Below are 461,373 nucleotides of genomic sequence, written 5' to 3'. Positions count from 1 at the left end.
AGGATTCGCTTCCTTTTCTCTATGTACAACTCCCCGGGTTCATGGACTACAACTATCTTCCCACCGAAAGCAACTGGGCCAGGCTGAGAGAGGCGCAGCTACAATCCTTATCCGTGCCCCGCACCGCCATGGCGGTAGCTATTGACCTGGGTGAATGGAATGACATTCATCCTGACAATAAAAAATCGGTCGGCGAAAGACTGGCTCTCGCGGCCAGAGGTGTGGCCTATGGAGAGCCCATTACCTACTCAGGTCCATTGTTTCATACAGCAACGATTAATAGAAATAAAATTGTGGTTAGCTTTACCCAAACCGGCAGCGGGCTTACTACCATGGATGGCGATGCTTTATCGGCATTTGAGATTGCCGGCGCCGATAAAAAATTTGTGTGGGCGCAAGCCAGTATTAACGGGAACCAGGTAACTGTTTGGAATGAGACTGTAAGCGCTCCTTTGTACGTACGGTATGCCTGGTCGGATAATCCCCTGCAGCCGAATCTCTGCAACCAGGAAAAGCTGCCTGCTTCGCCATTTAGAACAGATCCCTGACATGGAATTTACAGATATAATCTTATATTTCCTGTTTAAAACAATTACCCTAACATGAGAACTCCCTGCCTGATCCTTATATGTTGTATTTCCTGTTTGTGCGGTGTCGCACAAACAGGAAAATTATTCCAGGTAAAAAAAATAGTGATCAGCGATGCCGCGCAAAAGAAGCATCCAGGTGATTTCCAGCGAAGCACCCCCTATTTTTTTGAAGATGAAAGCTATACGGTACGGAAGACTTGCAGCGGAGAATTTGGCGGCAGCATCATTTTTAAAAATAAAAAAACAGGTATTGAATATAGCTGTTCAGCTACCTGCCCGGTTGTAGTAAATAAGGTAGATGGTAAATATATTGTTACTAATGCCCTGTCACATCTTATCGGCTTTTCAGAAGTGCTCCAGATAGATCATCCGGATTCTATGCAGGTTTTCAAGCCATTCCAGCCCGGGAAATCGAAAAAGAAGAAAGGCATCATTATAAGATATGTGGGAGATGATGAAGTACGCGCTACCCTGGGCAGCAAGCAGTTACTGGATACTACCCGTATTCTGATATTATCGAGTTTCATCTTTAACAACCAATGTTATCATATTGTTACAGACTTTGAAAAGACTTACATCTCAACCATTGAAAACAAAAAGCTGATACATCTGCAACTGCTTTGTGATGAAAGTCTTTTTACAGATGATGCTGAAGTTATCCAGACTAAAGACAATCACAATATTCTCTTCTTTGGTAAAGGGGAAGCCAGCGGCTATATAGATATAATGGGTAATAACATCCTGCTTACGACTTACCAGTAGTCTTATTTCATTCAACATTTCACCTTTCTATCCCTTCCGTCGGGGCAGTAATTTCGCGTAATAACCGATGGGGTTTCCCCCCGAACTTTAGTATATTGCAATAAGCCATTACACGGAGGAAATCTGTATAAGATTTCCTCCTATCAATTATTCCTGTTTCCCTTGTACCCCGGACGGTGACGATAGATTGGTAATCACTCTCTCAGCAACATAAATAGGTTTTAACTATAAAAACATAGAACTAATTGATTTTACTTATATCATCAATGTACTTACTTTTACCAAACCTGCACCGATAAACTGGTACAGGCAAGTGCTCATCCTCACCATAAACTTTTTAAAAAATGGAAAAAGAATTAACTGACATCAGTAAATGCCCATTTCATAATGGCAGCATGAAGCACAACGTTGGCGGCGGCGGCACCAGGAACCGCGACTGGTGGCCTAACCACTTAAAGTTGAGTATCCTGCGCCAGCATGCGTCCTTATCAGATCCCATGGAGAAAGATTTTAACTATGCCGAAGCTTTTAAAAGCCTGGACCTGGAAGCGGTGAAAAAAGACCTGCATGTATTGATGACCGACTCACAGGATTGGTGGCCGGCCGACTTTGGGCATTACGGACCTTTATTTATCCGTATGGCCTGGCACAGCGCAGGTACGTATCGTGTCGGTGATGGCCGCGGAGGTGCAGGATCAGGACAACAACGCTTTGCGCCACTCAACAGCTGGCCTGATAATGTGAGTCTCGATAAGGCCCGCAGGTTACTGTGGCCTATTAAACAAAAGTATGGCCGCAATATTTCCTGGGCAGATTTACTGATCCTTACCGGTAATGTGGCACTGGAGTCGATGGGCTTTAAAACTTTTGGTTTTGCCGGTGGACGTGAGGATGTATGGGAAGCAGATGAGGCCGTATACTGGGGTTCGGAAACCACCTGGCTGGGTGGCGATCTCCGTTACGCCCATGGTTCCCCTGGCGTAGCTGAACCACATGCTGTATTGTCGGCCGATGAAAAAGCGGATGGTGATATTCACTCCCGTAACCTGGAAAACCCGTTAGCGGCTGTTCAGATGGGATTGATTTACGTGAACCCGGAAGGTCCGGATGGCAATCCCGATCCAATTGCTGCTGCCAAAGATATCCGCGACACTTTTGGCCGTATGGCGATGAATGATGAAGAAACGGTAGCCCTGATAGCGGGTGGACACAGCTTTGGTAAAACTCATGGCGCCGCGCCTGCCAGCCATGTGGGTAAAGAACCGGAAGGCGCCGACTTAGAAATGCAGGGCCTGGGCTGGAGCAATAGCTATGGTAGCGGTAAAGGTGCAGATACCATTACCAGTGGATTGGAAGTGATATGGACAAAAACGCCTACGCGATGGAGCAATAACTTCTTTGAAAACCTGTTCGGCTTTGAATGGGAACTGACTAAAAGTCCCGCGGGCGCACACCAATGGGTAGCCAAAAATGCAACGGCCATCATCCCCGATGCATATGATGGCGGCAAAAAGCACTTGCCTACTATGCTAACCACCGACCTCTCATTACGATTTGATCCTGTTTACGAAAAAATATCCCGGCGCTTCCTGGAAAATCCCGAGGCCTTTGCCGATGCATTTGCGCGGGCCTGGTTCAAACTCACCCACCGCGATATGGGACCGCGTGCCCGTTACCTGGGACCAGATGTGCCGTCAGAAATACTGATTTGGCAAGATCCTATTCCTGCTGTTAATCATCCGTTAGTTAATGACAGCGATATTGCGGATCTGAAAGCAAAAATACTGGCTTCAGGGCTGAGTGTATCGGAGCTGGTATCTACCGCGTGGGCATCTGCCTCTACTTTCCGCGGCTCAGACAAACGGGGTGGCGCTAATGGCGCCCGCATCCGACTGGCGCCACAGAAATACTGGCAGGTCAACAATCCACCACAGCTGCAAAAGGTGCTGGACAAACTGGAAAGCATCCAGCAGGCATTTAACAGCGCCCAATCAGATGGCAAAAAGGTATCGCTGGCAGACCTGATCGTGCTGGCTGGCGTGGCCGGTTTGGAAAAAGCCGCTAAAGACGCGGGACAGTCCGTTACAGTGCCATTTACACCCGGCCGTATGGACGCCTCCCAGGACCAAACCGATGTAGAATCTGTTGGTCACCTGGAACCTTTGGCCGATGGCTTCCGCAACTACCGGAAAGTGAAGCTGCCGGTATCTACAGAAGAATTGCTGGTAGACAAGGCGCAGCTATTGACATTGACCGTACCGGAATTAACGGTATTGATAGGCGGTATGCGCGTATTAAACACCAACTACGATGGCTCCGCACATGGCGTATTTACGAAGCGTCCGGGTCAGCTGACCAACGACTTCTTCGTGAACCTGCTGGACATGAATACCACCTGGAAAGCAGCAGGCGCCGACCGCGAAATTTATGAAGGCAGCAGTCGCGCTACCGGCGAAGCAAAATGGACCGCTACCCGGGCCGACCTGGTATTTGGCTCCAATGCAGAGCTGCGGGCCGTTGCCGAAGTATATGGCAGCGCTGATGCACAAGCTAAATTTGTGAAAGACTTTATTGCTGCCTGGAATAAGGTGATGAACCTCGACCGGTTTGACTTAAAGAAAGCGTAATTTTACAGATAACAAAAAGCGCCTGTTTCTCATTATTGATGAAACAGGTGCTTTTTTATTTTTATGGGGAGAGAAGAAACGCCGGCAGGCTTTACTTTTTCAATATTATTTGAAATTTGTAATTTTAGGTAATGGCTAACATTGAAACCATAGCGGACTTTTATAAAAAGAACATCGGCTGGACGTCCGGACGTGTTAGCCAGGAAACAGGGCATTTCAATGTATTTCAATCGGAATATTCGGACGATAATCCACCCAATCCTTCTGCCTACCGGAGGAGAGATTTTTACAAGATCACCTTGTCCTTCGGGCCAAGCGAACTACAGTTTGCCGATAAAATAGTACAGGTAAAAAAGCAGGCGCTCATCTTTCTCAACCCACAAATTCCCTACACCGCAGATCTTTCGCAGGTAAGCAGCAGCTATTGCCTGGTATTTAATCAATCCTTCTTTCATCAGCATGGCCACCCCGGTGAATATCCCGTTTACCAGCCTGGCGGTATCCATGCATTTGAATTAACTGATGAGCAGGCAAACAGCGCCCGGAGCATTTTTCAGCGCATGCTGGAAGAAATAGACGCCGACTATCTATACAAGTACGATGTGCTTAGAAACCTGGTGTTGGAACTCATTCACTTTGCATTAAAGACACAGCTTTTTGCGGCGGCCCACCTGAAGCCCAGGCTAAATGCGTCGGAACGGATTGCCGCTCTTTTTACGGCGCTCCTGGAACGGCACTATGCCATCGATGACAGCGCACAGCGGATAGTCTTGCGCTCCCCTGCCGACTTTGCCCATCACATGAATATCCATGTCAACCACCTCAACCGTGCGCTGAAAGAAGTTACTGCAAAAACCACGTCTCAGCTCATCGCCACACGCTGCCTCACAGAGGCTAAGACGTTATTGAAACAAAGTACCTGGAATGTGGGAGAAATAGCCTACGCCCTGGGTTTCCTGGAAACCGCCCACTTTAACGCCTTCTTCAAAAAACATATGGGCACTACTCCCCTTGGATTCAGAAATGTTTGAATTTCGAAATAGATCGTTTGTATTTTGCTTTTTCACCGGTAGGCCCTAACAGACCTTTGCATACGAATCGGACCTTGTTAATTCAAAAAACGAAAACATATGCAAAAGAGAAAACTCGGATCGCTGGAAGTATCCACCATTGGCTATGGATGCATGGGGTTGAGTATGGGATATGGCACCGTACCGGACAAAAAAGAATCGCTACAATTAATCCGCCAGGCATATGATTGGGGGTGCACTTTCTTTGATACGGCTGAAAGATATGCGGCCGGCGACAACGAAGCTCTGGTCGGTGAAGCTTTACAGGACATCCGGGATAAAGTGGTGATAGCTACCAAATTTATGCTGGACCAATATACCCCGGGAGATACCCCGAGAAACCTTTTACGCCTGATCCGGGAGAAGCTGGAAAATTCATTGCGCAGGCTCCGCACGGACCATGTGGGGCTTTATTATCAACACCGGGTAAATAAAGACATCCCCGTCGAAGACATTGCCTGGTGCATGGGCGAATTGATAAAAGAAGGGAAAATACGGGGCTGGGGACAGTCGCAGGCTACCGAAGCTGAAATCAGGCGGGCGCATGCCATTACGCCATTAACTGCTGTACAGAATGAATACTCTATGATGGAGCGGCAATTCGAATCTGCCGTCATTCCTGCCTGTGAAGAACTGCATATCGGGTTTGTTCCGTTCTCTCCCCTGGCCAATGGCTTTCTTTCCGGCAAAGTGACCACCGATACTACCTTTACCGGTTTCGATGCAAGGAGAGTAATTACCCGCTTTGAAAAGGATAACATGACTGCCAATCAACCTCTACTAGCGCTGCTCCAGTTGTTTGCCACCCAAAAGGCAGCTACACCAGCACAGATTTCTTTAGCCTGGATGCTGCATAAAAAAGATTTTATCGTACCTATTCCGGGCTCCCGTAAACCGGAACGGGTGCGGGAAAACTTTGGCGCTGCCGGGATTGTATTGACTGCTGAAGAATATGGGGCTATTGAGTCGGCATTGTCGCAGATCCGTATTCATGGCAACCGGACGGATGAAGATTTGGCTAAATTGCGTACCCTGTAAAGAAAGCAGGTGTCCCTGTTTTACAGGAGACACCTGCTTTTATCCTAATAAACTTATCAGTTCCCTATCCGTTTCCTCCAGTAATTCAAACGGCGTAGTGCCGTTCAGGTTAGGCACTGTTTTGTCGGCGCCGGCGTTGAGGAGTAGCCTCACACATTCGGTCTGGTGATATTGATTGGCTATGCCGCCGTATTTAAGTCCATGCACGGCCCAGAACAATGGCGTACTGCGAAATTCGGTGCACAGCTGATGAATATTGGCATGCTCCCGGATCAGTCTTGCTACTAATTGATCCCTGCCCACCCAGGCAGCCCAATGCAAGGCCGTGCCACCGTGGCACCCGGCATGATGGATGTCGGCGCCATTTTCTATATACAAGATACCCACCTGCTCAGCGTGCAGGCTGGCAGCCGCCACCAGGGGGGTATCCTGCCCCGCTGCCAACGTGTAACCGTTAACGTTGGCTCCATGTGCCAGGAAGATGCGGGCTATTTCAACACCTTCCTGGTCTGTCAGCGTATGGGAGAAAACGCCATCGCAAACCCGGTGTAACGGATGTGCTTTGGTAGTGTTGTTTTCGTCGAAAGGGATGCCTTCATTGGCTAACGCCGGGTTTTGAGCAAGCGCCTGCCGGATCCCTTCATAATCTTTGTGCATGATCAGTGTTCGCATCATGTGCTGCCTGTTTCCGGATGAAAATAAACGTTGTTTGATGTGTTACCTCACTCATCGTCCAGCCCTTTTCCGGCGAGGATATGTTTCATATATTTTTCCACCCGGGAGGCCCGGGTCTTTGACTGTTTAGCAGCGGCAAAATAGAGCAGGTATCCCCTTTGACGGCCCGGTGTCAGGCTATCAAAGGCTGTTCTCAATGCAGGCAGGGTATCCAGCTTTTCCTGGAATTCTTCCGGTACCGGATACTCAGTGGCTTTTTTATACTGCACTTTTGCCCCGGATTGCTCCAGTTCAATGGCTTCGTGAATATAGTTCACCAGTATGTTCTTCATCTTATTAATGTCTTTCATACTGGTAAACCGCATCTGTCGCGCTGCCTGGACATTATCCGTTTGCTGGATCAACACGCCATGTATATCGTTGATCAATGCACCTTTGAAGAATAACACTGCGCAGTAATCTTTAAATCCATGCATTAAGATGATGTTCTTATCGTGGAGCGAGTAGCAGGGAACGCCCCATTTCAGGCTTTCTGTGAGTTGAGATTCCAATATGATGTTTCTCAGCTTATCAAATTCCTCCTGCCACTTTTCCGCTCTACCTATAAATGCATCGACCTTATGATTCATGTTACGCTATTTTTAATTAAAGGAAAGGATTCTTCTATCAGCCGGCCTGAAATACCAGGAAATGGCTGTCAAGATAAGTAATAATAACGAAGGAAACATATCCTTCATCACGCCGCCCACAGCGATATGCGAGAGTAACGCACCCGACATGGCGAAAAAGAAACCGGCGTACGCCCACTCTTTCAGTAAAGGGAATTTAGGCACCAGGATAGCGATTACCCCCAGAATTTTCCAGCAGCCAATGATCTTCTGGAAGTAAGGGGGGTAACCCAGGCCCGCCATGAAATCATTTTCTGTTTTCATGGCGGATAATTGAACAATCGCGGTGGAGGTCATGCCCAGGGCCAGCCAAAGGGTGGCAATCCAATAGATGATTTTATTTCTCTTTGTCATGACGTTTTTATAGTTGTTCTTGTAAGATTTTTTCTATCCGGTTATGTGCCAGGTCGATTCCCCGGACCATACCCTGTTTTATAACGGCATCCCGCTTTTCAACAGATTCATAGATGACATGCATCAGGAGTTTGCTGGTACTATTGGTGACCGCCTCAAATTCATAAAACTCCAGCTGCAGGCCGAACGGCGTTCCTTCCATTTCGAAGGTGCGCACGATCTTTTTGTTCGGGATAAATTCATGTGCTACGCCGCTGAAGCGGTACTTATTTCCTTTAGGGTCAGAGGTTTCAAACTGGTAGCTGCCATATTTCCGGCTTTCCAGTTGCAATACTTTTGTTCCCATCCATTGTTCTACAATTTCAGGTTCCGTGTAGGCAGTGAACAGCAGTTCCAACGGTAAATCAAACTCCCTGGTAATAAACAGTTCCTGCTTACCGTCTTCGGCGTTGACTTTCGTTTTTTGTTCCATAACTATTATTTTTTGGGTTTGTAGTTTTTCATGATCGACTCTAGTTTATTAAAACGGTCGTCCCACATTTTGCGGAATGGTTCAATAAAATCTGCGATGGCTTTCATTTTCTTTGCGTTTATATGATAGTAAATTTCCCTGCCGTTTTGCGTTTGTTCCAGCAGTTCACACTCCGTTAGTATTTGCAGGTGTTTGGAAACGGTAGGTCTTGCTGTTTCAAAATTTGAGGCGATTGCTCCTGCCGTCATCGCCTGGGAGGCCACCAACAGCAGTATAGCCCTCCTGGTGGGGTCTGCTATGGCCTGGAATACATCTCGTCTTAAATTCATTATGTAGCTATTTGACTACAAATATACATGTAGCCATTTAACTACACAAATTTTTCTTTTATCCCGGAAAAATAGTTTCCGCCGTTAAAAACCTATATGACCTGTCGTAAATTGCCTGATAAATGTCGTAACCCAAACCCACGGCTACTTCTAATTTTTCTACATTTGAACGGTCATGAATTTGTATAAGCCGACAACAAATTTTAAATTTAGTATCATATGGAAAAGATTACCGCCGGGGATATACGTTATGCGGATCTTGCAGGAAAAAGATTTAATAAACGCTTTAGCGGGAAGCCGGAATATATTGTACTGCCCACCACTACCACCGAAGTGGTGATAGCAGTACAGGAAGCCGTGAGCAACAAACGGCGGCCGGTGGTGCGCAGTGGCGGCCATTGCCTGGAGGGTTTTGTATCTGATCCCACCGCACAGGTACTGATCGATACCTCCCTGATGACAAACGTTTCTTACGATGCCGACATGGGGGCCTTTGCCGTGGAAGCTGGCGCCACAGTAGGCGAAACCTACCGGCGGCTGTTCCTGGGCTGGGGCGTAGTACTTCCGGCGGGCGAGCATCCTGGTATTGGTATGGGCGGACATGTATTGGGTGGCGCCTTCGGGTTTCTATGCCGTGAACATGGACTGGCGGCGGATTATCTTTATGCCGTAGAGGTGGTGACTGTAGCTGCATCGGGACAGGCCGTTCCCATTATCGCCACCCGGGAAGTATCCGATCCTAACTATGATTTGTGGTGGGCGCATACCGGCGCCGGCGGTGGCAACTTCGGCATTGTTACCCGCTACTGGCTGCGGAGCCCCGATGCTACCGGCACAGACCCCTATACCACTTTACCCGCGGCACCGGCAACTATTACTACGTTTCGCGTGTCGTGGGACTGGTCACTCGTTAATGAAAGCACCTTTTCGCAACTGACCAGCAACTTTGGCGCCTGGGCGGCACAACATAGCGGTCCGGATTCGCCTTTCCGTCAACTGTTCAGCATTTTGTTTCTTAATCACCGTAACATCGGCAAACTGGATATTAAAGGTCTCGCTACCGGTCCACAGGCGGCGCGCCTGATTGAAGAACACCTGGCCGATATTGTGGAACCTCTCGGTATCGCCTATACGAAACAAATAGAAGAAACGCCATGGCTGCAATTTGCACTCAACCCGTTCCCTGAACTTTTCCAGCCCGGCTTCGACAATGCACTGGCCAAAGTAAAAGACGCCTTCTTCAAACGTCCCTTCACAGACAGCCAGATTGCCACTGCCTATAAATACCTTACCCTGGCGGCTCCCATAGGCGGCGGGCTTGGAATGGCTACCTACGGAGGCAAAGTAAATACCATTGCTCCCGGCGCTACAGCTTCCGCACAACGCGACAGCATCCTCGACGTGGCCTGCAATACCGGGTGGATCAGCCCCGAAGGCGCCGCTCCCAGCCTGGAATGGGTACGTAACTTTTACAAAGACCTCTTCCCCGGATCGGGTGGTGTACCGGTACCGAATGATCAAACCGATGGGGCTATGATTAACCACCCCGATACGGACCTTGCCACAGCATGGAATCAATCAGGCGTTCCCTGGTATACGCTCTATTACAAAGAGAACTATCCCCGGCTGCAACAGGTAAAAGCCAAATGGGATCCGTTGAATATATTCTATCACGCATTATCTATCCGGGCGGATCAATAGCGACCGGATAGATCATTGCTACCTTAAAGCATAAAGATTCGTATGAAACAAACACCCACCGGTAAAAAAAAGTTAACGGCAGCGCAACAGGATTCACTGCTGAAAACATTGCAATCCCGTTTTGAAAAAAACGGGCAGCGTCATAAGGGCATCAACTGGAGTGATGTGCAGGAGCGGCTCATGGCCCATCCTGAAAAAATGTGGTCACTATACGAAATGGAACAAACCGAAGGCGAACCAGATGTGATTGCATTTGATAAAAAAACCGGCGCCTATACTTTTTGTGACTGCTCAGCTGAAAGTCCCAAGGGACGGCGAAATGCCTGCTATGATTACGAGGCCCTGGCTTCCCGGAAAGATCATCCGCCTAAAGAAAGTGCGGTAGAAGTGGCCGCGGCTATGGGCATCACGCTCCTTACAGAAGCCTCCTACCGGGAATTGCAGCAACTGGGTAAGTTTGATCTCAAAACATCGAGTTGGGTACAAACGCCTGCCGATGTAAGAGCACTCGGGGGCGCCCTCTTTTGCGACCGTCGTTACGATAAAGTTTTCCTCTATCATAATGGCGCTTCTTCTTATTATGCCGCCAGGGGCTTCCGTGGCTCGCTCACGGTGTAAATACGCCGGCAATACCTCCTCTTCCCAAAATGTGCAACGGGAGTGGCTCCCGTTGCGCTGATATCTCCCTACGGCTCACAATATTTTGGTGGTCCCATCTCCTTTCATTAATTTGCCGCCGCAACTGGTTATGCCAGCACTATGCTGGCATATTAAAAGGGAATCCGGTGTGAAACCGGAGCTATCCCCGTAGCTGTAATCCTGCACCTGTTTTATACAGGTATGTTTTTTCGGAATCAACTCCACTTTGCCACTGTTCCGGCTATACGGAACGGGAAGGCGACCGGAAAAGCAGGAAAGCCAGAAGACCTGCCTCTTGCAACGATATAGGACGTTTTCGGGTGAAGGGCGTACTTATATTTTCGGTTTTTTTTGTAACAAAATTGGTAACAATGAACCGCATCTGACGATGTGTGTCTTACGTGTGCTGTAGCTTCTGATTGCCGTGTTGTCGTGGAAGGTCATTTGATATCTTCCCCGCAGACGGGCGTTTAATAACTGTAGATAATATCCGGTAAAAAAGGGACCCTGTTCCCCGTATATCCGGGATAGACTGCAATCCCTTTATCAGCGGGCATTTGCAGCACACACGTTATTACTGCATTATCATCAACCTAAATATATCAAACATGCGATTACCGGGAAGTATTCTTTTCGTAGCAACTCTTTTTTTGCTGGCCACCTCCTGTAAGAAAAATGATAACACCGTTCCTTCTCCCGGTGTTGACCAGAGGGGTAGTTCAGACACCTTACGTTTAGGCGCCACCGTTACCTATCGCCCTGCAATAGCCCGCCCGTTGGGCGCTAGCTTCAGCTGGAAAGTGAATGGACAACCAGCGGGAAATGATTCCGTATTTACTTTTAATGCCGTTACCCGTGGTGATTACCATATCGTATTTACTGCCACCAACAGCGCCACCGCTGATTCGGCCATTTACCAGGTGAAGGTATGGGGCAAATATGAAAATGGTTTCCTGGTAGTGCAGGAAGGCCAGTATGGCACTACTACCGGTGACTTATTTTACTACAGCTATGACAGCAATAAAGTAGTATACAATGTTTTTAAAACAGAAAATCCGGATAAGGATTTCGGGTCAGCCACTGCTACCCTGCAATTTGCTTCTATTTATAACGGTAAGGTATATATGACGGCAAAAGTAGGTGGCCCCTTAGTGGTAGCCGATGCCTATACCATGAAAGAAACAGGACGGATAGATCACCTGCCGCAAGACGAGGGGCATGCTTTCCTGGGGATTGACAATTCCAGGGGGCTTTTAAGCACGGCAGACGGCGTTTATAGGCTCAACCTCGCCGGTCCCGCGCTAGGCGCTAAAATAGATGGCATCAACTCCAACGCAGGCGATATGATGGTTGCGGGCGATTATGTTTTTGTGCTGACAGCAGATGATGGAATTGTTGTGTTGCAGACAACCGATTACAGCATCGTTAAAAAGTTCCCTAAAGCCACGATGGGATTTGCGCGCACAAAAGACGGGGCTGTCTGGGCAGCGGGCGACTCAGCGCTGATGCGTATTGATCCGGCGAGCCTGGCTATAACGGAAACGCATGTACCCTTTAAGGTCACCAACCCCTGGGCCTTATGGGCCTGGCATTCCGGCGGCATCGTAGCCAGCATCTCCGGCAACGAGGTATACATTGCTGAGCGTAAAGAGGGACCTGGCATTGGCGGCACGCTGGAATACAGCGGTACCCGCATTTATAAGTACCTGCCTGGTAATAGCAGCGCTTTTGCAGCGCCTTTCATCACCATTCCGGATGGCCAATATTTTTATGGTTCGGCAGTGCGGTTGAATGAGCGGACGAAAGAGTTAGTAGTACTGACGTTGACCGACGAATGGGGCAGCAGCAATGACAACAGGTGGTTATTTTATGATGCAGCCAGCGGTGCATTGAAACAAAGCCTCCGGTATCCCGGCTACTACTTCCCTACCCTACCTGTATTTTATCAATAGTTTTTTACACCTCCAATTATAATTACTATGCGAAAATCCTATTTGACCTCCTTAGGTCTTGGCAGCCTGCTGATGCTGGCTGCTTGTCAGAAAGAAGCGCTGACAGACAGTCTTCAACCGATTGCTACCCCGTCTGCCGCTATTGTCAGCAACGTCGCCATCCGGCCAGCATTGCTGACCAGCAGTCCGTTGATCAGCCGCGTGTTTACCTATATGCCGGCGGCGGGACAGTTTATCAATGAAACCTCCCTGGGTACTACTACGGCTGCACAGGGTTTGGTGGGCAGCACCACCAATATGGTGTCGCTGGGCGGTTTTGGCGGGTATATTGTATTCGGGTTTGATCATTCGGTGGTGAATGGTACCGGTAGCGACCTGGGTATTTATGGCAATCCGCTCGGGCCAACTTATCAATGGTCGGAGCCAGGCGTGGTGATGGTGAGTCAGGATACCAATGGTAACGGCTTACCTGATGATACCTGGTATGAATTAGCCGGTAGCCAGTATTCTGTTGCCAGCACCATTAAAAATTACCGTATTACCTATTACAATCCGCATGCAGCAGGTACCAGTGTATTATGGAAAGATAACCAGGGGGCGAGTGGATATGTGGTAGCTAACAGCTATCATACGGCTAACAACTACTACCCTGCCATGGCGCCAAGCCAGGACTCCATCACGTTTACCGGCACCAAGCTGGTGAATACCTTACAAACCGGTGGCGTTATTACTAACCTCGCCTTTGCGTGGGGATATTCCGACAGCTATTCCAGCGAATATCCGACGTTGGGCTATAATACGTTTGACATCGCCTGGGCCGTGAATGCCAGCGGCACGCCGGTAACATTGAATGCCATTGATTTTGTGAAAGTATATACAGGGCAAAACTGTAGCGGGGGCACCATGATGGGAGAAATCTCTACCGAGGTAAAAGGCGCCAGGGACCTGCATTTATAATTCATATCTCCATATCCTAAACAGCATAAAAATGCCCCGTAAACGATTTGTATACGGGGCATTTCTCTTATTAATATTTCTTTTGTTTAGAACTCGATATCGTCGGCCACATTGCCGCCTTGGGCATCGGCAAACAGTTGCTGATATTTTGCCTTGTAGGCTGCCTGTCTTTCATTGTAGCCATCAAAGTCGGCTGCTATATCCTGGTGGATCTGTGCATTCCAGTTGGATGCCGCGATCTGGAAATCGCCCAGGGTGATGCCATATTTATCGGCGATCCATTGAGCGCCGTCAAGACCATATTCATAAGCTACCTGCCGGGCTACTTCCAGCTCTTCGTAGAAACTCTTATCTGATTTTATACGGTCGGTATTGGCGCCACCTTCTGCAGAAACCGTTGCTTTTAAATTGCTGAACTTCGGATGCTGGTCTGCCTGACCAAAGTACTGACCAAACAGCGTCACGATATGAAAGGTCTCGTCCTGTTTCATGCGCTCGGGCCACAGCAGGTTGGCTTCCTGCCAAACGGGTACTTCTACGCCAAGTGCTTTTGCGATATCGGCTTCACTTAAACCGCTGCCCATTTTTGCGCAAGCGGCGCTGTAATCTTCTAAAGTAATGCCGTGAATGGGTTCTAATAATGGGTTATCAGACATACATGTGTTTATTTAAAATGATGAAAAGATTGTTCTCTTAATAAACGTTCATAAAATTTTTCATTCTCTTCTGCCATATCCGGTATGATCTTATTCCACTCATCGATCATGGCACGCAGATATACTTTTTCGCGCTCAGGATCCCGGGGGGTACTTTCTTCGTAGGCCTGGCGCAAGTGGGCCGTGCGCTGTTCCGCGAGGGCGCGGGCATCGTGCAACACCATGCGAGCTCCTGTAGAGGGACTGAAGGTATTTTGGGAATGACAAAACGGGCAGGTAACATAGGTATCGATAAAAAACATTTTTTCGATGGTGATATTGCCACCACATTGCTGGCAGCTGAATTTATCACGGATACTTTCAAATGCCCGCAATTGTTCCTGGTAAGCCGCTTCCAGGTCGCGCGCCCCCGTCGCCTGTTGCAAGCGCTGCATGCACTTGTTCAGTTTTTCATCAAAAATATAGTGCCGGTTAAGGCAAGCCATCCTGAAGTTCATAATGCGATTGTGATAGTCGCGGCCCACTGTGGAGGTAACAACTGGCACCATTGCCTCTGCCTGGTATACAAAGTCGATAATCTGTTCTTCCTGGATATCGTTGGCTTTTTGGCGCATATGATTGATTTGGCCGAGTAATCCCTGCAGCATATTGCTGTGCGCGCGTTTATAAGGATCCGCATCCTGGTTGAAGATCTCCTGTAATCCGGGGATGGCAGCTGTTGTAAGCTCGTGCATCCTGGCTTCCAGTTTATCGAGGAACGCAAACCAACGTTCCTGTCTTGTTTTCATTTCTTCGAGGAGTGCGGGGTTATCATATTTCTTATTAAAAAAGCCGAACATACCTTATGAATTATTTTCCTTTTTGATATTAACTCCGTCTGTCAGTTTTATGTCCATGAATACAAAGCCGCAGTAAGTGCAAGCGGTGAGGCCCTTTTCAAAGGCGCGCCCGGCGCCGCATTTGGGACAATCGCGAATGTCCATCTTCGCCTCTTCCGGGGTAATATCCCCGCCATAATGCTGCTGAGTGGCTGCCTGTTGTTTGAGCCGTTCCAGGTAAGCCGATAGCTTATTGTCTTTCTCTTCTGCCATGCTATTATATTAGTTAGAGTAACTTCAACAGTTCTTCTTTCTTTGCCGTATACTCGGCTTCTGTGATCAGCTGTGCTTCAAAGAGAGACTTTAATTTTTTAAGTCTCTCTGTAATATCATCTGCTGGTGCGGGTTTGTTTTGCATCTGTCCCTGGTTCATCATATTGCTCATCATACCCAATACCACTGCCTTCCTGGCGCCGTCGCCTACGTCGGAACGCTCCTGGTCCATGGCGTTGGCGATACTGTATTGACTGAATTTATTCATATCCGTTACCATGTTCATGCCGGTCACCTTATCGTATTGTTTCAGCACTTCTTCTGGTAAGGTAATGCTGGTGATGGTAAAGCGGGTTACTTCCAGGCCAAAGTCGGTAAAATAAGGTTGGATCAATGGCTGGATTTTCTCATTCAATGCCGGCACATTAGCAGCAGCTTCTACTACCGGAATCTTCGCCAATGACAAGACTTCACCGAATTTGGGCGCAATAAAATCCCTGAGCTGCAACTCCAGTTCCGTGATGCCGAGCCGGGGCCAGGTGCCTGCATATTCTTTGAAAAACCGTCCTACATCTGTAATACGGACGTTGTAGGTACCAAATGCGCGGATGCGTACCTGTCCGAAAACCGTGTCGGTCATTAATATTGGCGCCGGTGTACCCCACTTCAGGTTCACAAACTGGTGGGTGTTGAAGAAGTAGATGTCTGCCTTAAAGGGACTTTCAAAACCATATTTCCAGCCCCGGAGCCGGGTAAGTACAGGAATATTCTCTGTTTTGAGCACGTGCCTTCCTGCGGGGAATACATCTGCCAGCTGCCCTTCATTCAATAAGAGTGCATGCTGACTTTCCCTGACGGTTAACATGGCGCCATTCTTAATTTCTTTGTCTGCGTCAGCAAACTTCCACATCAGTGCATTCGGATCTGGTGTTAACGATTCAATGACTTCAATAAATGGTAATCCCATATGGTGAGCATTTTAAAAGCGGTTTCCGATAATATGCCGGGGTAACACTCAGTTTTTCTTTTCCGGGTAGCTGCAAAATAATCACTAATCACCTAACTCCCATTCTATTTATCCTCTTTGTTAGCAATAATATAACACAACCAGATCAGTATACCTGTTGCAAATTTGATGAAAGAATAGATGAATGCCCTCTTCAGGCCTGCTACAAAATGACTACTTCCCAGAAAAAAAACAACTACAAAGTTACTACAGCACGACAAAATAAATTATAAATGTAACACTTATACATATATACAAATATAATTCGGATAAACCAAAACCGGGTGGCCGAGCGTGGGTAGAAAATTTTATGGTATTAATAGTCATTACCTTTTATTACCGCCAGAGGGAGTCGCCGTCTTTTTTCATATATAGATCTGGTACAGGCAATAAAAAATAAAGAATATATTTACATACAGTTATAGTAATACTCTCTCAAAAAAAGAAAACCCGATAAGCTGTAGCTGATAATAACCATATTTCTTTATTGTTTAAACCACATCTTTTATGAAAAAGCACTATTTGCCGTTGTTGGCAGTACTGTTAGCCGTATTTGCCTGCCAGAAACCGGCCTCCGACCCAAGTCCCGCTAAACCGGGAAGCTCCGAAAAATTTGCAGTTAATTTTAAAGTATCCGGCTTTTCGCAGGTCATTGCCGGCAATGCCCGGAGTGCCGACACCAGTGTGCTTCAAAATGCGCAGAAGCTGATATATGTAGCATTTGATGCCAATACTGACCAGATGGTGAGCCAACAAATCAAGATTGCGAGTGACTCCACTTTTGGAGAATTCAGGGATTCGCTGCCTACGGGCAGGTATGTAGTAACGGTGACCGCCATTAAGGACACCACATGCGCAGCTCCGGTAACAGACCCATTGGGCGTAACTATCTTTAAGCAGGGCGCTGATATTTTCTACAAAAGAGCAATTGTAAGTTTAACCAGCAGTGTTGATCAAAACATGGCACTTGACAGGGTTGTCTCAAAAATGGTTTACCAATTCAAGGGCAGGATCCCCTTTAACGCCAAAAAAGTATCTATAAGGCCTTACCTGGCTGAAGCTCCATCAACTTTAAGCTCGCTCCTCGATTTCTACACTGGCACCAATAAAAGGAACCAGCATTATAATTACTATGCTTATGAATATCCCATACCGGATTCGTTAATAGGAAAGGAAGGACTTACCATCAGTACTTATATGATAAATCCTGCGGGTACTATGAGCGCCGATTTCAGCGTACACATATCTGATGCTACTAACAAGTATATCGGTGGAGCGGACATTTATAAAGTATTGCTGAAAACCAATCAAACCACTCTCCTGACGGGCTACTTGTTTGACAGTATTCCGGCCGGCGGTGGCGTACAGGTAAAAGTAAATCCCAATTGGGGCAGAGATACGATAAAAGTAGAATTTTAGCCCAGGAAAAGAAAGGCCGACTGGCAGTAGCTGACGAGACCCTATTTCTTTATTGTTAAAACTACATCTTTATGAAAAAGCACTATTTGCCGTTACTGGCAATATTGTTAGCCGTGTTTGCCTGTCAGAAACCGGCATCCAATCCAGGCCCTGGTACAGGGGGAAGCACACAAAAATTTGCGGTTAATTTTAAAGTATCCGGCTTTTCGCAGGTCATTGCCGGCAACAATGCCCGAAGTGCCGACACCAGCGTGCTTCAAAATGTGCAGCAGCTGATATACGTCGTATTTGACGCCAATACGAAAGCAATTGTAAGTGAACAAACCCGCACTGTTGGTGATACTACCTTTGGTGAGTTCAGAGACTCATTGCCAGTAGGCAGATATGTAGTGACAGTAACCGGTATTAAAGACACTACCGGCGCTTACCGTTCAGCCTTTGATCCTCCAGGGGTGGCACTCACTCAACAGGGTAGTGATGTCTTTTACAAAAGAGCTATTATAAGTGTAAACAATAGCGTGGACGCCAATATGGAACTTGACAGGGTCGTTTCAAAATTAGTTTACCAATTCAAAGGCAGGGTACCTTTTAACGCAAAAACAGTTTCCATATGGCCATATATTGCGGAAGATCCTTACGCATTAAGCTCGTTTCTTGATTTCTATTCGGGCACCAATATGATGAGTCAGCATTTTATTTATGATCGCTATGCTTATTCCATACCTGATTCATTGGTGGGACGTGAAGGACTTACGGTCAATACTTATATGATGAACCCTACCGGACCGATAAGCGCCGATATTACCATTACTGTAATGGATGCAGCCAATAATACGATAGGCGGAAGAGGTATTAATAGTGTCATCCTGAAAAACAATCAAACCACGCTTCTTTCGGGCTACCTGTTCGATAGTATTCCGGCCGGCGGTGGTGTACAGGTAATAGTGAATCCAAATTGGGGCATAGATACAATAAAAGTTGACTTTTAAACAGGTACTGAAGTGAATGTAAAGAGGCCGTTTCACCTATTGAGGCGGCTTCTTTACGTTTATAGCTGTCCGTTAAACCGCTGCTCCTCTGCTGTCAAAAACCATAATATAGTCCATCTAAAAAATTTAATTGTCCATCTGATTATTAATTTTTAAATGTATATTAGACACTTAATAAAAGCATCAACTAAAGTCTGACATTTTAAAAATTCCGCGTATGAAAAATTACACTGGGGTGAGCATTTCACCACCTGCCTGGTACAGGCATGCGTTCCTTGTTATTCTTATCTTATCCAGCTTTGCAGCCCATGCACAGAAGAAAGTGACCGGTAAAGTGCTTGAAGAAGCCACTAACCAACCCGTTGTTATGGCGTCTATACAGGTTAAAGGCACCACGCGGGGTACGGTTACAGACGACAAAGGGCAGTTTTCGCTCACCGTAAAAGACGGCGACAAACTGCTGGTATCTTCCATGGAATTTGAGTCTACAGAAATTACAGTCGGCGCCGAAAGCACGCTGCATATCCGGCTTAAGCGCAGCACTGCCGGGCTCAACGAGGTAGTGGTTATCGGTTATGGTACCGTTAAGAAAAAAGATCTCACCGGGTCTATCGCTTCATTGAAAGCGGCCGACCTTAAAACGGAAGGCGTCAGCAATGTGGGCAGAGCCCTGCAGGGCAAACTGCCGGGGGTAACCGTAGAATCGGCCGGTGGCGATCCGGGAGCCGGCACCCGCATCCTGATACGCGGCGTGGGTACATTGGGCAACGCTACGCCACTTTACCTGGTAGACGGCGTACCTGTAGCCGGTATCAACAACATTGCCCCGGGCGATATTGAATCGATGGATGTACTAAAAGATGCCTCTGCTGCAGCTATCTACGGATCGCGTGCGGCCAACGGCGTAGTATTGGTCACCACCAAAACCGGCAAGCCCGGCAAGGCGGTCATCCAGTTCAGCACCAACTTCGGCCGGCAAAAAATTGACCATCCATGGGACGTATTAAATGCATCAGAATGGGCCACCGTCAGCAATGCTGCGCATGATGCGGCCAACCTGCCACGGCTGGCCATTGCCGCTAACCCATCTCAACTGGGAGCCGGTACCAACTGGCAGGACGCCATTTACAGAACAGCGATGATTCAGCAGTACCAGCTCACCATGAGCGGCGGCAGCGAAACATCGCGCTTCAGCGTATCGGGCAACTACAACAAACAGGATGGTATTGTAGATGTAACCGGATACAGCCGATATGGCGCCCGGGTAAAATCAGAAACCACCAAAGGCATCCTAAAAGTGGGTGAAACCGTATTGCTCTCCCGCGAAAAATGGATACGCATGCCCGGTGGCTGGGGCGGACAAGGAGGAAACGCAGTAGGCTCCGCGGCTAAAATGATCCCGGTTTTCCAGATTTACGATAGTACCGCCGTTGGAGGTTATGCCGGTGCTACCGGTCCGGTAGTGAACGTAGCAAACCCTGTTGCACAGCTTCACCTGGAAGATATCAGTTATGAAGTGACGTCTATTCTTGCCAATGCGTTTGCAGAAGTATCTATCCTTCCTTCTCTGAAATATAAATTCAATCTCGGTTATACCAGTTCCTTCGGCAACACCGACGACTATGCGAGACGATACAATGTAGGATCACTCTTTTCGCATCCGACCAATGATTTAAGTCAGTCGAAAGACCGCAATCTCCTGGTACTAGCTGAAAACACGCTCAATTTCACGAAAGATTTCGGCAAACACAGTATACAGGCCCTGGCAGGTTATTCTTACCAGAAAACACAGTACAATTACTGGCTGGCCAGTAAAACAAATCTTCCTGATGGTTTAAAAGAGCTGGATGCCGCTTCCGGTACGGCCAACGTAGCCGGCAACAGTACCGTGAGCACCCTGCTGTCTGTACTGGGTCGCGTCATCTATTCTTATGATAACCGCTACCTGCTCACCGCCAGTTTCCGCCGCGATGGCTCTTCCCGGTTTGGAGCAGGCAACCGGTACGGTAACTTCCCTTCCATTGCCGCAGGCTGGAATATCTCTAATGAGCAATTCTGGTCCATATCTCCCCGTATTATATCGGCCTTGAAGCTGCGGGGTAGCTATGGTATACTCGGCAACCAGGAAATTGGCGACTACCAATACAGCGCAGCGATTTCCTCCAATATCAACTATGTTACCGGCGCGGATCAGCAAAAATGGTTTGGCGCTATTCAAACCGCCTTTGCATCACCCAATATTAAATGGGAAAATACCGAGACGATGAACATTGGAGCCGACATCAGTTTCCTGAATGGTAAATTGAATGTGACCGCCGACTACTTCCGGAAAAACACCACCGATGTATTGCTGAATGTGCCGATTCCCGGCTCTACCGGCTCCTCCACCAACCCTGTTATCAATGCGGGTACCATCCAGAATAAAGGCTTTGAACTGGGATTGAACCATACCAATACCGTAGGGGTGCTAACCTATAGCGTAACAGGTACTTTTTCTGCCATTAAGAATAAAGTGATCGCGCTGGGTACCGGTTCGCAGCAAATTTTCGGCGGGCAGCCCACCCACCATGGGGCCTCCACTACCCTCACGCAGGCGGGAGGCGAAATTGCCGGCTTCTATCTCATCAAGTCATTGGGTATCTTCCAATCGCAGGCAGAAATAGATGCCTATAAAGATAAAGATGGTAAGCTAATCCAGCCTAATGCAGCGCCCGGCGATATCAAATTCCTGGATGCCAATGGGGATGGTATTATCAGCAATTCTGACCGTGTTAACTGCGGCAGTCCTTTCCCGAATTTTGAATACGGCGTAGGTGTTAATCTGAAGGCTTACAGTTTCGATCTCAACATCTTCATGCAGGGAACACACGGGAACAAGATCTATAACGGGCTGCGCCAGGACCTGGAAGGGATGAACCTTGAGTTCAACTACAGTCGCGCTACCCTCAATGCCTGGACGCCACAGAACACGCATACCAACATCCCTAGAGCGGTGATCAACGATCCGAACTTCAATGATCAGACATCCTCCCGTTTCCTGGAAGATGGTTCCTACTTCCGGATGAAAACACTACAGCTGGGGTATACCATTCCGGAGAGCCTTGTACAACGCATGAGAATTACCAGTTTGCGAGCATACCTGAGCGCCGACAACCTTTTTACCATCACAAAATACAGCGGGTCTAACCCGGATATCGGAAGGACAGGCAGCATCCTTGATCGTGGTGTTGATTACGGTCACGTGGCTTATCCCCTCGCGAGAGTGCTTTCTATCGGTTTACAACTGACACTGTAATTTTTTAAAATGATGAAACGTATGAAAAAGATATTGATTTCGGTCGCAGCCACACTGGCGTTTGCCGGTTGTTCGCGCGATACGTTGCAACTTACTAACCCGAACCAGATTACGACAGAGACTTTCTGGAAAAATGAAGATGATGTTAAAAGCGCCATGGCGGCGACCTATGGACTATTCAAAAACGTAGACGGCGGTTACTGGGGCGTACGTGGCGTAGAATTATCCAATGGCCGCGGGGATGATTTCTTCATCCGCAATGATGTAAATTATCTTTACCAGTTATCTACTTTCACCAATACACCGGATAACTCCGCGGCTACCAATGTGTTTAACATCTCGTACCGGGCCATTTTCCGTGCTAACCAGATTATGGAGAACATTGATAAAGCGAGGCTCACAGATCAGAAAAAGAAGGCCTATATCGCCGAGGCTAAATTTATTCGTGGGCTGAATTATTTCATCCTGGTCACCAACTTTGGGGATGTGCCGATACGTACCCGTGTTCCGGCTAAGAAAGAAGACTACTTCGTTGCCAAATCTCCGGAAGCTGATGTTTGGGCACAAATTGTAAAAGACTTCACCGAAGCGGCTGCCGACCTTCCGCCTACGCGCGACCCGTCAGAAACAGGCCGGGCTACCAAAGGATCTGCACTGGGTTTCCTGGGAAAATCATATGTGTACATGAAGAGCTGGGCCAATGCAGAAGCAGCGCTCAAACAGCTTACCACTGCTCCTTTCAATTATAGTCTCACTACCGACTATGGCGATAACTTCACCGCTGCCAAAAAGAATAACAGCGAGTCTGTCTTTGAAATACAACTGGCTGACGTGGGTGGTACGAACCCATGGGCGGGTGAAAACGCCAATGAAGCCCTGGGTGTCACTACGGCGCAGGAGTTTGCGCCGTCGGAGGTAGCCGGCTGGTTTGAGGTAAGTCCTACCGATAAACTTTTCAACGAATTCCAGAAAGAAAAAACAGTCGCCCTGGAACTGGATCCCCGCATGTATGCCACGTTGATCTGGGATTATCCCGGTGCGATCTTCTACCGCAAGCCGTTCAGTGCATTTACGTTGCAGTTTGGCTTTAAGTCGATGTTCAAAAAATACCAGAATTACCTGCAGGCCAATGAGCTGTCGGGCAGCAGCGGTGCTGCCGATTATGCTTCCAGCAATAATGAGCGGGCATTAAGGTATGCAGATATTGAACTGTTGCTGGCGGAAGCCCTGGTGATGCAAAGTAAGACCTCCGAAGCCTATCCGTGGTTGCAGGCGGTGAGAACAAGAGCTAAACTTGGTCCATTGGCCAACGGTCTTTCCAAAGATGCGATGATGGCTGAAATACGGCATCAGCGCATGCTTGAATTTGCCCGAGAAGGCCAACGGTTCTACGATCTTAAAAGATGGGGGCTGCTCCAGCAGGAGTTCACCAACAGTGATAAAGTGGGGCGCCAGTTTTTTGTGCCTGCGAAACATGACTACTTCCCTATTCCACAGGCGGAATTGAATGCCAATCCTGCCATGGTGCAAAATCAATATTGGAAATAACAAATAAACATCGCTTTACGAAAGTACCTCGTAAAAGGGCGTTCCGGATTTAACCGGAACGCCCTTTTTACTTCCGCCCGAAACATGCCCTTGTCACAATAAAAGATATTTTTGTCTTTTATCATTCCCGTCTTATCTTTGTGCCGTCACTAAATTTTCTGGCAGTTCTATGGCCATCTTTTCAAAAACATGCGAATATGCCATGCGCGCGGTTTTCTACGTAGCGCAGCGGTCACATGAAGGCTACAAAGTGGGTATTAAAGAAATTGCCGGGCATATTAATTCCCCCGAGCCTTTCCTGGCTAAAATTCTTCAGCAGCTCAGCCGGGACGGGGTCATCCTGTCTACCAAAGGCCCTAATGGCGGCTTTTACTTTGATGCTGCTTCCTTAAACCGGCCGCTGGCGGATGTAGTGACGGCGATTGACGGCGATGACATATTTACCGGATGCGGACTGGGGCTCACCTATTGTTCCGAGAGCAACCCCTGTCCCCTGCATGAAGAGTTTAAGAAAGTGAGAAACCAGATTACGCACATGCTACATACGACCACTATTGGGAAGTTCAACCTGGGCTTGATTAAGGGAAAGTTTACGCTGAACAAATAGTTTTTTTTATAAAAATAAAGGATAAAAAAGTCCTTTATTAATTAAAGTGATATAAGATGACAACCGAACAGAAACAGCTCGTTACCGCTACAGTGCCAGTGCTCAGGGAGCATGGCGTATTATTGACCACTCATTTTTATAACCGTATGTTTTCGCACAACCCGGAGCTAAAGCATGTGTTCAACATGGGCAACCAGCAGAACGGGAAACAGCAGACTGCCCTGGCAATGGCGGTACTGGCCTATGCCGAGCACATTGAAAATCCCGCGGTACTAATGCCGGTGGTAGACAGCATTGGGCATAAACATACCAGCCTGGATATCCGCCCGGAACATTACGCTATTGTTGGGAATCATTTGCTGGCTTCTATCTCTGAAGTACTGGGAGAGGCGGCTACGCCGGAGTTGATGGATGCCTGGGCAGCGGCCTATCAACAACTGGCCATTATCATGACAGGTCATGAGCAAGGTCTTTATGCGAAACAGGTAAGTAAAAACGGGGGGTGGACCGGCTGGAAACCTTTCATCGTAAAACAGAAAGTAAAAGAATCGTCCGAAATCACGTCCTTCTACCTATACCCTGCCGATGGCGGCGCGGTGGCCGACTTTCTGCCAGGACAATATATCAGCCTCCGGTTGTTCCTCCCGGAGCTGAACCTTTTGCAGCCCCGCCAGTACAGCATTTCCTGTGCGCCCAACGGTACATATTATCGTATTTCCGTAAAAAGGGAAGCAGGCGCTGTTCACCCCGATGGCCTGATCTCTAACCGCCTGCACAATCATATCCAGGAAGGAGATGTCGTAGAGTTATCAGCACCTGCCGGCACTTTTACTTTAAATGAAAACATTGCCCGTCCGAAGGTATTTATCAGTGGCGGCGTAGGTCAGACTCCGCTGATGGCGATGCTGGAAGCACTTGCCGGCAAGAAGGCCGATACACCGATCACCTGGATACATGGATGCCGCAACGAAGCTGTGCATGCATTCAAAGACCAGCTGAACGAGTTAGCTGATGCTTATTCCCTGCTGAATCATCATATTTTCTATGATCAACCGGAAGTACCTGCACAGCATACCGGCTGGGTAGATCTTGCTGAAATTAAAGAAGAAGTATTGCAAGCCGATGCGGATTATTACATCTGCGGTCCTGCGCCATTTATCGCCAGGCACTACGGTTTCCTGGTAGAAAATGGGGTGGATACCGCGTCGATTCACTTTGAGGAATTTGGGCCTGCATCGTTGCAGTTGAATAATTAATGATATAAGTAAGGGGGACATTAAACGTCCCCCTTGCTGCAATACGTCACAACGACTACTTGCATGGCCCGTCGACAGCCACCGTTTTCCCGGTTTGCAAGCTTTCTCTCAATGCAGACTGCACCATTTGCGCCACATACTGTTGTCGCTCGCGGGTGGATGCCGTTGCCAGATTTCTCTGCATTTCAATGTTTGCAATAGTGTTATTACCTGACACGTCATTTATTGTTATTTTCCAGTTACGGCCACCACCGGTAGTAACAGCAAATACTTCCAAAAATATGGTACCTTCTGAAATCCGGTAAGGTGGAAGTTCCCAGATAATGGGGTAGGTCAGTTTCTCGATCGCGTTTTCAGCATCGGTCATATTACCTGATGAAGGCGTTGCCGCATACGGAATATCGCCTATGATCGTGTTCGTTACTGTACACTGAGGGTCATTGAATGCCTGTTGAGGGGCAGTGGGTTGCATTTTCTCATTCATGGTGTAAATTTTTATTGGTTATTTTGAAAAAGGTATCCGGCATTTGGAGGTGCGTTAACATGACAATGACGGGCGTAACATACACAAACGAATTTCACGGAAAATGGTTCATCAGCCGGCAATCTTTGTTAGTTTTCTCCCGATAAATATAACAGCTAGAACAATTGCCCCGTAGCGCCTTTGACTTTTAACGTACGATAACCTACATAATATACCTGGAGTTCCTTCAGCGCAGCAGCTGTATTTAGCTCAAAACGGCCCTGAGCGTCGGCGTCAATGGTTTCATTGATACCATCCTTTCTCTTTAACCTGACCCGGGCACCTGGCAGTATCTCATTTGTTTCTGCATCTGTTACTATACCTGCTGCTTTTTGTCCACCTATATCTTTCAAAGTAAGCTTTACCGGCCTTTGAATAACACAGCCATCCCTGCCAGCGATGCCGTAATCGGGAATGCGGTCAATAATTAACTGGCTACAATCTTTCCCATTATAAAACAGCGACCCATATTCATTTTTTTTCTGGGCCAGACAGGCTGAAGCGCTCAATAACACGACAACAAGTACAGAGAATGACCTTAAAGCAGAAAGCATTTTAACTCTTTTAATTTAAGATATTGAATTTCTATGATAGCTGCATGATTTCTATTCGAAACAAAATTGCCTATTTTTGCCTGGAAGAACGGTGCCCGGGCTTTGGCCCATTTACTTTCGCCCTATTATTACGGTAAAAAAATTATCATGAATAACAACGAGCGAGTTTACAAAATGGCCTTTGCCAGTGTATATCCACTATATATACAAAAAGTGGAAAGAAAAGGGCGTACCAAAGAAGAAGTGGATGAAATTATATATTGGCTGACGGGCTATAACCAGCAGACATTACAACAAAAAATTGACGATAAAAGCGATTTCGAAACCTTCTTCGCCCAGGCGCCGCAGATAAATCCGAATGCTTCACAAATTACCGGTGTCATTTGTGGTTACCGGGTGGAAGATATTGAAGATAAACTCATGCAACAGGTGCGTTATTTAGATAAGCTGGTTGATGAATTAGCCAAGGGAAAGGCAATGGAAAAGATTCTGAGGAAGTAACCCTGTCAGGAAGCAGCATGCATGTAACCGGAAAGATCGATTAGTTTTTTTACATCATAGATAAATATTTTTCTTCCCTGCGTATCCAATATACCGAGTTTTTTAAATTCTGTTAAAGCCCGGACTACATTCTCGATCCCGGTACCTACTATACCCGCCAGGTCGCTCCGTGACATGCCAATTTCCACCGGGTTTCCGGCCACAGTGCCTTCCTTGAATTTTTCACGCAGTACAATTAATGCAATAGCCAGCCGCTCTCTTACTGACCTTTGCGCGAACACTGAAATACTGGTGGTCAGCACTGTAAACTCATGGCTTAATGTTTTGAGCAACTTTTGCGACAGGGTGGTTGAATGCTCCAGGGTGTGAAGAAAATCTTCTTTGGGTATGAATACAACAATGCTATCCTCCAGGGCCGCCGCGGCATCAGGGTACCGCTCTTCTGCCAGCACCGCGTGGTACCCGATTAACTCCCCGTTGTTCGCTATGTAAATGATCTGTTCTTTTCCTTCTCTGTCCGTCCGGTACTTTTTTATTTTACCCTGCTTGATGAAGAAAATATCTTTTGGGAAAGTCCCCTCTCTGAACAATACCTCGTTCTTGTGGATACGCTGTTCCGTTGCATGGGCAAATAGCTGGTCGTGTTCTTCGGCCGGAAGATCATGTAATATGGACTGTGATTTAAAGTTCCATTTATCAATAGGGAAAAGGCCCTCTAAACTCATAAATACACCTATATAGAAAAATTGATTTTTATCAATTTTTGAATTGAGAAATTGCAATGTAACGAACTTACAACAAAGGTACCTTTGCAGTATGAATATTACAACTATTTCCCGCCAGGAGGCCCCCTTTACCACATCATCCTCTCCCGCAAATAGCCAAACGCGGGTCCAGCGTCAGTAATAACCTTCAACACCTCATGTTTACACCGAAATTATTTCAAACTCTAAGAGGATATACCTGGGCACAATTGCTGAAAGACCTGCTAGCCGGCGTGATCGTAGGTATTGTGGCCCTGCCGCTGGCGATCGCCTTTGCCATTGCTTCCGGTGTTTCCCCTGAAAAGGGGATTTACACGGCCATCATAGCCGGCTTTATTATTTCTGCCTTTGGCGGCAGCCGCGTGCAGATAGGAGGCCCTACCGGCGCCTTTATCGTTATTGTATATGGCATTGTGCAGACCAATGGGGTCAACGGGTTGATCATCGCCACCTTTATTGCGGGTATACTATTGATGCTGATGGGCTTTGCCCGCCTGGGCAATGTGATCAAGTATATTCCTCACCCGCTCATCGTCGGGTTTACGACCGGGATCGCCGTTATCATCTTTTCTTCACAGATAAAAGACTTCCTGGGCCTGCAAATGGGTGCTGTACCAGCCGATTTTATTGGTAAATGGGAATCCTATTTCCAACATATACAAACCATTAACTGGTATGCTGTAGGTATAGCTATGGTTACCATCCTGGTATCTATACTTTTCCCGCGTATTACCCGGGCAGTACCCGGGTCGTTGGTGGCTATCATTTTAACTACCTTCACTGTACAACTGTTACACCTGCCTGTTGAAACCATTGGTAGCCGGTTTGGGCATATACCATCCTCCCTGCCCCTGCCCGTCCTCCCCCCTCTCAATATGCACACGATCAGGGATGCCATTCAACCTGCCATTGCCATTGCGCTGCTGGGAGGGATAGAATCGCTGCTATCCGCAGTAGTGGCGGATGGTATGATTGGCGGCCATCACAAGAGCAACATGGAATTGGTAGCCCAGGGAGGAGCCAATATCGCCTCGGCCCTCTTTGGCGGCATCCCTGCAACAGGAGCTATTGCCCGCACGGCCACCAATGTAAAGAATGGCGGTCGCACCCCGGTTGCCGGTATCATCCACGCCATTACCCTGTTAGTCATCCTGCTACTCGTAGGCCAATGGGCCACCTTTATCCCGATGAGCTGCCTGTCGGGAATACTGGTAATCGTAGCCTACAATATGAGTGAATATGAGACGTTCTTCGACATTGCCCGCGGCTCCCGGAGCGATGCCGCCGTATTACTGACTACTTTTTTGCTGACCGTACTGTTTGATCTCACTATTGCCATCGAAGTAGGCATGGTGCTGGCAACGTTCCTCTTCATGCGCCGGATGATCCAGATCAGCGACGTAAATATTCTTTTAAAGGAAAACGACAAGACGGATGATCCGCTGGCGGTCAACAAATTCAATATCCCAAAGGGCGTTGAAGTATTTGAACTGAACGGCCCCTTATTCTTTGGTGCCGCCTATAAGTTCAAGGATTCCATGCAGCTGATTGAGAAAAAGCCCAGCGTGCTTATCGTGCGCATGCGTAATGTACCGGTGATTGATGCCACCGGCCTGCATACGATCAAAGATGTATTGCGTACCTGCGACAGGGCGCATATCCGCCTCATCGTATCGGGACTGCAACCTGACGTAAAGGAGTCGTTCAAGAAAAGCCGGTTGCTTTTCCGGATCGGGAAACGTTACGTGGTAGAGGATTTCCCCGCGGCATTGCAGGTAGCGAAGACGGTGTTGGAGGAAGGGTTGTGATAGAAACGCTTTCTGCTACTTCAAAACGATACATTTCAGCAGCACTACAGCGGCGGTGTACTTAAACGCCCAATTTTCCTGGCAAACCGCTGATTCAGCGCTCCCCATGCTTCCGCATATTCCGGCTTGTTGTACCGCTGCTGCGCATAGGCATACGTAGCGGGCGACAAGTGCCAGTTGAAAATATTCTCCAGGTATTTAATATCATCGGCCATTACCCGCTCCAGTACTTTCTGCTTGGATACGCCTGATTGCTGACAGTACCGGTCCAGCCATGCACCGCGACCACTCTTGACATATAGCACCAGCATGTCTTCTGTAATAAAAACAACGGGGACATGTTCCATCTGCCAGTCATTCTTTTTGATAACGGTGCATAACAGCGCGTGTTCGTATAGCCGTTCTGGTATATCATATTTCAGGATAGCCCCGTGTTCGGCGGCAATATAGCAGAGTTCCCGTGTGATCAGTTCAGATGGCAGGTAACGCAATGCTTTTCCGTCGCGGGTAGCTGCAACAGTAGCCAGTTCGGCGGTGATGGCTCCCGGCGGAAAATATTGCAGCGCCCCGATACAATAGGCCATGGCTTCCTGGCAAAGGTTGCTGGTACGCATTTCCATGGGCACCCGTTTCAGGTCGCGCCAGTTACGGCGTACTTTGTTACGCCAATACTCGAGTGTCCTTTCCTGTGGCTGCACCACACTCTCCCCGGCAGCCAGGTCACGGCGAATTTCTTCAAAGTCGGTGGTCATGGGGTTACAGAGCAGCACCCGTAAGTTTTCCGAAATTATCGGATCACCGTCTTCAGATTCCATGCATTCATTGGCTTCGGGGCTTTCCGGATCGCGGTCGTTATAATAAAACTGGCTGACCTCTTTCCGGAAAGGCATGAGGTAATAATCATCCACGATCATGATGGGAGCGGTAATCATGCCATCGCATCGCATCCAGCCATGGTTATAGTGCAACATGATCACTTCGGCCACCGTCACATTGCCCTCTACACGTACAGGGGAACCACCGATTAATAGATTGCGGCAGGTAAGGTTACCGGTCACATATAAGAACGGGCCATAGTCGCCTTCTTCATTGAGTATGCCGCCATCAACGGTGAGATGACCGATTACCACAAATCCCTGCAGGGGCCGGCCATCGGGCATCTTATCCAGTTTATCGGTGTCGAGTATTAAGTCGCCGGACAAATGGAGGTCGCCCTTATGTACATAAATGTAGCCATCCGTGCCGATCATATCCATGAAAGCTTCTTCACTTTCGAGGACCTTTATCTGTACCTGGTGCTGATTCAACGCCTGCTGAGCGGGAACAATCTGAAATTCTCTAAGCATCTTGCTAAGATCGGATAATTCTCAGAATACATCAAGGATCACCGTATTCACTTTATTGAACAGAAAATTATCTCCCGCTTTCTTGTGTAGTAACAATTTCGCCAGGGGGGTATAGGGAGATAGAAAAAATATGGGGCGGCCATCGATCAGCTGTTTGCCCAGTCCCGCTGCGATGAAAAAAGATTGTTCTTCACATTGTACAAAAGCGCCGGTTTGAACGGTGGTGTAAATAACGTCGGCTTTTACTTCCTGTAACCTGCCCAGTTCTTTCATCGTTTCTGCCAGCTGCCGGGCATACATATCTTTTTCGAGATGTCCCATGGCTCTTCCGGTTTCATATTTATCGCCGGCCGAACTTTTACCTTCGCTATTAGCAGCCTCCTGGGCGCTATCCATAGCCGCTTTGGTAACGTCAATACGATCTGATATTATATGCAGCCCAGCCTGTTTTAAATTGGTCTTAAAGGCGATTATTTCTTCACTTGTCATGAATGGTGGATTGGACCGGGGAAGTTAAGCAAAATTCTCCCACCAAACCTGTCGCTTACTTATTATACACGGGACTTCTCTTCAGCATATAAAACAGGGCATCATGATACGATCCTTCATTATTTAAAAAAGCCGTGCGCCTGTTGGCAAATATTTTCTCATTCTGCTTATTAAAAATTCCCAGGGTCACTTCATTCTCATACTGGTTTTCAACAGTGGTGTTGTTGGAGTTATCATGCTGCTTTTTATTGTCTTCGTACTTCGTGGTACTGCTACTGGACGAGTTCACACTTTCCTTTACGCTACGGGATAAGGTTCCCTGCAATACAAATTCCGCCCCCAATATCCTACAAAGTTCATCATACGTGTACCCCTTAATAGTATTGGCGTCAATGCCTTTTCTATACAATAGCGCGTTGGTGGTGGCAGGGTCCTGAAATTTATAAGATCCGTTTCGCTTGCTCAGGTACAGGTAAGTATCATTCTGCAACTTCTCTCCTTTTTCTACCACCTGTTGCAAGGGTTCATTCATTGCGATATACTTAAACGGCAGGATAGCCACCAGTCCGGGTTCGATAGGGCGTCCATTGTCAACAGGCGCTTTGCCTGCATCAGCAGATGGCGCGCTGACCACTTCCACTCTTCCGCTCGCAAAGGTAATTTTACTGATATCCGCCTTGTTCAGTTCATACACCAGCGTTTCCCCGGTATGAATAAATTTAATCGTGTTGGCACGCATTTCAGTGATCTTGCCATGCTTTTCTTCGCCATTGAGCATCAGTATCACATCTTCCTTACCCGGAGAGGTTTTGGCAGTTTGCGCCTTTAAAAAAGAAAAGGTACTCAGCAACATCACTACCACCGTCACTAAACATTTCAATGCTTGGGTCATGATAAAAATATTAGGTTTTCAAAATTGTTACTTCTTCTCTGTCTTCACCCTTTTCTGCTCTTCCGCCGCACCACTTTCCCGTTTATCCACCGCATCTTTCTTATCATTTTTATTAAAGCGATAGGTAAACGCCAGCTTCAATACCTGCGACTGCCATTGGCCACGGATATGAATATCAATGTTCTGATAGCGGCTGGTAGCGTTATACCGGCTCCAGGCGAAGATATCGGAAGCGCTCAGGCGGATAGTGCCCTGTTTGCCGAGGATATCTTTCTGTACACCTGCGTGCAGCGTACCTATTGGCTGTTGCAGGAAGGTGCCATCGATGCTCCGGGATGACCAGGTGCCCATAAACTGGAAGCCCCAGCCATCTTGCAGCTTCACCTGCTGCATCAGCTGCGCGGTAAAAACACCTGCCTTCAGCTGGAAAGGCCCATTATTAATGGTACCAGAATAATCATAATGGTTATAGTCCATGTAGATAATAGTGGTCATGTTATCGTTTAACGGGATCTGGGCATTGATATTAGCCCCCAATACCTTGCGGGTATTCAGGTTTTCAGGGCGCTGATAAGTTTCATTTTTTACGGCATCCTGCAATATTACTTCCTGGATAATATCGGTAGTTTTATTATACAGCAGCGTGGTCGTTAGTGCACCTTCCCAAATACTGTAGCTCAACTCTACATTGTGGCTGTATTGCGGATTCAGGTAGGGATTCCCCTCATCGTAGGTATACTGATCCAGGTAGAAGCGGAATGGATTCATACTGCGGTAATCCGGCCTTTCTATCCTGCGTCCGTATGACAGCGTCACTTTACTTTGCTTATCTACATCGTAAGCCAGGAAAGCAGTGGGAAAAAATTGCAGGTAGTTGCGGGAAAATGTTTGCCCGTTGTTTTTCTGTTCTCCTTTCAGCCAGGTTTGTTCTGCGCGCAGGCCTGCCTGGAACTCCCACTGGTTGCGTTTATGGCGGAGATTCAGGTAGGCGGCATTGATATTTTCTTTATAGAGAAAATGATTACTCAGGGTATCATTCTTTACCCAGCTGCCATTCACGCCATCGTAATACTGTGCGTTGTTATCGGTATTGACAAACGAGGTTTTCGCCCCTGCTTCCAGGCGGGTATCTTCAGAAAACGGATGGGTATAATCTGCTTTCAGGCTGTAGATATTGATTTTTGCCGGCAGGTCTGCCAGGAATAATTTATTGGGTGCAGCCTCACTGCTGTCGGGTTTATAATAATGATTATCAAAATGTTGTTTACTGGTACTGTTGTACGACAAATAATCCGCATTTACCAGCAGTTCATGCGCAGTACCAAATACATGTTTCAGGCTAACATTTGCTTCCATATTGTCCCATTTACCCTTGGTGGTAGCTGGTGCATCTACCCTGGTGGTGGTCACCCCTTCACCGGTTTTCAATAGCGTATTATTGGTGCTACTGGCGTCTGAAGGATTGTGAAAACCGCCAGCCGCTATGCCTACCGTGGTTTTAGCGTTAACATAATAGTCTAATCCCAATTTTGCTGTAACACTTTGTGCGGTTGTTTTAGTATAAGTATGCTGGTCATAAATACTGGTTATTTCCTTTTGATCCGCATTCCGGAAGTTACGTACAATATAGTAATCTTCAAAACTCTTCCGGTAACTATAACCGGCATTGCCGTAAAAATTAATATGCTTGTTGCTATAATTAAAATTAAGGTTTTGCGTGGTACCCGGGTATCTTCCCTGCAAGGCCGTGAGGGTGATGTTCCCATTGAAACCGCCGGTTTTCAACTTCTTTCTTTTGATATTTATAACCCCATTTCCCGCGGCATCATATTTTGCTGGCGGGTTAGACATGATCTCGATCTGGTCCAGTTGCGAAGCGGGCATATTCCGCAGGAAGGCGGTCAGCTCACCACCGGAAAGATATGCCGGCCGGTCATCTATCATTACCTTTACCCCTTGTTTACCTTTTATGGAGATGTTACCGTTTTTGTCTACCAACACCCCGGGCAGTTTCTCCATGACTTCCATGGCGCTGCCCCCTGCGGCCATAATAGATGATTCCACATTTACGATGGTACGGTCCAGCTGTTGCTCTATAAATGGCTTTTTAGCCGCTACGGTCACTCCTTTCAGGTTGCTGGCGCCTGTTTGCAGGAGGGCGCTCTCCAGGCCCACCTGGGACTGGTCTACATTAAAAACCGGGCTATTCCATTCCTTATAACCCATATAGGTGATGGTAATAAAATAGCGGCTGAAAAGAATATTCTCCAGTAGCCAGGCGCCGGTAGTATCCGACAAGGCTACTTTCACCAGGGAAGAATCAGTTGCCTTTTTGAGTAATACCGTGGCGGCCACCACCGGTTGTTGCGCTTCATCGCGTACCTGCCCGGCTATTTTACCAGTTTGCGCGCTTGCGCCCACCGACAAGATCAGCAAAGCCAGCAGTGTCCATTGTTTCACCAGGCATAGCTGGAAACGGGATGTCATCATCGTATTTTTTATCATCGTGTACATGGGGAAAGAGTTATTTTCAGCTATGCTGTGGGGTTAACGCCACATCATGAATGAGCATCGCTATTTTTTGAAATTGATGGAGAATGAAGAAATGATTTCCCGGGTAACGGAGTATACGAAGCTCCTTTTCTGTTTCCCGGGCCCATCCGGTTACCTGGCTGGCGGTGATTTCTTCCGCCGCGCCGGTGATAATCGTGATACCTGTACTATAACTTCCCAATGGCTGGTACTGGTAGCATTCCAGCGCCTTCATATCTTCCCGGATCACCGGCAAAAAAAATTCTACCAGGTCCGGATCGGCCAGTAAAGCGTCGGGCATTCCACCCATCCGTTTCAGTTCCGCTATTAACTGTATATCCCGCAAAAGATGCAGCTGCCGGCGCTGGTCGTTGAACATGGGCGCCGCACAACCGGTAACGAAGAAATGTAAGGGAAGTTGTTTCCATTCTTGCTTCAGCCGGTGTATCAGCAGGTTACCCAGCACGGCTCCCATAGAATGACTATAAATGATGTAGGGAGATTTTATATGCGATAGCAGTTGCCCGTAAAGGTCATCCGCCATCACCTGCATATCTGATAACAATGGCTCCGCTATCCGTTTCCCGCGGCCGGGCAATTCCAGGGTAACCATCTCTATATGCCGGTCCAAAAGGGGTTTCAGGTCGCGAAAAGAGTAACTGTTTCCACCTGCATATGGAATACATATCAGCTTAATTTTCTGTAGCATCTCAAATACGTTTTTGACAAGGTTTCCTTATAAAGCATAATGCAGATCGCTTGCTGCATTGATAGACGTATCACTGACAATATTGCCGTAGTCGAATTTTATCAATCGCTCCCCGCAATGGAAATAGGTGTCGTCGTGCGTTACTACGATAACGGTTTTACCCATCTGCTTCAGCTCAGGGATAATTTTTTTATAGAAATAAGCCCTGAATACCGGGTCCTGCTCGGCGGCCCACTCATCCAATACGATCACATCTTTGTCTTCCAGCATGATATAGATGAGGGCCAATCGTTTTTGTTGCCCTTTCGACAGATCTGCTTTGATCGATTTCTTCTCGTTATCGAAAGTGACGATGTTTTCCAGCTCCATCTTGCGGAGCCAGAACATCAACCGTTCATTGTCCGGCGCCAGGTCAAGGCCGTCGTAGTTTTCATTAAACAGAATGCTATCGGTAAAGATGGCCGCAATGCGGTTGCGATAGCCGGGATAGGTGCTTTCGGTGATCACCTGCCCGTTTAAGGCGATGGTGCCGGTGTGTGGCACGTACAATCCTGTCAGCAGGTTCACGAAAGTGCTTTTCCCACTGCCATTGCCACCGGTAATGAAAATGCTTTCTCCTTTTTTAATATCCAGGGTAAGCGGTTTTAAACGGAAAGTTTCCGCCCTTCTCTCGTCGTAGTACTCAAACGTTACCTCTTTGAAACGGATGCTTTCGAACTTCCCGCCGGTAGCCGCCAGGTCGCCATGCCCAATAGCGATAGCTTTGGAGGCATTGATCTTATCGTGAAATTGCTCCAGCCGGTCTACCGCAATCTGCATCTGCGTAAATTCGCTGATACGCGCTACCACAATACCTACAGGTCCCATGAGGTACAACAGCGTTACCACAAATTGGTTATTCACTACGTTTGTCATATGCAGGATAACAGGCAACAGGAAGATGATAATACCGATCAGCAGGTACCATAAATAGTTCCCCATGAGCTCATTCCCCATAAATTTGATCAATGTTTTGATGGTGAGTTCTTTTACCCGGTGACGGTTTTGGGAGATATACCGGATGAAAATATTATTACTCCGGGTGATACTCATTTTCACATCTTTAAATCCCCGCAGAAAATCATTGACATTTTGCTGGTATACGTTTGCCAGATCGCGCACGGTATTCAGATCCCTGCTGATAGACAGATTGCGGATGTAATACACTACAGCCAGGGTGGAAAGTACGCCCAGGATCAGTAAGGCGCCGAAGAAATTGGTGTAGAACAAATAGCCCAGCCCTATCGTTACCATGACGATGGCATTAAACGTTTCTATAAAAACATTGGGAAAACGTTGCAGGGTGGTTACATCAGCAGTGGCTGTACGTACTTTTTCTTCTCCCAGTTTAATATATTCTTCGTAATCAGCAAACCGCAGTTTTTCAAATACGGATAATCCCAGGTCATTTCCCAACTCATAGGTGAGCCGGATGGTGTAGGATTGAAAAGCCCTGGCGGTAAAAAACGACACGAGGATCAGTACTACATATATCTGCCAGTCGTATCCCTGTACAAAAGGCAGTGAAGTACCGGCAATCCTGTTGTTGATCAACAACAGCAGCCCCATGGACCATATGCTGTTGATGAGGCCAAGCAGTAACAAGAGGATATAAAACAACTTCGATTTTTTCTGAAGCAAGCTTATTAATCTCATACAATCCGGGATTCTAAAAATTAATTGAATAATATATATCAAAAAGGAATGCTGCCCGCGCCAGGGGCGCGGAGCAGCTTCTTCCGCCTACTATGCTGATAATTGTTCGCCAAGGTATTTCGCCAGGGCCGCGGCATTTTCCTGCTTTAACATAGAGAAGTGATCGCCCGGGGCCACAAATACGCGCACTGCTGTTGCATGGGCATCCCATCCAAGGCTGTCGGGCAGCTCCTTCCATTGGGCGCCGGCAGCCTTCACAATATGCAGGGTCGCATTGGTTTGTCCCTCTACCTGGTAGTTGTTCAGCACTTCTATGTTACTCACCTTGATATCCGTTAACCGCATGATAAAGTCAACATGCGCCAGCTTATCTCCGTTAATCTTCTCTTTCAGGTAGTTCGAAATAAATGGTACTACTGCCTTCACTCCTAATGGCTGTACCAGTTGCTTTAACTCCTTAACCCATGCTGGTGGTGTGGCATTGATGATGTTATTTTCTTCCAGTACCTCCACTACCGATTCGAAGAAGATATCCTGGTAGCTGCGGGTGCCACCGTTCAGCACATCAATATGGCCGGGGTGGGCATCCGCATCCAATAGGGCGGCGAAGGCCACGGTTTCCCCGGCGTTCTCCAGCTGCCGGATCATTTCATACAGTACGTATCCACCAAAGGAATGGGCAATGAAACGGTATGGACCATGCGGCTGTAATGCTTTTATCCAGCGGATATTCTGTGCAGCGATGGCGGCAACGGTATAGAGCGGCCGTTCTCCTTCAAATACACCCGGCATCTGAATGCCATACACCATGGCGGCAGCGGTGAGCGCTTTGGCCAGTTCGTCGTAGCCATCGCTCAGGCCATCCTGGCCGGGCACAATAAATACGGTAGTGCGGCTGTTGCTTTTATTTAACGGTATGAGGTGGTTGTCACCGGTAGCTGCGGTTATTGGCTCATCTACATCTGGTGCATCCAGTGTGGCGGCGAGTCCGGCGATTGTAGGCGCATCAAAAACATTATTCAGCGCTATTTCTTTGCCCAGTTTTCTTCGGATAGCGGCGATCAGGCGGATCGACAATAACGAATGGCCACCGAGTGCGAAGAAGTCGTCGTGAATACCTACCTGGTCTACTTCCAGCAATTGCTGCCAGATCTCCGCCAGTACAGCTTCTGTTTCATTGCGGGGTGCCGCGTAGGTATTTGCCGACAGTGTACCTGCGTCCGGATCAGGCAATGCTTTCCGGTCTACCTTACCATTAGGTGTTACCGGTATCTTATCGATCTTTACATATACTGAAGGCACCATATAATCCGGCAGCTTGCCTTCCAGCTGCGTGCTGATCGCCTGCCGGTCGAAGGCGCCATCCGGTAAGATGTAAGCGACCAGGGACTTATTATCAGTGGTGCCTTTTGCCACCACTACGGCCTGGCTGACGCCTTCCAGCTGTTCCAGTGCGTTTTCAATTTCGCCCAGCTCTATCCGGTAGCCGCGTATTTTTACCTGGTCGTCTATTCTTCCCTGGAATTCTATACTGCCATCGGGTAACCAGCGCCCGAGGTCGCCGGTAAGGTACAGGCGTGCTGCTGCTTTCCCGGAGAAGTGATCCGGGATGAATTTCTCTGCTGTCAGCTCGCGGCGATACAGGTAGCCGCGGGCCACGCCTTCGCCGCCTACGCAGATTTCGCCGGTTACGCCTGCGGGACATAGTTCCTGGTGCTGATCCAGGATGTATACCTGCACATTGGCAATAGGGTTGCCGATTACAATCGTGTCGCCATGAAGCGGATCGTCGGTGAGACTGGTACAAACGGTATTCTCCGTAGGGCCGTAAGCGTTAATCAGGCGGATACCTTTTGACTGGAAGTATTTCGCATCTTCCCGGTTCAGCGGTTCCCCGGCGGATACGATGGTTTTGATGGTGCCCAGCTCTTCGCGGATGGTGTGCTGGTAAGAAGGTGGCAATACCACCAGGTCTACCTGTTGCCTCCGTACCAGGTCGCCGAACTTATCGGCGGCCAGCAGGTCTTCTTTCCGGGGGAGTACCAGGCTACCACCACTTAACAGGGTATTGAAAATTTCGTAACAGGATGCATCAAAGCCGAAAGCTGCAAACTGCAATGTTCTCATACCAGGTATTAATCTCAGGGATGCTGCCTGGCTTAATGCCAGGTTTACTACACTTTTGTGTTCAATCATTACGCCCTTGGGGTTGCCTGTACTGCCGGATGTATAGATAACGTATGCGAGGTGATGCGGCTCAGGTGCGAGCGCTGGCGCCTGGGTAGGCTGCTTGCCAATCAGGCCGCGTTCTGCATCTATCCTCGTAATATTAATGTGGTCGGGAATATCCAGTTCCGCTACCAGCGAATGACTGCTGATCAGCATCGTAGCACGGCTATCTTCCAGCAGGTAGCTAATCCTTGCTGCCGGGTAAGACGGATCAATAGGAAGATAGGCGCCTCCTGCTTTCAGGATACCTAATATGGCTATGATCATTTCCGGGGAACGTTCCAGGCAAACGGGTACCAGCGTTTCCTGTTGTACACCTCTGCTCACCAGGTAATGGGCCAACTGATTGGCGCGGATGTCGAGCTCCTGGTAAGTAAGCACCTTGTCTTCAAATAACAGTGCAATGCTTTGCGGCGCCGCTGCTACCCTTTCCTTAAACAGGTCGGTGATCGCTTTGCCATCGGTGTTGTAATCGACCGGCGTGGCATTAAAGTCGATCGCTATATGTGCCTGTTCCTGTTTATTCAGTAAAATAATGTCCCTTATTTTAGCTGCCGGATGGCTGACCATAAATTCCAGCACCTGCTGGAAATGCCCACGCAGTGCGGTCACATAGGCACGGTCCAGCAAAGCGGTATTGTACTTAAACCGAACCGCTACCGACTCGCCTACTACGGCCGCTATACCCAAAGGATAGTTGGCATGATCGCGCATCTCAATATTATCCATCTGCAGCTGCCACTGGTGGGTGTTCAGCAGATCGCTCACCGGGTAGTTTTCAAATACCAGGAAGTTATCAAACAGGTCGCCCGGTATTTCCACCCAGCGCTGGATATCATTGAGCGAGGTATACTGATACTCCCGGCTCAGCACCTGTTGCTGCTGTATTTGCTGCAACCAGGCCCCAATACCCTGTTCCCGGTCGATGGTAGTATGGAAAGGCAAGGTATTAATGTACATCCCTACCCTTTTTTCTACACCGGGTAAATCATCAGGGCGACCGGAAACCGTTACTCCATAGGTAACCTGCTGTTGACTGGTGTAGCGGTATAACAGGTACGCCCATACGGCCTGTATCACGGTATTGACGGTGATACGGTGTTGTTGTGCGTAGGATAACAGTTGCTTCGCTCCTGCTCCTGTGAGTTGCATTTCCTGTACTTCGTAAATACCCTCGCCCTTGGTACGTTCTGCGGTAGCGCTGATAAACGGTAACAGCGTACCGCTGACCGCCGATGCGAGGTATCCTTTCCAGTACAAGATTTCTTCTTCCTCATCCCGACGCTCCAGGTAACGGATATAATCTTCGAATTTCTCTTCTTCTACTGCCGCAGGCTTTTTACCGGCTAGCAGCCCATCGTATGTTTGCAGCAATTCTTCGATAGCCACAGAGCCGGACCAGCCATCCAGCAAAAGATGGTGGAATGTCCATACCATGCGGTAGCGCTCATCGGTTAACCGTATCAACGCAATGCGCATCAGTGGCGGCGTATTGAAATCAAATCCTTTCACCAGGTCGGCGGCTTCATATGCCGTCCATGCTGCTTCCCGGGCGGATGCACTCATCTGCCGGTAGTCCAGCTCATCGAATGGTATGGCTACCTGCCCGTGCACACACTGTACCGGAATCCGGAATACATTGGCGAAGAAACTACTCCGCAATACACTATGATGTTGCAGCAAATGTTGCCAGCTTTCCTTTAATACCGGGATATCCGGTGCATCGAGTGTACAGCAGAGCTGCTGGATATAAACGCCATTGTTGCCGTTATACAATCCATGGAACAACATACCTTCCTGCAAGCTGCTCAGCCGGTACAAGCCGGTGATATGGTCTCTCCGGGTGCCTCCACTTGTAAGCGGCGTATCCAGGAAGTGATCCAGTTCTGCGTTGGTGACGGCCTCTCCCAAACCATAGTCCGACGGCGTAAACACCGGTTGCAGGCTTGCCTGCGACACCGCATGGGTGATCAGTTGCTGTAACCGGGATAGGTAATCTTCTGCCAGCTCCTGTATGGTACTTCCGTTATAATGATGGGTGCTGAAACTCCAGTACAATACCAGCTCCCCATTTTCTATGCCACCATTTACAGCTATTTTATGGCGAATGCTGACATCCGATGTAGTACCTGTACCTGCAGCTTCCGGCGCAGTGCTGAACCATTTACTGCTTCTCCTGGCGGCGTCTACCTGCCCCAGGTAGTTAAAGGTAATGTCCCACGGATCTTTGCCCTGCAGCGTTGCATCGTTATTGATATATTTTAATACACCATAACCGATCCCTTTATCGGGTAACTGTCTCAGTTGCTCTTTGATCTCTTTTAATAAAGCGCCGGGTGCTGTATCCGCACTATTATTCAACCATACGGGATAGAGGCTGGTAAACCAACCTACCGTATTGCTGATATCGATATTTGCGGCAATGTCTTCACGACCGTGCCCTTCCAGGCCCACCACAACACCGGCGCCATTCCAGGAATAAAGCGCGGCCGACAATGCAGCGAGCAGCACGTCATTGATTTCTGTATGATAGGCTTTCGGTACTTCCTGTAATAAGAGTTGGGTGAAGGTAGTATCCAGGTGTATGGTGTGCGTGTCCATATCATTACCGGTCAGTTTACCGTGGTAGGATTTATCCACCTTCAGCGGCTGGTATTGCTGCACGATATGCTGCCAGTATTCGCGCTGTTGCAGCAGGCGGTTACGTTGGCCATAATCCGCCAGCGCCTGTTGCCATTCCCGGTAAGAGCTGGTTTTATGCGCCGGTGTTACTGGTACATTTCCGGGCAACTGATCCAGCATAAGTTCCAGGTCATCCTGCATAATCTGCCAGGATACGCCGTCTACCGCCAGGTGATGAACGATGATGAGCAGGCGGTTGGCCGTTTCATAGGCAGGTGTTAAAAACAGTACGGCACGGAGTAATATACCTGCCTCCGGCTGTAAACTTGCCTGGTACTGGTCGCAGTAAGCAGCCAGCGTAGCAGCATAATCTGCCGGGTTTATCTCGCGCAGGTCCACTACCTCCAGGCTGCCGGAATAGCTGCCATAATGCTGTTGCCAGCTATCACTGTTACGGGTATACGTAAACCGGAGGCTATCATGACGGAGCATTAATTGTTGTACTGCCGCGGTTAAGATGCCAGCGCCGATTTGTTTATCAATGCCGATGAATAACTGTTGAATAAAATGTTTCGCAATGGTTTCTTCTTCCAGGTACCATTGCTGGATAGGCGTCAGTCCACTGTTGCCGGTGAGTATACCTTGCTCGGCGTTAATGACTTTTTCTTTCCGCGTGGCCAGCGATGCTGCCAGCCCTGCGATGGTCTGATGTACAAACAGGTCTTTCGGCTTCAGGTCATATCCAAAGCGTTTGGCCCGGCCTACTACCTGGATCGTGATAATCGAGTCGCCACCCAGTTCGAAGAAGTTATCGTTTCTGTCGATGTGTTGAATGCCCAGCAGTTCCTGCCAGATACCGGCCAGCGTTTGTTCCACTTCGCCATTTAAAATAGCGCGGGTATTGGAAGTAGCCATATAAGGCTCCGGCAAGGCGGATTTATCTACTTTTCCGTTGGCGGTGACTGGTATTTTCTCCAACGGCACCAGCACAGCCGGCACCATATATGGCGGCAGCTTATCTTTCAGCGAAGGCAGGACCAGATCCTTGTCGAAAGTACCTTGCGGTACCACGTAAGCGACTAAACGTTTATGTCCGTTGTCATCAGTTTTCACCAGCACTACCGCCTGGGTGACGAAGCCGGTTTGCAGCAGGGCATTTTCAATTTCTCCCGGCTCAATACGATAGCCGCGGATCTTCACCTGGTCATCTATTCGTCCCAGGTACTCAATGCTGCCATCCGGCAGCCAGCGGCCGAGGTCACCGGTGCGGTACAGGCGGGCGCCTGGCTGTTCACTGAAATGATCCGGTATAAATTTCTCTGCCGTGAGGGTTGGGCGATACAGATAACCGCGCGCTACCCCGGCGCCGCCGGCGCAGATTTCGCCCGCTACGCCTACCGGGCATAGTTCGTTTTGCTGATCCAGGATATATACCTGTACGTTTGCCAGCGGCTTACCAATCACCGCAGTATCGCCCTGCAACGGGCTGTCCGTAATGGTAGTGATAACGCTGTTTTCCGTAGGGCCGTAAGCGTTAAATACGCGGATGCCTTTTGACTGGAAATACCTGGTGTCTTCCCGGTTCAGCGCCTCACCGCCGGAAATAATTGTTTTGATGGTTCCCAGTTCCTCCCGGATCGTATGTTGATAAGAAGGTGGTAGCAACAGCAATTCCACCTGGTGCTGGCGCACCATTTCTCCAAATTTTTCTGCCGACAACAGCTCCTCTTTATGTGGGATCACTAAGCAACCACCACTAAGCAGGGTGCTGAAGATTTCGAAGCAGGAGGCATCGAAACCGAAAGCGGAGAATTGCAGCACCCGTATGCCAGGTGTCAACGGCAGCACCGCTTCCATGTTCAGCGCCAGGTTCACCAATCCTTTATGCTCGATCATTACTCCCTTCGGATGGCCCGTACTGCCGGAAGTATAGATCACATAGGCCAGATCATCCGGCGCAGGAGTGGTGCTGAGGCTAATCCCCCGCTGTTGAGCAACAGCCTGCCAGTCGTCATCTGTTTTAATGAGATGAATATGAGCGGGTATATCCAATGAGGCAACTACCTCCCGGCTGCTGATCATCATCGTAGCCCTGCTATCTTCCAGCAGGTAGCTGATGCGCGCGGCGGGGTAAGAAGGATCGATTGGAAGGTATCCTCCGCCTGCCTTGAGTACCGCTAATATGGCCACTACCATCTCTGGTGAACGTTCCAGGCAAACAGGCACCAGCGTCTCTTTTTGCACCCCTTTGCTCACGAGATACAATGCCAGCTGGTCGGAACGTTGATCCAGTTCCCCATAAGTAAGTTCCTGCGCGTCAAATACCAGGGCAGTTTGGCGAGGGGCTATGGCCACCCGCTCTTTAAACAGGTCTATGGCAGATTTCCCTGTAATGGGTTGCGGCAATGCGGTGGTATTAAACGTAACGGCGATGCGTTTGCGTTCCGCTTCTGTGAGCAGTACCAGGTCGCCGGTTTTTGCTACCGGATGCTGTACAATATATTCCAGCACCTGTAAGAAATGTTCACTGATCTGCCTGATATAGTCAGGCGACAATAAATCGGTATTGTGCTGTAAAAGGATCGTAATTTCCTGTCCCACTCCTATGGTGAGGCTTAGCGGATAGTTCGTATGTTCTTCCACGTGCAGCTGCTCTATCTGCAGTTTCCATGGATAGGCCAGTGTGGCTTCATCAACCGGGTAGTTCTCATATACCATCAGGGTATCGAACAGGTCGCCGCTGATACCGGTGTAGCGCTGGCTATCACGCAATGGCGTATATTGATATTTACGGCTTTGTACCTGTGCCGCCTGTATGTCGCGCAACCAGTCGGTAACAGGCAGCTCGGGCGTTATGGCGATATGCACCGGCAGGGTATTGATATACATCCCTACCTTTCTTTCTATACCCGGCATATCATCCGGGCGACCAGATACGATAGCGCCGTACGTCACCTGCTGATTACCGGTATACCGGTATAACAGGTACGCCCACACGCCCTGCATGAGGGTATTCACGGTCAGTCGCTGTTGCTGTGCATAGGCGGTAATGAGGCGTGTTTTAGCTGTATCCAGTACCACTGGTGTCGTTTTATAACGTCCCTGCGCTTTTGTCCGGTCTGCGCTGCTGATAAACGGAAGCAGGGTACTGTTGCTGATACCGGCCAGGTATCCGCGCCAGTAGGCGCCTTCTTCTTCTTTGTCCCGCCGTTCCAGGTAGCGGATGTATGCTTCGTAATGATCAATGGCAGTTGCTTCCGGTTGCTTTCCGGATGCCAGCGCCTCATAGGTACGCAGCAGCTCTTCCAGCAATACGGGCATTGACCAGCCATCTACCAACAGGTGATGATAGGTCCATACCATGCGCCAGGTATCATCCGTTAACTGCAGGAGGCTTATCTTCATTAATGGCGGCGCCGTAAAATCAATGCCTTGCTGCAGTACTTCCGCTTCATGCGCCATCCAGGCTGCTTCCTGGGCAGCCGCATCCAGGTGACGATAGTCCAGTAACGTTACCGGCAGTTGTACGTTACGGTACACGCATTGTACCGGTACATGGAAAGCATCGTGATAAAACGCGCTGCGCAGAATAGTATGTTGCTGCAACAGGTGCTGCCAGCTTTGTATAAACGCGCCGATATCGGTTTGATGCAACAAGTAGGTAAACTGCTCTGTATAGGCATCTACCGCGTTATCGTACAACCCATGGAACAGCATACCTTCCTGTAGCCCGCTCAACCGGTACATGGCGGTAATTTCCTGGCGACGGGTGGTATCACCGGGCATCGGCGTATCCAGGAACTGGTCCAGTTCCGGAATGCTCACTACCCCACCGAGGCCGTAGTCGGATGGTGTGAGCAACGGCTGTTTAGCTGCCTGCCCTACACCATGCAGGATAATCGTTTCCAGTTCATCGATGTACTTTTGCGCCAGCGCTGTAATGGTGCTGTCGTTGTAATGTTTGCTGCTATAGCTCCAGTCCAGTACCAGCTCTCCGCCGGTAACCATACTGTTTACGGCTATTTTACGACGCACGGTGTAATCATCGCCCACTTCTGCGCCGGCGGGTTCGTCGGTAACGGCAAACCATTTGCCGCCGCTGGTTACGGTATCAAACTGTCCGAGGTAGTTGAAGGTGATATCCCATGGATCGTTGCCCTGCAACGCTGCCAGCTTATTGATATATTTCAGTACGCCAAAGCCAATTCCTTTATCAGGGATCTGGCGCAGCTGTTCTTTCAGTTGACGCAACAATGCGCCGCTGTTACCCACCCTATTTCCAGGTAACAGCACCGGGTACAGGCTCGTAAACCACCCCACCGTGTTACCTACGTCCGTTCCTTTATCGATATCTTCCCGGCCATGTCCTTCCAATCCAATCACCACATCGCCGCTTACCCAGCCATCCAGCGCCAGGGCAAGGGCATTCAGCAATACATCGTTTATTTCTGTACGATAGGCAGCCGGTACTTCCTGCAATAATTTCTGTGTAAAGAAGGGACCCAGTTTTACCTGGTAATGCGCCATATCTTTTATCCGCAACACCTCGTCGTAGGTATTATCTACCGGTAAAGGTCTATACTGCTGCACTATGCCAGACCAATAGTCGGCCTGCTTCAACAGGCGATTTGTTTGTCCGTATTTTACCAGCGCCTCGTGCCATTGCCTGTAAGAACTGCTCTTGTTACCCAACGATACCGGCTCATTGCGGTACAGGCCATCTATTAAACGTTCCAGGTCTTCCAGTAAAATACGCCATGATACGCCGTCTACCACCAGGTGGTGAATGGCCAGCAGCAAACGGTTATGTGTATCGCCGGCAGGGGTTAAAAACAATATCGCGCTGATACAATTACCTGTTGTTACATCGATGCTGCGTTGATAACTGTTACCATACGTTTCCAGCATTCCGGGTAACTCGTCCAGCGATTCCGTTTGCAGGTTCACCACATTCAACATCCCCTCGGTAGTACTGTACGCCTGCTCCCATCCGCCGGCGCCGCAGGTATATTTGAAACGCAGGCTATCGTGATACTGCACCAATTGCATAATGGCGGCAGACAAGGTAGAAGAAGGAATACGCTTGTCGATGGTCAGTAACATGCTCTGATTGAAGTGAGAAGGCGTAGTACCTTCTTTTTCAAAATACCATTGTTGCACCGGTAGTAAGCCACAGCTGCCGCTTTGTATTTCCTGGTCGGCCGACAGCGATGTAGCGGCATTCTTACGGGCCGACATCACCGCGTATAACATGGCAATGGTCTGGTAGTCGAACAAATCGCCAACCTGTAATTCATAACCACTTCTTCTTACGCGGCTCACTACCTGTATGGTGATGATAGAGTCGCCACCCAGCGCAAAGAAGTTATCGTTGATCCCTACCCTTTCTACGCCCAACACGGCTTCCCAGATACCTGCCAGGGTACGCTCCAGTTCATTGCGCGGCGCTACATAACTATCTGTTTGCAGGGTTTGTACATCCGGGTCGGGCAAAGATTTTTTGTCGATCTTACCATTTGCCAACAAGGGGAAATAATCCAATACCATCAACAAAGAAGGCACCATATAATCCGGCAATTGCGCGGTTAGCTGTTCCAGTATTTCATCTTTATCAACATCCTCTTCAGCTACTACATAGGCTACCAGTCGTTTATTGCCCAAATGATCATTTTTAACAATCACCACCGCCTGTTTTACGGTAGCACAATTGTTCAGCGCTCTTTCTATTTCTCCCAGCTCTATACGGTAACCACGTATTTTTACCTGGTCATCCACGCGGCCCATGAAGAGTATATTACCATCCGGAAGATATTTTACCATATCGCCGGTGCTGTATAACCTGCCATCGCTAAAAGGATCTGCGATAAACTTAGTGGCAGTCAGCGCTTCATTGTTCAGGTATCCCTGGGCCACCCCTTCACCACCGATATACAGCGCTCCGGGAACACCTGCCGGGCATAACTGCAGCTCATTGCTGAGTACATATACCTGCGTAGCGGAGAAAGGCTTACCCACCGGAATGCTCTCGTTGTAAGTGGCGTTTCTGTCGACGATATGCAGCAATTTACCGATCGTCGTTTCTGTAGGCCCGTAGTGGTTTACTACAGTACACTCAGTGCCCGTTGCATAAATTGAAGCTGCTACGGTAGCTTCCAGGGCTTCTCCCCCAAAGATCAGCAGCTTTTCGGGTACCAATAACCGGTCTGGTAAACATAAAGCCTTCCAGTGCGAAGGCACTATTTTGATACAGTCGATCGGGTGCCTGTCGAGATAGTTATATAAAATGGTGGTATCCTGTACCATCTCTTTCGAGAAGATATGTAACGCGCCCCCATTGGCCAATGCACCAAAGATCACGGTATTGCCCAAATCAGTGGCCATACTGGACATGAGTCCAAAAGAGCCGCATTCTTTTATAGGCAGAGCGTTGGTGAGACCAGCAATGTAGTCTGCCAGGTTATTGTGTGTAACCACCACTCCCTTTGGCTGACCAGTACTACCAGAGGTATAAATCACATATACGGGGTGATCTGCCCGGGTGAGTCCGGGGAGATTTTCTTTGCCGTTGACTTTAATATCGTTCCAGTCATCGTCCAGTAGTATAATGTCTGCAGGATCTGCCTGTAGCCGGTCGGCATACTTACCCAGCGTGATGATATTGGAAGCATCGGTATCTTCCAGCATAAACCGGATACGGTCTTCCGGGAAATCAGGCTCGATAGGTACATACGCGCCTCCTGCTTTCAGGATGCCCAGGATGCTGACCATCATATTGAGCGACCGTTCCATACAAACCGGCACCAGGGTGCCTGCTTTTACACGTCTGCTTCTTAAATAATGTGCCAGGCAATTAGCGCGTTCATTCAGTTCGCGATAGGTCAGCGACTCCTCTTCAAATACCACGGCTGTAGCTTGCGGCGAACGGCTGGCCTGCGCTTCAAAGAGGTCTACAAAAGTGATTTGTTTGGTATGTTCCCGTTCGTAGGTGCCTTTTACAGACAACAGTTGTTGTTCTTCCGCGGAGGTTAGCATGGGCAATACAGCAATATGCTGTGCCGGCGATGCAGCCACTGCGTGCAGCAGCTGCTGGAAATGCCCGATCATACGCACCACGGTTGCTTCTTTAAACAGGTCGGCGCAATATACCACTGTTCCATTCAGGCCATCTTCATCTTCGTCCATGCTGAATACCAGGTCAAATTTGGCAGACGTATGTTCTACCGTTTCTTCTGATAAAACGATATCGCCGAATTGAAGATCTGGTTGATTGATGTTATTCTGCAAGCCGAATACTACCTGGAATACGGGCCGGTGGCTCCTGTCATTGTCCACTACCACCTGGTCTACGATTTTTTCAAATGGTACTTCCTGGTGTTCAAAGGCCTGCAATGTTGTTTGTTTTACCTGTTGCAGCAGCGCGCGGAAGGAAGGGTTATCCCGCAGATCTACCCGCAGTGCCAGCATATTGATGAAGAAGCCGATGAGTCCTTCTATTTCCTGTTGGGTTCTACCCGCTATCGGGCTGCCTACGCAGATATCTTCCTGGCCACTGTAACGGTACAGCATTACATTAAAGGCGGTGAACAGGGTCATAAACAGGCTCACGCCTTCCTGCCGGCTCAATTGATGCAGCTGTGCGGTCAGCTCAGCAGGCAACTGGAAGCTAATTGCTCCTCCCCTGGTGCTTCTCACCGGTGGCCTTGGGTAGTCCAGCGGCAGGTTCAACGGGGTGATGCCTGCCAGGTTTTCTTTCCAGTAAGCCAGTTGTTTATCCAGAACATCGCCGGTGATATAGGTTCTTTGCCAAATGGCATAATCTGCATACTGAAGCTCCATTTTATCCAGGAGTACTGTTGTGCCGGTAGAAGCGGCCATATAAAATGCCACCAGCTCTTTTACCAGGATACCCGTAGACCAGGCATCAGAGGCAATGTGGTGCGTGGTGATGACCAGGATATGTTCATCAGCTCCCAGTACTACGAGGTCGGCCCGCAGCATATGGTCGGTTGACAAATCAAACGGTACATCGATGATGGATTTTATAAAGGTTTGCAACGCAGCAGGATCTTCTTTATAGGCGGCCAGATCAGTGATGTTTAATGTCCATTTATTTTCATCCAGTATGTACTGGTAACCGCGGCCATCATTTTGCCGGATCACCGTTCGTAATATTTCATGGCGGTTGACCACACTGCGCAGGGCCGTTGACAGCGCATCGATATCCAGCGATCCGCGAAGCCGCAATACTGCTGGTACATGATACTGCACACTTCCTTCCAGCTGGTCAATAAACCAGAGACGCTCCTGGCTGAAGGACAGCGGAATGCGTGCGGGTCGTTTGCCGGCTTTCACCGCAGGTAGGAATGTTTGCGTGGCTTGTCCGGCTAAAAAGGCGGCCAGCTGATGAATTTCCGGGTACAGGAATATGGACCTGACGGTGAGCTCCACGGCTATTTTTTTCCGCAGTACCGCTACCATGCGCATCGACAGCAACGAGTGCCCTCCCAGTTCGAAGAAATTATCGTATATACCTACCCGTGGCAGCTGCAGTAGTTCCTGCCAAACATCGGCCAGTAACTGTTCCATTTCATTGCGTGGGGCTACATATTCATGGGTAGCCGGCGCGCTGGCGTGTATATCCGGTAATGCCTTCCTGTCCACTTTTCCGTTGGAGGTTAAAGGCATCTTATCTAACGTAATAAACAAGGCCGGTATCATATAGTCCGGTAACCGCTGCTTCAGCACGCCAATTAGCTGTTCGCGATCGAAGCGTGTTTCCGAAACAATATAGGCGGCCAGTATTTTACTGCCGGTACTATCATTTGCAGCTACTACCACCACCTGTTTTACCAGGCCACTCTGCAATAATACGTTTTCGATTTCTCCCAGTTCTATACGGTATCCGCGGATCTTCACCTGCTGGTCTATACGACCCAGGTATTCGATATTGCCGTCGGCCAGCCAGCGGGCCTGGTCGCCGGTTTTATACAGGCGGTTGTAGTCTGCGTCATTGCTGAATGGGTTTGGCAAGAAACGTTCTTTGGTTAATACTTCGCGGTTCAGGTATCCCCGCGCCAAACCAGCGCCGGAAACATACAATTCGCCCGGCACGCCTACCGGCGATAAGTGCATGTTGGCGTCGAGGATATAGAGACCCAGTGTAGGGATCGCTTTACCTATAATACTGCTGCTGCTTTGCAGATGTGCGGTACCTATCTCCTGGTAAGTTACATGCACAGTGGTTTCCGTAATACCGTACATGTTCACCATCTTGCAAGACGGATACAATTCTTTCCATGGCTTTATCATCACCGGGTTCAACGCTTCTCCTCCAAATATCACGTACCTGACAGGCACCGTTGGCGCATTAGCCACCAGGTATTCCTGCAATACATAGAAGGCAGCCGGTGTTTGATTGAGTACTGTTACACCTTCAGCTAGCAACAGCTGCCCGAACAGGGCAGCATCCCTGGCCACCTGTTTTGATACAATTACCAGGCGGCCGCCGTAGAATAGAGCGCCATACATTTCCCATACGGAAAAGTCGAAACACATGGAATGGAACATGGTCCATACGTCGTTACTGTCGAAATCATACAGCGGCGTATCGGTTTCAAATAACCGCACTACGTTGTAATGCTCCAGCAACACGCCTTTCGGCTGACCGGTAGAACCGGAGGTATAGATCACATACGCCAGGTGATGCGGATGGACGAAGCTTTCTGGATTATCTTTCGGGAATTCTTCCAGGATATGCTGATCACTGTCCAGCGATACTACGGCAACGGATGCTTCCACCTCGAGTAAATGGGCACTTTCACTGTTAGTCACAATGTATTGCGCACCGGTATCTGTTAGCATAAACCTGACCCTTTCCTGCGGATATTCGGGATCGATGGGAACATAAGCGCCGCCAGCCTTGAGAATGCCCAGCATGGCGATGATCATTTGTTCACCGCGTTCCATGAATACCGGTACCAGTGCATCTTCCCGAACGCCCAGCTTTCTTAAATAATGCGCGAGCTGGTTAGCCCGGCTATTCAGTTCATGATAAGTGAGCTGCGTAGATTCAAACACTACTGCTACTGCATCTGGTGTGAGCAGTACCTGCCGGTCGAAAAGGTCGATAATTGTTTTGTTCCTTGGATAGTCTGCTACCTGGCTATTGAATGCTGCCTGCAGCTGCTCTTCTTCTGCCGGAGTAGTAATCCGCAGGGTATTGATCTGCGCAGCCGGTGCCTGGACGATGGAACGCAGCAATTGCTCGAAATGCTTCATCATTTGTTTAATCCTGTCGGCGCTAAACAAATCAGTGCAATATTCGGCGTACCCGCGGATACCATCGGGCTGCTCTTCCAAAGAAATGGTGATGTCGCACAAGGTAGTTTTATGAGGTACTTCTTCATATGCCAGGTGCAGATCACCCAATAATAACTCCGGCACAGGTGGTGTATTCTGCAATACAAACATGGCCTGGAACAGCGGGCTACGGCTCATATCCCGATCCTTCACCAGCTGTTCTACTATCTTTTCAAAAGGCACCTGCTGGTGTTCATAAGCATCCAGTGTCGTATTTTTCACCTGTTGCAGCAGAACGCTGAAAGACGGATTATCGCTGAGATCTGTTCTCAATGTCACCGTATTCAGGAAGAAGCCTATCAGCCCTTCCGTTTCCTGCTGTGTTCTGCCGGATACCGGTGAGCCCACACAAATATCATCCTGGCCACTGTAGCGTTGCAGCAACACCTGGAAAGTGGTTAACAAAGTCATAAACAGGGTAACGCCTTGTTCTTTTGACAACAGTTGCAGCTGTTGAGCTAATTCCTGGTCGATATGGAACCAGCTAATGGCGCCATTAAACTGCTGTACAGCGGGTCGTGGATAGTCTGTGGGCAGGTCTAACGGAAGTACGTGGTGCAATTGCCGGTTCCAGTAGGCCATTTTCTCCTCCAGGATGGCTCCGTCAAAACTATTGCGCTGCCACAAGGCATAATCGGCATATTGAATTTCTGGTTTCTCCAGTATGGGCGCTCGTTTTTCTGCGTAGGCGCGGTACAGTTCCACCAGCTCTTTTACCAGGATGGATATTGACCAACCATCGCAGGCAATATGGTGGATGGTGAGCAAGAGCAAATGCTCATGGGCCGATAACGGCAGCAGATGCGCTCTCAGCATATGATCGCGGCACAGGTCAAATGGCGTATCTGCCAGGGTGCTTAATACCTGTTTCAGGGTGGCTTCATCGGCCAGTCCGGGAGTTTGTGGCACGATGCTGAGTTGCCACTGGTCTTTATCCATGACGTGCTGCCAGGCCACGCCATCTTTTGGCGTAATAACGGTACGTAATACTTCATGCCCATTTACCACGTTGCGGAGCGCATATTCCAGGCCTGCTACGTCGAGGTTACCATGCAAGCGTAGTATTACCGGCATATGGTAAGGCACGGTGCCCTGTAATTGATCGATAAACCACAACCGCTCCTGGCTGAAAGACAGCGGAATGTTGGCAGGTCGCGGACCAGCGATCAACGGCGGCAAAGCTGAACCTTTTTCCTGTTGGAGCAGGTATGCTGCCAGCAACGCAATGGTGGGATAAATGAAGAAGTCTTTTACTGTCAACTCCACATCCAATTCCTTACGAACCGCGGACACCACGCGTGTAGCAAGTAATGAGTGACCACCTAATTCAAAGAAGTTATCCTGTATACCTACACGGTCCATTCCCAGCAGGTGCTGCCAGATATCAGCCAGCCGCTGTTCTGTTTCATTGGTGGGGGCTACGTAGTTAATCAGTCGTTTACGTTGTATGTCTTCCCATGCAGCCAGGAACTTACGGTCTACCTTGCCATTACCGGTTAGCGGCAACTGTTGCAAGGCTATAAAATCCGCCGGCACCATGTACTCCGGCAGGCGCTCCAGCAGTTGCTGTTTGATGCCTTTCTGCAATGATTCACAGATATCGGTAAACAGTGGGATGTTTGTCTTCACCAGGTCTGTAAAACTGATGCTATTGCTATAGGATTGCTCTACAAAACCATCAAAGCGATCCCGTTCTATCAGCAGGTTTACTTTCAGGGGATCTTCATCCAGCAGGAAGCGGTAGGTGTAGCCAGCAGCTGTTGCCTCCGCCAATATTTCATTAACGGTATGCGTTACTGCATCCGGCGCGCTGATATAGGCCGATAGGTCGCCTACATTACCGAACAGGTTGTTTTTCAGCGCATGATCCAGCATGCGTTCTCTCCATACCCGATGTCCTGGTACGTCCTGTAAGGCGATCACCGGGATACGGTTTATTAACTGGTCAATGATACTGCTTTTATCGGCAATACTGTCCCATGGCTGCCACTCCGGCTGCAATACCGGTTTTTCAATGCCCACATGCATGATCACGGTATAACGGTAAAGGCTCAACTCATTGATATAATCACCTTGCTTCCATACAATTTCCACGTGGGTGATTTCCGGGAAACGTGTTTGCAGATGGTAAAAATAGGCAGGGGAAAAACACAACTCTTCTTCCCTTAACACCTCCTGTTCTACACTCCATTCCAACTCACGTACACTGGTTTTATCGTGCAATTTATCCAGTTGCAGGCGGCGTTTGAAAGCAGGCAGCAAACGCAGGTCACGGACGTCGCCTACTACAATGCGGCCTTTACCCTTCAGCAGGGAAATGGCTTTTGCCAATACATCGGTCATGTAAGCGGCTCCTGGAAAATACTGCACAATGGAGTTGAGTATCACCAGGTCAATCTCTTCTTTCTCTTCCAGGATAATTTCGTGTGCCGCACATAACTTCATTTCCGTATCCGGGTAACGGCGCTCGCCTTTGGCGATGCGACGCAGGATCTGTTCTACCGACACGCGGGAGAAGTCGGTCCCGATATAACGGTCTATATGATCGGCAATCGGGTAATAGATCAACCCGGTACCCGATCCTATTTCCAACACCCTTTTGGGTTGCAGTGCTATGATCAGGCGGGTAACATCATCTACCCATTGCTGCATATTTTCAGCAGGAATAGGCCCGCCGGTGAAGCTGTCGTTCCAGCCGGTAATGTTGAACTCTTCATCGAGGTCTTCTATCTCGTCTGTCTTGCTGTAAGCAGTATCGTATAAGGCTCTCCAGCTGGCGATCTGCGACTGTGACAGCTCATACTCTTTTTGCTGCACGGCTTCCTGTTCGGGGATATAATAACTTACCAGTCTTTTTTCGCCGGTAGATTGCTGTTTTACCACTACGCAACTATCGGCTACTTCCGGAAGGTTGTTTAGTGCGCGTTCTATTTCTCCGGGTTCAATACGGTAGCCCCGGATCTTCACCTGGTCGTCGATTCTTCCTGCGTAAGCAATGGTGCCGTCTGGTAGCCAGCGGGCTTTATCGCCGGTGCGGTACCAACGCCCAGGCGCATTTTCCAGCGTTACATATTTCTCTGCCGTTAAATCAGCTCTGTTTACATAACCCAGTGAAACGCCATCGCCGCCTACATAAAGTTCTCCGCTTACCCCTATCGGTACCAGCTGCTTATTTTCATCCAGTATACGGATGCTGGTATTGGCCATAGGCGACCCAATGGGAACAGATAATTTCCCGCTTACGTCATTTACTTCGTAACACGTAGCTGCCACGGTTATTTCGGTGGGACCGTACATGTTTACGAGTTTCCCTGGTCCCAGCACTGCCAGGGCTTTTTCCAGGTGGGGCAGGGAGGCTTTTTCGCCGCCGAACAAAATTTTCCGCATCGGTTTCAGCCCGGAAACCTGGTTATCGATAAAGTTGTGGAATAAGGCGGTTGGGAAAAGTGCGATGGTTATTTTCTCTGCCGCGATGATCCTTGATAATTCAAATACATCTATGGCTGCGTCGTCATCCACCATGCATAAGCAGGCGCCATTGAGCAGCGCGCTGTAAATATCGAAGGTGGTGCCATCAAATGCGTAATTGGAACATTGAAGCAACCGGTCACCGGGTAGTACTGCGGTGGCGCCACGGTCGAAGGCTAGGTTAATAATATTCTTATTGGTGATAGCAATACCTTTGGGAGTCCCAGTGGTACCGGAGGTATACATCACGTTGATGCAGGCATCGCTGCCGGTTCGTATGCCCGGCGGCGTTAGGGCACTTTTACGTGCGGCGTTGATATCCAGGCCTGGCGTAAACTGATCCATCCCCGATGCGTTGAACAACTCCTTGCTGGTATATAACAGCGTGGTGATGCCGGCGTCTTCCATCATGCCATGCAAGCGATCTGCCGGGTAGGCCGTATGAAAAGGCGCATAGGCATTGCCGCTTTTAAGAATGCCTAAGATACCAACAATCATTTCTATGCCGCGTCGCGACAACAACGCAATCGTATTACCAGGCTGAATCCCCTGCTCCGCCAGGTAGTTGGCTACCTGGTTGGCCTGTTCGTCCAGCTCCTTATAGCTAAGCTGCCGCTTACCGAACGTAACTGCCGGCGCTTCTGGAGAACGGGCTACCTGTCCCTCAAAAATAGACACCACGCTTTCAGCGGAAGGATAGAGCGTAGCTGTATCATTGAATGATACCAGTAATTGATTCACTTCGGCTTCACTGAGCATATGCAGCATGCCGATAGGTTGCGCCGGGTTATCTACGGCCGATTGCAGCAGTACCTGAAAATGCTGTACCATCCGCTGAACGGTAGCTTCACTGAAGATATCTACATAGTATTCTACTTCTACATCAATGCCATCGGGACCTTGCTCCATGGACCAGGACAGATCAAACAGGCTGGTGGTACGCATAATCTTCTCATCCTGCATCACCACTTCTCCCATCTTCAACTCCTTGGTAGGCGGCACATTCTGCAATACAAAAACTACCTGGAATAATGGATTTTTACTGATATCCCGCTCTCCCATTACCGCTTCCACCACTTTTTCAAAGGGTACTTCCTGGTGCTCATACGCATCCAGCAATGTATTTTTCACCTGTTGCAGCAACGTGGTGAAGGCCGGGTTGCCACCCAAGTTGGTACGTAACACCAATGTATTCACAAAAAAGCCAATCAGGCGTTCCATTTCTGTTCTCATCCTGCCAGCTACCACGCCGCCAATACTGATATCTTCCTGCCCGCTATAACGGTATAGCAATACCTTGAAAGCAGCCAACAGCGTCATGTACAGCGTAGCGCCATTTTCCTGCGATAATTCCTGCAGCCGCTCTGTCAACTGCTGATTGATATGGAAGGATACCAAAGCCCCCCGGGTACTCTTTACTGCGGGGCGTTCATAGTCGGTAGGCAGATTTAATAAAGAAGCCCCATCCAGCTGCTTCTTCCAATATGAAAGCTGTTTATCCAGCATATTGCCCGCCAGGTATTTACGCTGCCATACGGCGTAGTCGGCAAACTGGATATCCAGTGGGTTCAGCACCGGCTCGCGATGCGTGGCGGCGGCGGTGTATGCCTCATTCAATTCATTTACCAGGATGGCAGTAGACCAGCCATCGGAGGCAATATGGTGCATCACCAGCACCAGCAGGTATTCCGCCGCCGCCAGTCTTACAAGATGAGCACGTAGCATATGATCCTGGAACAGGTCAAATGGCCTTTGCACCAACTCATCGATAAACGTTTGCAGAGCAGCAGGATCTTCATAGCCGGATGTGCCGTCAATGATATCCAGTTCCCATTTGTCTTTTTCCAACACCTGCTGCCAGGCCTGCCCATCTTCCAGCTGTATCACCGTACGCAGTACTTCGTGGCGATTCACCACGGTGCGCAAGGCAAAGTTCAGCGCGCCTATATCCAGTTTTCCTTTCAATCTTAATGCGGCGGGAATATGGTATTGTACACTGCCTTCCAGCTGATGAATAAACCATAAACGGTCCTGGCTGAACGACAACGGCACCCTTCCGTAGTCATTACCCCTGGCTTCCTTTATGCTACCTGAGAAATGTTTGTCCGGTGTGCCGGAGGTATGTTTCTTAAAATATGCTATCAGTGAATGCTTATTATCCCTTAATCTATCGAGGAAATAGGCGTCAATCTCTTTGTCTTCATCCGTTTCCACCAATAAGTTATCATTATCACAGGATATTTTTATTCCGCTATCATTGGCCTCTTTTAACAGATCGATTATTTCGTTCAGATTAAAATCTAACATCATGAATAGTTTAAAAAATAGGGTTATAGAATAATTTTTTTCTGTTTAGCAGTGGGGGTAACAGCCACCATTTTATTGATGTCGATATATTTGGCTAGGGCTGCAATCGTTGTCAGCTGGAAGAAAGTCCGTACCGATACCTGCATACCAAATTCTTCATGAACCGTGGCTGCGAGGCGCATAATCAACAGGGAATGCATGCCAATTTCAAACAGGTTATCGTATATACTTACCCGTTCTATTTCCAGCAGCCTGGCGCAGATAGCTGCCAGTTTTTCCTCCAATTCATTAGTGGGGGCTACGTATAAATCTGTCGATACAGTAGCCATCATTGATTCCGGCAACGCCTTCCTATCGATCTTTCCATTGGCGGAAAGCGGCATTTCCGTTAATATTACCCACTGCGCCGGCACCATATATTCCGGGAGTTTTGTCTTCAGGTATCCCAACAGTTCGTCTTTATCAAAATCCTCCGCCCCGACTACATAAGCCACCAGTTGCAGCTGTTGGTGCTGATCTGCTTTCGTCATCACCACCACTTGTTTGATCATCCCGCTTTTTTCTATCACTCTTTCGATTTCACCCGGTTCTATGCGGTAGCCGCGGATCTTCACCTGGTTATCGATTCTTCCCAGGTGCATAATGGTACCATCCGGCAGCCATTTGCCCAGGTCGCCCGTGCGGTACATCCGCACGGTATCATTTTCACTAAACGGGTCTTTCACAAATTTTTCTGCCGTTAATTCCGGCCTGTTAAGGTAACCACGGCCCACGCCGATACCGGACACACAGATCTCCCCAGCAACGCCGATGGGGCACAGCTGTCGGGAGGCGTCCAGTATATGTATATGCAGGTTTTGTATGGGCTTGCCCAGCGGCACATTGCTATGCTCCGGCGTTTCATACATAAAATGATGTGTAATATCATCCGACGCCTCCGTAGGCCCATAGGCATTTACCACTGGAATGGTGCGATAGTTTTTATGTTGGAACCATTCTGCCAGCAGCTGCCGGGGTACTGTTTCGCCGGTTACCAGCAGGTATTGTAGTTTTGGGAGAGATACCCCTTTTACCGTGGCCAAAATCGCGGAAAGATAGGAAGGGACTACCTCCAGGATTGTTATCTTATCCGCTTCCACAGCCTGCATGAGCGCCATGGGTTGTAAGATGGTATCTGTGGGATAAATCACCGTATGCCCCCCGCACAACAAGGCGGCAAACATCTGCCATACGGAAATATCAAAAGTAAAGGCAGCGGTGAAAGCCACGATGGAAGCGGCGTCCATCTTAAGGTCATTTACTTTGGCAAACAGGTGATTCAGCATACCCGCATGTTCTATCATAGCGCCTTTCGGCAGCCCGGTAGAACCGGAAGTATAAATCACATAAGCCAGTTGCGAAGGTAGCGGCAACACCGTTAAAGCCGTAACGGGATACCCGCTGACGATTGCCTGTTCCTCATCCAGGGAAATAATGCGTACCGGGCCGGCATTTTCCAGCTTTTGTTTGCTGGCGCTGCTGCTGATAACCCATGAGGCTTTACTGTCATTCAGCATATACGCCATCCGCTCTTCGGGGTATCCTGGATCTACGGGCAAATAAGCGCCGCCGGCTTTCATAATAGCCAGTATTGCAATCACCATGTCCGGTGAGCGATCTAAACAAACAGGTACCAGCGAAGTATCGTCTATCCCCGCTTCCTGCAGATAATGCGCCAGTTGATTGGAGCGCTCCTCCAGGGAAGCATAAGTAAGTACCTGGTCACCCATTACCAGCGCGGGCGCCGCAGGCGTACGCTGCGCCTGCAGGCCGAACTGGTCAACGAATGTGCTATTATGAGGAAAATCTACGGTTGTATTGTTAAAGGTCACCAGCTGCTGATGCTGCTCAGCATCGGTCAGCAATGGTAACGTGTTAATTCGTGTATCCGGCTGCGTGATAACGGTGGTAAGCAGCTGCGTAAAATGCGTTGTCAGCTGTGTAATGGTAGCCTCCGTGAAAACATCGGTCACATATTCCACATAGCCCATAAGGCCTCCCGGCCCTTCCTCCATAGAAACTACCAGGTCGAACTGGGCGGTGTTGTACTTTACGTCTTCCTGGGTGGCCGTCAACGCGCCCAATTGCAGCTGCTCCACTGCCGGCGTATTCTGTAATTCAAACAACACCTGGAACAGTGGCGTTCTGCTCAAGTCGCGCTCTGCATTCACCGCTTCTACTACTTTTTCAAAAGGCACCTCCTGGTGATCGTATGCGGCCAGGGTGGTTTGCTTCACCTGTTGTAACAACGTAAGGAAAGAAGGATGTTGACTCAGATCGCTGCGCAGCGCCAGGGTGTTGACAAAGAAACCAATTATGCCAGCTACTTCTTCCTGTGTTCTGCCCGCAATGGAAGATCCCACGCAAATGTCTTCCTGTCCACTGTAACGGTAAAGCAATACTTTAAATGCCGCCAGTAAAGTCATGAAGAGCGTAACATCGTGTTGCAGGGAAAACTGCTGCAGTTGTTGTGACAAGGCCTGATCCAGGGTAAACCGCTGCACCGCGCCCCTCGTGCTTTGAATCGCCGGCCTGGAGAAATCGGCCGGAAGCTGCAATACTTCCACGCCTTGCAGTTGCTGCTCCCAGTAGGACAACTGCTTACGCAGCCGTTCACTATCGGCAATGCTGCGTTGCCAAACCGCATAATCTGCAAACTGAAGATGAAGCGGTTCAAGTACGGCAGGCCGTTTTTCGATATAAGCATTATATAATTCAGCCATGTCATTTACCAGTACCGTAACGGACCAGCCATCGGAAGAAATATGATGCAAGGTGATCAGCAGTATATGTTCATCTGCCGACAAGCGGATTAGATCAGCCCGTAACATATAATCTTTAGCCAGGTCAAAGGGTGCATTTACCAGGTCGATCAAATGAGCTTGCAGTTGTTCCGGCGTGCTGTACTTTTTGTCATGGATCAGCATAAGCTGCCAGTTATCTGCCGCCAGCACTTCCTGGTAAGGCACACCATGTTCCTGCCGTATTACGGTGCGCAGCGCTTCATGCCTGTTTACTATAGTGTGCAGCGCATGAGATAAACCGCCTTCATCCAGCGCTCCCTTTAGCCGGATGGCCAGTGGTACATGATAGGCCACGGTGCCATTCATCTGGTCTATGAACCATAAACGCTCCTGGCTAAACGCCAGTGGAACCCGTGAGGGTCGTTTGCCGGCAGTAATCGCGGGTAAGCCGGCGGTTTTATCTTTACCAGCCAGGTACGCCGCCATGCCGGCGATAGTAGGATACTGGAAGAAACGGGTAACGCTTAATTCTATCTGCAGGGCACTGCGGATGGCTGTCACCACCCGCGATGCCAATAAAGAATGACCTCCCAGTTCAAAGAAATTAGCGTGGGTGCTGATTTCCTTTCTCTGTAAAAATCTTTCCCATATACTTAACAATTGTTGTTCTGTTTCATTGGCGGGAGCCACATACACCGCTGTTTCCAGGCTATCGCCTTCCAGTGCCCGCAGCGCTTTACGGTCGGCTTTACCATTGGATGTGAGCGGAATTTTTTCCAGCGATACCAGCTGTGCCGGTATCATATATGCCGGCAGCCTGCTTTTCAGGTAATCGGTCACGGCAGCTTTATCGACATCGCCTTGCGGCACCAGGTATGCCACCAGGTATTTATCACCGGTAGCGTTTACCTGCATTAATACCACCGCCTGTTTTATATCGGGATGTTGCAGCAGTATGCTTTCGATTTCGCCGGGTTCAATACGGTGACCATGTATTTTCACCTGGTCATCAATCCGGCCCAGGTAGGCCACTGTACCATCTGGCAGCCATCGTGCCAGGTCGCCGGTGCGATATAGCCTGGCATCGGGCATGTGGCTGAAAGGATCGGCTACAAATTTTTGCGCAGTCAGTGCCGGTTGATTCAGGTACCCGCGGGATACGCCGGCACCGCCCACATAGAGCTCTCCGGGCACGCCTGCCGGCAACAATTGCCCTTCGGCACCGAGAATGTAAGCCGTGCGGTTGCCCAGGGGCCGCCCGATAGGAATGCTCCTGCCAGGTACGACGGCCTTTATATTCCAGGTGAGCGAGAAGGTAGTATTTTCCGTAGGGCCATAACCGTTAATAACGGCCGTGGCAGGATGCGCCGCCTGGAATCGTTGTATATGTTCTTCCGATAATTTCTCTCCTCCTACCATCAGCGCATTCAATCCTTCAAACAGGGCGATATCATCATCTACCAGCTGGTTAAACCAGCTGGCGGTAAACCACATCTTGGTTACACCCCACCGGCGGATCTCCTGCTTCAACAATTGGTTGTCCAGCAATTGCTGCTCGGGGCATAGTACCAGTTGTCCTCCATTCAGCAGCATGCCCCAATATTCAATGGTAGTAGCATCGAAAGAAGGAGAACCGGTAGATAATAACACATCTGCCGCATTAAATTCCAGGAAGTTGCCTCCCCTTGCCAGGCTGGTAACATTACGATGGGTGACCATCGCGCCTTTGGGTTGGCCGGTGGAACCGGAAGTATAAATAATGTAGGCAAGCGACCCTGGGTTGGCGGATGTCACCAATACCGGTATGGGCGTAGCGGCGAGCAACTCCATCATTTCATCTACGCACAACATTTCCATATCGGGTACTTCTTTACGCAGCAACGCCAATTGCGCGCTATTGGTCAGTATCAGGGCCGACCGGGTATCCTCCAGCATGTACCGGATACGATCGCTGGGATAGGCCGGATCGATGGGTACATATGCGCCGCCAGCTTTTAATATGGCCAGTATGCCGACTATCAGCTGTACGGAACGTTCCATACAGATGGGCACCATCGTTTCCTCTTTTACGCCTTTGCTTCGCAGGTACCAGGCTAGTTTGTCTGACTGCTCCTGCAGCTGCCGGTAAGTGAGTTGCGCGTTGCCAAAGGCGAGGGCCGGGGCATCCGGTGTCAGCGCTACCTGTTCATCGAACAATGCCATAATCGTTTTATCGGCCGGATAAGGGAATGCGGTGGCATTGAAAGTGCCGATTAACTGCTCTTTTTCGCTGCTGTTCAACATGTCCAGGGTGCCTATAGCCTGCGCAGGATTTTTGACGATGGACGCCAGCAAGGTTTCATAATGCGAAAACATTTGCCGGATGGTGCTCTCAAGAAACAGATCCGTACTATATTCCAGGTAGATGCTGATTCCTTCCGGACGTTCTTCAGCAATCCAGGTAAGATCAAACAGGCTGGCGTTGCGGATCATCGGTTCTTCGGTAATAACCACCTCGTCTATACGTAGCGCTGGTATAGCCGGTACATTTTGCAATACAAATATGGATTGAAACAACGGATTCCTGTTCATATCCCGTTCTTTCACCACAGCTTCCACTACTTTTTCAAAGGGTGCGTCTTCATATTCGTATGCATCCAGCAAAGTATTTTTAACACGTTGTAATAAGGATAAAAAAGAAGGGTGCCCACCCAGGTCGGTGCGCAATGCCAGGGTATTGACAAAAAAGCCGATGAGCGGCTCCAGTTCTGTGCGCATCCTTCCGGCTACGGCACCACCTACGCAGATGTCATCTTGTCCGCTGTAGCGATGCAACAATACTTTAAACGCCGTTAACAGCACCATATATAGCGTTGCTCCTTCCTGTTGTGCGAGCTGCCGCAGTGAGGCAGCCAATGTGTTATCGATGTTGAATACCAAAAAGGCGCCCTTATTGCTGCTGGTAGCCGGACGTTCAAAGTCGGCCGGCATTTCAGCCACCGCCACGCCGGTGAGCTTATTCTTCCAGTGAGCGATCTTCTGTTCTATCACGTCGCCAGCCAGGTAGTTACGCTGCCATACAGCGTAGTCGGCATATTGTATATCCAGCGGAGTATAAACCGGGTCGCGCTTTTCTGTGAAGGCGCGGTAGCCTTCCATCAGCTCCTGGATCAGGATAGCGGAAGACCAACCATCAGCGGCGATATGGTGCATTGTCAGCACCAGTATGTATTCCTTCTTGGAGAGGGTGATCAGCTGGGCCCGCAACATATAGTCCCACGCCAGGTCAAATGGCTTGTTGATCAATGTGGCTATATGTGCCCGTAAAGCGGCATCATCTTCATCAGTTGCACCGTTGATCCTTTCCATCTTCCAGTTATCGCTGGTAGCCACTTCCTGCCAGGTGCCGTCCTGGTCTGCCTTAATCACCGTCCGCAATATTTCATGTCGTTGTATAATGTTGCGCAGCGCATGTTCCAGGGCGGCAATATTGAGCATGCCTGTTAATCGCAATATAGCAGGTACATGGTACTGCACAGAGCCCTGCATGGCATCAATAAACCACAAACGTTCCTGGCTAAACGAAAGCGGTATACGTGCGCCTGCACGCCGTTCCGTTGCCCGGATCTTTTCCGTAACAGAGGTAATGGCGGTGGCTTCTGCCGACGCTTTAAAGTAAGCCACCAGCTGTGCTTTATTTTCTTTCAGGGTTTGCAGAAAAGAGGGCGGAAATTGTTTTTGCTGATCCGTTTTCAGTAACAGCTCTTCTCCATCCAGGGAGAGGCTTATTCCCAGATCCTGCGCTTGTTCCAATATCAGGACTACCTCCGACAAATTAAAACCTGGCATGTGTTGATAAGTTAAATTGATGAAAGAAAAAAAGCCGTTTTATAACCTCATTTCCTGTAATCCTTCCGACGTTTCCAGCACCGCTGCCTGGCTAATTTTTATGTAGGCGGCCAGCGCTTTGATGGTGGTCAGTTTGAAGAATGTCCTCACAGCTATATGCAATCCGAATTTCTCCTGCAGGGCAGCCGACAAACGCATGACCAGCAGGGAGTGCATCCCGAGTACAAAAAGATTGTCGTTGATCCCGATCCGGTCTGTTTCCAGTAATTTTTTACAGATATCTTCCAACGCCTGTTCTATGTCATTGCCCGGCGCTTCATACTGGGTGAACGATACCTGGTTATCGGCTTCCGGCAACGCTTTTTTATCTACTTTGCCGTTGGCAGTGAGCGGAAGCTGATCCAGGGTGATGAGCTGCTCGGGAACCATGTATTCCGGCAACCTTTCCTTTAAATAGGCCATCAGTGCATCGCGGCTGTAACCATCGCGGGTTACGAGGTAACCTGTCAGGCGCCTGTTGCCATCCTCTCCTTTGGCCACCACCACGGCCGACTTCACACCAGGGAACTGTTGCAATACATTTTCAATTTCTCCCAGTTCAATTCTATATCCGCGGATCTTCACCTGTTCATCTATGCGGCCCAGCATTTCAATACTGCCATCGGGCAACCAGCGTCCGAGGTCACCGGTACAATACATGCGTATGGCACCATCGGCATAGAAGGGATCTTTAATGAATTTGGCGGCTGTTTTCTCCGGGTCATTCAGGTATCCCCTGGATACGCCTATGCCGGAAACACATATTTCGCCGGCAACGCCCACAGGGCATAATTGCCGGGCGGTATCCAGTATATAAATGCGGAGATTTTGTATGGGCTTACCTAATGGCACATTATTGCGTGCAGGCGCAGCGTACATGAAATGATGGGTAATATCATCAGAGGCCTCTGTAGGGCCGTATGCATTTACCACCGGGATGCTACCGTAAAGTGGATGCTGGAACCATTTCGATAACAACACCTGGCCTACCGGCTCACCGGTTACCAGCAGGTACTGCAGGCTTTCAAGCGGCACCTGGCTGTCTTCCATCAGTACTGCAGCCAGGTAAGAGGGCACCAGTTCCAGCACTGTAATACCGTCGCTGCTGATGCTACGCAGCAAGGCTGCCGGACGATGGATCTGGGTTTCCGTGTATATTACCGTACGCCCACCACTCAGTAAAGGCGCAAACATCTGCCACACAGATATATCAAAGGTATAAGATGCCGTATATGCCATAACGGTAGTGGCATCCATTTTCAGATCATTTACCTTGGCAAATAAGTGATTCAGCATGCCGGCATGTTCTATCATTACGCCTTTGGGCCTGCCGGTAGAACCGGAGGTATAAATAATATAGGCCAGGTCGTTAGGTGACGGCGCCGTAAATAATGGCGTCACCGGTTGTATATCCAGCGTAGCCGCGTCTCCGTCTATGAGGAAGGTATTTAGCCCGGTGATATCATTTAATTTTTCTGCTGCGTAGTGAGTGCTTATAACGAGATGGGCATTGCAATCTTCCAGTATAAAAGCAATTCTTGCCACAGGGTATTCCGGGTCGACCGGTACATAAGCAGCGCCGGCTTTAAGAATACCCAGTATAGCGATGATCATATCTGCGGACCGTTCCAGGCAAACCGGCACCATTGAATTTCCGGTAACGCCGGCCCCTCGCAGGTAGTGCGCCAGCTGGTTGGAGCGCTCATCCAGCGCTTTGTAACTCACCACCGTATCACCTGCGATAATAGCCGGTGCGGCGGGCGTAATGGCGGCCTGGAATACAAACAGGTCAATAAATGTTTTGTCCTGTGGAAATGCCACAGCGGTGTTATTAAAATCAACCAGTATCTGCTGCTCTTCTTCGGACCGTAACATAGGCAGGGAGCCGATATGCGCGGCCGGCAGTTGCACGATGAATTGCAGCAGCTGCTCATAGTGTTTCACCAGGCGCTGAATACTTTCTTCCGTAAACAGGTCCACACAGTATTCTATATAGCCGCTTAGTCCGTCGGCATCTTCCTGCAGGCAGCAGCTGAGATCAAACAAGGTAACGGTATGCGGAATTTCTTCCTGCGTAATATGCAGCTCACCCAGCTTCAGGTCAGGTGCATCGGGCATATTAAACAGTTCAAACATCACCTGGAATAAAGCTGTTCTGCTCATATCCCGCTCTTTCTCCACCAGTTCCACTATTTTTTCAAAAGGTGCATCCTGGTGGTCGTAGGCGTCCAGGGTAGTTTCCTTCACCTGTTGTAACAGCGTAATAAAAGTAGGGTCCCCGCTAAGGTCACTGCGCAGGGCCAGGGTATTTACAAAGAACCCTATCAGCCCTTCTGTTTCCTGCTGCGTTCTGCCGGCAATGGAAGTGCCTACACAAATATCATCCTGGCCGCTATAACGGTACAGCAATACTTTGAATGCCGTCAGCAAAGTCATAAACAGCGTGGCGCCCTGCTGCTGCGACAGAACCTGCAACTGGTCACGCAGTTCCTTACCTAGCCGGAACCGGCTAATGGCGCCGCGGGTGCTTTGCACTGGCGGACGCGAATAGTCTGTGGGCAGATGCAGTACTTCCACACCCGACAGTTTATCCTGCCAGTATACCAGGCGTTTCTTTAACGCAGCGCCTTCCAGGTGACTGCGTTGCCAGATCGCGTAGTCTGCATATTGTATATCCGGAGCGGGCAAATGCGTAGCACTGCCAGTACTATGTGCCCGGTACAGGGCAATGAGCTCGTTGATCAATATAGATACCGACCAGCCATCGGAAGCAATATGATGCATCACCAGTACCAGCACATGCTCTTCTGCCGACACCTGCAGCAGATGTGCCCGTAGCATGAAATCACTGTCAAGATCAAATGGTTTATATACCAGGCTGGTAATGTATTCCTGTAATGCAGCAGCATCCTCTGTGAAAGTGACTGTTGTCAGCTGCCACTGGTCTTTGTCCAAAATCTGCTGGTAAGGCCTGCCTTGCTCCTGTTTGATGATGGTGCGCAAGGATTCGTGGCGCTGTACGATCTGCCCGATGGCATAACCAAGGGAGGCATTGTCCAGCAGACCTTTCAGTCGTAATACCACCGGCATATGATAAGACACGCTGCCTTCCAGCTGATCAATAAACCACAGGCGTTCCTGGCTGAATGACAGCGGGATTTGTGCGGGTCTTTCTGCAGCAAAAAGCGCGGGTAGCAACAGTCCCTTATGCTGTAGTTGCAGGTAGGTAGCCAGTGAAGCAATAGTAGGATGCAGGAAGAAATCTTTTACCGTTAGCTCTGCTTCCATCTCTTTACGAATGGCAGATACTGCACGGGTAGCCAGCAGGGAATGCCCACCCAGCTCAAAGAAATTATCCTGGGTACCTACCCGTTCCATGCCCAGCAGGCGTTGCCAGATGTCGGCCAGTTGCTGTTCTGTAGCGGTTACCGGCGCCTGGTAATTCAACAGGCGCTTACGTTGTATAAATTCCCATTCTGTTAAGAACCGGCGGTCTACTTTGCCGTTGCTGGTTAGCGGCAACAGCTGCAAGGCTACAAATGCGGAAGGCACCATGTATTCCGGTAAACGTTGCTGTAACTGCGCCCGGATATCTTTTTCCAGCACTTCGCAGATATCGGGGAACAAGGGAATGTTTGTCTTCACACCCTCGGTATAACCGGCGGCTTTGCTATAAGCCGGCTCTACAAAACCCTTGAACGGCGTTTGTTCCAGCAGCAGGTTTATTTTAAACGGATCTTCGTTCAGCAGGAAGCGGCTATGATAACCGGCAGCTTTAGCAGCGGCCAGTATTTCATTCACTACTTTGGTATCGTGGTCTGGCGTGAGGATATAATCTGCCAGGTCTCCCACCTGGTTGATGTTTCTATCGGTAAGCGCCTGTTCCAGTAATCTTTCTTTCCATAACCTCGGGTTAGGCACACGATGCAATGCAATCCGGGCGTGGCCGGCAGCCAAATGGGATAATATACTGTTCTTATCTGCTATGTCGTCCCATGACTGCCATTGCGGTTGCAGTACCGGTTTCTCCATGTCGATATGCAACACTACCGTGTAGCGGTAGAGCGTGAGTTCATTGAGGTAGTCGCCTTGTTTCCATTGAATGTCTACATGGGTAATTTCAGGATATAGGGATTGCAGCTGGAAGAACCAGGCAGGTGAAAAACACAGTTCTTCTTCTTTCCATACTTCCTGGTCTACGTTCCACTCAAATTCGCGGAGACTGGTTTTGCTTTGCAGCTTATCCAGTTGCAGCCTGCGTTTGAAAGAAGGGAGTAAGCGCAGGTCTCTCACATCCCCGATCACGATATGCCCTTTTCCTTTCAGCAGGGAAATCGCGTTGGCCAATACGTCCGACATGTATTGTGCGCCAGGGAAGTATTGTACAATAGAGTTTAAAATCACGGTATCTATGGTGACGCCTTCTTCCAGGGTAACTTCATGTGCAGCGCATATTTGCAGGGTGGTTTCCGGGTAGCGGCGCAGCCCTTTATTGATATGTTGCTGCAGCTGATTTGTGGATACCTGCGAGAAATCGGTGCCAATATATTTTTCGATATGACCTGCCAGCTGAAAATAGATCAAGCCGGTACCACATCCTATTTCCAGTACGTTGCGCGGGTTAGTGGCCAGTACTACGCTGGTAATATCTTCCAGCCAACTGCGCATATTCTGCGCAGGCAGGGCCTCCCCGGTAAAGCTGTCGTTCCAGCCGGTGATATTAAATTCTTCGTCCAGGTCTTTTACCTCCTCTGCCTTGCTATAAGCCGTTTCATACAGCTCTTTCCAGGTTGCCACCTGTTGCAGGTACAGCGCCTGTTCTGTTTGCAGTACGGCCTGCTGGTCGGGTACATAGTAGCTCACCAGCCGTTTTTCAGCACCCGTTTGGTCTTTTACCACTACACAACTGGCGGCCACTTCATCCAGGTTATTGAGCGCTCTTTCTATTTCGCCGGGTTCTATCCGGTAGCCACGCATTTTGATCTGATCGTCCATACGGCCCAGGTATTCCACCGTTCCATCTGGCAGCCAACGGGCGCGGTCGCCGGTACGATACAACCTGGCGCCCCTGAGATCCGTGAATGGATCGGCAACAAATTTTTCTGCCGTCAGCTCTGGTTGGTTCAGGTATCCACGGGATACGCCGTCGCCACCCACATACAGTTCTCCGGGCGTACCCACGGGCAGCAATTGCATAGCGCTGTCCAGCACATAGGCCGTACGGTTGCCCAATGGGCGGCCAATAGGGATACTCTTGCCGGGCACCACTGCTGCAATATTCCAGGTGAGGGAAAAAGTGGTATTTTCCGTAGGGCCGTAACCGTTAATAATCTGCGTAGCAGGATAAGCGGCCCGGAACTTACGGATATGTTCTTCTGATAATTTCTCTCCACCGGCCATCACAGCGGTTAGTCCTTCGAAAATAGTGATATCATCATCTACCAGCTGGTTAAACCAACTGGCGGTAAACCACATTTTTGTCACGCCCCGGTAGCGTATTTCCTGTTTGAGCAACTGGTTGTCGAGCAGCTTCTTCTCGGGGCATAATACCAGTTGCCCACCATTCAGCAGCATACCCCAGTACTCAATCGTAGTGGCGTCGAAGGAAGGCGATCCGGTAGACAGCAACGTATCTGCGGCACTCAGCTCCACGAAGTTACCGCCCCGGGCCAGGCTGGTTACGTTGCGGTGAATGACCATGGCGCCTTTGGGCCTGCCGGTAGAACCGGAGGTATAAATAACATAAGCCAGTGAATCCGGATCGGTTTTCACCGCCAGCGGATGCGCCGGCATAGTGGCGAGTACATCGAGGATATTATCGACAAAGATCAGCGTAGCGTGTTCCGCTTCCACGGCCAGCAGTGCCTGCTGGTCGGTAGTGGTCACCACCAGTTTACTGGCGGTATCCTGCAGCATATAGGCAATGCGGTCTTTGGGATAAGCCGGGTCAACAGGCACATATGCACCTCCGGCTTTCAGGATGGCGAGGATACTTACGATCAGGTGAATAGAGCGATCCATACACAGCGGCACCATTACGCCTTCTTTAACGCCCTGTTTACGAAGGTAATGGGCTACCCGGTTCGATTGCTCGTCCAACTCCCGGTAAGTGAGCTGTTGCTCTCCAAATGATAAGGCAATGGCATCGGGCGATTGTATCACCTGCTCTTCAAACAATGCCGTGATCGTTTTATTGACCGGGTAAGGCGTCGCGGTATCGTTGAAGGTAACTAACAGCTGACGGGTTTCTGCTTCACTCAGCATGTTCAGTTTGCCAATGGCAGTGGCCGGATTTTGTACGGCCGCCTGCAGCAACGCCATGTAGTGATGCATCATGCGCTCAATGGTGACTTCCTGGAATAAGTCGATGCAATATTCTACTTCCAGGGCAATGCCTTCCGGCCTTTCTTCCACGGTCCAGAAAATATCAAACAGGCTGGTACTGCGGATCACCGGTTCAGGTGTGATAGTGGCTTCACCCAATCGCAGTTCCGACATCAACGGAATGTTCTGCAGGGTAAACATTACCTGGAATAAAGGATTCTTCCTGATATCCCGCTCTCCCATTACTTCTTTCACTACTTTTTCAAAGGGCACTTCCTGGTTATCATGGGCATCAAACAAGGTATTTTGTACCTCTTTCAATGCAGCAGCAAAAGAAGGACTTCCGCTGAGATTACTGCGAAGCGCCAGCGTGTTGACAAAGAAGCCCAACAATGGTTCCAGCTCTATCTGCGCCCTGCCGGCAGTAGCGCATCCGATGCAAATATCTTCCTGCCCGCTGTAACGGTACATCAATACTTTTAAGGCGGTGAGTAAGGTGGTAAACAGTGTTACGCCTTGCTGCCGGCCCAGTTGTTTCACCTGCGCGGATAGCTCTTTATCCAGGTGCATGGTTATCACCGCGCCACGGGTACTTTTAACAACCGGGCGTTCAAAATCTGTGGGCAGCTGTAGTAAAGTAACCCCGTCCAGCTTTTTTTTCCAGTAGGCTAATTTTTGCGTTACCAGTGGTCCCTGTAAAAAGCGACGCTGCCATATGGCGTAGTCGGCATACTGAATTTTCAATGAGGGCAACACGGGCTTGCGGCCGCCCAGGTGTGCGTTATATATTTCTATCAGTTCCTGGAAAAAGATATGTGCGGAGGAATCATCAAAAACAATATGATGTATGGTGAGTACCAGTACATTTTCGTTGTCTGCAACACGGATCAGGTGCGCCCTCATCATATGGTCATCAGACAAATTGAATGGCGTGTTCACTAAACCCGCAATATAGGTTTGTAATGCAGCTGCATTATGTTGGTACAACGGATCTTCTACTTCCACCATTTGCCAGTTTACCACTTCCTGTACCCATTGATAGGCATGCCCTTCTTCCTGGTCAATGTTGGTCCTTAATATTTCATGGCGGTCTACAATGCTTTGCAGTGCATAGGCGAGTGCGTTTTTATTGAGTCCTCCCTTCAATCTTACAATCGCCGGCAGGTTGTACTGTACGCTGCCTTCCAGCTGATCGATAAACCATAAACGTTCCTGGCTGAAGGATAACGGGATACGGGCAGGCCGGTCCTGTTTTTCAATTACTGTCGGCAACACATTTAAGAGTGCATCTGCCACAGGCGCTGCATTTTTTTTTACCGGGGTTAGCTTCGGTAAAAATCCTGCCTGTTGTAATTCCGTGATACTGTCCCTGAAACATTTTTCAATAAAATCAACATCTTCATCGGTATGTGCGGCAGAGAGAAAACAGGTTTTACCTTCCCATATGTATACACCTTTTTCCAGCAGGTGATAGAAGAACAGGTCCATGTTACCGGAAATAGAGAAATAAAACAGGGAGCCAAAGTTGTTCACTTTGATGGGTACCTGGTTTTCGTCGAATAGCCGGGTAATATTGCTGATCAGGCGGCTGGTACGGGCATTCAGTTTTTCCTGTAACGCGGGTCCTTGTCTTTCCAGTTCACCTAAAACGGCCAGTGAGGCCACCATGCTCAACGGATGTTTACAGAAGGTACCGGCCAGGAAAGTAGTTTCTGCTTTGGGATATGAATCGTCTTTATAGTTCCATAGTCCGCCGTCAAAAGCCTGCATACACCAGTCTTTACCCGCAATAATGCCTATCGGCATGCCGCCGCCGGCAATTTTACCATAGGTAGCCATGTCGGCGCGGATACCAAAATGCGCTTGTACACCACCCGGATGAATACGGAAACCGGTAATCATTTCATCGAAGATCAGGATGATCTTTTCCTGCTCGGTCATGGCACGCAGCTCCTGCAATAGTGCTTTTGGCTGATACCCCGGTCGTCTGCTCTGGACAGGTTCTACCAGTACCGCAGCCAGTTCATGTGCATGTGCACGGATTTGTTCTACTACATTGGGATTGAGATAATCAAATACCAGCACATCGGCTACCATGTTGGGAATAACCCCCGGTGCAATAGGAATACCATTATGATCGTGTTCAATATCTTCCACCATGGCCAGGGTACCATCAAAATAACCGTGATAGGAGCCGAGGAAGATGGCAATCTTCTTTTTGCCGGTGGTGGTACGGGCTAGGCGCATGGCCGACATCACCGCTTCCGTACCGGAGTTATGAAAGCTTACTCTCTCCATACCGGTGAGCGCCGCAATACGGGTGGCTACTTCTCCGGCAAGATAGGTTTGAGGCCCCAGCTGATAGCCTTTCTCCAATTGTTTATGAATAGCTGCCGTTACTATTTCCGGGCGATGACCTAATAAGTTAACCCCAAAGCCCATGGTGAGATCCACGTATTCATTGCCATCCACATCCGTCATTTTTGATCCCTGGGAAGATGCGGCTACAATGGGATACACCATTTCTTTGGTGGCAAAGCGGAAGCCCGCCGATACGCGGTTATCCGCCAGTACCGGGCGATACTTCTCCGTGAGCGCCTTAGAGGTTTTGGTTTTGGTGGTATACTTCTCAATAAAAGTATCCAGGTATGCCTGTTGCTCCGGCGAATATTTTTGTCCTGGTTTAGTTTCTATTTTCGGGAAAATAGAAACGCCTTTCTTAGGCGTGTTAGTTGCCGGCGCTGCGGGTGGCGCCGTGCTACCCACGTTGACGGCGGGCGACGGTGCAATGGGATGCCCGTTTGCAGCATGACCGTTGCTATGGCTGATCACCGGCTGCATGCCCTGTGACATCCACTGGAATTGCTGCGCAATAACATTGAGTTGTTGCTGCATCAACTGGAAAGTATCCTGTATCACATGATAAACGCCTGGCGCCGGTGCCTGTGGTGTAATAGCCGGGGAGGGAGCTGGGGAGGGCAACGGGGCAGCTACCGTTACAGCTTCCTGTACCGGGGCCACCGCTACAGGCGCGTTGCCTGTGGTAACAAATACTGTTGCATGTTCGGCAATATACTCCGCCATCAGTTGAATAGAAGTGAGTTCTTCAAAGATCAGGCGCATAGAAAAACTCAATCCATACTCATTCTCTATTTTTCTTACCAGGCTAGCCATGATCAATGAATCCGCCCCCTGCGACAGGAACGGTGTATGGATGTTCAGCTCTTCCGGGGAAGACATTTTCAATAGCCTGCTGAGATTTTCTGCCAGGTAACCGGCGATATACCCGGCACTATTGGGGAGTAAATGGTTATTGTGACTCATGTGCGTGTTATTAGGGGTAGACGGGATGTTTACTTCCTTCAGGGCCGGCAAACTTTCCTGCTGCCGGCGGGTATTTTTTTCTATCCAGTAGCGCTGACGCTGGAAAGGATAGGCTGGTAAAACTACTTTATGAAATGCACCGGCAGTATGGAATACGGGCCAGTTAACAGCCACTCCTTTTACATGCAGCGCCATCAAGGCATTGAGCATGGTAGTCCAGGACGACCGCCCCTCCCTCATTACCGGCAACAAACGATCTTCATCATATTGTAAGGTCAGTTGCGCCATCGATAAAAGACTGGGCTGAGGACCCAGCTCCATCAGGGTATATTCACCCGCGGCTTTTATCGTTTGAATGCCTTGAGAAAACAGCACCGGCGCCAGGATATGTTTACCCCAGTAAGCGGCGTCCGTAATTTCTTTTCCAGCAACAGCACCGGTTACATTCGATACCAGCGGGATAACGGGCAAATGATAATGCACGCCGGTGGCAATTTTATAGAACGGTTTCAGTACCGGTTCCATCAGGGAAGAATGGAAAGCATGCGATACCTGCATTTCCCGGCTACCTACCCCGGCTTGCTTCAGGGAATGTGTTATCGCCTGTACCGCTTCTTTTTTTCCGGAGATGACGGTCAGTTCCGGTCCATTAATCGCCGCAACCGATAAGTCGTTGCCATAGGGCTGAATAGCGGCGGCTACTTTAACGGCGTCCGCAAATACAACCGCCATGCTGCCTTCTTCTTTGACAGCGTTCATCAACGCCGCTCTTGCTGTGATGAGTGCCAGGCCATCGTACAGGCTGAATACGCCTGCGGCATAAGCGGCGGCATATTCACCGGCGCTATGCCCCATAACGATATCGGGCACAATGCCCCACGACCGCCACACTTCTGCCAGCGCGCATTCAATGGCGAATAAGGCAGGTTGTGTAAAAACAGTTTGGCGCAATAAGGTATTGGCTTCTTCTTTAGGCTTTCTGTAAAGCAGGTCTGTTAATGAAAAGGGCCAGCTCTTTTTCAGGAAAACGTCGCAATCATCGAGCACCCGCCTGAATACCCCGTTGGTATCATACAGCTCCCGGCCCATATTCCAGTATTGAGCGCCCTGCCCGGTAAACAACCAGGCAATTTTTCCGGGAGCAGCCAAACTATCGCCAACGTATACACTATGTTGTCCCCTGCCATCCACATACTCCTGCAACTGCCGGGCAGCCTCCTCTTTAGACGTTGCCTGCCAGGCGAGCCGGCAGGCATATGCATCGCGGCTCAATGCCATACTCCGGGCAATAGCACCGATCGATGCCTCGCTTTCCCGCAGGAATGAAATATACCGGGACACCATTGCCTGCAATGCCGCCGGTGTTTTGGCAGACAACAGTAAAGGATAGGCAGGCAGCTGCTTTTCTTCCGGAACTGCTACTACCGGCGCTTCTTCCAGTACCAGGTGTACGTTGGTACCACTCAAACCAAAAGCGCTGACAGCCGCCCTCCTGGGCGATGCAGCAGATGGCCAGGGTGTAAGGATATCTGCTACCTTTACCGGCATATCTTTCCAGGGAATAAACCGGTTAGGCGTGTTAAAATGGAGACTGGCAGGGATTTGACGGTGTTGCAGGCTTAGTACGGTTTTAATAAAACCGGCAATACCCGCTGCCGCCTCCAGGTGTCCTATATTTGATTTCAGTGCACCCAGCAGCAAGGGCTGTTCCGTGTTACGGAAGCGGCCATAAACAGCATTCAGCGCCAGTACTTCTACCGGATCGCCGAGACGGGTACCTGTTCCATGTGTTTCTACGTATTGTATGCTGTCTGCCTCTACCGCGGCATTTTTCAATGCCTTCTCTATCAACTGTTGCTGGGCAATACCATTGGGAGCTGTCAGTCCATTACTTTGCCCGTCGTGATTTACCGCACCTCCCTTTATGATGGCCAGAATATTGTCACCCGCAGCCAGGGCATCCTCCAGCCGCTTTAAAACCACTACGCCGGCCCCTTCTCCCCTCACATATCCATCTGCACTGTCATCAAAGGTTTTGCACTGCCCAGTGGGCGACAATGCTTTCATACGACATAACTTAACGGTCGTATCCGGTGATAACATCAGGTTTACGCCTCCTGCCAGTGCCAGGGAACACTCTTTGCGCAACAGGCTCTGGGCAGCCTGGTAAACACTCAGCAAAGAAGAGGAACAGGCAGTATCCAGTTGCAACGCCGGACCATGGAAATCCAGCAGGTAAGCAATCCTGCCGGCGGCAATACTTCTTTCTATACCTAAGCCGGTAAATACATCTTCATAATAAGTAACATCGCTGTTGTCGCGGATTACCTGCTGGTAATCATCTGTGCTCATGCCAACAAAAATGCCGCTGTCGGTACCTCTTAATGAAGACGGTGCCATGCCGGCATGCTCCAGTGCTTCCCAGCAAACTTCCAGCAGCAGCCGTTGCTGCGGGTCCATCGCCGCGGCTTCCCGGGGAGAAATGCCGAAAAACAGCGGATCAAACTGGTCCACCTGCTCAATGAAACCACCGTGACGGGTATACATTTTTCCGGGAGCATCTTCCTGTTGATCGAAATATTCGGTAATGTCCCACCTGTTTCCCGGTACTACGCCCACCGCGTCCTGCGCGGATTTTAGCAAATCCCACATGGCTTCCGGTGAGTTCACATTACCCGGAAAACGGCAGCCAATGCCAATAACCGCGAGCTGGTCACCTCCCAGATCTGCTTCAGATGGGGCGTTTTTCTTTTCCTGTGGCGACAGCGTCATTCCGGCAAAATGGGTGGCCAGGCTTTGTACGGTTGGATAGTTGTATACAACAGTATTCTCCACCGGCGTTTGCAGGAAAATTTCCAGGTCGGCCGCCAGCTGTACCGACAATATAGAAGTGAGCCCGTATTCCGCAAAAGTTCTTTGGGCCAGCAATTCCGCCGGCGTAATATGCAATTGCCGTTTCAGCCAGGCTTCCAGCCATTCCTTTACCAACGATAACGTATGTGCATTGGTGATAGTTGCCGTTGCTGCGGCAGCTGGCATCACCCTTTCATCCGGTGTGGCCGCCTGCTCTGCAGCGGCTACTTCCGCGATGGCTTCATTATAAGCGCCTTTGATATATTCTTCTACAAATAAATGTCTTCTTACTTTCCCGCTGGTTGTTTTGAAGATCTTCCTCACGGGGATCACCTGCTTCACATCCAGTCCCAACCTCGATGCTACAGTTCTCTTCACGAGTGTTATCATGGGCAGGAATTTTTCTGCCGATGTTTTATGCACAACAAAAACAACAATAGATTCTGATCCACTTACCTCATCCGGGATACCACAGGCCACCACTTTACCAGTGTCTATTTCATCGAGGGTTTCCAGGGTGTGCTCAATATCATGTGGGTATACATTTCCACCGTTTACGAAGATGATGTCCTTTACACGGCCCATGATATATAAGACATCATCCAGTACGAAGCCGGTATCGCCGGTATTGAGCCATCCATCTTTAAAAGTATTTTTGCTGGCGGTTTCGTTATTGTAGTAGCGACTGGCCACGCATTCGCCTTTCACCCAGATAATACCGGCATGCCCAGGCTTCAGCGTGGTCCCTTTTTCATTGGTAATCCGCAACTCAAGACCATCGATCAGGGTGCCTACGGCCACCACTTCCAGGGTATCTGCTCCCGGCTTCTCCTGCAACGATTTGCCGGTGATACTTTTACCGATCGTCAGCGATTCTCTTTTTACAAATACACTTTTGAAGGGAACGTGCGCCCTGGGGAAAGTGACTTCCAGCGTAGCTTCCGCGAGGCCATACACTGCGCGCATGGCCATGGGATCGAGGTTATATTTGGCCATCCGGTCGTTGAACACCCTGGCCAGGCTAGCTGAAATAGGTTCGGCGCCATTCAAAATGATTCTCACGGTGGACAGATCCAACTTTACTCCTTTCTCCTCTTCAAAATGATTTAAATAATATTTATACCCGAAGTTGGGCGAGCAGGTAATGGTAATACGATAATCGGATGCTTTTTGCAACCATAACAATGGATGCCTGATAAACAGGTCTGTAGGCATAATATACTGCTGCACGCCTGCAGCCAGTGGATTAAGATGGAAGCCGATTAACCCAAGGTCGTGCGTAAGCGGCATCCAGCTTAAAAATATATCGTCTTTGGTGCACTGATACGCATCCAAAGTTGGGAAAGTATTCGCAATCAGGTTACGGTGCCTGATCTCCACCCCTTTGGGATTACCGGTAGAACCAGATGAAAACTGGAGAAAGGCAATATCATCGGGGGTAACATTGGCCATAATGCCGGCTGGCAGGCCGTCTTTATCTTCGTCCAGGAACAACACCTGGTCGTAAAAAGTTTTGTCGGCGGCGCCATCGCTGTAGTCCTGCTTGCATAATTTTTCATAATGCGCAGGGGTAGTAATTAAATAAGGATTTTTCAGGTATGCCCTGATTTTATATAGTTTCCGGGCGTTTTCACTATAGTGCGTAATAGACACCGGCACAGGTATGATCCCACCTAAAACGCAGGCCCAGAAATACTGGATAAAACGCTGGCCGTCTTCTACCTGTAACACCAGTTCATCGCCGGGTTTCAGGCCTTTATGCTGTAAGTATCCGAGCAGGGACAAAGCGTCATGATACAATTGATGATAGGATAGAAAAATTGTCCGGGTGGCTGCTACTATAAAGCTGACACCTACATTACGTTGGTCTTTTTGATTGATCAGCAGCTCAGATAGGGTCTTCAGGGACAGCTCATTTTTCATTTTTTTCGCAGTTATTGGTTCGCTAATAACAATAGTTTACCGGGTAGAGAGATGGGATCTCCATCTCTCTACTTCTATACTTTAATAGTGGCCGGGGGCTAATAGTGCTTATTCTGTGGCAGCATATTTCCGTTCATATAGTAATTCCTTTTCTCCAAACAGGCGCTCCGCAATCATTCCTTTCTCTTCACAGTTTTTGACCAGTTTATTGGATTGGATAATTGGGTTGGAAGCATCCGTATATTTGATACTGCTGATAAATTCCAGCCAGGGCTCCATCCCCATAGCATATACGTATACTTCTCTTGGGTTAAAGATCTCCACCAGCGACATTCCCTTCATGCAGTCAGAACCTGCCAGCCTCCGGCTGCTGTCCTGCTCGCGGGTAATCTTTTTCGTCATCAGCGGACCGTACAGCCACGTCAATGGCGCCCCATCGCATTCCATGCCCAGGAACATCACATCTACATCGCCGATGCTTTGATGAATATGCTTGTAGAGGGCGGGCTCGCTGATCCGGGAATCTGCCAGGAATAACAGCTTAAAGCCGCTGATCTGTACCAGGTAGCAGGCCTTCGACAATATATTCAGGTCACTGTGTTCCCCGGTAAAGGGCAACCCGGTAATCGTGGTGTTGGTAAACTCAATCGTTTCCATTTCTTCGATGGCTTCTACCTGGTCAAATCCGATATTGCTGAACATCAGCCGCAGATCAGGGTTTTCCAGCTGCCCGGTGTTGGTACGGGGCACGATCAGGTGTTTAATCTTATGGCGGAGTGGTAGCAGCGTTTCGAACAGGATATGATCCTGGTGGTTGTGAGTGATCAGCACGTAGTCGATCACATCCGGAAGATCTGCATCAGAAAAATGTTCTATGTCGCTATCGTAGCCATAGTAGCTGATCAGCGGGTCTACCAGGATACTCACATCTTTGGTTTCCACGAGGATACAGGCATGTCCGAAGTAGCGCATGCGGATTTTATCCCCCGTATATTTCTTATAAACCGGCGGCGGTGTAGTGGTAAAAAAGGTATCAAAGAGCGCTTCCTGTGCAGGGGAAATGCCCAATAAGGTTTTGATATACTCCAGGTCCTGCGGATTGCGTTTCATTTTCGCCAGTTCATCAATGCCGGTATGATCAAATGGGATGTGGAGATGCAGTACTCCCGGTTCGTCCAATCTTGGCGTACTCAAGCAAAAAGGACGATGGTCGTTCTCTGTTACCCATAAGGCTATGCTTTGAGAAGATTTATTATAAAACGGGCTTTTATATAACAACGCTTCAAAAAAGCGAAAGTCTGCATGATTATTCCGGTCGTAAAACAGCTCTACATATCCTTTGAGAATCGGGGGAACTTTCTCGTACAGCGTTTCCATTCCCATGCCCTTCCCTTCCGCTTCCAGCATACGGTCCAGCTCTTTCACCGCTTTGGAAAACTTCAGTGCTTTGTCTTGTTGCTGCACGGTTTTATCGTACAGTTCCTTTACCTCTTCTACCCGGTGAACGGGTATATCCATGAAAGGACCGCCTTTCATTTTTGGGTTCAGTACTGCTTCCGCATGAATAGCTGGTTCCACAATAAAGGAATCCATGATGTCAAGGTGCCTGCCTACTACATTCATGGCGGCGGTGGCAGGTGATATCAGGTGGCTCCAGGCATACCACCTGTCAAATAAGGGTTCTATTACAACGTTAGGTTTTAAGTAAAATTTATTACCACTCATAACTGCTAAGTTTCATTTGAACAATATGTTGGGCATAAAAGTGTTTCCCCCAAAGTACAGCTATGCTTATCACGACATAAGCACCAGCATTCCCCTGGCGGAAACACGTGTGTTTCATGGAGGTTACCCGAGATAATATTGTTTCGGCAGCCAGGTAAGTTCCACCCATACCGGTGGCTATCGGCGACAAAAAGCATCTTCCGGTAAGCATCCAGATTCTTTAACAAAAAGAACTATATTCTGGTGTTGACTTTAATCGGCGAGCACCGTACCGACGCCAGCTGCTTTTGCCTTCTCATAAAAGTAGGCAGCAGTAGCAATATCGAATACGGCCATTCCCATTGGATTAAACATGACCACTTCTTCCGCGGCGTTTTGCAACTTATCTCCGCAGATAATGTCTACCAGTGACAGCGTACCTGATTTTGTCAGGCCCTTGGTTTTATGCATTACCTCGATATCTGTATTTTCCCTGCATACTTCTTCCCAGTCATCTACGACGATATGGTTTGCGTAGTTGATAAATTCCGGCACATAATCTCTCAGGGAAATATTCAATTGCAGGGAACCTTTCTTAGGAACTTTATTGATGTATGGTTTTTTAGATACCGTACAGGTCATCAATATATCGGCCTGTTCAAATGCTTCTTCCCAGGTATCCACGATATTTACCTTTTCCTGCAAAGCTGCCGGGATCAATGATCTGTCGGGCTGCTTCAGGTCGTAGATATTCACCTGGTGTAACCGGCTCCCGAGTAAGGTGCTGATCATGTCCAGGTGTTGCTGGCCGATAGGTCCGAAGCCGATAATGCCTACGGTTAATTTTTCCTGGCGGTTGCGCTGGAGATACTCCTTTACTACCAGGCCGGTTACCGCAGCTGTACGAACAGCGCTGACATGGCTGGTATTGATAATGCAGGCAGGTACGCCGGTATCGGCGTCATTCAATATGGTGACAGAATTGGCGCGTGGAATATTTCTCCTGATATTATCAGGGAAACTGGCAATCCATTTTATGCCTGAAAAAGATACTTTACCTCCTACAAATGCCGGCATGGCAATGATCCGGTTAGTGACATCCCGGTATCTCAGATAGGGTTTGATGGGCTGGGCGAAATCGCCATCTTTCAGGGTATAAACGGTTTCTTTGATCTTTTCGATCATTTCTTCCCAGTTAATCCCGATGTGCAACAGATCTGATTTACTTAAATAATACATGTTTATTATGCTTTTATGGTAGATAGCTTTTCCATCATGTTATTCACCCATTTCTTGTCGTATACATTGTTGATATAGGAATCTCCCCGGTCGGCGCAGCAGAAAAGCGTCACCGGTGTACCCTGGATGGCATGTGAAGCGAAATAGTTCTTAATGGCAGCGTATACCGCTCCGGAAGAGGCGCCCGCGAAGATATTCTGGTCTCTCACCAGCTCGTGACAGCCGGCTACCAGTTCTTCGTGAGATACAATCATGATTTCGTCGATGATGGCATGTTCCAATATAGAAGGCACTTTGCTGGAACCCAGACCGGAAACATATCTTTTCTGCGGGGGAATATTGAAGATAACAGAACCTTCTATGTCCACCGCAACGATGGTGATGTCGGGAAATTTCTCTTTCACTTTCTGTGAGATACCACTGATAGTACCGCAGGAACTAACCGCAATAAACATATAATCGAGGTGTTCAAACCTGTCACAGATTTCCTTTCCCAGGGTATTGTAGTATCCTTTGAAATTGTCGGGGTTATCGTACTGGTTCGTCCAGAAACTGTTGGGATACTGGGCACACAATTCCTTTACTGTTTCAATCCGGGTGAGGAGGTATCCCCCGGTGCTGTCTTCTCTTTCTACCTTTACTACCCTATCGGTGAACAAGCGTAACATCGCTTCATTCTCCCGGTTAATATTGGGATCAATTACGGGGATAAAACGTAGTCCGAGGTCTTTACAGATACGTGCCAGTGCGATAGCAAAATTACCGGAGCTCGATTCAACAATGAGTGTATCACTGTTTATTCTGCCGCTGCGGATGGCGTTGGAGAGAATACTAAAAGCAGCCCTGTCTTTAATGCTGCCTGAATAGTTTCTGTATTCCAATTTGGTAAACAGGGAAACGCCAGGCATATTAAGCTCTACGACAGGGGTATTGCCGATCAGGGCACTGATTTTTTGGAGGGAAGATAACATCATCTCATCTTAGGTTTTCGAATGAATTATTAAAATGGTACGTCAGGATAACAAAATCATGGCTACATAAAATCTGTGTTTTCTCTTAATGGACGAGGGTTATAATGCTTCTGGTGTCTACAGGTCCGGGCTAAATCCATCTATTTTACACAGTTGTTTTCCATTCATCTATCCGTTATTATTTTATTCATTTTACTGTCTGTTGCGTTCATACTCTACGTTGGCTGACACAATACTTCTTCTACACTGCAGGGAAGAAAAAATATCCTTGCAGGTGCGACAGTCATTCGTTCATATGAAAGGGAAATCCAGATAAAGAAAAGGCATCTATACACCTATAGTAAGCATGTTTATCTAAACAGCTTTCTACAGCATAGCAGGCATGCAACTTTTACTCCCTGGTGTGACAATTGTAGGGTAGCGATAGCTATGGCAGCACGATTTCCGGTTCCGCTTCTCAAAATATAAATGGTATGTATGCCCAGTCCTGTGTAACGATAGTTACACAGGTTGGGAAACCAGACGCACAGTTTCTTTCTTAAATGCTTTGTGGAAACGCTCTCTTTCCGACATACATAGCATGTAAGTCAAGCTTTTGCAGCTTAACCATGGGTTCTCTAAACGGGTTTTGAGGGCCTACTGGCAACAGCTTTTATACGCAAACGTACAAATCCTGGTGCTTGTATCTCCTATTAGTTTTTAAACGTTCATGGGATTGATAAAATAAGCAATTAATAGGGTTCAAAGGAAATACAGTTGTGGTGGAAACAACGCATTCTTATTTGTTATAAATACGTTTCAGTTCGTGGTAGAAATGTATTCATTAGTAAAGTAAACGAATAATTTTGAAACGGCAAAAAGTCTTATCAAGAAAAAATAAAAATTAAATTTCCCATAATATAGAAGGACACGCCTCCAAAACCTCAGTGAAATCACCCCTCTACAAAAATCCCATGCAATATTAATTCAGTGGGCATTACTAACAAACGGGTATTCTTACCTTATTCAACACACATTGAATCAGGTATTATTTTCGTTCAACAAAAATAATAGGATGCCGAACAATTATCAAACACCTAGATACTCCAAAGTACTTATTCAAAAGCAACAAAGGCTCAACCTGGTGAGTAGCAATAAGGAATCAGTACCTTTGCAGAATAGCCGCTGATAGCGATTTGTTTTTCACGCAATATTAAAACTATGAAAAACGTACTCTTATTTCTTTTACTGTTGGCACCCATCCCAGGCCTGCATTCGCCAGATACCCTGTTGCTGAGAGATCTTACACTGATTGATGGAAATGGCGGTACCCCCATAGCACATACAGATATTCTCATCAAGGGCGGAGTTATTGCCGGCGTTGGCGCTCACCTGGAGGCCCCCGGCGCCAGGGTTGTCAATTGTACCGGCAAAACCGTTATGCCCGGTATTATCAGCAGTCACGTGCATGTGGGAATGATGGGCGGCGCTACAAAAGATCCATATACCCGTGACAATATCTTAGCCCAACTGAAAAAATATATGAACTATGGTGTTACCAGCATACTCGTCATGGGTTCCGATCATCCGATGCTTTTCCAATCCGGCTTCCGTGATTCTTCTGTCAGCGGCTTATTACCCGGCGCCCGGCTCTACTCAGCAGGATATGGCTTTGCTGCGCCCAAAGGCGGACCAGCGATGCCATTTATTTACCACCCTGCCACAGCAGATCAGGCGGCCAGGGAAATTGACAGCCTGGCGTCTATTAACCCTACAGTTATCAAAATGTGGGTGGATGATTTCGGCGGCAGCGCCCCTAAAATGGATAGCAGCGTTTACAAAACCATCATCGCGCGTGCCCATCAGCATCATATCCGGGTGGCCTCCCATCTCTACTATCTCACAGATGCCCAAAGCCTGGTTAATAACGGACTGGACATCATGGCGCATAGCGTACGTGACAAAGAAATAGACGCCTCCACATTACAACAGATGAAACGCCGCGGCCTGATATATATCCCTACCCTCTCACTCGATGAATATGCATTTATCTATGCCCGTAAACCGGAATGGATCAATGATCCATTTTTTAAAGCGTCCCTGGAACCAGGCGTTTATGAAATGATCACCTCTGAAAAGTACCAGGATAATATTAAACACTCTCCATCGTATCAACGCAATGTGCACGCCTTTGAAACGGCTATGAAAAACGTGAAAAAAGTGGCCGACGCAGGTATCCCGGTGGCGCTTGGCACTGACTCCGGCGCACAACCCGTACGTGCACAAGGGTTTTCTGAGCACCTTGAAATGGAACTGATGGTACAGGCGGGGTTAACGCCCCTGCAAGCTATTACAGCCGCCACAAAGAATGCCGCCAACGCGCTGGATATAGGCCTGCATACCGGCACCATCGAAAAGGGAAAAGTGGCAGATCTGTTGCTGCTCGATGGCGACCCTTCAAAAGATATCAGGAATATACGTAAAATTGCAGCGGTTTATAAAGCGGGCCGGGAAGTGAGTAAAGGAGTGCTATCAAAATAATGGTAGCTTAAGGCACTATGCTATTCTTGTTTTGTTAGAGTACTATACTAATCCATTACATGATAAGATATTAGCCATTGCTACCAGCGATCGGCGGATATCCGTTCCGGTCATGCATTGTAACATATTATGTTGCCTTATCTATTTAGCCGTTTCGGCCTAACAATGACGTCACCATCAATTCTAATGTTCGCTGATTAGTTTCATTAATACGAAACTTTTTGAAGATTATCCTTCCCGACTTGTCAATTAGGAAATTTTCCGGCACCCCTTTTACGCCATAATATTTATCGGCAAATGCTGATGTGCCTCTAAGCGGGATGAATGAATATTTGTTATTTTTTATGATAGCCGGAACAATTGCATCCTGTTCCGGAACTACATTAACGCCGATATAAACCAGGTTATTATCTTTTACTTTATTAATTACAGCTTCAAAATATGGGAACTCGGATCTGCAGGGATTACAACCTGGATACCAGAACGTTAACAATACTACCTTACCCTTCAGGTCACCTAAACGCAAATTTCCACTACCTGAATAGCGTGCAAGTTCGAATGGATATGCAGCAACCGCAGATTCATTCCTGATAATCGATATATCACTATCCAAACGATGCCTATCTTTTCCTATCTTATTTCCGTATGTTTCAAGTGCAGAATAAACCTGGTCAGTAGGAAGTTTCGCATAAACAACTATCAAACTATCATAGGCACGCCTTACTTCACCAGCTTTATCCCAAAAGTACGATTTTTTCAATGCCAGGAAGTTCTCCAGATAGTTAAACCCAGGAAGTTGCAACTTTTGAAGTGCTGTATTAACCTGCCCATAATCCTGTACTTTTGAAAGGCTGTCTATTCTAATCAGTCCCTGAACAAGCAACTTCCTGACTCCCCAATCTCCTTTTTCTCCCATCTCATTTATCAAGTCTGCTGCTTTAATAAGATCGGTTTGCAAGTAAATATCAGCTAACATGACCATCCCGGCTGCAGATCTATCAAACTTCTTCGGTGGATAGTACTTTCGAAGTTGTTCAAAATAATTGACCTTGTCACTTACATTCATACTATGTACGGCCAATGAATATAGAAGCTTAGCACCGTTTCCATTGTCAGGAAAGCGCTTAACAAAATCGATTACCTTCCGTTCGTAAATACTGTCCTTAATGTCTTGAGACGACATCAGTTCATAAGCAGCATAATCAGTATTCAACGAATCAGCTAACGCAGCTTTGTGCAGATATTCTTTTGACAAGTCAGTTTCGCCCCTCATCCAGGCATCCCCTGACAACATAAACCAAATTTTGGCATTATTAGAATCTAACCTGCTGGCCGCAAGCAAAAACTTCCTTGCTTGAGGCATCTCTGCATTGTAATAGGCTGTGCCAATTGACAAAGGAATAATCTTGTTTTTTGGATTATTTTGTATCCATCTATCGTACTCGTCTACCAGTAAAGGATTATTCAAGCCCAATGCATAAATATAGGCATTATGCGCCTTGACACTGTCAAAATTCCCTTCCACTACGCCCTTTGCTGCCGCTATTTCCTCTGCAGTGGCAGTTCCCATTCGAACTGGAACCTGGGCAAAGGCAATATTCCTGAAAAATGCTAAGATCAAAATTATCCTGACAATACCATTAAGTGTCTTTTGAATGTTCTGGCAAATATCGCTATTTGAAAATATTTCTGACATAGATAAAAAGCACTTCAAATTGAATGAACTATAAAGCTCCAATTGTTTAAATCCAAATGGAACAAACTTTAATATAATTTGTAATTCAGGGCAACCGAATGTCGATCGCCCTGTAATAAATACCATTTACACACACACCCTAACATAATAATCTCCGTTGTCACACAACTGAGATTTACAAGTTAATCCTTCCGGGCATTCACCCAATGCTTCTCCACAATCGTTAGTACAATCCTTGGTACCACTGCCATCGCCTCCCATCACATTTTTCAATTGTTCCCTGGTGAGCAGCTCTTTAGCGCCCAGATCCAGGGCTTTCAATTTTAGCTTTTTCATACTTTCAAATTTGTTTTACTTGATGAAAAAATTCATTAACAGCCCAAAACTACCCTCCTTCATGGCAATATGCTTGCTATGAAAAAAATGCTACCTCTCCTTGCAAATCTCAAATACATATACTCCAGAGAAACATAATCTATCATAATTACCGATATTCCTCAGTTGGTCATTCGTTAGCAGCTGCCCCTCTTTAACAAATAAACTTCTAACCATCTGTCCTTCTTCTTCATAATAGTATGTATTTTTCATCCTATCATACTTGATTGGGAAACCCAATTCCTTCATTTCACTAATAATACCGGTCATTGCCCGCTTACACAGTCCATTTTTACGGGCAAAACTGTCCAGGTCCCCGGTCGCCTTCCTCCTAATCATAAAATCGATGTATTTTAATCGCTTTATGTGCTTTAAAATCGCCATTTAATTAACCGTTTTACAGGTACTATTAAATACTGACAAAAAATACTGCAGGCCATTTAACCAGTAAATTCCAGGCAGTTGGAAATATCTGTTTTACTGCGCTTACAAAAAAGTTGAAGTAAATTCGATCTTTACGATACGTAAGGTTTGCATTACATTGAGAAATTAGATGGGTTATTAATAGGGTTTTATAATGACTATCCTGTGGTTATACCAGTTTCGCACCGGGCTCCTGACGTAGCATCTTTATAAAAATAGAATAATACCTGATTTAAAATCTCCACTATCTTAACCTTTAAATATTGTTTTTTGATTCCGCAAATCTGCCACAAGGAAAGAATAACTGGGTCTCCATCAACAAAAATATCATGAATACCCGCAAGATTGCAGCGGTTTATAAAGCGGGCCGGGAAGTGAGTAAGGGCATACTATCAAAATAGCAGCAAAACAGATCAAAATAGTGGTGGTTTTAGGTACGATGCTCTTCTAGTTTTGTAAGGACGCTCAACTAATACCGGAAAATCCACAACACGATAAGATATTAGTTATTGACTATACTATCACAAAATACCCGGACTAATGACTTTCCTCAGTATCATTACGCAAACCCTTATAGCAGCATTTGTTAATTTTCTTAAACAATACATATTGGTATTGAGGTAATATTATACAGTACCTGAATTCCCGGACCTGATGACATCATTAGGTCATTATTTACAAAGTACCAAAAAAGTTAACTAAAAACTGGTAACCCAACATCCAATGTGTTGCTACCACCGATTGGTGGATAGTTATTCCTGTTGTGTATGACAACGTATTGGATTGTGTCAGGAAAGAAAAGTCAATGTAAATATGATTTAAATAGGTGGTCCTGCTTCGCAGCGGCTAAGGACAACTATTACCTGGTTATTCGGATATACAAACCCTACAAGATGAATTCATTTCTAGCAAAACTATTTGAGCCCAAAAATAACGGCCCTGAAATTACCCGCCTATTGCTGGCAGAACTGAATGTACCTGTTACCGCCGGCACCATTAATAAAGAACTGGAAGAGCATCCGGACTTCAACAGCCTGTTGAGTATAAGTGATGTGCTACACCGCTTTGGCGTAGATAATCTTGCCGCAAGACTCGATCCTGACAAACTGCTTACGGCTCCTCCCCCTTTCATTACCCAGATAAAGGGGACAAAACAGCAGCCTGACTATTTCACGATTGTAAGAAAAGTAGATGATAACAACATTAATTATTATGACCCAGTGGCGCTTAAATGGACGCATAGCAGAAAGGAAGATTTTATTGAGCGATATATGGGGGTAGTCCTGCTGGCGGAAGCCAGGGAATTTGCCGGGGAAAGAGATTATGAACAAAAAGCAAAAGATGAAAAACGGAAAAGCGCTTTATCCCAGCTGGGAATAATAACTTTTCCCATCATATTATGTATTGCCGGCCTGGCCACGTGGCTGCAATATGGTGCTAGCAGTTGGTTTTCGCTGTTATATGCGCTATTGAGCTTCGCCGGGGCATCTGCTGGATTCCTGTTGTTGTGGTACGAACTCGATCAACATAACCCTGCGTTGCAACAAATGTGCAGTGCCGGCAAAAAAACAAACTGTAACGCGATACTTCAATCGGGGGCTGCAAAAATAGCCGGCATAAGCTGGAGCAAAATCGGGTTTACTTATTTTACAGGCACCATGCTGCTCATGCTATTCAACGGCATTAACAGTCCCCAGGTACTTTTAATTACAGGCTGGCTCACTTTACTGGCTCTCCCCTATACTTTCTTTTCCCTCTACTACCAATGGCGCGTTGCCCGGCAATGGTGCGTTATTTGCGTTTTTGTACAGGCTTTGCTGCTAATCCAGTTTGCGATACTCCTGCTGGCGGGAAGACTGGAAGCTTTGCTACCGGTATCCTTCCCAATCGGCTGGCTACCCGCCATCATCACCGCCTACGTGCTTCCTTTTATGCTGTCGGCAGCATTACTGCCAGTATTTAAAAAAGCGAAAGAAAGCAAGGAAAATGTAGTCCGTCTGCAACGGCTAAAGCATAATACCGAAATTTTTGAGGCCTTGCTTAATAAGCAAAAACGTATCGCTTTTCCTACAGATGGATTGGGCATTACTCTTGGCAACCCCTCTGCTCCTCATAAGATAATTAAAGTATGTAATCCCTACTGCGGTCCCTGTGCCCGGACCCACGCTCCTTTGGAAGCATTGCTCGAAAACAATCCGGGTATACAGATCCAGATAATTTTCACGGCCAGTAACAACGAAGGAGATAAATCTGCCCAACCGGTCAAACATCTGTTGGCCATCGCCAACAACAGCAAGGAAGATCATGCGCTTATAAAACAGGGGCTGGACGACTGGTACGAAGCAAAGGAAAAAGACTACGATCGCTTTGCAGCTAAATACCCCATGAATGGAGCGTTAAACCAACAGAACGAGAAAATCGACGCCATGCGCCAATGGTGCGACCAAACCGGCATAAAGGCTACTCCTACTTTCTTTATAAACGGCCACCAGATGCCGGATATATATACAGTGGACGATCTAAAATATTTCCTCGCAGTATAGGCAGCCGTGAGGACTTCCACCAGCTCCTGAGCTGAGCCAGGCATTAGCTAAATTATATATTAACCGCCTTATGAATAGTTTTAAACCCATTCCAACCATCGCTATCAATTTAAAAAAACGTACCGACCGGAAAGCCCATATTATAAAGGAATTCGAAGGGCGCCCAGAATTCCGGTTAACAATTGTTGATGCCATCGAAGATACCATTGGCGCCAGGGGACTCTGGCAAACATTGCAATATATTATACGAACATATACTGCCGAAGAAGAATATATTATTATCTGTGAAGATGATCATCAATTTACGCAGCACTATAGCATCCAGTTATTGACAGCAGCCGTCCATGACGCCGTCAGCAACCACGCCGATGTGCTCTGCGGAGGTGCCAGCTGGTTTAACAGCGCGATACCATTAAGCCAGCATGCATATTGGACGGAAAAATATACTGGTTTACAGTTTACCATTATTTTCAAAAAATTCTACGAAAACATATTGCATACCCCTTTCAATGATAACGATGCCGCAGATCTTAAAATATCTTCGCTGGCAGACAAAAAACTATTCATTTATCCATTTATATCTATTCAGAAAGAATTTGGTTACTCAGATGTAACCGCCAAAAACAATGCTGCAGGAAGAGTGGACGAGCTGTTTAAAACGAGTGAGGCAAACGTTACCACCTTAAAAAATATTGCCAGGTATTATTCCGCCCGTCAAAAAACGCTCACCCAGGATGAAATAAGCTTGCAGGATATCTGTATCACCACGTACATCGTAAAAACAACGAATGGGGATATTGAGCAATATATTGACAGGCATTTTTCTGATAAACCGGAACTGGTACCTATCGTGGTTCACAGCGATGATAAACACCCTTCCCATCTCCTGTCATCTGCCAGGGTATTAAAAAATATCATGACAGCGGCTGCGGCTACTGAAGATGATGTCATCATCATTTGTGATGAATATCACCAGTTTTCACCCGCCTATTCCAGCGGCTACTTAATCCGGAATATCCTGGAGGCTTATCAACAAGGAGCAGATATTCTCTTCGGCGGAGGAAATGATTTTGGTTTGGTGGTACCTGTTTCGGAACACAGGTTTTGGGTGGGATCGGTTAATCACCCTCAATTTACGATCATCTTCAAAGCTGCGTTCTCTAAAATACTGGTCTATTTAGATGACGTCACCTCTCCCGAAAACGACATTTTATCGGCATTCAGCAGCAACAAAATGGTGCTTTGCCCTTTTGTGTCGACGACCAGTCCCACAACAGAAAAGCGTTTATTGACTATCCGGGAATATGCCGGATATGCTGAAAACAGTCATTAATATCATCAACTACCTGTTATATGGAGGTTTGCAGCTCAAAGATTATTACCAACGCCAGGCTACTTAGCAACCATATCGTTTGCAACGAGGGATACCTGTTGGTATACTCAAAGAAAATGTATACACACAATATCATACGAAAACAAAAAATAGCGCAGCTATGGAGTCAGCAACTCAACACCCTGATGGCCCAAAATGGAATGTAGCCTTGTTTTCCGGAAGCCCGGAAGACGCTGTCGTAACGGATCAGTTCACCGGCAGACCTGAATTTATCATTCACCCTACCAATGGGCCACGCCTGCTGACACTGGCTGAACTAAAGGCATTAACGCTAACCGCTCAAATGGCCGGTGACGATCTGCTTATCCTATCCAACACCCAGCATCAATTCACGGCCCACTATACGGCTACTTACCTCGAGGCGGGTATCAGCGCTGCGCAAAAAAGCAATGCAGATATATTACTGGGCGCCGTTAACTGGATGGAATCAGCTGTACAGGTAGATCAACACCTGTTTTGGCTGGACAAATTCCTGGGATGCCAATTTATCGTCCTATTCAGGCGGTGCTATAATGCCCTGTTGAACATCAAGATAGATGGAGACAATACAGAAATAGCCATAGATGGGGTGCTGTCGTCTATTCTGGTCAACAAATTATTGCTGTATCCATTTATCTCCACTGTTACCGAAAAAATACCAAAAAAGAACGCTATCCCCGGGTCAAGTCCTTATTATGGAGATCCTACCGGGCAATTGGCCTCGCTTCAACAGGTGAAGGAATATTATTCATCCATCAACACTGCGCATTGATATATGGAGTTTGACAATATCGTTTTACCGGCATATGCCATTAACCTGGAAGAGCGGACCGACCGGCGACAGCACCTGCTACAACAGTTTGAGGGAAAAAGGGAGTTCCACCTTCAAATAGTAAGCGCCTGCAGGGATGAAAATAGTCGTGTTGGCCTCTGGAAAAGTATTATAAAAGTGATACAGCTGGCCGAACAAACGGAAGAGGATGTAATTCTGCTCTGTGAAGATGATCACACCTTCACCACTTCCTACAACAGGGACTTCCTGTTCAAAAACATAGTGGAGGCTGCAAGCCAGGGTGCGGAACTATTGAGTGGAGGGATAGGCGGATTTAATCATGCCTTTCCCATTACCAGGCACCGGTACTGGATAGATGCCTTTTGGTGTAGCCAATTCCTCATTTTATACCGGCCCATATTCAGGAAAATACTGGATGCGGGCTTTCAGCATGATGACACAGCTGATGGTATGTTATCAGAAATAACAAGCCATAAAATGGTGCTCTATCCATTTGTTTCCGTACAAATAGATTTCGGCTATTCCGACGTTACCGTGGGGAACCATCATACCAGGGGCCTGATTGCAAACTACTTCAGGGCCACTTCTGCGAGGTTGGAAAAGTATCAGCAGGTATATGATAGTTATTTGAGTAAACAAAAAGTATGAAGAAAGTTATCTCCTTCTCTTTATGGGGCAATAATGCGATGTATTGGACCGGCGCCATAAAAAATATCCATCTGGCTAAAAAGCTATATCCCGGATGGACTTGCCGTTTCTATGTAGATAGCTCCGCTTCACCCGACCTGATTAAAAACATTTGGCAGGAAGACTGTGAAATAGTGCTGATGGATCCTTCCGACGTATTTGCAGGCTTGTTCTGGCGTTTCTATGCCGCAGAAGATGCCGACATTATGATTTGCCGGGACACAGATTCCAGGTTATCTGAAAGAGAAGTCGAAGCAGTTACCCATTGGCTCAACAGCGACCAACACTTCCATATTATGCGGGACCATCCCCAGCACACAGCACATATCATGGGGGGCATGTGGGGATGCAGGAATATGGCGGGGATGAAAGACTTAATAACACAATACCCTTATAAGAGTCTGAAAGGCACCGATCAGCTCTTCCTGGCGCAAATGATCTACCCACAGGTAAAAGAACATGCCCTGATACACGATAGCTATGATCTTTTTGGCGACGGCATCGACTTTCCAAGTCCCCGTAATAAGGATGAATTTGTGGGACGTGCATTCAATGAATACGACATTCCCCTGTAATGTATCAGGAAATAAATTTCAAAATATAATATGAAAATAAAAGTAAGGGTCACCTGTTTTTGGGAGCATGATACAAACTACCTGGATACATTAAAGCGGTATGGCAGAGGAAAATTATCATGGAAAAATGTGGAGTTTGTTGCAGACGACGACTATGACAGGCTGGTTATTCTAACCAGGCCCCATAAAGACTTCCCGGGGTACGACAGCAGGAAAGCCATTACTTTCCTGACAGAGCCCCCGGCGTCTTCCAACAGGCATGATAACCCTTGCGCACGTACGGAGGCCATGTACCTGCCCTTGCCCTTTTGGCCGGCGGAAATATATGGGCCCCGTCAACACGGTGGCAACGGCATCCGTATCCGGAAAACTAAGTTGTTTTCCTGCGTTACCAGCGACCTCAATTTCATGGAAGGTCATTTTTATCGTCTTCGAATGGTCAATGTCCTCGATCAGGTCATTGAAGAGGGACTGGATATATGGGGGAAAAATTATGGTAGCAGTTTTCATGAGCAGCTAACCAAATACAAAGGGGAAATCGTACAAAAATATGATGGGCTATGGTCCTATAAATACCACTTCATTAGCGAGAACTCTTTTGAAAATGGCTACTTCACTGAAAAAATCGTAGACCCGCTTATTACCGAAACGCTCTGCTTTTATGACGGATGTCTGAACCTGGAAAACTTTATTGATGAACGGGCATTTGTCAGAGTTAACGTAAAAGAGCCGCTGGAGGCGGCGGCGCGTATGATCGAAATGATACAAAATGACGAATATCGCCAAAGGATTAAATATATAAAACAACAAAAGAAAAGGTTTCTAACGGATTTAAATCCGCTAAATATCATCTGGATGGCAGTTAACGAAAAAGATGTTTTAAAAGAATGCCTGTTGTAATGATTTCTATATCAAATATTAAATAGATAATGAGTTTTCCCTTTTATAAACAACTGAATGCAATGGACTGTGGGCCCACTTGCCTGCGAATGGTAGCCAAACACTATGGCCGGCATTACAATGCCGATACCATTCGTCAAAAAGCGGGCTTCAGTAAGCAGGGTGTATCATTGCTGGGCATTAGCGAAACTGCAGAAAAAATAGGCTTCAGAACACGTGGCGTTCAGATATCCCACAACAAACTATTGACGATAGCCCATCCTTCTATATTGCATTGGAACCAAAACCATTTTGTGGTACTGGTATCTATCAACAAGCGAAAAGCGCAGATTGCGGACCCCGCCAGGGGGATCATTAACTATTCCAATAAGGAATTTCTAACCTACTGGTTATCAAATAAGAAAAATGGAGAAGAAGAGGCTGGTACCGTGCTGCTACTGGAGCCTTCTACAGCATTTTATGAAGAAGAGGGAGAAAAGGAAAATAAACTGAACTGGAGCATTATTACCCGTTATCTCCGTTCCAGCAGGTGGCCCATTACCCAGGTATTTATATCGCTGTTAATCGGATCGCTGTTACAGCTGATACTCCCCTTTCTTACCCAGAGCATGGTAGATACAGGGATCAATACCCGCAATATGCAATACATCACCATTGTACTTATAGCCCAGCTCACGCTTACTTTCAGCAGCAACGTGATAGAATTCATCAGGAGCCGGTTGCAGTTGCGTATATCCAATACGGTGAACATCTCCATCCTGTCAGATTTCTGGATAAAGTTGACCAGGCTCCCCCTGGCCTATTTCGACGCCCATCACACGGGAGATACCATCCAGCGCATTGGCGACAATAAACAAATACAGAGTTTTCTGACCGGCCAGGCACTGAGCACCATCTTCTCTGTGTTCAATTTTTTCTTATATGCTATCATCCTGATCACCTATAGTGTGCCGTTATTCCTGATCTTTTCGCTGGGAAGTACCTTATACTTCCTCTGGATCCGGTTGTTTATGAAGATAAGGCGGAAGATCAACTATGAATCATTTCATATTTCTGCTAAGGAAAATAATGCTACGCTGCAACTGGTGCAAGGTATGCAGGAAATACGGCTAAATAATGCTGAACACCTGAAAAGATGGGAATGGGAAAATATACAGGCAAAAGTTTTCAAGCTTACCTTCAAAAGCCTCAATTATGGGCAGTGGCAGTCGGCCGGGGCACTATTCATTACCCAGGGAAAAGATATCATCATCAGTTTTACGGTGGCGCAACTGGTGGTACAGGGGCAGCTGACTTTTGGCGCTATGATCGCCATCCAATATATCATTGGTCAATTAAGCGGACCGGTACAACAATTCATCGGGTTATCACAAAGTATACAGGATGCCAAAATAAGTATGGAGCGGCTAAATGAGGTACATAATATGGAAGATGAAGAGCCTGTTACTAAATCATTTATCGCCGAGCTCCCGGAAAAGCATGCGATAAAAATCAACCACTTGTCGTTTACCTATCCTGCCGCCGGTAATGATCCTGTACTGGAAGATTTGACCCTGACTATCCCTGATGGCCGTGTAACCGCCATAGTGGGCGCCAGCGGCAGCGGTAAAACCACGTTAATTAAATTACTGTTGAAGGTTTATGAGCAATACGAAGGGGAAATAAAAGTGGGAGAAAATAACTTCAAGTATATCAGCCCCTCTTTCTGGCGAAGGCAATGCGGAGCGGTATTACAGGATGGATACATTTTCAATGATACCATTGCCCGGAATATTGCGGTGAGTGATGAGTATGTTGATCATGACAGGTTAATCAGAAGTTGCAAAATCGCCAATATCCTTCCCTTCATAGAAACCTTGCCCAATGGCTTCAACACGCTTTTGGGCGCGGAAGGCGCAGGCGTAAGCCAGGGCCAGCGGCAACGGCTCTTAATAGCCCGGGCCATATATAAAAATCCACAGTATCTCTTTTTTGATGAAGCGACCAACGCACTTGACGCCAACAATGAAAAAGCGATTGTAGAAAATTTAGAACGGTTCTTCCACGGCAGAACGGTGGTGGTAGTGGCACACCGACTCAGCACGGTTAAAAATGCGCATAAAATAATCGTTCTCCACAATGGGAAAATAGTAGAAGAAGGTACCCATGCTTCTCTAACAGAAAGCAAAGGAATGTATTATGAGCTGGTCAAAAACCAGTTGGAACTAGGTATGTAATAAAAAACATGAACGATGATTGACGAAGTCTTAAACAATCATACCACACCTGCTCTTCCCGCCGACGCTGGCATGGGCGAAACGGTGTACCACATCGCCCAGCGCTCGGAAATGGTGCAGGAAATTATCAGCCGCAAACCCGGCTTCCTGGAAAAATGGGCATTATACCTGTTTTTGCTCATCCTGGTTTTCCTGTTCTCCATTACCTGGTTTATAAAATATCCTGACATCATAGAGGCCCGTGCCATATTAACGGCCACCAATGCACCCAAGGAAATTATTGTCAGGCAAGAAGGACGACTGGTATCCCTGTTAACCTTCAACAGGAAAAAAGTGCTAAAAAACGAAGTGCTGGGGCTAATGGAAAGTAATGCCAATCACCAGGATATTCTGCAACTATCGTTGCAGATAGATAGCGGTATCTCCTTACTTAACCGCGGGCAATTTGAGAAAGTGGTTCATTGCTTCTCCAGGCAATATAATAACCTGGGTGAAATCCAACAGCCGTATGGCGATTTCATAACAGCCCTGCAAAAATTTGACGACTATATTGTTAATGGATTCTACGCCAGGAAAACGGCCACCTTGCAGCTGGATGTGGAAACGATGGACCAGACCCGGCAAACACTCCAGCAACAGCTGGAATTAATGAAACAAGATGAGCAACTGGCGGAAGAAAGCTTTAATATGAACAAGGAATTATTTGAGGGTAAGGTGATCGCCAAAGAAGAATTCAGAGTTGAGAAAAGCAAATTGGTTAACAAGAAAATGGGCATTCCCCAGCTAAACATCACCCTCCTTTCCAATGATGCCCAAAAAAGAGATAAAATAAAGGAGATGGACCAGTTAAAACATGATTATTTACAGCAGAAAGTACTTTTCCAGCAAGCCTTACAATCGTTAAAAAACATCGTTGATGAGTGGAAAAGAAAATATATCATTATAGCCCCCATCGCGGGGGAAGTAGTATATACCACCCCACTGCAGGAAAACCAATTCTTACTCCAGGGAAAAACAATTGGCTATATCGACCCCGGGGGAAGTCAATACTTTGCGGAGCTGCAATTACCACAGGCCAACCTCGGAAAGGTAGACACCGGGCAGGCGGTACAGTTACGCTTTGAAGCCTACCCCTACCAGGAAGCCGGCTTTGTAAAGGCTACCGTCAACTATGTATCAAAGGTAGCCTCCGACAGTGGATTTATGGCAACCGTGAGGCTGGACAATGGGTTGGTCACCAACAATCATTTGGCTGTGGCTTACAAAACCGGGCTACAGGCGCAGGCCATTGTAATTACCCGGAATACCCGGTTAATGGACCGTCTTATCAACAACGCAGTCAAATATACTTCCGTTGGTTCGAAATAGTTAACAACCCACAAATTATTGCAAATGGCAATCATAAAACATTTCAAAAGAATACAATACATCGACTACGTGATCCGGCATAAAGCCACCGGGGACCTCGAATCGTTTGCCCGGCGGAACAATATCAGCAAAACTACCCTCTCTGAAATCCTGATGGAAATGAAAGCCATGGGCTTTCCTATAAAATATGACCGTACTAAAAGGACCTATTTTTACGAGGAAGATGGGGAAATGATCAGTTGTTTATTTCTCAGGTATGGAGAAGTATTGGAAAGAAATCAACTCAAAACAATGAACACCGTAGAAAATCTCTGCTTTTCACCTGGAGCCGTTTTTGAGATCTGCAAGGAGTAACAATTTTTTCGTTTCGAATATACCGGAATGAAACCCTGTAGATTTGTTCGGCGCACATTTAAAACGCGTCGTTATTCTTAAACCAAAAAAATTGAAACATGAAAAAATTGAAATTAACCGCGCTGGATCTGGGCGCCAAAGAACTGCTCACCAGGGAACAATTGAAAAATGTAATGGGCGGTGATGGAAGCGGCAGTGGAACGGGAAGTTGCACTTATACACAGAACTGTGCAAATGGATCTGTTTCCTGTTCAAGTCCCACCGGAGATTGCTCCTTTATTTGGGACGATACTCACACCTTTACCATTGGTGTAAAGTGTGATGGGGATTCGCACACCTGTAAGTCTTAAGCAGTATATGATAAGGCATCATCTTGTCTGAACATTACATCAGCATCTTTTGTTTCTTATTTATTGAGAGACAGAAGATGCTTACTTTTCTAGCTAAAACACCATTAATAATGTATTATTTGAGATTCATAGTATTTTTGGGCACCGTACTCTGTGGCTTTTCGTCTAAGGCTCAGCAAACATATCCGGAAATGGCTATTCGGTTGGATACGTTGAAAAACCTCCAGGATGGTCCACTAAATATATTTATGACAGAGGCAGATCAGATATGGGGAACGGATAATTCAATGCCGGACAGCATTCTGTGGAAATGGGAGATGCAAAGGGAACGGGCCAACTGCCCCAAACTCCCGGATGCACTATATATTCTAACCAGGCGTCAACATGATACATTAACAGTATCCCTGCTAAGGCGCTGTAACCCGTTACTTGACCTTGACAAGGAAATTAATTTATCTTATCTCATAGACTCTTTAAAAAAGTGGACCAAGGAAAACGTCCCGGGCAGCGCCATCCCAAGAATAACCATAAATTATCCTTACTGCATCAATAACAAGGTAATAAAAGTACCATTAGAATTCTATCTTATGCCGATTAAGAACAAGAATCTTACTTTTTATGACAACCGGCTAAATCAAATGCCCCTATTTATTTCTTATGAAAAAACGAGAATCGCCGAATTTTCCAACGCCCATCTTTACTTTTCCAAACAAAAATATTCATCTCCCGATAGCATTGGTTTAAATATTAAAATCATCGAGAATGGGGCATTTCATCAGAACAAAATAATAAAAAATGTATGCTACAAAGATGAGTATAAAATAGGGGATACATTCAGCGTAAGCTCAAAACTATATCGAATCGACAGCATCGATCATAACTGGCAATATGCATATTTACATCGTTTAAAAGATAGCTTGCAACCCATACAGTTATCTCCAAATTCACTAAAAATACTTGCCCCTTACTTCAAAAACCCTTCCAATCAGCTGGTCGTCGATTTCTGGGGTACCTGGTGTAACCCATGTATAGAAAAGCTGCCGGCATTAAAGGCATTACATAATCAGACAAGGGACAAATTCAATTTCCTTAGTATATGCGTCGACAAACCCGAACGAACAGATAAAGCAAAAGATATTTTTCTGAAGAACAAGATAGAATGGCCGCAGGTATTTGCCGACATGTCGAAGTATAAGAATACCATTATAGGCGAACTCGATATTACACACTATCCCACTTACATGATTATTAATAAAAAAGGTGAAATTATTTTCAGCGGCTATGGTACTGACGGATTCAATACTTTACAGGAACTTATTTTGAGCAAATGACAATCGAAATGCCCGGAAGGCACTCACCTTCCGGGGCGGTATATTTCCTGCAGACCGGGTTGTTTTCGTATTGCTGAAAAGTATTTACGAGAAAGGGAAATTAAGGAAGCGGCGCCTTTAACAAGAAAGTTTCCACTGCTTTCATGTAAGCTTCGGGCTCTTCGTACATGGGTGCATGACCGGAATAGGGCATTTCGATAAAATTGGCCCGGGGAATCAGCCTGGCGCATTCTCTTCCTTCCTCCGGCGAATTGAGTCCATCATATTTCCCGCTGATCACCAATGTTTCCGCGGTGACTTTGTACAGCTCTTCTCTAAAATCAAAGCCTGCTAATGCTTTGTTGGCAACCGCAAATTCCTCTGGAGATAACTGCGTGTCAAATATCTCCATATGCGCTCTCATAGCTTCCGCATCGTAAGTAAAATACGGCAAGAGGTAGGAAAAAATGTCATGTAAACTCAATCCCTGCAGCGCAGCAGCATGTTCGCCCATCAGCCGGTGCACGGACGAGGTAAGGCCATTGGATTTAGGAACCGTCAGGATCAGCTTATCAATTCTCTCCCGCGCGGCAATACCCACACCCTGGGCAATATAAGAGCCCATAGAAATCCCCAGTAAGGAGGTAACGGGCAATTCAAAATAGTCCATTATTCCAATAACATCCTTCACATGATCTCCCAGGGTATACTGCGCGGGTTTGTCCGACTCCCCATGCCCGCGGCAGTCGAAGGCAATCGTTTTGAACTGTGAAGAAAGCCGGTCGATCAGGGAGGACAGATGTCCATGCTGGCCACCCACGCCGTGTACCAGGATCACAGGGCTACCTGTTCCTTTGACAGCTATATTCAGTTTGATTCCATTGATATTTATCAGTGCCATAATGCTATACCGTAGTTGGATGGCGCAAATTACTACATATCACATGGAAAATAAAAACTGTTAGGCAAAATATTGGCATCCACCCATCATCATTCCGCTCTCAGGCTCTTCACCGGGTTGGCCACTGCGGCCTTTATTGCCTGGTAGCCCACGGTGAGCCATGCAATAATTTCGGCAATCAGAATAGTAGATAGGAATATCCCAATGCCTATTTCTATCCTGTAGGCAAAATTCTGCAGCCACCGATGCATAAAATAATAGGCCAGTGGGCTGGCAATTAAAAAGGCAATACCAATAAGCAGGGTAAATTCTTTAGAAATTAAATAAACGATGTTGAGGACGGATGCCCCCATTACCTTCCTGATACCAACTTCTTTGGTGCGCCGCACTGCCATGAAGGACACGAAGCCATATAAACCAAGACAGGAAATAAATATGGCGATGCCTGCAAATATTTGATACAATTGAGAGAGCTGGCTTTCCCGTTTGTAAAGGCTGGTAATCTTATCATCGAGGAACTGGTACTCGTAGATAAAATCGGGATAGGCTTTTGACCAAATCCTTTCTATGGCTGCCAACGTTTCCTGCGCACGTTGCGGTGCTATCTTTATATTCATTAACCCGCATACCAATTTGTAAGAACCAAGCGCGATAGGCGTTCTTTCCTTTTCCAGGGAGCTGCCGTTAAAATCCTTTACTACGCCCACAATAGGCGCTACCATATTTCCATCAAAAAAACTTATTTTCTTCCCGAGAACATCCTCCGGATTTTTAAACCCCAATTTTTTCACCATCAGTTCATTTACCACAAACCCATTTACAGTATCTGCCTGGGTATACGGTGCCCCCGCAACAAACCGGATATTATACGTTTTAAAGTAATCGGCATCGGCCCATTTAAACTCCGTTTTGAAGCCTGATTTCTTCACTGCATTATCAAATTTAAAATCACTGTCCCAACCCGCTTTATCTATCGGGCTAAACGCGCTGACACTCACACTCTTTATCCCGGGCAGTTGCTCCAACTCCATTTTCAATGCATCCGTTTTCGACAGGCGTGCGGTATCATTAGCCATGGGTACTATCACAACGGCCTCCTTATCAAAACCCAGGGGGGCGTTCCGGAAAAAGTTCATCTGGCTTACCACCACTAATGTTCCTATAATCAGGGCTTGCGCAGTAGCAAACTGAAAAACAACCAGCGCCCGCCTCACCGAAAGTCCGCCCGCCTTCGTACTGGCAAATTTACTCTTCAGGGCGGTGATAGGATTATACCCTGATAGAATAATGGCAGGATAAACGCCTGATAACAGGGTAACGGCAATGAGTATACCGAATAAGAATAGCATCAGCTGGAAATTGGGCTGTACAGCCAATGGTGTTTGCAGGAGGTTATTAAACAAGGGCAATGCAAGGAATGCAAAGATGATGGCCAGTACGACCGAAGCAAATGTAATGAGAAAAGTTTCGCTCAGAAACTGCATCACCAGCTGCTTTTTGCTGCTGCCTAATACCTTCCGGATTCCAACTTCTTTTGAACGGGTGATGGATTGGGCTGTAGCAAGATTGATAAAATTTATACAGGCAATCACTAAAAGGAATAAACCTATTAAAGCCAAGGCAGTAATCAGCTTCCTACTGAAGGTCCCCCTCGTGTAGGTCCCGAATTCACTGTCATAGTGTATACCGCTCAACGGCTGCAATTGATAGCCCTGGTTGGCATATTCAACAGGCGTATGCCTTTTTACAAAAGTTTTAAGATCATTATCGAATTGCTGTGCCGACATGTTTTTGGGCAGCACGACAAACGTGTTTAAAGATCCGTCAAGGCCTGCCCAGTCCCTTAAAATGTCTTCCTGGCCGGCAGATTTAAAGGAAAACACCACCTGTAACGGGAAATCTGTATTAACCGGAATATCTGCCAGAATACCAGTTACCTTACAAAGCTGGCCATTATCGTACTTAATGAACTTCCCTATAGCGGTATGCCAATCCCCGAAATACTTATCGGCTCTTTCCGCTGTAAGTACCACTGTATTTGGCTCCGATAGCGCCGTTTTTGCATCACCCGCCAGGAACGGAAAATTAAATATGTCGAAAAATTCAGGTTCGGCAAAAAATACATTCTCCTTGAATTTCTTTTGCGTAGCATCCACTTTATCATTGGGCAACGTTATCTGCTTATTCTCCCGTCCATATACGCGGGCTACGTGTTCCAGTTGCGGGTAATCTATTTGCAGCGCCTCTGCCACTGGAAAGGCGCTGGCTTTCGAATAATTCACGCCTTGCGGGGTTTGGGTAGCTGATACCACCCTATAAATGCGGTCTTTGTTTTTATGGAAATTATCAAAGCTTGTTTCATATTGAATTAATAAGAAGATAAGCAGGCAGGCTGCGATGCCTACCGCTAACCCAATTGTGTTAATGGCGACATAGGCTTTATTACCACGCAAATTTTGCCAGGCTGTTTTCAAATAGTTTTTCAACATCGCAGATATCATATTAAAGTTGAACAAGAATGACGTAGCCTGGCGCCAAGAAAAATGCCATTAACTTATTAAACTAAAAATCAATAATATACAAATATATAAAAATAATAAATGTGCGTTTTTGATACAGTAATTGTCCGCTTGCAAGCGTTCATGCAAACGCTCCCCATCTCAAGAGAAAGGTGCATTTATAAACTTGTTAAAATGCAGCAAGTTACCTCCAAAATATCCGAAGTGTTATGATCTCAGTCATAAAGCCACCTGCCAGGCGCAGGCTACTTTTGGATAAAATAAGCACCTAAAATGAACAAGCAAATCATCACAACCCTAAGCATTGCAGCCGCGCTGTTGATAGCAGCATGCGGAGGCAGCAGCCATGAATCTGCATCCGCCACCACTACTACCGCATCATCTGAACAGCCTAAAAGTGCTGCAACCGATCCTGGCTCCTATGATCCCAAACGTGGTGAAGGTAAATACGACGCCAGCAATGTTACAGTGGGGACACTCGATGCGTCAATGGCTGCCAAAGGCAAATCGATCGCCGAAACAAAGTGTTTTTCCTGTCACAAAACCAGCGAAGAGAAACTGGTAGGACCAGGCTGGAAAGGTGTTACCAGCAGGCACCCCGCCTACTGGATCATGAACTTTATCACCAATCCCGATCCGATGATCAACAAAGACCCTGAAGTACAGGCACAACTGGAGATCTGTTTGGTGCGTATGCCAAATCAAAACCTGGCGGAGCAGGAGGCACGAGATATCGTTGAGTTTATGCGCCAGAACGATGGCGCAAAATAAATAGAAAGTGAACCCTTCTATTTCAATCTTCATACTTAATTATATACCAATGTCTACCAGAAACTTGTCCATCTGTATGCTTGCCGCTGCAGCACTGTACATCACCTCATGTAAGCCTAAAGGAACCAGCAATTCAGTAAGCGGCGATGCGGCTTCCAAAACCTACGTAGCTCCCGGCAAATACGACGAATTTTACAACTTCGTATCTGGGGGTTTCAGCGGGCAGCTGGCCGTGTACGGTTTACCCAGCGGCCGTTTGCTGCGTGTTATTCCCGTATTTTCCGTAGATCCTGAAAAAGGATGGGGATACAGCGAAGAAACCAAACCTATGCTGAATACCTCTCATGGCTTTGTTCCCTGGGACGACCTGCACCACGTGGAAATGTCGATGACTGATGGCGTAGCAGATGGCAAATGGGTATTTGTAAATGGTAACAATACGCCTCGACTGGCCCGGATAGATTTGAAGACATTCCGTACTACCGAAATTATTGAACTACCCAACAGCGCCGGCAACCACAGCTCCCCCTTTGGTACAGAAAACTCAGAATACATTGTGGCCGGCACTCGCTTTAGCGTGCCAGAAGATGGCGAGGCCGGTGATGTGCCCATCAGCTCTTACAAAGAAAATTTCAAAGGTCATATCAGCTTTGTAAGTGTAGATAAAAATACCGGCAATATGGCCATTGCCTTCCAGCTAAAGACCCCCGGCGTAGATTTCGACCTGGCCCGGGCCGGCAAAGGAAAATCAAATGGCTGGTTTTTCTTTAGCTGTTATAACTCCGAGCAAGCTAATACCCTGCTGGAAGTAAATGCCTCCCAGCGGGATAAAGACTTTATCATGGCCGTTAACTGGAAAAAGGCCGAAGAATATGTAAAAGCGGGTAAAGGTAAAAAACAGTCCATAAAATACGCCCACAACAAATACAATGAAGAAACACATACAGCTACTTCTGAAATGGAAAATGAAGTAACCGTATTGGATGTATCCGAATTTCCCGATATTGTTTACTTCATCCCCTGCCCTAAATCCCCTCACGGCTGCGACGTAGACCCAACCGGGGAATATATTGTAGGCAGCGGTAAGCTGGCAGCCCTACTACCGGTTTTCAGCTACGATAAAATACAGAAAGCCATTGCCGACAAAGCATTTGAGCCTGAAAAATATGCCGGCTTACCCGTGATAAAGTATGAAGCTGCCCTGTACGGCGAAGTGAAAAAACCAGGGTTAGGCCCTTTGCATACGGAGTTTGACGGAAACGGCAACGCCTATACTTCCTTCTTCGTTTCGTCAGAAGTAGTAAAATGGAACATTAAAGATTTAAAAGTATTAGACAGGCAACCTACCTACTATTCTGTGGGTCACCTGATGATTCCGGGCGGTAATACCAAAAAACCGTTTGGCAAATACCTCGTGGCTTACAACAAAATTACCAAAGACCGCTACTTGCCCACAGGGCCCGAGTTATCGCAAAGCGCACAATTGTTCGATATCAGCGGCGACAAAATGCAGCTCATTCTCGACTTTCCTACTATCGGCGAACCCCACTATGCGCAGGCGGTACCCGCATCCCTGATAAAAGATAAACAGCTCAAGATTTTCGATATCAACAGCAATAAACACCCTTATGCCACCAAGGGAGAAGGGGAAGCCAAAGTGGTGCGTCAGGGCAACCAGGTACACGTATATATCACCGCTATACGTTCCCACTTTGCCCCGGATAATATCGAAGGCATACAAATGGGCGACGAAGTATACTTCCATGTCACCAACCTGGAACAGGATTGGGACGTGCCGCACGGATTTGGCGTTAAAGGCGCCGCCAATGGGGAATTACTCGTTATGCCAGGTGAAACCACTACTTTAAAGTGGACGCCCGACAGAACAGGCATATTCCCTATCTATTGTACCGATTTCTGCTCTGCCCTCCACCAGGAAATGCAAGGATACGTACGGGTTTCACCTAAAGGAAGCAGCGTGCCGTTAACTTATAGCCTCGGAGATAAACTTAAAAACAACCTTACGGCTACCAAATAATGACGTAAGATCTACTATCCTGGCCTACCCCACAAAAAGGGCAACAAGAATTACTAACCTGTTGCCCTTTTTAAACGGATTTTATTCCGGTAACGACTATCGAGCCTCAACAGAGTGCAAAAAAAAAGACTTATGGAAAATAAACCTTCAATCATATCCAGGATGCTGCTTTTTGCAGCAGCGTTATCGCTGGCCGCTTCCCTGTTTGTGCCAATCTGGAGTATTTACCTGGATGCTCCCCAATACCCGGAAGGGCTATGTTTGCGGATATGGGCAAATAAAATAGCCGGGGATATAGATATTATTAATGGTCTGAACCACTATATAGGGATGAAAAGATTGCATACAGCCGACTTCATCGAATTCACCGTTTTACCATACATCATTGTGTTTTTTGCACTGCTGTTTGCCACCACCGCTGTCTTTTTCAGAAAAAGAAGATTATATATCGTTTTTGCTGCATTTGTGTTATTCGGCATTGTTGCCATGGCTGACTTCTGGAAATGGGAATATGACTACGGCCACCACCTCGATCCCAATGCTGCCATCAAAGTACCGGGCATGGCTTATCAACCACCGCTGATCGGCTTTAAACAATTACTCAACTTCGGCGCCTACTCGGTCCCTTACATCGGTGGATGGCTGTTTGTTGGCGCAGGCCTGCTACTGCTCATAGCGGTTCTGAAGGAAGCCAGCGTGTTAGGACAATTGCGCAGGAATCCCAAAAGTGCAGCCGCCGCAGTAAGTATCCTGTTTATACTGACCTCCTGCAGCAATAACGGCCCTGACCCCATTAATCTTCACAAAGATGCCTGCGACTTCTGCAAAATGTCTATCTCCGACGGCCGCTTCATGGGAGAAGTAACTACCCGGAAAGGCAGGGTATATAAATTTGACGACATGCATTGCCTGCTAAGCTACATCTCCGGGCTGGGAAAGGAGTATATCGGGAACTACTATACCGGAAACTTTGAAAAGGAGCATGAATTGATAGATGCCACCACTGCATGGTATGTAGTACATGAATCGCTGAGAAGCCCGATGGGAGGAAATATCGCCGCATTCGCCACAAAATCTGCTGCCGACGCACAGGCCGCCAGGTATGGGACCAGCGCCGTGGATTGGAAAACATTAAGTACCGCTGTTTCTTCAGGCAGTCTTCATCATGGTCATGAACAGTAAATTATATCGCTCCTTTGCTTTGATAATGCTGCTATATGCAGGCACCTCACGCTTATGGGCAGCTACACGCTACGCGGGGAAAGGGCAGCACTATCCCACTATCAAAGCCGCGCTGGCTGCCTGTCGAAATGGCGATACCGTTATCGTTACAAAAGGCATCTATCGGGAAGGCAATCTGATCATAGATAAACCCATTTGTTTTACAGGCACCGGTATGCCCGTGCTGGATGGTGAATTGAAATACGAAATTATCTCAGTAAAAAGCAATGATGTAACGATTACAGGGTTCCAGCTCCAGCACTCAGGACGCGCCGTTATGAGCGATCCCGGTGCTATAAAAGTGTACGACGCAAAAAATGTGCAGATAGAAGATAACGTTTTAATTGATAACTACTTTGGCGTATACCTGCAATATGCCACCCACTGTACCATCAAAAACAATGTTATAACGGCTTCTCAAAAAGAAGAACATGAATCGGGTAATGGCATCCACTGCTGGAAGGGCGACAGCCTGCAAATAATTGGCAATCGCATTGCCGGCCATAGAGATGGTATTTACTTTGAGTTTGTGACACACTCCGTCATCTGGCGGAATATTTCTCACCATAACCTCCGCTATGGGCTGCATTTTATGTTCTCCAACGACGACGCCTATATCACCAATTATTTTAAAAACAACGGCGCCGGTGTAGCAGTCATGTTTACCAAAAGAGTGACCATGATAAACAACACATTTGAAGAAAATTGGGGAGATGCGGCCTATGGCGTATTATTCAAGGAGTTAACAGATTGCTATCTCTCCGGCAATAAATTCCTACGCAATACTACCGGTATTTTCTTCGATGGCTCCAACCGCATTACCATTGAACACAATATCTTCCGTGCAAATGGCTGGGGAATGCGGATGCAAGCCAATTGTATGGATAATATCATCAGGGAAAATAATTTCATCGGCAATACTTTCGATGTCACTACCAATGGTTCATTGACCCTCAATCACTTCAGCGAAAACTACTGGGATAAATACCAGGGCTATGACCTGGATAAAGATAAAATCGGGGATGTTCCTTTTCATCCGCTCAGTTTATACGCAGTGATTGTAGAAAAGAACCCGCCCGCCATGCTGCTCTATCAGAGCTTCATGGTAAACCTGTTGGATAAATCAGAAAAAATAATGCCGAGCCTTACCCCCGAAAACTTCGTGGATAATACACCACGCATGATTCCTTACAAATTATGATTGAAATAAAACATATCACCAAACATTTTGGCAAGCTAAAGGCTTTAGACAACCTGGATCTGAAGCTCGAAAAAGGACAGTGTATTGCCCTTATCGGCCCCAATGGCTGCGGCAAAACTACACTTATCAAATCCATCCTGGGCATGGTGCTACCCGAAAAAGGAGACATTATCTTCAACGGTCAAAATATAAAGCATAATAACGAATACAGGAAGCATATAGGTTATATGCCACAGATTGGCCGCTACCCGGAAAACATGACCATCGGCCAGGTAATTGATATGATAAAAGGCATCCGCAACAGCAATGAAGTACTGGATAACGACCTGTACGAGCAATTTGAGATCGGCAAGATGCTCCATAAAAAAATGCGCACACTCAGCGGCGGTACCACACAAAAAGTAAGCGCTACCCTCACCTTTATGTTCCGGCCAGAGGTACTCATACTGGATGAGCCCACCGCCGGCCTGGATCCTGTGGCGGCTGAAATCCTGAAAACAAAGATCATTGCCGCCAAAAAAGCCGGCAGCCTTCTTCTCATTACCTCACACTTTTTAAGCGAACTGGAAGGTATTGTGAGCCAGGTCATTTTCATCCAGGATGGCAAACTGATGTTACATAAAAATACAATGGAGCTAAAAAGAGACACCGGCAAGGATACGATCGCCCAGTCCATTGTTCACCTGCTAAAAACACAGACTGTATGATGCGTATATTAAAATATGTGGCGCTGGATATTCTAAAAACGAAAATTGTGATCGCCTACACCATTATGCTGGCATTATTCTCCTGGAGCGCTTTTAGCCTGGAAGACAATACCGCCAAAGGGCTGGTCACGATGCTTAATATTGTGTTACTGACTGTACCCCTCGTGTCTGTACTATTTGCAACCATTTACGTGTACAATAGCGCAGAATTCATTGAGCTGCTATTGAGTCATCCTGTAAAGCGAAGCATGATATGGAAAGCCCTGTTCACCGGCTTGTCCCTAAGCATGACAGTGGCCTACATCGTAGGAATCGGCATCCCCTTGCTCATCTTTACGGACCTGGGCACGGCGCTGATCATGATCATATCGGGTTCATTGCTCTCGGTGATTTTTGTGGCCATTGCATTCCTGGCCAGCATTCTTACAAGAGATAAAGCAAAAGGTATCGGTATTTCCATTATGCTGTGGCTATACTTTGCGTTGCTATTCGATGGATTAGTATTATTCCTGTTTTTCCAGTTTTCAGATTACCCGATCGAAAAGCCCATCGTGATATTGAGTGCATTAAGTCCCGTTGACCTATGCCGCATACTAATGTTACTAAGGCTGGATGTATCGGCCATGATGGGCTATACCGGGGCTATTTTCCAGCATTTCTTCGGAAACAGCTGGGGGTTATTACTCTCTTTTTCCCTGCTTGCTTTGTGGGTGGTGGTACCGTTTTATTTTTCCCTGCGAAAATTCAACAAAAGAGATTTATAATGCTGCCTAACAACTAAATGTCAAACCAAAATGAAACCTGATCTCACCAGTAAAGCAGACATCCGGGTCGTTGTTGATGAATTTTATAGGAAGATAAAGTCAGATCCTGTAGTGGGTATTTTCTTTACTAAAGTGGTGGCCTTTAACTGGGAAGCGCATCTTCCTGCCATGTGTGCTTTCTGGGAAAATGTACTATTCTACACCGGCGATTATGAAGGGAATCCGCTGGAAACACATCGTAAAATCCATTTGCAACATCGAACCAAACCGGAACACTTTAGCCGGTGGCTGGAGCTGTTTGACCAAACCATTGATGCTCATTTCTCCGGTCCTAATGCGGACAAGATGAAATATCGTGCAAAAGCTATCGCGGCGGTAATGCAACAAAAGATATAGCCACGGCTACTGCCGGTTGCCAGCTTGCGAAACAAATAACACTGTGGCACTGCCCAACAGTATCAATGCAGCAACAAATAACATCTCACGGATATATGGAACCGGCATATAAAAAAAAGCTGCGAATCCCTGTATTGCTAAGAACAATTCGTTGAAGAGTACCCCTGAAAAAAATAGAAAAGAAAAGGTTTTTGTGCGTTTACCCGTTTTTATAAGGCCATGGGCGAGCATATAGCCAATGAGGAAAAGACTGTATACGCCCAGTAAAACCAGGTGCAAATAAGCGATGACAACCGGGCGGAATCCGAACACCAGTTGGCTGAGGGATGGTATGACAGAAACGGTTTGCAATAGAAATTTAATCGTCAGCGCCCATGTAGCCGCGCAGAAGAAGAAATTGATCCATCCGGGGTAGCTTGATGGCTGCTGCCGGAAGATTAACCAGGATTTCCTGAGAAAAATAATCCATGCTAACAACTGCAGTACAGTAGCTGCAACGGTAACGGCATATAGCCAGACCGGCAAGTTAGCCCATAGCATCGATAAAAAAAAAGTAGGAATAACAGCGATCACAAACACCAGGAAATACTTTTTAGCTCCCTCAAAAACAGCAGGAAACTGGTCTGCCGCAAGCGCCATACTTCCAAAGAAAAACCAGCCGTTGTATTGAAAATGCAGGTAATAATACACCGAACCCAGATAAAACCGATGGTCAATATTTTTTGTAGCCATCATATAGGCCAGGAAAAACGGTCCGGCGGAAGATAATACGTTCAGTAACAGGCCGGCTATTGCCCAGGGTTTGGCAGGATGTCTAAGAGGAAGATATTTTGCATCACGGAGAAAGATACCGGCAAATGCCATCCCAATAACAATAGTCAACGTGGAGAAGGAAATAGATACCGTCTTATACCCCTGCACGGAAAATGCTATCAGCATACCGAATGAGCATACCAGGTTCAGCATAATCAATTGCCTGTATCTTTTCTGCTGCGATGAGGTAACAAAGGGAGCGATCACCAGCGCAAGCCCGCTGTATAATACATGGCCTATCCACGCGCTGAAAGCAAAATGAGAATGGGCATGCAACAAGTTATTTTGCTCCAGGAACGGAAGGGAAAAAGCAATTTTATAACGCATTAGAGTACCGTACAGGGCTACAATCGCCAAATTTAATAATCCCCATCGAAACCATTTTCCGGCAAACGGCCTGTCCATATTACTGGTAATATAATTTGTGATCGATGATTTTCACCATTCCTTTCTTGCTCATGCGGACGAGCGTTCGGATAACGGTCTCTACCCTAAGCCCGGTAAAGTCCGCAATTTGCTGCCGTGTGTAAGGTACCAGGTCTGTGGTAGCGGAGGTAAGATGAACATTCAAATGTTTCAGAAACAGCATGATCTTTTCTTCGGGTGTAGGGCTCACCCATACCTGGGCCGCTGTTGTTTTATTGTAAATACGTTCTGCGAAGGTAAAGAGCAGCTTTTCAGTAATCTCAGGATAGTTTTTCAAAATCTCCAACAGGTTCTCCCTGGCAATTCTTATGACCACGCATGAGGTGAGGGTTTGTGCGGTAGTCGGGTAACATTTACCCACCATCAGGGGCGGTTCGCCGAAGCTTTGTCCAGCCGAAAACATGCCCTGTATTAATTCTTTGCCGTCGGCGTTGCTGGTAAATATCTTTACAGACCCTTCCACTACCTGGTAATAAAAAAGAGGTGTTCCCCCCTCATGAAAAATGATAGCGCCTTTGGGGAGCTTCCGGGCAACGCCACCATACGTAATCAGTATATTGTAGTCTATCTGCATATAGTTGGGGATATACGAAAGAATACTTTTTTTGAAGCAACAGTTATCTATTAGGCTAATTGCTTCTGTTCCAGCGCAATGGCCTTGGGGAACAGGATATTATTCTCGAGATGAATATGCAGATGCAGGTCGGCTTCATACTCTTTCAACAACGAATAGGTAACCCTGTAGGTATTACAGGCATCTTCGGGAGGGGTGTAATTATTGGTAAGTGCAGCAATAAGGCGGAAACGCTCTCCTTCATTTTCGTGTTCCTGCATCATCGCATGAATGGGATACTGCACTGTACCAAAAGAGGTATGAAGAGGAGTTTCTCCTGCCGCTACCATTTTCCTGATAAAAGGGAACAGCACTGCTTCTTCTTTATGCATATGAGCGGTCAACTCCTCTGCGCTCTCCTGGAAAAGGATCTCGATTTCTTTCAGTTCAGGATGACTTTCACCATGCACTCTCCTCACCTTATGGAGGAATGGCGCTATTTCCATGATTTTCTCCCGCACATACCGGTGATGTTTTTTCTCTATATAATCCACCAGCAGGTCAAGCGGCCAGGTGTTGTAATCGGCAGTGGCATTGTTGGTCTGTGCGGCTACCTCCTGTAAATCGGAAATCAGCCTGTCAGCATCCAGGTGTTTCTTCTCGCATGCATCTGCAATACTGCGGTTACCGTTGCAACAAAAATCAATACCGCGGTTTTTGAAAATGGTTGCTGTTCGGTAGTCGGCCGCTACCAGCATTCCTACGATGGTTTGTTGATTGATATCCATAATGCTTCTATTTAGTTGATGTAAACTATGAGCGTTGTATATATCATACCAATGGCCTTCCGCCGTTGGTGCTGTAATATTCAATCTTGGAAAGGAACATTCCCGCCATTTTCACACCCCGCCATTTAGCCTCTTCCGCAATGTCGCCTTCAAAATGGTCATCAATGGTTTGGTGCCATATGGTCAACCAGGTATCAAAATGTTGTTTATTGACTGATAAAGTAGCATGGGGTGGAAATGGACTGCCGTTATAGGTATGTTCCTCCAACAGCACCGTTTGCCAGAAGCGGTACATTTTCTCCAGGTGTGCCGGCCAGCGATCCTGTATGATCCCGTTGAAAATCGGGCCTAACAGCTCATTCTTCCTGATTGCAGCGTAAAAACTATCTACCAGTAACTGAATATCGTCTATATTGGTTATTTTGGCTCTTAAACTCATAATAAAGTAGCACTTTCCCTGATCATTACCAAAAATTCTCTCCAACCGGAATATCAACTGTCCTCCTCTCCTTTATTCTTTTGGCATCACTTCGTCACAATAAAAAAGCTAATTCATATGCTTTTGAGAACAGTTTCCCTGCTTTGGATGATACAAAGTTAATAAGGAATAAAATAAAAGACAAATTTATCCTTTATTAAGTAATATTTTTTTCTTCCCACGGCCAAATTTGACCACAAACATGATCAGGATCATTTATCTCCTATTAATACTACTATAATTTTGCAAACGCACGGAAAAGCAACGCCAGCCCATTGAGAAATCAGCTATTCGCCAGGTTCAGTTATTTAACACCCCAATTAAACTTCATTTTATGGCCAAAATCTCGTTTACACAGCTCTTTATTTACATTGCCATTATCAATTTCGTCAACACCGGCTGCAGGAAAGAACCGGGCATTCATTTTCCCGGACCACATTGCGATATTTTAAGTATTACCGGCAACTTTAATGGGCCTATTGATACCGTGTCCTTTTCCTACAATATAGCAGGTAATCCCATAACTGTCACCAGGGCATTTCCAAGCACCGGGTTCCCTAACTACCAGTTCAGGTATGATAAAAATAACCGGCTTACAGACTACATTACCCTATACCCCAACAGTAATGAATTTGAGACCTGGCATCGGTACTATTACCGTGGAAACCGAATTGTATTTGACAGCATTTTTCAATTTGGTTTACTGGGAGAAGTTCCCAGGCCTTCTCCCTTTGCGCCTAATCAGTTTATCCGCGGCTATGCAGCATTTGAATATGATGAAATGGGAAGAATAACGAAAACAATAGACTCAATAGGCTGGATCTACGGTCGGCTTACCAGGTACTACACCTATAACCAGGAAGGAAATCTAGTAAAGGTGGTGTATCAGTCAGCTACTTTCCCTGAAGAAGACAGCCTTATCATTAGTGGTTACGATAATAAGGTCAACATGCATCTGACACATCCTGTATGGCAATTCCTCGACAGGATGTACAGCCTGAACAACCCCATAAAGGGGGAAAGCTATAATAAACATGGGCTTCCGCTCGCCTTCGGTATAAGCGCTCCAGTAAAAAATGGCAGAGTTCTGGATCCAGGAGCTTCACTTGCCGACTTCATTGAGCTAGGCACCTACTCGTTTATCAACATACGGTATAGCTGCAATTAACATAAAGACAACGGGGCTATTGGCGTACAATAGCCCTCAAAAATAACAATAGACATACCCTTTTTTTTCCTGACAGATATCACCCGATACGCTGATTGGAATCATTGGGCAGCTGGCGTGTTTATTGAATATTTGGCTAATAAAAAAGTTATTTTATGAATGTACAACTATGTAAAATGGTTGCCTTATCTTTTACCGAGGCTATTGAAAAAATAACAGCAGCATTAAAAAGTGAAGGCTTTGGCGTTCTCACTACCATAGATGTAAAAGACACCTTAAAAAAGAAAATTGACGTTAATTTCAGAGATTATACTATCCTGGGCGCCTGCAATCCGCAGCTGGCATACCAAGCGCTATGTGCCGATGAAAAAATAGGCCTGTTGCTTCCCTGCAATGTGGTAATACAGCAACATGACGATGGGAAGGTGGAGATATGCATTGCAGATCCGGAAGAAATGGCCCGGCAAAGTAATAACGACAGCCTAAAAACAATTGCAGCAACAGCCAGTATATCACTAAGCAGGGTGCTACAGAAGGTATAATGTCATAAAAATGATAAACAGGAAAAATGCTGTCATCTCAAAATGAAGAAAACAACAAATATTGGGCGTTGGATGCCGATACTATTGCAAAAGTTTGTGCAACAGATAGTACATCGGGGTTAACAAGGGAAGAAGCCGCAAAAAGGTTGATCAGATATGGCTACAACAATGTCATCACCGCTAGAAAAAACAAGGCGCTATTAATATTACTGCGGCAGTTTACCAGTCCATTCACGCTATTACTGGGCATCTCCACGATTCTCTCATTTTTCTTCAGAGAATGGCTGGACGGATTTGCGATACTGATAGTAATTATATTGAATATTATTGTCGGATTCCTGATGGAATACCAGGCGCACCGCTCCATCAAAGCACTGGAAAAATTAAATATTGTCCATGCGAGGATAATCCGGGATGGACAGATGGTAGAAATAAAATCTGACTTATTAGTGCCAGGAGATTTGCTCTTCGTTGAAACAGGTGGAATGGTAACTGCCGATGCCAGAATCATTAACTCCAAGCAGCTTCAGGTCGATGAATCAATGCTGTCGGGTGAATCATTTCCAGCAGATAAAATATGTTACCCGTTGCCTGCAAATACAGCATTAGTTGAAAGACATAATATGTTATACAAAGGGACTTTGGTTACAAAAGGAAATGGGTTAGCCATCATTGTAAATACAGGAATAAAAACTGAGGTTGGAAAGCTGGCTGATATTGTTCAGCAATCAGAACAAACAGCGACGCCATTGGAGATAAAAGTTCGCCAATTAAGTACAAAACTGATTTGGATAACGTTGGCGCTAATTATTGTAATCCTTACCGGCAGCTTCTTTTACGGAACGCCTGTCACGAAAGTAATAAAGATAGCAATAGCATTGTCAGTTGCGGCTATTCCAGAAGGACTACCCGTTGTAACTACCCTGGTGTTGTCTTTTGGAGTATTGCGAATGGCCAAACATAAAGCCATCATTAAAAAGCTATCTGCCGTTGAAACACTCGGCGAAATAAATGTTATTTGCACAGATAAGACAGGTACGCTTACTAAAAATAATATTGAAGTATCTCTTATTCATATTCCAGATCTTTCAGCGCATGTCCAGATTGATGCTACAGGTACTTCTATACATTGGATGGAAAACAACTGTATTTCCAGGGCAATTGCTTATGACCATTTATGCAAAATTTCTGCATTATGCAATACGGCGGTTTATCAACCGGGCGGGGATGTTTCAACTACTTCCGGATCCCCACTGGAGATCGCTTTGCTTAAAATGGTGCATGCGTCAGGTGCAAAATTGACACAATACCAGCAGGCATTCAGCAAAATTGACGAATTGCCTTTCTCTTCAGAAACGAGAGTCATGTTTACACGTCACAAGGAAAAAGATCGCCGGCAGTATTATGTATCTGCCAAGGGCGCAGCGGAAGAAATATTGAAATACTGTACTTCCGTAGAAGCTGAAAACGGGAAAAGTCAAATGGGAGAAGAAGAAAGAGAACAATGGAAAACCATTGCCACAAAACATGCACAATCCGGTTTCCGAATGTTGGCGTTTGCCTACCGGGAAACATCAGCCTACGAACAGTACTTCATGCATGACTTAACGCTGGCAGGAATTATTGGATTTAGTGACCCTCTGAGAGAGGGCGTAAAGGAAGCAATCAAAGAATGCAAAAAAGCAGGCATCAGGATCGTAATGATAACAGGCGACCATCCTGAAACTGCAAAGAATATTGCATTACAATTGGGCATTTCCACTCCCACGGAAGAAGTGATGCCTGGCAGCGCGATGAAACCTTATGACCAGCTGACAGTCTCTGATCGGGAAAAGTGGTTGAACAGTACCGTATTTGCCAGGGTGAGTCCTGAACAAAAACAGCAACTGATTGCCGTTTTGCAGGATGAAAGAATGATAGTAGCCATGACGGGCGACGGCGTAAATGACGCCCCGGCGTTAAAAAAAGCTGATATTGGCGTTGCTATGGGACAAAGAGGCACCCAGGTAGCACGGGAAGCAGCAGACATGATCCTGAAAGATGACGCCTTCACAACTATCGTCTCCGCTGTCAGGCAAGGAAGGATCATTCTCGAAAATATCCGGAAATATGTGATCTTCCTATTATCCTGCAACTTAAGCGAGTTGCTGACATTTACAGTATGCGCGTTATTTAACCTTCCTTTCCAGCTTCTCCCGTTACAGATCCTATTTATTAATTTTGTGACAGATGTCATGCCTGCATTGGCACTGGGGGTGAGCTACAGCGGTGATCAAATTATGCAACGGAAGCCATATCCACCAGGAACGCCAATAATAGATAAAAAAAGATGGATGGCTATACTTGTTTATTCCCTTATAATCACTGTTACGACCCTCGCTGCTGTGGCCACCAGCTATTTAATTCTTCGTGACAAGGAACAGAAATATGCAGTTTATAATAATATTCTCTTCTATACTTTAATTTTTTCACAGCTATTGCAGGTATTCAATATGACTTTTAACCGGAAAATAGCATTCCATAAGACAGATGTATTTCGCAATCAAGCCATCTGGTATTCCATAGCGGGCTGCGTTATCCTGTCGTTCGTGGCCTATTGGACAACGCCGGTACGATTAGCGCTTGAAATCACCTCTATTAGCTGGCAAAACTGGAGTATTATATTATTGTACTCGATATTACCTGTAGTGATAATAAGGTGTTTAAAAAAGTGGAAATGGACTATCTGATAAATTTCAAGTACATTGAAATTAGCCTATAAAAATCAATAACAGGGGGAAGAGATTTTATGCTATTCATGCGCAACAAAAACTGGCATCCCATGGCCGGTTATTACTTCTGTAGCAAAGCTTTTCTTAAATAATTCTGAAAGCGTTGTACGGGAATAAGATCCGCATACCAACATAGGTTTTTCAATTCCTGCCATCCAGGTATCGAAGTGCTTGGGAGACGTACCTTTCAACGTGTGAATAGTGAAATTAGCAAAGTGTCTTGCCACCAGCTCTTCTACCAGTTGCATATCGGGTATTTCAGTATTCTCCTTATTTGCAGCATACACAAGAATAGCATTCTTCCGGGAAAGTTCCGGCATCAGGTTACAGAAAGATTTAATAGCAAAGGTAGCCTGCTCACTGCCGTCATAGGCCAGCACGATATTTTCAGGAAAATATGAATGCTCAGGAATCAATAGCACCGGGCACTCAGCACTATGTAGTGCCATTTTCAGATATTCGTTGGGAGTTTCAGTGCCCCGGTTCTCATAAAATTTTTCACTCCCCAGTATCAGCAGGTCAGCAAAACGTGTTTCCTTTCGTAAATCCTGTATAGAAGAGTAATATGCGACTTTATGTACCCGGTATTCGATATGCTTCCGAACGCACTCCTTCTCGAAAAAAGCGATGTTCTCATTTACCAGCTCATCGCTATATCCTTCTAATGTAGGCTCAAAAACAGAACCGGAAAGAAGTGCTTCATTCCAGGAAGGCGAAAAATCCATCTTTGGCAAAAAAGTACCAATCAGGAGTAAAGGCGCGATTTCATTTAATTGAGATGCAAATTCAAATGCGCCTGCAGAAAAATGCGCACCATCCATGGCTAATAATACTTTTTTCATAGCTATATATTTTGTTATTAAAACCCGTCCTGTTTATGCAGATCGACGTTTACATTGTTATTGGTCCATCTTTTTAAATGCAACAAACGGCCAATCGCCGTCTCCAATATATCTTCAGGCATTTCCTCTTTTTCCATTATCCCTGTCAGGTGTTTTTTCATATCATTAAGCGTCCAGTCCGGATGTATAAACTCGCCATGTTGATAGCAATATTTACAATAGTCACGGCTGGGAGCCCCATCCTTCTCTGTACCGCGAATCGCTGCTGTATCCAATGGCATGCTGCAACTCTGGCAGATTATATTATTTTCCATAATGATTTATTTTTGTGCGAATATTATTTGTTATGCGCTATAAACAACGGAAATGACAATGCCTGCATCAATAGATCCGCCATACTCCGCCTGAACCACCTTGACACACTGCTTCGCCTGTAAGCACCCAGCACAATTGCGGTTCCCTCCTGTTGGCCCAGTAAATAGGTTACAATCTCCTCCTCCGGTTCCCCTTCCATTATTTTATATACTGCGTCCGGGAAATGTTTCCTGATAAAATCCTTTATTAAATGCTTGTTCTCAAAGTGGGTTCCTTCCGGGTTGACCGACAAAACAGTTGTGGGTAATGATTGCCAGGAAGAGAAAAGATAACTGTACATTTTTATGGCATATACAGAAGATGGTTCCCCATCATATAAAAGCACCATATTCGTTACATTGCTAAAAACCGGGGGCGTCGAAATCTGTGCAGGCACGATAAGTACAGGGCATTGCACATCGGTCAGCAAATCACGGATAAAGCGAGTGGGCGGTTTACTAACATCGTGCATAAATGTCTCCCGAACATCTATAACCAATAAATCCGCATAAATGCTTTCCTCCAATGCGCTTAACAGGGAAATATTTTTGTTCCTGTGAACACTATAAGGGATCCCGGCCTTTTGACAGGCGGCTTCAAATTTTCCTGCTGCAGCCTTACGTCTTTCTTCGTCTTCCTCTTCCAGCTGCCCGATAATAGCCTGGTCTGTACCCTCTTTCAACAACTGGTATAAATTAAAACTATTGTAAGTCAGATCATCCGGAAAAACACCGGTCAAATGCGCCCCTTGATGCGCCGCTATCCAGATGGCATAGTGAAGCGTACTTTCTGAAAATCTGAAACCATCAAATATCGCTGCTATCTTTTGCATGGCAACATTTTTCCCGAAATTACCAACAGAACGAAAAGCAATATATGATACGCGTTAGCATATACCCTGATTTTCGTCATCGAAGGTCACATGACCAGAATCAAATTGCCGAAAACGCATATAATATAAATTAAAAAATATATAATATATATAGCACATGAATATTTTCATCGATCAAACCGGCATCATAGTTAGGTAGCAACTTTCACTTTAACAATAGCCATTCTTCTACGATGAACACAAATGGCCACCTTCAGCAAACAGACTTTCACTTTTATCTTCGTAAACTCAATGAGTCATTTCCGTATAAATGCAGTCCCTTATACAAACCGGAACATGAAAAAAAGATAATTGACTGGGCCACCTCTTTTAGCAATATCGACGACAAAAAAGGATTTTTACAGTATTGGATAGCCGGCAACCTGTACTGGTCGCGCAGAAGCAAGCGTTATTTTGGACCGGACTTTAATGAGGTAGTCGTTAGCGGACAACTTACCTGGCAGCCTGATAGAGCCATATATATCCCTGTCGCTTACGGTTATAATTAGCCATAGTAGCGGCGGCGTATCCGCTCAGCAGGTGCAAATACTCCAGCGCCACAACAACAGCAAAGCCAGCAAATAAAACATTTGCCGGCTTTGCCGATTCGTTTTAATTTCTGGCAGTGTTTCTTTTCCGGATGGTCATTTTATAGCAAACAACTACTTGAATTTTAACGCTAATGTTACGATATCGCTATTTAAACCGGTGGAACGCATATAATGGCCATACCTTAACTCCAGCGCGTTAAAATGTTGCCAGCCAAAAACGCCTTTGGGAGGTGATAACCGGATATTGCCCCCTAAGAAACTACTATGAAGCGTGGATAAATCATAGTCGCTGGTATAGTAAGTATCGCCGGGGTTATGCTGACCATAGGGAGCAAAGTAGCGTGTGCCTTGCTGGTTATTATACCGGTAAAATGGACTCAGAGATACAAAAGAGGTCAGCTTAACCGGCACTTCAATTTCGGCGGTATGCGCTCTGATTCCCCAGCTATCCATATAATAGCGGTAGAAAGTTCGTATAATAAAACGATCTGCCAGGAAATAATTAAGTCGGATAGCTATTGGCAACTTATAACGATTGTCTGGTAGGTTCTCTATCCTTTCCGACCCATCGGTGAAGTAATTTCGCTGGTACCTGGTAGCCAGCAACCCATGCTGATAGGATGGTTCAACCACCAGCATTACCTGTGTCCGCTCGTTAATCACCTGCGATAGGCCAAACGAGGCACTGAAGGAATTCCGGGGCTTATAATCCAAAGAACGTTGATCCCCTTCCGACCCGGAACCGTAACCAGGCGGCCGCAGCTCAACAGGTAATATTACTTTCCATCTATCCAGGAATGCCTGCAACCTGATATCAAATTGCCGGTTCTTATCTTTTGAAACCCTGGTGATGTTCACGCCCCCACCAAATGACTGATAATCGAATTCATGAGAGTAGGAAGCTGTTATTCCAAAAGCGTTACCGGTTTTTACATTTGAATTAGTCCAGTTCAGGGATGGATAAATCCGTGTATCTGAACTGGAGGCTGAAGATATACTATAAGGATCTATTTTGTCGGACGATGCAGAAGTATAGTGATCAATCCCTAATTCAAACAGGAAGGTATGCTTATGTCCTTGTTTGTTAAATTTTGAAAGCTGTATATCAAAGGTATTAGCGAAATCTGTAAGTTTCTCTGTACCGATACCGCCTGTTACCGCGGAATTATTACCATCTTGTGTGTAGTAGGCAGATACAATATTGACTTCATCTAAAGTAAGTTTCCGGGATTGATAGTTAGACGTATCTGCCGGTTGTTTCTGCTGTGCTTGTGCCTGTGAAGTCAGTATGCCCAGGTATAAGGCCAATATCCCAAAATTTAGTCGTCTCATTTACCACATTTTAAGTTTAATTACAACCGCAGCCTCCCCCGCTTTTTCCACCGTTGGCGCCAGATCCACCTTCCCTATACAGTTGGAAGCTCTGTTCAAACTTCTGTGACTTTCGTGCCGATAGGTCCATTTCCGTATCATTCAGCTTGTTTTTCTGGTAGGCCTTCACCGTGGTACAGGAACTGTGAACCAAAGAGAGGGAGGCAGCAATTAGTATCAGGCAAACGCTTCTATACATATCAATTCTTGATGTTTATATTATTGGAACAAAAAATATGATCGTTTTCGTTTATGATTACACAAGCTATGTGTTGCAGCTGATTAATAAGATCGAGGCCAATTTTTACACCCATCACCATTACCGGCGTGGCCATCGCATCCGCCAGTTCTGCACTGGGGCAGATAATACTGACGCTTTTTATTCCCGTTACCGGCAATCCGGTGGAAGGATCAATGGTATGCGAATATTTCCGCCCATCTATCAAGGCGTACTTTTCGTAGTTGCCGGAAGTGGCGATAGCCATATTGCTGATATTGAGGGTGGAGAATGGCATGCCGGAATGATCCGGATCGGCGATGGCAATTGTCCATGGCTTACCATTGGGTTGTGTTCCCCAGGTAATAAGGTCCCCGGCAGCGTTGACGATACCACTTGTAACACCCCTGCTCTGCAACATCATTTTTGCACGATCGGCTGCATATCCCTTCCCAATACCACCAAAGCCTATCCGCATCCCCGCTTCTTTCAGGAATACTGTTCCCTCTTCGGCATCGAGCACCACGTTCCTATAGTTGATCAACCTAACGGATTTTTTGGCCAGTAATGGTTCTGGTAATGCCTTCATATTTACATCGAAATTCCAGAGACTTTTGTCAATACCACCGTAAGTGATATCAAAAGCGCCCTGCGTAAGCGAGGATATTTTCAATGACCGCCTGATGAGGTCAAATACTTCCCTATCAACTTTCACCGGCCTTATTCCCGCCAAGCGGTTGATTTCGCTGGTCTGGCTATCATCACTAAAGGTGGTCAGCAATTTTTCAATACGGCTTACCTCAGCAATGGCTGCCTGAATATGCGCGGTGGCTTCTTCTTTATTATCACACACCACGCTGAACTCGAAGCGATTACCCATCAGCTTCAATACCTGCCTGTGTAATTGTGGCCCGTTTGCCGGATAGCCGGTATCAATCATGCACGATGGCTTTTATTTCTCCTACAAACTTCTCAGGCGCCACTCCCGGAAACCCATCCCAGGCTTTTAACACCTTTCCATTTTCATCGATGAGTAAGGTATAGGGGAACTTTCCCTCCGGGTTATATTTATCTGCAAGTGCTTCGTTTAGCCGTACCTGCGCCTTAGTTAGTTGATTTTTCTTCTGGCGGGGGAAGTCTGCCCGTACGAGTAAAAGATGTGAAGCAGCATAATCTTCAAACACCTTCGACTCCAGAATTTCCTGCCGGAGACGGATACAGGGGCCGCACCAGTCGGATCCTGAAAAATTAACCAGGATCAGTTTATGAGAAGTGAGTGCCGCGGTCTGAGCTTCCGGGAAATTCTCTGACCAATTCACACCAGGCCCAGCGAAAATCAATAACAGGGAAATTAATAATTTCATATAATGTAATGCTTAAGCGTAAATACGTAAAGAGGTACCCGTGAGCTGTGTTTTGTACACCGTGAGGGAACGGCTTGCCGGTCCATTAGACAGACTCCCGTCCTCACTGAACGTGGCGCCATGGTTATTGCAGTAAAATTGGTGACTGGAAGCCTGGTAGTTTAATGGATAACTTTCATGGGTACACGACTGCTGTACTGCAATATAAGCACCAGCAGAGGTTTTAGCCACTATTACACCATTGGAAGTGAGATATCCTCCGTTAGTAAGTAGGGCTGCGTTGGCAGATGCAGTCAAATCCAATGTAAAGTCAATGTTCCTCGGCGGATCTGAAGGGGAAATTCCTCCTGAACTTTTAGAACATCCCAAACATGTTGTTAAGATCACCGACGCTGAACTTATACCTAACGCAGCCAGAAATTCGTTTCTATTCATTTCTGTTTATACTTTTTAGCAATATGAGCAAACAAATGAATGGGATTAATAAAGATGGCTTAATGGCTAGTATACAGACAACTGTAGATTAATGGTGGTTTTATTTAATGGCTATACGCCCGGCAAACTAAAAGACAATTCTGAAGTAATTCTGTAGTTCGGTAAAGCATTTCCCGGCCTGTTTATTCCCCGGTGGCAACAAACTCGCCTTTCTCTTTCACCACCTGGTTTCCCCAGCTAGTAATCGCTTCCAGGACAGGGATAAAGGTTTCGCCAAAATCGGTCAGGCTGTAAACGACTTTGATAGGCGGCTTTTTGCCATACACTTTTCTCGCCACTAAGCCGTCTTTCTCCAGCTGCTTTAACTGCAAGCTCAGCGTCATTTCCGTGACAGCCGGCATTTCTTTGCGGAGCTCATGATATCTTTTTGCTTCATCTTTTAGATGGTATAAGATAACCGCTTTCCATTTTCCACCCACCAAATCCATGGTTAAACTTACCGTACAAGGGTAAAGCTTGCCATTCAGCTTTATCTGATCACTAATACATTCAGTTTTCATGCGATCGTTTTTTGGCACTATCTGTTTGGATAGTTATTGCAAATGTACCCTACTAAAAATAGTTTTGCAACTATAATATTTATAGTTTAACAAATACATAACATGATGAACAATTCAAAAGCAAACAGTGCTACCATACTAAAAGATAAACCGGTTATTACAATTGTAGGTATTTTGGGCAAACAGGGATGGAGTGCAGCCCGTACCCTGCTGGCTTCCGGGATGTACCGGGTGCGCGGTATTACACGTCGTACCGATTCCCCGGAAGCGCTTATGCTGTCCCAGCAGGGAGTTGAACTGGTGAGTATCCCGCTTGACCTCGGGTACAAAACAGCATTTGTGAAAGCATTCCAGGGGTCTGACGGAGTTTTCCTGATGACACCCAACATTGCGCCACCGGCCACCCATGAGTTTGAATTGGGCAAACAGCTGGCGGATGCCGCGGTAGAAGCGAAAGTACCTCATATCGTGTTCAGCAGCCTGGAAAATGTAGATGAACGTACCGGCGGGAAAAAGTTTGCGCCACATTTCACAGACAAGGCTAAAATTGAAGCCTATATCAGAACCCTGCCCGTCAAAAGTTCATTTATTTACATGGCTTTCTTTTACACCAACCTGATGGAATTTTACACGCCCATCTTACAAGGCAATACCCTTGTATTTCCTATTTATTTACCCAAAGACTTTTGTGCTCCATTTGTGGATCCGCTTACAGCCACCGGGCCCGCTGTCTTAGAAATCCTTTCCAATCCCGATCAGTATGCAGGGCAATCCCTTCCTGTTATCGGAGATATGATCTCTCCGCAGCAAATGGTAGATACATTTGTCGGCGTAACCGGCAAGCAAGCAGTATATAGTTCCGCCTATTCACGGGAAGAACTCCTTAGTCACTTCCCGGCATTCGGTTCCAACGAACTCCTGGTGCAGGAACTCACAGGGATGGTGGAATACGCGGTGGAATATGGATATTTCAGGGAAGACCGTGACTTAACATGGAGCAGGAAAATAGCCCCGGCTATCCTTAATTGGGAGCAATTTCTGCGCAGCACGGGGTGGGATGGGAAAAAACTTTCGTATTGAGCTGTAACCGGATGTGCCGCTCAAACAGCCTGTGTGCGGGCTTTCGGGTGCATGTGCCGCAATTGTTATATCAAACAACTTTCCCTATTTTGCGGTACAATGCACAAAATCCCGGTTCGATATATCAACGAAGCGCTCAAAGAACCCGGGTTCTCCGGCGGCTTCAGCATGCGGTCCCTGGAAGACTTTATGGAAGGGCAGGATATGCTGCAAACGCTGCACCGGCACACCTTCTACTACGTATTGGCATTGGAAAAAGCCAGTGGTGAACATACGATCGATTTTGCGCCCTACCCTGTTAATGATAATACGGTCTTTTTTATGCGACCAGGGCAGATACATCAGCTATTCCTGGAAAATGGCAGCCGGGGTTACCTCCTCCATTTTACAGATGATTTCTATTCCCCGGCTGAAAGGGCCGCCAGGCAAGTATTACGCAGTATCAGCACCAGGAACTGTTTCCCCATGGAGCAGGCGCCATTCAGCCGGCTATACCAGCTGCTTGAAATCATTCACCGTGAATACACCGAAAAACAGGAACGCTATAAGCAGGCAATAAAATCTGCGCTGGATATGGTGTTCCTGGAACTGCTGCGGCAGGGTGGACATTCGCAGCCCTCCGGTGAGCGGCCGGAGTACATACAGGAAAGGCTGGATGAGTTACTGGAATTGGTAGAAAAACATCTACCAGAACATAAACAGGTGGCTTTCTACGCCGCGGAACTGCATCTCAGCAGCTACCAGCTGAATACCGTTACAAAAACGCTGTTGGGTAAAAGCTGTTCCGCACTCATCAACGACATGATTATCCTCGAGGCCCGCAGGCAACTGCTCGCCACCTCCAACCAGGTAAACCAGGTGGCCGCAATACTGGGTTACGAGGACGTATCCTATTTCATACGCTTTTTCAAAAAACACACCGGCTTCTCCCCGGAAGCTTTTCGCAGCAACTTCAAATAAGTCCTATTAATCCCGATTTTAGTCCTACCTCCGGCACTATACATCCGGTAAATTTGTACAGAACAATAACTATCTACGATGCAAAACATGTGGGACGAACGCTACTCAAGACAGGAATTCGTTTATGGCAAAGAGCCTAACGAATTTTTTAAATTACAGCTAACCCAACTCCCTACCGGCTCTATATTAATGCCGGCTGATGGAGAAGGCCGTAACGGCGTGCACGCCGCGGCAAACGGCTGGACCGTTACCTCCTGCGATCTGAGCCAGGAAGGTCGTAACAAAGCCCTGCAACTAGCCGCTGAAAGAGGCACTACGCTGGAATACCTGGTGGGCGACATCGCAGCCCTCAGTCTCCCCGAATCAGCATTCGATGCCATAGGGCTTATCTTTGCCCATTTTCCGCCAGATCAGAAATCTTTTCTGCTGCAGCGGATAGCCCGCAGCCTGAAGCCCGGCGGTTACCTGATTTTCGAAGCATACAGCAAACAGCATGTAAAATACCAGCAAGTCAATCCTACTGCGGGCGGACCAAAAGGAGCGGAAAACCTCTACTCTGCCGAGGAACTGCTGCAATGCTTCGGTCATTACGATATACAACTGCTGGAAGAAACGGAGGTAGAGCAGGGCGAAGGTATTTTTCATAACGGCCGCGGCATTGTATTGCGATTTGTGGGCAGGAAGCCGGTTGAATAAAAATCTCCGGATGCTCAGCGGCAATTAAAAGTAGGAGGACCACTTTCATTTTCCTCCTACTTTTAAACGGGAAACATTATTTCCGGCGTTGGACGCCTGATGATCCCTTTAGTCAGTCAGGAGAGCGAATAGATACACAATGATAGGTAAAAACAATGGTTGTGTCTTTTTTGATTAGCACTCATTTTTTCTCCGCCCAGATATATCCCCGCCTGGTGGCATACTCCATATTTTCATTGGGATATCTCTCTATGGCATCAATCATGGTAAAACCTGTTTCACTCAGCAATTTTAGGATATCCGCTGTCTGAAAGAAGCATAGATCCACATCTATTTCCTTATCATGTGCTTTGTCAAAATGAACAATTTCTTCTCCCACATGAAAAGAAAATAAAAAGTTGCCTCCTGTTTTCAATACCCTGTTTATTTCTGCAAAACAATCACGCACCTGGTCAAGTGTAAAATGTACGATAGCGTAGAAAGCCAGCACACTTCCAAGGTGTCCGGCAGGATAAGCGATCTGCAGTAAGTCGCCTGTTTGAAATTCAATTTGAGGAGAAAGCCGCCGCGCCACATTAATCATGGCCGGCGCAAGATCAATGCCGACGATGTTTTTTAGCCCATTATCATATAGAAACCTTGTTGTTTGTCCGGGTCCGCAACCAAAGTCGGCACATAGCCCCGCGTCCTTATTCGAGGATGCAAATTCCGTTAACAACAGCCGGTCAACATGCTTTTTGGACAATTCGTCCCAGCGTTCCACAGCATAGTCTTCCGCTACCAGGTTATAGCAATGCAATATTTTATCCTGTGAATTCATATTGATTTCAGTTTTAAAATATTAATCCCATTTTGATTGTTGCTGCAATTATATCTCAGTACCGACGACAAAAGCCCAAAATTGCTTTATTATTTAAACTCATATGTTATTGCTAATGTTATAGGTTGTGTTGTTACCTTTCCTACAAACTTACCAAAATAAACCAACCTGACTTTAGTTCATAACGCTCACTTTCAACTCATCCCGCAATTCAATTATATTGACTAATACCTATGCAATATTGACAAGCCACCCCCACGCTATCCGGAATTTGATATCTTTACGCCCCGTTACAGCCGCATCAAATCCGCTGTTACCCAATCAACCAAAGTCGTTTCATTTTGCAGAGTCAATGGAAGAACAGTGAACAATTATTAGTGAACAAATAAAATGAAACCTTAGGATACAATGATATGAAAAAAGCCGTCCTGTTTATTACTCTCCAACTATGGTTGTTTCAGCCCGATGCACGGTCCCAAACTGTTAACGCTCCGCCATTTGTTATTCCCGGCTTGCGGGAATGGCAAGGAAATACTGCACAATTCTCCCTTCTCCCGGCAAGCGCCATTGTATTGGAACCCGGATCTGCAAAAGTCTTATCTGCCACAGCGCACATACTACAGCAAGACCTGCTCCAGCTAACAAAGGGAGCGCTTCTTCCGGTAAAAACCGGTATACCCACAGCGGGCGATATCTTTTTAAGCCTAAACAAAGCGGATACTTCGCTGGGAAAAGAAGGATATCTGCTTGTGGCAACGCCACAGACCCTCCACATTTCTGCACCTGAAATCCAGGGAGTGTTCTGGGGAACCCGTACATTGTTACAAGTATTGGAACACGACAGTCTTCATACTCATTTTCCCTGTGGTATAGCGAAGGACTACCCCCGTTACGCCATCCGTGGATTCGTACTAGATGTGGGCCGAAAATTTTTCAGCATTGATTTCCTCCGGCAGTATGTAAAATTCATGTCTTATTACAAAATGAATGATTTTCACATCCATCTAAACGACAATGGTTTTTACCCACATTTTGGGAGCAACTGGGATAGCACCTACGCCGCCTTCCGCCTGCAGAGCGATTTTTATCCCGCCCTTACAGCTAAGGACGGATCATACACCAAACAGGAATTCAGGGAGCTGCAGTCATTGGCAATGTCATATGGCGTTAACATTATCCCGGAAATTGATGTACCTGCACATTCGCTTGCCTTTTCAAAACTCCGCCCTGAAATTGGCAGTAAAAAATATGGGATGGATCATCTCGATCTCGACAACCCGGTTACCTACCAGGTGATCGACAGCATATTCATGGAATACCTTGCCGGCCCCAACCCGGTGTTTACGGGGCCGGAAGTACATATAGGGACCGACGAATATGCAGACGGCGCTGCAGAACAATTCCGCGCATTCACGGATCATTATATCCGCCTGGTAGAAAGCTATGGTAAAAAAGCCCGCATATGGGGAGCACTTACGGATGCACATGGCAATACACCTGTTAAGGTAAAAGACGTCACCATGAACATATGGTTTAATGGTTATGCCGACCCGGTGGAGATGACAAAACTCGGGTACAACATTATTTCCACACCCGACAGTTGGCTATACATCGTACCCGCGGCAGGACATTACTATGATTACCTTAACCTACGATCGTTATACAATAAGTGGGAACCGGTACAGGTAAACAATGTTCGCTTTAAAGACGGCGATCCACAAATTAAAGGAGGTTCTTTTGCCGTGTGGAACGATCGTGTTGGCAACGGCATCACCGAAAAAGATGTACACGACCGGGTATTCCCAGCCATGCAGGTGCTCGCTCAAAAAATGTGGAAAGGTACAGACAGCACGCAATCCTATGCTGTTTTTGCTGCCGGCGCCGCCAACACCGGCGAGGGCCCCGGCGCAAATATGCGTGGCAAACTGCCCGGAAAAAACGGCTTGGTGTTGCAATACCAGCAGGGAAAGCCAGCACATAAAGATAATAGCGACAGCCAGGTAAAACCAGGCAAAATAACAGGAGCAGCTATACGTAAAAAAGATGGGCTGCATTTTCACGGCGGGCGCAGCTTCGTACAAATGCCCGTTCCCGAAATTGGTTATGACTATACCGTAAGCTTCAGCATCAAACCAGCCACTGGTAACGCTTCCAACACCGTGTTATTCAGTTCTCCCAATGCTGTCGTTAAACTCAAACAGCAACAAACCGGAAAACTTGGTTTTTCGCGGGAAGGATACGACTATGTGTTTGATTATGTAGTGCCCGAAAATCAATGGACGCGACTGGCTATCAGCGGAGATCATAAAGGCACCCGTTTGTACGCTAATGACAAACTGGTACAAAGCCTCCAGGGACAAAAGCGCAACTTCCGGGGTACCAAAGATTCCATGCTCATCGTACAAACGCTCTTTTTTCCGCTACAATACATCGGAGACACCGCACACGCCTTCAAAGGCGTAATCAAGGATTTGAAAGTCTGGAACAATGCCGATAAACTAAAATAATACGCGCCGCTAACAGATCATTATCATGAAGGAACATCCCCCACATAGTATGATAGACGTGCCGGCAGATGAAACATTACTGCTTGAACGAATTGCGTTGGGGGATGAAAGAGCATTCTCAGCATTATATCAACGTTACTGGAGGAAGGTTTTCACCTACCTCCTTCGTCTTACCAAATCACGGGAAACAGCCGAAGAACTGCTTTCTGAAATCTTTACCCGGTTCTGGATCAACAGGGCGGTAGCCTCCAGCATCGGAAATGTAGATGCCTTCCTGTCTAAGGTAACCTACAACAGGGCTATTGATTTCTTCCGCTTTGCCGCAAAAGAAAAAAAGATACAGGCATTAATTGCACTAGAACTGACCCGGTACCCTTCCCAAATAAATGATGGATACCTGTTAGAAAAAGAGTATAAAGCATTGCTCCGCGAGGCCATTCACCAATTACCGCCTCAACGCAAGCTCGTTTTCACCCTCAGCAGGGAACAGGGACTTACACACGAAGAAATTGCCAGGCAATTAAGTATGTCGCCGCACACGGTTAAAAAAACAATGTCCAATGCCATCAAATCCATCCGGGCATTCCTCCGCAAACAGGGAGTAGACGGCATGATCCTGGATATTCTTTGAACCTACCCGCTTTAAATTCATTTTTTTTCTTACCCCGATACTACCACCTTCTCTTTTTTACGTCTGTTATGTTTACAGAAGGTAATTTAACATGAACCACCCACAAGAACGCTTACATCTTTTATTCGACAAATACCTGTCTGGCTCTATCACTGCGGTGGAGTTGGATGAACTCTGGACGCTGATAGGCGCCATGGATGCTACCGCCAACTTTCCCGAAAGTATCAAAATTGCCTGGGATCATGTTCCGGAGCAGGATACCACGGCCGATGTGGATGGAGACGGCATACTGATGCGTATACTGGAAAAACAAGGACGAGCGGCGAACCGTCGGGTAGTAACGATATTGAAAAATAACTGGGGGAAAATTGCAGCGTCGCTGTTGTTGCTGCTGGGGCTTGGTTTACTGACACACAAAACTGCCGAAGTCAGGCCGGTTATCACAAAGCTGGTAACTACAACAGCAGGGAGCAACAAAGCTGTGCTGACACTCTCCAATGGCGAACACCTCTTGCTCAATGACCAGGCAGCCGGCACCATAGCCAGGCAGGGTACCCTACAGGTAATAAAAAACGAAGATGGCTCCCTCTCCTATACAGGAAGCGGAAGTGATACATTGGGTGATACCTACAATACATTAACTATTCCGCCGGGAAACCAATACCATGTTACCCTGCCCGATGGAACTGGTGTTTGGCTTAATGCCGCCTCCTCTATCCGGTACCCCTTATCTTTTTCCGGCAATAAAAGAAACGTTGACATAGATGGCGAGGCCTTCTTTGAAGTAGCGCAAAATGCGGCAGCACCTTTCGAAGTTAATGCCGGCTCCATGCAGGTACTCGTTCTGGGGACCACTTTCAACATTATGGCCTATAAAGACGAGAACAGCATCAAAACAACGCTGATAGACGGCGTGGTAAAAGTTGTCAGTAAAGAAAGCAGCCAGCAGCTCAAACCTGGCCTGCAGGCCATTTTACCCAACGGTGAAAACAACTTCCACATCGTACCAGCCGATTTGAAAGAAGTGCTGGCCTGGAAAGAGGGAGAATTTCGTTTCTACGATACCGATATCGCCTCTATTATGCGGCAAGTGGCCCGTTGGTATGATGTAGAGATTGTTTACCGGGGAGCCATTCCACAAAATAAATTCTACGGGGTAATTCCCCGGCAGCATAATGTATCGCAACTGTTGGAGGTACTGGAAGTGACACGCCATGTTCATTTCAGAATCGATGGCAGAAAGATTATTGTCATGCCGGGACCAAAATAATTTTCTAATCAAACTAAAAACACAGATGACAGGGTAATCAACCAAAATGCCATAAAAAAGCCGGGGTGACTGGAACTCACCGCCGGCAAACATTTCGGGCAAATCGCAAAATGACAAAACGGATTATTTCACATTTCAACCCAAAACCATACTAAGTTATGAAGTTTACTGCATCAGGCCAAAGCGTTTCCCCGCATTGGCCTTTAAAACTATGGACGATCATGAAACTTACTGTTTGGCTAATGGCCGCCGCGCTACCTATCAGCGCCAAATCCTTTTCCCAGCGGGTGACCATCAACAAAAAAAACTGTAAGCTGGAAGATGTGTTTGAACGCATCAAGCAGCAAACAGGTCTTTCATTTATGGTAGAAAAGGTATTGCTCGACAATGCCCAACCCGTTACCTTACACGAAGAGAATGCACCACTGGAGAAGGTGCTATCGGAATGCCTGAACTTCCAACAGTTGTCTTACCAGATCACCAACCAGGTAATTGTGGTAAACAGGAATACAGATAAAATAATGCCCGCGGCACCAACAGCCGCCGCCAGTACATCTTTCCCGGTATCCGGCGTAGTAACGGATCAAAAAGGAACCGCCCTGGTGGGCGCCTCTGTATTGCTGAAAGGGAAAGATTTCCAGAAAGGGATGGCTGCCGACGCTCAGGGAAAATTTCTCCTGGAGAAGGTACCCGAAGGTGATTACACGATCGAAGTATCCCTGATCGGTTTTGGAAAATACACCGCGCAGCTACATGTGAATAGCGCTACCCAACCACTGGAGATACGCCTGAGCGCTGCCAGCCAGGCGCTGGAAGAACTGGTGATTGTAGCCTACGGCAAACAAAAGAAAACCAACCTGACCGGATCCATATCAGCGATTACTTCCAGGGAACTGGATAACCGGCCACTGACCAATGTCACCAACGCATTACAAGGTACCATGTCGGGTGTAACCGTTATGCAGAGTAATGGTCAGCCCGGAAAAGACGAAGGCACGATCAAAATAAGAGGGATTGGTACACTTAGTAACAGCAACCCGATGATAGTGGTAGATGGACTGATCAGTTCCATGAGCGATGTAAATCCCAATGATGTGGAATCTGTTTCTGTACTGAAAGATGCCGCATCGGCTGCTATATATGGTTCCAGGGCAGCAAACGGCGTAGTACTCATCACCACCAAAAAAGGGAAAAAAGGAAAGCTGCAGGTGCGGTACGATGCCTACCTGGGTAAACAGCATGCCACCAGGCTTCCCGAATATCTCCCGTCCTGGCAGCAGGCCGCATTCTACAATGAAGCCCTTGCTAATGAAGGCGCTCCGGTGAAATGGACCGACAAAGATATACAGCAGTTCCGCGACGGTAGCGATAAAACCGGCGCGCATCCCAATACCGACTGGCTGGACCTGCTGTACCGCGGTAGCGGCATACAACACAACCACTACGTGAGCCTGAACGGAGGCGATGAAAAAACGCAGTACATGGTTTCACTGGGATATCTCGACCAGGAAGGGATCATCAAAGGAACCAATAATAAAAAGTTTACCGCACGCGTAAATATCAGTTCCAATATCAGTAAAAGAACCAGTGTATTTGCCAACATTGGTTATCTCTACTCCCCGTTCAATGAACCGATCAGCTCCTACCCGGGCGCTTCCAGCCTGTCGCTTATCACGTTCGTCGCTAACCAGATATCCAACGTGGTACCTTATAAATTCGACAATGGATATTATGGTTACGGTCCCAATGGAAATCCCATTGCCTCTCTGGAATTAGGCTCGTTCAACCGCACCCAGCGTTATACCCTTACGGGAAACGCCGGCGCAGACATCCTGCTGGCGAAAGGGCTCCATTTCAAGCCCACTTTTGGATATAGGCTCAATATAGACCAGGGAGAAAAATTTGTAAAGGATATCCAATTCTACGATCCGAACTCAGGACGACCAACCAAATACCAGGGGCCCAATAACCTTACCAACAACTACGACAACACCTCCTATACCAACCTGCAGGCGATACTCGAATACACCACGTATTTCGGGGCTCATCACCTTGGCTTACTTGGTGGAGGATCACAGGAATCCACCACATACCGGGAAAATTCCATGTACCGGGAAAATTTCCTGAATAATGCCATTTCACAGATAAATGCCGGACCAACAGCAGGACAAACCAGCAAAGGGCTAACCAACGAGGTAGCGCTCCGGTCGTTCTTCGGACGTTTCAATTATGACTACGATGAAAAATACCTGTTTGAAGCCAGTCTGCGCTACGATGGCTCCTCCCGGTTTGCGCCATCGAATCAATGGGGTCTGTTCCCCTCTTTCTCCGGTGGATGGAACATTGCCAGGGAAAATTTCTTTGCCCCGCTGCGGGAACTGATCTCAGACCTGAAACTCAGAAGTACCTGGGGCAAGCTGGGCAATCAGAACGTAGTGGGTAACTACCCCGCTATTTCAACCGTATCTCCCGGACAGGATTATTCCTTCAACCACATCATCGCTTCCGGGATAGCTCCTGTTACCGGCGCTAATGCCGATATCACCTGGGAAACAACCAACACTACTGACTTCGGCCTGGATGCGTCCCTGCTACAGCATAAATTAACTTTCAGCGGAGGCTACTTTATCCGTAACACTACGGGCATTTTGCTGCAATTGCCTATAGGAGCACCTTACAGCTTGTCTGCGCCTTACCAGAATGCCGGCGCCGTCACCAACAAGGGATGGGAGTTTTCTGCCGGTTACAACGGACATATACACGAGGTCAACTACAGCATAAATGCCAATGCCACCTTTATCAATAACCGGATCACCGATCTTAAAGGAAGCGGCCCTTACATCAGCGGTGGTACTTTCCAACAGGTAGGTTTCCCGATCTATGCTTTCTATGGTTATGTTTGTGAAGGTATCTTCCAGACAACAGAAGAAGTTGCCAAACATGCCAAGCAAACAGGCGGCGTAATCGCTCCGGGAGATCTCATGTATAAAGATCTTAACCACGATGGTAAGATAGACGGCGCCGACCGGACCTACCTCGGTAGCTATTTTCCTAAAACTACTTTCGGGTTTAATCTTCACCTCGACTGGAAAGGCTTTGACTTCGGCGCCTTCTTCCAGGGAGCGCTCGGCGTAAAGAACTATGTACAGTCCAACATGCTGGGTGGTGTAGGCGCTAACAGCAACAAACCCACCACCGCTTTTCTTGACCGGTGGACGCCGGAGAATCATTCCACTACTTTCCCCCGCTTGTGGTTTTCTTACAAAAACAATGGACCCAGCAATATGCCATCATCTTTCTGGATAAGGGATGCGTCCTATCTCCGTCTCAAAAATCTGCAGCTGGGCTACAACCTGCCCAAAACATGGGTACACCGCATTGGGCTTAATAATATCAAGGTTTACTACAGCGGCCAAAACCTGCTGACTTTCTCCAACTTCTATAAGTGGGTAGATCCGGAAGCTCCCCAGGCTGAATCAGGCTATAGCTATCCCCAGGTAAAAATCAATACCGTTGGGATCAACGTGCTCTTTTAATCAACAAAAATCATGATCATGAAACGTAACAAAATAATAGCTGGCTTATTCATGGCTGTAGTGGCACTGGCAGGGTGTAAAAGAGATTTTCTCAACAAAGCGCCGCTGGATGCCTATAGCAACGGTACGCTGTGGACTTCCGTCAGCGATGCCACTGCTGCACTCAACGGCTGTTATGCTGGCTGGGAAAGTGGCTACAATGTCATCTACAACGATTGTTTTACCGACAACGCATACGATCAATACCCCTGGGAAGGCTATGAGCCGGTAACACAGGGCAACGCCACTCCGGTAAACACAGGATCTGCCAATAGATGGGACTATAAGACCATTCAAAAATGTAACTGGTTCCTGGAAAATATTGACAATGCCCCTATCGATCCTGCATTGAAAAAGAGGATGAAAGCAGAAGCCAGGTTCCTGCGGGACTACCAGTATTTTGCTATGAGCCAGGTGTATGGCGATGTTCCACTGGTACTGCACACTGTATCCATAGACAGCGCCAACCTGGTGCGCCAGACACCACGGCAGGAAATAATAAAATTCCTGCTGGCGGAAATGAATGCCATTGCCGGGGATCTGCCACTGAGCTACGCCAGTGCAGACCAGGGACGGATCACGCGGGGAGCAGCACTTGCCCTGGCCGCACGTATCCAGTTGTTTAATAATGATTACACGGGTTGTATTGCCACCTGCAAACAGCTCATGTCTGCTCCTTTCGCCTACAATTTATACAACGACTACAGTGATCTGTTCCGGCCTTTGGCGATGGGTAACGCCGAAGTAATACTCGATATACAATACCTGAAAACGTACAATACCTTTGATGGCCTCGGCGTGCTGCCTCCTAATTCCAAGAGCGGGCAAAGCTCTGTTGCCATCACCCAAAACCTGGTAGATGCATACGAGATGAAAAACGGCAAGACCATCGATGATCCGGCATCCGGTTACAACCCGGCACAACCCTATATCAACCGGGACCCACGACTGGATGCTACGATACTGCGTCCGGGTTTAAAATGGGAAAACAGTTATTTCGATCCCCTGGGTGAACTGTCACCCGATTATTACCAGAACGGTAACTGTCCACCTACCGGCTATATCTGCAAGAAATTTATCTCTCACCTCTCAGAAGATTTTGATGATATCTGGAATGTGGGATTAAACTTCATGGTCATCCGTTATGCAGAAATACTTCTCTCCTATGCAGAGGCGAAAATAGAAGCAGGGCAAATAGATGCGTCTGTGTATGAAGCCATCGATAAGGTACGTACGCGTGCGGGCATGCCAACTGTAGACCGTACCCGCTATAACAACCAGGCAACCCTCCGGAAACTGATCCGGCGTGAACGGAGAGTGGAGTTCGCTTTGGAAGGTTTACGCTGGTATGATATACAACGCTGGAAGATTGGAGAAGAAGTCATCAAGGGACAAGTAGCCGGTTCCCTGAAAGGCACCGTAGACCCCAATACCGGTGCATTGACGCTCGACCCGTCATCGAGGATAATGGTGGGCAGCCCACGCAATTTCGATCCCGCCAAACACTATCTCTGGCCTATTCCTCAAAAGGAAATTGACCTGAATAAAAACCTGAAACAAAATCCCAATTACTAGTCCGTGAGTGATGGGAGTTGACGCATGTAGTGATAGTGCCTGCGCCACGCGCAAAGAAGCCGGCTCAAGTCAGAACCGGCTTCTTTGTTTGCTCCATAAATTATCAGCCATCAGTATGAAATATTTATATGAAAGTTTCACATTTCCTCCAGATCAGTCATTTACTGTAAAGAAAGATACATTCGGAATGACAGAGTATAATACCTTTCAAAGCCACCTAAACTTTGAAATTATATTATTGGAGAACTGCTGGGGAAGAAGCCTTATCGGGAATCACATGGCTGATATTAACGGAGCACAGCTGGCACTCTTGGGCAGCTACCTGCCACATTGCTGGCAATCCCATCGGCAACAAGATCATACCCCACTTCCAACAGCTTACATCGTACACTTTTCCCCTTATTTTATTGGTAAGGAATTCCTGGAAACGCTGGAAGCCAGGGAGTTGAACATATTGTTCGATAAGGCCCTGGGGGGTATGCTGTTTTCAGGAGATACTATTATCCGGGCCCGGGTAATTTTGCAGCAGCTGTTGGAAGCAACAGGTTTTCTAAAAATTATCCGGATGATAGCGCTGCTGGATCTGCTGGCGAATTCAAAGGACCAAACGGTGCTGGATTCACCTCTCTCAAAAATCTGGAAAACGGCTGCGCAGGAGCAGCGGATTACGCAGGTTTTCGATTATCTATACCGGAATTTCAGGAATGCGATCTCCCTGGAGGAGGTGGCAGCAGTCATTCATATGACGGCCAGTGGTTTTTGCCGGTATTTAAAAAAAACAACAGACAGTACATTTGTCGAAATTTTAAAAGATATACGTATTTCTCATGCCGCTAAACTATTGTTGACTGGTAACCATAATATATCAGAGGTCTGTTATCGAAGCGGGTATAATAACCTTTCTAATTTTTACCAGCATTTTAAGGAGGTAAAGGGACTGCCTCCCAACAAGTTTTTAAAACAGTATCGGGCATTCCGGGAAATTAGTTAAAGTAATTCCATATCTAGTTGTTGATAGGGAGAAAGAAAATGATTATCCGGGGCCAGCTCCGTGATCAGGTAGTTGATCTGGTTAAGATCACACACTTTCATACGTTGAGAAGAATTCAGTTTTTCAGCGATGCTGATGATGGCCAATTTTTTGGCAGCGCGGATCATGGCTCTTTTCACCTGTACCACTTCCCAATCAGAATCCGTCATTCCATCCTGTACCGAGAAGCCATTAGCGCCCAGCAGGCAAAGGTCCACCTTAATATCCGCCAGCTGGTTGATCACACTTGCGCCCATATGTACATGAGAGCTGGGTGAAAGCTGGCCGCCAATGCTGATGACCGTAAGATTGCGGTGTTCCACCAGTTCCAGGGCTACCAGTGGGCTGATGGTAAAAAAGGTGGCGCGCAGGTTGTCGGGGATACTTTTCGCCAGTTCAATCATAGTGGTGCCGCCACCGGTAAGTATCACCATGTCATTCTTCAGGAGCTTAATGATCTTTTGAGCAATCTGTTGCTTAGCCGACTGTGCATACACGGCATTATCTGCATTAAACGGATAGTGAAAAGAGCGGCTGATAGCGCCTCCATGTACTTTTAATACCTTCCCTTCCTCCGCCATCTCTTTCAGGTCGCGCCTCACCGTATCTTCCGAAATGTTCAGCATAGCGCTGATATCTGTTGACAATACTTTATTGTGGAGATTGATCTGCCTCATGATAAAGGCCTGACGTTCGTCTTTCAACATTAGCGGCGTGTGTTTTTAAACCTGCACAAATTTAAAAAAAAGTAATCCAATCTGATTATGCGTGTTTTAGCATGTTTCAAATATAATAAAAACGCGTTTAAACAGATATTAATACAAAATATCGCATTTGTGTTTTATATTCATGCAATAAAACGCAAATACCTGCAACAAAATTGCAGCGAAGCAGCGTGAAAGAGAATCCTGTAGACCAATAAATCTAAACTTGTACGCAAATAAAATATTATAAATCAACCTTTTGTTAGCATAATCACCTGTTCAACCAAAATTCAAACCCTTCCAATATGAAAGAAAGGATACTCATCACTTTCGCCTTCCTGCTGTTTTATGCCGGTTCCTGGGCCCAGAGCATATCAGGTACCGTAATAGATAAAAGCAGCCAGGAACCTATTATAGGCGCCACTATTTTAGCCGGTAAAACCGGTACTGTTACCAATGCAGAAGGAAAATTCACCCTGCGGGTACCAGCCGGCATCACTACCTTACAGGTAACATTTGTAGGTTACAAGTCACAGACGCTTCCTTTAAGCACTACAAAAGAATACCGGATCGCCATGGATCCTGATGAACATTCGCTGGACCAGCTGGTCGTGGTAGGCTATGGCACCCAACGAAAAGCCAATCTCACCGGGGCTGTAACCACCGTAGATGTTGCCAAAACTATGCAAAGCAGACCCATTACAGATCCATCCAAAGCCTTGCAGGGAATTGTACCCGGCCTCAACATCACCTATTCCAATGGAGGACTTACCCAGTCGCCCGCCATCAACATTCGTGGCATTGGTTCTGTGAATGGAAGCGGACGCCCGCTCATCCTGGTCGATAACGTAGAAACGCCCGACCTCACCATGATCAACCCCGATGATATCGAAAGCATCTCCGTCCTGAAAGATGCAGCCTCCACTTCTATCTATGGCGCACGCGCCGCTTTCGGCGTGGTGCTGATCAAAACGAAAACAGGCCTCCGCAACATGCCTACCAGGGTGCGGTACTCCAACAACTTTGCCTGGAGTACCCCTACTGCCCTGCCCAACTTTGCAGACCCCGTAAAAGAACTGACAGGACTATACGACGCCGGAGTACGGGCAGGCACTACGTCGCCGGAGTTGTTCGGCATGCAACTACTCAAGTTGCGCGACGGTATCCAAAACTGGCAACAGAAATATGCAAATAACCGCAAAGGCATTGAAATGGTGCCGGGAGAAGATTTTGAAATTGATCCCAACGGCGGCCCGGCTTATTTCTACCGGGTATGGGACGCAAAAGATATGATGCTGAAAAAATATACGCCACAGCAAATTCAAAACATCAGCGTACAGGGCGGCAGTGAAAAAATTTCCTACTACATGTCCGGCGGATACAGCAACTCCGGCGGTATCCTGAAAATGAATCCGGATAACGTAAAAAAGTACAACATCACCGGTAGTGTCAATGCGTCTGTCACCAAATGGCTGGATATGGATGTGCGCATGATGTACCGCAACTTTGAATACGACTATCCCTACCAATACCAGAACTACTTTCAGTATATGTGGCGTTGGGGTGCGTACTTCCCCTACGGCACCTACCAGGGAAAATATTTCCACCACACACCGGGATACCTGGCAAACGCCAACACCAGCACCGTTACCGACAATTACACCCGCGTAAACCTCGGCGCCACCCTGAAGCTGACAAAAGATCTGAACGTTCGGGCAGAGTATACGATCGGCCGCGATAATATTACCCGTCATGATGTAGGCGGCAAGGTAATGGCATGGGACTTCTGGGCCGCCGGTATGCCATTTAGCAATATCGCCTCGGCCTCGCAAGATGTGGTGGGCTATGCCGCCGGCAACTATAAGGTGAACACATTTAACCTGTATGCTACCTACGATAAGAAACTGAGCGCAAGCCACCAGCTGAAATTTATTGCGGGCATCAATGCAGAAGATGTAGATACCCTGAACTACAGCGCCTACCGCCGCAATCCATTAGACCCTACCAAAGCGGAAATTCCGCTGGCCAGCGGCGACCAGCTGGTATCGGGCAGCCACCTGGCCAATGCCTATGCGGGATTTTTTGGCAGGATCAACTATAGCTACAAAAACAAATGGTTACTGGAACTGAATGGCAGATACGACGGCGCCTCCTCCTTTCCCCTGGCCGACCGGTGGGCCTTCTTCCCGTCTGCCTCTGTAGGATACCGCCTCACAGAAGAACACTTCATGGACCGTTTCAAAAGGGTACTATCTGATATGAAGATCAGGGCATCTTATGGCTCCCTGGGCAACCAGGACATGGGTGGAAAATGGTATGTACCGGCCATGACCACCAATACCCAGGTCAACTGGATGAATGGCGGCAACTATGCTTCTGGCGTAGGCGCTCCGCGTGCCGTAGCAGCATCCCTTACCTGGGAAAGAGTACGTTCCCTCGATATTGGAACCGACATCAGCCTGTTTAATAATCATATAGGCGTTACCGTTGACTGGTACCAGCGTAATACCGACAATATGCTTACCAACAAAGCGGTACCGGCTATCTTTGGTACAGATGCCCCCCGCGAAAATGATGGCGCTCTTCGCACCCGCGGTTACGAAATCGGAATAGATGCTAATTACAATATCACCAAAGAATGGGCATTCTATGGCTCCGTTGCTTTCTGGGACAGCAAAACAATGTTTACAGAATGGAATAACCCGTCTGAATTATTATCGCTGAACTATAAAGGAAAGATGCTCGGAGAAATATGGGGTTTTGAAACAGACCGTTATTTTACGAAAGATGATGACCTTAGTAAACTACCCGATCAGTCGAAACTGGCAGACGGCAACTTCGTATTCGGCGCGGGCGACGTTAAGTATAAAGACCTGGACGGTAACGGCGTTATCGACGGAGGAAAGGTGACCCGCAGCAACCACGGTGACCTGAAACTGCTCGGCAACTCTCTCCCCCGCTACCAGTACAGCTTCCGCCTGGGCAGTACCTACAAAGGATTTGATATCGACGTATTGTTCCAGGGCGTTGGTAAAGTAAATTACTGGGGACTGGGAGATGTAACTCTGCCCCTGTATCGCGCCGGCGATATCATGTATGAACACCAGCTGGATTACTGGACGCCTACAAACACCAATGCCTACTATCCGCGGCCATATCCCGGCAATGCCAATGGTAAGATCTCCGGCTTATTATCCGGTGGCAACAACTTTTATCCGCAGTCGAAATACCTGCTGAACCTAGCTTATCTGCGCCTGAAGAATATCACACTGGGATATACGTTGCCCACCAGTATCACTAAACAAATCCACCTGCAACGGCTACGGATATACGGCAGCGCACAAAACATTGCCACTATTTCTAATGTAGGCGTGCCGCTGGATCCGGAAATCACTACCGGCGAAGGAAACATTTTCGGCAGAACATGGCCGTTTCAAAAAACCTGGTCATTCGGCTTACAGGTCACCCTTTAAACTAACAACCCATGAACAAGCGTATATTCTTACCAGTTATACTAACGAGCCTGATGACAGTCGTTGGCTGTAAAAAATATGTAGACAAAGGCTTACCTGATCAGTTTGATGACAACACCTTTTGGCGGTCGGAAGATAATATCCGGTCGTACAACTGGCCATTCTATGAAAACTTCCTGGGCTATGGCAATGGTAATAGCTTTGGCGACTTTTACTTCACCTCTTTTTCCGATGACCAGGCCAGCACGGCTTTCACAAAATTCACCCAAAACGTTCCCGCCAGCTCCGCTGCCTGGGACTTTAAAGACGTCCGCAAAGCCAACATCATGCTGGAAAGAATAGACCAGGTACCTATTTCAGATGAAGCTAAAAATCACTGGAAGGGCGTTGCACGTTTTTTCCGGGCCCTCGTTTATTTTAACCGCGTAAAAGATTATGGGGATGTGCCCTGGATAGGAAGATCGATGGATATCAGCGATACTGCTTATATCTATAAACCCCGTGATCCGCGCACCGTGGTGATGGACAGTGTACTGGCAGACCTGGATTTTGCCACAGCCAATATCCGGGTAAAAGACCTGGACAATACCATCAACCGTAATGTAGCCCTGGCACTCAAGTCACGGATATGCCTGTACGAAGGTACCTGGCGTAAATATCATACCAACCCGCAATTGGCCGGCGCAGCCAAATTCTTGCTGGCAGCCAAAGATGCCAGCGAAAAAGTGATGGCATCCGGCGCCGTATTAAATGCCGATTATGTAACCACTTACAACTCGCTCGACCTCGCCGGTAACAAAGAAGTACTACTATACAAAAAATATCTGCCCGGGTATCTTACCCACTCCTTAATAGGCTACCTGACCAGCAGTACGCCTATGGCAGGCCCCAGTAAATCCGCCATTGACGCATTCCTCTGTTCAGACGGATTACCCATCGGACTATCGCCTCTCTACAAGGGTGATGACAACCTGGCGAATACCCGCGCCAACAGGGATAAGCGCCTGCTTCAGTCTATTGATACGGTATTATGTTACAACGGTAACCTGGTGAGTGGCCGCAGTAGCAGTACCGGCTATCGCCCTGCTAAATTCCTGCAACCCGCTGTAGCTAATGTGCTGGCTCCCTACAATGATACAGACGCCCCCCTCTTCTGGCTCGCAGAAGTACTGCTAAACTACGCGGAAGCGGCGGCCGAGCTGGACAATCTGGGTCAATACACTTTTTCACAGGCGGATCTCGACAAATCCATTAACCTGCTTCGCGTTCGCGCAGCCATCCCTGCGTTGCAGTATAAAGGCGCACAACAAGTAGCGGTGAATGGTGCCACCTATACCGATCCCGCCAAAGATGCGACGGTACCTTCCCTCATCTGGGAAATCAGGAGAGAGCGAAGAACAGAATTGCTATTCGATGGTTTCCGCTTCCAGGACCTGATGCGCTGGGCCAAAGGCAGCTATTTGAATACCAGCAATAAAGACATCTGGCGCGGCGCTAAAGTTCCCGACAATGGAAAAGTGCTGAGAGATGCCGACGGTTATATTACGCCTTATACCGCCACCACTGCTCAACGCACATTCATTGATCCCAAGAACTATTTTCAGCCGATCCCCAGCGGACAGATAGCCTTGTATCCATCCGGTAATTTATCGCAGAATCCGGGCTGGTAGTAGTATATATCTTTAAGATAAATCAGCCGTTTCAGACGATCGTCTGAAACGGCTGATTTATCTTAAAGATATTGTTACATTTTATACCTATATCCTTTTCCCCGTCTTTTTAAACTCCGTAGGGCTTATCCTGTTATACTTTTTAAAAGTACGATTCAGATGACTTTCGTCCGTAAATCCAAGCTCATAGGCTATCTCACTCATACGCATATCACTGTGCAATAGCCTGGTTTCCACTAACCTGACTTTGTAAAGCGTAATATAGCTTTGCAATGTTTCACCGGTTTGCTTTTTAAAATATCGGCCCAGATAATTTGTTGAAATATTAAAATGACGGCTTAAATTTTCAGTTTTAAGTTTCCCGGGTTCAAAAATGTTTACCTGTATATAATTCAATATTTCCAAAATAGGTTCCCCTGTATTTTCCTTTATATTCTTGGGCAGTTTTAACGCAATATTTCTTGCTACAACCGTAATGATAGTACTAACAATTTGTGCTGAAATGCGCGTATAATAGATCTGTTGCCTGGTCTGTTCATCAAGGAGGGCATTTACCAGTGAAAAAATAAAAGGTTTGTCTGTTTTATTTTTTAAGATACACCCAGGCCTATGGCTGGCATTTTGTAAAATATACGCTACATGCGTTACCGTATCCTGATCCTTGCCTGATTTTTCTCTAATGTATGATTCATTAAATCTTAGAAAAAAGAAACTGGTTTTCTGGTCGATATCAAACGAGTAAATATCCTGTGGGGTTAATAAAAACAAATTGCCTTTCCGGTAATTAAACTGGTGATTATTGACAAACTGTACGCCGGTTCCTTCCATCACATAGATCAGTTCAAAGAAATTATTGCGCTTTAACGGCTTTTCGAAGCACTGCAATTCCTTCCATTCAATTTCATATTGTTGGTGTAAAGTTTCCCTCCCCATGTTATAAAAATACAAAATTAGCGCAATAATGTACAACTATAATAACAGCAGTCTTGTATATTTTTGTCAATATAAATTTTACTACAATGAAAATTTTAATGATTGGTGCGGGCGGCACCATTGGCAAGATAGTTACAGCGGCGCTGAAAGGCCATGAGGTCATCACAGTAGGAAGAAATACCGGGGCTATTATAGCTGATATCTCTTCAGAAACTGCTCTGGAAAGTTTATTTAAGCGGGTATCAGATGTTGACGCCATCATTTGCGCGGCAGGGGATAGCATCACCGATAACCTCTCAGCAATGGATAAAGCGCAATTCATGGTGGGTATTCAGCAGAAGCTATGGCCACAGATCAACCTGGTACTTTCCGGTATGAAATACCTGAAGGATAATGGTTCGATCACGCTTATATCCGGGAAAATGGGTGAATTCCCTGCTAAAGGTTCATCGGGAAAAGCATTTGTCAATGGTGCGATCAACAGCTTTGTAATGGCTGCCGCACAGGAAATGCCCAGGGGAATAAGATTGAATGGTATCAGCCCTTCTAAAGTTTCGGATATCAGTGGGGATGAATTAACAGCCGCTTATATTAAATGTCTTGAAACAGCAATAAATGGGGAAATTATAAGAGTTGGTTACCATAAACAATAATTTAAAATGAAGTATATAGCATCTCTCATCTTTGCCATGTCTTGCTCCCTTGTACAGGGACAAGACAATAAAGGAAGGTCAATTTATAAAAGCCAGGAACAATTTTGGGGCACATGGTCGCTTATCTCAATTGAAAATATAAAAGCTGATGGCAGTAAAATTTCCCCCTATGGCGAACATCCCCTGGGGATGCTCATATTTACAAAGACAGGAAAATATGCGATCCAGATACTAAAGGCTGATCGAAGTAAAGTGTTGGCCAATGATAAAGATAAAGCTACAACGGAAGAAAATGCGGCGTTAGTGCGGGGGAATAACTCCCATTTTGGCACCTATACTATTGACGCCAACAAACAAATCATTGTATTCAATATCCAACATGCGTTTTATCCAAATTGGGAAGGAATAGCGCAGGTGCGCACTTATTCATTGAAAAATAATCTGCTGACGTATACTGTCACTACACCTACTAGCGGGGGAGCTGCGGTGGCGAAAGTTGTATGGAGGAAAGATTAGTTGGGCGATAAAAGCACAAAAAACTCCGCCAGTTAAATACCGGCGGAGTGGACTATCGCTTTACGATAATATCTTAGAGATAATTATTGATAATATTCTCAATGTACTCCTGTCTGCCACTTTTTACTGCGGGCTCTCCATTAGCCACCGCATATGCGCGCAAGCTTTCCAGTGTAGCCTGTCCTGCTTCAAAAGTTTTTGCCGCATCCGTGTCGAAAGAAGCGTAGCGTTCCTGGCGGATCTGCTTATAGGCGCTTTTCTCCAGGATGGCGTCGGCGGTGATGAGGGCGCGGGCGAAACTATCTACTCCACCGATATGGGCGTAGAAGAGATCGGCCGGATCGGTGGAATTCCTCCTGATCTTTGCATCGAAGTTGATGCCACCTCCCTTGAAGCCACCGCCCTCCAGGATAATCAGCATAGCCTCGGTGAGTTCATTGAGGTTGGTAGGGAACTGGTCTGTATCCCAGCCATTCTGGTAGTCTCCCCTATTGGCATCAATGCTTCCCAGCAAACCAGCATCAATAGCTACCTGCAGTTCATGCTGGAAAGTATGTCCGGCTAACGTAGCGTGGTTCACTTCGAGGTTGAGTTTGAAATCATTCAGCAGATCGTATTGACGGAGGAAGCCGATCACTGTTTCCGCATCATAATCGTACTGATGCTTGGTGGGCTCACAGGGTTTAGGTTCGATAAAGAAAGTACCGGTGAATCCGTTCTTCCGGGCATAATCTCTTGATGCCTGCAGGAACCTGGCCAGGTGTTCCTTCTCCCGCTTCATGTTAGTATTCAAAAGACTCATATATCCTTCCCGGCCGCCCCAGAACACATAATTTTCTCCTCCAAGCGCTATGGTGGCATCAAGGGCAGCTTTCACCTGGGCGGCTGCATGGGTAAGTACATGAAAATCCGGGTTGGTGGCCGCTCCGTTCATGTAACGACGATGGCTGAACAGGTTAGCAGTACCCCATAGTAATTTAACACCGCTTTCCTCCTGCTTTTGCTTCAGGTATTGCGTGAGCGTTTGGAGGCGCTTTTCGTTGTCTTCAATGTTATTGGTATAGTCTACCACATCCACGTCGTGGAAGCAATAGTAAGGCAGACCAAGTTTAGTAATCATTTCAAAAGCAGCATCCGCTTTGTCTTTTGCCCGCTCAATCGGGTCGGCATTTTTATCCCACTCAAACAGGTGTGTAGCTTCACCAAAGGGGTCGGCGCCAGTACCATTAAAAGAATGCCAGTAAGCAACGGCAAAGCGCAGCCACTCTTTCATGGACTTGCCGGCTACCACTTTGTTTTCATCATACCAGCGGTAAGCCAAAGGATTATCTGTACGTGGACCTTCATACTGAATAGCGGGAATACCGCTAAAAAATTCTTTCTTTCCTGTTACTATTTTCATAACCGTGATTTATTTTTAGGCAAATATTGTCTGAATTTAAAAAGTTGGCAACCGCTATTTTTGAAATAAAATATGCTATCTTATCAACAATGAGTAATTTTTAGCATTTTGTATGATAAAATGGGCTATCTACCGGGAAAATGAAAACGATTCTTCAAAAAATCACCAACGATGCCAGCCAGAGCTTTGCCTGCCGGGTTTATCAAACACCCCAGTTTGAAACCAACTGGCATAAGCATGTTGAGTATGAGCTGATCCTTATCCTGAAAGGACATGGTACCGCCATGATAGGAGATTGTGTATGCGACTATTCCGTTAACGACCTGTTTTTTATAGCCGGCAACCTGCCACATTGGTTCAGGAAAAATCATCCTAAAATGATAGGCGCCGCGCTGGTTATACATTTCACCAATGATTGCTGGGGCGGAGGACTACTGCAAATGGCCGAAATGAAGGCCATACAGTCCTTGCTGCAAAAGAACAATGGGATACAACTGGAAAAAAACCTAAAAAAAGAGGTAACAGAGAGCATGCAACTGATGCATCGCAAAAAGGGCTTTGAAAAACTTATGCTATTATTGGAGTGCCTTCACAAAATAGGGCTTTCCAAACAATATAAAATACTCACGGAAGATTTTACCGACACCAGCAACGTGGTAAATCCCGTCATCGAAAAAGTCATTGATTTCTCTTTTAAACACTACCAGGAAAAAGTTACCCTTAAGCAGGCAGCAGCCATCGCTAACATGAGCATACCCAACTTCTGCCGTTTTTTTAAGAAGAATATCAAAAAAACCTATTTTGATTTCCTGAGAGATCTGCGGATCAGTCACGCCTGCAAATTGCTTACTTCCAGTAACCAGCCAATATTGGATATCTGCTATGAAAGCGGTTATAAAAGCTGGGCGCATTTTAGTAAACAATTCACGGAAGTAAAACAACAAACACCCAGTCAATACCGTAAAACATATTTACCTTAAAAATAACCGGTAAAAACAAGCCCCTCCCCCCATTACCCCCCACTTACGGGTTCCCGTAAAATAGCTCCAAACAGCAGCATTACTTTTGAACTGCAATATCATCGTAGCCATTTACAGGCAATACGATAAATAGCCACTAACATAAAACCCGATAATTACTATGGCGATCAACTTACAAAAAATCACCCTGGAAAAAGCAGGCGACTCTCACGTCATCGATCTTTCCAAAAAAATCGACAGCATTACGCAAGAAATCAACATCAACCTGAACTGGTCTAAAGTAAGCCCCAAAGGGCTGTTTGGCAGGATATTCAGCGAAAGTGCTGATATTGACCTGGACCTGGGCTGCTTCTATGAACTGAACAATGGAGAAAAAAATGTAATAGATGGCCTGCAATTCTCCAAAGGCCGGGGTGGCGCCAAAGACAGGCATACCAGGCAGGGAAGATACACCGCCGCTCCGTGGATATGGCATACCGGCGATGACAGAGGTGCAGCAGCCGGATCAGGAGAAAACATTATTGTGAACCCCAAAGGTATGCAGGACCTGAAACGCATCGTCATCTACTGCTTTATCTATGAAGGCGTAGCCAAATGGCAGGAAACCAATGCGGTCGTAACAGTTAGCGTACCCGGCAGTGCCGACATCGAAGTACAAATGGGCAAACAGAGCAGCCCCTATAATTTCTGTGCCATCGCTGAAATACTGTTTTCGGGCAACGCTATCAGTGTAAAAAAGCTGGTCACCTTCCACCTCCAGCATGGCGAATGCGACAAAGCATATAAATGGGGACTAACATGGGGAGCTGGCTCCAAGTAACCTGCCGTCATAAACATCGTCAACAAAAAATTTCAAAACTAAAACCAGGAAAATCATGTCAATTAACCTGATCAAAGGCCAAAGAGAAAACCTCCAGGCGCCAAATTTTACCATAGGACTTGGCTGGGAGGCAAACAGCTCTTCAACAGGCAGTGCATTTGACCTCGATGCATCTGCCTTTATTTTAGGAGAGAACAGGAAATTACTGTCTGACCAACATTTTGTTTTCTACAACAACCTGCAATCCCCTAATGCGTCGGTGGTGCATACCGGCGATAACCTGACTGGCGATGCAGAAGGCGATGACGAACAAATCATTGTGGATCTCTCCAAAATTGATCCGAATGCCAGCGAAATATGTATCGTGATAACTATTCACGATGCTCTAGCGCGTAACCAGAACTTCGGACAAGTGCGCAATTCATTCATCCGCATCTTCAACTCCCACACCAGTGAAGAGCTGCTCAAATATGAACTGGAGGAAGACTTCTCTATCGAAACTTCAGTGGAATTCGGCCGGATCTACAAAAAGAACGGTGAGTGGAAATTTGAAGCAGTAGGCGCTGGCATGAAAGGCGGCCTGCAGGATTACCTGAACAAATTCAACTGATATAACAAAAATTTCTGTAAAATGAGAAGACTACCGGTATATCTGCTATTAGACACCTCCGGCTCCATGAGCGGTGAACCGATCGAAGCGGTAAAAAACGGCGTACAGATGATGATCCACTCCCTCCGCCAGAATCCACAGGCCATCGAAACAGCCTTTGTAAGTATTATTACATTTGACACTACCGCCATACAGGTAATTCCGCTGACAGACCTGGCCTCCTTCCAGATGGTGGACCTTAAAGCCAGAGGCGTAACCGCCATGGGCGCGGCACTACATCTACTGGCAGATAAACTCCAAAATGAAGTAGCCAGCACAACACCGGAACAAAAAGGCGACTGGAAACCGCTGGTATTTATTATGACGGACGGTGGACCCACCGACGACTGGCAGCGGGGCCACAATAAACTCAAAGCCGTGAATAAGGGACTAATCGTAGGTTGCGCTGCCGGTCATGGTGCCGACGATACAGTATTGAAGCAAATAACCAATTCCGTAGTGCGACTGGATAACGCAGACTCAGAAAGCATCTCCAAGTTTTTCCAATGGGTGACTGCCTCCATATCCACTACCTCCACCAAAGTCGAGGAATCCGGAAAAGAAGTAACAGGCCTGGAACAATTGCCGCCCCCACCATCGAAATTAGTAATAATTGCCTAGCCATGACCAGAAGATTACTCGCCTATTTCCTGCTCGATACCTCCGGCTCTATGCACGGAGAGCCTATACAGGCGCTGAATAATGGATTTAATGGCCTGATCAGTATGCTTAGATCCGATCCACAGGCAATGGACTCCTTGTATGTCAGCGTCATCACTTTTGATAACGATGTTAAAAACATTATTCCCCTTACAGATCTGGCCAGCTTCCAACCAGTGGAAATTAAATGTCCTGACAGCGGGCCTACTCATACAGGACGAGCACTGGAAATGCTTTGTAATCTTGTAAGAACTGACCTGGTAAAAGGATCAGCGGAGGTCAAAGGCGATTGGAAACCAATCTTGTTTGTATTCACAGATGGCAAGCCTTCAGACCTGCAGTTATACCGCGAGTCCACCACCAAAGTAAAGGCGCTGGACTTCGGAATGATCGTTGGTTGCGCAGCCGGCCCTAAATCTGAAATCAGCTTTCTGAAAGAACTCACCAACGAAGTTGTCAGGCTGGACACTACCGACGTCAATACACTGTCCACCTTCTTCAGATGGGTCAGTTCCTCTATTCAAGCAGGAAGTAAATCGCAGGGAACCGGCGAAAACATGGTACTGCCTCCCCCACCCGGTGAATTAATTATCGTCGTATAAGCAGGTATTTATGCCACGATTACGCTCCATACCATTTTACATCAACCGCACATCAGAATAATGGTAGAACTATTCTTAAAACAACTGTTGACAGAGTTCAACATCGCACCAGGTAAAGCTTCGGACAATACGGTTGCGCGCCTGTTACACAATGCGAAAATTAACGAATTGACAAAATCCATCATTGCCGCCAAAAAACAGGCGATAAATATTTTTTATATGTATAATGAAACGGAAGCATTTAAAGACACCAAGATTTTACTACCCAATGCCGTTTCCAGGAAGCCATATGAATACCAGTTCGATCTGTCCTGTTTCCCGCATATTTATATTAAAGAGATCCGGAATCTCGATAAAGTTGGACTATCCTTTGACCCCGCTTCTGCAAAAATATCTGGTATACCAACGTCTGCGCTCTCGCTGGATCTACAGTTATTCTTTACCTGCGGCCAGGAAGAGGAGCAGCTGGAAGAGATTAAAATCATCCCTTTTATCGTAAATGCTGATCCTAAGGACCTCTGGTTAAATAAGCCCAGTAACAAAAATGATCTCTTTGCGAAGGCAGACAGTGACAAGTATGCCGGAACATTTCTTGACAAACACATTGTGGTGGCATCACAACGTGGCAGGTCGCATGCACATGAAGGCCTGTTCCGGGATGATCATTTCTGTACCCGCAAACTACCACTGGACTGGGAGATCATTGCCCTGGCAGATGGCGCCGGATCCGCCAAGTTCTCCCGTCAGGGTTCGATGATGGCCACAACGCTTATTGCAGAAAGCTTTCATGATGAGGTATTGCTGACCGAACTGTCTGATCGTTGCATTGATTATCTTACTACTGCCGGCACCACCACCGGCCAGGAAACATCTTCGGCAGAGGAAGGACAGGTGTTGAAGCATAAATCTTCCATCATCAATATCCTATACAAGTCAGTACGGAGCCTGCATACAACACTGGGCGATTTTGCCCGCCAGGAGGGAATACAACTGAAAGATCTCAATACCACATTGATTTTCGCACTGGTCCGGAAATTTGATAACGGCTATCTAATGCTGACATTCGGTGTTGGCGACTGTCCGGTAAGCGTTATCACCAGCGATCCCGATGAAGTGAAACTCCTCAACCAGCTGGACATTGGCGAATTTGGCGGCGGCACCAGGTTTGTGACTATGCCCGAAATCTTCACCAATGATATGGCCAGCCGTTTTGCCATTAATAGATTTGATAATTTCTCCAGGCTCGTATTGATGACTGACGGTATCTATGATCCAAAATTTGTTACGGAAAACAAACTGGAGAATAAAGCAGCATGGGATACCTTTTTCGCAGATCTTGACGGCCAAAATGAAGACAATGCAAGAGTCGACTTTCTCAGGGATGAGCGTATTGAAGACCAGCTGTTGTCGTGGCTCAACTTCTGGAGCAAAGGCAATCATGATGATAGAACACTCGCTATAATTTATTGACGTTATGCAAATAGTAAAGGTTAACTCCATTATTGACGCCTCCAGATACTATGAATACGTGGACAACGGCAGCCCTAAACAAGGAGGTGTGAAAGATGTCTATTTTTCGCCAGATAGAAAGTATGTTGTCGCATTTTTCAGAACGCCGCTGGACTATAATCAGAAAGACCGGATCAAGCGAATCGTCACATTGTATCTGGAGAATATCAAAAAAGGGAATGCCCCGGATTATTTCCTGCAGGATATTTATCGCTGGCCATATGATGCCGTAGAACGTGACGGAAAAACAGGTGTAATAGTCCCCATCTATGACTCCAGGTTTTTCTTCAGCAAAGGCTACGGTGTCAATGATAATATCAAGGGAGGCGAAAAAGTAGGAAAATGGTTTACAGCTCCGTCTTTTAGAAACAAGCAATACCCGCTGTCTCTCGACAGTAGTGAGTTAGGAGACTGGATCAGCTATTTCCAGATTGCGATTAGCATCTCCAGAGGTGTTAAAAAAATGCACCAGATGGGGCTCGCGCATTCCGATCTTTCCTACAATAATGTGCTGGTGGACCCGGTTACCAAATCAGCCAATATCATAGACCTGGATGGCCTGGTAGTGCCTGGCCTGTTCCCTCCGGAAGTAATTGGTACTGCCGATTTCATTGCACCGGAAGTGCTTCGAACCAAACACCTGAAGCTTTCAGATGTGGGTCGTATCCTGCCTAATCAACGCACAGACCTGCATGCACTGGCAGTACTTATTTACATGTACCTGCTAAGACGGCATCCGCTACGCGGCGGGAAAATATGGGACCTTGACACAGAAAAAGATGAGCTGATGGCAATGGGAGAAAAAGCACTCTTTGTAGAGCATCCCAACGATAAAACAAACCAGGTAAAAACCGACCAACTGCGCAAATGGGAGTCCTTCTGGGGCAACCCTGAAAAAATTCCTTATACCGCTACCGGCCCGTATTTATCAGAGCTGTTCAGGCGCGCTTTTATTGATGGCCTTCACAACCCAATGATGCGCCCAATTGCCAACGAATGGGAAACCGCCCTGCTTAAGACGGTAGACTTAATTCAGCCCTGCAGCAATACTTCCTGTGAAGAAAAGTGGTACGTATTCGATAATACGGATAAACCTGCCTGTCCGTTTTGTGGCACACCACACAAAGGCACACTACCTGTTGCAGACCTGTATTACAAATTCAAAAATGACATCTGGAAACCCGAAGGGCACCGCCTGATGATTTACCACAATCAATATCTCTTCAAATGGCATGCTTCCAGAAAGGTTATCAGGAACGAAAACCTGGGTCCGGAAGATAAAAAGCCAGTAGGATACTTTGTCTTCCATCAGCACAAATGGGTATTGGTAAACCTGGCATTAGACGGGATGAAAGACCTGGTAACCCAGCAAGAAATCCCACGCAATGCCATGGTTGAGCTAACCAGCGGAGGTAAAATCCTTTTATCAAATGAAGAAGGAGGCAGACTGTTGTATATCACTATTACCAATCTGTAATTATTAAGGAGGATCGCTTTTACCTTCCCACAATCTTCTTCGTCACAAATTCATTGAAAAAGAAATCCCTGTAAATACTTCCAATAGGGATTTCATTTGTACCTATATACACCGTGTTATTATCCATGGAATCGATATGCTTAACGTTGATGACATAGGATTTACTTACTCTCACAAACTTATCTTTTGGCAACTGATCGTAAATCGTTTTGATATTCATAGCCGTCATTACCTTCTGGTTTTCGCTATGCATCACGACATAATCTTTTAGACCCTGAATAAAAAGTATGTTATCGAAATAGACTTTAAAAATTCTACGGTCTGCCTTCACAAAGAAAAAGTCGTCTGCTACCTGTTCAATTTTGTTATTGGCGTAATCCGCCTTGAATAATTTAGAGTAGGTATGGGCTTTTTCAACAGCCTTTTGAAAACGCCCTGATTTTACGGGTTTTATCAGGTAGTCAATCGCATCCACCTCATAGCTGTCGCTGGCAAATTCAGCATAGGCGGTGGTAAAAATCACAAATGTTTCTTTGGGAATGGTTCGGGCAAATTCAATTCCATTAATTCCCGGCATTTGTATGTCGAGAAAGATTAATTCGACTGTATTGCTTGCCATAAAATTTCCGGCAGCTTCAGCGCTGTTGAACGAACCTATTAAATCTAAATCACCGGCTTGGTTAATCAGCATCTCTATAGCCTCTCTTGCCAATGGTTCATCATCTATGATAATACAGTTCATAATTCTATATGCTTATAGCTACGCCCATCATAGCTTTATGGTTAAAGTTACACAATACCTCTCGGAGTCATCTTCGATATTCAAACGATGCGTTGCCGGGTACAAAAGCTCCAGCCTTCGTTTGACATTTGTTAGCCCCAATCCGCCTGTATTACTAACGGATTTAAACAGGGGCTTGGAATTGATGCATTTAAAGAAAAGTTCATCGTTGCTAACATCGAAATACAAATTAACGTAAGACGATCTCGCTGCATCGTTGTTGTGTTTCACAGCATTTTCCACAAACGGGATGAACAACAAGGGAGGAATTTGCACGCCGCTCAAATCTCCCTCTTTTGAAATCAGGATATCAAAGCTATCCCGCCTTATCTTTTCCAAATTTAAAAAATCTTCCAGGAAATGAATATCTGAAGTCAGCAGTACACGATCTCTTGCACTGTCGTAAAGTTGATAGCGAAGTAAATCGCTCAACTTCATTAAGACCTGTGAAGCTTTCTCCGGATCTTTCTTTGTCAGCACATTGGCATTGTTCAGCATATTAAACAAAAAATGCGGGTTGATCTGGTTTTTCAATTGCTCCAGTTCTGCATAAGCTTTCGATTGTTCCAGTTCGTAGATCAATTGCTTGTCCATCATTCCCTTCTGAAACAGTTTAATCGAAGCGGAAGCCGCCAGTAGCAGCACGGTCAGGAAGGAAAAAAGTGGGATATTCAGCCCATTTTCTTTGTTAAAAGGATTGAAAAAATAACCACAAAAAGCCACCACAAGCAGGATGCCTAGCACAGATAAGCAATAGGCGATATTTCTATTCCTGAACAAAAGCTTTGGCACCAGCACATACATATTTACATAGAACAATATAATAAAATATAAAAATACTGCGATCGGGCTATCAATTACGGGTGTGCTATTGTACAGTACTATACCTATAAAAACAATGAGCAGCAGATGCCTGAATATCCTGAGGTTAGGTGAAACCAGGAAACGGAAAAGGACATTTTCACTAATAAGTTGCTGACGGGTAAAATCATTCATTTATCAAATTGTATAGCACAAATTTAACAATAAATGCTGTGGGCTGGCCTGCTTTTATACGAAAGCGTGTGTTTTTTATACGAAAACAGGTGCATCACAAAAATGAATAAAATAAGCAATATATTTTGTAGTACCCTGGTATACTTTGCTATAAAAGATGCCGCGTTTGGTATAATTACAAAAAGGCGGTTATCCAAAGGAATAGTTTTGTGTCGAATTTGTAATTGTTAAATCGATTTCTAAAGGATGAGACACAAGATCATTTATACATTGCTGCTTATAACCATTTCATTGGGGGCTTATTCACAGGAGAAAGTCACATTGAGTGGAATAATCAACATGAAAACAAGTACCGAAACAATTATCGGCGCAAGCATTTTCATTCCAGGTGCAAAAATTTCCACCATCACTAATGCATACGGTTTTTATTCCGTCACCTTACCCAAAGGCGAATATACCATCGTTATCAGCTGCGTGGGATTTGAGACTATTGAGGAACATATCGTTCTGGCAGCAAACACCAGAAAGAATTTCTCAATGCTTGAAAAAAGCAAAAACCTAAATGAAGTCGTGATAAAATACAACGGATCAGCAAACAACATCCGAAAACCTGAAATGAGTGTAAATAAACTCTCTATCTCCACCATCAAAAAGATGCCGGCAGTGATGGGCGAGGTGGATGTTTTGAGAGCTATTCTGCAGCTTCCGGGAGTATCCACTGCACAGGAAGGGGCAACAGGCTTTAACGTCAGGGGCGGTTCGGTGGACGGTAATCTGATATTATTAGATGAGGCGGTTGTTTACAACACCTCACACTTGTTCGGCTTTCTATCCGTTTTCAATGCAGATGTGATCAAAGATCTGAAATTGTATAAAGGTGGTATACCCGCTAATTTCGGTGGGCGCACGTCATCTGTTTTGGATATTTACCAAAAAGAAGGGAACAACGAAACATATCACATAACAGGTGGCATCGGGGCGATTTCGAGCCGGTTGTTGGCGGAAGGCCCTATTGTAAAAGATAAAAGTTCATTCGTGGTAGCAGGCCGCACTTCTTATGCTCATTTGTTCATGAAACTGGCAGACAACCCTAATTCCATTTCTTTCTACGATTTGAACGCTAAACTGAATTTCAAGCTCAATGACAACAACAGGATTTTTCTTTCAGGATACTTCGGCAAGGATAAAATGGATTTTAACAATTTCTTCAGCAACAATTATGGTAACTCCTTCTTTAATCTTCGTTGGAATCATATTTTTTCTGATAAATTTTTCTCCAATGCATCGTTCATTTACAGTAAATATGATTATGGCCTGAAGATAAAATATGTCGGCATTGACTGGGTGTCGGACATCCGCAATTTTAATTTTAAGTATGATTTTAACCATCACCTGTCGGATAAGCTGGTTTTGAATTACGGCGTCAATTCCATCTATTATAAATTCAATCCCGGCACCATAAAACCCATAGACTCCACATCAGCTATCAATCCCGACCAGATTGAGAAAAAGTATGCCTGGGAAAATGCATTATATATCAGCGCCGAGCAAACACTCACAGATAAAATATCATTGACTTATGGACTGCGATATAGTTATTTCCTGCGTTTAGGAGAACAGCATGTAAATAATTATGCCAATAACCAGGCAGTGTTATTCAATCCCGAACTACAAATTTACGAAGAAGGGAAACCAACGAGTATAACCTATTACAATAAAAACAAAAAAATCATTGACTTTGGAAACTTAGAACCTCGTTTGGCAGTTTCTTATGCTTTAAATAACGATCAATCCATTAAGGCGAGCTATAACCGGATGAGCCAGTACATCCATTTAATTTCCAACACTGCTTCCGTATCTCCACTCGATATCTGGGCGCCGAGCGATCAATACCTGAAGCCCGAAATTCTTGACCAGGTTGCATTGGGTTATTTCAGAAATTTTCGCAATGGAAAATATGCTCTGGAAACAGAAGCCTTTTACAAGAAAATTCAAAACAAAGCAGATTATATTGACGGCGCCGAACTGATTGCTCAAAAAGCTATAGAACAGGTATTGCTGAATGGGGAGGCAAGAGCCTACGGACTTGAGGTAATGCTAAAGAAAAATACCGAAAGGCTGACAGGCTGGCTTTCCTACACACTTTCTAAAGCTGAGCAGCGCACACCGGGAAGAAATGCAACGGAACCTGGCATTAACAACGGCCAATGGTATCGTGCCAACTACGATAAAACGCATAACCTTTCACTTACCGCCGCTTATCAACTAACGAAAAAATGGAGCTTCGGCGGCATTTTCACCTACCAGACAGGGAAAGCCGCCACCTATCCCATCGGCAAATACCAGTACCAGGGAATTACGATTGCAAATTACGGCCAGCGAAATGCCAATTCACTTCCGGCTTATCATCACCTGGATCTATCGGCTACCTACACTCCCAAACCTGACAGTAAGAAAAGATGGAAAGGTGAATGGGTGTTCAGTATATATAATATTTACGGCAGAAACAACGCCGCATCTCTCATGTTTGAGCAAAACAGGGAAACAGGATTGAGTGAAGCAAAGCAGATATCCATTTTTGGTATCGTACCCGGTGTGACCTACAATTTCAAATTCTAATGCTAATAATATAATAATGAAGAACATACTTAAATACCTGGTTATTCCATGCTGCTTTTTCCTGCTGTCCTGCACCAAAGTAGTGGAAGTGGATCTAGAAACAGCCCCGCCAAAATTGGTCATTGACGCATCGATTGACTGGATAAAAGGCACAACAGGCAATGAGCAGAAAATCAAACTCTCCACCACCACCGGATATTACAATTCCACATTTCCAACGGTTTCAGGAGCAGACATCGTTATAACCAATTCAGCAAATATCGCCTTTAACTTTATAGAAAAGCACGGTACGGGAGAATATATCTGCTCCAACTTCCATCCGGTTATCGGAGAAAGCTATACATTAAAAGTAGTTTTAAATGAAGAGATCTATACCGCCACCGAAACCTGTATGGGCGCACCGCATATTGAAAATAATATAGAACAGAATGATAAAGGCGGATTTGGTGGTGATGAAGTGGAAATCAAATACGCCTATCAGGATAATGGTAATGAGGAAAACTACTACTTACACCGTATTGTATCGCCAGTATCAGCGTATCCGGATTATAAAGCAAACGATGACCAGAACAGTCAAGGCAACCTAATGCAGGAATATTTTTCTGACAAAGACCTGAAGGCCGGAGACACGATACACATCAATCTGTATGGAATTTCCAGGAGGTATTATGATTACTTCAGAAAACTGTTAGCGGCATCCGGGGCCGGAAATGGCCCATTTCAGGCAACACCAGGTTCGGTGAGGGGAAATATCATCAATCAAACCCATTTCGAAAACTTTGCTTATGGATATTTCAGGTTATCGGAAGTGGATGTGAAGGATTATACGATACGGTAATAATGGGATTCCAAATATTGCATATCTGTCAGAGAGCAGTAATCTATACAAAAAAATGGGACAAGTCAAAAAAAACAGACCTATCCCAAGATATATTCATAGCTGGCAACAATGCACCACTTATAAGTAATCTATTAACTGGATTCCCGTCAAAAAAGCATCACAAAAAGTCATATTAACGTTAATTTAAGACGACACTTGTGCTTACTTTTATCTCAGAAGCTTCAGCAGATAGCCGTTATCCCAGTTGTTGATGATGCAGCATATAGCCTTAGCTCTATTATAAATGTAAGTGTTTGTTTCCTGTTATTCTTTGTTAATCGGCATCAGTAACGATGTGCCATAGATCTTTAAATCCGTTTGCAGAAAGAACAACTTCTAACAGAGATTTTTCAATTATTGACCCATAGGAAGTCTTCACCGACGGACAATTTTTGATAAGGCCATGTCTATCAATTGAAATTTTAGAACCCTTATTAGTCACTTTAATTTTTTAAAATATGAAACCCTTACAGATTTTTTCAATATGCTTTTTTCTTATCCCAATAACAACTATAGCGCAATCAAAGGATTCGCTTCCTATTGTTGATTTAATTGATACTGGTGGACGAGTCCTGAAGACTGTTAATTTTAATGATAGGAGTTTTATTCGTCTGGTGGATGGGCTCGTAGATTCATCTCAATTTGCAGGAAAGGTGAATGACTGGCAAAAGATTCGTAATGAAGATTTTAATAAAGAACTGAATTTAGAACCGGCTACCAAACCAGTATTGATTATTAATACACCTAACACGCCTTTTGAAGATTATATCTATGATACATTTAGTTACAATTTTTTATATAATAAGGTAAATGGAAAATCATATTATACCAAAAAGCCTATAATGATAAATGGAATTTTAATATCAGGAGACAGGATAAAGAGTATCGTAATGAATAGTCAAACCAAATCCAATATTCAAGATATATCCTATATTCAACCATCTAAGCTCGACTTGAAGATTAGATCCATAGCCCCCTTTGGTGTAATAAGTATAAAATCTAAAGATCTATAAAACGAATTTGCTGTTGCTTCTTGATGCAAGCTATCGAAACCGACATAAAGTCAGCACAGCTGGGTGTACGCCTGATAGCATGGATAAAACAGAGGCAAAATAGAATAAATTTTAGAGTAAAAACAACAAAGCCCGCCGTAGCGGGCTTTGTTGTTTTTTAAAGACTATAACCGATCATTATCAGTTCTTAATAACTTCAAAGTTTTGTATTTGACCATCTGTTCCCGTGATTTTTACCACGTATGCACCATTTGTCCAGTTGTCTGTACTAATGGTCTTCGTTGTTTCGGTAATTGTTGCCGAATAAATGCACACGCCAGCAGTATTATAAACAGCAATTATTTTTTTGCCGGTCATTCCTGTAATGGTGAGCACATTATGTGTAGGGTTAGGATACAAGGAGATTTTTTCCTTTGTATTGAGCGTGGAGGCTTGCGTATTTGCTATCCTTGCTGTTGATCCAACCGTTAAAACTACGATGTTGGAAACAACCTTGCAGGCACCATTGGTGACCTTGAGACGCCACTGCCGGCCACTTTGCGTGGAGGCATTCACTGCTTTCGTGAGCGTTTGTGTGGTAGACCCTGAAACAGCACCATCAGACCAGGAGCCATCGGCTTCGTTGTACCAACTGTATCCCTGATTGGTTTCCCATTGATAGGTATTGCCAGTACCGGCAGCTATTGCACTGAAAGTGGCAGTACTGCCAATGGATGCTGTTGCTGAAACAGGTTGTGTAGTGATGGCAGTACCTGCAACGGTAAGCGTTACGGTATTAGAAGTAAGCGCACTACAAGTTCCATTGTTAACCAGGAGCCGCCACTGCCGGCCATTTTGCGTAGAAGTATTCACTACTTTCGTCAGGGTTGGTGTAGTTGAACCTGTGACGTCCCCATCAGACTTGGGACCATCGGTTTCATTAATCCAGCTGCCACCCTGGTAGGTTTGCCATTGGTAAGTATTACCAGCCCCAGATGTAGCAGCACTAAAGACAGCATTGTTGCCCATGCAAACTGTTGCAGACACCGGCTGTGATGTGATAGCAGCCCCTGTTACGGTGAGTGTTGCCGGATTGGAAAGGATGGTGCCGCAGGCAGGATTGGTCACTTTCAACTGCCATTGCTGACCGTTATTAGTAGCACCATTCACTGTTTTCACCAGTGTTGTGGTAGCAGAACCTGTAACAGCACCATTGGGCCAGTTGCCATCACCTTCATTATACCAGCCACCACCGCTATTTGTCAGCCACTGATAGGTATTACCTGTTCCTGACACGGTGGTACTAAAGGTAGCATTGTTACCAAGACAGGTGGTTGTTGAAAGTGGTTGTTTCGTGATCGTTATACAGGAAGACGAGACACTCACATTGTCGACAACAGCAGTTGCGAGTTGGGTATTATCATGATTGGTAATAGCAACACCGATTCTTACGGCAGCATTCATTGCTATGTTAATAGTGCTAACTGAGTCCCAGTTGATTCCATTGGGCGAGCTGTAACCAGTGAACTGGCTACCTGACCGTACAAGTTTAATCCAATATGGTGTAGGGGCAGTTGTAGCCCCACTTGTGTATGAAGAATAGCTACCGGTAGGCGTTCTGTACTGAAAAGTAACGCCATTACCTGGCGTTATTGCAATGAATACATTTTGACTGTTAGCATTGTTGGTTTCCCGGATCATCACACCAGCTTTTGCCCAGACATTGGTACCATTAAAGCTTGCAACTCTTGCGATAATTTGTCCGTTACCGTTCAGCGCAGTGTCATTGAACCGGAACTGATCTGAAGTATTCCATATATCGGTACCAGATGCCTTCACCGTGAAACGGTTTAAGCTGGAATTATAACAGGTCGATCCAGCTATTGCCGGGCCTCCAATGTCTTCCGATGTCCAGCCTGGAGCAGTGCTTTGACAGCAAATGGCAGGATCATAAGTGATAAAATTGGTAAGTTTGTGCGTACTGGTCCCATATTGGTCTGTAACGGTTAATTCAACGTCATAACTACCTGCCGAAGCACCAGCATAGTTGACCAACGGTGTTTCTGAGGTAGAAGTAGATGGCGTACCTCCGGGGAATTTCCAGGAATAGGTGGCGCCAGTGCCTCCATTGCTCACTACACTGTAATCCCGGAATTGTACCGTTGGAGACTGGCAACTGGGATTTTTTGTACTGGCAGATATTTGTGCTTTCGTGGAGGAATGTTCGTAGAGATCATGATCCCAGGCCCCCCTGGTGGTACCGATCAATAATTTTCCTTTATAATAATTGATAAACAGGTTATGTACCTCCAGCATCGGTAGTCCTGTACCTAGTTTCTGCCAGTCGGCCATGCTATTATTCCGATAGAAAACACCTGATTTATTTCCTACATAAACACCACCGTTGGTACCCCGCTGAAAAATTATTTTAAAAATAGGATATGAGCCAAGCGTAGCTGTAGTGAGGTTAGTATAACTCGCACCACCATCTGTTGAATGTAGCACTTTGCAGGTGCCCTGCACGCCCGAATAAGTTACCCATATCTCATCAGGATTCGTATCGCTCACTGCCACATCACTGATGTTTGTTACACCCGATCCGGTTACTGATGTACTGGGCGTGATTTCTGTCCAGTTTACGCCACCGTTGGAAGTTTTCCATAAATGGTTATTGGAAGGGGAAACGATACAATAAATGCGATTGGTATCTTTCATACAGATTTTTTCGCTCATTAACCTGTCGTTGAAAGTATACACCACCTTGAGCGTAAGGCCATTGTCGTCGCTTCTGATCAGGGATTTCCGCCAGATTTGCCTTGTGGCAACAGGAGTATCTTCCGGGAAGTCGCCTGCAGTGTGGCTTTCGATCGTATTAAACAAATGTGGATGATAGGTCAGGTTATTGATCCAGTCTTCTCTGCCAGGATCCACCTGGGTAGGAGTAGATGTAAATGTGCCCATCCCTGTTCTTGATACTAAAGAGGTCCCATATCCCCTGGTGATTACATGAATACTGTCGAGCGGGTTCACATCCGTGTTTTGCTGATCAGCTCCGAATACAGTGTACCAGCCTCCATTCCCGACATAGTCGCGAATAGTAAGAGGACCGTGGTTACAGCCGGCAGCCAGAATATCAGACTTAAAGGAAGCACCAAAACCCCAGAGTTCAATATTTGAAATGCCTCCGGAAACATTATAAAAAGTGGCGCCTTTGTCGTTCGACACTACGGTTTCCCCATCATTTCCCACCATGACTTTGCCATTAACAATATGTATCGACCTGATATCGAAGTGCATCGGGTTGGATGTAGCAAAAGTTTGCCCGTTATCTGTTGAGTAATGGACATTTGTTTCGCCATAGGTACCATAAATAATGTTATTGGAATTATTGATATCCATTGCTATGGCGTCAGCTCCTGAATTATTGACCATATTTTTCCGCAGGAGCGTTGTAGCTCCATTGCTCACATCCGTTTGATATAACTGCATATAGTTATAACCACAGTTTAAAAAAGCAAAAACAGCAGATGTGTTATCTGTTGCCGTCGCAATTTTTATGAACTTTAAGTTTTGGTATTGGCTCGGAATGTCTGTAGGAATATTAATTGTTGTCAATTTTGTAAAGGAGGCTCCTTTATTAGTGGAGGCATAAATGGCAGCCGTGGTGCCGTCCCATGCTGCATCTATAAAGAAAACACGGTTTTGGTCATTATTACTCCATTCCAGGATCCCACCGGTATTATTGACATAGCCATCTGCATTAATGGTATTCAGGGAAGATAAAATGGAAGTCCATGTGGTACCACCATCCGTTGACCGGTATAATGAATTACCCCAGCGAGCCACAACAATATTGGGATCGGAAGGAGACACTGCCACATCGACTCCCTGCCCTGAAGAATAAGTGGTACTATTAAGTCCGGTTACCGCCCAGGTATAACCTCCGTCGGTGGACTTGATGACGGCGGATTTTGAAATGGCATATACGATGTTTGTGTTGACGGGGCAAACAACAATATCAAAATAAGGGTTATCAGGCATATTGCCATCTACGAGATGCCATACAATGCCACCATTAGAGGATACCCAAAGGCCACCGGTCTGAAAACTGATGAACATTTTTTGCAGATTGGTGGGGTCTATCCGCACACAATAGGAGAATCCTCCCTTTACACCGGCCCCCCCACCTGGCAATGTTTGGTTACGCGGGCCGATCATACGCCAGTCTCCCGCCATCGTGTCTGTAACATTTGAAGTAGGGACAATACCTGCACGAAGACCCAGGTAGTTAAAGGCAGGAGGAGCCTGTACCCTCCCCTTACTATCCAGGTAATAAATACTTTTCCGGAACCATTCTTCGCCCGTTTCCCTGGGGCCTTCCCCCTGCGGATGCCGCTCCATATACCTGTCAAATTTCTTCCGGATACTGAAATAGTTGGCATGTGGCTTTTGCATTAATTTATACCATTGGGTATTTTTAAATTCCTGGTCAAGCTGCTCATTTTCTTCGGCTTCATGACTGGTCTGCACCTTTTGTTGGGAATGGGCAAATTGAAATACTCCAACGCATAGCGCTGTAAGGATAGTTTTTTTGATCATAAGGGTACAAATTCTTAGGGTTGTGGAAATAGATTGATTGATAAAATACCAGCCTTAAACCGGCGTAAGCATATGGCTGACAGGGTTTGTTAATACGATGTAATACAATATACTCTCAAGAAGGGTCAATCCTGAGAAAGCTGGCCTACATCGTTCACTGTGAATTCTTTGTGTGCAATCGAGTTTGTCATAGTTTTAATTGTATTTAGATAAATATTCACTGTTTCGTGCTCCCATGCAAAATATTGATACTGATAAACTGAGGTAGAGAATGAACAGACAAGAAGGGGCTTGTCAGTACTTTCTTTTGCAATGATTTATTATCGCGCTCTAGATGTGGAAATCAAAGACTGACAAGCCTTTTTAAGGAATGTCAGTAGATTAAGGAATAACGGGTTTAACTTATCAGATTCCCTACTGGAAAATACTATTTTTTTCCCATTCTTATTCGGTTCCTGCTTATTTTTTTTATAGGCGCCTAACTGCACACGATTTTCGAAACAATGCTCCCTGTATCATAAGCTGATTGGCTTCATTTATTTATGATTGCTCAGTTACTTCAAATTTCAATCCCATGTTGATTTCTTAGCCTCACTTCCTCTTCTGTTCTGGGTAACAATTTGTCCAACATTTCTACTGCTCCTGCCTGCACTTCTTCTATGAATGGTCGAAGGGTTTTGTTGTATGATTCAAAAGCTAATTCAAAATTTCCATTGTGTTGTTCAAAAGCGTCTGCCAATGATTTTGCGCCGATTATCGCTAACGCACCACCCATACCTGCCGCCGGCGAAGCACAATAGCCTGCATCGCCTACCAACGCTACTCGCCCTTTTGTCCACGAAGGCATTTTTATCTGGCAAAATTTGTCGAAGAAGAATGATTTGGCGTTTATAAGTTCTCCCAATAATTCTTTGGTCCGCCAACCAACATTTTCAAATTGCGTTAAAATCATTTGCTTTTGTTGCTGCTGATTGCGAAAATCATAAGGAATCTCTGCTTCGGGACGGAAAGTAAAAATAATGTCGGTTTTATGATTGTAAGCGTACAACGCAACGCCTTTATTGGGTTCTGCAAACATTTGGTAAGTGCCTTCTTCCACCAATAATTTGTTTGAAATGGCAATAGAAAAATACTGACCCAAAAAATGGGCATATTCCGTTTCGTGTCCAAACCAGATTTTTCTCACCACAGAATGTATACCATCACAACCAATCACCAAATCATAGACCTGCAGTGAGCTATCTTTAAACGTAACTTCGATATTATCTTTTGTTTCGTTTAATGCTGTAATGCTGTTATTGAAAACAAATTCAACATCTTTTTTTACGAGGTCAAAAAGCATATTGAGCAACAAATCTCTCTCTATTTCAAATTCATTGTCGGGTAATTTCTCTAACAAAACTGAATATTCGGTAACATTGCCGGCATTTTTGAACTCCCATTTTTCAGGCCCAATTCTATTGGCTTTTATTTGTTCAAAAAGCCCCATCCGTTTAACAATATCAATGGTCTGGCCTTTTATATCAACAGGCGTGCCGCCCATTTTGAGGTGACTGCCAATTTCCACAACAGTTACTTTGCAACCCAATTTACTGAGCCAATAAGCCGTTGTCAGACCTGCAAAGCTTGCACCCGATACAAGTATTTTCTTAGTTTGTTCCATTCTCCGTTCGTTTAAATTTTATGCTGCAAAATTCGTGTGTATGATAAAAACGGAAAAAGACTAATCGGGGTAAGTATTGGATTAATCGTGCCTTTTGTTTCGGAAATTCAGTGCAGACATACCTGTCCTTTTAGAAAAAAGTCTTGAAAAATAAGGATAATCGTCATACCCCAATTCAAAAGCAATTTCTTTCACTGATTTGTCGGTATGGTAAAGCAGACGTTTGGCTTCCAGGATAATCCGTTCCTGAATATGCTGTGAAACAGCTGTTCCTGTTGTGTTCTTTACGCTTTCGTTTAAGTAATGAGTTGAAATATTTAGCTGCTTTGCGTATTCGGTTGGTCGCTTAATTGTGTAATAATTTTTTTCTAATAACTGCCGGAATGATTTTGTGATTAGCTCAGCCCTTGAAAGTTTATTTGAAGGTTTTTCCCGACTTAAAAACGCCGAAATAATCAATGCCACCAACGCATTGCAACTATCATTTAAAAGTAGATGGTGTAACTTGTTATGGGTTTGCTTTGAAAATTTGAAGCAAAGCGAAAAGGTTTCAAAAATTTCGCTATAAGTTTCTTTCGTCAAGGCCAATGGCTTTGCAGGCAAAAGTTCTTCCAAAAATGTAAGGTAGTCCGGGTTTAGGTTTTCATTTTTAATAGCCAGAGAACAAACCGTCATGTTTGTGAAATCCAAAATCCGATGCACCTGATTAGGATGCATATACACAACATATGGAGCACTGATTGTATATTGTTGAAAATCTATTTCAATAATGACAGTTCCTTTTTCAAGGATATGAAATGTGTGTCCTTCGTCCCTATGTGATTGCGTTGCTTCTTTGTATTGTTCTGCCGCCTTAAAGTCAGATTTTTTAATGCTGATTTTATCAATAGCAATACCTCGACTGAGATTGTCGGCCATTGAATTTAAGGGTATGCTATTGTCGTTTTTAGACATTATCAATAACTGTATCTTACATTATCACACATTTAGGAATGAATTTAATGTTTTTTTTGTAAAGCCTTATGCAAGATGATTTTTGAAGACAAAAATACCAATTAAATCCCTAGTTATAATTCCCTTAAGCCAAATTCCACCTCTCAAAGCCAAAGCCTACCACTTTTGTAAAGGCTCTTACCTACTGCTATAATTTTATTGAGATGCAACTGTACGGAAATTATTTGCCCGATACTTCTTTGGCGGCCTGAATAATGACAGCTGCTACTTTCTGCGGCTTGACTAGCTTTCTTTGCATGTATCTATACGCCGTTGCAAGAAATTACGTTCCATAGGATTGCGTGCCAACGAAAGTGCTGTGGAGAAGTGCGTTTTCGCAACCGGGTAATTTCCCCGACGGAGTTCAAGTTCACCAAGTGTAGCCGGGTAAAACGGGTAAGAAGAAAGGCGATGAAGGTCATGGATAACGCGTATCTCCTGCAATCCCCGTTCTGGGCCATCCAATTGTGCGATGGCAATCGCACGGTTAAGTGCAATGACTGGAGAAGGATGGATAGCCATAAGCATATCATAAAGCGATACTATCTGTTTCCAATCAGTATCTTCGCTTCTGGCGGCACTAGTATGCGTTGAAGCAATAGCCGCTTCAATATGATATTTCGTCAGTTCTGTACCAGATGCAGAAAGGTTAAGAAGCGCTTGTCCTTCAGCTATGAGGTGATGATTCCATAAAGACCGATTCTGTTCAAAGAACGAAACAAGATTACCCGAACCATCTAAACGAGTTGGCAGACGGGCCGCGTTGAGATACATCAAGGCAGCAAGCGCATATGATTGGGGGGTTACTAAAGCAGGTTGTTCGATGAGTAAATTCATAAGCAGCATGGCTTCCTGACAAAGGTCCATGCGCACTGCCGTCTCAGGTGAGGATCCATGATACCCTTCGTTGAAAAGCAAATATAATGCTTGCAGAACGGAGGAAAGCCTGGAGGGAAAATCCGCATCGGCGAGATCAAAAAGCTTCGTGGATTCCGCCAATATTTTCTTTGCCCGGGTGATGCGTTTTTCAATAGCGGCATGACTGCTTACGAAGGCATGTGCAATCTCCTTTACATGGAATCCGCATAATATGTGCAATATAAGTGCAATCTGAGCCTCTTCAGAGAGGCGGGGATGGCAGCAGGAAAACATCATACGTAGCTGGGAATCTTTCACAGCGTACGCACTAAACGCCTCCTCTACCGTCGGAACCAACGTCCATTCCGATTCAAGAAACCGCGTTAGTTCCAACTCAGACACTCTAGCCGTGCGCTCCCGGCGCAAGATATCCAAGGCACGGTTCTTGGCAGTCGTCATCAGCCATGCGGAAGGATTTTTCGGCAGACCGCGTAACTTCCACGTTTCCATCGCACGGCAGAAGGCGTCCTGAGTGACGTCTTCTGCCAATGCGATATTACGGACTCCGAAAAGCCGGGTAAGCGTGGCAACAATTCTTCCGAATTCATGCCGAAAAAAATGTTCCTCAATATTCATCACCTAATTCTAACTGTCCGATTGGACGTACTTCTATAGAACCGCCATCCTCGAAAATAGGGCATTCCAGGGAAAACTCCACAGCCTGTTCGATATCCCTGGCCACAATGATACTATAACCTCCCACCACATCTTTAGCTTCGGCATAGGGGCCGTCGATAACCTGCTTTTTTGTGCCTTTAATTACCTTGCCCACCGGTTGCAAAGGCTCTCCGAGTGATTTCACATGGCCTTTATCATTGAGATCCTTAAGCCAGGCCATCCATTTGGCGGTTTTCGTCTGCATTTCCTCAGGAGATGCGGGTAGTTCGTAACCTCGATAGAAATATACAAATTCAGTCATAATAGTTTTCTTTATGTTGATGTTTATATCACTTAGTTTTTTGTCAGCCGATACTAGTCGTCCAGGGCTCCCATGGTCAGATTGACGGTCGTTCCCATCATCCCGCTTGCCTTGTCGGAAGCCACAAAGGCTGCTACATTAGCCATCTCTGCGAGTGTCATGAAGCGTTTGGGATGGTTCATGCCTGCAAGATAACCTGCGAACTGTTCCCAGGTTACGTCCGCTGTCTTAGCCCTCCATTCAAATATTTCCCTTATTGTTTCTGTCTCCGGCATGCCGTGCGGCTGCAGACAGACCACCCGGATGCCCTGAGGTGCGAGTTCAACCGACAGGTATCGGGTAAGCGCCTCCTTGGCAGCCTGTGACGGACCATAACCTCCGTTTGGCGTACCTATTCTTGCGGGGGGCGCAGTAACGGTCATGATCACCCCGGATTTATTCGGGAGCATGCGTCTTGCCGCTAAACGCGCAGTCAGAAAGTATGATGTGGTATAGCTCGTGATCGGCATGGAGAATTGTTTAAGATCCATATCGACCAGCGATGCCCCCAGGTACTTGGTTGGCGAGTTCCCCATCGCATTGAACGAAATATCGATACGGCCTGCCTTAGCCACTACAGACTGCAGATGCTTATCTATAGCCTGCTCATCAAGGGCATCAACTTCCGCTGCCCTGGCATCGCCGCCAGCAGACACGATGTCCTTGGCAACCGCTTCCACAGGCGCCAAGCGATGCCCGGTAAGAAAAAGCCTGGCTCCTTCGCGTGCGAAAGCACGGGCAACAGCGCCGCCGATCTCGCCGCCTGCCCCATAGATCACTGCAATTTTGTCTTTTAATTCATTCATAATTTTTCTTTTTTATGCTGAGAAATTACACGTGAATCTTTCACGCTGCATAACTAAGACGTTTGGAGTTAACGTTTCCGGACATTTTATTTTGATTATTTTATTTGGTGGTTTAGTCATTACATTTGCCACCTTCGTTCAGCGTTCCACAGGCAGCGGTCAGCGACCAATTTCATCTCTAATAATTATCCATATGCTTATCCTCTTCGCGGAATAGCTGCCAGATTTCATCCTTCAAAAAGAAAACATGGGGTCTCACTTTATACCGCTTTAACTTATCTGCCCTTACCCAACCAGTTTTCTAATATAGCATTGAATATTTTTCTGAAGATGATCGTAAATTGCAGTCCGGAAAACCGCTCTATACACCATAATTTTTCGCTTTTTCAGGTTAATGATATAAGTTGGTATGCGATGGAAACGGCTCATAAGTTTCTATTTATCAGGTCTCTTAATTTGGGATCGCCTGGGCGGGGGGCATCATCGTCAATTATTTTTCCATCATTACTCATGAGTATATAGCGGGGAATAGTCCTAATTTGGTGTTTTTTCACGAATGGAGACTGGAAGTTACCTGTCACGAGAAAGCTGTTGCCACTATTCATAAAATCATAGTCGCCAGCGGCTGCTTCCCATTGCGTGGCACTACCATCCAGTGAAAAGAACAGGAAGGAGATATCTTTTCCGGCGAACTCCCGCTGTAATTTTACTGAAAAGGGCATTTCCTTTTTGCACGGGACACACCAATTAGCCCAGCAGTCAATATAAATAAGCTTCTTTTGCCTGCTGATCAGCGAATCAAAATCAGCCATCTTACTCTGCATCGTGAATAATTGCTGAACAGCAGCTGATAATGTTTTTTCCTTAGCCAGGTACTCGAAGTTTTTTTGGATAATTGTTTTGTAGAGTGTATCTGTACAAAACAGTTTAAAGGAATCAACATACATTGGGTATTCGCTATCCTCTTTATTCTTATGGTTATTCAGGATCTGGTACAGTAAAAAATTATTTACCTGTGACGAGCCTGTAAAGTTTTTTGCAACTGCAAACTGCCGTGCCAGTGATGATGTACCTTTTTTCGGATCGGTACCTAAAAAACGGTTATCATATACTAATGCGCCCTGAAAGGAATATAAGCGTAACATAGATGAATCATCGAAAGTACGTTGATATTGACGCATTGTATCTGCATACCAGGCAGGCATATTTTTAAGGTCAAAGTTCGGATAATAAAAAGGTATGAGTCTTTTGCCTATAAAATCGTAATTGATATACGCATGCAAAAATCTATATCCTTCTTCAGATAGTTTGTTTGCCTTTCTGTAATCTTCTATTTTTTCATGCCGTTTATTCTTTAAGGCAAGCAAGAAAGAATCCAGTGGTCTGCTATATTGCCTGCTCTGATATAAATATTTCGTCGCATTTTTATTTAACGACAGTTCAAATCTCATTGTTGCCTCTTCTACTTCTCTTAATGCGTTGCATTCAAATGCCTTCAGCCTGTCGGCACATTGAAAAGTGATATCTACTTCCCCTTTTCTGATTTCGGCGGTATAAATATATCCCGGAAAGAAAAGATAAGGTGTATGAGTCTTATTTGAATTGTAAATAACAAAGGGTACTTTTGTATTAACTGTTATCGTAAAAGAGGAGTCCCGTGATACATTGTCCAATAACAGCTCTTTAAACTGAACAATATTCTGTGGATATGAAAAAAACAACCGGCTTCCTTTACTCAATTTGAAAGTAATGGTGGCTTTACCGGGATCATTAATTGGCGCAGCCGGTTTTACGGAAAAACCCGCAAGCGAATTAGCCAGAATCGTGCTAACCAAACAGAATAAACGCAAAAAAAATTTCATAAATAAAAAAATTCCCAATTGTACTGTTGCAATGAACCCCATTTTTCAAGCATAAAATATAGCAGCACTACGATCAAAAAACTGCTCCATTTTCCAGAATCAGTTTCTCAAATCAACAAAATTTGCTGGTGGGGCAATACCAACTTGCACTGGACATGAAGTGCAACACCAGTGGGTATGGTTGGCAGTAGCATATGCCTGTGCCTCCGACGAGCTGTAACCATTGAGTGTGCCGCCATCAGAACTTAAATCTTTTTTATGCATTGTACCATCTAATTATAAAGATCTATTATCAACAACATGCATATCTTCCATTAAATCCGGTCCTTTATTCGGCCCGTTCAGCGATACCTAAAATCAAGTGAAGTTTCTCTTTAACCTCAACATCCAGATTCTCCGCTGGAAAATACTTTAGTAATACATGATAATCTGTTTTTCTCACAAGATTAGCTGACCAATCCCAAATGCCATAGTACCAAGACTTGTAAGCACGTCGTTTTCCCGGCATTATTAGGTCCGATAGAAACCGCTCTTTCTCCTAGCTCTACTTCAGCAAATTCTATTCTTTTGAAACTAGCTATTGAGATTTTGAAATCATACTCTAACAATTTTTTTTGGGCATAAATGAACATTAAGATAACGATAAATACACCGCGAACAAAAAGAAAATGAGTTCAGATTCAAATGCCACCTTTGTCTTTATTTTTCCCCCAGAGATCAATAGCAAAACATATAAAGTACACCTCAATATTCATTATTAAAGTGTATGGGGCTTATTTTGAATTGAGAGAAGAAACCTTGGAATCATGCCATATGAGAGTTGAGTAAATCACAATCCTTTAAAAAAAATCTTACCTTGTTAAAGGCAGGTCAACCCAAATAAAACTAAGTAACCACGAATCGCAATTTCGCACTTTGATAGACTAACAAATAGACCAAAAACAAAAAACCCGCGCTAGGCGCAGGTTTCCCGTTTCTCCAGTGATCCCCTTGGGACTCGAACCCAAGACCCATACATTAAAAGTGTATTGCTCTACCAACTGAGCTAGGGAATCCGCTACCACCTTGATTATTAAGGGGATGCAAAAATAAGAATTATCCCATCACTACCAAATTTTTTTCAAGAAAAAATAAAAATAACCTCAGCGACTATATGAAAAAACACCTTTACCTCGTCACTGTAGCCATGACCCTCTATGCTTGCAGCTCCGAAAAAAGATACGCGTATACTTACTCCCGCCGCGCCGACGGCGTGCTGGAAACACACGAACGCGTAGAAGAAGGCGGCTTTAACATTCCCTGGAAAGTCAAAAAGAAAAAGCAGGCCGTTCACCCCAGCATGGCCTTTGTAGAATCGGTAAAAGAATACCGGCGCACTTTTCAGCACTTTCCGCAGGATATGTGGAACCTCGAAAATATGAACGACCGCAGCAGGAATGCATTTAAAATCATGAAAGAAATGGGGTTCAATGAGTTGAGCATCGACTCCTTTGTGGTAGCATTCATGCATAAACCGGTGTATAACCAGAAACTGGGGCATACCACGCTCGGCGGACAAGATGTTACCGGTAAATTTATTTTCACCTACAACCATGCGGACTCTTCTTTCAGCTATATCAGGAAACTGAATTAATTAATGTTCGTAATGCAGTAAGATCCGGATCACTGCGTTGAGGCAATACCAGCGTATATACCATATTGCCCGCTATATGGCTGACAGCTTTATACTGCATGAAATGAGCAAAGGTGGAAAAAAGAAACCCCTCCTGCATCTGCAGCGTGCTGATCTCAAATAACGCCAGGTCGGTGGTGAGCCCTGTTTTTAATACCTTGGAAAGCGCTTCCCTGGCGCTCCATAACAACAACCCGCTTTCATAGTGTGTAAAAGGCAACGATGCTATCAAGTCCGCTTCACGTGGAGCCAGCGCAGGCAGTTCATGGTCCGGCCTTATCTCTTCTATATCTACCGCCATCGGGTGCCATTCAGGATATACCACAGCAATAGCCTGTGGACCGCTATGCGAAATGCTTACCTGTACATTGCTGTGGCCGGGACAGTCCAGCACCGGCTGTCCGAATACACCGGGGCGGATACGAATTAGCGGCGCAGCTACCTCGGTAAAATGAGAAGCCGCCAGCTTTGCAGCATGGCGGCCCAATAGATATTGACGCCGGGCAACACCGGCTAAGGTAGTATGTTCATCGGCATGGAGAAAATAATCCTGCCCTGCCTCCAGCTCCTGCGGCGCCACCGCGGATATGGCTACCGATACAGGGAAAGACTGCCCCTTGCGGGTCACTATTACAGGCAAACAACTACTATTCGTCCATTCCTTCATGGCGTTGGTCTCCTTTGTCGGTTTTACTGCTGTTAGCCACCATCGCACTGATCGTATTGATCTCCTCTTTGGTGAAATAACGCCATTTGCCTGGCGCCAGGTCTTTAACAGTGAAGTTCATGATACGGATCCGCTTCAGCGCTACCACCTCATACCCCAGCACTTCACACATACGGCGTATCTGGCGATTGAGCCCTTGCGTTAGAATGATACGGAAACGGTTGGCCCCCTCCTGCTGTACAAAACACTTCTGCGTTACAACTCCCAGGATCTTCACCCCGCTACGCATAGCTTTCACAAACTCCAGGTCTATCGGTTTATCTACCGTTACAATATACTCCTTCTCATGCTGGTTGCCTGCTCTCAGTATTTTGTTCACAATATCGCCATCGTTGGTCAGGAAAATCAGTCCTTCCGAACGCTTGTCCAGCCGCCCTATCGGAAAAATCCGCGACGGGTAGTTGACATAGTCGATGATATTGGTCTTGTCCTTCAGATCCGTGGTACAGGTGATGCCCTTAGGCTTGTTGAGCGCAATATACACGGTAGATTTCTTCTTCTTCAACGGCTCCCCGTCTACTTCTACCACATCGCCATCCTTCACGCGGTTGCCTTTAGATGCAATGTTATCATTGATCGTCACCCTACCCTGTTCTATATATTTATCAGCCTCTCTCCGGCTGCAAAAGCCGGTTTCGCTGATATATTTATTTACGCTGATATCCATAATACCCTTAAAATCTCCTGCAAATTACTTAAAACCGCGCAAAAAGCCTTAGTTCATACTCAGCTGTTGCAGGATGGTAGGATCCTGTATGTCGGTATCCCTTGCCAGCAATAGCACTTTGGATATGAGCTCGGCCGATTTAGGATCATCATCTATAAACGGCAGGAATATCCGGCCACGGTGCTGGGAATGTACCGGCAATACCGACAGGTACCTTCCCGGCAACTGGTGCGCCACCGCGCTGCCCAAATGCACGCTGTACTCGCCGTGATGTCCCTTGATACGCGCGTGATTGCCGGTAATCGTTACGTTATCTACTTTAAATAAACGCAGCGTTTCCGTCAGCAATACCCGCCTCATTTCAATGGAAGAATGACTGGCCTCCGGATCTACCCCACCCACATGTGCCACACTGACTACCAGGTCGATATCCCGCATTACTTCACTGAATATTAATGGGGAGATGTGTTCAAAAGCTATTGCCTTACCGGTTTTCAGGTCATGAAAGACGATGGTCTCCAACGTAGGGCTCTCCACTTCCGCCGGCGAAAACCAATCTGCCATGGCGTATATCTTCGCTACAAATCCTTCTTTATGGAATACTTTCTGCAGTCCTTCTTCATAATCTACTTTCCAATGCCGCGATTTCAGTAGGGCTACGGTCTGACTCGGCTGTACCTGGTGTCCTGCATAACGGCGGGATATCGACTTCTCCGCCAGCTCATCGGCTATCGGTACATACAGTTCCCGGAAGATCTGCCGGAATGGCTGTTGCAGCTCCTTCTCAAAAGCATACCGCTGATAGGTACTCCACACGCCCAGTTTGTACAAGTCAACGCAATGCGCAATGCGCACCTCGCCGCCATCAGCCAGTGAAAATTCCTGCCCTTCCGGCGAACGTAAGATGCCGTTATGGTAGAAACCGTGGCTTTCGCCCGATACAAATACCAGTTTTTCCAGGTGCCTGCTGATCACCGGGTGCCCAAAGAGATTGGCCAGCTCGGGAGCTAAGAAAGCATCTCCACGTACCATGGCGTCTTCCAGGGATCTCCGCGAACGACTGAACTGCTCTTTCAATATCTTTCGATATTCTACCAGCTCTTCTACCTTCTTATCTTTTTTATATTTCGGCGGAATAGCCTTCAGGGGCTTATCCCCTTTAAAAGCCACCACATCGGCTACACCTGCTTCATCTATCACCAGCCCGATGGTTACGCCATCATATTGCACTTGTGTTTCGCGGGATAAGATCTGCTGTACCTGCCTGGTTTCCATGGCCCACGTCAATCGCAGCGGATCTGCATACCCGGCGTTGCGGGCCAGGTTCTCCATGGCAATGCGGATAGCCAGCGCTTCACTGCTTTGCTTCTGCGCGCCAAACTGCCGGCTCTCCTTCTTAAATTGCTGCAGGTATTCGTAGCGGCTCAATACATCCTTCGCTGCATTGGCCTTGCTCAATGGAATCAGGCCATACATGCGCAGGTAATCCTGGTCACGCTTCTCCTTTATCTTCTGGGTCACTTCCTTAATCTTAATATCGCCAGTGATAACGTCGGCGTATAAACGTGCGCGCCGGTGTTCATTCCCTTCGCTGATATATTTGGCGGCGTCATATACTATTTGCCAGCGCTCCTTCCCTATTTCCTTATAGGCTTTCAGAAACCATTCTCTATCTACTGCTCCTGCTTTGAAATCAGCCAGGTCTACAGCCGAATAACGGGCAATTTCACTCTCGGCTTCTGCATTTTGCTCCGCTGCGCCCGACGATTTTGTATGTGCATGCATCCACCAGATAGCGGCATCTAATCCTTTCCAGTTGAGGTATTGGCTCACAAATCGCTGCCACTGCGGTGCATACACCGCCGCTTCAATCAACTGCTTTTCGCTCGCTTTGATCTGTTTTACAGCTGCATTAAAATCTTCTTGCGTATCTGTTGGCAGCGGAAAGCATTTCTTTAACAATGAGCTGAACTGCTGCTGCTTGTTCAGGGAATTATTATAAGAGTAAATATAACCTCTTGATAAGGTGGTTTTACCGAGGCCGGTTAATATTTCCGCCAAACGCTGAATACCATATACCACTTTCAGTTCCTGTACAAACGGCGTCACCGGCGTAGCAGAATCGCCACGCTTCAGCTCTATGTCCAGGAAATGTTCCCGCAGCCGCTCAAATAAAGGCGGCAGGAAGGCGAACATGTTCATATAATCAAACACATTCCTGGTTGGTTTGGCTACCGATAAGTGGCGGATATTTTCCTGGCTGATCATCCCGCGGTATAACTCGCTTTCGCTGATCAGCCCCTGCTGGTAAGCATAACAGAAGATAGTCAGCGGAGGGAGACTACCGGGAATGCTTTCCGGCAGGCCGCTAAACTGCCGCCAGTGATATAATTCCCAACAGATACGAATTTCATCGGGCGTACAACGCCTGAAATTGACGCCCTCCAACAACTTATTCAACACGCCTACTGTTTGCCATCCTCCACGGGTATAGGGGTATATCTTCCCATCAGAATAGTACCGCAATACTTCCGGCGTAAACGAGGCAAACAGCCGGCTACAGGCTCCCAGTACAAAAGCATTGCGCTGCTCAAAAGGATGGATCAGCGTCAGCGCCCCAATGATACGGGATACCGGGTTGCTCCACCGGTAGTGGTACTTCCCGCGCAGTTCTTCCGAAAACACCTGCCCCATGGTAGGATAGTAAGGCCTGGCCAACGCCAGCCAATCCTGCATATGCTCGCCATTGTCCAACATCACATAATTTAAGAGAAACAGATCTACCGGCTCCAGCTGATGATCCTGGTACCACTGCTCCCATACTTCCGGCAATGGGTAGGCAGCATACTCCGCCTCCGGTGTTTCAAATTTATAAGTGTAGGGCTTGCTTTTGCTCACCCCGTTTATCAGCAATACTTTCTGCCGGCTGTTATCATACTGCTCTACTTCATACTCATAATCCCCATGCGCTTTAAATCGCCCATGCAGATCATCCAGCGCCGCACGGATGGTATCTACCGGCTTCGAGAAGCCGTATTCGTTTTTACGCAGGCATTGTGCGTAGTAGTCGTCTTCCTTTACTACCGGGGCCACCACTGGCGTAATAGCTGCCGGGGCATACAGCCCGTAACCATTCTCAACATTATACGATAAGGTGCCCTGGTCGGCCGATAACTGTGCCAGCAGTACTTCTTCCTTGGGGGCAATATTCTTCCGCTCTCTAAACGCTGCTTCCCATTGATCGACGGTAGCCTTCAGCCGGCCTGCTTTTTTCAGTTGCACGGCAATATCCAGTCCTCCTAAACGCTGCTCGGCATCGCCCTGCAATAACGCCGTGGCCGTAGCCGTCACCGCTTCATCGCTCTGCCGCAATATCAACTCAATCGCCTTGCCACGGGCAGTGGCGCCCTTGCGCTTCAACAGCTCTACAAATACAGGCATCTCCTCTACGCTGAACTGCTCCCTGGTCAATGCCCTGAAAGCTACATTTACTACGTATTCGCCCCGGTCCCTTACCAGGCGTATAGCCAGGTTGCGTTGAAATGGGGTCAATGCGGAGATCTCCATTGTATCTTTCCAGTAGTAGGAAGAATGTTCCGGGAATACCAGCCGCGTCAACTGTTCCCGCAACGACACATCCATGTCATCGAAGTACTGTAATACTATATCCAACCGATCCTGCTTATCCAGCACCAGCCGGATCATAGATTCCAGCGCATCATTCGGATTGAACTTAATATTCATCCAGGAAAATACTTTGCCGGTAAATACCTGTTCCTTTTTACCGCCACTGCGTTGTACAACGGCATGCAGGCGGTCAAACAATTCCGGGAAATGTTCATTGTAACTCCTCGCGCTGCTAAACAACATACTATTGATCGCTGTTAAAGCTATTCCCAATACCGCTTCTTCCTTATCTTCCAGGGCCTGGTAAAACAGTGGCATATCTATGTTATAGTACTTCGTTTCCCCGGCAAACTTCAGCGCCAGGCAACGTTTCTCGGTATCACCTTCTTCGAAAAGCCGCTTCAGTAAAGGCGTTACACCGGCAATATCATATACGCCCTGTGCCCATAAGGCCGTATATACATCCATGTTATGCTTGCTTGCTACAGCAGCTGGTATCTGTGCAGGCGTTTCCAGGTACTGGTGTGCTTTTTCGAGAAACTGCTTTACAGTGGTTTCCTTTTCAGCCTCCCAGCCTAAACCGGCCCACACATCTATCGCCCTTACTACGGAAGAAAAACGGGCCATTTTATGATCCAGCAACACTTTTAGCATGTATCGCAAAGCAGGTAAACTGGTTTCATCCAGCGCTTCGAGAATGGTTTGCCTTAGCCCTTCCTGGCGCTGTGCAGCAATCAACAGCTTCTCCACCAACACCCAGGCTTCTTTCTTTTCACTGAGCAGCAAAGCCTTGATAACAGGCCGCGTTACTTTGCCTATACTGTCTTTATTGAAAATAATATCTTCCATGAGTGGCAGTAATCCCTCATGATCTTTATCAATCGCCGCCGCCCATAGCCGGAACAATGCAGGGTTTTGCAATAGCTGGTCGTACCGTACCTGTTCAATAATGCTCAGATCATAACAGGTGGTAACGGTTTTGGGGGTATACACCACCTGGTAGGCTTGTGGTAAAGTGGTTACCAGGAAGTTGAGCTGGTTCACCAGGTACATTTCCCGGTCATGTGGCGCAGTAAATGATCGTCTGCCGCTGGACGTCTGGTACATCTGGAAAGGTATTTTCTCCCATGCATATTTTACATACGCCGCCTTCTCCTCTTCAAATATATATACAAGTAAATTCCATGCCTGTGGCGTGTTCCAGTCGCCCGCCCCCAATAACTCCGCGATCCGGTTATAACGTTGACTCTTATACGTAACCGGCTTGCGGTACGCAAAATTGCTGGGCGGTTGCTCCTGGGGAGATTCATGAATAAACAACAGTCCTAATTCTGCCATTTCTTTGGTTAACAAGGGATGAGCGGCGCCATGAGCATACACGGCATCCAGTTCCGCTGTCATCTTCTTCAAATAATCAGGGAGTTCCCGGCTTTCCAGGAATTGTTTAGCATCCATAATAAAAGGTCTTTGCTATGAGTGATGGGTTAAAATAATGTTTCTCTACCAGATGCTGCCAGCGAGAAAGGTTAACCTGACAAAGGTAACAACTGTATGGCTATTTAGCGAAAAATGATCCGTTAATTTTTTAATTTCTTCGTCATCGATAAATACGGCAAAAAGCCCGTCGGCAAATGCCTGCAGCGCTGTTTCCTGTGCTTTTTCCCTGTCGGCTTTATGCTCGTTATAGATACTGCCAAAACCGGCTTTACCGGTGGTCACAAGATCGGCTACCTCGCCGCTTGAAAGAAATGATAAAAGGTTTTTCTCCAGTGGTTTACTATTATAAGCGGCTACCTGCTGGGCCACCACGGCGAGCAACAGCTCATGGAGAGATGGATGATCCGGCAAATCTGCTACTTCCAGCATTTGCCTGTCTATCAACGCATGCTTTCTCCCGGGTTGCTTTACACTAATCGTTATTTGCATGTCAACGTCACTTTGGGTCCCGGCAAATCTAACGGAAAAACAAATGTATCCCAAGCCGTTACTTTGATCTTAACGGCAAAGTAATTAACTTGTTTATCGCAATTGCCCGGCCACCACATGAAACAAACGCTCACCCTTGCCTTACTCCTTTTACTGGCAGGCAGCTTCCGGCTGTCGGGACAAGTACAGCTGCCTTATATACTGAATGGCGCCGCTACCCAGCGTACCTGCAACTGCTATATACTCACACCCGATCAGCAAACAACCAGCGGCACGGTATGGAATAAAAATAAAATTAACCTCCGTCAATCTTTCAACTATGTATTTGATGTAAACCTGGGTTGTAAAGATGATAACGGTGCTGATGGCATCGGGTTTATCTTGCAAACCAAAGGCACCAACCTGGGCGCTACCGGCCAGGGTATTGGCTTCAAAGGTATCTCCCCTTCCCTGGGCGTGATCATCGACACTTACCAGAACAACGATGAAAATGATCCGTCCTTCGATCATCTGGCCATACAGATGGATGGCGTTACCGACCATCTCAGCAGTAATAATCTCGCCGGACCAGTTACCGCACTGGCAAACAGCAACAATATTGAAGATTGTCAGTGGCACCTTTTCCGTATTCAATGGGACGCGGTACGGCAACAGATGGACGTGAGCATGGATAATATCTTACGGCTTACACTCAACAAAGACCTGGTGGATGATATCTTTGGCGGCGACCCGGAAGTATACTGGGGCTTCGCCGGCTCTACCGGGGGCTACTCCAACCTGCAGCAGTTTTGCGCTGCCCTGCGGCCTGCATTTAATTTCGATGGCGGACAGATATTCTGCGACGGCACGCCTATCCAGTTCAAAGACTACTCCAGCTCTTTCGGCGCTATCACCCATTGGTGGTGGGATTTGGGAGATGGAAGCTTTTCAGTGGACCCGCAACCGCCTGCACACCTCTACCCATCGGCCGGTCATTACCAGGTAAAACTGGTAATTGCCGACAACAGCGGCTGTATCTCTGATACCCTGAAGGCGCCTTTTACCGTAGGGGCGTACCCGGTAGCCCGCTTTACTCCGGATGTACTGTGCCTCGGCGGTGGCATGACCATGAGCGATCAAACTTCCATTGCCGTAGGCACCCTGAAAAAATGGGAATGGGATTGGGGAGATGGCACCACCAGCAACAGCCAAAACCCGTTGGCGCCCTATGCCACGACCGGCCCTCGTAATATCAGGCTTACCGTTACTTCGGAACAGGGATGCGCAAATACCGTCGAAAAATCCGTCCTCGTAAGCCAAATACCCACCATCAACGGTAGCGGGGAAAATGTATGCCTGGGCAGCAGCACACATTTCCAGGGTGTTAATCTCACTCCTGCCACGCCTGTTGCTTCCTGGCATTGGGACATGGACAATCAGGCTACCCTCACAGGCATACAACCCACTTACCAGTATCCTGACACAGGGCACTACCTTGTACGCCTATACGCAGTAAGCAATGATGGTTGTCCCTCCCCGGAAATTAATATACCCGTTAGCGTCACCGCCGTATATGCCCGGGCCGGCAGGGATACTATTGTGGCTAGCGGACAGCCCCTTCAGTTGCAGGCACAATGGGGCGATGACCGCCTGCAATATACCTGGTCACCCGCCACAGGTCTGAATAATCCCTATATCCCCAACCCGGTGGCCTTGTTGCATAAAGACCAGACCTATCGCCTCACCCTTGTTTCCCCGGAAGGTTGTCGCGATGAAGACCAGATCAATGTAAAGGTGTATGAGGGCCCGGAGTTTTATGTGCCCAATGCTTTCACGCCTAACAACGACGGGCGCAATGATGTTTTCCGGGTAATTGCCGCCGGCATACCGCAGTTGGACTTCTTTATTGTCTGGGACCGCTGGGGACAGGAAGTTTTCCGCAGCAATAGCCTGCCCGGCGGTTGGGATGGTACCTGCCAGGGGCATCTGGCTCCGGCAGGCACCTATGTGTGGATGGTGCAGGGGGTCGATTATACAGGCCGGCGATTCAGCAGGAAAGGAACGGTAACGCTGATACGTTAGTTAACCCCTACCACTTCATAGCCATATTGACCATTGTAGGAAAACGGCATATAGTAGGTGCCGTTATACACCACATATTGCCGGCCGCTGATGATCACTTCCTGGGCGCCCGCAGGCAATTCGTATACTATAGCACCCGATGGCGGCGCTACTACTTCGAAAGAGCCATTGCCATTATCAATATAGAATACGCCGCCATAATAATAGTAGTTGTACCCGCCAACCGATACAGTGGTATATCCCGATGGCAACGAATAAACGACGGCGCCTACCGGAGCCGGCACTACGGCATAACCGCCGCCCGATACTGCCGGTGCATAGTACACGCCCTGGTCGTAGTAATACTGGCGTTCCTGGAAACTGATAATAGCAGCGGTTGTCGCTAATGCTGCCGCCCAAAAACCTATCGGGTACCAGCTGGAACCCCAGTAATAAGGGCGGTAAGGATGGTAGTAATAGGTATAACGGCCCGGATAAATTCGCCTGGGTGGCTGGTTAATGATCGTTACCCGGCCACTCCTGTCGCGGTAACGGTTTACCGTGATATATTGCTGGTTGACCTGTACATTTTTATAGTAATACCGGTTAATCTGCGTGTTATTCACGGTAATGCGGCCGCTGCCGCCCGACTGATGAATAGCCGGCCTGGCGGGCGGTGGCTTCACTCCTGCTCCGTTAGCGGGCCTGCCGGATGTTCCTTCTCCAGGTCGTGTAACCGGTACAGTGGGTTTACCGGGTTGAGAAGGGCGTACCGGCCGGTTCTGTGCAGGAGGATTCCCGCCGGGTCGTGCAGGATTCGTTGGCTGCGAAGGGCGTACCGGCCGGTTCTGCAACGGCGGATTCACTGGCCGGGTAACGGGCTGTGAAGGGTTGGCCGGCTGTGGAGGCCGTACCGGTTTATTTTGCGCGGGCGGACTTACCGGCCGGGTAACGGGCTGTGGCGGTTGTTGTGCTGGCCGCACTGGTCTGTTCTGCGGCGCTGGCTGTGGTGGTCTCGCAGGTGGCTGCGAAGGTGTAGCAGCGGGGCGTTGCGGCCTTGCCTGTGGCGGTGGCGACGCAGGCCGAGCCGGAGGTGGTGCAGGCGTAGCAGGACGCGGTTGCTGCGGATCTACTCTTTGTGCATAGCTGTTCATACTGCATATCCCTAGCGACAAGGACAGTAACATAGCAACAGAAAATCTGGCAATGGTCAATTGCATAGTTCAGGTTTTACAGATAAGTACTTTCTATCTATTTAACACCTGCTATGCCTGATTGTTGCAGTTAATCTGTTGCCATGCTGTTTACAACCCGTCAAATACTTCTTTCAGTATTTCGTAGGAGTGCAAACGATCTTGCTGATCGTATATATGTGCGGTCGCTATAACTTCATCTACCTGGGTATCTTCCAGGAATTGCTGTAATCCCTGTTGTACAGTGGCGCCGCTGCCTATAAAGGAGCAGGCAAGCATTTGCTGCGCGTGTGCGGCTTCATAGGCTGTCCATACACCTTCCATACTCTCTATCGGAGGGCCCATACGACGCAGTTTTCCACGTATGATACCGAGGAAAAGCTGGTAGAAGGACGTCGCCAGGCGGTTGGCTGCAGCATCAGTATCTGCGGCAATCACATTCACACAAGCCATGGTATAGGGCGCTTGCAGGAACTCTGAAGGCCGGAACCGTTCCCTGTAAATTTTAAGTGCCGTGTGTAGCTGTGCTGGCGCAAAATGGCTGGCAAAGGCGTAGGGCAAGCCCATAGCCGCTGCCAGGTGGGCGCTGTCAGTACTGGAGCCTAATATCCAGATCGGAATGTCCAGGCCCTCGCCCGGGATAGCCCTAACGGCACTGGTATGATTGTCGTAAGAAAGGTATTGTTGCAATTCCTCCACCTGCTCGGGGAAATCATGCCCGGCACCAAGCCTGTCGCGGCGCAATGCGCGGGCCGTTACCTGGTCAGTGCCCGGCGCCCTGCCCAATCCAAGGTCTATGCGCCCGGGATACAGGGAAGCCAGCGTGCCAAATTGCTCGGCTACCACCAGCGGCGCATGGTTGGGCAACATAATACCGCCGGAGCCTACGCGAATGGTGCTGGTGCCACCAGCAATATAACCGAGTAAAACAACGGTGGCAGAACTGGCTACGCTCACCATGTTATGGTGTTCTGCCATCCAGAAGCGTTTATACCCTAATTTTTCAACGTGCTTAGCCAGGCGCATACTATTCTGAAAAGCATCGCTGGGCGTTTGTCCTTCCAATACCGGCGCCAGGTCTAACACTGACAACGGACGCCTTATTCCTTGCTTACTCATACTACAAACTATTTGTTGATTCGTTGCGCTAATTTACAACAATGCCCCTGCCGGAAGGCAGGTTGATAACCTGTAGGTAAGCGAGCAGGGTTCGATAAACGGTACGGTGGCCTTTTTAATAGATCAACACTGCCAGCAGGATAATATAGATTACCAGTTTAATAATCCGCCAACGATTGGTACGGAAATGCCGGGGACGCGTAAAATCAATATTAATGCGCTTCATGAAGTAATGCAGTTGCCCCCTTTGCAGTAAGGTCTTTAGTTGTCCCCATTCATTACTGCACCGGATCAACGTCATATAGTATCCCACGCCCGGATCCTTGTAACCCATACCAGCTGCGCGGATATAGTTGATCACCATATCAATCAACGGAATAGCCACTAATAATATCAGCCATTTCTGCCAGCTGAGATAAATAAAAAACAACGGGGCACTCAACAAGGCTAATAACATCCCTTCTATAGGATTGGGAAATGCATACCAGCTGAACTGCTTAAAGCGGGATAGCAACAACGCCATACCGGCGCCGTATCGCGTAAAGCGGTCGTAATGCGGCTGTGCATGATTCCACCAGGGATGTGTTACCCGCGCTTCCTTTACACAAGTAAACTGCGTGTGATGCTGCATACTTAACCTGGCGCCCAGATCCACATCTTCTCCCCCACCAATCGCCGATAACTCCGGCGAAAAGCGCAAGTCGCCCAACGCACTGCGCTTATACATAATGTTGGCAGTAACGCCCCACATAAACTGGTCTTTCTTATTAGCAATGGTAAATATGCTGGTAAGACCGGCCACCGTTAATGCGCGGGTAAATGAATTTTCCGGCGCCGGAAAATCTGTTAATCCAATAAACCCAATGGCATCTTTTTTTTCGCCGATCACTTTTACATACTGGAAAAGCAAATCTTCATCTGCTACAATATCATCGTCCAGGAATAATATCCAGCTGCCATTTCCGGCGTCTATCCCTTTATTGCGGGTTTCACCCGGACCAATATTCTTCGTATTAATAATGAGCTGTATCACACCTTCCTGCGCCATTTGCAGGAGAGTTGCTCCAGGCTTCACACCCGGATTATCTGCCACGATATAATAGTTAACCTGCCACCCGCCCGGTTTTGGCAGGCGAATCAACGGCAGCAAAAACTGTTCATCCAATCTAAAAGAAGGGATGATAATATCAATGGAATCAGTACTTGTGAACATAGTGCGCGAAGATAAATAACATTCTTTTTCGTTCCGTAAATGAAAAAAAATATATATTTGCGCCCGAATATTTGTTAACCTGATTAATTATTTAACCCCAATGGAACGAAAACTCGCGTCCGTAGTCGTCATCGACGACATTGCTCCCATACCAGGTGCAGACATGATAGAAGTAGCCACCGTAAAAGGATGGAAACTGGTTATCAGGAAAAATGAATTCAAGCCAGGCGATCATGCAGTGTATTGCGAAATAGACGCTTTTCTTCCTGTTACACCTGCTTTTGAATTCCTGAGGAAAAGCTCCTACCGGAAAATCGGCGAAACGGAAGGTTTCCGCCTCAAGACAATGAAACTGCGTGGACAGCTATCCCAGGGTCTTTTGCTGCCTATCAACATACTCACCACCAACGTGTATGAGCTGGGAGAAGATGTAGCGGCACAATTACAGATCGTTAAATATGAAGCGCCCATACCCGCTGCCCTGGCTGGTATCATGAAAGGTGGATTTCCTTCTTTTATTCCCAAAACGGACGAGGAAAGAATCCAGAACCTCAGCGCCTTTTATGATACCTACCTGTCACACACCTGCTTTGTAACAGAAAAGCTGGATGGCTCGTCTGTTACCTATTATCACTACAACGGGGAATTTGGCGTATGCTCCCGTAACCTGGAGTTGACCGACACCCCGGAGAATACCCTCTGGAGGGTGGCAAAGAAGCTGGATATAGCCGGGAAACTGGCAGCGATGGGAAAGAATATCGCCTTACAGGGAGAAATGATTGGGGAAGGCATTCAGGGTAATCCGTACGCTTTGCATGGACAAGCCATTTACTTCTTCAATGCATTCAACATTGATACGCAGGAATACCTGTCTATGCCGGATTTTCTGGCGCTTATCAGCAACAGCGGCTTACAGCATGTACCGGTGCTGGAAACCGCTTTCCACCTGCCGGCAACAATTGACGCCCTGCTCGTCCAGGCGGAAGGCGCTTCTGTGCTGAGCCCCGTTCATCGTAAAGTAGAACGCGAAGGGCTGGTCATCCGTTCAGCTGACCGGCGTATATCTTTCAAAGTGATATCCAATAAATTCCTGCTGGAAGAAAGATAGTTGTGAAAGCAGAGGGCATAAAAAAAGGGGTGGTAAGAATACCTCCCCTTTAATATTTTAAACTATCCTATGAAAACCTGATGTAAAGATATACCCGTTATCGATAGTTTAAACAGGAATTTGGTGAACGCATCATTATTGTCGGTGAATGCGCTAAAAAGGCATGCGTTAACCAACACTTAACAATTGTACACTACTACTAAAATGATGGAAGGAAATAACGGTGATATCATCGCGAAATTTGGGACATGAAAAAAGGGGGTGGCAAGACTACCTCCCCCTTAATATTTTAACCTATCCTATGAAAACCTGTTATAAAGATACACCCATCAGTAATACGTACTAAGATGAACTTCGTGAATGTATCATTATTTCAAGGGAATGCATTAAATAGACCTGCCTTAACCAATGATTAACACGAACACCGCGTTCTTCTTCTATTTCACAGTTCGCTAAAACCCTGTAACCATCAGCATTTCAGGGCATAAAAAAAGGGGTGGTAAGAATACCTCCCCTTTAATATTTTAACCATATCCTATGAAAAACCTGATACAAAGATAATTGCTTACATCATTGCTAAATTGTCTTTTCCGTGAATGCGTCATTATAACTCGTGAATGCATGATATGGGCCGGCATTAACCAGCAATTAACGTACGACATGAAATTTAACGGTGACAAATACACTTGCAACAAAAATTATCATCCTGATAGAATATAGAACTGTAGGACATTTCAGGGCATAAAAAAAGAGGTGATAAGAATATCTCCTCTTTAATTTTTAACCATATCCTATGAAAAACCTGATACAAAGATAGACGCATACCTCATAGTGAAATTACTTTTTCCGTGAACGCATCATAATAACTCGTAAACGTACAATATCTGCATGCAGCAATAAATATTTGCAAAATGACGGGTGAAAGAAAACGTTTAAACAACACTTGCAGGAGAAAACAGTATTCAATACAACTCTTTACCACACTACATTTCAGGGCATAAAAAAGGAGTGGCAAGACTACCTCTCCTTTAATATTTTAACCATATCCTATGAAAAACCTGATACAAAGATAGACGCATACCTCATAGTGAAATTACTTTTTCCGTGAACGCATCATAATAACTCGTAAACGTACAATATCTGCATACCTGCATTTATATCCGTGTGTAAGTATCGTAGAGAAGGTGTTAAAACAACGCTTTAAAAAACAGGTGCCTGGCTACCTTTCAGGGCATAAAAAAAGAGGTGGTAAGACTACCTCCCCTTTAATATTTTTAACCATATCCTATGAAAAACCGATACAAAGATATATTCATAGAAGTTAGTTATACGCCTAATTTTGTCAACGCATTATTATTGTCCGTGAACGTCGCAGATCAGTTGTTGTTAACCAATCGTTAACAAAAACAACGGTTAGTTGCCCAGGGTTCTCAAAGCCAGGTAAGACATCAGGCCAGCGCCGATTTCCAGCGATTGTTCGTCCGCATCGAAGGTGGCTGTATGTAAGCCGGAAACAATGCCCCTGGCTTCATTACGTACCCCTAACCGGTAAAAGCAGGCATCTGCTACCTGCGAATAGGAAGCAAAGTCTTCTGCCGCCATCCAGATGTCGAGGTCTGTAACCCGTTCAGCCCCCAGGAAGTCGATTGCATGCGCCCTGCTGGCAGCAGTGAGCTTATCTTCATTGATCAACACGGGATATCCGCGTTCAATTTTGATATCGCAACTCCCCTCCATGCTTTCTGCAATGGATATGGCCATCTTCTTAATCTTTTCATGTGCCGCCTTGCGCCAGTTTTCGTCCAGCGAACGGAAAGTACCTTCCAGCTTCACCTCATCCGGGATGACATTGCTGGCGCCGTTGGCAATCATCTTACCGAAAGACAATACCGAAGGCGATAAAGGATTGGCGCGGCGACTGACGATCTGCTGCAGTGCAATCACCATATGACTGGCAATCAGCACCGGGTCTATACCCAGGTGAGGCATAGCGCCATGCCCCCCTTTTCCTTTTACGGTGATGGTAATTTCGTCATTGCTGGCCATGTAACAACCCGCGCGAAATCCCACCATTCCTACCGGCAACTCCGGCATCACATGTTGCCCCAGCACATGGTGTGGCCGTGGATTTTCCAGCACGCCCGCCTTAATCAGCAAGCTGGCGCCACCGGGAATCACTTCTTCCGCCGGCTGAAAAATAAATTTCACCGTACCGGAAAACTCGGGCTTCATCTGGCTCAGGATACCCGCTACCCCCAACAGGGAGGCGGTATGTACGTCGTGGCCACAGGCATGCATCACCCCGTTGTTCCGGGAGCGATACGACACCTCATTCAGTTCATAAATGGGCAATGCATCAATGTCGGCCCGCAAGGCCACCACCCGGTCAGATGGCGCCGCAGTTCCCTCCAGTAAAGCAACGATGCCGGTATCGGCCATCCTTTCAAAAGGAATCTGAAGCGCCTGCAGTTTTTCTTCAATAAAAACCGCCGTCTGGTATTCCCGGTAGGAAAGTTCTGGATGCGTGTGCAGGTGGCGCCGGTTGGCAGTGGCCTCCCCCAGCAAACCGCTGGTTAATTCCCGGATTCGTTCTTTAAGCATGCGACAATAATTTTTTTATGCTGTCTTGTGATAAAAATTCTTTGATAAAGCTATCATCTGTCAGATGCGGGTAGGCCACAGTTACCCGCCCCACATCCTTATAATCCTCAATGATACAATTTTTTATCCGCCCAAACAGCCCGGCCACTTTTGCGTCCATACCGACCAATGCCCTGGCAGGCCGCCGGCGAATGCCTTCTCCACCACTTTCCCGAAGGACGCTCAGCCGTTCAGACAGCTGTTAGCGACTGGTGATACCTTTTCCAGCAGCTGGATATGTTCATTGTCGGTACATTGTATGGCCAGCCGCAGGGCTCCCAACTCCAGCAGCTCTCTCAGCTGGCGGGTCTGCCGGATATCGGGTACCCCAAGGCCCCTATATTTATCAGGTGCCAAAGAGATACCCATATCGGGCGCTCCTTTTGTATATTTGGTACGTACCTATGTTTTTCTGACATAAACTGATCAATTGAAGCACTACCTGATATGGATCGTCCTGTTTTCCCTGCTTCAGGCATACACCTCGCCGGTGGCAGCACAGGACAGCATTCCCCAAAGACATTATACCCGCACCGGTGCGTGGACCACGCCCGTGAAACGGAACACCACTATTAACGGCATCGCCCTGAGTTTTATGACCATCCCCTGGATGAAGGCCGACACCCTCGAGGTAAATGGCCTGAACCTGGAAATAGGACCACTGGCAGCATTTGGAGCCGTTTACAATGTCATAGGACTCGTATCCTCTCCCTTTGTCCGAAAAAATGGGGCGACCAGTCGCTACGGAGAAATGCTGGGTAACTTTTCCGTTTACCCCGATGCCGACAGTGGTGAAGTATGCCTGGTGAGGGGACTATCTCTCAGCGCAGGCGGAGCACTGGCCTGCACCCGCGGCATCAGCATCAATGGACTGACTTCGATGAACAGCAGCGTACATGGCCTGGAAATAACCGGCCTTGTTAGTATCCACTACGAATTCCAAGGCATTATGATTGCCGGCCTGCACAACAAAAGCACGTATGGCCGCGGGCTCCAGGTAGGGCTCATCAATGCATGCAAGGCGGGCAAAGTGGTACAGATAGGGCTGATCAATAAAATAGGACGCCGGATCCTCCCTTTTGTCAACTGCTCTTTCCGCAAAACATCCTTGCCCACCGGCAAAGAGATTTCCTCACAAATTTCCTTGTAAAAGAGTGGGGAAACGTATATATTTAGTCCCGCTTTACGACCAGGAACGCAGTTTTCAGGCGTTTTCACCATCACGAGCTAATAAAAGATGAAAGATTCCCGTTCTATTACACAAAAATTATTTCCATGGCAGTGAACAGAAGATCTGCAATTAAACAGCTGCTGTATGTTTCAGCCGGTATGGCTTTGTTGCCCGCCTGCCTGCAACACACCAGCAGGGCTTCGTTGACATTAAAAAACATTTCGGTAGATGGCGACCAGGAGAAGATGCTGGCCGAGCTGGCAGACACCATTATTCCCCCTACTACTACCCCAGGCGCCAAGGCGCTGTCCACCCATCTGTTTACCCTCATCATGATGGACGACTGCTACAAAAAAGAAGAGCAGCAACAATGGATGAATGGCCTGAAAGCATTTGAACAGGCGAATAAAAAACTCAACGGTCGCAGCTTCCTCGAAAGCACCACACCACAGCGGGAAGCACTGCTTACCTCCCTGGAAGCGGCCAAAGACAGTAAAGATGACCTTTCGTTTTTTTACCGTGCCACCAAACGCCTCACCATCCAAGCTTATACGCAATCCAAATATTTTATGACCAACGTGGATATCTATGAACTGGTACCCGCCCGTTATAAAGGTTGTGTACCATTTAAACCCTCGGCCAGGAAGACTGCCTAACTACTAACAACATGAGTAATAACAATACCAGCCTGCAAAATCGCACATTCGACGCCATTGTTATCGGATCTGGCATCAGTGGCGGATGGGCAGCGAAAGAATTTACCGAAAAAGGATTAAAAACACTGGTGCTCGAAAGAGGACGGGATGTAAAACATTTAAAAGACTACCCTACTACCAGCCAGTTTCCCTGGGAGTTCCCACACCGCGGACAGGTACCGGCCGCTATCAAAGAGGCCAACCCCTCGATCAGCCGCTGTTACGCCTATAAAGAAGATGCCATGCACTTCTTTGTAAAAGACAACGACCATCCCTATGGACAGCCCAAACCATTCGACTGGATCCGGGGTTACCAGGTGGGCGGAAAGTCGCTCATGTGGGCGCGGCAAACCCAGCGCTGGAGCGACTTTGATTTCGAAGGCCCCGCACGCGACGGCTTTGCTACGGACTGGCCTATACGTTATAAAGACATTGCCCCCTGGTATAGCTATGTAGAAAAGTTTGTAGGCATCTCCGGGAATAAAGACGGTCTTCCTCACCTGCCCGACGGAGAATTTTTACCTCCTATGGAACTTAGTTGCGTAGAAAACTATTTCAAGGATTTTGTAAAAGACAACTATAAAGACCGGCAGGTGATTTACGCACGTTGTGCGCATCTGACCCAGCCACAACAAATACACCTGGACCAGGGCAGAGGACAATGCCAGAAGCGGGACCTTTGCCAGCGCGGATGCCCGTTTGGCGGATATTTCAGCAGCAACTCCTCCACCATTCCCTGGGCGCAGAAAACCGGTAACCTCACCCTTCGTCCGTTTTCAGTGGTGCATTCCATTATTTACGATGAACAAAAAGGAAAGGCCACCGGCGTTCGGGTAGTTGATACCAACACCAAGGAGATGATGGAATATTACGCCAATGTGATCTTCGTGAACGCGGCGGCCGTGAATACCAACCTGATTCTGCTGAACTCTACCTCTCACCGCTTTCCTAACGGCTTGGGCAACGACAGCGGCACCCTGGGTAAATACTTTGCCTTCCATAACTACCGCGGACATATTTCCGCGCAATATGAAGGCTTCAAAGATTCCACCACCGACGGACGGCGCCCTACCAGTGCCTATATCCCCCGTTTCCGTAATGTACACAAACAGGAAACAGACTTCCTCCGGGGGTATGCTGCTGGCTTCGACACCGGCCGCGGGCGGCATACCAATACCGACGGATTTGGCAAGAGCCTGAAAGAACAACTGTTCAATCCAGAAACAGGCCCCTGGTATGTAGGCTCTCATATGATGGGAGAAACCATTCCAAAAGAAAAAAGTACCCTTACGCTCGACACCAATAAAAAAGACGAATGGGGCATTCCACAAATCAATATCGACGTAGACTACGACGATAACGACGAAAAAATGCTGAAGGACTTCTTCGAGCAAATGACGGAAATGTACACCAAAGCCGGGTTTACCAATATTAAGACTGGCGATTCCAAACAGGCGCCCGGACTGGATATACACGAAATGGGCGGCGCCCGTATGGGGCTGGATCCTAAAACGTCGATCCTCAACAAATGGAATCAAATGCATGCCTGCAAAAATGTGTTTGTAACGGATGGCGCCTGTATGACGTCTACCTCCACTCAAAATCCATCACTCACCTATATGGCACTCACCGCCCGGGCGGTAGATTATGCTGTACAACAGCTGAAGAAGGGAGAAATATAAACGTACCTGGTATTAAAGAGACTATCGGCAACGGTAGTCTCTTTTTGTTTTTATCTTACCCACAAATGTATTTTTACCCCCGGATAATCCCAAGATATTTTTTGAACATAGAGAACCTATATTACTTATGAAATTCATCCTGTTACCCGGCCTGTTACTGGCCTTCATGGCATGTTTCTTTAGCGAACATGCCAGTGCCCAAGTCACAAAATCCTTCACCGTTTATGGTACGCTCGACAAGTTTTACCCGGTAGTATTTACTGATTCCGCCTGGTGGCGCCACGAAGCTTCGGAAATACAAATAGGACGCTCTGATGTACACCGGGACTCCAGCTGGCGCGGCTCCCTGATCGCTAAATTCAGATATCATACTACCAATTGGGGTAATGGTTCCAGCTTCATTGATGCAGATATACATCAATACAGCAATGTTCCAGACAACAGTAAATTTATTGCCGGCTGGCGTGATGCCACTGCCAATAATTCGGCTTTTATCATCATTATTTGGCTACGGGGAAATACCAGCTATTACTTCAGCTCCCGGTACAATGACCGGGCAACTGTTTACGATGGCGTTACCAATCCACTGCCATTCGAAGAACCGGTTATTAATGTTCCCGGTACCACCAGCAGACCACAGACCTTCAAAACCAGTATTGACAGTTATGTTAACATGAATGGGAATACTTTCGGTTCAGGCACCGTTTATTACAATAGTAGCGGTACCAATTTCTTTGGTGGCAATATCGGTGTTGGCACCACCACTCCAACCGCCAAACTGGAAATAAGCGGAGCGCCTTCCTGGACGAGCGCGGGCTGGGGAAAAGCAATTAAACTGGGTAGAGCTCAATCCATGCTACTGGACGCTGGCAGGAACACCCACTTTTTTTTATTTAACTTGCAACCATGAGAACGCTGAATGAACTGATTAATACGAAAGAACCTGGCTGGGACCTGGTGCAGGAATGGATTAATGCAGGTAGCAATCCTATTGACATTCTTCCGAAAGAACAGGCCCGTGCTGAACAGGCTTTATATCAAACCCAGGTAACTACCCGCTCACCGATGGGCGCTATCATTTATGAAACCGGGGGACTACTCGTAGATCATGGCTGGATAAGGGTATTGGGCTCCGGCCATGCAAAACTGGACCGTACCCTACCCGGATGGAATGAAGGTAAATCATTTACCCAAAGCGGCGCGCAGCCAGGCTTCCTGCTGATTGCTGACGATGTGATCGGCGGATTTTTTGCCATTAACAACGGTACATTGGCGCCACAGGAAGGCATTGGCAGCGTCTTTTACTTTGCGCCCGATACGCTGGAATGGGAAAATATGGAAATCAGTTACAGCGACTTTATCAGCTTTTGTTGCACCGGCGATATTGCAGGCTTCTATGAAGCCTTCCGCTGGCAGGGCTGGGAAAATGACGTAGCAAAAATAAACGGCATACAGGCTTTCAGCAGCTATCCTTTCCTGTTTTCCAAAGAAGGAAAAGATATCAATGCTGTCAGCAGAAAAGCCGTACCCATAGAAGAGCTCTGGCAGCTGCAAATGGACATGAAGCAACAAATGGGACATTAGTCGTTCCTTCTTACAAAATGTTAAAATTTGTGGCGCAGCCATCCCTGCAAGTATAATTAGGCTACATTTAAACCTTGTAGTAATTATATTTTGTACACTAAAACCTGGTCATGTCCCACAATTTATTAAAAGGTAAAAAAGGAATTATTTTCGGCGCCCTGGATGAAAAATCCATTGCCTGGAAAACAGCCCTTCGCTGTGTGGCAGAAGGTGCGGAAATCGTGCTAACCAATGCACCGGTGGCCGTTCGCATGGGCGAAATCAATGCGCTGGCGCAACAATGCAACGCCCCCGTAATTCCCGCGGATGTTACCAACATGGACGATCTCGACAATTTATTTACCAAAACCAAAGAACATTTTGGTGGTGGCGTTGATTTCATCCTGCACTCCATCGGGATGAGCGTAAACGTTCGTAAGGGTAACGACTATACGAACCTGAACTATGACTACATGCATAAGTCGGTGGATATTTCAGGGATGAGTCTTCACCGGATCCTGCAAACCGCGATGAAGCACGATGCTATCAATGAGTGGGGATCGGTAGTGGCGCTGACTTTCATCGCTGCACACCTGTCATTTCCCAACTACAATGAGATGGCGGATATCAAAGCGATGCTGGAAAGTATTACCCGCAGCTTTGGCTACCAGTATGGTATGAAGAAAAAAGTTCGCATCAATACTATCTCCCAGTCCCCTACGATGACTACCGCCGGGCAAGGCATTGGCGGATTTGATGGTTTTGTGGCGTATTCAGAAAAGATGTCGCCATTGGGTAATGCCAACGCCGACCAATGTGCAGCATTTACCGTTAGCTTATTTTCAGATTATACGCGCATGGTCACTATGCAAAACCTGTTTCACGATGGAGGCTTCTCCAGTACCGGGGTTACAGAAGCAGTGATCGCGCAGATGTCTAAATAAAAATAGCGCAAAAAAAGAGGCGGATCGATCTGATCCGCCTCTTTTGCATTTTACCGGAAGCACCAATATAGTATAGCCATCACCGATAGTAACAGTACCGACTGTACGCGGTAATCTGCCAACCCCGGCCATCCTTTCAATCGCAGGGGCTCCAACGGGCTTTTCCAATACAGGCGTTCGCTTCCTGCCGTATCCTGTACAGGGAACAGGAACGATAACGCTACCTGACAAACCGCACAGGCCATAAAAAGATAAAACGCCATCATCAGCGGTGGCACCTGGCTGATAAAACCTCCTGGCATTAACTTACCCACCGCGTATACGCCTGCTCCCAGCACAGAGCCCAGCCACAAGGTATATTGTGCGGATTTTGCCGAAGCTTTACGCCAGAAGATGCCTAGCAAAAATACGCAGGTGATAGGCGGCGCAATATGTGAAATCACATCATTGATACCATGAAAAAGGCTCTCATACCTGTTGAGCAGTGGCAATAATGCCAGCGATAATAGCAATGCTATGCCTGCCGCCCAGCGGCCTATCTTTACTAGTTGCTTATCGGCCGCCTCCGGGCGATACCGTTTATACAAATCATAACTTACCAGCGTAGCAATGGAGTTGAGCGCGCCGGAAATCTGGCTCATCAGTCCCGATAACAGCGCCGCCACCAGCACGCCTACCAATCCCGGTGGCACCAGTTGTGTAATCATCAGCGAATAAATTCCCTTGGTATGCATCACCCCATCTGCTGCTTTCAGGGCACTCAGATCCAATTGTCCTTGCCGGTATAACACATACGCCAGCAGCCCGGGAAGAATAAAAATAAATACCGGCAACATTTTGATCACCCCGCAGAACAAGGCGCCTGCTTTTGCATGGTTTTCATCCCGGGCACCCAATACCCGCTGTACAATGGTTTGATCCGCACACCAGTACCAGATACCAATCACCGGGTATCCCAGGAAGATGGCATACCAGGGAAGCCCACTGGGGTCGCTGCTGCCATGCAACATTGATAGCTTTTCCATACCCTGCTCCTGCTGCAACACCTGTAATACGGGCTGCCAGCCTCCTACCTTCCACCACGACAATACCGTAATAATTACTGCCCCCGCCAACAATACCATGGTTTGCACCGACTCGGTGACTACCACCGCTCTTAAACCACCCATAATTGTATAGGCGCCGGTAATAATAGCGATGACAATAATGCTGGTAAACATGTTGATGCCAAACAACGTTTCTAATACAATACCGCCGGCCAGGAACGAAAAAGCGATGTGAATAACGACTGCTGATACCACTGATACGATGGCCAGCCAATCGCGGCAGGCCCGATTATAGCGCCGTTCCAGGAAATCAGGCAGGGTGGCAATGCCGGAACGTATATAAAAAGGAACAAAAAACAGCGCCAGCAGGATCAGCGTAAAGGCCGACATCCATTCATAGTTGCCTGTTATCAGACCGGTATCAAACCCGCTCTGCGCCAGGCTTACCAGGTGCAGGCAGGAGATATTGGTAGCAAAGAGCGCCATGCCAATTACCGGCCAACGCAACGATTTACCCGCCAGGAAGTACTCCCCTGCTGCATTGCCACCTTTCTTCCCTGCCATCCCGGCACGGAAGCCCAGCCATACAATGAAAGCAATGTAGCTGATCGTAATAACAGTGTCTAAAGTGGTAATCATCCGGCAAATGTATTAAGCGCCAACAGATCGCAGCTACTGCCCGGCATTTCGGGCGTGTGGTAAAACCCGCCGGTGATGTTGGCCGGTTCTGCGAAATGTGCCCGCAGGTGTGGAATATGCTCCAGGAACAATGCTTCATGCCCCATGGCAATATGATTGAATAATACCAGGTGCTGATGCAGCTGTCCCATATCGCCTACATGTGGCACTACCGGCACACCATATTTCTTACAGAGGAGACTGACCGTGATAAACTCACTCACGCCCCCCACTCGCACGGCATCTACCTGTATAAAGCCGGCGCACCCTGTTTGCAGGTAGTTTTTAAATATCACTTTGTTGGGAACATGCTCTCCCAATGCCAGCTTCAATGGTTGTAATGCAGCGGCCAGCGTTTGGTGCGCCAATACATCATCGGGATGCGTAGGCTCTTCTATCCAGTAGGGATTTATATCCGCCAGCCGCTTGCCAATGGCGATAGCCTGGGGAAGATTCCATTGCTGGTTAGCATCTACCATTACTTTGATATCTGCACCCACGGTATTTCTTACAATATGCGCTCTTCGTATATCCGTGTCCGGGTTTTTAGCGCCTACTTTTAATTTCAGGGCTTTAAAGCCATTATCTATCGCGCGTCTGCAATTGGCTTCCAGCTGGTCATCGGAATAGTTGAACCAGCCGGCGGAGGTATCATAGGCAGGGTAGCCGGTGCGTAAGATCCCTTCCCTTTCCGGTCTTGAAGCTTGCATGTCTATAAGCAGCTTCAGCGCTTCTTCGCGGGATAATACTTCTTCCAGGTAAGAAAGATCCAGGGTGTTGACCACCTGCTCCGGGCTCAAGTCCAGCAATAACTTCCATAAAGGCACCTGCTGTTGTTTAGCCCATAAATCGTAGCAGGCGTTGGTAACTGCTGCCAACGCCAGGTGCACCACCCCCTTGTGTGGGCCCAGCCACCGGAACTGCTGTTCATCTGCCCGTTGCTTAAACCAGTCGCCGAAAGTAGCCATCACTTCGTTGAGCTCCTTACCGATTAACTGCTCTCCATAGAACCTGGCGGCTGCACATACCAGCTCGTTCCCCGCGCCCAGCGTGAAGGCCAGCCCGGTGCCGCAATTACCTTTATCATCGTATACACAAGCCACCGTGTAGGAATATACGGGCTGCTGGTGCACAGCATCGCTGCCAGCTCCATTGGTTAGCGGGAACCGGGCGTCTTTAACAACTATTTTTCGAATCATGTGTTCACTATATTTTTATCGGGGCAATATTCATCGAAGGTTTATCTGTTTCTAATACAATCACGGTATCATTGATATCCGGTAAGGTGGCCGGCAGGGTCAGCGTAATATTTTGCGCTGACTGCTGAATGGCTACCGCTGCGCCTTTCATGATATAGGCTTTGGTAATTTTCACCTCTGGTAAAGCTGGCAGGCTAAGGGTTTGTCCCGGCGCCTGCAACACATGTACATAGATTTTATTGCCGCTACGGGTGGCTGCAAAATGCTGGTTGGGATACCAGGGACCACCATGCGTATTGTAGATAGCAGTGCCATACTGCTGCAACCAGCTACCCATTTCTTTCAAACGCGCTACCTGTTCAGGTTCCATCAAGCCATCGGGACGGGGACCTACATTGAACAACAGGTTACCATTGCCTCCGGCCACCTTCGCCAGGGTATGGATACAGGTAGTCAATGATTTCATTTTATCATTGGGCTTCCAGGCCCATTGTTCGCAGATAGTCATACAGGTTTCCCAGGGCGTATGCATGTTCAGATCACCAATGCGTTGTTCGGGGGTATCATAATCACCCAGGAAATGCGGCGTACCATCTGCCCCGGTTCCGGAAAAGGCTTTACCTAAGCGGTTGTTAATAATAATATCTTTTTTCTGTGTTTTGAGATAAGCGTACATATCGAGCGCCATCTCTGGTGTCCAGGGCTTTTCCCAGGGACCATCAAACCACAGCATATACGGATCATATTTTTTAATCAGCTCTGCCAGCTGGTTTTTCATATAAGCCACATACTTTTCCATATGGGCGTTTTTGCGGATACCGTTCACCGTATCATTTGGATTATCGATTGGATAATCAGGGTGATGCCAGTCCAGCACAGAGTAGTAAATACAGAATTTGATATGATATTTCTTACAGGCTTTGGCCAGCAATCCTACTACATCTTTCTTAAAAGGCGTAGCCATGATGTTATAGTTGGTATAGGCAGATGGCCATAGGCAAAATCCATCATGATGTTTCGCGGTGATGGTCAGGTATTTCATACCGGCTTCACTGGCGGTTTTCACCCATTCATCGGCGTTAAATTTAGTAGGATTAAATGCCCGGTATAAGGTATCATAATCCGCCACCGGCACCTGTACGTGCCTGGACCAGCCTATTTCAGTGCCACGCAGGCTTACCGGTCCCCAGTGGATGAACATACCAAAACGCAGGCTCATAAACTGGTCCATCACCGCTTTGGTGGTCAGTATTTTCGGGTTCAGTTGTGCATTGGTTTGCGCGTGGCCAGTGGCCGCCCATAGCAGCAAACATAACGTGATTATTTTCTTCATTATTGAAAAGATATTTTATAGTGAGTGCTTATAACCCAGTTCTGCTCCTCCACTTACCGGCATAATGGCGCCGGTAATGAAGCGGGCGTTGTCGGATAACAGGAACGCACATACGTCAGCGATAACCGATGCTTCCGGGCAATAGCCGAGTGCGTGTATGTTATTGAGATACTGTTCTATGTGGCCGGGATTGGGTTGTTCCAGGCGCCACTGCCGCAGCATGGGCGTCCACACGCCGGCGGGCGCCACTGCGTTTACCCGGATCCCGTCTTTGGCATAGTCGAGCGCCATGGCTTTGGTCAGCGCATTTACGGCTCCTTTGCTGCCCGCATAGGCGGCATGATTTTCCTGCCCTATTTCCCCCACCATGCTGCTGGTATTGAGTATACAGCCCCTGGACGCTTTCAGTGCTTCGATGCCATAGCGGGTGGTATAGTAAATGCCTCTTACATTCACATTCATTACCTGCTCCCATTCCGCTTCCCCGGTTTCATGCAGGGGCTTCGACGGACTTGCAATACCGGCGTTGTTGTGGATGGCGTCGATGCGGCCATATGTTTGCCGGATAGTGGTGATGGCCTGCTGGATAGCGCTGCCTTCATTCAGATCGGCCAGCAGGAAGAGATGTGGCGCTGACAGCGTAGCCGGTGTTTTGTCGATCACCGCCACAGTAGCGCCCTCCCGGATATAGGCCTGTACACAGGCTTCGCCGATGCCGGCCGCGCCGCCAGTGATGACAATTATCTTATTCTTCAGTATCATAACTCCGATTATAGCAGTGGAAAATACAGCGCTAATATACGCCGCCGGATAATCCAAAATTAGCATATGAAACAGCAATTTGACCTGGCCTGATTGACTTAAATAAACACTATTTTGACTTTATTCTCTAAATTATCTATTTTCACATGACAATATGAAGCCAGTTTTTGCCATACCGGGCGATAAAGCCCTTGCACAGAAAGTGTTTCTGATCAAAGAAATTACGCAACCGTACTTTTCTACCGAGTTCCATTTTCACCAGGAATGCCAGCTGGTATATGTAGTAGAGAGCGCCGGGCGCCGTATTATAGGCGACAACGTCGAATATTTCGATAGCGGGGAAATGATTTTTGTCGGTTCAGGCACGCCACATGTATGGCACAACGAACAAAAATATTTTGAAGGAACCGATAAATTGCAGGCAAGGTCGCTGGCACTCTATATTTCGCCGGATCAGCTCCTGGAGCACCTTGCCCCTTTTATGAACATTACAGCGGTTAAAAACTGGCTAAAAAAGGCGCAGCGGGGTATCCAGTTCCAGGGCAGGGCCAAAGCGGAAATACTGGCCCTGATGCAAAATATGCTGCACGACGGCGAGCTGCAAAAAACCATCTCCTTTATGACCCTGCTGCAAAAAATGATGGACACCAAATCATACCGGTTACTGGCGGGCAGCAACTATGTAAACCTGTACAACGACAAAGACCAGTCCCGCATGAATGATGTTTTCCAATACATTTTCCGGCATTTCAGGAGAGATATACCCCTGTCGGAAATAGCAGCAGTAGCGGGCATCAACGTGCACTCCTTTTGCCGGTTTTTCAAAAGCCGTACCCAGAAATCATTTACCCACTTTGTGAATGAGCTGCGGATTGGGTACGCCTGCCGGCTACTACAGGAAAAGGAAATATCAATGGCCGAATTATCGGACAAATGCGGGTATCGTAACATCACCCATTTTAATCGCTTCTTTAAAAGGCTAAAAGGGAAAACGCCCCGGGATTATAAAAAGGAAATCCAGGCGGAGGGCTATTAGCCTCCGCTCCTATCTGTTGACCAGGAAATGTACGATCCTGGTTACCTCCGCCGCATCGCCGGTAACGATCTTCAATACGTGTTTCCCTGGCTTCAGATCATCTCCCAGGATGAGGAACCAGGGCAGGTAAAGACTTTTACTCCATTGGGTGCGCAGGTCTTTCTGCTGTACCGTGCCTCCGTCGATGCTATAACTGATAATACCGGCATCAGGGCCGGAAACAATACCTATGCCCACGGTACGGCCAGTGAAAGGAAGGTCTACCGACGCATGAGCGCAGGAAGATACCAGCATAGGCACTTTCACAAAGCCCTCGCGGGTAGCTACTCTGTCCGAAGGTTCCCAGGACTCGTTGATCGTAAACCCGTTTTTATTGGTGGCGGTGTGGATATCTACGTATGCGCCATGCTCATAGTTGAGCGGATCGGATGCTTTGGGCAGTACGGCGCTGGTCAGCTGTTTCGGAACCGGGCGATTGAAAGCAGTATCCAGCATGCGTTTGATCGTATTAAAATAGAGCGTTTGTCCAAACGGTGCCGGGTGCAGGTCTTTGAAGTCTTCTTTCCAGGTAAACTCGTGCGCGTCGATACGGTCGGTCACTTCTTTGGCCAGGTTGACAAATGGCAGATGATACTGCTTAGCCAGGTCCTCATGTACCTGTACTTCCACCGGCACTTTCCCCGCGTGATAATCGGCCATTTTATCTTCGTCTACAAACGCCATCAGCACGATATTCATCTGCGGGTTGGCTGCCAGTGCATGACGGATAATGCCTTCCATGGCCCTGCGCTGCGTAAGTTCGTTGGTACCGTTTACGCGGTCATTAACGGCAGCTTCTATAAAAAGCAGGTCGGTAGTCCCTTTTTTCAGCACATCATTTTCAAAGCGAAAAGAATGAGGCAGGCTGCCCAGCGAAGGAATGCCGGCATTGATAAAACGAAAAGCCGTGCCGGGATAAGCAGCGCCCAGGTAATCGCATACTTTAGTGCGCCAGCCATTCATATTAGTGATAGAGCCGCCGAGGAAAGTAACGGTGGCTTTTTTATCGTGCCGGATGTGGTACCAGGCATTGTTGAGCGGGCCATAAAACGTCACGTATTTGTCCTGCGCCTGCATAGTAACGGTGATGGCTATACCGAGTAACAGCCATATCAACTTTCTGATCATACCTTCTGTGGATTAAATCTATTTGCTTCTGGCCAGGCCCCTCACTTTGAGACAGGTAGGCATGGTAACCAGGTAGCCGTTGCTGGCAATGAAAGTAAATACGAACCCGGTCATTTTCTTACCCCGGTTTATCCAGGGATGACTGCCAAATGCGCCCGGACTGCTGTTTTCGATCAGTACATCGCCGGCGCCGGTTACATCGCGCCAGTTGCCGATGCCGTAGATATTTTTGGTATTGATGATAGCTGGCGGGTAAGGCGAATATGCTACGGTTACATTACTTGTCTGGCTCTGCTCCATAGCGTCTACTGCGGCTTCACTCAGCACACGTATACCCGTGGCCGTTACACCCTTGTTCATGAGCATATCCAGAAAACGCATATAGTCGTCGGGCGTACTGCGGGCGCCACCAGCAACCTGCGGGTTGGCCGTAAGTCCGAAGTCGGTATTGGTCATGCCGCAGGGCGTGAATATTTTATTAGCTGCCAGTGTTTTCCAGTCCATACCGGAAGCCACTTCACAAACGCGACCCGCTACCTGCATGCTCACTCCTCCATAATAGAAGGTAGTGCCGGGAGGATTGAGCAAGTCCACATTTTTGGCGATCAGGTCGGCCGCTTGTGTGAGCGTGATCAGCACATTCGATTCGTATCCCTGTGTGGAGTTACCGGGGAAACCGGAAGTATGGGAAAACAGCTGGGCGATAGTAATATTTCCTTTGTGATAAGTGGTAAATACCGGCAGGAATTTGCCGACAGTGTCCGTCAGCTTAATTTTCCCTTCATCTACCAGGCTCATTAACACGGCGGCCGACAACCATTTGGAGCAAGAGGCAATCAGCTGGCGGGTACCGCCGTCATATCCGCCAAATCCCTTGGCATATACGGTTTTACCATCTACATGAATGGCTACATAGGCCTTTCCGCCAAATACGGCCGGTACGGAGTCCATCAATACTTTATCGATATCTCCGTACCCTTGTGTAACCATGGTTTGAGATTCACTTTTGCTGCAGCTGGCCAGCAACAGGGCTATTAAACAGCCATAGAAACAGATAGTAATGCTTTTCATGTAACAGTGTAGTGTAGGTGTGAAACTAATAAATAAATAGTTGCTTTTCCAACGTGTAAGGGGTAAATAATATTGTTCCGGGGATGAAAACAGCTATCTTTACCGGCCATTGACTGATAATAAGACACATATGCCGAATCCAGTAGTGAGTATTATAGTTCCTGTATATAATGTAGCGCCCTACCTGTTGCGCTGTATGGAGTCGCTTAGGCATCAGACTTATACATCTACCGAACTAATATTTGTTAATGATGGCTCTACGGACAATTCCCTGGCAATACTTCAATCTTTGCAGCAACAATATCCGGCAATAAAAATTCTTTCGCAGGAGAATGCCGGACCGGGGCCTGCCCGGAATAACGGGCTGGATCATGCCAATGGCGATTATGTGCTTTTTGTAGATGGCGATGACTGGATAGACCCCCAAACGGTAGCCCGCTGTATCAACGAAGCACAAACACATGCGGCAGATATCGTTTGTTTCGGCTTCAGAAAGGTTTACCAGCAGGGCGATTCACTCATGGAAGCAGAGCCCTGGACATATGAGCCGGAGAGCTTTATCAACAGCGATTATATTATTAGCTTCTTCAGCGAGGCCATGCACCGGAAAGATAAACTCAATACCGCTGCCTGGGGGAAATTATACCGTCGGGCGCTGATAGAAGAGCATTCAATTCGTTTCAGGCAATCCACTTTTGAAGATTCACCTTTTGTGCTGGAAGCGGTATATGCCTCCCGTAACATCAGGTTCCTGACGGATACCTTTTACGCCTATTTCGTCCGGGAAAAACAAGTATTGCAGCACTCCATTACTTCACAACAGGTGAATGCAGCCAAGATTTCTAGCTTTTATAGCGCCGACCTGTTAATGAAAGCATTCCTTCACTCAAAAAATATCTTTGAAAAATACCGGCGCTATTATTATGCCTATCACAACACCCGTATACTGCAATACGGTGGATATATGGAAATATACGCCGCAGGTAATGGACAACAGCAGGAGGCGTGGCCCATATTTTTTGCTCAACTGAAAGAGCACCGGCACGATCTTACCCTGGACAGGAAAGGATTGTACCGGGCATATCGCAAAAGAATTGTTGCTTTAAACATCGGCGCCATGGTCAGCGGCATCAGTCCCCGGTTGGCGCATCGCTTTTTTCGGTGGTACGAAAAAACAATGGCGCCAAAATAACATCGAGCTTTTTAAAATAGTGGTCAATACCGAATTCCTGTGTCACTTGCTGATGTAATGTTTCCGGTTGATTTGTTCTTTCAGCGGCATGGAGTATTTCATCAAAATAGGCCAAAGTGCCTGCATCGGGGGCCGACATATCCGGAAGCAGGTAAACACCTGGAAATCCGCGCTCATTCAGCTCCTGTATAGCTCCCACTTTATTCCCTGTTACTGGTATTCCTACAGATAACGCTTCGAGTGTAACCAGTTCAAATCCTTCAAACTTAGATGGCAATATCAGCAAATCGCCTAGCGCGTAAGCTTCTCTCGCAATGTTGTCTATCAGCAGCCCTTCTTTTACCGTGGTTTTTGTAAACCCGTTAAACAAGGCGCTGTTGGGCGATTGATTACAGGCAATCAATAATTGCCAGTGTTCTGATTGTTCAATTACCGGCGCCAGTTTCAGCAATACGTCCATTCCCTTGGCGCTTTCCATCCGGCCTACATACAAGAGCGTACGCACAGCTGTTTGCCGCTTTTCAAAAGGATGGAACCTGCTGGTATCTACACAATTGTTGACTACCGTAATTTTATCGGCCGCAGTTTCGTAGTACTGTACCAGGTCTGCTTTTACCCTGGCAGATACGGCCAGTATCTGTCTGGCTATTTTACAGGCCTTTTGCTGTAAGGCTGCCATACGGCTCAGTCCAGGTGCGGTTCTCCCGTACGCTACCTCCATACAATGGTAACTTCCATGGATAAAGGCCACATCGGCGGGAAAAAAAGGTACCGACTCCCCCTGGGAAATCACCACTCTTCCCCGTTGCCAGGTTAACCAAAGAAAGGCTGACGTATACCGCGCGAGGTAAATAGCCTTGCGCTTTTTGAAATGCCGGTATTTGAACAACTGGTTAAATAGCCGGCCAAACAAAGTGTGGTTAATGAGATAATCTTCGTCGATCAGTTTTGTTTCAATACCCCGGCTATGCAAATATTCATCGAGATAATAGACCACCCGCTCTACGCCACCGGCATAAGATTTACCATTAAACGATATTAACCATGCTTTCTTTGGTTTCATGTGGTTGCTTTTAGCGATCAATACTCATCGCTTTGTCGAGCTTCTGATACCCGCTCTCTATGGAAAAATGCTGTTGAAAATAAGCCTGTCCCTGGTGGCTCAGCTGTTCATACAATGCTTTATCTGATAATACCCGCTGTATATTCGCGGCAAATGTTTGCGGATCGTTGGCAGAGAGACAACCATTGCTGGTTTTATCGGGGAGACCATCCAGGCCTCGCTCCGAACAGATCACCGGTAAACCATGCGACATGGCCTCCACCACTTTTACTTTCACGCCGGTGCCCGTGAGCATAGGACATAGCGCCACCCTGGCACGGCGATAATACGCATCCAGGTCATCAACAAACGGGATCAGGGTGACGTTGGGATAATCTTTACTGATATGCGCAGTAATCACCCCTATCGCACAGATCCGAATATTAGTGGGCAGTAATGGATATACTTCTTTAAAAAACCAGGTGGCCGAACGTAAATTATGCGGATTATCCGATGCCACATAAATCAGGTCAACATCTTTCTCCACTGTTTCTTTCACGGGCGCCGGCGCCGTCATAATCATCGGGATATACTTCACTTTTTCTTTGAGGAACTGGCTGAAGAAGTAGGTTTCCTCGGGTGAAATAGCCCATACCTGGTTAAACTGTGCCAGCCGGCGTAACTCATCTCCCAGGGCAGCGCCCTTATCAAAACCCGTGTCGTTCTGATGCTGGGAAGCCAGCAGGTCATGCGTATCTATAATGGTAACGGCATTTCCTACCAGGGGGTTATCGCGGATAAAATCGGCCCAGTAAGCATAGCTGATAATGATATAATCGTACTGCTGACGGCGCAGAATGGCATCGAACTGACGACGCAGGTTCAGCGTGGTATGATTGGGAAACGATCCGGGTACCAGCTTCAGTTTTCTTTCATATAAGATATGCCATAGCTTATAAGTGAAGAAATATTTTACGGGGTTACCTTTCACCGGTTTACGGTCCAGCACCCATATGTGTTCTGCCAAACCGCTATCTTCAAAGGCTTTCACCGTTTCCGGGGTATATTGTCCCCAAACGGACTTGGTAATAAAATCCACCTTCATGCCCCGTGCTTTAAAATACTTTAGCAGGTGTAGGGCACGGGTTTGACTTCCCCCTTTTTTCTCAACGGGATTCAACGGAAAAAAATAGAGTATCCTTTTCAAGTGTTGTGATCGTTTTTTAAATAAGGCTGTAAAACTAAGTCATTTTCCCTTAAAAGCGGGCAGAGACTAGTGGTACAACCGTAGCTGCAAAGACGAAGGGTTGGGCAGGGAAACGGTGGTACCGGTTGCCGAGAGTAATCCTGTTTGCTGATCTCTTTTAAACACTACGATGTTATTGGACCGTTGATTGGCCACCAGCACAAAATTGCCGGTAGGATCGATGGCAAAGTTACGTGGATGTACGCCACCACTGGGTATTTTACCGATCTGTTTCAGCTGGCCGGTTTGCTGGTTAACCTGGTAAATGAAAATCGTGTTGGCCGACTCGCGGGTGGAAGCATAGAGAAATAATCCATCCGGGGAAATATGAATATCAGCGGCATTATAGTCTTCCGCTTTATCATCGAGGTGAGCGCTCACCCGTTGTACACGATCCAGTTTCCCTTCGTGGTAGCGGTATACAGATACCATCCCTCCCATTTCCTCGATGCAATAGGCATAAGGTAGTCGTTGATGAAAAACGATGTGCCGGGGACCACTGCCAGGTATGGTAGCCGTATAGGCCGGCGTAGCTGGCTGCAATACCGGTGACGCGTTTGGTTTTAACTGGTAAGCCCTGATCTTATCGGCGCCCAGGTCGGGAAAGAATGCATATTTCCCGTCTGGCGCAAATACGGCGGCATGTATATGGGAGGATGTTTGCCGCTTGGTAACACTACTATCTTTGAAGGGAATAATTTGTGCTGCTGGTGCAATGAGACCATTTGCACCCAGCGGAAAAATGCCCAGGCTTCCGCCGCTGTAGTTCGCACAAATCAACCATTTGCCCTTTGGATCTATGCCTACATAGGCGGGGTTGTCGCCGCCGCTGTCTTGCCGGCTCAGCAAAGTAAGTAGTCCCCTGGTGCTATCGAATGCCAGGCTGGTAACGCCGCCTACATTGGGCGTTTGCGCTTCTGAGCAGGTGTAGATATATTGACCGCCAGGGGCAATCGTCAGGAACGAAGGATTAAGAATACCTGCCAGCGCCGATACGCGTTCCAGGGCGCCCGTTTTTCCGTTGAACCGGTATACATATACGCCTTCTTTGGCTTTGTCGCGGTTATAACTGCCTACAAACAGGTAGTACTGTTGGGCGTTGGCAATAAAACTGCTGAATATAGTGCTGATAACAAGAATAAATAACTTACGTGCCAATGGTAAATGTTTTAGACATGAAGGTGAACCACAAGATACTCATCTCTCTAAAAAATAATAATAGACAAATTTGTCTATTATTATTTTTGTCTTTACATTTGTACTGTTATGGCAAGGCCAGGTAATCCAAAAGAGAAGATTTTAGCCACTGCGGCGCGCTTGTTTTACGAGCAGGGGTACAATGCCACCGGCATTAACCAGGTGCTGGAGGAAGCGGGGGTAGCCAAAGCGAGCCTATACAGCCACTTTGGCTCGAAAGACGAGCTGGGATTGGCTTACCTGAAGGCCGCGCGACAGGAATGGTTCCAGGCGGTAACAGCGGTGGTGGAGGCCAAAATAGCGCCGTTGGACAGGCTGCTGGCACCGTTCGATTTCCTGGAAACGCAACTGCCCCGGCAGGACTTTCGCGGATGCCGCTTCATTAATATGCTGGCAGAAATTGGCGGTAGCCATAAAGAAATGCAACAGCAGGTGGCCGAACATAAGCGAAAACTGCGTCGTTACCTGCATCAGCTACTGCTGGCTATTCCGGGGGTGGAAGGACATCCGGCTGCAGATACCTGGGCAGATACCATCTACCTGCTGTTTGAAGGAGCAATTGTAGAAACCAAGGTTTTCCGGGATATTTGGCCCGTGAAAGCCGCTAAAAAAACGATCAAACATTTGCTGAGTAAGTTGTAACAAATGCCACCCTGCAAAGGGTTATTTTTTTCATCAATAATAGACAAATTGGTCTATAATAAAAAAACAAATACTATGAGCACTATTACCGCGCTTCCACTGAGTGAAGCCAGCCACGAAGCCACCCGTGTATTAGAACAGGTAAACCGCCAACTGGGCCGCATTCCCAACATGTATAGCGTAATGGCGCATTCCCCGGCCGTACTGGAGGCCTACACCCAATTCAGCAACTCCCTGCGTAAAGGCAGCCTGGGCGCCCCGATGGCAGAAAGAATTGCCATTGCTTCGGCAGAATATAATGGTTGTACCTATTGCCTGTCGGCCCACAGCTTTACCGGCGCCAAAGCAGGATTGTCGGAAGCCGATATCCGCGAAGCCCGGGCGCTGACAGCTACCGATCCAAAAGTGGCTGCCGGCATGGCATTCACCCAAAAGCTATTGGCTACCCCCGGCGATTTATCCACCGCTGACGTAACGCCGCTGCGCCATGCCGGTTATACCGATGGCGAAATACTGGAAATCATTGCCAACGTAGTACGTAATATTTTTACCAACTATCTCAACGTAGTAGCCGGTACTGAAGTAGACTGGCCCTTAGTTACTCCCGCAAATGCCAACAGCTATGAAAACAGATAAAATCAACATCGTTATTGACCAGCCATTTGAGCAGGTATTGACTGCCGCCAGGAAAGCCATCGTTAACAATGGCTTCCTGCTCCTGCACGAGATCAATCCACAGGTCATATTAGCGAGTCACCAGATCGTCATTGGCCCTATCCGGCAACTGCTCTTCTTCCACCCGGTCTATATGCATCAACTATTGCAGGCTGATCCAGCCGCCGTTATAGAAGTGCCCTTAAAGCTGGTGCTGCGGGAAGTGGCCGACCATACCACCGCGGTGACCTACAGCGACCCTTTGCAGCAGTTGCAGGGCTATAGCGGCCTGGAAACGCTGGGCAGCGAATTATCGCAACGGGTAACGGCCTTACTGGAAGAATTGTTGTAAGGATTTTTCATTTGCTGCGTCTAATGAACAGGCGATGGGTAAATCGCCGTACAGCCGCTCAAATAAGAAGATAAAGCGGTAAATTTGTATCATCATATTTGTTCACGTGTAGTTCATAACAGCGATGAAAACATTATTTCTGCTCACCCTGATCCTGGCCAGCCAGATTGCCTGTCATAGCCAAAACGAGAGCAAACAGCCGCCTGCCGTTCCCAATCCTTTTTATTCCCGGACAGACACCCGGAAACTGCATATCACCAATGCAGAATGGAAGAAAGTACTTTCGCCGGAATTATATGCCGTAGCGAGAGAGGCTGCTACCGAACGCGCCTTTACCGGGAAATACTGGGATAGCGATGTAAAAGGCACTTATTACTGCGCTGTATGTGGTAATCCTTTGTTCCGCTCAGATGCCAAGTTTGCCAGCTCCTGCGGCTGGCCAAGCTTCTTCGAGCCGTTGAGAGCCAACAGCGTCATTTATAAGTCTGATAACTCCTACGGCATGCAGCGCACAGAAGTAATTTGCGAACGTTGCGGCTCACACCTGGGGCATATCTTCGATGACGGACCACCGCCTACCCATAAACGATTTTGCATGAACTCCATTTCCCTCGATTTTGAGCCGGATCCGGGAGCACATTAATGTTTCATTTCACGCCAGGTGCATGTTGTGTTCCTGGCGTGAAAATATATTCCCTGTTTTAATCCAGGAAGCGCCTTCGCAAAACCGGAAGCAGATTTTACCGATTGGATCGTCCAGGCTTACTTTGCCGGCTTCCCCCTATTGCAGGGCACTTAAAAAAACTTCTCCACCGTGAGCCCATATGTCATCAGCAGGTTTTCACGATCAGTACGATTCACTTTATTATACACCATGGCGGCGGTAATGCTTAGCCAGGAACGGAGCTTCACAGAAAGGCCATTGTTGCACTTGAGAATATAGTCGTTGCCGTTAGTCAGCGAGTTTTGCAGATAATTGGCGCCTTCCAGCACCACCATGTTCCAGATAGTCCATTTGTAGGATACCCGCAGCGAGTTGCGGACGGTTTGATATACGTCGCGGATGGTATCCTGCAAAAACAGGTCGCTGGCTTCAAACATAATCCCTTCGCTGATATTGAGGGTGGCATTGGGGCGATGGATGACATCGTAAGCGGCGCCGCCGCCGGCCTGGAAGCGGTTGTTGATCTTCAGGGAATAACTCTTGTCGTAGTTGGCTAGTCCCCAGTAGTAAATTTTCTTCTCTCCCCGGTATACACTAAAATCGGTAACGGCAGACACATCATTGTTCGTCTGACTATGGTTTTGTTTGCCATATACATAGCTGGCAGCCGTGTTCAGCACTATTTTCTTTTTACTGATCTTAAAGCCCAGGTTGTTATTGAGCAGGTAAGCATTTCCATCCTGGGTACTATTTACCGACCCGGTAGAGGCATACTTGATATAATAGTGTACAGAGTCGCTGAACTGGGCCATGGTATTGCAATAGCTCAAAAGCGCCATCATGAGTAAAACTAATCTCTTCATATTCTTCGCTTAGGCGTTATATAACTGCGATGCCCCGGGCCGCAATTAACGTGCCTGAACCTATCTTGCCCGGTTATCCCGAAAAATGGTATTGATCATGAAAAAATAAAAAATTTTAGAGATCTTAGGCGGTCAGTATTCCTTTTGGTAAAACTACGTAACAACCATTTTTATGTCGACAAGAAGAAATTTCCTTTTACAAACAGCCCTGGGCATGGCCGCTACCACCATGGGGCCACTGGCAGCCACCGCAGCGGTTTCCGGCCGCCGGGATAAGGTGCAGCTCCCGGTGGGCATGGCCGGATATACTTTTGCCAAATTCAACCTCGACCAGGCGATTGCTATCATGAACCGGGTGAATATCAAAAATATTTCGGTGAAAGACATTCAGCTGCCGCTCAATAGCAGTGAGGAAAAGATCAAAGAGGTGCTGGGGAAATTTTCCGCTGCCGGCATCAACGTATATGCCGTAGGTGTTATTTACATGAAAACGAAGCAGGCAGTAGACGAGGCCTTCGAATATGCCAAACGGGTGGGTGTTCCGCTGATCGTAGGCGTACCTACCCCTGATTTACTGGATTATACGGAAGAGAAAATCAAAACCTATAATATCCGGCTCGCCGTTCACAACCACGGACCTGAGGATGCGCTCTACCCCGGACCTAAAAACGCGTACGACCTCATCAAAAACCGGGACCCGCGCCTGGGCCTCTGCCTGGACATTGGCCATGCCACCCGGGCAGGCGAAGCACCCGACAAAGCCGTGCTGACGTATAAAAACAGGATCTTCGACCTGCATATCAAAGATGTGAGCGCTGCCGCCAAAGATGGCAAAGCCATTGAACTAGGCAGAGGCGTGATCGATTTTAAAAAGCTGGTGGCCGCACTGGATAAAATCAATTACCAGGGCGTATGCAGTATAGAATATGAAAAAGATATGAATGATCCGCTGCCGGGCATCGCCGAATCGGCGGGCTATTTCCGGGGCGTGATCCATACGCTCAATAGTTAAACAAAAAGGGACCGCCTGTATAAACAGGCAGTCCCTGCATTCATCACTATCTACTATTTCAATTGTACATTAGCTACGGCGCTGTCTCTCACTTCTTCACCAGCAGTGGTAATCAGCGTATCTCCTTCTTTCAGATCACCGAATACTTCGGTTTTACCACTTTCGCTGCGACCTGTGGTAACGGGTACCCACTTTGTTTTGTTGTTTTCTACCCGGATCACATACACACCCTTCGATGAATTGAGCACTGCGCTGGAAGGCACCAGGAAGTTGTTGCCATTACCTGTAAGCGGAATGGCCACTTCTGCCACCATACCGGGCAACAGGGCTTTGTCGTTGTTCGCTACATCTATTTCGATATGCTGTGAGCGGAGCTTGCGATCCAGGGCGCCGGCCAGGCGGATCACCTTACCGGTAAACTGCTTACCCGTGAGCGATTTCACGGTAAATTTCACGTCACTCTGGTTATCCAGGTAGCTGGTATAGGCTTCCGGTACACTTACTACCAATCTCAGTTTCTTTTGTTCCTGCAACGTGAAGATGGGCATTTCAGAGCCTTTACCAGAAGGGCCAACATAAGCGCCGGCGCTTACATTACGTGCGGTGATCACACCACTGAAGGGAGCGCGTATTTCCAGGTAATTGCGGTTATCGCCTACTTCGCGGTGCGCAGCCCGGGCGGCCTCGAGCTGCGCCAGGTCTGATTTCTGACGGGCAAAGGCCAGATCCAGGTCGTTCTGCGATACGGTACCAGGCGTTTTGCTGGTTTCCAACAGGCGATCATAGGTAGCTTTGCTCGACAAATAAATTGCTTCCTGCGATTTTAAACGCGACTCCGCACCGGAGAGCTGTGAGTTGATTTCAGGCGCTTCCATGGTCACCAGCAGCTGGCCGGCACTCACCTCCGTACCCACATCGGCATATAGTTTTTTGATAAAGCTGTTTACTTTGGCGTAAAGGTCCACCTGCTGGAAAGCCACCAGCTCCCCGGGAATACGTATAGAAGATGAGATGGCTCCTTTTTCCAGGGAGAAAGCGGACAATGCAGGAGCCGGCGCCACTGCGGCAGCGCCGGATTTTTCGTCTTTGGCCCCGGATTCACTGCAGCTGTGCAATGCCACGGCAATACTTGTCAGCAACAGGAAAGAAATCGAGATACGGAAACCGCTGTTCATAAAATATATTTTAATAGCAATTAGATGAATGATGATTGATTGATTAGGCCTTATCGTCTTCTGAAGGAATGTAGTGAATACTTTCTTCATCTCTCGGATGCAGCGATACGCTTTGTGTAGTGGCCTTCCCTTGTCCCCAGGCAAATGCCAAAGGTAATATAAACAAGGCAGCAAAGGTAGAAGCTACGAGCCCCCCGATAACAGCTCTACCCAGGGGAGATGACTGATCGCCGGCTTCTCCCATACCACTCGCCATCGGTATCATACCTACCACCATGGCCAGGGCAGTCATTACAATGGGGCGTAAACGCAGCGCAGCCGCTTCTGTGGCAGATAACAAAGCATCGCCATTGTGTTTTCTCAATTGCTCCGCATTGGTAATCAGTAACACCGCATTGGAAATGGATACCCCTACCGACATGATCATGCCCATATACGATTGCAGGTTGAGGGTAGACCGGCACAGCATCAGCAATGCGAGGGAGCCCAACAACACTGCAGGCACGGTGGCCAACACAATACCCGATACTTTGAACGACTGGAAATTGGCCGCCAGCATCAGGAAAATCACTACGATGGCTATGACCAATCCGCCCTGTAAACTATCGAGCGTATCGCCGAGGGTGGTGCTGAGTCCAATCATTTCTACGTTCAATCCCCGCGGCAATGGTCCCAGCGCTGCAATAGCCTGTTTTACGCCGGCGGCAGCGCTGCCGAGATCTTTATTATTCAGGTTGGCGGTGACGGTCATCATCGGCATAGCGCCCAGGTTATCTACTTCGCCATAGGTGGTATCGACCGATAACGTAGCTACGTCGCTCAGCACGGGCCTGGAAGCATTCTTCAATACAGGAATCTCCCCTATCTCCTCTTTGCTGTTCATCTTATTTTCCGGTACCTGTACCTGTACGTTATAGCTTAGTCCCGCTTTTTCATCTACCCATATATTTTTTTCCGTTAAACGGGAGGAAGAGGTAGACGCAATCAGGGAGCGGGTTACATCGCTTACATCCACGCCCAGCTGCGCGGCCCGGATACGGTCGATATTTACGTTGATAGAAGGATATTTAATAGACTGACCAAACTGCACATCGCGGAGATAGGACAGCTGTTTCAGCTGGTCGACCAACTTCTGGGCATACTGCTCGCTCAGCTTACGGTCGCGGCCAGAAAACCTTACCTCTATAGGTGTGGGCGATCCCTGGCTGAGGATCTTGTCGGTGAGCTCTATCGGCTCAAACGACAGCATCATCTGCGGATCAATCGCCCTGGCTTTTTCCCGGATCTTATCTTTCAGTTGTTCCAGGTTGGTTTTATAATGCTCGTTCAGCGACACCTGCAATACTGCTTCGTGCGGACCGGCCATCCACAGGAAGATGGGCGCCGTAGAAAACAGTTGGGGGTGCATGCCTATATATGCCGACGTGATAGATACATTTTCCTTCCCGACGATATTGTTGATGCCATCGAGTAATTTCATGGTTTGTTCCTCCGTGCGCTCAATACGCGTACCGTCCGGCACCCGCATTCTCACCTGGAACTGGCTGCCGTTCACTTTGGGCAATACATCCCTGCCGATGCCCGACAGCAGCAATGCTACTACGCCGCATACGATCACCAGGTAGCCGATCACAATGGGTTTGCGATAAGGCATCATCCGGCTAATGAAGCGCAGGTAGCGGTTGCGCAGGCGCTCAAAGCGGCTGATCTTTCCGTCATGGTTACTGTCTGCTCTTTCTACCAATACTTTCTTCTGCTCCCAGGTGTCTTTTTCCCCGGATAATCCTGCGGCAGCAAACTCTTCTGCATCGGTCATTTCCTGGCCATCTGCTTTTTTATGATGTTTTACCTTCATGATCCAGTTGGCCATGATAGGCACAAATGTTTGTGCCAGGAAATAAGAAATGATCATGCTGAAACCGATGGCCAGCGCCAGCGGCAGGAACAGGGAGCCTGGAATACCGCCCATGGTAAATGCCGGTGCAAATACCGCCAGGATACAAAACAGGATCAGCAACTTAGGGAACGCAATCTCCTGGCAGGCATCCCAGATAGCCAGGGCCTTGGGTTTCCCCATATCAAGATGCTGGTGAATATTTTCTATCGTTACCGTACTTTCATCTACCAGGATACCAATGGCCAGCGCCAACCCGCTGAGGGTCATGATATTGATGGTTTGCCCGGTGAGATTGAGGAACAGTACCGCCGAAATAATAGAAGTAGGAATGGTAAGGATCACAATCAGCGCCCCTCTTGGGTCGCCGAGGAACAACAGCACCATCAACCCTGTAAGAATAGCGCCTATCGTACCTTCTGTGAGCAGGCTCTTTACGGAGTTGATCACATAAGTAGACTGGTCGAACTCATAACTCAGGTTCACATCTTCCGGCAGCTGCGCCTTCATTTTAGGCAATGCCTTTTTGAGTCGTTGTACCACCTCCCAGGTAGAAGCATCCGCACTTTTGGCGATACTCAGGTATACCGAGCGACGGCCATTGACCAGGGCATAGCCCGCGGTAATGTCGGCGCCATCTTCTACAGTAGCCACATCGCGCAGGTAGAGGTTAGATACATCTCCCTTAAACAAGGGTATATTTTCAAAGTCCTTTACATTACGGATGGTAGTATTGGCGGGTGTGATATAGTTATTGTTGCCGATGCGCACATTCCCGGAGGGGGCGGTTTGGTTGTTGAGCCGCAGCGCTTCCACCAGCTGATCGGGCGTCATGTTGTGCTGGCGCAGCAGCTCTGGATCGGCTTTGATCACCACAGTACGCATATTACCACCGAAGGGCGTAGAGCCAATCAAACCGGGAATAGATGTAAAGGAAGAACGCACGTATACGTTGGCCAGGTCGAGCAGTTCGTTGTTATTACGCTTATCGCTGCTGAGTACGAGCTGTCCTACCGGCAAGGTAGAGGCATCGAAGCGGATGATAAATGGTGGGTTGGAACCCGGAGGGAAGATGGCCTGAATCCTATTCGAAAAGGCGCTCACCTCCGCTGCGGCCTGGGCCATGTTGGTGCCGGGATAGAAGTTGATCTTCATCAGGGTAAGCCCCTGGATGTTCTTTGTTTCGATACTTTTTACCCCATTTACGAACAGGAATATATTGATGTACTGTTTAGCAAAGAAAGACTCCATCTGCTTGGGTGTGTATCCGCCAAAAGGGTGGGATACATAGATCACCGGCATGTCCAGCTTTGGGAAGATGTCGATCTTAATCGTATTCACCGCTTTTATCCCAAAGAAGAACAGGCCGGCCACCAGCACCAGGATAGTAATAGGTTTTTTTAATGCAAAACTGATTAAGTTCATAGTAATGATAAGTTGATAAATAAAGCCCTGAAGGGCGTCCGTTTAACGAAAGCGTCAATTCTCAAATATGCTAAAATCACCTGCAGCAGCGGCTTTCAGCAGCAATGCCTGCCATACGTTGCTATAGGCAATGTCTTTGTCTGTTTCCGCCCTGATAAGCACATATAAGGCCTGGGTAACGTCCACCAGGTTGGTTAACCCGTTTTTATACAACACCGATTTCTGGAGATAGGCATCAGAAGCGGCTTTCACCTGCACCGGTACTTCGCGGTAGTTGTCGAGCGCATTCTTTATTTTCTTATCTGAGAGATCGAGTTGTGCGTGAATTTGCTGATTGGCCAATTCATATTCGTATTGTAATCCTTTGCTGATCTGCTGTTGCGACCTTACCTGCCGCGAAATGCGGAAAGGCTGGGTAATGTTCCAGGTAACGCCTAATCCCAACAGGTAGTTGGTGCGGGTAGGATTCACCCCATCCCAGTAGCCGTGCGAATAATCGTTTTGATTAGCGATATAGCCGGCGCCAAAACCAGAGCCCCTGGTCTGCAATACGCCTACCAATGTAAACGCAGGGTAGTAAAAGGTTTTAGCGTATTTCGATTGTTCATCGCTCAGGGCAATCCGGCTTTTATACCATTGCAGTACCGGGTGATTTTCCAGGGTGAAGGTATCTGAAGGGATGGCGGGGATACGCGACATATAAGTCGTGTCCAGTGTAAATTCCTGTGGCGGAATGCCCAGGAGTTGTGCCAGCTCATTGCTTTGGGTTTGTTCAAAATCCTTCGCTTTTGTGAGAGCAATTCTTGCGCTGGAATATTCGGCATTGGCCTGCGATGAATCGACGCCGGCAATGAGACCGTTGAGTACGCGGGTGCGTACTACCCGGCGAATGGTATCCGCCCTGTCGAGGTTTTCCTGGTATGAGCGCGTGAGCTGCTGCGCTGCCACCAGGTTTAAATAAGTGGCCGCCACTTTTACTTTGTGCTTAAAAATCTCTTGTTGCCAATCTTTATCGTTCTGTGTAGCGGCCGCTAATGCAGTTTTTACTTTTTCTTTGGCTCTGCCGAAGGCAAAGAAGTCCCAGTTAATATTAGTAAGGTATAATGCGCCGAAAGCGGCATTCCAATTCTGATGATCCAGTGCCGGTCCGGCCGAAGCTGCCGCAAGTCCGCCAAATCCATACATAGGGCCATTTTGCCCGTTGATAGTACCGTAATCCTGTTGGGCTGATAGGTTCAGGTTGGGCAGGTAATCGCGGCGGGCCTGGGATACTTGCTCCCGGGAAGCGGCTGTGTAGCTGGCTTTGGCTTTGATAGTGCCGTAGTTGGCAATAGCGGTATCAATAGCCTGTTTAAGGGTAAAGACCTGTTGGGCATAGGTACGGTACCCTGAAGATACCAGCACTGCTGCCAACAGCAAATGTTTCTTACTCCACATGAATAATTAGATTTTACAGTTGAAACATCCTGAGGGATATCCAACCACAAAATGACTGCATCATTTTGAAGTAAACTTGAAGGAAAATATAAAATTCATATTTTTTTGTGAGAAGGGATATTACACGGCCATCGTATCCGCCCCGGATAAAGCCCCCTGGCCATTTACCGACAACGCTTCTTTATCATAAAAACTTACCCGGATACTGTGCCAGCCATCGGCGTAGTCGTACACCACGGTGTAGTTGTTGACTTCACAGATCTGTTTTACGATGGCCAGTCCCAGCCCTATACTATCGGCGCTCTGGTTACTTTTCTTGAAGCGCTGAAACAGCTCGCAGGTGGGTATCTGCGGAGGAAGCCCGGTATTGCTGATGCATAATTCGCTGGCAGTAAGCAATACATTTATTTGCCCGCCATCGCGGTTATGGCGGATGGCATTGCTCAACAGGTTGCTGATCAGCATTTCTGCCAGGGCAGGGTGAATGCTGAGTGGTATGTTCTTATCCAGGCTGGAGGTGAGTTTGATTTCCCGCATGGTGATCCAGTCTTCATAAGTGGCCATCACGTCTTTCGCTACGCGGCAGAACTTAATACTTTCAGACACTTTGAATTCCTGGTTCTCCAGTTTGGTGAGCAGGATGAGCGAGCGGTTGATATGCGATAATTTTTCGATCGCGTTCTGCATATCACCGATCAGCGCTGCCTGTACGCTGTCGATATTGGTTTCCGAGAGCAGTTCAATTTTGCTGCGGATTACGGCCAGCGGTGTTTGCAACTCATGCGACGCATTTTCACTGAACTCTTTCACAGCGGCATAATCTTCCACGGCCTTGTCGGTCATCTTAGTGAGGAAAGCGTTGAGCTCTTTGAATTCGGTGGTATTGGTTTCCGGTAGTTGCAACTTCTTTTTCTTTTTGAGGTCGAAGCGGTGAATGGCTTTCATGGTGTGGCGCAGCGGGGAAAATATCTTCCGTGACAGCAGTCTGGCGGTGATCGACACAGTGAGTATCATCAGCAGCATTTTCCATACTACGGCGCCCAGCATCCCGCGGAAGATTTCTTCCGAGCGGATCACATAGTTATAGGAAGATATTTTATAATATTGGTTGCCTACCTTGTACCAGGAGTTGACCGTAATGCGGCATTCTTTCTGTCCCAGGTCTTCCGCTACGGCGTAGTCTTTTTTGGTTTCCACCTTTCCTTCCGGAATGGGGCCAGGAACGGCCGCTATTTCAATGGGGCGGCCATGGGTATAGCGATCGGGCTTCTCTCCTGCCCGTAGTTGCTGGGCCACGCGGTCATTCACCGCTTTCATGCGCTCTATTTCCGCCTGGTCCAGGTGTTTTTTGATATTATTACGGGAGATGACCATGGTAATGGGCGTTACCAGGAACACGATACCGATAAACCAGAGCGTTATTTTATTCAGTAATTTCATGTCTTCGACGTATTAAACTTATAGCCTAAGCCATAAACCGTTTCAATGTAATCTACTCCTTCTGCGGCACTGATCTTCTTTCTCAGGTTTTTTACATGTTGGTATACAAAGTCGAAATTAGCCAGGTTATCCGTATAATCGCCCCACAGATGTGCAGCAATAGATTGCCTTGAAAGTACGCGGTTCTTATTGACCACAAAGTACAACAACAGATCGAATTCCTTGCGGGTAACGTCCAGCAGGGTGTTGTTGATCATAGCCTCCACGGTATCTGTATTCAGTACTATTTCATTGAAAACTACTAAGTTATTGCCTTCCAGCTTCTTTCTCCGGTAGATAGCCCGGAGCCGGGCATGGAGCTCCGGCAAATGGAAGGGCTTGGTAACATAGTCGTCGGCGCCGCCCTCCAGTCCATTTACCTTGTCGTCCAGGGCATCTTTGGCTGAAATAATGAGTACACCGCTGGCGATATTTTCCTGGCGGATGAATTTCAGCAGTTCCAGGCCATTACCGTCTGGCAGCATGATATCCAACAGGATACAGTCGTATGTAAAAAGGGAAAGCTTTTCCCGGGCCGCCTCAAAGTTATAGGCCAGTTCGCAGATATACTTCTCCCCGTTGAGATAATCGTATATACCGCTGGCCAGTTCCTTGTTGTCTTCTACAATCAATACTTTCATAAAAACATACCTGTATGCAAGGTGCGGGGTAAATTTAAAGCAATTTTGAAGTTTTTGGCGCGCAAAAGAAAGCCCCCACAGCATACCGCTGCAGAGGCCTTATCTTAATCTATCATTCTACTATTTTATTTCCTGTAACATTTCCTTTACGGCGGCTTCCAGCTGGGCATCTTTACCCTGCAGGAACTCCTCGTAGCGCAGCGGTACCCGGATATCGGGTTCTATCTGCAGGTTTTCGGTAGGACGTCCTTCCTTGCCGATAGTACCTACCATCGGGATACCGAATACCATCGTAGGATCTATCTGGGTTTCCCACCATACGGCGGTACCGGTGCCGGGTACCGGCATACCGATTAATTTCCCGATGTTGCCTTGTTTGTATACGTAAGGGAAGATAAAGGCATCGCTGTAGTTGCCTTCGCTCATCAGCACACAGCTGGGAGCCTGCCACTGACCGGAAGGCTCGCCACCCTTCAGGCGATCGCCCTGGGGCGCAAACTCCAGGTATTTTTTACCGCTAAGGAAGTTGTACAGGTCATCGTGCAGCCATCCGCCGCCATTAAAGCGGGTGTCTACAATCAGCGCCTTTTTATCACGGTTCTGCCCCATTACTTCGTCATATACAGAGCGATAGCTGGCATCGTTCATACCCTGTACGTGTACATAGCCAACCTGCCCGTTGCTGAGCTTATCGACCATTGCACGCATAGCGGCTACCCAACGTTTATACATCAACGTATTTTCTTCGCCACCAGAAATAGGCTTCACGGTTTCATCCCAGCGCACTTTGGTATTGGGGTTGTAAATGCTCACCAGGATATTGTTGCCGGCTTTGCGGTTCAATAATGTGGCCCAGTCACTTTTATCATTGATGGCGTTACCATCAATTTTTTCAATGATGTCACCTTTTCTTAGTTTGCTCGCAGCTTTGTCGAAAGGACCACCTGCAATCACAGCGTCGACCTGCAGGCCGTCGGCACGACTGGTTTCATCGTACAGCAGTCCTAAAGAAGCGGTATTATCGCCGTTGACTGGCTGTGGTGAATAACGGCCACCGGTATGGGAACCATTCAGTTCTCCCAGCAGTTCGCTCAGCAATTCTTCAAAGTCGTAGTTATTGCTGATATAAGGCAGGAAGCGGGCGTAATTGTCGCCATACATCTTCCAATCCATATTCCGGAGAGTAGGATCGTAAAACTTCTCCTTTACCTGTTTCCAGGCATGCCAGAAAATATATTTACGTTCTTCTTCCTGGTTCAGCGACAGTTCCGTATTGATGCTTACCGGCGTGATCTTACCACTGCTGGCGTCTACCTTTACCACGCTACCGCGGTTGCTGACAAAGAGGGAGTTGCCATCTTTGCTCAGTTCAATACTACCCGGGGTACCGCCCATTTTAGCCAGGATCTTTGTTTCACCGGTCCTGGGTTCTGTTACCCACAGGTCGTACCCTTTTTCAAAAGCGGCCATGTAGAACAGTTTGGAGGCATCTTTATTCAGCACATAATCACCGATAGATGCGCTGTTGATGGTGAGCTTTATCTTCCTGTTTTCCAGGTTGGTAAAGTCGGGTGTGAAAGTCTTTTTGCTGGCAGTATCTTTTGTTTTTGCCGTGGAATCCTTTGTGGTTTTAGATTCCGCAGCTTCTTTGTCTTTCAGCAGATTGAATTCATCTTTCGATAGCTTGAACTTATCATACGTTGGCTGATCGAAGAAAACAGCGTATACATCTACTTCCCGGCTACCTTGCTTGGCGAGGGACTTACGTCCTTCGCGGCTGCTGGTCCAGGTGAGGATCTTTCCATCATCTGACCATTTGCAGTTTCCTTCGCCAAAGCCGCTGTTCACCGGGTAAAACGGTTTGCCTTTACCATCCACGGGGATCAGTGCGGCATTGTTCATAAAGAAATATCCTTGCGAATCGTCTGTTACGATCCATTTGCCATCCGGGCTCCAGGCAAAGCTCCAGTCGCCGTCGGAATAAGAATGATTATGCCCTTCGGGCAGTATCGTGCGACTTTTGCCGGCTGCGATATTGAACACTTTCAGTACATTCCGGTTTTCCACGTAGGCAATTTCTTTGCCATCGGGAGAAAATACCGGCTGGAATTCTTCTGCATCGGTAGCGATGACCGGTTCTTCTTTCAGCAAAGTAGCTGTAAAGAAATAAGGTTCTTCCTTACGCACTTTGGTGGTTTGGTAGATATCCCAGTTGCCGTTGCGTTCTGCGGCGTATACCAGTTTCTTTCCGTCGGGCGACCAGGCCACCATACGTTCCTGCTGGGGCGTGTTGGTAATGCGTTTGGTGAAGTTGCCATCTACGCTGGCCACAAACACTTCTCCCCTGGCGATGAACGCCATTTCCTTTCCGTCGGGGCTCATGGCAAACTCGGTGATATTGCCGCTTACCGGTACATTTTTTACGGTAGCCGCACGGCCGTCGTTGAAAATATTTACTTCGAGTTTACGGGGTTGTTCCCCGTCTTTCAGCGTATATATTTCCCCGTTATAGGTAAAACAGCAGGTGTTGTTATCAGACTTAGACAGGTTGCGCACCGGGTGTTTGGTAAAGTGGGTCAGCTGTTGCAGGCTGTTTTTATCTGACAGTGAGCCTTTGAACAGGTTCTGGGAAACTCCCCCTTTTTCAGACAGGTAATAGATATCGTTGCCATTGCCGAATACCGGTTCCCGGTCTTCTCCTTCAAAGGCAGACACTTTTTCATAGCTACCTTTGGCCACATCCATTACCCAGATGTCGCGGGTAACGGATGATACGTGGTGCTTACGCATGGGGTCTTCATATCCCTTTCTGTCCTGGAAGATGATCTTATCGCCTGTTTTATTATAGTGTGCCACGTCGGCGCCGGCGGCGCTGATCAGGGTAGCGCGACCACCGGTAACGGGCACGGTATACATATTCCGGAACAGGCGGTACGGGAAGCGGATGCTGGATGCTGGTGCATTCCGGGCGCTGCCGAAAAGTACCTGTTTATTGTCGGCTGTAAAATCGTAGGGAAAATCGCCTGCGCTGTTGCTGGTGAGCCGTACGGGCGTACCGCCGGTAGCGGGCATCACAAATACGTCGAAGTTGCCGTACCGGTCGCTCGCAAAGGCAATATATTTGCCATCGTGGCTCCATACCGGCATCATATCATGGGCTTCGTGGATGGTGAGTGGCACGGCTACGCCGCCATTCGCATCTACCCGGTAAATATCTCCTTTATACCCAAAGGCAATCGTTTTGCCGTCGGGGGAAATGGATGGATTTCTCAACCACAGGGCATTTTCCTGGGCATGGGACATGGCTGCCAACAGCAGGGCAGCACAACTGGCTAATAATCTCTTCATAAGCACCGAATAGATATTTGTTGTTTGGAGCAGCTATAAAAGCTGATCAGCCAAGATAAGAAAGGTAGGGCTTTCTTCAAAGGCGATATTGACAAGTGGTGGAAAGCGAAGCGCGGAACGCTACCACGGCGGATGTTTCCTGTGCCGGCAACGCTACTTATCATGTGATCAGTGGAGAATAAGGCGGATAAAGCGCGGGCGATAAAGATGAGGAGATGCCGGCAGCTCATGGAGGAAATCGAATGAGTTGACATTATAGCTGATCAGCAGTTCTCCCGGCCGGGATAAATGCGGATGTGCCTTGGCGTTATACACAAAAAAGTGTTTGTTTTCCTTTACTTCCGGGCACTCCCATATTTTGATGACGGGGCCGAATGGGCCGGCGGGACTGGCCCCCAGGCGAAGCCCCACGGCCGTTCCTATGCCATCTACCTGGAAGATGAGGGCATAGCGCCCGTCTTTCAGCGGGGTGACGCTTAATTCATTGGAAGCGCGGTTAGCAATGGTGGCCGCGTGGCGGATATTGGGTACCCATTGCTGCCCATCCCAAAAGCGCCATCTCCCGAAATTTTCGAAATCGGCGGGCAATACCCGGGCTACCATCACGGCTTTCTGTGTCCCTTTCACCCCGTATACATATACATAGCCATCCGGATGAGGCGCGCCGGCGGCTTTGGTGTTCACGAAAATACCGGCGCCAAAAGAGCCGCTGCCAGTGGTGCTGTCGGCCGCCAGGAAAAAAGGGGTATCCAGCTGCCGCTGCGCCGTATATGGCGGGCGACTATGCGCCGGCAATACCAACAGGGCATTTCCCACTTCTTCAAAGCCAAAATCCTTATCGCTGACATTACGGATGCGGTAAGCGAAGATATAGATGTTGTGGTGCGGGGCGGTATTCACAAACCCATCGCCCAGCCAGTAATAGTCGGCTTTCCCCGCGGCGGGCGTACGTGGTTCAAATAGCGTTGCCGGCGCGTGATGGTTATCGGTGTTCCAGTAGAAATGGATGTTTTCTTTTAGCGGTTCCTTGCCTTTCAGCACGGCCACCGAATTATGAATCATGGAAAAACCCGGTTGCAGCTGACCATCGCGGATATCACCTGCCATGGTATCACTGAACACAATGAGCGTACTATCCCCCTCGTGTGGCGTATCAACACCATTGAAAGGAATCGTGAAAATACCATCTCCCCCAAACCAGCCACTATTGCGGATAAAAAGGCTATCCCAGTCGAGGGCTCTTTCTACTGTATAATTCAGCTGGTTTAACGAAGGAATACTATCGTTAGTCATGGGCGAACACCAGCTACAGCAAAATAAGGTGAGGAAGGTAAGCATACAGCTGGTAAGATAGAAAATATTTTTGGTGCATGCATTATGAATGAAACATCGTCCCGAACACACGATCCCACAGCGTAGAGCTTACGCCAAAGCCCAGGGCATCGTCTTTATAATGATGCAGGTGATGATTGCGCCACAGGGGCTTCAGCCATTTAAACGGCGGTGCCCAGGCGTGGATAGCGTAATGTATACTGCCATACGCCAGGTAGCCCGATATAAATCCGGGAAAAAACACGAAAGCATTACTACCCATCAACAGGTAAAAGACCGCTAAAAGGAAAGATGAGATAATGACGCTGGGCACCGGCGGCATAAACAAACGCTGCCTATCGCGCGGGTATTCATGGTGGTTGCCATGCAGCGTATAGGTAATCTTCCTGGCCATGGGATTTTCGCTCACCCAGTGAAAAATGAAGCGGTGAGCTACGTATTCGAAAAGCGACCAGGCTAAAACGGCCATTGAGTAAATTAGCGCAATGCGCAAGAGGGAGTACTGTAAGCTGGTATAGCCATAGTAGAGCATATACCCGATCACAGGTAGGTACATACCAAAAATAACGATGGGATGGGTTTTCGTTAATAACTCCAGGTAGCGGTTGGCAAAAATCTGTGCCTGTCCTTTGTTGTGCACTTTTTTGAACTTCATGCGAATGGGTATTAGTTCGCAAAATTGGAAGGATGGCGGGGAATGGCCATGAAAATTGGCATGAACCAGCGAAAAAGGGGGTTGAGTTGAGGGAATGAGGGAGTTAGTTGTGATTGCACCTGGCATACACTATACACGGCTTTGACATGCTTTAAACCGGGCGTTGATTACTTTTTATTACGGCTATTGCGGCTTTGTTCGAACCATCCAATCCGGATTTATTTTCTCTTTATCTCTGCAGCGAGCTCCCTGATCCTTTTATCCTGTTCTTGTATTATTTTGTTCTGCTCAATCAGGTACAACGTTAGCTCTTCTACTTTCTGTAACAATTTTCTATTCATTTCTCCCAAATCCAATCCATTACTTTCCACATCTTTGGCAGCCGGCATATCAGGCAAATGCTCATATGTCTTTATGTAGTTCTCCACCTCCTGAAGTGAAGCAAGATGGTAAGCAGGCTTAAAAACAAAATCGGGCCAATTGTTCTTCTGCTTCACCTTGACAGCTTCGGATACAATTGCTCCCGCCACGGCCAGTTTATATCCCTTGGTATCTGTTGTTCCAATACCCACATTGCCATAAAAGGCAGCGGAGGAATCTGGAGCCAGCTTCATTACCGGATAAGTAACCGTGCCATCACTGTATTCGAAAAAGAACGGCTTATACTGCGCGCTATATCTTTTCTGCAACCTGATCCCAAAGGAGTGATTCTGTGGATAGCTCATGTTATAGATATCCATTATCTCCTCTTCATTGTCGCCGTTCACCAGGGCGAGCGTAGCTTCATAGGCATTCTTATTGGCTCTCGGCGACCATATCTTCATAATAGTAAAATCATGTCCATCCCGGCGAAAGTAAGGAATACCGGAATTACCATAGTTAAACAACAGAGAAGAAGAAGTGCCGGCATAGTTGTCTGCTTCATAAACATCCCTGCTTACATCCCAGCGGTCGGCTCCATTTGACCGAATGAGCGCAGCTCCATCCAGGTTGCCTTTTACAACAAGCGGATCATTATAATTCATCGTTCCGCCATCCACCACCAGGTTGCTATTTGTTATTAATGCACCTTTTTGAAGACGTGTACGAACGGTAGTGCTATCCCCCCGTTGTGTGACAGTTTGTAAGCTTTCCTGCGCAAGAATATTCAGGAAAAACAGGAGGAAAATCCCTGTAGTAGTAATAAGTTTCATAGAGGTTCTTTGAATTTTTTCCGGGTTAAAATGACAGGTTAACAAATATAATAATCATCCAATGGTTAAGTCAATATCTGTATCAAATTGCTGCACCGTAATGATATACTCCTTTGCTACTGAAATGTTATCAAATAACCGGTACAGTTCATCCCAGCTCGTGCTCAGATATCTTTTCCGGTCGACATTCAGAACAATACCGGTGCCTTTTTCCCGCCTGGAGAACGGCTACCTGTATGTCCGTTAACCTGCCTTTACAATTATTAGTTAATTCTTTAACAGCAAAAAAATTATCTAGCATCAATATCAGACGTTACGAGCAATCGGCAAGTTATCTTTATAATCTCATTGGAAGACACTATGCGCTACTCATCTGCAAATTTTAGTTTCGTCTGAATAAACTTCTTCTTGGATCTATCAAAATCAATTAGAAAAGTATGATCTGATGGCGCAGACGTATTTAAAGCACTGTTTATAAACGTAAGTTTTAATTGTATCTGATCTCCCGAGAGTGTATATGAACCCTCAAAAAAATCACCTATATATAGCAAATCATCATTTTCAATATTAGCATAATATATTGAATCAAGAGAAAGTTTCTTCCCATAAACCCATAAATCCAGAGAGAAGCATCGCATATCTGCTGCGCTTTTCGTCGTCCTATAATCTCCTCGAATCTGTTTTAAATAAATATTTCTATCTCCCGAAAATTTACTGATTTCACATTTACACTTTGTAATCAAGGATTTGCATTTCTCTTGAATCATTTTAACTTCTTTTGTAAATGACTGAGCCCAAACATTACTATAAAAAATGCATATCGTTATTGCAATACATATGGCTTTACGGTAGGTTCCTGCGATATTTCTACTTTTTGCGATACTGTTTTCTGAAGTTGTCCCCATAAGTTATCATTAATATTATCGGGTGATTTTACATACTGTGACAGTGGTTTAGGTTTCAATCGCCCTGTATTAGCATTAAAATAAGAATGAACAAATGGTCATAACCCCGATTTCTATACTTCGCACTGGCCCGATAAATCGGAGGGCCTCAGCATTAATAAAACCCGGTCAACTGACCGGGTTTTATTAATGCTGAGGCTATGTACCATCTCCATTAGTTAATTATCAAATAATCTCCATCGCTATCTATTGGAAATAAAATATTCTTTATCACTAGGGAGGCTGTAACTATTTTATTATCATCAATAAAAATACGTGCATAAAAATCTCCCTTCAAACAATTCTGACAAGTATCTTCACTTATTCCTTCTACTAAGACGATCGAAGCTGCTCGAACACCAACGTCATTCCTATCCCATACTAATTCGTCAAATAAATTATATTCATGCCGCCAACAATCACCATATTTAAATTGAATAGCCCAGCTTTGGATATGCTGACAATTAGGACAAGAGCAACTCTTCAACTTCAAAATATTATATATACCCATAGTTAATAAGTTCTTACATTTCTATTCGATGCCTTTAAAAAGGTAAATAGTTTTCACCCCTTGTCAAAACAGCAGCTCCATTATTTTCAGCTATTGTTGTCACACCCGCATCTTTTACCCTCAAGTTTTTCCCTATGTCTTGAGCTTCTGTCGGGTACTTATTGGGTGAGTCCGAAGGCAGGAAGTTTTTAAAAGGCCCCTCTATACTTAAACGGTTGAATGATATTTCTAAATTCCCTGATCAGGATAAAAAATGTATCCAATATGCACTCGATGCTTTGATCAATAACGTAAAATTCAAAGCTATTCAATAAACAGGATCTATCCTACATCGTACTTATGATAGCTGTCTTTATCAGAGATGCAAAATTCAACAAACGTATACTCATTAATAAACAAGGATGGCCAAAATGCTTGACCATCCTTGTCGATTCTACTTCAACAACGCATTATTTAAAATTAATTCCTCAATATTCTGAGAATTATATTTTTTCTGGGTCGAAACAATCTTTCCATCTCTTACCCAATATGTTTCACCCCAACCATCAGAACGCAATCCATTTCTATCAAAATAAGGTAGCGAATCTGGATTATCTATATCAAAAAAATATAGAGGTATGCTAATAGCGCCAACTAAAGACTGTATTAAATTTCTCAATTGTACGATAGCATGGCTCCAATTAGCGTACAAAAATATTATCCCTTTTTCAATAGATACTATGTCATCTGAATAATTATTTATTCTAACATCGGGATGCTTGGCAAGTAGTAATTCTAATTCTGAGCTCATTTACTTCATTTTATATTGAACCGTTTTCTGAACAAATTCATCAGCCGTACCAGGCAGCATTGTCTGAGATTTCTCTGACACCAACTGAGCCTTGTCCTTTAAAAAATTGGATAACTTTGAGAAAAACGGACTATCAGCAGCAGAGTAAGTAATCGTTGTACCTGAACGAGACAACCTGCCTATTTCAGACAATTCTTGCTCAAATAAAGGTGAATTATTTATTATTATTTGCTCAGCAGAACCATTTGCAAATGTTGACGACAATGCCCTACCATTTGCAAATCTAGGATTAACAGCTATATCAGCAAATCCAGCTGCCTCACCTTCACCATAAATATTTACCCTAAATCTACTTCCACCCTTGATGTTTCCTAATCCTCCAGCTGGCAATGCTGCATTCTCCGGCCCTATTGCGCCATTATACTTAGCCACAGTAATACCCAACATATCAGCCAAAGATCTATGCCCATTCTTTCCACTCGAAAGGTCTTCCAAAGAGTTATAAAACGTCCTTACATCAAAATTCTTCCACTCTTGGGGCTGTTTGGCATCAAGTCCACCATACCTATCTATTGGCTCATCATATGTAGTATGTACAGTAAATAGTTGACGCTGGTTTACACGATTTTCATACACAGGAACAGGCGCATCATTGTAGGTACTATGAGAACTTCTATACCCAACCAGAACCCGATCAACAATATCATTCTTACCTAAATAACGGAGCTGTGTATTACCATCCTTATCCTTTATATATGTAAAATGATATTCCTCCGCGCCATCCAGATCTATAGCTTGAATAGGTGTATTTCCCGCAAATTGATACGGCGTATAATGTGGGTATTGTTTTGAGAGAGGATCTGTTGACAGGAACTTGCCTATGCGTGGATCGTATATACGCATTCCATAGTCAATCTGATTTCCTTCACCTTTGATTTCATTATCATTCTCCTTCCCATTAAATCCATACCTGTAAGAACTTCCATTCATTTTCCTTCCCACGAGCTGCATGCCAAACGGCGCATAATCCACGGCACTGGTAATCGTCGCATCATACAAACCTCCGGAAGCCACTTTATTATCACTCACCGTTGTCAATACGTTTCCGAGATGATTGATAATTTCATAGTCCCGGTTATTGATAGCTGTCCACAGCGCATCTTTAGTAGCGGTACCGGCCAGTTTCATATTAGGCTTCCAGCTTCCCAGGCGACTACTTCCATAAAGATACTGTTCTTTCCACGTAATATTTGCATCGCCTGTTTTTTGTTCATAGGTAGCCAATACATTGCCCTGGGCATCGCGCTCGTAGATCGTATAGGTACTCACGCCGGCAGCGGTTACCACTTTCATACTACGATTGCCGGAGGCATCATAAAAGTACTCAATGACAACGCCAGGTTTGGTGATTTTGGAAATTTTGCCAAATACATTCCACTGGATGTCAGATATCCCCCCAGTCGTGTCTTTAACGATGTTTCCAATTTCATCATATTGGTAGTAGTCACCCGCTGCATTACCAGTGGCATTTTGCACATAGGCAGCGGGATGTTGATCAAACACATCGATACCAGGATATACCTGCGCGGCTACGCCGTCTTTAAAATACCTTAAGCGGTTGCTCGTAAGCTGGCCTTTGGTATCGCGTGGATACTGGTAGGTCAGTTGATCCATTACCGTAGTACCGGTGCCATTGCGGTTATACGTTAATATGTTACCGTTGCCATCATACGTAATATCTTCCGCATAGGCATCTACTTTCTGTGCCATGCCCCAGGTAGTGGCAGCATTGGTGAGCGCATGCTGACGCATAGTTCTCAGGCGGTTCAGCTGATCGTACCGATAGCTGTAGCCTACCGGGGTGCCGCTGTTGATACCTTTCAGTGACAATACTGAGTGCGAAATGTTACCGTTGTACAGGTTTTGCCCGGCCAGGTCGCCACTTTGGGCGCTCCATTGTAGCGCGAAAGGATTAGCAGTACCCGTTACGCCAATAGGCTTATAGTCGCCCTGGAAATAATCCAGGCTAAACCCTGCCACGTCTTTAGCGAAGTTGGCAGTAGGGCTACCGGTGTTACCATCTTTCCCCATTTCGGTACCTGGCAGCAGGAAGTTGCCGTTAATACCTTTCAACCAGCCTTGCAGCGTATAAGCGTAGTCTAAGCCCTGTATGGAGTTACGACCCAGCTCCGTACGTGCCAGCGGTCCATGCTTGTAATAACGATAGGCGGCATCTGTAACAGGGTTGGCAATAGTCCATTTATCGGCCGATACACTGGCGATACCCGATTTGGCGGCAATAACCCTGTTTTCTGCATCGTAGTCGTAACCATAGTAGAATTGATCATCTTTGTCAGGATGATATAATACGGTATTTACCTTTCCACTCACCAGGTCATAGTTATAGTCTGTTCTGCCATACTGTATTTTCAGGTTGTTATGCCAGGTAGACTTAACGTTGCCCAGCAGGTCGTAACTATACAGGCGATCATCTGTTACCAGCCCACCCTGTGCATTATAGCTGTAATGCGTAGTTCTTGACACCCTGTTGCGCAGGAACTCCTGGTAACCATATTGTATGGGCAGGGTCGACAGATCATATATAGTTTCTACATAATCAGGCTTCCCATTGTTGATAGTCAGGAAGTAGGAATAATCCAGATCCCCCATAAATCCAGGCGATGGAACGGAATATACAGGCAACACTTCTCCAACTTCGATGATGCGCCCCAATTGGTCGTAGGCAGTATAACTATATTTAGCGCTCTTGGCCTGTTTCGCATTCTGCGAACCTACCATTCTGCCTTTATAATCGAACCAGAAGTTCGACGTGCCTGCATCCGGGCTTTTCTGGGACACTACCTGGTTGAGCGACGTATAGGCATAATCGGTAGTAAGCCTATGCATAGGCGCTATCGGCATAGGCCTTACTTCCACGTTGGAGTTAGGCCCTCCTACGGTTCCCGGTGCACCGTTTGCCGGCACATTAAACCTCGCCCACATGGTGAGTGCGGTTTGCCCGGCAGCTACGTTCATACAAGGTTCCAGGGAGTTAGCATAGATGTCCCCGGAAGTCAACTCCTTATTGTATATTCTCAGGTGTTTAAGATCCGCCAGGTCCTGGGTAATGGTAGTACCGGATGGACCAGCCGTCATTTCCCATTCGCAGGGTGAAAATGGCGCTTTGGTGTCATTCGACATCAGCTCTCCATTTACATATAAACTCATAGGACCACCGGCAAAATCGCCCTGCAGGGCCAGGTGTGTCCAGCTGCCCGTTGGGAAAGCGCTCACCGGTACCGCAATATCATTGGTATTGGTAATGGACACATCCGCCCCCACCGGATCCAGCTTATGTATGGTTACATAACAATAGGTGCTGCTCAGACAGGTGGTAATGAAATACTTATTGCCTGTGGTAGCCGTAATAACGCGGGAAGCACCACTAGCCCGCCCCTTGATCCACATTTCGATGGTGGAGGTATTCTTACTATCCAGTGTTGTATTGAGGGCAGTGAGACTACTGGTTAAATCGGCATTCTGAACAGGTCCTGTATAGTTACAGGTGAAATCCGCCGGGATAGTCGTAGTGGTACTATTTAGCCGCTGATCATCCAATACATCTACGCCTTCCGGTGGCACAGTTCTTACCAGGTTACCCGCCTGGTCATAATAGTAAAGTGTGAAATGATACTGTTGCTGCATGGCCTTCAGGTTCACGATCGATTTGGCGCCGCTACATACGGTGACATAACGGGCGCGAAAATCCTGCCTTACAGAATCAACATATTCGCTGTACCGGCGCCTTCCGCTCACCACTGCTCCATCGAGCATATCCAGCATACAACTGAATGGATCTATATCCTGCGATTTATATACCGGGCTATTGCATAATATCGCGGTAGTACCTTCCGCCGTTATTTTCTGGCTGAATGCCAGGTAGTCGGCATATCCCAGCGCAAATCCCCAGCGATGGTTCAGGTAAGTGGTCACAATCGTTTCATAATTGGCATGATTCACATCCAGCCCACCATTCCACGGCTCCTGCGATAACGCTGTCATAGCAGCATTATACTCCGTACCGGTGATGCAGCCTTTGGCTTGTGGATCACCATCCAGGAACACCGGCAGGGTTATCGTTGAAGCGATCAGGTAGCGACAATTGCTGCAACTTTTTACCAGTTGGTCCAGCTCTGCCTGGGTCAGCGTCATAGCTGCCCCGTACTTACCAGACAGATACTGCCAGAATGTTTTGCCTGCGCCCTGGCTGGCATATTCTGTTTGTAACGCCGACAAGCGGCTACAGATGCTGGTATTGGAGACATCAATCGTCTGTTCAACCGTTTGTGCCTTTACATTATATGGATACGGGCTACTGAGTATCCAGGGGTTGCAATCCATCTTCATGGATGTTGCACCTAACACACCCAGCATGGCGTCTTTGAAGGAGCGGTATCCTTCGGCGGTAGCTACAGGGGTAGCAGCACTGGCGCCGTTAACATGCGCTACATCTCCTCCGTTTTTACATACTGCCACCAGTTTCTGGCGTAGTGTCGCCAATGTTGTTGATGGATAAGTGCTGCCCAACTGCCGGATCCAGGCGTCTGCATTGGCCTCACAATTATCGGCGATCATGGCTGTTACCTTCAGCTTGCCATCAATAGCCAGGGAATCGCCATTGCTGGGATATGATTTACTGTCTATTCGTTCCAGTCTCGACACCTTATTTTTATAGAGCGGCGAACACGAAAGGGGACTTCTGCTAACACATTTTCTCCAGTTGATGGTAACAGTCGGCATGGGATCTCCTGAGTAAAACCCGGTGAAATACTCGTAAGCATATGCATTGGGGCCGGTCAACGTAACGGTTCTCACTTCTGTTTTACCTACAGTTTTGATCGTCACATTAAATAACACTATACTACCGGGAGCAAAAGGCTCTGTCAGGTGAATGACAAAGCGGGCCGACTGAGGAGCGCCGCTGCTCAGAACTGCTGATTGCCCGGTGGTCTTGGCAAAGCTTAATAACAGGGTATCTATCTGTAGCGTATATGCAGGCGTACAAGAAACCGTATCGTAAATAACAGATGGCGGGAAACTGGAAGATGTATACCCGGCACAGGAAACGGTATCCACTGTTACCACATTCAGTGGCGCCCCGGAGTATATACAAATTTTCTGCTGGCGATCTCCCGGCTGGAAAACAGCGACCGCTGTGCCTCTACTGGCATAGTACGGAAATCCTAATACCACCCGCGTAGTTACTCTTATTGGTTGTCCATTGTTTATGATGCGCACAGATTGTTCTGAGCTACTACAATTAGCAGTATCGGCCACAATCGCAAAATCTGTTGCAGACGGGCAATTATTGGAAAACACCTCTATCGGACGGCCTATCTTACACATGGTTCCACAACGCTGGTCAGCTATCTGCTGATAATATTTTTCCTTTAACTGGAAATAATAACGGGCATACAACGCCCATTCCCGGTCAATTACCCGGCACTGCGCCTGGGGAGTACAGTTATTCCACCTGGCAATCAGCCCTGTATTAGCGCCGGTACTGATATTAGAAAGGCTATCGCTGCAATACAATAGATAATCTACATACTTGCTCAGGCTCTTCGAATTAAATCCATAACCGGCAAAAGGTGTTTCCCTGGAAGAATAAATGTTCAAAGCCGTAGCCAGATCGCCAATCTGGGACTGGTACTGTGTATTCGCCGTAAAGGGATCTGCTGAAAATAACCAGAGTGCATCTGCCGGATCATACGTTTTCCCGACATACTTTGGCAGGTCTGCCGCGGTTAAACACATCGACTGTACTTTCGCATCCCATTTCTTGTATGTGGCTAACGCCTCGCAGGTTTGCAACTGGCAATATTCCGGATGATAAAATACGAATTTATCGGCCCATTCGTCCCTCCAGTTGTCTACCAGGTCTTTCAGCGTAAATAATGAATCATAGGGAGACGTTTCCGTACCATCGGGTTTCATGAATTTCGCATCTTTATACGTGGTATAAGTTGATGGCAATGGAGGAAAGACTTTTCTGAAAGACTGTGACAGTACATTAATTTCCTCTTCCAATGCGGTACCATAGGAGTCAAAGAGCGCATACTGGCCACCCGGCGTTACATCCTGCCGCATCACTTTCCTTAGTTCGTCGCAAGGACCACTACCACAATTAGTTTGGGAAGCCTTACAGGTAGCTAATAATGCATCATACAGCCCGCTGCTCCAGGCATTTAATTCAGTGGCATTTTTAGTTACTTCTACTTTATTATCAGTTAAACGTTGGTTTACCTTTTGCTGGAAAACCGCTTTCGTACCTAGATTGACTTCACAATTACTACAATCACTGAAGCAGCCGGAGAAATCAGTCTTCCTCAGCTGCGCCATGATGTAGAAAAATTCAACCCTGAGATTAGTATTCCTTTTAATAAAGTCATCGGTATAGGCAGTGATCACATCAGGATTCAATGCCAGCTCAAAAGTAACTGTGTACTCGCCCGCTTTTTGCAGATCGACGGTAAACGAGTTCTCGACAATTCCTTCATCATTACAATTAGAAGCGGTGCTGCCTATTTTTATGGCCGCAGTGTTCGCATCTATCTTATTATTACAATCATCAAATACATTTATTTTCAGTTCATAATAACAGTTACTACAGATGTCCACATTATTTTCCCGGTAACGCTTAATTAACTTTTCGATACGGTATTTAATACTCGCATTATGATCAGGCACTGCACAGAGATAAGTAGTAGTCCCTTTTATTTTCATCTCCTGCGGATCAAATACAAAAGACTCCGGCTCCAATATACGGGTATCTGTGGTAGATGCCAGGCCTTTAGAGCTCAATGGCAATACATTATCTGGTGCATTACCACTCAGCGCTGTGGCAACCGGTTTCCCACTGCTGTTCACATAGCTGATGCTGATTTGCCCATTGGGATCGATCGTCATATTTTTCAGGAAGTGAGATGCATTTCCTGCATCCGCCGGCCCAAAAAGCCGGTCTAATTCCCATTGCATTGGTTTGCCGTAGAAATACTTCGTGGCATGATTCAGGCTTTCGTCCTGGTTGGGCTGCATGGTTTCACCCACCCCTCCCTGCACACGTACACGGCCTGTATTATCGTTGGTATAAGCCGTTACAGATAGTGGGTATCCTCCAGCATCCGGTACATATTGCGTAAATGCATCCTTGCCCAGGAATGGATTCTGTGCAGAATAATAACGGGACGCACCAGCGCTGATATCCATCGGTGCTGGTTTTACTACACAACTTCCGGTGGTATTGTTGTAAACATCCTTATAAGTATAAACACCTTTGGCGCCATTAAGATTTTGATTGGGGTAATACTTAAAGACGTCGTTATCTATAGGTGTTGGCAGGATGTTAGCGGCTACCCGGCCAAATTCATCGTATACATTTTCCTGCAACACTACTTTCTTATCGCTGTTATTGATGGTAACGGTCTGCCTGTTACGCAGGGTACCATCGAAATAACTCACTACTTCCTTTTTCTTCCCTTCTTCCGCATAGCTGGCGCTAAACTGCCAGTTAAAACCGGGCAGGTGCCAGGAAATATCCAGTACCCTGGCCACGTCTCCCCCTGCCAGTTTTACCTGGTAGGTCCATGGGTGTTCTTCCCGGAATCCATCTACATACAGCACATAACGTACACGGAGCAGCAGGTACTTGCTGCTATGTAACAACGTGATATCATAGTTATGTTGCGAAGTAGTGATACGTGTAGCGTTATTCCGGAACATACCTTCCAGCTGTGCATCGGTAATAGTTGCCCGGTTGGCAGTAATGAACCGTCCATTGTCTGATTCTTCGTCGATATAAGTCCACTCCAGGTCGTACTCCTGGCCGGGCACCACCTCGTTCCAGTTAACATTAACCTTGTCGGAAAGCGGTGCTGCGGGGGCGGCCATTGGCGTTGCCAGGCCGCGCATCTGGCTATTTGTCTCTGTACCCGGGTCGGCTACACTAAAAAATGCGGACATCGTCAGCGCTTCCTCTTTCTTTGACGTATACTGGCGGTCGACAATCACCTGTCCTTTCAGCATAAAAATAGGTGGCAATTCATCTCCCAGTTCCTTACTGGTGATATTATTTATCGTCAGTTTTATCTTGTACGCATTCTTGAAGGTATAGATCTGTTCTGCCTGAAACGGTGCGGCTGCCGCCGTATCAAAGTCTATTTTCAAACTGGCATGATCGATCGTAATCGGATCTTCCTGGTCCGGCTGGCTCCAGTATTCAATTTTAAGGTCCAGATCGCACTTAAATGGTTTTTCCGGCTGGTATACCGAATCCTTGTATAAGCCGAAAGTAATGATGTCGCTTACAAGCTTATTGTTAATGGTACTCCAGTTGTATGCATCATTCTTAAACTTCTCATCTTTGATGATCAGCGTATCTCCCTTTTTGAACCGGCCATGCAATTGTTGCTGATAGGATTCTACCTGTGCTTTCACAACAGCCGAGATGCTAAGCATCAGCAATAAGCTAACAACAGCCCGGATACAAAAGATATTAAATTTTCTACAACCCATAGGTAGGGGCATTAATGGTGAATATAGGTTAACACCTTACAGTGTTGAAATCAGTTTATATTGGCTGTAGGCACCGGCTGGCAGCCAGCTATTGCCATCTTTTTTCAGGTACCGGGACAGCATGAAATAGCTATCATTGACCTTTCCTTCTTCCCATCGGTTGAAAGTGATATCTACTACACGATCCAACGCTTTATTAAATGGGTCGGAGAGATTTGTCAACCGCATGTACATGCCGTTCATCTTCCGGGAAGCACGGTTATAGGTAATTTTCAATTCTTTACAGGAGGCATGCTGCTCGCATAAAAAAGAAACGGTTACCTGTTGATCTACCTCCCTGGTACTGATGGCATAGCTATCATCTTCCCAGAGCGCGATGATGCTGTCTACCGGCAAATGCGCGACTGTAGTAATCGTTTGGGGCGGGGTTACAAACATCCTGTTAACAGATTTATTGGTAGAAATATTAACGTCTTGCAATTGTACCATCTCGCTTTCGCCCAATTGATAATACAAAAGGCTATTTTTCCGCTGGTAATTAAAATCGGTACGTAAATCATCGGAAGGGTTGGCAGGGTCCGTAGCCACAATTTTCCCTCCTGTTTCCAGTACAGGTATGCTATCCATACGCCGGTAAACGGCTATCAGTTCTTTCAGGATAGCTGCCTCTTTTTCTCCATACCGCGGGTTTTCGGCAGGGGCATCCTTCACCGGCTGTGGTGTCCACCAGGTCCGCAACAGGGGCATTCCTGCGAAGGCGCCTACGCCCAGCATTACCGCCAGTGATAACATAATAAGTTTTCCGGGTCTCAGATATTTATTCATCTTACAATGTTGAATCAGTTAGTTTTTTGAACGGTAGGATGAACGATTTTCTTTGATCGTCATAATCCCCCTTTCTGTTTCTTTCTTTAACCTGATTAAAGTGCCTTCGTCATCATACTCGTATAGGGTAGCCAGGTTGTTGTCGTCCATTTCTGCCATCAATCGCTGGTTCTTCGGATCGTAAGCAAATGTTTTGATACTGCCCTGTACTGGAAAAATGCGGATATCGTCTACACGGGTAGTGCTGCTTCCGGCACTCAGTTGTACCTGTAGTTTACCTGCAGGTACGGAAAACGAGGCCGTTACCAACTTCCACCCTTCCACAGCAGCGGCCACTGTGAGATCGTAATTCGTGCCGTTGATGCCTAGTTTAAAATCAGAGTTTTTACCGGCAGGTTGTGCATCCTTCACCCAGGCAGAAAATATATACAAAGCGTTAGGCTTCGGATTAAATCCTCTAGGGTAAAGGGTCGGAGATAAAATACGCTGGTATTCTCCTTCTTTGGAGAAGTCGAGATAAGGCTGTGTGTGATGCACGTCGCTGTGAACATAAGCATACAACGTCAATGGCGACGGTAACTTCAGGCTCGACTTACCGGTGTGAGCTACCTGGTTATCGATCCAGTTGGTGTATTGCTGGCCGGTTTCCTGTATCCTGCTAAAAATGTTACAACTATCCCTGGGGCAGGTTCTGGACATGATATCGGCACTGCGATAGTCATAGTCTTCGAAACTGTCATAGAAAATCTCCCGCTGCATCGCGTTATTTGATACGGCAGCAGGCACGGTATTGTTGAAGGAATAGAGCGCACTCTTAAAAATACCAAGGGCATCTTTCGATTCAATTCCATTACCCTGGGCATCAAAGAGGCTGGTGGTACCAGTGGATACCCATCTGCTGCTATTACTATTACTCTTTACCCAACCACCAGCAGCAGCGGAGTAATACCAGTAGGGAGTAAAGTTTTGATAGGCGCCATTTTTTCGGATAGCCGGCGTAGTTAGCTGCTGGCCTGTTCTGTTCACGAGGAAGGCTTTTCCTTCCTGTGCGCGCCAGTTACCCAGGAATCCCAGCTGGTAAGGATTAACCCGGTAGTCTATCGGTATGGAGTATTGTTCAAATCTTACAGTATCTAATCCATTTATATCGGTACTTTCCAGTGCATTGGGCGGATAAGTAAACCAATCTGTGGTGGAATATATTACATTGGCCGCCGCGTTAGACATTTGCGCAATTTGTCCGATACCAACGTTGTAAATCTCCATGGCAAATGCCCGGTTGGGCGCAGCAATATTGCGGGCTCTTACTCTTAATTTGTGTTTACCAGGTTGGGTATTCAAGCCTATTACCTGCCATTGCGTATGATTGGCTTCGCCATCTCCAGTCAGGCCGCCCACCCAGGTTCCATCCAGGGTAATGATAATTTCATCATCTGCACCATATCCAATGGAGTATGCACTGGCCGGAGGGATAGTAATAGTGGTTTCATAAGTGTAATAGTTCTGGTTGTCATATGCAGATTGTGGCCATGCACCGATGTTTCTTAACTTACCGTACCAATAAGGATCCATCCGGTGTATGATCAAGTTCCCATTGGAGTCAAAGAACGTGGCGCCATCCTCTCCATGCTCAGCAGGATTGTTGGGAGCCTTAGCAAGGTTCAACCTATCCGTTAGTATATGCGTTCTACGGATATAGGCATCCCGGTCTGGCCGTTCATAGTCATATCCCGCAGGGATACTCATACAAGGGAGCCTGGCCGCCCATTCCTGGTCGTATAGCGTTGCCTTGGCATCCAGTACATTCATGGACGCCAGCTCTTCATCCGTTTTGAAACGGAATACGCCATTCTCTACCGGGTTCTTCAAACATACAAAAGAAGCTCCCGGGGCAGTTAGCAGGTTACGATAGCCTGAGCGGCATACTTTCATCTGGCGTTCTTCAGCTACACGAACGGTAGATCCTCCTCTATCTATCAGCTTCAGTGACGGAGCCGACTCTTTATCGGCTTTTGTTCGAATCACCCAATAATGGTTATTCCCTGGTGTTACATCTATCAGCTCATCGCCGGGCGTAAGGAAGCTGGTCAATGCAGCATTGATGGCATTGTAAGCCCCGGTAGACATACCAATTTTCAAGTTGTTGTTCCGGTAAGCCCCGCCCATTCCGGCGTACGTCCAGTAAGCCGGGATATTTACCTGGTAAACCGGATCATCAAACTCATTGTTGGTAGTGGTTACCACCGGGTCGCCGGTTACCGCATCAAACAACAGGTTTTTCGTGGTCACGGTAGAACCATTGATCGTTTTCACGACCTTATCCAATACACCCGAATACTGTATCGTTTTTAAAACGGCTGCCGACCGGAACAGCCGATACTCGTTATTCTTGCTACTGGGCCAGTGTGGAACAGGAATAAAAGGAATGACAGGGATCGGCGAGGGTATGATATCTCCACCAAACTGCAGGTTCTTACCAATATTGGCAGTTTCCTGTTCCCGCATATCCGTCGTCATTTCTATTTCACGGCCAATGACCTGGTCTTTTGTGATATTACCCTTCTCATCCACGACATCTACTTTATTTACAAGCGCCTGTGTACCTGCATCCAGGTTCCTGGCATTGAAGTAATAGAGGGTGCTGGCGATTTCTGCGCCCGACTGGTTAAATACCCGCTCGGCTTTGGGCTTGCCATGCATATCATTCAACTTCACCACATATCCTTGTGATAACACCTGCTCATGCACAATATCCGCCCCCAGGAAACTAAACCAGCCTTTGGAATCATAATTATAAATGTCCGGACTATGGTCATAATCTACCTGTACAGGGAAATCCTTCGCAGTATAGTATTCATGTTGTACCCATCCCGTTTTAGGCGCAACGTCTGCCGTACCTGTAGCAGGATTGATATCCTTCACCACCACCTTACTATATCCGACCACCGGCGCGGGGTATAGCGATTCACCAAATGGCCGTTCCAGGTAAAAATAATTATCCAATCCGCCCCGAACCGATTCAGAATAGCGTAGCGGCAAACGTAGTGGGTTCTCATCACCACCTACATGTGGTTCATAACTGGCTACACCGCTGCTAATCGTTTTTCCATTCCAGGTGGTGGTATACGTATATTCCTGCCCATAAGTAGCTTCCGTATTAGGCGCACCGGTAATAGTACCCCAGGCATCGGATATGATTACCCGTTTTACCCTGGCGCTACCTCCCACCTTAATACCATCAGCTTTGGCGAGACGGCAATAACTCTTATTAAAATCGACTAATGCCGAAAAACGCTTTCTTTTTGCCTTGGCATAGAAGTTTTCGGTGATCTCCCGCAGATTACCCAGGGAATTGACGATAGCAGAAAGCGCGGCGGCTATAGGCATATCGTCGGATACACGATTCTTATACCCCGGGTAAGCATACATCGGGTATTCCGTTCGCATCTTCTGCCAGGCGGAAAAGATAAAAGGATTAGAGCTCACGTTGCCATTCTGCATCGATTTCAATATAACACAGACCTGCCCTCCTCCCCTGTCAATGACTTTTACCACCTCTCCGTAACAGGAAACAAAATCACAGTTGGCATCTACCAGGCCACTTGCATTATCACTCACATTGACATATAGCCTCGCATAAAAGTTATTGGTACCATTCAGGTAGTTATTCGTAAAATCTGCCAGTTTCTCCCCATCAGAACTTCCGCGAAGACTTCTATCCAGCTGCACCACAAAACCTGCTGCATCAAATAAATTATTTACCCGCGCACCATCGCTATTCACATACTCATTCACCAGCTTCACCATCTGCATGGCGGGTTGATCCTGTACATACCCATAGTCGCCCGATTCGTAAGTGACATTGATATCTCCTCCGGTGGGCAAATTGATATTGGTCAGATTCCAGGAAGTAGCCGCTATATCTGCATCGGATTTTTTCTGCGTGCTATAAGGAAATTCATCGTTGCGTAAAGCACCGAATCCTGCATTACTATTGGAATTGGGCAGTTTATAATTTCCCCACCTGTCAGTAGAGAGATAGGCATAGTCCGGGTTGCCGCCTTTATATTTGAAGGTATAAGGAAAATGTTTCCCTTTGGAAGAAGAGCCATAGGCAAATGCCAGGCTTGTCAGGGTAAGCTTTCCACGACCTGTACCAACGTTCAAAGTATCATAGTTCGGTATCTTATTGCAAAGCAGGTAGTCATAATCGAATATGGCTGTTTTAATAGGTGTGGTAAGATCTTTCTTCGAATATAAACGTATCTCTTTCAACAACCGCTGTTTATTTCCGTCAGATTTATCCAAAGTACCTGTTGGTCCGGTAACCCCCAGGGCATCTTTACGGGTATCTGTAATGAAAAACATGATTTTGTTTTTCGTCTCTATAGAACTCAGGTACCACAACTCTTTTTCACCATATACAATGCTGCATTTATCATCATCCGGATCGGCATTCAGGGCTTTGTTATACAGGGCTTTCCCCGGCTCACCCGGTGTACGCCATTTATAAGTGCTGGTCGTCCGGGTATAATTAAACTTTACCGCCGTTCCCAGGTCGTCGTCCGTAATACCGTCGCCGGTTACATCCACATAATCAGGCGACAGCACCGCTGATAACAAAAAGGAAGAAGCATAGGCAGGTTGTCTTTCCCGGTGAAAGTATTTATCTACACTATTCGGATAATTATGTTTGAAACTACCATCGCTTTCGAGGTTAAAACCAACCAGGTTCCGGTTGATATCTCCTGCAACTTTTTTAGCAGGATCTACTGCAAAGGAATATTCTTCCTGGAAATTATTGTAAGCAGGTACCCCATATACCATACGCTTTCCATCGTCGCCGGTAACCGTGATTTCAGAAAGGTGGTTAGCCCGTGTGCCTGTTGTTCGGCTGATTTTTGTTGCCCTGTCGGATGTCGGGATAACAGGAGTAAAGCTACCGATCTTATTTTCGGGATAACTTTCTACGTCCTTGCTCACGGCTGCCTTTGCGCCTTCCGTACCTGTGAGGTAGGAAATAGCGGTGCGGCGTACCTGTCGCCCTCTTTTAGCATATGATCCGCTAATGGTGGTCACTTCATTATTCTTGCTCTTTAATTCACTCTGTGCCTGGAGGCCATTCAGGTTTACATGCATTACTCCCTCACCTCCGATTGCCTGTTCATAAGCCAGGTTTCCTACATTCTTCTCATCCATTTGCTTAAAATAAGCATGCTCTTCTCCCTGGGTCTCCTCATTCTTATAGTCCCCCTTTGCCAGGAAATTATTATCATTCTTCCATTTGTTGGTTTTATTACTTACATCCTGTTTATAGAAAGTTACGCCACCATGGAAAATACCGCCAAATCCAAGATCCAGACCAGCGGTGGCCGTATTCGTTACATCATTTACCGCCGGGTCAAACACCACCCCATTTCCGCCACGATATAACCTGAACTGTCCACTACCCAACTGGCTGGAATAAGAAAATACATCCGGCGTGGAAATAGGCACGGCAATATTGGGGATATTACGTACCACGGGATTATCCTTCTCCCGCATGAAATCCATCATCGCCCTGGGCACATCTGTTCCATTATTGGCATATAAAAAGCCAAAGGCAGGATTCTTGTTCGTGCGACGCTGGATCTCTCTTTTATATTTATACCCGGTCAATCCTCCTCCTGTAAAACACAGGAACGCCATCCCACCAAGATCTACACTATAAGTGCGGTTCGTTGTTTTATAGGGAATTCCGATTTGAGGATAAAATGCCGGCGTATTAAAACTGAAACCGATTCCTCCCACATCATAACTGGCAGAGCCAGACTTAGTAGGATCGGCAATATCAGTGGTAGTAAAACCGAAGGACTGCGTGAGCGTCAGGTTCTTTAAACCCTGGCGGGTATTATATCCCAGGCCAAGCGACAACCCCAGGCTATTATTAACGAGGTCTTCTGATTTGGCGTTATAAAGCGATAAATTGAGACTGGGTGTAAGATTTACGCCCTCGCTGGTATTAGAATTAATACCCAATCCCAATGTTAAGGTTCCACTGCTTGCTTCTGTGAGTGACAACCCGGCATTAGCGCCAAACTCTGCCCCCATGCCTGTATAGGTATCACTAAATACCCCTAACGATACTGAGCCTTTTAATTTACCAATGCCCCAGCCGCTAAATTCTCCCTTTAAAGTCCCCTTTCCGCCTACGGTAATTTTGGGCGCCACATAATGCTCGGAAGTTACCTCATCACCGAGCAAATCATCGGGCAGCCCTCTTAATCCACGGTTAATAGCCCCCACATTCAGGTTCCAGCCCAGGCCTACCCAGCTGGCCTCGTCATCCATTCCCACGCCGGAACTGTAATTCAAATTGATGGGATAACCATCTATGTCCATGACCGGAACATTGTACTTAAATCCTCCTGTAAAAAGATCCACCATATCGCTGGTACCAGCAGTGGCAAACTGTTTGGCTTCCGGCTGGGCAGGACCGGAAGTCAGTGCACTGGCAGCCGTTGGTAACAACAGTTGTACCGTCAGCAAACCCAGGAAAAAAATTGCAATGGACTTTCTGAATATAATATTACCAAATATCATAGCCTGTTACTTATAGAGTCAATATTTTCAATACGGGTTACTTCAAAAGGGAACTCCATCCGGTGACTGGTATAAATCCAGTCTTTAAAAACCAGTCGCATCACCGCCCCCCTTTCAGGCAATGCTCTTTTAAAAGTGACCAGGTATTCCGGCGCCACTGGGTTACCATTGGCGATCTGTTGCGCCATTAAAGGCAGTAGCGTATCGCTGCCGGTAATCAGCCCAAACAACGTGTCTACATTCATGATGGCAACACCTGTTCTTTGTTTGTAATCCGCTGTTTTGGGTAGTTGGATATTTAACCTGAAACTTATTTCACTAGCCGCATCTGGGTTATTTCGTCCTAATGCCCGCTCCCATTGAACGGGTAAATAGGTGGTTGACATCGATACATCGCCCGCATGCAGCTCTTGTATCAGTGATTTATTCTGGTTGCTATAGAGGGTTTTTGCTACTTTTTCCCGCTGATTACAGGAAAACAGTACTCCGCAAATCGCTCCTGATAATAATAGTTGCTTCATCTCCTATTCTGTTTCACTTTTAAAAAGGAACCGCAAGCGTTTTTCTACGCCGTTGGGCAATTTTATTTCGAGCAGGTAGTAGTATCCATCTACAAATGATTTGTTATCATACAGCGGTATGAGTATGTTATTGCTACCCCATTTCAATTTTACCGTTGGTAATTTTTTCACCTGCTGCTCCGGGTTGGAGATACAACGAATGGAATAGTCGAGCTTTGTGTCTGCATAGGTATTTTGTACGGCAAACCGTATACTTCCTTTAGCCAGGTAGAAATTACCTTTGGTGAGATCATCGATATCCCGGTAACTCTCCGGTACAATTTTCACATTGTTGTCCTCACATTCCACTGTAAACTCCCATACTTCGGAATTCACCAGCATCATATCATTCTTGTAGGCGGTTACCTGCCAGGCATAAGTCTTGCCTTCCACCAGGTCTTTTGCCAGTGGTGGATAGTATAACATAGGCATGGCAATGTTGAATTGGTTGATCACCGGCAGGTTATAATTTAATGCTTCTACCTTTGCCTGCCCTTGCTTCACTTCAGTTAATATCATCCGGTACTGTACACCAGGAATGGATGGCAATAAAGGCTGCCAGAAAAAAGGCGGCCGTTTATTACAGATTTTATCTTCCTCCGCGGGATTGATCAGGATAAGTGGTGTAAATGGCTGCAGGTAATAATCAAAGCATTGCTCCCCGATCGTTTCGCCCTGGTGCGACGCATCTGCCGGATTGAGTTCAAAACAATACTCATAATCACCCTCCGTAAAATATCCGGACTGCCGGCACACCGTAGCAATTTTGTTGTTGCCGAAACGTATAGCTGCCCGGGAAAACAGACCTGCGGGCAAAGTATTGGTGCCCGGCATCAGTTGAAAAGCGACCGATTTAATAGCTACCACCTCGCCGGCATTTGCAGCGGATACCCTAACCGTAAGCGTTACCATTTGCGACTGACCGGCAGGATTGGCCACCTTCACCTGCATCAGGCCATCCAGGGTACGCCCTTGCATTTCAGGTATAAAAACAAAGGATACCTGTGCATAGGAAGTTTGGGTAAAAAGTAGCAGGAAGAGGAATATCACTCCAGAATATAACTTCAACATAAAACTCAATTCAATAGGTAAGAGAAAGCCACCTCGCTTCTGAAATTGCCAAACAGATAGTTTTGTGGGGTATTTAACAAATTTTTCCGGCAATCAATAAACATACTCATGTTCAGTTTCGGCAGGATGTTGGTACCAACTGTTTGCCTGATCCCCACCTGCTGCACTACCGCCTTGTTATCCAGGTAGGTAAGGCCACTGGAACAATTCAGCTTGCGCAACAGCTGGTAGGTCCACCCGGATTCCAGCGTGAGCAGGTTGGCATACACTGCCTCTCCTTTAATATCCTTATTGTAAAAGAGGTTAAGGGAAAGTACATGGGTATTTATTATGAAGTTGTGATTCAGGTTCAGGTTTAACATCGTACTATGCTGGGGTAAAACATCTACCTGCTGATAACCTAATATTACATTACTGTTGAAAGGCAACGACCATACAGCGCCGTTTACCTGGGAACCGACAGATAACTGGCGGGTGAGATATTGCAATTGGCCCGGCTTATCTCCGCCGGTGCTCTTCATGGCCGACTGGTTAAAGTGGGCGTCGAATGACAACTTACGGTTCAACTTCCAACGACCGTCGATGGCAAATTGCCGGTTTCTCCATTTACTATTGGTCAGTGCCGAAGCGCTGATATCCTGGAAATCCGACCGTACGCCTACCGAAATCTTATTCTTGTACCAGCTGCGCTTCAACCGCAAACCATAACGGATAGTTCCTCTTCCCGCCCCCGGAGATGCAGGGTTATTATATCCCAGGCCGGAATAGCTGATGTAAGCACGTTGTGTCAGTTTCCACTCATCCACTTTACCGTTATAATCGAGCCCCACAGACAAGGTTTCCCAAAAGTCGTTGAACATCCCCAGTACGGCGGCTTTGGAGGCTACCATAGGATCATTTCCTGTGGCGGAATTTCTGAAACTATTGTTGGATTTGGACAGCTGCGCCGCAATACGTCCGTATTTACCCACACTTACATCTTCGGAAAATGCGCCTACAAATGTATTCCGGGGCAGGTTCAACGTAGAATATTGCCGGCGGTTATCACTTTTGGTGTTGGCATTTACCACGCCTGCATGGCTATGAGGCGCACCGATATCTCCTTTACCCGTCTGCAAAAACTGCATACTGTAAGCACCCGGATCCAGCGAGGAATTGAATGGCTGATCTTTTACCATCCCTCCATCCATCCGCTTACCGGCACCCAGCATTAAAAATTTATCCTTATCCAGGAAAGAAGTTTGTATACCTGACATAAATAAGTCCTGGACACCACCCTTACTTCCGCTGGCTGCAATATTTCCGATATCTACCTGCTTTGCGCTTAGCAGTAACTTCTGCAACATACCCAGTGGTAACAAATCCTTTATGTTCCTTACCTTGCTGGCCTCCTGGTCCATTTCACTGCTGATGCGTTTTCCCGTAATACGCTGATCCGCAATAACAGCCTTCGCCTGTAGTCCTTCTCCCACATCTTTCTTCAGCTGGTATACTTTTTCCAGGTAGCTTCTGGCTGCGCTGGCAGTACGTAAGTGTTCCCACTGCCCGGTTAACAGGCTATCTTTTCCTCCCATATGCCGCATTAAACTATCCTGCAGCTTAGCTACCTGGGGATCGAGGTCTGCTTCCGTGAGTGAAAGAGCAGGATTATGTAACAATTCATTTCTTATCTGCAGGGAATCCAGCTGGATAATATGATCGCTGCTCAACAACGCCTTAAATGCGGCGGCCTGCGGTGCGCCTATATCAGGTATAGTTTGCTGTATGGATGCCAAACGGTCATCCACAAATGATTTCACCGCTCCGGCAATATCTATATCATCGAGGAAATATTTTTTGAGGTTGTATTTTTCTTCTACGATACCATTCAGGCGCTTTACATAAGCTTCTTTATCAAAAGAAAACTTAAACAGCGACTGGTTAATCATGTCATTGTCCCAAACGCTGCGCCCTGAAATATTGGAATACCCTATATTAATGGGTATATTCTTTATCATCACCTGATCGTCCAGCCGGGCATTGATGCCAGCTACACCTGAGTTTCCGGGATTGTTATCAATAAATCCGCCCAGCGTAAGTCCCTTCAAATCATTCTTATAAGCGCCTTTGGCAAGTAGCTGATCAATACCTGCATCATTTCTCAGCGCGTAAAAACCCCTCAACTTTCCGTTGATATACTGTTTAACACGGTTAGAATCTTTTGCCAGGTTCATCCCCTGTTGCAACTGCGCCAGTTGCTGTTTACCAAAGGAGTTACTGATATAGGCGGAAAACTGCTGCCTAACCGGTATTTGCAGGTATTGAGCCGCTCCTACACCCGGCACCACCGGGCCCAGTTGCTTCACCGTGGAGGAATAAATACCGGGAGCATTCCGCTTATTCAATGAATCTGCCATCAGCTTTTGCAGCATATCATTTTCCATGGGAGAAGTGATCCTGACTGCGCCACCGGTCGCCTTGTTTACAGAAGATATTTTACTGGTAATTTGAGCATGTACGGACGCGGAAATCAACATCCACGCAAACAACGCCCCTATAGCTTTTGCCATACAGTTTAAATTGGGGGATACAATATGCTAAGAAATAAACACAGATGGTTACCTCTGTTGAGGGCTAATGATGTGTCCTGACTACTAAAAGACACCTACCAGCAATAAACAGAGAGGAATATGCACAGACAGTCTTTTCAGGCATTTATCAATACCTTCATCCGGGTTTGTGATTTACCTGGACGTTAATGGACTTTGGTCTGAATAAATGAGCGGATTACCACGATGATAGCTACGTACAAAATACTTCATGATATAGGATTTTAAAACGGAATAACAATAATAAACCTGCTTAACAAACGTATGTACGAGAACTCTACAAGTCAGAACAAAAGGGTTGCGAGTCAACGAACAATCACAAAGCTAAAGTTTATTTTAAAAAACAAAAATTATTTATAACTAAATTTATACGCAAGATAAAAATAGTCCAATACCGGTGACGCTTCGTAGATAAAATTAATTAGTAAACTGCTGTAATGAACATATACACCTCCCGGTTGTTTATCTTGTATAGACCTCCATCTGTTTATTCACCAGAAAATCAACTGGTTTATGAAAACAATGCTAATACTCACCGACTTTTCAGAAAACGCTTTCCGGGCTGCCGAATACGGCGCACAGATAGCTGATCCTTTACATATCCAGCGGATCATTCTCTACCACGCTTACCAAACCGTGGTGATGGGCACCGATTTACCGGTAAGCAGTACCAAGGAAAGCCAGCAGATATACCTGGAGGGCATGGAAAACCTGGCACTGGTGCAGGACCGGATTAAGCCTATGGTGCCTCATATTCCCATTGAACTGATGGCCGAGGATATCTCCCTGCCGGCACATATAAAGGATTTTTGTAAACACCAGGGTATAGATATCCTGGTGATGGGCGTATCGGGCAGATCGGGACTGGAACGGCTATTACTGGGCAGTACTTCTTCGCTGATGATTGCCGAAGCCAGGGTACCTGTATTGGTAGTTCCTAAAGATACCCCTTTGGCGAAGCCGATGACATCTATCGTTTTTGCTACCGACCTGAAAGACCATAGCAGCGTCCCGGTACATCAGCTATATGAATTCCTGGATGCTTTCCCTGTAGATGTACAGGTGCTTAATATTGCCAAAGAAAAGGATGAAAAATATGACGTGGAAACGAAGGAGGCGATTACCAACCTACACAATATTTTTGAAAAGTATAATGCTACTTTTGATTATGTCAGGGAAGATGATATAGTAGAAGGTATACTCGACTATTCCAATCGTCACCACGCGTCCCTGTTGATGGTAGTACCGCAGGAGCGCGGTTTTATAGCGTCTTTATTTCATAACAGTATCTCTAAAAAACTGGCATATAACGCTAATATCCCTTTGCTGTCTTTACCCCCGGGAGCAACCTGTTAATGTAAGCGTCAACTCCGGCGTATACCGGAGTTGACCGCTTCCGGCTTATAATAACACCTTGTTATCTACGGCACATTTAATCAGCATGGCTGTATTACGTGCATTAAACTTCCCCAACAGGTTACGGCGGTGGCTGTCTACCGTATCGGAGCTGATAAATAATTGCTCTGCTATTTCATGATTGGTATGTCCGCTGGCGATGAGCCGCAATACCTCTTTTTCTCTTTTGGTAATGTGCAGATGATGGGCGCACTCGTCTTTCAGCGCCTGTTTCAGTTCGGCCGACAAATACATATTCCCTGAGTATACATCATGAATGGCTTTAAGTAATTCTTCTCTATCGGCATTTTTCATCAGGCATCCGCTGGCGCCGCTGTCGAGTAATCCGGCTATACTCCGGTCATTTTTATGATAGCTCAATCCCAATACGGCTACGGCGGGGTATCTTTTTTTTATGCTGGCACAAAGTTCGGCTCCGCTGATATCCGGCAGGGAAGTGTCCAGTAATACTACATCGGCGGGGTGCTGATCCAGGAAGCGGAGGCAGGATGTGCCAGTCCGGGTTTCGCCTGCTAATTGTATATCGGTTTCCCTGCCAAGCAAGGATCTCAAGCCCTCAAGGATCAATGGATGATCATCAACAAAATATATACGGATCATGGTTCTTCAATTTGTTGTAACGTGTATGTGCTGTGGCATTCTGAGCTGGGTAAACAAGTGAATAGCTCATTTACTATAGTATTGTAAGATAATAAAAAAAATCAGGGATTCCTTCTCACGACAAGTTTAAAATATCAACAGGCTTTCCTGCCAGGCAGGCTTAATAGTGGTATCGGCAAAACTGATCAGCGATAAGCCAATACCGGCAATACCTTCCAGCATATTATGACTACTTATAAAGTCGGGATGATGATAAAACTTGAAACCTGCCGGACCATCGGCCCAGGTATTCATTTCCAGGGTTGTTTTCCACCAGTATTGCGAAGCCGATAGCAGCTGCTCATCTCCGTAATACAAGCCTGCCTGTTGCAGGATATGTGCAATCCCCGCGCTGCCATGACACATGCATGCATCATGCACCGCCCCGTTCTTTACATTGCGTTCGCGGGCCACCTGGCGGAATACCAGCAAGGCCTCGTGCTGGTAGTCGCCCCGTTGTAACCGATGCCCTGCTCCCAACAGCGTGGCTGCTATGCCCAGGTCGCCGTAGCACCAGCCCAGGCGGCTGTGTGCCGCGCCTACTACGTCGCCGGCCGCATTTATCAGCGTGGGAAACTGCGACTGTCCTACCGGGCTGGCCAGGTTCCTGGTTTGCAGCAACCAGGATATACTGCCGTTCAACAATGGGAGTACCCGGTGGCGGGCAATGTTCTTTTCATAGCAGCGGGCCAGCACCGATATGATAGCCGGTACCCCATGCGCCAATCCCAGGTTAAAAAGATCCTGGCCTTTATTTGCTTCGCTGGTGCTGGAAAAATTGTCCTTCCAGGCAATGCCCCCTGTCAGTGTCAGCGCCGTATCTTCCAGGTGCCGTATCAGTTCCTCCAATGGCGCCGCTGCCTCCGTTGCCGGCCAGCGTTCCAGGAAATACAATGCGCCCCCCAGGCCCTGGTGCAGAAAATCATTCCGTCCTGCCGCCAGTTCGGCAGCCATAAAATCTGCCACGCCTGCATCAATTTCTGTAAAAGCATCGGCAGCGTCGGCCGTATCCAGCAATCCCAGGGTGCCCAGGTGCTGCAGGCACCAGGCGATACCCGCCATCCCGCTGCAATGGGAACCATCCATGGGTGTATCCGATAAAGCCAACAAGCATTTTTCCACTACGGCCGCTGCTTTATCCAGGTGTTGCTCCTCGCCGGTAAGCTGAAAATAATATGCATAAAATAATGCTGCGCCGGTATAGCCGCCCAGCAGTCCCGCATGCGTATCGGTGGCGATAAACTGGTCCAGTTCTCCGCAAATCCTTCGCAGCAGCAATACGGCTGCTTCTCTTTGATCCATATAATTGATTCCGTTATTAAATATATAATGGCAAAACATGTATTGCTTGCGCGTACATGTTTTGCCATACAGTTCAGTTGGTAAGTATAAATCCGGGCGCATACGCCGGGTAATAACCTCTACGTATCCACGCCGGAAAATATACCCGGCAGGCGGCACACCTATGCCCTGCCGGGGTATAAAAAGCGACCGTTAAAAACGGCAGGAATCCACGCTGCAGATAGGAGCTCCCTGGCTCATGTTATCTGTGCATACCCGGAAAGAAATGACGCAAAGCACGCCGGTAGCAGCCATTTGCGGCGCATTTGGCTGCGATGACAACGCAGCAACTTTTATTTTACCCAGGTTAAGTTTTTTCGCGGTGACTTTTTTCATAAACTGATTTTTAAGCAGTACAGTTAATTGTTGAAGAAAAACGGCATTACTCCCGGTTGTTTACTTAGAAACAAGTATCCTTTGAAATAGGAGGAGGACATTTCGCAAATAAACTGCAACCAGTATAAGTAGGCGCTTTTACATCAGCAGATTCGCGGAGACTTAATTTGGCTACTTTCAACTTACCCAACGTAAGTTTCTTAATTGGTGTTTTTCTCATCATGCAAAATTTATGTGGTGAAAAATAAAAGACAATAAAGCGGGCAGGTTTACAGGTTTAATTAAATAGGGTGACCAACACGGGCTTACAGGATTTGCTATAAAAGTAGGGAGAAACTTAGAGACGGCAGCTCACGGAAAAACGTGATTTTTAAATACTCCTATTAAAATTTACCTGTTTTACGTGATGGTCTGCCATAGACGGAATCGGTACCTTCAACACCTAATGTTGACCTTGCGCCATGATCAGAGCTGAAAATTTCTATGTGGTAAGATCGCCACTCTTACCTGTTAATACTATCCAGCAATTAAGCCATATCACTAATGCCACACTTTCTACTGTGATCAAAGATATTTTCCTGGACCCCTGCCTGCAGGAAGCTATTTACATTGCTTCCCCGGAGCTGTACCAGGAATGGCAAAAGTGGCAACACGACACCGGCATCAGTGAAAAAGACCAATATAAACTGGCCCTCACACTTTATCGCTACCTGCTCAGGATGAGCACCCGCTGTACACCCTACGGCCTCTTTGCCGGCTGTGCTACCGGTGAAACCACCGATCATACCAGCATTCAACTGCAGGAAAAAACCGCGCATAAAAAACATTGCCGCCTGGATATGAACTACGTAGCAGAACTGGCCGCTACCATCACCGCCACCCCTGCTATCCGGGAACAACTGCGCTATTATCCCAACAACTCACTATATGCCACCGGCGCACATTACCGCTACGCCGCATACAGCATCAAAAATAAAATCCGCACTTACTTTCTTACTGCCGTCAATAAAAGTCCCTACCTCGACCAAATGCTGGCTACCGCCACTACCGGCGCCCGGTTGGGCGAAATACGTGACAGCATCACCAGCGCAGATATCACTGCTGAAGAAGCCGCCGAATTTACAGCTGAACTACTCGAACATCAGCTACTGGTGAGCGAACTGGAACCGACGGTTACCGGAGAGGAATTTTTTGTGCAACTGGTAAACCGCCTCGCTACGCTCCCGGAAGCAGAAACATGGACCAGGCCCTTGTCTCAACTGCAAAAAATACTACAGACGCAGCACACCGGCGTTGAGAAATATACGGCTGCCCATGCACTCGTTAAATCACTATTACCCGATACCAACAATAAAGACCTGGTACAAACAGACCTGTTTCTGGCCACCAACAGCAATCAATTGAGCCACACCGTCGTAAATGAACTCTCTGCTCAAATGGGACAACTATGGAAACTGGCCACTCAACAACAAAATACCGACCTGCAACAGTTCTGCCAGGCATTCCGTCAGCGCTATGAAGAACAGGAAATTCCGCTCAGCCTGGCGCTCGACACCGAAGCTGGCATCGGGTATGGCTCCTACTCCGGCAGCGGATCCGATCATACACCACTGGTAGACGATGTGCATATTATAAAACAAGCACCGGCGAATAACCAACCCCACACCAAAATGCAGGACTTCCAGCTGCAACAGCTGCTGACCTGCCTGCAACAACGTAAACAAACCATTACCCTTACCCGGGAACAACTGGATACGCTAAAAGATACGGATACCAATCCCATTCTGCCACACAGTATGTACCTGATGGGTAGTATATTGGCCAGCAGCGCGGCCGACATCGATCATGGGCACTACCTGTTTGATATGAGCGGCTGCTCCGGTCCCTCCGCTGCCAACCTGCTCGGCAGATTTTGTCACGGCGACGAGAAATTACTGGCGAAAGTGCAGGCATGCCTGCAGGAGGAAGAAGCCGCCGACCCGGAAAAAATCTACGCGGAAGTGGTGCACCTCCCCGAATCCAGAACCGGCAATATATTGATGCGTCCCCGACTCAGGAAATATGAAATCGTGTACCTGGCCAACAGCGCTACACCGGATGATTGTCAATTACTACTCTCCGACCTGATGGTAAGCGTACAAAATAACAAAGTCGTGCTGCGATCTAAAAAACTGGACAAGATCGTCGTTCCCCGGCTTAGCACCGCACACAACTACCACCAGGGGCTCCCTGTATACAAATTCCTGTGCGACCTGCAACAACAGGACTATCACACCGGCATTATGTGGCGCTGGCAGATTCCCGGCGATATCTCTTTCCTTCCCCGCGTACAATACGGCAATATTATTCTCAGTAAAAGCACCTGGGTGCTGCATAAAAAAAACTACGCCGCACTCGCCGGCGCAGCAGCAGGGGATTATATGACCCTCTTCCGGGAAATCAGCGCACAACTGGAGCTTCCTCGGTATGTGGTCATCAAGGAAGGCGACAATGAACTGCCTGCAGATCTCCACAACGAAGTATCCGTGCACCTGTTGGTAACACAACTGCTCAAAAAAGAACAAGTCACCCTGCAGGAATACCTCCATACACCCGACAACTGCTGGATAACGGGAACTGACGGGAAACATACCAACGAGTTGATCATCCCGCTAAAGAATATCTCTTCCGAAAAAAATAAAAAAGATACCAATATTTACCCGGCATCAACTTCCGGTACTTTACCCACCAGGAAATTTGCCACCGGCAGCGAATGGCTGTATGTAAAATTGTACACCGGTACCCGGAACGCCGAATCCCTCCTGAAATCAGTGATACGCCCTCTTGCACTATCCATGCAGGAAGAAAAGCTCATCGACAAGTGGTTCTTCATCCGCTACACCGATCCGGATCATCACCTGCGGGTCAGGTTCCATCACACCACCGACAAAGGGTTCTGGAAAACAGTGATGGAAAAACTACATGAACACCTTGCACCTTATATCGGGAACGGGCAACTGTATCGCATGCAGACAGATACTTATGAACGGGAAATTGAACGATATGGCATCCATACCATGACGTTCAGCGAAGATATTTTCCATTACGACAGTGAATGTGTAACAGGCATTATCGATCTGCTGGAAGAAGAAGAAGGAGAAGCATATCGCTGGAAACTTGCACTGCGTGGGATGGATAGCCTGCTGGACGATTTTGGTTATCGTCTTCCGCACAAAGTAGCACTGCTAAAAAAATTGCAGTTAGGTTTCTTTGAAGAATTTGGCGGAGGGAAGCCGTTGCTATTGCAGCTCAACGATAAATACCGTGCGGAAATGCGCCCTGTCAGCAGCTTTCTCGATTCTGCACAAGACAACGATAACGACATCTCCACCGCTATCGCTTTCTTCGACACCCGATCCGGAAAAATAAAACAGCTGCTGCAGGAAACCGGCATCAAGGGAAATGATGACCTGCTGTCGAGTTACTTACACATGTTCCTTAACCGCATACTGTTGTCCAACCAGCGTAAACATGAACTGGTGCTCTATCATTTCCTGCACCGGTATTATGAATCCCGGCTCGCGATCGCACAAAAGCAACAAGCAACAAAGCCTCTATTAATCACTAAATAAAAATTTGAGTATGAAAAAGCAACAAGCAAAAAAAATGACCCTGGGCGCCGTAAAGGTGGCCAAATTAAATGGTAATGCGCAAGGACAGAAAATTCCTACCACTACTGTCTTTACTACTACCACGCATTACACCTTCGATTGCTGACAAAAAAAATACCGGGCAATGGCATTGTTTACTCCTACAAACAATGCCGCTACCCGGTATTATTATCGCATATGCTTGCGTTTATTCCGGAATAAATAAAATAGCATCTGCTACTACTACCCCATCAGATTCCCGGTTGCTGATTTCTACATAAGTATTTTTACCTGCACTCAGGGTATGCGCTCCCAAATCCACCCATTCTCCGGAAGTCTGCCCTTCTACTTTCACCGACTCCGATTTAACAGGTATCCTGGTTTCCTGCTGCCCGTTGTTGATCTTTACCCAGGTAACAGTAGCATGATTGGGCACCCTGGGAATATATGCATATACCTTGTAACGGCCCTGCGCGGGCACTTCCGGTAAAAAGCGCATAAATTTGTCCGTCGCGCCCTTAGACGTATCCTCTAAAAAAGAAGGACCATAGCCGCCCCAGGTCACCCGGTTCCAGGAACCGCTTTTCACAACATGGGCTTCATCATCGTTGTCTACCAGGATCTCCGGTTTACTATTGTTGGCCAGCGGATTTTCTTTCAGCATTCGTTGTACTGCCGTTACATCTACCTCCTGTACTGAGGCGTGGCCATCGATGGCCACGGCAGCGGCGGTAGCAGCCGACTGTCCCAGTACCATAAATACCGGCTCCATGCGAATAGACCCGTAAGCAATATGAGACGCAGATAAACACACCGGTACCAGCAGGTTTTTACAATCGCTGGCTTTCGGAATGATAGCGCGGTAGGAAACCGGGTAAGGTCCAAATCCACCCTTTTGTACATCCCCTTCATTTTTCACCATCCCGTTTACCACGATACGCTGGCAGTTGTGCGAATCCATGGTATAAGCGGCCATGCCTATGCCGTCATTGATCTTTTCATGCCCTTCGCAATTGGCCTGGGTCATCACGTAAGCACCTACCATACGGCGCACTTCTCTTACATACATTTGCGGCGACCAATGCCCATTATCGGCGTATTCATCCTTTGGATAGCTCCAGGTAAGCATTTCTTTGCGCAGCTGTTCAGGCATACGTTCATCATGGCCAATAAAGTACAGCAGTCCTTTCGTATAGTTTTCATGTGCTTTTATAATACGTTGCCGCCCGGCATAATCTGCCTCCGGGTAATCATAGTTCATCCCTATCATGTCGGTAGAAAAAGCGCCCTTGTTATTAATATCGGTTTTGCCGCCTGGCATAGAACTGATGATCATAATGGTATTCAGCGTGGGTGCATTTAATTTGGGGAGTAGTCGCAGCAACAGCTCATACCGGGACGGATCATAGTCTTCCGGTTTGGTGATTGGTATTTGGTTATTGGGTTGATTAGTCAGGCAAATCCTGTAATTGTAAGCCTGCACTTTTTTATCGCCGGTGCCGGGAGCATCGAGAGTAGCTGGACTAATGCCCCACAATAGCCCGCTTTCGGGTTTGCCGGGAATTTTGTAGGGATCCACGCCATCAGGAAACTGGTGTTCATGCATCATTTGCACACCATTATACGTTTCATGATACAGGCTGTTGGCTTCCCTACCTACCGTGTAGGCTACGCCGGCTTTCGCCATTAAATCGCCTTCGTAGGAACAGTCGATAAACATTTTGGCTTTCACCACTTCCGAAGTGCGACCTTTCACGGTGATGTCCGTAATATATCCATTTTTCTTGCGGACACTGCCGAGCTGATATTCATACAGCACATTCACTTTAGCCGCATTAATATATTGCTGGAAAATATCGGCGGCTACATGGGGTTCAAAAATCCATTGTTCCAGCTTACCATAATGCTGGCCAATTCGGCGGTAGAAATCGCGGGAAATGCCTGTGATGGCAGATTTATTACCGATATCAGTATACCCTAACCCACCGGTGGTAAGCCCACCCAGGTGTTTATCCGGTGAAATCAACAGCACCGTTTTATGGAGTTGCTTTGCGGTATAGGCTGCAATAACGCCGGCGGAGGTGCCACCGTAAATACAAACATCTACCTCCCTGGGGGTAACGGCAAAAAGGGAGTGGCCTGCCAGTAACAGTACACATGCGGGCAGCATGACTTTTTTCAATAACATAACTCGTAAAAAATGATAATTGATACAGACAAAACTGCGAAGGCTGTAACGTGGAACTTACAGAATAGCAGCATATATTCCTCATCAATATACAGCGCATTGCTTAAAAAAGAAAATGCATGGGAAAGATATCATACAGGGAACAAACGATTGTACGTTACATTTTGTGCCCCCGGATGGCGGACATATCTCCCGCTGCCCGGGATACACTTACTAATTAAATTAGCACCTTAATAAAATAAAGAAGCCCTGTCTACCTCTACAGCAGGGCATCCAGGACTTCCTTACATTATTCAATTTGCTTTCGCTACAAAAATACTAATTTATTTAGTATTTCATAATTTATTTTTTACTCCGCCCATTCAGGCATTCAAGTCGTGCTTTGTCCAGATAAATGCCTTGGTATCGTAGCCCAGTGATGCCGCTTTTTCCAGGAATCGTTGTTTGATGTTGGCAGGAATGCTGGTATGGCGGGATAATATCCAGATATGATGCAGGTTGTTGCCTACCACGAGCGCATGTTTGTAATGTTCATCCACATCTATCACATTGTAACCTGCATAGAAGGGCCCAAAGAAAGATACTTTGAGGCGGGCCAGTTCCGGTGGACCTATAAATTTTGCTTTGCCGGTGCTCTCCTTCCATGCTTGTTTACCCGGGTTGAATCCTTTATTACTTACTTTGATATCACTGCCGCCGTTCATGGCATAAGTGGCGGTTACATTGGTCAGATGGCGCTCAAATTTGTAATCGAGCCGGGCTATCTCATACCAGGTGCCCAGGTATTTCCGTACATCAAAAGGATAGATAGGCTGTGCCCCCTTGGGAATAGAAACTTTAAACGCATTATACAATAAAATGGCGGCGGCCGCAGATACGCCCGCTGTAGCGGCAATGGCCAGCAATTTTTTATCCTTCTTCATAACCATAATTTTATATCGGGAGAGCTACCACAAATATGTTGCCTTTATGACGCGCTCGTCACCCGCGGGGTTGCGGTAAGCGTACTGTTGCCTTTTTGCTACAGTTAGTGGAAGGATGGAAGAGCAAGCTATGCCATTGCTACATTAAATGCTACCGGGTAGCCACAAAAAATAGCGTATGACGGGCAGCCGGTGGGGCCAACCCAGTCATACGCCTTCTTGAATGATCCTTTATTTTTCTATTCCAAACGCTACTTCGTTGGCCCAATGGGTTTTCCAGTCAGGATGAAAGGCCCTCGCATTCAGCTTGGATACGCTCCGCTCTTTTGCCAGCTCCATACAACTACCGGGCGCACCGTTATCATTTACCCGGAACGATAACTTAATTTTCTGTCCCTTGTCCAGCGCATTCTTTACATCCGGCAATTCGGCCCAGGGAATAGCACATTCGGTGATTACGGTGTTTCCTTCCCGGCGTATGACCAGCTGTCCGTTCTTTACGGGTCCTTCCCCTTCGGATTTAGGCTGACGGGGGAAGAAATGCTTGCGGTTTAGGCCCGGCGTCAACAGCCGCCATATTTCTGCGCCGCCGCCATATTCCGGCGCCACGGGATTCAGGGCATATTCGTAATCGGTACACTTATAACCGGTATACCGCGGCATCGTTCCCGGTGGATTAGCCAGCATACCATCTTTCCCATCGGGGATTACATTAAAGGCCAGTAACACGTTGTCGAACGAATAGCCTAAACCGGAGTTATCGGGTGTTACCGGGTTTTTACGATAGGTATAATGCCGCACACCAGCAGGCCAGGCGAGCGGGTATTTCAGCTCTTCATGCGGCACAGAAAGCGTCACATCGGCGGGCAATACCGGGGGGTGCCCTACGAGGTAATAGCCACGCTTACCATATACGCCTTTCCAATGGCCCCGGGTATCAAAATCTTCCCTGGCCGTATCGGTAGCGACAGCATCGTCAAACACCACGGCGCCCAGCTTCACGCTGTACCACCAGTCCCTGCTGCGCAATACGATGCGTACTTTGCCGGAAAGGGGCAACAGCTCCCAGGTGCCGTTCCACAAATCTTTGATGTAGCGCTGGTGCACACGCTGGTTGCCCTTATATACTTCCACCATCATCCCCGGTACCCGGAGGTTAGGGAGATAAAGGCCTACCTGCGTAAGCTTATCTTCCGGTAATTGCAAGTCGACGCCGAAGGCGTTGGTATTATCGGCGCTCTCCAGGTACTGCATCGTATAGCCATTACCATTGGGCAGTTGCAGGCCGCTCAGCGTATCAGCAGGTACGCTGCCTGTTTTACTGATCAGCGCGCGTTGCATATCCATGATATACGCGGTATCGGGATAAAAGAACTCATCGTCGGGGCGATGCTCAAAGCGGTAAGTTCCCGGATGCGGGGTACTGTCGGCCACTTTGGAGGCAAAGTAAAAGTACTGGTCGTCATAGGCGAAGTAGCCGTTAGTATAGCCATTCGCATTGGTATCAAAATTCTTGAACGGGTACCAGGCGGCTTCCGTTACGCTGACGGTCGCCGCCCCGCTACTGCTCACGGTTTGCGGCAAGGCCGTTTTCCAGTCATCCAGTCTGCCATCTACGTGTATCCCTAACCGTGATATCACGTTCACATGCATATCTTCCTGGTGTGAGGCGATGCCATCGGCGCCGGCATCAAAACGTACGCTCAGCGGGTAGGTATTATTTACTGCCGCTGTGCCGCCGGTGATTTTCACCGGGATGATACGGGTTTCGTGCGGGGCCAGGTGCAGGGTATCGGGTATACGAAGGGACAGTCCTCCCAGTGTTACCTGGAGCTTGCCTGTCACCGGCCGGTTAAGGATATTGGTTAGTTGCAGCGGCATAACAGGCTGCTGTTCGATGCGGGCGGTCATATCCTGCGCAATAATTTCTACCGGCTCATAACCTTCTATACGGGCCGTTTTCAGGGTTTGCAACAGGCGGGCAAAAGAACCTTTGCGGCCGTTGGTGCGCAGGAAATATCCCTGGCTGTTCAGCGGTACCACCAGCTTCCCGGCTACCGGTGCGATGGTGTTACCATAGAAATCGTATAGCTGCACCCCTGCAGCGGGCAGTGTCATGCTACCGCCCTGCAACGGTTCATATGCGCCCTTACTGGATAGTCCGCGTACGCCGCGAAAGAGTACATGTTCAGGGCCAAAGGCCTCGCCTATGTCGCCACATATCACTACGGTACCGTCGTCTGGCTGTTTCGGCGCCCCGTCAAATACCATCACCCAGGGCAGCCCTTTGGTGAAAAGTAATTGTTTAAAATCACGCTCTCCTACCAGGTGTTGTACGGCTCCCAGCGCTGCTGCCTGAGACCAGGTATCCGGAATACGGGTCATTTCTTTCATGCCCTCCGGTGTGTGTATCTGTTGGGTGAATCGTTCGCTACCGCGACCACCGGTATACATATACCCGGCGTAAATGCCCATGGACCGGTCGTACCCGGCCGAACGGCAGGTGGCCACGGTGAGGCCTATACGATCGTCGGTATTACCCACCCAGCTTTCTGTATCCCATATTTTAACGCGACCATGCGGGGATTTTCTGTTGACCCAATCGGGATAAATAGCAGGCGATTCGATACCCTGGTAGTGTATAGAACAAAAATCGAAAATGGGCAGAAAGGTCATTTTCCCATCTGCAAACAGTTTGTCCCAGGCATTGGAATTAGAGTCGCCCCCACCTACCAGTACATCTGCTCCTTTTTTACGGGCATCCAGTACTGCCTGGGCCATCACTGTATATATCTCGCGATAACGTGGAATATCCGACTGCCAGCCGGAAATAGAAGCGCCCTCCCATGGTTCGTTCCATAACGATACCGCGGTGACCGGGCCTTTGGGCCATCCATACTTCACGCATAACCGGTGTACAAACTCCTGGAAATCGTGGTCGGACGATGGCGCCCATACAAAGTCCTGTTTTGTTTTTTTCATGACACCCGCTGAATCCAGGAAAGAACGGGGCCTCCCCAGGGGCAGTGGGGCAGTTCCCGCGCCAAACATCAGCAATACGGTGATATTTCTCTCTTTATATTCTTCCAGCTTACGGTCCAGCGCCGCCATCTTTTCCGTATAGTCGCCGGCGGTAGCAGGCGTATAATCTACCCCCATGCGGATGGCCTGTACGCCTACCCGCTGGAGGAAATCTGCGCCCATATCATCGAGCGACTGCTTAGGATACTGGATCCGCTGTGGATTGGCTTTAAACGTACGTACCAGGCTGGTGATAAATCGGCGGCCATACTTTCCCAGGTCCAGCACCAGCGCATATCCACCGAAACGATCAGGGATTTGCGGCGCATGTTCCAGGTTCACATATCCCCTGGCGTCTATCTTTACCTTTACCGGCGTGCTGTTTATAACTGCATGCCGCTCCATTTCCGGCAGCCATATATCACCCGGACGTCCCTTCGTAGCATAGCTGATCAATTCTATCTTCCCATCGGCTACCAACGGTTCATTCAATTCATTCACCACCTGTATTGTATACGATGGCTGTTCTCCCGGCCACAGTACGTTGGAGGGAATAGCCGCGCGTGTCAACATCACGTTGTAATCATAATGTCGTTGACGGTTTTTGACACCCATCACCGATTCGTAGTTTACCCATTCTTCCGGTGCTTTCATCTGGGCCATGCTGTTTACCACACTGATCAGTGCCAGTGCAATCATCCATATATATCTCATCTGTTATTGCTTTATAAACTTTCGCCGGCCTATCGCGTTACCGGTAGCGGCATCTGTGATCACCAGGATGTAAGCACTCGATGGCAGGTTGCTTACATCTATGTTTACGGCTTCGTTTGTTTTTACCAGGTTATTTTTAATGAGTTTTCCGGAGATGTCGTACACGCGGATCACACAATTCTTCGCTTTTGTTGATGGTAAATCGATATGCAGCGTACTCACTACCGGGTTCGGATATACGGACAAGCCATTTTCATTTACCACCTGCATATGCGTCAGTGCGGCAGCTGGTGCTGCTGCTGAATCCGGAGCCGGTGTCCAACGGTAAAGCACTACCTTGTTGGCATTGTAATCGTCTTTCGTAATATAATATTCGCCGTTGGAACGATGGTACGCTTTGATGCCGTATTGCGAATCCACATCGTTGCCCACATATACCGCCGGGTTGCTGCTATTCATAGTTAATACCAGTGCCGCTGTTCTCAGGTCAAATACATCAATGTCAGGGATCGCATAATAGCCGACAAAGAGGTAATTGCCGGCGGCCGACATAGACTTGGCCTGGGCCCTGCTCAGGGTAATAACGGTATCGGGCGTACGATTTCCGGCCACCCATCCCCGGTACACTTCTATCCGGTTGCCAATCAGCGTCCAGTCGGTATTACCGCCGGCCAGCACCATTACATCGCTGGCTGGTATATATTCCAGGCGGTTTAACCGGGCAATAGAGGTCGGTGTAGGCGTAGAAATAACCGGGCCCCATATAGGCTTTCCATTGCTGGCAAAACCGGTTAAAGGGTAATGCTGGATGGCATTGGTTTTATCCTGCGAAATCCAGATATCTCCCAGGGAGTCCAGGCAAAAACCATTTCTTACTTTGCTGATGGTATCTCCCGGGATCGCGATGTACCCATCGGTAGCCGGGTTAAAGTAGTAGGTGTAAAAGATATCTGCATTCTGGTTATTGGCTACCAGGATACGGTGTCCGCCTACATTGGCCAGGTGGCCAAAGTGTTCGCCCCGGCTATGATCACTCATTTGTATACGCGCATCCTGCGGATAGCGGTAAGGATCTACGGTGTTAGCAACATAGGCGCCTCCGTCGGTACCGGTATAGGAATAAATAAGATTGCCGCTATACAATAACTGTCCATCTGTTCCTGCATCGGCGGCAGCATTCCCTTCAAAATTCAGGGCCTGCAAGGTCCATTGCAACGTACCGGCAGTATTGTAGCAGTGAATATCCGTAGCGCCATTTCTCCCTAAGTCCCAGGTACCTCCCCAGGGATTATTCAGGACATATAAGTTCCCCGCCGTATCGCGACCTATCCCCACTACCCGTGTAAAACGCTTATCACCGGTTGCTCCGCGGGTACCCGACGTTTCATCGAGGTAGCCGCCGGTTACGCCAAAGGTGCCTGTTAATACAGGCGTTCCCGTTAGGTCTGCATATATCTTGATATTCATATCGGGTCCCTGATCACCTACGAGCAGCTGCCCGCGGGCGCTATCTGCATACAGGGCAGAAGGGCGTGCGGTAGCGCCTACATTTAAAACGGGTCCTGCCACGCCGGTGGAATCAAAACGTTGTACCGTGCCCGTGCCCAGCAATACCACCCACACGGCGCCGGCGCTGTCTACCGCAATAGCCCCGGGATGCGTAACCGCCCATTCCCGGATCTTTACACCCGCCGTGGTAAATACTTCCACGCGGCTACCGCTGGAGTCGCTCACAAATACCCGCCCACCGGAAACAGCAATGCCCTGTATGGCATCGCCAGTGCCTGTGCTGGCGGCAAACAGCAGGTCACGGGTTTTGGTAGCCCGGTTATAGCGGCCCACCTTCCCGGCATTAGGCGCCTGCTGCGCGGTGAAGATATAGGTAGCGTTGCCGCCGATAGCACTGCCCTGCGACTCCTTGTTACCGCCCATAGATCCCAGGGTAGCGCCCTGCTGATAAATACCAATATTACGGCCCTTTTCATCCCACATGGAGGCGGTATATACCACCCCTTCCGGCGACACCCACATAGAGCGGGCACAATTACCTACGTGATTGGCTACATCAGAAAAATTGTTGCCTACCCAGGTGGTAGTGTACTGTCCGTATACAAGGTTAGCGGACAGCAACAGGATAGTAGTAATAATGTTTTTCATCTTTATTATTTTTTTAGGGATTAATAACCATTATTCTGCACCAGCCGGGGGTTACGGCCAATTTCCCGCAGCGGGATGGGCCATAGGGTTTGATCGGCGGTGATACCCAGCACGGCTGCTGCCCTGCCGGTGCGTACCAGGTCATAAAACCGGTGTCCTTCAAAGGCCAGCTCTTTAAACCGCTCGTTTTCGATGGCCAGCGCCAGGTCTGTTTCTCCCGCCTGTGGATAGTCGTGGGCAGACGGTTGATCGGTTGGTAACCCAAAGGCACGGCGGCGAATGATATTCAAGGCTGCTGCCGCATCGGCCGTTTGCCCCAGGTTGTTCAGGGCTTCTGCCCTCACCAATATGATATCTGCCAAACGGAGCGCAATAATATCAGGCTCTGTACCATTGGTTAAGCGGGTATATTTATTGACGTAAGGCAAAGCCGGCGTAGCGTTGTTGAAGCCCAACGCCGCGGCCTTGCGGATATCACCATTTTCATATGCGTTAATAATCTTTGTGGTAGGCGCAATCTGGTAGCCGCCGGTTTGAAGTCCTGCGGGAATCCCGTTGGCAGGAATATAATAGCTGTACAAGCCATTGCTCTGTGCAGAAGCACTGACATACTGGATCTCAAAAATCGCTTCCGTACTGTTTTTACCGCTGGTAGAAAACATGCCGCTATACGCCGCGCTACCGGATACCAGGCTATACACCGGGCTGTTCATCACCTCCTGTGCCTTAGACGCAGCAGCGTTATAATCCTTTATGCTCAGGTATGCCTTCGCCAGCAAGGCTTTGGCCCCACCCTGGCTGGCGCGGCCGCGAGTAGTAACTGCAGCGGCGAAAGTAGGCGGCAGGCTCGCCTCCGCAATTTTCAGGTCGGCAATAATCTGTTTGAAAATACTGTCCACCGACGTACGGGGAACGGTAAAATCAGCATTAAAGGAAGTATAAGGCTCCAGCACCAAAGGCACCGCCCCATAGGCTTTTACCAGGTTGAAGTAAAAGTAGGCCCGCAGAAAATGTGCTTCTCCTAACAACTGTTCTTTACGGCCGGGAGCAAACAAGCTATCTTTCATGGGAGGCACATGTTTCAGCAAATCGTTGGCGCGACCAATACCCGTATAGTTATTCTGCCAGTAGGCGGCCACGATCAGGTTATCTACCGGGATACCATGGGTAGAAAAAGGACTGTAGTTGATCAGCAAAGCGGTAGTGGCATCGGAGCCGGCATCAAATGCGAGCGGAAATTGTGCCGCAATACTCTGTATAGCCGGGTAAATACCCACAGCAGCTGATTCGGCATCATTGCCGGTTTGCCAGAAGTTCTCATCTGCAATCGTGTACTCCGGAACCTGGTCCAGCACTTTGGTACAAGACGCAAAAAGAAGAAGGATATATATTAGTCGTAAATTTTTCATAACGGCTGCTTTTAAAAGTTCACATTTAATCCTACCAGGAAAGTACGGGCCTGTGGCTGTACGGCCCAGTCAATACCCAGCTGCGAGTTTTTCACCGACTGGTTCTGCGACTCAGGATCTAAACCTGAATAGTTGGTAATGAGAAACAGGTTTTGCGCACTGACATATACCCGGGCACTGCTGATGCGTACTTTCTTTAAGGTAGCAGATGGGATGGTATAACCCAGCGTAATATTCTTCATCCTGATAAACGAACCATCTTCTACAAAGCGTTGCGACACTTCTCCGTTGGTTAAGCTACCCGGCACCGTAGGATCGTTGAATACCGCACGTGGCACGTCGGTAATGGTGTTCTGCGGCGTCCACCGGTTCAGCGTTTTGGCGTCACCGTTGTTGTAACTGCTCATCCTTTCCAGCATGCTGCGGGTTTGGTTGTATACTTTATTGCCGTACGACCAGTACAGGAAAAAGCTCAGGTCTACTCCTTTGTAACCAAAGGTATTGGTAAGGCCACCGGTAAAATCCGGTTGCGCGGTACCCAGGATCACCCGGTCGGCCGCTGTTATTTTCCCGTCTTTATTAATATCATCATAGATCATGTTGCCGGTTGCCGGATCAACTCCTTTATTGCGGTAGCCAAAAAAGGATCCAACTGGCTCGCCTACACGAAAAATGCTGGTAGGCTGACTGGTATAAAATGACCCTGGCAGGCTTTCTGTGAAATCAGAGCTGGAGGGGTCTCCCGCCACGGTTTCAGGCAAACTGGTGATTTTATTGCGGTTGAAATACAGGTTGAAGTTGGTGCTCCAGGTAAAAGCGCTCCGGATGTTGTCGGTATTCACCGAAATCTCCAGTCCTTTATTGAGCAGCTGGCCTATATTGGCGCCGTTAGTGCGGGCGAAGCCGGAGGTATAGGGCAGGTCCAGTTTAAAGATCAGGCGGTTGGTGAGCTTGCGGTAAGCATCTATAGTGACGTTAATACGGCTGTCCAGGAAAGATACATCCAGTCCCAGGTTGGTAGCGGTGGTGGCTTCCCAGCTAAGGTCTGCATTCGACAGGGAAGTAGCGGCAATTCCCGCTTCGGTGCCATAGTTATACCCGGTCGAATAAGTGGCCAGGGAAGGAAAATCCGAGCCAAGCCCTTCGTTATTCCCCGTAACGCCAATGCTGGCACGGATCTTCAGGTCATTGAAAAAACGTTGCTGCTTCATGAAATTTTCATTGATGATGCGCCAGCCAGCTGAGATGGAAGGAAAGAAACCGTATTTCTTGTTGGCGCCAAAACGCGAAGATCCATCAGTACGGGCTACGCCTTCCAACAGGTAGCGGTCGTCGTAGCTATAGCTGATCCTGCCGAAATAGGATACCAGTCCCCATTGTGAGCGATAGTCTATCGGCGACGAAAGGGACGTAAACCCTGTTACAGCTTGTATAATATCGGTGGAGTTGGTATTACCGGAAATGCCTATACGCCGTACGCTGGCTTCCTGTGCACTCTGCCCGAGCAGGGCGGTTAATTTATGCCGGCCTTTCAGGACAGGCGTATACGAGAGGGTGTTTTCATTGACCCATAAAAACTGTGTAAACACGGATACAAAGCCGCTGGCGGCCGAGCCATTGTTAACCAGCTTGGACTGGTACCGGTCGTCGGTCACCTGCTGGTTATCAAAACCGAAGCTGGTTTTGAACTTCAGGCCGGGCAAAATGCTGTACTCGCCAAATACGTTGCCGATATAGCTGTTTACGATCGACTGGAAACGCAGGTTATTGGCGATCATTACCGGGTTAGTCCAGTGGCGGCCGGGGTCCGTATAATAAGTACCATTGGGATTGTAAATAGGATCATTTGGATTTTCTATCAGCGCCAGCGCCAGCACAGATTGACCGGAAAAGCTGTTATCCATACGGTTGTTGATAGAACGTACCCCGGTGAGGTTGACTCCTATTTTTAATTTATCGGTAGCGGCAAAGTCGAAGTTCACCCGCCCGTTATAGCGTTTAAAATGCTGCAATCCTACAATGGTACCGGTTTGATCGAGGTAGCCCAGTGAAACATAGTGGGAAGTTTTTCCGGAACCGCCGGAGATGGACAGGTTATAGTTAGATACCGGCGCTGATCTGAAGATGGCATCCTGCCAGTTGGTATTGCGGCCGGTGTTTACAATAGCCGGATCGTCGGGCATTCCGGCGTTGGCCCTTGATTCTTTAAACAGTGTTACAAATTGTTCGCCGTTCAACACGGGCAGCCGTTTTGGGATATCAGCAACGCCGGTATACATGCTGAAATTAAATCTTGACTTCCCTTCTGCGCCTCTTTTGGTGGTGATGAGGATCACGCCGTTGGCGCCCCGGGAACCATAGATCGCTGCGGCGGCAGCGTCTTTCAGGATTTCAACCGATTGTATGTCGTTGGGATTAATATTATTGGTGGTAGCAATCCGCTGTCCGTCGCCGGAGATGCCGTATTGAGCAGCGGGCAGGTTGCTCATAGGTACGCCGTCGATTACGTACAGGGGCCTGTTTTCGCCAAACAGCGAGCCGTTACCACGGATACGGATATACGTTTCGTCACCTGGTGCGCCGGAGTTCTGTACTACCTGTATACCCGCGGCTTTACCCTGCAGGGCGCCATCCAGGCTGGTTACTGCTATCCCTGTCAGCTCACTGCCTTTTACAGAGGAGATGGACGAGGTAACGTTCTTTTTCTGCTGGGTACCATATCCTACTACCACCAGGTCGTTGAGGGACGCGCTTTGCAATTTCAGGGTGATATGTAATGTTTGCTGACCGGCTACCGTCACTTCTCTCTGCTCAAAGCCTACATAGGAACATATGAGCACACTGTTTTCCCCGGGAACATTGATGGAGAACCGCCCCTGCGCATCGGTAGTAGCGCCGGAAGCAGTTCCCTTTACCCGGATCGTAACACCTGGCAACGTGCCTCCTTTTTCATCGCTGATTTGTCCGGTGATGGTCATCGGCGGCTGCTCTTTCCCGGTGGTAGCCGGCGTTTCCTTTCTGGTAACCACAACAATTTTATCTGTTATTTCATATTGTAGCGAAAGGCGGTCCAGCAGCGTGCCCAGCACCCGGGTAAAGGGTTCGTTGGTGCATTCCAGTGATACCTTATTCATGGCCGGTGTGGTTTGTCCGCGCCAGATGAAGGAATAACCGGTTTGTTGTTTCAGCACCGCAAATACTTTTTCAAGCGGTACATTTTTCACCGATACGGTTACATTTTGGGCGGCAGCGCAAACCGGCAGCAGTGCTACTATCAGCAGTATCCATAGTAATTTGGCAGGCCCTCTTTTGGTGACAGAGAGTAAGCCCGAGGCAAGGAACTTCATATTTTTCATTCGTGGATTTAAACGTTAGCAATCATAAAACGTGGAAGTGTATACTTACGTACAGCACATGCTGTTCCGTGCCGAGGGCCCTCAGCAACTGGTTCCGGCAGGCATACGTATTGTATCCGTGCAGCAATCAGGTCATGACATATTCATTTAAAAAGATGAGTTAATTGGCTGCCTGGTAAGGCATCACGGTAATAGTTCTTCCCTGTATCTTAAAATGTACGATTTTGGTTAGCTCCAGTGCTTTCAACAACTGCGTAATGCCGGCTGTACGGGCTACAATACCGGACAGCGTTACGTTGGTCAAGTCTCCTTCATATTTCACCTCTACATCATACCAACGGGCTACTTCCTGCATAATGCTGCGGATATTGGTTTCCCGGAAATAAAACTCTCCATTTTTCCAACCCAGTGTTTCTTCCATATTGGGTTTGTTCACCAGCAGTTGCCCCGTACGGTGTTGCAGCACCGCCTGCTCACCCGGGTGTAATACCATCTGATTATTCACTTTTACAGCCCCCTGTACCAGGGTGGTTGTAATGGCCTCCTCTTCCGTATAGGCCTTCACGTTAAAAGCGGTACCCAATACCTGTATATCCATGCCTTTGGCAGCCACGATAAAGGGCTTCCTGGCATCGGCGGCAATATCGAAATAGGCTTCTCCCGTTACCTCCACTCTCCTGTTACTATCCGCAAATGTAGCCGGGTAGCGGATAGCAGAAGCCGCGTTGAGCCACACCCGGGAGCCATCCGGCAAAGTGAGCTGATACTGGGAACCATTGGGCGTTTGCATGGTATTAAATATTAACTCCCCTGCTTTAGCGTCCAACGAACGGTAGGCCAGTTGGCCATTGGCCAGCTTCACCACCTGCGCGGCGCCCTGTTGAGCGATCGTTCCGTTGCCGGCACTGTCGAGCGAAATACGCGAGCCATCGCCCAGGATCAGGATAGGATGAGCCGCTTTACCTGCGGGCAGCTCCAGTCTCGCCATCATTTTATTTGCCCGGTAGTGGTGCGTATGCCATTTCCAGCTAATACCCAGCAGCACCAAAAAGATAGCGGCAGCAGCGGCATATTTAAACCAGGAACGGGAAATCAGCGGCGTGTATACCTTGTGTACCACGTTCATGGCGGCATCCTGCATGCGAGCCTGCATCATGATGTCGGCGGCCATCTCTTCCGCATTGTAATCGGCATTTTCTATATATGCCGGATCGGTAAACGCCTGTTGAAGCAGCTGGTCCAGCAATGCCTTGTTCTCCGGTTGCCGCGCCATCATGCGAAACTGCCGGAGCTCTTCTACATTGAGTGTACCACTCATATATTTTTGAAATAATGCTTCAAAGGTCATATACGGATGTAGGTTTAATCATATCAGCAATACCCGTTCCTATGATAAGGACGGAAAACAGATCAGGGGTAAGACAGTAAAAATAAAATTTCATGAAAAAAAGTTGGAAAACACCAGCAGCAGTATCAACACACGCTCCGAATGATGGCTCAGGTACTCCCGGATGCTCCGCAGCGCCCTCACTACATAAGTTTGCGAGCTGACCACGGATATATTCAGTTTACGGGATATCTGGGCATGGCTTAGCCCGCTGAAGCGATGTAGTACAAATACTTCTCTCAACTTTTCAGGAAGTAGTTCAATAGCCTTTGTCAGCGACTGCTCCAGCTCCTTATATTCCAGGGAAGACTGGGCATTACCTGCCTGGGAGGCTGTCAGGCAATCGGCCAGCAGGTCAATATTATCGGTATGCAGCACTTTCTTCCGCAGATGGTCCATAATGAGGTGACGGGCGCATACGTAGATGAAAGTAGCCGGATTGGCTACCCCGGGAAGCCGCTCCCGGCTATTCCATAGCTTAATGAAGATATCTTGCGACAGGTCCTTTGCCTGCTCGGGAGAGCGGGTCAGGCGCAGGGCCGTACCATACACCTGCGGCCAGTATTTTGTGACAAGAACCTGGAAGCTCCGCTCATCTCCGCTGGCAACAGAGAGCAATAATTCCTGTTCATTTTCGTGGATCAAGGTCGGTATCAGTTATTCATACACGTAGTGATGCATGAAAATAATACAACCCGCGTTAATTTACAAAACTACTCTATGGGCGGCGTGGTTTCACACAAAGACGTAACGCGGCAAAGCGCTTTGCGTCTTGGCTCCTTTGCTGCGTTGCGTGAAAATCTATTCATTCATCTTTTCCTGGAAAAGCTCCAGGTATTGGCCTACATGATAACCATCCATCAGGGCATGGTGTACGTGCACGGATACCGGCATACGTTTCCGCCCATGTACGTCCGTCATTTTCCCAAAGCTGATCTTCGGGCAACTGTCTTTAAAAGAAAAACTGCGGGCATGGGAAACAGCGGTAAAGTTGATCCAGGGTAAGGATGAATAATGAATCACATTTTCTCCCGATATGGCCGGTACCAGTCCTGTACTGTTTCTCACCCGATCGGTTTCCTGCTGACCAGCAGTTGCAAATGTGGGAAAATCAGCGTGATAATCTATATAGGCAAAACCAAAGGTACCATCGGGCCTGTTGATAGTAGGCGATGCATGTACCTGGTCGTATACCCATACCTGCCCCTCGCTGATACGGTAACGGAAAGGGGCTACTGCATTGGCGGCCGCCAGGGAACGGTGCAGATACCACAGGAAGAACGAATGTCCACCCGCTTTGGCCTGTTCATAAGCCCTGGTACAATCGATCTCCGTGCAAACCCCGAAAAAGGGTTCTTCAAAGCGACTGAAAAATTCAAAATGATCTTTTCTTACCCAGGTATCGAGTGGCAGTAATTGTTTCATGATATTAAATGCGGTAGTATGTCGGCCATACTGTTAAATTGATAAAAATGCGGGTCTTCAATGGTGACGTCTACATGCTCATGCTGCCAGGTAGTATGATAAGGAATATGCACGGCATAGCCACCAAGCGCCAGTACCGGCAATATATCCGACTTGAGGGAATTACCAATCATCACAAAGTTTTCGGGGGAGCAGTCAAGATGCTTCAGTAATTTCTGGAAGTCGCTTTCTTTTTTGTCGCTCATAATTTCGATATGATGGAAATAATGCGCCAGCCCTGATTTTTTTAATTTACGCTCCTGGTCCAGCAGGTCCCCTTTGGTAGCCACTACCAGCCGGTATTTACCGGAGAGCGCTTTCAGCACGTCTTCCACCCCATCCAGCATTTCAATGGGTTTGTTTAACATTTGCTGTCCATATTCAATCACCTTGTGCAGGATGGCAGGAGAAGCGGTATTTTCTGTTACCCGCAGCACCGTTTCTATCATGCAAAGCATAAATGCTTTAATCCCATAGCCATACAGGGGCAGGTTAGCCATTTCTGTTTTAAACAGCTCCTGCGATACGGTATGCCGGGGCAGGTAATCTTCCAGCAGGCTGCAAAATTGTTGTTCTACTTCCTGGAAATAAGGTTCGTTTACCCAAAGGGTATCATCGGCATCAAATGCGATGACTTTAATATGATCTACCATTGTATTATTTTTGTGTTTTACCGGGTGCAAAAATAAAACCCGGCGCTGAAATAAAACGGGACATTTGTCCCACTCCCAGGATATGTTACGGACCAACACCGCTTTTCTGCAGTTCGTAGAACAGCTTTTCGAGGACAAGCAGGCAGGAAATGCCATACAGCTGAAATCATTTGCCGCCGGCGCCTACCTGATCCGGCAGGGCTCTATCATTTCCCAGGTATACATTATCCGGGAAGGTATCACCAAATGTTATATTGCAGAAGATAACGGGAAAGACTATATTTTCGAATTCTTAGGTACCGGCGAAATCACCGGGGAACTGGAAGCCATTAACAAGGGCGCCTGTTTATCCAATATTACCGCCCTTACCCCGGTAACTGTTTTTACTATTCCGCACGACCGGTTTATGGCACTGCTACGCAGTTACCCGGAATTCAATGAACTGCTGCTGAAAGTATTGGCCGCCCGTATCTATCAAACCTGTATCCGGACCTCCTACCAGCAGTTGTACCCGGTAGAATATGCATTGCTGCGGTTACTGTCGCTGGAAGCCAGCCAGCAAACTTTCTTTGCTAAAAAAGATATGGCTGCTTACCTGGGTATTTCTGTCAGGAGTTTTAACAGGACGCTGAAAGAGTTGAGAGAGAAAAATATCCTGGATAAAGAAGGGTTGAATATTGATTTGAGTAAGGAGCAACTGGAACAGATGATTAAGCGATTTGAAGACGCATAAAAAGGGGACCAGATGAATGATCTGATCCCCTGATTCGCCTATTTATTTTTCTTCAACTGCTCTATTTCCTGCCACTGCCGCGTATTCTCCTTCTTGAGGTCGATGAGGTAGAGTGTCAGCTCTTCTATCTTCTGCAATAGTTTCTTGTTCATTTCTCCCAGGTCCAGTCCTTCTTTTTCTACCTCCTTTTTAGTAGGTATATCCGGTAGATGTTTGTTTTCTTTGATAAACGCTTCTACGTCCGACAGCGGCGGCAAGGTATAATCTGGCTGAAATACAAAATCGGCCCAGGTACCCTGGGTTACTTTTACTTTCCGGGCCCCGATCGTTCCTTCTACTGCCAGTTTGCAACTGCCGGGCGTGAGCGTACCGATGCCAACATTGCCGGCGATGTAGTGGTTGGTATTGGCCGTAAGATACATAGCATTGCCATAAGTAATACCATAACTGTTTACGGTACTATCGACAGCTGTTTTAAACGTATGGGCAGGGCCTCCCGGCTCCTGGTAAGGAAGCGGTTGTTGCACGTTATCGTATATAACGGGTGTAAATGCGTAATTACACTTATAGTTGTAGGTAGTATTGCCACGTAACCAGATAAGGATACTACCACCAATACCATTCCGCGAAACGTCCGTCCATCCTGCAACAAACCTGACGGTGGTAGGCACGAATTGCATCATATCGACATTAATAAACGCCGAGCCATTTCCCCAGGCAGTGACATGGAACCTGAATTTTGCAATAATCGACCCACGCCATTCTCCGTCGATGTGAACGCTGGAACGACCGAGCTCCAGTTCCACTGCCGCATTATTATTCCAACCACCGTCGGCAAATGTAACCGGGTAATATTTATCGAGATCTCCCTTTACCTGGAAACTACCGGTAACCTGGGCAAGGGTTATCTGGGTGCCGGCAAACATGAATAAACAAAAGAAAAAAAACTTCTTCCAGTAAAACATAGGTAAACAATTTAATTAGGGTGTTTTAAAACCGGGATAACAAGATGTTGGGTAAACTTATCTGGTAAAGGGTTGTACAGCCAGTCATCATAGGTATCACTAATATCCCGGTGAAGATAGTAAAAAAACACTACCGGGATTTTCCCCGGGTAGGGGAAATTAATTTTGTCACGTCGCAAAAATGAACTTATTTTATCGCACTCAAAATAACTCCCATGAAAACACCTTGACTTATCCTAAGCGGCCCTGGTCCGTTTATTTTCACCACCCACTATCACCATGTAAACTCGCCACAGTTATGCAAAGTAACTACCTCCGTTTTCTTGGTCCCGTCTTCAAAAGAGCACAAATAGAAGATCGCCGGGCCGAAATCATGCGACAATCTGCCCTTATCGGCGGAAAGGAAGGAATCCAAACTTTCACCGCAGAAACCGTTACCCAGGAAGACCAGCAACAGATACTGGTACCCCCTGAATTTAATGGCAAAGATTACGTGACCTTCCTGCTACACATCGATGCAGAAATTGAGCACGGACTGATGTTACAATACCTGTATGCTGCCTACAGCCTGGGCGGGCCACAGGTGCCCGATCAATACCGGGACCAGGTCAGTTCCTGGCAGGAAGTAATTCTGGGCATTGCCAAAGAGGAAATGGGGCATTTTGTATCGGTACAAAATGTACTGAAACTGATTGGCGCACCTTTGCACTTTGAGCGGCAAGATTATCCCTGGGATACCCCCTTCTATCCGTTCCCCTTTAAGCTGGAACCACTTACGCTGAACTCACTGGCGAAATATGTATATGCAGAAGCACCGGCAGCCTTCATTAACAGTGACGATCCGTGGGCCAAAGAGATCAAAGACCGTGTAGCGGCCGAAGTGCCCAAAGCCAATACAGTAGGCGCTCTATTCCATGTGCTCCTGCACCTGATACAGGACCCCCAGGTTATTAGCGACGAAATATTCCAGGCAGATACCTACCCCTACCAGGCCAAATTTGATGAATGGGGCCGGGGTTATACCGGCGGACAACGGGGCAATGCCAAGCACGGAAGTCCCCCAGGTAGCCCGGATGTACTGGTAATGCCGCTGGCCAGCAGAGACGATGCCTTCAACGCCCTTAACGCTATTGCAGAACAGGGAGAAGATAATACCAGTGTCAGCACCGATCCATCCCACTTCGAACGGTTTCTCAACATATACAAACAAATGAGTGCCGTAGTGACAGAAGCCGGTAACAGCTGGGCGCCCGCCAGGAATGTGGCAGTAAACCCCTACATTCCGGAAGACGTAGAAGACGGCAGCAGCGATCCTTCCGAGGGACAAACCGCCGACGAGGAAAGAGATCCAATCACCAACCCCGACGCACAAAACTGGGGACATCTCTTTAACCTCCGATACCGGCTACTGCTCAATTTCCTCACGCATAGCTTTGTGCTGGAAGATGGTTTAAACAGTGCCGGCGCCATGACCCCAAGGGGACTGATCATCAACTCCACCTTCGGAGAGATGTACAACCTGCGCAGCATTGCCACGGCCATGGTGCAGATGCCGCTGACAGTGGGTACAGGCGATAAAACAGCAGGCCCGCCCTTCCTCACGCCTTACACGCTGTCGTTACCAGCAGGTGAACACAACAGGTGGCGCGTACATGCCGACCTGCTACAGGCATCTGCGACGATGATCGACACCCTGCTGAAAACTACAGCAGCACAGCATCACCGCTACCTGTATGCCCTGCAGGAAGCCGATCGTAACCTGCTGCAGATTATCCGCGATATGGTAGCCGTACCTGCTTAACATCACCGCTTAAAACTATTGCTATGAAAATTACTGAAATACGTATACTGCCTCCTTTTGCCGTAGCGAGATTGGGATCTTCCCTTGTACCGGTGGCTGCCTACGACCTGGAAGTACCGGTCGACAAGCCGTTGGGGTTCCGTAAAATCGTTCCCCAGCCTACCTTTTATGTAGACCCGGCCACACACGAACTAAGCGTTGATACGCCGGAGGAAGTAATATTTAAAGATGCCACCAGTACCACGGATACGGCTGGCACTATCCGCCCGGTAGCGCCTTTCCTGGAAATATTTGCTATCACGGAAGATAATCCCGGTACCCTGGTACCACTTACCACCGATCTGCTCACAAAAGCCGGCTACCAGCTCACGGATATCTCCTGGACAATCGCCCTGGGTAACTCGAAAATTATGCGCAGAACAGGCGAGGCAGCAGATAACATCACTGCCAATGTGGTGATTGAAAAGGGCAATTTTGCGCCGCAGGCGGTACTGGCTTCCTGTGATAACTTCCTGACGGGGAGTAAGCTACCGCTGGGTTTTGTGCAATTCATCAAACCCAATAAGGATTTCCCGGAAATCCGGCTGCGCTATACACCCGGCCCAGGCGCGGTATACGGCTGCTCCCGCAACAGTATCAAAACCGCGGGTCAGGCGGCTACGCACGATCCCAACATCAAAGGCGATGCGTACGTTATATACGATCCAACCAAGCCCTGGGCCAAATACAGCGAATCGCCCAACTTCAATCCTACCTACACTATGCCCGCCCAGATCTTCGCCGGCTATTCCGACGCCGACGGCAATCAGCATAGCTGGGGATATATCGACGATGAATGCGATGGTACAGTGATCATTAACATCGGAACAACCGGTCAGGCCCCATTAACCGCCTCCGCGCATATCTGCGCCGGCCCTCCCGCCTTCGCACCCGATATATTGCCTATCCGCGCCATTTCGGATGAACTGGAACAAATACTCCATGGCACCGACCGCGATGGAGAAGTAGGTATTGAAGAAGCGGAAGAAATTGTGCGCCGCGCCTTTGAATCCATCACGCTGATGAATACCACCGTGATGAACGGGAATCCTATCAATGGCCGGTGGAACGTAGCCAGCACCATGGTGCGGCAGGATACCAACGATTTTGGCCGGCTATACGAACCGATTATGGCCGGTTCTATTGTAGATAACCTGGCCCTGCGTACCCTGCATGAAAGGGTATTCAATGGCCTCAGCACCGGCATGGCCGCCTGGTTTGCAGATGCCCTGCGCCGGCCGGATAAAATAGGCGACCTGTCCGACAAAGAACGCCGTAAAATGCCAGGCCTGATGCGTGGCGCCGATGGACGCGGCCTAACCCTCACCTATCGCATGATCAACACGGTGATACAAGCCGCCGCTTCTGCCATGTTCCGGGATAACGCCGATGCCAGTACAACAAAAATATATCCGTCCGATTCCATCAAAGCGTCGGATCTCGACGCGCAGCTCCATTACCGGGGGCAGGGCAACCCTTACAGTGTACTGTCGAGGGCCGCTATCTCAAACTGCTTCCCCGGTCTGGAGTCTGACTTCAGAAACCTGTGGCGACATATTTTCATTGGCATTACCATCAGTGAAAATGATAACTACGTATTGGAAGACACCACCAGTAATAACCTGACCGGGCGCCGGATTGTAGGCATCAACGGGAAGCCTACCATGGTGGCCGGAGAAGGCCCTGTTTTCCCCGGAGGCGATAACGTACCGTTACGTACCCAGGACAATCCTAACGGCGCAGCCTTCATGGAGTGGTCTAACTTCATCGCTTCCCTGAAGATCAAAGGCGGCGATACGGTAACACTGCAATTTACCCCCGGCGCAGCTACCCTCCCCGTACTGGTAACCGAAGATCAACTGAAAACCAATGCATTCCCTGCACTGACCTTCACCGTGCGTGAAATATTCAACACCAACGATGCGTCTATCTCCACACAGATATTACGCCCCGGCGAACTGACCCAGGGCCTTTGCGCACCCTGGCAAAACGACTACCGGGAATGCGCCTGTTACTACTGGGCCGCTACCCGCCCCGACTATGTAAACGTAGAACCGGGGGAAAACGGGCTCAGTAAAGGCGATATGTGGCTGGCTAAAAGGCGCACCGGGGAATATGTACCCGATAACCGGGTAGACTCAAGACTGTTCTCCTACAACGACCTGTTTCAAAACTGGGAAGGAGAACTGAACTTTATCATCAATGGCCGCGATGCCCTCAGTAGCGGTAAACCGGCTGCTGACACGCCCGATGGCCGTTTCCCGGAATGGGATGGAAAAATGGACTTCGTGGAAGAACCCAGCCAGCCTAAGCAAAAAGCAACGAGCACTTCCACCGATGATCGTAAAAACAAATCATGATACCTCCTTTTCCCTCAGATACAACCACCCAGTTGATCAACACCATCGCCAGCAAGCTGGCATTAGAAGTAGCCAGGCAATCTCTGCCTGGCTCTTCTCAAATACACCTGGTCCCCGGCGCAGACCATACCCGGCTCTTTGTGAGCAATGGCAGCCGTTATTATAAGATTGCCAATACAACCGCAGCACACCTGCAACAGCTCATACAGCAGGGAGATGAAGCCGCCATCCATCGTGAGCTGGTAGCCATGGGACTCCACACACTGCCTGCGATCAACGACACCCCTTTGCAGGATCCACCTGTACACGCGTTGTCGCTGGCCATTGCACAGAAATGTAACATGGGCTGTACTTACTGTTACGCCGACCAGGGCGACTTTGGCGGGCCCGCTAAAAATATGCCGCTGGATACCGCTAAGAAGTCGATCGACCTCCTGCTGGATAATGCGGAACCTGGCCGGAAAGTGCAGGTAACCTTCCTGGGAGGCGAACCTCTCATTAACCGCCCCGCACTGCGGGAGGCCACTATCTATGCGGCGGAAGCAGGCGCCCGTAAAAACATACCGGTCCATTTTTCTATTACCACCAACGGTACTTTGCTGAAGCCAGATGATGCCACCTTCTTTGAAACCTATGGCTTTGCGGTAACGGTGAGCCTCGATGGCATTGGTGCCCAGCACGACCGGCAACGTCCCTTTAAAAACGGCAGTGGTACCTATCAGCATATCATTGAAAAAATACAGCCCTTGCTCCGTATCCAGCAACAGATGCAGGTATCGGCCCGGGTAACGGTAACGCCGGGACAAAACGACCTGGGTGCCACCTTGCTGGAATTTGTCAATATGGGTTTTCACAGCGTGGGCTTCTCTCCCCTGCTCCGCGCTGCTAACGGCCGCGATGAAATGACGAAGGAAGACCTGAAAATGATGCTGGAAAGCATGATTGCCTGCGGCCTCCTGTTTGAACAACACGTGCTGCAAGGCAAACGCTTTCCCTTTCTAAACATGATCAATGCATTGAAGGAAATCGGTAAAAATACGCACCGGCCATACCCCTGTGGTGCGGGAGCAGGATACATGGGCGTATCTGCCGACGGCGGATTATTTGCCTGTCACCGCTTCGTAAATGAACCGGCCGGCAGCATGGGAAATATCTACGATGGTGTAGACAGCACCCTCCAAAACAACTGGCTGGCATCGCGGCATGTACATCAGCAAACGCCCTGCAACAGCTGTTGGGCACAATACCTATGCGGAGGCGGCTGCCACCACGAGGTATTGGAAAAAGGACGGCATGCATGCGATTATATCCGCGGGTGGCTGCATTACACCTTACAGGCACATGAACGCCTGAGTCGCCTCGCCCCGGATTGGTTTATGTAAACAATGCAACAAATGGATACCTTTGATATACTCATCCTGGGCGCCGGACCGGCGGGCACCTGTGCCGCATTACGGCTGCTGGCCCTGGGATATCGTGTAGCCATGACCGAGAGTGCCGCCTTTCCCCGTCACCAGGTTGGGGAATCGCTATCGCCGGGTATTCACAACCTGTTCGATTACCTCGATGCTACGGCTCTCTTACAGCAACCACATTGCCAGCATCAGCTGCCAGCCCAGGTCATCTGGGAATCCACCACTCCTTTTCAACTAACCCCGCAGCTCCGGGGACATGGCGTAATGGTAAACCGCGGCCTGTTGGACAAAGACCTGCTGAAACTCGCCGTAGCGCGTGGCCTGCACCTGTTGCAACCGGCGCGCTATGAAAAACGCATTCGCCATGCGCAGCATTGGGAAGTACAAGTCCGCCTCCCTGAACGCCGCATAACAGTACATAGCCGGTTTGTGCTCGACGCCCGGGGCAGACAAGGCATTACCCAATCTGAAAAATTAATAACGGCGCCGCCTATGGTGGCGTTATGGTCGCACGTCGACACCGGTCAAATGCCAGCTGCCACGTGTGTGGAAGCAGTAGCCGAAGGTTGGCTATGGGGCGCGCCAACGAGCGATAATCAATACCGGGTAATGGCGTTTGTAGATCCGAATAGCCTCCAACAACAACCGGCAGCGATTGTATATGAACAACTGCTTCGCGAAACAAAATTATTCCGGGTACCTGCATTGCCGGAACGCCTGCAATCCTGCCCCGTTACTGCTTATGCACATATACAGCCCTGGCGCAACGAATGGTTACAGTTGGGCGAGGCTGCTTTCGCGATAGACCCGCTGTCGTCTACCGGCGTAGAAAAAGCCATGCGCTTTTCCCTACAGGCGACTATTGCCGTCAACACAGTACTGAAGGGAGGCGACGCTGTTATGGCACAACAATTTTATGAGGAAAAACTACTGGAATCGGTGGTACATCATACCCAATGGACCCGGCAGTATTATGCAAAAGGCTGGCCCGGCGCCATGCACGCTTTCTGGAAAGAGCGGTCCGTTCCCCATCTCCCTGAAAAAATTACAACAACCCCCTTTTCGCAACAACTATCAGATGCCCTGCAACAAACCACTACCCCGCTGCCGCCCACGGCAGCAGGAAACAACCAAGCTCCGAACCTGCTAAAATTATGGCCGGGAAGCATTCAGCTCTCGCCGGCCATAAAATATGTTACCACATCGTGTGTAGTGGATGATTGCCTGCAACTGAAAACCGCTATCCGCCATCCTAACCTGCAAAGAGATATCGCCTTCCTCGATGCGGTGGAAATTTACCCACTGCTGCAGATGGTACCGGCCATATCAACTTTTGGCATGCTGGTAACCACCTGGAGTAAACAGGTACCTTTTCCGCTGGCCGCTAAAATGGCGGTATTCCTGTGGGATAAAGAAATCTTGTGCCCGCAGTGATTATTGCGGATCCATTCCCATATACACACCGCGATCGGCTACGATACCTGTTTCCTGTAAGAATGCGGCCATGTTAAACCCGCTGGCCTGGTAACTGGCCTGCACACTGGTTTTCGCCTGCGCCAGCGCTTCACGGCTCTCCCACTGTGCCACCGTTACACAAATCAAATTGCCCTTGTCGTCGGTATATTCATAGGCCGCATCACTGATAAATCCGGGCAGGGTTTTAATCATACGGCGGTTAATACCGGTTCTTTCGCGGAAGGCAGCAATGGCCGCCTGCGGTACCAGGAATTTATCGATGAATGCCACCTGTTGCGAATACTGCCGTGGCGGCAGTACAGGAGGCAATACCTGCAATGCCTGCAGGAAGCCCAGGCGATCTGTTAATACTTCTACGTGGTTGACTTTGCCGTTATACAACTGGTAAATAGCCATGCCGTCGTTGGTGACTACCTTTCCGGTAGGCGCCAGGTGCAGGTAAGCACCCTTGTGTGTACCCGTCCATTTCCAACGGACCACTACTTTATCTCCCTCTGCCAGCAAATCCTCCAACTGGTAATGTATATCCGGGAAAGCTGTCAGCAATGCTGCAATTGGCGTTTGGAATGCAGCCGCCCCCTTTCCGCTCTGCAGGCCGGTATAATCATCGGAGATGTAATTGGCTAACAACTGTGTCTGTTGTTGATTCAATGCTTTTTCATATAGTTCTTTGATCACTTGCTTATTTGTTTCCATTATTACCGTGTTTACCTGTTTTGTGAAATGTTTTTTACGAATGGTTTGCGCGTTGGAAATACCTGTGAAGAGCAAGCATGCTGACAACAGGTATATCCGGGCTGGTGCTGGTATCATGCGATTTGTTTTCACAAAAGTACCTCCCTTGCCAGGCGGGGAATTGTAAAAAATCATTGATTTCGGTAAACGATGCTTATTTTCTTATCGAGCATCCCCCTTTCATCCGCTATGAGTGCTCTTTTTTATTTTATTTATTATCTTGACCTGTGGTACATCAACTAGGTACATCAACTAAATAATAAACCTTGTAATATTTGAAAAGCTCTTTTTTATTGCTGCTATTAACCTTTCTGTATGGCAGCAGCCGCGCTCAGACGCTAACAGGAACAATATACGGTGAACAACATACGCCCATTCCATTTGCGACCCTTACATTACAATCTCCTGACGCTTCACCGCAACGGGTAACTATGACTGACAGTGCCGGGCATTTCCGCTTCAGCGGCCTTCGCACCGGTAGCTGGCAGCTATCAGCAACGATGATGGGTTATAAGCCACTCGTACTGGAACTACCTATCCGTAAAGACACCGGCATTGTGCTACTGTTGAAAACAGACCCCGTTCAATTGGGAGAAGTAGCCGTCAGTGCTGCCAAACCTGCCATCAGTGATCAGGCGGATAAACTGGTGTATAATATATCATCCAACGTTACCGCCACCGGCGCCGATATACTTGCTACCATCGGCAAAATTCCTGGGGTGCGGGTAAATGACAACGAGATTAGCCTGGCGGGAAAAGGCGCAGTAAAAGTAATGGTCAACGGACGCCTGCTCCAGTTGTCGGGATTAGACCTCATGCGCTACCTGAAATCACTGTCGGCCAACCAGGTTACTAAAATTGAATTGCTCAAAAACCCCGGGGCCAATTATGAGGCGGACGGAAATGCCGGACTGATCAACATCTCCACAAAGCAAAGTAAACAACAAGGATACTCCGGTAATATACAGGCCAATGCCAAACGCTGGTTTCATAGCCCGGCTGAAGCCTTTGGCACGAGCAACTATGAAGCATTAAACGCCAGCGCAGTACTCAATTACAATAGCGCCCGGTGGTCGGCCTATGGTAGCATCAACGCAGACCAGGACCATCACCTGGAAGGCTTTGAAACCACCATTGACTATCCCAAGCAAAGATGGCAACAGGCCGATACCGGCAATTATACCTACAACAACGTAAACGTGGTAGCAGGTGTGGATTATAAACTGGGCTATCAATCCAGCATCGGTATCAACTACCAGGGAGGCAAAAATATTTATGATGGCTCCGATCATGTTTATAATCCTGTGCATAACAAGGTTACGGGCAAACTGGATTCCCTGATGCAAACGTACGCTACCTACCATCCGGTAGCGCTGAGCAATGCCATTAACCTGCATTCGGTGATACACTTCGATTCCACGGGCCGCAAGCTGCTGCTGAATGCCGACTACTTCAATTACTATCGTACCGACAGATCAAATTTCGAAACGAATAACTACCGGGGAGATGACCTGGAACATTCCGTGGGTACTACCCGCTACTACGACGACAATAAGCAAAACATTAATATTTATACCTTCAAGGCGGATGTAGAAATACCCACCACCTTTGCCAGGATTGGGTTTGGCACCAAACTGAGTTTCATCGACAACTACAGTAACGCATTTTACTACAAAAAAAATAAGGCAGATGAAAAGATCTATGATCCTAACCTGAGCAACGAATTCGACTATCGCGAAAATACCCAGGCAGCTTATATCAACGCCAGTAAAGAAATAGATAAATGGAAATTCGAAGCCGGGCTGAGAGGAGAGTTAACCCAAACTAAAGGATACTCGTATACCGTACAACAAACTACGCTCCATCACTATTTCCGCCTGTTTCCATCTGTGCTGGCATCGTACCAGGCTAATGCTGACAACAGCTTTTCCTTTACTTTCGGTAAACGGGTAAACCGGCCCTCCTTCTGGAACCTGAATCCATTTAAGTCGTTGTATACTGCTTACAGTTATGGAGAAGGTAATCCCTACCTGAGCCCTGAGTACAGCAGCAATTTTGAGCTGTCGTACTCCTATAAAAGCAGGTTCACCACTTCGGTATTTTTTAATATCACCAACAATGGTTTCAATAATGTGACCATGGCCAGTGCAGACACCAATCTCGTATATACGATACCGTTAAACTTTATTCGTACCGATCGCGTTGGCATCACAGAGAGTATTGCGCTGTCGCCACTTTCCTGGTGGGATAACAATAACCAAGTAACGCTCTATCATACCGATGCTCACTCCCTGTTGCCTGCGATCAGCAGCATCAGTGCATTCAGTGCTTACCTGTCGACCAGCAACAACATTTACTTAAACAAAGACAAAACCTTTGCTGCTGCTGTAAATTTTTGGTATCAGTTCCCGGAAATAGACCATATTGGTAAAACAAATACCTATTATAAACTGGACCTGGGCGTACGGGCCTCGCTGTTGAAAAAACAGTTAGACCTCGCGCTGACAATGAACGATCTTTTCCGTAGCAGTGCCGTCGCCATGCGATCTACAATTAACGGTATTCCGCAGCAGTTCACCAACTTCCAGCTCAACAGGTTCCTGTTGCTCAGTGTCAGCTATAAATTTGGCCGCAGCGAGCATAAAGTTACTACGGGCAGTACCGGTAACGAAGATGAAAGATCGCGCATCCATTAACGATGCAATCCTTGCTTGCGCAGGTAGGCCAGTAATCTTTCGGGGTAATCTGTTTGGAGCACATTGGCAAAGCGGGCGTCTTTACGCAGCTGATCAAATCCGCTGCCGGCCTGCTTTGCCTCCATCTTGTCATATTTTCCCAGGGAATTGATCCAGATACGGGTGCCTTTACTGGTTATACCTTGCACCAGTGCATCTGCGTAGAAAGAATCATCGATATGGATGGCCGGAAACTTTCCCAGGTGGGTAGACATCCGTTCGATATCATTTATTTCAGTGACGTTATGCGCCCGGGGCATAATGGGCAGGCGGGCGTTGAAACTGCGCAGTTGTGTGGCGAATGGCGGCTCATAGATGAAGAACAGTACCTGGTCTTCCATCTGGTGAGCGGCCACCATGTCGATGGTTTGTTTCGCAAACTCCACGCTGTCTTCCTTAAAGTCGATATCCACCATGATCTTGCCTTTCGTGAGCTGTAGCACTTCTTCAAAGGTGGGGATTTTTTCAGTCGTGGGCTGACCATTAAACAGCAGTGGGAATTGCAATAATTCCTGGTAGGTATAATCCGCAATCTTCCCTTTTTTGCCGGTGGCACGGGTAATATTATCATCGTGCATAATCACCAGTACCTTATCTTTCGTAGCATGTACATCTATTTCCACGATGTCGATACCCTCTGCAATCGCCTCCCTGATAGCGGCCAGCGAGTTTTCCGGATATTTTGTATGCGCGGCCCGGTGAGCAGCCACCATAATGTGTTCTGGGTGATGATAAAATTCGTCGAGTATAGCATCAACTGGTCTTGTTTGTTGTGCCTGGAGTTGCAAAGACACGCTGCATACGAATAATAACAATAAGTATTTCATCTGCCGTTGTTTATTTTATAGGGTGGTATAGGCTACAGTAAAATAGAAGATGCTGGCTTCACAAGGACAGCAGGTTGTTTGAAAATTGGTCCTCCATATTAAAATAGCTTTTAAATGCTTAAAAATAGTATATTAAAGGAAGATCCTTCGTCTTTCCTCGTCTTTGTAAAATATTAATATGTTAAATATTTTTTGGGTTTAAAAAAAAAGCTCACCTTCGCATAAACATATGAGGAATATATCAACCAACTGGATTTAAATAAACGCACTGTTCGGAGCATCAACTAACAACCAACTTTTGTCTTTCACTTACGTTTTGACTGTATCCCTGAGTTACCTCGTTTTAACCTTCATTTATGGATTCCCCCAGTAATCATGTGATCAGGCGATGACACATGTGGTTATACTGTGTTTGCCAAACAGTACAACAACATACATCGTTGCCTCTTCCCTGGTAAGCACGAGTAGATATCTACCCGCGAAATAACCTTTTTTATTCACGGCAAAATCTGTGTTTATGAACGCAATAGATTTACCCCGCTATTCTCCAAATGTACCGTCGTTTCCATCTAAACTAATTCCAATTCTGTTATTACTGTTCTTCCTCATGGCAGCTGTACTGCGGAGCAATGCCCAATCAGCTAACTTAGACCAGGGATCCAATGGTAGTTCCACGGCGCCCACTTCCCCGGTCGACTGGGTGAATGGCAACCTGAACAACAACCAGGCGCACTTCCTGGAAGGATATTCGGTACCTTACCGGGCAGTATTAACTAACCTGGTAGCCAACAAAACCTACACGCTCGTTATCGGGTTGGATATAACAGCTAGTGGAAAACACGCGCTGGACTATATCACACAGTTCCAGCGGCTCGAACCTCATGGCATCTTCCTGCATGCAGCGGAAACGGTAAATCCTTTATTAAACATTACAGGTTTTCCTGAAAGTTATTTTACCTCTACCAGTACGCTCCCCATTCCAGCGCCTTCCAGCGCCGGATCGCCTGTTGCAGGGCAACCCACCACCAGCTTCAATGCATTGCCTGCATCGGAACGGGTGATGACAGGGTACAATGCCACCCTCAACAGCCTGATATATGCCTCCGAAGGCAGCCTTACAGGGTCTAATTCTGAAACGGTGATTAACATCACTTTCACCGCGTTGAAGGAAACCGTAGTACTGGCGTGGGGTGGACATATCGCCAGCGTGCTTGACTGGGGAAAAGATGCCAGCGGTCAAACCAATTCCGCTTCCAGCATTAACGGATCGCCCTATCACATGCGATTAAAAAACTGGATCATTGATGGTAATGTAATTAGCATTGGTAACCAGGACAGGTCCCTGAAAACCAATGCGGTGTATATTCCTCCTGAAGGCTCCATCAGTGGTCCTTCCGCAGGTTGCATCGAAACCACCTCATTGAACTATACCTCTACCGTAGATGATCCTACAGGTCTTACTTACCTGTGGAGTATCATTGGCAGCAATACTGCCAACGCCAAAATTGTTAATAATACCCTTGCCAATATACAGGTGGTTCCCATTGGTACTACCTTCACTGCCGGGTCCTTCAGTCTTCAGCTGATCGTTACCCGCAACGGGCTTGCTGATACCAGCTATTTGGGGTCTGATGTTTATCCCGGCCAGCTGATTACACTGTCAAAAGTAATGGTCAATGCCGGCGCCGATCAGAGTATCACCAATCTCGATACCGCCTACCTGAGCGCATCCGCCAGCGGAGGCGTCCCCCCGTATACATTCAGTTGGAGCCCTGTAACAGGACTTTCCAATCCAAATATCTTTAATCCACAATTTATACCAACAGGTACCGGAACATTCCAGTTTGTAGTTACCGCTACAGACAGCGCCGGTTGCGTAGGAAAGGACACCGTAGTGATAACGGTTACCCAACACCCGGCGCCGCCCTGCATCATTAATGGACCTAACCCTGTCTGTCCGGGTTCTTCCAACGTATATATGGGGCCATTACCTTCCCAGGTGGGTTCCTATAGCTGGAGCATTACCGGCGACGGCAGCATAACAGGCGCCATGAGCAATGACACAGTAACCGTAATGGCCGGCAACACCTGTGGCTCCTATACGTTGCAACTGATTACCACTACCAGCGACGGTAAGGTAAAAGATACCTGTTCCCTGATGGTAAATGTAAAAGACACCATCGCACCCGTACTCTCCGGTACAGCGCCAGATGCATCTATCACTTGTGCAAAAGACCTCCCGGCAGCACCCGTGATTACCGCTACTGACAATTGTATAGGCAATGTACAAGTGCAGATGAGCCAACAGACCATTGACAGTACCTGCGTAAACAAATTCAAACTGGTACGTAAGTGGTGGGCAGTAGATGCCTGTGGCAATACCTCTGATACACTCACACAAACCATCACCGTGAACGACAACGTGAAACCAGTGATCGCCGCTGACTTCCCGAAAGACGTGAAAGTACAGTGCGTCAGCGACATACCTGCGCCGCCTGCACCAACCGCTACCGATAACTGTGATGCGCTCGTTACACCGATATACGATGAAATAGGCAGCGGTACCGCCTGCGACTCTACGATTGTTCGCACCTGGATATTTGCAGATGCCTGCGGTAACAGCGATTCCGTTAAACAGACCATTCACATCAAGGATAGCATCGCACCTGTACTTGCTGGTACAGCACCAGATGCAGCTATTACTTGTGCAAAAGATATCCCGGCAGCACCGGTAATTACCGCTTCTGACAATTGTACCGCCAATGTGACTGTACAGATGAGCCAGATGACCACTGACAGTACCTGTGTGAATAAATTTAAACTGGTACGTAAGTGGTGGGCTGTGGATGCCTGTGGCAACACTTCTGACACACTCAAACAAACCATTACCGTAAACGACAACGTGAAGCCGGTGATTACCGCTGATTTCCCAGCAGATGTAAAAGTACAGTGTGTAAAAGACATACCGGCGCTGCCAACGCCAACAGCTACCGACAACTGCGATGCCAGCGTTATTCCGGCATACAGTGAAGCCGGCAGTGGCTCCGCGTGCGACTCTACAATTGTTCGTACCTGGATATTTGCAGATGCCTGCGGCAACAGCGACTCTGTTAAACAGACCATCCACATCAAAGACAGCATTGCGCCTGTACTTTCCGGTACAGCACCAGATGCAGCTATTACTTGTGCAAAAGATATCCCGGCGCCTCCGGCAATTACCGCTTCCGACAATTGTACTGCTAACGTAGCAGTGCAGATGAAGCAGTACACTACAGACAGCACTTGTGTGAATAAATTTAAACTGGTACGTAAGTGGTGGGCAGTAGATGCCTGTGGTAACAGTTCTGATACACTCAAACAAACCATTACCGTAAACGATAACGTGAAGCCGGTGATTACTGCTACCTTCACTACAGATGTGAACATACAGTGTTTAAAAGACATCCCGCCGGTGCCTGCGCCAACTGCCACCGACAACTGCGATGCGGCTGTTACACCGGTATACAGTCAAATTGGTAGCGGTACCTCCTGCGACTCTACGATTGTTCGTACCTGGATATTTGCAGATGTTTGCGGTAACAGCGACTCTGTTAAACAAACCATCCACATTAAAAACAATGTTGTGCCTGTACTTTCCGGTACAGTGACCGACCTGGTCGTAGCTTGCGCCAAAGACATCCCGAGTCCGCAAACCATTACTGCCAGCGGCAGTTGCAGTGGGGCCACTGTATACTTCTCTGCTGTAACCACTGACAGCACTTGCGTAAACAAATTCACAGTAGTACGTAAATGGTGGGCTGTAGATGGCTGTGGCAACAAGTCAGATACCATCAAACAAACTATTATCGTAAAAGACAGTATTGCCCCGATAGTAGCCACCGCCCAGGGAAGCGATAAGCTGATCAGCTGCAGCGTTCCACTCGCGTATGACGCACCAACATTTACAGATAACTGTAATGGTAAAGTTACCGTGACCACCAGCGACAGGAAAGAAGGAACCGTTTGTCCGTTTAAATACATCAGGCGCTGGACAGCCACCGACGAATGTGGCAACTCCATCTATGTAGAACAGGCTATTACCGTAAGCTGTTGTGTAAGCTACTGTACTTATACCCAGGGCTTCTATGGCAACAAGGGCGGCGTAGGATGTACTCCTGGCGGCGGCAGCCTTAAAGCACAGCAAATGATGTCGCAGGTAGTAGACGCTCAACCAGGCGATTCCGCTATCTTCGGACTGAAATCAACAGGTAAATTCTTTACCTTGTTCCTGGGCGATATTACCAATAGCAGCATATTTAATATGTTGCCTGGCGGAGGTACAGCCGTTGCGCTGAAAGGATATGCTACTTACAGCAAATCAGCCACCTGGCCTAATGTACCAATATCCACCGCATCAACAACATTCGGTAAGATTAACAATGTGCTCTTGTCTCAAACAATGACCTTGTTCTTTAATATGGGAATCACCCCGACCTTGTCAGCACTGACCATCGACGGCGACTCCCTGTTTACCGCCAAACTGACCACCTGCGGCAGCAACACACCGGTATCACAGATAGACGCCTACAAGTTGCCAATCAACGTCGTGGCCTACTTGTCATCTACCGGACAGGCCACCGTACAAGGCTTGTTTATGCTGGCCAATAAATACCTCGGAGGACAGACCGTCAGCGGCGTAAGCGCTTCAGATGTAAATGCGGCCATAGATGCGATCAATAATGGATTTAATAACTGCGCCGTACTGGTAAGATGGGCGAAGACTGTTACTGCCATCAGCAATATTTCAAGCGTATCATACGACAATTCGGGTCAATTGAATTACAGCAAGGAAACAGCTCCTTCGAACCTGTCAGTAACCGTATTCCCGAATCCATATACAGAAACTATATTGTTCCGTTATGTAGCACCGGAAACAGGTAAAGCACAACTGGAATTGTATGATCTGCAGGGACGCCGGGTAGCGGTTGTTTATAGTGGAGAAGTAACCAAGGGTAGTTTACAGTTGATAGAATATCATGTACCTGAAACGTCCAGGATACTATTCATCTATAGATTAAGCGTAGGTCAGTTTAACGCCACCGGAAAAATTGTACCCGCCCGATAGTATACTTTAGCGTGATCGATAAAACAAAGAAGGCCCGGCTTGTTAGCCGGGTTTTCTTTTGTAATTATATTTGTTATATTCACTATCAGACCTTAATCATAGGTGATAATGAAAAGCAAGTACCCGGTAGTGCTGTAAATGATGACCGGCGACCAGATCATGCCAATAGATTTAAAGTAGTACAGGAAATAAAAATCTGCGCAAAGCACTACTAGGGCCACTACCACATCGCTCCCATTAAATTGATTAGACTTTGCCTGTAACACGCGATAACCGGAATATCCAAGGTATCCGCTTAATAGGGTAATGACCAGTAAAAAAGTATTTCTTCCAAATACAAAAACGCCTATCAAACCTGTGGCAATCACCACTGACAAGAATAGAAGGAACAGGCGACCACTTTTCCGGTGCAGTATTCCTCCTTTCCGGGTCAGTAACGCCACCAATCCCAGGATCAATGCAACAGATCCCGCAGTAACATGCGTGATAATATTGGCGCTATGCAAAACGGAGAGGGAAACCATGTACTGGCGTCTTTCCACTCTTCCTATTTTCAAAAAAAGTTTCATTTTTTCGGGTAAATTAGGCACTGACTTATGGTGGCTAATTAAACAGAACAGATGAACAAACTTATCGCGGCCCTGGCATTGTCTGTTGCAGCAATGACCAGCTATGGCCAATCTTCCACGCATGACCTGCAATTCAACCAACTGGCCTCCCGCTGGGATGAAGCCGTACCATTGGGCAACGGCCTGCTGGGCGCCCTGATCTGGCAAAAAGGCGATCATCTCCGGTTTTCGCTCGACAGGGCCGATCTGTGGGACCTTCGCCCCATGAAAGGACTGCACCGCAAAGAATTCAGCTACCAGTGGGTAATAGACCAGGTACATAAAAAGGACTATCAACCCGTACAACAATACCTCGATGCGCCCTACGATGCAGAAGCCGCGCCTTCTAAAATTCCCGGTGGGGCATTGGAATTTGATACCCAAGACTGGGGACCGGTGCAATCGGTCCATCTGAGCCTGCAAAACGCCCTCTGCGAGGTAAAATGGAACAATGGCGCCTCGCTGCAAACCTTCGTTGATGCGGTAAAACCAGTGGGTTGGTTTCGTTTTGAAAACATCCCTGCTCAGCTGATACCTCAGCTGGTAGCGCCGCAATACCAGGGCGCCATAAAGAACAGCGGCGATCCGGTGGGAGGTGATGACCTGTCGCGGTTAGGCTACAAACAAGGCGATATCCATCAAACCGGCAATAGTATTACTTATCACCAGGAAGGCTGGAATGGGTTTACCTATGATATCAATGTACGGTGGAAGCAAACAGCCGCTCATACCATTGAAGGCGTATGGAGTATTTCATCGCAATACCCCAAACAGGCGGTGCAGGAGCTCGCGGAAAAAGTAACTGCCCGCAGCACGGCACAAACTTTCGACAAAGCGCTGATGGCACATAGCGGCTGGTGGCGCCAGTTCTGGAGCAAATCTGCTATTCATGTACCGGATACCCTGCTGGAAAAACAGTGGTACCTGGAGCAATATAAATTTGGCGCTGCTGCCCGGAAGGATGCGCCGCCTATTTCCCTGCAGGCCGTGTGGACAGCCGACAATGGCCGCATTGCACCCTGGAAGGGCGATTACCATCACGACCTGAATACGCAGCTCAGCTACTGGCCTGCCTATAGCAGCAACCACCTCGAAGAAGCCACCGGCTATCTCCGTCACCTGGAAAACAACAAAGCTAACTACCTGCGCTATACGAAGATGTATTTTGGGGTGCCAGGACTCGCCGTACCGGGCGTAACCACTCTCGACGGCACCGAAATGGGCGGATGGATCCAATATTCGCTGTCACCCACCGTATCTTCCTGGCTGGCCCAGCACTACTACCTGCAATGGCGTTACAGCATGGATAAAAATTTCCTGAAAGAAAAAGCCTACCCCTGGTTTAAAAACACGGCTACCTTCCTGGAAAACATTACCGTAAAAGATGAAAGTGGTCATCGTAAGCTAAAAATCAGTTCCAGCCCGGAGATCAACGACAACAGCCTGGACGCCTGGTTTCCACAAAACACCAACTACGACCTGGCGCTGATGAAGTTTACCTTCAGCAAAGCCGCAGAACTGGCCACAGTGCTTGGACTGAACAGTGAAGCCGCTCATTGGAAAAAGATACTGGCCGAATACGGTGACTTTGCACTCAGCCCTCAACATGAGCTGATGTTTGCCCCGAGCATGGCGTATAACCAATCGCACCGCCACTTTTCGCATATGATGGCTATTCATCCGCTGGGACTCATTAAATGGGAAGACGGTGAAGCTGCCCAAACCATTATCCGCAATACCATACATCTCACCGATAGTATGGGCCCGGCATATTGGTGCGGCTACTCCTATTCCTGGATGGCTAACCTGAAAGCCAGGGCCAAAGATGGCGCCGGCGCAGCCAAAGATTTACAAATCTTTGCAAAGGCCTTCTGCTCTATCAACAGTTTCCACCTGAATGGCGACCAAACCAAATCGGGTTTGTCTAAATTCACGTATCGTCCGTTCACCCTGGAAGGTAACTTCGCCTTTGCCGCCGGACTACAGGAAATGCTGTTGCAGAGCTACGCCGGCTTTATCGAAATCATGCCGGCCATCCCTGTTGACTGGAATAACGTGGCCTTTGAAAATTTACGTACTGAGGGCGCCTTCCTGGTAAGCGCGAAGAAAGATGGGGCACAGGTGGCGGAAGTGAAAATAGTGTCTGAAAAAGGCGGCGCTACCCGCTTGAAACTACCTTTCAAAACATTTTACGCGGCCAGCAACAAAGGATTTGTGATAAAAAATGCAGGGGATGGTTTTCTTCAGCTGAATAGCCAACCAGGTAGCGTGTTGGTGCTGAAAAATGGATATGAATAATTGCATCACCATCAATAAAAAATCCCTCCCATTTTTAATGGGAGGGATTTTTTATTGATGTGGGGAAGTATTGTTACCTGTATAAAACCTTCCGCAGTCACGAATGTATTTATAGTATTGGTACTCTGTTTCAAAGCTTAATAGCAGCTCATAGCTGGGCCGGTATTCTTTCATAAATGCTTCCAGCGCGGGCGATTGTAATCCTGTAATTTTCTTTACCAGCACGGCGTTAAAGCGGTAGTCAATATATTTTTCGCGCTCATCCCTTTCCAGGAAACGCCGGAAGGCTTCCATCCGCTTAATTTTCCGGATGCTCAGCAGGGCGTCCAGGTTAACGCCGGCTCCTACTCCATTGCCGCCGCTGGTCAGGTAGTCCGGCGCATAATCGAATACTTTCCGGTATTCATTGCGGCGTTCCAGCGAGTCAAACTTATATCCCCGCATCTTTTCCGTTACCACCACGGTAGGCAGGGTCATTACGCTCACATGCAGGCTCATATCAAATGGGCGGTTGAATGGAATTTCCCTTACGGCAAATTTCATGGTAGGCTTTCCCTGGTAAGAAAAACTGATGGAATCCGTTACCGGTACAATGATACTATAGTGTCCTAAAGAATCGGTGATGGCGCCGGCGCCGGAGTTACTCATAACGCTCACGCCCGCCATGCGTACCATTTGTGTACGGTCATAAACGGTTCCGCTCACCCGTACCTGCGCCTGTGATACGATGCCTGCCAATATCAGTACCGCTAATAATGCTACTTTTTGTAAGTGTGTAGAAATGCCCATTTCAGCCCCAATCTAAGACAGGCGGCAAATATATACAAGAATATCACAAATATTAACAATTCATTGAGGCGCCGGGCGCCGCTGAAAACTTTTCTTAATTTCACACAAATATTCACTGCCAAGGCTATGCAAGCTCCGTTATACGATCCATCGCTGAACGATTTTTTTGACGTGATCAAATCTTTCATCACTCTTTCTGCCGATAGTAAATTGGCGATGGCAGGTATTCTTGACAAGAAGGAGCTACCCAAAGGTTATCAACTAGTACGTGCAGGGACGGTGTGCCGGCACGTGTATTTTGTTGAGAAGGGCCTTACCAGGACGTTTTATAGCAAAGAAGGGAAAGATGTAACCGACTGGATCAGCGTAGAAAAAACCTTTGCCACCTCTATTGTGAGCTTTATCACCGGCCTGCCGGATATCCGCAGCATTGAATTGCTGGAGCCTTCTGTGTTATGGGCCATTGGTCACGACGATTTGCAACAACTCTACGATGCAAATCACGAAATAGAGCGTTTTGGCCGCTTGCTGGTAAGCCATGGCCTGGTACAAATGCAGCAACGCTTCGACGACCTGCATTTTGCCACCGCCCGGGAGCGTTACCAAAAGCTGATAGCGCAACATCCCAGTATTATTCAGCGGGTGCCGCTGGGCATGGTAGCTTCTTACCTCGGCATTACCCCCGAAACACTGAGCCGTATCCGCGCCGGCTATAGTAATTGATAAATGTCAAAGGAAAAAAAATAACGGGTATCCATCTTTGTAGTACAAAATTACAAGGTTATGAACACGCTATTATGGATTGCCCAGGGCCTGCTGGCCGCCGTTTTCATGTATTCCGGCATCATGAAATCTTCCCAGAGAAGAGAAAAACTAATGCAAATCGGACAAACGGGCGTAGCCAACTTATCTTATCCTATGATCCGGTTTATTGGCACCATTGAAATATTAGGCGCGGTGGGTATTATAGTCCCCTGGGCCACCGGTATTTTGCCGTGGCTGACTCCTTTTACAGCATTGGGTTTTGCTGTAATTATGATAATGGCGGCGCCTATTCACTACAAACGTGGCGAATATGTCGCCGTGGCCTTCAATATTTTCCTGTTGCTGACGGCCCTGGCCGTAATGGTCCTGCGGTATGCCTGATACTACTTATCCCTACCGCTTCCTGGCTATTTTTTCCTGTAAGATGGCAATCTGGTTGAGGCTTTCTTCGAGTCGACCATAACAGGCGCTGCCATCGATAGCCAGGTCTCTTTTGCTGATATCATTGCCAGCTAAAAAAGCGTCCAGGTTGGACAGGTAGCGGACCTGTTGTCCGTATAAAATATCGTAAATCTGGTCATTGAGCTTATCGCCCTCGATCTTCAGCGGATCGCTGACATAATCGGTGACATTGCGCATTTGTTCCATCACGAGGTTCATGCTGGACTTGAGGGCTTCCAGGTGCGCCTCGTCTTTTTTACCCGGGGTAATATTGTTACGGAATAAGCTGTCGGACAATGCTTTCCGCAGCTTCATGTAAATCTTCAGTTCCCGCTTCAGATCTTCGAGATGCTGGTTTAGGTCGGCAGCCTTCTCCCGGGAAAAATATTTATCAATATCATTATTCAGATGTCGGGTCCAGGTTACCAAGTCGAAGGTAATATCCGTTACGGCGGCTTTGGGTGACTGTGCCCCCGCCTGTGTAGAAAATACCAGCAGAAAGAGCAGGACTGTTCCGGGAAATACTTTGCTAAACATCATATCGGTACTGATTAAGCGATTGCGCGGTGGCACATTGAAAATAAACAATTTATGAGAGTACGGCAAAATATTATATCCCTAACGCCAACGCCTATATCCTATTTTATTGCCCGCGGCCGGCAGATGTTGCTATATGGCAATTATGTTGTAAATTATTGGCTATAAACCTGCTTTATCGTATGAAAATAGCCACCTATAATGTAAACGGTATTAATGGACATCTCCAGGTATTGCTTCGCTGGCTGCAAGCAACCACTCCTGATGTGGTGTGTTTACAGGAACTAAAGGCCCCACAGGAAAAATTCCCGGAGCAGGCTATCCTGGATGCCGGTTACCAGGCGATCTGGCATGGCCAGAAAAGCTGGAATGGGGTGGCTGTTCTATCCCGCAACCTACCCATGAAAGAAATAAGGCGTACGCTCCCCGGCGATCCGGATGACGTACACAGCCGGTATATAGAAGTCGACATCAACGGCCTGCTCATTGGCGGCCTGTACTTACCCAACGGTAACCCCGCCCCCGGTCCTAAATTCGACTATAAGCTCAGCTGGTTTAAGCGGTTGACCGACCACGCCAAAGGCTTGTTGGACCAGGGCATACCGGTGGTGCTCACCGGCGATTTTAATGTAATGCCCACCGAAAAAGATGTATATAAGCCTGAGCGTTGGGTAGATGATGCCCTGTTCCGGCCGGAAACCCGGGCGGCTTTCAAAAACCTGGTAGACCAGGGCTGGACAGACGCCATCCGTAAGCTCTATCCCGAAGAAACCATTTACACATTCTGGGACTATTTCCGCAATGCTTATGGCCGTAATGCCGGTTTACGCATCGACCATTTCTTGCTTAGTCCGCAGGTGAGCAAGCGCCTCCAGGCAGCTGGGGTAGACCGCGAAGTACGCGGCTGGGAAAAAACCAGCGACCATGCACCGGTATGGATACAGCTGGCCGGCAAATAGGGCCACTCCGCCATTGAACAATTCCTGTTATTCTCCGTTTAAGTACTGTTCCCTACACGCTTCCAACACGGGGAGTCTAGCCAGGCTATACCTGTTAGCCGGCGTGAGGCCTTATTTCATCACTCAAAACATGTTGCTTATGTCTATCGTAAAAGTCATTGAAGTTATTTCGTCGTCTGACAAAAGCATTGAAGATGCTTTACAAAATGCAGTAGCGGAGGTGTCTAAAACCATTCACAATATCGACTCTGTATTTGTAAAAGATATCAAGGCCCATGTAAAAGATGGGAAGATAAGCACCTACGGTCTTATCTGTAAGGTATCATTCCGGGTAGATAGTTAACGACAACTGAAAGCTATTGAAGCAGCTGGCTGCTTCAATAGCTTTCTACACTATTTTATATAATACACCCGATAGGGAGATCATGATCAGGGTAGTGATTATTCCTCCGGCAAGACAAATCCCCATCGCCTCCCACCCATACTGGCGTTGCTTCTGCGCCAATAAGGGCTGCCCCGATTGTTCCAACCGTTTGATATAATGTACCGCTGCAATGTGGGTAAACACCGCTACCAGCGACAAGGTATAATAAGGAATGAAGAATAATTTTTGCGGGTAGTAGTTTGCCACGCCTGCCGCGAAATAAAAGTCGGTATTTACTTTCCATTGGAAACGCCCACGCAATACCGCCATTACATGGTATATCATAAAAAAGGAAAGATATAACCCACTTAATACCTGCATCACCACATAAAAAGGCTGGTGGATAAAGCCTTTCTTTATCACCAGGCTGATTCCACTCACTACCTGGAATGCCACACAACACAACAGCAATGCTTCCACCGGCCAAAACCGGTATACATGCCGCAAGGCATTCATAACCCTGATATGTAAAGCGGGACCACCCAGCGCACAGAGATGGTTACACACGTGCAGCAACAAAAACGAGGCGATAACGAGCCCGGTTAAACGATGTAATTTTTTTAGGGATATAGACATAACGTGAAATGAGGTTTGAAGATATCTTTTTATCGGTACAGTCATAGTACCGTTCGTGTATATTTCGGAATATAATAGGTTAACCCTCTCTCTATTTTTATCCAGACAATAATTATCTTTCCGGATATTTCAGACATGGCTAAAAAACTACCGCTATCTTTTTACCGACAAGACGATGTGACCAGTATTGCCAGGCAACTACTGGGCAAAGTACTGGTTACTTCTATAGACGGTGAACGCACGGCGGGCATCATTGTAGAAACGGAGGCCTATGCCGGCATCCGGGACCGGGCTTCTCATGCCTGGAATAATCGCCGTACCCAACGCACCGAAGTGATGTATCAACCCGGGGGACTGGCATACGTATACCTCTGCTACGGCCTGCACTATCTATTCAACGTAGTTACCAATGTAAAAGAGGTGCCCGAGGCGGTGCTGGTAAGAGCACTGGAACCGTTGGACGGCATCGCTGCCATGCAGCAACGTTACCCGCATAAAAACACGGTGAAGATGACTGCTGGTCCGGGCAGCCTTTGTAAAGCCCTGGGCATCGATGCCACGCTTAACAGCGAAAAATTAACTGGCGGTAACATCTGGATTGAAGATGCCCCTCCTCTACCCGATAATCAGATCCTGACGGGCACCCGCGTGGGTGTACAGTATGCCGGCGCAGATGCATTGCTGCCCTATCGCTTCTCCATAAAAGATAATACATGGGTGAGTAAAGGAAAAGGTTTGTAACACCGGCTCAATTAATCATGATTTTCCATCAAAAATGTTTCTCTACATTTGGATCCCAATACTTCATTTACCATGCGTTTTACTCTATTGCTGCTAACAATACTCAGCTACAGCATATTTGCGCAAGCCCAATCACTTTATATCAAAACTTTCGGGAAGCCTGGCAGTACTCCCCTCATTTTCATTCACGGTGGCCCTGCCGGCAGCGCCGTACATTTTGAAGCCACCACTGCGCAAAAGCTGGCAGACAAAGGATTTTACGTTATTGTATACGACCGTCGGGGAGAATGCAGATCAGTGGATGCCAACGCAGCGCTGACCTATGAAGAAGCATTCACCGATTTGAACAACATCTACCAGCAATATAAGCTGACAAAAGCCAACCTGGTAGGTTTTAGTTTCGGTGGACTGGTAACAACACTGTTTGCAGAGAAATATCCTGAAAAGGTGCAGGCGATTGTATTGTGCAGCGCCCTGTTTGCACAACAGACCACTTACAACCATATTTTGGATACTGTGACACGCATTTACCGGCAAAAATCAGATACCGAAAAACTGAGGGAAGTAGCCCTGGTACAACAATTAGATAAAAAGTCGGCACGCTACCGGAGCGAATGTTTCCGATTAGCCAGTGAAAACGGTTTTTTCCGGGTAGTCCATCCAGATCCCGAGGCACAGGAAATTTCGCGGGCTTATGACAACAGCGCGTTAAAACAAACAGATATCCGCAATAAAAATGCGCCGGAGCGCTTTTATAAAAACGAAACACGTGTGAATATTGATGTACAACCTGTGTTGGTCTTCCTGATCCGGGAAAAGCATATCCCGGTTTATGGCCTATACGGTAAGTTGGATGGTATATTTTCTACCGGCATGCTCCATCACCTGGAACAGCTACTGGGAACAAAAAATTTCAGGTATGTGGATAACAGCTCGCATTACCTGTATGCCGATCAACAGACAGTATTCCTGGATAGCGTAACGTGGTGGTTGAAATAAGTATGACATCATAAAAAAATCCCTCTTCCGCTAAAGGCGAAAGAGGGATTTTTAGTATCACGCATCTTTATTGGATCATTGGCTTATAACGTTCCCTGCTGTCATAGATTACCCAAAGGTTGACCAGCAGCATCGGTAAGGCAATTGTTAACCCGGAAGGTATATAAGTAAGGTTGGTTAACACCACGCCTACCATTACCGGCAGGATGATGATAGCGCCCAATGCCCTTGTTTTAGGGATGATAAAAAGCAAACCTCCTATTATTTCAATGGTGCCTACCAGCGGCATCAGCCAGGATATTTCCATAAAAGCGCCCATGGCCTTCATCATGGCAGGTGGCATATCTTTAGGTGGTGGCATGTAGTTAAGGAATTTATTCAGCCCTGCGTTTATAAACATGAGACCAAACAGCAGGCTCAATACAAATAGAATCTTGTTCTTCATAGTGGTAGTTTTGAACAAAGATATTTAATCCCTTAATAAAATATTCAGGGTGCTTTTGCCGTCCCAATTTTTTTCCGTGACAACTTTTCCTTTATTCGCCACTGTTACTTTTAGTTGTTTGCCGGCGCGCTTTACCACGATATCCATATCGGCCCCAAATGCCCGGATATGACGCAATGCCATATTGTTCCAGGCAGCCGGTAAACGAGGGCACATATCAAAACTGCGGAGCCCTGTTGGCACGATGCCAAAAAGCCCTTCGGTGATCACCCGGCAATACAACGCGCTTTCTGCCGAGAGGTGCCGCTGATCGCCTTCCGGCCAGGCTTCCACGGGGTAAGGTACATGCTCGCCGAGCAACCGTTGACGGGTATAGTAAGCCAGGTATTTCAGGGTAGTGTCGGTAGCGCCGGCGAAGAAGAGTCCCCGGAAAGCGTAGAGTGTAGACCGGTCCCAAAAGGTATGATCGCCGGCAGCGGTGAGGATACCGTTGTGTGTCCACAGGTAGGGCGACAACAATGCTTTCATCGTAGCATCTTTCCTTTCATTGATTCCCATCACCAGTGGTAAACAGATCCAGGAGCGCAGCACCGTATTTTCTTCATAGTAACGATAGGTATCGAAGCCCTGTACATTGTGCCCAAAAAATTGTTCGATGGCTTTACTCAGCTGTTGTGCCCGTTGGCGATACAAAGCAGCGGTATCCTTGTTGCCCAAAGCAGCGGCCAGGCAGGCAGCGCTCTCGTAGGCGCCGTATGCCAGCGCATTGGTAGAGAGATTGGCTTTACCGGCTGGAAACCGTCCCTCGAGCTCATCGGCATCGGAGGTAATAATGCCATCTGCTCTTTTATGCCGCTCCAGGTACTCCAGGCACCAGTTGATGAGCGGGTATAACTGCCTGGCCAATGCGGTATCGCCGGAGGCCAATGCGAACCGGGAAGCGCCATAGGCAATCATGGCCTGATCGCCACGATCGCCGGCGCCGTTCCAGTATCCATCTCCTTCAGCAATAATGGAACTGGGTATGGGTTTATATGCGTTGTTCATATACCCGGCAAAGAGCCGAAAGCTGTTTACGGCCGATTCATTGCCATTCAAATTACCCAGGAAGGGAAAAAATGGGTTGGCATATTCTGCCTGGTCGTTGGCCCAGATGGCCGCATAATAGGCGCCTCCACCGGGGCCATGCATCAGTCCTCCCCGGGTGTCGTAAATGCTTTCTGTAGCTCGTATTTTAGCGAAAGCAAATCCGCGGTTAAGCGTGTCATTGGGCGTTTCCAGCACCAGCGACTGTGTGAGCTGATGAATAAAAGCAGCGCGCTTTGCCAGCTCATATTCCGGGGAGATATAGCGGGGCAGTTCATTTGCCTTACGGGCGGTATAGATCACCGCGAGGCGATGCTTCTCCCCTGGCGCCAGTATAAAACTTCCATAGCCGCTTACGCAGGATTCGATGACATACTCGCCGTAAACGCCCTTGTCTGCCACTGTGTGGCGGGTGGTCTGCGAACTGTCGACTTCTATGCGACAGGGACGGCTGCCACTGTTAGTCAGTTCCCGCAACTGTATAAACCCGGCTTTATCTGTAGATGGAAATAGTATATCCGTTACTGTTATTCCTGTGTTGGTACGGGAATGTACCTGTAATAACCCTTTCAGGTAACAATCTGCCGGTATCATTTTCAGCGGCACGCCATCTGCCTTCATGGGTGGCAGCTCACTGCCATCGAAATCCGTTTTCAGGCTGGCATGCGTGTTATTGGGAATGGTGCGCAGCATGGGGAATACCAGCTGCTTCTTCAGCAACAATTCCTGCTGTTCATTTTGGCCGTAGGTAATGATGGCGGAGAGCTGCAGCCCGCTCATTTCGAGATGGTCGGTATGTGCAGGCCCCGGCTGTACTTTCCAGCGGATGCCACCGTCTGGTATCAGCTCCCAGCGGGGCGTTTGTGCCGATGCAAATTGCGCCGAGGCTAGCCAGCAGCCTATCGCCAGGCATCGTTTCAATATATTCATATATTAACAGTTTTTCACCGTAAAAACCGACACGGATAAATATTCAGACTCCCTTCCCGGGGTACCGGGCGGTAGTTGTCGGTAAAACGTGATAGCATCCGGCAACGGGAATTCAACGTGGCAGATTACTTATTCTTGTACTATAACACCGTTCACAGCTAGTTATCCAGGTAGCGTGGGGGCGAAATTAGCAGATAGAAAAATAAAAAACTTGCAGATATTATCTTCTTCTTCAAAGATATTGACTGTTAGCGGTCAAAATAAGCATATCCTTTTTAGGGTTGTTTATGGGTCGAGTCTTTTTGCACTGATATCCGGTAATCATTGGGAGTAATACCCTTTACGCCCCTGGGCTTTTTGTGGGTGGGTAATACGTAGATAGAATCAAAAACCCGCTCCTGCGGCCGGTTATCCTTTACGGCAGGCGAATCTACCGGGATAGCAGGTATTGGCTGCAGGTGGATAGAGTCTACCGGCGGTTGTTGAGGCAACTTATCGATCACGGATATACTGTCTTTTTTCATCAACGGAGGAAGCGGCAATACAGTTCCATTTCCTGGTGTTGGGTACAGGGATGAACTGTCGGCCGGGGCTACGGGTACCGGGGCTGTTTTTTCCGGCACAGGTGCTGGGGTTACTGTTTTATCTGCCGATGACTGGCTGTGTATATACCACCATATGGCCCCGATGAGCAGGGCAACGCCGGCGATGGTGAACCAGCCTTTTACGTTTATTTTAAATGGTTGAACAGGATTTTCCTTAGGCGTATCCACTACGGCATCCAATTGCATGTCAATGCTGGCCCAGATGCTGTCCGCCATATCAGGCACCGGCATCTCTTCCAGCTTTGCTGCTATTAATTTCTCGTATGGTGTGGTGTTATTCACTAATTTTTAATCGCTGTTATTTTCTGTTGAAGAATTTTTCTTGCCTCACTCAGGTGCCATTTGCTGGTCCCTTCACTAATGCCCAGCTGCCCGCCAATTTCTTTATGCGTGTAGCCGTCGATAGCGTATAACACAAATACGGCGTGGGTAGCAGGCGGCAGCTGTCTCACCAATTCCAGGATAGCTGCCGCATCTGTTTTCTCAATAATATCATTATTTACCACTGGTTCTTCTACGGTATCCAGTTCCAGGCTGGTAAACCGGCTCCGCTGCTTGATGTGGTCCAGCGATTCGTTGATGATGATCCGCTTTAGCCAGCCGTGAAAATTCCCTTTAGTGTTGTCGAATGTATGAATGCTCCGGAACATCTTTACGAATGCCTGCGTCAGGATATCGGCCGCCTCATGGGTGTCGGCAGCGTAGCGCATGGCAATAGCCATCGCAAAGCCATAGAACTGCCGGTACAGCTGCTCCTGTGCTTTCCTGTTGCCACTGCGGCATTCGATGATGATATGATGTAACGCTTGTTCCAGGAACTATTGAATCGTTTAATACTGATACCTCACTTTTCCAGATCAGCTGCTACTACCACTTTGCATCGTGGACTTTCCGTGCAAACAGGGCTGTTCCGATGGCGCTGATATTTAATTTTTCTGCTGGCTCCAGCTCATTGTAAAACCAGATATTGCGGTCGATCATATCTACAATGGCCACTACGCCGTCGCTGTTGCTCAGCTCATAGCCAGATAACAGTTTAAAAGGCAGCTTGCCGGTTTTCCCGTTACTTAACTCGGTTTTCCGGATACTCAACGGGTTAATATAGATGGTATCCTTTCCATTGGTGGCCAGCCCGCTGTCCTCCTGCTTTGCGTAGGTAAATGGGTTTGGGTCATGTTCTGCTTCCCGGTCGTATATATTCGTTACCATCAACTCCCAGTTTTTGTGACCTGGCACATTGCCGGTACCAATAATGGCGGAAAAAACGTACTGATAATGCTGTAATTGTTCAAAACTACTAAAGTAACCGGTTTCTTTAATCAACTGGTACTCCAGTTTCTTGGTTACCTGCTTCTCATTGGCATATACTTCCAGGGCATTCTTCCCGTCTGTTATCGTGTAACGGAACCTGGCTTTCTCCTTTTCTACGGTTTCATTTTTTTGTATCCCATATTTATTCAATATCAGATTTTGCAGGAAAAAGGCACGGCCGCCCCAGCCGGGGTAGCTTACATGCACTCCTCTTGTAATTTTCGACGTGCTGATATTGGCGAACGACATCTTATTCCCCCTTGCGCCATCTACGTGTTGCATGGTAGCCTGCTGCTTAAAAGCGTCTGGGATGGCTAATTTCATAGAAGTACCACATCCCACCAGGCAGGTAATTCCCATCATTAATACTGCATTTCTCATTTTACTTTGAATATCATCGGTTATTTACGCATTGTTTCCCGGAGATCGAATGTATTCACATTACTGATAATCATCAAATAACAGTCCTATATCCACCTCCTTCATCACTAATACCTTTGTTTTTAGGCAAAGGTTGGGTAACCGGCAAAAAAATATTTTTTATTTTTTCCCAACCATTTGGATCCCGGAGGAGGTACTACTATCAAACAATAGTTTTTCACCTACTCAAACAATATGTATGAAGACAATTACAATGAAATGGACCTTAATGGTATTAGTAGCAGGCAGTTTACTTTTTTCCTGCAAGAAAGAAAAAAGCAGCGACCCCACTCCCACCTGCAGCGTGAATATGGCAAATATTTCCGGGACCTATAAGCTCACCTCCCTCCAGTATAAGTCGAGCGCCAGCGCCACGCCGGTAGAAGAAACAGACTCCTGGGAGCCTTGTGAAAAAGATGATATCATTCTCCTGAAAAGCGATGGCACCTATGATTTCAAAGACCAGGGTACGGTTTGCAATCCTTCCGGTAATGAACATGGCACCTGGACTTTAAAAGGAAATACTTTAACGAGTAATGGGATATTAAAAGGTACCATAACGAGCTTCGATTGCAAAACAATGGTATATGTAACGGAAAATGTACTGGTACAGGGGGATAAGTATACTTTTACGATGGTAAAGCAGTAATTTAAAAGCCTTGCTGCTGACGCAGCAAGGCTTTTATGTTTTTATTTTATCTCGTCGATAGCTCTCTGTAGTACATTCACCTCGCTAAAGCAGCCCCATTTAGCCGCCTGTAAAAATTCCGACCCTGTGCTTATAAATGCTTTCCGATCCGGCCAAGAGTCTGAGAATAAACTCTCCCACCAAATCAGGTATCCATCATCGCGGCTTTTATTATTACCCAGATAAAAAAAGCAGCCCACTTGGGCTGCTTTTATATCGAAATAAAAACGACTTAGTACAAAGTAAATTCTACCCGTCTGTTTTGCTGACGGCCAGCCGCTGTTTTGTTGGAAGCAATCGGCTGCATAGATCCGTAACCGGTAGCTTCGATCCTTGAAGCGTTAGCACCTTTAGATACGAGGTAGGCTTTGATTGCCTCGGCACGTTCTTTAGACAAACGCATGTTGGTAGTAGCAGAACCGGTGTTATCGGTATGACCAGCCAGCTTCAGGCTGAAGTTTTTCTCCACCAGTAAGCTGGCTACCTTATCCAGGCTGGCAAAAGAAGTAGGTCTGATCGTTGCTTTGCCCAGGTCAAATTCCAGGTTATCGATCGCATCTTTCACTACTTTCTTATCGGCTTCTGTTACGATGATTTTCTCTTTTACCACCTGTACAGGAGTGGGCAGCGGACAACCGGCGCCATCTACCTTAGTACCTGCAGGTGTATTCGGGCATTTATCGAGGAAATCAGGGACTCCATCACCATCGGAGTCTGTTTTCATATCGGCAATTTCCTGTTTCAGTCCTGCGATAGCAGCTTTGTTTTGTGCATCGCTTGCTTCCAGTGAACTTTTCAGGGCTGCATTCCTATCCCATAAATCCATCGCTACCTGCGCAGCCGGATTTACTACGGCCAATTGTGGTTTCTTTTTGCTGCCAAGCGCAAATTCCACCCCTAAACGTGCTGTAGAAAATTTATCTTTATTACCGCTGTTTACGCCATCAAATACCTTGCTGTTAACAAAATTTACGTTGTACCCCAGGTCGATATTCACACCACGTGCTACATTAAACTTAGCGCCCACGCCTACCGGGATATATAATTCACGATGTGTTTTACTGCCATCGGAATTTAATACAGCAGTATGTGTACCATCGGTAGCAATAGCCGTTGGTTTAAAGGCGATAGCACCCGCACCCGCTGATACATAGGGTATGATGTAACTCTGTTTATTGATCCAGTTGATACTACCAAGGCTAAACACCCCACTCACGGAAGCAGCCCAGTCGATATCAGTTGTAAATTCATTGATACCTCCTGTAGCTACAGGTGTACCGGCTATATTAGTTAATGCCTGGGATGCCTTGGTGGTACCTTTCACCTGCCCTCTCAGGAAGTCGGCCTGCAGGCCGAAGTTGTGAAAGATCTGCTTTTTAACATAAGCACCGTACACCAAACCAGTATTCTTTAAGTCAAAGTTGTTGAAGTAGTAGGGACCACCAAACGGACCAAATGCTCCGGAGCCGCCGCCCCATGCACCCACAGACCAGGTACGGTAATCTCTTACACCATTAAACGGGGTTACACGGTCAACTTTATGCGTGCTATCCTGTGCAAATGCGGTTCCTGTCAATGCTAAAGCTGAAGAAGCCATCAAAAGCGACTTCCTGAATTTTGTAAACGTCGTCATAATAAAATGAATCGGGTTAAATAATAAATCAATTTCACACTACGGCATATAATAGTGGGTTCAACATAACATCGGGTACCTGAGTTAGAACACGGGGCACTTTGCAAACGCTGTGCCAACGTGTTGTACAAATGCATTAAAACGACTGTATTTCACCCCTTCAAATCTTATCTAACCCTTTACAGTATTGAAATACAATGGACCCTGGTTTTAAATTTCATATAGCCGTTTCATTTAAGAGCAATGACTATCTTTTCATGATTATAGTGGTTATTGATAACCTATTACCTTGCGTAAAACAAACAAAAAACTCATGCGATACATGAGTTTTTTTATTCTATTAAGAGAAAAAATAAATTGTTAATTAATCGCCTAAATATCCCCTCACAATGGCCAAATCATCTGTTGGTACAAGCCCCCAGTTCATCTTCACTTCCGTTACTTTCTGGCTCAGCATATGCTCATTTTCGTTGTAGGTATCATCTGTCAGCAGCCATGCTATTATATTGCCGGATGGCTCATAAATGTTGTTATCAAACCTGCTGAAAGTAAAAATACCATCTGTACACAGGCTGAAATTGATGATTCCCTTTTCCGACAATCGCTGTTGCTGGACACTAAACCAATGCTCAAAGTCTTCCTGCAAATGATATCCCAGGTAATCTGGTTTATTATCCTGGTCAAATTCGTATAAATTGCCATTTATATCAATCACGCCATCTCCTATACACATAAATTCTCCTGCTTTTTCTTTAGCGTCAATAACGGCGATTACCAGGGTGGTTAACAGTTCATTTCTTTCCAGTTGGAGAGTATTCTTCAATTGCTTTAGTTCGTGGAACAGTTGCCTTAAAATAGTTTTCAATAAATCCGGAAGTATAGTGGTGCGCTTCTCTGCAAATTCCCGAAAGGCTATTTCCTTAGCAACTTTTCGCAGGATCTTGCCCGTTAATGTAGCTACCAGGTAACTATCCTTACCCATAGAGCATCCGTCCATGACGGCACATAGCGTTTTCTCTGTGCCCAATGGGGCAGTTACCAGGTAATCTTCGCAATGATGGATGTGATGGGCGCCAATTTGAAGGGTCGTGTATAATTTCATATATTAGGATATGCAAGATAAATAAATCTGTCTACACCTTCCCATAAAAAAGACAGGGACGCCTCATGGGCGTCCCTGTCTTTACTGTAACGGTCAAATCACATTAACGACTATTTATTGCAAAGGATCGAAATCGCCTCCCCAGTTGTTATTTTGTTTAAACAGCGGGTTACGGTCTAATATCGTTTTAGGAATACCGTAAATATAGTATTGGTCTTTAATGGCAATATCTACCGCATCGGTGGCGATTACGGTGGAAGTAAACCTATTCCATACGGTATTGATATCTGACAGCGGCGCAACATCCGGTTGGCCGGTCTTCAGCAATACTGCAATACCATGGCGCTGTGGAAGTGCTCTCAGGTAATCAAACATCTTCCAGCGGCGTAAATCGTTCATGCGTTTATTTTCAAAACAGAATTCTACGAAACGTTCTTTCTGCATCAATTTGCGGATATCTGGCTGGGTGGCTGCTGTAATGCCATAATTGCCTAATGTACCAGGTACAACGCCTGCACGGGACCTGATTTGCTTTAATACATCCAATGCCACTGCTGTGTTGCCTACTTCATTGGCGCATTCGCCATAGTTCATCAACACTTCTGCGTAGCGGATTTCAATCCAGTCAACCGCTGCATTGTATACCGTACCTTTATCAACGGTTTTATCAATGGCCTTGATACGGTAAAAGCTGGAATTAGACCATAATGGGTCTTGGGTAACGGAGTTGTGTACTCCTTCCAGGCCGGTAGCACCGCTGTAAGCCGTGATGCTGGTAAAGTATGTCCACAGGTAGGTTTTATCATCGCGCATCCCTTTTAAATATTGATTAGGCGCTCCATTGTAGTAGATATTGGCATAAAAACGGTCATCCCTGTTGGCAAACAAAGTGTCGTAGCTTCTTGTCTGCGCTTCCCAGGCGGAACCGTCCTTCATTGGGAAAGCATTAACCAGTTCCAGTGAGGGCCGGTCATATCCTACGTCATCCTTAGACCAGTTCAACGGCATCAGACCACCCTGAAAATAAGTTGCCTGTGGATAGTTGAAACGGTGTACCATGACCACCTCTTTATTTAACTCATCGTCCCATATTTTGCTGTAAGGGGCGTACAATCCTTTTCCATGCGCATCTAAGAATTCTTTAGCTGCCTTGTTGGCGTCGAAAGCCTTTTGCCAGGAAGCCACTCCACCTAAACCATTAAATAAAGGGCTGGCATAAAATAACAGCACTCTTCCTTTAAAGGCCATGGCTACTCCTTTATCGATCCGGCCCATGTCATCGCCGGTGAAGGCATCAGGTAACAATGCAATCGCATCATCGAGATCTTTTAAAATCTGCGTCACACATTCGGAGGTTTTATTCCGTGGACGTTGCAATGTAGCAAGGTCTGAGGTAGGTGGTTGGGCTTCCAGGATCAGCGGCACCCCACCATAATTGCTTACCAGGTCATGGTAAGCCCAGGCTCTCCAGAACAGTGCCTGGCCTTTAATTTTATCTTTATCTGCCTGGCTGAAAGCTGCCTTGTCGATATTGCCGAGCAAAATATTGATGGTTCTTATGGGCGTGTAATCCGAGAAATTATTTTTAGAATCGAAGGTGGCTGTTCCCCTGAACCAGTCGTTGGTCTGCTTTTGATAAGGTACGCCCTCATCTGTTCCATTACCACTGCCAGACGTATTACCTGGCATGAGGTTGGAATAGATCTGGTTTAGATAAGCAGTGGCCATATTGACATCCGACCATACCTGGTCAGGGCCAACCGCAGAAAGGTTGGTTTTATCGAGTACCTTACTACAGCCGGTTAATAAAAACGGCGTCAGGGCGGCGAGTATAGCGGTATTTATTTTGTTCTTCATTTTTCTAAGCTTTTAATGTAAACACACATTTCTACAACCGGATATCAATTCCTGCGGTAAAGGTCTTCGTAGTTGGATAGCTCATAAACTGGGCTATTTCAGGATCGTATAACTTAAATTTGGTGATATTGAACAGGTTAGATCCGGCCAAAAATATCCTGACATCTTTCATCTTCACTTTGCTTAAGATAGCATTGGGCAGGCTATAATTGATGTTCAGGTATTTCATCCGTAAAAACCCGCCGTTGTATACGTTGAAATTGGATGTCCAGGTATACCCATATGAATGAGGATCACCCCAGGGGTATATTTTAGGTGTAGTCCCATTTGGATTATCCGTACTCCAGGAATCAGCGTGGTAGGCAGGCACTTTTCCGCCGCCACCAAAATTCCGGCCCCAGGCATCGTTATAGAAGATCTTATAGCCGGTGAGCCCGGAGAACAACGCCTCAATTGCAAAGCCTTTATATGATAAGGAAACATTCAGTCCATAGCTGATAGGCGCATGGTCTGCTCCGAAATAGTTACCTAACACTACCTGGTCGTAACTATCTACCTTATTATCTGGTTTGCCATTGGGACCGCTGATATCTGCAAATAACATATCTCCCAATGCCGGCGCTATACCGTTGATCGTGTAACCTGCTGGTAAATTGTCGAGGTCTTTTTGTGTACGAAGGATACCCAATGCCTGGTAGCCGGTTCCATAATTCAGGGGTTTGCCGTTAGGGTTGGCATATTCCTGGGTATTGGCGGCTACATCTTTCCGGATTACTTTATTGGCGGCATAGGTAAACATACCTTTCACATTGTAGCTAAAATTGCGGCCAATATTGTTATTGTATCCCAATTCTATTTCAATACCATGGGAACTTACTTTACCATAGTTTTCCGGAGGCAGGGTAGTTCCAAATTCATTAGGCACAGCCAGTATCCTGGATCCTAAGATATCGTAAGACTGACGTTTCCAGTAATCAAAGCTGAACCTGATATTCTTATACAGGGTAGCGTCTACGCCAACACCGGCAGAATTTGATTTTTCCCAGGTAAGGTTGCTATTGGGAAGACCACCATACCTTAGCAGTGGCGCAGGAGTACCATTAGCACCCAGGAAATAGGTACCACCCGAGATAATATACTGCTCCATCCATCTCCAACGGCTGTTAGGATCATCTTTATCCAGGATGTCGTTACCGGTAGTAGCATAGGATGCGCGCAGCTTTAAGAAATCAACAGCACGACCTACTGCTGATGAGTTGAAAAAGTTCTCTTTTGAAACTACCCAGCCACCGGATACAGATGGGAACCAGCCCCACCTTTTATCAGGTGCGAAGTTAGTAGAACCATCTCTTCGAACAGAGGCGCTAAACAGGTATTTGGCGTCGTAATCATAATTGATCCTTCCGATATAGGATAATCTTCCGATTTCTTTTTCACCACCGCCGGTTGACCAATCTGCGTTATTGGCACTGGTGTATAAAAACTGGTCAGAAGCTACCAGTGGGAAATTATATCGTGTTACGCCAAAAGCATTATTGAACCCTTCAAATTGTTCATACACAAACAAAGCGCCTATCGTGTGTTTTCCAAAAGTATTGTCGTAATTCACCTGTGTATTGAACTGATAGTTGTTATCCCTGGTATATGAATTTCCCAGGTAAGGGGTTCCCGGATCTCCACTCATGGTGGTACCGGTCAGGGTGTCGGTATATATCAGTCCATTAGGGCCTGTTTTCTTAAAATTGTATAGCAATTGTTTTTTGGCAAAAGTCTTTACATAGTTATTGTCAAAGTTTTTGCTATAAGTACCCTTTACACTCAGGCCTTTTACAAACGGTATTTTGTATTCGGCGGTAACGAGCGCATCTATCTGTTGATTGTTGTTACGCCAGTATCCACCGTTTCTCATCATCTCTATAGGATTTCCTAACCAACCTGGGTTATTAGGCTTACCATTGATGTAAGGACTAGCGAATACATCCCAGTACAGGAGCTTACCCCAAAGATTATTCAGGTCATCGGAGCCGTAGTCGTACGTAAAGTTGAAGCGGCTACGGGTACCGTAGCTGGTGCTCAGGTTCAAACCCAGCGTGAGGTTTTTCACCAGGTTGGCCTCCAGGTTACCACGCAGGTTATATTTCTTATAGTTTACCTGGGGCAGGAAGCCATTTTCGCTTACATAGGATCCACCTATATATCCCCTGATTTTATCGTTGCCACCGGAAGCGCTCAACGCGTAGTGCTGGCTGTTAGGATTGGTATATGCTTCCTTGTAATAGTTATCGCCATTGGGATTATTTTTCAGCACCCAGGCAATTTCCTCATCACTCAAACCGCCATTCACCGATTTCGATAAATTTAAACCGTCCTTTACCGGCATATACTTAGGCAGGGCGCCCACCCGTTGCGTATTATACGTAGCATTGAAATTAATAACAGCTGCCCCGCTTTTACCTGTTTTAGTCGTAACCAGGATGGCGCCGTTGGAAGAACGGGAACCGTAGATAGCCGCAGAAGCAGCATCTTTCAACACGGTAATATCGGCCACTTCATTCGGGTCCAATGCATCGAAGCTGGTTTTATCCCGTACTATTCCGTCAATTACATACAGTGGTTCCACGGCGCTGTTACTAAAAGAAGACGCCGATCTTACTTTTACTGTAGAGCCAATACCAGGGGTACCGGTAGGTGAACTGACAAAAACACCGGATAAACGACCTGCCAGTGTGTTAGAGAGGTTAGTAGCAGGAATCAGCGCAATGTCCTTCCCACTCATAGAGGAAACGGCGGATGTCATTTTAGCGCGCTTCTGCGTACCATATCCTACTACTACCACATCAGTTAATTCGGTAGTAGCTGTGCTCAACCTGATGGTAAGCGGAGAAGTTCCGGCCACAGCATAAGCGGTGTGAAAGCCGGTCATGGTCACCCTGATCCGGGCGCCGCTGGAAGTGGTCATTTCAAATTTACCATCCTGTTTGGTAACAGTTCCGTTCTTTACATTTCCGTCTTCGCTGACCGTTGCACCCGGGAGTGGCATTCCCAGGGAGTCGGTAACGATGCCCTTGACATTAATTTTGTTCTGTGCATACACCCGTGTAGCACACAGGAAGACCAGGCATAGGAGTGCCATGGCTCCTAGAAGCGATTTAGTTTGGTTCATAAAATTTAGGTAGTTAATCTGTGGAATTACTCGTTCATTGTCCGACCAATAATAATTCTAATCACTATCAAAGATCTTATCTTGATAAGCAGGATACAACTCTTAATTTGACTATTACAAATGGTATTTTTGCAGTCTGCCAACCAACTGCTATAAGTACATTATACCCGGAATATAAAGAGAGGAAGGAGAAGAAAGGAGGTGATACAACCGCATTCACCACTACATATAAATGAATAAGAAGAAAATTGGTGTCCGGCACCAACCTTCTTCTTATTCATTTCCATTTATGTGGTGTTCAAACCGGGCGTTGATCATACTCATCATGACGGCGCCACCAAACACCGTTTGCTTCATTGCGGCCTTTAGGCGACCGGTCCAGCCATTGGTAAACATTCCATAGGCTATCGAGTCCACGGGCGTAGGCAGAATAAGTGTGATAGATAACCCCGTCTTCCATAGCGAAGGTACTCATACCAGGTCGGTCGCGATGAAACGTAGGGACATCTGTTCCGCACATCGCTGCAAACTTTGCCTCAGCGGATTGTCCTCCATTCTCCTGTTCCGGACGCCATTCGAAGGCAGCTTCTTTCCGGTAGTTGTATTCCACCTCGCCCGCTCGTTGCTCATCTTCTGTAAACCAGACATTAAAATCGTGGTTGAAATCGCCCGGGTGAGACGATGCCCAGGGAAAAGTCCAGCCCATACGCGCTTTAAATGCCTGTAATTTCGGCAATGGCGCCCGGGAAACAGCCCAGAACATCACATCGTGATTGGCCAGGTGCACGTCAATCCCGTTGAAGCCATCGGCAATCATAGAACAGGAAGGACAGCCGGCGGCGTAGTCCGGTCCAAACATAAAGTGATAGATCATGAGCTGCGACCGCCCTTGGAACAAATCTGCGAGGGATACCCTGCCTGCTTCCGTATCGAAATAATAGGCTTTATCTACCCGGACCCAGGGAAGCTCCTGGCGCCGTTGCGCCAGCTCATCGCTACGCCTGGTAAGCTCCTTCTCCTCCCGGAGTAAGGCGATCCTGGCAGCCAGCCATTCTTTCCGCGTAGCCGTTTTCGGATGCTGATATTGGTTTTCCATGATGTTGAGATTTGAGGTGTACGATAGTATAAAGTTAACGGCTTCTCAGCAAGATACCTGGGGGGAAATAAGACTTTGCCAGGGGGGTATCGGGCCATATGTTCATTAAAAGACTTTTTGATCAGTATTCCTCTCTTGTTAAGCCAACCGCGATTTTCAATATCAAAAAAAAACCTAAACAGATCAAAATAGCGGTTGTTTTAAGTAAGTTATATTTTTATTTTCGTAGCAACAGTAGCACCCTATGGACCCAACAAAGCTGTGCCTAATAGCAATATTATCGAGTATCATTCAAAAAATTCCAGATCAATGAACCTATATAAAAAACATGGAAAATTGAATCAATATTAGCCCAATAACTGTTTTGTTAAGCCAGGAAATCCTACAAACATACTTCCAGGTAGATTCACTATCACTCATAACCCTACTCATAAATACATCCAATAAATGTTAATCAATATAAGAACACCTGTCTTCCATTTTCTTCTGGCGGCTTTAGCCCATATCATGAAAAACATGTTTCATGATAATTATTTCTAACTAACAGTAGTAGTGATATAAAATATTTTCTCTCTGGCATTATCCCCATGAGAAAGTCGGAGATTACCACGTTATCCAGAGTACTATGGTAACTGACTCCGTAGCTGCTATATATTTGGCGTAGTGTACAATGCGATAAATGATGTAGCGGCAGCTCCAGGTCTTTATCTGAAGCATAACAAAATCCATTTTTAACAAAAAACTATTATCAACATGAAAAAATTAAAACTGCAGGCCGTTCAATTTGGCGCTATCGAAGTACTTACAAGAACACAATTAAAGAACATCTTAGGTGGCGACGGCAGCGGCGATTCAAAAGAGTGTACCAAAGACTCTGATTGCGGAACGAAAACAGTTACGAATGGCTGCGGACAGCAGGTTACGGTAAGCGGTGTGTGCTCATCAGTTACCCACAAATGCAGTTGGGGAACCGCATGCTAACCTGACCTTCCTTCTCATACCAAGGGGTACGTGATATCACGTGCCCCTTTCGACACCAATATCCAGATAAACACATGCATATGAGACGAGGTTATCCCGATATTATACTATTTACTGTAGTCATTCTCTTACTTTCATCCTGTTCAAAAAAGACGATTACTTTCATCGGGGAACATTCATTATTTACATCAAACGAATTTCACCGGGACAGCACTGACAAAATCGATCTTTTAATCGAAAGAAGAAAAAGGATCAAAAGAGAAACGCTGGTATTGAGGGAAAACCATGAAACTATTATTCATACCAAGGAGCCTGTTTTCTTTTATCCTATGGGCCTGATACTTAGCTGGCGAATAGCCTATCCTGGCGATACTATACATGTCAGTGAAAACAACTATGGTTCCTTCATTTATCATACTTCCAACAGGCAAAGAGATATAACGCTATTTTGCACTAAGCTCATTGACAGCTGCAACTTTGATCTGGAAAGGCGCTTACTGGGAAAGTATTATGCAGAAAACACCCCGGCATCTCTCCCAAAGATTACCACTATAGCTGAAATTAAACAACCTCTTGCCATTTTAACAACCAGTAGAAACAACCTGGCAGACTCCCTGGCTGCCGTGTATTCATTAACCAGGGATTTCCTGGACAATAAACGATACGAAATCCAGGCAGATTCACTATTAAAAACCTATTCGCTCTATAAAACATTATTGAAGCCAACTAAAAACCGGGATGAATGGTGGAAAATATGCCAGTCATTTATTCATGATCTTAACGCCCTTCCTGTAAAAACAGTTTCTTTCTTTTACTTCCGGCGCTGTGCTGAAGAGCTACTCAGTTATGTAGAAGCGGAAAGTAATATCAACAGTGAGCTAAAAAGCACGACAGACTTTATCAACAAGTATAATTTAGTCAATGAAAATTTTTCCGGGGAAGCGAGAAATTATTTGCTGTCTGATATTATATATCAGACGCTTTCCAAAAGACTGGATATTCCATCCGAATACCTCCACAGCTATTTCAAAGTGTGCAACAATAATCAATATAAATCTGAGGTAAGGCATCAATTAAAACAGAAGAGAAAGATTGACGGAATTAAACGCAGTACATCACGAAATGATGTCTTATCTATTAAAACATTGAAAAAAAGCAGCATTGAGGATATAATAAAACAGGAAAAAGGGAATATTATTCTCCTCGATTTATGGGCTAGCTGGTGCGTTCCATGCCGGGAAGAATTCCCCTTTCTTAAAGCGTTGGAGAAAGAATATAGCGGAAAGGCAATCAAGTTCATTAAAATTTCTCTTGACAAAGAAATTGAAAAATGGGAAAATGCCTCTCAAAATGAAGCGTTTATAGATAACAACTACCTTTTGCTCGATATTAACCGGTCGGCCATCATTACCCAGTATCAAATAGAAACAATCCCCCGCTTTATTTTACTGGATAAACAAGGGGTAGTCATTAATGCTGATGCTCCGCCTCCCAGTGATGGGAAACTAAAAACACTCATTGACCAGTTACTTCGGTGACTTTTTTGCCAGGGGTATCTCCACAACAGTAGATAATGCCTCAGCTCTTCAATAGCTCCGAAGGAGCCTGTCCAAACTGTTTCCTGAAGGCAAAAGAAAAATGCGATAAATCTTCAAAGCCCAGGTCGAGATAAATATCGTTGGGGCGCTGTCTTTTTTGGGTAATCAGGAAATAGGCTTCCTGTAAACGCCTTTGCTGTAGCCAATTACGGGGCGAAGTCTGAAATATTTTCTGAAAATCCCGCTTAAAGGTAGCCAGGCTCCGGCCGGTAAGATAGGCAAAACGTTCCAGCCTCACATTGAAGTGGTAGTTCTGCTGCATAAATTCTTCCAGGTTGATTTTATATGGATCTGAAAAATCAAACAATACCTTCTTCAGATTCTTATCGTAAGCAAACAATAACATCAGCGCCTCCTGTTGTTTCAGTTCCAGCAGTTCCGGGGCTTTATTTTCCAGTAAGTCCTGGTACTGCAATAGCGACTCCATGAAATAAGACAGGTGCGGTGCCGGCGATAAATCAATAAATGAGGGCGTAGTGAGTTTCTCTTCCAGCTGAAAAGCCTCCCGGGCGCTGACCTGCCGGAGTAATTCCTCGCCAAATCGTATGGACAAAGACTTGAACTCTTCTTTCTCCGTTGGACTTTTAATAAACTTCAATAATTGGTTCTTCCTGGCAAGATAGATATCCCCTTTCCTGAACATTTTCCGTTCGGTACCATCATTTAATTCCATCTCTCCCGAAATCACCATTGCCAGGCTGTGGTGGGTAACAAACTGCTCTCCTTCCCGGAATACGGTAAAGTGACAGGAATAATTAATATTGCTCGTGTTATCAGGCATTTTATTTATCGGTCTGTATATAAACATCGCCCGGTACGCGCCCGGGCGGTGTTCATAAATATAAAACATTTTGGTTTGTGCCCTATAACAGGATGGATTTAGGTTCCAGGTACTCTTCCAATCCATATACGCCAAATTCGCGTCCAAGGCCGGATTGCTTGAAGCCTCCAAAAGGCGCCATGGGATCATGTTTAAATCCGTTGATACATACCCTGCCTGCATCAATCCTGGATGCTACTTTCAGTGCCCGTACTTCATTGGCAGAGGTGACATAGGCTGCCAATCCATACATGGTGTCATTGGCAATAGCAATGGCCTCTTCTTCATTTTCATAGGGAATGATAGACAGTACCGGGCCGAAAATTTCTTCCTGCGCAATACGCATATCGTTGCGGACATTCGTAAAAATGGTTGCTTTTACAAAATTCCCTTCTTCCAGGCCGGTAGGTTTGCCCGGTCCTCCTGCCAGCAGGGTAGCGCCTTCGTCCAGTCCCACCTGGATGTAATGCTGTACGCGCTCAAATTGTTTTTCGGATACCATGGGTCCCACATTTGTAGCATCGTTAGCCGGATTGCCCACTACCACACTTGCTGCTGCTGCTTTAGCCAGCTGATTCACAGCTTCCAGTTTGGCCTTAGGCACCAGTAAACGCGTAGGAGCAATACAGGCTTGTCCACTGTTCATGTACGCCCCCAATACTGCCTGGGGAATGGCCTGTTCAAAGTTGGCGTCGTCCAGGATAATATTCGGGGACTTACCTCCCAGCTCCAGGGTTACCCGTTTAACCGTATCCACGGCCGACCGGGCAATTTGTTTACCTGTAACGGTCGACCCGGTAAATGATATCTTAGCGATATCCGGATGGTTGGTGATAGCGGCGCCTACTACACTTCCCAGTCCGTTCACCATGTTGTAAACGCCTTTGGGCAATCCTGCTTCATCGAAACATTCAGTGAGCAATTGCGTTTGTGAGGCGCTCATTTCGCTGGGTTTTACTACCACGGTACAACCAGCTGCTATGGCGGTGGCCAGCTTGCTGCAAATGAAGCTATTGCTGGAGTTCCAGGGAGTGATGATACCAACCACTCCTACGGGTGTGAGCTGGATAAATGTATTACCCGACTTCCGTTGAAACTCAAAATGACGCAGCGTGTCAATCATATTATCAAAAGATCCAATGGCATTTTGCAGGCTCATGGTACAGAACTGCCGGGTGCCTCCGTATTCGAGAATCATAACTTCAATGAGCTCCTTTTCTCTTTTACTTACCGCTTGTTTTAAATTTTCCAGGAGCTGGATACGGGCAGTTACGCTTGTTTGGGAAAATGATTTAAAAGCCGCTTTGGCCGCGGCAATAGCCCGCTGTACATCTTCCTCATCGCCCAGGGTCACCTGGCCAACTGGCTGATGATTGGTGGGATTGATCAAATTAAAAACCTGGGTTCCATGGAGTGTGACAAACTCGCCATTGATATAACTTTTAGTGATGTTTTTCATATGTTTTGTTTTTACATCACAAAGGTCCGGTAAGCGGGAAATATCTGCTTTGTTGTATAGCTCAAATATGCTTTGTTGAGTGGCTCAGGGTAAGAGTCGTTTTGGGCGGCCATTTGAGCATCAAAAAATCCCCTGCTATTTATTCAAGCAGGGGATTCAGGCATTATGTCAATTGTTACATCACAGGTTGGCTGCCACAAAGGATCTGCTATAATCTTTAATCAGCTGTCTGACGGCCCTGAACTGTTGCATGATTTCTTCTTCCGTACCAACAGCCTTCGCAGGGTCGGGGAAGTTTTCATGGAATTTTTGCGCCGTTGTGGGAAAGAAAGGACATCTTTCTTTAGCATTGTCACAAACAGTAATAACGTAGTCGAATGGTATATCGCCATACTCCGCTATGTTGTTGGAGGTATGTGCGGAAATATCAATGCCATCTTCTGCCATGGTGGCGATGGCGCGGGGATTGACGCCATGGGTTTCTACACCGGCGCTATAAATTTCCGCCTTATCACCAGCAAAATGTCTGAGATAGCCTTCTGCTATCTGGCTACGGCAACTGTTGCCGGTACAAAGCACCAATATTTTTTTCATTTGATGTAAGGTATATAGTTTTAAAGGTATTTACGCTTTAATGGTAGAAACAGGAGTATCGTACCATTTCTTTCGTAGCCAGAAGGCAACATTTACCAGGGCAATCAATGCAGGCACTTCTACCAGCGGTCCGATTACGCCCACAAAAGCCTGACCGGAGTTGATACCAAATACTCCGATAGCCACGGCAATAGCCAGCTCAAAGTTGTTGCCCGCCGCCGTAAAGGCAATGGATGCATTACGGGAATAGTCGGCCCCCATCGCTTTGCCTAACAGGAAACTTACCAGGAACATGATAATAAAATATATCACCAGTGGAATGGCTATCCTGACAACATCGAATGGAATTTGCACAATCAATTCTCCTTTAAGACTAAACATCACCACAATGGTAAACAACAGGGCGATTAAAGTAACCGGCGAAATAAAAGGAACATATTTTTCCCGGAACCACTTTTCCCCTTTCCAGGCAATGAGGCCGTAACGGCTGATAATGCCGGCAGCAAACGGAATACCCAGGTAGATACCCACGCTACTGGCAATTTCGGCAATGGATATGGGCACAGTTATCCCTTTCATACCGAAAACGGTGGGCAACCAGGTGATGAAGATATAGGCATAAATGCTGTACAACAATACCTGGAAGATGCTGTTTAAGGCCACCAAACCAGCTGCATACTCGCGGTTGCCTTCCGCCAGTTCGTTCCATACGATGACCATGGCAATACAACGAGCCAGGCCAATCAGGATGAGGCCCGTCATATATTCAGGATAACCATGCAGAAACAGCACCGCAAGAACAAACATAAGGATTGGCCCGATAATCCAGTTGAGCGCCAAAGAAACAGACAACACCTTTGTATTACGGAACACCTCTCCCATATTCTCATATTTTACTTTAGCCAACGGCGGGTACATCATCAGAATGAGCCCTATAGCCAGGGGAATATTAGTGGTTCCAGACGAGAAGGAATGGATAAACCCCGAAGATGACGGAACAAAGTACCCGATAGCTACACCGCCAGCCATCGCGAGAAAAATCCATAATGTAAGATAACGATCCAGAAAGCCCAGCTGCTTACGCTGGGCCGGATGGGAGTTTTGCATGGTAATGTTGTCTATGTAATAAAATAGTTAAGCGTGTTGATCAGCAACAACCCGGCGCACAGCAGGCAGCGTCGGCTGGCTTTTCTGCATACACGGTGATGCTGTAAATACCAGTATTACCTGCACGAAATGCCGCTATTTCAGCGGTGTTCAGGTAGTTAGCCAGGATATCATCCGGGATGGTAATGACCTTTTCTTTCTGAATGGTGATGTTTTTGAAGCCATTGTTTTCAATCATGTCCAGGTACTCCTGCTTTTGTATAGCCCCGGATACACAGCCAGCATACATTTCAGCGGCCTGTTGAATGGTGGCGGGCAACTCGCCGGCTAACACGATATCAGAGATACTGAAATGCCCACCAGGTTTCAGTACGCGGTATATTTCTTTGATAACCCCGTCTTTGTTGGGTACCAGGTTCAATACACAATTGCTGACTATTACGTCGGCTACATTGGCGGTGACAGGCATTTTCTCGATATCCCCCTGGCGGAATTCTACGTTATTGAAATGTAGCTTCTCTGCGTTTGCCCGGGCTTTTTCAACCATGGCAGGCGTAAAATCGATGCCTATTACCTTTCCTGTCTCACCTGTTTCCTGCCGGGCAATAAAACAGTCATTGCCCGCGCCGGAGCCTAAATCAATCACGGTATCCCCTTGCCTGATTTTGGCAAACTGGGTAGGCAGCCCACATCCCAGCCCCAGGTCAGCAGCGGGTTGATACCCCTCCAGCGTGGTATAATCGTCGCTCATAATGTTGTATACTTCTGTAGAGCAACAACCGGAGCCGCAGCAGGAAGCAGCGTTAGTAGCTTTGTCCTGCAACGCGATTTCACTATATTTCTGTTTTACGATTTCCTTCATTTGTTCATCAGTAGTCATTGCGTTTTATTTATTGTATTATTGCAATATTGCGATAAATGAAAGTAAAAAAATATCAGCAGCAGGTTTGCTGTAAGTCTACCTCTTTAAAGAAGGCATTAAACAATTCCTTATACTGCTTCCAGACTTTGGGATTGATACAATAGCAGACGCTCACACCTTCGATAGTACCCTGTATAATGCCGGCCGTTTTCAGCTCTTTCAGATGCTGGGAAGTGGTGGCCTGTGCCAGCCCTAATTCATCGACCAGGTCGCCGCATACGCAGGCATTCTTTTTCACCAGGTATTGCAGGATGGCGATACGGGCCGGGTGCGCCAAGGCCTTGGCCATAGCGGCGATCTCGTTCTGCTGTTGGGTGAATAAATCTGTCTTCGTAGCGCCCATGAGCTTATGCTTTATTATATCGCAATATTACGATGTATTTTTAATTCAACAAATTTTTTTTAATAGCATTACGCTGTTCAGCAATAAAAAAGACCGGAAGTTGTGTTCTTCCAGCCTTTTAGAAAATGGATATGGTTAGTTAAATCTTTGCCAGTGCGGCACGTATAAATTGCAGCTCTTCAACAGATCAGGCTATTTCCATCGCTTTGGCATTAGCAATAGCCTGATCTGCATTTCTCGCACCCGCCAATACCACGGTGATAGCGGGTTGCAGGCTGGTATTACCTAACTTTCTATATTCCATTACTTATATTTTTTTAGTGAGATAAATGGCTGGAGCTTCCTGTAATTTGCTTTCCGCCAAACGGCCGAATGCAACAATATAAGGCTGCCGCCCATGAAGGTCAAGCCCTTCCTGGCTTTCCCATATTTCATAGAAAACAAATACGTTTTCATCTTCTGTTCCCTGGTGAAGATCATATTGAAGACAGGCTGTTTCTTTTCTTGTTTCTTTCACCATATTCTGTAGTACGGCAATAACTTCGTTGCGGTGTGCCGGCTTCGCTTTAATGATAGCGGTTAAATAAATACTCATGACAATTGTTTTTCAAAGGTGATGGTTGCTTCCAGGTGCCTGAGATAGTCGTGGCGGTAATTGGCCAGTCGCTCTTCCGTGGCATTTTTTTCCAGGTCGTGGAAATGGAATCCTGGTACCCGGTCCATGCCTACAAACTGGTTCATTTTATGAAAGCCAAACAGTACCCCTTCATCTACCGAATGTTGTTCGAAAAATTCACCTGGCAGGGTAAATGCCGTTTCCGGTGCATTCCAGCTGGTGGTGACCATATATTTCTTTCCCTGCATCAGTCCTCCGGTGCCATAATTAATAGCGGGGTTCTTCCGGCTCCTGCCATCACTGGCATACATCCCATTTTGATGACCGGCCGTAAACACGTCGTCGATATATTTCTTCAGGCGGTTGGGTACCTGGAACCACCAAATAGGAGAATGATAGATGACGAGGTCGGCCCATTTAAAACGTTCTACTTCCGCCATCGGGTCAAAGTCATCGTTGATATTTATCACCTGATAGTCCATTCCTTTCCGGTCCAGGAACTCCACGGTCCAGCTTGTTAATGTATTATTAAAAAGCCCGCCGGAATGGGCAAAGACCTGGCCTGCGTTGATAACGAATACCTTCATGTCTATAATTTTAATTATTGATACCGCAAATTTCTATCACTTTTATATATCACACAAATAACTTAAATTGTACCTTTGTATCATAAAAATTATAGTTATGCGATGGAACTTAGAATGGCTCAGAACATTCAACGCTATATATGAAACCGGAACATTATCTGCCGCCGCGCAGGAACTCAATATTTCCCAGCCGGGAGTAAGCCTCCATTTGAACTCGCTGGAAGCGTTTACGGGGTATAAACTATTTGACCGCTCTGCCAGAAGAATGGTGCCCACAGAAAAGGGGAAGATCCTGTACAATTACATATTGGATCCTTTAAAGAAACTGGAAACGGGAGAACAACACTTTCATAAGCGCTCCCAGAATGAACGTGTAACCATTAGCGTAGGCATGTGCTTTGAAACATTTCAATACACCCTGGAAGAACATGTTGCCAGCCTGCCCTTCAATCTTATCATCAAATTCGGGGAATACCCCCAGATGCAACACGACCTGGACAATGGATTGCTGGACCTCATCATCACCCCACAAAAAGGGAATCAGCCTAATCTGCAGTACCGCCCCTTCTCCAAAGAAAAGATTGTACTGATTGCCGGCAGCAAAACCGATACCACCGAACTGGAAGAGCTGTTGCACCAGGATAAAATGAAGGCGGCCACCCAACTATTAAAACACCAACTCTGGTACAGCACTGCGGCCGATATGGACCACCTGAAGAACTTCTGGCAGCGGCATTTTGGAGAGCATCCTGATTTTAGCCCCAACTACATTGTGCCGAATATCAGCTCCATTATCCGCTGCCTGAGCGACAATACCGGCTTGTCCATTGTACCAGATTTCTTGTGCGTGGAAGCGATCAACAGCGGAAAAATTAAAATAGTTTGGGAAGGCCATCAGCCACTGGAGAATACACTCCACTTCGGTACCAGGAAGAAAACTATGTACGGGAAAGAAATTGCGCAGCTGGAACAGCTGCTGGAAGAGAAGTGGGAAACGGTAGCGTAGTTAAATGCGGAATGGCATTCCACCTCATCATGGGCTGACTGTTTATTTCAACAACCCTCCCGGCGTAGTCCCAAACTTCTTTTTAAAGGCGCGGTGAAAATGTTGGGGATGCGTATACCCAAGTCCGTAGGCAATCTCCGAAATGTTATGGTCGCCCTGCAGTATTTGCTGCCTGGCCGCTTCCAGCCTTTCATTATTAACGAAAGTGAACACACTTTGGTCAAACAATAACCGGAAGCCCTTCTTTAGCTTAAATTCATTGAGGCCACAAATCCTGGACAGCTCTCCCAGGGTAGGCGGAAAAGCCAGGTGTTCGAGCAGGTATTGACGGGCCTGGTACAACCGTTCTTTGTCGGCCATACGCAAAGTCTCTCCCCGCTGAGGTGTACGGGAAGGCAGCAGGGCCTCGCATTGCAGGTAGAAAAGTTGCAGTATCTGCGTTTCAAAATGCAAACGCCGGAGGCCTTGCGGAACAGGGCTCTCCCACAATTGCCCGAGCGCCTGCTGCAGCCGGGGACTGAAATGAAGCGTAGGTGCATGCATCACAAAAGGGACCCCCTTTTCTATTTTGGTCACCAGGTGTTGCAATTCCGGCGCATAATTGCTGATTAGCCCTATCATCTTTTCCTGGCTGATATAAATACCCAGGTTACGAAACCCCTGCCCGCCGGCCAGCTCATTCTTTTCCCACGACCGGGGATTAAATAAGAGGTTGGAATAACCCTGTCTAAATACCTGACGCTCAATCAGTCCCTCATGCGTTTGACATAATTGCCCCGCTATCACAAAATTAAGCTCCACAAAAGCCTGTTCGTTGTAATGCTGCCAGGAGAAGTCGGGCGGTCCGGCGGTCACTTTCCCATCGGCAATGGCCATGTCGTTGCAGAGCACGAACTTACCGGCGCCGTCTATGCCGGGCATCGGCAAACTGTACTCATGCACTTCCCCCTGGGGAATCTGGAAGATATCATTGAAGGTAACGCTATGGGCAGTAGAGGATTCCATGATTACAAATGTAGCCGGAAACGGCTATTAAAGTGGTATTTATTTTTTGTCTCCCTCTATAATAATTATATAAATAATTATTTGTAAATAATTGAATATAAATAAATTAAAATTTTGATCAAACTTTATCCGCAGTTTGTCCTCATTTTCTCGGCGTTTCTGTTTGCTCCAACCCATCCCCTGCCAATAGATTTGAATCTGCCTGGTGAGCCAGCTCGAAATTGACAATTCCACTTAAGTATTCCACATATGAAAAAAACAAAAAAGCACGTACCCTACCTGCTGGGATTTCTTATCCTGCAACCTTTATTGCTAAGTTCCTGTTACAAAGAATGGCACGCTATCGGCGCCGGATGGCCTCATGGCCATACCGGCCCGGTAGTTACCACTACCCGGTATTATGTAGATACCAACGGGTCTGACACCAGCAATGGTCTGTCCCCCGCCACAGCCTGGAAAACGCTCAGCAAAGTAAACTCCGTCACCTTTCAGCCCGGCGACTCCATCCTCTTTAAAAGAGGAGGCGCCTGGACAGGTACGCTGGTGATTAAAAGTTCCGGCACCGCCGATGCAAAAATTACTTTCAGCGCCTATGGTTCGGGCGAGCAACCACGGATAACCGGCAATAACACCACCTTGTCGGCCGTACTGATCCAGGATGCCAGGTACCTCACGTTTGAAAACTTTGACATCAGCCACCCGCGGGCAGTACGTCCGCCGGATATGTCGCTGTGCGGCATTTATGTAGCCCTGGCCACCAATGGCAGCTACCCCGGCATCACGATTAAAAACAATCATATACACGATATAGAAGGCATGCCTATTACCAACCGGCATATGCAGGGAGGTATCTTTATCCGCTCCAATGCCGCGCAGGCTTACTTCGACAGCCTGCTGATTGAAGGGAACAACCTTGAACGTTGTTCCTCCCGGGGCATCCTGCTGGGCGATGGCACCAATAAGGACACCACCTTTTACAACAATCATGTCACCATCCGCAAAAATGTGATCGACAACACTGCCCTGGAAGGCATTATCGTATATACCGCGAAAAATGTGCTGATAGAACATAACCGTGTGTTAAATGCCGGCGCCTATACCCTTGGCGTGAATATGAATATTGTGCTCGCAGGCTTATGGGGCCGCGGCAAAGACATGACCCTCCAATATAACGAGGTAGCCTATACGCGGCTCACCAACCCGGTACCCTATTCCTCGATGGATTCAGAAGCATTTGATATCGATCTGAGTAGCCCCGGCTATACGATTATTCAATACAACTACTCACACGACAATGCAGGCGGATTCTTCTTACACATGGGCGATCCCGGGCCTAATTTCACCCAGGGTATTGTTCGTTACAATATCAGTCAAAACGATGGTAACGGCTTTGGAGGCAGGACCTTCGAATTACACGGTCATCCCAATGGTAAAGTAGTGCCTATCTATATCTATAATAATACCTTTTACAACGACACGCTGGTGGGCGTGATGGACAGGGCCGGGGGAACAGGTATCCACCCGGGACTGGAATTCCGGAACAATATCTTCTATGCACCGGCGCTTCAATTCGACGATCAGGCCAACATCGTGTACGATCACAATCTTTATTATTCCGGAGTCAAAGCAGCGGGCGACAGCAACGCCATCGCGGCCAATCCTCTCCTGGCAGCTCCAGGCACCGGCAGTAGCGGTATGAATACCGTTAACGGGTATAAACTGTTGCCCGGCTCCCCGGCTGTTAAAGCAGGCATTTTCATCAATAGCAACGGGGGTAAAGACTTCTTCTGCATTCCTGTTTCCGGTACTAAACCACCCACCATCGGCGCGGCCGAAAAAGATTACTAGTCCTATACCTGTTTACCATTTATGCCAATTTCTAAAAACTAAAACGATGCAATTTATATGAGAATGCAGCAGTTACTAAGCATGATATGCCTGCTATTGGCTTTTGTTGCCGGTACTAAAGAAGTGCAGGCGCAGAGCATAACAATAAGAGGCGTGGTAGTGTCCACGCAAAACACGCCACTGCCGGGTGTTACCGTAGCTGAACAGGGAACGTTGAACGCCACCAGCACCGACACCACCGGGCGTTTTACCCTTACCCTGAAAAAGACGCCTACCGCCCTGGCGTTCAGCAGTATCGGATTCGTTACCAAAACAGTAGCCGTAACGGGCCAGCAACGCGCATTGGAGATTGTGCTCGCCGATGATGCCAAACAACTCAACGATATCGTAGTGATTGGATATGGTACGCAGAAAAAAGCCAACCTGACCGGCGCCGTCTCCTCCATAAAAACCAAAGACATCTCCAAGATGGCCGTTACCGGTATCGCCACCCTGATCCAGGGCCGTGCCGCCGGCGTACAGGTCACCAACTCCAGTGGGGACCCAAGAGCTAATGGCACCGTGGTTATCCGCGGCGTGGGCAATATCCGGGGCATGTCGCCCCTGTATGTGATCGATGGCGTACCCGCTATCGGCAACACCGGATTTAATATCAACCCGAGAGACATTGAAGATATACAGATCCTTCGGGACGCCTCTTCTTCCGCCATTTATGGCTCCCGGGCAGCTGGTGGTGTTATCCTCATCACTACTAAAAAAGGATCCCGCAATGAAAAAACAACGGTCGACATCTCGCTGAGCCAAGGCTTCAGCAATGGTACTTTTTTCCCTAAATTATTAGGTACACCGGATTACAAAAAAGCCTGGAGCGCTATCAATCCAGCTGCTGCCAACTGGGATGAATCGGTAAATACCAATTGGGTAGATTACTTATACCGCACCGGGAAAGAACAAAACTACAACGCGGCCGTGAGCGGAGGTAATCAAAAGCAGAACTATTACCTATCAGCGGGCTACCGGCGCGCAGACGGTATCGTGAATAATTCCTGGTCCGAACGCTATAGCGTACGTATCAACAGTGACCTGAACGTAGGAAAGAAAGTGAAGATCGGCGAAAGATTAAATCTTTACGCTTACCGCGAAAACCCACCCGTGATCACCGGCACCCAGGCCAATGCCTATGCGTTGCCGTTCCGCTCTACACCCATGATGCGGCCAAAGAACGACGACGGCTCCTGGGGCGGGCTTCCCTCCTCCGGCAATTACAACGGAGGCAACTGGGCAGCTTATGTCAATACCACCGACAGAAGGTACAATTCCCTCGAAGCAGAAGGCAATATGTATATCGATTATGAACCCATCAAAGACCTCCATATCCGCGCTACCGGTGCGGCCGACTGGACCACCAGCATGGCCCGGCAGTTTGAAGCCAAATGGTATGTATCTGGTCAATCCAATCAGCCACAGGATAACCTGAAAAAACAAAGCGCTTTATCCATTGCCTACCTGGGCAACCTGGTGGCTTCCTACGATAAAAAAATCGGTTCCCATGAATTCAAAATACTGGCGGGTACCGAAGGCCGGCAAACTTCCACCGATAACCTGGCCGGTTCTATCTATGCTGTAAATTCAGCATACTCCGTTCCGGTGATTGTTGACGCATTCCCCGTAGGTTTTGCGGAGTCGTCCGATCTGAGCAATGTGCCCGCCAATACCAGCGGCCGTTCTACCGATATCAACTACGGCATTACCCGCATGCTGAGTTATTTCGGAAGAATCAATTATTCCTATAAAGATAAATACCTGTTTGAAGCCAACCTGCGCCAGGATATCAGCGACCGGTTTGCACCCGCCTACCGGGCAGGCACCTTCCCTTCTGCCGCCTTGGGCTGGAGATTGATAGAAGAAAATTTTATCAAAGACAAGATCCCTGCGTTATCCGATCTTAAACTGCGGCTTACCTACGGCAGCCTCGGCAACGACGGCGTGGGCAGCTACGCGTATATTCCGTCGCTCGCCAACTACGACAAAACACAGTTCAACGAATTGCCCGGCACCGGCCCGGTAAACGGCTGGGGAATTGGCCGCGTGGCCAATAATAACATCCGCTGGGAAACGGTGGTCACCTCCAACATAGGACTGGACATCGGCCTTTTTCAAAACCGCCTGAACCTCACCGTAGATTATTATATCCGCGATACCAAAAACATGCTGTATCAGCGCAATCTGCCACTCAGCTCGGGTATGGGCACCGGCCACTCTTCTTCAGATACCTATGCCATGGATATGAACCTGGGTAAGATGCGGAACAAGGGATTAGAGGTAACCCTCAACTACCACGAAACATTCGGTAAACTGGGCGTTGATATCGGATTTAACGCCGCTTTCAACCGCAACAGGATCCTGTCGTTCGGGGGTGAAAAGCTGCCGATCAGCGCTGGTACCGCCGGGGAATATTGGTCAGGTTCCGTTACCCGCACCGAATTAAACGGTCCTATCTCCCAGTTCTATGGTTTTAAAACCAAAGGATTAATACCCGATCAAAAAACCATCGATGACCTGAATGCAAAAGCACAGGCGGCCGGTAAAGCATTTTACTATGCAGCTGGAACAGGTCCCGGTGATATCTGGTATGAAGACCTGAACGGTGATAATACCATCGACGACAAGGACCGCACCATCATTGGGAACCCGCTTCCCAAAATGACCTATGGTTTCAACATTGGATTAACTTATCGCAATTTTGATCTTGCAGCATTCTTTAACGGCGTAATGGGTAATGATGTATACAATGGCGTGAATGGCTACTACCAGAGTATTTACAACGACTTCAACACCACCTCCCAGGTATTCAACAGCTCCTTCATGTATGACAATGGTTTAACCGGCCAGCCCAGGTGGGGATATTTAAATGGTAGCGCCTTCCAGTATGATCCTAACGGCAACTATAAAAGGATCTCCGATTTTCATATAGAGAAGGGCTCCTTCCTGCGCCTGCAGAATTTACAGATTGGTTATAACCTGCCTAAAAATGTGCTGGATCGCATCCACCTGTCGAACCTGAGGATTTATTACAGCGGACAAAACTTATTTGTGATCACCAAAGTGAAAAACGTTGATCCGGAAGTAGGCTATGCCGGCGCCAACTCCACCGCCCTGGCACAAGGGATCATTTCCGCCGAAGTGTATCCTAAAACAAGGTTACATGCATTTGGCATTGAACTCAAGTTCTAACGGTCCCTTTAAACGAAAAAATTACCATCATGAAACGCAACAGTATCACATTACTATTTATACTCAGCCTGTGGCTGGTTGGATGTACGCGGGATTTTGTAGATGACTCCAAGCCGTACAATGTGCTGAACCCGGATATATTTCCGGAGAATATGGGCCAGGTAGATTACTTCCTGAATTCGCCCTACGCCAACACGCATTGTGTTGAATTATTCGGGTTCTCCGGTTTAGGACGATTCTTCTATAACCTCGACCACACCGGCGATCTGGCCTGGCTGGGCACCAGCGAGTGGAACGAATTGCAGGTACTCCGCATCAGCGCCGCCAACAGCTATTCGGGCGCCCCCTGGAGAGGATTGTACCGTGGCGTGCAACAGGCGCGCACGTTTATCGATCAAATCGTTCCCAACTACAAAACCAGGAAAGGCAATAGCTTGTCGGCCGCCGACACCCTGGCGCTGCGATATAAACTCGGAGAAGCTTATTACCTGCGGGCCTGGCACTATTTCTTCCTGATGAATTTATATGCCCAGGAAGTAGTTGTAAAGAGCAATGGTAACAATGCCACGCCTGGCGTGATTCTCTTTACATCCGATATCAAGATCGGCGACCGTCAGGATGAAATGCGTCCCCGCAGCACGGTAAAGCAATGCTGGGACTATGTAATTGCGGATCTGAAAGCAGCTATGGCACATTTAACAGATCCGAATAACGGTGTCAAAAAAACCTGGGCGGGTGCAGATAAAGGACGTATCGATTACTACGCCGCAGAAGCCTTACTGGGTCGTGCGCTGATGTATGAAGAACGGTGGACAGAAGCCCGGGATGCTTTCCTGGATATCGTTCAAAATGCAGGAAAATCATTAATGCCGTTCGATGATTATTACAATATGTGGAATGGTAATCCCAAGTATTCCGCTACAGAAAATAATAATACTGAAGCCCTGCACCAGATCAGCATTGTGAGATCCGGTGATAACGCCATGGCAGGCGGTTCTACCGCATCGGCCGTGAGCCTGCTCATTACGCCTTTCTACGACAATGGCGTGCCTGGCGGTGCTACACCCGGTTATGGCAATATGTTTATGCACGACCGGAACCTGGGCAGGTTTGGATTCCCGCAGCAATATTATCCTGTGATGAAAGACCTGGGCACGCCAGGTCGCACCGTAACCACGTCTTATATCGACTCCTGCCGCAACATGAAAACGCTGAAGCGGTATGGCGTAGATCCCGATCCGCGTTTATGGGTATGCGCCTACCAGCCCTGGGTAGATTCTGTGATGAACAACACCGCGAAAGTGGCTATACTGCCCTATGGCGGCGGCCCGGAAACCGAGTACCAGTTGAACCAGGCGCAGAACAGCAGTATCATTAAACACGGCTGGAGCCTCCGCAAGTTCAATTTATTTGATATGCAGGCCAGCCAGAATCCACGTATGCACGGCGCTGACTTTTACTTTACCCGCCTGCCGGAAATATACCTGAACCTGGCAGAATGTTACTGGAAGATCAGCGGCAATAATACTGATGCCGACGCATTGAACTACATCAACAGGGTGCATCGCAGGGCCTGGAACCTACCAGACAACAGCAACCAGGCGATCGACTATACCGCCGTAACATCAGGTACCCGAATCACCAAAGCCAATCTTCATCCCAACCGGGCAGATGCCGGCTTCCAGGACCAACTGGCGTTAAATGCGCTCTACTATGAAACCTGGGCAGAAACATTCGGCGAAGCAAAGTGGTGGTTTAATGTGAGAAGATGGAACCTCGGTTCCAACGAGGCGAAGGTATACGAAACCACCCGGGCAGGCGCCATCAGCTGGAGCTCCAATAACCAGTATGCCCTGCCTATCATTCAAACGGAGCTGGACCGGAACGTTAATTGTGTACAAAACCAGGGATATTAACCAGGCATGTTGCCATAAAAATTACCATGGGGACGCAGCACGTGTCCCCATGACATTGAACAGCCGGTATAGAAGATCTGGCAAACAGCAAAAAATAATGGAGATATGAAGATGATTATCAGGAGAGGCACTGCTACAGGCATATTTGTTTTACTACTGGCATGGACCGCCGGGGCGCAGCAACCGGTAGATAAAATAAAAAAGATTGGCGATAAACTGATCCGGGAAACGCCCTTCGCTTACCGATTAATATTACCGGGGCGTAATCCCTCGTTCAACAACCTGCACTTTGTTGATTTCGGCAGCACATTTGGTAAAGGAAAAGCAGCAGTAGCCTATGCGTACACGCAGCTCACGTTTCCCCGGGATACCGTTATCACATTGGAAACAGCGCACAACGACGCTTGTAAAATCTGGTGTAATGGCAGCCTGGTATATCAGAAAAAAGGGAACCAGGATATTGAAATAAAAAGGGATGAACGCAGCATGACTATGCCCGGATCATTCAACCTCCACTTGAAAAAAGGCAGCAATGATCTTTTAATTAAATCGGCTACTTCCGGTAAAGAATGGTGCGTATTCCTACAACCACCCAGCGAAAAAGACGCCGTGGTGGCTGATTCCAGGTCCTACCCTGAAATTGGGTTAAAGGAGGTAAAGCATGTTGATAAAAGTATATCGCAATTGGCTGATTGGCTGGTGATTGGTCCTTTCGCACCCGGTATTGATACAGCAAGATCGCCGGAAAAAGAAATTCGCTTTGGCGCTATGTATCCGGGCCTGGCAACTGCCGTTACCTGGACCATCCCCAAAATTGAAGTGCTGGGAGATGTGATTGGCGCTAAGGAATGGGGCACCACCTACCAATGGAACTACCATAACGGCGGCGTAGCCTGGGCCATGCAACAACTGGGCGAATTGACCGGCGAAAAAAAATACAACCAATGGGCGGCCAGCTTCTGCGATTTCCAGATGGAAGGGATGCCCTTTGTCAACTACCAGGTAAATAGGCTCAGGGCCTACAATTCAGCGAATGCTATGGTCATCAATTCCCGCCTGCTTGATTTTACCCTGGCTCCTTCCCTTCCGCTTATCTATCGGCTTCGCAAAGAGAATGGATTTAAAAATGAAAATCTCTATAAAACATACATCGGTAAAATGATGAACTATGCGCAAACCGGCCAGATCAGGAGTGAAGGTTATACCAACTACACCCGCACTACGCCGGAAGAATATACCGTATGGGTGGATGATATGTTTATGGGTATTCCGTTTCTGGTGCAGGCGGGATTGTATGCCGCTGACCCGGCACAAAAGAAAGCGTTCTTCAATGATGCGGCCAGCCAGGTACTCGACTTCAGTAAACATGTATGGGACAAGGAGGCACAGCTTTATATGCATGCCAACTATTCGCAGCGCCCACAGGTGAAGTTGCCCTATTGGTCGCGGGCCAACGGCTGGGCCATTTGGGCCATGACAGAAGTGTTGATGGCCCTGCCTAAAGATCATCCAAAATATAAAGACATCCTGGCCCTGTATCGAACTTTTTCCAACTCGCTGATCCGTTACCAGGCTCCGGAAGGATTCTGGCATAACGTCATTAACCGCAACGACTCTCCCACGGAAGTTTCGGGCACAGCTATATTTACCATGGCCATGGCCAGAGGCGTTCGCCTGGGATGGCTGGACCGGAAAAAGTTTACACCCGTTGTGGAAAAAGGATGGAAAGCCGTGGCATCAGAAATTGAAGAGGATGGTACCGTGCATAAAATATGTATCGGTACTATGTGTTCTGCAGACGTAGACTATTACATGCACCGTCCTTTCTTCGACAACGATACGCATGGCTCTTTTGCCGTTATCTTCGCCGGCATGGAAGTACAGAAAATGATGGACGCCAGGTAACCGGCTATGGCAGCTGTTCATTGAAATCCTGCTCGTAAACGAGCTGACCATCGAGTTTACTCAGCTTTACATAATCTACCGCACCGCATCCTTTGAAGCGCAATATGATTTCATTGGCCTCGCCTATCGGTTTGTTATAATCTATATTCCAAATCCGCTTTCCATCCAGGTAGAAAGCGGATTTTTTATTTTCTACCCGGATGCCCATGACGTGCCATTCGGAAGCGTTGAAGTTGAGGCTACTCAGGTTATATTCATCGCCCATAATGGTCTTTTCCCCGCTGATGAATTTGATATAAGCATAGCCGGCTTCATTGAGGGCAAAACCATGCCGCCCGCTATCCGACAGGATATAGAGCATTACATCCGAACGGGGGATGGCGTTTTCCAGGGCGGAATTACGTACCCTGGCTTCCAGCATAAAATTATCGCCGTTTACCAGTTGTTCTTTATAAAATATATAACTCACGAAAAGATGATTCGGACGCGCTTCCGGCACTACGCTATCGAGCGGCATACTTACGTACCCGTCTTTATGGTAAGCCTGGCGTATAGACGCCGTTCTGAAAATACCTTTTCGTTCATTCCTCGTAAACACCGACCAACCTGGTTTGCGGATTTCGATCCCGATAGTCTTGAATGTTTTTCCTTTATACTGCAGGTGGCAGAATCCATCCCCTTCAAAAATATAAGTAGCGTTTACCTGTCCAACAGGCTTGGAAAGTTTCTTACTCAGCGTGTCGCCATTGGGTTCTTCAAAAATCAACTGGATATCATCCAATAGTCCAGAAGGGATATCGTAGGAGAAGGTGACCGTGAGTGGGTTCATGCCTTTGGTATCCGAGGCGGCAAACTCAATTTTAGAAAGCTGGTATTTTGTATAGCTATCGCTGATCTTTAGCGTGTAGAGTAAGGCGCCACCAATGAGCAGCAGCAGGGCTATTAAAAAATAAATGAGCCGCCGGCTTTTGGGCTTCACCGGTGTTACCGGCGTTTCTTGCGGAGCTTGTACTATGTCAGGAATGGGCCTATCAGCGGTATCTGTCGATGCAGGCAGGGGTTCTTCCTTCTGCGTTTTTTTCATCACGAAATCGATATACCCTGTATAGCCCAACAAGCGGCATAGTACGTCCCTGGTGGCCAGCTGCGGGTTGCCGGTACGTTGCTGAAAGAATCTTTTGAGTGTATTGGCGCTGACCATGGTGTTGGTCAGCTCGAATATCATGTTTTCGAGTGTCTTAAACTGATCCAGGTCCCAGGAATCTGAAGGGCCCCAGGAGGCAAAACGTGCATTATACTCCCTGATAATTTCCTTAATATATCTTCTGTCCTTTATTTCATCCATGATTTTCCCCGTAGACGTTTGGTTGATTATCGCAGGTCCGGTGCCAGCCTGACAGTTAGTGCGTCAAATATCTATTTTTCGGCGGAAAAAATTGCATTTATTTCCCCTGCCTCCGGGGAAGTACTTCAAAAATGGTACTTATTTATCCGTTTTGTGCACTCGTCCGTCCCACTCAACCAAGAATTTTGTCCTAAATATTTTATTCATGACAACATCCACACAACAGCATGTGCCGGTATTGATTGCCGGTGGTGGGGTAACCGGTCTTTCCGCCGCTTTATTTCTTTTGCAACAGGGTATCCGGCCTTTATTGGTAGAACGCCATCGCGGCACTTCTATCCATCCCAGGGCGCGGGGATTTGATATCCGTACCATGGAATTGTTCCGGGAACTGGGCCTGAGCGAAAGTTTACGTGAAGCCGGCAAAGCATTGGGCCCGGCCTGGGGCGTACTGCGTGCCAACACCCTGGCAGAAGCGCTGGCTCCCATACAGCCAAGGGAAGATGGCCAGATCACTTATCCCAGTCAATTGAAAGGACTGGAAAGCCTGGCGGCGCTCAGTCCTGAAACAGGCGCCCGCTGTACGCAAGACCTGGCAGAACCCATACTGCGGGCCGCAGCAGAAGAACAGGGCGCTGACCTGCGGTTTTATACCGAGATGATTTCCTTTTCGCAGGAGGAAGACATGATAACTGCCGTGTTGCTCAACCGGGAAACCGGCGCCACCACTACCGTTACAGCCGACTATCTCATAGCAGCCGATGGCGCCAATAGCCCCATCCGGCAGCAATTGCAGTTGCCTACCACCGGCCCCGGTATACTGGCGCATTTCCTCAATATCTATTTTGAAGCCGATATGGCGGAACTGGTACGCAACCGGGAGTTCAGTCTCTGTATCATTGATACACCCGGCTTAACCGGTTTTGTTTCTGCTATCAACAACAGCGATCGCTGGGCCTACCAATTGCGCTACTATCCTGATAAAGGCGAAAAAGCAACCGATTATACCACCGCACGACTCCTCGACCTATTGCATGCGGCGTTAGGCATGCCGGAACTCCCCATACACATTATCAGTGTATTGCCCTGGGAGATGACCGTCCGCGTGACCGATACGATGCAATGCGGCCGCATTTTCCTGGCGGGCGATGCCGCCCATGTGATGACGCCCTATGGCGGCAAAGGCGCCAATACCGGCATTCAGGATGCGCAAAACCTCGCCTGGAAGATGGCTGCTGTATTAAAAGGACATGCCACCCCTACCCTGCTGGAATCATATACCGCCGAAAGGCAGCCCATAGGACTGTTTAACGCCCTCCGTTCCGCTACCCTGGCCGATGAGCAGGGAATACTAAAAGACCAGGAAATCATGCTGCGGCAACCGGCAGGGCTACTGAAAACTTCAAAAGAAACAGCCGGCGAAACACAGAAAAGTATGGAGGTTACCCAAAATGTAAGGACGCTGATCGGTATTCCAGACTATCAATATCCTGTGAAGGTAATTTCTGCATGTCCCCTCCTTCCACCAGATAAAGTTTTCTACGGCCTGCCCGGTACGCGGGTGCCGCACCTGTGGTTGGATGCAGCCCGCACGGCATCCACCCTCGACCTGATAAAGGGACAATTCACGTTATTTGTACATGGCGATGCCACCCCCTGGCAAGCGGCATTAGATGAACATGATCTTTTCGTGCAGGTGTACCCGTTAGCCGGTGATTTGATCACACAATGGGAGGCAACCACCGGTACCGCGCCTGGCGATGCCCTGCTGGTAAGGCCGGATGGGTTTGTGGCCTGGAGGGGAAATGCAGCAACACCTCTCCCTTTAACCGCTTTACTATCGTAACAAGAATTAGTAAAAAAGGTCGGCAGCCGGGAGGCGTCGACCTTTTTTAATGCGTTGGAGATAGTGCTGCTATCAGGTCCTGATTTCCCTGCGCATAAACATATAATACGCCCCTGCAAAACAAACCGTAGATGCCGCTACCAGGCCGGTCACCTGCGGCCATACGATCATCAGGCTCTCCTTAAAAGGTAAAGGAGTAGGAATGGCTCCCGCCATCTGCTCCATAGTTAAAGGCCCCAGGCTCCTTACAGATGGCATCAGCAACGTGGTGGCTGCATCTGTATATAGCTGGCTCGGCGCCACCCGGAGAAACGATAACAGCAGGTTGTTGTAAGCAATTACCTGTTCTGCTTGTAATGATGCCGGGTCGGGCAGTATTGCCCTGACTATCATATTGACAATGATCTGGTAGAAGACCGTGAAAAACAACCATATGCCAATAGCAGTAATAGCAGAGGTAGCAGCATGCCGGAAAGCAACAGACAGGCAAATGGAGAGACTTAACCAGAAGCCCACGTATAGCACACTCAACACCACAAAAGTAAGTATACGGTATAGTTCTGTTGCCTCCATTGGAACGCCGGTAAGGATCAGTCCTGCGCCGATCATGAGCAATACCAGGCTTAAAAAAAGCGTCCCTACGATGAGCAGCGCTGCATAGCATTTCGCCAGCAAGAGGCTATCGCGGTAAACCGGCTGCGCCAGCAGGCGAACCAATGTACCATTATTCTTCTCTGCGTTGATGGCATCGAAACCCAGCGCTATTCCCAGCAGGGGACCCAGGAAGCTGATAAAGATATGAAAGGTGGGCAACGAATTATCTGAAGTAGTCAGCAATTTCAGGTAGATAAAATCGTGGTCGGGATCGTTGAAATTACGCGCCACCTGCCCCAGGTTGCTCAGTGATACATACATCGTTCCTGCAAACGTAAAGAGGATGAGCAGGAGCATTACAATAAACCGCCAGCTACGGATATGGTCTCCCACTTCCTTGCGCACCATTACCCCGAAGGAACTTAGCGCGGGCTGCTTCGATAAAAAATTATTGAAATAAGCTAGTGAACCTGCCATTGAAAGCTTTCTTTTTTAACATTATTCTCAAAAAAACGATGATAGATTTCATCCAATCCATATTCTTTTTTATGTACACCGGTTACATTTAACCCGTTCTGTACAAAGAGCCGTACAATATCGGGTGTAATATCGGTGTGGCACGACAACGCTACGGTAGCAGCGTCTATCCCGACGCCGGTAACACCGTTCAGTTGCAGCAGTTGTTGCTCCAGTTGTTCCGCGGCCGGTAAAGGTTCCCTGACGGTAATCTCCACCGCGAAGGAATCCTTCCCAAACAGGCTGCGTGATAAGGTTTCCATGTTTCCTTCCGCCAGCAACCGGCCTTCTACGAATATGCCTACACGATCACAGATTTGCTGCATCTGGTGCAGGTGATGTGATGACAGGATCACAGTCAATTCTTCCTGCCGGCTGAGCTGCCGTATCAGGTGGAGGAAATCCCTTATCCCGCTGGGGTCTATACCCAGGGTAGGCTCGTCCAGTATCATCACTGCCGGTTTCCTGATCAGCAGGTCAGCCAAACCAAGCCGCTGTTTCATACCACGGGAATAGGCCCCCGCCTTTTTGTGCATTTCGCCTCCCAGTCCTACCATTTCCATGGTGCTCCTGGCACGTGATACGATTTCCTTTTCCGGGATGCCGTTAAGACGCCCGATGTACATCAGGTTATCGAGGGCCGACATATTATCATAGAACCCTGCACTATCCGGCAGGTAGCCTACTTTTCGCCTGACGTCAATCGGGTGGCGGGTAGCATTAATACCGCAAACCATCGCCTGCCCTTCCGACGGTTCTGCCAGTCCCAGCATCATCAATATGGTGGTGGTTTTTCCGGCGCCGTTAGGTCCCAGCAATCCAAATATTTCTCCCTTACCAATTTTCAGAGAAAGGTTGTCTACCGCCTTTACAGTACCGTAGTATTTTGTTAATCCATGCAGTTCAATAATGGGATTTTCCATAACACGTTATCTCCTTCCATATTTACGAATCAGGTAATACACGATTCCGAGCGATAACAGGATCACGAGGATGCCTATCCAGCCCGCCAGTGGAGACGTTTTCACCGTCATCCGGAAAGTGGCGTTGCTGTTCACATTGTTATTCTTAACGGTGAAATTGGTCACGTAGTCACCTGCAATTGTTTTATCGGGCACATGCAGCGTTGCTGTAACATTTTGTTCTTTTCCCGGCTCCAACCTGTCTATTTTGGCGGGTTCAAAAGTGGCGCTCCACATGGTAGGCGCTTGTGCCGCCAACTCCAGGCCTTCCAGTGGCAGGGTGCCGGCATTTTTGACGGTTAATTGAATCTGTTTGTTGCGGCCCTCTGTGACATCGTCGCTCAACCGCCCCGATGGCGTGGTTAATTCAACGCCATAGCTGCCAGTAACCACCGCTTCCAGGTCAACGTGCAGGGTATCTCCGGCTGTCACTGCCGCCACCGGAATGGTATATTTCCCCGGCTTCACCAGTGGTGCAGCGGCAATTTCGATGGAAATATCCTGCGTTCTGCCGGAATCCATTCTCAGCCCGGCTACCTGGCTGCCTTCTGTACGGAATAAGGCCGTCCAGCCCTCCGGAGCAGATGCCACTAATTCATAAATCTGCGTATGACCGCTACCGTTATACAGGCTACCATTGTACCGGAAAGGTTCTTTGGCAGTAGATGCGATGTTGATCAGCCTAACGGTGAACGCCGATTTCGCTTTACCAGCGGGCTTCTGGGCATGAGCCGGCGCCATAAATGCAAAGAAAGAAAGACAACAAAAAGCAATAACTAAAACTCTCAGATAATTAAATAACACTGACATGATTGAAGGTTGATAATTAAAATATCCAGTTGGTGAAAAATAAAATGCCGTAAGCTGTCCCCATGCTGCGGGAATAGCCATATCATGTACAGGATGCTCTGGCCACGGCTAAAGCAACACTATGGAATATCGGATGTGGGAAGTTAGCTAAACAGATGGCCCATCCTTTTGAGAGAGGAAGGCATGCAGCGATTGTACTTTAATCGTATCGGGAATAATGGTGCTGGTAAGAAACGTGGCCTTGGTGCCTGTTGACTTTTGTGCGACTGTTTTTTTGCTTTTAAAAATGCTCATCATGCTAAATGAAATTGAATTGATTAAAAACAAGATCAAATAGGAATATACCTTGCTGTAAATCGTGGTGTTTTTATTGACGTTTTTCAACACCAAAATTTTCTGACAACAGCGATAAGCGAAAGTTAAATGTTCAATTGTTATAATAATGTTAAAACCATACAACTATTCATAGCCGGCCAATACAGCGCTTTGTTGCTATTCTTTACAATCACCTGTCCGGGGTGTCAGGCATAATAACAACATAATAATGGCCGCTACGATAACAAGCGATATCAATGCAAAATCGCGTCCTAAATGTCCCGCATCAGTAGAGCGGCCCAGGAAATCGGTAATCACTGCTCCTGAAAATACACCTCCCATGTTCATGAGCCCATATGCGGTGGCCCTGCTCTTGGGAGGTACAAACTGGCAGAGGATGGGCATATTGTTGGCATCGAACATACCAAAGCCAACGCCAAAGCAGAAGGCTGCAGCTACCAGGAAAACGGGGGCATTGCCCAGCCCCAGGAACAGTAACGCCGGCACGGTGAGGCTCAACCCAATGGCGCTGGTATAAAGGCGACCTTTCAGATTGCGCTGTATCCAGCGGTCCGACAATGGGCCACCTATTATTACACCCATAAAACAAGAAATGGCGGTGGAAATAGTGGCCAGTGGTCCTGCTTCACTCATGGGCACCTGCAATGATCCGGCGAATAGTGTGGGCAGCCAGTTTTTAATTGCCCAACCGGGGATGCTGGGGATGGAAAAATACAGGAAGATAATCCAGAAAGGCAGGAGCGACAACACACCTTTTATACCACGGAAGAACGGCGTTTTTTGGTCAGGTGTTCCAGGATCGGCCACTGGCCGGCATTCACGGAGGAACAGGATCAGCACCAGCGAATAAGCAATACCGATCAGGCCAAACCAGTGGAATGTTTGCTGCCAGGAAAATGCGGCGGCAATAGTAGCCCCAAAGCCTCCCAAAGCCTGCCCCATATATAATCCGGTCATATGAATGCCCACCGCCAGCGACCGTGTCCCCGTGTTGTGATAGTCGGCAATCAGTGATAGTCCGGCGGGAATATATAGTGCCTCGCTGATGCCCATGATGGCCCGCAGCCAATACAATTGATTAAAACTGGTAGCATATCCCATCAGCAAAGTAACGGCAGACCATACGAACAAACTGCCTACAATGAGGTATTTCCGGTTGACCCTGTCGGCAATGATGCCCGACACCGGCGACATCAGTCCGTAGATCCACAGGAAAATTGCCATCAGCCTCCCGAAGTTGGTAGCGCTTTCCAGCGCCGGTAGCTGTTGTTGAATGGCCGGCCGCATGGTAGCCAGCATCTGCCGGTCGAGATAATTCAGCAATGCTACAAACCACAACAATGCCACTACAATCCATGGATAATACTTACCGTTCTTCATAACCTTTACTTGTCTGTTGAGTGATGTCAACGTAATATTTTAGTGGCTGTTAATACGTGTGGTGTCCGGGTGCCCGGCCTTACCTCTCCTCCCGGTAATACCAGCATGCCATTCCAGTCGACCAGCGTAGTAGTAACCGGCGCCCAGTAGCTGCCATTAGGATTAGCAGGTGCATCAGCGTTATGCTGTGTTGCCATGCTACCCTGTAATTCCCAGCGATCACTCACGGTATTATAAGACAGGATGGCGTCAGAAAAACCGGGATGATGTTCCCGCAACTGGGCTGCCTGGTCGGCATGCTTACCATCATCCCCACCAAAAATGGTGAGTTGATGAACCCCTGTTTTCCAGGCGGGTGTGGGCGCCGCCACCACAGGTGCGGGCAAGTCGCTCACCCGCTTCCAGCCGGCATCTGGCTGATAACGATACGCATCGTTCAGGTAGCTTCGTTTGCCATGTTCCAGTGCGGTACCGCTAAACAGGTAAAAATCGGGTCCGTCGGTTCCCGCCACTGCCAGCATGCGCGCCGGGCCAGGCCAGGATGGTAATTGCTGCCAGCGGGGAAGCGTGTCTAACGTAGAAAGATCCAGCATATAAAAATCATTCGCCGCCGCCTGGTCAGCAGGTACATGCAGTCCACCGGCAACGTATATACGATTCTGGGCCATGGCCCCGCAAGTATTGGCGAGTGGTGTGGGTAGCGCCGGCAGCGTATCTGTTACAATCTCTCCATGCTGCCAGCGGAGCCGGAATACATCGGGATAATGTCCATCGGCATTACTACCCCCGATACAGATCAGGCCTTTGCCGTCGGAAACGGAAACACCATACCCCAGTGACCGCGGCAACTTACCGGCCAGCTGCCACTTCCCACCAGGTTTATCCAATATAAAGATATGATCATACCAGGTTTTCTTTCCGCCATTCCAGGGTGTACCGCCATTGGGAAAATTGCTACCGCCGGCCACTATCAGCGCGCCGTTCGATGTGCCGGCAAATGACCCCGCAAACCCTGTAGGATCGGGAATCGGCGGCAGGGTGTCCCAATGTAGCGGGAGCAATGGTGCTCCCGCCCCCGGGTTGCTACAGTTTTCGTGCATCAAAAAAGATAAAGCCATTATTATAAAAAAATATTTGTGCATGCTTTCTGCTTATGCCGTGGTTACATTTTCCAACACTTTAACAAACCCAATTTCTCCGAGATAGCTGTTAATTTCTTCCACCTGTGTGCTATCAAGTGCCTGCAACGGCAGGCGGCAAGGCCCCAGGTCTGTGCCCAGCAGTTTCATAATCGCCTTTTGCGCAGGAATAGGTGAATGCCATCCCAGGCATTGAATCATTTTTACCGCCTGGTATTGCAGCTCCCTGGCCGCAACGATATCGCCATTATTGAAAAGCTCCATGATCCGCAGGTACAAAGGCGTCGCAAAGGTGTACGTACTGCCAATGGCTCCTTTTGCACCTACCGACAGCGCCGGCAACAACAGTTCATCATAACCGAAAAGGATATCGAACTTACCGTCTTTGTAATTTAAGCAGGCCTGGTACTCATGCAGGGTAGCAGCCGTATACTTGATACCGGCCAGGTTGGGTATGCGCGATTCTCCCAGCTGCAGGAATTCCAGCGGATTCACCGCTACGCCCGTAATCGCAGGAATATGGTAGTAATAAAACGGCAGCAATGGCGCAGCCGCCGCAATTTCCGCCATACAATCCACCATGATACGGGCGGAACCTGGTTTAAAGTAAAACGCCGATACGGCGGAAATAGCATCTGCGCCTGCCTGCTGTGCATGCGCCGCCAGTCTGCGCGCCTCCGCAATGGACGCATGTCCTACATGCACCATGACCAGGCAGCGTTTGTTCACGGCTTTCACATAGGCGTCAACGGTAGCCATACGTTCTTCGGTAGTCAGGTTCGGGCCTTCTCCATTGGTACCACAGATAAATACGCCTTTGATACCCTGGCTAACCAGGTTATCGACGAGGCGTGGTACCAGTGAAAGGTTAAGGGAACCGTCTTCATTAAATGTGCTGAACGTAGCAGCGATCAATCCTTGTACTCTCATGGGTTATACTTATTTTTTACTTGTTTGCTGCAGCCACTTCGTATTGAATTTCTTTAATACCAGGCTATAGTTGAATCCTTTGTTTTGTTGTGTATTTGTTTCATAAAGACAGTAAATCGTACCATCCGGACCGGCAGTCATATCGCTGTAGCCGGCAGGCCCACTGTCCAGTACCTGGTGCACGTTCCATGTATTGCCATCATCAAAAGACACGCTGGCGGTAAGGTTGGCGCGTGGCTGTTTTTCAATATTCCGGCTGTCGGGATTAACAAAAACCAGTGCCGGTTTACCTTCCGGACGCCAGTCCTTTATATTCACAATACTGGCCATGCAGGTAGGGTCAAACAATGCTGACTCATATCGCACCGGGCTCCAGCCGCTGATACCATCTTTGCTCTCGCTGAATGCACGGCGTTTCACCGGAGCAGGGTTACGCATACTCAGCAACACCCGGTGATCTGATAATTCTACCGGTTGACTTTCACTCGGGTTGGGCATGCGGGCAGAAGAATCGGCCACTATAGCGCCGTTGTGCCAGGTTTTCCCGTGATCATCACTGTAAACGGTGGCCACACAGGAAGGGCCATGGCTTCTCCTGGGTGTGAGCTTGCGGGAATTGGCCAACCAAACAGCCGCCAGTAACCGGCCAGAACTCAGTTGTATACCATGACCAGGGCCAGGCGCCAGCACATTCCAGTTGTATGCCGGCTTAAACTGATCGTATACCGCGGTGATATTTTCCGGCTGCGACCAGCTTTTCCCGTCATCTTCCGACCGGATATACCATGCTTCTTTATAATCTTTCTGGTATAGCAGGTGTACTACGCCCTTGTCGTCGACAATAGGCGTGGGATTTCCTGCAGGTCCCTTACGGCAGGAATCGAGTATATGGATCTGACTCCAGGTCTTTCCTCCATCGGTACTGCGGCGCATCACCAGGTTCATATTCGCCCAATCGCTGGCAGTTCCTATCCTCGCCTCGCAAAAGGCCAGGAGGGTTTGTTTTGGCGTCAGTACAAGGGCAGGAATCCTCATGGATGCGTATTGGCTATCCGGCTCAAATACAACGTGTGATTCACGAATGATATGATCCGCAGCGGTGCGGGTAGTGCGGCAGCCGCCTGCCACAGCAATGGCGGCGATCATCAAAAGGCAACACCTGATCTTTATTATTTTCATCTTGTCGTGATTAGTATTATTTATAACCATCTGTTTGTGTCATATCCGGGTTGTTGGCCAATACCGTGGTATTCACCGGCCAGAACAATGGCGTGGTTTTACCCTTCAGATTGGGTACGTAGTTGTATACATCAATGATGCCTGCTTTATGAAAGCGCACGAGATCAAACCAGCGTTTGTTCTCAAAGAATAGTTCGCGGCCACGCTCATTCAGGATCTCTTTCTCCAGCGCTGTCTTCGTCATATCCCCTGTATATGCCTCTACGCCGGCTCTTAGCTTTACATTATCCAGGTATTTTTTACTGTTATTTAAATCATCCAGCGCTGCATAGGCTTCTGCCTTCAACAAATATAGATCGGCCAGGCGATAGATGATCAGGTCGTTATCGGCATACCGATCGTCTGCATATACTGTTCCGGGATATTTAGTGATCCAGCTGATTTTTGGACCCGAAGCGTACATATCAGCGATCCAGGTGTACGGAATGCGCTTGTCGGCCGGGTTGGTAAACAACGATTTCGACAAGGGGCTGATTTGGTATGCACCCTGGCCATTGGTCGAATTTTTCACATATGGAATCTGTTCCTTGTTGATAGCCCCTTCCAGTATATCTTTAAAAGGTAAGGCATTCTTCGCGTAGTTGCCACCGGGTGTTTCATCTTTATTGTAATAGGCAGCCATCAATACTTCGTTGTTAGCCGCAGCCCGTACACCCGTTACTTTGGCAAAATCGGGCTGGAGTGATACGCCGGTACTTTCTGCTTCTGTGATCGCTGCCACTGCGGCCTGCAAATCTGCTGGCCCGCCGCCGGCCACGCTGGCCTTCCATAACAAAGCATCGGCTTTCATGGCCATCACACTGCCATAGGCAAACCGGTATTTGGTAGGATAGTTTGTTTTCGAAAAATCGGTCATCCCTGTAAACTGCGCCGTAGCTTTGTCCAGGTCGCTGAGCACCTGCGCGATCACTTCTTGTGCGCTGGCCCGTTTATGCAAGATCACATTTTCATCCGTGATAGCTTCCAGCACAATGGGCACGCTACCGAATACACGCAGCAGGTGAAAATAAAAATAAGCGCGCAGGGCCAGCGTTTCACCCACTATCTTCTTTTTCAGATTGGGGTTAGCCGCGAACGCAAAGTCCTGGATCTTATCCAGCAGGAGATTACAGTGTCCAATGCCGCGGTACCATTCGGAATAATTAACCGCACCGGAAGACGGTGAAAGTGTTTGCGACCAGGCCACCGTGAAGCGGGAATTGGTAGCAGAAATCAGCTCCTCGCTCCTTTCGGTACCATAGGTAACGTTGTTGGCTATACTACGCATTACTGTGTAGATCCCTACTACATTAGGTTCAAAGTCGCCTTCATTGCGAAAGAACACCTGGTCTGTAATCTGCGATTGTGGTTTCACGTCCAGCAGTTTGTCGCAGCTGGTAAACAGCAACGCCAGGAACATTATATAACAGCTAGTCTTTTTCATACGTTAATTTTTTAGATGATAGGAACTGCATCAGAACCGGAGGTTGGCGCCCAGTGAAAATTGTCTCGGCCTGGGATAACCACCGGGATCAAACCCGCTATAGATATCAGGATTCAGCCCTTTATAAGCTGTCAGGTATCCCACGTTATAGATACTTCCAGAAATATTGAGGCCGGATACCCGGATGCGTTTGAGGAGGGCGCCGGGCAGCTCATAAGAAAGCGTGATCTCCCGTAGTGCCAGGAAGTCTCCTTTTTCATACATCACAGATACATCTGAGTTATAACTGCTGTTGTTTCCCAGGGTGGCATTGCGGAGGTAGTTCCGTTGCCCGTAATCGTAGTCTGCAAAGGAAAAGCGGGCATACTTTTTACCTTTATCGCCCTGCTGCTTCCATACATCATCTGCCAGTGCCTGCGCCGGAGCGCCTTCATTGAAAGCGCGGCCCTGGCCCATAGAGCGGGCCAATGCACCATTGCTGATCATATGTCCCAGGGCATAATCCATGTTAATGCGCAATGAAATGCCCTTATAGGTGAAGGTATTCTGGAGGCCACCCATTTTATCGGGATTACGGTAACCGATGAACACCTGGTCTTTGGTATCAATTACCCCATCGTTGTTAACGTCTTCGAAGATGAAATCACCACCACGCTTACCTACTTTTATACCTTGCGGAGAAGCCAGGTTGTCCTTTATTTTGGCATTCCAGGCGGCGGCTTCTTCATCGGTGGCAAATACGCCCAGCACGTGGTAAGCGTAAATGGCATAAGGGCGTTCTCCTACGGCCAGTCCGCCGGCTTCTACTTCTTTACCAGCAGCTTTATCGTAGATGATATCGCCGCCCTGGCGGTTTTTAGCGCGACCATTATCCGGGAGATCGGTAATGGTAGTTTTGTTAAACGCGAAGGTAAAATTGGCGTTCCAGGTGAACAACTTCGTTTTGATCACCGTACCGCCTACGGCTATCTCGATACCGCGGTTGCGCAGCGAGCCATTGTTATAGGTGATATCCGGGAACGGTGCTTCCGATGGCAGCGGTTTGGTAGTTAGCCTGTCTTTCGTGAGCTTACTATAATAATCCAGCGAGAGGTTCAGGCGATTATTGAAAAATCCTGCATCGAGTGCAATATCGGTGGTGACGGTAGATTCCCAGCGGAGCCTGGGATTGGAAAGTCCTGCGCGAACAATGCCTGAGTTAAGGGCATAGCTGGCGGGGTTGTAATCGCCATAGGTATCTGCAATGCTAAGGCCGCTCAATCCCGCTGCGCCCCAGCTGGCGCGCAGTTTCAGACTACTTACCTTACGGCTGTGCCAGAAACGTTCCTGGTCTATGTTCCAACCGGCGGAAATGGATGGAAAGAATGCGTATTTATTACCGGGGGCAAAGTTGGAGAATCCATCATAACGCAGGGAGCCTCCTAACAGGTAACGCATTTTATAATCGTAGCTGAACTGCCCAAAAATGCTGGCTGAGCGGCTTTCTCCCAATCCTGTACGGAAGTCGACCACGTTGCTGACCACCTGGCCGTTTATGATGGTGGTAGGGTCTTCCTCTATCGTATATACGTAATCGTTAGCCGCCCGCTGTGACCCCATGTCTTTTTCGTGGTTGGTATTGCGGGTGAAGTTCATCCCGGCCAGCGCGGAGAAGTGGTGATCACTATGTATGTTGAAATCGTATTGCAGCACCTGGTCCAGCATCAGCTGCCGGGAGGCGTTGGTATAGTCGTCTTTCCAGCGCAGCATGGAAGGCTGGATTTCGTCGGATGGTGTAGCCTTGCGCATAAACAACTCTGTGTAGTCTTCCAGCATATAGGAAAGAGACGGGCGCCAGTGCAGTCCTTTAACGATGGTAAGATCAGCGCCCACGCGGCTTACCAGCCGTTCGGTATTGGTGCGCATATCGTCGTATTTCAGCGTATGAAAGCGATTACGCACCGTATAAAGTTCTCCCGGGGCCGGATTGCCATCATCTTTATAAATACGGATCAATGGCGTGATACGGATAGCGCGTACCAGGTCGTTCTGGTAGGCATCCACGTAATTGGGTATCACGTTCTGATAGTTGATCATGAATTCGAGCCGGAGGTTGTCCGATGCGCGGTAGCCGAAGTTGCCGAGGGCATTATAACGTTGGTATCGGGTACCTACCAACACGCCTTTCTGGTTGGTATAGCCCATGGAAAAATTATAGTCGGCTTTGTCGGTACCACCACTGAGCGTTACGTTATCGGTGTTGCTGATACCGGTGTTCCAGAGCATGTCCTGGTAATGGTTATCCGCAAACAGGAGTTTGGTGCCCGGGTTAATGGGATCGTCCATGGTTTGCCAACCGTGTGCGAGGAGATTATCTACATAAGCTTGCCCTTCTACCTGCACAATATTGTCGTAGAGCGCCGTGAGATAAGTACTTTTCCCATACTGGCCTTTTTGGGTAAATTTTTTCGTACCGGCAGAGAAGCCGCCGTTATACAACAGGTTGTTTTTGTCGAGTGCATCGCTGGTGGCGGCAACGGTGGTACGTGCCAGGCGCAGGTATTCGGCCGCGCTGAGGTAATCGTAATCCCTGGCTTGTGTTTCCCAGGTAGTACGGTGATTGAGCGTAACGGTGGATTTTGTATTCAGTTTTCCCCGCTTGGTTTTTATCACGATTACGCCATTGGCGCCCCGGGCGCCGTAGATAGCGGTGGAAGCTGCATCTTTCATTACCTGCAGGGATTCGATATCGTCCGGGTTGACGTCGTTGATAGTACGGAAAACGCCATCTATTACCACGAGTGGATTGGTACCTTCTACGCTGCCCAGCTGGGCGCCGTTGTTGTTGCCGAGGCCTGAACCATATACATTGGGCTTGGTACCGCCGCGGATAATAATGTTGGCGGCGCCTATGCCTGGTTGTCCCTGGTTGATAGGAATAGAAACACCAGCCACCTTGCCCTGCATGGCCTGCACGGGATTAGGATTAGGGTTGTTCTTCAGTTCAGCTACGTCCATTTTAGCAATGGCTGCGGTATTCTTTTTCACCGATTGCTCCGTATAGCCGACTATCAGTACTTCTCCTAATTGAGAAGAAGAGGTGGCCAGTGTGATGTTGATGAACGACCGGTTGTTGACCGGTACCACCCTGGCGGAATAGTTCATCATGCGGAACAACAGGGTGTCGTTACCAGAGGGTAACCGTAATGTAAATTGGCCGTCGGCGCCGGTAGCGGTACCTGTACCTGTTTTTCCTTTTACCGCTATGCTTACTCCTATCAGCGGTTCATGCGTGGTAGCATCTTTTACGGATCCGGTAACAGTAAATCCGCCATTCTGGCCAAAGCTTTCCTTTACCCCCGATAATAGCAGGAGGCAGCAACAAAGTTTTAATAACCTCATTTGCGCGAGTTTAAATGTGATGTATAGGTCCTTTTTTCACCACAGAAACAGATATGCGCAGACACGCATTATTCCTGAACGTGGAATCCAAGTCATTTCATAACGTAAAAATAGTATTAGTAGTTATGTTCTACATAATAAATGTAGGAATTGTTTTTTGATTTCAAAATATTTCCGGAAAAATTTCCGGGGCAAAAAAAAGCGGCGCAGGAAGCGCCGCTGTCAATATGGTGTATAGCTGGTGAACTCAGGGTTTGCCTTTCTGCTGTTGCAACCGGTCGAGGTGTGGCTGCAGGTGCGCCTGCATCCCTTCCTTGAAGTCCTTCACGGTGCCTTTGCGTAGTATTTTAACCAGGTCCTGGTGAGAAACTTTACCGGCAACGCTCTTCCTGTTCTCTAATTTCATTACATAGCCGAAAACCGGCAGCAGGAGGTTCTGGAAACGTTTCATCGTTTCATTACCGGTCATTTCATATAATTTACCATGGAAAGCAATTTCATTGCTGATGCGGAAGTTCTTGTCCTTCACTTCCCGGGCCACGATCTCGTCCAGCTCATCCAGGTCGGCGGGTGTTTTACGGAGAAACAGCAAATCAGCAATACCCATTTCCAGCACCAGCCGCAATTCAAACAGGTCTTGTAGTGTGGATTCGTCCATGATCTCGGGGGTCAGTACCTTTTCAAAAGTGCCCACGATATCGGGATTTGAGATGACCATACCGGTCTTTTTCTTCGTTTCAATGATCCCCAGCATTTTGAACCGGCTGAGCGCTTCCCGTACCACATTCCGGCTAACGCCCAGCGCTGCGGCCAGTTCCAGCTCCGTTGGCAGGGGATCACCCGGCTTAAAATTCTCTTTTGCAAAATATTCGCGCAGACTGGCTTCTACCCTTTCCGCCATGGACCTGGAAGCGATTGGCTTAATACCGTTGACCATTGGTTTCATTTTTGTACTACAATTGAACAAATTTACATAATTGCCGAGATTTTCAAAGCAGGCGATATTTAAAATAAGTTACCGGATAATCTGTCGACGACAGGAAAGGTTCGCAGCAAAGAGGTGATAAAATGTATTTAAACAAAATACCCTGATACAAAAGATCAGGGTACTTATTAATCGAATTCCAAAATGCTCCTGTGGGTAATCAGCTATTCTGGTAAGGGTGCTAAATGGCTGTTAAAAGGAACTGGTTGTTCATGTTCCAGCATATATAATTTCCGGAAAACTACCGTATGTAAAAATAAAATGGTAGCCGGCGCAAAAGCCGGGAACCAAACAAACGGGAAGATGGTCATTTCCCGGAGGTTACCATTAGCGCCAATCAAAACAGCCACCGTAAGCAAGTTGATGATATCCAGTATACCAAAAATATTCCAGGCATATACGGCCGCCTTCCGCCAGGGATGTTTATTAGCCACCATCCTGGCCACCGGTAGCGCTAAAATAGCGGTAATGATATCTCCCAGGTCGGCCGAAAAAGCAAATTTTGCTGGCAACAGGCGATACCCGTACAATATGATAAAGAAGATACCGAGTATCCGGAATACATGCACTGCAATGAGCGACTCCAATGTAATAGACCGGAGCAATGTTTTAAATAAACGGGTATTGCCAATAAAACCAAACAGGATAACCATCAGCGGAAAACCTGCCCACACCATTACTTTAGGCGGTATGGCATCCACATCAAACACACCCATTAGGGCGAATACTGACACATAACTGAGATAGGCTACATAGAAGATGATAATACCGAGCTGGATATTTTTTGCTTTCTGCGGCGTCATACCTGCATTTAGCGCCGCCTGCTTTACTGGTTTGCTGATAAAAATAATGGAGTAGAGAAAACCTGCAATAAATAGTACTATGGCCCAAAGCGGCATGGCCGATACGTAAGTTTCCATTTGACATCGTTTTAATGATACCACAAAGGAAAATCAAATATCCGTGCTTCCACTTCGCAAATGTCAAGAAATCAGGCGGCAATTATTTTTTAGCAAACTCTTTCCTGATCCGGCTCAACGACGTATCGGCGATGCCCAGGTAAGAGGCGATATATTTTAAAGGTACCTCCTGGAAAATTTCCGGGCTTGAACTGATCAAACGGCTGTAGCGTTGCTCCGCCGTTTCCTGTAACATCGACAACATTCTTTCTTTTAGCTGGCTGTACTGCTCCACGATATTTAGCCGGCCATACTCGCGGAATTCAGGGATAGTGTGGAAGTTGGCCTGCATATCTTCATAGGTCAGGTACCAGGTTTCACAATCAGTAATGGCCTGTATGTACTCCTTTGCAGGATCTCTTTTAAAGAATGAAAGCAGGTCGGCCGCAAAAGTATGTTTCACATAAAATGCAGTGGTTACCTCGTTACCATCGAGATCGTAGGTATAGGCCCTGAGTGTACCACTCTCAATGAAATGTGTTTCGCTGCATACCTTACCTGCCTTCAGCAGATATTCATGTTTGCCGATTTTCATTGGCTGGAATTTCTCTACCAACTGCTCTGCTTTATCCCGGCTCATGGGTAAGATTTTCCGGACAAACTGCATTAAATTATCCTTATCCATTACTTATTGTGTAGGTTAGCTGTCAACCTGGATTCAATTTGATACGTAAAAGATACTGAATTTACGGCAAGTAAGGTGGCACCGGGTTACCCGCTATAATTTCAACTTTAACCCGCCATTGACTACAAATCCATCCAGCGGAGCATAAATATCCCTGAACACCGGATGTGTTACCGTACCGGTATAGATAGTATCAAAACGGGTTTGCCGGGTATCGAGATAATTTTCAAAGTTCAAGAACAGGGAAAATTTTTCCCAGAGCTTTTCCGCCATAAATCCACATATCCAGTAAGGCTTACCGGTGCTACCATCGGTAAGCGACTGCCTGCTGTAGTAGTAGGCCTCCAATCCAACTTTCCACTTTTCCTCCTTTTCATACATCAGTACATTATTCAGCCGGTGACGTGCCGTAAGCGGGTTTTCACGGATGATGCCATTATCATTCAACCTGGCATCGGTGAAAGTGTAGCCGATGAACAGCTTAAAGTCGCCATATCCAAATTTGACATTTGTTTCCCAGCCTTTGGTATCAATAAATCCTTCCACATTTTCCAGCCGATAGAGATTTCCAGGTACTGTACTCAGCAATAACGGGTGGTTGATACGGGTATAGAAGAATAGCTGGTTTATGCTGAAACTCATTTTATCATCCAACAGGGATGTCTTGTAATTCAGGTCGAAGTTAGCGCCATAAGACCGCTCCAGCTTATTGACATCAGCATTGATGGGTAGTACGGATTTATACTGTATACGTTCTGTTTCTTCCGTAAATATGGTAGGCGTTTTATAGCCCAGCCCCCCGCCTATCCGGGAAGACCATTCCGGAGAAATTTTAAACAGGGCGGAAATACGGGGAAGCAGTACCAGGCCGTAATCGATCACATAGTCGCTCCGCAAACCTGTTTCCACCTGTAACCAGTCGCTGGCCTTCCAGGTATTTTGCACAAAGGCGCCCAGCGTACTTTGATGATAGTTGCGCTTAGGCAGGGTATCGGTGGGCCATTCTTTAAAATTATCGGTGTAAACATTGATGCCGCCTATCCAATCCATACTTTCCCGTTGCCGGTGATAGGTGGCTTCTGAGTAGGTAGACCACTGCTGCCCATCAAATACATAACCGGGAATAGATATTATCCGTTTAAAACTGTTGATGGAATTTTTAACGGTAATACTGCTTCCTTCACTGAAATCGTGGTTGAATGAAAACTGGGTTGAGAAGCGGTTACTTTTATTTTTCTCATAGTAACTATGGGTGCTGTCACCATGGCCCCTGATATACAGGATATCACCGCCCGTTCTGTCTTCCGTAATATAATTGACGCCCAGGCTCATCTGCGTTTTAGGATTAAAATAGGCAAACAACTTCGGGTTAAATACGTACCGTTCAAATTTTGGTATAGCAGTAAACCCGGTGCTGGATGGATCATAGGCATTGCTGCTGTTCCGCGATGCAAAAACGGTCACGCCTACTTTGTTGAACCGTTGGCCGTAAAACCCGTTGAGATCCAGGCCACCGGCAGAGGTGCCGTTGATAAGCAACCGCAGGTCCCGCTCTTCGGTGGGCACTTTTGAAACAAGGTTGACCAGGCCGGCAATGGCGCCTCCGCCATATAAAGTAGATGCAGCGCCCTTGATCACCTCCACCTGTTTCAAATCCAGCGGAGGCGTTTGCAGTAATCCCAGACCTCCGGAAAAACCTGCATACAGGGGAAACCCATCTTTGAGAAGCTGTGTATACCGGCCATCGAGCCCCTGGATACGGATACTGGAATTGGCCGAAGTAGCAGATACCTGCTGTGTTTGGATACCAGTGCTTTCGTTGAGCATCATACGTATATCGCCAGGCTTCATGTTTCCCTTCTCTTCCAGCTCTTCTCCGGCTATAAACTCAACGCGGGTGGGTATATCCCGGATACTTCTATTGCTGCGTGTAGAGGAGATGACTATTTCCTCCATTTCTTCACCTGCATGTTCCAGGTAAATGGTGATGGTATCGGAAGGTAATGGGAAGGAAAAAGTATCAGCTCTCTCCTGGTATCCAATATAGCTGCAGGTAATAATTTGCCTGCCATTGGGAATACCGGTAATCGTAACAATCCCATTGTGGTCTGCTTTATCACCTTTGCCGGTACCTGCAAGCAGGGCAGTAGCTCCCGGCAGGGGAGATTTGCTGTCGGCGTCTTTTATCAATGCGGTGAACTTATTTTGTGCCAGGCATACCTGGACCAGGCTTAATAATAATATCGTGCTGAGCGTCTTAAACATTGGGCTGTTAATGTAAACCAGTTAATGAGTGTATGAGCTGCGCCGGCGGCGCGGTATATCAGTGGGAGCAAATATAGTGATGATCCATTTGCCAGGCAATTGTATTATCATTTTATCAAGTCATTACTTGTCAGTCCGACTCAATCCCTGTCTAAAAATGATTCATTAGTTTTGAATGGCAGATAACTAAAGGGTTTGCTTAACGAGTTTTAACCAAAATAATAATGACATTAGATCAACTTCGAACAGACTTACTAGACCGATTTACAGCCGCACTTGACGAATCAGACCGTATTTGTGAGAAAAAAAAGGCAATTGTAATGACGGTATATTCGGATGGAAATCGATATGATATTTCAAGATATCGTGATGGTGTCATTCCCGCCCACGGCGCTTTGCTGACCGAACCTCCGGAAACAAATCCATATACTTATGGGCTCGATGCCGATGGCAGACCATGCTATAGCCGGGCAGAGCATACCTGGAACAAAGTCTACTGGGAGGGATTTTACCACTTTAGCGACGCTGCTATTGAATACATAGAATTCGAGCTATCATCCATGAAACCGGTAAAACTGATACGGCTACTATTGGAAAATGGCCGCAAGAAAGGGTTTCAGTTTCTACAGCTGAATGGACTTACATTAGGAAGGCAATATGAGGGCCTATCGCCCCGGGAAATTGCCGAACAGTTGCCAACAAATGAAATTTGCAGCCTATCTCTATATCATTACGAAAACAACCGCATTACCCATGCTGACTGTTGGTCTTCCTTTCCGGGCAGCGGCCCGGAAAATCACCAGGAAATATACACTTACAATTCATCAGGCGAACTGGAAGAAATTAATGCGGTTGACAAAGATCTCAAGCGTAGACCTATCTTTGTAACATCTTCTGAACTCACTATAGAAGAATTGGCAGATCAACTGGCAGCACAGATTGGCCAGGTCATTGGAGATACACTTTCTCAGGTAGCATTCGATTCGCCTCTTGCCATTGTTCAATTAAATTACCGGGAAATAAGTTCCTATCATCCCTATCTTATGGTAGTTACGGTTGAAGAACAGGAGGAAATTTTAAAGGAGTCTTCTTATAGAGAAGACTTGCTCGTCGATCTTTTTATCTCTCCAGCCAACCATATACCTACATTACCAGATTCGTATGAGCGGTTGTTCGTTGCATTCATGAACCGGGTGAAGGATACTAACAACTACTATGCAGCCACCAGGATGATTCGCAAGGTAGCCAACATACTTACCACCGAAAAACTCTATGGCAAAGTTCCTGTTTCACCTGGATTTATTGCATTTTCAGTCGATTGGAGTATGACACCAGACAATAATGAATTGGCGGAAATAATGCTGGAATGTGGCATGTCTACGGAAACATTGGCTAATTGGCAGCAGAAGGGAATTTTCGTTCAGGACAACGTCTAGTCACTAACATATAATGCGAGGCCCTGGATTCGGATGAACCCAGGGCCTCGCATTAGCTCTAATTTATTACCGTTGGATATTAGAAGACGACGTAATAGTCACATCTGCAAATCGCCAGGCGTCGTCAAATGTTTGCTTCACCTGCTGCGCTTCGCCATTTTTTTTCTGAGAGATCAACGAATGATATAGCCCAATTAATGCCCATCCATTCTTTTTCCAGCTTCGCAGATCCTCGCGGTATACCTGTTCCGCATCCCGGTATTTTCCGGCATCCAGGAGTGTAGCGCCCAGGTAATGTCTGACAGAAAAGAACCAATCAGGCGGTTCATTATAATTCAGGTTGTCTTCTATTGCTACCGCTGCATTGAGTAAGGCAATGGAGGTATCTGCCTGGTGTTGCTTTGCGGCTATTTGAGCAGATAATACTTTCACTGCTATTTGTACCAGGTCGGCCGTGGTGTTGATATTCCAGATGGTCAGGTGTTGGAGCGACGTATCCCCTGCCAGTGTTTTCAGGCGGCCCAATTCCTGCTGTGCTTCCCCTATTTTGTTCTTTCCCAGAAATGCCATGCCCCGCGCATAATGCCAGATGGCCTGCGGATATACCAGGTCCTCCCCCGGTGCAGGAATAGCAAGGATGGTATCCCACATCCCGAATTTCACGGCCACGTAATAGGGGATCGTGTAGTAATGCTGTAGTGTACCCTATTCAGGTAAGCGCATGATATCGGTTGCCGTATGTTGCTGTAGCCTTCCAGCGTAGCCGTAGCCGCCAGGAAATGTCCTTATTTGCTGGTTTTATTTCCTGTAAACGATAAGTTTTTCGAAAAGAATTGCAGCATTTTTTCTTCAATCCGTTTTCCTACCCGATTGATATGGTCGCCATCATAAATTTCGAATGAATGCGCAATACCATATTTGTTTAACTCGCCATCCAATTTTTCGATACTCTCCGCAATGCCTTTGTCCTTATCTCCGGCGTCGAAGGCCACTGCTTTTAACTTCCTGATGTTATAAATATATTGATCCAAATTATTCAATGGAAGATTCGCATCCCATTTATGCAGCACTTCTGGCCGCAAGTGGCCATCTTTCACCGGAAGATCCAGGTAAAACGGCGGATTTGCCGGGTTAGGCGACCATGCAGCCGCCGAGGCAAAGAGCGCTTTGGTAAAAAAATCAGCCTTTTTAAAGGCTTCGATAGTCTTGATGCTATCTGCGCGAAGAAACTGCGAAGTCTGCGCCGTTACCGGCCCTTCAGGGGAAGCCATGCAACAGGGGCTCAGCAGGTAAACCGCTGAAAAGACATCCGGGTTCTTTTCGCCAATCCGGAAGGCGCCATAACCACCCATAGAATGACCGCAGATGCCCCTGCTTTCCTTTCCCGGAAGCGTACGGTAATGGCTGTCGATATAACTTACCAGTTCCCGGGCAACAAAGTCTTCCCAATTCCCTGTTGTAACAGAATTGGAATACATACTGCCCTGAAAAAGCGTATAGGCATCGGGGGTAACAACGATCATTTCATGAACCCGATCTTTGGCAAATACGGTATCCAGGATAGCAGGCAGCGTCATCCAATGTTGCTGGAATCCATATACCTTGGCATCGTTGTCTGTATAACCATGCAGAAAATAAACAACAGGATAGCGTTTCTTACTTTCGGATTGATAACCGGCAGGTAAATAAATGGATATATAACGGTCGGCGCTATCGCCACTAAGATTTCCTTCCAGTAGTTTACTGTGAATTTTTATCCGTTGTACCGTACCGTGAGCGTTTTCTTTCTTTTGTGCGAAGCCGGGTATGGTAGATAATGATACCAGGCAGCAGATGACTAAACTAAAGATAGTTCTGTTTTTGATCATAGTAGCTGTAATTAGGGGATTTAATCAGCTTGGGTAATATCCAATTAATAAGCCTAAATTTAAATATTAAACGTCATCTATACAATAATAATTACTACTTTTTCTGTTCTTCGTCAAACCGAACCTGCACAAATCACTCCTATTTTATACCTTCATATTATAGCTACATATTCACTATATGAAAGATTTACACCTTACTACGCTATTAAGTACAGCCGGCGCCCTTCGCAATGCCATCAGTCAAAAGCTGCTCACGGGAGAGGCATTGGGTTTCGATGAGTACCCGGGCATTGGGCCTTTGGATGATGGTAAAAAGAGAATTCAATATTTGCGTGGACTCATTTTTGACAATGGTATGGGTAACCTCTACTCTTACCGTAGTGATGCCTTTGAAATCTGGCGTCAACTACAGCAACGTTTACGGGATTGCCCGGTTGATCGCGTAGTTATCTGGGCTGGCGGCGACGGCAATGACTATGTGTTTGTACGTATGGTTTGCTGGTGGTTAAAAGCTGCGGCGGTTGCCCTTTGGGTAGTGCAACCGCCTCCACATTATGGAAACTATAGCCTTTATGTTTACAACGATAGGGAGCTGGCTCCATATATTACGCAGGCCAGGCAACTGGATACCGCCACACGGGACGAGCTGGCAGCCGAATACGAAAGGATTGTGGCCCGGCCAGAACTACTGCGGGAATGTGACGAGAATGGTCAGCTACTTTTTCTCGACCTGTCTACACATGATAATGAGATTTTAGAATACTGTCACCCAACACGATGGAGATCAGCCGTGCGGATTGTAGGGCAAACAATGGGACTTAGCCATCCCCGCAACCCGGTGAACGAAGTTTTAGCCAGCGGAAGGATTAAGGCACTTGTGGAGGCGGGTAAATTAAAGGCAAGAGGAAATATCACTTCGATGAGGGCGTTTGAAGTGAAGCGTTCCGGCGCCTGAAATCCAATAACATCGCCACAAGCCTTCTTCTTACCCAGCTGGTTTGAAAATAAAACAATCATCTGCCATAATAGTCATGCCCTTATTTCCCCTTGCGGATCAACCCTATCAATCCTTTATTTTCAATAATGATCATCCCATGGCGATCTGTGGTAATACCTGTTTTCAGCTGATAAGTATACCTGTTCGACACTGGTTTCTCCAGGGAGGAATGAAACAAACCATCGATGTCAATGATATTTTTATACCTGGGTAATGCCCGGACGTAACAGAACGGCCTTGCTCGCGCCACAGTAACCACAGAAATATATACATCAAACTGGTAGATGATGTTTATCAGCATCCTCATCTCTTCCTGGCAGCCTGTTCTTAGCTGGTAATCATATTGTACCAGCTTTAATGGTGGTATCTTCGTGGCGTCCGCTGCCTGGCGTGCGAAAATAATGCGGACCACTGTTCCGGGATACCCGGCAAAATATTCAGTCGCTGGTAGCAAGATCATAAATTATTGTCGTTTATACAAATAATTTATACCAATTGTTGTGTTGCTGGAATTTAAATTATCATTTAAATTTATAAAGGCATATAGAAGTACAAATAATCCTAATCATGAATGCCTGCAAATAATACACATACCGGTACGGTTAAGCCCGGCGGAAAGGTCCGGCTTTCATACTGGGTATGGACAGTTATCTTCATTGTATTTGCCATTGTACTTGTCGCCCATTATCTCCCTGAGATCAAAAAAGAAGTATTGCTGCTTGAGAGGGTGAAGATATATTGGTTAGTGATAGCCGTATGCTGCCAGTTATTAACTTATTTATTTGCAGCTGTTGTTTATGGTATTTTGTTGAAGGCCCACAAATTACAGCAGCAGCCTTCAATATGGGAACTTATTAAAGCAGCAGTTATTGCCCTGTTCTTTAACCAAACAGTTCCCTCGGGTGGTATTAGTGGCAATACTTATATTTTCAGATTTCTGCAAAAATTCAAACTGTCTGCAAGAGACAGTGTCAATTTGATTGTCACAGAAATGGTTTGCTATTATGCAGCCATTGAAGCTTTGGTCCTCCCGCTTCTTCTCTTTTGTTTATTATTTTATAAGTCGCCCCATGTTATAAAGATTGTCCTGTTTGCAGGCATTGTGATCTTCCTGTCTTTAAGCACGCTTATATTGCTCGCAGGCAAACAAAAAACGCTTATGAGCATTTACAAAAAAATTAAGAAAATAAAATTTATAGGCAAGAAGTTGTCGCCCGATTTCTCACGAGGTGGGCAATCGCAACACCAATTCCTGAAAAAGGAACCCAGGAAAGTTGTGAACGCCGTAATATTTCAACTCCTGGTACTGGCAGTTGATAGTTTAACGGTATTCTCGCTATTTTGGGGTATGGGCGTTCAAATATCGCCCCTGGTTGTTCTCCTGGCTTTTATGTGTACCAGGATCATTTCCATCTTACCTATATCGCCTGGTTCCCTTGTCGTTTATGAAAGTGGCATGGTTTACTTCCTGGTGAGCCTGGGAGCGCCGGTAGGGACTTCCATCGTGGTGACGCTACTTTACAGGCTTCTTTCCTTTTGGTTGCCGATGCCGGTGGGTTTGATAATGTACAGAAGAGAACTGCATAAAAGCAGCTTGAATCAAAATAACTAATGTAATAGCGATCCAAAATTGGTATGGACCCGCGCAAGATTGTCCGTATTACGGCATATGTAAAAAGGCTTCCCATCAGGATCTGAAATAGTTTAAGCGGAGAGGCAAGCCCCTCCGCTTAAGTAGCTAATTCGTATACTTCTCTTTCAGGATCGCCCGCTCCTTTTCGCCAATACCCAACTCTTTCTCAAAGAAATTTTCTACCGTACCATATTTACCTTTAATAGCGCTGAAAAAGTTATGCAGTAGTTCCGGTTTCAGTTCTAATGCCTTGCGGATGGTTTCTTCATCGAGACCAGTATTTTGCTGCAAGCCCTGGAACATTCGTTTATTCATCGGCAACAGATATATGTTGCTGGCGGTAAAGTCGGCCTCAATGGTTTGCTGCGGTACGCCCAGCGCGTAGAGGAACAACGCAGTAGCCATACCGGTTCTGTCGCGGCCACCGGTGCAGTGATACATGATGGATTCATTGACAGGGAGCACCAGCAGTTTCTGGAACAAGGGTTTATAACGATTGCCCAGGTATTGGGTATTGCCGTAAAACTTCTCCAGGAAACCACCTTTCTTAATGACTTCTGCCATTTGTGCCACCCCTGGGAGACTATCGCTTCCTGCAGGACATAAGAGATAATCTGTTTCGGGCAACAAATGATCCGGCGCCGCAGCGGCTTCTTTCACGCCACGGAAATCAATCACCGTATGAATATGCTTTTGCTCCAGCACCCGGAGATCCTGGTCCGTTAAGTGGCTTACATCAGCAGAGCGGAATACTTTTCCCCATGCCACTTTCTTACCATCGTTGGTGGTATATCCTCCCACATCGCGGAAGTTCACCGTTCCCTGCATGTGCACTACCCGTTGAGCGCTATCAGCTAACTGGGCGAAAGTTGCCCCCGGTATGGCCACTGCCAGTACCAAAATGATTCTTTTCATATTAAATTCTTTATTTTTTGTGAGATGATTTATTTGATGATATCCCAGCGGATGCCGGCCTGACCGCGACCCCCGTACCACTCTTCCGACGCAATACGGCGTTTGTCGCCCATATAGGTTTTCAGTGGCTCGTTGGTGATATTATTCAGCTCTGCAAACGCCCGTATTTTGGAAGTGATGTTAACAGTGGCAGAAGCATCTACAGTAAAATTCTTATCCGTCCAGATATAGAAATCCTTACCTAGTTGCTGGTTAATGGTTTCTACTGAAGCGCCCCTATAGTTGCCTGCAATGCGGATCATGACACCTTTGCGTTCATAAAACAGGATACTGTTAAAGAGATGACGCGATTGGTTAGGAAGGCTCGTTTTATCCGTGAGCTTATTTCCGCTTACCGTTCTGGGCACCTCTACAGTTGAACTGATGTACGTATAGTTCAGCTCCGCGCCTAAGCCACTGAGTATGCCCGGCAGAAAATCGAACCGTTTGTTGATGCCCGCTTCCAGACCCACGAGAGAAGCATTATTCAGGTTTTTCGACTGTGCTACCACATAGTTCACACCATTGTCGGTATAATATTGCTTATCTGCAAAGATCACGTTGCTGACCTGCTTATAAAAAACACCTCCCGAAATAAGACCGATATTTTTAAAATAGTATTCGCCCATCAGGTCGAAGTTATTGGAGAAAGTGGGCTGCAGATCGGGGTTTCCTTTGGTAATGGTTACATTGGAGCCGGTATTGTCTACCGATTCTCCCGGGGTAAGATCTGTGAAATTAGGGCGGATGAAGGTACGGGTATAGGCGGCACGAAGATTTGCCTGGTCATTGATACTGTATTTAAGATGCAACATCGGCAACAAGGCATTATAGTTATTCTTCACGGTAGCCTGCGTAATAGTGGTTTGCTTCGGTGTTCCTTCTGTTGTAGCTTTTGATCCATGCAGGGTGAAGGCGGTATATTCATTTCTTACACCGGCAATCATTTTCAGTTTATCAGTAACATCCACCTCTGCCATTGCATAGGCTGCCGCCACATTTTCCGTACCGGTGTAAATGTTAGTAGCATTGGATTTCGGGGTATAGTCTGCGAAACCGTTTTTGCGCAGCGCCGCCGTATCGTATAAATCAAATAATTGTTGTTTAGTGAGCGGGGTAACCATGAATTGGTCGTAATTACCTTTCAGCCCTTTGAAGAAGCCATCTCTCACGGGGAAGTCGGTGGTTTGCAAGCTACTCAGCGGCAACAGGGCTGGTGAATTCGGAATGCCCAGCGTTGCTCCCGGCAGGTATACGATGTTGGAGCCATACATACCGGTGCGGTCTTTATGGCGGTATTTAGCACCGAACTTCAGGTTTATCCTGGAAGATGCGCTTACCTTAAAGTTCAGCTGGGCGGTTTTGTCCTCTTCCTTTGTATCCAGTTGCGCAATAACCAGCTGTTGTAACGTGAGCTTTGAAGGATCCATTACTTCTCCGTTATTTTTAATACCGGCATCAAAGTGCAACGGATCGCCCCCTGTCCCATTGGGCGAATCGAAGCCCCAGTACCGTTTTCCATCTGCAGAGAGATTATTAAACCCTCCGGTTATTTTCTGTCGGAAAGTAGCAATGGGTAATCCTTTGTTATTGTTGGTAGGCGGCGTTTCCAGGAAATATTTCGTATAGTAGTCGCTGATAGTCCAGTCTATTTTTACTTTGGGGGACAGTTGATGTTCACCGCCTAGTTCCCCGCCGTTGAGCACTGTCTGGTAGTAAGAGTAGCGGTAATTATACTGATAGCGGCTGTTGTTGTAGTCTACATAGGATTCGTATACCGGGCGTATATCATTGAATTTATCCATAAGTCCGCGAAAGAATACCTTATTGGCGGAATTGAACTTATATTCGAGCCCCACATTAGCCCCATAGGTCTGGCGTTTTCCCATATAGCGCTTGAGCATAGCAGTGCTGAGGGATTTCTGCTGAGCAGGATCGGGCAAAGCGGTATTATAGGCCACTTCAAAGGCATCCGTTCCCCATTGACGATCCCAGATAGCCCCGGCGATCATCACGCCCAGCTTATCCTTGAAAAAGCGGTCGCCATACACCAGTGAGGCATTATAGGTAGCATCTTTCGAAAAGGTATTATACCCACCAGCCGCGCTTACATTCAGGGTTCTTTTAGCGGGGGCTGTGCGGGTAATGAAGTTAATAGCGCCTCCGATAGCATCGCCTTCCATATCGGGCGTGATCGCTTTGGCCACCTGTACATACTGTATAATTTCTGAGGGTACAGCGTCGAGCACCGAGTTACGGTTGCCAAGTACATTGGCGCTGGGCAGGCGGCTGCCATTGAAGAGGGTCGACGTCCAGGCGAAAGGCGTACCTCTTACGGTGGCTGCATCGGCCTCTCCATGGTAGCGGGCCACTGCCACGCCCTGTACACGCTGCACCGCCTCAGCCGCATTGCGGTCCGGCAGCTTCCCGATGGCATCGGCAGCGATCACGTCCATGATAGCAAGCGAGTTTTTTTTAATACTCAATGCTTTTACGGTGGAAGGCGCCATGGTTCCTTTTACCAGTACCTCTCCCAGCCTACCACCCGTAGGTACAAGGACGATGGTCCCGGCATCGTTGATACCAGTTTGCAGGTTCAGTTCCAGGGTTTGTGTTTCATGTCCAATATAAGATACCAGCAACTTTATCTTGCCGGTGGCATGTACGTTTAACGTGAATGCACCATTTAGATCGGTAGCTGTACCTTGTTTGTTGCCGGCGGTTTGTACAGATGCGCCGGGCAGATGTCCTTCTCTTCCGTTGACAATTCCCTTGATCGTTTGTGCCTTTACCGTTACTGCCATCACCAACAGGAGTAGTAATGTGCAGCAATAGCGACGTTCTAATGGTATAAAAATGTGATCCATGTGAAGGTATTTTTCAGCAAAAGTGAACATTGCTGACCATGTGCCCGACCACGTCCAACTACTGCTACGTGTATACGTATTTTCCGGTTTAAACGTACTTACTTTTGTTGAAAATCAACACCTTAACTTGTATTACGAAATCATTACCAAATGGAGAGATGATGGGTAGAAACGACCATTTAACATTGCGTTAATATTGGTTTTATACTTTCGATGGCATATCCGCGCACATGATTTATGTTATTGCCATCGGAGCATTTCAGGCGTTAACCGCTGTAGCTTTACTAAGTAGCAGTAAACTGCGTAGCAAGGCAGACTACCTGCTGATCTTATTGTTGTGCTGTATTGCCACACACCTCGCTATTAAATTCTGCATCTATTCTTTTGTGAACGACCCGGAAGTGCGTACACAGATGAATACCTTTATTGGTTTCTGTTATGGGCCGCTACTCTACCTGTATGCCTGTCAGCAGCGGGACACGGCATTTATACCGGCATCGCGGTGGTATGTTTTCCTGCCATTTATTTTTGGGGCGATAGGTTATCTTACGGTGGCATGTGTGCTCTTATGGTCTGCGGAAGCAGGTCATGCCGTGTTGTATTATTATAATGAATCCACCACCTGGACCATGATGTTGCTGGGTTTCCTTTTCCCGGCGCTATCACTCCGCATTGCAAAGCGTTTACCCGATATGCCACAGGAAAAGAAACTGATCAACTATATCAGTTACCTGTTGGGCACGATCAGTATTATTTCGATAGGATTTAAAATAGCCCAATCACTTCACTTGCTGTACGGCTCTTATAATATTGTTTGCCGCGATATGGTATACTCCCTGCTGATAATCATATGCCTGGTGATCATCCGCTACAAATATGTGGGCATTATAGGATCACAGCCAGCGGAAATAAACACGCCATCCATAACGACAGAGATAGCTCCTCCCCGCAAAATGCAGCTTAGTACCGAAGACCAAGAGCAGGTATTGCAATTGCTGGAAGCACATCTCCATAAAACAAAAATATATACAGATACGGAGCTTAACCTCGACAAACTTGCGCAGGGAACAGGCATCAGCAAATATCACATTTCAGAGACCCTGAACAGCTATGCCGGCAAATCGTTCTACCAATACATCAATGAGTGGCGCATCCGGCGGGCCATGGAGCAAATCCGCTTTATGAACGAAAAGGCGCTGCCGGTGAATGTGCTGACATTGGCATATGATTGCGGGTTTAAGGCCAAATCATCCTTTAACCAGTATTTTAAAAAGATCACGGGGCTTACACCCACGGAGTATATTAAATCGTTGGTGGCGCCTGGCGTGACCGTGCATGAGTAGCACGCAGGCAAAGTGTAAGCAGCTCCTTCACATTTGCGAGGCGCTCCTTCTCTTTGAGGCATTGTAAACCGAAGATATAAGCAGCCGGAATATAGCTTTACAGCTAGACTCTGGAAGGTAAAGGACGTTGCCTCGCACCTGCTCGATGGCAATTTGCGGGCGTTGTCAACATCCAGGGATAATATCAACTTGGTGACGCCATTTTTCTGTTGCCTGGGCTGGACCAGACGACTCTCCTAACTGGTTTCATATTGCCAGAGAAGCTTGCTGATGCGATAAACAAAGTAACCACTACAGGTAATGGACAACTGGGAGAGTATGCATTAAAAATGATATCGGTGACGGCCTGATAATCTTTTTTACTGCAGTAATATTTCAGTGTGACAATTTAATTTGCCCATCGTCGAACATGATAAACTCAATAACCATTTATCTCGTCATGCTTTCCTGGTCTTGCATGTTCAGGAAAACCTGAAGCTTTTTTAATCATCAATAAACTATCCACCTGTCCGTTATTAAGTGAACACCTTTTTTGCTCATCTTTCATACCAAACAATGCATGTGAACCTTTTTTGCTCACCTTTTAAACCATACTATTTGACAACACTTACCATGTACTTTTTCTGAAAATCCTTTTTTAAACCCTCAATTTAATTTAAACCGTAATCCTATGGACCACGCGATCCACCACAACGCCTATGGGCAACAGCCAGCTATTGCTGCTACCCAGGACAATCAGCATTTGGCTGAATTACTGTCACACACACCCTGGGAAGACTACAACTCCAGGGAAACATTAGTATCCCTATTTCTTAAGCAGGCCGCCAGTACGCCCGGCAACCTGGCAGTATCTTTCAAGGGCCACGCCCTCACCTACCAGGAGCTGGATGAAAAAAGCAACCAGCTGGCACATTACCTGCTGGCACAGGGTGTTTCCACTGGCAGCTATGTGCCGGTGTACCTGGAACGCAGTGCCGAATGGGCCATCGCCGTGCTGGGTATCCTGAAAACCGGCGCTGCCTACATCCCGGTAGACGCCATCTATCCCGGTAAAAGAGTGGCCTTTATCCTGGAAGAAGTGGAAGCCAAAGTAATCATCACGCAGTTGTCGCTGGGCTCACGATTGTTCCAGGTACACAACACCACGGTGGTTTACCTCGACAACCTCACTGTTCTCCAGGACCAGCCGATTACCGCACCAGACCGGATGCCGGCTCCAACAGACCTGGCGTACATCATCTACACCTCCGGATCTACCGGTCAACCTAAAGGAGTGATGATCTCCCACCTGTCCATTCAGCACCTGGTCTGCTGGCACAAGCAGCAGTATGCGGTTAACAGCAACAGCCGGCTATCACTCGTAGCGGGCCTCGCATTCGACATCTCCGTATGGGAATGCTGGTCAGCCCTCCTGTCCGGTGCCGCCCTTTTTATCGCTGATAGTGAGGAAAGAACCCACGCAGGACTGCTGATGGAGTTTTACCGGAGCAACCAGCTCACCCATGCCTTCGCGCCCGCCGTACTGTTGCCGGAACTGGTTGCCTTGAGCCGGCAAACACCCGGGTTAATGCTGCAATACCTGTTTTCCGGCGGTGAACAAATGAAACCTGTATTGACCAGCGGATTACCGTACCAGCTGATCGACTACTACGGGCCCACCGAGTACACCGTGTACGCCACCCACCGCCCAGTAATAGATGTAGACGGACAATACTTCCCGACCATCGGTAAGCCCATTGCCAACACGCAGGCTTTTATCCTGGACCGCGAACTACAGCTGCTGGCCCCCGGTGCTGTTGGGGAACTATGCCTTAGCGGTATTGGTATTGCACAGGGATACTTTAAAAATCCTGCACTTACCGACAGCAAGTTTGTGCCGCATCCCTTTATGCCTGGTCAGCGGTTATACCGCACCGGCGACCTGGCCCGCCGCCTGCCCGATGGCAACATCCAGTTTCTCGGTCGCATCGACAACCAGGTCAAGATCCGCGGCTTCCGCGTGGAACCGGGCGAAATAGAAGCAGCCCTGTTGCAGATGCCACATGTGAAAAGCGCCGCACTCATTGCAGTAGATAACAACCGCCAGCAGCAACAACTGGTAGCGTTTATTGTGCAGGATCATCCTAACGAACAACAAGGCATTGCACTTGCCAGGCAACAACTCAAACAGGACCTGCCCGGTTATATGGTGCCCGCCCGTTTTATCACCGTCCGTGAACTGCCGGTGAATGCCAACGGCAAAGTAGATAAAGCCGCCCTGGCCGCCTTATCTGCCCAGACTGCAGGCAGTTACCAGGAAGCGGATGAACTTATCAGCGAAACGGAACGCATCATTGCGGAAGTATGGTCCGATATACTGGAAAGGCCGTATATCCATCACGGTGATAACTTCTTCGACATCGGCGGCGATTCCCTCCTGGTAGCCACTGTAGTAACCAAACTGAAAGACCGCTTCAACATTAAAATGTATCTCCGCGATCTGTACCAGTATCCCGAACTACGGGCATTGGCCACGATGATCGACAACCGCGTAACAACCGGAGATACCGGCATCCCGGAAGAAGATGTAGAACCTTATGTATCGCTGCAACAGGATGCCTGGCTGCTTCCAGGTGTGGAATACCGGCAACCGTTTGATGCCAGTGTGCTGGAACGCCAGTCCGCAATACTCCTCACTGGCGCTACCGGTTTCGTGGGCATCCACCTGCTGCAGGAACTACTGGACAATACCGCTGCTACCGTGTACTGCCTCGTTCGGGCCCGCGATGAACATCATGCCCTTGATAAAATCCACCAGGCTTTTGCCACCTACCATATCCCCGTGCAGGAAAATACCCGGCATCGTATTGTGGCCGTGGTGGGCGATTTTGCGCAGTCATCACTGGGCATTGCTGAAGAGGCCTACCGGGAGCTGGCTGCCAAAGTAGAAGTGATCTATCACTCCGGCAGTTCGGTGAACTTTATTGAGCCCTACTCCTTCATGAAAAAGCCAAATGTAGACGGCCTCCGGGAGATCATTCGTTTTGCCGCTACCGGTAAAATGAAGTGCCTGTCGCTCCTGTCCACCATCTCCGTGTACAGTTGGGGACATGTATTCACGCACAAAACCATCATGAAAGAAACCGATGACATCTCTCAAAACCTGCTCGCGGTAAGCAAAGACATTGGCTATGTCAGAAGTAAATGGGTGATGGAAGCAGTAGCTGATCTCGCTGCAGCAGCAGGCGTGCCCGTGATCACTTTCCGCCTCGGATACGCGATGTGTCACAGCCAGTCTGGCGCCAGCGCCCCCTATCAATGGTGGGCCAGCCTGGTAAAAAACTGTGTACAATACGCCTCTTATCCCGCCCTCCGGGAATTACGCGAAGGCCTTATTACAGTGGATTATATGGCGAAAGCGATCGTACACATCACCAAAAACAAAGAGGCTATCGGGCAAAAGTTTAACCTGATCTGTTCCCCGGAGACTAACCTTACGTTGGAACAGTTTTTCCAACGCCTGATAGCTACCTATGGTTTTAACCTCCGGCCGCTGTCGTACCATGACTGGCGCAAACAATGGGAAGACGATAGTACCAACCGTCTTTACCCGCTTACCAGTCTCTTCAGGGATAACATGCATGAGGGGCTTTCCACAGTGGAACTGTACCAGGACACTTACGTATGGCACCGTGATAACGTGGATAAATTCATGCAGGGATCGGGCATACCGGAGCCTGTATTTGACAAAGCTGTACTGGATCAATACCTTCAGTATCTGGGTATTGGGGTAGCATAGTAAAAAACGCCGCATGATGCGTATCATGCGGCGTTTTTTTATCCTCCTGATAACAATATGCTATAAGAAAAATTTATCGTGCCATGGCTTAAAGGTTTTTTGTTTTTAAATTCACGTCCATGAACAACTTCTGGGAAAAAGTAACGATGTATCATCCGCTATCGGATGAAAGCCGGCAGGCATGGGGGAATATCATTACCAGCCGCACCTACAAACGGCATGAAACGCTGGTGGCAGAAGGCCAGGTGCCGCGGCTGGTGGCCTATGTGGTAAAGGGGTTGTTTTCCCAGTACTATACCGCGCCGAATGGCGATGTGGTAATCAAACGTTTCTTTCCTGAAACATTTCTGGCCGCGTCGGTCAGTGCGATGTTGACCCAAAGTCCCAGCCAGTTCACCATCAAGGCATTGGAAAATACCACTGTATTAGTATATCACTTTGATGAATTTAAAAAGCTGACAACGCTTTATCCTGATATAGCCGCGTTGTATATCCGTTACCTGGAAATACACTGGGTAATAGAAAAAGAGCCACAGGAAATATCATTGCGCTATGATACCGGTAAAAGCCGCTACGCAGCCTTCCTTCAACAATTCCCCGCGCTGGAACACCGCCTAAAACAGCACGAAATTGCCTCCTATCTTGGTATTACCCCGACGCAACTGAGTCGTATACGCGCCGAGTTATAATTTTTTTGAAACGTCAACATTTGTAAATGTTTTTCGGGTTGGCTTGCCTGAATTTTGTCTTCATAAAAAACAACATTTATGAAAAAGACAGACTATCTGGAAGACCAGCTCGCCAATAAGGCCACCATACATCATCCAGGCCAGGGAGAACGATTGGGTATGGGAGGTGCTTCCTTCGTTTTTAAAGTAACCAGCGAAATGTCGAACAGCCAACTGGGCATGTGTGAGATCACATTGCCACCACACACCATTGGCGCCAGATTGCACTACCATCGATTTATGGATGAAACCTTTATGGTAAATAAAGGCGTACTTACCGTGTACGCCGGTGAAGATACACATCACCTGCAACCCGGATCGGTGGCGTATGTGCCACGATTTACGCCACACGGTTTTGCCAACGATACGGATGAAGCGGTAATACTCACATTAATTTTCAATCCGGCAGAAAAAAGAGAAGGCTTCTTCCGTGGATTAGTAGACATCCTCAGCGAACAGCCCGTTGACCCTGCCAAATATCTGAAGCTGTATAATAAGTATGATAGTTTTCCGGTAGATGTCAACAATATGTTGCCAGTAAAAGATCTTCCTTTATAAGGTTACTTTTCAGCCAACAACCGGCAACATAACAAATTACGCTTCCTACTCTTTAACAAAAAGGAAAGGCGTCTGCCAAAATGTATTTCAACATGGCAGGCGCCCGGGGATAGCGGTATTTAATGCTTGTGATCGGGGCTTGCCTCCTCTATCCTCAAACTTTCTTTATGGATGGCGTTGAGTAATTCAGTGATAAACTCAGCTGATAAGCCTTCCTTCTTACCAGCCTCAATACCTCTTTCCAATACCTTTTGAAAGCGGGCCGCCTGTAATGGAGCGATATGATGCGCTGCTTTATAAACACCTATTTCGCGGACAACGCGCTCTCTGGCACCCAGCACCTCGAAAAGCTGTCTATCGAGGGAGTCGATGACCTTTCGCTTGTTTTCAAGGGTAGTATCAATACCATTTGTGGACGGACTTTGTCCATTTGCTCTGTTCACAATGGCAGTAGCAGCCAAAGCGATAATGAAGATGATCAATATATTTTTCATAGCCTGAAACTCCACCATTATAATGCCACTTTCTGAAGGGCCTGGCAACAGACCAAGGTATAGGTATAGGTATTATTCTAACTCTTGCTGGTACGCTCCAGCACCCTGCCAAATGTATTGCTGATTCTACCATCCATGATAATTATTGGCTGGCGATGATCCGGACTCCGGCATCATAAGTGGAACCAAAACCGCTACGCGAATAGATTGCGTAACCGCTGTTTATTTTTGATTTCATACTCAAAATAGTCATAAAATATATCAGCCAGGAAATTATTTTAAAGATGAATCAAGGAGATGACCGGTATTTGATTTATTTAACCATTTCTTCTTAACACCTAATAATTCTTCAAAAAAATGAAACAAGCTAGTTTGTTATCCCGTGTTATATGCATGCTTTTTATATGCAGCATGCTGGCATGTAAAAAAAATGACGTGCCTGTAGCTCCATCCGATGGCATTCAACATGCGCTTATTACCAAAGCGCTGACAGCAACAGGTGATGTGGCGGTACCTGTATCCTGGTACCAACTGGAATTGAAACTGATCAAAGAGAGTGCAGGATTTACTCCTCCGGTAGCAGCCAGGGCAATTGCCTATACCGGCGTTACGTTGCATGAAGCGGTACTGGGTAGCATGAACAGGGCGCCGTCTCTGGCAGGGCAATTAACTGGGTTGCAGGTATTGCCTGCGCCGGAAAGAGGACAGCAATATAACTGGGCAGTTGCTGCCAATAGTGCTATGGCACAAATTATCCGGAGCCTGTTTCCTAATGCCAGTGCAACCAACCTGGCATTAATTGCCCAGTTGGAACAGGATAATCAACAGGCCCATAGTGGCGGCTGCAGTGCAGCCGTTATTACGCGTTCGGTAAATTTTGGTAAACTAATTGCCACCGCTATTTATCAATGGTCTGCCACTGACGGGGGGAAAGACGGTTATCTTAACAACTTCCCAAGCGACTATATTCCGCCCACCGGTCCCGGTTACTGGATACCCACTCCTCCGCTTTTTCAACCGGCCATGCTACCCTATTGGGGAAACAACCGGCCCCTGCTGAAAGGAGCAGAAGCAGATCTGATGCCACCTGCGTTTTCGACCAACAGTGACTCCCCATTTTACCGGGCGGCGGATGAAGTGTATCAAAAAGGGAAGACTTTAACCCCGGAGGAAAAGAATATTGCGCAGTACTGGGCCGATGGAGGTGGTACCTTTACTCCTCCCGGACACCTGGTGGGTTTAACCGCACAACTGGTAAATGATGAGCAATTAACACTGGGAGCCGCCGCCACCCTGCTGGCGCAGGTTGGCATAGGACTCAACGACGCTGCTATTCTTTGCTGGAAATATAAATACAAGTACAACCTGATCCGGCCGGTTTCCTATATTCACCGGTATATTGACAGTACGTGGACGCCATTAATAGGCACTCCTCCTTTCCCATCATACACCTCCGGACATGCAACCTTTACCAGTGCTACAGGCAATATCCTGGCGGCTTACTTTGGCAACAGTTACGCTTTTACAGATAATCAAAAAGCAGCAGACGGTTTTACCCCGCGTGCTTTTAACAACTTCACAGATATGATCAATGAAGCCGCTGTTTCAAGAGTGTATGGAGGCATCCATTATACTTTCGACAGCGATGCGGGAAAAACTACTGGTAAACAGATCGCCAACCAGGTGCTATCGCTGCATTACTAGCAATAACCACCAAATTACGAAGCGCCTGCCCAATGCTTTTCAGCGTGGCAGGCGCCTGTGATTATTTACCGGCAAATACTTATACTATTGCCTCTGCGGTAACTATTGGTTGCTTCACCGGTGGTAAATCCACACCTACATACTTAGCGTAGTTAAAGAGCTGATGCTGGAAACCTACCTGGCTATGCCAATCATCGATGTTATTTCCCTGCCACCTGGCATCCAGGTTGGCTTCGAAATATTCATAATTATTCTTCGGCTGTTGGTAGCCTAACAGGAGTAAAGCGCCTGCCAGGTTCTGGTAGAAATCATGCACTGTCATTGGATCCTGTCCTTTCCCGGTCGATACCTGGATAACGGTGGCATCAGGTGTTTCAGGCTTATAAAAATTGCTGACAAGAAGAAGCCTTGCTGCAACCGGGAAGTTCGGGACAACGTCACGGATGTTATGCAAATGCCAGGCGTTGGTAATTTTAGCATCCAGGTCATTGGCAAAATCCGCATTACCTGAGGCAGGTGCTGCAAAAGTAACCAGCGATATATTGCCCGCCGCTTTCGAGAACTGCCTTTTAAGGCATTCAGCGAAATAAGAGGCATAAACATTCGCCAGGTTTCCGCCGAGACTATGCCCGGTAATAATCAGCGGTTTATCGCCGTTTTTTGTCAAGTACAGCAACGCTTCCCGGAGTGTCAGCAATGGTACGAATCCCAGATTATTTCTCAACAATAACATTTCCGTAAAACCTGTATAGGCGCCAGCGCTGATGCAGGGCATTTTATCAGCGCCCGAGGCGACATCATTGCTGGTAAAAGGCCAGTAGGCCAATGCAGCATCCAGGTCTTCCAGGCCCCAGTCTACTAAAACATCCTGGTTATTCCTGCTAACAGATCCCCTGATAGCCAACGCGTAAACATCTTTGGATTCGTGCTCCGCTATGAAAAAATAATTGGGATCAGTAGCCTTACCACTGCTCCAGGCGATACTCCAGCCCGGCATAAGCGTTTTAATGTCATTGTCCGGATCCGCATAACCGGCCACATTGCAAAGGCGTACAGCAATTTTCTTCAGTTCATCGGGACTGATGTTGGATTCCATAGTAATGGTATTTTGAGGGTGAAAAAATAACGAGGGTTATTATGATTATTGTACATGACTAATATGTATATTGAGGGAACTATGGATATTAAGTTAATAAAATTATTCGGATTCCAAATAATATAGGACAATAATTCGGATAAATAAGATAAGAGGGCAGTCGATACTTCCCCTAATCTTACATATCTTTTTCCCTAAAGTTCTTCTTAAAGGCTATATTGAAATCAGCCTCATCGTTACATCATTCACAGTGCTATTTCCCTCAGCTGAATACCAGGTCAACTAAATTTTTTACGAATGCAGCTATCATTGGCGAACCAACTACCAACAGGTCTATTATTTTCTTGGCTGTTCCGGCCGGCTCAAAAGTCTTTCCAATCCTGGCAGCATCGCCAGCGCCCGTAGCCACTGCCTGCGCAGCCACCTCCGCATTCGCTTCTGCTAATTGTAATTGAACAGGGATGTAAAACAACAGTAATAAAAACGTATGCAGAATCCCGTAAAAGTAAACTACATCTAGCCGGAAATAATCATAACCGATAGATAAATTATATGCTTTCACAAACGAAAGCGTATTCAAAGCAGCGTAAAACTGGCCCGTTGCTATTACTGCGAACGTAAGTATCAATGCAGCCAACACAAAATATACCTTAAAGTCGTTGTTAACAGATAATAAGTCAGAAAGATATGTCGGGGCACTTTTAGCTGAAAGTAACGCCCTGGTATCACTAAACGTAAAAAGCATGCCGGATAAGCATAGCGCTGCAGTAAAATAGCCCAATGAATTAATGATGGTAAAAACAGTGTGAAGATTGTGCATGAACAGTTCGTTACGTACGATATTGTCTTCATCACTGGGCGCATTCAAAAAGAGAAAATAAAATGACACACATACCGCTATCACGATTACCACATAAATAATCTTCCACTTGACGGATAGCCGATGCTCACCGTTATTCTTCCTGAAGATGATCGACAGTAAGTAAGGGATTAACAAGCAATACAGTGTTGCCTGGACGATTAATGAAATTATCCAATAACCAAAAACCGGATATTTCACCATAAAACGATCGGAATCATATGGAATCGCTGTAAGCGTAATCTTCTTGCGGATTTCCTTTACCTGAAGTGTTGAATCACAGAAAACGACGGTCACAGGTTGTTGATACTGGCTTATCTCATGTCCGTTCATTTTTTTAAGCAACCTTAAATCCAAAGAGTCGATACGCAGGCTTTTACTGGAAAACTGCTGCAGCTCTGTGTCGTTCATTACTGCAATTCTTCCCCTGATTTTGAGCAGGGCGTCCCGTTGTTTACCGACCAGGCTGTCTTTCAATGCCCTCAAGCGCGTATCTGCCTGCGGCAATAATTGTAATTTTTGCCTTTCCTGTACCAACGACAAGACGGCGGTGGAATCCTGAAGTGAGCTGTCAATAACATTGTTTAGTACCTGCCGGGTATTCCAGTTTATTTCGTGAAACTGTAGCTGTTCATTTTCACCGTTCAAAATAAGTTTAAATGCGCCCATAAACGCTATCAATCCAAGGATGACTACGAGGAGCGGCTGCAATTTCTTTCCATTTGTTTCGGGGGACTGTGTAGTACCGTTGGTGGTGGCAGGTGGATTGCCGGTTACAACGGTCGAAGCATTGTTTGAATTATCCATAGTGCATTGAGATGTTGGTTTATAAAATAGAAGTATTGGGGAGGCTTAATTTTCAATATTTGGTACGCAGAGATATTTCAAGCTCGTACAGGATCTTTTGACTTTCCATAAGGTGTAGTCGTTTTGGGGATTAGTTATTATGAAGTATAGATAGTGTCAGCAATACATCGCGCTGCTTTCAAACGGACAGCACCCAATTTAGCCTTTTTTTACATAAATTCCAAGATGGGCGGTTTGTCCTGGTTTATCAAACAAAACCTGCGCAGCGCTCAAAAACGTACCAGATGTATGGCATATTATAGTGCTATTATAAATTCTCCATATATCCGTGGCAACATGCTCCTATGGTGCGTTTGTTATTTTTTCCTGCTGCAAACGATTGTTATAAAAGTATATTTTTTTCATTTCCTATTACTTCATACTTTCGGGTCCACTAACTAAAATATACTATTTGTTGTCAGGTACTTTCTGTCGAAAGCTGTTATGATTTCACCCCAAAAATTTCTGTTACCATTATTGTTAGACAGGTTAAGTTATGCTATGACTGGTGCTATAGTTGACGTCCTAACTCCTTCATCTACCGCCGTTGATATATTGTCATAACATCGGAGCACTTACTAATCTATTTACATCAAAGGCATTCCTTCTATTATTTCACCTCAAAATGACTATTTTATGTCAAACCTGAAAATCACAGATCTCGTTGCAGACCTTAACAAAAGCCCTAACCGATGGCAGGCAAGAGAAACCTCCATTTCCCAGTTGCCCGAAGATCAACAAAAAGCCCTGCTGGGTGTTATTGTTAACACAGCGGAACTGGCATCCGTAATGAAACCTGTGGCTGGCGCTGCGCCTGTTGCCAATTATGCCCCCGAGGTAGATTGGCGCAACCACAACGGTAACCATATTACCCCTGTTAAAGACCAGGGTGGATGTGGTTCCTGCGTGTCCTTCTGTACCACTTCTGTTACAGAAGCCATGGCCTCTATAGAACATGGCCAGTTACTGGACCTTTCTGAAGCAGATTTGCATTTTTGCTCCAATCATGGCGCTAATTGCGGCGGCTGGTGGCCCACAGACGCTTTCAGTCAAATAAAAACCCGCGGTATTCCAGATGAAGCCTGCTTCCCTTATGCTACCGCATTCCCCGACAACAACATTTGGAAACAACCTCCGCACTGCACGATAGGGCCTAACAGGGACGCCCGTGCGGTAAAAATCACCAATTCCACTACCATCGCCAATGTAATTGACCGGAAAAACTATATTTCTGCCCATGGGCCCTGCTCTGCAGTAATGCACGTTTTCGAAGATTTCTTTTCTTATGCAGACGGCGTATATACCCATGTAAGCGGCGTTGACAAAGGATTACACTGCGTTACCGTTATCGGATATTCGGAAGCTGAACATTGCTGGATCTGCAAAAACTCCTGGGGCACTGGATGGGGTAAAGGCGGATTCTTTAAAATCGGTTATGGACAAGCAGGAATAGATACAGAATTCCCATTCTGGACTGCTAGTGGTGTGGTGCTCCCCGCTCAAAAAAGCGGATGGTATGGTTACGAAAACCTCGGCGGTTTGCTCACTTCCAGGCCTAATGCCGTTTCATGGGCAGCCAACAGGATCGATGTAGTGGTGCGGGGCCTGGACTCTGCCGTATATCACAAATGGTGGAATGGTACCTCCTGGCAGGGCTGGGAATCCCTGGGCGGACAAATACAGGGTGCTCCTGCTATCTGCTCCTGGGCGGCTGGCCGGTTGGACATCTTTGCTGTAGGCCTGAATCATCACCTGTGGCACAGGTACTACCAGGGGGGATGGAGCCAATGGGAAGACCTCGGAGGAACTCTTTCTTCCGAACCAACCTGTGTAAGCTGGGGTCCTAACAGAATCGACATATTTGCCCGTGGTATGAATTCTTCCATGTGGCACTTATGGTTTGATGGCACCTGGCATGGCTGGGAAGATCTTGGAGGTATTATTACTTCTGCGCCGGCAGTATCTTCCTGGGCGTCTGGCAGGTTAGACTGCTTTGCCCGCGGCCAGGATAATAAACTCTGGCACAAATGGTTTGACAAAGGCTGGAGTGGTTGGGAAAACCTGCAGTCGAACATGTTTGATAGCCCTGGCGCTGTTTCATGGGGACCTAACCGGATAGATGTATTCTTCCCCGGACAGAACTACAACATGATGCATAAATGGTGGGATGGCAAAGCCTGGAGCGGAGATGAAAACCTGGGCGGCATCCTATCTTCAGCCGTGGGTGTATCATCCTGGCAGGCTGGCCGGTTGGACTGCTTTGTAGAAGGCACCGACTCTGCTATGTACCATAAATGGTATGTATAAAAAGTAAACTACGAATTACGGATTACGGACTACCAACCGACTCCGATATGGAGGCGATAGCACGAAGCTGCCTGATTTAAAAAGCGCTTCCCTTCTGTAATCCGTAATTCGTAACTTTGCCAAAACTGATATATGGAAATCATACCAAAAGAATTGAAAACAGGAGGCGATCTTCCTATCATTTTACCAGGCCTGGGTACAGCAGGTTTTCAATGGTTCTTTAAAGTTGATAACGAACATTGCGTTGAAGTAAAGCCATATGACTATACCGTAGACTCCATGCGCCGTGATGCCGGCACCAGCAACGACGAAGTATTTTTAATTACCGGCATTTCGCCGGGCCGTACAACTGTTACATTTGAACAAAGAAGAGTATGGGAAAAAGACGGTCAGGCCATCAATACAAAAGTATTTGATGTCACCGTTGTTGAATAAAACCATATAGCCCGTCGCTTCATTCTCAAGAGAGAATGAATATCCCATTCGGGCAAAGGTTAACCATTATAATTTCCAGGACACGGATCTCTACTTTAGCATTCCTGCATTAGTAAGTCCTTTTTGGAGGTCCTCCGCATTCATAACAGGACTAAACTCTACTTTGGCATTGAGCGACATAAAGAAAGGCTCAGCTATCCCTGGTATATCGGATGGATCTTTCAAATCAAAGATGAACATCGCTGATCTGCATCCTTCCGATGCAAAAAAATAATTTGCTTCCGGATTTAGTTTTTCCATTGTTGACTTCATGATTTTGGCAAGCGTTCCATCCGCCACGGCTTTGTTTGATGCTTCTACCTGGCAGGTCACTTTTAATAGTGTACGCATTTCAATTGTTTTTAAGGGGTACTTTAAATTTTCTGAGGGAATTACAGGGGTATTGTTTCATTGATCATTTGCTTTAGCGAAACCGGTACTTTAGCGTAATAATCATTAAACAAATAAAACAGCGAAGTGGTTGGGTTGGTGTGCCTTCTTATAATGTTAAAGAGTTGTTATTCCTATATACCAGCGCAAAAAAAGCTACCACCATATCTGTTTGTTGGCATGATACCCGAAAGGCCGCTCCAGTTGTCCTTTGCCACCTTTCTCTACCAACCTGTAAAGCCCCTTGGATGGCATATTCTCAACAGTTAGTATGGAATCCCTGATACAGGCAAGGTCGGATAATCTCTGCCAGCTGCCGGTACTATTCATACAATAAAGCACATAGCTCCTCCCCTTTTTCACCCAGGAACCAGAACCAGTATTGAGCTTCGACAGCGTCATGCCTGTTGCTTTCTTCTTGTCAGGAATAAACATGATTTTCCGGCCTGATGTATCCAATAAAAAAGGGCTGCCTGTTAAACGGAAACCGTCTTTATCTGGTAAGGCAGCATAATACAACACATCTTTCCCCATTTGCCTGAAGCAGGCCCTGTTGCTATCTGCTATCCTGCCCCAGTAAACAGGTTGCCATTTCCCATAATTATATACACAGATGTAAGCAATTTTCTTATCGGTCTTTTCCGGGAGGATGACTTCAATATCGGCAGCGTTGGTATGAACAGCAGTGACGTCCAGCGAGTGATCATGTACTACATTTGAAAGCAGGAAAGTATCTCTACCCATTAATGGCTTGATAGAATCCCGCCAGAGGTTTACAGGGATAAAGCTCATCCTGAAAACTTTCGCGGCATGGGCCAGTTCATGACCGGGAATGGCGCTTATTTTACCGTTTGAGTCTAATGCAGCCACTTCGACATGTCCACCATTCTTCGATCCCCATATCGGTACATAATCTAGTGCTGCCGGTATACCAAAACTGCGCAAAACATAAACACCTATATGGGCGCCCAGATAGCAATCTCCCTTACGCTGGCATTTCATCATCTCAAAAGCCATTCCCCCGGTGGATGCATCATCATATGTATACCAGTTACCGGCCATGCTCATTAGCTGAGATGCTATCGTCATCGGGTTTTTATCATAGCGGCCCAGATTTAACCTGTAAGAAGCTAACACCTTTTTTAAAAAATCCTGCTCCTCTCTAAAAAAATAAGTGCGCCATCCCTGTGGTTCTTCATCATACACTTTATAGGCAAGTAAATAATTCAGCAACGTCTGTTTATCAGCCTTCCGGTTCCACGGCCATGTTTTTATATAAAACCCATAGGCGTCAATGTGGGTGGCCAACAAGGTGTCCGACATTATCTCCCTGTCTGGTAAACGTTCATGGTGAACGGAAAGCTTCCTGTTAAGCAACAGATCTAATAGCCCGGTATCCCCATTTACAGTATCCAGGTTAACCGCAACTGTTTTGCCGGTTTCTTCATTATAAAAAAAACTTCTTTCCGAACATTGCTGATTCAATTGTTCCTTTAAAAATAAAGCTGCTTCAAGTTTCAGGGAATCCTCCGGCTTTCGGGCATACGCACGAACCATCTTATCGATACGTGAACCCGGCCTACTGTTGCTACAAGAAGTAATGGCGATAACAAGCAGTGCTAAAGATATCTTATCTTTTATTCTCATAATTTCATTTATTAGTATTCGCAACCTGTTGTGGTAGTGGAAGCAGGAAGCGCTGCGTGCTAAATCTTCTTTCTCTGTTCCCTGACCGCTCTATAACTGCTATATTAAACGTCTTCCCATTGGCAGAAATATTAATAGCATCGATCGGCTTTTCCAGCTCAGGTATTGAAGTCTGGGCGCTGAACTTAGCCCATCGGAGTAACGACCAATAGCGATCATTTTCAAAAAACATTTCTACCCGCCGCTCATTTTTATAAATATCCCAGGCAAGTGATAACGGTATGTTTGTGTCGATAGGCGGTAGTCCTCCATGTATCGTACGCGTTACATTCATAAGAAGAATAGCCTCCTTTGCCTTACCTGACAGCAACAGCGCTTCCGCATAGTTCAGATAAACTTCCCCCAACCTTAATACAGGCAAGTGATGATCGCTGCCATCCAGGTACCATAATTTCCTGTTTTCGTAAAGACTCTTCCGTACATAGTATCCCGTTGGGGATATAAGATTGCCATCTTTCCTTCCAGAAGTACACAGATTACCACTATCCCTTGTCAGAATCAGGCTATTAAAATAATGGGATGAATCATATACAATACTGGCATAAAATCTTTTGTCACGATTATTATACAATACAGCGGAAGCATATGCAAGTCCCTGCCGATACAATCGGTATTGGCTGGTTTCATTCCATCTTCTAGCCTGGTGGTCGTCATCGATAACAAGATAAGCATCCACCAGGTTCTGGGAGGGATAGCGTTTAGATGATCCATCAAATCGGTCAGCCAATGGGGGCCCATATCCCGGTCGCATTTTCTCATTCGACTGGTTTACCACCAGATCCTGCATTAATGTATTTTGAAAGGTTGTATTGAACCTTCTCTTGAATACACCCAGCACTATCTCCCGACTGTTAAGTCCTTTATCAAAATCATTAAAAAGATTGCTGTAGCTGGTATCTAACACATATTTCCCATTTCCCAAGATGGCCACGGCCGACCGTTGTAGCACGTCAAGGTATCTTCCCCTGTTTTCCGGAACATAGGCCGCCGCCTGCAAGGCCACCCTCATCAGCATCGCCAACGCTGCCGTTTTTGATGCCCTCCCGGTAGCTGCAACATCAGGTAATTGTACGGTGCAACGCTGAAGACTGGTAATAATATAACTATAAGTTTCAGATAGCGAAGACCGCTTTTGCTCCGGGTAAAAGCAGTTACCTGTTGTTGCCGAAGAGTCGATGATTAAACCGCCAAACCGCTGCGCCAGATAATAATATACCATACTTTTCAAAAACAACAGCTCTGCTTTCCAGTATACCCGGCTAGCTGCTCCTATTGAACTATTCTTTCCTATCACCCTTTCCACCTCATCGCATTGCCTGATTTTATCCATCTGGTCCCACTCACTTGTATAGGTGCTGTCAAACTTTTCAATTACTACGGGGTTAGGTCCGTCAAAATAAATATTATCGGTACGGTCATCTGTTGAACTGGCATTGTAATAAAGCGGGGGCAGTATTTTCTCATAGGCGTCTTCAACCAGGGCGTCCATCAGTGCACTGTCGCTTACCAGCAGGGAAAGACTGTCTTTATTAAAACTATTAGAAAACGGAACTGCGGGACTACTGCAGGCAGTGAACTCCATAAATATGATGCCTGCCATCAGGATAGGGAAGTATTTAAACATGATCGGGCTTTATTTAACTGAACTGAATCTCCAGCACTTCTCAAAAAGGGTAATATTATGATGAGCCCACCTCTCCCTACCTCACCATACTAAGCGGAACCAAATATATTAAGCCCAAGGGTATAGAAAAACCGTTTTCTTAGCATTATATGATGCTTTATTTACTATAGGCTCTCTTGAATAGTTTATCTGTTCCCAAAAAACATGTTTCAACAGGATGCTCAATTTATCAAGGGTAAAAAAGATTGTATTGAAAAACAAGCTGGATAGCACACCATCAACACTTTTAAGGTTACGCAAAGAAAGCATTGGTAATTATCAATTTTGCAGTAGGTTATCCCCATAAAACATTACAAATTTAAGCATCCAAATTATATGAAATCACCTATAAAAATGAATCAATAATAGTAAAAAGAAATAGCGCTGACCCCAAATTAATATTCATAAAAAGTCGAAAGCGCCCAAACTATACCCATTCCGTCATTCTTTAATAACCAATAAACTCAAAATCAATTTATGAAGCATTTTTTCATTATCGCCCTATTGGCTGTTCTATTCAGCTGCACAAAAAAAGACCAGTCCCCCAGATCACCAGATGAAGAAAGGATAAACAATAAAATTGCCGCTGTATTAGGCAGTACTGATAAAACATTTCAAAAAGTAGCGCTCTACAAATTCAATGAGCAGGAAAAACTCCAATTATGGAAAACCCATCTCACCAATCTGCTACCATATTTTTCTTCAAACAAAGAAAAATATGACTTCATTCAGTATGTCATCAATACCTTGAAACCTGGCATGTTTGATCCTGCCGATAAAACGTATGCATCTGAGATGGCTCAAAATGAGTACAAAGCAAATAAATTGTTCACTTACAAAGAAAGTGTGTTGCTCTTTTATTCGCTGATCAATCCTGACAATGTTGGAGGAACTGGCAATCACCTTAAAGCTACAAGAGTCTCCGCAATATCAGGGAATCGTTATAGCAGGACAGCGCAAGGGGTAAGCCTTGCAGAAACCCAGACTGACTGTTCCTGTAACGCAGATGGTCAACCTAACACTTGCACCGATAGCTGGGTTGGAGGATATACTTATTGCAATGCAGGTGAGAACAGTTGTAAAACCATTAGTACAGGCTGCGGATGGTTTTGGCAAAATCGCTGCAATGGCGACTGTAAAACTGTGTTAACAATATAAAAAATGTATCCGGTTACATAGAGATATCTTACCGGGGGCTTTTATTAGTAAAGGGTTCTTCCTTATTGTCAACTGTACGGACTTGCTTTATCAGCAGCCGTACAGTTTTCTCTCCTTAAATATTCTTTGATTCTTCAACAAACATATATGTCCGTACGAAGACAAATACTTTACAATGTACTTATCAGCTGCCTGCTCTTCATAGGTGGGATTGCGGCTGCCATATTCGTTTCCTACCTAAATACCCTGAAAATTCCGCAGATAAAATACTTGTCAGGATGTGCCATATACGGGATTACGGGAACCCTATTTTACTTAAGAAAAACAAAGCTGGCAGATCGCATATTATTCTTCCTCCCCATCGTTATCATCCTTATTTTCTTTGGGATTATTTTCAACAATATTGATATTTTCACCAAACTCCAGTCAGCAGTGGAGTTGATCCTTCTTTTTATATGTTACAATACTGCCCGCTGGCTGGACAAGCAATCATTCAAAGGCGGGGTCTTTCTGTCACTTCTATTCTTATGCGGCATTTGTATGTTTGTATTTATAGGTGTACCATACCTGCATTACAAAACCTTAACACTATATGAAAACAACATTCCTTCAAAGAAAGTGCGCCGGATAACATTACTAGACAGGGATAACAAATCAATCACATTTGATTCAATCTATCTAAATAAAAAAACTATCTTTATAGACTTCTGGTATAAAAGGTGCCCCCCCTGTTTAACCAAAATGCAACCATTGTCTGATGTCGTGGCCCATTTCAAAGGAGATACCAGCATCGTATTTCTGATTGTAAACGCAGGCAACATAGATTCTTACGAACAATTTACTGACGCTATCAATAATATTCCCTATCATTTCACTTTCATGTATGATAAAGATGGATTATTAATAAAAGAATTGAACGTATCTGGCTACCCAACGGAAGTTATTCTTCATAAAGGGAATATCGTACATTCATTGATAGGGTACGACAGAGGAGCCGCCAACTACTTCTATCAGAAAAATCTGATAGCCCTGTTATCTCAATTTTCAACTAAAAAATAACTATCCATATGAAATATATTCTATTTATATCTTTATTACCTCTCTTCTTCTCCTGCAATAACTCCCCCAATAAACCACAAAGCAATATCCCGGAAAGCAAAATCACTTTTGACATGGACACCATACACATCAACCGCATTTCTGTCGGAGATTCAATAACAGTAGTATTCAGGTATAAAAACTCGGGGGAAGCACCCCTTAAAGTTATAAATGTTGCTGGCTCCTGCTCCTGCACAATACCGTATCACGACAGCACTCCGATCAATCCTGGAAAAACTGGCTTTATCAGGGTACAATACAAAAATGCAGCTGATACTTCAGCCATTTTCAAAGTAGTTGTTGTTGAAACAAACCAAACCAGCGCACCTTTACATTCAATCTATTTAGTCACTAACTGAAAATAAACAGCAGAATATTCCCGGCACATGATTTTCCGTGACGCTTCATTTACCTATGCTATCAAGCCTTTCTCTTTCATATTCCGGTATTCCAAACAAAAGATCTTTCCATTCTTTAAAGGGAAGATCTTTGTTCAGATAACATTACCACTGGCATTCTTCCTTGCTTCCACTATCTATTTTATCTTTAGCTATATTTTTTCCTTTAACTACCAGCTTACTGTAAGAAACCAGTACTTCTTCCTGAGCATGGTAAGCAGCGTTTTAACCGGCTGGGCTTTGCTATATACATTTCGCTTCAAGGCGAAAAAAAATACCATTACATGGTTTCTTATTTCCGCCTGCGGCCTCACATATTGCTACCTCAATTACTACAACGAATATCTGTGCGCAATTACGGGAATATTGATAATTATCGGCTCCCTGCTATCAATTGATGCCGCCAGGCTTACCAGCTTATTTTTCGCCAGTAAAATAGCATTGTCCCTTCTGGAACTTGCCGTGGGGCTCTTTCAGTTTATAAAAAAGGAACCTTTGACCGGGACATTTTATAATACAGGCATATTTTCTATCTACCTATCAATTTCAGCTGCAAGCATCTTACACCTGCTGCTATACCCGTCTGAATTCCCCGGTAGTATGTCCTCCCGGCACTTCCGAAAACTACTACTTCCATTACTAGCCTGCATAGTCATCGTAATTATCCTGAACCGCTCCAGGTCATCCCTGTTTGTATTATCATTTATAATGGCCGGCGTTTCTTTACAAATACCATCCCACATCTTTAAACGGCAATTTAAACAAATACTAGTATTGCTTATGGCAATTACTGTTCTGGTTTACTCGTTCTCCATTAAACAGGGATCAAGCAACGGGCGAATACTCACCAGTAAGATAGCATTACAGCACATCGGAGATCACTTCTGGTGGGGCACCGGAACAGGCAAGTTCACCTGGTACTATCCGCAATGGCAGGCAACCTATTTCTCAAACAATCCGAAAGTTCCGGCGAATTTAATAAACGCCTCCGGCGAAACCTATATAATTTTCAACGACCTTTTACAATTATTGGAGACTATTGGCGCGCTAAAGATGCTGATGTTGATTTTATTACTGGCATTTATTCTCAGAAAAAAATATCCAAGGAGCCATCCCTTCCATGCTATAAAAACCACTTTGCTATCTGTAGCGCTGGCTGGAGCCACCTCCTACCCTTTTCACACAAACATTTTAATTCTCGATGCTTTCCTATGTATACTGATAGGGCTCAAGGAATCCGTTAACCCCGCTTTCAAAACTGCTTCCAGCAACGGCAATACAATCCAGATAAGGCTACTCCTGATAATATTTATGGTATTGAGTGCAGGATGGTGGGAAAAATATATTGCAAATGAAAGGGCTGTCTTACTGGGAGGTGAATTCGATTTACCTGTTGAAGAACGGAAACAAGTGTATAAAGATTCGTATGCAGCGTTGAAAAAAGATGGCAAATTTCTGACAGAGTACGGAATACTCTTGTTAAGTGACTCAACAGAAACAAGGAATGCCATCGACCTCCTTCACCAGGCAAAAGCCCATTTTATCTCATCTGCGACGATCGAGGCTACCGGCAACGCCTATTTGATTAATAACGACTATAAAAACGCAGCCGCTTGTTATAAATGGCTAACGGACTATACTCCCGGCCTGTTCCTGCCCAAATATATCCTGCTCCAGATATATGTATCTTCATTCAGGATGAAAGAGGCCAAAGAACTCGCGGCCTTGATTACTGAAATGCAACCGAAGGTGTCATCTCCTGAAGTCTGGCAAATAAAAGAATATGCTAAAGCCGTTTTATCAGGAACTTACATTCCTAAATAAATACCTCGTAAGGGCTATCATTTGCTTCTATTATATCCACTTATCCTTAATCATCATCACTCTCCCCAAAACGTTGCAATATTAACTCGTAACACAAATATGCACCTACCCGAGGAATCCATTACACAGGAAAGTAATACTTATCGAGGTATTAACCCGCAAAAAAGCATCACTAAAAATCAAGATAACGGTGGTCAATTCTAAATAGGAAAACTAACTTCGGATACCTAAATTAAAAACTCTATGAAAAAGAAACTATTTGGCTTCTTCGCCGGCATTATGATCATTTCAGCCGGTATCTTCGCAACTAAAGCGTTCTCCCAAGTAGAAACCCTCAGTGGATGTCGTTGGAGCGGTAACCCCAGTGACTATTGCGTGATCGTATTAAACGGTCAGTTATGGGGAGTTACCAGCTGTGTAAACAGTGACAACGGTGGCAGCTGCGGAATACAACAATAACTGAAGTAATCCCCGCAGTTATCCCTTAAGAATGTTATTGGGTATTATTAACTTAACACCCAATAACATTCCATGCATTTGATAGATAACTATAAATTGATTCACTCCTACTCCGCATTTTGTTGGCCATTCAAACAATTATCAATCAAACTTTTTACAACCCTATAATATATGCCCATGCCGGTAAAAATTTCGTTTCTACTTCCTGTAATTGCATTAATTAGTTGTATTGCAGGCAGCAGTAGAAATAAAGATCAGGATCCTTCCACAAAATTTCCGAAAGAACAATCTCTAAAGAGTCAGAATATCCTACAAATAGAAAATAGCATTGCCAGTTTGCATCTGCAGGATTCCTTCCTGGTATTGCGTCACATGCAAAACTCATATGATCACCTTCTAAGTTTTGTTAACCTGAAAAATTATGCCGCCGGAATAGTTTTCGACAAAGTAAAATTTGGAGGAGACTCCGGGGAAGTTTTGAGCCCATTGTCCTGTGGCTTATACAAAGACAGCCTTTTCCTGGTACAGGATATTTCTTCCGGTAAAGTTGTGGTATTTAACCTGGGAAGCGCTCCCAATAATAATAATGGAGGTACTCCCTACACAGAATTTAATCTTCCAAAGTTTTTCTATTCAATTTGCCTGCTTGATACAGGATTCAATGTCATTGCCAATGGAGATAACGGATCTCTGAAAGAACTTCAAAAAATTGATCTGAAAAAAGGTACGATAATCAGTGAGTTTGGAGAATATACCTCAGCTCCTAAAACGGAGTCCGCACTCGAATGGAAAAATAAACAGGAGAGCTTTCTATTCATGAAACCTGACGGCAACCAGTTAGTAAGCGCTGGCAGATATACCGATCGAATTGAGCTGTTTGATCTGACCCAACATAAAAAACTGAAAACAGTTACCGGACCCGATAATTTCGGGCCAGAGCTGGGATATCGCTCAGTGGGTGGCTTTAATAAAATCATCCGGAACAACAAAACCAGGTATGCGTTTCTGGGCGGTGCAACCACAGATAAGTATATTTATTTGCTTTATTCAGGCAACAAATGTGATGGCCCGGATCAGTTCTACGGAAAAAGTATATTTATATACCGCTGGGATGGTACCCCTGTAGAAAAACTTAATTTAGACAAACTTGTCAGCAGTATAGCTGTTTCAAAAGACGACAAAGAGTTATATGCTGTAGATCCGGTAGGCAAACAGATCATTAAATCGTCCATTATATTCTAACGCCAAATGAAAGAATCAATCAAAACACTTACCAGCTGCTTCCTTTTTCTTTCATTGTACGTGATTGAGGTTGGATGTAAAGGAAAAGAGATAACAAAGCAAACAACTACGATTAGCCAGGTCAATACACAAAAATACACACTGCCAAAAAGTCTGGAAACCTTCTATACCAACCCGGAAAGACGCACAGCCGACAGCGCTGCTCTCATGAAGGCGCCCTATAAGCTTATTGTAGATGTAGATTTTTCCTGCCCTGTGTGTATCGTGGAAGTAGATAAATGGAATAATTTTTACTCCGACAGCCTAAAAAAATATCAAATCCCGATAGTGTTATTATGTCGTTCTGATGACAAATACAGGTATATGAAATATCTATTTAAAACCCAAAAGCTAAAGTATTTCCCTTTCCCTCTCCTATTAGATATCAACAATGAAACATTAAGATTAAATCCGAAACTGATTTCGGCAACTGGAAAGGTAAAAACAGTGTTTATTGGTGCTGATTCCCAAATACTATACACGGGCTTCCCTTTAGAGGGAGAAAAAGATAAAGAAGACCTTATAAAAGCAATCGCATCAATTAGCCCTGTCTCCCATTAATCATATCAAATAGCAGAAATGAAATCAAAATTCCTCCTTATCATCCTTTTCGTAGTAGCTACTAAAAATGTTATAGCTCAATCCAATGCTCCCATAAAAGAACAGGCCATTGTGGGTAAAGTCTTCTATAAATTTCAATATATACCCGATACTACAAAACCCAACTACCTCTTACAGGAAGATTTGGAGCTGGACTTCGGCAAAACAGCCAGCTCGTTCACAAGCTACTCAAAAAAAATGCGTGATTCTGCTATCCAGAAAAACATCAGGAAGCAGATAGCCGCAAATCCGACTACTTCCTATAACGACGTCCAGTCATTGCTATCGTCGTTCAACTATTCCTCACAAGAGGTCATTTATACAATATCGGATCCACAAAATAAAATTTTTACCGGGCAGCAAGTTGCCAATTCTTTCTACCTCGTAAAAGATACCGCTAAAAAAATCGACTGGAAGATTTTAGATTCCACCAAGACCATTCAGGGAAATATTTGCCAGAAAGCAACAGGAGAAAGTCATGGTAGGTTATACACTGCCTGGTTTTGCAGCGATATTCCTTATAGCTTTGGGCCTAGAAAACTTAGTGGCCTGCCAGGCATGATACTCGAAGCTTATGACCAAAAACACGAAGTTGTTTATATTTTCAACAATCTCGAAAGTAACATAAGCAATGAAAAGATAGGAGTCCCTAAAAACGCCACTGAGGCCACCTACAAAGAGTATAATAAATTATACAATGCATTCAAAAAGGATCCCGCCACTTTTTGGAATAACAGCGCCAGCAGTGGTAAGATAAAATTTGTAACGGGAGTAAATGCAGCCAGTGGCAAGCCAGTTGGAAAAGATAATAAAACCAGTAACACAAATAGTAACCCTATTGATTTAAAGTAGATATTCGACGCATCTATTTTTAAAACCTGGGAAAGCAGGGCAGATTAAATGCCCTGCTTTCATTTAGAAAAAATATCTCTTTATCACACTTTCCTATGACGATTAGAAAGATAGTCCTATTGTTATTTTTCATGACCTCTTCCATATGCGCTGAAGGTCAGGAACATATGACACATATATTTGGGAAAGTGGAAGATTCTATTCATCATCCAATTGATAAGGCAATCGTAAGCATCATTATTTATCGTAGCCAGGCAGGAATTTCATTTAATACCACCAATGAAAGTGGACGTTTTAGCTTCCAGATTCCAGACAAATACCATATTGATAGCCTGGCCATAAAAGTAAATGCCATAAACTTTGAAAAGTTAATAAAACATCCGGTTTTGGTGAACAAGGATAATTTAATCCAACTTAAATCTCTTCAAAAAACCTTACCCGACGTTGTTGTAAAAGGGACAAAGCCGATTGTGCAGAAAGGAGATACGATTAGCTATAATGCTGATACCTTTACAAAGAAAAGCGATAGATATTTAGGTGATATTATCAAAAACCTTCCAGGGATTACAGTCGACAATGGTGGAATAATCAGCTATCAGGGAAAGCCTATCAACAACTTTTACATTGGAGGAGATAATTTGCTGGACAACCGCTATCAAATTGCGACGGACAATATTCCATCTGCGGAAATAGCCAAAGTGCAGGTAATTGAACACAATCAGCATGTGAAAATGTTGAATGGTATTGTGCCATCGGACCAGGCAGCCATAAACGTTACGTTAAAAGATAAAGGCAAATTTCATGTCATCAACAATGCCGAACTGGAAGGTGGTATCCCCGGAAAGTGGAATGGAACGATTCACAACATGGTTTTCAATGATAAGTATAAGGCCATTAACGAACTAAAATCGAACAATGAGGGGCTTGATTATTCACGGGAAACTGGCCTCAGCAGCCTGGGTGGCGCGCCCAATCTGGCAAGGAGCCTATCCCTGTTTAATAAAGCTATAATGCCCAACCTCAACAATATGTACAAATTCAATAAATACAAAAGTTTGCGCATTAATGGATACTATCTGCACGATAAGCAATCAACCGAAAATGAGTCGTCGACCGCATACTACCTGCCAGGAAACGATACAGTGAAGTACAATGAATCGAACAAAAACAGTATGCCAACTGACGCTTTCAACATTCAATTAAATTATAATGTAAATAGTTTTAAAACGTACTTTGATAATACATTCTCCCTCAGTCAAACATGTGCCAACCTGGGCGCGGAAATATTGTCGAACGGGCAAAATATCCTGCAGCACAACTCAACAAAAAATACCAGCTTCAGCAATACTTTACAAGGATATCTTCAAATTCACAAAAAACATCTTGTCAATTATTACTCTTCCGCGCAATATTCAAATGTTCCACAAACATTATCGATATCTCCGGGTGCCATGCAAGACAACCTGAACGACAGCGTCCCCTATTTAAATACCTATCAGTTCCAGCGCACATCTACATTCTATACCAATAACAATATTTCGTACAGCCACATATTTGGACACTGGATACTCGGAACAAACACCGGCCTGAATTACCAGCAACAATATTTTCATTCCAATGTTCAACTGTTACAAAACAATCATTATACTACGGGACTCGCTGAATTTTCAAATGACTTGCACTGGCAAAAAGAACAATTTTACCTTACTCCCCAAATAGCATTCAAAAATGACAGGGATCAACTAAACATTTCAGCCCCCATAAACTTCACGCACATCAATTACTTCAACGACTCCGTTTTAACGAACCGTGATAAACTAAATCATATTTTTATTAACCCATTACTGAGCTGGCAGCGCAAAGTGGGCAAGGAAAATCAGTTTTCCTTCACCTACAACTTCGGCCAACAGGCAGCAACGCTTGCGCAAATATTTGGCGGGAAATTGCTGAACGGATACCGTAACTATTCATCATACAACCGACCCTTGCTTATCGGCAGCTCACAGACATTTGATATAGGATTCAACTTCAAAAAAATGCTGCTGGCATTCTTCGCAAATATAGACCTGGCGTACAGCTTAAACGAAAATTACTATTTAGATTCCCAGACAATTGAGCGCAATCTTACTACGGTTACGGCGCTTCCCATTAATAATTCGAGCAAGAATATTTCCCTTACCTGCAATGCGAGCAAATATATTTATTCATTCAACACCATGGTTGCTGTCAATGCTTCGTTCGCCCATGGCACATCGCAGCAAATGCAGAATGGTGTATTATTTGATGTAAACAACAATATATCGAGCTACAAGCTGAATATCACCCCAACAATTTCTGATTGGTTAGAAGTAAAGGTATCTACGGCATATATATTCAATACAAGTTCTTCAACTGCTGCGGGATTCCAACGACAATCAAACAGCCAATTCAATGAAACATCCTCTGTTATTATTTATCCTGTCAAACATCTGAGTATTTCTTTCGACAATCAATACCTGCAGTCTTCACAGACAGGACAAACCATATCTTCTGCCGTATTAATGAATAGCTATATTCAATATAATTTTCAAAATCCACAATGGCGCAAACTCCAGCTCAGGTTAAGCTCCAATAACATGGCAGATGTTCGTTATTACAATATTGTGACCACTACCAATAATATGATTGCCACCTATAGGTATTTGCTGCAACCCAGGATGCTGTTACTTTCAGCACATTTCGACCTGTAGCCCTCTGGCTTAATGAAATAAGTTAAATAGGTATGTTTATCCAGCTAAAAAAGATCGCTATCAAATCTATAGCATATTTACCCGGTTTATTTATATTATTTTCCCTTACCACCGCTTTCTACTGCGCACTGTTCACATATAGGTTTGCCTTCAATTTTGATCTTGATAACAATGATCAATACTTCGCTGCGTTTACAGTAATCACGGGATGGCTTTTGTACCTGCTTTTCTTTTCGATCCATGCGTTTAAGAGCGCCATTAGTTGCTATCAGTTCATCATGCTGTTGATATCAAACATCTTTATCCTATTATTATCATATAGTAGCTGTTATAGCCTGGCTAATGAGTACTTCACCTGTATTGCAATAATCTCCCTATTATTCATTATTGTGCTCACCGCCAAGTTAAGAGTATTGCACGTAATAATATGTGGGCTATCTGTTGCCTTTCTTTGGCAGCTCTACCTGGCATTTGATCAGATGGACAAATTTGAATGCAATATCACCCCATTGAATATTGAAGGAAGCTTGCAAAACACTGGCGTATACTGCTGTTATCTTGTTTCCAACCTGCCTTTTCTGTATTATGTACTTTTTAATTTTAAGACGGGAATACTTTCTAAAAGGAAGGACAGCACAACGGCATGGATTCAAAGCGCTTCAAAGGCTGCCAGAATATTAATTTTTAGCGCCTGCCTGGGCTTCTCTGCATTTATTATCTGGCGATCTGAATCGCGGACTGCCATTATCGCAATGGCAACACTCTTATTTTTCTTCCTGGCAATGAATAATAATATTCAGGTAAGAAAGCGTTTTTACAAACTCCCAAGACCTGTTGTGCTCTCATTGGCTTTTGTACTCCTTGGAGGCTTGGGCTATGCCATACATTATCTATTTCATTTAAAAAGGTTATCGGCATCTGGCAGGGTAATGAAGCTATACATTGCGGGAGGGCATTTAAGCGACAATCCCCTGCTGGGAACGGGTATAGGGCGCTTTACCTGGCACTATCCGCAATGGCAGGCAAGCTATTTCGCCAGTCATCCGAATCCACCCCAAGACTTCTATTTTAGTGCATCAGAAAGCTTTATTCTTTTCAATGAATACATGCAAATTATGGAAACCGTTGGCCTAACCGGCTTTGCAGGCTTTATAATAATTATGATCTTATTCTTCAAAACAAAATCCACAAGAAACCAACCATTGCTGAATGCCACAAAACTTACCGTAATTGCTATTCTTGCCTGTGGCTTTACATCTTATCCCTTTCATGTGAATATATTGCTGCTCCTGATCTTCTTCTGCTTTGCGCTAGCGGCGGTACTTGACGAAAACTTCCGTACCAGGTTGCCATATCTTTATGTACTAAAAACAATCCGCCCCTTGGCGGGCAAGATCGTTTTATGTCTTACGCTATTCATAGCAGCACTAGGTTCCTATAACTCATTTGAGCAATGGAAGGCAAAAATGCAGTGGGATAAGCTGCGTAACCAGGGTCTGGCAGACGTAGAAGAAAGAAAAGGCTATGAGCAGCTGTATGAAGCATTCAAATATAATGGCAAATTCCTAACGGAATACGGTATGTTTCTCATGAAAGACAGCGCAAGCAGCCAAGAAGCTGTTACGATTTTGGAAGAAGCTAAAAGGTATGTTATCTCTTCCATTAATATGGAGGCATTGGGACGATCCTATAAAAAAGCTGGCAACTACAAAATGGCCATTGAAAATTACAGGTGGCTGAGTAATTATATTCCATCCAGGTTCACAACAAAAATGGAATTGCTAAAACTATATGACCAAGTAAAAGACACCGAAAATGCCCAAAAGATTGCCCGCACAATTTTAACCATGCCGGTTAAGATCCCCTCTTATGAAGTAGTGAGAATAAAGAAAGAGGCGGGAAATATGCTAAGAAAGTATGAAACAAGAGGTGTCAACTAATGGAAAATGTGAGAATGGATTTATTATAATCAGATTTTTTCTTTTAGTTTGCATCGTCAACCAACCGAGACATTGCATAATATTGCCTGAGAAAACAACACATAATGAAAGAGAGCTCCTGAGCGAAACCGCGAGAGGTAATGAGGTTGCCTTCTCTGCACTATTGGACCTTTACAGAAATAAGCTATATTCACATGCCCTCAGCTATCTTAAATCTTGCCAGGAGGCTGAAGAACTGGTACAGGATGTATTCCTGAAAATATGGGATAACCGCCACCGGCTGCCTGAAATAGAGAACTTCAAAAATTATCTCTTTATATTATCCCGCAACCAGCTTGTTTCTGCTGTAAGGAAACGGCTAAAAACTGCTGCGCCCCCCACGGATGATGATCTAAACGAAGGATGGCTCCCCGACGGACAACTGGAATGGAAAGAAACCTATCAGCAAATACAGCAGGCCATAGGCCGGCTTCCCCCCCAGCAGAAAGCTGTGTTCATTCTGAGCAGGTTTGAAAATTTCACCTACCAGCAGATTGCTGTACAGCTACAGATTTCCCCCACTACGGTTAAATTTCATATGGTGGCTGCCCTTAATACGTTGAGGGAAGCATTGCATTATAATGTCTTTATGTTACTCATTTTACCCGGCCTCAAAATTTTTTTTTAAAATACCCTACCCGGCCCTACTCAATACTGCGTCTTTATATTTAGCTGGGAAAATAGCTTCAAACAAAACGTATGAATAACAGCGAATTTTATTCATTATTGGACCGGTATTTAACAGGCAATCTCTCCGTCGAAGAAAGAGAGCGGTTAACAGCGCTGCTGAACGACGATCATTACCGCGCACTGCTGGAAGCATCCATGGAAAAAACATTTATGGAAGATACGTTTACAGGTAATGAAACGGAGGGCCGCCGTAAGCGGTTGAATTCACTTATACTGGGCCGTATACAACACCAGGTAAGAACAGCCAGGTTGCGGCGCCTGCTGGCATATGCGGCGGCCGCGGTGTTGCTAATCGGTATCGGTATCTTTTACCTGTTGAAAACCCGGCTTGATCAGCTCCCCACCGCTCACCTGCCTTTAGCACAGAATGATGTAGCTCCGGGGGGCAGTGGAGCTATTCTCACCCTGGCAGATGGCAGCCGGATGCAACTCGATAGTATGGCAAACGGCGTGGTAGCCACTCAGACCGGCGTCCGCGTAATGCTGCAAAAGGGACAACTAGTATATGATGCAGCGCCAGGAGCCAGTGACGTTGTTTATAATAGTATATCAACTCCCAATGGCCGGCAATTCTGTATGAAATTACCTGATGGCACAGCGGTGTGGCTGAATGCAGCCAGCACTATCAGGTATCCGGTTGCGTTTAAAGGCAAGGAACGCCTGGTAGAAATAACAGGGGAGGCTTACTTCGAAGTGGCACAACATACCAATATGCCTTTTAAGGTTAAAATAAATGAAACCAGCACAGTGGAAGTATTGGGCACCCATTTTAATATCAATGCTTATAAAGATGAACCAGGCGTGACTGCTACACTACTGGAGGGTGCGGTCAGGGTGAGATATGCAGGAGAAACAGCTACCTTAAAACCCGGCCAGCAGGCGCTTATGGCAGGAGGACCGATAAAATTAAATACCGCTGTAAATATTGACAAAGTAATGGCCTGGAAAAACGGATTATTCAATTTTGATGGAGCCAGTCTGCAACAGGTAATGAAACAACTGGAGCGTTGGTATAATATTGAAGTGGTGTATGAAAAGGGAGTGCCCGATTTACGCTTCGGCGGAGAATTGAGTCGTAATTTGAAACTCTCTGAAATATTAAATACACTGCAAGATGTACATATTCATTTCAGGATCGAGAATAACAGGAAGTTGATTGTAATGCCTTAGGGGTAGGAATAAATTAATACTACACTCATTGAGTGAACAATGAAACATTTGGCTTCTGATGGCCGGAAGGGGTTTTATTGGCTAAACCAAACCACTTGAATACCAAAACCAACCAATAACCAACCTGCAGGAACAAAATGCCGGAAGTGATTAGAGCCGCTTCCGGCAATAGTTCCGATTGACGAAAATTTCAACGGACAAACTTCAATTTTATCAACCGTAACTGATGCAATCTATGCAAAAAAAGAATTATTGCCCCTGGCTAACCTGGATAAGGAGCCGGTGTAAAACCAACATGCTGCTACAGATGAAGCTGACCTCTCTGCTGTTAACGGGCGCTTTCTGTACTATTTATGCTACCGCAACTTCACAAACGATTACATTGTCAGTTAAGAAACTGGGATTAAAGGAAGTATTTACCGCCGTAAAGCAACAAACTGGGTACGTAGTTTTTTATAACCAGGGCGACCTGGCTGAAAGCCAGCTGGTGTCGGTAACGGCATCGGCGCTCCCACTAGCAGATTTTCTGAAATTGGTGCTAAAAGATCAGCCGCTGGAATTCCGTATCAGGGGAAATTCCATTATTCTTTCCCGGAAGGCACCTGTTTCCGCACCTCTTCCTGCATCGCCTCCCGCTAACTGGCCCGTCACTATTGTAGTACAATCATCGGATGGCACGCCATTGATAGGTGCTACCATCCGGGTGAAGAATTCGTCCCTGTCGGCCGCCACCGGACCAGATGGTAGCTGTACGCTGAATGTATCAGCAGGTAGCATACTGGTGGCAAGTTATGTAGGTTTCGACTCCAGGGAGATCACTATAAAGACCCCTTCCGCTGCCCGCCAGTTTACCATTGCATTGAACGCCGCTATCAGCAAGCTGGATGCCACCGTAGTAGTAGCCTACAATACCACTACGCAACGAAGAAGCACGGGTGCCATATCTGTTGTGAAAGGAGAAACTATCGCATCATTGCCTAATCGTTCATTCGACAGAAGCCTCCAGGGTACAGTACCTGGATTGCTGGTTACCGGTGGTAACGGACAGCCAGGCGGAGGCGCCAGCAATATGTTAATACGTGGAATTGCTACAGCCGTTGGCGGCAGCGCCAGGCTTCCTTTGTTCGTTATCGATGGCGTGCCGGTGACGCAAGATATGACCCAACGTTCCTTTAATCTGGGAACCACCCCGGTTACCAATCCACTAGCCCAGATCAATCCCGGTGATGTGGAATCTTATACCGTATTGAAGGATGCCGCCGCTATTGCACTATACGGGTCCAAGGCAAGCAACGGCGTAATACTGATCACAACGAAAAAAGGCCATGCGGGAAAAACAAATGTGAAATTCCGTCAGCAGGTGGATGTGGCATCACTTATCCATAGCAGAGAACCCGATGTATTGAATAAAGAGGAGTATTTAACATTGTTGAGAGAAGCCTATAAAAATGCCAATTCTACCCTATGGACCGATGCCACGATAGATGCCGACCTGAAGAAGAGATTCCCCTCTCTTACCAAGGCTCCCGGCGATTCAGCATTGTATGAGCCTTCCAACTGGAAAAGCCTGATCTATAACAATGCTGCTATTACCACCAATACAGAACTCAGCTTATCCGGTGGCAACGACAAAACATTATTTTACCTGAACCTGAGCTATCTGGATCAGAAAGGAATTGCAAAGGCCAGCGGCTATAAAAGGGCCTCCGTCCGTTATAATTTCTCCAACCGGCCGGCTAGCTGGATCAATTTGGGCCTGAACACATCCTTTAGTTTCAACCGGCAGGAAACGCCGTCCCAGAGTGAGAACCCTACTGAACTTTTCGGCTTCCCCTATACCGCCCCACCAGTATACCCTGCCTATTTGCAGAACGGCGCCTATTACCTACCGTCTACCACCGGTACCAACTACAATTTATCCAATCCCGCGGCCGCACTCCAATGGAATGTGAACAGGAGTATTTATTATCGGGCAATGGGAACCTTATTTGCAGAAACGTATTTCCTAAACCACTTTAAATTCAGGACAGATCTGGGCGGTGACTTTATGCTATCGCAGGATAAAACCAAAACAGACCTGCGGCTACCAATCAGTACCATCCAGGGACTAGGCGAAGTATCGGCATTTGACAGAGTACGTACCCGTATTATTTCTACCAATGTGTTGCAGTATAATAATGTTTTCCGGCAGAAACACTCGCTGCAGGTGTTAATGGGCCAGGAGGCACAAACCATTTACGCCAATAGCATAGCAGCGACCTCCAGGGGATTCACTGCACCTTATTTTGAAGAAGTAGCAGCCGGCAGCACAGTTGTATATGGCTCATTGAGCACTACAGGAAACAGCGCTAAAGAAACGCAGCATTCTCTCTTCTCACAGGCTAACTATAACTATGAGAGCAAATACCTGCTGTCGGGAAGTGTAAGAAGAGATGGTTCATCAAAATTCGGCGCCCACAACCGCTATGGTAACTACTGGTCGCTGGGAGCCGGATGGATAATCAGTAATGAATCCTTCATGGAAAAGACGTCCCACTGGCTCAGCTATCTCAAACTGAGAGGAAGTATTGGTACGGCAGGCAACTCTAGCTCGCTGACCGCTACTACCCGTTATTCATTACTCTCACTGGGTGGAAACTATGACGGTGCTGCAACAGCTATGCTTTCTGTTTTCCCGGGTAATCCAGACATCAAATGGGAAAAACAGTTCAGCAAAGACCTTGGGCTGGAATTCAATCTGTTTAAAAACCGCTTTGGCGCCGCGGTTGACCTATATCACCGGCTCACCTCCGATCTGATATACCTGGTGTCCCTCCCTGGCAGCAGCGGGTATTCCTACGGATTCGGCAACGTCGGGAATATGATGAATAAAGGAATAGAAGTTTCGGTCAATGCAGCTATCATACATAACAAACAATTTAAGTGGAGTGTAGACGCTAACTGGAGTGCCAACAAAAACAAGCTGGTAAAAGCCTACCAGAAGGAAAACATCAGCGGCTACCAATTGAGAAGAGAAAGCGAACCTTTCAACGCCGTGTACATGGTTCGCTGGGCCGGTGTGAACCCCCAGGACGGCACGCCACAATGGTATGATATCAATGGTAAGATAACCAACAGTTATTCCCTGGATAACCGGGTAATTGTAGGGCAAATACAGCCCAAAGGCTTTGGAGGTATCACTAATACGTTTTCGTACCATGCATTACAATTGTCAGCATTCCTTTACTATCAATACGGGAATATGATGTACGATAATAATACCGCCGCCTTACAGAATGATGGCACCCTTCCATATCTGAATCAGTCGAAAGCCGCCCTGGACAGATGGCAGCACCCGGGCGACCAGGCTAAGAATCCCAGGAGAGTGCTGAACAATCCGGATGGTGGCACCAATACTTCTACCCGGTATTTATCTCCCGGCGATTTTATACGCCTTAAAAATGTAACGCTGTCGTACAACCTGCCTGCCCTGGCCCATAGCACACATATGAGCAACATCCGCATTTATGCACAAGGTAATAACCTGGCACTCTGGACAAAGTACACGGGAATAGATCCTGAAAACGTAACGGCAGACGGAAATACTGCGTTTCCTTATCCTCAGACCAAAACATATTCACTGGGCGTGGATGTTTCTTTTTAATTTTTTAAAGCGCATTATTATGAAAGCAATAGTATCGGCCATATTATTTGTAATGCTTTTTGCAACAACCGGATGTAATAAGGATTTTCTTGAAACACCCCCTACTACCAGTGCAGAGCTGGGTCAGTTTGCAACCAGCTTGTCATCCTGCGAGCAATTGCTGAACGGGTCATACCGGACCATGCTTGATGGTTTTTACTGGGGATTGAGTTTTATATATGCCGACCTGATTGCGGACGATGTAAAGCCCATTCCCGGAAGCCCACTCTTCCTTGCACAGTATAACTGGAAACAAGTAGCTTCCGATGCCGGAGGAGATGCTAACCAGAATAATTATTGGAATGCCTACTACAAAACCATCCGCAGTGTAGCGCTGGTGATGGAGAATGTAGACCGTTTCAGCAATGAAGACCCCGTAAAGGCAAACAATATAAAAGGTCAGGCATTGGCGTTACGTGCCTGGATGCATTTCGAACTGGTGAACAGGTTTGCCCAGCCCTATAAATTTACTACGGATGCATCTCACCCGGGAATACCATATATAGTGACTTCCAATTATAGTGAAAAACTTAGCCGGGAATCGGTTAAAACAGTTTATGAGAACATTATCCGGGACTTGCGGGAATCGTTGTTACTACTACCTGCAAATACATCTGCCAAAAACTATATCAGCACCAACGCTGTAAAAGCGCTGCTTGCAAGAGCATACCTCTACAAAGGCGACTACTCCTCCGCAAAAAATCTGGCAGTGGCGGTAATACAGGCCATACCTTTTATGACAACAGGATATCCTCAAAACCTGTTTACTGATAAGGAAACAGAGGCGATCTTCCAGCTGGCGCCTCCCACCACCAACATCTATAATAATTTTTCGGGCACTTATTTCAGAGGCGTATTTCCCTACTTCCTGCCAACACAGGATATAGTAAGCGTATTACAGGAAAGCCCTACGGATGTGCGTAATAACTGGTTGTACCAGCAATCCGGTACCTGGAAGGTTTCCAAATATCCCAAAGGTATAGTACCCGGCATCTTTGATCCTTACGGCGCTCACTATCAAACACTCATCCGCTCGTCGGAAATGTACCTTACTGCAGCAGAATGCTATGCTGAACTGAATCGCACCGACAGCGCCATTTTTTATCTCGATCAGATCCGGATGCGCGCAGATACGGCTGCATTGCCTACTACTGCCACCGGCACGGCATTGACTGAACTCGTGCTGAAAGAGAGACGGAAAGAACTTGCATTTGAAGGCCAGCGCATCTTCGACCTGCTAAGACGGGGGAAGGATGTAGTACGAACAGATGCTCCTTCGGCAGCAGCAAAGGTACTGCCATATAAAAGCCCCAGATCGATAGCGCCGCTACCCGGACTGGAAGTTACCGTAAATGGTCTTGATCAAAATGACTCGTATTGAACAATCAAAAACTATAATCCATGAAGAGATTACTAACAGGAATGATACTGGTGGCCGCAGCCACACAGGCGAACGCACAGGAAGCTTATACTATCAGGGGGAAGCTCACGGCAGTTAAAGACGCTAAAATCATGCTCGATTACAGGATAGGAAAAAAACACATTATCGATTCTACTGAGATCAAAAATGGTATTTTTACCCTGAAAGGGAATGTAGCTCAACCGATGAAGGCCAGTCTCACTGTAAAGAACCTGAATGATGACGGCACGATGAGCCTGGAAAAAATATGGGACAGGGATACCCGTGACCTCTACCTGGAAAAAGGACGCATAACCGTGGAAGGAACTAACCTGAAAGAAGCCGTGGTAAACGGCGGGAAAGCACAGGCCGACCTGAATAAGCTGAATAAGGAGCTGGAACCGTACATGCGGCAACTGAAACCTTTAACCGACGAATTGAAGAAATACTTTGTAGTAAAGGATGAACAGGGAGCAAAGCCCACTATGGAAAAGATAAGGCCCATCCGGAAACAGATGAATGAAGTGGAAGATGCCTTCAGAAAAGCACACCCCTCTTCCTATGTAACCTGGGATATGGTAAAACAGAGAAGCGGCATTATTGATCCCGTTACTTTTGAGCCCATGTTTATGGCTGTTGACCAAAAATTTCGCGATAGCGAAGAGGGCAAAGATATAGCCCGCAGGCTGGATATTACCAAAAAATCCGCTATAGGACTGCAGGTAATGGACTTCACCCAGCAGGATGTAAACGACAAGCCGGTGATGCTGAGTTCTCTGAAAGGCAAATATGTATTGCTGGATTTCTGGGCGAGTTGGTGCGGCCCTTGTCGCGCGGAAAATCCGAATGTCAGGAAAGCCTATGAACTGTTCAAAGACAAAAACTTTGAAATCATGGCTGTTTCCCTGGATGACAATAAATCCAAATGGCTGGAGGCAATTGAGAAAGATGGTTTGCCATGGATTCATGTAAGCGATCTGAAAGGCTGGAACAACGTCGTAGCGAAACAATTTGGTATAATGGCGATACCACAAAATATTCTCATAGACCCCAATGGTATTATCATCGCGAAAGACATTCGCGGAGAGAAACTGGCGGAGAAATTGAAGGAGGTTATAAAGTAAGGCCGGAAATATAACCGGGCAGAAGATTTACAGGAAGCATTTGAAAAGAAAAAGGATACAGTAATCTTAGATTTTTACTGTATCCTTTTTTAACCGGATAAATACTGCAGCAGCCAGGTTATCCTGTAATGCCGGAATCATTAATACATTCGGAAATCATTACCACACGTTTCATAGTATCATCATTGTAATACAACCGGTCGGTGCATACCGACCGGCCATGATTTTATTCTCATTGTTCTGCTATTTAAAAGAAAAAATGTTTTTATAAGTCCTGATACTTTATAATAATAGAAAGATTCGATGACGTTATATTTCGAGCTTTCTGTCTGAAATAAAGGGTACGATCGGATAGATATAATCAATCTGCTTTACGCCGAGTTTTTCTGGTGACGAACCAACAAATACTGTTTTCTTACCTTTTATCGTAATGGCTCCGTTTTCCGTGATGTCAATGGTTGCCCACAGTGGGTCTTTATAAGGTACGGTATATTTTATCCAGGGATGGGCTTTATCTACTGCTTCGGAATAACGTATCTCTTTGTAATCATCGCCGAGCCACTGGTAAGAGGCGCTATTAATTTGTACATAGTGGATGCCATTGATGTAGTTGTAATAGTCCTGATGGTGATGACCACTCAGTACCATGATTACTTTCTGTTTGCCGTTCTGATTGGCCTGTTCAAGGGTATAGCGGAGTAGTGTACCATTTTCAAGTCCACCGGCATCATTATCCAGTCCCTGGTGGCAACATACAATAGTAGGCGCAGCAGTAGCGGCCAGATCTTTCTTCAACCAATCCAGTTGGGCGGGCGATATAAAGCGTGCGTAGCCCGGTGGGCGTGACTTACTTTCGTTATGTTCGTTGCCATCCAGTACAATGAAATGGAATCCGTTGGCATCAAAAGAATAATACTTGCCTTTGGCATTCCAGAAGGCTGCCACCTGTTCACGCGTGTGTCCTCCATCCATGTCATGATTGCCTATTACATGGTAAGATGGCCCTTTAAACTGATTCCAGATATCCATCAATGGCTGATTCTCTTTTTTCGGATAACAGAAATCACCCATCTGTATAATAAAATCAGGTGATTCCTCTTTCATTTGATTGATGAATGCCGACAGGCGTGACGGCCCATCGTGCATAATGTCGTGGTGTAAGTCTGCCATTACACCAAACCTGATCTTTTTGCGGGAGGGCTTCCATTCAGGAAAACGTGGGAGTAAGAAAGCTCCACCGGCGAGACTGGTTTGGGTCAGAAAGTCTTTTCTATTCATTTCAAGTGGATTATTACAAAATACAAATACTAAACACAAGTATAGATAATAAATCCAGTATTTCACAATACAGCGTTCAAATTTTAAAGATCTTCAAAAAAACAAATTTCAGATAAATAACCAGGGACGCAGTGGTAAAAAACCATCCAAATACAATACAGAAAAAGATTACATTACTATATCAGGCATCCTGCTCTCCTGCTATTTCATTTATTATTTAATCGCCTTAACCCAAATGCTTTTCAATTTGTACTTAAAAACTCATCTTTTTATTAATTGCTGGTTCAAAACAGAAAAGTTTAGTATAAATAAACATTTGTTTCAAATAATATTTAATATCAAATCAACAAAAGCTAAGTAAAAAAGCTTCCACTATCTGTCAATAACCAGGTCCAACGATCTATTAGTGAAAAAAAACAACATTCACTATTACGAAATCAGCGCTCTTCCTTGCCCTGAGGCTACTGGTTCATTGTCAATTTACCTGCATAACCAAACTTTCTCTATGGATAGCATTCCGTAATTCAGTTACAAATTCGGCTGACAAACCTTCTTTCTTACTAGCCTCAATGCCTCCTTCCAACTTTGAAAAGCTGGCTGTCGAGGGGGGCGATGACCTTTCGTTTGTTTTCAAGGGTGCACGACAAGTTCTATTTTCAAACATATTATATTTTTTAATCATTATTAATAATTAAAAAAACAAAAAATCTTCTTATTACGACCTAAATCATGCAATAAATACTAATAAAATATTCTATATCAATATTTTAATTCAATAATTTACTATTTCTACATTTGTATTATAATAATAAATATATAATAATAAAATCAACCATTTACCAAAATTTAAGCCTAAACAGGAAAAATTTTATGAATTAAGTAAATTAATCTTCTACTTTTATACTTAAGTACACTGATCGATCAACCAAAAAAGTACTTAAGTACATTGTTCAATTATTAATTACTTCTTTTATGAAATTTTCAGTCACATTCCTCTTCCTGTTTGCCACTGCTCCCTTTATTGTGAAAGCCGAGAACAACGATCCCCCCAGAAAGAAAAAGAGAGGCAGTTACTTAATTGAATTACCAGCATCCCTGAATACCAGCACCGACAGCGCCAGGAACATTACCCTTTTCCAGTCGTCAGAACTACCTTTTAAACCATCTATCCAGGTAGGCGCCATTGTACATATGTTTGCCTCCGGGGAGCAAACAGGATTTGGCGCTCCCAGCAACGAGAAGACGGCGAAAGACTGGAACAAGGGCTTTTCTGTTTATCGCGCCAGGGTGCTGGTGGGCGGTCAGCTTACTAAAAAAGCCAGCTTCTTCATGGAAACCGAGATCCCCTCACCCATTGGGGTTCAATCCAACGGAGAGAAGAATGTAAAAGTTGCTCCCATCATTCTCGATGCGCAGCTGGAATACACCTTTAACTCCGCATTTCAGCTTATAGCAGGCATGCAGCTGGTATCCAATAACCGCAACGGGCTACAGGGTGCTGCCGGGTTAATGGCCAACGATTTTACCTTCTTCCAGTATCCGTATAACCTGTTTGCAAATAGTCCGCTGCAGGGCAACTTCGGACGTGATCTCGGTATCAACGCCCGCGGGTTTCTCGCAAACGACAAGCTGGAATACCGCCTGGGCGTATTCACCGGCCGCAATGTGGATGGCGGCGCCCCCCTTCGCACTGTAGGTCGTGTGGCCTATAACTTCCTGGATGCCGAAAAAGATTACTACTACGCCGGCACCAAACTGGGAAATGGCAAAACGCTGGCCTGGGCAGCCGGTGTAGACGCACAGGCGAACTATTACAATCTCAGCACCGATGTATTCTTTGACCACCCTCTCGGCAATGCAGGCTCCATTACGCTCAATGCTGCCTACCAGTACATGACCGGCGGCACACAAACAGACTCCAAATACTCCTTCGCCACACTCATTCCCAAACAAACCGTCCAATTCCTGGAACTCGGCTACTATTTCAAAAAGTCGAAACTACAGCCATGGATACGCTACGAAAACCAGGACGTTAGCGCAGATGCCGCCCAAACCGGCGCTGTTAAACCGGCGAACTTTGATAAACTCAAATCCAGCACCGTCATGGGAGGCGGGCTCAATTACTTTTTCAACGGCACCGGCACTAACCTCCGCCTCTCCTACACCGCCCGCACTTACAATGTAGCCACTGCTATACCAGACGACTATACGAAAAAGACATTCGGACAAGTATGGCTTCAGGCTCAATTCTTCATTTTCTGATTATCAAACATTCAATCATCTCTTTATAAAATATAAGTCAACATGAGAAACGCTTTCCTTAATCAACTATCTATTCTCCTGCTGGGCGCTACCGCACTCTTTTCTTCCTGTAACAGCGGCGCCGGAAAAACCGGCGGCAGCGACTCCTCCGCCACAAAAGGAACGGTAAAAATAGGCGTACTCCACTCCCTCAGCGGCACGATGGCTATATCTGAAGTTTCCTTAAAAGATGCGGTGCAGATGGCCGTAGATGAAATCAATGCCAAAGGCGGTGTACTCGGTAAACAAATAGAACCGGTCATCGTAGATCCGGCATCAGATTGGGACCTGTTCGCCGAAAAAGCGAAGGAACTGCTGATCGATAAAAAAGTATCTGCCGTGTTTGGCTGCTGGACTTCCGTATCCCGCAAATCGGTACTCCCGGTTTTTGAGCAGAACAATGGCCTGCTCTTCTACCCGGTACAATATGAAGGAGAAGAATGCTCCAACAGCGTGATCTACACCGGCGCAACACCCAATCAGCAACTGATTCCTGCTGCCGAATATCTCATGAGTGAAAAAGGTGGAGGCTACAAAAAATTCTACCTGCTGGGTACCGATTATGTATTTCCCCGCACCGCCAATAAAATACTCAAAGCCTACCTCCTCTCTAAAGGCATTCCCAAGGAAAACATCATTGAAGAATATACGCCGTTCCATCACCAGGATTACCAAACCATCATCTCTAAAGTAAAACGCTTTGCTGCAGATGGTAAAGCCTGCATACTCTCCACTATCAACGGCGATTCCAATGTGCCTTTTTATAAGGAGTTTGCCAACCAGGGCCTCTCTTCCGCCACCTGCCCGATTATGGCATTTTCTGTAGCAGAAGATGAGCTCAGATCAATGGATACCGAATTCCTGGTAGGCCATCTCGCTGCATGGAACTACTTCCAATCAAACGACCTGCCGGAGAACAAAAAATTTGTGGCCGATTTCAAAGCCTTCTGCGCGAAAAAAGGTTTACCCGGCGGCGACAAAAGAGTAACCGATGACCCTATCTGCTGGGCTTATACCGGCGTATACCTGTGGGCAAAAGCGGCTGAAAAAGCTGGTTCCTTCGAGGTTTCGAAAGTACGTAACGCTTTATACAGCCTGGATTTCGATTCACCCGACGGCCCCGTGAAAATGGACCCGCGCAATCATCACCTGGCAAAACCGGTAGTGATCGGCGAAATCAAACCCGACGGACAGTTTGATATCATCTGGAAATCCGGAGGACTGGTAGACCCACAGCCATGGTCGCCGCTAACCTCTCCTGATAAAGATTGTGACTGGGTTAACCACAATGGCACCTACGCTAAAAAATAAACGGGCTTTATCCAATAAAGACAGGCTATTTCCAATTTATCAAAAAATGATGCGATGAACACTTCCTTACTACGGATGCTGATGTGCTGCTTACTGCTACTGCCACTGTTTTCGGCCGGCCAGGACAGCGCCTCCATTTACACCGCACAGCTCCTGCAACCACCGGCCGATTCCGTGCGCTCACAGGCTATTGGCAGGCTGGCCGCTCTCCGCATACCGGCCACCTTTCCTTTACTGATGGCGATTAACGATAAAAAGCTGTACCTGCTGGATCAAAAAGCGGTTACAATAGACAGCCATCCTTCCAGCGAAGGAACCTACCGGCTTTATTCTCTTTATCCTGATAACACTCTCCTTACCAACAGCAGCGGGCAACCGCTGCTGTTACAATTGTCTGCCCTCAAAACGGTAGACATCCCACGGGCCGACCGCCTTCAACTGGCAAGTATTGCCCCGTTGTTCAACCTGTTCAGTAACGACCCGCAGAAACGCACCCTCGCCTACTCACAGCTCAAACACACGGGCGATAGCGCTACCCTCCGTACCCTGAAAGCTGCACTGGCCAGGGAAAGTAATACCGATGCACTCCGCACCGGGAAAGAGGCACTATACGCTATGCAGCTATACAACGTCTCTACTACAGCCATCGCCAAAGCCTATATCGACAGTATTGCCGACAACTGGAGCGACAATGCACCTGTACTGCTGAGAGACTATGCCAGATCAGGCTTCCTGAACCAGGAAACAGCCCAATATGCCGCGGCTAAAGCCGTTGGCCTGGAAAAACGGTATGATAATCTCCAACGTGTGCAGCACTTCTTCAGTGGCTTGAGCCTTGGCAGTATCCTCGTGCTCATTGCATTGGGACTTTCCATCGTATATGGCCTGGCCGGTATTATCAACATGGCCCATGGCGAGTTTATGATGATCGGAGCCTATACCACCTACTGCACGCAGGTCATATTCACCAAAGCACTGGGAATTCCGCAGACAGATCTTTTCTTCTTCTTTGCACTACCATTCTCCTTCCTGGTGGCAGGTTCATTGGGATGGGTACTTGAGCGGCTGGTAATCCGTCACCTGTATGCCAAACCACTGGAGAGCCTCCTGGCTACCTGGGGAGTAAGCCTGATACTCATCCAGACCGCCCGCCTGTTATTTGGCGACCTTACGGCTGTTAAAACGCCACAACTACTGGCAGGTGGATGGCAGGTTTCGCCACACCTGACATTACCTTACAACCGCCTCTTCATCATCGCGCTGTCAATCCTCATGGTCCTCTTTACTTACCTGATGCTGTACCGCACCAGGCTTGGTTTACAGATCAGGTCAGTGACGCAGAACCGGCAAATGAGCGCCTGCCTCGGTATAGAAACCAGGCGCGTGGCATCCATCACATTCTTTATCGGATCGGGCCTCGCCGGACTGGCCGGTTGCGCCATTACGCTGATTGGAAACGTGGTGCCTGATATGGGTCAGACCTATATCGTCGACTCCTTCCTCGTGGTAGTTACAGGCGGTGTTGGGAAGCTGGCCGGAACTATACTTTCGGGCCTTGGTATTGGCTTCTTTACAAAAATATCCGAGTCTTTCTTCCAGGCGGTATACGGCAAAGTATTTATCCTGGTGTTCATCATGCTGTTCATGCAGTATAAACCGAAAGGACTATTCCCGGACAAAGGCCGCATTGCTGAAGATTAAAAAACGGAACATGAAAACGAAAAACAACATACTGTTATATATACTATTCATCGCTTTCTTTGCGATCCTGCTGCCGGCAGGTTACCTGACCGGCCTCCTTTCCGTGAACACCATTTCTGTATGGGGGCGATACTTCTGCTTTGCGATAGCGGCATTGGGCATCGACCTTATCTGGGGATATACCGGTATCCTGTCCATGTGCCAGGCTTTCTTCTTCTGCCTGGGCAGCTACGGCATTGCCATGCACCTGCTGTTGAAGAAAACGGTAGCAGCCGGGGCTGCCCTGCCCGACTTCATGGCCTGGAATAAAATAGAAACATTACCCTTCTTCTGGCAGCCGTTCCATTCCTTTGGATGGTCGGTGATACTATGCTTACTAATCCCCGCGGCATTTGCTTTCATTATTGGCCTGGTATTATTCCGAAGCCGGATCAAAGGTGTATATATGGCCATCATCACACAGGCGCTGACGCTGGCCATGTGGTTAATATTTCTCCGGAATGAAACCAACCTGGGCGGCACCAACGGTCTCACAGACTTTAATAGCATCCTGGGTTACTCCCTGTCGGCTTCTTCCGTAAAGCTGGCACTGTACCTGGTTTCACTTGCCGTACTTTGCACCGCTTACTACTGTTGCTACCGGATAACGCACTCCAAGTTTGGGAAAGTACTGCAGGCTATCCGCGACAGCGAATCCAGGGTCAGCTACACCGCCTACAAAGTGGTAGACTACAAACTGGCCGTTTTCGTAGTGGCGGCACTGTTAGCTGCCGTTGGCGGAATGCTGTATCTTCCCCAAACAGGCATTATAACGCCAGGGCGTATGGACGTAAAAGCATCAGTTGAAATGGTGATGTGGGTGGCACTTGGCGGCAGAGGCAACCTGAAAGGCGCAGTGATAGGCGCCTTGCTGGTAAACTTCCTTTACAGCATCTGCACCAGTTTATTCCCCGATTCATGGCTATTCATCCTGGGCTTCCTGTTTGTGATTACGGTATTATATTTCGATAAAGGATTTATGGGACTGGGAGATACCATCCGGCAGAAATTTTCCGCCACCCGGCTCAAGACATCTCAAACCCATTGATATGCTGCTCAACGTAAATAATCTGTCAGTATCATTTGGCGGTGTACATGCACTGAACCTCGATCATTTCAGCCTGCGCGACAAGGAACTGCGGGTTATCATTGGCCCTAATGGCGCCGGCAAGTCCACCTTCCTCGATATCATCTGCGGGAAAACAAAGGCCGACAAAGGAGAAATTACCTTCAACGGCAAATCCATACTCGGCAAATCGGAAGTACAGATAGCGGAGACCGGCATTGGCCGGAAATTCCAGAAGCCATCCGTATTCCCGGGACTCACCGTGTACGACAACCTGCTGCTCGCCGCAAAAATGAAGAAAGATATCTTCACCTCCCTTTTCTTCAAATCTACACCCGCGCTGGAAGAGAAAATACACCATGTGGCCGTGAAGCTGTCGCTCACCAACGTAATGTATAAACCAGCAGGCGATCTGTCGCACGGACAAAAGCAATGGCTGGAGATAGCCATCGTAGTGCTGCAGGACCCAACGCTTATGCTCATAGATGAACCCGCAGCAGGCATGAGCGACGAAGAAACAGAGAAAACAGGGGCCCTGCTCCTCGAGCTGTCGAAATCCCACAGCATTATTGTGATAGAACACGATATGAAATTCGTAGAACAGATAGCCAACGAACTGGTAACGGTACTGGTTCGCGGAAAACGACTAATGGAAGGCACCTTTGCTGAAGTGAAGAACGATCAACGGGTAATAGATTGTTATTTGGGACGTACTAACGCACAACTTGAAACATTATGAGTAACACACCGGTATTAACTGTTAACAATATCTCCGCCGCTTACGGGCAGAGCATCATTTTACGTGGCACCAGCCTTGCCGTAAAAAAAGGAGCCATCACTACTGTGATGGGGCGCAATGGCGTAGGGAAAACCACCCTGCTAAAAACCATCATGGGCCTGCTTCCGGCGCAGGAAGGCAGTATTGTTTTCAATGATGAAAACATCACTTCCCTGCCGCCGTATAAAAAAGCAAAAGCCGGTATTGCATACGTACCGCAGGGCCGGGAAATCATCCCGAAGCTTTCGGTATATGAAAACCTGCTACTGGGGCTGGAAGCCCATCCCAACCGCAAAGCGAAGATCCCCGAAGAAGAGATCTACCAGCTGTTTCCCATTCTGAAAGACTTCCGGAAACGCGCCGGCGGAAACCTCAGCGGGGGACAACAACAGCAGCTTTCTATTGCACGGGCGCTGGTAAGCGCCCCCTCCCTCCTGTTGCTTGACGAACCTACAGAAGGCATACAACCTTCCATTGCACAGGAGATTGGCGGCATTCTGAAACAACTGGTGCAGGAGAAAGAGTTGTCGGTTTTACTGGTAGAACAGAAAATTGATTTTGCCAACCAGGTAACGGATCATTACTATTTTATGGACCGTGGCCGGATGGTATTGGATGGTACTGCTGAAGCGTTGAAACACGCCGAACTGGAAAAACATATTGCCGTATAGCTAAGACGCGCGTGGGTTTTGTTTATCTTTATCACTATGCATCCAGTATCCGAAGAAAGAAGTATTTTTAAGATCTTCACCATCCTTTATGCGGTGGCACTTACCACTATTGCGTTGTTGTCTGTATTCAGCCAGATAAAAATCCAGCAGGCGCTGACCCACCAGATGAACGATGCACATGTGATCAACTTTGCAGCCAGGCTGCGCACCTATAGCCAAACGCTCAGTAAGCTGGCGTTGTTGCTGGAGTCGGGCCGCGATATAGAGGACAACCGGAAAGAGTTTATAAATACACTGAAACAGTGGCAGAAATCGCACGAAGGCTTACAATCTGGCAGCAATTTCCTTAACCTGCCGGCAAATGACCAGGATGAACTGAAGCAGATGTTTGAAATTATCCGTAACCCGCACCAGGAAATATGGAACGCCGCCAGCAACATGATCGTTGTACTGAATGAGGATACCGCTTTTAACACATCGCGTATACGCCCATATGTACAAACCATCCTGGCATACGAGAAATCATACCTGCTGGGCATGGAGCTGATTGTATTCGATTATGACCGTTTTTCGAAGGAACGTATCCGCAACCTGAAGGAAATTGAATATATCGTGCTTGGCCTGGTACTCTTTACCCTGATGCTGGAAGCAGGCCTCATCTTTTACCCGTTATCTACCCGTATCCGCAAAATTATCCGGGGGTTGGTAGATGCACAGGAACGGGCGAGAAAGCTAACCGAAGAAGTACAGCTGGCTAACCAGGAGAAATTACTGCGCCAGGAAATGGAACAACGCATCCGGTCCTACTCTATTATCAACGGACAGGAAAAAGAGCGCAAGCGGATTGCCGCGGAAATACATGATGGCATCGGGCAAATGCTGACTAGCCTCCGGATGAAGCTGGAACAGATAGAAGACCGCAGCATGCAACACGATCCTGAAATTGCCATGGTCAATACCATGATGTATAGCATTATCAACGAAACCAAACGCATCTGCGCGGACCTGCTGCCCAGCGTGCTGGAAGACTTCGGACTGCGGGCCGCCATCGATGAACTGCTCAGACTATGCCGGCAAACCGCACCGAGGATCGATTTCCGGTTGGAAGAAACCTTGTCTGCCACAACATTGCCAAAAGAAGTTAAAATAGGCGTTTATCGTATCTTGCAGGAATCATTAAACAATGCTATTAAGCATGCAAATGCAGACATCATTGAAATAGACATTGACGGCGCCGCCAACTTCCTGCAGCTCACCGTAAGAGACAATGGCAAAGGCTTTCACTTCGACAGTCACCAGCTCTACTCTAACGAACAGGCCAGGAAAGTAAATGGCATCCGTAATATGAAAGAAAGGGCGGAACTGCTTGGAGGAACACTCCTGATTGATTCACAGCCCGGCACCGGAACAAGTATACAATTGGCACTAACATTTTAGCAATGAAAAAGATAGGCGTTTTTTTAGTGGATGATCATGAAATATTCCGGAATGGCTTAAAACAGCTGATCAACAGCGAAGCCGATATGGAAGTAACCGGTGAAGCCAGCAGCGGGGAAGATGCGATACAGCAGCTGGCAGAAATACAACCGGATGTTATTATTATGGACATCCGCATGCCTGGAATGAACGGCCTGGAAACCAGCATCCAGCTGCTGGAGAAAAATCCCCGTGGAAGAATTCTTTTCTTTAGTCTCTTTGATGAACCCGACTATGTAGCCGCCGCCCTCGAAATGGGCGCCAGCGGTTATATCCTGAAAGATACCAGCAACAAAATATTCCTTAGTGCCATTCGCACCATTCACCAGGGCAGGTATTACTTCATTGGCGAAGTAAGCGACGTGCTCGTAAAGAAATACCTGGATGCCCGGCAAACAGCCGGAAACGGCGGTACACCCGAGATCTCCCTCTCGCGCCGCGAGGAACAAATTATGCGAATGATCAGCCAGGGACATAACAACAAAGACATCGCAGAATCACTGAACATCAGTATCCGCACGATAGAAGCGCACCGGATGAACATCCTGCGTAAATTCCAGGTGAACAGCATAGAAGAAGCGGTGGAATATAGCAGGAATAACCGGCTGCTGAAAGAGGACTAACCTGGCATCTCCCGCTGCGACCAGAAGGATCTCATACCACCTTCCCTCCTTTATACTTGAGCACCGTATCCACCGTAATATCAATTGAAAAGGCAAACAGGAAATAAACGAGTAGCTCGTTAAAGGTGCCGATAAAGCCCGGGCCATAAGTATTATAGGCAATGGCGCACAGTATAATAGCCAAAATAATGGTTTGCAGGAGCCCATAAAATATGAGTTTTTTCCTGGCAACAGTAGTTTCAGCGCTGATCTTTTGCCAGAGCGGACTCTTGCTATCAAATATATCAGTTGCCGGGGGCACCGGTTGTTGCTTGCCGGTATCTACGGCAATATAACTATAGGTGTTAGGGCTTACCCGGTCCGAACCAAATGCCGGATCTTCTACCTTCAGTACCTCTGCCCACTGCTGTTCTATTTGCTGGACAAAAGAAGCATCCAAATAGGTAGCCGCATCCGGAGAGTCAGCTGCATTGGTGGCAATATCTGAAAGCTTTGTTTTCCATGCTGCAAGGGTCTGTACAAATTTCACGACAGCGGGATTAGTCTTATTGGCCGGCAGTTTATATGCTTTGTCCAGGCTTTCACTATAGAAATTCATAAGGTCAGTAAGCTTGCCCGACATCTTTCGAAAAACGGTAAGGTTGGCGGTTAACAACAGGAGATCGGTTGGATCATCCTTTAATTCGGACAGGCTCCCCATTATTGTACCCATCGTGTTTTTGATGGTGGTTTTCAGTTGTTGGGGTATACTGGCCGGATAGTTTTCGTCTTTTGAAAACAGTTGCTGAACAGACAGCAAATAGTTTTTAAGGTCCCCGATAGCCTCCCCGATACCGGCAATCGTTTTTGCCAGGGAGGGCTCCGCGGCAGTGGGATCAAAGCCTCCCATTCTATCCAGGACAAATTCATAGGAGAGCCTGGCGGTAGCCAGTTTCCCTGCCACCAAAGAGCCGGGAGGGTCATTTTCAAAGCAGCCCGCTATTTTTTTAAGTTTGCCATCCAGATCTTTTAACCTTTGCTCCAGGCCGGCCTTTAACGTGTTATAGGCCGTAGTTACTTCCTGTATTTTCGTGGCAATATCCGGATCGGCAATACCGGTGAAATAAGCGGCTCCTCCCGCCTTTTCGAGCAATGCATTTAGTCCCAGTAAAAGTTGCGCTACCGCATCGCGATAGGGCTTATCCTGTATTCGGGCTACCTCCTTTTGAATATTTTCAATACAGATGAATCCATTCATCCGCTGTTGCTCCCATTGCTTTTTGTCTGCCAGGTAGTGCCTTACCACAAGGCCGGTAATGAGCCCCAGTACAATAGTTACAACTATCCACCAGGAGCTGCGCTTATTGATAATCTCAAAAGGAATAACCAGGGGCGTCTGCAGATTGGGTGAAGTCACCTGGGCAAATCCTACACTTTTGCCAAGCGGTAATTTGTCGGCACTGGCGTTATTGAGGTGATAAATAAACTCCAGCATAGTACCAGCAGGAATATTAACAGGGCGCCTGTTTATGGCTACCAACGTACTGTCGTTGCAAATATTAAAATAAGGCGGATGCACCACGAGCCCACTAATATTGGCCAGCTTACTCGTTTCTTTCAATACGAGCGCTGTACTGTATGAAGCCGTACAACCCTCTATAATAACCCTGGCGGTGCTAATGGTGTCCAGCACAGGGGCTGGACGCACCAGTGTTACGGTGATAGGCTCCAGGGTGGAATCGGTTTTTTTAAACACCACCGCCAATTCATAAGTTCCCGGCTTTGCCAGTAACCGCATATCTACGATAATCCCTATAGTTGGAAATCCCTTCTCATCCAGGTAAATATTAAATGCCCGGCTATACTGCTCTCCTAGCAGGTTACCTCCTGATTTAACTGTATAAGGCCTGGAAGAAGCAAGCGACAGTTTCGGAGGACGACCGTTTTCCAATGGCATAGGCATTGAAATCGTATCGATGCTCACCGTACCATTCAGTTCGGCTGAAAGGGGACCCGGCACCTGGCTACTTACTGCTACCGGCATTACAAAACAGCAGGCCAGCACGACAAAAAAAGTAAAGAACTTATTCATGGGGTTATTTATTTGACAAGTTTGAGATTACTATTGCCAAAACAAGTAAAGATAAATGCCACCGGGGCGCCTAACGCAAACATACCCTTGTTAAATGCCTGGATGGCTTCTCCCAGCTCCATTTGCTTCCAATAGAGATCTTCTAGCACCTGCTTTAGGAACCGGGTGCCGATGCTGGCATGTATGGTACCCTCCGTACCGATGATAGCTGATGCGCCGGCGGTATGAAACGCCTTGGAGATAGAATCCAGGCTATTAAAATTCATGGCCATACTACTGCAGTTGATTAAAAACACCATGGGGAGGGGCTCCCCTTCCCAGGCATCATCGCGCATAATTTTATTTTGCAACAGTTGCTGATAGATCCATTTCTCAGGCGGAATAGTGCCAAGACCCGCAGGCCATAAGGCTTTTGGGAACGTAATAATCCTGGAGCAATCCGGCTCGCCATTGATGGGATTTGTTTCCAGGTGCCCGATCACGGCGAGCACTAACGGCCTGGTGCTATTATCCCACAACAGCGAAAGTAGATCCTTATCATAGGTTATCTCTGTCAGTTGCGCCGGAAGTGACTGTAAATCGCTGCTTAACTGGGTAGTGGCCTGGTCGGTAGAATTTTTGGAGAAAATAATGCGGTGGTTGGCACTAACGCTCAATGTAAGTACCGAATCAGTGGCAGCATCTGTAGTTAACAGCTGTTCTATACGATGACGTATACCCCAGAAACCTGAAGTACAATAACATTTATAATGAGGGTTATGTGGGCATCCCTGCCAGGAGGCGTCATAAAAATCCTTGTACTGATCCGGGTCAAAAAGCTCGCCGGTGCAGACAGGGTGGGGAACACTACCTGCTATGTCGGTGGGCATCGGGTAGTCGTAAATAGCCGCCCAGGGAAAGGCAAAATCCATTTGGTGCCTGGCAATGGTGATCTGCTGGTCAGCAAGCACCCTGATCTCCTTTAACTTCCTGCCCAGGGGTGTTTTGGAAGGCTCAAAAAATAAATTGTACCTGCCGGAGCCGAACCTGGCCAACTTGCGTACATCTTCATAAAAAGACTCGCTGAGTGGCCTCCCTTCCAGTTCCTTCAGGTTATACCGGGGCGCCTCCTGTCCGCCATAAATATCCCTGATCAGCTCACAAAACTGGGTTTGCGCTGCTTCAATATCGGCCTGATTAATGCCGGTAATCTCCTCGGCCACCTCCTCTTTCTTGAAGAAAATCGAATGTGTTCCATCCTGATTCCCGTTCACACCAATAAACAAGCTCCGTTCCTTTAGCTCACTGAGATTATCAAACTTCCCGGAGTTGGCAACGTCCAACCTTACACTAATAGCCGGAAGCAAAGAAAAACTGATCCAGCCTGTCATCCTGGCCTCCAGGATAAATGACTGTAGTAAAACATTGCGGTGAAAAACACCTATCCTCAAACTGGCTATTTCCCCCTCTTTGGGCGCTACCAGGTCGAACGTGGATATCTTCGATTCACCTTCCAGCGGTAAAAATATCGTTTGCACCGATGCCGATCTCAGGGCAAAATCCTTTGGAAACACCACGATATCGATCTCGTGTCCCTTCTCCCCTGCAAGATCAGGCAGCAGCGGGTCTATCGCAGGCACCTTCCCTTGTATCAGGCTATGCGGCCCTGTTTGACCTATTTTGACATGCAGGCGATAAAAAGCACCGCGTTTTACCCGCGAATACCTGCTTAACCACTTGCCGTGGCGATCGCCTTGCTCAACTGCCACATCTACTTTACGGTTGTTAACTTTAATATTCTCTGCAGGAGTTGAATTCGCGGCCAGGGTACGATCATCATCATCGTCCAGTATCCACTTGTCCTTTGAGCTGCCTGCCGGATAGCTGGGAGCGCTTTCGTTTGTCCATACATCATCTTCCCTGCGTAGCCCGCTCCCAGCCGGGCTGGATATCACCATCGGGGACGCATCGTATTTATACTCGCTGCGGACAAAATCCAGTGCTTCCGACAACGAAAAGCGGCCAGCCAGTCTCGCAATTAACTTCGATATGAATTGTAGTTGATCTCTGGGGGAAGTAAGAATGATACTATTAACAGGCAGCAATTTTAGATTATGGTAAAGAAATCCCAATAATTCATCTGGCATTTCCTTATAGTCATCTGCCGTTATAACAACCAGCTGATTGGCCGTACTCAAGCCGTCAGCCGCTAAAATATTTACGATGTCCCGATATCCCAGGATCAAGATGCTACACCAAAGCCAGCTTTCGAAAAAACGATATTTCTCATATATCGGTTCCCTTAAAATTTCCTCCTGAAGTAAAAGATGAAGCTGATTATAAAATGAGTGATTACCCTCTCCAAAACCAATAGTAACCGGATAGCTGATTCCCTGTTTTGAAAGAATGTGCTCGTTAAAATAATACAGCTGAAAACCTACCTCCCGGGGAATAATAGTGAACAGTAACGTGCGGATTAACCAGTCTTTCCTGAGTAATGGCAGATCAGGCCAAAGGGAAATCTTTTCTATTTCAACGTAAACGGGAAGGGATAAGCGCGCCTGCTGCAACGCTGAAAATAAGTCTTCTCTTAAAATATAATCCCGTATAGCCGGATCAATAAACAGCGGCTCCGGCCAGCCCTCCAGATCAAGCATTTGAAACGCTTCGCGGGCAATGACTTCCGCGCCGGAACTATCTTCATAGTTCAACGTCAACATACTTTCGTGGATACGAACAAATTCCAGCTTAATCCATTTCACGGCATTGGGCATACTCATAAGGATTAATTTTTGGGGTAGACGGCGCTGGGTCGTTTATAGTAAGTTCGGACTTATTTTTGAAAAAATCAAGTCCTAAAACCTATCCAATTACTTTGCAATTTAATTGGACACCGCTCCTTTTTACGCGGGAATTATACATACCCATCTGGCGGGCGGGAAAGCACCTTTTTCACTTCGCACAACCATCAGTTATCAGATGAAAACCAGGTAGATTATTCATTACCACATCAATGCTCATCGCCTGGGATAGCCTACCCTGTCCCTAAATAATTCGTATGCGGCCGGAAAACCCCACATGAAAGGATTACTGAAAAGAAGCTGGCCGGAAAATCCGCCTTGAACCGGGCAAATCCAATTTCGCTAGTTCCTGGTACTTCTTTTGGAAATTTTGTGGATATAGATCGCCATCCAGAAATAGGCAGCCCCCCATATCGCATTTGCTAAAAACTGAACAATCACACCGGGAACGGGAATAAGCGCAAATCCTAATAGTGCCATCCAACCCGAAGCTTTAGGTAACATATTGCTTTTTTGTATAGCAATTGCCATACAGAAAAGCCCGAGCATCGTGCTCACCAATGACAGGCCAAAATACACTGCCAATGCACCTTCCATACTAACAAACGGAATAATATCTGATATACCCTGCTGGTATAAATGACCAGCCGCCGGAAAAAGGAAAAAGGCGATGGCAAAAACCCCAATACCCAAAAGCTGGTGTGAGAGCGTTAGAAGCAAACCAGCAAAAGCCCACTTTTCAGCTTTCGACTTTTGCAGAAAAAGATACAGTCCAAGTGTTCCAATCATTTCCAGAAAAACTCCAAAAAATCCGCGCCCTGCCCACCAGAGGTATGCGTTGCTGGTAGTAAGTGCTGCAAATTTCTCAGGTTCATGTGCTGCTTTGAAAATTGCATTTTCCTGATCAATTAAAAGGTCGCCAAAGGCAAATACAAGTCCAGCTACCCCTAAACAGGTTAGGGATATTACTATTCTATTTTTCATATTTCTATTGATTAATTACGCTACGGGGAGATACCAATTGATGAATAAATTATCTGGATTTTCGGGATCAGGCATCGAATCAAACTTAAAATAGGATACCCCATGCCTGTGTTCTATATTCTTTTGCTGCACTAATACATTATTTACTTCCGCACTTACAGCTTCGTAGTCCTGTACTTTGCTACAGAAATTATATCTTACGTATCGGCCCTCTAAAATTCTGGCCTGAAGATAAGGCGCTGCGGGAAGCTTAAACCCTTTGGGCACGATTGCAGCATCATAGCGACTTTCTCTGTTGTCCGTAAGATGCGGACATTCATGCAGTATAGCATAATGTTCAAAATCCTGCGGGGTTTTATTTATAGCTTCAATATAAGCTGCCACCTCTTTCCAGATAGCATAAATACTGCTGGAGAAATAATCGCCCCGATAGGCAAAAACCCGGGCAATTTGAGGCTGTTCTTTACAAAGAACACCATTGGTGGATATATAACGAAACGTCCGCAAAGGAAATTCCTGCTGAATTCTTTTAGATTTCCGGTACTGCATCGGGGTGACTGCATACAGCTTTTTAAATGCCCGGCCGAATGAACTATTATCATCAAACCCAACAAGGTACTTTATTTCATCCAGGGGCAACTTAGTTAAAGCCAAAAAATAGGCAGCGGTATGCAATCGTTGTTCCTGAATGTATTTACCCAAGCTCATGCCCAAGTCTGCACTCAGCTTTCGCTGAAGGTGGAACGGGGAATACCCTGTAATTTCTGATAATCGCTCCAACGTGATTTTACTATCCAGGTTGTTGTTTATATACAACAGCACTTCACTGGTCATATTCTTCATTTAGTATTGCAAAAATACCCCATACAGTTTCGTAAAAATGTGCAGATCTTGCTATTTTTACGGCTTTGATAGCTTTACTTGTTATAATTTACGCACAATCTGTCGGAACAACATTTATGAACTCAAATAAAATATCCGTTGTATCCTACAGTCTGACAGGCTATAAATTATTGCTCTTCCTGTTGGCTGAGTGAATTGCGTATATTTGAAAAAAAGGAAACAGCATCACTGAAAAGTCCACTTACTTCATCTTACTATAATGAAAAGGGATGGGAACGGGGAGGAAAAATATACGAAATATTCGGAATAAATTTCTACAGGAAATTATTAGTTTGGGTTGGATGGGAAAAACTGAATAAAAAATCAAAGCCAGTAGAAAAAAACATCAAATCTTTGATGAATTTGCATTATCAAACTAAAAAATCTGAACTAGGCCACATAATTATCTTGCTCATAGTATTTGGATTTAATGTTTTCACGGCATTTAAATTTGGAGTTCTCAAATCTTTGTGGCTACTTGGATTAAATATCGTATTAAACCTATATCCAATTTTCCTTCAACGATATAATCGCCCACGAATAGCAAGAGCTATAAATTTAGGTACTAAAAGCTCCCGGCATACGGCTTCTATAGCTTCCCAACCTGTTTCCCGGTAAGGATATTTAAACTACGCCAGTGCATGGCTATAAAAAATATGGGGCATAAGGCGCAATACGTTTTCCAACGGAAAAATCAAGCATTTAAATACCTACTGGAATTAACAGTAAATGAAGCTGGTCCTCCCATTCTTTGAATTTCACAATTATTCGTTTGATAACACCAACCGGCAAAACAACGTGAGACCTTAGCTTTGCCTCATCAAAACAAAACAGGGTATATCACATGAAAACTCCAGCAAACAAAGTCGGCGTAGAAGAAGAAAAGCATTTGATCCTGCTTACGCTGAATGACTATCTTCAGGGACGTCCGGTAAAAGACATCGAAAGGCTCCGGGCAGCGTTTCACCCCGATGGATACATCAGGACCATCATAGCCGGAAAGTTGGTGCAATGGACATTGCCACAATACCTGGACCTGGTTGCCCAGGCAACATTACAGGCATGCCAACCGGAGCTCCTGTCATATGCGTGGGATGGAGATACCGGGTCGGCCCACGTACAATTGACCTTTGATACGTTCCGGTTCATTGACCGGTTTAACCTGGTAAAGTTAGACGGTAAATGGTGGATTGTAGATAAGATCTCCTATCGGGAAGAATTGCAGCGATAGTTTAATAACGCACAAGCCACAAAACCCGCCGTAACGGATGGTGCTGTGGCTTTGTGGCCTCCGCCGGGATTACGTTTATAAATCTTTACTCATTCATAAATTCTTTGACTGTCAAATGTTCACCGAAGTGATGGATGACCTCGCATATAACATAGTCCTGCTGCATACGGTTGAACGCAGCAGTTCCGTCCGAAATCAGAAAAGTATTGTAGCCTTTTTCGTGGGCATCACGCAATGTACTTTCCACGCAAACGTGGGTAGCATATCCGACCAAATACAGGGTTTCAATTTTGTTGTTACGCAGATACACGTCTAAATTAGACCCAGTAAATCCGCTTGCCCCGACACGTCCGGTTACGATAAACTCGCCGTCGATCGGTTTTACTGTTTCATAGAACTGTGAACCAAATTCGTTAATCGGAAATGTTCCGGCATTCGGAATGGCTTTGCGCAAGCCGCTCTTTCCGTTGGCTAATTCGGGATAGCCTTTTTCAAAGCGTAACCCTACGTGTATAACTTCGATGTTGTTTTTCCTTGCATAGTCCAACGCCTTTTCGATGTTAGCGATTGAATTGTGCATCATTTCCTTATCTTCAACCAATGCCTTGTATAATTTACCGTCTTTGTGCATCCATTCGTTTTGTGTTTCAATGAGGATTAAGGCTGATTTGGCTTGCTCTTGTGCGTTTCTAGTTGCAGTCATTGTTAAATAGTTAAGATTAAAAAAAGTATCCTTATTTTATTTTTCTTGTTTTGTTATTTACATTTTACGGTATACGCCTCTACTGGTTGTTTCTATTTCATTTATTGCGCTTAATTTTCAATAATTGTAAATAATCTACAATTGCAAAATAAAGGCATTAATTTTATATTTGCAACATAAATTGTAAATAATTTACAAAATGACAAAGCGTAAATCAGAAAATGACCTGTCGTTCGACTTCGACTTTTTGGATAAGCTGGTAGTAGGTATAGGCGAAGTTTCGCAAATCACAGGCATCGCCACACGTCAGATAAGGTATTGGGAGGAGAAAGGGATTATCACCAGCCTAACCGAAGAAGAAGGCAAAAACAGGCGGTATGATTATAAAAACATAAAAAAAATGCTGCTCGTTAAGGAACTTATGGACGATGGCTACACACTGGACGCTTCGGCAGAAAAGGTGAAAAAGCGTATGGAAATGATTGAAGAAACGCTTACCAAATTAAAAAAAGGCAAAAGCTAATCCACCTGGCAAAAGACTGACTAAAAAACATATAATCAGTATATGCTTTTTAGCCAGCCTGAAATTTCGGATATGTATGTGTTATTTTTCTGGTACCGTAATGGTTGGATCCCATTGGAAATAGCCATATATGGTTTGATTATTTCCGGAATCATCCAATGTGTATAGTGCAAAATTTACCATAAATGCTTCGGTTCCAGGTTGACCTACAGTTGCTTTATAGGAATAAAAGGTGACGTTGTGCGGTTTAGCTGGCAATCCATTTGAATTTCGATCCGGATTTGGTGTTGCTGCACCAGTTCTTGTTATAGGGGTATATTGAAATGCATCAAATACGTCATCATTAGGTGATATATTCGGGTTCGGGTTCTTAACAACGCCATACAAAATCACTGCATTATCCTGATTATTGGAAGCAGATACTGCACGGAAAGAAACGGTATCCTCTACATGTGCCTTGAAACTTAAATCGGCCGTACCCTGACCACTGACGATTCCGCGTGATCCGGTACAAACCATGTATTCGCTCTTATGGTCTATCGGACATGGGCTTTCTTGTGTGTACTTAGTAAGATCAATATTGTTATCTTCACAATATTTAATTACATAGTTTGTGTCAATCACTATTGTAATTTCAATATCAGCTGGTTCAAACTGATCTGTGCGAGCACCTTTTACTGGTTTTGTTCTTGTGGTTGTCATAAAATAGGATTTTTAAGTTTACACCTACTCTGTTATGGCTTTTCGGTATCCGCCATTTATTAAAGGAATAGTTATTGGGAACGGAAGAAACAAGCATGAACAGGGCATAGTATACCCTATGCATTAAACACCCATGAACGAAACGGCTGCAAAGTACTAGCAGTAAAGACTAGCCGTTAACATTACTGATGAATATTTATGCCCGTAAATGTTTTGTTGTAGCTTTTCCCATCTTTTCGTGCAGTAATCTTGGGTTGGGTATAACGCCTTAAGTCACGGTTATTTTGAGTTAATGATAAAAAGTTGCTGAGTTACTAACAAGAGCAGACGTTATTTTGTTTGACGGGAAAAATTTTTTTATAAAAAAGTTATTCTTTGCTGGTCGATATTTGCTCTTTGATTGATAATGATGATAATCCAGACCAATGATGGAGCCTGCTTAAATGGATTAGCTTGAAAAGTATGTTACATGTTTGATGCTCCACATACGAATAAAATTGCTTAAATAAAAAATAGTAACTCAATACCCATTATTCGTTTGTTATGCAACCCTCTCATGACTACCTGGTCAATACAACAGATAAAATATGACGGCGGTCTTGAATCCAAACTGCCGCAAAAACAAGATGATGGAGGCTGACAAAATCGCCTCCTGCATCGCTTATATGTCATCCAAAATAATGTACCTTTGCGTCCGCCAAACGCCGCCCTTTTTATGGCCGGGGGAAGATGCTACAAATGTAATATGACCGACACCAGAGATGATTGCCCTCAAACCGTACCAGCGCCAGATAACGCTTTCTGCAGGTTTGAGGATCAGAATGCCGCCCAATCCATGGCGAAAGACCTCACCTTTCACCCGAATAATGCGATCCATCCACTTTGCGAAATTGCTGTGGCTGCATTACAACAACATCTTGCCGGGCAAAATGAATGGAAACACAATTTCGGGTTAGACAGCAATGGCGCCGGCGCCGTTATTGGCAAGATGTTCGGCATTTTGGTAGTACGGACCCACGACGGCACACTAGGCTACCTGTCGGCATTTTCAGGCAAGCTGGCCAATGGAAATCATCATGACAAATTTGTAAGCCCCGTTTTCGACGGACTTAAAGCCGACAGCTTTCTAAATACCGGCATGATCCGTTTATCAGAAATCAATGGTAAAATTGCCGCGCTGGTGCAGGAAGATGCCATTTTTCATCAGCCAGCAATCACACAGTTAAAGGAATTACGTAAAACGCATTCCATCGCGTTGCAAAAAAAGCTCCACGAGCAATATAATTTCAGCAATAAAGCAGGCCGCGTAAAAAATATGGTAGATATCTTCACTACTCATGGCTATAGACAGCCACCTGCCGGCGCCGGAGAATGTGCAGGCCCTAAACTACTCCAGTACGCCTTTCGTCACCACATGGAGCCATTGGCTTTAGCTGAATTCTGGTGGGGCTTATCTCCCAAATCCACCACCTGGAAACACGGCGCCTACTATAAGCCATGCAAAGAGAAATGTGCACCAATTCTCGATTATATGTTGAGTGAGTAACAATTACCGCATGTCAGACCTTTCGGCCGGAAATCCTCCGCCTGCTTAAGGTCGTTTCCTAACATTGGGAATTATTACACAACGGTAACAGTTCATTGCTTTTGGGCTAGCTGCTATATATGCAATAGTACAAATGTAAATCCGGAAATTAGCTCCGATAAACCAACTAATAAGAATACAGGGATCCGCCGCCGGAGTCACGATAATGGCGAATCATTCTATCTACATGGTGGGTCTCACAAACACTCAACTTATCTAGATGTTAATATTCTTGCGTCACTAATAATCCTATTCTTGACTCCAAGTTCTTTCGGTCTATGAGCAATTTGTTTAACAGTCAATCTATTTGATTTCTGGTTATAGTAACCAGAACCCTATTTTACAAAAATTTGGTCAATCGTTATTACTTGAAGCTTTAACAAACTTACAATCTGTTCAACGGTCTTTATAGCCAGGCGCTCCGGTAGTTTTGGCAATCCCAATTCATATTCTAAAACTTCCTCTACACTATTTGAAGACAGAAATTCCCTCCTAAAAGAAATTCTTCTTCAGATAGATATCTAAGCTTGCATGGCCAACTATGTTTTAGTAACCCAAAAAAAGGTCGCAATAAATTTTAATTCACAATTGTGTGAATTAAAATTTAATTTCTAACTTCGTGCTTCTGAAGAAGGAAATGTAAAGCCATCCTCTGCTTCTAAATAGATTTAGTTAATCATTTATCACTTAAAAACAAGAACATGAAACATCTTCTTATTGCATTAATTTGTACATTAATCGGGTTTAGCAGTTCAGCAAGCAATTCAACTCCAAAAAAGACCCTTCCGTTTGTAAATAAGCAGGTAGAATTAAAAACAATTTCGAAAGAGAACAAAAACGAAATTATAGTATCCTCTACCCAAAGCAATACTGAGACAGGTCTTCTCCGTATTCAAAGACAATTCCTTTTTGAAGATGCGTGTGGTAACATGTGGATTATTTACGTGTCAGGCCCCAGTAGTGCAACATACTCACAAATGTACGGCGTAGCTCAACATGATTTTGTTGCTGGTGCAGACAGCAACGGTTGCTTTCATGGTCTATAATCGTTTATAGATCCGGAGCAAACTTTAAAAATTAGTCTTGATAGAGTGTAGAAGATGGTTTTTCTTCTTTCAAAATACCTCAGGTCTGGCCTGGGGTATTTTATAAACCAATAATTTAGAATATATGCGTTATTATATAAGGGTTTTTGTATCAGCATTATTTTTATGTTGCCTGTATTCGTTCAGCTATAAAAGTACAAAGCTGCCCGATCCACCTACAACCCTGGCTTATTATCAATTTTATCACATTAAGGATACTACTCAGCGTTGGAAGGTTTGGAGCGAGGATTTTATATTGGCATTTAATTCCGATAAAAGTATATATACCAGCCAAACAAGAGTAAAACAAGATTCGACCATAGCAGAAAAATTAAGGGAAGCAGAAAAAAACAATAACGGCCTGGTCAATATGGGGTTAATTTTGCCTACAACTGAAGATGATATTTATGTAGAGAAAGGTAAACTTGCCGTAGTAAAAAACTATGACCAGCAAAGTTATCTGATTAAGGATGCCTCAGAGAAAATCAACTGGATAGTAGGTAAAGAAACGAAACAACTGTTGGGCTATACGGCACAAATGGCTACTGGCATGGTTAAGGGCAGAAAATACACCGTTTGGTTCACTACAGACATACCTGCAAGCTTTGGTCCCTGGAAGTTGCTGGGCCTTCCAGGCCTGATCTTAGAGGCACACGATGACCACTATTTTATAAAATTCACCTGTACTAAAGTAGTAAACAATGGCAACTTTCAAAATATAAAATCGTTAGATATACCCATCAATGCAATAACTACTTCCACTGCCGAATACGAACGCATGAAAAAGGCCAGTACCCAGGGCTTGGGAATAAACAATTTTGTTGGTACAGAAGTAGCAGTGGATAAGATTACGGCTGCAGATGGCGGCGAAATTAAAACAGCTCCCAAGAAGAAATTTACTATAAATTATCCCTTAGAACTCACACAGTAATTCAGCACATTTGTACATAAAAATCTTTTTATCAAGCTTTTGCCTGTTATTGTATATAATTTCGGCAAGGGCACAACAAACCATTACTATAACTGGTACTGTAAAAGATAGTCTCGCTATGCCGGTGACCTCGGCAGTAGTTTCTATCATCGCTAAAAATGGAGCGGGTATAGCTTTTATCAAAACCGACCAAAAAGGCTTTTTTACCAGCACGGTGCCTAACGACACCCTATCTATCAAAATTACCGCTTTGGGATATCAGAAATTGATTTTACCTATTCCCAAAAACACCAGTGAGCCGCTTACCATTATCCTAAAAAAAACGGTACACACCCTAAAAGAAATTAACATTACTACTCAAAAAAAGATATCGCTGGCCAGCGATACTTTAATGTATAATGTAAAGGCCTTTAAAGACCAGAACGATAGGGTAATTGCCGATTTGATTGGCAGATTGCCCGGTATACAAATTGACGAAAATGGCGCTATCAGCTACAATGGCCGTTCCATCTCAAAAGTTTATATAGATGGTGATAACTTAATGGATGGAAAATACAGGCTGGCCACCAACAATATACCGGTGAATGCGGTAGAGCAGGTGCAGGTTATTGAAAGAGACCAGCCCATAAAAGCGCTGAATGGTTATGTGGTTACCAACAATGTATCACTAAATCTTAAACTTACCGATAGTGCCAGAACTACAACCATTAATACCGGACATGTCGGTTTTGGAAATAAAGTCTACTCTGCAGAGCTAAACAACCTCGTTTTTAAAAAGATGGCTAAAAGTATTGCTAACCTCAAAGCAAATAATACCGGACAAGATTTGCTCAGTGAAAATGCAGATATTGGAACATCTTTTAATAATGAAGTTAATCTAAAAACAGCACGGCCTTATTTATCCATTGATGGTGCTACGCAGCCAGCCCTGAGCGATAAGTACTATTTAATGAACAATGACAATGCCGGAAACATTAACACCTTATTCAAGTTTAAATCTGATTGGGGCCTACGTCTGAACCTATCATCATTGCAATTAAAACGAAAATATCATTACAGCAATTTCGTGAATTATTTTTTACCCAATGCTGATACTGTAGCTTATCAGGAGATGCAGGATAATACTCATAAACTGAACCAATGGCAAATTCAGGCTCAAATTGAAAAGAACAGTAGCTCTGTTTATCTAAAATCTATCACTAAACTGGATTTACCAAAATGGAATAGAGATGGTAACTCGGTCCAAAACGGACTAGGTTTCTCACAAAACCAGCCTTCCAGTTATTTATCGCTAAGTAATGAAACCAGTGTTGTAAAAGCGTTGGGAGCAGGTCAAATCCTCCAGTATAATTCTGTTGTACAATATTACAAAATGGACGAAAGTTTAAAAATCCTTCCGGGAGTTCAACAAGAGCTGGTAAATGATGGTGCAGACTATTTGAAGCTGGATCAGCAGGTGCACGCTAAAAGTACCTTCGTCAACCAATCTGTAACGTATAAAACAAAATTTAAACAGCTTATACTTTCATCGTCTGCAGGTGCTTCTTTTGAACGCAATAAGCTGAATAGTAATTTATATAAAACGGACAGCGCTAATAATACCGGCGTTGCAGGAAATCGTTTTAAAAATGATGTCGACTTTGATCATGTAAGCTTATTTGGAAAAGCATCACTCATCTATCTTCTTCCAAAAGGATCGCTTAGTATCGAAACAAGCCCATCGTATGATTGTATCATCTATACTTCACCCGAAAAAAGTCAGGCTACAAAGCATAAATATTTTTTAATCAATCCAATTATTGAGTTTCGTAAAAATATGGGCAAATACAGTGATTTGAATTTCAGGTATGCACAGCAAACTGAATTTGGGCAAATTAACGAGATTTATCCAGGTGCGATTTTAGTAAATTACAGGCAGTTTAACTTCAATGAAACGCCCCTGCCAAAAACTGATGCAAATTCTTTTATACTAAGGTATTCTTACCGAAAACCATTGAAAATGCTGTTCTATAGTATTTATCTCAACTATAACAGCACAAAACAAAACTTTATAAATTCGTATATTATAGACAAAGGATTAACAAAATCTACAGCGATTGATTTTAGAAATAAAACCGATAATTACGCTATAAATGGCAGCCTGTCGAAATACTTATTTTTTGTGGAAACCACCCTTTGGGTTAATGCCAATCTGGGGCTTCAAAAAGGAAGTAGTTTCTATAATAATGAAATTACACCATTCGACACTTACAACGTTGCCTTATCCATAACTGCCAGAAAAAAAATATTCAACACAGCTACAATATCTATTACCGGAGAAATGGCAAAATTTATAAACTATCAAAATACACTCCAAAATGCCAGTGTTAAAAACGAAACCAACACCCGCAAATTAAAAGCCGGGTGGCAACACAATTTAAACAGCCAAATATCCTATACACTATCATATGCTTTTACTTCGTACCAGCAATCGTTGCAACAGGCAGTGCGTAACGGTTTTCCGGATCTACAAGTTAAATATGCGCCCATAAAATGGAAGAGCTGCTTCGAATTTCAATGTACAAACTTGGCAAACCAAAACTTATACAAACAAATCAATTCTAACTCAAATCAGTTATCAGTGTTTCAAATTCCTTTAAGAGAAAGAACATTTCTATTAAAATATCTATTTACATTTTAAGAGGCCATTAAGAAAAAGCCCATTCAATAATCTGTTCAAGGGTCTTCTTTATTTTTCTGCTTCCTTCCTCTGTATTGATGTCAATCCCGCACATGGTCTGACCGCTCATCTTGGCCTGAAGCGTTAAGTAGTAAACACCCCCGATCAAGAGACCTTGCACTGCCCTGATATCTACTTCTTTATCCTTGAAAAAGTTATCACTAATACTGCTGAAAAGTGCTTCTCCCAGGCGTTCGCGTTCCATATTCAAATCTGTCAAAGGTTTGAAATTCTCACATAAGCCCCAGGTAATAATTTTACGCATTTCTTTGTCTGCCATTAAAGCATCAAACTGTCCCTCTAAAGTAGTATAGGCGATCTGCTTGCCGAAATCCTTCCGGCTTCCTTCTATAATTTCATCGATGTTAACCAGGTTAACTTTCCAGTAATCCTTGCTGTTCAAATACGCTTGTACAAGATTTTCTATTCCTCCAAAGTACTCGTAAATAAGTTTTCTGTCCACATCTGCTTTTGAAGCCACCCGGCTAACATTTAATCCGGGGAAACCTTCTTTTTTCAAAATAGAACCAACTGCCTTTAAAAGTTTGTTCTTAGTTCTTTCTTTATTTCTAATAGGGCCGCTGGTAATTTTTCTTGTCATTTTTTTCAGGATTGGTACCTGGCAATTTCCGATTTTCCAATCGATTTTCAAAGTATATCTACAATTTTATAAATTTCTACATCTCGATTTTGAATTTTTGTGAGAAATATACCGGCAGGCTTTATCATGACAGACCTTAATGGCCACACGCAAAAGCAGCATACAGAAATATCCAAACGATAACCATAGCGATACAAGGTGCCAGCCCAATCAGGATAAGGCCAATGCCAACACCTATAGCCATTGCCATAAAGTGAGGTAACAGTCCAAGGAGAGCAAAGGGTCTTCCAAATCCCCAAATATGCTGATTACGCGAATCGATAAATATAGAATACAGAGAGCTCATTTTATTTATTAGCTATTTTCCAATAGGCGGATATACCACTTAATTTAATCATCAATTATTTTGATTTGGGCCTGCAAACTTTCTCCGTAAATTACCGATAGTTATCTGCGCCGCCTTTACTGTAGGGTCCATTTTCTTTACTAAAAAGTCAGATATTAAAAATATTCTACCTAAATGATATATTAAAAACATCAGTTCTGCATCCGGTATTCATTCGGCGTAATGCCAACACGTTGTTTAAACAGGCGGGTAAAGTGCGCCGGATATTTAAACCCTAATTCACCCGCCACCTGGCTAACAGATTTGTTCACATCGAATATTCTTTCTTTGGCGATGTTTATTATCTTGGTTTGGATGTACTCCTGTGCAGTCTTCCCCGTTTCCTTCTTCACAAGATCGCCAAAATAGTTGGCAGATAAATTCAATTCACTGGCACAATAGGCAACAGATGGTAAGCCAAGATTCTGCGACTTACCGGACTCAAAATAATCATTCAGTAAATGCTCAAAACGTTCCAATAATCCTTTATAGACGTGCTCCCGCGTGATAAACTGACGGTCATAGAACCTCACACAATAGTCCAGCAACAATTCAATATTGGAGGCGATTAGTTTCCTACTGTGTTTATCAATCGCATGTTGTAGTTCGTAGCTGATTTTAGAGAAACAATCCATCACGATCTGCCGCTCTCGTTCTGATAAATGCAGCGCTTCCCGCGTGTCATAAGTAAAGAAGGAATAGTCATTAATTCGGCGGCCAAGTGCTGTACCGTGTATTAAATCCGGATGGAAGACCAGCGCGTACCCTTTGGGCTGGTACATCTCCCCGTTGCTATTAACACCTGCCACCTGCCCGGGCGCGAGAAAGACCAGTGTACCTTCCTGGTAGTCATAAGTATGCCGGCCGTAGGTGATATCGCCACACTTCACCTCCTTCAGGAAAATAGTATAAAACCCAAAGTACATGCGGGAACCACTTCTGGGATTGGCCTTTGAGAGGTCCACCACACTGACCAGCGGGTGCAGTGTTTCATTATTATTAAAAGCGTTATAATCGCTAATGGTATTGAATTTCAACATATTATCCATAAACAATCACAGGTATTTGCTTGTTAAAATTACTGAATAATCATACTGCATCCCGGCTGAGTCCCCCATTTCAGTAATAATGGTAATAAGACCCGTAATTGGTATAAGAACGATGCAGAAAATGTGATACACCTTTGTAAAGTCAAAGTAAACTAAACTAAAGTATGAAAAAGGTAACGCTGAACAATGGAGTACAAATGCCTATTCTCGGATACGGCGTTTTTCAGGTGACAGACCTGGCTGAGTGTGAAAGAGGTGTGTTGGATGCAATTGCCACCGGATACAGGCTTATCGATACTGCTGCTTCCTATGGTAACGAGGAGGCCGTGGGCGCCGCCATAAAGAAATCGGGTATAGCCAGAGAAGAGCTGTTCATTACTACGAAGCTATGGATACAATCTGACGGCTATACCGGCACCAAAAGGGCTTTTAAAAATTCTCTTAACAGGCTGCAGCTTGATTATCTTGATTTATACCTGATACACCAGCCCTTCGGTGATGTTTATGGCGAATGGAGGGCAATGGAGGAACTGTACAAAGAAGGCCGTATAAGGGCTATTGGTGTCAGTAATTTTCACCCTGACCGGTTAATGGACTTGCTTATCCATAATGAGATAGTACCTGCCGTAAACCAGATAGAAACGCATCCTTTTCACCAGCAAACCGCCGCGCAGCAATTCCTGCTGGACAATCATGTACAGATTGAATCCTGGGGCCCATTCGCAGAAGGAAGGAACAATATTTTCCACAACGAACTACTGGGCGGCATTGCAGATAAATACAAAAAATCAATTGCGCAGGTGATTCTAAGGTGGCTTACCCAACGTGGTGTGATAGCTATACCCAAGTCTGTCCGCAAGGAACGAATGGCAGAAAACTTCAACATTTTCGACTTCGAACTGAGTAGCCAGGACATGGATGCCATAAAAGTGCTGGATTCGCCCACCAGCAGTTTCTTCGATCACCGCGACCCTGCAATGGTTAAATGGCTCGGGGAAAGGAAAATGAATATTTAACTCATAAACTCGATCATCACATGGAAAAAAGATTATTGGGAGCATCCGGTCTGGAAGTATCTGCTTTGGGACTTGGTTGTATGGGCCTAAGTTACGGATATGGACCGGCGCTGAATAAAACAGACGCTGTTAAACTTATTCGCGCTGCTTTTGACAGTGGTGTAACCTTCTTCGACACGGCGGAAGCCTATGGGCCATACACCAATGAAGCACTGCTGGGGGAAGCGCTATCCCCGTTCCGTGACCAGGTAGTTATTGCTACCAAATTTGGTTTCAATTTTGGCCCAGATGGAGGTCAGTCAGGTATGAACAGTAAGCCCGAACACATCAGGCAATACGTAGATGCTGCGTTAAAACGGCTCAATACAGATGTTATTGATTTGTTGTACCAACACCGGGTAGATCCTGACACGGCCATTGAGGAGGTGGCTGGTGCCGTAAAGGATTTGATACAGGCTGGGAAAGTGAAACATTTCGGGCTTTCAGAGGCCGGCGCACAGACGATCAGGAGGGCGCATGCTGTTCAGCCGGTAACTGCGCTGCAAAGTGAATATTCTCTTTGGTGGCGGGAGCCGGAAGACGAGATACTACCAACGCTGGAAGAACTGGGTATCGGCTTTGTTCCTTTCAGCCCACTTGGGAAGGGTTTCCTCACTGGTAAGATAGATGAGCACACCACGTTCGATAAAACAGATTTCAGGAACATTGTGCCTCGTTTTTCTGAAGAAAACAGGAAAGCCAATCAGATTATGGTTGAACTGCTGACCAGCATTGCGGTTCAGAAAAACGCTACGCCGGCGCAGATAGCTCTTGCCTGGCTCTTGGCCCGGAAGCCATGGATAGTACCGATACCCGGCACTACAAAATTGCACCGGTTGCAGGAAAACGTAGGCGCTGTTACAGTATCGCTAACGGCCGATGATCTCGCCGATATTGAAAACGCCGCTTCAAAGATCAGCGTGCAGGGCGCAAGATACCCTACACACCTGCAGGCACGGGTTGGGAAATAAACGGTACGACCATCGCCCTTTAACATCATCGACCACCTAAATAACATTAAAAGAAAATGAAACCAGTAAAAAACCTTATTATTCTTGCATTTGTAGCTCTTTCTTACGATGCGGCAGCACAGGACCCACAGGTTTTCCCAAAAGGGGAAATAGCAACCAACACGGATAACTTCACGGGAACCATCTGGCTGAATGAGTTAGTGAAAGCCGACAGTAATTTCGATTTCAACATAGCTGGCGCCACCTACAAGCCAGCGTCCAAACTGGATTGGCATATGCATCCGGGTGGACAAATTCTGCTGATAACTGAAGGTAGCGGATATTATCAGGAGAAAGGTAAAGCGGTGCAGATCGTCCACAAAGGCGATGTTATAAAATGTACACCGGGTGTGGAACACTGGCATGGATCTACACCGAACAGCACCTTCGCCTATGTAGCGGTATCTCCTGCGCAAAAAGGAAAAACGATATGGCTAAAGAAGGTTAGCGAGGAAGAGTATAGCCGGATAAACAATGTTAGTAAGCAGGTTAAAAATGAAGAGCAGGAAATCATCAGCCTTTCTAAAACAAAATGGCGTTGGATGGCGGACCGCAAAGTAGATTCACTGGATACGCTGTTCAATGAAAAAGCTGTATTCGTTCACATGGGTGGTACGATGACGAAGGCGCAGGAACTGAACGTTATTAAATCAGGGTCCATTCAATATAAGCAGGCAGATATCCTGGAAACATCTGTGCAATTGACCGGAAACACTGCCATCCTGTTGAATAAAATCCGGTTGCTGGCTGTTGTTGGTGGTAACGAAGTGACCAATTCGTTTGTTGTGACAGAAGTATATACAAGGCAGGAAAACGGCTGGTCTTTAGGCGCTATGTCATTTACACGGCTGTTAACACAATAGCAGTGCCGCCTAATATTATCTTCATGAAATTCAAAAAATCATTTATGCTTCTCAGTAAGGTATACAGGAATATATATTATGCGTTGATGATAGTCGTGGTATTTATAACGGGTTGTGCTTCCAACAAGGCGAGCACCGATACGGGGCAGTTAATATTGCGACAACAAGGCAGCTTTGCTGTTGGCGGAACAATTGTGACCAATCCCGGTACTTTTGATCCGATCAAAGACGGGGCCTACAATCCTGTCAATCCAAGCACAGCAGGACAAACACTTCATGTAGATCATGCTTATGTTTTCTATCAGATCCCGGAGCGCCCAAGAAAGCTGCCACTGGTATTCTGGCACGGGCACGGACAGTTTACCAAAACATGGGAAACCACACCAGATGGCCGGGAAGGATTTCAGACCATATTCCTCCGGCGCAGATTTCCGGTGTATGTAATTGACCAGCCCAGACGCGGGCACGGTGGCAAAAGTCCACAGCCTGTCAACCTCACGCCCACAGCGGATGACCAGCTGTGGTTTGGTATTTTCCGTTTAGGTGTATGGCCGGACTTTTATCCCGGTGTTCAGTTTTCCAAAGATCCGGAAGCCTTGAACCAGTTTTTCCGGCAGACGGCGCCCAATATTGGTCCCTATAATCCGGAAGTTAATACGAATGCGGTATCAGAACTGTTTAACAAGATCGGCGCCGGCGTTCTGGTAACACACTCGCAAAGTGGCGGCTTGGGCTGGCGTACTGTATTGAAGAACACCAATATCAAAGCCGTTGTTTCTTATGAGCCAGGTGGTGATTTTGTATTTCCGGAGGGGGAAGCCCCGGATTCAATCGTATTGGGTGGACGTATTATCAAACCAGCTACTGTTCCCCTTCCTGAATTCCAAAAATTCACAAAGATTCCAATAGCCATCTATTATGGCGACAACATACCTGACAAACCCAGTACGAATCCTGGTCAGGAACAATGGCGGGTATTCCTGGATATTGCACGAAAATGGAGAGATGTGGTCAATAAACATGGTGGCGATGTTACGTTAATTCATCTGCCGGAGATAGGAATTCATGGCAATACCCATTTCCCATTTTCAGATTTGAACAACATTCAGATTGCTGATCTGTTATCGAATTTTTTAAAGGAGAAAGGACTCGACTAATTTTTTTCTGATGAAAACAATACTTGCTAATTTACTATTGACAGCGATGTTTGTTCCGTTCCTGTCAGGTTGTGCCAAAGCCCAACCTATAGCCACCGATCAAAAGATTTTGATTGTGTATTTGTCCAGAACGAACAATACAAAAGCAATTGCCGGAATCATCCACAAATATATGGGAGGTAATCTGGTGCCTGTCGAGTTGGTAAATCCTTATCCCGCCAATTATCAGGCAACAGTGCAACAGGTAGCAGCTGAAAATGAAAAGGGATATCTGCCTGCACTAAAGACAAAGATTGACAGTATGGAGAAGTATGATATTGTTTTTATTGGCTTCCCCACCTGGGGGATGCAGTTGCCTCCACCAATGAAGAGCTTTTTACATCAGTATAATTTTAGAGGAAAAACAATTATTCCTTTCAACACCAATGGTGGATACGGTATAGGAAGCAGTTTTGATACAGTGAAGCAACTTTGTCCGGACAGTAAAGTACTGGAAGGATTTTCCATCAGAGGAGGTTCCGAAAGGGACGGAAAGATGCTCGCAATAAAGGATAAAGAGGCTGCTGAGGCGGATAGTAAAGTACGGGAATGGCTGCGCAGCATCAATTTATTGAAATAAAAAAAATGAGATGATCATATTCAAAAATAATTCGGTGATGGCATTGTCAATTGTGTTTTCCGGGATGTGTGGTTCAGTGAATGCACAGCAGAGGGAACAAGTTCTTTCAGATAAACAGGAAAGTATCATCCCCATTGCTGCTTATGCAGCAACAGGGAACCAGACGAATTTGAATCAGGCACTGAACAAAGGTCTGGATGCGGGCTTAAGTATCAATGAAGTAAAGGAGATACTGGTGCAACTGTACGCATATGCCGGATTTCCACGCAGTTTAAACGCAATCGGTACACTGGAGAATGTTGTAAGTGACAGGAAACAAAGTGGAATCAATGACGCCGTTGGAAAATCGCCTGCCGCTGTTACTTTCAAACCCTCAAAATTTGAGTACGGGAAAGCGGTACAAACTGAACTAACCGGCACAACGAACATTGGCGCCCCTCAAAAGTATGTTCCTGTTATTGATACTTTTTTAAAGGAGCACTTATTTGCAGATATTTTCAGCAGGGACAATATGGATTACCAAAGCCGTGAGATAGCCACTATTTCGGCGTTAGCCAGTATGGATGGTACAGAAGCGCAGCTGCGGGCTCACCTGAACGTGGGCAGGAATGTTGGTTTTACTGAACAGCAACTACGGCGCATGGCATTCTTGATCTCTACCAAAGTAGGATGGCAGGAAGGCAGTACTGCTACGAAAATGCTGAATGAGCTATTCAACACCGCATCCGCTGATCTGGTAAAAACGGGAAACGACGTTATTGTGGAAAAGGTGACTTTTCCCAATCACAATATTACTGTTGTCGGCAATTTGTTTCTGCCGAAGAACTTCGATCAACATAAACGTTACCCTGCTATACTGGTAGGTCATCCTGCCGGCGGTGTAAAGGAACAGACAGCAGGGCTATATGCACAGAAACTTGCGGAACAGGGGTACATCACGCTTGCGTTTGACGCTTCCTACCAGGGAGAAAGTGGCGGGGAACCCAGGTTCCTGGAAGATCCTGCGGTACGTGTGGAAGACTTTCGTGCGGCGACTGATTATCTGAGCAACCATCCGTCGATTGATCCGAACCGCATTGGGGTACTCGGTATTTGTGCAGGTGGCGGTTTTGCTATCAAGGCTGCACAGACAGAGCATAGACTAAAAGCAGTGGCCACTGTGAGTATGGTGGATCTTGGTCAGCTACGGCGGGAAGGGTTGAATGGTGTGCTAAAACCGCAGATGCAGCAACGTCTTGATGAAGTGGGTAAACAGCGGACGCGGGAAGCACACGGGGAGCCGGTAAAATATGTAAACTACGTATTTAGTACCCGTGAAGAAATTCCTGCCGGGGCAACCGGTATGTATAAGGAAGGGTATGAATACTACCGGACACCAAGAGGGCAGCATCCCAACTCGCAGAATAAGTATGTGTTTACAAGCCTGGATAAACTGATGGCATTCACGGCACTGGACCAGGTGGAAATGATCTCGCCCCGTCCTCTATTGCTGATTATCGGCAAGAACGCCGATTCCCGTTATTTCAGTGACGATGCTTTCGCCAGGGCGTCGGCCCCCAAAGAGCTGTTTGAGGTTCCCGGTGCCTCCCATATTGATATGTACGATAAGCCGGAATATGTGCCGCAAGCGGTGAAGAAACTGTCTGATTTTTTTGGTCAGTACCTTAAATAATAGCTGTATGAATCGACGTGGTGTAACAATAGTTCTCTCGTTTATGATAGTCCTGTATTCATGCGGTTTCCGGGGGAAGGCACCAAAGGCTGTACAGGACCGTGATCCGGATACCATATTCCCCCGGGGTGATATCATTGCGAGCGGCAACTTTACCGGGACAGCGTTTTTACAAATGCTGGTACCTGCTGATACTGTTTATAACACACAGATAGGCAATGTTACCTTCCAGCCAGGGGCCAGAAGCCACTGGCATTTCCATCCGGGCGGCCAAATTCTGCTGGTGACCCACGGTAAAGGATACTATCAGGAAAAAGGAAAACCCAGGCTAATCATACGTTCCGGCGATGTGATAAAGTGTCCGCCTAATGTTGTTCACTGGCATGGCGCCAGCAGTGACAGTAGTCTTACCCATATTGCAATAAGCCCCAATACCCCAAAAGGAGCGGTTGTGTGGCTGCAACCTGTAACTGATAAAGAATATTATGGAGGCATCCGGGAATAATCCGGATACCTCCTACTTGATGTCCCTTACAAGCCTCCAAAATATTTTATCCGATTGTTGAAAGTAAAGCATTCAACAACCGGTTTCTTATTACATATTACTGCACACAATTAAAGCTAAAGCGCATTATTCCAATACTCTCAATCAACTGGTAACGTATTGCTTCTATCGCCCAACTGACATAAATATCACGTCGTAACGCACGTACAACTGTTTAATTACCCACTAGAAAGAGGTTATTATAAGCAATTGCACAGGAAATCTGAAATAATACCTTTACCTGGAAATCACATCATACTTCAAAAACAGGAAATTGGCTGGGTTCTTAATAAAAAAACTGATATTACCTTTGGCATCAGCCTTTTTCAGCATTTTTACTCCTGTTTTCAAATCAGCGATTCTGATGGTTTTACCGGCCAAAAATTTTAAAGTTACTTTTTTGTCTGGTTCATCATTGTGTATTTCCCTGAACAGTAATAAATAGTTGTCTGTTAAGCCTTGTTCACTGATCATCTGAAAACCCGACCAACCTCCATTATCAGGTTTATCACCTATTGGAAAAGTATAGGAAGTAAACATTTTTCCCCTGTGCACTTTATAGAGCGCAATAAATTTCTTTAACTCATCATGCCCTTGAGGATCGAGATATTGGCCACTTTGAAAGAAGCAAGGCACAAAAGGCAGGCCCATAGCAAAGGCATAGGAATGGCCATATTGCGGTGCATCGCTTCGTTCAGCGTTCGTACGCTTTGGATTTTGCAGTAATACCTGTAATTTATTGCTATTGAAATACTTTGACATTAGCCAATGCTGACGCAATACCTGGTATGGTACCATCGTTAAATGGGCAGGGAGACTTTCTTGTATATTTTGAAAATAAATGCTACCATATTCTTTGCAATAATACCAGCCATATCGAGGGTCGTCGTACTCAGGGCACAAAGTGAATTGTGTTTTCATAGGCGCATGCTTCATCACATCCCTGTACTTATTTATCCGTTCTTCATAATCTTTTCGATTACGCAATTGATCGAAGTCAACTTTCCAGGAGACAAACCCCAGGGCGTCAATATTTTTTTTCATTTCTTCAGCTGTACAATACCTTGCTGTTACCCAAAGCCCAAAACGAAGATTAAATTTATCAGCTTCTGCTTTAATTGTTTTCCAACCATCTTTATAACGTGGTTCAAAATCCCTTGCATCGCCGAAACGCCCTCCTTTCTGCCAGCCGTCGTCAATTTGCATAACTTCTACCCCCAGATCTGCTAATGCAGGGATTTCCTTCATCAAATAATCTTCTTCAGTAAATCTTGCCCCGTCCGGGTCAGCAGGTCCCCAGGTATTGCTAAGGATGAACATATCTCTTTCAGGAAAAACAGGATAACGGGTACGATCAAACTTTTTCAATGCCAGTTGCATACCGTCGTTGCCACCATTCCATAAAATGGTCCATGTAGCCCAGCATTCACGGAAACGGTCGGCAACAATTTCTTCAGCGCTCAGTCCCCAACCTGTCACCATTAAGCCATCAGGCCCGGCATAAAAACTACCTGTGAGATGTGCCTGTTGATTTACGCATTTAGGCGATTCTTTTACCACAGTAACTCCTTCCTCTCCTTTCCTATATTCAACGCTTAATCCGCTTGCCCAATTATTGTCTTCTGGTAAAAACAAAGGATAACCGGTTACTATTTTTTCCTCCAGCATATCACGGCTGGGGTCATGTCTGCCCCCTGGATTATTATAGTAGCCCCAATAGCGGCGTTGGTTTTCCATCTTAAAATTCAAAGGCAGATAATCACAACGAGGGCCTGGTAGTTCCATATTGTACCCATAGCTGTCTACTTTTTCTTCTTCTGCCCTGATGCCTTTGGCTACAAATCCCTCTAACGCCCTAATACGCAACTGTGTACGAATACCAACTGCATCAGGATATATCCATACCACATGCTGCACCAACAATTTGGATGCGGCATATTTTATGGTAGATATGACTTGAAGATACCTGCTACTGAACCCTTCATCATCTCCTTCAGTAACGGTTACGCTCATCAACGTTGCCTTTGAAGAATCGCTGATGGCTCCGGGCAGGCTCCAGTCGCACTTCATCCCGGGGGTAATTTGCGCATATTCCTTACTGCGTAGTAAATCTTTAAGACTGATAGTTTGTAATCCGCTGCCTGTCCATTTCCATACCCGTTCCAACTTGCCGGTAGAAGCAATAATTTTCCCTTCCTTCACCATCACTTTTGCATTACCTAAACTATAAACGGAATCCACAGCTACCCGACAATTCGTATTTCGGGCCATCGCTGTATGAGCCGCAAGCACAAACATCCATAGCAACGCTGCCAATAAATATTTCATTATTATATCTATTAAATTGTTTACGAACTATTTTATATAAGCAAACCTCCTGCGGTATCTTCTCACTTGAGGTAATATTTCATGTTCCGGCCCCGGTATGATATCATTTTGTTACTTTCTGATTTTCTTACCCCACTTCAGGTTCCCGTTATCAACCGTCCCTTCAAAAACGCTCTTTCCCGGTCCGCTTAATTTAAACCGCACATCCCACTCCTTTGGCCAGGCGGGTAAAAGCTGCACATCTTCGTTATCGTATTGCAACAACATACGTTGCAGCGCAATCATTGCCACACAACCATGATCCTGGTCTGGCGTCCAATCATAATTAGGCCCCCAAAATGCCGGGAAACGGAAGTCATTATCCCATCTTGAAAAACTTTCCGCAATCATCTTTCCCGATTCTTCCGCCAAACCCAGGTACGCCGCCTGAATGGAGTTTTGCTGCCATCCGCCGTTTTCTTTATGTGTTTTTGCCCCGTAAGTTCTCCGCGCCAACTCTACCCCAGGCTTGCCTACCGTAAACATCCTGTAAGGAAATACAGCATACATTTCCGGATTCTCCACATTAGCCTTATTGCTATACACCTGCGCGGGAGCAAGAAGAGTATCCCGGCCTACCATGCGGATAGGCAATGCTGGCAATTCGCTCACCAATTTCGCCCACTCCTCTTTTTTCTCTTTACCAGTAAATTGCTCCGGAAGACCAAGCATTTTTCCGGCTACTGTTGTAATGCCAACAATTTCAGGCAACGGATTTACCGCGGAATGAAAGGTCTCCAACGACATGGCAGGATCAAAAAGAATTTTTCCATCTTTGCCACGTTTCCAGTGCTTGTCATAAAACGAAAGAATCTCTGAAACAAACGGAACCAACGTGTCTTTTGCAAACTGATTATTCTTCGTAAAGGAGTAATAATCCAGCATCATCAACGACAGCTCCAGTCCACTTTGCCAGTAATAACGGATATAAGGATTTTTGGCATAGCCATCTTTCAGGCTGTCCCTGTTACATCCGTAGTCTCCATCGGCATAGGTACCCCAGAAATTCATAGTTTCAGGAAAGAAAGCTCCCGCATGCCCATAATACTTCATTGTGGCCTCTTTCCGGATAGGCAGTGCTTTCATATACATGGAAAATAGTGGCCGCATCAGATCAAAGTCACCGGCTTCAAGCAATGACCAATAAGGCAAGCGCGTATTCTGCCACCAATAGCATCCGCCCCAAAGACGGAAATCAGCATTCAGGCCTTTATAATCACCTGTGCGGTTATAAGTATCTACGGTAAAAATGCTGCCATTGAACTTTATGGGAGAATTGCCTCTACCACTACATGCAGTCATAAAACGTTGCAAAATATATCCCTGAGTCACCGTTTCTGCTTTTCTCCTGGTAACCGAATCCTTTGCCGTGACGAAAATATAAGAGCGGTTCCAGAAATGCTCCCACCATACGTTATGTGCCAATTCCCGCTTTATCAGGGGAACGGCCTCAATAGCTTTTGCGCGGGCGAAAAGCGTTTGCTTCCATTCGGCTACACTGCCGGCCTGCGTAAGCGGGAAAATACCAATCTGAAAAACGTTCGCCGCTTTTTTACTGGTAAGCACCGTGTCGGACATGTTGTTCAATCCCGGCGCTTTGATCATAAGCCCGAAATTCCGGTAAAGTAATGGATCGTTGCTTTTCCTTTCAAAATCTGACAAACCTTGTACTTGAATATTATGATTCCAGATAGAATTAACATTACGATGAAATGAAACAATTCTATCGTTATTGCCTAACAATAGCGAATCAGCTTCTTCATACACTATTTTCTCGCAATCTTCAGACACCTGCTTGGCGCCAATACCCCAAACGCCCCAGCCTTCGCGGCCAAGCAATGGCCGCCGCTCTTTTCGCCAGTTTTCATAAGTCACCCGCACATTCACCAGGTTTTTGCTTTTTATATCTACCTGTATTACAGGATGGTTAGCATCTATCCAGCATTTTATTTTTGTATCGCCGTAACTGACAAGGATCTCCCCGTCCCGTAATTTAAGTTCCTGCGAAAAAAATCCCTTACTCAATGGATTAGGTGTAATAGACACCCTTACCTTTCCCAATTTCAACAACCGGCCCAAGTCATCCCATGCGTCTGTTTTTGAAACATAAAAGACCAGGTCGCCGTTATCCTCCACCCATACATTGGCGCCAATATCGCCATTGCCTATGGGCATCGATCCCAGCGAATTTATTCCTGGCGACCGCCAGACAACATTGTAATCATTTAATGTCTTCTTCTGTGCAAAAAGATCTGGCACCAACAACGAAAAAAACAAGTGAGCTAGAAAAATCTTTTTGAACATCTTAATAGTTAGTTTAATATTCATTAAATAGTATTGAGACGAGAAAAACATTTGCATCAAATTCCAAGAGTTTATCAGGCCTAAAACTACTGATTAATAGTTCCCTTTCCTATCTCCGACAATGCAATAATCCTGGTTTCGCCAGATTTTACAGATACAACAGGACAAGTGCTTATGAACCCCTGCGGATAATTGATGGTTGGATTATTATCAATAAACACCCGAACAGTTGCATCAAATTTTGTAGGATTGTTAATCGTAAGGGTGTTGCCATTCAGCGTTGCATCAATATGGTCAAACACAACCACTTCCTTTTTAACGGGATTGATGTAAATACCCGGTAACTGTGCAACTGTAAGCATAGCACTTACCTGTGCCCACGTATTGCCATGGAAGATATTACCGATATTTTCTTTTCCTTCCCAGTCGCTGAGGTTCACCCGCTCATTAATCCAGCCAATATGCTGGTCTTTGATAGGACGGTCAGCTCTTGAAATATATTGCATTATATTGTGCGCCACATCATAGGCCATACCCAAGTATAATTTATTGCCAGTTGCCCGGTACAATTTAAACAGGCAGTCACCCGATAGTGTACAAATGCCAGGCCCCCCATGTTTGTTTTGAGTATTGGCCCAAACAGCGCCGGTAGTTTTCATATCCAACTGAGCAAACAAAGTGGATGCAGGAAATTTATAATCATAAGTTATCATCCAGGTGGAACAAAAAGCAGCTGCATCTTCTGCATATTGCAGCCATTCCTTTTCTTCCGTTACTTCATACAGGGTGATGAATGATTCAAGCATGGCAAAAGCCGTTTCCGCATCATTGTTTTGCAGTATCTCGCCGGGGCCGCCACATGAAATTCCTTTTACAGTGAAATTCCTGTAGTAATACCGTGCTGCCTCCTTAGCCACCTTCAACCATTGAGGCCTGTTTTCAAACTTCGATGCCAACGCCAATCCTCCAATAGCCATCGCAGCGCTGTTACTGCCACCTACTTTTATTTCGGCCGTTTCAATATCAATGAACTGCCCCCACTGATGATTCTGCAGCCAAAGATTAACAAATGCCTCGCTTAATTTATGAAGAGGTTCCTTCCATGCCATCGGCATCCTCCAATCCCTATTCTTCAACTGTCGTGAAAAACAATACTTATAAATAAAATACAATGCATCCGCATTTTTTCGTAACAGCAGCAAATTATCCGGATGAGGCTCCCAAAAACAATCGCTGCACCAAATATTACCTTTGCCGCAGCCATAAAAGAAACCGCTCTTCGCCTGGCTTTTAGTAATTACCTTATCATAATTCTTAAACGATCTATCTGCGGAACTATCAGCTCCCACTTCACTTAAAGGTAGGGTGACCATCAAACCACCTACCCAGCCCAGTTGCCATTTCAAATTCCAACTATCACCACCTAAAGTATATAAGCTGTCCCGGGCACTCCACCAGTCGTTTTCTTGCCGCTCCATTAGCTCAAATGCCTTGCTGAAAGGAAGTTGATTGACACGGACAGAGGCGGCAAAGCTCTTACGGATACTTAAAAATTGATTGTTCAAATCTTTAGGTGAAGAAAGATTATTGAATGTATAAACTCTGTACCTGATGGTTACTTTGTCACCCTGCTTCAAATCAGCACCTGTTTCTTTGGAAGGGGACAAATTGGCCATACTGTAATACTTCTCTCTCACACTCGGTGCAGCAATGGTAAACTCAGCCTTATTGCGTTGGCTATTTTCTTTAAAAATTAAAACACTGTTGCCGAGTTCTGTGGATTGTTCTGTCAATATCCAGATACCTTTTTGTGTTCTTGGAAAATAAATGCCAACTGCCGGAGTAGAAAGATCGCCGGTATTCAGATCCATCCGGGATTCACCTTCATACTTACTCAACCGGGGCACATTTGTAATTGTTATGGGCGGATTCTTATTATAATCTTTCCTTTTAAATAAAGGAGGATACCCATAATCTAGTACATCAAAACGGTTACCATTATATGCAGCTGCAGGCATAATGACATAATTATCAACCTCCCAATTGTTGAACAAAAAATTCACTGCAACGCCAGCCTTGCTTACATTTCCTTTCGCTACCTGAAAAGTAAGGGTTGTTTCACGGCCGGCGGAGGCGGTATCGTTTTTCCGCTTACACTCCCACACCGCATCATTCACAGAAATGACAGACCGGTTGTTCTTAAATTCAAATTCCCGGTACTCCTCCGGCCTATTCCCATTATAATATTGCACTTTTACGTTGACACTCATGCCGGGAATAACTTGTTGGGAAAACCCAGGCAAACAAAAAAGTAGAAACACTGCAAGAAGCTCTATTTTATTCATGTGAAAATCATTCTGTACTTATTAAATAATTGTACCTTCAACTTCTCCATTGATTGCGATAAACAAAGTATATTTATATATAATAATATCCTATCTCAAAATGTAAGTTCTATAACACAATCTATTTCCTGAGGTACTTTCTCCAGCAACAAAACCACTCCTTCTTTATTTTGTATAAATTTAACCCGGCACATACCCTTTTTGCGCAAATGAAACAGCCGATAATACTAATAACAATAAGAAAACAAAGCATTTCCTGTTAATGCCCTGATGTTTCAAAAAATATCCAATCCGCATAACGTTCAATTAATCCGAAAATGTAATCAATATTATTCCGGTGCGACGACGACGCGCACCGGAATAATAAACCAGTTATTAATTATCAACCGATCCTTCTCAGCCTTTAAGGGGTATCCCACCCTGGATTCTGCGTAAGCATTTTATTGCTCCGGGTGATATCTTCCAAAGGAATCGGTGCTAAATAATCCTTTTCTGGCCTGAATTTAAACCCTTGAGGAAGTGTCAATTTCCATGGATCATAATAGCCCTTATCGTCCAATTGCTGAGATAATGTAGCGTTGGTAGCAGCATCATAGTCAGCAGGATCATACCTAAATCCACGAGGTCTTACCGCGCTGCTGTTAAACAATGCATGCGCCCTCCATCGCATCCAGTCGTCCTTTCTGTAGCCTTCTCCAAACAGCTCGGTGTTTCTTTCATTACGTACTATGGCCAGAATATCAGAAACAGCATACCCATAATTTGGCCAGGTAGCATTAACTGTTGGTAAATGGCCTGTTAAAGGGGGCATTCCAACCCTCGCCCTGATCCTGTCTATATTATCTGTCAAATCCGGTAAGGCATTGTTCAGCTCTACATAGGCTTCCACATAATTTAACATTATCTCGGGTATCCTGAAACAGATACTTGACGTAGTAGGGTTACCGGCGGTACTGTTGTAATTAATATCTGGATTATTCCCTTTTTTGGGCCAGTATCCAGTTGCTGTGGCATTGTAATAATTTGTACCAAGGTTTTCGCAAACAGTATAAATCCTGTTCGGCTCAAGTATATTATTAAAATGATCGCCAGGCACAAATACAGACTGACCAAAACGTGGATCTAATGAGGCTTTCAGATCAGGCAAACAGGAGGCTCCTTTCTTGGGGAATAAAGCAATACTTGTGACATCTATTGTTTGTCCATTTTTATCAAGGAAACTTTGCACCAATCCCAAAGTATATCCTCTGTTAAAATAGCCAACTGTCGTCCACCAGTTAAGGCCATTGCCACTGGCCCCGGTGATATTGTTTGAATAAGTACGGCTCAAGGTTACTTCGTTAATGTCTGCATAATTTTCCCTGTTAAACAAATTGAAGTAATCTTTATTTGGATTTCCGGTACTATAAATCATCCCGGAAAAGTTGCCGGATAGCGATTTCAATTGAGTATAGGCATCCACTACTTTCTGAAAATAGGCATTTGCATTTACTGTAGAGGCGGAGGGATTACCTGCATGATACTTAGCCCATGTTGCCTCAAAAAGCGCCACCCTTGATTTATAAATCAGTGCAGTCTCTTTATTAATTCTGTTAACACCAACTGCAGACCGTGTGCCAAGCAACTGAATAGATTTATCAATCAACGCCATCACAGAATCCATCACCAGTGCCCGGGTATCCCTCGTTTTGGTCAATGTTTCCTGATCATTCGGGCCTATTACATGTGAATACCAGGGAACATCACCAAAGCTTTTTACCAGATTGTGGTAAACATATGCTTTCAGAAAACAAGCCTCTCCTAATGTTTGCTGATAAGCAGCAAGAGGCTCCGTACATTTATAATAATTATCAAAGAAATAATTAATTTCATACACCCGATTCCAGCTCCATCCTCCGCTACCGGCATCAACAGGTGTAACTGTTTGTCCATTCATGTAACTGTTGAAGCCACCAACATACCCCCCTCCCATCATATTATCGGAGGCATCATCGGCCCAAAAATTGGTTTCTGGCAGCCAGCTGTACTTACCAACAATATACATGTCCAGCTGCTTGGCAGTTTGCCAATAATTTGCCTGAGATAAAGTATCAAGTGGCCCTTTATCCAAAAACTTCTTACAGGAAGCAAATGACATTGCCATCCCAAGTCCAAGCATCAACTTTGACCAATTGTTGCTTCTGTAGTTAAAATATTTCCATTTCATTGTTTAAACTTTTTGAATGAAACAATCAAAATCCCAGGTTGACGCCAAAGGAGTAACTGGCTTGCTGAAAATAGTTTCTACCCACCCAGCTGCTGTAAGAATTGGACTGTGGCATTTCCGGATCAACCCAATATGGCAATGAAGAAGAACGGAATGTTAACAAGTTCTCACCTGAAAAATATACCTTGCAGCTCTGTAACTTTGCTTTTTGAAGCCAGCTTGCAGGCAAACTATATGTTAACTGCACATTTTTTACACGCATATAGGCGAGGCTGATTAAATAGCGGTCGTTGGGCTGGAAGTTCTTAAACCCATCCCCTCCAATATAAGGTCTCGGGAAAAAAGCATTAGTATTAGTTCCCAACTTTGTCAATAATTCCGGTGACGTAGTTGCATCACGATAAAAATCGAGTTGCTTTCCTCCGTTGTAGACATTCACATCCGAGTTATTACCTGTTTCTGATCCCATACCCCAATAATACATGGAGTAGTTCCCCACCTGATCTCGCTTAGCTACTCCCTGTAACAGCATGGAAAAGTCGAGCCTTCCTGCCTGATTGAAAGCATATCCTACATTTATATTTACGCTGTAATTATACCTTGGGGTAGTATTTCCGATAACTCTCCTGTCGCCGGAGTTCTCAACACTGCCATCTCCGGTATATATCTCATTCGGATGTTTAGCATCCAATTTTTCATACTTCACATCACCAGGATACCATTTGGCACTAAATAAACCCTGACTAATCTTCAAGGTACCGTCCGGATTAAAATCACTGGCGTTTAATAACCGTTCAACATGATACCCCCAGATGTCTCCCATTTTCATACCGGGATACCATTGTCCTACATAGTTCTTAGCCACATTATATTTGGTAATGGTGCTTTGCGCATCGGCAACGTAGACGCGTACGCCATAATCCAATTTTTTGCCGATCTTATCTTTCCAACCCAACTGCAATTCAAAGCCCTTGGTAACAAATGCCGCGTTATTCACATTAGGCGCTGAGGTACCCAATACCGACGGCACAGGACTGGGAGGTCCAAGCATATCCCATGAGCGCCTGTTAAACCAATCGAACTCGGAAGAAAGTCTGCTGTCCAGGAACTTCAATTCTGTACCCAGGTTAAAAGTGGTAATCTTATTCCAGGTGATATCAGGATTAAGTATGCCAGGGGTATTTACATAAGGAACGGTTTGATTACCGAATACCCAGGAGGTGTTTGGACTTACCGATAAAGTAGGTATATATAAGAAATTGGCAATATTCCCCTGGTCGCCCAATGTACCATAAGAGATACGCAGCTTGGCAAAATTAACAACTGGCATTATACCTTTCCAGAATTGCTCACTACTCAAATTCCAACCGGCTGAGGCAGAAGGAAAAAATCCCCAACGTTTATTCTGCGCATAACGGGCGGATCCATCATAACGGCCATTTAACTCCACCAGGAAACGCTCATCATAATTGTAATTGAGCCTGCCAAAATATCCCATGGTGGACCATGTACTCATGGCATCGCTTGCTGTTTTATTTTGCTGAGACAGGTTGATGGAATAATTGTCGGGGATCAGCATATTTTTGCCACTGCCAGACAAACCCCGGTTATTAGTTTCCTCTTCCTGAATACCAGCCTGCACCTTGATAAAATGCCGCTCAATACTCTTTCCATAGGACGTATAAGCCTGTATGGTCCAGTAATTGGAAAAGTTAGTTGTTTTTGAAATAGAAGAACTGCCTGAAGTAGTTGTTCTTCCGTCTGCATAAAAACGATCTACCACCTGGTTGTTTAAGGATTGATTATCCTCGAAAAACATTCTCCAGGTACCATCCACATGTATATCCCACCCTTTTGCGGGATTAAGATTCAGCTCCAACACGTTATCCAGGCGATGCTGATCGTCATCGCTTTGTCCTCCCTTAATTCCCGGCTTAATACGGCTGGATTGATTGTATTCCCCATTAGGATTCATCACCGGAACAACCGGCCATGCGCCATACATGAAACCGTATAACAATCCCATACCAGCACCCTGAAATGTAGGCGCAACCGTTCTGGCCAAAGAGTAGCGGGTCCGGAAGCCTAATTTGATCCAGTCGTTGATATCTGTATTAAAACCGCCATTCAGGCTAAAACGTTTATAGTTGTCAATATCTGAAATGAATTTGAAAATACCGGGTTGATAGAGATAACCGGCCGATACAAAATAGTTAGTTTTCTCGGTACCGCCCCTCAGCGATAGTTCATGTGACTGACGCTGCGAGTTTTTTAACCATACTTTAAACCAATTTGTATTTGTCATCCCATTCTGCCCCCATCCCCAGGACCCATCAGCTAATAGCGGCACCAATTGATCCTGTGTATATTTCCCCGGATTTTCAACATTCCCTTTAATAATTGCAAGCTGGTCAGCGTTGAAATATGCACTTTGCAAAGAATTGAGATATGATTCATTTCGTACCAGGGCAAAAGTGTATGCATCTGTAGGATTGGGATAATTAACTGGTTTTACAATGGAATAATTGCCTGAATAGGTAAGTACCGGCTTTTGATTTCTCCTCCCTTTTTTTAAAGTGACCATCAGCACGCCATAGGGAGCTCGCGATCCATAGATAGCGCTAGCTGCCGCATCTTTTAAAACCGTGACACTTTCTACATCATCCGGGTTCAGCGTATTAAAATCTTCCATATTAGTAGGAATACCGTCTATTACCACGAGAGGCGGAGTGCTACTGTTTAAAGAGGCAGTTCCCCTGATCGCAATAGTTTGCGCCGCACCGGGAGAAAAACCAGAGGATGGAGAGGTAAATGCTATCCCATTTGCATTTCCCTGTAACAGGGCTGTAATATTAGCGGCCGGTCTGTTCTCCAAATCTTTTGAATTAATCACCTGTACAGCACCAGTAAGGCTTGCTTTCTTCTGCGTACCATAACCCACCACCACAATTTCATCAAGTTTGCTCTTGCTTTCGTTCAGCGTTACTTCAACGCTACTTTGCGTTGTAATGCTCAACTCGGTACCTGAATATCCAATATAGGAAAATACTAATACATCACCGGCGTTTACATCTATCGAAAAGCGGCCATCGTGGCCGGTCTTTGTCCCGCCTGACTTACCTTTTACTTTTACGGAAACGCCTACCAGCGGTTCGCCTTTATCATTTCTTACAACACCTTTAATTACCTGGTTGATTTCATGATTGTTCAGGTTGCTCATATGGCCCGCAATTCCATTAGATGCAAACACCTGCAGGCTTATCAATGAAAAAAAAGTTAAAACCCTAATATAACGGAATAGCCGTTTAAAGGGACGTGGACTTGACTTTACAGCGGAAATACAATTTCGCATAACTAAATTTTGGTTGATTAAAAAATCTTATTATACCCGGCAAAGCATCAATGTGTGATCATCAAATGGGAGGTTGTTACCGCATTCTCCCACTTCATTATCTAAACACTATTATCCATAGGCAATCGTTTTAGTTAAAAAATTACGGAGCCGCTAAGAAATGATGACTCCTTATTTCCTCATATAAATATGAAAACACAACACAATACAGTTAACAAACCTGGATGTTTAACTATATAACTATTCGTCAACTAACTTATAATCCCTTTTTAACCGATGTTGCAGATTAAGAGCAGCCCCCAGGGCACTGCCAAATTCCTGCATGTTTGAAATAACAATGGGAACCGGTTCATCTGCGGGGTAGCGGAACACCCGTTTGCCTACAGCTCTTTTTACATGATCAAGGAATAAGTCTGCGGCTAACGTGCATCCCCCTCCCAAAATGATCATCTCCGGCGAGTAAGCGTGGATGGCATTTACGATCAAATTGGCGAGATTATTACTCCAATTTTCCAATTCACGAAGACAAAGTGTATCCTTGTTGCGACAAGCATTGACAATTTTTTCAAAATCTATGGATACCGGATCAGAAAAATAGTCATCTGATAATATACTTGAAATGCCTCTCTGAATAGCTCCCCTTACTTGTAATACAAGGGCTGTTGCGGAACATAAGGTTTCGCCTGTCCCATAATTTCCTGTCAAACAAAACAGGTTACTCGATGAATTTTGAATAAGATGGCCTACCTGTACACCAAACTGCAGGTAGCGGTTTGTCAGCAGTTTTCCGTCAAGAATAACACCTGAACCTATTCCCGTACCAATGGTAAGACCAACAACCCAACTCAGATCCATTGCCAATCCAGCATACTTCTCAGCATATACAGCTAATCTCCCGTCATTATCCGCAACTACAGGTACCTGAAAAACTTCTTTTAGCTTTGCAACCAAAGGATAACCTTCCAGCTGCTTGAATTTACCAGGAAGGTATACTACTCCTTTATCAGGATGAATTACACCTGAAAGACTAAGCCCTATGCCCGCAAGTTCGCCATTCAGTTCCTGCTTCAGGCTTTCAAGCAGCGCCACCATGGCATCAAATAAAGCTTCAGCACCGGCATTGGCATAGGAAGGAGTATGAAAGGTTTTATAAATGTGTCCTTCAAGATTGACTACCACCACCTTTAGTCTGGTTCCGCCAGCATCAAATGCTACTATGTATTGTTGTGTCATGGCTCATTAATGATTCCCCCCTGCTGTAAGAGACGTTCTTTTAATAGTCCTGCATCAAGTTGCACTGGCGAAATATTTTTCTCCGCGCATAATGCAGATGCAATGCCTGCCGCTTGTCCCATCACCATACACTGAGCCATGGAACGAACGCTGCTGTGCGCAACGTGACTGGCGCTGAAACATCGGCCTGCAACCAGGACATTCTTTGTATTCTTTGGGATCAATGTTCGGTATGGGATACCTACCGTCTTCCCTTCAGGGAGATATTTCCATTTTGTGTCTTCTCCATCATGATGATCTTCCATTGGCGCGCCGCACAATCCTATCTGATCATCAAACTGCCGGGCCGACAACACATCCTCTTCTGTCAATCGGTACTCACCATATATCCTTCTGGTTTCCCTGACGCCAATTTGCATACCAAACGTAGAAAGCGATGCGTTCTCATAACCAGGCACACAATCTCTCAGAAACCGGATGTACTCCAATGCCTGCAATCTCCCTTTGATTTCAGCCTTACTGAGAAACTCCGGGTCAGTGGCATTAATTGTTTTGCTGTCTATTTTCTGATATGATTTCAAACGTGTCATTATGGTAGCCGTCATTCCATCTACAGGGGTAATGTGATCGCTACCTTCTTTCCTGGGTAAATCGTAGTCGTTACTTTCCGCAGCCTGTTTCATCAACTGATGAAATTCTTCCTTTGAAACAGCTTTTCTTTTTAGCGTATCGACGTTAACCATCTTAAAAGTAGTGGTTAATGTTTGCGCAGGCTCCTGTTCGCCAGCCTGTTCATAATCAAATCCAGCCAGATAAATAAGATCCGCATCACCAGTTGCATCAACAAACTGTTTAGCCCTATAATACGTCAAGCCGAGCTTTGTTGCTACTATCAATCCAGTAATGCGCCCATCCTCTTTCACTACATCCTGCACCCACGCATTCAGAAGGATATGGCAACCCGCCTTTACCGCCAGCGTTTCCCAAACAACTTTCAGGTATTCGGGATGATAAGTAATACCTGTTCCTGCGCCAAAAGTATTGGGTCTTTCAAAACAGGCATTGTAAACACAGAGTTCGCGTACTACATCATCGGCTATCCCTCCTACTATCTTTGTTGATTGTTTGCCTGGCGTGTAATAACCATAGAATGTATCCAACACCGCGGTACTAATACCACCCAAAAAAGGTAATCGCTCAATAAGCAACGTTTTCGCGCCAAGCCTGGCCGCGGCAATTGCTGCAGTGGAGCCAGCAGACCCCGACCCTACCACTATGACATCATAAATGCCTTTTACCTGTATATCTTTTGCATAGTTTATCACACTCATTTCAACGCTAAAATTTATACTCATGAAATACTCCAGCCCGCATCAACCACCAGTGTTTCGCCAGTAATCATACAAGCCGCGTCACTTAATAAAAAAACGGCGGATTTCGCCACGTCTATCGGATCCATAACAGCTCCAGCGAGTGGTTGCTTTGTTTCCATAAAAGCAACGATCTTCTCACTCCCGGATGCTCTTGCACTCATCCTGGTTAATACCAGTCCCGGTGCGATTGCATTTATCCTGATATTGGATTTTGCATAAAAAGCGGCAGCCGTTTTCGTCATACTGATAATGGCTCCTTTGGCCGTTGCATATGCAATGGCGCTGAAATTGGCGGCTTCGGGAGAAAAGGCCAGCACACTTGACATATTCAGTATTACCCCTCTTCCCCCATTTTCGCCTGGCTCCTGCAACAACATTTGATTCAATACATATTTACACATCAGGAATTGTGTTGTCAGATTAATGTTCAAAGTTTCCTGCCATCCTTCCAGTGTACATTCATGCAGCGGTCCATCGCCAAAACTCCGGCCGCTTGCACCAGCCACATTAAACAATCCATCTATACGGCCGTATTTTTTAATACAGGAAGATACCAGTTCATAAACGGTAGATTCATCTGTTAAATCACCAATAATATAATCCGCATAGAGTTCCATTGACCTGATTTCCTCCGACAAATTCCTGCATTGATCTGGCTCCTTTCCGATATAAAATATATGTGCACCTCCTTGAAGCAGTAGCTTTATGGTTGCTGCGGCAATACCGGATGCCCCGGTAACTATATATATTTCCCCTGCCATTATCCTCCCACATTAATATTTCCCGGGCGTCAATGCAGCCTCGTTATAAGTAGCTTTTGCATATCTTCTGCGCTGGTCTCTAAGCCAGGCTTCATAATTCTCCCCTGTGCTATTGAGGTGCATATTCTGCAACACAAAATGTTCTACGCCTCTTTCAACGAGTAATTGTAACGTAAGTTCGTTCAACGATTGAACAACCGTGAGTGCGCCAACAGAGCTCAATGGGCAAATTCTATACTGCTGAGTTGAGCTTTTAACATCTGTGCTCAAATCTCCCACAGGCATCCCATTATCGATAAAGAACCCCCTCTCTGTTTTTTCTATAATGTGCCATAAGTTCATACCGGAACTATGTTTAACCGGTGCATTCTTTGACTGTTCAGCGCATGATATAGCTACCAAAGGAAGTGAAGGATACCGTTGCGTAAACTCAAGTGCCATGTCTACGGCAGCAGCGGTGGTACCTGTAGCTGTAACAACAAGCATCACATCATGCGGACCGAAATCAATTTCATCCAGGAGTTCTGCTCCACTTTTTTCAACTTTCTCAAAAAACTGATTCAGTCTCAAACCATTTGAGCCCACTACATCGGTAAACGTGGTTAATCCAGTGGATAAAATAGCTCTGAATCCACTTAAAGCTCCCATACGAACACATAGCTCTTCAACCGCAACACGGGAATGTCCATTAGCATACACATGTATTAATCCTCCATGTTCAATTGCATCTGCATACAAACCGGCAACTATTTTTAAGGTTTCTTCCTGCTGTAATATCTTTTCTTGTATAACTCCCAGCTGGTATGGAAAAGTTAGCTTCATGTAATGTTTGTTTTAGGAGTAAAAATAAATGCTGTAGAAAGTTTAGTATGCCGAAATTAGGTAAGATCGTACAGGAAAAAATATACAATACGGGATTAAAGATGGATTATCCTACCTTTACTACCAGGAAATCAATCTATTGTTATCAAAATGAAATACAAGACATCCACATTCAATACAGAAGGGGGGCAGGTAGTTGCCTTTCCGAAGCACGTATTAGCTGAATGCCGCCGTTTACCCTTAATAAAGCACTTATTTATTAACCGGATGGGGCACTTTCCTAATGCCGTAAATCATTATTATTCCCGTGAGGCCCGCAAATATTCGTATGCAGTTTTTCTACATTGTTACGATGGAGAAGGATGGATTAAAGTTGGCACTAAGAAATTTACGCTAAAAGCAGGGGACGCCTTTTTTTTCCCACCATATATTGCGCATAGTTATGCAGCCTCCGCAGAAAGGCCATGGAGTATTTTCTGGATGCACCTATCCGGAAAAAACGTGGAAGAATTAATGGAAGCAGTTGGATTAAACACACAACGGGCGCCTATACATACCGTACATTCAGAAGAAAGGGTCAAACTTTTTCATCAAATGCTGAATACTTTAACTAAAGGCTTTAGTGTTCCCAATTTGCTTTATGCAAACCTGGTACTACCCAACTATCTTGGTACCTTTATATCTCCCGATAGTTTCACTAATTTATCTCCCGCCTCTACCATTGACAACAATTATATCAATACCGCTATCATCTACATGCAACAGCATATAGATGAACAACTATCAGTTGAAGTAATTGCCCGGGAGCTGGGTATTTCATCTACTGTTCTTTTCAGAAACTTTAAAAAGAGTACAGGATACTCCCCCATTGCTTACTTCAATTTCTTAAAAACACAAAAAGCCATCCAGCTCATTCATGCCAGAAAATACACGATTAGTGAGATTGGGTCAAAAATTGGCATTGACGACCCCTACTATTTTTCACGGTTATTCAAAAAGCAAATGGGTGTTTCTCCCAGGCAGTATATAAACGAATTTCTCTACCAAACCGGTAAGGGAGAGCAACAATAGAAGCTACAAC

At 46.5% G+C, this 461,373-nt stretch carries 328 protein-coding genes, 1 tRNA gene and 1 riboswitch (1 of these 330 cut by a window edge); of the genes, 153 read left to right on the top strand and 176 right to left on the bottom strand.

Annotated features, from left to right (window positions below; genetic code table 11):
• The 5 genes from FHW36_RS16570 to FHW36_RS16550 form a co-directional block, all read left to right on the top strand.
• Positions 1–548, top strand: the end of a protein-coding gene (locus tag FHW36_RS16570; protein WP_145670679.1) for a sialate O-acetylesterase. It extends 1,357 nt beyond the left edge of the window; only the last 548 of its 1,905 coding nucleotides appear in the window; its start codon lies off the left edge, out of view; its stop codon occupies positions 546–548.
• 54 nt (positions 549–602) lie between these two features.
• On the top strand, positions 603–1,352 hold the full coding sequence (locus FHW36_RS16565) for a hypothetical protein (RefSeq protein ID WP_145670678.1): 750 nt from the start codon (positions 603–605) through the stop codon (positions 1,350–1,352).
• Between the two features lie 344 nt (positions 1,353–1,696).
• Positions 1,697–3,979, top strand: coding sequence for a catalase/peroxidase HPI (gene katG, locus FHW36_RS16560; RefSeq protein ID WP_145670677.1), 2,283 nt, complete (start codon positions 1,697–1,699; stop codon positions 3,977–3,979).
• 131 nt (positions 3,980–4,110) lie between these two features.
• A complete protein-coding gene (locus tag FHW36_RS16555; protein ID WP_145670676.1) occupies positions 4,111–5,010 on the top strand; it encodes a helix-turn-helix domain-containing protein in 900 nt (299 codons plus the stop codon).
• Between the two features lie 99 nt (positions 5,011–5,109).
• Positions 5,110–6,087 carry an aldo/keto reductase gene (locus FHW36_RS16550; protein WP_145670675.1) on the top strand — a complete coding sequence of 326 codons (978 nt, stop codon included), beginning with the start codon at positions 5,110–5,112 and terminating at the stop codon, positions 6,085–6,087.
• Positions 6,088–6,126: 39 nt separating this feature from the next.
• Here FHW36_RS16550 and FHW36_RS16545 read toward each other — a convergent pair whose 3' ends face one another.
• The 5 genes from FHW36_RS16545 to FHW36_RS16525 are packed head-to-tail and all read right to left on the bottom strand — an operon-like array spanning position 6,127 to position 8,585.
• Positions 6,127–6,762, bottom strand: a complete 636-nt coding sequence (locus FHW36_RS16545) for an ankyrin repeat domain-containing protein (protein ID WP_145670674.1) — start codon at positions 6,760–6,762, stop codon at positions 6,127–6,129.
• A gap of 47 nt (positions 6,763–6,809) precedes the next feature.
• Positions 6,810–7,391 carry a YdeI/OmpD-associated family protein gene (locus FHW36_RS16540; protein WP_145670673.1) on the bottom strand — a complete coding sequence of 194 codons (582 nt, stop codon included), beginning with the start codon at positions 7,389–7,391 and terminating at the stop codon, positions 6,810–6,812.
• Between the two features lie 12 nt (positions 7,392–7,403).
• Positions 7,404–7,784, bottom strand: coding sequence for a DoxX family protein (locus FHW36_RS16535; protein WP_145670672.1), 381 nt, complete (start codon positions 7,782–7,784; stop codon positions 7,404–7,406).
• Positions 7,785–7,791: 7 nt separating this feature from the next.
• On the bottom strand, positions 7,792–8,256 hold the full coding sequence (locus tag FHW36_RS16530) for an SRPBCC domain-containing protein (RefSeq protein ID WP_145670671.1): 465 nt from the start codon (positions 8,254–8,256) through the stop codon (positions 7,792–7,794).
• A 5-nt stretch (positions 8,257–8,261) separates the two neighbouring features.
• Positions 8,262–8,585: an ArsR/SmtB family transcription factor gene (locus tag FHW36_RS16525; protein WP_145670670.1), complete on the bottom strand. Its 324-nt coding sequence runs from the start codon at positions 8,583–8,585 to the stop codon at positions 8,262–8,264.
• A gap of 219 nt (positions 8,586–8,804) precedes the next feature.
• Here FHW36_RS16525 and FHW36_RS16520 point away from each other — a divergent pair, with 219 nt between their 5' ends.
• From FHW36_RS16520 to FHW36_RS16505, 4 genes are all read left to right on the top strand, one after another.
• On the top strand, positions 8,805–10,286 hold the full coding sequence (locus FHW36_RS16520; protein ID WP_145670669.1) for an FAD-dependent oxidoreductase: 1,482 nt from the start codon (positions 8,805–8,807) through the stop codon (positions 10,284–10,286).
• 42 nt (positions 10,287–10,328) lie between these two features.
• On the top strand, positions 10,329–10,904 hold the full coding sequence (locus FHW36_RS16515; protein WP_145670668.1) for a DUF4256 domain-containing protein: 576 nt from the start codon (positions 10,329–10,331) through the stop codon (positions 10,902–10,904).
• A 108-nt stretch (positions 10,905–11,012) separates the two neighbouring features.
• A riboswitch (cobalamin riboswitch) is annotated at positions 11,013–11,235 on the top strand.
• A 298-nt stretch (positions 11,236–11,533) separates the two neighbouring features.
• Positions 11,534–12,877 carry a DUF5074 domain-containing protein gene (locus FHW36_RS16510; protein WP_145670667.1) on the top strand — a complete coding sequence of 448 codons (1,344 nt, stop codon included), beginning with the start codon at positions 11,534–11,536 and terminating at the stop codon, positions 12,875–12,877.
• Positions 12,878–12,904: 27 nt separating this feature from the next.
• On the top strand, positions 12,905–13,834 hold the full coding sequence (locus FHW36_RS16505; protein ID WP_145670666.1) for a PKD domain-containing protein: 930 nt from the start codon (positions 12,905–12,907) through the stop codon (positions 13,832–13,834).
• An 86-nt stretch (positions 13,835–13,920) separates the two neighbouring features.
• Here FHW36_RS16505 and FHW36_RS16500 read toward each other — a convergent pair whose 3' ends face one another.
• From FHW36_RS16500 to FHW36_RS16485, 4 genes are read right to left on the bottom strand one after another with little or no spacing between them, the layout of a single operon-like run.
• Complete coding sequence (locus FHW36_RS16500) at positions 13,921–14,490, bottom strand: DUF6620 family protein (protein WP_145670665.1); 570 nt, start codon at positions 14,488–14,490, stop codon at positions 13,921–13,923.
• A gap of 8 nt (positions 14,491–14,498) precedes the next feature.
• Positions 14,499–15,329: a hypothetical protein gene (locus FHW36_RS16495; RefSeq protein WP_145670664.1), complete on the bottom strand. Its 831-nt coding sequence runs from the start codon at positions 15,327–15,329 to the stop codon at positions 14,499–14,501.
• A 3-nt stretch (positions 15,330–15,332) separates the two neighbouring features.
• Positions 15,333–15,581 carry a hypothetical protein gene (locus tag FHW36_RS16490; RefSeq protein ID WP_145670663.1) on the bottom strand — a complete coding sequence of 83 codons (249 nt, stop codon included), beginning with the start codon at positions 15,579–15,581 and terminating at the stop codon, positions 15,333–15,335.
• A 13-nt stretch (positions 15,582–15,594) separates the two neighbouring features.
• Positions 15,595–16,548 (bottom strand): SPFH domain-containing protein, encoded by a 954-nt coding sequence (locus FHW36_RS16485; RefSeq protein WP_145670662.1) that lies wholly within the window; start codon positions 16,546–16,548, stop codon positions 15,595–15,597.
• Positions 16,549–17,094: 546 nt separating this feature from the next.
• Here FHW36_RS16485 and FHW36_RS16480 point away from each other — a divergent pair.
• The 6 genes from FHW36_RS16480 (at position 17,095) to hmpA (ending at position 25,701) form a co-directional block, all read left to right on the top strand.
• A complete protein-coding gene (locus FHW36_RS16480) occupies positions 17,095–18,006 on the top strand; it encodes a hypothetical protein (RefSeq protein ID WP_145670661.1) in 912 nt (303 codons plus the stop codon).
• Between the two features lie 71 nt (positions 18,007–18,077).
• Positions 18,078–18,995 carry a hypothetical protein gene (locus tag FHW36_RS16475; RefSeq protein WP_145670660.1) on the top strand — a complete coding sequence of 306 codons (918 nt, stop codon included), beginning with the start codon at positions 18,078–18,080 and terminating at the stop codon, positions 18,993–18,995.
• 217 nt (positions 18,996–19,212) lie between these two features.
• The gene (locus FHW36_RS16470) at positions 19,213–22,290 is read left to right on the top strand and encodes a SusC/RagA family TonB-linked outer membrane protein (RefSeq protein ID WP_145670659.1); all 3,078 of its coding nucleotides are present in this window, start codon (positions 19,213–19,215) and stop codon (positions 22,288–22,290) included.
• Positions 22,291–22,311: 21 nt separating this feature from the next.
• Positions 22,312–23,838, top strand: coding sequence for a RagB/SusD family nutrient uptake outer membrane protein (locus tag FHW36_RS16465; RefSeq protein ID WP_186452485.1), 1,527 nt, complete (start codon positions 22,312–22,314; stop codon positions 23,836–23,838).
• 169 nt (positions 23,839–24,007) lie between these two features.
• Positions 24,008–24,445, top strand: coding sequence for an RrF2 family transcriptional regulator (locus tag FHW36_RS16460; RefSeq protein ID WP_145670657.1), 438 nt, complete (start codon positions 24,008–24,010; stop codon positions 24,443–24,445).
• A 56-nt stretch (positions 24,446–24,501) separates the two neighbouring features.
• The gene (hmpA, locus tag FHW36_RS16455) at positions 24,502–25,701 is read left to right on the top strand and encodes an NO-inducible flavohemoprotein (protein WP_145670656.1); all 1,200 of its coding nucleotides are present in this window, start codon (positions 24,502–24,504) and stop codon (positions 25,699–25,701) included.
• 55 nt (positions 25,702–25,756) lie between these two features.
• Here the strand turns inward: hmpA and FHW36_RS16450 are convergent, their stop codons facing one another.
• Together FHW36_RS16450 and FHW36_RS16445 are read right to left on the bottom strand one after the other, a co-directional pair.
• Positions 25,757–26,185: a hypothetical protein gene (locus FHW36_RS16450; RefSeq protein ID WP_145670655.1), complete on the bottom strand. Its 429-nt coding sequence runs from the start codon at positions 26,183–26,185 to the stop codon at positions 25,757–25,759.
• A gap of 155 nt (positions 26,186–26,340) precedes the next feature.
• On the bottom strand, positions 26,341–26,778 hold the full coding sequence (locus tag FHW36_RS16445; protein ID WP_145670654.1) for a carboxypeptidase-like regulatory domain-containing protein: 438 nt from the start codon (positions 26,776–26,778) through the stop codon (positions 26,341–26,343).
• Positions 26,779–26,925: 147 nt separating this feature from the next.
• Between FHW36_RS16445 and FHW36_RS16440 the strand changes: the two genes are divergently transcribed.
• Entirely contained in the window at positions 26,926–27,279 is a 354-nt protein-coding gene (locus tag FHW36_RS16440) for a DUF2200 domain-containing protein (RefSeq protein ID WP_145670653.1), read from the top strand.
• Positions 27,280–27,284: 5 nt separating this feature from the next.
• Here the strand turns inward: FHW36_RS16440 and FHW36_RS16435 are convergent, their stop codons facing one another.
• On the bottom strand, positions 27,285–28,004 hold the full coding sequence (locus FHW36_RS16435; RefSeq protein ID WP_145670652.1) for a Crp/Fnr family transcriptional regulator: 720 nt from the start codon (positions 28,002–28,004) through the stop codon (positions 27,285–27,287).
• Positions 28,005–28,201: 197 nt separating this feature from the next.
• Here FHW36_RS16435 and FHW36_RS16430 point away from each other — a divergent pair, with 197 nt between their 5' ends.
• On the top strand, positions 28,202–29,851 hold the full coding sequence (locus FHW36_RS16430; protein ID WP_145670651.1) for a SulP family inorganic anion transporter: 1,650 nt from the start codon (positions 28,202–28,204) through the stop codon (positions 29,849–29,851).
• Positions 29,852–29,895: 44 nt separating this feature from the next.
• Here FHW36_RS16430 and FHW36_RS16425 read toward each other — a convergent pair whose 3' ends face one another.
• The 12 genes from FHW36_RS16425 to sbnA form a co-directional block, all read right to left on the bottom strand.
• Entirely contained in the window at positions 29,896–31,197 is a 1,302-nt protein-coding gene (locus tag FHW36_RS16425; protein WP_145670650.1) for a bactofilin family protein, read from the bottom strand.
• Positions 31,198–31,218: 21 nt separating this feature from the next.
• Positions 31,219–31,686: a hypothetical protein gene (locus tag FHW36_RS16420; protein ID WP_145670649.1), complete on the bottom strand. Its 468-nt coding sequence runs from the start codon at positions 31,684–31,686 to the stop codon at positions 31,219–31,221.
• A gap of 55 nt (positions 31,687–31,741) precedes the next feature.
• Positions 31,742–32,578, bottom strand: coding sequence for a hypothetical protein (locus FHW36_RS16415; protein WP_145670648.1), 837 nt, complete (start codon positions 32,576–32,578; stop codon positions 31,742–31,744).
• 27 nt (positions 32,579–32,605) lie between these two features.
• Positions 32,606–35,092: an outer membrane beta-barrel family protein gene (locus FHW36_RS16410; RefSeq protein ID WP_145670647.1), complete on the bottom strand. Its 2,487-nt coding sequence runs from the start codon at positions 35,090–35,092 to the stop codon at positions 32,606–32,608.
• Positions 35,093–35,108: 16 nt separating this feature from the next.
• Positions 35,109–35,819, bottom strand: coding sequence for a thioesterase II family protein (locus FHW36_RS16405; protein ID WP_145670646.1), 711 nt, complete (start codon positions 35,817–35,819; stop codon positions 35,109–35,111).
• A gap of 27 nt (positions 35,820–35,846) precedes the next feature.
• On the bottom strand, positions 35,847–37,514 hold the full coding sequence (locus FHW36_RS16400; protein ID WP_145670645.1) for a cyclic peptide export ABC transporter: 1,668 nt from the start codon (positions 37,512–37,514) through the stop codon (positions 35,847–35,849).
• A 90-nt stretch (positions 37,515–37,604) separates the two neighbouring features.
• Positions 37,605–58,499: a non-ribosomal peptide synthase/polyketide synthase gene (locus tag FHW36_RS16395; protein ID WP_186452484.1), complete on the bottom strand. Its 20,895-nt coding sequence runs from the start codon at positions 58,497–58,499 to the stop codon at positions 37,605–37,607.
• Between the two features lie 23 nt (positions 58,500–58,522).
• Positions 58,523–65,110: a non-ribosomal peptide synthetase gene (locus tag FHW36_RS16390; RefSeq protein ID WP_145670643.1), complete on the bottom strand. Its 6,588-nt coding sequence runs from the start codon at positions 65,108–65,110 to the stop codon at positions 58,523–58,525.
• Positions 65,111–65,149: 39 nt separating this feature from the next.
• Positions 65,150–79,573, bottom strand: coding sequence for a non-ribosomal peptide synthetase/type I polyketide synthase (locus tag FHW36_RS16385; protein WP_145670642.1), 14,424 nt, complete (start codon positions 79,571–79,573; stop codon positions 65,150–65,152).
• A 108-nt stretch (positions 79,574–79,681) separates the two neighbouring features.
• Positions 79,682–81,298 carry an MBL fold metallo-hydrolase gene (locus FHW36_RS16380; RefSeq protein ID WP_145670641.1) on the bottom strand — a complete coding sequence of 539 codons (1,617 nt, stop codon included), beginning with the start codon at positions 81,296–81,298 and terminating at the stop codon, positions 79,682–79,684.
• A 252-nt stretch (positions 81,299–81,550) separates the two neighbouring features.
• Entirely contained in the window at positions 81,551–82,516 is a 966-nt protein-coding gene (gene sbnB / locus FHW36_RS16375; protein ID WP_145670640.1) for a 2,3-diaminopropionate biosynthesis protein SbnB, read from the bottom strand.
• A gap of 5 nt (positions 82,517–82,521) precedes the next feature.
• Complete coding sequence (gene sbnA / locus FHW36_RS16370; protein ID WP_222429099.1) at positions 82,522–83,490, bottom strand: 2,3-diaminopropionate biosynthesis protein SbnA; 969 nt, start codon at positions 83,488–83,490, stop codon at positions 82,522–82,524.
• A 1,197-nt stretch (positions 83,491–84,687) separates the two neighbouring features.
• On the opposite strand from sbnA, the gene FHW36_RS16365 reads away from it, so the two are divergent.
• Positions 84,688–86,007, top strand: coding sequence for an amidohydrolase family protein (locus FHW36_RS16365; RefSeq protein WP_145670639.1), 1,320 nt, complete (start codon positions 84,688–84,690; stop codon positions 86,005–86,007).
• 145 nt (positions 86,008–86,152) lie between these two features.
• Here FHW36_RS16365 and FHW36_RS16360 read toward each other — a convergent pair whose 3' ends face one another.
• Positions 86,153–87,703 carry a TlpA disulfide reductase family protein gene (locus FHW36_RS16360; RefSeq protein ID WP_186452483.1) on the bottom strand — a complete coding sequence of 517 codons (1,551 nt, stop codon included), beginning with the start codon at positions 87,701–87,703 and terminating at the stop codon, positions 86,153–86,155.
• A gap of 126 nt (positions 87,704–87,829) precedes the next feature.
• Positions 87,830–88,039, bottom strand: a complete 210-nt coding sequence (locus FHW36_RS16355) for a hypothetical protein (protein WP_145670637.1) — start codon at positions 88,037–88,039, stop codon at positions 87,830–87,832.
• Positions 88,040–89,394: 1,355 nt separating this feature from the next.
• Between FHW36_RS16355 and FHW36_RS16350 the strand changes: the two genes are divergently transcribed.
• The 11 genes from FHW36_RS16350 to FHW36_RS16300 all read left to right on the top strand — a co-directional run bounded on the left by FHW36_RS16350 (position 89,395) and on the right by FHW36_RS16300 (position 100,990).
• Entirely contained in the window at positions 89,395–91,044 is a 1,650-nt protein-coding gene (locus FHW36_RS16350; protein WP_186452482.1) for a vitamin K epoxide reductase family protein, read from the top strand.
• 70 nt (positions 91,045–91,114) lie between these two features.
• On the top strand, positions 91,115–92,377 hold the full coding sequence (locus FHW36_RS16345; protein WP_145670635.1) for a glycosyltransferase family 25 protein: 1,263 nt from the start codon (positions 91,115–91,117) through the stop codon (positions 92,375–92,377).
• Positions 92,378–92,537: 160 nt separating this feature from the next.
• Entirely contained in the window at positions 92,538–93,188 is a 651-nt protein-coding gene (locus FHW36_RS16340; protein WP_145670634.1) for a hypothetical protein, read from the top strand.
• 3 nt (positions 93,189–93,191) lie between these two features.
• Complete coding sequence (locus tag FHW36_RS16335; protein ID WP_145670633.1) at positions 93,192–93,857, top strand: glycosyltransferase family 25 protein; 666 nt, start codon at positions 93,192–93,194, stop codon at positions 93,855–93,857.
• The gene (locus tag FHW36_RS16330) at positions 93,854–94,471 is read left to right on the top strand and encodes a hypothetical protein (RefSeq protein WP_145670632.1); all 618 of its coding nucleotides are present in this window, start codon (positions 93,854–93,856) and stop codon (positions 94,469–94,471) included. The genes FHW36_RS16335 and FHW36_RS16330 overlap by 4 nt, the downstream gene beginning before the upstream one ends.
• Positions 94,472–94,501: 30 nt before the next feature.
• A complete protein-coding gene (locus FHW36_RS16325) occupies positions 94,502–95,371 on the top strand; it encodes a glycosyltransferase family 10 domain-containing protein (protein WP_145670631.1) in 870 nt (289 codons plus the stop codon).
• Between the two features lie 29 nt (positions 95,372–95,400).
• Positions 95,401–97,587, top strand: a complete 2,187-nt coding sequence (locus tag FHW36_RS16320; protein ID WP_145670630.1) for a peptidase domain-containing ABC transporter — start codon at positions 95,401–95,403, stop codon at positions 97,585–97,587.
• A gap of 15 nt (positions 97,588–97,602) precedes the next feature.
• Positions 97,603–98,955, top strand: a complete 1,353-nt coding sequence (locus tag FHW36_RS16315) for an HlyD family secretion protein (protein ID WP_145670629.1) — start codon at positions 97,603–97,605, stop codon at positions 98,953–98,955.
• 24 nt (positions 98,956–98,979) lie between these two features.
• On the top strand, positions 98,980–99,309 hold the full coding sequence (locus tag FHW36_RS16310) for a hypothetical protein (RefSeq protein ID WP_145670628.1): 330 nt from the start codon (positions 98,980–98,982) through the stop codon (positions 99,307–99,309).
• 98 nt (positions 99,310–99,407) lie between these two features.
• Positions 99,408–99,659, top strand: a complete 252-nt coding sequence (locus FHW36_RS16305; RefSeq protein ID WP_145670627.1) for a hypothetical protein — start codon at positions 99,408–99,410, stop codon at positions 99,657–99,659.
• Positions 99,660–99,736: 77 nt separating this feature from the next.
• Complete coding sequence (locus tag FHW36_RS16300; protein WP_145670626.1) at positions 99,737–100,990, top strand: TlpA family protein disulfide reductase; 1,254 nt, start codon at positions 99,737–99,739, stop codon at positions 100,988–100,990.
• A 100-nt stretch (positions 100,991–101,090) separates the two neighbouring features.
• On the opposite strand, the gene FHW36_RS16295 is transcribed toward FHW36_RS16300, so the two are convergent.
• Positions 101,091–101,870 (bottom strand): alpha/beta fold hydrolase, encoded by a 780-nt coding sequence (locus FHW36_RS16295; RefSeq protein WP_145670625.1) that lies wholly within the window; start codon positions 101,868–101,870, stop codon positions 101,091–101,093.
• Between the two features lie 89 nt (positions 101,871–101,959).
• Positions 101,960–104,359 carry an ABC transporter permease gene (locus FHW36_RS16290; RefSeq protein WP_145670624.1) on the bottom strand — a complete coding sequence of 800 codons (2,400 nt, stop codon included), beginning with the start codon at positions 104,357–104,359 and terminating at the stop codon, positions 101,960–101,962.
• Between the two features lie 303 nt (positions 104,360–104,662).
• On the opposite strand from FHW36_RS16290, the gene FHW36_RS16285 reads away from it, so the two are divergent.
• The 7 genes from FHW36_RS16285 to FHW36_RS16255 all read left to right on the top strand — a co-directional run bounded on the left by FHW36_RS16285 (position 104,663) and on the right by FHW36_RS16255 (position 111,487).
• The gene (locus FHW36_RS16285; protein ID WP_145670623.1) at positions 104,663–105,160 is read left to right on the top strand and encodes a c-type cytochrome; all 498 of its coding nucleotides are present in this window, start codon (positions 104,663–104,665) and stop codon (positions 105,158–105,160) included.
• A 49-nt stretch (positions 105,161–105,209) separates the two neighbouring features.
• Positions 105,210–107,198 (top strand): Sec-dependent nitrous-oxide reductase, encoded by a 1,989-nt coding sequence (gene nosZ, locus FHW36_RS16280; protein WP_145670622.1) that lies wholly within the window; start codon positions 105,210–105,212, stop codon positions 107,196–107,198.
• 132 nt (positions 107,199–107,330) lie between these two features.
• Positions 107,331–108,380, top strand: coding sequence for a nitrous oxide reductase accessory protein NosL (locus tag FHW36_RS16275; RefSeq protein WP_145670621.1), 1,050 nt, complete (start codon positions 107,331–107,333; stop codon positions 108,378–108,380).
• On the top strand, positions 108,370–109,620 hold the full coding sequence (locus tag FHW36_RS16270; RefSeq protein ID WP_222429098.1) for a nitrous oxide reductase family maturation protein NosD: 1,251 nt from the start codon (positions 108,370–108,372) through the stop codon (positions 109,618–109,620). Before FHW36_RS16275 ends, FHW36_RS16270 begins: the two co-directional genes overlap by 11 nt.
• A complete protein-coding gene (locus tag FHW36_RS16265) occupies positions 109,617–110,327 on the top strand; it encodes an ABC transporter ATP-binding protein (protein ID WP_145670620.1) in 711 nt (236 codons plus the stop codon). The genes FHW36_RS16270 and FHW36_RS16265 overlap by 4 nt, the downstream gene beginning before the upstream one ends.
• On the top strand, positions 110,324–111,091 hold the full coding sequence (locus FHW36_RS16260) for an ABC transporter permease subunit (RefSeq protein WP_145670619.1): 768 nt from the start codon (positions 110,324–110,326) through the stop codon (positions 111,089–111,091). The genes FHW36_RS16265 and FHW36_RS16260 overlap by 4 nt, the downstream gene beginning before the upstream one ends.
• A gap of 30 nt (positions 111,092–111,121) precedes the next feature.
• Positions 111,122–111,487 (top strand): group III truncated hemoglobin, encoded by a 366-nt coding sequence (locus FHW36_RS16255; protein ID WP_145670618.1) that lies wholly within the window; start codon positions 111,122–111,124, stop codon positions 111,485–111,487.
• Positions 111,488–111,493: 6 nt separating this feature from the next.
• On the opposite strand, the gene FHW36_RS16250 is transcribed toward FHW36_RS16255, so the two are convergent.
• The 4 genes from FHW36_RS16250 to FHW36_RS16235 form a co-directional block, all read right to left on the bottom strand.
• Positions 111,494–112,627 carry a hypothetical protein gene (locus FHW36_RS16250; protein ID WP_246121169.1) on the bottom strand — a complete coding sequence of 378 codons (1,134 nt, stop codon included), beginning with the start codon at positions 112,625–112,627 and terminating at the stop codon, positions 111,494–111,496.
• 79 nt (positions 112,628–112,706) lie between these two features.
• Entirely contained in the window at positions 112,707–113,300 is a 594-nt protein-coding gene (locus FHW36_RS16245; RefSeq protein WP_145670616.1) for a Crp/Fnr family transcriptional regulator, read from the bottom strand.
• Between the two features lie 50 nt (positions 113,301–113,350).
• Positions 113,351–114,067 (bottom strand): iron-sulfur cluster repair di-iron protein, encoded by a 717-nt coding sequence (gene ric / locus FHW36_RS16240; protein WP_145670615.1) that lies wholly within the window; start codon positions 114,065–114,067, stop codon positions 113,351–113,353.
• Between the two features lie 43 nt (positions 114,068–114,110).
• The gene (locus tag FHW36_RS16235) at positions 114,111–114,506 is read right to left on the bottom strand and encodes a group III truncated hemoglobin (RefSeq protein ID WP_145670614.1); all 396 of its coding nucleotides are present in this window, start codon (positions 114,504–114,506) and stop codon (positions 114,111–114,113) included.
• A 373-nt stretch (positions 114,507–114,879) separates the two neighbouring features.
• Here FHW36_RS16235 and FHW36_RS16230 point away from each other — a divergent pair, with 373 nt between their 5' ends.
• The 3 genes from FHW36_RS16230 (at position 114,880) to FHW36_RS16220 (ending at position 118,984) form a co-directional block, all read left to right on the top strand.
• Positions 114,880–115,713 carry a hypothetical protein gene (locus tag FHW36_RS16230; RefSeq protein WP_145670613.1) on the top strand — a complete coding sequence of 278 codons (834 nt, stop codon included), beginning with the start codon at positions 114,880–114,882 and terminating at the stop codon, positions 115,711–115,713.
• A 155-nt stretch (positions 115,714–115,868) separates the two neighbouring features.
• The gene (locus tag FHW36_RS16225; RefSeq protein WP_145670612.1) at positions 115,869–116,255 is read left to right on the top strand and encodes a DUF302 domain-containing protein; all 387 of its coding nucleotides are present in this window, start codon (positions 115,869–115,871) and stop codon (positions 116,253–116,255) included.
• A gap of 26 nt (positions 116,256–116,281) precedes the next feature.
• Positions 116,282–118,984 (top strand): cation-translocating P-type ATPase, encoded by a 2,703-nt coding sequence (locus FHW36_RS16220; protein ID WP_145670611.1) that lies wholly within the window; start codon positions 116,282–116,284, stop codon positions 118,982–118,984.
• Positions 118,985–119,046: 62 nt separating this feature from the next.
• On the opposite strand, the gene FHW36_RS16215 is transcribed toward FHW36_RS16220, so the two are convergent.
• Genes FHW36_RS16215 through FHW36_RS16205 form a run of 3 tightly spaced genes read right to left on the bottom strand, consistent with a single transcriptional unit; the run spans position 119,047 to position 121,054 of the window.
• Positions 119,047–119,868 (bottom strand): adenine nucleotide alpha hydrolase family protein, encoded by an 822-nt coding sequence (locus FHW36_RS16215; RefSeq protein WP_145670610.1) that lies wholly within the window; start codon positions 119,866–119,868, stop codon positions 119,047–119,049.
• A gap of 17 nt (positions 119,869–119,885) precedes the next feature.
• On the bottom strand, positions 119,886–120,182 hold the full coding sequence (locus FHW36_RS16210) for a zinc ribbon domain-containing protein (RefSeq protein ID WP_145670609.1): 297 nt from the start codon (positions 120,180–120,182) through the stop codon (positions 119,886–119,888).
• A gap of 23 nt (positions 120,183–120,205) precedes the next feature.
• Complete coding sequence (locus tag FHW36_RS16205; protein WP_145670608.1) at positions 120,206–121,054, bottom strand: universal stress protein; 849 nt, start codon at positions 121,052–121,054, stop codon at positions 120,206–120,208.
• A 233-nt stretch (positions 121,055–121,287) separates the two neighbouring features.
• On the opposite strand from FHW36_RS16205, the gene FHW36_RS16200 reads away from it, so the two are divergent.
• Complete coding sequence (locus FHW36_RS16200; protein WP_145670607.1) at positions 121,288–121,602, top strand: hypothetical protein; 315 nt, start codon at positions 121,288–121,290, stop codon at positions 121,600–121,602.
• Positions 121,603–121,755: 153 nt separating this feature from the next.
• On the opposite strand, the gene FHW36_RS16195 is transcribed toward FHW36_RS16200, so the two are convergent.
• From FHW36_RS16195 to FHW36_RS16170, 6 genes are all read right to left on the bottom strand, one after another.
• Positions 121,756–122,976 (bottom strand): DUF3570 domain-containing protein, encoded by a 1,221-nt coding sequence (locus tag FHW36_RS16195; RefSeq protein WP_145670606.1) that lies wholly within the window; start codon positions 122,974–122,976, stop codon positions 121,756–121,758.
• A gap of 16 nt (positions 122,977–122,992) precedes the next feature.
• The gene (locus FHW36_RS16190) at positions 122,993–123,214 is read right to left on the bottom strand and encodes a DUF4266 domain-containing protein (protein ID WP_145670605.1); all 222 of its coding nucleotides are present in this window, start codon (positions 123,212–123,214) and stop codon (positions 122,993–122,995) included.
• A gap of 1 nt (position 123,215) precedes the next feature.
• Positions 123,216–124,172 carry an FAD:protein FMN transferase gene (locus tag FHW36_RS16185; protein ID WP_222429097.1) on the bottom strand — a complete coding sequence of 319 codons (957 nt, stop codon included), beginning with the start codon at positions 124,170–124,172 and terminating at the stop codon, positions 123,216–123,218.
• Entirely contained in the window at positions 124,165–124,596 is a 432-nt protein-coding gene (locus FHW36_RS16180; protein WP_145670604.1) for a thioredoxin family protein, read from the bottom strand. The genes FHW36_RS16185 and FHW36_RS16180 overlap by 8 nt, the downstream gene beginning before the upstream one ends.
• A 12-nt stretch (positions 124,597–124,608) precedes the next feature.
• Positions 124,609–124,899, bottom strand: coding sequence for a QcrA and Rieske domain-containing protein (locus tag FHW36_RS16175; RefSeq protein ID WP_246121168.1), 291 nt, complete (start codon positions 124,897–124,899; stop codon positions 124,609–124,611).
• Positions 124,900–125,213: 314 nt separating this feature from the next.
• Positions 125,214–125,591 (bottom strand): winged helix-turn-helix transcriptional regulator, encoded by a 378-nt coding sequence (locus tag FHW36_RS16170; RefSeq protein ID WP_145670602.1) that lies wholly within the window; start codon positions 125,589–125,591, stop codon positions 125,214–125,216.
• 102 nt (positions 125,592–125,693) lie between these two features.
• Between FHW36_RS16170 and FHW36_RS16165 the strand changes: the two genes are divergently transcribed.
• The 3 genes from FHW36_RS16165 to FHW36_RS16155 all read left to right on the top strand — a co-directional run bounded on the left by FHW36_RS16165 (position 125,694) and on the right by FHW36_RS16155 (position 128,327).
• On the top strand, positions 125,694–126,671 hold the full coding sequence (locus FHW36_RS16165; protein ID WP_246121167.1) for an NmrA/HSCARG family protein: 978 nt from the start codon (positions 125,694–125,696) through the stop codon (positions 126,669–126,671).
• A 99-nt stretch (positions 126,672–126,770) separates the two neighbouring features.
• Entirely contained in the window at positions 126,771–127,631 is an 861-nt protein-coding gene (locus FHW36_RS16160) for a helix-turn-helix domain-containing protein (protein ID WP_145670601.1), read from the top strand.
• A 78-nt stretch (positions 127,632–127,709) separates the two neighbouring features.
• Complete coding sequence (locus FHW36_RS16155) at positions 127,710–128,327, top strand: class I SAM-dependent methyltransferase (protein WP_145670600.1); 618 nt, start codon at positions 127,710–127,712, stop codon at positions 128,325–128,327.
• A gap of 181 nt (positions 128,328–128,508) precedes the next feature.
• Here the strand turns inward: FHW36_RS16155 and FHW36_RS16150 are convergent, their stop codons facing one another.
• A complete protein-coding gene (locus tag FHW36_RS16150) occupies positions 128,509–129,147 on the bottom strand; it encodes a class I SAM-dependent methyltransferase (protein ID WP_145670599.1) in 639 nt (212 codons plus the stop codon).
• A 413-nt stretch (positions 129,148–129,560) separates the two neighbouring features.
• Between FHW36_RS16150 and FHW36_RS16145 the strand changes: the two genes are divergently transcribed.
• The 6 genes from FHW36_RS16145 to FHW36_RS16120 all read left to right on the top strand — a co-directional run bounded on the left by FHW36_RS16145 (position 129,561) and on the right by FHW36_RS16120 (position 139,696).
• Entirely contained in the window at positions 129,561–131,654 is a 2,094-nt protein-coding gene (locus FHW36_RS16145; protein ID WP_145670598.1) for a family 20 glycosylhydrolase, read from the top strand.
• 25 nt (positions 131,655–131,679) lie between these two features.
• Complete coding sequence (locus FHW36_RS16140; RefSeq protein ID WP_145670597.1) at positions 131,680–132,285, top strand: RNA polymerase sigma factor; 606 nt, start codon at positions 131,680–131,682, stop codon at positions 132,283–132,285.
• A gap of 91 nt (positions 132,286–132,376) precedes the next feature.
• The gene (locus FHW36_RS16135) at positions 132,377–133,555 is read left to right on the top strand and encodes a FecR family protein (RefSeq protein WP_145670596.1); all 1,179 of its coding nucleotides are present in this window, start codon (positions 132,377–132,379) and stop codon (positions 133,553–133,555) included.
• Positions 133,556–133,776: 221 nt separating this feature from the next.
• Positions 133,777–137,091 (top strand): SusC/RagA family TonB-linked outer membrane protein, encoded by a 3,315-nt coding sequence (locus FHW36_RS16130; protein WP_186452481.1) that lies wholly within the window; start codon positions 133,777–133,779, stop codon positions 137,089–137,091.
• 18 nt (positions 137,092–137,109) lie between these two features.
• Positions 137,110–138,705, top strand: coding sequence for a RagB/SusD family nutrient uptake outer membrane protein (locus FHW36_RS16125; RefSeq protein ID WP_222429096.1), 1,596 nt, complete (start codon positions 137,110–137,112; stop codon positions 138,703–138,705).
• Positions 138,706–138,982: 277 nt separating this feature from the next.
• The gene (locus tag FHW36_RS16120) at positions 138,983–139,696 is read left to right on the top strand and encodes an AraC family transcriptional regulator (protein WP_186452480.1); all 714 of its coding nucleotides are present in this window, start codon (positions 138,983–138,985) and stop codon (positions 139,694–139,696) included.
• On the opposite strand, the gene FHW36_RS16115 is transcribed toward FHW36_RS16120, so the two are convergent.
• A complete protein-coding gene (locus FHW36_RS16115) occupies positions 139,693–140,442 on the bottom strand; it encodes a DeoR/GlpR family DNA-binding transcription regulator (protein ID WP_145670593.1) in 750 nt (249 codons plus the stop codon). The genes FHW36_RS16120 and FHW36_RS16115 overlap by 4 nt on opposite strands.
• Positions 140,443–140,744: 302 nt before the next feature.
• On the opposite strand from FHW36_RS16115, the gene FHW36_RS16110 reads away from it, so the two are divergent.
• Entirely contained in the window at positions 140,745–143,912 is a 3,168-nt protein-coding gene (locus tag FHW36_RS16110; protein WP_145670592.1) for a SusC/RagA family TonB-linked outer membrane protein, read from the top strand.
• Positions 143,913–143,923: 11 nt separating this feature from the next.
• Complete coding sequence (locus FHW36_RS16105) at positions 143,924–145,582, top strand: RagB/SusD family nutrient uptake outer membrane protein (protein WP_145670591.1); 1,659 nt, start codon at positions 143,924–143,926, stop codon at positions 145,580–145,582.
• Positions 145,583–145,669: 87 nt separating this feature from the next.
• Here FHW36_RS16105 and FHW36_RS16100 read toward each other — a convergent pair whose 3' ends face one another.
• Positions 145,670–146,515 (bottom strand): AraC family transcriptional regulator, encoded by an 846-nt coding sequence (locus tag FHW36_RS16100; protein WP_145670590.1) that lies wholly within the window; start codon positions 146,513–146,515, stop codon positions 145,670–145,672.
• A 53-nt stretch (positions 146,516–146,568) separates the two neighbouring features.
• Here FHW36_RS16100 and FHW36_RS16095 point away from each other — a divergent pair, with 53 nt between their 5' ends.
• Positions 146,569–147,168, top strand: a complete 600-nt coding sequence (locus FHW36_RS16095) for a short chain dehydrogenase (protein WP_222429095.1) — start codon at positions 146,569–146,571, stop codon at positions 147,166–147,168.
• A gap of 6 nt (positions 147,169–147,174) precedes the next feature.
• Positions 147,175–147,684: a lipocalin-like domain-containing protein gene (locus FHW36_RS16090; protein ID WP_222429094.1), complete on the top strand. Its 510-nt coding sequence runs from the start codon at positions 147,175–147,177 to the stop codon at positions 147,682–147,684.
• A 73-nt stretch (positions 147,685–147,757) separates the two neighbouring features.
• Here FHW36_RS16090 and xylA read toward each other — a convergent pair whose 3' ends face one another.
• The gene (xylA, locus tag FHW36_RS16085) at positions 147,758–149,086 is read right to left on the bottom strand and encodes a xylose isomerase (RefSeq protein WP_145670589.1); all 1,329 of its coding nucleotides are present in this window, start codon (positions 149,084–149,086) and stop codon (positions 147,758–147,760) included.
• 140 nt (positions 149,087–149,226) lie between these two features.
• On the opposite strand from xylA, the gene FHW36_RS16080 reads away from it, so the two are divergent.
• The 7 genes from FHW36_RS16080 (at position 149,227) to FHW36_RS16050 (ending at position 155,783) form a co-directional block, all read left to right on the top strand.
• The gene (locus FHW36_RS16080; RefSeq protein ID WP_145670588.1) at positions 149,227–150,066 is read left to right on the top strand and encodes an AraC family transcriptional regulator; all 840 of its coding nucleotides are present in this window, start codon (positions 149,227–149,229) and stop codon (positions 150,064–150,066) included.
• 160 nt (positions 150,067–150,226) lie between these two features.
• Positions 150,227–150,886 carry a stress protein gene (locus FHW36_RS16075; RefSeq protein WP_145670587.1) on the top strand — a complete coding sequence of 220 codons (660 nt, stop codon included), beginning with the start codon at positions 150,227–150,229 and terminating at the stop codon, positions 150,884–150,886.
• Between the two features lie 55 nt (positions 150,887–150,941).
• Positions 150,942–151,496: a TerD family protein gene (locus tag FHW36_RS16070; RefSeq protein WP_145670586.1), complete on the top strand. Its 555-nt coding sequence runs from the start codon at positions 150,942–150,944 to the stop codon at positions 151,494–151,496.
• A gap of 21 nt (positions 151,497–151,517) precedes the next feature.
• Positions 151,518–152,156, top strand: coding sequence for a vWA domain-containing protein (locus FHW36_RS16065; protein WP_145670585.1), 639 nt, complete (start codon positions 151,518–151,520; stop codon positions 152,154–152,156).
• Positions 152,157–152,158: 2 nt separating this feature from the next.
• On the top strand, positions 152,159–152,797 hold the full coding sequence (locus FHW36_RS16060) for a vWA domain-containing protein (RefSeq protein WP_145670584.1): 639 nt from the start codon (positions 152,159–152,161) through the stop codon (positions 152,795–152,797).
• A 60-nt stretch (positions 152,798–152,857) separates the two neighbouring features.
• A complete protein-coding gene (locus tag FHW36_RS16055) occupies positions 152,858–154,267 on the top strand; it encodes a PP2C family serine/threonine-protein phosphatase (RefSeq protein ID WP_145670583.1) in 1,410 nt (469 codons plus the stop codon).
• A gap of 4 nt (positions 154,268–154,271) precedes the next feature.
• Positions 154,272–155,783, top strand: a complete 1,512-nt coding sequence (locus FHW36_RS16050; protein WP_145670582.1) for a helix-hairpin-helix domain-containing protein — start codon at positions 154,272–154,274, stop codon at positions 155,781–155,783.
• 19 nt (positions 155,784–155,802) lie between these two features.
• Here FHW36_RS16050 and FHW36_RS16045 read toward each other — a convergent pair whose 3' ends face one another.
• Positions 155,803–156,525: a LytR/AlgR family response regulator transcription factor gene (locus FHW36_RS16045; protein ID WP_145670581.1), complete on the bottom strand. Its 723-nt coding sequence runs from the start codon at positions 156,523–156,525 to the stop codon at positions 155,803–155,805.
• 27 nt (positions 156,526–156,552) lie between these two features.
• Positions 156,553–157,368: a sensor histidine kinase gene (locus FHW36_RS16040; RefSeq protein ID WP_246121166.1), complete on the bottom strand. Its 816-nt coding sequence runs from the start codon at positions 157,366–157,368 to the stop codon at positions 156,553–156,555.
• A 438-nt stretch (positions 157,369–157,806) separates the two neighbouring features.
• Here FHW36_RS16040 and FHW36_RS16035 point away from each other — a divergent pair, with 438 nt between their 5' ends.
• From FHW36_RS16035 to FHW36_RS16025, 3 genes are all read left to right on the top strand, one after another.
• Entirely contained in the window at positions 157,807–160,179 is a 2,373-nt protein-coding gene (locus tag FHW36_RS16035) for a TonB-dependent receptor (protein ID WP_145670579.1), read from the top strand.
• Between the two features lie 88 nt (positions 160,180–160,267).
• Entirely contained in the window at positions 160,268–161,017 is a 750-nt protein-coding gene (locus FHW36_RS16030; protein WP_246121164.1) for a DUF4249 domain-containing protein, read from the top strand.
• A 500-nt stretch (positions 161,018–161,517) separates the two neighbouring features.
• Positions 161,518–162,072, top strand: a complete 555-nt coding sequence (locus FHW36_RS16025; protein WP_145670577.1) for a hypothetical protein — start codon at positions 161,518–161,520, stop codon at positions 162,070–162,072.
• Positions 162,073–162,252: 180 nt separating this feature from the next.
• On the opposite strand, the gene FHW36_RS16020 is transcribed toward FHW36_RS16025, so the two are convergent.
• The 8 genes from FHW36_RS16020 to FHW36_RS15985 form a co-directional block, all read right to left on the bottom strand.
• On the bottom strand, positions 162,253–166,650 hold the full coding sequence (locus tag FHW36_RS16020) for a T9SS type A sorting domain-containing protein (RefSeq protein WP_145670576.1): 4,398 nt from the start codon (positions 166,648–166,650) through the stop codon (positions 162,253–162,255).
• A gap of 559 nt (positions 166,651–167,209) precedes the next feature.
• On the bottom strand, positions 167,210–168,313 hold the full coding sequence (locus FHW36_RS16015) for an FAD-dependent monooxygenase (protein WP_145670575.1): 1,104 nt from the start codon (positions 168,311–168,313) through the stop codon (positions 167,210–167,212).
• Positions 168,314–168,394: 81 nt separating this feature from the next.
• Complete coding sequence (locus tag FHW36_RS16010; RefSeq protein WP_145670574.1) at positions 168,395–169,231, bottom strand: AraC family transcriptional regulator; 837 nt, start codon at positions 169,229–169,231, stop codon at positions 168,395–168,397.
• A 318-nt stretch (positions 169,232–169,549) separates the two neighbouring features.
• Positions 169,550–170,800 carry an RNA polymerase sigma factor gene (locus tag FHW36_RS16005; RefSeq protein WP_222429092.1) on the bottom strand — a complete coding sequence of 417 codons (1,251 nt, stop codon included), beginning with the start codon at positions 170,798–170,800 and terminating at the stop codon, positions 169,550–169,552.
• Positions 170,790–171,143, bottom strand: coding sequence for a YciI family protein (locus FHW36_RS16000; protein ID WP_145670573.1), 354 nt, complete (start codon positions 171,141–171,143; stop codon positions 170,790–170,792). Before FHW36_RS16000 ends, FHW36_RS16005 begins: the two co-directional genes overlap by 11 nt.
• Before the next feature lie 53 nt (positions 171,144–171,196).
• The gene (locus FHW36_RS15995; RefSeq protein ID WP_145670572.1) at positions 171,197–171,988 is read right to left on the bottom strand and encodes an SDR family NAD(P)-dependent oxidoreductase; all 792 of its coding nucleotides are present in this window, start codon (positions 171,986–171,988) and stop codon (positions 171,197–171,199) included.
• A 425-nt stretch (positions 171,989–172,413) separates the two neighbouring features.
• A complete protein-coding gene (locus tag FHW36_RS15990) occupies positions 172,414–173,850 on the bottom strand; it encodes a TlpA family protein disulfide reductase (RefSeq protein WP_186452478.1) in 1,437 nt (478 codons plus the stop codon).
• A gap of 982 nt (positions 173,851–174,832) precedes the next feature.
• Positions 174,833–174,905 (bottom strand) — tRNA-Lys (locus tag FHW36_RS15985).
• A gap of 98 nt (positions 174,906–175,003) precedes the next feature.
• Between FHW36_RS15985 and FHW36_RS15980 the strand changes: the two genes are divergently transcribed.
• Complete coding sequence (locus FHW36_RS15980) at positions 175,004–175,483, top strand: hypothetical protein (RefSeq protein WP_145670570.1); 480 nt, start codon at positions 175,004–175,006, stop codon at positions 175,481–175,483.
• Here the strand turns inward: FHW36_RS15980 and FHW36_RS15975 are convergent.
• Genes FHW36_RS15975 through FHW36_RS15960 form a run of 4 tightly spaced genes read right to left on the bottom strand, consistent with a single transcriptional unit; the run spans position 175,467 to position 182,469 of the window.
• Positions 175,467–176,189 carry a 4'-phosphopantetheinyl transferase family protein gene (locus FHW36_RS15975; RefSeq protein ID WP_145670569.1) on the bottom strand — a complete coding sequence of 241 codons (723 nt, stop codon included), beginning with the start codon at positions 176,187–176,189 and terminating at the stop codon, positions 175,467–175,469. The two genes, FHW36_RS15980 and FHW36_RS15975, sit on opposite strands and share 17 nt — an antisense overlap.
• The gene (gene rluF, locus FHW36_RS15970; protein ID WP_145670568.1) at positions 176,170–176,916 is read right to left on the bottom strand and encodes a 23S rRNA pseudouridine(2604) synthase RluF; all 747 of its coding nucleotides are present in this window, start codon (positions 176,914–176,916) and stop codon (positions 176,170–176,172) included. Before rluF ends, FHW36_RS15975 begins: the two co-directional genes overlap by 20 nt.
• Positions 176,917–176,964: 48 nt before the next feature.
• Positions 176,965–181,998, bottom strand: coding sequence for a DUF4132 domain-containing protein (locus FHW36_RS15965; protein WP_145670567.1), 5,034 nt, complete (start codon positions 181,996–181,998; stop codon positions 176,965–176,967).
• A 45-nt stretch (positions 181,999–182,043) separates the two neighbouring features.
• Positions 182,044–182,469, bottom strand: a complete 426-nt coding sequence (locus FHW36_RS15960; protein ID WP_145670566.1) for a hypothetical protein — start codon at positions 182,467–182,469, stop codon at positions 182,044–182,046.
• 117 nt (positions 182,470–182,586) lie between these two features.
• Between FHW36_RS15960 and FHW36_RS15955 the strand changes: the two genes are divergently transcribed.
• Entirely contained in the window at positions 182,587–184,530 is a 1,944-nt protein-coding gene (locus FHW36_RS15955; RefSeq protein WP_145670565.1) for a lectin-like domain-containing protein, read from the top strand.
• On the opposite strand, the gene FHW36_RS15950 is transcribed toward FHW36_RS15955, so the two are convergent.
• From FHW36_RS15950 to FHW36_RS15940, 3 genes are all read right to left on the bottom strand, one after another.
• A complete protein-coding gene (locus FHW36_RS15950) occupies positions 184,527–185,729 on the bottom strand; it encodes a DUF6515 family protein (RefSeq protein WP_145670564.1) in 1,203 nt (400 codons plus the stop codon). The genes FHW36_RS15955 and FHW36_RS15950 overlap by 4 nt on opposite strands.
• Positions 185,730–185,813: 84 nt before the next feature.
• Positions 185,814–186,821, bottom strand: a complete 1,008-nt coding sequence (locus FHW36_RS15945) for an LLM class flavin-dependent oxidoreductase (protein ID WP_145670563.1) — start codon at positions 186,819–186,821, stop codon at positions 185,814–185,816.
• Between the two features lie 115 nt (positions 186,822–186,936).
• A complete protein-coding gene (locus tag FHW36_RS15940) occupies positions 186,937–188,034 on the bottom strand; it encodes a glycosyltransferase family 2 protein (RefSeq protein ID WP_145670562.1) in 1,098 nt (365 codons plus the stop codon).
• Between the two features lie 100 nt (positions 188,035–188,134).
• On the opposite strand from FHW36_RS15940, the gene FHW36_RS15935 reads away from it, so the two are divergent.
• Positions 188,135–189,142 carry an RNA ligase (ATP) gene (locus FHW36_RS15935; protein ID WP_145670561.1) on the top strand — a complete coding sequence of 336 codons (1,008 nt, stop codon included), beginning with the start codon at positions 188,135–188,137 and terminating at the stop codon, positions 189,140–189,142.
• Positions 189,143–190,555: 1,413 nt separating this feature from the next.
• Here FHW36_RS15935 and FHW36_RS15930 read toward each other — a convergent pair.
• Both FHW36_RS15930 and FHW36_RS15925 read right to left on the bottom strand, forming a co-directional pair.
• Positions 190,556–191,743 carry a M20 metallopeptidase family protein gene (locus tag FHW36_RS15930; protein ID WP_145670560.1) on the bottom strand — a complete coding sequence of 396 codons (1,188 nt, stop codon included), beginning with the start codon at positions 191,741–191,743 and terminating at the stop codon, positions 190,556–190,558.
• 222 nt (positions 191,744–191,965) lie between these two features.
• Positions 191,966–192,151 carry a hypothetical protein gene (locus FHW36_RS15925; protein WP_145670559.1) on the bottom strand — a complete coding sequence of 62 codons (186 nt, stop codon included), beginning with the start codon at positions 192,149–192,151 and terminating at the stop codon, positions 191,966–191,968.
• 61 nt (positions 192,152–192,212) lie between these two features.
• Between FHW36_RS15925 and FHW36_RS15920 the strand changes: the two genes are divergently transcribed.
• The 6 genes from FHW36_RS15920 to FHW36_RS15895 all read left to right on the top strand — a co-directional run bounded on the left by FHW36_RS15920 (position 192,213) and on the right by FHW36_RS15895 (position 197,837).
• A complete protein-coding gene (locus FHW36_RS15920) occupies positions 192,213–192,932 on the top strand; it encodes a hypothetical protein (RefSeq protein ID WP_145670558.1) in 720 nt (239 codons plus the stop codon).
• A 125-nt stretch (positions 192,933–193,057) separates the two neighbouring features.
• On the top strand, positions 193,058–193,609 hold the full coding sequence (locus tag FHW36_RS15915; protein WP_145670557.1) for a gluconate 2-dehydrogenase subunit 3 family protein: 552 nt from the start codon (positions 193,058–193,060) through the stop codon (positions 193,607–193,609).
• A gap of 11 nt (positions 193,610–193,620) precedes the next feature.
• Positions 193,621–195,330, top strand: coding sequence for a GMC oxidoreductase (locus FHW36_RS15910; protein ID WP_145670556.1), 1,710 nt, complete (start codon positions 193,621–193,623; stop codon positions 195,328–195,330).
• Between the two features lie 127 nt (positions 195,331–195,457).
• On the top strand, positions 195,458–196,240 hold the full coding sequence (locus FHW36_RS15905) for a hypothetical protein (RefSeq protein ID WP_145670555.1): 783 nt from the start codon (positions 195,458–195,460) through the stop codon (positions 196,238–196,240).
• The gene (locus FHW36_RS15900) at positions 196,237–196,914 is read left to right on the top strand and encodes a DUF2625 domain-containing protein (RefSeq protein WP_145670554.1); all 678 of its coding nucleotides are present in this window, start codon (positions 196,237–196,239) and stop codon (positions 196,912–196,914) included. Before FHW36_RS15905 ends, FHW36_RS15900 begins: the two co-directional genes overlap by 4 nt.
• A gap of 110 nt (positions 196,915–197,024) precedes the next feature.
• Positions 197,025–197,837, top strand: coding sequence for an enoyl-ACP reductase FabI (locus FHW36_RS15895; RefSeq protein ID WP_145670553.1), 813 nt, complete (start codon positions 197,025–197,027; stop codon positions 197,835–197,837).
• Between the two features lie 50 nt (positions 197,838–197,887).
• On the opposite strand, the gene FHW36_RS15890 is transcribed toward FHW36_RS15895, so the two are convergent.
• From FHW36_RS15890 to FHW36_RS15875, 4 genes are read right to left on the bottom strand one after another with little or no spacing between them, the layout of a single operon-like run.
• Positions 197,888–199,522 (bottom strand): sodium:solute symporter family transporter, encoded by a 1,635-nt coding sequence (locus FHW36_RS15890; RefSeq protein ID WP_145670552.1) that lies wholly within the window; start codon positions 199,520–199,522, stop codon positions 197,888–197,890.
• Positions 199,519–200,760, bottom strand: coding sequence for an enolase C-terminal domain-like protein (locus FHW36_RS15885; RefSeq protein WP_145670551.1), 1,242 nt, complete (start codon positions 200,758–200,760; stop codon positions 199,519–199,521). The genes FHW36_RS15890 and FHW36_RS15885 overlap by 4 nt, the downstream gene beginning before the upstream one ends.
• 7 nt (positions 200,761–200,767) lie before the next feature.
• Positions 200,768–202,093, bottom strand: a complete 1,326-nt coding sequence (locus FHW36_RS15880; RefSeq protein WP_145670550.1) for an alpha-L-fucosidase — start codon at positions 202,091–202,093, stop codon at positions 200,768–200,770.
• Positions 202,094–202,108: 15 nt separating this feature from the next.
• Complete coding sequence (locus FHW36_RS15875; protein ID WP_145670549.1) at positions 202,109–202,855, bottom strand: SDR family NAD(P)-dependent oxidoreductase; 747 nt, start codon at positions 202,853–202,855, stop codon at positions 202,109–202,111.
• Positions 202,856–203,009: 154 nt separating this feature from the next.
• Between FHW36_RS15875 and FHW36_RS15870 the strand changes: the two genes are divergently transcribed.
• On the top strand, positions 203,010–203,891 hold the full coding sequence (locus FHW36_RS15870; RefSeq protein WP_145670548.1) for an AraC family transcriptional regulator: 882 nt from the start codon (positions 203,010–203,012) through the stop codon (positions 203,889–203,891).
• 9 nt (positions 203,892–203,900) lie between these two features.
• Here the strand turns inward: FHW36_RS15870 and FHW36_RS15865 are convergent, their stop codons facing one another.
• Both FHW36_RS15865 and FHW36_RS15860 read right to left on the bottom strand, forming a co-directional pair.
• Positions 203,901–205,058 carry an SGNH/GDSL hydrolase family protein gene (locus FHW36_RS15865; protein ID WP_145670547.1) on the bottom strand — a complete coding sequence of 386 codons (1,158 nt, stop codon included), beginning with the start codon at positions 205,056–205,058 and terminating at the stop codon, positions 203,901–203,903.
• An 18-nt stretch (positions 205,059–205,076) separates the two neighbouring features.
• Positions 205,077–206,129, bottom strand: coding sequence for a serine hydrolase domain-containing protein (locus FHW36_RS15860; RefSeq protein WP_145670546.1), 1,053 nt, complete (start codon positions 206,127–206,129; stop codon positions 205,077–205,079).
• A gap of 130 nt (positions 206,130–206,259) precedes the next feature.
• On the opposite strand from FHW36_RS15860, the gene FHW36_RS15855 reads away from it, so the two are divergent.
• A complete protein-coding gene (locus FHW36_RS15855; RefSeq protein WP_145670545.1) occupies positions 206,260–207,321 on the top strand; it encodes a glycosyltransferase family 2 protein in 1,062 nt (353 codons plus the stop codon).
• On the opposite strand, the gene FHW36_RS15850 is transcribed toward FHW36_RS15855, so the two are convergent.
• The 3 genes from FHW36_RS15850 to FHW36_RS15840 all read right to left on the bottom strand — a co-directional run bounded on the left by FHW36_RS15850 (position 207,260) and on the right by FHW36_RS15840 (position 210,767).
• Complete coding sequence (locus tag FHW36_RS15850; protein ID WP_145670544.1) at positions 207,260–208,384, bottom strand: glycosyltransferase family 4 protein; 1,125 nt, start codon at positions 208,382–208,384, stop codon at positions 207,260–207,262. The two genes, FHW36_RS15855 and FHW36_RS15850, sit on opposite strands and share 62 nt — an antisense overlap.
• Before the next feature lie 10 nt (positions 208,385–208,394).
• Positions 208,395–209,468 carry a glycosyltransferase family 4 protein gene (locus tag FHW36_RS15845; RefSeq protein WP_145670543.1) on the bottom strand — a complete coding sequence of 358 codons (1,074 nt, stop codon included), beginning with the start codon at positions 209,466–209,468 and terminating at the stop codon, positions 208,395–208,397.
• Positions 209,469–209,636: 168 nt separating this feature from the next.
• Positions 209,637–210,767, bottom strand: a complete 1,131-nt coding sequence (locus tag FHW36_RS15840; RefSeq protein ID WP_145670542.1) for a lactonase family protein — start codon at positions 210,765–210,767, stop codon at positions 209,637–209,639.
• A gap of 108 nt (positions 210,768–210,875) precedes the next feature.
• On the opposite strand from FHW36_RS15840, the gene FHW36_RS15835 reads away from it, so the two are divergent.
• From FHW36_RS15835 to msrB, 4 genes are all read left to right on the top strand, one after another.
• Positions 210,876–211,448: a TetR/AcrR family transcriptional regulator gene (locus FHW36_RS15835; protein WP_145670541.1), complete on the top strand. Its 573-nt coding sequence runs from the start codon at positions 210,876–210,878 to the stop codon at positions 211,446–211,448.
• Positions 211,449–211,523: 75 nt separating this feature from the next.
• Positions 211,524–212,084 (top strand): carboxymuconolactone decarboxylase family protein, encoded by a 561-nt coding sequence (locus tag FHW36_RS15830; protein WP_145670540.1) that lies wholly within the window; start codon positions 211,524–211,526, stop codon positions 212,082–212,084.
• Positions 212,071–212,454: a DUF302 domain-containing protein gene (locus FHW36_RS15825; protein WP_186452477.1), complete on the top strand. Its 384-nt coding sequence runs from the start codon at positions 212,071–212,073 to the stop codon at positions 212,452–212,454. Before FHW36_RS15830 ends, FHW36_RS15825 begins: the two co-directional genes overlap by 14 nt.
• Before the next feature lie 124 nt (positions 212,455–212,578).
• Complete coding sequence (gene msrB / locus FHW36_RS15820) at positions 212,579–213,097, top strand: peptide-methionine (R)-S-oxide reductase MsrB (RefSeq protein ID WP_145670538.1); 519 nt, start codon at positions 212,579–212,581, stop codon at positions 213,095–213,097.
• A gap of 152 nt (positions 213,098–213,249) precedes the next feature.
• Here the strand turns inward: msrB and FHW36_RS15815 are convergent, their stop codons facing one another.
• A complete protein-coding gene (locus tag FHW36_RS15815) occupies positions 213,250–213,981 on the bottom strand; it encodes a DUF481 domain-containing protein (protein ID WP_145670537.1) in 732 nt (243 codons plus the stop codon).
• A gap of 172 nt (positions 213,982–214,153) precedes the next feature.
• Here FHW36_RS15815 and FHW36_RS15810 point away from each other — a divergent pair, with 172 nt between their 5' ends.
• Positions 214,154–214,993: a sugar phosphate isomerase/epimerase family protein gene (locus tag FHW36_RS15810; RefSeq protein ID WP_145670536.1), complete on the top strand. Its 840-nt coding sequence runs from the start codon at positions 214,154–214,156 to the stop codon at positions 214,991–214,993.
• Between the two features lie 53 nt (positions 214,994–215,046).
• Here the strand turns inward: FHW36_RS15810 and FHW36_RS15805 are convergent, their stop codons facing one another.
• The 18 genes from FHW36_RS15805 to FHW36_RS15720 form a co-directional block, all read right to left on the bottom strand.
• The gene (locus FHW36_RS15805; protein ID WP_145670535.1) at positions 215,047–216,168 is read right to left on the bottom strand and encodes an efflux RND transporter periplasmic adaptor subunit; all 1,122 of its coding nucleotides are present in this window, start codon (positions 216,166–216,168) and stop codon (positions 215,047–215,049) included.
• A 43-nt stretch (positions 216,169–216,211) separates the two neighbouring features.
• Complete coding sequence (locus FHW36_RS15800; protein WP_145670534.1) at positions 216,212–219,487, bottom strand: efflux RND transporter permease subunit; 3,276 nt, start codon at positions 219,485–219,487, stop codon at positions 216,212–216,214.
• 54 nt (positions 219,488–219,541) lie between these two features.
• Positions 219,542–220,924: a TolC family protein gene (locus FHW36_RS15795; RefSeq protein WP_145670533.1), complete on the bottom strand. Its 1,383-nt coding sequence runs from the start codon at positions 220,922–220,924 to the stop codon at positions 219,542–219,544.
• 120 nt (positions 220,925–221,044) lie between these two features.
• Positions 221,045–222,364, bottom strand: a complete 1,320-nt coding sequence (locus tag FHW36_RS15790; RefSeq protein WP_145670532.1) for a sensor histidine kinase — start codon at positions 222,362–222,364, stop codon at positions 221,045–221,047.
• Entirely contained in the window at positions 222,361–223,044 is a 684-nt protein-coding gene (locus FHW36_RS15785; RefSeq protein ID WP_145670531.1) for a response regulator transcription factor, read from the bottom strand. The genes FHW36_RS15790 and FHW36_RS15785 overlap by 4 nt, the downstream gene beginning before the upstream one ends.
• Positions 223,045–223,164: 120 nt before the next feature.
• On the bottom strand, positions 223,165–226,392 hold the full coding sequence (locus FHW36_RS15780; RefSeq protein WP_145670530.1) for a S41 family peptidase: 3,228 nt from the start codon (positions 226,390–226,392) through the stop codon (positions 223,165–223,167).
• 168 nt (positions 226,393–226,560) lie between these two features.
• Entirely contained in the window at positions 226,561–227,730 is a 1,170-nt protein-coding gene (locus FHW36_RS15775; protein ID WP_145670529.1) for a DUF4185 domain-containing protein, read from the bottom strand.
• A gap of 37 nt (positions 227,731–227,767) precedes the next feature.
• The gene (locus FHW36_RS15770) at positions 227,768–228,379 is read right to left on the bottom strand and encodes a sterol desaturase family protein (RefSeq protein WP_145670528.1); all 612 of its coding nucleotides are present in this window, start codon (positions 228,377–228,379) and stop codon (positions 227,768–227,770) included.
• Positions 228,380–228,597: 218 nt separating this feature from the next.
• Positions 228,598–229,572, bottom strand: coding sequence for a hypothetical protein (locus FHW36_RS15765; RefSeq protein WP_145670527.1), 975 nt, complete (start codon positions 229,570–229,572; stop codon positions 228,598–228,600).
• 365 nt (positions 229,573–229,937) lie between these two features.
• Positions 229,938–230,477: a hypothetical protein gene (locus FHW36_RS15760; RefSeq protein WP_145670526.1), complete on the bottom strand. Its 540-nt coding sequence runs from the start codon at positions 230,475–230,477 to the stop codon at positions 229,938–229,940.
• A gap of 214 nt (positions 230,478–230,691) precedes the next feature.
• Entirely contained in the window at positions 230,692–231,027 is a 336-nt protein-coding gene (locus tag FHW36_RS15755; protein ID WP_145670525.1) for a hypothetical protein, read from the bottom strand.
• Between the two features lie 433 nt (positions 231,028–231,460).
• Positions 231,461–231,817 (bottom strand): hypothetical protein, encoded by a 357-nt coding sequence (locus FHW36_RS15750; protein ID WP_145670524.1) that lies wholly within the window; start codon positions 231,815–231,817, stop codon positions 231,461–231,463.
• Complete coding sequence (locus FHW36_RS15745; RefSeq protein WP_186452476.1) at positions 231,818–240,334, bottom strand: RHS repeat-associated core domain-containing protein; 8,517 nt, start codon at positions 240,332–240,334, stop codon at positions 231,818–231,820.
• Between the two features lie 93 nt (positions 240,335–240,427).
• Positions 240,428–241,216, bottom strand: coding sequence for a hypothetical protein (locus FHW36_RS15740; RefSeq protein ID WP_145670522.1), 789 nt, complete (start codon positions 241,214–241,216; stop codon positions 240,428–240,430).
• 18 nt (positions 241,217–241,234) lie between these two features.
• Positions 241,235–247,798, bottom strand: coding sequence for a hypothetical protein (locus tag FHW36_RS15735; protein ID WP_145670521.1), 6,564 nt, complete (start codon positions 247,796–247,798; stop codon positions 241,235–241,237).
• Complete coding sequence (locus FHW36_RS15730) at positions 247,795–248,319, bottom strand: hypothetical protein (RefSeq protein WP_145670520.1); 525 nt, start codon at positions 248,317–248,319, stop codon at positions 247,795–247,797. Before FHW36_RS15730 ends, FHW36_RS15735 begins: the two co-directional genes overlap by 4 nt.
• Positions 248,320–248,322: 3 nt before the next feature.
• The gene (locus FHW36_RS15725; RefSeq protein ID WP_145670519.1) at positions 248,323–249,429 is read right to left on the bottom strand and encodes a DUF928 domain-containing protein; all 1,107 of its coding nucleotides are present in this window, start codon (positions 249,427–249,429) and stop codon (positions 248,323–248,325) included.
• Between the two features lie 5 nt (positions 249,430–249,434).
• Positions 249,435–251,978: a TonB-dependent receptor gene (locus tag FHW36_RS15720; protein ID WP_145670518.1), complete on the bottom strand. Its 2,544-nt coding sequence runs from the start codon at positions 251,976–251,978 to the stop codon at positions 249,435–249,437.
• Between the two features lie 552 nt (positions 251,979–252,530).
• On the opposite strand from FHW36_RS15720, the gene FHW36_RS15715 reads away from it, so the two are divergent.
• A complete protein-coding gene (locus FHW36_RS15715; protein WP_145670517.1) occupies positions 252,531–253,373 on the top strand; it encodes a universal stress protein in 843 nt (280 codons plus the stop codon).
• A 45-nt stretch (positions 253,374–253,418) separates the two neighbouring features.
• Here the strand turns inward: FHW36_RS15715 and FHW36_RS15710 are convergent, their stop codons facing one another.
• The 4 genes from FHW36_RS15710 to FHW36_RS30555 all read right to left on the bottom strand — a co-directional run bounded on the left by FHW36_RS15710 (position 253,419) and on the right by FHW36_RS30555 (position 255,969).
• Positions 253,419–254,033 (bottom strand): response regulator, encoded by a 615-nt coding sequence (locus FHW36_RS15710; protein WP_145670516.1) that lies wholly within the window; start codon positions 254,031–254,033, stop codon positions 253,419–253,421.
• Positions 254,034–254,159: 126 nt separating this feature from the next.
• A complete protein-coding gene (locus FHW36_RS15705) occupies positions 254,160–255,374 on the bottom strand; it encodes a lanthionine synthetase C family protein (RefSeq protein WP_186452475.1) in 1,215 nt (404 codons plus the stop codon).
• A 192-nt stretch (positions 255,375–255,566) separates the two neighbouring features.
• Positions 255,567–255,749, bottom strand: coding sequence for a hypothetical protein (locus FHW36_RS15700; protein WP_145670514.1), 183 nt, complete (start codon positions 255,747–255,749; stop codon positions 255,567–255,569).
• Between the two features lie 64 nt (positions 255,750–255,813).
• Positions 255,814–255,969 (bottom strand): hypothetical protein, encoded by a 156-nt coding sequence (locus FHW36_RS30555; protein WP_168767358.1) that lies wholly within the window; start codon positions 255,967–255,969, stop codon positions 255,814–255,816.
• Positions 255,970–256,210: 241 nt separating this feature from the next.
• On the opposite strand from FHW36_RS30555, the gene FHW36_RS15695 reads away from it, so the two are divergent.
• Both FHW36_RS15695 and FHW36_RS30960 read left to right on the top strand, forming a co-directional pair.
• On the top strand, positions 256,211–259,360 hold the full coding sequence (locus FHW36_RS15695; RefSeq protein ID WP_145670513.1) for a lantibiotic dehydratase: 3,150 nt from the start codon (positions 256,211–256,213) through the stop codon (positions 259,358–259,360).
• A 10-nt stretch (positions 259,361–259,370) separates the two neighbouring features.
• Positions 259,371–259,505: a hypothetical protein gene (locus FHW36_RS30960; RefSeq protein WP_262713396.1), complete on the top strand. Its 135-nt coding sequence runs from the start codon at positions 259,371–259,373 to the stop codon at positions 259,503–259,505.
• An 81-nt stretch (positions 259,506–259,586) separates the two neighbouring features.
• Here FHW36_RS30960 and FHW36_RS15690 read toward each other — a convergent pair whose 3' ends face one another.
• The 10 genes from FHW36_RS15690 to FHW36_RS15645 all read right to left on the bottom strand — a co-directional run bounded on the left by FHW36_RS15690 (position 259,587) and on the right by FHW36_RS15645 (position 276,650).
• The gene (locus tag FHW36_RS15690; RefSeq protein WP_145670512.1) at positions 259,587–261,566 is read right to left on the bottom strand and encodes an FAD-dependent oxidoreductase; all 1,980 of its coding nucleotides are present in this window, start codon (positions 261,564–261,566) and stop codon (positions 259,587–259,589) included.
• A 362-nt stretch (positions 261,567–261,928) separates the two neighbouring features.
• Complete coding sequence (locus tag FHW36_RS15685) at positions 261,929–262,489, bottom strand: lipocalin family protein (protein ID WP_145670511.1); 561 nt, start codon at positions 262,487–262,489, stop codon at positions 261,929–261,931.
• 231 nt (positions 262,490–262,720) lie between these two features.
• Positions 262,721–266,224 (bottom strand): DOMON domain-containing protein, encoded by a 3,504-nt coding sequence (locus FHW36_RS15680; protein WP_145670510.1) that lies wholly within the window; start codon positions 266,222–266,224, stop codon positions 262,721–262,723.
• 3 nt (positions 266,225–266,227) lie between these two features.
• Complete coding sequence (locus FHW36_RS15675; RefSeq protein WP_145670509.1) at positions 266,228–268,381, bottom strand: T9SS type A sorting domain-containing protein; 2,154 nt, start codon at positions 268,379–268,381, stop codon at positions 266,228–266,230.
• Positions 268,382–268,401: 20 nt separating this feature from the next.
• Complete coding sequence (locus tag FHW36_RS15670; protein WP_145670508.1) at positions 268,402–269,790, bottom strand: RagB/SusD family nutrient uptake outer membrane protein; 1,389 nt, start codon at positions 269,788–269,790, stop codon at positions 268,402–268,404.
• A gap of 11 nt (positions 269,791–269,801) precedes the next feature.
• On the bottom strand, positions 269,802–273,137 hold the full coding sequence (locus FHW36_RS15665) for a SusC/RagA family TonB-linked outer membrane protein (protein ID WP_186452474.1): 3,336 nt from the start codon (positions 273,135–273,137) through the stop codon (positions 269,802–269,804).
• 169 nt (positions 273,138–273,306) lie between these two features.
• On the bottom strand, positions 273,307–274,494 hold the full coding sequence (locus FHW36_RS15660) for a FecR family protein (protein WP_145670506.1): 1,188 nt from the start codon (positions 274,492–274,494) through the stop codon (positions 273,307–273,309).
• A gap of 90 nt (positions 274,495–274,584) precedes the next feature.
• On the bottom strand, positions 274,585–275,178 hold the full coding sequence (locus FHW36_RS15655) for an RNA polymerase sigma factor (protein WP_186452473.1): 594 nt from the start codon (positions 275,176–275,178) through the stop codon (positions 274,585–274,587).
• Between the two features lie 156 nt (positions 275,179–275,334).
• Positions 275,335–275,958 carry a chloramphenicol acetyltransferase gene (locus FHW36_RS15650; protein ID WP_145670504.1) on the bottom strand — a complete coding sequence of 208 codons (624 nt, stop codon included), beginning with the start codon at positions 275,956–275,958 and terminating at the stop codon, positions 275,335–275,337.
• Positions 275,955–276,650, bottom strand: a complete 696-nt coding sequence (locus FHW36_RS15645; protein ID WP_145670503.1) for an HAD family hydrolase — start codon at positions 276,648–276,650, stop codon at positions 275,955–275,957. Before FHW36_RS15645 ends, FHW36_RS15650 begins: the two co-directional genes overlap by 4 nt.
• Before the next feature lie 64 nt (positions 276,651–276,714).
• On the opposite strand from FHW36_RS15645, the gene FHW36_RS15640 reads away from it, so the two are divergent.
• A complete protein-coding gene (locus FHW36_RS15640) occupies positions 276,715–277,383 on the top strand; it encodes a Crp/Fnr family transcriptional regulator (RefSeq protein WP_222429090.1) in 669 nt (222 codons plus the stop codon).
• A 38-nt stretch (positions 277,384–277,421) separates the two neighbouring features.
• On the opposite strand, the gene FHW36_RS15635 is transcribed toward FHW36_RS15640, so the two are convergent.
• Positions 277,422–278,348, bottom strand: a complete 927-nt coding sequence (locus FHW36_RS15635; protein ID WP_145670502.1) for a hypothetical protein — start codon at positions 278,346–278,348, stop codon at positions 277,422–277,424.
• Between the two features lie 298 nt (positions 278,349–278,646).
• Between FHW36_RS15635 and FHW36_RS15630 the strand changes: the two genes are divergently transcribed.
• Genes FHW36_RS15630 through qhpG form a run of 4 tightly spaced genes read left to right on the top strand, consistent with a single transcriptional unit; the run spans position 278,647 to position 285,397 of the window.
• Positions 278,647–280,149 (top strand): ferritin-like domain-containing protein, encoded by a 1,503-nt coding sequence (locus tag FHW36_RS15630; RefSeq protein ID WP_145670501.1) that lies wholly within the window; start codon positions 278,647–278,649, stop codon positions 280,147–280,149.
• Between the two features lie 23 nt (positions 280,150–280,172).
• The gene (locus FHW36_RS15625) at positions 280,173–282,548 is read left to right on the top strand and encodes a hypothetical protein (RefSeq protein ID WP_186452472.1); all 2,376 of its coding nucleotides are present in this window, start codon (positions 280,173–280,175) and stop codon (positions 282,546–282,548) included.
• Complete coding sequence (locus FHW36_RS15620) at positions 282,545–283,930, top strand: radical SAM/SPASM domain-containing protein (protein ID WP_145670500.1); 1,386 nt, start codon at positions 282,545–282,547, stop codon at positions 283,928–283,930. Before FHW36_RS15625 ends, FHW36_RS15620 begins: the two co-directional genes overlap by 4 nt.
• Before the next feature lie 12 nt (positions 283,931–283,942).
• Positions 283,943–285,397, top strand: coding sequence for a flavin-dependent monooxygenase QhpG (gene qhpG, locus FHW36_RS15615; protein ID WP_186452471.1), 1,455 nt, complete (start codon positions 283,943–283,945; stop codon positions 285,395–285,397).
• Here the strand turns inward: qhpG and FHW36_RS15610 are convergent, their stop codons facing one another.
• Positions 285,398–286,252 (bottom strand): ester cyclase, encoded by an 855-nt coding sequence (locus tag FHW36_RS15610; RefSeq protein ID WP_186452470.1) that lies wholly within the window; start codon positions 286,250–286,252, stop codon positions 285,398–285,400.
• A gap of 197 nt (positions 286,253–286,449) precedes the next feature.
• Between FHW36_RS15610 and FHW36_RS15605 the strand changes: the two genes are divergently transcribed.
• Positions 286,450–288,870 carry an outer membrane beta-barrel protein gene (locus FHW36_RS15605; protein ID WP_145670497.1) on the top strand — a complete coding sequence of 807 codons (2,421 nt, stop codon included), beginning with the start codon at positions 286,450–286,452 and terminating at the stop codon, positions 288,868–288,870.
• Here FHW36_RS15605 and FHW36_RS15600 read toward each other — a convergent pair.
• On the bottom strand, positions 288,867–289,736 hold the full coding sequence (locus FHW36_RS15600) for a glycerophosphodiester phosphodiesterase family protein (RefSeq protein ID WP_145670496.1): 870 nt from the start codon (positions 289,734–289,736) through the stop codon (positions 288,867–288,869). The genes FHW36_RS15605 and FHW36_RS15600 overlap by 4 nt on opposite strands.
• 517 nt (positions 289,737–290,253) lie before the next feature.
• On the opposite strand from FHW36_RS15600, the gene FHW36_RS15595 reads away from it, so the two are divergent.
• Positions 290,254–294,840 carry an HYR-like domain-containing protein gene (locus FHW36_RS15595; RefSeq protein WP_145670495.1) on the top strand — a complete coding sequence of 1,529 codons (4,587 nt, stop codon included), beginning with the start codon at positions 290,254–290,256 and terminating at the stop codon, positions 294,838–294,840.
• Between the two features lie 92 nt (positions 294,841–294,932).
• On the opposite strand, the gene FHW36_RS15590 is transcribed toward FHW36_RS15595, so the two are convergent.
• On the bottom strand, positions 294,933–295,409 hold the full coding sequence (locus FHW36_RS15590) for a DUF2306 domain-containing protein (protein ID WP_145670494.1): 477 nt from the start codon (positions 295,407–295,409) through the stop codon (positions 294,933–294,935).
• Between the two features lie 51 nt (positions 295,410–295,460).
• On the opposite strand from FHW36_RS15590, the gene FHW36_RS15585 reads away from it, so the two are divergent.
• Complete coding sequence (locus FHW36_RS15585) at positions 295,461–297,746, top strand: glycosyl hydrolase family 95 catalytic domain-containing protein (protein ID WP_145670493.1); 2,286 nt, start codon at positions 295,461–295,463, stop codon at positions 297,744–297,746.
• 51 nt (positions 297,747–297,797) lie between these two features.
• Here FHW36_RS15585 and FHW36_RS15580 read toward each other — a convergent pair whose 3' ends face one another.
• A complete protein-coding gene (locus tag FHW36_RS15580) occupies positions 297,798–298,535 on the bottom strand; it encodes a peptidase associated/transthyretin-like domain-containing protein (protein WP_145670492.1) in 738 nt (245 codons plus the stop codon).
• Positions 298,536–298,661: 126 nt separating this feature from the next.
• Here FHW36_RS15580 and FHW36_RS15575 point away from each other — a divergent pair, with 126 nt between their 5' ends.
• Together FHW36_RS15575 and FHW36_RS15570 are read left to right on the top strand one after the other, a co-directional pair.
• Complete coding sequence (locus FHW36_RS15575; protein ID WP_145670491.1) at positions 298,662–299,258, top strand: Crp/Fnr family transcriptional regulator; 597 nt, start codon at positions 298,662–298,664, stop codon at positions 299,256–299,258.
• Between the two features lie 60 nt (positions 299,259–299,318).
• The gene (locus tag FHW36_RS15570; protein ID WP_145670490.1) at positions 299,319–299,681 is read left to right on the top strand and encodes a DoxX family protein; all 363 of its coding nucleotides are present in this window, start codon (positions 299,319–299,321) and stop codon (positions 299,679–299,681) included.
• 12 nt (positions 299,682–299,693) lie between these two features.
• Here FHW36_RS15570 and FHW36_RS15565 read toward each other — a convergent pair whose 3' ends face one another.
• Complete coding sequence (locus FHW36_RS15565) at positions 299,694–300,281, bottom strand: hypothetical protein (RefSeq protein WP_145670489.1); 588 nt, start codon at positions 300,279–300,281, stop codon at positions 299,694–299,696.
• Positions 300,282–300,460: 179 nt separating this feature from the next.
• On the opposite strand from FHW36_RS15565, the gene xth reads away from it, so the two are divergent.
• Together xth and FHW36_RS15555 are read left to right on the top strand one after the other, a co-directional pair.
• Positions 300,461–301,237 carry an exodeoxyribonuclease III gene (xth, locus tag FHW36_RS15560; protein WP_145670488.1) on the top strand — a complete coding sequence of 259 codons (777 nt, stop codon included), beginning with the start codon at positions 300,461–300,463 and terminating at the stop codon, positions 301,235–301,237.
• Positions 301,238–301,376: 139 nt separating this feature from the next.
• On the top strand, positions 301,377–301,580 hold the full coding sequence (locus FHW36_RS15555) for a dodecin family protein (RefSeq protein ID WP_145670487.1): 204 nt from the start codon (positions 301,377–301,379) through the stop codon (positions 301,578–301,580).
• 45 nt (positions 301,581–301,625) lie between these two features.
• On the opposite strand, the gene FHW36_RS15550 is transcribed toward FHW36_RS15555, so the two are convergent.
• Complete coding sequence (locus FHW36_RS15550; RefSeq protein ID WP_145670486.1) at positions 301,626–302,237, bottom strand: hypothetical protein; 612 nt, start codon at positions 302,235–302,237, stop codon at positions 301,626–301,628.
• Between the two features lie 135 nt (positions 302,238–302,372).
• Between FHW36_RS15550 and FHW36_RS15545 the strand changes: the two genes are divergently transcribed.
• Together FHW36_RS15545 and FHW36_RS15540 are read left to right on the top strand one after the other, a co-directional pair.
• A complete protein-coding gene (locus FHW36_RS15545) occupies positions 302,373–302,978 on the top strand; it encodes a DNA-3-methyladenine glycosylase (protein WP_145670485.1) in 606 nt (201 codons plus the stop codon).
• 72 nt (positions 302,979–303,050) lie between these two features.
• Positions 303,051–303,977 (top strand): alpha/beta hydrolase, encoded by a 927-nt coding sequence (locus tag FHW36_RS15540; protein WP_145670484.1) that lies wholly within the window; start codon positions 303,051–303,053, stop codon positions 303,975–303,977.
• A 67-nt stretch (positions 303,978–304,044) separates the two neighbouring features.
• On the opposite strand, the gene FHW36_RS15535 is transcribed toward FHW36_RS15540, so the two are convergent.
• The 5 genes from FHW36_RS15535 to FHW36_RS15515 all read right to left on the bottom strand — a co-directional run bounded on the left by FHW36_RS15535 (position 304,045) and on the right by FHW36_RS15515 (position 308,735).
• Positions 304,045–304,422 carry a DoxX family protein gene (locus tag FHW36_RS15535; protein WP_145670483.1) on the bottom strand — a complete coding sequence of 126 codons (378 nt, stop codon included), beginning with the start codon at positions 304,420–304,422 and terminating at the stop codon, positions 304,045–304,047.
• A gap of 24 nt (positions 304,423–304,446) precedes the next feature.
• Entirely contained in the window at positions 304,447–306,438 is a 1,992-nt protein-coding gene (locus tag FHW36_RS15530; protein ID WP_145670482.1) for a glucosidase family protein, read from the bottom strand.
• Positions 306,439–306,713: 275 nt separating this feature from the next.
• On the bottom strand, positions 306,714–307,325 hold the full coding sequence (locus FHW36_RS15525) for a hypothetical protein (RefSeq protein ID WP_145670481.1): 612 nt from the start codon (positions 307,323–307,325) through the stop codon (positions 306,714–306,716).
• A complete protein-coding gene (locus FHW36_RS15520; protein WP_262713398.1) occupies positions 307,325–307,834 on the bottom strand; it encodes an RNA polymerase sigma factor in 510 nt (169 codons plus the stop codon). Before FHW36_RS15520 ends, FHW36_RS15525 begins: the two co-directional genes overlap by 1 nt.
• A gap of 76 nt (positions 307,835–307,910) precedes the next feature.
• The gene (locus FHW36_RS15515; protein ID WP_145670479.1) at positions 307,911–308,735 is read right to left on the bottom strand and encodes a hypothetical protein; all 825 of its coding nucleotides are present in this window, start codon (positions 308,733–308,735) and stop codon (positions 307,911–307,913) included.
• 238 nt (positions 308,736–308,973) lie between these two features.
• Between FHW36_RS15515 and FHW36_RS15510 the strand changes: the two genes are divergently transcribed.
• Positions 308,974–309,423 carry a lipocalin-like domain-containing protein gene (locus FHW36_RS15510; protein ID WP_145670478.1) on the top strand — a complete coding sequence of 150 codons (450 nt, stop codon included), beginning with the start codon at positions 308,974–308,976 and terminating at the stop codon, positions 309,421–309,423.
• Between the two features lie 271 nt (positions 309,424–309,694).
• Here FHW36_RS15510 and FHW36_RS15505 read toward each other — a convergent pair whose 3' ends face one another.
• The 5 genes from FHW36_RS15505 to FHW36_RS15485 form a co-directional block, all read right to left on the bottom strand.
• Positions 309,695–311,095 carry an OmpA family protein gene (locus tag FHW36_RS15505; protein ID WP_145670477.1) on the bottom strand — a complete coding sequence of 467 codons (1,401 nt, stop codon included), beginning with the start codon at positions 311,093–311,095 and terminating at the stop codon, positions 309,695–309,697.
• 364 nt (positions 311,096–311,459) lie between these two features.
• Positions 311,460–312,197 (bottom strand): protein phosphatase 2C domain-containing protein, encoded by a 738-nt coding sequence (locus FHW36_RS15500; protein WP_145670476.1) that lies wholly within the window; start codon positions 312,195–312,197, stop codon positions 311,460–311,462.
• Between the two features lie 114 nt (positions 312,198–312,311).
• A complete protein-coding gene (locus FHW36_RS15495; protein WP_145670475.1) occupies positions 312,312–314,054 on the bottom strand; it encodes a RagB/SusD family nutrient uptake outer membrane protein in 1,743 nt (580 codons plus the stop codon).
• A 31-nt stretch (positions 314,055–314,085) separates the two neighbouring features.
• Positions 314,086–317,217 carry a SusC/RagA family TonB-linked outer membrane protein gene (locus FHW36_RS15490; RefSeq protein ID WP_145670474.1) on the bottom strand — a complete coding sequence of 1,044 codons (3,132 nt, stop codon included), beginning with the start codon at positions 317,215–317,217 and terminating at the stop codon, positions 314,086–314,088.
• A 298-nt stretch (positions 317,218–317,515) separates the two neighbouring features.
• Complete coding sequence (locus FHW36_RS15485) at positions 317,516–318,313, bottom strand: DUF899 domain-containing protein (protein WP_145670473.1); 798 nt, start codon at positions 318,311–318,313, stop codon at positions 317,516–317,518.
• Positions 318,314–319,066: 753 nt separating this feature from the next.
• Between FHW36_RS15485 and FHW36_RS15480 the strand changes: the two genes are divergently transcribed.
• Complete coding sequence (locus FHW36_RS15480; protein WP_145670472.1) at positions 319,067–319,294, top strand: hypothetical protein; 228 nt, start codon at positions 319,067–319,069, stop codon at positions 319,292–319,294.
• Positions 319,295–319,374: 80 nt separating this feature from the next.
• Positions 319,375–320,832 (top strand): TlpA family protein disulfide reductase, encoded by a 1,458-nt coding sequence (locus FHW36_RS15475; protein WP_186452469.1) that lies wholly within the window; start codon positions 319,375–319,377, stop codon positions 320,830–320,832.
• 40 nt (positions 320,833–320,872) lie between these two features.
• On the opposite strand, the gene FHW36_RS15470 is transcribed toward FHW36_RS15475, so the two are convergent.
• The 8 genes from FHW36_RS15470 to FHW36_RS15435 form a co-directional block, all read right to left on the bottom strand.
• Positions 320,873–321,673: a helix-turn-helix domain-containing protein gene (locus tag FHW36_RS15470; protein ID WP_145670470.1), complete on the bottom strand. Its 801-nt coding sequence runs from the start codon at positions 321,671–321,673 to the stop codon at positions 320,873–320,875.
• A gap of 82 nt (positions 321,674–321,755) precedes the next feature.
• The gene (locus FHW36_RS15465) at positions 321,756–323,171 is read right to left on the bottom strand and encodes an aldehyde dehydrogenase family protein (RefSeq protein ID WP_145670469.1); all 1,416 of its coding nucleotides are present in this window, start codon (positions 323,169–323,171) and stop codon (positions 321,756–321,758) included.
• A 180-nt stretch (positions 323,172–323,351) separates the two neighbouring features.
• Positions 323,352–323,765 (bottom strand): arsenate reductase ArsC, encoded by a 414-nt coding sequence (locus FHW36_RS15460; protein WP_145670468.1) that lies wholly within the window; start codon positions 323,763–323,765, stop codon positions 323,352–323,354.
• 30 nt (positions 323,766–323,795) lie between these two features.
• On the bottom strand, positions 323,796–324,872 hold the full coding sequence (arsB, locus tag FHW36_RS15455) for an ACR3 family arsenite efflux transporter (protein WP_145670467.1): 1,077 nt from the start codon (positions 324,870–324,872) through the stop codon (positions 323,796–323,798).
• A 40-nt stretch (positions 324,873–324,912) separates the two neighbouring features.
• Complete coding sequence (locus FHW36_RS15450; RefSeq protein WP_145670466.1) at positions 324,913–325,752, bottom strand: arsenite methyltransferase; 840 nt, start codon at positions 325,750–325,752, stop codon at positions 324,913–324,915.
• Positions 325,753–325,807: 55 nt separating this feature from the next.
• The gene (locus tag FHW36_RS15445; RefSeq protein ID WP_145670465.1) at positions 325,808–326,137 is read right to left on the bottom strand and encodes an ArsR/SmtB family transcription factor; all 330 of its coding nucleotides are present in this window, start codon (positions 326,135–326,137) and stop codon (positions 325,808–325,810) included.
• Positions 326,138–326,444: 307 nt separating this feature from the next.
• On the bottom strand, positions 326,445–326,732 hold the full coding sequence (locus FHW36_RS15440) for a putative quinol monooxygenase (protein WP_145670464.1): 288 nt from the start codon (positions 326,730–326,732) through the stop codon (positions 326,445–326,447).
• Positions 326,729–327,340 (bottom strand): NAD(P)H-dependent oxidoreductase, encoded by a 612-nt coding sequence (locus FHW36_RS15435; protein ID WP_145670463.1) that lies wholly within the window; start codon positions 327,338–327,340, stop codon positions 326,729–326,731. The genes FHW36_RS15440 and FHW36_RS15435 overlap by 4 nt, the downstream gene beginning before the upstream one ends.
• 97 nt (positions 327,341–327,437) lie before the next feature.
• On the opposite strand from FHW36_RS15435, the gene FHW36_RS15430 reads away from it, so the two are divergent.
• Positions 327,438–328,346, top strand: coding sequence for a LysR family transcriptional regulator (locus FHW36_RS15430; protein WP_145670462.1), 909 nt, complete (start codon positions 327,438–327,440; stop codon positions 328,344–328,346).
• 42 nt (positions 328,347–328,388) lie between these two features.
• Here FHW36_RS15430 and FHW36_RS15425 read toward each other — a convergent pair whose 3' ends face one another.
• On the bottom strand, positions 328,389–329,351 hold the full coding sequence (locus tag FHW36_RS15425) for a helix-turn-helix domain-containing protein (protein ID WP_145670461.1): 963 nt from the start codon (positions 329,349–329,351) through the stop codon (positions 328,389–328,391).
• A gap of 249 nt (positions 329,352–329,600) precedes the next feature.
• Between FHW36_RS15425 and FHW36_RS15420 the strand changes: the two genes are divergently transcribed.
• The 4 genes from FHW36_RS15420 (at position 329,601) to FHW36_RS15405 (ending at position 338,254) form a co-directional block, all read left to right on the top strand.
• Complete coding sequence (locus FHW36_RS15420; RefSeq protein ID WP_145670460.1) at positions 329,601–331,199, top strand: right-handed parallel beta-helix repeat-containing protein; 1,599 nt, start codon at positions 329,601–329,603, stop codon at positions 331,197–331,199.
• Between the two features lie 57 nt (positions 331,200–331,256).
• Positions 331,257–334,433: a SusC/RagA family TonB-linked outer membrane protein gene (locus tag FHW36_RS15415; RefSeq protein ID WP_145670459.1), complete on the top strand. Its 3,177-nt coding sequence runs from the start codon at positions 331,257–331,259 to the stop codon at positions 334,431–334,433.
• A 29-nt stretch (positions 334,434–334,462) separates the two neighbouring features.
• A complete protein-coding gene (locus FHW36_RS15410) occupies positions 334,463–336,349 on the top strand; it encodes a RagB/SusD family nutrient uptake outer membrane protein (RefSeq protein WP_145670458.1) in 1,887 nt (628 codons plus the stop codon).
• A gap of 105 nt (positions 336,350–336,454) precedes the next feature.
• On the top strand, positions 336,455–338,254 hold the full coding sequence (locus FHW36_RS15405; protein WP_145670457.1) for a glycoside hydrolase family 88/105 protein: 1,800 nt from the start codon (positions 336,455–336,457) through the stop codon (positions 338,252–338,254).
• Positions 338,255–338,258: 4 nt separating this feature from the next.
• Here FHW36_RS15405 and FHW36_RS15400 read toward each other — a convergent pair whose 3' ends face one another.
• The gene (locus FHW36_RS15400) at positions 338,259–339,599 is read right to left on the bottom strand and encodes a hypothetical protein (protein WP_222429089.1); all 1,341 of its coding nucleotides are present in this window, start codon (positions 339,597–339,599) and stop codon (positions 338,259–338,261) included.
• 205 nt (positions 339,600–339,804) lie between these two features.
• Here FHW36_RS15400 and FHW36_RS15395 point away from each other — a divergent pair, with 205 nt between their 5' ends.
• Complete coding sequence (locus FHW36_RS15395; protein ID WP_145670455.1) at positions 339,805–341,445, top strand: FAD-dependent oxidoreductase; 1,641 nt, start codon at positions 339,805–339,807, stop codon at positions 341,443–341,445.
• Between the two features lie 72 nt (positions 341,446–341,517).
• On the opposite strand, the gene FHW36_RS15390 is transcribed toward FHW36_RS15395, so the two are convergent.
• The 14 genes from FHW36_RS15390 to FHW36_RS15330 all read right to left on the bottom strand — a co-directional run bounded on the left by FHW36_RS15390 (position 341,518) and on the right by FHW36_RS15330 (position 358,989).
• Positions 341,518–342,516: an ABC transporter permease gene (locus tag FHW36_RS15390; protein WP_246121163.1), complete on the bottom strand. Its 999-nt coding sequence runs from the start codon at positions 342,514–342,516 to the stop codon at positions 341,518–341,520.
• The gene (locus tag FHW36_RS15385; protein ID WP_145670454.1) at positions 342,501–343,478 is read right to left on the bottom strand and encodes an ABC transporter ATP-binding protein; all 978 of its coding nucleotides are present in this window, start codon (positions 343,476–343,478) and stop codon (positions 342,501–342,503) included. Before FHW36_RS15385 ends, FHW36_RS15390 begins: the two co-directional genes overlap by 16 nt.
• A gap of 6 nt (positions 343,479–343,484) precedes the next feature.
• Positions 343,485–344,327 (bottom strand): COG1470 family protein, encoded by an 843-nt coding sequence (locus FHW36_RS15380; RefSeq protein WP_145670453.1) that lies wholly within the window; start codon positions 344,325–344,327, stop codon positions 343,485–343,487.
• 147 nt (positions 344,328–344,474) lie between these two features.
• Positions 344,475–344,624, bottom strand: a complete 150-nt coding sequence (locus tag FHW36_RS30550) for a hypothetical protein (protein WP_186452468.1) — start codon at positions 344,622–344,624, stop codon at positions 344,475–344,477.
• 195 nt (positions 344,625–344,819) lie between these two features.
• Positions 344,820–346,043, bottom strand: a complete 1,224-nt coding sequence (locus tag FHW36_RS15375) for an MFS transporter (RefSeq protein WP_145670452.1) — start codon at positions 346,041–346,043, stop codon at positions 344,820–344,822.
• A 26-nt stretch (positions 346,044–346,069) separates the two neighbouring features.
• Positions 346,070–347,161, bottom strand: coding sequence for a kelch repeat-containing protein (locus tag FHW36_RS15370; RefSeq protein ID WP_246121162.1), 1,092 nt, complete (start codon positions 347,159–347,161; stop codon positions 346,070–346,072).
• Between the two features lie 33 nt (positions 347,162–347,194).
• Positions 347,195–348,112 carry a dihydrodipicolinate synthase family protein gene (locus FHW36_RS15365; RefSeq protein ID WP_145670450.1) on the bottom strand — a complete coding sequence of 306 codons (918 nt, stop codon included), beginning with the start codon at positions 348,110–348,112 and terminating at the stop codon, positions 347,195–347,197.
• 9 nt (positions 348,113–348,121) lie between these two features.
• Positions 348,122–349,291, bottom strand: coding sequence for a sialidase family protein (locus tag FHW36_RS15360; protein WP_145670449.1), 1,170 nt, complete (start codon positions 349,289–349,291; stop codon positions 348,122–348,124).
• Between the two features lie 16 nt (positions 349,292–349,307).
• Positions 349,308–350,774 (bottom strand): RagB/SusD family nutrient uptake outer membrane protein, encoded by a 1,467-nt coding sequence (locus FHW36_RS15355; protein WP_145670448.1) that lies wholly within the window; start codon positions 350,772–350,774, stop codon positions 349,308–349,310.
• Between the two features lie 30 nt (positions 350,775–350,804).
• Positions 350,805–354,155, bottom strand: a complete 3,351-nt coding sequence (locus tag FHW36_RS15350; RefSeq protein ID WP_145670447.1) for a SusC/RagA family TonB-linked outer membrane protein — start codon at positions 354,153–354,155, stop codon at positions 350,805–350,807.
• A 247-nt stretch (positions 354,156–354,402) separates the two neighbouring features.
• Positions 354,403–355,092, bottom strand: a complete 690-nt coding sequence (locus FHW36_RS15345; protein WP_145670755.1) for a FadR/GntR family transcriptional regulator — start codon at positions 355,090–355,092, stop codon at positions 354,403–354,405.
• Positions 355,093–355,304: 212 nt separating this feature from the next.
• Positions 355,305–356,060, bottom strand: a complete 756-nt coding sequence (locus tag FHW36_RS15340; protein ID WP_145670446.1) for a hypothetical protein — start codon at positions 356,058–356,060, stop codon at positions 355,305–355,307.
• Between the two features lie 82 nt (positions 356,061–356,142).
• A complete protein-coding gene (locus tag FHW36_RS15335; RefSeq protein ID WP_145670445.1) occupies positions 356,143–356,724 on the bottom strand; it encodes a Crp/Fnr family transcriptional regulator in 582 nt (193 codons plus the stop codon).
• 93 nt (positions 356,725–356,817) lie between these two features.
• Complete coding sequence (locus FHW36_RS15330; RefSeq protein ID WP_145670444.1) at positions 356,818–358,989, bottom strand: TonB-dependent receptor; 2,172 nt, start codon at positions 358,987–358,989, stop codon at positions 356,818–356,820.
• 224 nt (positions 358,990–359,213) lie between these two features.
• On the opposite strand from FHW36_RS15330, the gene FHW36_RS15325 reads away from it, so the two are divergent.
• Positions 359,214–360,425 carry a hypothetical protein gene (locus FHW36_RS15325; RefSeq protein WP_145670443.1) on the top strand — a complete coding sequence of 404 codons (1,212 nt, stop codon included), beginning with the start codon at positions 359,214–359,216 and terminating at the stop codon, positions 360,423–360,425.
• A 66-nt stretch (positions 360,426–360,491) separates the two neighbouring features.
• Here the strand turns inward: FHW36_RS15325 and FHW36_RS15320 are convergent, their stop codons facing one another.
• Both FHW36_RS15320 and FHW36_RS15315 read right to left on the bottom strand, forming a co-directional pair.
• Complete coding sequence (locus FHW36_RS15320; protein ID WP_145670442.1) at positions 360,492–361,094, bottom strand: tetratricopeptide repeat protein; 603 nt, start codon at positions 361,092–361,094, stop codon at positions 360,492–360,494.
• Positions 361,095–361,210: 116 nt separating this feature from the next.
• The gene (locus tag FHW36_RS15315) at positions 361,211–362,293 is read right to left on the bottom strand and encodes an alpha/beta hydrolase (protein ID WP_145670441.1); all 1,083 of its coding nucleotides are present in this window, start codon (positions 362,291–362,293) and stop codon (positions 361,211–361,213) included.
• Between the two features lie 178 nt (positions 362,294–362,471).
• On the opposite strand from FHW36_RS15315, the gene FHW36_RS15310 reads away from it, so the two are divergent.
• A complete protein-coding gene (locus FHW36_RS15310) occupies positions 362,472–363,248 on the top strand; it encodes a DUF3658 domain-containing protein (protein ID WP_145670440.1) in 777 nt (258 codons plus the stop codon).
• Between the two features lie 82 nt (positions 363,249–363,330).
• Here the strand turns inward: FHW36_RS15310 and FHW36_RS15305 are convergent, their stop codons facing one another.
• Complete coding sequence (locus FHW36_RS15305) at positions 363,331–363,750, bottom strand: hypothetical protein (protein WP_145670439.1); 420 nt, start codon at positions 363,748–363,750, stop codon at positions 363,331–363,333.
• Positions 363,751–363,861: 111 nt separating this feature from the next.
• On the opposite strand from FHW36_RS15305, the gene FHW36_RS15300 reads away from it, so the two are divergent.
• Positions 363,862–364,902 carry a lysylphosphatidylglycerol synthase transmembrane domain-containing protein gene (locus FHW36_RS15300; RefSeq protein ID WP_145670438.1) on the top strand — a complete coding sequence of 347 codons (1,041 nt, stop codon included), beginning with the start codon at positions 363,862–363,864 and terminating at the stop codon, positions 364,900–364,902.
• Between the two features lie 126 nt (positions 364,903–365,028).
• Here FHW36_RS15300 and FHW36_RS15295 read toward each other — a convergent pair whose 3' ends face one another.
• Together FHW36_RS15295 and FHW36_RS15290 are read right to left on the bottom strand one after the other, a co-directional pair.
• Positions 365,029–365,838, bottom strand: coding sequence for a tyrosine-protein phosphatase (locus FHW36_RS15295; RefSeq protein WP_145670437.1), 810 nt, complete (start codon positions 365,836–365,838; stop codon positions 365,029–365,031).
• A gap of 29 nt (positions 365,839–365,867) precedes the next feature.
• Positions 365,868–368,744 carry a TonB-dependent receptor gene (locus FHW36_RS15290; RefSeq protein ID WP_145670436.1) on the bottom strand — a complete coding sequence of 959 codons (2,877 nt, stop codon included), beginning with the start codon at positions 368,742–368,744 and terminating at the stop codon, positions 365,868–365,870.
• 230 nt (positions 368,745–368,974) lie between these two features.
• On the opposite strand from FHW36_RS15290, the gene FHW36_RS15285 reads away from it, so the two are divergent.
• The 4 genes from FHW36_RS15285 (at position 368,975) to FHW36_RS15270 (ending at position 375,151) form a co-directional block, all read left to right on the top strand.
• Positions 368,975–370,087: a helix-turn-helix domain-containing protein gene (locus FHW36_RS15285; RefSeq protein ID WP_145670435.1), complete on the top strand. Its 1,113-nt coding sequence runs from the start codon at positions 368,975–368,977 to the stop codon at positions 370,085–370,087.
• Between the two features lie 670 nt (positions 370,088–370,757).
• Positions 370,758–373,865, top strand: coding sequence for a non-ribosomal peptide synthetase family protein (locus FHW36_RS15280; RefSeq protein WP_145670434.1), 3,108 nt, complete (start codon positions 370,758–370,760; stop codon positions 373,863–373,865).
• Positions 373,866–373,984: 119 nt separating this feature from the next.
• Positions 373,985–374,554 (top strand): Crp/Fnr family transcriptional regulator, encoded by a 570-nt coding sequence (locus FHW36_RS15275; RefSeq protein ID WP_145670433.1) that lies wholly within the window; start codon positions 373,985–373,987, stop codon positions 374,552–374,554.
• A gap of 78 nt (positions 374,555–374,632) precedes the next feature.
• Entirely contained in the window at positions 374,633–375,151 is a 519-nt protein-coding gene (locus FHW36_RS15270; protein ID WP_145670432.1) for a cupin domain-containing protein, read from the top strand.
• Between the two features lie 119 nt (positions 375,152–375,270).
• Here FHW36_RS15270 and FHW36_RS15265 read toward each other — a convergent pair whose 3' ends face one another.
• Positions 375,271–375,645, bottom strand: a complete 375-nt coding sequence (locus FHW36_RS15265; RefSeq protein WP_186452467.1) for a chorismate mutase — start codon at positions 375,643–375,645, stop codon at positions 375,271–375,273.
• A gap of 435 nt (positions 375,646–376,080) precedes the next feature.
• Here FHW36_RS15265 and FHW36_RS15260 point away from each other — a divergent pair, with 435 nt between their 5' ends.
• Complete coding sequence (locus tag FHW36_RS15260) at positions 376,081–377,349, top strand: vanadium-dependent haloperoxidase (protein WP_246121161.1); 1,269 nt, start codon at positions 376,081–376,083, stop codon at positions 377,347–377,349.
• A gap of 79 nt (positions 377,350–377,428) precedes the next feature.
• On the opposite strand, the gene FHW36_RS15255 is transcribed toward FHW36_RS15260, so the two are convergent.
• Positions 377,429–378,445 carry a lipase family protein gene (locus tag FHW36_RS15255; protein WP_145670429.1) on the bottom strand — a complete coding sequence of 339 codons (1,017 nt, stop codon included), beginning with the start codon at positions 378,443–378,445 and terminating at the stop codon, positions 377,429–377,431.
• A gap of 262 nt (positions 378,446–378,707) precedes the next feature.
• A complete protein-coding gene (locus FHW36_RS15250) occupies positions 378,708–380,111 on the bottom strand; it encodes a hypothetical protein (RefSeq protein WP_145670428.1) in 1,404 nt (467 codons plus the stop codon).
• Positions 380,112–380,786: 675 nt separating this feature from the next.
• Between FHW36_RS15250 and FHW36_RS15245 the strand changes: the two genes are divergently transcribed.
• Complete coding sequence (locus FHW36_RS15245; protein WP_145670427.1) at positions 380,787–382,457, top strand: C1 family peptidase; 1,671 nt, start codon at positions 380,787–380,789, stop codon at positions 382,455–382,457.
• Between the two features lie 132 nt (positions 382,458–382,589).
• Positions 382,590–382,892, top strand: a complete 303-nt coding sequence (locus FHW36_RS15240) for a protease inhibitor I42 family protein (protein ID WP_145670426.1) — start codon at positions 382,590–382,592, stop codon at positions 382,890–382,892.
• A 90-nt stretch (positions 382,893–382,982) separates the two neighbouring features.
• On the opposite strand, the gene FHW36_RS15235 is transcribed toward FHW36_RS15240, so the two are convergent.
• The 3 genes from FHW36_RS15235 to FHW36_RS15225 form a co-directional block, all read right to left on the bottom strand.
• Positions 382,983–383,282 (bottom strand): hypothetical protein, encoded by a 300-nt coding sequence (locus FHW36_RS15235; RefSeq protein WP_145670425.1) that lies wholly within the window; start codon positions 383,280–383,282, stop codon positions 382,983–382,985.
• 195 nt (positions 383,283–383,477) lie between these two features.
• Positions 383,478–384,968: a hypothetical protein gene (locus FHW36_RS15230; RefSeq protein ID WP_145670424.1), complete on the bottom strand. Its 1,491-nt coding sequence runs from the start codon at positions 384,966–384,968 to the stop codon at positions 383,478–383,480.
• Between the two features lie 4 nt (positions 384,969–384,972).
• Positions 384,973–386,652, bottom strand: coding sequence for a RagB/SusD family nutrient uptake outer membrane protein (locus FHW36_RS15225; RefSeq protein WP_145670423.1), 1,680 nt, complete (start codon positions 386,650–386,652; stop codon positions 384,973–384,975).
• A 516-nt stretch (positions 386,653–387,168) separates the two neighbouring features.
• Here FHW36_RS15225 and FHW36_RS15220 point away from each other — a divergent pair.
• The 15 genes from FHW36_RS15220 to FHW36_RS15150 all read left to right on the top strand — a co-directional run bounded on the left by FHW36_RS15220 (position 387,169) and on the right by FHW36_RS15150 (position 407,134).
• A complete protein-coding gene (locus tag FHW36_RS15220) occupies positions 387,169–387,849 on the top strand; it encodes a bacteriocin fulvocin C-related protein (RefSeq protein ID WP_145670422.1) in 681 nt (226 codons plus the stop codon).
• A 147-nt stretch (positions 387,850–387,996) separates the two neighbouring features.
• Entirely contained in the window at positions 387,997–388,908 is a 912-nt protein-coding gene (locus tag FHW36_RS30995) for a TlpA family protein disulfide reductase (protein ID WP_317131890.1), read from the top strand.
• An 8-nt stretch (positions 388,909–388,916) separates the two neighbouring features.
• Positions 388,917–389,306 (top strand): DUF1573 domain-containing protein, encoded by a 390-nt coding sequence (locus tag FHW36_RS15210; RefSeq protein ID WP_145670420.1) that lies wholly within the window; start codon positions 388,917–388,919, stop codon positions 389,304–389,306.
• 249 nt (positions 389,307–389,555) lie between these two features.
• Entirely contained in the window at positions 389,556–391,169 is a 1,614-nt protein-coding gene (locus FHW36_RS15205; protein ID WP_145670419.1) for an O-antigen ligase family protein, read from the top strand.
• Between the two features lie 243 nt (positions 391,170–391,412).
• Positions 391,413–391,628, top strand: coding sequence for a hypothetical protein (locus FHW36_RS15200; protein ID WP_145670418.1), 216 nt, complete (start codon positions 391,413–391,415; stop codon positions 391,626–391,628).
• Positions 391,629–391,805: 177 nt separating this feature from the next.
• A complete protein-coding gene (locus tag FHW36_RS15195) occupies positions 391,806–392,870 on the top strand; it encodes a BF3164 family lipoprotein (protein WP_186452465.1) in 1,065 nt (354 codons plus the stop codon).
• A gap of 6 nt (positions 392,871–392,876) precedes the next feature.
• Entirely contained in the window at positions 392,877–393,470 is a 594-nt protein-coding gene (locus tag FHW36_RS15190; RefSeq protein ID WP_145670416.1) for a hypothetical protein, read from the top strand.
• Positions 393,471–393,488: 18 nt separating this feature from the next.
• On the top strand, positions 393,489–394,361 hold the full coding sequence (locus tag FHW36_RS15185; RefSeq protein WP_145670415.1) for a GLPGLI family protein: 873 nt from the start codon (positions 393,489–393,491) through the stop codon (positions 394,359–394,361).
• Positions 394,362–394,528: 167 nt separating this feature from the next.
• Complete coding sequence (locus FHW36_RS15180; RefSeq protein WP_145670414.1) at positions 394,529–397,090, top strand: TonB-dependent receptor; 2,562 nt, start codon at positions 394,529–394,531, stop codon at positions 397,088–397,090.
• 32 nt (positions 397,091–397,122) lie between these two features.
• Entirely contained in the window at positions 397,123–399,030 is a 1,908-nt protein-coding gene (locus FHW36_RS15175; protein ID WP_145670413.1) for an O-antigen ligase family protein, read from the top strand.
• An 82-nt stretch (positions 399,031–399,112) separates the two neighbouring features.
• Complete coding sequence (locus FHW36_RS15170) at positions 399,113–399,697, top strand: RNA polymerase sigma factor (protein WP_186452464.1); 585 nt, start codon at positions 399,113–399,115, stop codon at positions 399,695–399,697.
• Positions 399,698–399,768: 71 nt separating this feature from the next.
• On the top strand, positions 399,769–400,929 hold the full coding sequence (locus tag FHW36_RS15165; RefSeq protein ID WP_145670411.1) for a FecR family protein: 1,161 nt from the start codon (positions 399,769–399,771) through the stop codon (positions 400,927–400,929).
• A gap of 307 nt (positions 400,930–401,236) precedes the next feature.
• Complete coding sequence (locus FHW36_RS15160; RefSeq protein WP_186452463.1) at positions 401,237–404,572, top strand: TonB-dependent receptor; 3,336 nt, start codon at positions 401,237–401,239, stop codon at positions 404,570–404,572.
• A gap of 19 nt (positions 404,573–404,591) precedes the next feature.
• Positions 404,592–405,992, top strand: a complete 1,401-nt coding sequence (locus tag FHW36_RS15155) for a RagB/SusD family nutrient uptake outer membrane protein (protein ID WP_186452462.1) — start codon at positions 404,592–404,594, stop codon at positions 405,990–405,992.
• Positions 405,993–406,012: 20 nt separating this feature from the next.
• Positions 406,013–407,134: a TlpA disulfide reductase family protein gene (locus FHW36_RS15150; RefSeq protein WP_145670408.1), complete on the top strand. Its 1,122-nt coding sequence runs from the start codon at positions 406,013–406,015 to the stop codon at positions 407,132–407,134.
• A 309-nt stretch (positions 407,135–407,443) separates the two neighbouring features.
• On the opposite strand, the gene FHW36_RS15145 is transcribed toward FHW36_RS15150, so the two are convergent.
• Entirely contained in the window at positions 407,444–408,412 is a 969-nt protein-coding gene (locus FHW36_RS15145; RefSeq protein ID WP_145670407.1) for a metallophosphoesterase family protein, read from the bottom strand.
• A gap of 972 nt (positions 408,413–409,384) precedes the next feature.
• On the opposite strand from FHW36_RS15145, the gene FHW36_RS15140 reads away from it, so the two are divergent.
• From FHW36_RS15140 to FHW36_RS15105, 8 genes are read left to right on the top strand one after another with little or no spacing between them, the layout of a single operon-like run.
• Positions 409,385–410,674 (top strand): hypothetical protein, encoded by a 1,290-nt coding sequence (locus FHW36_RS15140; RefSeq protein ID WP_145670406.1) that lies wholly within the window; start codon positions 409,385–409,387, stop codon positions 410,672–410,674.
• A gap of 42 nt (positions 410,675–410,716) precedes the next feature.
• Positions 410,717–412,024: an urea ABC transporter substrate-binding protein gene (gene urtA, locus FHW36_RS15135; RefSeq protein ID WP_145670405.1), complete on the top strand. Its 1,308-nt coding sequence runs from the start codon at positions 410,717–410,719 to the stop codon at positions 412,022–412,024.
• A gap of 54 nt (positions 412,025–412,078) precedes the next feature.
• Complete coding sequence (gene urtB / locus FHW36_RS15130; RefSeq protein WP_222429088.1) at positions 412,079–413,725, top strand: urea ABC transporter permease subunit UrtB; 1,647 nt, start codon at positions 412,079–412,081, stop codon at positions 413,723–413,725.
• Positions 413,726–413,735: 10 nt separating this feature from the next.
• Positions 413,736–414,812 carry an urea ABC transporter permease subunit UrtC gene (urtC, locus tag FHW36_RS15125; protein WP_145670404.1) on the top strand — a complete coding sequence of 359 codons (1,077 nt, stop codon included), beginning with the start codon at positions 413,736–413,738 and terminating at the stop codon, positions 414,810–414,812.
• Position 414,813: 1 nt separating this feature from the next.
• Positions 414,814–415,569: an urea ABC transporter ATP-binding protein UrtD gene (gene urtD / locus FHW36_RS15120; protein WP_145670403.1), complete on the top strand. Its 756-nt coding sequence runs from the start codon at positions 414,814–414,816 to the stop codon at positions 415,567–415,569.
• Positions 415,566–416,279, top strand: coding sequence for an urea ABC transporter ATP-binding subunit UrtE (gene urtE / locus FHW36_RS15115; protein WP_145670402.1), 714 nt, complete (start codon positions 415,566–415,568; stop codon positions 416,277–416,279). The genes urtD and urtE overlap by 4 nt, the downstream gene beginning before the upstream one ends.
• Before the next feature lie 36 nt (positions 416,280–416,315).
• A complete protein-coding gene (locus tag FHW36_RS15110; protein ID WP_145670401.1) occupies positions 416,316–417,716 on the top strand; it encodes an ATP-binding protein in 1,401 nt (466 codons plus the stop codon).
• A 2-nt stretch (positions 417,717–417,718) separates the two neighbouring features.
• Positions 417,719–418,378, top strand: a complete 660-nt coding sequence (locus FHW36_RS15105; RefSeq protein WP_145670400.1) for a response regulator — start codon at positions 417,719–417,721, stop codon at positions 418,376–418,378.
• Between the two features lie 31 nt (positions 418,379–418,409).
• On the opposite strand, the gene FHW36_RS15100 is transcribed toward FHW36_RS15105, so the two are convergent.
• From FHW36_RS15100 to FHW36_RS15085, 4 genes are all read right to left on the bottom strand, one after another.
• Positions 418,410–420,449 carry a hypothetical protein gene (locus FHW36_RS15100; RefSeq protein ID WP_145670399.1) on the bottom strand — a complete coding sequence of 680 codons (2,040 nt, stop codon included), beginning with the start codon at positions 420,447–420,449 and terminating at the stop codon, positions 418,410–418,412.
• An 8-nt stretch (positions 420,450–420,457) separates the two neighbouring features.
• Positions 420,458–423,208, bottom strand: a complete 2,751-nt coding sequence (locus FHW36_RS15095) for a hypothetical protein (protein WP_145670398.1) — start codon at positions 423,206–423,208, stop codon at positions 420,458–420,460.
• A 363-nt stretch (positions 423,209–423,571) separates the two neighbouring features.
• Positions 423,572–424,213 carry a hypothetical protein gene (locus FHW36_RS15090; protein ID WP_145670397.1) on the bottom strand — a complete coding sequence of 214 codons (642 nt, stop codon included), beginning with the start codon at positions 424,211–424,213 and terminating at the stop codon, positions 423,572–423,574.
• Between the two features lie 15 nt (positions 424,214–424,228).
• A complete protein-coding gene (locus FHW36_RS15085; protein WP_186452461.1) occupies positions 424,229–425,047 on the bottom strand; it encodes an AraC family transcriptional regulator in 819 nt (272 codons plus the stop codon).
• 204 nt (positions 425,048–425,251) lie between these two features.
• Here FHW36_RS15085 and FHW36_RS30720 point away from each other — a divergent pair, with 204 nt between their 5' ends.
• Together FHW36_RS30720 and FHW36_RS15075 are read left to right on the top strand one after the other, a co-directional pair.
• Entirely contained in the window at positions 425,252–425,713 is a 462-nt protein-coding gene (locus FHW36_RS30720; RefSeq protein ID WP_246121160.1) for a glycosyl-4,4'-diaponeurosporenoate acyltransferase CrtO family protein, read from the top strand.
• Positions 425,714–425,939: 226 nt separating this feature from the next.
• Positions 425,940–426,326, top strand: a complete 387-nt coding sequence (locus tag FHW36_RS15075; protein WP_145670395.1) for a nuclear transport factor 2 family protein — start codon at positions 425,940–425,942, stop codon at positions 426,324–426,326.
• 85 nt (positions 426,327–426,411) lie between these two features.
• On the opposite strand, the gene FHW36_RS15070 is transcribed toward FHW36_RS15075, so the two are convergent.
• Complete coding sequence (locus tag FHW36_RS15070; RefSeq protein WP_145670394.1) at positions 426,412–427,029, bottom strand: isochorismatase family cysteine hydrolase; 618 nt, start codon at positions 427,027–427,029, stop codon at positions 426,412–426,414.
• A gap of 199 nt (positions 427,030–427,228) precedes the next feature.
• Between FHW36_RS15070 and FHW36_RS15065 the strand changes: the two genes are divergently transcribed.
• Positions 427,229–427,552: a MerR family transcriptional regulator gene (locus FHW36_RS15065; RefSeq protein WP_145670393.1), complete on the top strand. Its 324-nt coding sequence runs from the start codon at positions 427,229–427,231 to the stop codon at positions 427,550–427,552.
• Positions 427,553–427,633: 81 nt separating this feature from the next.
• Here the strand turns inward: FHW36_RS15065 and FHW36_RS15060 are convergent, their stop codons facing one another.
• The gene (locus FHW36_RS15060) at positions 427,634–428,254 is read right to left on the bottom strand and encodes an inclusion body family protein (protein ID WP_145670392.1); all 621 of its coding nucleotides are present in this window, start codon (positions 428,252–428,254) and stop codon (positions 427,634–427,636) included.
• A gap of 745 nt (positions 428,255–428,999) precedes the next feature.
• Here FHW36_RS15060 and FHW36_RS15055 point away from each other — a divergent pair.
• The 4 genes from FHW36_RS15055 to FHW36_RS15040 all read left to right on the top strand — a co-directional run bounded on the left by FHW36_RS15055 (position 429,000) and on the right by FHW36_RS15040 (position 434,535).
• On the top strand, positions 429,000–429,800 hold the full coding sequence (locus tag FHW36_RS15055) for a pseudouridylate synthase (protein ID WP_186452460.1): 801 nt from the start codon (positions 429,000–429,002) through the stop codon (positions 429,798–429,800).
• 740 nt (positions 429,801–430,540) lie between these two features.
• Positions 430,541–430,885 (top strand): hypothetical protein, encoded by a 345-nt coding sequence (locus FHW36_RS15050; protein ID WP_145670391.1) that lies wholly within the window; start codon positions 430,541–430,543, stop codon positions 430,883–430,885.
• Between the two features lie 124 nt (positions 430,886–431,009).
• Positions 431,010–431,855 carry a GLPGLI family protein gene (locus FHW36_RS15045; protein WP_145670390.1) on the top strand — a complete coding sequence of 282 codons (846 nt, stop codon included), beginning with the start codon at positions 431,010–431,012 and terminating at the stop codon, positions 431,853–431,855.
• A gap of 10 nt (positions 431,856–431,865) precedes the next feature.
• Positions 431,866–434,535, top strand: a complete 2,670-nt coding sequence (locus FHW36_RS15040) for a carboxypeptidase regulatory-like domain-containing protein (protein WP_186452459.1) — start codon at positions 431,866–431,868, stop codon at positions 434,533–434,535.
• Positions 434,536–434,542: 7 nt separating this feature from the next.
• On the opposite strand, the gene FHW36_RS15035 is transcribed toward FHW36_RS15040, so the two are convergent.
• Together FHW36_RS15035 and FHW36_RS15025 are read right to left on the bottom strand one after the other, a co-directional pair.
• Positions 434,543–435,226 carry a TetR/AcrR family transcriptional regulator gene (locus FHW36_RS15035; RefSeq protein WP_222429087.1) on the bottom strand — a complete coding sequence of 228 codons (684 nt, stop codon included), beginning with the start codon at positions 435,224–435,226 and terminating at the stop codon, positions 434,543–434,545.
• A gap of 486 nt (positions 435,227–435,712) precedes the next feature.
• A complete protein-coding gene (locus FHW36_RS15025) occupies positions 435,713–436,609 on the bottom strand; it encodes a helix-turn-helix domain-containing protein (RefSeq protein ID WP_145670386.1) in 897 nt (298 codons plus the stop codon).
• 164 nt (positions 436,610–436,773) lie between these two features.
• On the opposite strand from FHW36_RS15025, the gene FHW36_RS15020 reads away from it, so the two are divergent.
• Genes FHW36_RS15020 through FHW36_RS14990 form a run of 7 tightly spaced genes read left to right on the top strand, consistent with a single transcriptional unit; the run spans position 436,774 to position 443,490 of the window.
• Complete coding sequence (locus tag FHW36_RS15020) at positions 436,774–437,625, top strand: aldo/keto reductase (RefSeq protein WP_145670385.1); 852 nt, start codon at positions 436,774–436,776, stop codon at positions 437,623–437,625.
• A gap of 20 nt (positions 437,626–437,645) precedes the next feature.
• Positions 437,646–438,635, top strand: coding sequence for an aldo/keto reductase (locus FHW36_RS15015; RefSeq protein WP_145670384.1), 990 nt, complete (start codon positions 437,646–437,648; stop codon positions 438,633–438,635).
• A gap of 56 nt (positions 438,636–438,691) precedes the next feature.
• Positions 438,692–439,537 (top strand): DUF4440 domain-containing protein, encoded by an 846-nt coding sequence (locus tag FHW36_RS15010; protein ID WP_145670383.1) that lies wholly within the window; start codon positions 438,692–438,694, stop codon positions 439,535–439,537.
• Between the two features lie 23 nt (positions 439,538–439,560).
• On the top strand, positions 439,561–440,694 hold the full coding sequence (locus tag FHW36_RS15005) for an alpha/beta hydrolase (protein WP_222429086.1): 1,134 nt from the start codon (positions 439,561–439,563) through the stop codon (positions 440,692–440,694).
• A 10-nt stretch (positions 440,695–440,704) separates the two neighbouring features.
• Positions 440,705–441,313, top strand: coding sequence for a flavodoxin (locus FHW36_RS15000; RefSeq protein ID WP_145670381.1), 609 nt, complete (start codon positions 440,705–440,707; stop codon positions 441,311–441,313).
• Positions 441,314–441,323: 10 nt separating this feature from the next.
• Positions 441,324–442,985, top strand: coding sequence for an alpha/beta fold hydrolase (locus FHW36_RS14995; RefSeq protein ID WP_145670380.1), 1,662 nt, complete (start codon positions 441,324–441,326; stop codon positions 442,983–442,985).
• 7 nt (positions 442,986–442,992) lie between these two features.
• Positions 442,993–443,490: a cupin domain-containing protein gene (locus FHW36_RS14990; RefSeq protein WP_145670379.1), complete on the top strand. Its 498-nt coding sequence runs from the start codon at positions 442,993–442,995 to the stop codon at positions 443,488–443,490.
• 276 nt (positions 443,491–443,766) lie between these two features.
• Here FHW36_RS14990 and FHW36_RS14985 read toward each other — a convergent pair whose 3' ends face one another.
• From FHW36_RS14985 to FHW36_RS14945, 9 genes are all read right to left on the bottom strand, one after another.
• Positions 443,767–445,542, bottom strand: coding sequence for an alpha-amylase family protein (locus FHW36_RS14985; RefSeq protein ID WP_186452457.1), 1,776 nt, complete (start codon positions 445,540–445,542; stop codon positions 443,767–443,769).
• Positions 445,543–445,968: 426 nt separating this feature from the next.
• Positions 445,969–448,200, bottom strand: coding sequence for a DUF5703 domain-containing protein (locus tag FHW36_RS14980; RefSeq protein WP_145670377.1), 2,232 nt, complete (start codon positions 448,198–448,200; stop codon positions 445,969–445,971).
• Positions 448,201–448,286: 86 nt separating this feature from the next.
• Positions 448,287–450,545: a hypothetical protein gene (locus FHW36_RS14975; protein WP_145670376.1), complete on the bottom strand. Its 2,259-nt coding sequence runs from the start codon at positions 450,543–450,545 to the stop codon at positions 448,287–448,289.
• A 403-nt stretch (positions 450,546–450,948) separates the two neighbouring features.
• Complete coding sequence (locus FHW36_RS14970) at positions 450,949–452,751, bottom strand: RagB/SusD family nutrient uptake outer membrane protein (protein ID WP_145670375.1); 1,803 nt, start codon at positions 452,749–452,751, stop codon at positions 450,949–450,951.
• Positions 452,752–452,776: 25 nt separating this feature from the next.
• A complete protein-coding gene (locus FHW36_RS14965) occupies positions 452,777–455,971 on the bottom strand; it encodes a SusC/RagA family TonB-linked outer membrane protein (RefSeq protein ID WP_186452456.1) in 3,195 nt (1,064 codons plus the stop codon).
• A 372-nt stretch (positions 455,972–456,343) separates the two neighbouring features.
• Positions 456,344–457,336, bottom strand: a complete 993-nt coding sequence (locus tag FHW36_RS14960) for an ROK family protein (protein ID WP_145670373.1) — start codon at positions 457,334–457,336, stop codon at positions 456,344–456,346.
• The gene (locus tag FHW36_RS14955; protein ID WP_145670372.1) at positions 457,333–458,667 is read right to left on the bottom strand and encodes an FAD-dependent oxidoreductase; all 1,335 of its coding nucleotides are present in this window, start codon (positions 458,665–458,667) and stop codon (positions 457,333–457,335) included. Before FHW36_RS14955 ends, FHW36_RS14960 begins: the two co-directional genes overlap by 4 nt.
• A 20-nt stretch (positions 458,668–458,687) precedes the next feature.
• A complete protein-coding gene (locus tag FHW36_RS14950; RefSeq protein ID WP_145670371.1) occupies positions 458,688–459,470 on the bottom strand; it encodes an SDR family NAD(P)-dependent oxidoreductase in 783 nt (260 codons plus the stop codon).
• A 12-nt stretch (positions 459,471–459,482) separates the two neighbouring features.
• Positions 459,483–460,292, bottom strand: coding sequence for an SIS domain-containing protein (locus tag FHW36_RS14945; protein ID WP_145670370.1), 810 nt, complete (start codon positions 460,290–460,292; stop codon positions 459,483–459,485).
• A 150-nt stretch (positions 460,293–460,442) separates the two neighbouring features.
• Between FHW36_RS14945 and FHW36_RS14940 the strand changes: the two genes are divergently transcribed.
• Entirely contained in the window at positions 460,443–461,363 is a 921-nt protein-coding gene (locus tag FHW36_RS14940) for an AraC family transcriptional regulator (protein WP_145670369.1), read from the top strand.
• Positions 461,364–461,373 lie beyond the last annotated feature (10 nt).

The sequence above is a fragment of the Chitinophaga polysaccharea genome (assembly GCF_007829335.1).
Taxonomy (GTDB): Bacteria; Bacteroidota; Bacteroidia; order Chitinophagales; family Chitinophagaceae; genus Chitinophaga; species Chitinophaga polysaccharea_B.
The sequence above is the reverse complement of the archived record's forward strand: the minus strand, read 5'-3'. Positions and strand labels throughout refer to the sequence as shown.

Excerpts from the sequence above, each read along its gene's own strand:
- FHW36_RS30550 (WP_186452468.1), bottom strand. The coding sequence starts at position 344,624 with ATGATGAGCATTTTTAAAAGCAAAAAAACAGTCGCACAAAAGTCAACA.
- FHW36_RS15810 (WP_145670536.1), top strand. The coding sequence starts at position 214,154 with ATGTCGACAAGAAGAAATTTCCTTTTACAAACAGCCCTGGGCATGGCC.
- urtB (WP_222429088.1), top strand. The coding sequence starts at position 412,079 with ATGAACACTTCCTTACTACGGATGCTGATGTGCTGCTTACTGCTACTG.
- msrB (WP_145670538.1), top strand. The coding sequence starts at position 212,579 with ATGAAAACATTATTTCTGCTCACCCTGATCCTGGCCAGCCAGATTGCC.
- FHW36_RS15005 (WP_222429086.1), top strand. The coding sequence starts at position 439,561 with ATGAAATTCAAAAAATCATTTATGCTTCTCAGTAAGGTATACAGGAAT.
- FHW36_RS15925 (WP_145670559.1), bottom strand. The coding sequence starts at position 192,151 with ATGGGTATCTCTTTGGCACCTGATAAATATAGGGGCCTTGGGGTACCC.
- FHW36_RS16425 (WP_145670650.1), bottom strand. The coding sequence starts at position 31,197 with ATGCTTAGAGAATTTCAGATTGTTCCCGCTCAGCAGGCGTTGAATCAG.
- FHW36_RS16110 (WP_145670592.1), top strand. The coding sequence starts at position 140,745 with ATGAAAGAAAGGATACTCATCACTTTCGCCTTCCTGCTGTTTTATGCC.
- FHW36_RS16245 (WP_145670616.1), bottom strand. The coding sequence starts at position 113,300 with ATGCAGATAGACTACAATATACTGATTACGTATGGTGGCGTTGCCCGG.
- FHW36_RS15935 (WP_145670561.1), top strand. The coding sequence starts at position 188,135 with ATGGAACGAAAACTCGCGTCCGTAGTCGTCATCGACGACATTGCTCCC.
- FHW36_RS14955 (WP_145670372.1), bottom strand. The coding sequence starts at position 458,667 with ATGAGTGTGATAAACTATGCAAAAGATATACAGGTAAAAGGCATTTAT.
- FHW36_RS15240 (WP_145670426.1), top strand. The coding sequence starts at position 382,590 with ATGGAAATCATACCAAAAGAATTGAAAACAGGAGGCGATCTTCCTATC.
- FHW36_RS15420 (WP_145670460.1), top strand. The coding sequence starts at position 329,601 with ATGAAAAAAACAAAAAAGCACGTACCCTACCTGCTGGGATTTCTTATC.
- FHW36_RS15760 (WP_145670526.1), bottom strand. The coding sequence starts at position 230,477 with ATGGGGACAACTTCAGAAAACAGTATCGCAAAAAGTAGAAATATCGCA.
- FHW36_RS16550 (WP_145670675.1), top strand. The coding sequence starts at position 5,110 with ATGCAAAAGAGAAAACTCGGATCGCTGGAAGTATCCACCATTGGCTAT.
- FHW36_RS16475 (WP_145670660.1), top strand. The coding sequence starts at position 18,078 with ATGAAAAAGCACTATTTGCCGTTACTGGCAATATTGTTAGCCGTGTTT.
- FHW36_RS16330 (WP_145670632.1), top strand. The coding sequence starts at position 93,854 with ATGAAGAAAGTTATCTCCTTCTCTTTATGGGGCAATAATGCGATGTAT.
- FHW36_RS15905 (WP_145670555.1), top strand. The coding sequence starts at position 195,458 with ATGAAATTCATCCTGTTACCCGGCCTGTTACTGGCCTTCATGGCATGT.
- FHW36_RS16100 (WP_145670590.1), bottom strand. The coding sequence starts at position 146,515 with ATGGGGAGGGAAACTTTACACCAACAATATGAAATTGAATGGAAGGAA.
- FHW36_RS16485 (WP_145670662.1), bottom strand. The coding sequence starts at position 16,548 with ATGGGATTACCATTTATTGAAGTCATTGAATCGTTAACACCAGATCCG.
- FHW36_RS15700 (WP_145670514.1), bottom strand. The coding sequence starts at position 255,749 with ATGAAAAAAGTCACCGCGAAAAAACTTAACCTGGGTAAAATAAAAGTT.
- FHW36_RS30555 (WP_168767358.1), bottom strand. The coding sequence starts at position 255,969 with ATGAGAAAAACACCAATTAAGAAACTTACGTTGGGTAAGTTGAAAGTA.
- FHW36_RS15375 (WP_145670452.1), bottom strand. The coding sequence starts at position 346,043 with ATGAAGAACGGTAAGTATTATCCATGGATTGTAGTGGCATTGTTGTGG.
- FHW36_RS15555 (WP_145670487.1), top strand. The coding sequence starts at position 301,377 with ATGTCTATCGTAAAAGTCATTGAAGTTATTTCGTCGTCTGACAAAAGC.
- FHW36_RS16355 (WP_145670637.1), bottom strand. The coding sequence starts at position 88,039 with ATGAAAAAGCTAAAATTGAAAGCCCTGGATCTGGGCGCTAAAGAGCTG.
- FHW36_RS15835 (WP_145670541.1), top strand. The coding sequence starts at position 210,876 with ATGGCAAGGCCAGGTAATCCAAAAGAGAAGATTTTAGCCACTGCGGCG.
- FHW36_RS15095 (WP_145670398.1), bottom strand. The coding sequence starts at position 423,208 with ATGAGTATGCCCAATGCCGTGAAATGGATTAAGCTGGAATTTGTTCGT.
- FHW36_RS15020 (WP_145670385.1), top strand. The coding sequence starts at position 436,774 with ATGAAAAAGGTAACGCTGAACAATGGAGTACAAATGCCTATTCTCGGA.
- FHW36_RS15740 (WP_145670522.1), bottom strand. The coding sequence starts at position 241,216 with ATGAATAAATATCTGAGACCCGGAAAACTTATTATGTTATCACTGGCG.
- FHW36_RS15730 (WP_145670520.1), bottom strand. The coding sequence starts at position 248,319 with ATGAAGCAACTATTATTATCAGGAGCGATTTGCGGAGTACTGTTTTCC.
- FHW36_RS16180 (WP_145670604.1), bottom strand. The coding sequence starts at position 124,596 with ATGAAATTATTAATTTCCCTGTTATTGATTTTCGCTGGGCCTGGTGTG.
- FHW36_RS15415 (WP_145670459.1), top strand. The coding sequence starts at position 331,257 with ATGAGAATGCAGCAGTTACTAAGCATGATATGCCTGCTATTGGCTTTT.
- FHW36_RS16090 (WP_222429094.1), top strand. The coding sequence starts at position 147,175 with ATGAAGTATATAGCATCTCTCATCTTTGCCATGTCTTGCTCCCTTGTA.
- FHW36_RS15850 (WP_145670544.1), bottom strand. The coding sequence starts at position 208,384 with ATGAAACCAAAGAAAGCATGGTTAATATCGTTTAATGGTAAATCTTAT.
- FHW36_RS14970 (WP_145670375.1), bottom strand. The coding sequence starts at position 452,751 with ATGAAATGGAAATATTTTAACTACAGAAGCAACAATTGGTCAAAGTTG.
- FHW36_RS15100 (WP_145670399.1), bottom strand. The coding sequence starts at position 420,449 with ATGAATAAGTTCTTTACTTTTTTTGTCGTGCTGGCCTGCTGTTTTGTA.
- FHW36_RS15235 (WP_145670425.1), bottom strand. The coding sequence starts at position 383,282 with ATGCGTACACTATTAAAAGTGACCTGCCAGGTAGAAGCATCAAACAAA.
- FHW36_RS15580 (WP_145670492.1), bottom strand. The coding sequence starts at position 298,535 with ATGGGCATTTCTACACACTTACAAAAAGTAGCATTATTAGCGGTACTG.
- FHW36_RS15785 (WP_145670531.1), bottom strand. The coding sequence starts at position 223,044 with ATGAAAGTATTGATTGTAGAAGACAACAAGGAACTGGCCAGCGGTATA.
- FHW36_RS15980 (WP_145670570.1), top strand. The coding sequence starts at position 175,004 with ATGAAAAAACACCTTTACCTCGTCACTGTAGCCATGACCCTCTATGCT.
- FHW36_RS15685 (WP_145670511.1), bottom strand. The coding sequence starts at position 262,489 with ATGAAGAAGGATAAAAAATTGCTGGCCATTGCCGCTACAGCGGGCGTA.
- FHW36_RS15335 (WP_145670445.1), bottom strand. The coding sequence starts at position 356,724 with ATGGATAAGGATAATTTAATGCAGTTTGTCCGGAAAATCTTACCCATG.
- FHW36_RS15675 (WP_145670509.1), bottom strand. The coding sequence starts at position 268,381 with ATGAAAAACATTATTACTACTATCCTGTTGCTGTCCGCTAACCTTGTA.
- FHW36_RS15650 (WP_145670504.1), bottom strand. The coding sequence starts at position 275,958 with ATGAAACAATTACTGCCACTCGATACCTGGGTAAGAAAAGATCATTTT.
- FHW36_RS16530 (WP_145670671.1), bottom strand. The coding sequence starts at position 8,256 with ATGGAACAAAAAACGAAAGTCAACGCCGAAGACGGTAAGCAGGAACTG.
- FHW36_RS16150 (WP_145670599.1), bottom strand. The coding sequence starts at position 129,147 with ATGAATTCACAGGATAAAATATTGCATTGCTATAACCTGGTAGCGGAA.
- FHW36_RS14975 (WP_145670376.1), bottom strand. The coding sequence starts at position 450,545 with ATGAATAAAATAGAGCTTCTTGCAGTGTTTCTACTTTTTTGTTTGCCT.
- FHW36_RS16525 (WP_145670670.1), bottom strand. The coding sequence starts at position 8,585 with ATGAATTTAAGACGAGATGTATTCCAGGCCATAGCAGACCCCACCAGG.
- FHW36_RS14980 (WP_145670377.1), bottom strand. The coding sequence starts at position 448,200 with ATGTTCAAAAAGATTTTTCTAGCTCACTTGTTTTTTTCGTTGTTGGTG.
- FHW36_RS15390 (WP_246121163.1), bottom strand. The coding sequence starts at position 342,516 with ATGGCAGGTTCACTAGCTTATTTCAATAATTTTTTATCGAAGCAGCCC.
- FHW36_RS16250 (WP_246121169.1), bottom strand. The coding sequence starts at position 112,627 with ATGCGTTATAAAATTGCTTTTTCCCTTCCGTTCCTGGAGCAAAATAAC.
- FHW36_RS16165 (WP_246121167.1), top strand. The coding sequence starts at position 125,694 with ATGATGAACAATTCAAAAGCAAACAGTGCTACCATACTAAAAGATAAA.
- FHW36_RS16440 (WP_145670653.1), top strand. The coding sequence starts at position 26,926 with ATGAATAACAACGAGCGAGTTTACAAAATGGCCTTTGCCAGTGTATAT.
- FHW36_RS15620 (WP_145670500.1), top strand. The coding sequence starts at position 282,545 with ATGATACCTCCTTTTCCCTCAGATACAACCACCCAGTTGATCAACACC.
- FHW36_RS16220 (WP_145670611.1), top strand. The coding sequence starts at position 116,282 with ATGCTGTCATCTCAAAATGAAGAAAACAACAAATATTGGGCGTTGGAT.
- FHW36_RS15600 (WP_145670496.1), bottom strand. The coding sequence starts at position 289,736 with ATGAAATACTTATTGTTATTATTCGTATGCAGCGTGTCTTTGCAACTC.
- FHW36_RS16310 (WP_145670628.1), top strand. The coding sequence starts at position 98,980 with ATGGCAATCATAAAACATTTCAAAAGAATACAATACATCGACTACGTG.
- FHW36_RS15965 (WP_145670567.1), bottom strand. The coding sequence starts at position 181,998 with ATGGATGCTAAACAATTCCTGGAAAGCCGGGAACTCCCTGATTATTTG.
- FHW36_RS15200 (WP_145670418.1), top strand. The coding sequence starts at position 391,413 with ATGAAAAAGAAACTATTTGGCTTCTTCGCCGGCATTATGATCATTTCA.
- FHW36_RS15440 (WP_145670464.1), bottom strand. The coding sequence starts at position 326,732 with ATGAGTATTTATTTAACCGCTATCATTAAAGCGAAGCCGGCACACCGC.
- FHW36_RS15465 (WP_145670469.1), bottom strand. The coding sequence starts at position 323,171 with ATGAAAAACATCACTAAAAGTTATATCAATGGCGAGTTTGTCACACTC.
- FHW36_RS15490 (WP_145670474.1), bottom strand. The coding sequence starts at position 317,217 with ATGAACCAAACTAAATCGCTTCTAGGAGCCATGGCACTCCTATGCCTG.
- FHW36_RS15720 (WP_145670518.1), bottom strand. The coding sequence starts at position 251,978 with ATGGCAAAAGCTATAGGGGCGTTGTTTGCGTGGATGTTGATTTCCGCG.
- FHW36_RS16505 (WP_145670666.1), top strand. The coding sequence starts at position 12,905 with ATGCGAAAATCCTATTTGACCTCCTTAGGTCTTGGCAGCCTGCTGATG.
- FHW36_RS15565 (WP_145670489.1), bottom strand. The coding sequence starts at position 300,281 with ATGATGTTTAGCAAAGTATTTCCCGGAACAGTCCTGCTCTTTCTGCTG.
- FHW36_RS15515 (WP_145670479.1), bottom strand. The coding sequence starts at position 308,735 with ATGAGAAATGCAGTATTAATGATGGGAATTACCTGCCTGGTGGGATGT.
- nosZ (WP_145670622.1), top strand. The coding sequence starts at position 105,210 with ATGTCTACCAGAAACTTGTCCATCTGTATGCTTGCCGCTGCAGCACTG.
- FHW36_RS16040 (WP_246121166.1), bottom strand. The coding sequence starts at position 157,368 with ATGTATGTGCTGGTGCCAAAGCTTTTGTTCAGGAATAGAAATATCGCC.
- FHW36_RS15975 (WP_145670569.1), bottom strand. The coding sequence starts at position 176,189 with ATGAAGGAATGGACGAATAGTAGTTGTTTGCCTGTAATAGTGACCCGC.
- FHW36_RS15290 (WP_145670436.1), bottom strand. The coding sequence starts at position 368,744 with ATGGATCACATTTTTATACCATTAGAACGTCGCTATTGCTGCACATTA.
- FHW36_RS16055 (WP_145670583.1), top strand. The coding sequence starts at position 152,858 with ATGGTAGAACTATTCTTAAAACAACTGTTGACAGAGTTCAACATCGCA.
- FHW36_RS15585 (WP_145670493.1), top strand. The coding sequence starts at position 295,461 with ATGAACAAACTTATCGCGGCCCTGGCATTGTCTGTTGCAGCAATGACC.
- FHW36_RS15635 (WP_145670502.1), bottom strand. The coding sequence starts at position 278,348 with ATGTTTTACTGGAAGAAGTTTTTTTTCTTTTGTTTATTCATGTTTGCC.
- FHW36_RS15145 (WP_145670407.1), bottom strand. The coding sequence starts at position 408,412 with ATGAATAGAAAAGACTTTCTGACCCAAACCAGTCTCGCCGGTGGAGCT.
- FHW36_RS30995 (WP_317131890.1), top strand. The coding sequence starts at position 387,997 with ATGTCCGTACGAAGACAAATACTTTACAATGTACTTATCAGCTGCCTG.
- FHW36_RS16430 (WP_145670651.1), top strand. The coding sequence starts at position 28,202 with ATGTTTACACCGAAATTATTTCAAACTCTAAGAGGATATACCTGGGCA.
- FHW36_RS16290 (WP_145670624.1), bottom strand. The coding sequence starts at position 104,359 with ATGTTGAAAAACTATTTGAAAACAGCCTGGCAAAATTTGCGTGGTAAT.
- FHW36_RS15875 (WP_145670549.1), bottom strand. The coding sequence starts at position 202,855 with ATGATACTGAAGAATAAGATAATTGTCATCACTGGCGGCGCGGCCGGC.
- FHW36_RS15385 (WP_145670454.1), bottom strand. The coding sequence starts at position 343,478 with ATGGAAAATCCCATTATTGAACTGCATGGATTAACAAAATACTACGGT.
- hmpA (WP_145670656.1), top strand. The coding sequence starts at position 24,502 with ATGACAACCGAACAGAAACAGCTCGTTACCGCTACAGTGCCAGTGCTC.
- FHW36_RS16160 (WP_145670601.1), top strand. The coding sequence starts at position 126,771 with ATGCACAAAATCCCGGTTCGATATATCAACGAAGCGCTCAAAGAACCC.
- FHW36_RS15540 (WP_145670484.1), top strand. The coding sequence starts at position 303,051 with ATGCGTTTTACTCTATTGCTGCTAACAATACTCAGCTACAGCATATTT.
- FHW36_RS16490 (WP_145670663.1), bottom strand. The coding sequence starts at position 15,581 with ATGGCAGAAGAGAAAGACAATAAGCTATCGGCTTACCTGGAACGGCTC.
- FHW36_RS16535 (WP_145670672.1), bottom strand. The coding sequence starts at position 7,784 with ATGACAAAGAGAAATAAAATCATCTATTGGATTGCCACCCTTTGGCTG.
- FHW36_RS16285 (WP_145670623.1), top strand. The coding sequence starts at position 104,663 with ATGAACAAGCAAATCATCACAACCCTAAGCATTGCAGCCGCGCTGTTG.
- FHW36_RS15285 (WP_145670435.1), top strand. The coding sequence starts at position 368,975 with ATGATTTATGTTATTGCCATCGGAGCATTTCAGGCGTTAACCGCTGTA.
- FHW36_RS16195 (WP_145670606.1), bottom strand. The coding sequence starts at position 122,976 with ATGAGACGACTAAATTTTGGGATATTGGCCTTATACCTGGGCATACTG.
- FHW36_RS15015 (WP_145670384.1), top strand. The coding sequence starts at position 437,646 with ATGGAAAAAAGATTATTGGGAGCATCCGGTCTGGAAGTATCTGCTTTG.
- FHW36_RS15090 (WP_145670397.1), bottom strand. The coding sequence starts at position 424,213 with ATGAAAAATAGAATAGTAATATCCCTAACCTGTTTAGGGGTAGCTGGA.
- FHW36_RS16170 (WP_145670602.1), bottom strand. The coding sequence starts at position 125,591 with ATGAAAACTGAATGTATTAGTGATCAGATAAAGCTGAATGGCAAGCTT.
- FHW36_RS15355 (WP_145670448.1), bottom strand. The coding sequence starts at position 350,774 with ATGAAAAAGACTAGCTGTTATATAATGTTCCTGGCGTTGCTGTTTACC.
- FHW36_RS16080 (WP_145670588.1), top strand. The coding sequence starts at position 149,227 with ATGAAAACGATTCTTCAAAAAATCACCAACGATGCCAGCCAGAGCTTT.
- FHW36_RS16500 (WP_145670665.1), bottom strand. The coding sequence starts at position 14,490 with ATGTCTGATAACCCATTATTAGAACCCATTCACGGCATTACTTTAGAA.
- FHW36_RS16130 (WP_186452481.1), top strand. The coding sequence starts at position 133,777 with ATGAAACTTACTGTTTGGCTAATGGCCGCCGCGCTACCTATCAGCGCC.
- FHW36_RS15350 (WP_145670447.1), bottom strand. The coding sequence starts at position 354,155 with ATGAGGTTATTAAAACTTTGTTGCTGCCTCCTGCTATTATCGGGGGTA.
- FHW36_RS15105 (WP_145670400.1), top strand. The coding sequence starts at position 417,719 with ATGAAAAAGATAGGCGTTTTTTTAGTGGATGATCATGAAATATTCCGG.
- FHW36_RS16205 (WP_145670608.1), bottom strand. The coding sequence starts at position 121,054 with ATGCAAAAGATAGCAGCGATATTTGATGGTTTCAGATTTTCAGAAAGT.
- FHW36_RS15485 (WP_145670473.1), bottom strand. The coding sequence starts at position 318,313 with ATGGAAAACCAATATCAGCATCCGAAAACGGCTACGCGGAAAGAATGG.
- FHW36_RS16065 (WP_145670585.1), top strand. The coding sequence starts at position 151,518 with ATGAGAAGACTACCGGTATATCTGCTATTAGACACCTCCGGCTCCATG.
- FHW36_RS15310 (WP_145670440.1), top strand. The coding sequence starts at position 362,472 with ATGAAAGATTTACACCTTACTACGCTATTAAGTACAGCCGGCGCCCTT.
- FHW36_RS15405 (WP_145670457.1), top strand. The coding sequence starts at position 336,455 with ATGAAGATGATTATCAGGAGAGGCACTGCTACAGGCATATTTGTTTTA.
- FHW36_RS15770 (WP_145670528.1), bottom strand. The coding sequence starts at position 228,379 with ATGAAGTTCAAAAAAGTGCACAACAAAGGACAGGCACAGATTTTTGCC.
- FHW36_RS15725 (WP_145670519.1), bottom strand. The coding sequence starts at position 249,429 with ATGTTGAAGTTATATTCTGGAGTGATATTCCTCTTCCTGCTACTTTTT.
- FHW36_RS15545 (WP_145670485.1), top strand. The coding sequence starts at position 302,373 with ATGGCTAAAAAACTACCGCTATCTTTTTACCGACAAGACGATGTGACC.
- FHW36_RS15870 (WP_145670548.1), top strand. The coding sequence starts at position 203,010 with ATGAAGCCAGTTTTTGCCATACCGGGCGATAAAGCCCTTGCACAGAAA.
- FHW36_RS15055 (WP_186452460.1), top strand. The coding sequence starts at position 429,000 with ATGACCGACACCAGAGATGATTGCCCTCAAACCGTACCAGCGCCAGAT.
- FHW36_RS30960 (WP_262713396.1), top strand. The coding sequence starts at position 259,371 with ATGAAAAAGCAACAAGCAAAAAAAATGACCCTGGGCGCCGTAAAGGTG.
- sbnA (WP_222429099.1), bottom strand. The coding sequence starts at position 83,490 with ATGATGTTATCTTCCCTCCAAAAAATCAGTGCCCTGATCGGCAATACC.
- FHW36_RS16470 (WP_145670659.1), top strand. The coding sequence starts at position 19,213 with ATGAAAAATTACACTGGGGTGAGCATTTCACCACCTGCCTGGTACAGG.
- FHW36_RS16395 (WP_186452484.1), bottom strand. The coding sequence starts at position 58,499 with ATGTTAGATTTTAATCTGAACGAAATAATCGATCTGTTAAAAGAGGCC.
- FHW36_RS15330 (WP_145670444.1), bottom strand. The coding sequence starts at position 358,989 with ATGTTTAAGACGCTCAGCACGATATTATTATTAAGCCTGGTCCAGGTA.
- FHW36_RS16345 (WP_145670635.1), top strand. The coding sequence starts at position 91,115 with ATGAATAGTTTTAAACCCATTCCAACCATCGCTATCAATTTAAAAAAA.
- FHW36_RS15745 (WP_186452476.1), bottom strand. The coding sequence starts at position 240,334 with ATGCTTAGCATCTCGGCTGTTGTGAAAGCACAGGTAGAATCCTATCAG.
- FHW36_RS14940 (WP_145670369.1), top strand. The coding sequence starts at position 460,443 with ATGAAATACAAGACATCCACATTCAATACAGAAGGGGGGCAGGTAGTT.
- FHW36_RS15000 (WP_145670381.1), top strand. The coding sequence starts at position 440,705 with ATGAAAACAATACTTGCTAATTTACTATTGACAGCGATGTTTGTTCCG.
- FHW36_RS15365 (WP_145670450.1), bottom strand. The coding sequence starts at position 348,112 with ATGAGAGTACAAGGATTGATCGCTGCTACGTTCAGCACATTTAATGAA.
- FHW36_RS16540 (WP_145670673.1), bottom strand. The coding sequence starts at position 7,391 with ATGAATCATAAGGTCGATGCATTTATAGGTAGAGCGGAAAAGTGGCAG.
- FHW36_RS15795 (WP_145670533.1), bottom strand. The coding sequence starts at position 220,924 with ATGTGGAGTAAGAAACATTTGCTGTTGGCAGCAGTGCTGGTATCTTCA.
- FHW36_RS15250 (WP_145670428.1), bottom strand. The coding sequence starts at position 380,111 with ATGGATAATTCAAACAATGCTTCGACCGTTGTAACCGGCAATCCACCT.
- FHW36_RS16495 (WP_145670664.1), bottom strand. The coding sequence starts at position 15,329 with ATGTTCGGCTTTTTTAATAAGAAATATGATAACCCCGCACTCCTCGAA.
- FHW36_RS15210 (WP_145670420.1), top strand. The coding sequence starts at position 388,917 with ATGAAATATATTCTATTTATATCTTTATTACCTCTCTTCTTCTCCTGC.
- FHW36_RS16415 (WP_145670648.1), bottom strand. The coding sequence starts at position 32,578 with ATGACCCAAGCATTGAAATGTTTAGTGACGGTGGTAGTGATGTTGCTG.
- FHW36_RS16190 (WP_145670605.1), bottom strand. The coding sequence starts at position 123,214 with ATGTATAGAAGCGTTTGCCTGATACTAATTGCTGCCTCCCTCTCTTTG.
- FHW36_RS16010 (WP_145670574.1), bottom strand. The coding sequence starts at position 169,231 with ATGGCCGACAATCTCAGTCGAGGTATTGCTATTGATAAAATCAGCATT.
- FHW36_RS15230 (WP_145670424.1), bottom strand. The coding sequence starts at position 384,968 with ATGAGAATAAAAGATAAGATATCTTTAGCACTGCTTGTTATCGCCATT.
- FHW36_RS16255 (WP_145670618.1), top strand. The coding sequence starts at position 111,122 with ATGAAACCTGATCTCACCAGTAAAGCAGACATCCGGGTCGTTGTTGAT.
- FHW36_RS15470 (WP_145670470.1), bottom strand. The coding sequence starts at position 321,673 with ATGCCTGATAACACGAGCAATATTAATTATTCCTGTCACTTTACCGTA.
- FHW36_RS16210 (WP_145670609.1), bottom strand. The coding sequence starts at position 120,182 with ATGGAAAATAATATAATCTGCCAGAGTTGCAGCATGCCATTGGATACA.
- FHW36_RS15360 (WP_145670449.1), bottom strand. The coding sequence starts at position 349,291 with ATGAAAATAATAAAGATCAGGTGTTGCCTTTTGATGATCGCCGCCATT.
- FHW36_RS16315 (WP_145670629.1), top strand. The coding sequence starts at position 97,603 with ATGATTGACGAAGTCTTAAACAATCATACCACACCTGCTCTTCCCGCC.
- FHW36_RS15910 (WP_145670556.1), top strand. The coding sequence starts at position 193,621 with ATGAGTAATAACAATACCAGCCTGCAAAATCGCACATTCGACGCCATT.
- FHW36_RS16155 (WP_145670600.1), top strand. The coding sequence starts at position 127,710 with ATGCAAAACATGTGGGACGAACGCTACTCAAGACAGGAATTCGTTTAT.
- urtC (WP_145670404.1), top strand. The coding sequence starts at position 413,736 with ATGAAAACGAAAAACAACATACTGTTATATATACTATTCATCGCTTTC.
- FHW36_RS15940 (WP_145670562.1), bottom strand. The coding sequence starts at position 188,034 with ATGTTCACAAGTACTGATTCCATTGATATTATCATCCCTTCTTTTAGA.
- FHW36_RS15155 (WP_186452462.1), top strand. The coding sequence starts at position 404,592 with ATGAAAGCAATAGTATCGGCCATATTATTTGTAATGCTTTTTGCAACA.
- FHW36_RS15400 (WP_222429089.1), bottom strand. The coding sequence starts at position 339,599 with ATGGATGAAATAAAGGACAGAAGATATATTAAGGAAATTATCAGGGAG.
- ric (WP_145670615.1), bottom strand. The coding sequence starts at position 114,067 with ATGGATATCAATCAACAAACCATCGTAGGAATGCTGGTAGCGGCCGAC.
- rluF (WP_145670568.1), bottom strand. The coding sequence starts at position 176,916 with ATGGATATCAGCGTAAATAAATATATCAGCGAAACCGGCTTTTGCAGC.
- FHW36_RS15070 (WP_145670394.1), bottom strand. The coding sequence starts at position 427,029 with ATGACTGCAACTAGAAACGCACAAGAGCAAGCCAAATCAGCCTTAATC.
- FHW36_RS16350 (WP_186452482.1), top strand. The coding sequence starts at position 89,395 with ATGAATTCATTTCTAGCAAAACTATTTGAGCCCAAAAATAACGGCCCT.
- FHW36_RS14945 (WP_145670370.1), bottom strand. The coding sequence starts at position 460,292 with ATGAAGCTAACTTTTCCATACCAGCTGGGAGTTATACAAGAAAAGATA.
- FHW36_RS15460 (WP_145670468.1), bottom strand. The coding sequence starts at position 323,765 with ATGAAAAAAATATTGGTGCTTTGTACCGGCAACAGTTGCCGTAGCCAG.
- FHW36_RS15220 (WP_145670422.1), top strand. The coding sequence starts at position 387,169 with ATGAAGCATTTTTTCATTATCGCCCTATTGGCTGTTCTATTCAGCTGC.
- FHW36_RS15815 (WP_145670537.1), bottom strand. The coding sequence starts at position 213,981 with ATGAAGAGATTAGTTTTACTCATGATGGCGCTTTTGAGCTATTGCAAT.
- FHW36_RS15735 (WP_145670521.1), bottom strand. The coding sequence starts at position 247,798 with ATGATATTTGGTAATATTATATTCAGAAAGTCCATTGCAATTTTTTTC.
- FHW36_RS15265 (WP_186452467.1), bottom strand. The coding sequence starts at position 375,645 with ATGAAAAATATATTGATCATCTTCATTATCGCTTTGGCTGCTACTGCC.
- FHW36_RS15885 (WP_145670551.1), bottom strand. The coding sequence starts at position 200,760 with ATGATTCGAAAAATAGTTGTTAAAGACGCCCGGTTCCCGCTAACCAAT.
- FHW36_RS15670 (WP_145670508.1), bottom strand. The coding sequence starts at position 269,790 with ATGAAAAATTTACGACTAATATATATCCTTCTTCTTTTTGCGTCTTGT.
- FHW36_RS15205 (WP_145670419.1), top strand. The coding sequence starts at position 389,556 with ATGGTAAGCAGCGTTTTAACCGGCTGGGCTTTGCTATATACATTTCGC.
- FHW36_RS15765 (WP_145670527.1), bottom strand. The coding sequence starts at position 229,572 with ATGAAACTTATTACTACTACAGGGATTTTCCTCCTGTTTTTCCTGAAT.
- FHW36_RS14965 (WP_186452456.1), bottom strand. The coding sequence starts at position 455,971 with ATGAGCAACCTGAACAATCATGAAATCAACCAGGTAATTAAAGGTGTT.
- FHW36_RS15705 (WP_186452475.1), bottom strand. The coding sequence starts at position 255,374 with ATGGATCAAAGAGAAGCAGCCGTATTGCTGCTGCGAAGGATTTGCGGA.
- FHW36_RS16400 (WP_145670645.1), bottom strand. The coding sequence starts at position 37,514 with ATGAGATTAATAAGCTTGCTTCAGAAAAAATCGAAGTTGTTTTATATC.
- FHW36_RS16460 (WP_145670657.1), top strand. The coding sequence starts at position 24,008 with ATGGCCATCTTTTCAAAAACATGCGAATATGCCATGCGCGCGGTTTTC.
- FHW36_RS14995 (WP_145670380.1), top strand. The coding sequence starts at position 441,324 with ATGATCATATTCAAAAATAATTCGGTGATGGCATTGTCAATTGTGTTT.
- FHW36_RS16265 (WP_145670620.1), top strand. The coding sequence starts at position 109,617 with ATGATTGAAATAAAACATATCACCAAACATTTTGGCAAGCTAAAGGCT.
- FHW36_RS15280 (WP_145670434.1), top strand. The coding sequence starts at position 370,758 with ATGGACCACGCGATCCACCACAACGCCTATGGGCAACAGCCAGCTATT.
- FHW36_RS15370 (WP_246121162.1), bottom strand. The coding sequence starts at position 347,161 with ATGGCTTTATCTTTTTTGATGCACGAAAACTGTAGCAACCCGGGGGCG.
- FHW36_RS16515 (WP_145670668.1), top strand. The coding sequence starts at position 10,329 with ATGAAACAAACACCCACCGGTAAAAAAAAGTTAACGGCAGCGCAACAG.
- FHW36_RS15435 (WP_145670463.1), bottom strand. The coding sequence starts at position 327,340 with ATGAAGGTATTCGTTATCAACGCAGGCCAGGTCTTTGCCCATTCCGGC.
- FHW36_RS15475 (WP_186452469.1), top strand. The coding sequence starts at position 319,375 with ATGAGACGAGGTTATCCCGATATTATACTATTTACTGTAGTCATTCTC.
- FHW36_RS16235 (WP_145670614.1), bottom strand. The coding sequence starts at position 114,506 with ATGAGTTTAAGAGCCAAAATAACCAATATAGACGATATTCAGTTACTG.
- FHW36_RS15305 (WP_145670439.1), bottom strand. The coding sequence starts at position 363,750 with ATGATCTTGCTACCAGCGACTGAATATTTTGCCGGGTATCCCGGAACA.
- FHW36_RS16120 (WP_186452480.1), top strand. The coding sequence starts at position 138,983 with ATGGCTGATATTAACGGAGCACAGCTGGCACTCTTGGGCAGCTACCTG.
- FHW36_RS15140 (WP_145670406.1), top strand. The coding sequence starts at position 409,385 with ATGAAATTTTCAGTCACATTCCTCTTCCTGTTTGCCACTGCTCCCTTT.
- FHW36_RS15410 (WP_145670458.1), top strand. The coding sequence starts at position 334,463 with ATGAAACGCAACAGTATCACATTACTATTTATACTCAGCCTGTGGCTG.
- FHW36_RS16565 (WP_145670678.1), top strand. The coding sequence starts at position 603 with ATGAGAACTCCCTGCCTGATCCTTATATGTTGTATTTCCTGTTTGTGC.
- FHW36_RS16295 (WP_145670625.1), bottom strand. The coding sequence starts at position 101,870 with ATGGCACTGATAAATATCAATGGAATCAAACTGAATATAGCTGTCAAA.
- FHW36_RS15750 (WP_145670524.1), bottom strand. The coding sequence starts at position 231,817 with ATGAGCTCAGAATTAGAATTACTACTTGCCAAGCATCCCGATGTTAGA.
- FHW36_RS15595 (WP_145670495.1), top strand. The coding sequence starts at position 290,254 with ATGAACGCAATAGATTTACCCCGCTATTCTCCAAATGTACCGTCGTTT.
- FHW36_RS15425 (WP_145670461.1), bottom strand. The coding sequence starts at position 329,351 with ATGGAATCCTCTACTGCCCATAGCGTTACCTTCAATGATATCTTCCAG.
- FHW36_RS15575 (WP_145670491.1), top strand. The coding sequence starts at position 298,662 with ATGCAAGCTCCGTTATACGATCCATCGCTGAACGATTTTTTTGACGTG.
- FHW36_RS15915 (WP_145670557.1), top strand. The coding sequence starts at position 193,058 with ATGGCAGTGAACAGAAGATCTGCAATTAAACAGCTGCTGTATGTTTCA.
- FHW36_RS16405 (WP_145670646.1), bottom strand. The coding sequence starts at position 35,819 with ATGCTACAGAAAATTAAGCTGATATGTATTCCATATGCAGGTGGAAAC.
- FHW36_RS15890 (WP_145670552.1), bottom strand. The coding sequence starts at position 199,522 with ATGATTACCACTTTAGACACTGTTATTACGATCAGCTACATTGCTTTC.
- FHW36_RS15945 (WP_145670563.1), bottom strand. The coding sequence starts at position 186,821 with ATGAGTAAGCAAGGAATAAGGCGTCCGTTGTCAGTGTTAGACCTGGCG.
- FHW36_RS14950 (WP_145670371.1), bottom strand. The coding sequence starts at position 459,470 with ATGGCAGGGGAAATATATATAGTTACCGGGGCATCCGGTATTGCCGCA.
- FHW36_RS16135 (WP_145670596.1), top strand. The coding sequence starts at position 132,377 with ATGAACCACCCACAAGAACGCTTACATCTTTTATTCGACAAATACCTG.
- FHW36_RS16450 (WP_145670655.1), bottom strand. The coding sequence starts at position 26,185 with ATGAATGAGAAAATGCAACCCACTGCCCCTCAACAGGCATTCAATGAC.
- FHW36_RS15895 (WP_145670553.1), top strand. The coding sequence starts at position 197,025 with ATGTCCCACAATTTATTAAAAGGTAAAAAAGGAATTATTTTCGGCGCC.
- FHW36_RS16185 (WP_222429097.1), bottom strand. The coding sequence starts at position 124,172 with ATGATTGATACCGGCTATCCGGCAAACGGGCCACAATTACACAGGCAG.
- FHW36_RS15530 (WP_145670482.1), bottom strand. The coding sequence starts at position 306,438 with ATGAATATATTGAAACGATGCCTGGCGATAGGCTGCTGGCTAGCCTCG.
- FHW36_RS16420 (WP_145670649.1), bottom strand. The coding sequence starts at position 31,686 with ATGACAAGTGAAGAAATAATCGCCTTTAAGACCAATTTAAAACAGGCT.
- FHW36_RS14985 (WP_186452457.1), bottom strand. The coding sequence starts at position 445,542 with ATGAGCGTAACCGTTACTGAAGGAGATGATGAAGGGTTCAGTAGCAGG.
- FHW36_RS14960 (WP_145670373.1), bottom strand. The coding sequence starts at position 457,336 with ATGACACAACAATACATAGTAGCATTTGATGCTGGCGGAACCAGACTA.
- FHW36_RS15535 (WP_145670483.1), bottom strand. The coding sequence starts at position 304,422 with ATGAAGAACAAGATTCTATTTGTATTGAGCCTGCTGTTTGGTCTCATG.
- FHW36_RS15175 (WP_145670413.1), top strand. The coding sequence starts at position 397,123 with ATGTTTATCCAGCTAAAAAAGATCGCTATCAAATCTATAGCATATTTA.
- FHW36_RS15255 (WP_145670429.1), bottom strand. The coding sequence starts at position 378,445 with ATGGAATCCAACATCAGTCCCGATGAACTGAAGAAAATTGCTGTACGC.
- FHW36_RS15665 (WP_186452474.1), bottom strand. The coding sequence starts at position 273,137 with ATGAAGTTCCTTGCCTCGGGCTTACTCTCTGTCACCAAAAGAGGGCCT.
- qhpG (WP_186452471.1), top strand. The coding sequence starts at position 283,943 with ATGGATACCTTTGATATACTCATCCTGGGCGCCGGACCGGCGGGCACC.
- FHW36_RS16230 (WP_145670613.1), top strand. The coding sequence starts at position 114,880 with ATGGCCAAAATCTCGTTTACACAGCTCTTTATTTACATTGCCATTATC.
- urtA (WP_145670405.1), top strand. The coding sequence starts at position 410,717 with ATGAGAAACGCTTTCCTTAATCAACTATCTATTCTCCTGCTGGGCGCT.
- FHW36_RS15300 (WP_145670438.1), top strand. The coding sequence starts at position 363,862 with ATGCCTGCAAATAATACACATACCGGTACGGTTAAGCCCGGCGGAAAG.
- FHW36_RS15495 (WP_145670475.1), bottom strand. The coding sequence starts at position 314,054 with ATGAAGAACAAAATAAATACCGCTATACTCGCCGCCCTGACGCCGTTT.
- FHW36_RS16275 (WP_145670621.1), top strand. The coding sequence starts at position 107,331 with ATGGAAAATAAACCTTCAATCATATCCAGGATGCTGCTTTTTGCAGCA.
- FHW36_RS15270 (WP_145670432.1), top strand. The coding sequence starts at position 374,633 with ATGAAAAAGACAGACTATCTGGAAGACCAGCTCGCCAATAAGGCCACC.
- FHW36_RS15550 (WP_145670486.1), bottom strand. The coding sequence starts at position 302,237 with ATGTCTATATCCCTAAAAAAATTACATCGTTTAACCGGGCTCGTTATC.
- FHW36_RS15995 (WP_145670572.1), bottom strand. The coding sequence starts at position 171,988 with ATGAATGAATTAAAAGACAAAATTGCAGTGATCTATGGGGCAGGCGGC.
- FHW36_RS15045 (WP_145670390.1), top strand. The coding sequence starts at position 431,010 with ATGCGTTATTATATAAGGGTTTTTGTATCAGCATTATTTTTATGTTGC.
- FHW36_RS15630 (WP_145670501.1), top strand. The coding sequence starts at position 278,647 with ATGCAAAGTAACTACCTCCGTTTTCTTGGTCCCGTCTTCAAAAGAGCA.
- FHW36_RS16325 (WP_145670631.1), top strand. The coding sequence starts at position 94,502 with ATGAAAATAAAAGTAAGGGTCACCTGTTTTTGGGAGCATGATACAAAC.
- FHW36_RS15445 (WP_145670465.1), bottom strand. The coding sequence starts at position 326,137 with ATGGGCGCTACGAAGACAGATTTATTCACCCAACAGCAGAACGAGATC.
- FHW36_RS15780 (WP_145670530.1), bottom strand. The coding sequence starts at position 226,392 with ATGAAGAGATTATTAGCCAGTTGTGCTGCCCTGCTGTTGGCAGCCATG.
- FHW36_RS15695 (WP_145670513.1), top strand. The coding sequence starts at position 256,211 with ATGATCAGAGCTGAAAATTTCTATGTGGTAAGATCGCCACTCTTACCT.
- FHW36_RS16045 (WP_145670581.1), bottom strand. The coding sequence starts at position 156,525 with ATGAACTGTATTATCATAGATGATGAACCATTGGCAAGAGAGGCTATA.
- FHW36_RS15190 (WP_145670416.1), top strand. The coding sequence starts at position 392,877 with ATGAAAGAATCAATCAAAACACTTACCAGCTGCTTCCTTTTTCTTTCA.
- FHW36_RS16335 (WP_145670633.1), top strand. The coding sequence starts at position 93,192 with ATGGAGTTTGACAATATCGTTTTACCGGCATATGCCATTAACCTGGAA.
- FHW36_RS15880 (WP_145670550.1), bottom strand. The coding sequence starts at position 202,093 with ATGAAGAAAATAATCACGTTATGTTTGCTGCTATGGGCGGCCACTGGC.
- FHW36_RS16075 (WP_145670587.1), top strand. The coding sequence starts at position 150,227 with ATGGCGATCAACTTACAAAAAATCACCCTGGAAAAAGCAGGCGACTCT.
- FHW36_RS16025 (WP_145670577.1), top strand. The coding sequence starts at position 161,518 with ATGAAACCCTTACAGATTTTTTCAATATGCTTTTTTCTTATCCCAATA.
- FHW36_RS15225 (WP_145670423.1), bottom strand. The coding sequence starts at position 386,652 with ATGTTTAAATACTTCCCTATCCTGATGGCAGGCATCATATTTATGGAG.
- FHW36_RS15160 (WP_186452463.1), top strand. The coding sequence starts at position 401,237 with ATGAAGCTGACCTCTCTGCTGTTAACGGGCGCTTTCTGTACTATTTAT.
- FHW36_RS15500 (WP_145670476.1), bottom strand. The coding sequence starts at position 312,197 with ATGAAATTATACACGACCCTTCAAATTGGCGCCCATCACATCCATCAT.
- FHW36_RS15195 (WP_186452465.1), top strand. The coding sequence starts at position 391,806 with ATGCCGGTAAAAATTTCGTTTCTACTTCCTGTAATTGCATTAATTAGT.
- FHW36_RS16005 (WP_222429092.1), bottom strand. The coding sequence starts at position 170,800 with ATGAATATTGAGGAACATTTTTTTCGGCATGAATTCGGAAGAATTGTT.
- sbnB (WP_145670640.1), bottom strand. The coding sequence starts at position 82,516 with ATGTATTATTTAAGTAAATCAGATCTGTTGCACATCGGGATTAACTGG.
- FHW36_RS15295 (WP_145670437.1), bottom strand. The coding sequence starts at position 365,838 with ATGAAAAGAATCATTTTGGTACTGGCAGTGGCCATACCGGGGGCAACT.
- FHW36_RS15025 (WP_145670386.1), bottom strand. The coding sequence starts at position 436,609 with ATGGATAATATGTTGAAATTCAATACCATTAGCGATTATAACGCTTTT.
- katG (WP_145670677.1), top strand. The coding sequence starts at position 1,697 with ATGGAAAAAGAATTAACTGACATCAGTAAATGCCCATTTCATAATGGC.
- FHW36_RS15150 (WP_145670408.1), top strand. The coding sequence starts at position 406,013 with ATGAAGAGATTACTAACAGGAATGATACTGGTGGCCGCAGCCACACAG.
- xth (WP_145670488.1), top strand. The coding sequence starts at position 300,461 with ATGAAAATAGCCACCTATAATGTAAACGGTATTAATGGACATCTCCAG.
- xylA (WP_145670589.1), bottom strand. The coding sequence starts at position 149,086 with ATGAAAATAGTAACAGGAAAGAAAGAATTTTTTAGCGGTATTCCCGCT.
- FHW36_RS15830 (WP_145670540.1), top strand. The coding sequence starts at position 211,524 with ATGAGCACTATTACCGCGCTTCCACTGAGTGAAGCCAGCCACGAAGCC.
- FHW36_RS16260 (WP_145670619.1), top strand. The coding sequence starts at position 110,324 with ATGATGCGTATATTAAAATATGTGGCGCTGGATATTCTAAAAACGAAA.
- FHW36_RS15800 (WP_145670534.1), bottom strand. The coding sequence starts at position 219,487 with ATGAACTTAATCAGTTTTGCATTAAAAAAACCTATTACTATCCTGGTG.
- FHW36_RS15610 (WP_186452470.1), bottom strand. The coding sequence starts at position 286,252 with ATGATACCAGCACCAGCCCGGATATACCTGTTGTCAGCATGCTTGCTC.
- FHW36_RS16555 (WP_145670676.1), top strand. The coding sequence starts at position 4,111 with ATGGCTAACATTGAAACCATAGCGGACTTTTATAAAAAGAACATCGGC.
- FHW36_RS15450 (WP_145670466.1), bottom strand. The coding sequence starts at position 325,752 with ATGACTACTGATGAACAAATGAAGGAAATCGTAAAACAGAAATATAGT.
- FHW36_RS16145 (WP_145670598.1), top strand. The coding sequence starts at position 129,561 with ATGAAAAAAGCCGTCCTGTTTATTACTCTCCAACTATGGTTGTTTCAG.
- FHW36_RS15060 (WP_145670392.1), bottom strand. The coding sequence starts at position 428,254 with ATGACAACCACAAGAACAAAACCAGTAAAAGGTGCTCGCACAGATCAG.
- FHW36_RS16320 (WP_145670630.1), top strand. The coding sequence starts at position 95,401 with ATGAGTTTTCCCTTTTATAAACAACTGAATGCAATGGACTGTGGGCCC.
- FHW36_RS16445 (WP_145670654.1), bottom strand. The coding sequence starts at position 26,778 with ATGCTTTCTGCTTTAAGGTCATTCTCTGTACTTGTTGTCGTGTTATTG.
- FHW36_RS15085 (WP_186452461.1), bottom strand. The coding sequence starts at position 425,047 with ATGACCAGTGAAGTGCTGTTGTATATAAACAACAACCTGGATAGTAAA.
- FHW36_RS15315 (WP_145670441.1), bottom strand. The coding sequence starts at position 362,293 with ATGATCAAAAACAGAACTATCTTTAGTTTAGTCATCTGCTGCCTGGTA.
- FHW36_RS16360 (WP_186452483.1), bottom strand. The coding sequence starts at position 87,703 with ATGTCAGAAATATTTTCAAATAGCGATATTTGCCAGAACATTCAAAAG.
- FHW36_RS15990 (WP_186452478.1), bottom strand. The coding sequence starts at position 173,850 with ATGAAATTTTTTTTGCGTTTATTCTGTTTGGTTAGCACGATTCTGGCT.
- FHW36_RS15645 (WP_145670503.1), bottom strand. The coding sequence starts at position 276,650 with ATGGTAGATCATATTAAAGTCATCGCATTTGATGCCGATGATACCCTT.
- FHW36_RS15860 (WP_145670546.1), bottom strand. The coding sequence starts at position 206,129 with ATGAAAAGCATTACTATCTGTTTCTATGGCTGTTTAATAGCCCTGTTG.
- FHW36_RS15165 (WP_145670411.1), top strand. The coding sequence starts at position 399,769 with ATGAATAACAGCGAATTTTATTCATTATTGGACCGGTATTTAACAGGC.
- FHW36_RS15395 (WP_145670455.1), top strand. The coding sequence starts at position 339,805 with ATGACAACATCCACACAACAGCATGTGCCGGTATTGATTGCCGGTGGT.
- FHW36_RS16365 (WP_145670639.1), top strand. The coding sequence starts at position 84,688 with ATGAAAAACGTACTCTTATTTCTTTTACTGTTGGCACCCATCCCAGGC.
- FHW36_RS16435 (WP_145670652.1), bottom strand. The coding sequence starts at position 28,004 with ATGAGTTTAGAGGGCCTTTTCCCTATTGATAAATGGAACTTTAAATCA.
- FHW36_RS15185 (WP_145670415.1), top strand. The coding sequence starts at position 393,489 with ATGAAATCAAAATTCCTCCTTATCATCCTTTTCGTAGTAGCTACTAAA.
- FHW36_RS15075 (WP_145670395.1), top strand. The coding sequence starts at position 425,940 with ATGAAAACTCCAGCAAACAAAGTCGGCGTAGAAGAAGAAAAGCATTTG.
- FHW36_RS15340 (WP_145670446.1), bottom strand. The coding sequence starts at position 356,060 with ATGGAAACTTACGTATCGGCCATGCCGCTTTGGGCCATAGTACTATTT.
- FHW36_RS15180 (WP_145670414.1), top strand. The coding sequence starts at position 394,529 with ATGACACATATATTTGGGAAAGTGGAAGATTCTATTCATCATCCAATT.
- FHW36_RS16390 (WP_145670643.1), bottom strand. The coding sequence starts at position 65,110 with ATGCCAGGTTTTAATTTGTCGGAGGTAGTCCTGATATTGGAACAAGCG.
- FHW36_RS16020 (WP_145670576.1), bottom strand. The coding sequence starts at position 166,650 with ATGATCAAAAAAACTATCCTTACAGCGCTATGCGTTGGAGTATTTCAA.
- FHW36_RS15855 (WP_145670545.1), top strand. The coding sequence starts at position 206,260 with ATGCCGAATCCAGTAGTGAGTATTATAGTTCCTGTATATAATGTAGCG.
- FHW36_RS16225 (WP_145670612.1), top strand. The coding sequence starts at position 115,869 with ATGAATGTACAACTATGTAAAATGGTTGCCTTATCTTTTACCGAGGCT.
- FHW36_RS16000 (WP_145670573.1), bottom strand. The coding sequence starts at position 171,143 with ATGACTGAATTTGTATATTTCTATCGAGGTTACGAACTACCCGCATCT.
- FHW36_RS15825 (WP_186452477.1), top strand. The coding sequence starts at position 212,071 with ATGAAAACAGATAAAATCAACATCGTTATTGACCAGCCATTTGAGCAG.
- FHW36_RS15955 (WP_145670565.1), top strand. The coding sequence starts at position 182,587 with ATGAAACAAACGCTCACCCTTGCCTTACTCCTTTTACTGGCAGGCAGC.
- FHW36_RS16340 (WP_145670634.1), top strand. The coding sequence starts at position 92,538 with ATGGAGTCAGCAACTCAACACCCTGATGGCCCAAAATGGAATGTAGCC.
- FHW36_RS16270 (WP_222429098.1), top strand. The coding sequence starts at position 108,370 with ATGAACAGTAAATTATATCGCTCCTTTGCTTTGATAATGCTGCTATAT.
- FHW36_RS15430 (WP_145670462.1), top strand. The coding sequence starts at position 327,438 with ATGCGATGGAACTTAGAATGGCTCAGAACATTCAACGCTATATATGAA.
- FHW36_RS16115 (WP_145670593.1), bottom strand. The coding sequence starts at position 140,442 with ATGTTGAAAGACGAACGTCAGGCCTTTATCATGAGGCAGATCAATCTC.
- FHW36_RS16480 (WP_145670661.1), top strand. The coding sequence starts at position 17,095 with ATGAAAAAGCACTATTTGCCGTTGTTGGCAGTACTGTTAGCCGTATTT.
- FHW36_RS15380 (WP_145670453.1), bottom strand. The coding sequence starts at position 344,327 with ATGTCAGTGTTATTTAATTATCTGAGAGTTTTAGTTATTGCTTTTTGT.
- FHW36_RS16380 (WP_145670641.1), bottom strand. The coding sequence starts at position 81,298 with ATGAGTGGTAATAAATTTTACTTAAAACCTAACGTTGTAATAGAACCC.
- FHW36_RS16510 (WP_145670667.1), top strand. The coding sequence starts at position 11,534 with ATGCGATTACCGGGAAGTATTCTTTTCGTAGCAACTCTTTTTTTGCTG.
- FHW36_RS15900 (WP_145670554.1), top strand. The coding sequence starts at position 196,237 with ATGAGAACGCTGAATGAACTGATTAATACGAAAGAACCTGGCTGGGAC.
- FHW36_RS15865 (WP_145670547.1), bottom strand. The coding sequence starts at position 205,058 with ATGATCAGAAAGTTGATATGGCTGTTACTCGGTATAGCCATCACCGTT.
- FHW36_RS16465 (WP_186452485.1), top strand. The coding sequence starts at position 22,312 with ATGAAAAAGATATTGATTTCGGTCGCAGCCACACTGGCGTTTGCCGGT.
- FHW36_RS15845 (WP_145670543.1), bottom strand. The coding sequence starts at position 209,468 with ATGAAGGTGGATTTTATTACCAAGTCCGTTTGGGGACAATATACCCCG.
- FHW36_RS16410 (WP_145670647.1), bottom strand. The coding sequence starts at position 35,092 with ATGTACACGATGATAAAAAATACGATGATGACATCCCGTTTCCAGCTA.
- FHW36_RS15480 (WP_145670472.1), top strand. The coding sequence starts at position 319,067 with ATGAAAAAATTAAAACTGCAGGCCGTTCAATTTGGCGCTATCGAAGTA.
- FHW36_RS15660 (WP_145670506.1), bottom strand. The coding sequence starts at position 274,494 with ATGACCTTTGAAGCATTATTTCAAAAATATATGAGTGGTACACTCAAT.
- FHW36_RS16520 (WP_145670669.1), top strand. The coding sequence starts at position 8,805 with ATGGAAAAGATTACCGCCGGGGATATACGTTATGCGGATCTTGCAGGA.
- FHW36_RS15790 (WP_145670532.1), bottom strand. The coding sequence starts at position 222,364 with ATGAAATTACTGAATAAAATAACGCTCTGGTTTATCGGTATCGTGTTC.
- FHW36_RS16070 (WP_145670586.1), top strand. The coding sequence starts at position 150,942 with ATGTCAATTAACCTGATCAAAGGCCAAAGAGAAAACCTCCAGGCGCCA.
- FHW36_RS16215 (WP_145670610.1), bottom strand. The coding sequence starts at position 119,868 with ATGAAAAAAGTATTATTAGCCATGGATGGTGCGCATTTTTCTGCAGGC.
- FHW36_RS15345 (WP_145670755.1), bottom strand. The coding sequence starts at position 355,092 with ATGGTCAACGGTATTAAGCCAATCGCTTCCAGGTCCATGGCGGAAAGG.
- FHW36_RS15930 (WP_145670560.1), bottom strand. The coding sequence starts at position 191,743 with ATGCTTAAAGAACGAATCCGGGAATTAACCAGCGGTTTGCTGGGGGAG.
- FHW36_RS16050 (WP_145670582.1), top strand. The coding sequence starts at position 154,272 with ATGCAAATAGTAAAGGTTAACTCCATTATTGACGCCTCCAGATACTAT.
- FHW36_RS16125 (WP_222429096.1), top strand. The coding sequence starts at position 137,110 with ATGAAACGTAACAAAATAATAGCTGGCTTATTCATGGCTGTAGTGGCA.
- urtD (WP_145670403.1), top strand. The coding sequence starts at position 414,814 with ATGCTGCTCAACGTAAATAATCTGTCAGTATCATTTGGCGGTGTACAT.
- FHW36_RS15755 (WP_145670525.1), bottom strand. The coding sequence starts at position 231,027 with ATGGGTATATATAATATTTTGAAGTTGAAGAGTTGCTCTTGTCCTAAT.
- FHW36_RS15505 (WP_145670477.1), bottom strand. The coding sequence starts at position 311,095 with ATGACGACGTTTACAAAATTCAGGAAGTCGCTTTTGATGGCTTCTTCA.
- FHW36_RS16140 (WP_145670597.1), top strand. The coding sequence starts at position 131,680 with ATGAAGGAACATCCCCCACATAGTATGATAGACGTGCCGGCAGATGAA.
- FHW36_RS15010 (WP_145670383.1), top strand. The coding sequence starts at position 438,692 with ATGAAACCAGTAAAAAACCTTATTATTCTTGCATTTGTAGCTCTTTCT.
- FHW36_RS15690 (WP_145670512.1), bottom strand. The coding sequence starts at position 261,566 with ATGTTATTGAAAAAAGTCATGCTGCCCGCATGTGTACTGTTACTGGCA.
- FHW36_RS15590 (WP_145670494.1), bottom strand. The coding sequence starts at position 295,409 with ATGAAACTTTTTTTGAAAATAGGAAGAGTGGAAAGACGCCAGTACATG.
- FHW36_RS16105 (WP_145670591.1), top strand. The coding sequence starts at position 143,924 with ATGAACAAGCGTATATTCTTACCAGTTATACTAACGAGCCTGATGACA.
- FHW36_RS15245 (WP_145670427.1), top strand. The coding sequence starts at position 380,787 with ATGTCAAACCTGAAAATCACAGATCTCGTTGCAGACCTTAACAAAAGC.
- FHW36_RS15775 (WP_145670529.1), bottom strand. The coding sequence starts at position 227,730 with ATGCTTACCTTCCTCACCTTATTTTGCTGTAGCTGGTGTTCGCCCATG.
- FHW36_RS16300 (WP_145670626.1), top strand. The coding sequence starts at position 99,737 with ATGCTTACTTTTCTAGCTAAAACACCATTAATAATGTATTATTTGAGA.
- FHW36_RS15805 (WP_145670535.1), bottom strand. The coding sequence starts at position 216,168 with ATGAACAGCGGTTTCCGTATCTCGATTTCTTTCCTGTTGCTGACAAGT.
- FHW36_RS16015 (WP_145670575.1), bottom strand. The coding sequence starts at position 168,313 with ATGGAACAAACTAAGAAAATACTTGTATCGGGTGCAAGCTTTGCAGGT.
- FHW36_RS15710 (WP_145670516.1), bottom strand. The coding sequence starts at position 254,033 with ATGATCCGTATATATTTTGTTGATGATCATCCATTGATCCTTGAGGGC.
- FHW36_RS15950 (WP_145670564.1), bottom strand. The coding sequence starts at position 185,729 with ATGCAATTGACCATTGCCAGATTTTCTGTTGCTATGTTACTGTCCTTG.
- FHW36_RS15510 (WP_145670478.1), top strand. The coding sequence starts at position 308,974 with ATGAAGACAATTACAATGAAATGGACCTTAATGGTATTAGTAGCAGGC.
- FHW36_RS15960 (WP_145670566.1), bottom strand. The coding sequence starts at position 182,469 with ATGCAAATAACGATTAGTGTAAAGCAACCCGGGAGAAAGCATGCGTTG.
- FHW36_RS15715 (WP_145670517.1), top strand. The coding sequence starts at position 252,531 with ATGAAAACAATGCTAATACTCACCGACTTTTCAGAAAACGCTTTCCGG.
- FHW36_RS15680 (WP_145670510.1), bottom strand. The coding sequence starts at position 266,224 with ATGAGATATATATGGATGATTGCACTGGCACTGATCAGTGTGGTAAAC.
- FHW36_RS15570 (WP_145670490.1), top strand. The coding sequence starts at position 299,319 with ATGAACACGCTATTATGGATTGCCCAGGGCCTGCTGGCCGCCGTTTTC.
- FHW36_RS16545 (WP_145670674.1), bottom strand. The coding sequence starts at position 6,762 with ATGATGCGAACACTGATCATGCACAAAGATTATGAAGGGATCCGGCAG.
- FHW36_RS16305 (WP_145670627.1), top strand. The coding sequence starts at position 99,408 with ATGAAAAAATTGAAATTAACCGCGCTGGATCTGGGCGCCAAAGAACTG.
- FHW36_RS15110 (WP_145670401.1), top strand. The coding sequence starts at position 416,316 with ATGCATCCAGTATCCGAAGAAAGAAGTATTTTTAAGATCTTCACCATC.
- arsB (WP_145670467.1), bottom strand. The coding sequence starts at position 324,872 with ATGCAAAACTCCCATCCGGCCCAGCGTAAGCAGCTGGGCTTTCTGGAT.
- FHW36_RS16385 (WP_145670642.1), bottom strand. The coding sequence starts at position 79,573 with ATGAAAAATGAGCTGTCCCTGAAGACCCTATCTGAGCTGCTGATCAAT.
- FHW36_RS16060 (WP_145670584.1), top strand. The coding sequence starts at position 152,159 with ATGACCAGAAGATTACTCGCCTATTTCCTGCTCGATACCTCCGGCTCT.
- FHW36_RS14990 (WP_145670379.1), top strand. The coding sequence starts at position 442,993 with ATGAATCGACGTGGTGTAACAATAGTTCTCTCGTTTATGATAGTCCTG.
- FHW36_RS15625 (WP_186452472.1), top strand. The coding sequence starts at position 280,173 with ATGAAAATTACTGAAATACGTATACTGCCTCCTTTTGCCGTAGCGAGA.
- FHW36_RS15325 (WP_145670443.1), top strand. The coding sequence starts at position 359,214 with ATGACATTAGATCAACTTCGAACAGACTTACTAGACCGATTTACAGCC.
- FHW36_RS15275 (WP_145670433.1), top strand. The coding sequence starts at position 373,985 with ATGAACAACTTCTGGGAAAAAGTAACGATGTATCATCCGCTATCGGAT.
- FHW36_RS16200 (WP_145670607.1), top strand. The coding sequence starts at position 121,288 with ATGAACACAAATGGCCACCTTCAGCAAACAGACTTTCACTTTTATCTT.
- FHW36_RS15050 (WP_145670391.1), top strand. The coding sequence starts at position 430,541 with ATGAAACATCTTCTTATTGCATTAATTTGTACATTAATCGGGTTTAGC.
- FHW36_RS15065 (WP_145670393.1), top strand. The coding sequence starts at position 427,229 with ATGACAAAGCGTAAATCAGAAAATGACCTGTCGTTCGACTTCGACTTT.
- FHW36_RS16035 (WP_145670579.1), top strand. The coding sequence starts at position 157,807 with ATGAGACACAAGATCATTTATACATTGCTGCTTATAACCATTTCATTG.
- urtE (WP_145670402.1), top strand. The coding sequence starts at position 415,566 with ATGAGTAACACACCGGTATTAACTGTTAACAATATCTCCGCCGCTTAC.